This is a genomic window from Shewanella sp. Actino-trap-3 (assembly GCF_002836275.1).
Lineage (GTDB): Bacteria > Pseudomonadota > Gammaproteobacteria > Enterobacterales > Shewanellaceae > Shewanella > Shewanella psychromarinicola.
The window spans coordinates 2,537,543-2,998,915 of record NZ_PJCE01000001.1; the positions used below are offsets into that span (position 1 = coordinate 2,537,543).

Here is a 461,373-nt window from a genome sequence, read left to right on the forward strand (position 1 = left end):
ATATAGCCGATGACACAACATAGGTAAAAATTTATCAAACAATTGGCAAAATCCAACTGACGCTAATCCAATAGCATCAATGACATGAACACAATCATTAAGTGTCAATCATGATTGCAGACACTCCTCGGTCACGGGTCGATACTTAAGCAAAAACAGGCATGGGCATGTTAACCCGGAAAACCCAAAAGTAATGACCAATATCCAAGAACCAAGAACAGTAATAGCCAATCATTACTGATTGGCTATTACTTGATTATCGTAAAATAGCTACATTCGTCGCCACTTAAACTGGGTAAGCAAGTCATGATTGATCATATAACCGATTTAGACTCGTTTACGAAATATCACAATAATCACTGCCATGACGGCCAAAATCATACAATACCAAGCATTAGACACTGCGACTAATGGACTAATGGTAAACACAGAGGCAATTAATAGTGCTTGGGCGCCATGTGGAATTAATCCCTGAATAATACAAGCAAAAATATCGAGAATACTGGCCGCTCGTTTGGGGGAAACCCCATGCTTTTCGGCTAGCTCCTTGGCGATATCACCCGTCACCACAATCGACACAGTATTGTTAGCTACACATGTATTGGTAGCGGCAACAATCGCGGCCATGCCTAACTCTGCCGCACGGCTTGATGCTTCGCCATTCGCTTTTGAAAAACGTTTGATTAGACGTTCAATCTGCTTGCTGACAAACGTTAGTCCACCCTGCTGCTGCATTAGTGCCGCTAAACCACCGACTAACATCGACAGAATAAAAATCTCCTGCATATTGGTAAAACCGGTGTAAATGTCATTACCAAATTGGATAAAGGTATAGTGAGAACTTAACACGCCTGTCACGCCGGCTAATACTATCCCTAATGACAGCACCACAAATACGTTTAAGCCGACAACCGCTAACACTAGAATGGTTAAATACGGTAGTACTTTTAAGATTTCAATATCCTGAGCAACAATATCTGCTTGCCCTTGACCGACAAATGAAAAAGCAATCAAGGTGAGGATCGACGCAGGGATAGCAAACACTAAGTTCTCACGAAATTTATCTTTCATTTCACAGCCCTGAGTTCGCGTTGCCGCAATCGTGGTATCTGAAATAATCGATAAATTGTCACCAAATAACGCACCAGACATTACTGCACCCGCCATTATGGCATAGTCAATATGAGCTTGATCAGCGACCCCTAACGCCACCGGCGCAACGGCAGCAATGGTGCCCATCGACGTCCCCATCGATGTTGCAATAAAAGCGGCTATAACAAAAAAACCAGGCAATAATAAATTGGATGGAATAAACGATAAACCGAGTGCCACCGTCGCATCAACGCCGCCAGTTGCTTTTGCAACAGCAGCAAATGCACCAGCCAATAAATAAATTAAACACATAGCAATAATATTACTGTGGCCAATACCTTCAATAAAGGTTTCTATCGCACTATTGATTTGCTGCTTTGACAACAATATTGCCAATACAATGGCAGGTAAAATGGCAATAACACTGGGTAATTGGTAGAACGCATAATCAACACCCTGACTTTGAAAATATAAGCCTGCACCAATAAACAATCCTAAAAACAAAAAAAGTGGCAATAATGCCACAAACGATGCCGGGCTGTTTACTGCCGAGGTGGCTGATGAAGTAGCTTTAGTCAAAGTGGTCTCTCTTTATCTTAACGAATAGGGATTGGCGGATGAGAAAAGCGAGTACGACTCAATCTCGATCATCAATGAATATTTAACAAAATGTTCAACGCTGCTATATATTGCAGTCATATCAAAACAAGTTGTGCCAAGAATAAGAGAACTCTTCACCACTGTCAATATAGACGTCTAGACTTCCTTTATTTTGGCGTATTTAATTCTTAAATCTGAAAAATGCTACAAATAATTTACATAAATATAGAGTCTGTTGATCTTTCGTGATCAATTTTGCAGCAGTTTGTGGCGATTTGATACCAGGCGGGTTTATCTAAAGAGCCACACTATTTATCTCGAATAAATTGGGATCACGAAAGAACCATAAGCCCTGATCAACTTATCGATTTGTCACCCCTTTTTAAAGTAAAAATTGATTTACGTTAGTATTAACCTAATGTCGATTTGCTATTCTATATAAGCATTCACACATTTATACCATCGCATTATGGCCTTGTCTAAATAGTACAAGGATAAATGTGCAGGGTATTCAGCGTAGGTGAAATATGACCCATAAACCCGATCGGATCACTGCAATGAAACAACTCATTGCCCAAGTAAAACAAACCTTCCCATTAGACTCCCCTGATCTCTTTCGCTGTGGGCCCGCTAACAGTTGTGTGGGTTGCCCAAAAAAACTATTAGATCTTATCGATTCTGAGGTCACCTTCTGGGAAGCGGCAATCGCACAGGGCGTTATGCCCTCTTTAGGTGATATCAGCCGCTTTGGTAAATTATGCCAAAACGTCGGCCGAGGATTAAAACGCAATCATATTCAACTGTCACCCGTTCTTGTAACTCAGTAAGCAACTCTGTATGAAACTCTGTATGCAACTCTGAACGCCTCACTTATTTTTAGGGAAGACATATTAATACGGCTCTGAATTTACTCCTCTTGCTGTCAATAAGCGTAAAAGCGAACCGTCCAATTAGTGGCATAAAAAAACCCACATAAGTGGGCTTAAAAGATAAAACACATTACCTTACTCGTCAGTGTCGCCTAACGATAGCAATGTTGCATTACCACCAAGAGCGGTAATGTTGTTGGTACGAGTTTTTTCAGTCACAAAACGGGTTAAGTAATGTGGACCACCGGCTTTAGGACCTGTACCTGATAACCCTTGACCACCAAATGGCTGCACACCCACTACGGCACCAATTTGGTTACGATTAATGTACACGTTACCGACATTCACTTTATCGGCTAGATTAAGCGCATGGCCTTCATTACGGCTGTGGATCCCTAATGTTAACCCAAACCCAGTGCTATTGATTTCGTCAATCACTTTGCCTAAATCAGCAGCCTTATAACGGATTACATGCAAAATAGGCCCAAAATGCTCTTTTTCTAGCATCTTTATCGAATCGATTTCAACCGCGGTTGGGGCTACAAAGTGACCCTTCTCAGTACCCGCTGGTAACTCAAGTTTATTAATTAACTTACCTACTTGGCTGATATGGTCAATATGGGCATTCAAGTTTGCTTTAGCTGTTGCATCAATCACTGGGCCCACGTCCGTCTTAACGAAGCTAGGATCGCCAATGATCAATTGCTCCATTGCACCTTTCATCACTTCAATCACCCTATCGGCAATATCTTCTTGTAAAAACAACACTCGCAGTGCTGAACAACGTTGACCAGCACTGGTAAATGATGAAGAAACTACATCATTTACCACTTGTTCAGGCTGTGACGTTGAGTCAACCACCATGGCATTTTGACCACCGGTTTCAGCGATTAATGGGATAATGGCGCCATCACGGTTGGCTAAGGTACGGTTGATAAGCTTTGCTGTACCTGTAGACCCGGTAAAACACACACCGCCAATACGCTCATCAGCCGTTAAGGCAGAACCGACAACAGCTCCCGTACCGGGTAAGAACTGCAATACATCTTTAGGGATCCCCGCTTGATGAGCAAGCTGCACGGCACGATAACCCACTAAGCAGGTTTGTTCAGCTGGCTTGGCAATCACGGTATTACCCGCGGCTAACGCCGCTGATACTTGGCCGATGAAAATCGCTAACGGGAAGTTCCATGGACTAATACAAACAAAAATTCCGCGACCTTGTAAAAACAACTCATTAAGCTCACCTGTTGGGCCAGGAAGTAATTCAGGCTTAGCCATCATTTTCTTCGCTTGCACGGCGTAGTAACGACAGAAATCGACCGCTTCACGTACTTCATCGATACCGTCTTGAATGCTCTTGCCCGCTTCACGGGTACACAACACAATCAGCTCTTCTCGGTTTTCTTCCAGTAAATCGGCTAGTTTTTGCAGTGCATTGGCACGAGTCTCAACCGGAGTCCGCGCCCAACGGCCAAAAGCGGCATCAGCACCCGCGACCGCTTGCTCTATTGCTTTAGCATCAGCAAACGCCACTGTGCCTACCGTTAATGAAGTATCAAAAGGACTCACTACCGTTTGTACATCACCCGTTAAGGTCTGACCGTTAACCAGCGGACCCGCAGTCCACTGAGTGGCACTGTACGTTTCTAATGCAGCAAAAAATGGCTCTGATTCAGAAATAATGTTCATGTTTAGTCCTTTAGAGTTTTTACGTTCTGCACCAAAAATATCTGCTGGCTGCACAATTTTTTGATTAGCTAAGGTTTTATAACCTTGTAAGGTCACTAATGGGTGAACCACTAAGCTTTCAATAGGGGTATGTGGGTCTACTAACTTGTGCACAAATGAGGTATTCGCACCGTTTTCAAGTAAGCGACGGACCAAGTAAGGCAGCAAGTCTTTATGGGCACCGATTGGCGCATAAATACGCACGGCTTTAGCACCACTTTCAGATAAAATGGTGTCGTACAATTCTTGCCCCATACCATGTAAGCGTTGGTACTCATAAAGGCGATCGCCGGCCATGGCATTAATACTGGCTACCGTTTGCGCGTTATGAGTAGCAAATTGCGGGTAAATAGCACCGCGAGTGGCATCTGATAGTAAGAAGCGTGCACAGGCCAAATAAGACACATCAGTGCTCGCTTTACGAGTAAATAAAGGATACCCCCCGTCACCCGCTTGCTGAGCCCATTTAAGCTCACTATCCCAATACGCACCTTTTACTAAACGTAATGGAATTTCATCACCTTGATCTTTTGCAAGACGAGTCACCCAGCATAAAACAGGTAAGCAGCGCTTCGAGTAGGCCTGCACCACAATACCCAGTAAGCCCCACCCTTTGGCAGCATCTGACTGATACAATTTCTTGAACAATGTTAACGATAGTTCAAGACGATCCATTTCTTCGGCATCAATTGAAATACCAATCTTCAGCTCACGGGCTTGAACAATCAGCTTAATGACAGTGTCGTACAGTTCGGTTAATACGCGATCTTCATTGGCGACTTCATAACGAGGATGCAATGCTGACAGTTTAATTGAAATTGTTGGCCGTGGAGCGTCAGACTCATCAAATTGCTGCGCGCCTAAATCACCGATAGCGTTACTGTAATCGATGAAGTATTTTTGCGCATCACTGGCCGTTAAAGCTGCCTCACCAAGCATGTCATAACTGTGGGTATAACCTAACTTACGCTTAGCTTCGCTATTTTTGAGCGCTTCTTTGACATTACGCCCTAATACAAACTGCTTACCCATAATCTTCATCGCAGCTAACATCGCTTGACGGATCACAGGCTCGCCAACGCGGTTAACGAGACGCTTAAGCAAGTTACTCGGTGTACCGTCAATGTTACGATCTAACTTAACGATTCTTCCGGTAAGCATTAACCCCCACGTTGAGGCATTAACCAGTAGTGAACCACTTTTGTTAAGGTGTACATCCCACTTAGCCCCAGACAGCTTATCTTCTATTAACGCATCGGCAGTTTCAGCATCAGGAATGCGCAACAGAGCTTCAGCTAAACACATTAGGATAATCCCTTCTTGTGTTTCTAAACTGTATTGTTGTAAAAAGGCATCAACCCCTACCATTAAACCTTTTTTCTCAAACTGACGTACTTTGCTAACGAGTTCGTGAGCGCGACGAGTGACTTGCTCAATGTCTGTATCAGACGAAGGCACTAACTTGATTAATTCAGATAGGTATTGCTCTTCATCGACAATATAGTTATCAGTAATGGCTTTAAATAACTCATCAAGAGTGGCATTGTCATAGCGGCCTTCCAGTACTTCACTCGCTTTGAACATAGTATTCGATTCCATCTAGGTCAGATTAAGGATGGTTGTTGTGGCTATTAAATGAATACAGTATTCATAAATATTTTATGTTGTATACAATGTACGATCTATTTTTCGGCGATTATACCTTCAAAATGTGAACTTGGACACTATAGTTAAAAAATTGCCAACAATTGTTTGATTTTTATCACTGCATTATCCGTGCGCAATGTGATAAGGCGTGAAAGTTAACAGATAAAGGTTTTTAACAGCTTGTTAAGTAACAATTAATATATATTTAACATAATAAAAAAATGAATGACTCTTATAGAAAAAAATGAAATAAAAAAAGCCAACGTTTGAATAGTTGGCTTTTTAGCAAGGATATTAATCGCATAAAAGATGATTTGATTCTATAGAAGCTCATCATCAACGGATATGATTACATCCAACGACTATTTTTACGACGCTGCGGACGCGGTAAGTACACTAATATAATACCAATCAATGCACCCATACCGCCAATCAAGCCACCTTGTTGCCACATTTGATAACGACGATTATCAACCCCGTGCTGCACTTTTAACTCGGCTTCATCTCGCTGTTTAACAGCTATCGTTAATGCAGCGTTTAATTCAGTCACCTTTTCGTTAGCCAGAATTAAATATTCTTCAGTATTGTCAGTATTTTGAGTAATTTTATTTAATTGCTCATTGGCTTGCTTCAGTTGGGCTTCCATCTCTGGAAAACGTTCACGAAAACTAGGCTGATCGGTCACTAAACTGGTTAATACCCAGCCTTCTCGACCTTTATGATCAATAATTTGAGTGAAATCACCATCGGTATTATCCAATAACGTGATCGGTTGACCCGCTTCTACGCTACCAAGAATACGAAATTCTGTACCCGGTCCACCATGAATAAACGTATACACATCATCAGAAATAAAACGCGTTGGTGCTTGGGCCGCAAATACGCCACTTGGCGCAAGTAAAAATATAAGGATTGAAAGTACTCTTAACACGGTATTTATCCAAACTCAGAAAACTTATTGTCATGCTATTTATTAAATGCTCTGAATGCAAGAAGGAAGTCATATGACTTCCTTCTTAAATGCATTCGCACTCACACTTCTGTTAATACTTGGTTGGGTCTTGGCTAAATTAACTAAAGATGCTCTTAATAATGAAGAAGAACACAATAGATAATGCAGCACCTGCTGGCAGGGTAATAACCCAAGACACAACAATGTTACGCACCACACCAATATTGATTGCCGCGATACCACGCGCCATGCCCACACCCAACACTGCGCCCACTAAGGTTTGTGTTGTCGAAATAGGTAAACCGGTACCAGAAGCAATAACCACAGTCGATGCGGCAGCTAATTCAGCAGCAAAACCACGGCTTGGCGTTAAATGGGTGATGTTTTTACCAATGGTTTTCATCACACGCTGACCAAAAATAGCCAACCCCAACACAATACCCACTGCGCCTAATGGTAAAATCCACCATGCTAGAACAGCTTCAGCACCAATAACACCGCCACTTTCAACCACAGAAACCACTGCAGCTAATGGACCAATCGCGTTAGCAACGTCGTTTGAACCATGTGCAAATGCCATACAACATGCAGTTACAACCATTAAAATGGCGAAGACTTTTTCAACATTACCATACTGAGTTTGACGGTCAGCTTTGTCGCTCATTTTTAAACGGCTAATGGCCACTTTACCCAAAAGACCAACTACGGCCGCAACAGCCGCCGCTAAAAGATAAGCTTCTACGGTTGAAAAATTGATGCCTACATGCTTTAAACCTTTGGTAATGGTCACAAGAGACATCACAAAACCGGCTAATGCCATGTAAAAAGGCACATAACGCTTAGCATTTCCCAACGGATCATCGGTGTCAAAAATCAGTTTTTGCACACTTTGGAAAATGATATAAGCAATAAAACCCGAAATTGCGGGTGTCACAACCCAAGAGCCAATAATACCGCCAACCTTACCCCATTCAACAGCGTCGGCATTGACACCCACTGCGGCAAAACCGACAATCGCGCCAATAATAGAATGGGTTGTAGAAACGGGCCAGCCTAACGCTGACGCTACCACTAACCAAATACCTGCAGCAAGTAATGAGGCAATCATGCCGTATACCAATAACTCTGGTACGTCAGTAAAATAACTGGCGTCGATAATACCTTTACGAATAGTACTTGTGACTTCACCACCGGCTAAAAATGCACCGGTGAACTCAAAGATCATTGCAATAATAATCGCTTGTTTAATAGTAATGGCATTAGAACCTACAGAGGTCCCCATTGCATTGGCTACGTCGTTTGCACCAATACCCCATGCCATTAAAAATCCGAATGCAGCCGCTATCATAATAAGCATAGGGCCATTGGTGACTAATACATCAACCATTTTGTTTCCTTGATAACCTTTGTAATTAGTTACGAGCTAGCATTAGCTCTAGGCGGGAACCGACACACTCAGCAAGATCTGCTAAACCTCCAACCCATTCGATAATTTTATACATGAACATTACATCAATCGGATTCAATTCAGCTTCTAATGCAAACAATTGACGACGCAATTGAATTTGTAAGTCATCAGAATCGCCTTCGATAAGATCTAATTCATTGATCATTTTGGCAACTAACTCAACTTGACGACCCCGGAAACCGGTTTCGAGCAAATCATCGAGTTCGTTAATAGCCTGCTTAGCAAGTGATACCGCATCTAAACAACGTTGTAGATAAGCACCAAAAGCTTTTTGCATAGGCTGAGGAAGGACTAATTGACGGCCAATAATACGGCCAGAGATATCTTTTGCCTTGTTGGCGATTTTGTCCTGTTGAGTTAATAACTCAAGCAAGTCAGTCCGTTCAACAGGCATAAATAATCCACCAGGAAGAGTCAGGCGAATTTCACGTTTAAGTGAGTCAGCATCTTTTTCCAGCAAACTAATTTTTTTGCGTATCTTTATCGCTTCATCCCAGTCACCTGAGATAGTTGCGTCAAAGAAAGGAACAAGAAGTGATGCACACTCATGTACTTTGTCGATATGCTGTTCTAAAGGCTTAAGAGGTGATTTTGCAAACACACCTAAAATAGAGTTTACTGGCATTGCCGTTTACCTATTTAATAAATTCCAATTTGGAAAAAGCGGGCGCATGTTAACCCAAGCGTACACATAATGAAACTGTGTTTTTTAATTTCGTACGACAGTTTCTCTGTTATCGTTACTCAGTATATATGATGCGAGCAACGCTATACTAAGATAATTTTATTACAGCAATGTGACATTATGAAGATAATATGACGCATTAATGAACATTTGATGACAAGGCAAACATAAAGTCAATGGACGCAGAAATAGAGTTAAAACTATTCATTCAAGCACAACACCATGATTTATTAAAAAAAATATTGAATGACTACCCTAATTCGACCCCTCAAGGCCAGAAAAACCTCACCAACGGATATTTCGATACAGACGATTTACAGTTGCGTCGTTGGGATATGGGCTTACGCGTAAGAGGTTTTGATAACCAACTCGAACAGACCATAAAAACAGCAGGTAGGGTCGTAGGAGGGATCCACTCTCGTCCCGAATATAATGTCAACATAGATCAAAAAATACCGATCCTGTCACGTTTCCCAAATAAAATTTGGCCGGTAGGATATAATATCGACAACATCTCCGCATCACTCGGGTGTATTTTTGAAACTAATTTCAACCGCCAAACCTGGCATATTTACCTCAATAACAGCCTCGTTGAGGTCGCATTAGATGTGGGTGAAATCATTGCAAAAAATAACCTTGATCCCATATGCGAGCTAGAATTTGAATTACTTGCAGGTGATACTTCAGCCTTAATAGAATTGGCAATTGAAGTGGCTAAATCAGTGCCCTTGCGGTTAGGTAAGGCCAGTAAAGCTCAGCGAGGTTACCAGCTTGCGGGTAAATCAAAACCCGTCACCCTCGAGAATATTGATTACATCTCGTTGTCAAAGAGTAATAATTTACAGCAAACCCTTAGCGCCATACTAGAAACGGGGCTTGAGCGCTGGCAACTGATTGAAAATATGTTAACGGTCTCTAATGACGACGAACAACAGTCAGCATTATGGGGTGAATTACGTCGTTGTGTGCGCTTACTCAGGCTCACCCTAGATCAATTTGGTTTACTCAATCAGCACACTAGCCCATTATTTGATCATCTTGAACAGGCGCTAACATTTGTTAGTCCACTGCAAAGCTGTTGCTTATTGTTGCAAGACGACGCAAAACTTCTTGCCAACATCAATAATAAACCTCTCGTGTGCCAACGACTAGAAAACCATATCAGCTCGATGTCTATTTCAACTCAATTAGCCTCCATATGGCAACAACCTGAGTATGGTCAATTACAATTGGCCTTAGTCGATTTGTTATTAACCACTGAAAGTGGTCAACATCAATGGGGCAATTATCCAGAACAGGGCTTGTTTGCTAACCAATTACAACAAGCCTCATGGAAACGTATTGGCAAATTAATGCCGATAACATCTGAAATGAATAGCGTAGATTACCAACACGTTGCAGACGCACTGGATGAAAGTATCTTAGTTGGCTTTGCTTATGGAGAAATGTACCAAGCCAAAAAGCGCGAGGCTTTTCGTGCACCGTGGCAAGACTTAGCGTTGGGGATCAGCACGCTATCTGCGTATAAAATATTAAGGTTCCTTAGTGAGCAGCATCAACTTAATATTGAAACCTGGTTAGACAATAAAGAAACCAGTTTATTGTTTGCCATGGAGCAGTCACGTAAAAGTGCCCTAAAAGTGCCTATATATTGGTAAGTTAACACATTATTGCGTCAGCAAATGATTGTGAGCAAAACAGTAAGAGAATGATTAATATCGTTTTTTTTATAGACGACCAATTTATAGCATTTAGGTATAAATGGTCGCCTATTGCTTAGCTAAATGGCTATAATTTGGCTAAAGCCTGTTTAATACCAATCGTATTAATTATCTGGTTATGCAGCGGGAATTCAAATTGCTTTAATCAAGGCGAAGACTTAACGGCATAGTGTTATTCGGCAACGGATCCTGCGTTGCTCTATCTCCGCTGTAGTGAAATGATCCCACTCTCTTTTACTGAACATCTAAGATAGTCTTACTTACGATGCCGGCTAGCGTTTCCACTCAACGATTTTTATCTGCTTCACTACCGTTACAGAGGCGCTAAAGATTACCCGCTTGAGTGACGTCATCTTGGTAATAACGATTGTAACGCGAGGCTTCATCATCTAAACGTAATAACGGCGCTTCGTACTGAGTCACTTCAGTCGGTGGGCAACGCTGCGAGGACCATCATTTACACTCGCACCGCCAACGGTCTGACGACGAAAATAAAGCCATTGCTATCACGCCATAACGATTGCACTTTATGGTTATTGCCTTAGCCGCATGCCATTCCACGGCCTGACATCAATATCGTCACTTGAGCCATCGACTCTGGGTTAGGAGCTAAAAGTCCCACATGGTTTGTGGCTCTTTAAAATGGGTGGGTGACGTTTTTGAGCATAGATAAAGTCAGGAAACTCAATACCATCACGAATAAGCAATACCATCACGAATAAATAATATCGGGATGTTATTAGTGACAATATCGTGGTACCACAAGCAGTATAGAAACGTAGTCCAAAATCACGAGGATCGCATAATCCATCGCGAGCCCCTTCTCAGCTCCTATTATAGATAAACGCATAAATATTTCAGTCTGTTTACCGACACAATTAAAGTGATCTGCGATAGTAAGTTCACTTAAATCATCGGTTAAGATAAACCTGCCATAGACACCAGTACCTTTGGCATGCACGACAAGCTCAGCAATCTACTCACCGTTAAATGAGCTAGCGTTTGTATTAAATACCAATTTTGTCAACGTCGTGGACCACCTTCGCCAGCAGAGATTGCGTTTTACACATCTGCCACGAGACACCGTTTTGACTGGTTAAATAATTAACTTGAGTTATTTATTGTTCTTTATGCGCGGTCGGCTAACCACTGTTCAATTAAGTCATAAACGGTTGCCATATGAATACTCCTACTCCAAACCACCATTTGATGGACACATTATAGAAGCGCAAGAGGATTAATTATAATGATTAAAATAGATAGCCAAATACGTTAAAAGCGATTAAAACTATTTAAATTAATCCAAGAAATAGTGTAATGACAATAAAAAAGCCAAAGTTGTCAGTTTACCTTTTTGATATTAAATCATTGAGTAAAGGAATGATTAGTCTGTGGGCGGGGTTGGTTTACGGTATAACTTAATCAAATAATAGGCATCAATTAACACAATAAAAAAATTAACCAAAGCAACGGGTAATGCATCAATGGCCAGGCCGTAAGCCACAAATAATCCAGCACCAATTAAGTTCCACCAGCGTAATTTTTTGATGTTCGCCATCATCAAGGAAATAGCAACAACGACCGAAGCTAAGTAGCCGACCCATTCCCAAGGGTTAATATTGTCCATGGATTTTCCTTATATTACGATGCTGAATAAACAAGTTGAAGCCAAAAACACTCTGTTCAGCTAACACATGTCCGAGCACTTCCCCTTCGCCCTTGTATATTCATTATGATTAAACAAGCAGTAACGTTATCTACATAATAAATAGGCAGCAAGACTAAAATGTTGATCTACTGTAGATTTAGTCGCTATTGTTCTAACTATAGCTTATCGCTCTACAACTGCAGCTGTCATTCTTGAAATACAGCAAAGTTTGCCAGCGCTATTGTGCACTAATATTTCCCATACAGAACTGCGCTTGCCAATGTGTACAGGTTTTGCTGTCGCGGTTAATTCGCCATTACGTGATGCTTTTAAATGATTGGCGTTGATTTCTTGGCCGACACAATAATAGCGCGTGAAATCGACCACAAAATTGGCAGCATAACTGGCTACCGTTTCCGCGAGTGCGACATTCGCGCCACCATGAACCATCCCTAATGGATTATGCACAGCGGGATTAGCAGGCATGGTGGCGACCATATAATCATCGCCAATTTCAGTGATTTTAATGCCCAATGTTTGCATTAAGGTGCCCTTTCCCTGCATCCCTGCATCTAAACGAGCACAATCTTCTAAAGTGACCGTTTTAAACCAAATACTCATTCTTAATATCCATCATTATCATTACTAGAAAGCTCAGTGTACTGATTAGCTTAAACTTTTAAAAGATAAACGCGATAGATAACACCACCCCATTAAAAAGGAGCCTAAGCTCCTTTTTGTCGTTATTGGATAAATCGTCCAGTACGTTAACTCACTAATTCCCAGTGACTTTGATAAGTTTGTGCCCAACGCAATAACTCAACTCGGTTGCGTGACTCTGTTTTACGGAAAATAGAGGAGATATGGGCTTTAACGGTATGTTCACTAATACACAATCGCTGGGCAATTTCTTTATTACGCGCGCCACTAGAGACAAGCTGAATAATAGTTCTTTCTCGATTGGTCAGCCTTTGGAGAATGGCAACGGTATCGGCAGGGATTTCAGTACGAGTATCTAACTGCTGAACTAAACGTCGAAAAATTTTACTGATCAATGGCCGGTCGTACCACAATTCGTCAGCCACCATTTTACGCAAACCCGTTAGCATTAAATCCATGCGTTGATCACTGTACAATAAACCACGCACGCCTTGGAGCAGTGCAGACTCTTGATCAAGTGAACCTCGTTCAACTTGATATAAAGCAACCGGAACATGTTCGACTAAACGCGATACCAATAACGGAATACCTTTACTGTCTAAGGCTGCGCCCTTTTGTGAAATAAGATAAAAGTTATTGGATTTTTTTTCTAACTCAAGCTCAGCCGCATGTTTTACAATGCGAGTTTTTAACCCGATAGATTCAGCCAAAATAGCTAAATGGCAAGGTGCTGCGATTTGGTGCAAGAACACCAACTCATCGATATTCGAACTCATCACTCTTCTCCCTGAAAAGTACATTATTGCTCAACATACCTTGATCACATCCTGAGGCTATATACTATACGTAAATGAAACACGTTTACTAGCCTTCAGAACTAGGCAGAGCAGATAGTTTACTTTCATCTCTTTATATTTAGAACATTTTATTTGGTTATTAGTTAATCGCCTTATCTTGTAAATGGATTAACCGACAGATTAGATAATCGTGGTTAATCGGTCACTCTCAATAGCTACTGTTATGATAAAAACCTTTCTATATAGCAAGCATAGTAAAAATTTGCTGGTTATTATGGCTATTATGTAAGTCTAAAGTATTAATAGTAAGTTTGACTGACTTGCCATAGACTTTATCACTAATTCAAGACTGATAAGTCTCATACTTTACATTCGCTTAAAGCCATTAATTAATTCTCAGGCTAGCAGCCAAATTTAGCTATTTTATGATGCCTTTTATGCCACGATAAGCCCAGCCTGCGCAGTCACACCAAATGGTTATTGACCGCCATTTTGGTCGCTATCTGTTTGTTATGAAGAGATGAAAGCAACAATACGCCACACACGCCACCAATTAATGCTAAAAACATGTCAGATTGAGTATCCCAAACATACCCTTGAGTGCCTAAAAAAGCCTCCGCATTTTCACCAGTAGCAATGGCGACCCACCATTCAACTAATTCATAAAAAGCTGAAAATGCGAGCACAAAACATACCGCTAAAAACTGGCACCAAGCACCTATTTGTATCACCTGCTTACGGATAAAAATTTCACGCGCCAATATCACCGGAATAAAACCTTGGGCAAAATGGCCGACTTTATCGTAATTGTTTCGCTCACTGCCCATCAGTTGAGCTAGCCAGTCAAATAATGGTACTTCAGCATAGGTGTAACGAGCTCCCACAAATAACACACAACAATGCACTAGAATAAGGCCATAAGCTAACGGGGTTAGCGGAAAGCTTTTACGACTAAAAAACAATATCGGTAATGCGAGTAATGCAGGGATGGCTTCCAGCCACCAAGTAAACATATCTTTAGGGTTTATCAGCGACCACAACAATACCAACAGATAAATTGTTATCCATATCACACCTTTTTTCATCGAAAATTCCTCTTCTGCGATATTGTTCTCAATTAAAAATATTCCTTCAGCCATCTAGCCCTCCACAAGCCCTAAAAAAAGTGCTACTTTGGTATTGCGTCGGAAGTCTGCATTTATATCATAACTGTTAGTATAAGCATTAGCATAAGCACCATTTAATGATAAGAGGGTACCCATATCATGGCGAAACATTCGCTTGACAAGGATAAGATTAAAATCCTGCTGTTGGAGGGCGTCCACCAAACTGCGGTCGATGTACTAGAACGTTCAGGTTACACCAATATTGAATATCACAAAGCCTCACTCGGCGAAGCTGCATTACTGGTTTCAATCAAAGATGCGCATTTTGTTGGTTTACGCTCACGCACGCAACTGACAGCTGAAGTATTACATCATGCAGAAAAACTAGCTGCTATTGGTTGCTTTTGTATTGGGACTAATCAAGTCGATTTATCGACGGCTGAACAATTGGGTATTCCGGTCTTCAACGCGCCATTTTCCAACACGCGTAGTGTTGCAGAATTGGTGATTGGTGAGATCATCATGTTAATGCGTGGTATTCCGCAGCGTAATGCGATTTCACATCGAGGCGGTTGGCTAAAAAGCGCCAATGGCAGTGTTGAAGTCCGTGGTAAAACCTTAGGTGTTGTTGGTTATGGTCATATCGGGACTCAGCTAGGTATTTTAGCTGAAACCATAGGCATGAGAGTGATTTTCTTTGATATTGAAGATAAATTACCGTTAGGTAATGCCTCACAAGTTCGCTCTATGGATGAGTTATTGGCTCAGGCCAATGTTGTCAGCCTGCATGTACCCGAAACGCCACAAACCAAAGACATGTTCGCTAAGGCTGAATTTGCTAAAATGCGCCAAGGCAGTTTCTTTATCAATGCCTCCCGCGGCACCGTGGTTGATATTGAAGATCTAGCCCAAGCGCTAAAATCTGAGCATCTTGCTGGCGCAGCAATTGACGTATTCCCGGTTGAACCTAAGTCCAATGATGATGAATTCATCACTCCACTTCGAGGTTTAGACAACGTATTGCTCACGCCACACATTGGCGGCAGTACTGCAGAAGCACAAGAAAATATCGGGGTTGAAGTGGCTGGCAAGCTAGTGAAATACTCAGATAATGGCTCAACCTTATCTGCAGTGAACTTCCCTGAAGTGTCATTATCTCAACATAGTGGTACTTCACGCTTATTGCATATTCACCATAACCGTCCTGGTGTGTTGATCAAAATCAACCAAGCGTTTTCAGAGAAGCACATTAACATTGCCGCACAATACCTACAGACTACTGCTCAAATTGGTTATGTGGTAATGGAAGTTGATTCTGACCAAGCCGAAGAAGCATTAGTTGAGTTGAAGTCAATCGAAGGCACTATCCGTGCGCGAGTATTATTTTAACTTTTGCTTCGCAATGGATTAACTCAGGTTAATTGGCTTACTCGAAAAGCTACCTTGCTCAAAAGGTAGCTTTTTTATTGGCTTTTAAAACCTTGCCCCCTGTTGAGCATTGTATTATTCCGTTACACTCCAAGCATACCGTCTTATTCTCAGCTTAGGGATAGTTATGACCATTTCAGTAAACCAACCAGATTGGGATTTCATCGCCACATCTCCTGCATTAATGTTATCAAGTTTAGCTCATATGGGATTAATCGAAATCACCGGAGAGCAAGGGCGTAGCTTTATTCAAGGCCAAGTCACTACAGACATTACCTCTCTTGGTACAAACGAGTGGAAATGGGGCGCGCATTGCGACCCTAAAGGTAAAATGCTTGCCAGTTTCCGAACATTTGCTGTGGGCGATAGCTTATTCATGTTACTGCCCAAAAGTGCCTTGAGTTTAGATTTACCACATTTACAAAAATACGCGGTATTTAGTAAAGCTGAACTGGCTGATGTCAGTGATGACTACCACATAATCGGCATAGCTGGAGCAGAGGCACAAGCCTTTGCTACTGAACATTTTGGCGATGTATCGCAAACACTTAACTTTGTAGATCAGGGCGTAATCATTCGCGATGGCGATCGTTTTATTGCCATTATTAAATCAGCCGCAGCCGAAACAATCATCAACCAATCGGGTCAAACATTGTTTGATGCCAGTGCGTGGCAAGCATTAGAAATTAAAGCCGGTTATCCCAACATTGATGCCGCTCATTCAGGCCAGTACGTAGCACAAATGTGTAACTTACAAGCCATTAATGGCATCAGCTTTACTAAAGGCTGTTACATGGGCCAAGAAACGATTGCTAGAATGAAATACCGCGGTGGTAATAAACGCGCTTTGTATATTTTGTCCGGTACCAGCAATCAAAAAATCACCACTGACACTACGTTAGAAATTGCGCTTGATGACGGTTTCCGTCGTGGCGGTAATATTATTGAGTGCGTCCAATATGGCGATAAAGTACTGCTTACAGCGGTACTACCAAATGATACCGAAAACAACGCTCAACTTCGTCTTGCCGGAGATGAAAGCTCACAGTTATCTATTATCGAGTTGCCGTATTCTTTAGCAGATGCCTAATTAACTCAAATTATTAACCGACTAAATACATCTACAAAAGCGAACCTTGGGTTCGCTTTTTGTTTTTTTATAGCCAAGGCGATCTATTTGACTCATATTAGGTATATGATTAATATTGTTAACGAATTAAATAAATTCATTAAACCCAAATAACTCATTACATTCATCAGTTATGGAGTCACTATGGAACCTCTCGTTACCTTAGAAAATATTAATAAAGGGTTTCGCGATGGCGAGTCATTTCATTCTGTGCTCAATCAAGTCAATCTGACGTTATACCAAGGGCAAACCGTTGCCCTTATGGGCCCTAGTGGCAGTGGTAAAAGTACCTTACTTAATATCATTGGCGGCTTTGAGACTATCGACAGCGGCGAATTATTCATTCATATCGATGGCCAGAAACAATCGGTAACGCCCTGGAAAGATAAGCAATGGAGTCAATACCGCCGTCAATATCTTGGGGTCGTCTTTCAGCAATTTAATTTACTGACGCCACTTAATGTGCGTGACAATATCATCTTTTCATTGGCAATGAATGGCCAAAAATGGACGCCATGGTGCGATGAGCTCTGCGAACAACTGGACATAAGTTCGTTACTTCAACGTAAGGTCGAGAATTTATCCGGTGGGCAACAGCAACGTGTCGCAATTGCCAGAGCCTTAGCCCATAAACCGCCTTTATTGCTTGCCGACGAGCCCACAGGTAATTTAGACCAACAAGCCGGGTTGCAAGTCATGACGCTACTGACCTCACTGGCCAAGCAAGCTAATACCTGCGTGGTGATGGTGACCCATAGCCAGCAATGTGCTGACTTTATGCAAACTCACCTTCATTTACACGGTGGTAGCATAGAGCATCTGCGCAACATCACCCCATTAGCTTATGAGTGATTGCCATGTCACTAATTAACGTCCGTCTCTGCTTACAGGTTTTTTACCGCCACTATAAGCACTCACCCATACAAGCGAGCGCCATTTTAATCGGTATTATACTCGCCGTCACCTTACTGATTGGCGTCAAAGCAACTAACGAGAATGCCATACAAAGCTACAGTAGCGCCACCGAATTATTAAGCCAACGGGCCAGTTTTAACCTGAGCAATAACAGCAGCAGTGATATCAATGAACAGGTTTATTTTGCCCTATCTCAAGCGGGAATAGACAGTCTAGCGATTATAGAAGGATTGGCGACCAGCCCTGACGGTCAATTGTGGCAAGTCACGGGTAGCGATGTGGTGTCAGCGCTAGCACATAGTGCAAAAAACACCACAATCTCAAGTGCCAGTTTAACCTCATCGACCATCGATTTAAGCCAGCTGCTTAATGGTCAGCCCACCATTATGATGAGCCAAAGCCAAGCTAAGCGCATCGCCCCTAATGGTGACTTCACGCTTAATAACATTAAGCTTAATGTGCTACAGGTCGACGACAAATTGGGGTTGGGTAGCGCCTTATTAATGGATATGTCTCTGGCGCAGCCCCTGCTGAACATGCAGGGAAAATTAAGTTATATCGCGGTATTTGCTCCTACGACAACGGCCACTGAGGTACTTTCGCCCGATAACCCTCCTTCGTTTGAGCAATCTATTAAGCAAACGTTATTAGCCGCCGGTATCGATACCAACCGAATCAATATCACTACAGTAGACACAGGTGAGGCACTAGGCGCTTTGACCGAGAGCTTTCATTTAAATTTAAATGCCATGAGCATGTTAGCATTTGTTGTTGGGTTATTTATTGCCTATAACGGGGTTCGTTATAGCTTAATGAAACGGCAAAAGTTATTTGTCCAATTAATGCAGCAAGGTATTGATAAATTTAGCTTAATGATCGCGCTTTTGTGCGAATTACTCATATTGGTACTGATTGGCTGCATCATTGGCTTTATTACTGGTTTACAACTTTCACAATGGCTGCAGCCCATGGTTGCGCTGACATTAGAACAACTTTACGACGCTCGATTAATGCCTGGAATATGGCAATGGTCATGGTTTTTACAAGCTTTTGGCTTAACCTTGGCTTCGGCAATGGGCGCCTGCATCCCCATGTTAACCAACTTGATAAACACTCCTTTAGCCCAAGGCACCCATAAACAAGAGCGCCACTACCGTCGTTTACATCGTAAACAATTCTACCTTGGTGTCGTCATGTTACTTGGCGCGTATCTGCTATTTAATCTGACTGAAAATTACCGATATAGTTTAGCTTTACTCGGTGTCGTCACTATTGCGATTCCTTTATTACTGCCCCAATTATTGGGTAGCATGCTCACTCTTATTACGCCCTTATTTCCTAAAGGCCTATGGCAATATGGGGTTGCTGAAACTAAAGATATCATTGCTCCATTATCGTTAGCTATGATGGCGATGTTGTTGGCTATTTGTGCCAATATCTCTATGAACACCTTAGTAGGTAGCTTTGAAATCACCTTAAAACAATGGTTAAACGCCCGTTTACATGCCGATTTATACATCATACCTAATCCAAGCGACATGAGTAAACTGGAGGGTTTTTTACAACAACAACCCAAAGTCACCGGGGTTTATCAGCAATGGAAAACCTCAGCAATAATAAGTTCTGCAGCTCTGAGCTCATCAACGACGCCTACTGCAGAAATTGAGTCGACATCGACCAATACTCCTATTTCGCTGATTAGCCGTGATATATACTCGCTCAAAAACACCACTATTTTTAAAGGCCAAATACCACAATTCTGGCAAGATTTTGGCGCGAACAACAGCATAATGATAAGCGAACCATTAGCCATTAAATTGAACCTACAACTTGGCAGTAAGGTACAAATTGACCGTTTAACCGCCTCATCTATGACAGTGGGAGCCATTTATTATGACTATGGTAATCCCATGGGCGAAGCCATTATCCATAACCTCACTTGGCAAACGAATAAGCTACCTATCAAGCCTATCAGCTTAGCGATAATTTATGCTGGCGAGCTAAACGAGATACAGCAACAACTCACTCAAACCTTGGGGATTTCATCCGCTCAAATGTATAGCCAGCAAGGCATAAAATCACAAGCCATCGAGATTTTCAAGCGCACCTTTTCAATTACTGTGGTGTTGAATAGCCTCACATTACTGGTCGCAGCTATTGGTTTGTTTAGCGCGTGCATCATGTTAACTCAAGCACGGCTGGCGCCATTAGCCCGCTTATACGCTTTAGGTGTCAACCGCCAGCAACTGCGGGTAATGGTGTTATCCCAAATGCTGATCATTGTATTTTTAACCTGTTTACTAGCCATGCCCACAGGTGCACTATTGGGCTATTTGTTGATCAACAAAGTGACCCTACAAGCCTTTGGTTGGACGATAGCCATGGTATGGGATTGGCAAGCTTATGCTCAAGTAGTGCTGATTGCACTAGCCAGCAGTGTCATTGCCGTGTGCCTGCCTTTGTATTGGCAAACCCGCAAACCATTGATATCAAGCCTGCAGCAGGAAGTCTTATGAATAACGCCAAGCAGATCACCTCATATGCCAAGCTTAGCACACTGCTGATCGGCTTAATGATTCTGATAAGTGGCTGTTCAGACCCGTCATCTGAGCACACGTCATCCACGATAGCAGATATGACCGCAAGCCAAAGTACGGGATATCAACAAGTATTACCCGATCACAATTTAGTGTTTCCAGCGGATCATCTAGCCCATGATGGCTTTAAAATTGAATGGTGGTATTTAACGGCCAATTTAACCACCACTAAAGGCGAGGACGTAGGGGTACAATGGACCCAGTTCCGTATCGCGCTGGCACCAAAAACACCATCGTCTACTGCGCAATCACCTGCGCTGCCATCCCCCGAGTTATCAATGAATCGTCCTCCTGCATGGGCAACGGATCAGCTGTATATGGCCCACGCCGCAGTCACATCTGCAGCTGAACATTTAATCGCCGAGAAATGGTCGCGCGCTCACCCTCAACTTGCTGGTGTTGAACCGCAACCATTTCAAGTGCATTTACAAAACTGGCAATGGCAGAGTCAATCTAACGACCTATTCCCAGCCACGCTCAAGGTAAACAATGATCAATTTAGCTACCAATTACAGCTAAACAGTCAACAACCTCTGCAATTACAAGGCAAGCAAGGTTATAGCAGTAAAAGTGCCGACCAAAGTGTCGCGTCTTACTACTACAGCCAGCCCTTTATCGATGTCACAGGCCAAATTACCCGTCATGGTGTTACCGAAAACGTCAGCGGTAAAGCTTGGCTTGACCGCGAATGGAGCTCACAATTTTTAACCAAAGCCCAACAGGGCTGGGACTGGTTTTCACTGCGTTTAGACGATGATTCAACACTGATGGTGTTTAGGCTGCGCGGACAAACTAACAAGGATAACTTTTACAGTGCCAGAAGAATGTTTGCCGATGGCAGTGGTCGCAATATCAACAGTAAAGATAACCCCAATGATATCTCAATGGAGCCGACTCAGTGGCAACAAACCGCATTAGGCTATCATCCTATTGCGTGGCGTATTGGCATCAAGAGTGAAGCAATAGACATTACCACCCAAGCACTCAACCCTAACAGTGACATGTTAGTGTCGACCTCATATTGGGAAGGCCCTATTACCATTGCCGGCAGTCACCAAGGCCAAGGATATATGGAGTTGACTGGTTATCGCTAACGCCACGCAGCGTCCTAGCAACTAGGTTCTAGTGTCGCTTTGCTGCTAGAGACCTCTTCGCTGCTAAGATTTTATAGGATCTAGCCTCTAGGCTCTAGGCTTTAGCTTTAGCTTTTTAGTTTATTCGCTTGTTCGCTTGTTATCCCTGGACATCGCTTGTTATCGTATGTCATCGCTCGATATCGCTTGCTACCTAGATTTTATAGGGTCTAGCCACGCAGCGTCATAGAATCTAGGCTTTTAGTCGCTTAATACCTATTAAGAGCATAACCTTTACTGCTGTAAAGCCATATAACATACCCACCCTCTTTTTATCTCCTCGCATATATTAGCTTTCATCACCGAAAAACCCTGCATTTCAAGCATGAGAAGCTTTACAAGCAAACTCTAAAACAGCATATCCCTAATTATAGAAATGAGATTTACATCACGCTGAAAAATGTGACCTTGCACAACTATTAACCACTATACCCATTCGGAGGTATACCCATGTCGTTAGTAAGGTCTAGACTCACTCTATCACGTCACCTCCAATGACTATCACGAAACAAGAACAACATTCTAAGAGTGAGGAACACCATGAGCATCAGTCGTCGCGAGTTTTTAAAAGCCAACGCCGCTGCCGCAGCAGCGTCGGCCGTGGGTATCGCTATTCCAATTAATATCGTTCAAGCAGCTGAAGGTAAAAGTGAAATAAAATGGGATAAAGCCCCATGTCGCTTTTGCGGTGTAGGCTGTAGCGTTTTAGTGGGAACACGAAATGGTAAAATTGTTGCCACCCAAGGTGACCCAGAAAGCCCTGTTAACAAAGGCTTAAATTGTATTAAAGGTTATTTCTTATCCAAAATCATGTATGGCAAGGACCGATTAACCTCGCCGTTACTTAGAATGAAAGATGGTAAGTATGATAAAGAAGGCGATTTTACCCCAGTAAGTTGGGATGTTGCTTTTGATACGATGGCCGAAAAATGGAAAGCCAGTATTGCCAAAAAAGGCCCTACATCAGTCGGCATGTTTGGTTCGGGACAATGGACTATTTGGGAAGGCTACGCGGCATCTAAGCTCCACAAAGCGGGCTTTTTAACCAACAATATCGACCCTAATGCACGCCATTGTATGGCATCTGCTGTGGGTGGCTTTATGCGTACCTTTGGTATTGATGAACCTATGGGTTGTTATGATGACTTAGAAGCGGCTGATCACTTTGTATTGTGGGGCGCCAACATGGCAGAAATGCACCCCATCTTATGGGCGCGCCTAACTGATCGTCGCTTAAGCCATAAAGATGCCCGCGTACATGTGCTTTCTACCTATGAAAACCGCAGCTTTGACTTAGCAGACAATGCCATGGTGTTTAAGCCGCAAACAGACTTAGTCATCTTAAACTATATTGCCAACTACATTATTCAAAACAAAGCAGTGAACAAAGACTTTGTCAGCAAACACACTAAATTTGCTTTAGGTACCACTGATATTGGTTACGGCCTGCGCCCAGAACACCCGTTGGAAAAGAAAGCCAAAAATTCAGGTAACGGGAGCTCTACACCCATTAGCTTTGAAGACTATGCCAAGTTTGTCAGTACTTATACAGCTGAATACGCGTCAGAAATGAGCGGCGTTCCGGTTGAAAATCTAGAAATTATGGCAAAAGCCTATGCCGATCCTGACATTAAAATAATGAGCTTATGGACCATGGGTATTAACCAACATACTCGTGGTGTGTGGGCCAACAATATGCTCTACAACATTCACTTATTAACCGGAAAAATAGCCACTCCAGGCAACAGTCCATTTTCACTAACAGGTCAACCATCAGCGTGTGGTACTGCCCGTGAAGTAGGGACGTTCTCGCATCGTCTACCTGCTGATATGGTAGTAAAAAATCCTAAACATCGTGAAATCACTGAAAAACTATGGCAAGTCCCAGCGGGTACCATTCCCGCCAAACCTGGGTACCATGCAGTACAGCAAAGTCGCATGCTCAAAGATGGTAAATTAAACTGTTATTGGACCATGTGTACAAATAACATGCAGGCAGGCCCTAACATTAATGATGAAATTTACCCTGGTTTTCGTAACCCAGAAAACTTCATTGTGGTCTCAGATCCCTACCCGACCATCACCGCAATGGCTGCTGACTTAATTCTGCCAACCGCAATGTGGGTTGAAAAAGAAGGCTCATATGGTAATGCGGAACGTCGCACTCATTTTTGGCATCAGCTCGTACCAACGCCTGAAGGGTCTAAGTCAGATTTATGGCAGCTGGTTGAATTCTCTAAGCGCTTTAAAGTTAGTGAAGTCTGGCCAGCAGAGTTAATCGCTAAGCAACCTGAGCTAGCCGATAAAACCTTGTATGAAGTGCTATTTGCTAATGGCGTAATCAATAAGTTCCCAGTAAGCGATTGTAAAGGTACTTATAACGATGAAAATGAACACTTTGGCTTTTATCTACAGAAAGGTATTTTCGAAGAATATGCTCAATTTGGCCGCGGACATGCGCACGATTTAGCCGACTTTGACACTTATCACCAAACACGAGGATTACGTTGGCCGGTCGTCAATGGTAAAGAAACCACTCGTCGCTTTGTTGAAGGTAGCGATCCCTACGTCAAAAAAGGTGAAGGCTTCAATTTTTACGGTAAACCAGATGGTAAAGCCGTTATATTTGCATTGCCTTATGAACCCGCTGCAGAAGAGCCTAATGAAGAGTTTGATCTGTGGATGTCCACCGGGCGAGTTCTAGAGCATTGGCATACAGGGTCAATGACCGCTCGAGTACCGGAACTGCATAAAGCCATGCCAAGTGCTCAGGTCTTTATGCATCCAGCAGACGCTAAGGCGCGCGGTTTAGCCCAAGGAGATGAAGTTACCGTTGCCTCTCCGCGCGGTGAAATAAACACCAGAGTGGAAACCAAAGGCCGTAATAAGCCGCCAAGAGGCGTGGTATTCATGCCATTCTTCGACGCCAAGCAATTAGTGAACAAGCTGCTGTTAGATGCAACGGATCCCTTATCAAAAGAAACTGACTTCAAGAAGTGTCCAGTGAAAATATTTAAAGCTTAATACGCCTTTTATATTCACTGCTGCTGTCATTGGGTGATTCAGCCATGACAGCTATGATGCTCAATTTCTACATTCATTAGGATGTAACGGAGATGAAAATGAAAAAACTACTTAGCGTCGCGGCTATACTATTAAGCCTTAACGCCTATTCTGGACAGCAAGCTTTAGCAGACAGCACCCCTGTTCAAGTAGAGTCTCGTGCAGGTAACGTCGCCATAAACGACAATTCGCCAGCCGATGCTATGGCAACTTATCCTACTCGAGGAAAAGCTATCCCACGCAGCTTTGCTCAGCAACCGCCGCTGATCCCTCATAAAGACAGCTATAGTATCACCACAGATAAAAACGGCTGTTTGACATGCCATGCTTGGGACAAAGCCAAAAGAATGAAAGCAACGCCAGTGGCAAAATCACACGTAGTCGATGACAAAGGCACATTAAATGGCATGAACTACTTCTGTGTACAGTGTCATGTTGCCCAAGCAAACAATAAACAGGAACTAGTGGAAAACACATTTACAACCAAGTAAGCCACGAGGGCATAACGTCCTTCTAGCTTCAATTTAAAAAAGCCACTTCTATTGAAGTGGCTTTTTTTATCTATTCAAAATGTGCAGATAATGCTGTCAACTCGCATAGCAAAAAGTGCTTAAAAAAAAACCAGCCTAAGCTGGTTTTATTGTTTTAGATTTGTGCTGGACAGACTGCGCACTCGGTTCTGCTGCAGTTTGCGATACATTATATGATTGGATCTCATCTTTCTCAGGCATCGCCGCTTGCCATAATGCGCCGACCCATAAACTTGAAGTTGATTTCATTGCCATTCCTCATTTTTGTTAACGAGTTCAAAATAATCTTTTATGCTTCATAGGTAAAATGAATAATTATCATAGAGTGGATTCTATTTAGGCATGAACATTCCAATCAAGAACTTGCAGAGTTTTCTGACTTTAGTTGAAACTGAAAACTTTATACGGGCGACATAAAAAGGCTTTATAACCCAACCGACACCGACCAAAATCATTCAGCGTTTCAAAGATAATATCGGCGAGTAATGGCTTATCTGGAACAATCAAAAGGTTGAGCTAGCTCAGGCAGGGCAATGACTTGAGCAATGCCATTTCTGTTAAGTGGCATTGTTACTGATTCAGCATTGGCCGCTAAAACGGTTAACCAGCATCACAAAAAAGCTAAAAAAAACCAGCCTAGGCTGGTTTTTTTATTTTGATGTTTTGTGGAATGGCGTTTCTGGCACCGTTCGAGCTGTCTGCGTAACCGGTAATGCTTGCGCTTCATTTTCAAGCGGCATGGCGGCTTGCCACAACGCACCGACCCATAAATTAGAAATTGATTTCATTGGTTGTTCTCCGTGTCAGTTAACGAGTTCAAAGTAATCTTTTATGCTTCATCCGTAAAATGAATTAATACTATAATATGGATTCTATTTCAGCATGAACTTTTAAATCAGTAGCTTACAGAACTTTATGACGCTAGTTGAAACTGAAAACTTTACCCAGGCGGCAGAAAAAGGCTTTATGACTCACCCGACACTCACAAAACTTATCCAGCGTTTAGAAAACAATTTGGGTGAGAAATTGCTGATTAGGAACAATCAAAAGGTTGAGCTAACTCAGACAGGGCGATGACTTGAGCAATGCCACTTCTGTTGAAGTGGCATGGTTAACCGATCCAGCATTGGCCGCTAACATGGTTAACTAACATCACAAAAAAGCTAAAAAAAACCAGCCTAGGCTGGTTTTTTTATTTTGATATTTTGTGAAATGGCGTTTCTGGCACAGTTCGAGCTGTCTGCGTAACCGGTAATGCTTGCGCTTCATTTTCAAGCGGCATGGCGGCTTGCCACAATGCACCGACCCATAAATTAGAAATTGATTTCATTGGTATTCCCCGTTTTGTTAACTAGTTCAAAGTAATCGTTTATGCTTTATCCGTAAAATGAATTAATAACATAATATGGATTCCATTTAAGCATGAACATTCCAATCAAGAACTTGCAGAGTTTTCTGACCTTAGTTGAAACTGAAAACTTTACCCGGGCGGCAGAAAAATGTTTTATGACTCAACCGACACTCACAAAAATCATCCAGCGTTTAGAAGACAATATGGGTGAGAAATTGCTGATTAGGAACAATCAAAAGGTTGAGCTAACTCAAGCAGGGCAATTGTTCGAAAAAAGTGCTAAGGAAATTTTGGGTCATTGGCATCGACTTCAAGAAGATATTAACAACCTCAATGGCTTAAAAACAGGACTATTACGGCTTGGCGTCTGCCCTATGATGAGCAGTTTAATTACCAGCTTGTTGACCAATTATCGGCAGCAATATCCTGGGATTGAAATACAGATGTACGAGTATGGCGGCTTTGGTTGCGAACAAGCACTATTGAACAACAGTCTAGATATTGCGTTTACCGCACTGCCGACAACCCATAAAACAGAGTTATCGAATCAACCACTCACTAAATATCCCTTACTTGCATGCTTACCCGAAGGACATCCACTCACAGATAAAGCGGAGATACGCTGGCAAGACTTTGAATCTTATCCATTCATTCTTTATAACGAAGATTTTTCATTAGCAAAGTTAATTAACCGTTTAAGCCGTGAAGCTGGGGTGCAACTCAATATAGCCTTTAGAACGGGTCAATGGGATTTTTTAGCCGCGATGGTTGAAGCAAACTTGGGCGTCGCGATTTTACCCGAACCCATTTGCCAACGATTAAGTAATAGCAGACTGGTATTTAAACCGATGCATCCCGCAATGACTTGGGATCTCGCATTAATATGGCGAGAAAACTTACCCTTAACCCCGCCAGCAAAAGCGCTATTAGCGCTCAGCAGAAACAGTTATGAATAACATCTACTCTTATATCATAACTGTTTTTATATCGTAGCAAGCGCATAAAAAAAACATAAAAAAACCGCTGCCTAGGCAACGGTTTTTTTTAGTCAATTGAAACGAGAATTACTTCTTAGTTTCAGCAGCCTTACGCTCTTTAACTTGAGCAACAACTTTCTCAGAAACGCTGTTTGGACATGGTGCGTAATGAGCAAATTCCATAGAGAATTGACCACGACCAGAAGTCATTGTCCGTAATGAACCAATATAACCGAACATTTCTGATAACGGTACGTCAGCTTTAATACGAACACCTGTAACACCAGCATTTTGATCTTTGATCATACCGCGACGACGGTTAAGGTCACCAATAACGTCACCAACGTTGTCCTCTGGGCTGAATACGTCAACATTCATGATAGGCTCAAGAAGTTGTGCACCCGCTTTAGGCATAGATTGACGGAATGCGCCTTTAGCGGCGATTTCAAACGCGATAGCTGACGAGTCAACTGCGTGGAAAGCACCATCTTGAAGTTCAAGTTCAACGTCTAACACAGGGAAACCAGCGATAGTACCTGTATTCATCATGCTTTTGAAACCTTTCTCAACAGCAGGCCAGAATTCTTTAGGTACGTTACCACCAACAACTTTAGAGGTGAACGTGAAGCCAGTGTTTTGCTCGCCAGGGCGAATAACGTAATCAATTTTACCAAACTGACCAGAACCACCAGACTGTTTCTTGTGCGTGTAGCTATCTTCGATTTCACGAGTAATAGTTTCACGGTAAGCAACTTGAGGCTCGCCTACAATTAGGTCTACACCGTAAGTACGTCTAAGAATATCAACCTTAATGTCTAAGTGAAGTTCACCCATACCTTTAAGGATAGTTTCACCAGAATCAATGTCAGTTTCAACACGGAAAGATGGATCTTCTGCAATCATTTTACCAATAGCGATACCCATTTTCTCAGAACCGCCTTTATCTTTTGGCGTTACAGAGATAGAAATAACAGGCTCAGGGAATACCATGGCTTCAAGCGTACAAGGGTGCTTAGGATCGCATAACGTGTGACCCGTTTGTACGTTCTTCATACCAACAATAGCGATAATGTCACCCGCTTGAGCTGAATCTAATTCGTTACGCTCATCGGCTTGCATCTCAACCATACGACCCACACGTTCTGTTTTACCAGTAAACGAGTTAAGGATGTTGTCACCCTTTTTGATTCGGCCAGAGTAGATACGTACGAAGGTTAATGCACCAAAACGGTCATCCATAATCTTGAACGCTAATGCTTTAAATGGCGCATCAACATCAACAATGGCGAACTCACCATTTTCGTTACCGTCTTCGTCAGTTAGAGGCTGTGGATCAACTTCAACTGGATCAGGAAGATAATCAATAACTGCATCTAATAATAACTGCATACCTTTGTTTTTGAATGCGCTACCACAGTATGTTGGGAACACAGACATTGTACGAGTACCCGCACGGATACAGCGCTTAACGTCTTCAATAGATGGTTGAACACCATCCATGTAAGCTTCTAATAGAGCATCATCCTGCTCAAGAGCCGTTTCGATTAACATTTCACGGTATTCTTCAACTAGGTCAACCATATCAGCTGGAACAGGTTGAATTTCGTAGTTTTCTGGTAAACCAGATTCATCCCAAACGTGAGCTTCACGAGTCAGTAGGTCAACAACACCAATGAATTCGTCTTCAATACCGATTGGTAAAACCATAACCAATGGGTTAGCCGCTAATACGTCTTTAGTTTGCTTAACAACACGTAAGAAGTCAGCACCCATACGGTCTAACTTGTTTACGAAGATGATACGCGCAACTTCAGAATCGTTAGCATAACGCCAGTTTGTTTCTGACTGAGGCTCAACACCGCCTGAACCACAGAATACACCGATACCGCCGTCAAGCACTTTTAGCGAACGATAAACTTCAACAGTGAAGTCAACGTGGCCTGGAGTGTCGATAACATTAAAACGGTGGTCTTTCCAGAAACAGCTTACTGCTGCTGACTGAATGGTGATACCGCGCTCAGCTTCCTGTTCCATGAAGTCTGTGGTTGATTCACCATCATGTACTTCACCGATCTTATGGATCTTACCGGTTAGCTTAAGGATACGCTCGGTGGTCGTGGTTTTACCCGCGTCAACGTGAGCGAAGATACCAATGTTTCTGTATTTGGATAATTCGGTCATGATTCAACTTTAATGATTAGTTTAAGAAGTAGACGGAGCATGCGAAAAAGGACCTACACACCGCACATCAGGTTATTAAGGCGCATATTGTAAATTGGAACCTTGCTGGGCGCAAATAGCTGGTGCAATATTTATTTGTTTTTAGCAAAAAAAAACTCAATAAATGCCAGTAATAATATATAAAACAAACGATTAAAAAATAATAGTTTATTTTTTAATCGCCTCAGTAATTTCAACTAAAAATGTAAAATTGTAGCCTAAATGGGTAAATCGACATTTTTAGGCCAATATTATGCTGACAATGAACATACCACGACAACAAATAAGTATTTATTAACCCATAAAATGAGTTTCGCTAAGGCCACAAACATCAATCAATAGGGTATTTTTATCTAGGCACTACAATATTGATTACGTCCAGACTGCTTCGCTTTGAATAACGCCGCATCGGCTCGTTCAAAGCAAGCTTGGATCGGTTCATTATCACCCAGCAAGGCAATCCCGAAACTGCAGGTCACGTTAATATTGTTATAAAAATGAAAATAAGTAAGCTCATCGGTAATTCGTTGGCAAAGCTCTGCGGCATCGTGCAACTGTACATGCTGACAAACGACCACAAACTCTTCACCTCCCCATCTTGCCACAACATCAAGTTCTCTTACTGAAGCTTGTAGCACTTGTGCTACTTGAACCAAAATTTTGTCGCCGATAGCATGTCCATGCATATCATTTATCGCTTTAAAAAAATCGATGTCAATCATGACCAAACTGATATTGTTGTTCTGAGATGTTTTTTCCTGAGGTTGCCTCGCATCCTCTAAAAAAGTTTGGTTAAAATATTGACGATTATACAATTTTGTCAGTGGATCATGTTGAGCCAAAAAATCGAGATCACTATTTTTTTCCTCAAGTTCTAATTGTAATTTTTGTAATTGCTTGTTGTTTGCTTCTAAATGAACATTGTACTTGCTGACACACATGGTTCGGTAAAGTAGAAATAAAATAAACATCCCCAGAGCAGTCACCACTTGGATCACTAGGCTGTAATCAATGTCTTCAATAACAGTAATATTATGCCATTTCTTATAAATTGAAATATGCTCAGCTTGGGAAATTTTTGCCAGTCCAGCGTTAATTCGTGGCAGCAAATCTTGCTTTGCATGAGTAACGCCAATGCGTAACTCATCTTCAGGCCCACCCCAACCCGCTATTTTAAGCGAGGTTAACCCCTGTTGTTGGATATAGGCATTGACAGAAAACATCGACCCTACAAATACATCCGCGTCACCGTTAGCAACTTTCTCCAATCCTTGGCGTTCACTATTGGTCAATATGGTGTTGATGCTGGGGTAAAACCGTTGAATATACTCCACTAAACGATAATCTTTGGGTATAGCCAATAAGCGATCACCGATATTTTCAAATCCTTGTAAAAAAGGTTGGGATTTTAATGAAACCAAGACATTTGGCGATTTAAAAAAATATCGCTAAAAGAGAGATATGCGTCGCGTTTGGGTGTTTGATTTAAAATGGGGGTTAACTCGCATGCACCTTGTTTAAGTAATTCTAAACTCTGTCGCCAAGACGAGGTAGGCACTAACACAAAAGTGAGATCGGTATAATCTGTTAATAATGCTAAATAATCAGATGAAATACCAGTATGACGGCCATCGATAATGGCTTCATAAGGTAACCAATCTGGATCAACACAATAATGGATGATATTACGGTTTTTTGAATTGATGAAAGACTGACTCTCAACCACCGAAGCACTGGCATGCTTAGCGTTAATCAAATTAATGAATATCAACAGCGCAATCAATAATACGCTAGAGAACTCAAGCCGACTCAATGTTCGCATCATTTTTCAAAATAGTATGATCCAACAATATGGTCCAACAAATTAGTTGAACCAAAAGTGTATATACTATTAAGTGTATTACAACATACGAAAGTATGACAAAAAAATACCCGCTAAATAGCGGGTATTTTACTCAACAATCAATCGTACGTATTACACTTCGATAGGCGATATCACAAACAGTAGATCACCTTGTGAAACTTGCTGGCCATTGCTATTCAGAATACGTTCAATGCGATACTTTTGATCTTCAGGATATAACACACCCGTTTGACGATTAAAGCCCGCTAGGGTCAATTGAGAGAACATTTTCATTGCTTCCATCAATGCCAATGTTTGCTCAACCGTGACAATGTCACCTTCTTTAACAAAGTCTGCTTCACCAGGTGCTGGGGAGGTATAGAAAATTCCCGCACCTTGTGCCAGTACTTTCAATTCGTTGCTTTCGCCAACACGTAATGATTCAGTATCAACCTTAATCGCTTCTGCAGCCGCTTCCATTTCAGCAATCAGTGCTGGTATGTCCAACTCTGCCATTAAACGTGGCAAGTAGTTAGTGTCATACACCCCTTCATTGAAGGTGCGATCTTTAAGGATAAGCTTCAGCAATGGAATGTTAGTCGCAATCCCTTTAATCACTACGCTATCAAGATACGCATACATTTTAGCCACCACATCAGCACGGTCAGTACCTCGGATAATGATCTGTGCGATTAAGCTATCATAGTATGGCGATACTTCTTTGCCAGCTGCTGCAATCGAAATAATTTCAACATCATCACGCTCAGGCAATACGCATTCAGTGATGTTGCCTGGATTAGGAATAAGCTGAAGAATACCATGGCTATCGAGTGCCGCTTTTTCCGCCGTCACACGCACTTCCATAGCGTAACCTTGGTCAACTGGCTGTAGTTTTTCAATTGAACGACCCGCAGCAATATCAAACTGCGCGCTAACAATATCAATACCCGATGTCGCTTCCGTCACCGGATGCTCAACTTGAAGACGAGTATTCATCTCCATAAAGTACACTTCGTTTGCATCTAAGTTATAGATAAACTCAACAGTACCAGCGCCCATGTAATCGGTAGCATCACCTAACGCACGAGTGTATTCCATCACGCGTTGTTTCAGCTCCTCAGGCAACATGGTTGATCCTGATTCTTCAATCACTTTTTGGTTGTTACGTTGTACTGAACAGTCACGAATACCTAATACTTTGCTATTACCAAACTGATCACGCAGTAGCTGGACTTCAATGTGGCGCAATGAGGTAACATATTTTTCTAAATACAAGTCACCATTACCAAACGCAGCAGCGGCTTCCGTCGCGGTTTTCTGGAAGAAACCAATCATGTCCTCAGGACGTTTAACGACCTGAATACCTTTACCGCCTCCACCTTGGACCGCTTTTAACAGCACTGGATAACCAATTTCAGACGCCACGTTGACCGCTTGTTCTGCGTTACTCAAAATACCATGACTACCTGGCACAACAGGGACATTTTGCGCTTGCGAAGTATGAATAGCGTTAGACTTGTTACCCATAGTGGTCATTGAATGCACGCTAGGACCGACAAAGTTAACTCCATTGTTGACACATAACGCCGCAAACTGTGGACTTTCTGATAAGAAGCCAATACCTGGGTGCAACGCGTCAACGTTTTCATACTCAGCAACTTTTAATACTGAGTAAGCATTTAAGTAACTTTCATCTGAGGTATTACCGCCAATACATACAAGCTTATCAGTGTCTTTAAGCATATCTGCTGGAACAGATGTCATGTCCGGATCTGAGGCCACCAACACCACATTAATGTTGTTGTCGTGTGCTTTACGGATTAATTTAACGGCCGTACAACCACGCGCATGCACCAGCACTTTATTAATAGGCTTCATCAATGCACGAGGATCGTCCTGTTCAATGACTTTTTCTAACTCAATCACTTCAGGCACTAAGGTAGACAATGCTTTGCTGATCACTTCGTCTATTTTCATCGTCGGTAATGGCATGAGTGGATCAATACCATACAACTGGGTGTCTAAGGTATCACTAAATGGATTATGGACTAACCCCGTCATTGCACCTGGCACTTTAGATAAATAGTTCGACAATGTTGCCGTTGATGGTAAGTACGCAGGTACCACCATTTGACCAGCAAACGGCATATTGGTACCAGATAAATAGTACGTCTGCACTAAAGGATGGGTGACAAAACTGGCTTGAGCACCACCGGTACAATCACCAAAACCAAACATCAATACCGGTAATTCGTTATCACGAATAAAGCGCGTAATACGGTCATTCACTACCGCCATAGAGAACAATGCCGCAGCACCTTCTTTCGTTTGCATGCCACCAGAGCTGATAAAACAAATGACCGGTAATTTACGTTTCGCACATTCAATTAATAGTGAACTGAATTTTTCAGCACTGGCCATATCAAATGCACCCGCTTGGAATGCTGTATTTGAAACCGCAACACCTACACGTAACTTACTGCCGTTATTTTTAAAATCAGCCAGACCGGTAATTAAACCACAAGGGCGGATCTTTCTATCAATAGCATCTTCAATCGATAACCGGAAACCGGGGAAATTAAGTAAGTTAGCTGACATTTTGTCGGCATCAATTTCATCAAACTGAGTAAAGAACTGTTTGATAATATTTTCCCAGCCCATCTTGCCTTGCTTTTTCTCTTCACGAAGTACTTTTTGGATAAGTAAGTCTTGGTAACCCATGGTTAAACGGTTCCAAAAATCCTTACGACGACCAATACGTACAGGGTTAATCGTCCCCGTGTATTTATCGTGCTCGTCTTCACTGTCAAAGTACTCTGGTAATAAGCGCTCGAAGAAATAAGTTAAGATAACGAAAAGCGAATCGTTTAATTGTGGGAAACCGACACTCTTCCATTGCTCTACACGCGTTAACAATTCAGCACGATTCGATTGATCCATAAAGTATTTTAACCACTTATAGAACTTGCTCTTGTCGTTAGCGTTATCACTATTAGATAAGGCATTATCAATCGATTTATGGAGTAACTTGTCCACTGATTCACGAGACAAACTTTTTGACATCATGGCTTCTTTGGAAATTGACGCCAAACTGCCGACCACATTGTCATAAAGTGCATTGAAGATAAGCACGTTATGACACTGCCAAATAAAGTCTTCACGTAATTCGTCATTAACGACAATGTCCAGCACAGTAAGCTGACTAAGTTCAGGCCATGGAGCTTGTGTTGTAGACTTAGGCAATGACTCTAAATGCTTAATTAAACCATTGAAATTGTTAGCAGCGTTACTTTTCCAACGATGGTATAACGACCAACCAATATTAAATAACAGTGCTTTACGTGCTTTTTTGTAGTTCTCTTTTGGTTCACCCAAAATAAAACGTGTAATTACGTTACGTTCGGCAGAAATATCTTTACGTTTAGCGCTAAACGTACCCCATAATTTATTCAGTTCTTCATCGTAAACTAACTTGTCAGGGTTGGTTAACCACGCTTGGAACACGCGTTCCTGTTCTTGCTTAATACGCGCTAACAAATCACCTTCTGGCACGCTCACTTTTGACAAGCGACCATACTGTTCTTGTGAGATTGAATGAATACGGCTACGTAAAGTCAAATAACGCAGATATCGATATGCACTACCAAAAATATTGTGATACATAGTCGGATTATTGGCGACAGACAAGCGGGTATTATTTTCAAGCGTAAGTAAATTAGCCGACGGCGCTAAGAAACGCTGTAAACTTCGACCATAATGTTCTTTTAAATCAGCAGACTCGCGTACAAAATCCATCGCAGCACGTTCAACGGCTTCAATAGCACTGATAATCGCACGACGGAAATTATGCTGGCGCTCATCTTTATCTGATGGCGTAAAGTCGATAATACCGTCAATACAGCCCGCGGTATAAAGCTCTTCTGGCGATACCCCGACAGACTTAGCACATTCTTGCCATGACAAGTTGTACTTACGCGCAATGCTTTGTAAGCCTTGCGGCTGGATAGTATTAAAAATACCGTCGCGTACAGATAATAAAATATTGGCTGCAGCTAATGGAATCGCACCACCTGAATAGCCCGCACCAATCACAATACCGACTGTCGGTACGCCAACGTTAGCACTTTCAGCGATGGCTTTTGAAATGGTATGAGCTTGATTTTGGCTGTTGGCAACTTCACCAGCATCGGCACCAGGAGTATCAATTAAATATACTATTGGCATCGACAATTCTGCAAAATGACGGATCGCCTTACACGCTGCAAGATGATGTTCTGGCATCCACGCACCGTTTGCGGTCGTGCGCTCTTGGGCAATAAAACCGATACGACGAGTACGAGTGCCAAAGTTTAATTCCACTTCAGCACGATAAAACGGTCCAATATGGCTTTCAGCAATAATCTTGCCTTTTAAGTCCGCGATCATACGCTTCGCGCCAGGGCGGTTTTTATCCAAAGTGGGTTGGATAACTTTATTGACATAACCATCAACATCTAAAGATGCCAAACTTTTTAAGTTTGATTGAATTGCATCTTCAGTTAATAATCCTTTTACTTCTTGAGATACACTCTGCTTGTTATGAGCAGGAAATAATGAAAAATCTTTAGCCAAGTGTTCTGCTTGTAAGAAAAGTGGGTCAGCCGATAGTGCTTGAGTCTTGTTAGCGGGCTGCTTTTTGCTGGTCATCCTTAGATCCTCTGCTTATATAGCCTCTGAAAATTTTTTTTAGCTCGTAAATATAACTTTGTTAATGGGTAAATTACCATATAAACTAGCTTGGACGCTTTGTTCCATAATTGAGACAGTGAGGTTTGAATGCCCGATTTGAACGGTATGATGCTGTTTGCAGCCGTTGTTAGAGCAAAAGGATTCTCTCAAGCAGCCCGAGAGATCGGACAACCTAAATCAACCATTAGTCGAAAAGTTGCTCAATTAGAAGAACAACTCGGAGTGCGACTACTCCAAAGAGACACCCGAAATTTAAGTCTGACCCAAGTTGGCGCATTATTTTTTCAACACTGTGATTCCATTAGCCATGAAATTGAAGCCGCCAAAGCCACTATTGAAAACACCCATAATGATATTTCTGGATCGTTACGGATAGCAATTCCGGTGTCATTTTCACAAGATGTCATTGGCCATTTATGCTCAAGTTTTATGCGTCTTTACCCCAATATAGAACTGGATATTCAATTTACTGACAGTGATGTCGGTCTTGTGGGTGAAGGTTACGATATTGCCATTAAATATGGTCCATTACAGTCGTCAGATCTTGTTGCTCGATTGTTATTTGAACGCCAACCTATTCTGGTCGCTAGCCCTGGTTATATAAAAGAATTCAGTAGCCCTGCTACACCGCAAGAATTAACCCAGCACAACGGTATTTTACTTGGCACCACCTTATCGGCCCCCATTTGGCCATTAGGAAAAGGCAATCGTAAAATAATGGCCACCTTTAAACGAAAAGTACGAGTCAACAGCGCCAGTATGGTAAAACGCTTAGCGTTGGATAATTATGGCATTGCCATGCTATCTAACACGAGCTGCAAGCAAGAACTCGCAACGGGGAGCTTAGTGCCTATTTTACAAGAATGGCCAATGGAAACCTTTAAAGTTTATGGGGTTTATTCAAGTCGGCGCCAATTAGCCAGCAACATTAGTGCTTTTTTAGACTTTTTCACCAAACGTTATACCAGCCAAGAATCATTGCATTCAATGATGAGTTAAGGGTATACACTAAGCCACTTCAACATACTCGTTTCAGCACTCCCGTAGGATAACTGAACCAGGCCGTGATATAAGATAATGGTGACGCCTTACCGAGAGCGTCGCTTCGCGACTAATAGGTTCTAGGAACTCGCAAGCTCGCCAGAGGGCGGTGCTTCGCTCCTTCTAGGTGCTAGGTTTTAGGTCCTAGGATCTAGCAGCAGGCCCCCTATTGTTAGAGCCTAGCAGACCTAAGGTCGCTCTAGCAGCCGTAGGCGCCCTATTCCTAGCACCTTGAACGCTGTCACTTCTGGACATGCTCAATCCTGCATTTCGAAATCGTTTAGGTATATCACCTCAAACGGCTTAAAATAGGCCGCTTGAGGTGATACCGATTGACTGATAAAGAATGCCAATTCCTTTTACTAAATTAAAAACGATAAGGAAATCGCACGCTAATTTGATAATCTGGGGAGTCTTCAGTTAACCCGGAGCCTATTGAGGTCACCATGGATAAATTAGGTGACAAGGCTAAGGTAGCGCCAATACCCAAATTCGCGGTATTGGTGTCAGTTCGAGGGATTTTCTGCCATTCTCCACCTTCTGGTCTTTGTTTAGTTTTACTGTAAAACCGTTGATTAAAGCTCATACTCAAACTCATTCGCTCGGAAACAGCAAAAGCTAATCCCACGCTGTAATCAAGATAATTACCTAAATCAATTTCACCAGGGCTTAACCCTGTCGCACCGGACAAGTCATCAAATTCCTCTGTAAAGCTAACACCATAATTTAAATTAAAAAATACAATCGCAGGATCAAAGGTTTTTGCTAAGCTAAACCCTGTAGACACGCCCCAAACACCAGAACCCGTTGCCATTTCAGTTGGGTAGGTCAAATTGCCAGAGTCTGATGTTTCAAGCGGGATCCCAAAAGGATCTTTTCCGGTTGGAGCGCGAACCCTGACGTTCCACACCCAATCGGGCCAGTCTACTGATTCAGCATTCATTCGATAATAAACTGCGCCACTGATATCACCAATTTGACCACCACTAATTTTAGCGGTTTCATATCGTTGACTCGAGTTCCCCTCCCCCACAGAGTCATACTGAGTCCAGCGATACAGGTACGGTAAACCGAGCTCAAACTGCCAGTTTTCATTTAAAGTATAGCGGGTGGTGAGATCAAGTTGCGTAGTATTAGTGCGAATACGATCTAAATTTAAATTACCCAAAAAAATGGCATCAAGTGCTAAAAAACCTCTAAGAATTAGATCTTTACGACTGTAGTAGCTATAGGTAAATGAGGGCTCGACGGTAAATTTTCGAGAGAAAACATTATGCGCTTCTTGTAATACGTCATCAGTACTTCTTGCTCTGTCTGGCGTTTTTTTTCGCTTTGCAGTGCTACTGGCGACTACAGCTTGTTGACTTGATTGAGCGCTTGGTCGTTCAACTGATGGGGGGGGCGGAGGCGTTTGCTGTGTCGTAGAGGTGACATTTGTATTGCTGGCTTGGCGGCTTAATGCCTCTTGCTTGAGCACCTGTTGTGCCATCTGATTAATGGCTTGTTGCTGTAACTTAATCTGTTGATTTAACTGAATCAGTTTTTGTTTAAGTGCTGCAATATCTTGTTCCGATAAAGTCGATGGCGAGACAGGTTGAGGATGAGTATCTGCAGCATACGCGGGTACGGCCAATATTGCAGGCAGTATCACTGCGATAGCTGAGGTCCATTTCTTATTCATATATACGTCCTTGGCTTGTACAGAGTAAATCAAAATCCCATAGATGTTAAATCACTGATTTGCCTACCAAGTATATTCGACTCTATCGGTCCAACAGGCATACCATCGTACCTTAGTGTAGACTGATTTATCACTCCGTGATTGAGTCCATTAATAAAAATGCTCTGCACTAACTGGCCGTTGCCATCTTGATAGCTAATTCCTTGGCTCGCATTACCCGAAACCAAGTCAACTTGATAACCAATCGTATTAGCATTAGCCGAAAAAGTAGTGCTGCCATTATGACTAACAAGCGTTGTCCCCACTGCAATATTGATCCCCTGTAACAAGGGCGTCAAATGACCTTGGGCCATGTCGAATTCATTAACTGCTAGGTTTTCATCGCCGGCAATTTGAATTCGTTGTTGTAACCCTGCCGTTTGCCCCAAGGTATCTAACTGAAACCCATTTTGACTATTAATAGCATTTGGGTCGCTAATAGTAATACTTATCGAGGGTTGATTATCAACTTGAGCAATTTCGATTTGCATACCTACTTGCTGTTGAATACCATTGTCTTGGATAAACTGCGTTTGCATTTGTAAGCCGAAATAATAATCTTGACCACTATTGATGTATTTGCCTTTCATTGAATCAAGTTCAAAGTCTGTTAGCACTTGGCTATGTTTAAACACAGACAGCGAAGGTGAACTGGCCATCACTGGTGCAGCGACAGTCAGTAGTAGCATCATGCATAATTTCATATCTTCCTCCTTAAAGCATATCTGAATAAGAAAAACCAAATTCGAGCAACTCTGCGTCCGTCAGTGGCGACAGAGGGTCGAGTGCTTTAAACGTTAATTTTGCTCTTGGGTGCAGCAAAGGATTATCACGTTGATAATCTTCTCCAATAACCACAAACACAACACCATTCCACTTCTGATTAAACTCTGCCATGGTCATGATCCGATTACCTAAAGCGGGATCGCCTAAATAGACTTCTCCGCCATCATAACGCCGAAAAACCACAAAATGGCTGTAACCACTATCATTAAGTAACACAATGGCAGGAATTTTGAGCAACGACATTTCAGCTTCACCGACTTTATATCCACGCCCTCTTAAACCTTGAGATTGCAGATACCGTTTCATATTAAGCAGTGAAAATCCTTGCTCTTGAACCAGTGCCAGATCAGCATGCTCTAACATGCCAATTAACACTTTTTGCTCAGTAATCTCTTGACGGTCATAGGCATATTTCAACAGGCTAGCTAGGCTGGCTGCACCGCAAGAGAAATCGGTTTTTTGTTGTATTACATGTTCAAACTTGCGCTCACGTATACTTTGAATAGGTTTAGAATAGGTTCCCATTCCTGGTACTACGCCGGTTAATGGAACCTCAGCGGCGTAATTGTAGTTAATCAGACTAAAACTGAAAATGATCAACAGTGCGATCATCAATTGGGTTATATTGCGCATAAGATGAATCAGGGGGTTACCCCCCTGCCTTATTCATACCGTTTCATTTAGCGTTATTCAGCCGAAATAACGGTTGACGGCCCAGTAATACTTGTCAAGGCTAAGTTGTTTGACTGTAAGTTTCCTGTACCACTCGCCAAGTTAACACCAATGTTACCGGATGCATTTTGGAAAGCACTGCCCCCTAGCAATGAAGTGTTATTAGACTTCTGAAGCACGACTTGTACCATGTAAGGTAATTGACCACTGACGGTACCATTAAGAGCCAAATCGCCAGCTTCATCAAAGGTCATCACTTCAGCGCCAGTTTCATTTTCAGTATCAAAATCAATATGACCTATTACCGTTCCAGGAGGGGTATCGTGTAGTCCGTTACCGTTAACGATCTCTGGATAATATGCATCATTTAATGCCGAGGTTCCTTCATAGGTTCCTGCTGCATTTAATGTAAGACCGACTTGTGCGTACTCAATTGAATCTTGAACCACACCGATGTTCATAGTGCCGTTATGCCCAGTGCTTTGCACATTAGACACGCTGGCTTCACCTAGACGTCCATTATAAGTCGACGCGGCCATATTATTGGCTTGAATATTGTTGTTACCAGCAGCAACGTTGACGCCAATATTACCTGTGGCATTCATAAACGAAGAACCCGCGATGGTTGATGTGTTAGTTGAGGCTTCATTCCAGACACCATTAAAACCACCCATTTGCGTATTAAAAATTTCAGCATCACCAGAGCCAAAAGCAAAACCTGCATCAATAGAAGCTAACGCAGCTGAATTACTTTGCGCATTAAAATCACCAGCTGCTTGGTTAACACCAATATTACCGCTGGCGCCTTCAAATGAACTGCCTGTTATTTTAGCATCATTATCATGATAGTAATTTTCAACCATATTTGCGCTAGTTTCTTGCACGTTTTCAACCACTGCCATACCTAAACCGTTGGCTTTAATAGTACCTTCAATTTTAACTTTTCCTTCGTATTTAAGGTCTTTAGTTACATTGACGGCTTTATTTAATTCAACACTGCTGTCTGTATCTGTCATTCCGTTAGCGTATGCAGAACCACTCATTATGGCTGCAATACTTAATACTAGAGTGAGTTTTTTCATCTTCCATTCCTCCGATCGATGATTATTAATTCCCGCTTGGTAACTGCAACGAGAACTGGTTAATGGCAACATTATTATTGCCAGAAATTTGATTAACTTGCATCACGCCTTGTGCATCCAAAAAACTGTCTGGAGCAATTTCGGCCTGATAATATGATAATTGATAAGATGAAGGTGCCAATTGGCTCGATACTTGGGTTAGCGCGTCATCGTTTAACCCTTGACCCATGATGGTTTCAAGGGTTGAATCCATGGCAATACTGCCTATATTGGCTTGCATATTTTGCTCGCCACTCACTTGATTAATACTTGCTAACCCTTGAAATAATGCAAAAGCTTGGCTGTCTATTACCGTAATGCGTTGCTTGCTGGGTTCTGATTGCGAAGTTAATTGCGGTGATAGGATGTAATTAATCGTTTGAATGGATGCACTGTGGCCTATAGCGTGGCTATTAGACTGAATATTAAAATCGCCAGCGGCTTGATTAATACTTGCCCGACCTGCACCTTGCATCACGTGTGAGCCAATGACACTTGAGTCATCAGCGTAAGATTGCGCAGCTAGCAATAACACACCAAGCGGTATTCCTCGCGTCAATGACAACGGCAATATATTGCGATGTAGTCTGCTAATAATATCCATAAAATATTCCTTCCATACTTGATACAAGGTTATAGCAACCCTTGTGCCAAAGATAAAAGTTTATATATTTCATATAGATAGTAATTTTAAAATGAAGGGGAATTCTTAATATTAAGAATATAAATAGCTAGATTATTGATATCTATATTAATTTTATTTTTAGCCTGAATCTTATTCTTAAGATTCGATAAGCAAACGATATGATTATCGCAATGTTAACAAGACTAGATCAGTTCTAAGTCATGCTTGTCCATGAGTCGATAAAAGGTCGCTCTAGAAATATCTAAATAACTTGCTGCTAGTTCAACATGACCATCTGCAATCAAGATTGCTTGTTGCAATGCTTGTTTTTCAGCATTGTCTTTTAAGGTTTTAAGCGAGAGCGCGATATGACGCTTTTTTTCGATATTGATTAACTCTAAGTTTTGAGCAGTGATCTGCTGCGTGTCGCTCAATACAACCGCACGACGAACACGATTAATTAACTCGCGGACATTACCAGGCCATGGATAATTTAATAATGCATGGCAAGCGGACTGCGACAATGGCTTAGTCGCAAGCCCATATTCATCCGAATACACCCGAATAAATCGATTGGCTAAACCGATGATATCATCACGTCTTTCTTTTAATCTTGGAGTTTCAATGGTAATGCCATTTAAACGATAGTAAAGATCTAAGCGAAACTTACCTTGATCAATAGCATTTTCTAAATTGACATGAGTAGCGGCTAAAATACGCACGTCAGCCGATTGCGGCATACTACCGCCAACTGAGTCATACAAGCCTTCTTGTAAAAAACGCAGTAAATTGACTTGTAGTTCAGCGGGTAAATCGCCAATTTCATCTAAAAATAATGTTCCGCCATTAGCCAGTGCAATTTTGCCCTTTCGGGAACTTGTGGCCCCCGTAAAGGCGCCTTTTTCATGACCAAATAACTCAGACTGAATTAATCCAGCCGCCATAGCGCCACAATTAACCGTAACAAAAGGTCCGTCTTTTCTGGCAGATAATTGATGTAACTGGGTCGCCACTAATTCTTTACCCGTGCCAGATTCACCTCTAATAAGCACGGGGATATCGGTCGGGGCCACTCGCCCAACTTGACGGAATAACTGTCGCATTACATCTGATTGATAAGCAAATTGCTCGTTATCTTTACACTGTGATTCAAGCTGCGGAGTATGCTGCTGCTTTAATTTAGACAGACCGAGACCATGACCCAAGCACTTCGCTAATCTTTCAGGATCAATTGGACTGGTGCAAAAATCCCAAGCAAATTGGGCAATAAAAGTGGTAATGTCTGCAATGTCGAGTTGTGGTTTATTTATGAGTACAATGATATGGATCCTGGGATCTAACTCTCTCACCAGGTTAGTGATTTCATTTATAGTATTTTCTGTTCGAAGATCGATTAAGCACAGAGCACAATTAATAGGTATTTTATTTTTATTATACTTATCAATATAGTGAAGTTGAAAGTGTAATCCACAAAGCACCTCGTTTAGCTCATTACACTGAAAACCTGCCATTAATAACGGTTCCATCTTGATATCCTTCCGATACAGTGAACACAAGAGTGCTAACACAAGGTTAGCCTGTGCATCTTATCTATAGATATAACCGGATAATGTTACGTCTTAATCTCAGTTCAGGATAATAAATGGTTATCAAACAGTCCTTTGCTCCGCTAACGTTTTGCATTGACTTGCAATAGACCGGCTATTGACGCGCCAATGCGCCTTGTTAGCAAAACAAATGACAAGTTTGATAAGAAATAGGCCAAATATTCTGATTTGGACTTACTTATCCCATCTATTAATCCGAGTTGAGGTTACTTAAATATAAACTCAGAATATTCACTCATCGCTTATATCATCGGTAACGCAATAGATAACAAAGATAATCACTCATAAAAACTATCTTCATCTGACTCAATATTCATCCATGAGCAGAACGACACTTTGCCCGCCTATAATCACCTTTGTAACGGTTTCTCACCCCAGATTAACCGCAACGATGACTATCTTCAGTGTCTCTGCTATATCCAGCCACATCTTTTTTATGATCTAAGTATGGTATAGATGCATCAATAGTATAGAAAAAATCAGTAATTATATTGATATCACGGTAAGTTTAACGGCCAGACAAATTATCAACATAAATCCACCACTCAAAAATGACCTACACGTGTACAAGTATTCAAAGTGCTATTAAATAGCCGAAACAACTGTGTTATAACTGTCACTTAGAATAAACGTTACCTAGCCTAGCGGGCAGTAACATCGTTAAACATAACCCCAATATGGATATCAGGCCCTAAAGGAACCATCATGATTAAACACAGCGCTTTTATAATGTTAAGTTCATTGGTATTAGCCACGCTATCGAATGCAGTTAATGCAGGACAACTCCAAAAAAACATTGAAGAGATGCGTGTATCAAAGGCTGGGCAAACAATGCCGCAGGTGGTTAATCGTTATCAAGCTATCAGTGATACTTTAGAGGTCAAGTTAGCCCAATCCAATGATGAGTTAGCCGTTACCGAAATGGCGGCGCATCAAGGACACAGGTTATGGCAGCAAGCCGTACGCGATGTACAATCGGGGCACAGTGACGATCGCTCGTTGTACTGGAGCCGTCTAAGTATGCGTAACGTTCTAAAGCAAGAAAGAGTCGGATTTAATGTTGCCGACTGGCAACGTGATATTTTGGTCAAAGCGGTTGAGAAATCGTCTCGCGGTTTTAGCGATATTGAATTTTTACCCGATACCCAAATTAATATTTTAGTGACCGGTTTCGATCCCTTTTTTCTTGATAGAAATATTGGCCAAAGTAATCCATCAGGCTTAGCGGCTTTAGCATTTGATGGCTATCGTTTTGAGATTAATGGTAAAAAAGCACAGATAGAAACCGTGATGATCCCTGTGAGATTTAGCGATTTCGACAATGGTATTATCGAATCGTTACTCACGCCCTTTTATCGTGAAAACAGTGTCGATATGGTATTTACCATTAGTATGGGCCGGGAAAATTTCGATATCGAACGTTTTCCTGGACGTAACCGCAGTGCAGAGGCACCAGACAATTTAAATGTATTAACCGGCGCCAGTCACAGAAATCCTAAAGCGCCGTTATTTAACGGTGGCACTTCTTCCGATGGAAAATTAAATGGCCCTGAGTTTGTGCAATTTTCTCTGCCCGTTGAAGCAATGGCTGCAGTGAAAGGTCATTGGAGCGTCAATGACAATCATCAAATTAACACCTTATCTAGGGGGCAATTTAAGGCATCATCACTGGCTGAATTACAAAATGAAATTTCAGTTGAAGGTTCTGGTGGGGGCTATTTATCTAATGAAATTTCCTATCGCAGTATTTTACTTCGAGACCAATTTAACTTGAACTTACCCGTAGGACACATTCATACTCCACGTATTAAAGGCTACGACTCACAAGTAGAGTCAGACATCGTCGAGCAAATTCGTGCCATGATAGCCGCAGCGGCGAGCACTCTGTAATGTCAAAAGACTAATATAAAATGTCTATGCTTTGCTTGCTTGAGTCTCTCATTGAATATTCGTGTAGGTAAGTGAAGCATTTCATCATGTTTAAAAATATCTTCAATCTCACCCAGCGCGCGCACCAAGCGCTAACGCAAGACATCCATACAAAGGGGTCTTCGTTATCAGTAGGGCCTCGAACCCACCAATCGCCGAACACTGCCGTTAGCGATCCGTTACAACAGCAGATCTTGGCCAAAGTCGAAGCAGACTACCAATTAGCAGAGCAATATTTCAAACGTCAATTTCCTCGTCCGAGCGTACATTTTAGCTTACGCGGAAAAAGCGCGGGGACGGCGCATTTACAAACCAATAAACTGCGCTTCAATCCTGTTTTACTAACTGAAAATCCAAATATTTTTATTAACGAAGTGGTACCACATGAAATTAGCCATTTGGTGTGTTTCCATCTATTTGGTAAAGTAAAACCTCACGGTAAAGAATGGCAAAGCGTCATGATGACAACATTTAGTATTACGCCAAAGACCACTCACCAACTCAATATCCAGTCCGTCAGTGGTCAACAATTTGAATATTTTTGCGGTTGTGGCAGTGTGCAATTAACCATAAGACGTCACAACAGAATTGTGCGAGGCCAGACTCAATATCGCTGTCGCCGTTGCCAACAAACATTAACCCCTTTTAGCACCTAACATTATCAATTGCGTCATCGCATGCGATGGCTTAACATCAGCCAAAATGACAGGCTAAGCCTGCACTGTAATGATGTTTTTTGTTAATTTTAGGGTTTATTTTGCGCTTATCATCCACACACTCTTGGTTCTTTTGGGTGTCGCTTCTGTGCGGCATTTTTTCATCCACACTTATCGCGGCAGAACATTCCAGCAGTTTCGGTCAAGCCAAAAAAATGGCTAAAAAGATTTACCAACAACACTTACCACTCAGCACCTTCTATTGCGGCTGCGATATCGCCATCGCAGGAAAATTATGGCAAGCGGATCATGCTAGCTGTGGTTATAAAGTCAGAAAACAAATCATTAGAGCCAACCGTATCGAATGGGAGCACGTGGTTCCCGCATGGGAATTTGGTCATCAACTGCAATGCTGGCAAGACGGTGGTCGAAAAAACTGCAATAAAAATAATGCTGCATTTAAAAAAATGGCAGCCGATTTACACAATCTTGTTCCTGCTGTAGGTGAGGTGAATGGCGATCGCAGCAATTTTCGTTTTAGTGATTGGGGCGGAAAAGCGGATCAATACGGGCAGTGTAAAATGATTATCGACTTTAAAGGCCGCAAAGCACAACCCCCCAAACAAGCAAGAGGGCCTATCGCTCGAACTTACCTTTATATGCAACAAACCTATGGTCTGCAAATCAGTAATAGCCAACAAAAGTTGTTTAACGCATGGAACAAAATGCAACCAATCAGCGCCACGGAATGCCAACGTGATACCTTAATCGCTGCTAACCAAGGTAATCATAATGATTTTGTATTCAAACAATGCCAAAATAACGGCTTAGTTCGTTAATTGACGATCAAGCTCCCCCTTGAACAATTGGTTAAATAAGGTCAACACTGATGAGAGTCCCACGCATTTTTCAGCCCCTAGACAATTTACAACAAGGGCAAACGCTTCAATTAGATGAGGATGGTGTCGCCCATATCGGCCGAGTATTGCGAATGGGCATGGGGGACCACATCAGCTTGTTTAATGGTGATGGTAATGATTACTTAGCTGAAATTATTGAAATAAGTAAAAAATCCATCACTGTCAACGTCTTAAGTTGTCAAGCTAACAACAACGAATCAACATTAGACTTGCACTTGGGTCAGGTAATTTCTCGTGGTGACCGAATGGAATTTACGATCCAAAAATCGGTTGAGCTAGGCGTAACAAGGATTACACCCTTATTTTCAGATCGTTGTGGTGTCAAACTTAATGGTGATCGCTTAGAGAAAAAACAACAACAATGGCAAAAAATTGTCGTCAGTGCTTGTGAACAATCTGGCCGCAGTATCGTACCGGTTGTTCGCCCTGCAATGACATTGGCGCAATGGTGTGAAGAATCTACCGAAGCCTTAAAACTGAATTTACACCCAAGAGCTTCACACGGCATTAATGGCTTACAGTTAACCGATCAACACCACAAAGTAAGATTATTAATTGGCCCCGAAGGCGGCTTATCTGACGAAGAAATTGCCATGACCGAAACTGAGCATTTTACCGATATTCTATTGGGGCCAAGAGTGCTGCGTACAGAAACCGCATCATTGACTGCTATTACTGCATTACAAGTTAAATTTGGCGATATTGGTTAACCCAAACCGATATCATCTTGGATATTATTAAGGATAAACACATGATTAAGCTCGGCATTGTTATGGACCCTATTAGCGACATTAACATCAAAAAAGATACCAGCTTCGCGATGTTATTAGCCGCACAGGCACGTGGCTACCAATTGTTTTATATGGAAATGCATGATCTTGCGATGGTCAACGGCAAAGCCATGGCCAACATGCGTGAATTATCGGTAAAGCAAGATGCTAACCAATGGTTTACATTAGGCGAGTCAATTGATACCCCGTTGGCAGATCTTGATGTGATCTTAATGCGCAAAGATCCACCATTTGATACCGAATTCATCTACGCCACTTATATGCTGGAACGGGCGGAAGAAGAAGGCGTATTAATCGTTAACAAGCCTCAAAGCTTACGTGATGCCAATGAAAAACTGTTTACAGCATGGTTTTCTGAGTTTACGCCAGACACTCTTGTGACCCGTGATGCTAAACGTATTCGAGCGTTCCACCAATTGAAGCAAGATATTATTTTAAAACCATTAGATGGCATGGGCGGCACGTCTATTTTTAGAGTGAAAAAAGATGACCCTAACGTCGGGGTCATTATCGAAACGCTCACCAGTTATGGCCAGCAGTTCGCAATGGCTCAAGCCTTTATCCCTGAGATAACTCAAGGTGACAAGCGTATTTTAGTGGTTGACGGTGAACCGGTTCCATACGCATTAGCGCGTATCCCGATGAAAGGTGAAACCCGTGGCAACCTAGCGGCTGGCGGCAGTGGAGTAGCCCAGCCATTATCAGAAAGTGATTGGAAAATAGCCCGCGCCATTGGTCCAGAATTGAAAAAACGAGGCCTTATTTTTGTTGGTTTAGACGTCATTGGTGATAAGTTAACTGAAATCAATGTCACCAGCCCAACCTGCATTAGAGAAATTGAAGCCGCATATGACGTTGACATTACCGGCATGCTTATGGATGCCATCGAAGCCCGTATCAATCAGCAGAAATAGGATTAATCATGCATTTTCTATCTACCTACCAACGAATAATTAGCAGATTATTATTGGTCTCTAGCTTGGTCGTAACGGGTGCAATGGCTGATGAAGTCGTTATTTCGCCTATTGAGGCCAACACAACCAGTAATAATGTGCCGACTGTCGGTCCTTCAAGACCGACAAATATTGTTATTATGATTGGCGATGGTATGGGACCTGCTTACACCACGGCCTATCGTTACTATAAAGATAACCCTGAGACAGAAGAGATTGAACAAACGGTTTTTGATCGCTTACTCGTTGGTATGGCAAGCACTTACCCTGCTTCTGTCAGTGGTTATGTAACCGACTCGGCGGCATCGGCAACCGCATTATCTACTGGGGTCAAAAGTTATAATGGTGCTATTGCCGTTGATACCGAAAAACGCCCACTGACAACCTTAATGGAAAGAGCAAAAGCATTAGGCTTGTCAACTGGCGTAGCGGTTACCTCCCAAGTAAACCATGCTACACCTGCGGCATTTCTTGCTCACAATGAAAGTCGTAGTAATTATATTGATATCGCACAGGCTTATTTAACCACCGATGCTGATGTCATCCTTGGCGGTGGCCAGCAATATTTCACCCCAACATTGCTTGAGCAGTTCACCGCTAAAGGTTACCAACACATTAGTGAACTATCCCAACTTGAGTCGGTTCATCACCCGAAAGTATTAGGGCTATTTGCCGATGTACAGTTACCTTGGGGGATTAATGATAAAAAAGCGCATAAACTCAGTCATATGACGCAAAAGGCACTCGATTTACTGTCGCAAAATAAGCAAGGTTTTGTGTTATTAGTAGAAGGCAGCTTAATTGATTGGGCGGGTCACAGTAACGATATTGCTACCGCGATGGGTGAAATGGATGAGTTTGCAGCCGCAATTGAAGTGGTTGAACAATTTGTTCGTCAAAGTAAAGACACCCTGATGGTTGTGACAGCCGATCATAATACCGGTGGGTTGTCAGTGGGCGCACACGACAAATACGAATGGCATCCTGAAGTACTGCATAAGGTTCAAGCTAGCCCAGATGTGATTGCCACGCGTGCTATTGCCGCAGAGGATTGGCAGACCGTAACCGCAACACTATTGGGGTTTACCCCAAGCGAAGTAGAATACAGTCAATTGCAAACTGCTCGTATGCAAGGTAATGAGCCACTTGCTATTGCACTGCGTAAATTAATTGATATTCAATCTAATACCGGTTGGACAAGTGGCGGCCATACCGCCATGGATGTTCAGGTATTCGCAGCGGGCCCCGGCGCCAGATTGTTTAGTGGCCATCAAGACAATGTTGATATAGCCAATAAAATGTTTAGCTTATTACCACAATCGGTTCAAACACCTTAATTGCTGCTTAACACAATCCCCGCTATCAAAGTGGGGATTGTGTTAATATCAGCAGGTATTTTATCACTAGCATTATGAGCAACCGACGTGTTAACAAATCCTTCTCAAGCCTTAATTAGAAACAGCAAATATTTTCATCAACATAATGTGTTAGTGCTCAACTATGAAGCTGATACTTTTGCGCATCAATGTCTTGAGTTTGCAGAGAATGTCACTGCCCTAGCGCTGGATTTTAATCATCACCTAACATTGTCATCCTATGCTAATAATAAATTGCAGTGCTATTTTGGCCATCAGCTGCCTGACTCATTAGTTGATACAAAATTTGACACGGTTATTATTTACTTTGCAAAAGCTAAACCGTTAATGGGTTACTTACTGCAACTTGCGGCGCAGCATTTACGTATCGACGGCCAATTAATGATTGTGGGTGAGAATAAAGGTGGGATTAAATCAATTGATAAACTCACGCCTGATTATTACTCACCTCCCATCAAACAAGATAATGCCCGTCATTGTTTAGTGTATGTCAGTTATTTAACTCAAGTAGCACCCAGGCTATCAATCAGTGATTGGGTAAGCCAATATTCATTAGATACACCACAAGGTAAACTGCAAATTTGCAATGTGGTAGGGGTCTTCAGTGAAAAGCGTCTCGATCAGGGCACCGAACTATTACTGTTGCATTTACCAAACAACTTACACGGCAGAGTCCTCGATTTTGGTTGTGGTGCAGGGGTCATTACGGCGGCATTGCTAAAAGCCAATCCAAAGCTAGCCATGGAATGTATTGATATCAATGCGATGGCATTGCTGTCATGTGAATTAACCCTTGCAGCCAATAATATGCACGCAAAAATCTATCCTTCTGACGGATTTAATCAAATTACCGGTAAATTTGATGGCATTATTTCCAACCCACCGTTTCATGATGGGTTAACCAGCACCACCGACATTGCGACCCAGTTTGTTAAATCCAGCGCAATCAGTTTGGCGCCTAAAGGCGTCTGGCAAATTGTTGCTAATCGCCACCTGCCCTATGCTGATACCATTGCGACTCATTTTGGTAAAGTGAATGTGTTGGCTGAAAACAATAAGTACAAATTATATCTCCATCAACGTTAATCCCAAGATCGAACCTCCCGTGACACAGCTTCAGTTATGGACAACAAAGCGAGCTTACTGCTGGAAATGGAGATTAAAATCGGCTAAATTTACTGCAAGGTAAAATAGTGAACATTTTTGAATTTATGTCGTTACTATTTTATTTCCAGTATTGATCTGATATAAAAATAACAACAAAGGATGCTATGTTAGAGCCTTCACTAATCGCACTAAGCGCAGATAAAAGTAAAGCCGAATTACGCATAATTCCCAATACTCATGGTCCCGTGCTAGAAGAGGATATCAACGCCTTACTAACACAGGCCACTTTTGCAATGTTGTTTCCCATTGCCCCTGCCATTAATAAAGCGGTCACTGAAGTCAATGCGCTTTGCGGCCAAAATCCAGGGGATCACGAACTGTTTTTTGCAATAGCTGAACGTAAAGATGGTGCAGTGGACATCAATATCAATGACGATAAAATGCAAGCTAGTATGAAAATCACCTCCGCTTGGGGCGGTAAAGACATCACTCTATCAGACGTACTTAATACCCTCAAAACTCAAAAAATTAAAATGGGCTTAAGTAAACCTAACATTATGGCGTTAATGCAACGCTTATCGATTTTACCACCGGGGGAATGCTGTGAGGGCGTTATCGCCTGCGGTAAAGCGGCAGTGAATGGCGAAAATGCCACATTAACCCGTAAGGTGGCTCTGGCGCGAGAACGTTTATTACAACCTCAAGAACGTGAAGACGGCTCGGTCGATATGCGTAATTTAGGCGCATTAATTACCGTTAAGCCCACCGATGTATTAATGATTAAAACCCCAGCAACCATAGGTAACCCAGGATTTAATATCCATGGTGATGTACTGCAACAAATCACAGGTAAAGACAAACCCATGGAGCCCGGGACCGGCACCAGCTTACACCCTAAGGATCCAAACAAACTCATCGCCACAGTTCCAGGCCAACCGGTTGAAAACCGTCAAGGCATGCAAGTCGACGATATACTGCAAATTAAAGATGTTGATGTTCGCTTTGGCCATGTGAATTTTAAAGGTAGTATTTTAATTACCGGCGATGTGCATGAAGGGATGGAAGTCAAAGCCAGTGGTGATGTTACCGTCATGGGGTTTGTTGACTCAGCCACCATTGAAGCGCAAGGTGACGTTATTGTCAGCAAAGGCATCATTGGTCGGTTAATTAAAGACCAAGATCTCAGTACCAAGATTACCGCCACCGGCCAAATCTGTGCCCAATTTGTGCAATATTCTCATCTACAAGCACAGGGCAATATTTTAGTCACTAAACAGTTGTTACACAGTCATTCAACGTCAGGAGGCTGCATTACCGTCAGTGATGCTCAATCACGACGCGGTGACTTAGTCGGCGGTAAAGCCACCGCGGCAAAGGGGATTAGGGCTATTGTGCTTGGCGCTAAAGCCAGTACCAAAACCGAACTATTTTGTGCTATGCATCAAGGTGAACTAAAGCTACAACTCAAAGAACTGGATGCCGGCATCAAAGGCATGGTTGTCGCCGGATTAGAACTCGAGGCCAGACTGCGTAAATTGCCCCCCAAAGCTGAATGGCAAAGTGATGCGGGTATGGTAGAGCAAGTCAAAATGATGCTTGACCAAAAGAAGCAGATGACCGAGGAGCAAACAAAGGAAGAAGTAGAATATAATCAAAATCTTATTGAAGTAGAAAATTACTATAATAATTACTTTATCAAAGCAGAAAAATACATTTTTAATAACGTGGAAATTCATATTGGCAATGCGTTTAATCGCACCCAACGCGAACATGCCTCATGTGTTGTTAAAAATGTGAATCAAGAAATTTCATACGATTACAGCAACCGTTAGCAGATTAAACCAACCCACATTGATTTACAGGTAACTATGCAACACATACATTGGCCCGCCATACTGCAATTTGATCAAGATGATGAATTAATGTATCTGGCAAACCACCAAGACTGGTTAAGCTTTATTTGCGCCAATCAATTTACCGTCTGCTTGCACGATAAACTGATCGACACCGCAGGTTGCATTTACCACATTGAAATCGCTGAACAAGTCGACGTTGCCAACAATAATGTGGCACAACTCCCCTACTTGGTGAAACAAGACCAGCAAATGAACGTACTGCAAATGTTGCCTCTTGTCCGTCAATTTGGCCAGTTTCAAGGCCATTGTTGCAGTGCAAAGATAATCTTTACGACCGTTGAACAAGGTATCGCCACCGTTGCCGAATTAGAACAGCTTTATTAAAAGCGTGACTTCCGCTTTAGATAACAGCCATATCACAGCGTTTTTACTGTTATCAACCTTAACCTTACCGACGTAATGCTTAGCTTAATCACTCAGTCGTAAACCTAAGATTAAAATTAAGATTAACGAATATAATTGTCGAACCCATTGAGCTAGTGACATCGCTCTGGCAAAATGCCCGATGCTCAACGTCCATAACCCCAGAGAATCCTTAATGGAATTATTAAATATTGAATGTCTAGGTAAACGTCTGCGATTAGAAGGCTCGATTGCGGGTTGGCAGCAACTTTATTGGGACAATCAACTGGTATCGCAAAAGTCTGCGAGTGCTTCCGACCAAGCCTTTCATATCCATTCATTTGAACTGACAACGCACACATCCGTCCCGACTGAAACCAATACTAACGATGACGAAACCGTTAAGCCAAGTATTGGTTCACTACCAGTGCGATTAGAAATCGATGTTAACTGGCAGCCATTCCAGCTTGATTACTGCTTATTAATTGATGATGAAACCATCACCCAAGGGCAAAGAACCGTTGAAGAGATTGAACGTCAAACCCCTGAAGTCGCCGCGGTAAAAACTCAAAAAATCAGTGTTGTTGGACTTGCATCATTAGGTTTTAAACTGTTAAAAAGTGCCAAAGTGGTTAAAGTCCTTTTTGCTGGTGCTAGTGTTGCAGCCTATTCTTGGCTATTTTCATTTCAATTTGCCTTAGCACTCATCGGTTGCTTAATGTTCCATGAATACGGTCATATTCGAGCAATGAAGCATTTCGGTATGAAAACAAAAGGTATCTATTTAATCCCTTTTGTTGGTGGCTTAGCGTTAAGTGATGAGCGGATCAACACCCGTTGGCAAGACGTGTATATTTCAATTATGGGCCCCACTTTTGGGCTGATTTTATCAATTATTTGTGTCGGACTTTATTGGATAACAGGTAACATATTCTTTGCTGGGTTAGCGGCATTCAACGCCCTGCTAAATCTATTTAATTTACTGCCCATTTTACCGCTTGATGGCGGCCATATTCTGAAAAGTATTAGCTTCTCCATGAACAGCTTAATTGGCCTGGTCGCCTGTGCCGCGGGTGCCGCTATAGGGGTCTTTATCAGCTATAGCTTAGGCTTAGCGCTTCTCGGCTTTTTGCTGCTTATTGGCAGTATCGAAATCATTGTCGAATGGCGTGGACGCCACCAAAGCCATTTATTACCCTTAGATCGCTACGGACAAATTTTCTCTACCGTATGGTATTTGCTCACAGTGGCAAGCTTAGTAGGTATTATTTGGTACTTTGCCGCTTCAGGCGACGAGATGTTGGCCATTCCACTGCAGATTTTAGGCAGCTAATTAACCGCCCATAGACTGAGTTCCTATTACAACGTTTCTATTTCAGAGAACTCAAAACGGATAATAATAATGCCTGCAATATGCAGGCATTATTATAGCTGTTTTACAAAGCAACACCGAGAGGATTTAGTATCAAAACGGGGGTTATAACATCACATTAGTGGGTTATCGAAAACACCTTGGTCATCACCTTATACAGTTCAGTCCCTTGGTGAACTGACGCTGAAGCAAAGTGTAAAATTGGCACGCAATCCATGGGTAAACTAATGGCTTGATAAGCCTGTTCAGTGCCATAAAGATCAATGCGTAAAATATTCACCAATGGTTGCCCTGCTGCTAACGGCTCACCCAGTACCGCGCGATATTCGATTAAACCAGCTTTAGGTGCATGAAACTTTTTGTAGTCACATAAATAACAACCAAATCGAGGCATATCTGCTGGAGTGACTTTTTCAGCAATCACACCACGATAACTTAAATAAGCCAATATGCCTTTGGCATCCTCTAATGCGTCGGCTAAATCAATTCGTTCTTGACTGGCAAGCTCTAAGGTAAATGCAGACACGGGTACCAAAAACTCACGACCTTGGCTCGCGGCATATTCGGTTAACTGCCACCATGGACAAAACGTGGCTTCATCCATCGCTCCGCCAAAACTATTAGGCATAATCAGCGTGTATGGGATCGAAAAAAATCTCGCCGCATCCGCATCATACTCAGGGCAATACAAATGCTTGCACGACTTAGGCCCAGTATGTAAATCAAGCACTATATCTGCTTGATGTGCCATGGTTTGTATACCTACAGCCAACCGATGACCGGTAGAGAGCCCAAAAGGGAGCTCCAATCGAGCCTGACAAGCTCCAACCAACATTGAACGATAAGCCTGAAACAGTTCATTATCGTTTAAATGTTGATGCTCGGTATACCAAGCTTGCACCTTGATATTGTGATCAAAATACTCTCGGTTCCAATTCACCCCAGTTATCGGATCAAACCGTCCTAAGGTAAACTCACCACTCTTTTGATTAATCCCTAATGGATTGGCCAATGGCGCAAGCGTAATATCACCTAGTACTTGATAACCTTCTAACAAGGTCATCAGTTGATAAATCACTGCATTTCCCTGCACTTCGGCACCATGAACATTGGCCTGAATATAAACGCTGGGCGAAGACAACTCACTGCCAGAGAATGTATATAACGGCACGGTCAATGCTTGCCCCGTCGCTAGTTCTCCGACCTGCACTGACGATTGTATTGCTTTAGTCATATGATTACTCAAACAGATTTTGATGCAAGGCATTAACCACTTGCGCCGCTTCCGACTCTGCCACTAGGACACATAAATTATGTGGGCTGGCGCCTTGGCAAATCATCCTTACATTATGGTTTTCCAGCACCTTAAATACGCGACTACAAACACCCGCAGTCGATGCAATACGATTACCTATAATGGCGATTAAGGCTAAGTTCTCTTCGACGCGAACACCACAATGCTGCGATAACTCTTGCAATAATGACTCACTTAACAAGCCGTGTCCGCTCGAATCAGAACCGGTTTTATCTAAGGTCAATGCCACGTTAACTTCAGAGGTGGTAATGAGATCCACCGAAATTTTATGTCGAGCTAAAGTCGCAAACGTTTCTGCTAAAAAACCCTGAGCATGTAACATTTGTAAGCTATGCAAGTTAAGTAATGTTTGATCGCGGCGCAATGCCACAGCTCTAAATACTGGGGTATCGTCTACTTGATGGCGGATCCAAGTTCCGCCCATTTCAGGGGCTTTACTTGATCCCACAAACACCTGAATTTTTTGTCTCACAGCCGGTAAAATGGTGGCGGGATGCAATACTTTAGCGCCAAAGGTGGCCATCTCAGCCGCCTCATTAAAGCTAATTTCGGCAATGGGACGCGCATTAGGTGCAAGCCGTGGATCAGTGGTATAAATACCGGCGACATCGGTCCAAATTTCAACCGCTGTGGCACGGAGCGCTTCAGCCAGTAATGCCGCCGAATAATCACTGCCACCACGGCCTAATGTTGTGGTTCGGCCACTGTCATCAGCTCCAATAAATCCTTGGGTGACAATGATATAACGAGCAAGTAAGGGTTTTAAAAAATCACCAGCAAGCGTTGAAATGACTTCAATCTGTGGTTCTGCACGGCCAAAATAGCTGTCGGTACGCAGCACCTGACGCACATCGAAATGATTTGAAGCGGTGCCTTTTTCCCGAATAACCGCTGAAAATAAAATCGATGAACATTGCTCACCCGTTGACAGCAATTCGTCCATAATCGCTTTGCTGCGATCAAGTTCTAACGATTCACTTAATACTGACATTCGGCTCAGAATTTTATCAATACTGGCCGCCACGTCTTGTGGACGGCCTAATTCATCGAGAATCGCATATTGAATTTGAGCAATTTGCTTAAGGAGTACTAGTCGTCGTTCATCGTTGACATTAGCTTGAGTCAGCTCAACTAATAAATTGGTGACACCACTGGAGGCACTCACCACCACGAGACGAGTGGCTTGGTTAGCCAAGACAATATTGGCACAACGACTCATAGAGGCGTAATCAGCAACCGACGTACCGCCAAATTTGGCTACGACTAATTCTGATGTGGCTATTTCAGGCACCACGGTTTCAAGAACAACAGTTTCAGAGATAATGCTCATACTGATGCCTCCGCAGTTTGCCAAAGACTAGAAAATAAGACGTGATTTACTAACATGATATACGCTCCGAACACACTACGTTCGAAGAGCCTGGTGCTAAGATAACGCACCCTTATAGAAGGGAAACAGCAATCATCACCAGAAGCTCTCCACCAAAAAAAGGTGACAATCGTTAGGATTCAGCCTAAACGACCGATATCAATGTTCGCCAAACAAACTGATACCTCGGCGCTAATCTCCATCATAAGTTGTCATCGGACTGGCATCCTCTCACTTACTACCTAGTTAACGCTCCTCTTCTGTTTCTCCCGAAGGAGAGCTGTTGAAAATAGCAACAAATGCCCTAACAAGTCAATCAACAAACCCAGTAAAAAAACACTGTTTTGATAAAAATATCTTTGTTGTTAGATAATCTGTCGTAGCGATAGCTGATCTGTCATTGTTCTATATTAGAAAAAAGCCAATACATACGCAAAAAAAACCAAATAACGCAATTAATCGAGACAATATATGTTTTATTGTCTCGATTTATGACTCAAAACATTCGGTAGCGATTAAGCGCTCTAAATTAACCCAGCGCTCATCCAGTATAGAAACTAATCTCTGGCAGTTCATTAACCAGCCGTAATCGCTGATTAAATGCGCCCATTTCAACGTCAGGTTTGATGGTATCAAGACACGCAACCAGAGATATCAAACCTTGATTAACGTAATAAATTGCATGTTGATTAAACTCTCTTCCTAGCTCAACAGCCTGTTCTTTATCAATAAAAACTGCCCAGCTTTTTTCCATATGTGACCAATCAGCGGCCGCACCGATTAAAGCACGATAGGGCCGATTATACTGTTGGATTTTAGATTGAAGCTGATGATCAAGTAAACGATTTTGACTCGGTGAGAGGCTAGTCCCCCGGGGGTTATGAGCGGTAACTATAGCAAATGGGAAATCATTAGAAAGGCGTTGGGTGAACAAAAAATGAGTCGTTTGATATTCATACCACAATGTATCGATAACATTTTCCATAATATTTTTTCGTTAATTAAGCCAAAATGAGTCTAACAATTAGGTTAGATATCGAAAAGATTTGCGATCTAATCACCAGTTTAATACTTAAAAATCATTTATTATTATCAACTTAGTAATATTAATCTTTTATATACTTGACTGTTATATTAATTTTTTAACATTTAATTTGTTAACAAATGCCTAAAACGAGTACAATAGCATCACGCACTATTAAATCATTGTAGCAAAGTTGGCTACATACACCTGAAAATCTCAGCATATATTGTTGTGAGCGTGAAGATTTATTGATGTAAAGTTTACAGTCGTACTAAATTTGTTCTACATTTGATAAAACATTAATACGATTAAATAAGTTTGCGACAGGAAGGAACTATCTTTCTAAATGGCATTCATAGTAAGTAAGCCTAGGTGCAACAAATTTTACACCACTTTTTACACCATCATGCATAAGTGTAAACGCGTACCTTAGCGTAATGGCAATTAGTTAACGCAAGCAGACTCAGTAACCCGCATTAAGCGTTACGTCATCGAGTTTATAGAGAGTGTTTAATTCAGGGTAGACATAGATAAACACCCAAAAATATCGGAATAATAGCGCATATGTTAACGCGCTATTGCAATCTATTAGCACACCGTGGCTAGAATCGAATTTTATAAAATCAGGTATATATTATGCAAAATCCGCACATTTTAATTGTTGAAGATGAAGCAGTAACTCGTAATACATTGCGCAGTATTTTTGAAGCTGAAGGCTATGTTGTCACCGAAGCCAATGACGGCGCAGAAATGCATAGAGCCATGCAAGAAAACAAGATAAACCTTGTTGTTATGGACATTAACTTACCAGGTAAAAACGGCTTATTATTAGCACGTGAACTACGTGAAATTAATAACATCGGTCTTATTTTCTTGACCGGTCGAGACAATGAAGTTGATAAAATTTTAGGGCTTGAAATTGGTGCCGATGACTATATCACTAAACCATTCAACCCTCGCGAATTAACGATCCGTGCCCGTAACCTGTTAACTCGCGTTAATAATGCGGCGGCAGAAACCGAAGAAAAAGGTTCTGTTGAGTTTTACCGCTTTAACGGCTGGAGCCTAGAAATTAATAGCCGCTCTTTGGTTACTCCACAAGGTGAATCTTACAAGCTACCACGCAGCGAATTTCGTGCGATGCTTCATTTTGTTGAAAATCCAGGCAAGATTTTAACTCGTGCTGATTTACTGCTAAAAATGACCGGCCGTGAGTTAAAACCCCACGACCGCACTGTTGATGTAACGATCCGTCGTATCCGTAAGCACTTTGAAAGCTTACCTGACACGCCAGAAATCATCGCGACTATTCACGGTGAAGGCTATCGTTTTTGTGGCGACTTAGAAGCTTAATCCGCTTAAGTTAACCGTTTAAGTTAACCGTTTAAGTTAACCGCAATAAAAAACCAGGTGGGTCTCACCTGGTTTTTTTATGTCTGCTTTTTAACTAATCATTTAAAAAGATATCGCTTATTTTAACTGTTGATCTAAAAATGCCGCTAATGATTTATACAAATGATTACGGACTTTCTCACCGCGCATTGAATGCTTAGACCCCGGGTAATCCATCATCTGGAACAATTTACCTTCATCTTGTAATGCCTTATACACTCGAGTGCTGTTTTCAAACAGTACATTGTCATCAGCCATGCCGTGATACATCAATAAGCCCGACTGATAATCTTTGACGTAAGGTAAAATACTGCTGGCGTCGTAACCTTGTTTGTTGGTTTCTGGGTTGCCCATATAACGTTCAGTGTAATGGGTATCGTACAAACGCCAATCGGTTACTGGCGCCCCTGCTATAGCGGCTTTAAAATAACCTGGCGCCTTAAACTGACTCATTAACGCCATGTAGCCGCCATAACTGTGGCCATAAATGGCAATGTTATCACCATCAACGAAAGGTAAACTGCGTAAATAATCTACCCCGACCTTTTGGTCACTCACTTCCGCATCACCCATATTTTGATAAATCACATGCTCAAATTGAGTACCTCGATGAGCCGAACCCCGATTATCTAACTGGAATACAACATAACCTTGCTGCAGTAAATACTGAGTAAAATAATCCGCTTCGCTCCAGCTATTGACCACTAACTGCGCATGCGGCCCACCGTAAACCCTAACCACAACCGGATACTGTTTAGCTGCATCAAAAGGAACCGGTTTAAATAATCGATACTGCAGTGCTTGGTTATCTTCAGCGGTTACTTGACCAAACTCAGGCATTTGCCATAAACCCGCATAATCATTCAGAGGATGGTTGTTATCAATTTCATTTTGCTCAACCCAAGCTAAATGCTTGCCAGTATCATTGTGTAAACTTATTTGTGGCGGTTGCTGTAAGCTACTAAAGTAATCTAAATAAACCGGCTTTTTATCCGCAAATACTGCCTCATGCATACCTGATGCTTGGCTAATTCGCTCAATGGAGTCCATACCTTGTTTCAAGTTAACCCGATACAAATGACGCTCGACCACGCTGTTTTTACGACCGCTAAAATATACCCAGCCCGTGGCTTCATCGACAAATTCAAGCGCATCGACCGCCCAATCACCTTGGGTTAACTGTTTAAGTTGCTTACCTTGTAAGTCAAATAAGTACAGGTGATGAAAACCATCACGTTCAGAGCCCCAAATAAAGGCCGATTGTTGCTTGAGAAAGTGCAAGTCATTGTTTAGGTTAACCCAAGCGTTACTGTGCTCTTCGATCACCGTTGTTACTTGTTTCGGTTTGGTTATCGAAGCTATGCGTAAGTCCAATGTTTGTTGATCGCGGCTTTGCCATTGAAATGACACCCGTTGACTGTCTGGCAACCAATCAACACGAGGTAAATACATGTCTTTTTGTTTGCCTAAATCAATCCAACTAATGCGGCAATCGGTTAGAGAAACAACGCCTAACTCAATCTCAACGTTAGCTTTGCCAGCATAAGGGTAACGCTGCTCGGTTAATTTAATACCGTCGGCATAAATTTCATTACGGGTCACTAACTCAACACCCGTTTCATCGATTCGAGTAAAGGCAATAGCAGACTCATCGGGCGCCCACCAATATCCTGTCATGCGATCCATTTCTTCTTGGGCGACAAACTCTGCCATGGCATTTTTAATCGGCCCTTTACCATCGGTCGTTAACGCACTGACTTTGTGTGTGTCCAAGGCTAATATGAATAAATTTTGATCGCGTACAAACGACACAAAGTGGCCTTTAGGTGACAAACGCGCATCGGTGGCAAAGCCTGCTCCAATCGCTAATTCAACCACGTTATTCGTTGGAACATCAAATAAGTACAATTTACCCGCAGCCGGAATTAAAATATGTTGGCTGTCTTCAGACCAAAAATACTCCATGATCCCTTGGCCATAAATACGTTGGCGCTCACGGCGAGCTTTCTCTTCATCAGATAATTCCCCTGCGTCTAATTGTTCAGCATTAATCAACACGCTGCGCTTACCTGTCGCGATATCCATTTGCCATAAATCATAGAAATGCTGGTTATCAGCTCGACTCGATAAATAAGTCACCCGCTTACCATTAGGTGACAAGGCTAATCCACGAGGACTTGAACCTGCTAATGCCGGTGACGCATTAATACGCTCAATGGTCAGTGGCATATTATTACCTGGTATCGCAGTCAATGTCGCGGTGGTAGATGAGTTCATAATGCTGCCTTTAACGTTTGCTGTTACTGAAAAAACCGGGCTGGAAAAAAGAAGTGGCACGACAGATACTGCCGCTAAAGCATGATGCTTCCATGTTGTTGTCATTATTATTAATCCTTGGGCAATTCAATCCGCCCACATTTTGCCTTAATTTGCTCTAAAACCAAAACCCGACACAACAATCGCTGAAATTAGCGCTATTGTGGGGTATGATTTGCTGCATAATAATGTACAAAATCGACCTTAAACCTCACACATGTCATAGGAAATACCATGCAGACTTTGGCACAAACCCTTAGCGCACAATCCGTAAACTCGTCTTTAACCCAATTATTATTCACCTTAGCGGACACCTCAAAAGCCATTAGTGTTGCGGTTCGGCGCGGCGCCTTAGCAGGCGTTTTAGGCGCAACCGATCAAGAAAACGTTCAAGGCGAAACCCAGAAAAAACTGGATGTGATCACCAATGACATGCTTAAAAATGCTCTCAAAACCGATGGCCATGTTCGCGGTTTAGCCTCAGAAGAAGAGGATTACGTGGTTGAAGTTAATACTCAAGGTGAGTACCTAGTGTGTTTTGACCCGCTCGATGGCTCGTCAAATATTGATATTAACTCATTAGTGGGCACCATTTTTTCAATCTTGCCAGCACCTACCGGTGCGCTAAATGAGCAAAGCTTTTTACAAGCTGGCCGTCAACAAGTGGCGGCGGGTTATGTATTATATGGCCCATCAACCATGATGGCGTTAACCACTGGCCAAGGCACCCAGTTTTATACTCTTGATCCCGACAGCCAAGAATTTTTACTGACCGATGATAACGTTCAAATCACCCCAGACACGGCTGAGTTTGCCATTAACATGTCAAACCAACGTTTTTGGGAAGCGCCAGTACAAACCTACATTGCCGATTTATTACTCGGGGAAATAGGCCCACGCGAGCAATCATTTAACATGCGTTGGATTGCGGCGATGGTAGGTGATGTGCATCGTGTATTGTGCCGTGGTGGTATTTTTACCTATCCTACCGATAATAAAAATCCAGCCAGACCATTCAAATTGCGCTTAATGTACGAAGCTAACCCAATGGCATTGCTGGTTGAGCAAGCTGGCGGAAAAGCCTCAACGGGTTATGAAACGATTTTGGATATTCAGCCAACGGCAATCCACCAGCGTGTTGCGGTAATTTTAGGCAGCGCCAACGAAGTGGACACCTGCTTGAGCTACCACGGTATTGATTACAGCGAAGAGCCATCAATTGATTAATTAAGTATGTTATAGAAAAACCGCCTGTTGGCGGTTTTTTCATTTCTGCGCTGCAGTTGAACTCATTGATGATCTGACTGAAGCGAATAAACACAGTTAACCAAAATACAAATTTGAATCATTAGGCAAGAGTAAAGAAGCATTTCTTTACAATAACTTAAATACCCACTACGTTATTGAAAGGATATTAATAAAGGACTATAACGATGCCGCCCGCCAGATCATCGAATAAAAATAAATATATTGCGGCGTTTTTACTTTTACTGCTTATTAGCATGAGTGCTTATGCTTATCTGATGCCCACTAAAGCCCCAGCAATAGAAACTGGCACTATTTTAGTGCTTCCAGTGCAACTGGCAACAGACAGCACAGACTCGCAATGGAGTCCCTATGCCGCGATGGATGTGCTTATCAATCAGCTAAATGTCGGTGTTAGTTACCCATTACTGCAAACCGAAGATATTATCAATATCATCTCGCTTATCTCTAATGATCACTTGAGCCAAGCTGTCGATATTAAGCAATTAATGGCCGTCTCCGGCGCGGGATTGGTGATTGAATCCCGTATTACCAGCGCCAATAATCAATATCAATTAGCGTTTACATTACATCAGCAGCATCATACAGAAGCGGGCGTCGTTAACGCTTCAAGTATCGAGCAAGCTATATTAGCAACATCAAGCTTGATTACTCAGCAGCTCAACCCACAGCACAACCCACAACACAATAAGACAGCAACTCAATACCATTCACGCTTTAGTACACCGCTGTTGTTCAGTGCAATGACACAGCTACAACTTGGTGACACTAAGGCTGCTGAGCAGCACTTATCCAAGCTCATACACTCCACACCCGACAACTTAGTTGCCATGCGTCTACTGGCCAGCATCCAATTGCAGCAACATCAATATGAACAGCTTAATACCACATTGATAGCAGCAATCGACCAAGCTACACATCAGCAAGATGAGCGAGAGCTAGCCAGACTCAGATTGTTATTAGCGCAAAGCTACACCGAAACCGACAGGATAGAACAAGCATTAGGCGTACTTACCATTGCAAAAACCAATGCTGCTAAAGTGAAAGACTGGCTAACATTGGGCTATATTTCACAGCTTGCAGGCATGATAAACCAGCGCATAGGTCGTAATGATAAAGCCAGAGAGCAGTTTAAAAAAGCCATTGAATATCATCAAATGATGAACTATCCCATCGGGCAAACACAGGCGTTGAATGAATTGGCAGAACTTGAGGTGATTGAGTTCAACTACCCACAAGCTTACCGCTATATTAATCGCTCTTATGAACAAGTTGCTCATCGCGGTTTAGATAATTTAGAAAAGTCTACATTCAAGATTATGACCAAGATAGAAAATAAAATGCAGCATAGATAGCATCTACTATATTCGACACAACAGGTTCGTAAACATAAGACCTTAAACATAAAGCCTTAAACATAAGAGCTTAGACATAACACCTTAGACATATAAAAATGGCCTGCTATGCAGGCCATTTTATTAATACAGCTAAACTATTTTTATACTTTCTCAGCAGCAGTATTGGCAGCCTCAAGCTGATGTGCTTGTTCAGTTTGATCGACAATGGTTAATACCGCAGTATCACCAACCACGTTACATGAGGTTAATACCATATCGATAATACGATCTAATGCCGCGACAATCACAAATGCCTCTACTGGTAAGCCTAATTGGTAAATCAGTACCCCAATCATCACCATACCACCACCAGGCACACCACCTGCACCCACTGACAATAAAAACACACTAAACAGTAACGACGGGATTTGATCATTGCTGATTGGCATACCAAAGGCGTTAGCCACAAAGAATATCGCAATAGTAATGTAAATCGACACCCCGCCCATGTTCATGGTTGCACCCAGTGGCACACCAAAACCAGCCACCGCTTGACTCACACCTAGCTTGTCAGTAAGGGTACGCATGGTTACCGGAATAGTGGCGTTTGAGCTAGCGGTAGACAATGAGAATAGTATTTGTTCTTGGGTTTTTTCTCTGAACGTTTTCGCTGAAATAGTGGTGAATAGGCTGACAGCAAATGGATATACGATAAAAATCCAAATCAATAATAGGGCTAAAATAAGCACTAAATATTCAACAACACTGACAAAAATTTCAGGTTCTAAGGTTGCACCTAATTTAAACATCAAGGCAAACACCCCGTATGGCGCTAAACTCATTACCACCGAAATTAAGCGCATCATGATTTTATTGGCAGTTTGAAACCCTTTTACCGCCCCCTCAACGGAATGCCCCAATGATTTGATCACGCCGCCGATTAATAGCGCCATAAAAATCACTTGCAGCATATTGCCAGAGGTGAAGGCTGAAAAAGGATTATTTGGCACTATGCTGACAATTAACGACATTAAATCTGGCAGTTCTGTCGCGGTAATATCCAGTGAGCCGCTGCTCGACATATCTACGCCTTTACCGGGCTCAAATATCATCGCGACGGTAAAAGCAGCTAAAATGGCTATCATGGTATTGATAATATAAAAGCCAAAGGTTTTACCACCTAAACGGCCAAAGCTTTTTAAATCTTGTAACTCACACACACCGCAGACAATACTCACAAACACCAGTGGAACCACTAGCATCATGATCATATTGACAAACATAGTGCCGACACCACTTGCCAGACCCACTAATGTGCCACCAAAAAAAGCATTATCGTCTAATAAAAACTGCACAATACTGCCAAGCACAACCCCTAGAAATAGACCGATAAAGATCCGTGCTGAAAGTGATTTTGTCATTTTTTTTCCCTTCGAAATGCAACATCGGTTGCTATTTATTATTATTGCACCCAATCCTAGGTGTGTTTTATTATTCGAGCGCAGTGATATTGAGACATTGACACCGATAATTCAATCATCATTAGAACAAAGCTGACCACTTATACTCTGTATTAATTGAACACACCCACAAAGGCCATAATAAACAGAATGTTGACTATGATAAAACCTTGAATGATGAGTGTTGAACTGTGGTAAAAACCCACTTAACACAAGTTCAATGGTGCTTAATTAGTGGTGAGTACTTAATGGCTGATGGTCAACAATGATCATAGCGGCTAAAAGTGCAGTAACGACAATACGAGCTTTTTTGCTTGCATGTGCTGTTGCTTAATACTGACGTGATAACGCACAACCCAAGCTACTAGCTGGTCCCAATCCGCTGATGAACCTATGGCGTTGGCAGTATCATCATAGGTCAATGAGCCAAGCGAATGTTGATGTGATAAAGGCGGTTGATGAGTATGTGTCATCGGCGCCACATTGTTGTTAGCGGCCAATATCTTGGTCAGATAAGCTAACTGGCGATGCTGCTTATGAAAGTCTGCCGTTGAATTAATTTGCGGCAACGCCAATAGTGTCGCCGGTGCACGGAGGGCTAATTGAGGCACAATGAGACGTTGGCAATGATCTAGGGTGTTGGCGATCATTAACCCAGCGGGATCCAAGTCGGTAAAGGCAATCACCTGTATTTTTGTCGGGTTAATTAAGTGTAAAAAGCGCTTTCGCCCTGCGGGAGAATAGTGATGGCTACCACGATATAACACCATACTATTGTCGATGATTGTCTGTAAATCTGGCGCAAATGAATAGCCAAACAGGTTATCAAAGCTGTCGAGGTTTTCGACCACAATAAGATTAGCGATATTCAGTCGCTGGCAAAGTGCTAGTGCACTATCGACTTTTAATCGCAGTGAACAATTATGCATCATCATTAAGTCGACCGCTGGATCAGCCACTAGGGCTTGAGCAATCCTAGAGGAAAGTTTGATTAATACGTAATCGGCTTCTGGGCTGATATTTGCGTATTTTTCATTGGCACTGTGGTGTGACATCTGCTGGCGGGGCATATCAAAATCAAGCGAGAGAATATCTAAGCCCGAATCAATTTGAGCCATCTCACGCAGTAAAATATAATCGCTAGAGGTTAAATACAGGTGTTTTTCAGCGCCATCTGGCTCACCTATTTGCCACAGATGATATAACGTCTTCCAACTGGCATTGAACGGCACACGCGGCAAACGTTGCTTTGCAGCGCGGGCCATTATGTATAACTGACTTTTAGTTATGCTAGCCAAAGTTCAACATCATGAATAATGAAGTTACCGTTATACACAGGATCGGGATTACCTATGGGTTCGAGCTCAAAATAATTTTTATGCTCTTCAGCTAAACCGTCATAACCACCAATAACTTGATACAGCCAGCTTTCGGCGTCCCATTCGAGTTGTTTTTCAGTCAAATAACTTAAGGCTGATTGACGTAATCCTGAATCAATCACTTCACAGAAATATTCATCTACGGCAATTTTAAGTGGGTTTTCTGGGATATCAAAATCCTCACTGTCGCCCATCTCAAAGGTAACATTGTGTTCACGCAGCTCGGCGGGCAAGGCGTCACGGCGAATGGCTTTAACTTGTGCCACCAAACTCATCATTTCAAGTTCATGATGTGGATTAGCAACATCGACACTAGCAGGGGCTATGAGCGCTTCAGCACAATTAAATAATACTGGAACCACTTTATGAACCACATGATTTTCGGGCTGATAATCAGGGTGTAAATCGTTATGTAACAACCAACCTTTGAGTAACCGAGTCCGTCCCTGAATTTGCCTAAATCGCCCAAGTAACTCATACAATCTCGCTTGGACAATACTCAACTCTTGGGTACATTGACTTAAGGTTTCTTGCAAACTGGTCATCAGTAAGCGGCGCAGTTCGCGAATATCACCAGCGATTTCGCCTAACTCGCTAAATTGAAACATCTCTAAGCCGTTTAGCAACTCTGAAACTTGGCTTTGGGCTAATTCGTTTTCACGGATTTTCGCAGTAATGGTGCCAACATAACCAAATTCATTGTTAATTCGACTCCACAAGACCCGGATCGAATAACGTAAACTGTCGGTAAAGCTGTACACATGTTCATTTAAATCAGCTAAATAGGCTTCCGCAGCACTGAAATCCACATCACGGCGGGCTTCTTTATAATGATCGGCTAAGGTTTTTATTGTCGCCAGTGCTGAGCCAACGTTGGCATCAATCTGCCGATTACGTTCATCGCTTAAGGCTTCTTCTAATAATGCCCGCACCGAACGCTTTAAGCGCAGTTCTTGATCGGGTTCTGGGCGCCATAAAATGCCATTTTTTTTCAGTTTATCGATAACATTTGCATCATGAGCGGTGTCATTAATCGATCCCGCTAAATATGCATCCATGATGACATCGGCATGCCGCCCGAGTTGTTTGAGCAGCTTTACCCCAGCTTGGTGTAAGTTGCTGCTCATATTAACTCCCTTTGGGTCGAGGTTTCGGCCTGAGATTCAAGACTTAAGCCTTCTGTTTCATCAATAAAGCGGATCACTTCGTATAAATAATCTAACTTGCCAGTGGCAATATAAATCTGCTTTTCACTATTGGGTTTGGTTAAATAACCTAGCTCCACTAACCGTTTAAACACCAATTTAATTTGACCATCAACGTTAGTGCTTATTGAGCCAAATAAACGATAATGGCTCAATTTAGTTAACTGCTCTCTAAAGGCTGGCGTATCCTCGATACGCGCTTGTAAATCGGTTAAGCGAATAGGTACACCTTCGCTCAGCGGTGCATCTTGGCCACTGGCCTCTTGCACTAATACTAGCCATTCCACTAAGGGAATAAGTCCTGAGCAAATGTCTTTAAATTGCGATGAAATAACTTTGCGCTCAGCCTCACCTAACTGCAAATAGCCGCAAAAAAATACCTCACCTTCGCCAGCACTGCCAATGGTACGATTAATTTGGTTAAGGTAGGTTTCCACTCGCTCACGAGTACTATTGTTTTTAAGCGCACGCCAGCCATCTTCATTGGTTACTCGGCAAATAAATTCACCTCGTAATAATTGTTCTATTAACGCACCCGTCCCTACTAAGGTAGTTTCAGTCGATTCAGACATTAGATGTGCTCCTTGGCAGTGTCGGCACTATTGGTGTCAGTACTGTTCATTTCAATGCGAGTTCTGTCAGCATTCGCGCTACGCTGCGACAAACGCGCAGCTAATGGGTTGGCTTTGGGTTTAACTACTTGCAGTTTTTTAGTTTGTTTATTAATGATGTAACGGTTGGCAAACAGGTTTAGCACTTCGGACTCTGGGTTAGGGAACGCACCCAATACACTGATGTTATTGTTTTCACAGGCATCGAAGATTTTTTTCACGTTGGTGTGATGCAAAGTCCCTAACTCATCGATTGGCCAATGAATGGTCACATTGGCTTTGCCACGCAATAAACGAGTAAACGCCAATAAGAATTTACATAAAATCAAGTATGCCATACCGTGGCTAGACGACTCGTTTAATTGGCGATCGGTGCGAATAATTAAGTCGCTGTTACCTTCTTTTAAACGCAATTCAATTTCTAACAGTTTAGCAATGCCGCCGGTTAACGCTGCGCGGCCAATAATCTCTAACGCACGGCGCATTGAGTTAGTGTAGTGCTCGTCCGGTAGTTGGCTAAAACCATCTGCTTTCCACGCTTTAAAGGCTTTAACAAACACTTCAAGTTCAGGCCAAAACTCAAGTTCACTAATACGTGAGCGAATGCGTACCGCCGATTCAGAGATCCCATCAAGGAACAATTCTTCACCCACTTCACGGGTAATACGCGCACTTTGGCTGGCAATACGGCGATCGATATCCGTTAATACATCATAAAAAGCAGCAAGACTAATACCGAAGTTACGCCCTTGATCGCGGATAGTCCTTAATGACTGTGGCACCATTACATTCAATAATTGTCCGAGTTGGGGTACCAACTTACGGTAGTCGAGCAGGCGAATACCTTTGTCGTTGACAAAACTAGACTCATCACGGGCACGTTCCCAAAACTCCGCTAAACTTGAGCCTGATTTACTGGCAATGACCGAGTCAAAGTGATCAACATACTGTTTCACAGAGCCCATTAAATAATCACGTTTTAGCAATAAATCCTCGCCTTGGCGTAAACGTTCACCAATACTGCCAGTAGCGTCATCATTATTGGCGGGTAATTTGAGCTCAGCTAACTTGCGCATTACCGCACGCAGCTTGGTGAGATTTTCAGACGCCTCAACTTGGGCGGCATCACAGGCTTTACGTTCGGTTTCTAAGCTGTCACGACGGTGTTTGATTTCAGTCGTTTTCGCTTTTAGCAGTTGCTCCAATTCCAGCGTTGCTCGCTTAACATCGGCTAATTGAGTTTGCACTTTAGGCTTTCGAACTAGCCAGGTATGTTGATACCAATCATCAAAACGCAGTACATCACTGCGACGCTGTTCGGCGTGACTAATATTGGCTTCAAGATCGCGAATTTGTTTTTTCAACGCCAAAATGGTGCCTTCATCAACACCACGAGACTTAAGCTCATTTTTATACCAGGTTTCACCGGCTTTTTGTTCGGTTTTAGCATTCGCACGGCGCTGTTCAATATTGGCTTTAATTTGCCCTAATTGATTATCAATGGCGCCGATAACCTCTTGCCAATAAGCATTTTTTTCCATTCGCGCTTCAAGCGCCTGCTCTTTTTGCTCGCTTAACCAACCAAGATGTTGATTGTTGAGCAGCTTGAGTTCGTTATCAAGTTGCACTAATCTTTTGTTCGAATCGATTTTACGATCTGCAACAGCTTGATTGATTTTTTGTTGTTCGTTGCGTTTTTCATCAAACAGGCGGCGTAGGTCTTCACGGCTATTTTTGTAGGCCGTGCGGGCAAAGGTGAGCTCGCGAGTGATGCTATCAAGTGCCGCATTCATGGCAACCAGTTGATCTTCCGCTTCGGCATGCATTTCTTTTGCACTTTGCAGTGCTTCTTCAGCCTTGGCTAGGCGAATACGTAAGTCTTGCTCTGTGGCAGCATACTCTGGCACATCAATGGCTTTAAGATCGAGATTGACCCCAAATAGCGCTTCACTGCTGTCTTTGGTTAAACTTGGGTGTAGGTCACTACGATGTAACAGCTCTGGCGCGATAACTTTACCAAAGGTGTGCTCCCAACCGTGGGCTTCTTTGCGCAAAAACTCCAACAAGGTATGCGACTGCGGGAACAACATATGGTGCAGTTCTTCTTTGGCATTTTCTCTATCACTGACGCGAATACTGGAGATGCGCAGTGCTTCGTTGGCTTGGTCTCGTTTGGCCCGTTGTTTACGTTCTTCTGTGGTTAAGCGGTCGACTTTTTGGTTACAGGTTTCCTGCTCTTCATCGGCTAAACTAATGCGCTCATCGAAAATTGCTAAGCGCATTTTTTCATCTTCAGTGTAGGTAACCCCAGCCACTTGATGTTTCAACTCTGCTGCCGTTAATTTGAGTTGATATTCTTGTTCGCTAAACTTAGCTTTACCCGCATCGGTTTGCTCACGCCATTGCAGTTCTAACTTAGCAAGATCGTCATTAGCAAGCTCGCGCTGCTTATCTCGCGCTTCACGTTGAGTGTCTTGTTCAAGATGTAACACTTCAAGTTCACGATGCAATTGTTCAGCTATTTTGCTACGACGCGAATTAAAGGCGGCTTCAATATCTTGGTGTTTTTCGGTTTGTAATTTATGACGCTCATTGAGGTTTTCAACATCACTGCGCCAATTAGGCAGATTATCTAAATCAGCTTTGGCTTGTTCAATGTCAGCATCTAAAAAAGCGCCATGCTGGTCTTCAATGGTATTGAGTTCATCTTCAAACTTGCCAGCGTCGCCTTTTGCTGCCGATAACTCTTGGTTTAACTCATCACGAACATCTTTCCACTCTTCATCTAATAAACGTAACTTGAGGTTTAATGCTTTGCCATGAGATTGGTTGCCTTCTTGACGCTCAGCTTCAAGGGTTTCATCACTTCGATAACCGCGGGATAAACTGGCTAAGCGTAATTCGGCACTTAATAGCTGATCAAATTCTTGTTCGAGCTTGTCGTATTCTGGACGGATTTGTTCAAAACCTTGCACCAGTTGGCTTTCACGGATCCAGATTTCAACATGCTGAGGATTAAGATGTGACGTGGGTGGATTAACGCCATCTTCTTCTAAAATGGCGGCGATCATTGATTTAACCGTTTCCATTTTACCCTCTTTCGAGTGCACGGCTTTGGCTAATTTTTCAATATGACGCAAGCTATGATCGCCGTCACACAGCGAAAATTGACGTGCGTAAGTCCGCAGCTCATTGCGATTACTGCCGGTATTTAACAAGCTACGATCGTTTTGAATGATCGCGCGGAACTCTCGGGTATTTAATAGGTTAGTATGAGCAATTCCATCACGTTTTACTTCGCGACCTAACTCAGCCATTGAGTGACAAATAACAGTATCGCCATTACGTGACTTAATGTAATGCTCTAGTTCAAATCCTCGCGCAATAAAGCGGTAATTGACCCCTTTACCATCGCCAGCAGAAGCTAAAACAGCTTGGTAAAGTAAACCGTCATCTTTTTGATATTCATAGATAATGTAGCTTGAGTCATGGGGTAAATACCAACGTTCAAAACTGTCACGCGTTGACGGCACCACACGGCTTGGATACTCGCCATAAAATACCGGCACCAAGCGTTGTAAGGTTGTTTTACCTGAGGCATTGGTACCACATATATTGGTGTGACCATTTAATAATAACTCGACAATACCCGGTAGGTGGGTATTAATTAACACGATTCTAATCAAGCTTGGCATGATAATCCTTTTCCAAACAGCTCACATTACAGTGACGAAGAAGCAAAATAGGGCTGAAAAAAATAACGTCTATTTATTCAATTTACGTAAAGTAAAACAAACGCAGGCTGGAGGCAATTTTCAACGACAGAAATTGGCTTTATAATACGCTAAATAATTCAAAAATGACGGCTAACAATTCAGCAAATAGCCAGAAACTGTCGATGGATAATAACTGTATTCTCTAGGGTAACAGCAACAGCGCTGAGCAGAAGACTTTTGGGGCAAGGAATAAACACAAATACGCACAGATTTCTCCCCGGGTATTATCTATGCTACTGCGCTAGAAACCAGATATTTGATGTTCGATATTTGAAGTTTGAAGTTTGAAGTTTGAAGTTTGAAGTTTGATATTAGCAGTTAGCAGTTAGCAGTTAGATATTAGCGCTTATACAAGATTATTTATAAGCTTGTAAATTGTGAGCTTGCATGGCTCAGCTCATTAGCAACCATCAAGTCCTTGCCGCCCTATACTTCGGCCAAAAATACCAAATTATTGGTAACATATGCAGCAACCAAAAACGCTACTTTGTGGCAGAAGTTATATGAGTAGTAATAGTAGTAATAAGTAGTACTACTACTGTCAATCTTAGGCTGGATAACGCTTAGCACTGCGCCGGGATCTTGAGCATAGCGCTCATTTTCTGATGATGTATTAATGGCCGCATCCATGGTGCTAACCGATAATTAAGCCGCGACTTTTGGCTTTTGCATTACGTCACGAATGGCCTTGGTCGCGTCTGCGGTTTTAGAGGCTAATCCAGGTACTTGATCACAACGACGGCAAAATCTTATCGATGTTCACCGGCTCGATCGATTTCAATCACGGCGTTTGAAGCCTATAAACATGAAAAAAATAGCCCGTAAATGCGGACTATTTTTTATTGGCTGAGATAACAAAGATCTCATATTACTCAATCAACAAAACCCTATGCGGCTTTAACCTCTTCCTCTTCAGAATGTCTGATAAGGTAATCAAATGCACCTAGAGATGCTGATGCACCACTTCCCATAGCGATAATAATTTGCTTATAAGGGGTATCCGTTACATCACCTGCGGCAAATACACCAGGGATAGATGTTTGACCACGGCCATCAACAATGATTTCACCACGAGGAGTCATTTCAACCACCCCTTTTAACCACTCGGTGTTAGGCACTAAGCCAATTTGGACAAAGATACCTGCTAATGTGACTTGATTGCTTTCACCTGTAGCGCGATCTGTGTAAATCAAACTGGTTACGCGAGTGCCATCACCTTTGACTTCTGTGGTCATGGCCTGAGTAATAATGCTGATATTACCCATTGATTTGGCTTTACGCTGCAGTACGTCATCGGCACGTAACTTACTGTCAAACTCAAGCACGGTAACGTGTTCAACAATGTTTGCAAGGTCGATAGCCGCTTCAATACCTGAGTTACCACCGCCAATCACCGCAACACGCTTACCTTTATATAACGGGCCATCACAGTGTGGGCAATAGGCTACGCCTTTATTACGGTACTCTTTCTCACCGGGCACGTTCATTTCTCGCCAACGTGCACCAGTAGCCAATACTATCGTTTTACTGCTTAGGATTGCGCCACTTTCTAGGGTTACATCAAACAAACCGTTTTGCGCTAAACTCAGCGCGCGTTGGTTTTGCATAATGTCGACATCATAATCCTTAACATGGGCTTCAAGGTTAGCCACCAGTTTAGGGCCTTCGGTTTTAGACACTGAAATAAAGTTTTCAATACCGACGGTTTCGGCGACTTGACCACCAAATTTATCAGCAACTATGCCGGTATTTAAGCCTTTACGAGCAGAGTAAATTGCCGCTGCTGCACCAGCAGGGCCACCGCCTACGACTAACATGTCAAAGACTGATTTTTGATTAAGTTGCTCTGCTTGTCTGCCTGCGGCATTTTTATCTAACTTGTTTAGTACTTCAACGATGCTAATCGCGCCGACAGAGAAGGCTTCGCCGTTTAAAAATACTGATGGAACCGACATGATATTGCGATCGCTCACTTCCTGTTGGAAAAGCGCTCCGTCAATCATCACGTTAGTAATATTGGGGTTAATTGCTGCCATCATATTGAGTGCTTGGATCACTTCAGGACAAGTTTGGCAACTTAACGAAACATAGGTTTCAAAATGATATTCACCAGGTAGCATACGGATTTGTTCAATGATCTCAGCATCCAACTTAATAGGATGTCCGCCGCTGTGTAATAACGCTAGCACCAATGAAGTAAATTCATGGCCCATTGGCAATCCTGCAAACGTAATATTGGTTGCAGCTTGTGGGTTAATCACGCTCATGCTCGGTGTACGCTTACCTTGCTGATAAGTGACTGAGACTAAATCCGATGATTCAACAATATCTTGGGCTAAGCTGGTTAATTCTTGTGCTTTGTTTGAGTCATCTGCAGATACGACAAGTTCAACTGGGCGCTTGAGGTTTTGCAGATAGGTTTTCAGTTGACTTTTTACATTCGCATCTAACATAACAACTCCTAAAAATGGGCAATAATCGATGAATTAAAAAGTGCTAGTCAGTGCCGGGGGAACACCGACTAGCTGGAGATGATATTACTAACCTAAGGGTGAACTGAGCAGTTAGATTTTACCGACAAGATCAATTGAAGGAGCTAATGTTGCTTCGCCTGGCTGCCATTTAGCTGGACATACTTCGCCATCATGAGTAGCAACATACTGTGCGGCTTGAATTTTACGAAGCAGTTCTGCAGCGCTACGGCCAATACCTAGGTCATGAATTTCAGCTACTTTCACTTCGCCTTCAGGGTTGATGACAAAAGTACCACGTAGTGCTAAACCATCGTCTTCAATCATTACACCGAAGTTACGAGTGATAGCGCCTGTTGGGTCACCGATCATTGGATAAGTAATTTTGCCAATGGTGTCTGAACTTGAATGCCAAGCTTTGTGAGTAAAATGGGTGTCAGTTGATACTGAATACACTTCAACGCCCATAGCTTGTAGCTGCTCATAATGATCAGCCATGTCGCCTAATTCAGTTGGACAAACGAATGTGAAGTCAGCTGGGTAGAAAAACACTACCGCCCACTTGCCTAATAAATCTTGCTCTGTAACGTCAACGAAAGCACCATTATGAAATGCTGTAGCTTTAAAAGGTTTGATAGTGCTATTGATGATAGATTGTGTCATGTCATGCTCCATTTAGATTTACATTAAACCCGATACCAATATGGTTTCGGTGATGATAAGCAAACTGTGCTCGTCATCTGATGTAGCCATAATAGCGATGGAGAATCATTAAGTATAACGAATAAAAACTATCACCTTAATCGGTTTTTTGCATTAGACTATTTTTTTGAAAGCATATGTTTTGAGAGCATATCTTGGGCGAGATATATTAATCGTCAAAACCGACTAACGTCATAGGGCGATAGTCGATTAATGATATTTTCAGGTGAGACTTATTCCCAGGGGCCGAATCGAGTTAGCACTCGGCTAATATTGATATCGAGCTTTTGTGAAAGCGCTTGCAGCTCTTGCTTATTATTAGCGGCAGCAAAACAATTGGCTTTATTGGTGGCAAACACCACCCAATTTCCACCGCCGGTTAAACAGGCAAAGACCTGGTTAAAATGCTCATGAAGAGTGTCACGCAATTGTAAATCTCGGCTGTGCTCTTTCCAACAATTTAACACTAAAAAACCATCGGTTTTAAGTAGCGATTTTGTTTGCTCAATAAATTGGTTGGTCAGTTGTTGTTTATCGACACCTTTGTCACTGTAGATATCGGCAAAAATCACATCGACTTTTTTGTGATCGGCTTGGGCTAAAAACACATAAGCATCTTGATGCACGACAGTGAGTTTTTTACTCAATGGCAGCTGAAAAAAACGCTTAGCGACTTCAATCACTTGTTGACGCAATTCAACCGCGGTAATTTTAATCGCCGCATCAAAATGCCTGAGTGAATGCACTAATGCCCCACCCCCTAGACCTAAAATAATCACACTTTTGGGTTGTGAGAATAACAGCACAGCCAACATGGCCTGAACATAAGTATGTTGCGGTACATGGGGTTGACTCTTATCCATTTTACTTTGTTCATCATTATCACCAAATGACAACACCCGATAGTCACCATCATCGAGTACACAAAAATCACCCAATCTATCACCGTCGACGTGCAATACTTTATAATCAGACATACTTCACTCTGTGAGGAGTCTTGCCTTAATATGGCAGCAAGATTTTTCTACTTTAAAACCTTATTATACCCCAGAATGCACTAGGACGTGGCGGCGAAATTGTGCCTTCGCCACTCCATTTTAATCACCATAACCAGATAGGAAATCGACATGCTTAATCATTTATTGATGATCATTGTTTATTTGGCAGTGTTCTTTGTTGCCCAACGTCAGCTCAACAAATGGATCCATCTGCAAGCAGAAAAGAAACAAGTCAGCGAAGTTCGTAGTCGGCTCATTTCTCGTTTAATTTCGTATTTATTATTTTTTGTGACCTTGTCGATCATGGCGGTGTCACTGGGTTTAGGTTATCAAGAGGTATCGCTCTTTGTGTCGTCGGCCTTTGCAGTATTAGGCGTGGCCCTATTTGCCCAATGGTCGATATTGAGCAATATCACCGCTGGCGTATTGATCTTTTTTGCGTTTCCTTACCGTATCGGCGATCGAATAAAAATAGTCGATAAAGAAGAAAATATGAGTGGCATTATTGTCGAAATAAGTTTGTTTCACGTATTGATCAAACGCGATGTCGGCGATGTAATGACTTACCCTAATAGCTTAATGCTCCAAAAAGCAGTGATTAAATTGCCCGAACCTCGAACGGCTAATACGTTTTCAACAAGCAACAAAACCAAAGCAAAGATTAATGCGAACCGGGCCAAATGGCTTAAGTAATCCCGAGGCAGCCTCTTGATGATCTATACCCAAACGACCTCGATATGCTGGATTGTGCATGCCCAGAAGTGACAGAGTTCAAGGGTCTAGGAATAGCGCGCCTACGGCTACTAGAGCGGCCTTCGGCCGGCTAGGTTCGGGCTGTTTCAGACAAGATAGCAAGCGATAACAAGCGAACGCTGCGCTCAGGGATGGGACCGCTTCGCTGCTAAGATTTTATAGCATCTAGCCGCGAAGCGTCCTAGCAGCGCAGCGATCTAGGCTCTTGCTATAAGATTTTATAGCATCTAGCATCTAGCAGCGAAGCGACCTAGAACCTAGAACCTAGAAATAGTGATCTTAAACAGAGCGTCACCATTGTGTTCAATCACTGCCTTGTTCCGTTATCCTACGGGAGCTCTGAAACGAGCATGTTGAAGTGGCTTGGCTATATGTGTACTTAAGCTCAACGCAGACATGCAATAAGACTAGTTTAATACTCGATGAAAAAACGCCACGGCTTGTAAGTACATTTGCAAGGCTAAAGCGGCATCAAAACGTTCACCTTCATCACGCATAAAAGCATGCTGGGCATTGACTTCAAGCCAAGTAAAGTTTGCATTCACCTGTTCAAGTTTTTGGTAAATAAGCTTACGGCCTTCTTTACTGACATGGGGATCTTGTTTACCAAAGACCATCACTAATTCGCCTTTGATGTCATCGGTACGGGTGAGTGAATCATTACCGACTGCACAAGGTAAGGTGTTTGAGTGGATATCGGTTGGGTACAAACAAAAAGCGCCACTGATGTCTGGATTTAATGCCGTACGATAAGCCAAATGGCCGCCAAGACAGACCCCCATCGCGCCCACTTTGTCACTGCAAAATGACTGAGCTCGGGCAAAATCGACTAGTGCTTGGGTGTCGCTGTCATGTTGCTCTAAGGGTTTAGCCCACTTATCTTGATTACCCTTATCTTTTCCGGCTTCATCATAAGCCAGTACCGTCCCAATAGGATTGAGCTCATGAAAGACTTCTGGTACCAGCACCACAAAACCATGCCCAGCCATAATTGTGGCAGAACGGGCTATCGGCGCAGTTTGCTGGAATATTTCTGAGTAGAAAATAATTGTCGCGAATTGGCCTTTAGTATCCGGGCGATAAAGCGTAGTGCGCATTAGGCCTGTGGCGGTTTTAATATCGTGAATTTCAGTGGTTGTAATCATAATATTCCAGTTATTTTACACTATCCCTAATACTGATTATGGCTGCTAAATGTTAAAATTGCCTATGTATTCACAGCCATTTCAGTTAACTCGAACAAATTAAAACAGCTCGTTATTACAAACTTGCCCAGCCGTCAACTGAGTCACATTGGTTAATGTTGTTGAAGCAATCGCGTTGAGAGCTTCTTCCGTTAAAAAGGCTTGGTGGCCAGTAAAGATCACATTATGACAAGCAGATAAGCGACGGAAGATATCATCTTGAATGATTTCATTTGATTTATCTTCGAAAAACAGGCCTTTTTCATTTTCATATACATCAAGCCCTAATGAACCAATCTGGCCATCCTTTAACGCTTCCATCGCGTCAAGTGCATCCAATAAGCCGCCTCGACTGGTATTAATCACCATCACGCCTGGCTTCATTTGACTAAAACTGACTTTGTTAAGTAAATGATGGTTATCTTTGGTTAACGGGCAATGCAAACTGATAATGTCGCATTGTGGGTACAGCGTATCTAAATCAACATATTCAACACCAAGGTCGACTATGACTTGATTAGGGTATGGATCATGGGCAATCACTTTACAGCCAAAGCCTAATAATATTTTAATGGTGGCTAAGCCAATTTTGCCCGTGCCTATGACTCCAACTGTTTTGCCAAACATATTAAAACCAACTAAACCCGATAAGGCAAAGTTAGCGTCACGAGTACGTTGATAAGCTTTATGAATTTTACGGTTTAATGTCAACATCAGGGCCACTGAATGCTCAGCGACTGATTCAGGTGAATAAGCAGGCACATTGACCACTTTCATCCCTAAGCGCTCTGCTGCCACTAAGTCGACATTATTAAACCCCGCACAACGCATGGCGATTATTTTTGTACCCCCTTTTGCAAGCTCAACTAATACCTCTTCGCATAAGGAGTCGTTGACGAATGCGCACACGACTTCATAGCCTTCGGCTAATTTTACGTTTTGCATGCAAAGTCGATAATCAAAGTATTCAATATCAAGATTAAAGGTGTCGTTAATACTATTAAAGTGACGAATGTCATAAGGCTTTGCGCTAAAAAATCCAATTCTCATAAGGTTCCAAATGCGTTAATGGCGCTACCGCGATCGTTTATAACAATTTACCGCAATAGTCGCGCTCAAAACAGGGGTTAATTGTATGTGAATTAACGGTTATTGTCGTCAATATCACAGTGGATAAAGATGAAATTGTGATCCACATTACCCCTTATGGATAGCACCGACAATAATAACGCGGCGATATTGTTTGCGTGATTAACGCCAATGAAAAAGCCTATCGATTGGATCGCGTCTGTCATTGCAATATCTAACCGCAACGCTTTTTCCGACTGGAGGTAACGGATGATACTTAATGCTCTTTAGCAAACAAAACCGCTTGTTCACCTGCAATACGTCCAAAGATCGCAATATCATAAATGGCATTACCAACTAACCGATTCGCGCCACAAACAGCTCACATCATGTCAGCCATTTAGGATAAAACTCAGCCCCCGTTTTTTGGCGCCGCATTGGCTATCCCCATGACACAACCGGACACTAAAAAAGCCAGCACGGATGTGGACCATTGGTTCATCAACCTATTCTCAGTTCACTCTATTTCCAATGATTAAACTAGCGCCGATCTAAAGAGGTATGCCGTTGGCAAGAACACACCACAAAAGCCATCCTCTGCGGAGAGTTAATGCTGTCAAGACTGAATAAAATGAGTAATGACACTGATATTGGAAAGAACTGCTGCTCATATCACTGTTTTTATGCATTGAAATTGTTAATGTTAGCGTAATGTTAATACTCTAGCGAAACTATGAATCATAAAAAAGATTTGCCTGTATCAAGCCTTCGATTTTGGATTGAACGAATAAGTAAAACCTCACTCAGGGCTTTACATATTATTGGGGTCGTGGGCAGTGGTGGTGGCATGATCTTCAATCTTGAACTATCTCTGTGGTTTAATTATTGGCTTATCGCAATCACATCTGGCGTATTATTAGTGAGTTGGGAGATCATTAGAGATTGGCGGTGGCTAATTCAACTCAAAGGAGTGTTAACCTTACTAAAAGTTATACTGTTAGGATTGTTTATTCAACTAAGCGAATGTAAATCGGAATTAGTCATCTTTATTATTCTATTATCTGTTATTGTATCCCATGGACCGGCTGGATTACGCCACTACTCGATAGTGCATCGGAAAGTGATTCAGAGCAAAAAAGAAATAAAAGGCTAACTTGCCACAATAGATGACTTTAAGGACATGGGATGTTCCCTTACCCAGATCAATATCGCGTTGCAATGCCGCCAATGACTACCGCTTTTATGGTGGTTTGGGCACTGACTAGTCACGCCATTTTTGTCGATGCTAGTCCGTTTTCACTCTATCCACTGCTGGTGCTATTTCCCGCAGTCATAGGCTCGCACCTGCATTTAATTTGGCTAGCAAAAGGCATGAGTCGTCTTGATCAATGTTTTTATGCATTGGTGCATATTCCGCTCGCGTTCGTAGTGTGGACATTCACCATCATGCACGTCAACGGCCATGCATTCTCTTAAATCGACGCTTTCGCCTTATCAGTAGTATATAATTCAATGCTTACACATCATAAGCCCTAACGGTCTCTCTGCCGCGAATTGAATCACGAGAACAACTATGGACGATTTCATTTACAACCCTCCAACCACTCCATGGCTAGATATTGTATATCAAGACAAAGATATTCTTGTCGCAAATAAGCCCTCAGGACTGCTATCGGTTCCAGGAAGGGAAGCCATTTACCATGACAGTATTTATTCTCGTGTTTTAGCACAACATCCTAATGCCCACATTGTGCACAGGTTAGACATGGCAACCTCAGGGGTCATTGTCGTCGCACTTCGGCGCAATGCTGAGCGTGAATTAAAACGTCAATTTCGGGATAGAGAAACTGCCAAAACCTATTTTGCTCGCGTTGCTGGCCATATGAAGCCTAATATTACTCAAGTCAATCTGCCTCTGATTTGCGATTGGCCCAATAGACCCAAACAAAAAGTTGACCATACTATTGGTAAGGCTTCTGTGACGTTAGTTGAAGTCGTAAGCTATGGCGCTAAATCAACACTCGTGAAACTCACTCCTATTACTGGACGTTCACATCAACTTCGCGTCCACATGATGGCATTAGGCCACCCGATCCTTGGTGATGGATTTTATGCCGATCCTTTAGCAAAAAGATTATCACCTCGACTACTTCTGCATGCGGCAGCATTATCAATCACTCACCCTTACTCACAACAAGCAATGCATTTTGAATCCGCCGTCACGTTCATGGCCCCTACGGCAGATCAATAGTAAAATTAAACATTGTTAATACCCATGCGAATTTTAGTAGCTATTGTGCATTGAAAGTCGTAAATTTATGGCCAATTAATGGTTTGTAAGGCTTAATACCGTGGATAGCTCATTTCAACGTGACGAATTAGACAATCGGATTCTTACCGCACTTATGCAAGACGCCAGAACACCTTTTGCGGAACTGGCAAAACGTTTTAATGTCAGTGCAGGAACGATTCATGTTCGCGTTGAAAAAATGAAACAAGCTGGCATTATTACTGGCGCACAAATCACCGTCAATCCAAAGGCACTCGGTTATGATGTTTGCTGCTTTATCGGCATCAATTTAAAGAGTGCTGGCGATTATCCAGCTGCGATTGCCAAGCTCAATGAACTAGAAGAAGTAGTAGAAGCCTATTACACCACCGGAAATTACTCGGTATTTGTAAAGGTAATGTGCCAATCTATCGATGGATTGCAGCATGTATTGATTAATCGTATTCAATCTATTGATGAAATCCAGTCAACCGAAACACTTATTAGCTTACAAAATCCCATCGTAAGATCAGTAAAGCCATAGACTATGGAGGGCTTTACTGTCCTCCAGCACCACACCCCCTCCAATAATTGTCAAACCTCACAAATCAGTATCAGACCTACATCACAAATTTACACACATATGTTAACAACTATTTACTGCATTATTGGGTTTTGGTATTACTTTTGTTATTTTTTTGTGCTACAAATACTTCCGATGCGCCACAGAGTGCAACACAAAAGCGAAAATAATCTAAACATCATCACTGAATATTCATCGTGTTACAGCGATACCCCACCCCCCACATTGAGTGATGTCTAAAAACAAGGAAGAAGTTGTGAAGACAAAATTAGCCCTAGCCATTTCAGCTGCACTGATATCAAGTGCTACTTATGCGAATACACAATATAGCTCTAACCAAGCAGGCATTGAACTTCTGTCAGCTGAAAAAAACAACAAACCAGTGGTCAAATATAACAGCGTCGTAGCTCCTCAACGTTATATTGTCGAATTAGCGTCGCCTGCAATTGCAAAATATCAAGGTGGAATTTCCACTTTAGTCTCAACAGCGGTTAAAGACAAAAACAGCAAACTAGACATTCAATCAGCTCCAGTTAAAAGCTATGCATCTCATCTGAAGGCCGAACAAGCTGCATTTACAAAAGCCCTTTCAAAGGTTGCTTCAAATGCTAAAGTTGAGCGTCAATTTAAGACATTATTTAACGGTGTAACTATTGTTGGTCAAGGATTAACCGTTGAACAGATTATGGCTATTCCAGGGGTTATATCTGTCTATCCTGAAGCTATGTACAGCACTAACATGGATGCTTCACATGAAATAATTAACAGCGAAGCGATGTGGAATGCTGTTGAGGGCATGGAAAATGCTGGTAAAGGTATTCGTGTTGCCATTATTGATGGTGGTATTCGTCCTGAAAACCCAATGTTCTCAGGAGAAGGTTTTGCCGCTCCTACAGCTATGATGCCAACTGATGACTACTGCTCAACTGTGGATAGTTCATTTTGTAACGATAAACTCATTGTTGCACGTTGGTCACAGCCTACATTCCCTGTATGTGCAGATGAATACATGAGCCCATTAGGGTTTGGTGGTCACGGAACTCACGTTGCAGGTACTGCTGTTGGTAATAAAGTAGAAACAACATTTAAAGGCATTGACGTTACATTATCGGGCGTCGCTCCAGCCGCGTATTTAATGGCATACAAAGCACTTTATTCTACAGAAGACTGTAGTGGTGGCAGTGGTTCTAACATCATGCTGATGGAAGCATTAGAACATGCCGTTAATGATGGCGCTGATGTTATTAACAATTCATGGGGTGGTGGCGCTGGCGCAGATCCTTCAAGTAGCCCATACAAAACAATGTTTGAAGCTGCAGAAGCTGCAGGTGTTGTGGTTGTAAGTGCCGCTGGCAATGATGGTAGCGCCCCTAAAACGGTAGGTTGCCCTGGTTGTATTGAGTCAGGTATTACAGTTGCTAACAGCACGACAGGCCGTTACTTTGCTAACAGCTTTAATACTGGTGGTGATGATTTATTAGCGATTCCTGGATCAGATACCATCATTGATATGGACATCTCTGGACCAGTTATTGCTGCATTTAATATTGATGCTGAAAACGCTGAAGGTTGTGATGTATTTGCTGCAGACTCATTTAAAGATGGTATTGCACTGATTTCACGTGGCATTTGTAACTTTAGTGACAAAGTGACTAACGCTGAAGCTGCTGGCGCAACTGCCGTTGTTGTTTATAACAACCGTACTGGTGCACCTATCCCAATGTCAGTACCGGGTATTACCTTCCCATCAGTTATGATTTCCCAAGATGACGGCATGGCGATTCTAGATTCAATGGGAGACAGTGCGACTCAAGGTACTATTGGCGCTGAAATTAAGCGTATTATGGTTAGTGGTCTTGCCGATACAATCAATCAGTCTAGCTCTCGTGGTCCAAATGGCAATGAGAACATTCTTAAGCCTGATCTAGCGGCTCCAGGAACTAACATTTTATCGGCTTTCTCACCTGATGACGGTGGAGAAGACTTTAATATGATTACTGGTACGAGTATGGCTAGCCCACATGTTGCAGGTGCTGCTGCACTTTTAAGTCAACTACATCCTACATGGTCAGCAATTGATATTAAAACAGCGCTGACATCAACATCTAAAATAGATGGGATTTTAGATGACGACGCATCTACACCGGCAACACCTTTTGCCATGGGTGCAGGTCGTATGGATCTCGATGCAGCAGCAAAAGCAGTATTAACGTTTGATAAGCCTTCTATCGCTGCTGACTCGTGTGTAGGTATCTGTACATTTACTCGTACGGTTTACAATAAAAGTGATGAAAAATCATCTTGGGCACTTTCTGCAAGTTCTGATGCTGCAGGCCTAATGATTTCACCAACAACGCTTGAACTTGAAGCCGGTGCATCTGCAACCTTCACCGTCACTGTTGATTCAACATTCAGTGAATATGGTGAGTGGATATTCGGTAATGTCATGATCTCTAGCACTGAAGGTAAGCAGAATGCTCATCTTCCATTGGCGGTACTCGCTAAAGAGTCAAGTGATTCATCATTAATCTCAGCGTTTACAACTGACACTGATATTTCTGTTGCTGATCCTTTCACAATAAAATCTGTTGTGAATAACACTATGTTTGAAAACACGGTAACTCTGACGGCTACGACTCCTAAAGGCACTAAGCTTACATCAAAAGATGATGTATCTGTGGTCCTGAACGGCGCCTCGCAAAATGGTCTATCTGTTGATGAAAAAACTGGCGTAGTCACTTGGGTTGGTTCAATGGACTTACCTGAAATGGTCACGACTAGTGGCACAGGTACATATCCTAATATTACCGCTCTTGGCTTAAGTCAAACACCTGCTTGTTTAGACGGTTGTGATGAAACTTCATTTGTATTTAACGTACCGGCATTTAAATACAATGGACAAACTTATACCGCAATTACTATTTCGGATAACGGCATAGTCATTCCTGGTAATAGTTCAACAGCAGGCACTTATGCTAATAAAGAACTACCTGATAGCTCAAATCCAAATAATATCCTTGCACCATTCTGGTCAGATTTTGATTTAAGTGATGGTACAGTTGGCGATACTGGTGGTGGAGCAATATCTCTTGGTGTCGTGAGCACTGGAACAGCTTCATTCTTAGTTGTTGAATGGAATGATGCGCAACTTTGGAACGATGCTTCTGGAGATAAATACAGCTTCAGCGTGTGGTTAAAAACGGGCGAAACTGAAGAAGTCACGTTTAACTACTTCGATATTCCTGGTATGCCAGCTAACGTAACCATTGGCGCTGAAAACATCAGTGGTAGCATAGGTACAACTCATTACTTTAACGGTGTAGGCACATCTGTTACCAATGATGACTGGGTTGAAGTAAGATCAACCACTGCAGGTAGTGTTGAGCTTGCTTATAAAGCAATGGTTACTGAGTTTAGCTTCGGCCAAGCTGACGCCCCTTCACTTGATGAAGATACTTCTATGGAAGGTAATGTATTAGATAATGATACTAAGCCAGACCAAAAGGTCGCTCGTACTCAAGTAACCGGTGATGGCATGACAGCTAAGGCTCAACGCTTAATCGATGTGTCTCCTGTTGGACAATTAGACACTGTTGTTCTTGTTGATGAAGTGACTAATGGTGAACTCACCTTAGCAGCAGATGGTGCATTCACTTATACACCAACAGCAGACTTTACTGGCACGGATACATTCTCTTATACATCAACTGATGAAGAAGGGAATTTGAGCACGCCTACACAAGTTGTTATTACGGTAAATAACGTTAATGATGCTCCAACGGTTGCGCCTTCAGGAATGAATAGCGCTGGTGGATTCGTAGTAACAGCAAAAGCAAATGGTAAAGACATCGATGGTGATGCTTTAACTTATAATTGGGTTCAAACTGGTGGTAAGAGTGTTAGCTTTACCAACGGTGGTCCATCAATTCTGTTTACTGCTCCAGTTGGTGATGACACCTTCACGTTTACCGTAACCGCATCAGACGGTGAAATGACAAGTGCACCGGGTACAGCAACCATTAATATCAACGAGGAAGTAGAGCAATCTTCTGGTGGTTCTATGGGTTGGTTAACGGCATTATTACTACCATTAGCTGCATTACGTCGTCGTAAGCACTAATAATAGTAATCATTAATTTGGCCTTGCCAAAATGATGTAAAAAAAACCAGCTGTTAACAGCTGGTTTTTTTATTGGCTAAAGCAATAGACTTTATAAGGTTAGTTATTCATTTTCATCCGATTCATCAGCATGAGCTGAGGCTTCAAACTGCTCTACATTCGCAAATTTACCAAACCAAAAATCTGAGCTGATCATCTTAAACTGACGGGATAAGTCTTCACTTGATACTGATTCTAATTGCCACAATATCCCAGGAGCTTCTGGGAAATGGGTACCCGTGATTTGATCTTCATATAATCGATGTAATAACGCATCGGGAGATAATCCGGATGCCAGAAGGCGGACCATAGCAGCATGCAATGACTCATCAAAAATATTCAAATCTTCGGCATCTGTTGCAGTAACATTAACCATAAACTCAACACCAGAAGGCTCGGCAAATACACCATTAAATGCTTCTCTCAATAATGAATAAGCACTAAAAAAACCTTCATGAAGCAAGCAGTCAGAATATTCTTCCCACATTCTGTCACCCATCATGTCATTACTTAACTGATCAATTTTACCTTCAGGCAATTCACTGAATAAATGAGTCAAGACGATTTTAGCGGCTTCATTTGGCTCTAAATCATTTAGAGACATCATGCACATTTCTCTAAGTTCAGTAGCCTCCATTCCTTCTAAATCATCATTTAAGCCCATAATAGCCATCAATTGAAGGTATTCTTCATTTGACCAGGCATTAGGGATCTTATTGATTTTACGAAAAGAACCAATTTGAACATTAAATTGTGCTGGCATGGAAACTCCTTCTTATCAGCGTCAAAAAGTGACGCACATAGGACAAACTAAAGCCCCGCATGTACGATCGCAAGACTGTATGAGGGGGAAAACAACGCACATCAGATCACACAATACCTAAAAACATATAAGGTGCTGATAAAAAAGGGTTTATTTAAAATATAAAATATCCATAATTATATTAAACTTTGTTTATATGACCTTAATTTAGCGCATAAATACAACAAATCATTTCTAGGTCATTTATATTTAGCATGTAAATTGAATTACAAAGAACAGAATTCACCTGTGATGATTTACCATTAATGTCGCGTCTTATAATCAGTCACTCGCGACATTGTTAACTTTATCAGCAATACAACCGCGGGCATCATCCCTACGGCATAAAGACGCATACTCTTTAGGGTCGGCTCAAAGGAGTTTTCAAGATACACCCATATGGGTTCGTACTCTGACGGTGCTTTGGGTGCGGCACAAAGGGAGCAACATGTAAAAAACGACTGACGTTAACATGGTATATTGGGCCATTGATGTGGATCGACTCTTGCTCATTCAAATACTGATGCTTGGTATACGCCTTGGTCACACCCTGCCGCCAGCTTGTACTTGATAGAAACGCATTACCAGGAACGATTTACGCAGGTTGGCCAAATACATTATAGTCACGAGGCTGCAATACCGCCCCCCATTATGGCATCTATTAAGGTATCGACACTGGCCAAGTGGTTACGTAACTCATGCTAAAACAGTAATTGACTTCCCAAACAGCCCACATAGGCTTGCATGTTAATAGTCTAGTTACCAATATAGGTTTTTTCAACGATCCTACCAAGCGTCACTTCAAGCTCAAAACGACCGACATAGTAATGTAGAGCCACCGTATCATGTTGTTTTTTAATTTACTTAAAGCGATTACCATTTACATCATAACTAAACAAACTACTGAGACTATTACGCGCAACACTTGGCCGTTTACCTTGGTATTTATAGCTTAACGTAACCCCATCATCTGTTAGCGTCAATGGTAGAAGAAAATAGTGTTTACAAGGATATTAGTCATAAAATCAATAAATTAAGAGCATTAAAAAGCCCCGTTCAATTAAGAACGGGGCTTTTTAAATAATGGTACCTGAGGTCGGACTCGAACCGACACGCCGCGAAGCAGGGGATTTTGAATCCCCCATGTATACCAATTTCATCACTCAGGCAAAGATTTTAAGCTATTTTAGCTTTGCAAAGTAATCTGATTAGTCCAAATATCTTTGCAAAACAATTTTAGTGAATTGACTCTTTATGACCAACACTCAAGTATTATACTTACTCAAATATCGATACTCAATGCGATTATATTTATCTGATTATAGCCATGTCTTTAGGCTGCTACTGAGTTACTGTGCAACTCAAACCACGTATCAACAAAGTTTGTCACAATTAAGTGTTGGCGATTATACCTTTGCATTTAATAATCGCAAGCCCTTTACCTATTCTTTTCTATAAAAAACACTCAACTGCTCAAAAGTCATTCATAGTCCTAACTGAGATGAAATAGAGGTGTTTTGTGAGTTAAGAAGCAATTTTACAAAAAAATAACATCACGACGACTAAAAATTGATCAAGATCAGTATTGCGGTGTAATTTTGACTTTATGATGATCATGATTTCACATTCCGAGGATAAATATCATGGCATTTTGGTTAGATTTAATGTTTGGTAACGCTATAGGATTACTTTCTATGATGGTGATTTTCTGTACCTTCGGAATAATGTCTTATCTAATGTGGATGTTTGTTGTGAAGTCTGCACCGACTAAGTGAGTCGCTTACTAGGCTAAGTTTTTTTACTGCTTATTATTCATAATCATTATGGATACTTCCTTGCGAATGATAAATTGGCGACAAAACACATGAAGTGTTTTTATGCCAGATTGGGGGCTTTATAGGCCCCCATTTTTTTATCCACTCAAACCGACTTCTAACCGCAACTAACCACGATATTAGGCTGCATGCTTGCGCGATTGAACCAAGCCATTAATAAAATGTGGTCGCGTTTTGATCAGATAATTCATTTCATCTGCACTCGGCTCACCAGCAGGTAAACGTAATACATCACGATTTAAATAATTACGTGCTTGCATAGAAATTTTGTATTCCGCCGTTGGGCCTTGTATAGCATAGTGACGTTCATTGCCTAGCATTTCGAGTATGCTAGTGTTAACTAAATTTTTAACCGCCAACTCATTTTGCGGCAAGGTTAAAATAGTCTGCCCTTGTAAAAAAAATTCACGTAGCAAGGCTCTTTCTGCAGGATCAAGTAGTTTTACTTTTACTTCAATAGTCTCTACTGTACGTTTTTGACGTAAATATACGATGGACTCATCGACAACAAAGGCAAAAATTTGGCTTAAAAAATAGGCCACACCAATAATTAAGCCTAAGCCAATAAACTGACCATATTCGCTAACGAGTTTGTCTAACGATAAACTCGCCAATAAATATTTAGGCGCAAACAGTAAGCTGGTGCAGGTTACGATAATCCAAGACATTACACTTACGAACAAACGTTTACTGTTCAACATCTTAATTGTTCCTGTTTTCATTTTCATCAGTGATCACCCGCAGTGTCATATTTTTGAACTTATAGAGTTAAAGCAAAATATATGCCATAAATTAGTAGGTAGCCTGGTATTTATGTATGTTTTCCACACTAGATTTGGCCTATCCGACTACGCTTTGAGTAAAAGTATCCCATTGAAATTAACACCATCGAAATTCACTGTAAAATCAGTATTTTGGCAGGTAAATCATCTCCATAATTTTTCATATTGAAGAAAATAGACTGATCGTTATACGATAATGAAGACAAAGCTCTATGACTCGAAAATTAACGCTTTCTATCGTATATTGAGTTGTTTTATGACTATGGTGACAACGGCTTATTAGCTCGGGAGTGATGAGTAAAGTGACCTAGGCGGAATGGACCGGGAGTTTTGGATATAGAAGTAGTACATATAGACCTGCTAGCAGTCGGTATATATGTCATTGATGAACGTTTTTATCAACACCCAACGCCATAGATTAAGCCAATAAGCACACATAACCTACATGTCTATCCGTGATGATAGTAATCAAGAATGGCACTTTGATGAATATAAGAAAACGGCCATCATCGAGAGGCCATTGCCCTCAATTTATACCAATAATGAAAATATTCCTGTTGCAACGCTCATCGAACAAGCCGATCTCAATGTCATTTACGATCATTTGGAGAATAAAGCACGCAAACACTCTTTTTACTCTTCGTTATTCTACTCTTCGTTATTCTACTCTTCGTTATTCTACTCTTCGTTATTCTACTCTTCGTTATTCTACTCTTCGTCATTCAATATCTGCCATTACTGACGCCCTAATTTGGCCTAAACGATAGTGATATTTCTACCACTATATGTCGAAGTAACCATAAATGTTGATCAGGGGTTACCGTTATACCCGTTTGCTCACCCAAGCGATCAGTAACCTTATATCAATGTGTATTCTCGTGCTGTTAAACATGCTGCGCACGCGAAAACTCACATTAATGTGCTGACTGAACCCGATAGTATTCATCTGAAAATTTAAACGTAATAGCGCCGTCATTGCCAATGATATCGCCAAAGATATTTTTGAACACATCTTCACTGCCGCTTGGCGGACTAATGTTGGTGGTTAGCGACCTACTGATATTGGTAGAAACTGAAATAGAAGCCTTAAAGGTTTAATAAGCATATTAAGCGGACTTAGCGGCTAATTTAGTCAGCACACGACTAACAGCAACAAAGGCAAACGTTCCCGTTACCATGGTTATGGCGCCAAAACCAGAAGCGCAGTCCATTCGCATACTGCCTTCGGCATTTGCCTTAGTATTGCAAACCGTACCATCAGCTTGGGGATAGACTAAATGTTGGCTCGAAAATACCGCATCAACAGCAAAACGACGTTGGAGGTTTTTAGTAAAATTATAATCTCGGCGTAACAAATTACGCACTTTGGCCAATAAAGGGTCTTGTACTGTCTTAGCGAGATCGGTCACTTGTATGAGCGTCGGATCCGTTTGTCCACCCGCCCCACCGATGGTCACTAAAGGTATTTTATTGCGCTTACACCAAGCAATTAAACCTGCTTTGGGTTTGACGGCATCAATACAGTCAACCACATAATCAATATTGCCCTCTTGTGAGGCGGGCTTAAAATACTCAGCGAGATTTTCTAAACTAATAAAGTCTTCTACTTCATTAACCACACACTCTGGGTTAATTTCACGAATGCGCTTTGCCATAACCTCAACCTTTGACTGGCCAATAGTCGAGGTTAATGCGTGTATTTGACGGTTGGTATTAGTGACACAAATATCATCTAAATCAATGAGGGTGATCTGTCCTATACCACTTCTTGCTAACGCTTCTGCGACCCAGGTTCCGACACCACCGATACCCACAACGACTACATGAGCTTTCGAAAAAGTCGTCAGTGCTGCTTGGCCATATAAACGGCCGACACCCGCAAAACGATGAGTATAAGATTCTGACAACATGAGTTACGCCCTAATTAACAACTATTTTTCGCGGCCAATTTTATACGATTTATCCTCAAAGCTAAATGCTTGTCACGATTAGCTCAATATTAATCTTGTTATTGTCAGTTTGGGCTCCATGAAGAACACCAAATAGTCACATTTTTGAATAATCGATATTGATGATAAAAAATGATTAACTAAAATCTCCAAGTAAAAATCATTTATCAAAAAAAGTTTTAAACCCGTTCAATTAATGATCCGATTAAAATCAATATGTAAAATTTATGATTAAATATTCATAATATGTAAATTAATACGCCAAAAAATTACACTCTCGCAACCTTTGCGGTTGAGCGACAGCCTGTTTATAACCCAATAGAAAATCTCTTAAAGATCTAGATTAAAACAATTCAGTGACTTACATATACCAATGCCCGTGGTCATCACAGATTTACATACCTATTTTCATCTGGTGCCAGTTTTTTGATCCAGGCCACACTTTGAAAGGAGTAAATCTGAAAAAATGTGCCCCAGATTGTTACAGAGTATAATCTGCAACAAACTTCACTAACTAAAACCATGAAAAATGGATATAGAACATAACGTTCTAGGGAGCATGAATGATGAAAAAGACTTTAATCTCTGCATCGGTAGCATCTGTACTTACATTAGTTTCTTTCGCTACACTTGCTGAAGGCCCAAGTTTCTATGGTCGTTTAGATTTGGCTGTGAGCAACTCTGATCAAGGCGCGACAACTCAAAACACTAAAGAAGGCACTGTATTAGAAAGCAACTTTTCTAACTTAGGTGTTAAAGGTAGTGAGCGCATCAATAACGATATTGAATTGTTATACAAAATGGAATTCCAAGTTGAAAACACGACTCAAACTAAAGACAAGAGTGGTGATAATGTTGTATTTAAAGCGCGTAATACCTATTTAGGTCTTAAAACTAATGCTGGTACAGTGTTAGTCGGCCGTAACGACACCGTATTCAAACAGATTGAAGGTGGTTTCGATGCATTTGGTAACACAAATGCCGATATTGATCGCATGATTGACGATCAAGATCGTGTCGCCGATGCTATTTGGTATTATTCTCCAATGATCGGTGGTTTAGTCACATTAAATGCAACCTATTTAATGGAAGACAACTACACCGATGACGCCGGTAAAGATTCTTATGATGACCAGTATGCATTGAGTGCTACTGTTGGTGATAAGAAATTCAAAGCACACCATTTCTACTTAGCTGCTGGGTATAACACGATTAACGGAACTGATTCTTACCGTGGTGTGGCCCAAGTTAAATTAGGCGACTTTAAAGTTGGTGGTTTATTTCAAAATACAGAAAGCCAAACAAATGACCAAGAAGGCGATTCATTCTTAGTTAATGTATCTTACAACCTAAACGGCGTAAATCTAAAAGCTGAATACGGTCAAGACGATGCAGGTTATGGTAAATACTTCAAAAACAGCGTTTCTAATGCTGGATCGGTTACTGGCACTGACATTAATGTAACCCAAATAACTGTGGGTGCAGATTATCGTGTATCTAAGTCAACTTTGCTTTATGGTCACTATGCAATGTATGAAGGCGATCATAAAGTTGCCTTAGCAAAAATTGATTTAGAAGATGACAACATCTTTACTGTTGGCGTACGTTACGACTTCTAATCATTCTGGTACTAGCTTCGGCTTAACACCTAAATGAGTTAAAAAATGCCAGTCTGTGAAGACTGGCATTTTTGTGTATGCAATATTGGTGTTTGCAATACCGTTTTGGCAATCTCAACTGATTGTCGATGTTAAACGGGGATAATAAACTGCGCAGTTAAAGAGTCCGGTTAAGCGATCACTTGATTAAACACTTCAACATGATGTGACTCAACCAGTTCTGGCATTACATGGTGAAAATAATGTTGAATAGCCTCTTTGGCGCAATGTTGATCAAATGCTGCACGATCAACAAACTTTTCAACAAAGGCGACTTTATTGTCGTCATCAATACTGACATTTAATTCATAACGAATACAGCCTACCTCACGTCGAGTATCAGGCACTAAACTCGCCAATGCCGCCACTAAGGCGTCACGTTTGCCCGCTTTAGCCACAAATTGGGCCACACAAACAATTTGCTGGGTGTTAATTGCGTAATCTGACATTATTTTTCCTTACATTAATAAATTAATAACATATCAAGATGCTCAATGCCGTCTTCAAGGTACACATCTGAATTCACAACAAAACCATGTTGTTGATAAAAATGACGTAAATAATCTTGCGCCCCAATCTGGATATTGTCATTGGGCCAATGTTGTTTTGCAATGGCAATAGCAGCTTGCATTAATTGATTAGCTGCGCCATGGCCTCGTGCCGATTTAGCGACAGCAACACGGCCGATACTGGCCTGAGGATAACTGATGCTAGGCGCTAACACGCGGCTATAAGCCACTATATTGCCGAGTTCATCTTGCCCCAGTAAGTGCCTTGTGTGCGGATGTTTATCTTTACCGTCTAACTCAGGGTAAGGGCAATTTTGTTCCACCACAAACACATCGACTCGTAATTGTAATAAGCCGTAAAGCTGTTCAAGCGTCAATTCAGAAAAACCAAGGTCTAACCATTCTAATGTCATCACAACCCTTATTTATCTCTGCTCTACTCTCGTCATACTCGCACGCCATATTAGCATGATTAATGCACCTCGCTGGGCTCATCTGACTGGCTTTTTTCTGGTGGTTTACGGATAAATAGTACGGCTAATACGGCGATAAAAAGAAAACATGCCATAATAAAAAACACATCATTATAGGCTTGAATATACGCTTGTTGTGACATGTTTTTAGCAAGCAAAGCATATGAATTAGCGCTCACTACATCAGACCCCGCCGTTTGCAGTATTGAACTGGTATGGGCTATATAGTTATAGGCTTGCGCGCTGACGGCAGGTAACGTCTCTTTAATATGCGCCAAATGAACCCTTGCGAGGTTATCGGTTAAGGTTGCTACCAACGCAATACCAAACGCCCCACCTAAGTTACGCATCACATTAAGTACTGTCGATGCTGAGGCATTTTCATGTGCTTGAAGGTGCATTGTCGCCAAAATACTAATAGGTACCAAAATAAACGATTGGCCTATAGCTCGCACTATTTGCGAGGCAATCATCTGATCGCCAGCATAATCAATAGTCATATGGCTATTCATATAATAACTGGTCGCAAATAAAGCAAACCCAAACGCAGCTAAATAACGCGGATCAAATTCTGCAAGATTTACAAAATGCCGAAGATCTCCTCAGCGCCAGCCAGCAAGAGATTAAAGGCAATTTAAAAGTGATTTGCCCAATCGAGCTCGGTCAATTATATCTAGGTCGTATTCTTGCGCAGTTTCTGGCGACTTATCCGAGTATCACCATTGATGCAGAACTCACTAATCGGAAAGTGGATGTGATAGAAGAAGGCGTCGATTTTCTCTTTCAAATTACCGAACAGCATGACCCTAAGCTGCAAAGTTACGCACTCGTCACCGCCAGTAGACTCTTAATGGCAAGCCCAAATTATCTCAAGCGTCATGGCACACCACGACAACCGCAAGATTTAATGAACCACACCGCGATTAAATTACAGTCTGCCCACATTGATGGTAGTTGGCGGATTTTTGATGGTAACCAATGGGTCGAACTCGATCCTCCAGCACAGCTAAAGGTTAATAATGTCACCTTTGCCCGCGCAGCGGCAATTGAAGGCTTAGGGATCACTGCAGTGCCGGTTTTTATTGCGCAAGAAGCCATCGATAGTCAACAACTGATCCCGATATTAGAAGATTTCCCGATGATGCAAACCAAGGTCACACTCAGCTTCCCACAGCGTGTTTATCTGCCGCGTAAATACCGAGTTGTCGTTGAATTTTTATACGCGGCCTTATTTGAACGCTGGTGTGAGGGTGTACTTGAAATTCCCGATTTTGTCCTGCAAAACAATCATAATTAAAGATGGCATTTTTAGCACAAAATAATCTATAGGATATATAGCTATTTTTAACTGGCTAGGTGCTAATATCAACTTACTAGGTGATTAATTTCGATTATAGAGGTAAGTTCTTTCACACAATTATTTGCAATATCAATGTTAAGTTTGGTTCAGTAAATTGTTAAAAGGCTAAGTGAGTATCTGGTGACTGATTAATAGGCACATTCGATACTGGCACAGAAATTACTATTTATTAGTCACGCATGATGCGTACTAGGAGTCATACCAATGAGCAAAGAACGTAATAATTCAAAAGAAGCGAAGAAAAAACCGGCATTGTCATTAAAAGAAAAACGCGCGGTTAAGCACGCTAAAAATGAACCTGAAAATTTTGCCAGTAAAATCAAATAACCTGTAACTGGTTTTACATGTAAATAGCGGTTGTTACAGGCTATTTTGCAAGCCGCTTTTTTATAAGCACTATTTGCTTATAAAAAGCTTTATTTACAAATATTATCAGCAACATAAAAATACCGAGCCAATGGCTCGGTATTTTTGTTAGTAGCTGATGTTAGTAGATTATTCCGCCGACATTAACACTTGTACTTCACTGCCACTTTAAACTGCCAAACAGATTTGTTGATGTCATAAGTATGGAGACTATAGGTCTCGATACTATCTTGCCCAAATGGAAAAGAATAAATCCCTCTCCCCTTCGTAGCATGGTCGCATCGTAGTCATTAGCCACTACCTGAGGGCTGTTAAAGCGTCGAGATTCAATTCCCCCACATTGTTAGGTTAAGGTTCGCTCACTAAAAAAGCCAGTGACGTTATCACTGGCTTTCTGATTTTGGTTAACTCATGTTGGCAAACCGATTGAGATTAACTGATTATGAACAACAGCTTTTCTCTTTATTGCCTTTGGGGATCTTATCCCACAACACTTTTGCCATTAACACCGCAAGTACAATCCCAGCCACAGCGACAACACCTTCTGGTAATAAAGCATGTTCTTCACCAATTTGCGGCATAACTTCAAAGCCAAAGGTGGCAACAAGATAATTAACGAGTACTCCAAATACCAAAGAGACGCCAATCACCCCGCCTAAATAGCCAAATAATGCCCGTTTACCTAACTCCTTGGTTACCACACCTAAGGTCGCAATATTAGTTGCCGGCCCTGCCATCATAAACACCAATACGGCACCTGGAGACACCCCTGCTAATAGAAGACCAGCAGCAATAGGTGTTGAGGCGGTGGCACAGATATACATTGGGATCGACACTAATACCATCACTAGCATGGCTAAAATGCCATCGCCCCATTTAACTAAAAAGTCAGCAGGCACGTAAGTCTGTACTAGCGCCGCAAAAAATAATCCCACCAGTAACCACAAGGTAGTGTCTCTGACTAAATCGGTGGCCGCATAATGCAGCCCAGACAAGACTCGACTGAACACGCTATTTTGCTTCAACTCTGATGCGATGTCTTGAGTCGATGCGCAGCAGCTGGCTTCATCGGCGCTTTCGCTAGGTGGTTGGCTTGCTGTTGATGCGCAACAACTGCTTGCTGGTGCAGTGTCAACTTGTGACACGGTTTTACTACTGCAACAGCTTGATTTAATAGCTTCAACACTCGGTTCAGCTTTTTGTTTAGTGCTGCAACACGTTCCAGCAGGTTTAGGTTCTGCGGCCTGGTCAGCGGCTTTACTACCGCAACAACTACTTTGCTTTGCTCCTGTCACATTGCCAGCAAGTGGACGAGCTGGCGCCATTGGAGTCAAGAGCGACTTTGGCATAACTGCTTCGGATTTAATCGCAGTCATTTTTACACTGGCATTTTGCATTGTGCTAGCGGTTGTTTTAGATGGTGATGTTGATTCAGATGTAGTTGGTGATTTAGATCCGCAGCATGACGAAACAGGCTTGGCACTAGCAGGTGAATCATTGGATGCTGTTCCGTTAGATGAAGCTGACGCGGCAATACCATCATCGTCATCACGACCCACTAATAAACCGGCCACAATTGCACTGGTAATGGCTGCAATAGGTCGCACAATGGCCATAAAAGGCCCAAGTAGCACATAAGATACGGTTATCGAATCAACCCCGGTTTCTGGGGTTGACACTAAAAAAGAGGTGGTCGCGGCTTTTGAAGCGCCAGAACGACGCAAACCCACCGCTGCGGGAATGACGCCACACGAACACAAAGGTAAAGGCGCACCTAATAATGCTGCTTTTACAACGGTTTTAATCCCGTGTCCACCAAGTTGCTTTTGCATCCATGCCATTGGCACAAATACCTTTAACAACCCAGCAAGCACCAAACCAAGTAACAACCAAGGCGCTGATTCTAAAAATAAGTGGATAAAATTGGTCAATAACATTGTTAATCCTTACGACCTGATTGGGCAAAGTGATGATGTTCTTTTTCAGCAATAATGTCTTTATCAGAGGACTCTAACGCTTCGAGTATTGAGCAATGTTCGGCACTATCATGGCCACCACAGCAAGTATTTGATAAACTTTTTAGTGAGGTTGCAAAATGCTGTAACTCGGCTAATTTGGCTTCCACTTGCTCAAGCTTGGTATCCACTAAGCCTTTAACATCAGCACAAGCGCGGTTGGTTTTATCGACTTCGATAGACAATAATTCTGCAATGTCATTGAGCGAAAAACCGACGGCTTTGGCTCGTAAAATAAATTTAAGTTGCTCGGAATCGCTATGGTTATACAATCGATATCCAGCATCAGACCGGCTTGATGGCGACAGCAAACCGTGCTTTTCGTAAAACCGTAATGTGTCAGCCTTAATGTCATACAAGGCAGAAAGTTCGCCTATTCGATACATAATATGTTCAGCCATTGATTGCATAATTAACGTAAGTATAAACCTTAGAGTTTAATCCAAGGTCAAGGGTTTTTGAATGATTATTCTTACGTATCTTTGTTCTTATTTCAATATTGTGAAATTACACAGAAAAAACACCTAATAGAAGCTCTTTACGATAAAATACGCCCGCCTGATCACGATACAGATAACCTAGAAGGTGTAACCACAATAAGAATTCACGGTGAGGGACTTTGGTAAAGCAGACTTTTTGACGATTCTATTTTACGAAAGATCCTTTAAATCAAACTAGTGGACCCTGTACCTAAATGAATAATGTCAGACCAATTCGTCGCGCGCTATTAAGCGTATCAGATAAAACTGGGATCCTTGAGTTTGCACAAGCGCTGCATGCACAAGGTGTTGAACTCCTGTCTACGGGTGGTACTGCAAAATTACTTGCGGCCAATAACATTCCGGTCATTGAAGTTTCTGACTACACAGGTCACCCAGAAATTATGGATGGTCGTGTTAAAACACTGCACCCAAAAATTCACGGCGGCATTTTAGCCCGTCGCGGCATTGACGAAATCGTCATGGAACAAAACGCTATTAAGCCTATTGATTTAGTTGTGGTTAACTTATACCCATTCGCAGAAACCGTTGCTAAGCCAGGTTGCACCTTAGCGGACGCGGTCGAAAACATCGACATTGGCGGCCCAACAATGGTTCGCTCAACCGCTAAAAACCACAAAGACACCACCATAGTGGTCAATGCCAAAGATTACCCCCGTGTGATCACTGAAATGCAAGCTAACAATGGCAGCACAACATTAGCAACGCGTTTTGACTTAGCCATTGCCGCCTTTGAACACACCGCCGCTTATGACGGTATGATAGCCAATTACTTCGGCACTATGGTTCCCGCACACAGCACCGATGAATGCCATGATGATTCAACGTTTCCACGCACGTTTAATTCTCAGTTTGTTAAGAAGCAAGACTTACGCTACGGTGAAAATAGTCACCAGAAAGCAGCTTTTTATGTAAACACCAATATAGATGAAGCCTCTGTTGCTAGCGCAATTCAGTTACAAGGTAAGGCACTGTCTTACAATAATATTGCTGACACAGATTCTGCCCTTGAATGCGTAAAAGAGTTTGAAGGCCCTGCGTGCGTTATCGTTAAACATGCTAACCCTTGTGGTGTAGCATTAGGTGCTAACCTGTTAGAAGCCTATGATCGTGCATTTAAAACCGACCCAACCTCAGCGTTTGGTGGCATCATCGCCTTTAACCAAGAATTAGACGCAGACACAGCGCAAGCCATTGTTGACCGTCAGTTTGTTGAAGTGATCATCGCCCCTAAAGTGAGCCAAGCCGCGCGCGACATCATTGCCGCTAAAGCTAATGTGCGATTACTTGAATGTGGCCAGTGGAATACTAAGACAACCAGCTTAGACTACAAGCGCGTTAACGGTGGATTGTTAGTGCAAGACCGCGACCAAGGCATGGTGAACTTAGCCGACGTTAAAGTGGTGTCTAAGCGTCAACCGACCGCAAGCGAACTAAAAGACTTAATGTTCTGCTGGAAAGTGGCCAAGTTTGTTAAATCTAACGCCATTGTTTACGCCAAAGACGGTATGACCATAGGTGTGGGCGCAGGCCAAATGAGCCGCGTTTACTCAGCCAAAATAGCGGGTATTAAAGCCGCAGATGAAGGCCTAGTGGTTGAAAATTCAGTAATGGCATCTGATGCCTTCTTCCCCTTCCGTGATGGTATCGATGCAGCCGCGGCTGCAGGTATTAGCTGTATCATCCAACCAGGTGGCTCAATTCGTGATGAAGAAATCATCGCTGCTGCCGACGAGCATGGTATGGCGATGGTATTGACTGGCATGCGTCACTTCCGTCATTAATAAACTCTGATATCAAATATGGGTATCGCTTTTCTATCGTGCTTTTAGCTAAATGATGTTTGCCAACGATATGACAAGCGATACTGTTTACATTTTGTGTTAAACGAATGAGAGCATAGCCATTTTTTCTGGTTCAATGAAAGCACATGCAGCTTATCAGTATAGGTGAGCATGCTTGAAGCAGAAATTGACACAATAACGCAGCGATAAAAGGATTAAAAATGAGAGTACTTGTTATTGGCGGCGGCGGACGTGAACATGCGTTGGCGTGGAAAGCAGCCCAATCAGCACAAGTTGACACTGTATTTGTTGCTCCAGGTAATGCCGGCACAGCCTTAGAACCCAAATTAGAAAACCTTGCCATTGATGTTGAGCAAATTGACGAATTGGTTGCATTTGCCAAAGACAATGCCATTGCGATTACGATTGTCGGCCCTGAAGTGCCATTAGCGTTAGGCGTAGTCGATGCCTTTAATGCGGCTGGTTTAGCTATTTTTGGTCCAACAAAAGGCGCGGCGCAGCTTGAATCTTCAAAAGCGTTCACTAAAGATTTTTTAGCTCGTCATCATATTCCAACGGCAGCGTATTCAAACTTCACTGATATTGCGCCAGCAAAAGCTTACGTTACTGAACTCACGACTAAAACCGGTTTTCCTATCGTCATTAAAGCCGACGGTTTAGCGGCTGGTAAAGGGGTGATCATCGCAGCTGACCAAACCCAAGCCAATGAAGCCATTGACGATATGCTTGCGGGCAATAAGTTTGGTGATGCCGGTTCACGCGTAGTGATTGAAGAGTTTTTATCCGGCGAAGAAGCCAGTTTTATCGTCATGGTAGACGGCAAAAACATTCTTGCTATGGCCACCAGCCAAGACCATAAAGCCCGCGATAATGCTGACCAAGGCCCGAATACTGGCGGAATGGGCGCATACTCTCCCGCGCCTGTCGTCACCCAAGCCGTTCACGATTGGACTATCGCCAATGTTATCCGCCCAACGATAGACGGTATGGCAGCAGAAGGTAACGTTTACACCGGTTTCTTATACGCTGGGCTGATGATTTCGCCTGATGGTAGCGCTAAAGTACTTGAATATAACTGCCGCTTTGGTGACCCAGAAACCCAACCGATCATGATGCGTTTACAGTCTGATATTGTTGAGCTTTGCTTAGCCGCGACCCGTGGTGAATTAGACCAAGTCACCGCAGAGTTTGACCCTCGCGCTGCAGTTGGTGTCGTCATGGCAGCCGGTGGTTATCCTGACGCTTATAACAAAGGCGATGTGATTGACGGGTTAACCCTTGGCGATACTCACGCTAAAGTATTCCATGCTGGTACTCGCATCAAAGATGGCCATGTTGTCACTAACGGTGGCCGCGTTTTATGTGCCACCGCATTAGGAAACACAGTGACAGAAGCGCAACAAGCGGCTTATGCGTTAGTCGATACCATCCATTGGGATGATGTGTACTTTCGCACCGATATTGCCTATCGCGCAATCGCACGTGAAAACGCATAAACTGATAAGCGCTCATCTGCAATACCCCAAATCAGCCCTGTGAACAACGCAGGGTTTTTTATTGCATGTCCCATAAATGAGTCATCAATACAAAGTGGTGAATACTTTCAAATCAAGGCTTATTAATCTCAACAGGGATAAGAGAAGCGGCAATCGATTCCATTAACGCCAACGCGTAAACTGATTGAGTTTTGTCTGATACCAAATAACGTGCCGTTATAATTATAGATGCTTCATTAGTATTCAATAATCAATTATTTTGTGATGCACATCACAAAAGCACCTTCATCCATGGTGCATCCTATAATCAATAGTCACTGCGATCAAATATGATGGCTGAGGCTAACATGATGTAAAAAATGATTATTTTTGGAGGATGAAATGAAATACTCTACCAGCGACCTGATTTATGAAGGTGAAAAGTCAGGGGTTCATAATTGGAACACGGTATCAGGTACCTCTTTCTATTGGCATCCTGATTGGTTACATATCGCAGAAGATATGACCGGCCATAATGCTATGGCTCATATTACCCCAAGCAAAGATAAAGCTGATAAGTCAGATGCGGAAAACGCTATTGTAAAACATTTAAATAATACCACGCCAGAGTAAGCACTTTGCGGGAGCCTTGCTGTTATAAACCTTGGTGTAGACCTAAAACATCAAGGATCTCGCGAGCATCAGTTTTAATCTGAATAACCCTATGTTCAATTCTCAGGAATTCTTTAGCCAAAAAGATAATCAAGCCCATCGCCTTCAAGCCTAGTTTTATTACCTTGTCTCTTGTCTATAATCATACACATCAAGATCAAGCATTTGACCTTGATATATCTTTTCTACCAATCCGTTGGCAACGGGCCTGTGCGGTCTATTTTTTTGCGTTCTTGGCGTTCAACTATCATGCTTACTTTGTTTTTATTCATTTGCCCTTAGGCTTAAAAAGTGGGTAACGCTATAGCAGGTGTCATAACAATGTGTGTCATAACCCCTCATCATCAATAACTTTTCAACGATATAACTTAAATGACAGTATGGAAAAACTAGCAGACTTAGTCTCAACTTGATGATGGTATTGTAATAAGGGAATGGTGATAGAAAGGAGCTTGAGTGGCCCAATAGGCCAACAAATGTCAGTCGATAATGATTTTTTCTGTTGAGATAATCACAGAAATAACATCAAAAAATGCAGTAAAGATAAAAGTAGATGTTAGTATCACCAGACAACAAACTCAAATACTTATGCAAACCCTAACAACTAATTAGCATATTTAGCCACATAAAGTAATTAACCAAGCACACCGTTTAATAACGGCAACAATATCTCTCGCAAAAAAATATTACTCAAGCCTAACAATGTTCGACTTGTGGCGGGTTTTTATGTCAGGATATAACCTTGTTACAAATAAGTTGCTAACTTATTACAATAACACTTAGCCAGCTCACACGAATGAGATATTGGTCAAAAATAATAACAACAAAGGAAGTAATATGTCTCAAGCGGCGCCATCTAACCCGTCTCCTCCCGAGCACAAGCAACCCAGCTTGCTTGATGCTCTTATCCCCGTTTTTTCCCTTATTATTATGCTTGCAGCGGCGGTTTATCTATTTTCGTCAGACAGCTCATCTGGCGCGAACCAAATCGCATTAGTGTTAGCGGCTTGTATTGCGATGATTATCGGTTATAAAAATGGTTATAGCTGGAACCAAATGGAACGCGGTATCGTCAAAAGTATTGGGGTTGCCACTGGCGCATTATTAATTTTATTTAGTGTGGGTTCACTGATTGGTACGTGGATTTTAGCCGGTACAGTGCCGACGATGATTTATTACGGTATGCAAATTCTTAACCCAGACTATTTTTATGCTGCTTGCTGCTTATTATGTGCCGTTGTCGCACTTAGTATTGGTAGCTCTTGGACGGTGGCCGGTACATTGGGTATTGCCTTAGTGGGTATTTCCTCTGCCATGGGGTTAGACGTCAATATCACCGCGGGCGCTATCATCAGTGGCGCTTATTTTGGTGACAAAATGTCGCCAATGTCTGATACCACCAACCTTGCACCCGCAGTCGCGGGCACTGATATTTTTAGCCATATCCGCCACATGACCTGGACCACGGTACCAAGCATTATTATTGCCCTCATTGGATTTATCTTTTTAGGCCTTACCGCAGACGCTGCGCCCATTGAAAATCAACTCGTAGATACTTTGGCTTTATTGGATAAGACCTACAATCCAGGAATACATTTGCTGATCCCGTTGTTAGTGGTGTTGTACTTAGCTAACCGCAGAATGCCAGCATTCCCAACGGTAATACTAGGCACCTTGGCTGGCGCAGTTTGCGCGGCATTATTTCAGTTTGATAACGTCATTGATTTTGTCCATGACGACACCCTATTGCCGATGGTGGCGTTGGTAAAAGGCTTATGGATTGCCATGTTTGACGGTTATGTGGCCAATACCGGTGATGAAGTATTAGATAATTTATTAAGCCGCGGCGGCATGAGCAGCATGGTGACCACTGTGTGGCTAATTCTTTGTGCAATGGCCTTTGGCGGCGTGATGGAAGTCACTGGGTTATTAAACCGTATTTTAGAAAGTATTCTTACCGTGGTGACAGGGACCACCAGCTTGATCATTACCACCCTTGGGGTATGTATTGGCGCTAATATTATTACTGCCGATCAATATATTGCCATCGTGCTGCCCGGTAGAATGCTAAAAGTAGAATACACTCGCCGTAAGTTGGCGGCGGTTAATTTAAGCCGCACCTTAGAAGACTCAGCCACAGTGACTAGTCCACTGGTTCCGTGGAATACCTGTGGTGCCTTTATGGCCAGTACGCTTGGCGTCGCTACAATAGCTTACCTGCCGTACGCCTTCTTTAACTTAGTCTGTCCTCTTATCAGTGCCTCTTATGCTTATTTCAATTTCAAAATTGAGCCATTAGACGAAACTAGGATCAGCACTGGCGAAGTAGTCGGTTAACTAAGTACTCGGTTAACCAAAGCGGTCTTTTAACCAGCCATAATGATAATAACCCCATTGCCCAAGGCGCCTAGCTTGGGTAAAGGGGAATTTGGGTAGCGGTTGTTGATATAAAGGCAGATTAGGTAAGGTTTCACCGGCAATACTTTGGGCTAAACGAAACGCCGCTTGGCTACTAAAAGAGACTCCAGCACCGCAATATCCTAAGCTATACCCTACACCGCCTTTGCTATACACATGAGGCATATCATCCATTGCCGCAGCAATCCATCCGGTCCAGTTATAGGCAATCGCTTTACTCGTTAAGCTGGGGAAACACTTATTGAGCGCCATCTTTAAGCGCTCAGCGTAAATAGGCTTAGCCGCATCTTTGCCCCATACCGCGCCGCGACCACCAAACAACAAGCGGTTGTCGGGTAATAATCGGTAATAGTATTTTAAAATGCGGGTATCCATGGTCACCTGATGAGTATGCAAACCGGCTGCCACTCTTTCTTGCTCACTCAATGGTTCAGTTACAATGACATTGCTTAATATCGGTAAAAACTTATCGTCTACACCTTGATTAAAACGTTTGGGGGTATAAGCGTTACCCGCCATAATCACCTTGTTGGCAGTCAGCTCGCCTTTATCGGTGATTAAACGGTGCTTGCCGCCCTCCTCAATCCAATCTACTACACACGATTGCTCAGAAATCGTCACGCCTTGGTTTTGTACCATCGACTTATAACCCAGTAGTAATTTAAGCGGATTTAAGCCAAAGCCATCTTTTAAGCGCAGAGCACCATAGGCTTGATAATGATCTAAATACTTCGCCCGAAAGTCTTGGCTTGAGATAAATTCAGCACCTGAGTCTTGGCTGTCGGCTAAATGTTGTTGAATATAGTTAGCGGCGTTTTGCAGTGACACCAGCGCCTTGGGATTATGCGCCACTTTTAAATATCCCGCTTCTTGAGGCTCACAGGCGATATTATGTTGTTTGATTAACCCATCAACTCGGGCGACCGCTTGGGTGAATTCATCAAAAATACCTTTCGTGGTGGCTAAGTCCCAGCGCTGAGTCATGGCCGCATAACCTAAACGACCCGAACCTTTTAACACAAAACCGGCATTGCGAGCGCTAGCACCAAACCCCACCTGATTAGCTTCTAACACCTGACAATCAATATTAAACTCGGTGGCTAAATAGTATGCGGTTAACAAGCCGGTGTAGCCACCGCCGACAATAGCCACATCGGTTTGTTGGCGGCCAGACAATGCAGCTGTTGGTGCGGGTAAGACTTGAGTGCTTGCCCAATAGCTAGGGGCAAACGTTTGATTGTTGGGATGGGTGTTAATCAGCGGATCGTACATATTCATCTTCTTGTTATTATTGATTTAGAGGGACGTCGTTAAAAACCAGTAGCATTTCACAGGCAACACAGTGGCAATCTTCACCACACAATACACAGATATAATCTTCGCCCATATAACGTTGATGCCAGCGCTGCGGATGCTGTTTAATCAGCTTACCACCAGCCTTGGTAAAATAACGCACTGCAGCATTATTAGGGCTTTGCTGCCATAAATGGCTCACGCCAGCCTTAGCACCTTGGGCCATGACTGCCGCTTTAGACGCCGCTAATAATTTACCACCCAACCCCTGCCCTCGGCCAGATTCAGCAATAGTGTTTGATTTGAAATAACACACATCGTCAAAATCAACACCCCACTTATCCACCGAACACCATTGGTCTTGCGGCCATTGTCCTGCAGCATAGGTTAACCGAAAGCCGATAAGTTGCTCATTTTCAAGCGCGACAAAATTGGCATTAATGCCATTTTTAATGCCTTTGTGATAAATCGCTGTCAGTTCAGCGATATCCATATAACCACTGCCGTGGACTATTTCCCCCAAGGCTATCACTGCATCAAAGTCGGCGGCAGTCAGTTGTCTAATCATTGTTAACCTATTTTCTTCAGCTGTTAACGCCACGCTTAACGTTAGTGGATATGAGCTATTGTTGGTATTAGCACACCATATCACACGTCATTATCGGTAAGTTAACGATGTTAATCTTTTGTGATAATTTGGCGATAAGTAGGTGAGATCCTTTGTTCATACTGGTTAAAATTAAACAAAGGAGCTCGGTTATGAAACGTACACTAGTGACTGCAAGTCTTATGGCTGCTGGATTATTCAGCCTACCCACGTTCGCTGCTGACATTGAAGTTAGCGTGACAAACTTAACTCACGGAAATCACTTCACCCCACTGTTAATTGCAGCCCACGACGCTGACAGCCATTTGTTTCAAGTCGGTACCCAAGCCTCTGCAGCATTGCAAAAAATGGCTGAAGGCGGTGATATTGGCGACTTAGATGCTGCTGTAACCGGTAATGCAGGTGTGACATCAGCTAACCCGGCAATGGGTTTGCTTGCTGCTGGCGCCAATGTCAGTGACGTAATGCTTGATACTGGCGACAACACCCATTTATCTATCGTAGCCATGGTGTTGCCCACTAACGATGCCTTTATGGGCTTAGATGCTTGGGAAATCCCTACCGAAGCGGGTACGTACACTATGTATGTCAATGCTTATGATGCGGGCACAGAAGCCAATGATGAAATCATTAATGGCGGCGGCATGTCAGGCGTACCGGGTATTCCTGCGGCACCTAGTGGTGACGGTGGAGCCAATGGCACTGGCGTGATGGACAATTCTGACAACAGCAATGTGCATACTCACCCTGGCATTTTAGGTGACATGGACCCTGCTGGCGGTATGAGTGACCTAGACAGTCGCGTTCATCGCTGGTTGAACCCTGTAGCCAAAGTTGTGGTGACAGTAAAATAAGGAGGTAGCCCATGAAACGCACTGACTTTACACTTAAGCCCAGCTTAATCGCCATGCTGGCTGCTGCAACACTGCTTACTGCCTGTGGTGATGACGATGATGATGATACTGTTGTTGTCACCCCGCCAGCTCCAGTGATGCAAACCTTCACTGTGACCGTGACTAACCTGACGGCTAACCAACCAATGTCGCCGGTTATTCTGGCTTCTCATGCTAGTGATGCCATGTTATGGAACGCCGGTGAAATGGCTAGCGAAGCACTCGAGAAAATGGCTGAAGCTGGTGATACTGCCGACATAGCTGCACTAAGCGTGATCGAAAGCAGCGTTAACGGCACCGGTTTATTAATGCCTGGCATGTCAGAAACGCTGACGCTGACTTTAGATGAAGCCGCCGTAGCGAGCATTAGTTTGGCCACCATGTTGGTTAACACTAACGATGCCTTTACTGGTATTAACAGTTACGCCATTGCCGGTATGGAAGTGGACGCAACAACCGCGATGAAGTTTATGGCTTATGATGCTGGCACTGAAGCCAACAGCGAAGCCAAAGGCACTATGCCAGGTCCTGCTGATGGCGGCGAAGGTTTTAACGCCAGCCGTGATGATGTCGACTTTGTCCATATTCATCCTGGTGTTATTTCAATGTACGATGGCTTAGCCGATTCAGTACTGGGGGCATCGCATCGTTTTGATAACCCGGTATTAGCCGTCACCATTATGCGTATTGAATAATCCTAATCGGTCGTATCGACTGAATGAATTTCAACCACATTGAAATTTATTCTCCTCAAAGCGGGTCTAAGTATTAATGCAATTACTGGATTTGCTTTGAGGAAGTCACCATGAATGGAACCGCGAAACATAATGGCCATGTTTGTCCGCAACATATTTTGTTAGTAGAAGACGAACAAGACTTGGCTAAGTTAATCATACTTAACCTCAAAACACTCAACTACAGCGTCGATCACGCCACCACCTTGAAGCAAGCCATGCACATTATCGAACATAAAAAACTCGACCTCATTTTAATGGATCGCATGCTCCCCGATGGTGATGGCATTATATTGTGTGAGCAACTACGCCAAGCCGGTAAGGAAGTCCCGTTGATGCTATTAACCGCCAAAGATTCAGAAGCAGATGTGGTACTGGGGCTTGAAGCAGGAGCAGATGATTACCTGGTCAAACCCTTTAGTGTATTAGAGTTGCGGGCACGGGTAAAAGCACTATTAAGACGCGGTAAAGCCCAACATGATCAAACCCAACAAATTGAATTTAACAGCGTAACCATTAACGCCAGTACCCGTGAAGTCACCGCGTTTAATAAAGCATTAACCCTCACCGCCCGCGAGTTTGATTTACTGCTTTTTTTAGCCAAACACCCGCAACAAGTCTTTAGTCGCATGCAATTGTTAGAAGCGGTATGGGGTTATCACTACGACGGCTATGAGCACACAGTAAACAGTCATATTAATCGCTTACGCAATAAGCTTTCTTTGTGCTCGCCTGAACATGATCTCGTCAAAACAGTGTGGGGCGTAGGCTACAAATTTTCACCACCAGAGGTGCAAGCCCACTAATGAATCGTTTATTTAATCGATTGTTTTTAGCATCAACGATAATAGTGTTATTACTGTTTGTAGCGTTATGGCAATGGTTGCAACTTAACCATGAATTTAACCGTAACCAAATTCAGCAATCACTGCATCTACAACTTGCTGAACACATGGCACACATCAACCCTTTACTATCACAAGGGATAACGTCAGACGCCGCGCTTAAAGAAGCCTTTCATGATTTTATGCTGTTAGGTCCAAGCTTTGAAATTTACACCTTAGACCCAGATGGCAAAGTGATAGCCTATGACGCCAAAGAAGAAAAAATTAAAATTCACCGGGTCGATACTGCAATCATTCAACAGTTTTTAAATGGCGACAACCTGCCAGTACTTGGCACAGATCCGCGCAGCGAAGATACCCACAAGATTTTTTCCGCCAGTAAACTCATCACCGAAGATGGACTGCACAGCGGTTATTTGTATGTCATCATTGGCGGTGAAGATTACGACAGTTGGCAAACACTCATAAATGCCGAAAACCAACCTAAAATCTGGGGCGCCACTATTGGATTTTGGATCATTTTTGCTTTAGTGCTATTTGTAATTTTACTGCGCTATTTTACCCGCCCAATCCAAAAACTCGCTCAAGACTTAACAGAACTTAAAAACACCCCGATGTCAGACAAACTGATGCTCCCCCAGCGCTATCGTGGCAGCTTAGAAATAAGCCAGCTGAGCCATCATATCAATCATTTATTGCAAGAAATCCAATTGCAACAACAGCAAGTTAAACGCCAACAACAGGCCAAACACGACTTTTTACTGCATTTGTCACATGACTTAAAAACCCCGCTTACTGCACTATTAGGCTATATCGATACTTGGTTAATATTGCCCGAAAACGAACGTGACCAAGCACTGATCCAATACGCGGCAAACTCAGGCCAAACCTTACAGCAGCTACTGGCTCAACTGTTAGAATTAGCCGCCCTCGAAAATGGCCAAATCGATGCTCAACTGCAACAAGTCAACTTAAGTGAACTGCTTTGCGATATTGAACAAACCTTTACCCCACGAGCGAAAAAACTCGGGGTTCAGTTAGATTTTGACATCAACCATGCCAGCCAAATCTATACCGACCCTGCACTGATGCGCCGCATACTCAACAACTTGGTCGATAACGCCCTGCGTTACACTCCCGCAGGCGGCAAGATACAAATCATCAATGCGCTCCACAACGGCCAACAATGGTTAACCGTGCGCGACACAGGCGCTGGCATGCACCAGCATGAAGTTGACGCCCTGAAACAATTATCGATGACCACATTGTCGTTTGAAGCGAATCAAAGTCTGCCACAACTCGGCGTCGGACTCGCCATCGTCAGGCAGTTATTGGGATTATTGAAATGCAGAATTGAAATAGACAGCCAACCGGGCGTCGGCAGTGAATTTAAGATAGAGCTTGTAACGCAGGGTTAGAGCTGAATTTGTTGTGATTTAACATCTTAATGACCATGATAGACGGTGGCGAATAAGAGTCTACAGTACAAGTGAATATGGGATAATATTGCCCAAATGCAACTATATATTGCCCTATAGCTCAAAAGTCCAATCCATGGATCACCACATTTTCTGTGTATGGAAAGTAGTGATACACAAAATTTGAGCGTTATAAAGATACTTATAATTAATGAATTTCTCAGGCTCTAATTGGGACCAAATACAAAGTACCCAACCATCACTGGTATTAATATAATGACAAACGAGCACATAAAATATATAGCTCTTTTTTTATCACTTTTGGAAGTAAACTTCTGAACAGAATCTTCATCTATAGCTTGTGCAGCCTTTACTTTAACCGGTAAGAGCATTGCTACAGCATAACTCGGAATTCTCATCCCCATATTATCCCATTGCGGTATGCTTCCACCTGAAGCCTTAATTTTCTTCTCTATAGGGTGTACGGTCATTTGCGCAAAAACCAAATAAGCTATAAAGAAATTGACTAACGGAATACTGCAACACAACCAAAATATACTTTCATAATTTTCCATCATAAATTACCAATTACTGCTTGCATCATAAAGTTTACCCGTAATTTTTTTACCTGCTGTATCGAAACCCAATCCAACAAGAAAACCAACAGAGGCGGCTGCACCAACTCCAATCACAACAGCCCATCCAACTGGTGTAAATACCAGCGCAATACCAACTCCAATGCTATAAGCACTACCTGCTGCGACAGTTCCAGCCGCGAAACCTGCAGAAAAAAACCAATCTGAGTTGAACCAGTGCTTAAGCGGAACCACTAATAATTGCAATAAGCATATAAATTTCTACCTGTTTAGTTTTTAGTTTTCGTCAAAAAAAAGCGAATAGAATATTGCAAATAATAAAAAAATGGCAAGAGAGGCTATAGTATAAATAGCTCTGATACGATCATTTTTAGTTGCAAACTTTCGTACCGAATCTTCATCTACCATTTGCGCTGATTTTGCTTTGATACTAAACATCAGAGATAAAGCATAACTCGATATACGAATTCCCATGTTGTCCCATTTGGGTAATTCTCCTCCAGAACTCTTAATTTTTTTCTCTAAAGGATGAACAGTCAATTGTGCAAAAATTAGCAGTGACACACCAAAATTTATCATTACCAAAACACTGATGATCACAAATAAATCTTTATACTCAAACATTTACAATCACCAACCACTGCTTAATTCATAAACAGATCCTGTTATACCTTTCCCAAACTGGTCAGCTAAATAACCAGCTAAGAATCCAGCAGAAGCTCCCACACCGATACCAATTACCACAGCCCATCCTACGGGAGTAAACGCTAATGTAATGCCTACTGCGACGCCATAAACACTAGTTGTTACGGCTGTCCCGGCTGCGAAACCCATAGAAAAACCGACAGTCTCTTGCAAAGCTTGTTTCTCCCAATTACCGCCGCTCTCGAAGGTATCTCTTACCGCTGTCGCTCGAGAATGGACATCCAGCAGCACTAAACCATTACCGCCAAATTTTGCAGCACCAGCGAATTTATTCAATGTTCGAAGCTCTTTTGCAGACGAAATTTGGATTGGTTTTGTCGTTCTAGCACTTTTAGCCTGATTAAGACCACGATCAGCATTGTTCCAAATACTCGCCTTACGAGCTCTTGAGCTAGCTAGTCGTTTTGAAATTTCATTGTGAAACTGTGAATTTAACCGACTATGTAACTGCCGCGCCGTTTGTTCAAACTTAAGGACTTCTAACTTTGGCATTTTTGAACGGTAAGCATTACGCACTTTTTCAAGCGCCATTTGGTATTCTTTTATTACGCTTTGTAATTGTGATAAATGATGACCCATTGCACCGATGGATGCTCCCATCATTGCTTTATTCTGCTCTGCAAAAAAATCTTTTGGTAAACTATCTAACTGTTGATCATAAAAATCAGATAGTGCTAAAAGCATATCAGGCCCAACAGCTTCGTTAACCTGCGCAATGGCTTGTCTTTGATGTAACGGTTTAGTTTTAAATTTACCTAATTCGTTATTCAATAAATGGTCTTGAGCATATGCTGTGTTAAAACTATCCATGAAGTTAACTTGTGGAACACCTGGAGCCTGAAAAGGTGCGTCTAAGATTGATGGTGGTGTATTGGGGGTAAGACCTGTTATCCACCCTTTAGGGCAAATACTAATTTCAATTGGCATAATATCTTCCTTGATTTATTAAGCGCACATTTTAAATAAACTTTATGTTTAAATCACAATCTATAGATCAAATGTAATGATGGGTAATTTTATTATGTTTAACCTTTTCATTCTATAGTCATAAATAACTATGATAAACGCAGAGCCTACTCAAAAATGATAAGTAAATTTTAAATGGCTGTGTTGGAAAAACATAAAACAACTTTAAATTTTGGCAACAAAAAAGCGAATCCTAAGATTCGCTTTTTTTAGCCAATACCACTGAATTACTTGTGGTATTTACCAGACAACTCATGCACAGAATTGATAAATGCACCGGCATGATCTGGATCGACATGCTGGTGAATACCATGGCCTAAGTTAAATACATGGCCAGTACCTTCGCCGTAGCTGGCTAGAATTTGGTCCACTTCTTGGTGAATACGTTCAGGTGTGGCATATAACATCGATGGATCCATGTTGCCTTGTAGTGCCACTTTATGGCCAACACGACGACGGGCATCACCAATATCAACAGTCCAATCTAAACCTAATGCATCACAACCTGTTTCAGCCATAGACTCTAACCATAATCCGCCACCTTTAGTAAATAAGGTAACAGGTACTTTACGGCCGTCAGCAAAGCGAGTTAAGCCATCAATGATTTTTTGCATGTAACGCAATGAGAACTCGCGATAAGCATGGTGAGATAATGCGCCACCCCAAGAATCGAAAATCATTAACGATTGTGCACCGTTTGCAACTTGTGCATTAAGGTATAACACCACTGAGTCTGCCAACTTGTCTAATAACATGTGTAATGCAGCAGGCTCGGCATAGGCCATACGCTTAATTTTTTCGAATGTTTTGCTTGAACCGCCTTCAACCATGTAAGTGGCCAGTGTCCAAGGCGATCCCGAAAAACCAATTAACGGCACTGAGCCATTTAGTTCGCGACGAATAGTGCTTACGGCACGCATCACGTAGCCTAATTCATCTTCAGGATCAGGAATACATAACTTTTTAATCGCATCTATGGTGTCAGTCGGACGCTCAAAACGTGGACCTTCACCGGCTTCAAAATACAAACCTAGGCCCATAGCATCTGGCACAGTCAGGATATCTGAGAATAAAATCGCAGCATCTAAATCATAACGACGTAATGGTTGTAAAGTGACTTCGCAAGCCAATTCAGCATTACGGCATAAAGACATAAAGTCACCTGCTTGAGCACGAACTTCTTTATACTCAGGTAAATAACGTCCCGCTTGACGCATCATCCATACTGGAGTGACATCAACAGGTTGCTTCAGTAACGCACGTAAATAACGATCATTCTTTAATTCTGCCATGTGGGCTTTCTTCCTAGACTGTTATGATTTCTATGATTTCTGCTGGGCGCTAGTTTAGCACTTACCTGATTAATGTAACCACCCATGCAGAATTTATGTGAGCTATTCCTAAATCTAGTGTCGATTTTATTAACATAACCGCCTTATCCGCTCACAAAACACACAATACTGATGTGTAAATCGCAATTTATAGGATTAAAAGTTGCGCCAAGGAATGGGGTTTGGTATAAAAAGTATGCGCTAGCAAGAACAATCAAGAAGCACGACAAATCGAGCCTTTGAAAACTTAGTTACCCCGTGATGGCATGCCTATCACGGGGTTTTTTATTATCCACGTTATGCCGTTTCTTTTTTCATCCTAAAGGGTCGGTCCACTGCAAATATAAATAAAACAGTTGATCATAATACACGTTGTCCAATACATTAGTGGTTACATAAAGACTGCCAATTAGAGAGAAGACATGCTAACAAAACTAGAAAAAGCAGAAAGACGCTGGGGCGGTGCTCATAATTTAATCGATCAATGGATAAGTAATCGCCGCAAATTATTGATCCAATATTTTATTGTTGCAGGATTAGCACCCTATTCTCGCAGCGAAAAATCACTTCCAAAAATGGATCAAGTGAAACAGTTTTGTGCCCAATTAGTTGATTATGTTTCTGAAGGCCACTTTGAGGTATACAACAACGTTGTTAAAGCTTGTGAAAGGTTTGGTGAGTCGAGCATAGAAACAGCCAATGGCTTATTACCGCGCATTAGTGAAAGCACAGATACTGCGTTGGATTTTTATGATAAATATACCGATGCATCTGACGAACAAGTGCTGTATCAGCTCGACAACGATTTATCTCATTTAGCACAAGCCATGGAGTCGCGTTTCGAATTAGAAGATGAGCTTCTAGAACTCCTTTACCAACGTCTTCCTTAATTGAGGCAGCCCATTAAAAGTGCGATTTGTTACGCACTTTTTAATGCGGATCCCTTGATTACACCTAAGGTTATTGCCGTTTATGCCAGTTTTCAGGCAGCTCAACTTGTGACCATAAATGTTGACATAAATCTTGCGGCTGATGCCAATCGCCCATTTTTAACCAGGCCACCAATGCATCGCCCACCTGTGGATACGCAATCGGCTTAGGTGATGGGTTTTTTAACCAACGCTTAAGCACGGTTGGATCTAAAGTTTGCATACTCTCTGCCACCGCAAGTAATTGTAACGCAGCAAGGTTAGCCGATTGTTCAAATTGCCCCAGTAAAGGTTTCACCAATAATTTTTTACCTAAGGTCATCGCCTCACTGGCTAACTCAAAGCCAGCATTGCCGATCACCCCACCACATTGGGCCATGTGTTGTTTAAAACCCTCACGATCAAAGCCATGCCAATGAATATGCTCGGCTAATTCTTGCAAAGGTTGCATGCTGTGGTAAACAAAAAAGTGATATTGATCAAATGGAGCTAAAAATGCCGCAATACGATCGGCATCTTCAAACGGTAAATACACTAAAATTTGATGGCTATGATCACCACCATTGGGCGACACCTCAACAAAAGGAGGTAAAATAGGAAAACCAAAGTGATGCCAATGACAACCTAAAGCAATATCGACAGGCGCAAAATGATTCAGTAAAAACTCGTTAAACCAATTGTTACCCTGTTTAGGCACAGGATATTGTAATGCAGCCTGATGACTAATGGCTATCGAAGGCACATGTTGTTGTTTCGCAGCCCAGGCGCTCACGGGTTCAAAATCATTTAACACTAAATCGTAACCCGTTAAATCTAAGTGCTTAATCTCAGAAAAAATGGCCGTCGTTAAATTGCATCTGGCAGTTTTCATTGTATTAACGCGACCATTTTCGGTCACGAATGTCATGCCATTACGGGTCTGATAATCGCCAAAACATTGCATATCAAAGTAATATTGCGGTGTACGGCCTGAAAATAGAAAATCGACATCGATATTATGTTGCTTAAGCGCTTTAGACATCACGCGCGCGCGGCTGATATGACCATTCCCGGTGCCTTGAACTCCATACAAAATTTTCATTTCGGCTTACAATCCTCAACGGCTGAATTATCAAGATGGAAACATGCTGCACTCATTACTGCATGAGCGATGAAAACATGAGTTATCAAAACATGAGTTGCTCAACAAGTAATACGGATCCCATACCCAGCCCTGCGCCAGCAATAATATCCAAAGGATAATGTACCCCTAGGGCGATTCGCGATGAGCCGACAAAACAAGCCCAAGCAAACGCTATTGGTGCTAAGGCAGGAAACACCAGCTCCACCACGCTAGCCAATACAAAGGCACCAGCAGTGTGCCCTGAAGGTAAGCTAAATTTATCCGACGGCTCAAAACCTGACTCAAAGCCCACTAAAGCGTGACAAGGACGATGACGCCGAATACTGTTTTTTAGCAGTAAATACAACGGAAACTCAACCACAAAACTGCCCAACACTAAATTAAAGAAGTACTGACCGTTAGGATGAAAAAACAATAGCGCAACAGATAAGTAAACATAATAGTGGCCATCACCTGTTGCAGATACGCGCTTAGCGGCCTGATTTAGGCCGTTATCTCGGCTAAATTGCACGATCCAATAAAACCAATATTTATCTAACTGGCTGATATTCATCTTCATGCTTAACTCCATGCCAAACGTCAGGAATATCAATTACTCTATCTTTACCCGGTCATAATTGCCCGACTAACGTTATTAATTTGTTAACAGTTTAGATAATAGACAGGGATAATGAACACGAGGTGACAGTTAGTCTAAAGTTTTATGACAGCTAAGTGAGTCGAGAAGTGATGATATAAACCAAGTGTATTGCGAAGACGCGGATGGATGATATAAAAAATGCCCCCTCTTATTCATATTAAGAGGAGACATAAACAGCATTTGTTTATCGTAAACGATACAGAAACACTTTCTGTGCCATTTATGCAGTTTGCGACTTTGCGCTTTTATTACGATAAATCTTAATTAAGTGAAAAATGTTAATACATGCTACAAAAGCATTCATGCCCGCAACTGGCCAAGCTTCGATTGCATATCCGTAGGCGACAAAAAAAGAACAACCGACAAAATTTAACCATCTGAGTAAAACGATGTCTTTCATCATTAGTGAAATGGCCACCATAACGGATGCAGCATAACCTAAGATTTCAATAATATTGATATTTTCCATAAGAACCTCTATTTCAGGCCCTCTGCCTTCCGTAAGCGTAACGAGGATTCCGTGCCCCTAAAGCTAGCATTATTTTGTAAACTTACATTAATTAATTTATCAATATGCTAACAAACTGGCGAGCATAAATGTAATTAAAAAACGTATTATGATGACTTATATCAACATATATCGGCTAATCTGTTCAATTTGAAAGAAAATTACTTCCAAATCTGATCCCCGTTCTCTATTTAGGTCAATGTGTCATCTGCGCATAAGTAACACCATAAGTTGATTTATAACAATCCAGTGATTAATAAGACTTTTATTTTCATAAAAAGCTCATATAATTCATTTAACTTTGCTTTACCCAGCAATTTACCTTTGCTGTCTTACAGGAGTGAAATATGGAATACAACACCTCAGAACTCTGCGACACGTATATAGATGTAGTCGATGTCGTCGAACCAATGTTCAGTAACTATGGTGGTTGCAGCTCCTTCGGTGGCTCAATCAGTACGATTAAGTGTTTTGAAGACAATGGCCTTATTGCTGATGCTCTACAAGATGACGGTGAAGGTAAAGTATTATTAGTTGATGGTGGTGGCTCATTACGACGCGCGCTCCTTGACGCTAGAATTGCTGAAATAGCGGTTGCCAATAACTGGGAAGGTATTCTCATTTACGGTTCAGTGCGTGATGTTGACGCCCTTGAAGAACTTGATATTGGTATTCAAGCGCTTGCTTCGATCCCTGTCGGTGCTGAAAGTAACGGTGTGGGTGAAATCGAAATTCCAGTTAATTTTGGTGGAGTGACCTTTTTACCTGGTGACCATATTTACGCTGATAATACCGGTGTTATTCTATCTCCAGAACCATTAGATATTGAATAACAACGTCATAGCCAACTTCGCTTTGTAAAAGCTGGCAGACTATCTCTTTAAAAACCAGCTATGCTGGTTTTTTTTATGGCTGTAATTTGGAGAACAATCATGTTTAGCGCATTTACTCAACAGCACTGCGATACATTATTAAGCTTACGCCCTAATGAAACAAAAATAGGCCAGCAGGTTTATCTGGCATCCGCAGAACTGTCATTAGGGCAAAATGCGCTCGATGCTAAGTCTTCTGGCGCACAGTTTGCCATTATTGCCATTGCAGAAGATGTAGGACCACGGGCCAATCTAGGCCGAGGTGGAGCAGATGATGCCTTTGTCACCAGTATGAAGCAGTTGCTTAATTTACAGTCCAATCGATTTCTTAATGGCAACGAATGTGCCATTTTGGGCCAAATCAGTCTCGACACGCCATTGCCTGCAACAGCGACTATCGAACAATTACGTCAAGCAACAGCGCAATTAGATAGCATCGTCATCGCTGCGATCAGTCAAATCATGCAAGCAGGGTTAGAACCCATCGTCATTGGCGGCGGACATAATAACGCTTACGGTTTATTAATGGCCACAAAAGCCACCACAGGGTTACCTGTCGCAGCGGTCAATCTGGATCCGCACAGTGACTTTAGACCACGAGAAGGTCGCCACAGCGGTAATGGATTTAGTTATGCAGCCGCCAATGGCGCCCTCGATCATTATCATATTCTCGGATTACATGAATTAAAAAACAGCGAAGTCACCCTTGAACAACTAAGTCTTTTTGGCGCCACATGGCACAGCTTTCAACAAATTTGGGTTCGTCGTGAACTGCAGCTCGACACGGTATTAAAGCAAATAGCGATATCGTTAAATCAAACACAACTGCCAGTGGCACTAGAACTCGATGTCGATGTCATCACTAATATGCCCAGCAGCGCGGCCACATTTGCCGGTATTCCACTACTCGATGCATGCCATTATGTGCATTATATTGCTAGGCATTGTCCATGCCATTACGCTCATTTTGCAGAAACCGCCCCAGCATGCCATCACGCGGGGGTAGAAGCGGGTTATCGTGATGCAGGTCAAGCTCTTAGTGAGCTAATTTATGCTTATATTCAGGGAAGATTAACTTGTTTGAATTAGGATCTGTGGACGCTATTCATTAAATGCTAATTATATGCTCTAATGCAGGGCAATTTTTTAGCCTTAACTGCTGATGTATACTGGGGCTAATCGACACGAAGATCATTGCTGCGTTCAAGTTGATGTGAAATGTACATCGGGTGTAAAGTGAGACCGCTAATTGATAGTTGTCACACTATCACACTAGAGCATTTCAGCAATCATTAGCAATGGCATACACTTACTATTAATTATCGCTCATTATAGGAATATACCGATGTCTGAAGGCGAACCAAAAAATACTCATTTTGGATATAAAACTGTCGAAGCCGATAAAAAAGCAGAGTTAGTCGCTGACGTGTTTCATTCCGTCGCGGCAAAATACGACATTATGAATGACGTGATGTCTTTTGGTATTCACCGTTTTTGGAAACGTCACACCATTGAAGTCGCTGCTGCTCGACCAGGTATGAAAGTACTTGATTTAGCCGGTGGAACGGGTGACCTTACTGCTAAGTTTTCCCATTTAGTAGGCGATCGAGGTCAAGTCGTTCTTGCCGATATTAATGATTCTATGCTCAAAGTCGGTCGAACCAAATTACGTGACAAAGGCATCGTCAACAACGTCAGTTATGTGCAAGCAAATGCTGAAGCATTACCGTTTCCAGATAACCATTTTGATATTATTACTATCGCTTTTGGTTTACGTAATGTAACCGATAAAGATGCCGCATTACGCTCCATGCAACGAGTATTAAAGCCTGGCGGAAAACTATTAGTGCTTGAATTCTCTACGCCTAAACATGAATTAATGCGTAAAGTTTATGACATGTATAGCTTTAAGGTATTGCCAAAAATGGGCGCTCTAATCACTAAAGATGCCGACAGCTACGAATACCTTGCCGAATCCATCCGTATGCACCCTGATCAAGAAACACTTAAACAAATGATGATAGATGCTGGGTTTGAACAAGTTGACTACACCAATATGACAGACGGTGTTGTCGCATTACATAGAGGTTATAAGTTTTAATGATGCCTAATCACTTTGCTTTGTTAACTTGTGCAGCCATTGAAACCGCTTTTAACCAGCTGCCAGCACAGGCTAAAAATGACTATGCTCGCCAGAAATCATTGCACGGCAAAGTTTTTTGTATCCAGTTGAGCCAGCTAGATTGGCCGCTTTATTTAGTATTTGCTAAGCAAATTCAAGTACTCAACCATTATGAAGGTGACGTAGCCGTGACGGTGCGGGCTGATGTATCCACCTTATATCAGCTCACTGAAGGCGCTAACTTAACTGAGCTCATCAAACAAGATAAACTCAGTTTGGAAGGTGATATTCAATTACTTCAATCGTTAAGCCACTATTTACAGAACATTCATATTGATTTTGCCGAACCATTATCACGCTACATAGGTGATGCTCCGACCCATAGAATTGTCACTAGCGCCAAACAATTTAGCCATGATATAAAGCAGGTTATACAAAAAACACGGTCGCACATCAGCCAGTTAACAACCGAAGAATATCGTCTGGCACCGCATAAAATTGAATGGCTGCATTTTCGTGATAATCTGGATGAACTGGTAAGCCAAACCGAACGTATCGAAGCAAAGATAGCCAAATTAAGAGATCAAATCATTCAATGACAACTGCAAGTATCAGGCGTGGTTACCATGTCATTAAGACCATTCTGCATTTTGGCTTAGATGATTTAATTCCTCGACACAAAAAGCCATGGTATTTCTCAATTCTGCGCAACGGTTTATTTTGGATCCGTAATAAACATAAAAATAAATCACCTGCCGAACGCTTAAAGCTGGCGATGCAAGATTTAGGTCCGGTATACATCAAACTAGGGCAAATGCTGTCGACTCGCCGTGATTTGCTTGACGACGAATGGGCTTACCAATTGGCCATGTTGCAAGACCGAGTGCCACCATTTGATTCAGCGTTAGCACGTCAAGCCATCGAAGCGGAGCTTGGAGCACCAATCAGCACTTATTTTGATGATTTTGACGACACACCATTGGCGTCAGCCTCTATTTCACAAGTCCATACCGCGACGTTAAAATCCAACGGCAAAGACGTAGTGCTTAAAGTCTTACGTCCAAATGTTGAGCAGCAAATTCTAGCTGACTTACAGTTAATGATCCAAACAGCTAACATACTGGAGACATTACTAGGTGATGGTAATCGCTTACGTCCTGCTGAAGTGATTGAAGATTACCGCACCACCATTTTAGGCGAGCTTAATCTTAAACTCGAAGCTCTTAACGCCATAAAACTGCGCAATAATTTCATTGATTCAAACTCCTTATACGTGCCTTTTGTTTACGAAGAACATAGCTACAAACGATTAATGGTCATGGAACGTATTTACGGTATTCCTGTCTCTGACACAGAAGCGCTACGCGCCCAAGGCACCAACTTTAAACTGCTAGCCGAGCGCGGTGTTGAATTGTTTTTCACTCAAGTGTTTCGGGATAATTTTTTCCATGCCGATATGCACCCTGGTAATATATTTATCAGCCGCGAACATCCTGACGACCCATTTTATATTGGTCTAGATTGCGGCATTATGGGCACCTTAACCGAGGTTGATAAACGCTACCTTGCGGAAAACTTTTTAGCCTTTTTTAATCGCGATTATCACCGTATTGCCCAGTTGTATATTGAATCCGGATGGGTCTCTGAACACACAGACATCATCGCCTTCGAACAAGCTGTTAAAGTGGTATGCGAACCTATGTTCAACAAGCCACTAGATGAAATATCATTTGGCCATGTATTGCTGGAACTTTTTAAAACCGCGCGCCACTTTGACATTGTAGTGCAACCACAACTGGTGTTGCTGGAAAAAACCTTACTTTATATTGAAGGCTTAGGCCGTCAGTTATATCCACAATTAGATTTATGGCAAACCGCAAAACCGTTCCTCGAAAACTGGATGTCTGAACAGGTTGGTCCTAAAGCTCTGTTCAACAAAGTAAAATCAAATGCACCGTTTTGGGCGGACAAACTCCCCGAGTTTCCTGAATTGATTTACGACAACTTAAAGTTAGGTCGTAAATTACTCGGAACTCAGCAACAAATGCTAGATAAATACCTGAAATACCAGCATAAATCACACAAAAGCAACTACCTGTTAATCACGTCCGCAGTTTTGTTGATCTGCGGCACAATATTATTTACTCAAAACGCTACACTGTGGCTAGCATACACCTGCATTGCTTCTGGCTGCCTATTTTGGGCGATAGGATGGCGATCTATGCCAAAGAATCGTAAATTTTAGCTAGCACTATATAATTAGAGGTTCATAATACTTAAAGAATTGGGTGGTATTGTGAACCTTGAAATAACTTTTATACAAAAACTATTTTTTATTTAAAGAGGATAATCTTCATGGGCGGCATCAGTATTTGGCAGCTTCTAATTGTAGCGTTAATTGTCATTTTATTATTTGGTACTAAGAAATTGCGTTCTTTGGGCGGTGATTTAGGTGGAGCAGTAAAAGGCTTTAAAAACGCCATGACTCCAGAAGATGAAAATAAATCATTAGACGATGATAAGAAATCATTAGAAGATGAAAATAAATCATTAGAAGGCAATGATCAGACTGCAGCGACTTCGCAACAGGCTGCAGAAAAGCAACCTGAATCTAAAGATAAACAGGCGTAATTTATTATGTTTGACGGTATCGGCTTTATGGAGCTGCTGCTGATCGGTATTTTGGGGCTAGTAGTACTTGGCCCCGAAAGACTTCCGGTTGCAGTACGTTCAATAACAGGTTGGATCCGCGCGCTTAAGCGCATGGCTAACTCTGTCAAAGATGAACTTGAACAAGAGCTTAAAATTGATCAGTTACATGCTGATTTAAAAAAAGCTGAAAGCAAAGGTTTAGCCAATTTGTCTCCCGAGTTACAAGAGTCAATTGATCAGTTGAAGAAAGCCGCTGAGTCTGTGAATCGACCGTACAAAGTTGAAGACACACCCCCTGTGGCGCCAAAATCATCACCTGACAAGTCTCCTTCTGTCGCAGAAGCTAAGTCATCCGAAATGACCAGCGAAAGCAGTTCAACTCCTAAATCTAACGGGTAATTCATGTCGCAACAGAAACCGCTTATTAGCCATTTGCTTGAATTACGCAACAAATTGCTCAAAGCCATTGGCAGTGTGTTAATCGTCTTTATTACTATGGTTTATTGGGCTAATGATATTTATCACTATATCGCCCTACCATTGATGCGATCTCTACCTGAAACGGGCAGTATGATTGCAACTGATGTTGCAGCTCCCTTTTTTGCACCGTTCAAGCTAACACTCGTGTTGGCATTCTTCATTGCAATTCCCTATGTACTTTACCAAGTGTGGTCTTTTGTTGCACCGGGGTTATACAAACATGAAAAACGTTTGGTTTTTCCCTTATTAGCCAGCAGTACCCTGCTGTTTTATCTTGGAATTGCCTTCGCATACTATATTGTTTTCCCTGTTGTTTTTGGGTTTTTTACCAGCGTAGTCCCTGACGGTGTTGAAGTCGCTACTGATATCAGCAGTTATTTAAGTTTTATTCTAAAACTGTTTTTTGCTTTTGGTTTAGCCTTTGAAATCCCCGTAGCCGTGGTTTTACTCTGCTGGGCTGGTGTCACCACACCAGATGAGTTACGCCAGAAACGTCCGTATATTGTTGTAGGAGCTTTTGTTGTTGGCATGATACTGACGCCACCCGATATCATCTCGCAAACTATGCTAGCAATACCAATGTTGTTATTGTTTGAAGGTGGCCTAATAGCCGCACGTTTTTACAGCAAAAAAGAAGACGAGCAAGAAGACGAGCAAGAAAATGAAAAAGCTGATGATTAAGCGATAAAGGAAGCCTCTACGGGCTAAGAAGCAAATAATAAGGAAGAATAAATGCGTTTAAGTTTAATTGTTGCTGGGATCATATTGATGTCGGCTAATGCATATGCCAATACTAATCTTGGTCAGCAATTGTCTAACTGTGCCGCTAAAACGGACAAGCTCGAGCGGCTAATTTGTTATGACGAGTTAGCCGCTAATGCTAAACCTAGCGCTCATATAATGACGACGACAAATACAACTAAGGTTGCTCCATCAGAGGTACCAAAACCGCCAGCTACACCTAATGTTGTAGCACCATTAGTTGCAAGCCCTCAAGTACTCAGTGTTGATGATTTTGGCTTAAAAACGAAAGTGGTAGAAGATGAAGTCGATAAAGTTTATTTTGAAGTATCTGCAGTTAAAAAAGCGCCATATGGCGAATTAATCATCACCTTTACTAATGGTCAAGTTTGGAAACAAAGTAGTCCTGAGCGTTATAAAGTCGATAAAGGTCAACGCATCTTTATTGAAACCGGTGCCTTGAATTCATTTCTGCTAGGCACTGATGATCGTAATGCGACGACCCGAGTTAGACGATTAAAGTAACTACAGCACTTTGATCTCATGACTCAATACATCGATATTGCAGTTAATCTGCTTAGTGACAGACTTAAGCACGACATTGACACTATTATCAATGACGCGGCGAAACACCATGTTTCGCCGTTAATTGTTATTGGCAGCGATCTCGATGAAAGTGCCGAAGCAATAAACACCTGCCAACAATATCCACAACAGCTCTACTGCACCACAGGTATTCATCCACACCATGCATCGTCTTGGAACGAACACAGCAAAACGCGTTTAACACAACTCGCTCGGCAAGACACTGTGGTTGCTATTGGTGAATGTGGGCTTGATTATAATCGCGATTTTTCACCGCGTCCGGCCCAAAGAAAAGTATTTGCAGCGCAATTAGAGCTGGCTTGTGAACTCAATATGCCAGTGCTGATGCATTGTCGTGAAGCACATGCGGACTTCATTGCCATTGTAAATGAGTACAGAGCTCTACTCCCTAATGCCTTATTACACTGTTTTACTGGCAGTAAAGATGAGTTAATCGAATGCTTAGCGGCTGATTTGCATATCGGTATTACAGGGTGGGTTTGCGATGAGCGCCGAGGACAAGAACTAGCACGACTAGTACCATTGATCCCCGACCACCGTATAATGGTAGAGACAGATAGTCCCTATTTACTACCGCGCAGTATGCGACCAAAACCTAAATCGAGTAAAAACTTACCTCAATACTTACCTTATATTGTTGAGTATATGGCAAATTTACGCCAGCAATCGCCTACATCATTAGCGCAAGCATGCTATAAAAATAGTCGTGATTTTTTCCAATTACCCGCAAATAAACACCTGAGCAGCCATTTATGAACACCATAATAGCTGAGGTTTTGCGCAAACTTAATCGATATAAGCCAAGGGTATTAATTGGGATGTGTTTAATCTTGATTAGCCACAGCAATTGGGCTGATACATTAACCACTATGCCACTGAGGCTCACGTCGGATTCGATTAGCAAAATTGAACTGCAAGACTGGGTTTACGCCAACAAAAGTGATGATATTGAAACGTTAGCCAGATTATTACAACAACCTGGAAATACCTGGCAAAAACTCAACCCTAAACAACCATACAAGATAGGCATTGAAAATTATTGGCTGAGTTTTAGTATATTTAACCCCAATGACCATTTGTCACGCATTATTGCTTTAGACAACCCTTTGCTCGACAGTATCAAAATATACCATATGATTGATGGTGATCTCGTCAGCACAGAAATAATGGGTGACACACTTGCGTTTAAACACCGTCCATTACAAAGTAATATTTTTTTATATCCTGTCCAGTTTAAGCCAGGTGAAACCCACACTTTTTACATCAAAATAGACAGTAAAGGCAGTATTAGGCTACCTCTGGTATTGTGGTCATCCAATGACCTGACTCAAATTACTGAAACTAAAAACTTATTTAATGGCATGCAAATAGGATTATTACTCGCTATTTGTCTGTTCAGTTTATTTATCGCACTTGCATCTACATCATATAGTTACAGTTATTACAGCGGTTATGTACTGGGGTTAACATTATTGACGGCGTCTCTGTATGGCGTCTCCTTTCGGTATTTGTGGCCTCAATGGCCCTTTATGCAACAATATATTTTTATCATTGTGATCCCACTTACACTGGGATGTTCATTGATGTTTACTGAAAAAGTATTGCAGCTCAAATATCATAATTTAAAAATGCTATACCTTTGTCGTATCATGGCTGTACTTTGTTTCAGTTTAACGGTCATTATGCCGTTTATTAATTACAGCTCTGCGTTATACATATTGGCTTTTGTGGTGTTAACTATCTGTACCATTTTAATGGCTTTCTCATTAATTCAAGCCTTTGGTGGCCAACGAAATGCACCTTTATATGCCATAGGTCGTATGGGATTAATGATTGGTTGCATTATTACCGGATTAATTTATATCGGCTTATTCACCCCCGATATGTCGCCACAAACGCCCATCATGATAGGACTCACCTTTGAAGTGCTCACCATGGCTGCAGTGCTCGCCTTGCGCTACAATGACGAACGTAAGGCCAAATTTAAAATCCAACAACAGGCATTAGCACAAGCTCAACGACTTCGTGAAACTCGCGAAGAAGCCCTGCGAAGTGAAGCCGAAAATAATGAAAAACTTGAGCAGATGGTACAAGAGCGCACCTTGGAATTAGAGATGACCTTACGTGAGCTCAATGAGGCCAACCAAAAGTTGACGGAACAAAATACCATTGATGGCCTGACAGGTGTAAAAAACCGCAGTGCTTTTGACCGACGCTTAATCGCCGAAGGTCGTATTAGTCGTCGTCAGCAGTCACCAATGTCCTTGTTAATGATTGATATCGATAAATTTAAGGATATTAATGATCAATATGGTCATCTTACCGGTGACTTCACAATACAAGCGATTGCGAATACACTGAGTGAATATTTAAAGCGTCCAACGGATCTCGTATCACGTTTTGGCGGTGAAGAGTTTGCTATTATTTTACCTTGCACTGATAAAGAAGGCGCCTTACTCGTTGCAGAGAAAATTCGCCGTTCCATTAGCGAACTCGCCGTTGTCCATAATGGGCACACGATATCAATGACGGTCAGTATTGGTGTGAGCGAGGCGATTATAGACAGTGATCAACATCCATTATTATTACTAGAACAAGCAGATAAAGCCCTGTACCAAGCTAAACGCAGCGGCCGAAATAAAGTCTGCTCTTACCAGCTCGAAACAGACCAGATCTAAACCAGGAGTCGAAAGTGAATATTATTACCAGTGCCTTCCCACAGCGCAGAATGCGCCGCATGCGTAAACATGAATTTAGCCGTCGTTTAATGTCTGAAAATACCTTAACGGTTAACGATCTTATTTATCCGATGTTTGTCTTAGAAGGTTTTCAACGCTCAGAAAAAATCGCCTCAATGCCAGGTATTGAGCGTTTCTCGGTTGATTTATTGATAAAAGAAGCCGCCGAACTTGTTGAACTAGGCATTCCGCTTATCGCACTATTTCCCGTTACACCTGTCGATAAGAAAAGCTTACTTGCTGAAGAGTCTTATAATCCCGATGGCTTGGTACAGCGTGCTGTACGCGAATTAAAGCAAGCATTCCCGCAGCTTGGTATCATGACTGATGTAGCCTTAGATCCCTATACCACTCACGGCCAAGACGGTATCATCGATGATACTGGCTATATCCTAAATGACATCACCACTGAGGTTTTAGTTAAACAGGCCCTATCACATGCTGCTGCGGGTGCAGATATTGTCGCGCCATCAGACATGATGGACGGTCGTATTGGTGCAATTCGCCAAGCCCTTGAAGAAAATGGCTTTGTTAATACCCAGATTATGGCTTACTCGGCTAAATATTCATCAAACTATTATGGTCCTTTCCGTGATGCAGTCGGCTCAACTAGCAATTTAAAAGGCGGCAATAAACACAGCTACCAAATGGATCCCGCTAATAGCGACGAAGCATTGCATGAAGTCGCATTAGACATCCAAGAAGGAGCTGACATGGTGATGGTTAAGCCTGGTATGCCTTATTTAGACATAGTACACCGGGTCAAAACAGAATTAGCCGTACCCACATTTGCTTATCAAGTCAGCGGTGAATACGCCATGCACATGGCCGCTATTCAAAACGGTTGGTTAGCCGAAAAAGCCATCGTGATGGAATCATTACTTTGCTTTAAACGCGCAGGGGCAGACGGTATTCTGACCTACTTTGCTAAACGTGCAGCACAGTGGCTGAAAGAGCAAAAGTAATTCAACCGTTTAAGTTCTGCTAAAGCCAATCTCTATCGGATTGGCTTTTTCATCTTGTACCACTATCGGCTCATTAACGTGATCTAGTTTGCATCATCAAACATGTCCCCTTAACACTCAGGTTTAAGCATGCTTGAATACTTAACCTCAAATTGGGTTACGGGGTGGAGTAAGCAAGCTAAAATCACAATATTTGACCTATTTCATATCAAACTTGTCATTCGTTTTGCTAACAAGGCAAAATGACCCGACAACAGGTCAATGGATTGCGCAAAAGAGATGCAAATAGCTGTTTTAAGAGTATTTATTACTCCATACTGAGTATGCCTTACAGTACAGTCTTCACTTCTTAAATGAGACATTATCATGAACAATAGCGTTAGAACTTTATTGGCAACAACCGCACTCTTTTTCAGTACTCAAATGTTACCTATGGTCGTATCTGCAAATGCAGGTTGCGCGTTTGAAAAAGATCAACAAGGCTTTATTGCCACATGCAGCGAGGAGAAACAAGAAGTGATTTTAACCGGCGTGATCCAATCACAAACGATAGCGAGTGAATTGCCAGGCTATGCTGAAGGCTTTGCTAACTATCAAGTTGATGCAAGTGCAATTGATGTACTTAAGGCAATCAAAGAACCGACAAAAATTGTGGTTATCATTGGCACTTGGTGTCCTGATTGCCATCGAGAAACACCGCACTTTATGCGAATTATTGAAACCGTAGCCAATCCCAACATTGAAGTTGAATACATTGGAGTCGATCGCAATAAGCAGGATCCTGAAGGGCTTGCGGCAAAATATGCATTCAGCCGAATTCCAACCTTTATTGTGCATCAACAAGGCAAAGAAATGGGCCGTATTGTTGAACGACCTACGGTCAGTTTAGAAGCCGATTTAGTCAAAATATTACAGTAATGGTTAATCGTTTAAGCATAAAAAAGGTCGCATAAGTGCGACCTTTTTTTATTCAATTACGGCCATTATATTATCTTGCATTCAACCTCTGGCTGATGCAGCAATACGATCGGCTAGCAGTTGCAACACGCCTTCGCGAAGTGCACCACCAGCAAGATGTAAGCGACTAATCGATAAACTTTCAAACAACGCAATTAATATCGCCACTCCCGCGGAAAAAGTGGGCGCTTGTTCGGCATTTAAGCCTTTAATCCCTCGAAGTCTGGCATCCGATTGCGATAATACTTCATCTCGAAAAGCATACAAAACATCTAGAGTCATCACCTCGGAGAGCTGTCGATGCTGTAACACCGACACCACTGACTGAACGGCTCCAGAAGCCCCCACAACACTTTGCCAACCTAAGTCGAGCAATTGAGGACGATGTGGTGCCAACATGGTATTAACGTAATCTATAGCCTGTTCAAAGTCGCTGATGTTAACTGGCACTTGACTAAAAAATCGTTGATTAAATAGCACGCAGCCCATTGGCAAACTGGTTTTAAACAGCACCTGGCTCCCATCACCGATAATAAACTCGGTACTCGCGCCGCCAATATCAATAACTAAACGGCGTCCCTTACCTTTAGTCGTGGCAACCATACCTTGATAAATAAGCTCAGCTTCTCGCAACCCCGAAATGACCTCAATTTGATGCTGAAAAATAGGCATCGCTCTTTGGTGAAATTCATCGGCATTACGGATAACCCGCAAGGTAGCTGTAGCAAATACAGCCACATTATCACTATTAATATGATGTTGCGCCAGCATGTCAGCAAACATAGCCAAACACGCTAAGCCACGCTGCATAGCATGCTCAGACAAAATGCCATCATCACCAATACCTTCGGCAAGGCGAACTTTACGTTTATATTTAGCGATAACAATCGGTTTATTACCTACCGAATTAGCCACCAACATATTAAAACTGTTAGAGCCTAGTGTTATCGCCGCATAGGGTTGAGATACAGTTAGCAATGGCATTGACTATGGTCTACGAGTCCTATGACGTGGTGGACGCGAAGTATTACCACCACTTCGATGCGCACCTTTACTTCCGCCATCACGCGTACGAGATGTAGGAGGCTTACGATGAATACGTGCCGGAGGCGGAATATCATCTAATAGTGCATCACGATCATAATTAGAAACGGGAATCGAATGGTTAATGAAGGTTTCAATTTCAGGTAAATTCATTGCGTATTCTTCACAAGCAAAACTAATTGAAACGCCTTTTTGTCCCACCCGACCTGTTCGACCAATACGATGAACATAATCTTCACAATCATCTGGTAAATCATAGTTATACACGTGTGAAACGTCAGAAATATGTAACCCGCGCGCGGCGACATCTGTTGCCACTAAAACGTCGATAGCACCAGAGGTGAATTGCTCAAGAATACGAATACGCTTCTTTTGTGGTACATCGCCAGTTAATAAACCGACTCGATGACCGTCACCTTCTAAATAAGACCACAATTTGTCACAGCTGTGTTTTGTGTTCGAAAACACAATTGCTTTATCAGGCCAATCTTCTTCGATTAAGCTCAATAATAATCGCATCTTATCTTCCATCGACGGATAGAAAATCTCCTCTTTAATATTTTTAGAGGTTTTTTCTAACGGTTCGATTTCAACTTTCTCAGGATCATTCATATGATCATAAGCTAATTCCTGCACTTTCATCGACAGCGTGGCAGAAAACAGCATATTCAAGCGTGACTTAGCATCAGGCATTCTGCGGAATAAAAAGCGAATGTCTTTAATAAAGCCCAGATCGAACATACGGTCAGCTTCATCAAGCACCACGGCTTGAATGTGGCTTAAACTGATGACACCTTGACGCACGTAATCGATAATACGTCCAGTGGTACCAATTAAAATATCAACACCCTTATCCAATACAGCGCGTTGAGTTTCATAGCTTTCGCCACCGTAAACAATACCGACTCTTAAGCCTGTATGTGCCGCTAATAAGTTGGCATCTTTAGCAATCTGTATTGCTAACTCGCGTGTTGGCGCCATAATAATAGCGCGAGGTTCGGTTGCTTTGCGCCCCTCAGGTGCAGCAACGGTTAATAAATGGTTAAATGTGGCCACTAAAAAGGCCATGGTTTTACCGGTACCTGTTTGGGCTTGTCCGGCAATATCCTTTGCATTAAGTAAAATAGGTAAAGATAACGCCTGTATTGGCGTACAAAACTCAAAGCCGTTCTCGTTTAACGCCGCTAGTACTTCGGGCTTTAAAGGGAAGTCGGCGAATTTCTGGGTCGATAAATGTGTTTGGCTCATAGCACAAGCATACCTGTAGGGGTTGCAAAAAAAGATTCGATCGTTTGAAATAGCTACATTACTAAAACGGTCTCTTGAAAAGCTATTTAACTGACCCAATATACATCGTAAGCCATTAATAAACTAGCAATGGAACCAAATCCGGAGAACAACATGAGCGATAAAATTATATACCTAAGCGATGACAGCTTTGAAAACGACGTATTAAAGTCTGAAACACCCGTATTAGTCGACTTCTGGGCTGAATGGTGTGGTCCTTGTAAAATGATTGCCCCAATCCTAAACGACGTTGCTGAAGAGTATGCAGGCAAACTGACCGTGGCAAAACTAAACGTAGACCAAAACAGCGTTTCACCAGCGAAATACGGCGTCCGCGGTATTCCAACATTGTTAATGTTCAAAGGTGGCGAACTAGTGGCAACCAAGGTTGGCGCACTTTCAAAGACACAACTGAAAGAGTTTATCGACACTAAAATCTAAGTAGAAATAGCCTAAAAATGTTAATCGGCACAAGTTTTAAACAGTTTGTGCCGCTTTAAAATAATATTTAGCCTAAATTTGTGGACGCCCAACGTATATAGTGCTAATTTATTCATCAGATCTTTTCAACTTAACCTCTTCTCGCTTATCAATCATAAAATATCTTTTCAATCCTACTGATTGATTGCGGTTAGCTTCGTCGCGCAACACAAGACTCCCATACATGAATTTAACAGAATTAAAAGACACGCCAATTTCGGATCTAGTTTCTCTTGCTGAAAGCATGAATCTGGAAAATATGGCTCGTACCCGTAAACAAGATATCATCTTCTCTATTTTGAAAGCTCACGCCAAAAGCGGAGAAGACATTTTCGGTGGCGGTGTATTAGAAATCCTCCAAGACGGATTTGGATTTTTAAGAAGTTCAGATGGCTCATACCTTGCGGGTCCTGACGATATTTATGTTTCACCAAGCCAAATTCGCCGTTTTAACATGCGTACTGGTGACAGTATTTTTGGTAAAATCAGACCGCCGAAAGAAGGCGAAAGATACTTTGCACTTTTAAAAGTCAGTGAAGTCAACTTTGATAAACCAGAAAGTTCTCGCCACAAAATCCTGTTTGAAAACTTAACCCCACTTCATGCTGAAGAACGTCTTCGTATGGAACGTGGTAATGGTTCAACAGAAGACATCACCTCGCGTATCCTTGATCTTTGTTCACCGATAGGCAAAGGCCAACGTGGGTTGATTGTTGCGCCGCCAAAAGCCGGTAAAACATTATTACTGCAAAGCATTGCTCAAAGTATTACTTACAACAACCCGGATGTGGTGTTGATGGTATTACTGATTGACGAACGTCCTGAAGAAGTGACCGAAATGCAGCGCATGGTTAAAGGTGAAGTTATTGCTTCAACCTTTGATGAGCCAGCAAGTCGTCACGTTCAAGTTGCTGAAATGGTTATTGAAAAAGCCAAACGCTTAGTTGAGCACAAAAAAGACGTAGTCATTTTATTAGACTCTATCACCCGTCTAGCTCGTGCATACAACACCGTTATCCCATCATCAGGTAAAGTCCTTACCGGTGGTGTTGATGCCAACGCACTTCACCGCCCAAAGCGTTTTTTCGGTGCTGCACGTAACATTGAACACGGTGGCAGTTTAACTATTATCGCTACCGCACTTGTTGATACCGGTTCGAAAATGGACGAAGTCATTTACGAGGAATTTAAAGGTACAGGTAACCAAGAGTTACACCTTTCTCGTAAGGCGGCAGAAAAGCGTGTGTTCCCAGCGATTGATTTCAATCGTTCAGGTACACGTCGTGAAGAAAAATTAACCACAGCTGAAGAACTTCAGAAAATGTGGATTTTACGCAAAATTCTTCATCCAATGGATGAGGTCTCTGCAATGGAATTCTTAATCGATAAGTTGGCTATGACCAAAACGAACGAAGAATTCTTTACCGCAATGAAACGCGCGAAGTAATTATTTACTGAATCGCCAAATCATTACAAAAATGCCGCTACTTTAGCGGCATTTTTTTGTTTAAATAATAATAAGCTGTAGCTAGAAACTGCAGCGGACTTCGTCCTACTAGTACGCTTCGCAGCGATTAAATCAATCTGCATCTCGCTTTTTCAGTAAACGAAGGGATCGCTATCATCGCTTGATATCGATTTTCAGCTTTAGCTTTTAGCTCGTAAGCACCTAGCTCTTAGTCTCTTAGTCTCTTTACCGTTTGCTATCGCTATTCATCGCTTTGACCGCTTGATATCGTATTCTACCGCTAGCTACCATTTACCTGCTTTAGCTCCTATAGCATCTAGCAGCGAAGCGATCTCGCACCTAGCTCTTATCCGGTTTTTATTCGATTTTACCGCTTGTTATCGTATTCTACCGCTTGCTACCGTGTACCTGCTTTCGCTCTTATTCGCGCTTGTGCCTGACTGAATGACGATATGAATAATCTTCATTGCCTATAACGTCGACACATATGGCACCTCAGGTAACCCCAGAGAACGGCCGAGAATAATATAAACCAGCATACTTGCCATCCCTAACAACATTAAATAGCCAAACAGCATCTTAGCAAACTTGAGCATGGCAAAACGGTGCGCAACCAAACCCCATTTCACCACTACTCGATATAAACCAAACACCGCATGAATCGTGACGATGGGCAATAACAACACATATGACGCCCATGTATTAAAGTGATATACCCGCTCAGCAGAAAGATACGGGCCAGTCTCAGGGGGTGTCATCATGGTAAAAAAGTGGATCGGGACGAGAAAGAACAACAAAAAGCCAGTGATCATTTGCCAAAACCAGATTTTAGTTTCTTCATGGGGTAAAAAACGCATTTGATTACGTAAAGCTCGCCATTGTCCAATTTGAGTAGGGAAACGACACAAGGCTGGGACCGCATGGATCGCGACGACTAATGATATAAAGCAGAAAAATATTTGCGTCAACAGAGAGTAGCCATGATCGGTTTCACTGAACACGCCACCTTCTATAAATTGTGCCACTTGATAAAAAGCTTCTTTACCGAGTAAAAGACTCGACTCAAACTGCAGATGCATCACTAAAAAAAGCCCAAGCACCACTCCAGATAGACTTTGCAGTTTATCTATTAGATCAGCCCAAACGGGATTAGCAAACCCTTTAGCAGTATTGGCACCACTGCCGGCTTTAGTTTGCAAAGAATTCGCAGCCATAAATCATCACTTCCAGTCAGGCACAATAGCAAGCATTGACCATATCAAGAGTTGTTGCATAGCTGCAAATAACGACAATCAAACCGTGATAATGTTCACCTACTATTAGGCTGTAGTTAGAAGCCGATCACACAAAGAATCAAATAAACAGTCAAATGATACTGACATTTAACTAACTATAGTCACTAGCATTCAGCAGTTGAAATAATCGAAAGAATAATTCTGAAATGTGATCCAACTAAAAGCGACCACTCTTTAGCTTAAAAATTTACGGGCTAGATGCTTTTGCATCAATTGCCTTTTTTTGCTCCATAAACTTAACCGTAAAGTGCCCCTTTGCGCCGAGCTAAAAACCAATAAACACTCATGGACACGAGCATCTTAAAATAACTTGCGTATAATGAGCGCCAATTTGATATTACTTTTACCACAGTTAGGAAAATCCCATGGCTTGGATCCAATTACGCATTCACACTCATCGCGATAACGCCGACATGCTTGGCGACTTATTAATGGATCAAGGTTCTATTTGTATCACTTACGAAGATGGCCAAGACGAACCTATTTTTGAACCAAAGCTAGGAGAAACTCCGCTGTGGCAAGATACTGTAATGATTGCATTATTTGATGCAGGTACCGACTTAGCGCCGACAATCGAATTTTTAGAATCTATGCCATTTTTAGGAAAAGGTTTTCAGCATAAAATTGAACAAGTAGAAGATAAAGACTGGATACGCGAATGGATGGACAGCTTCCACCCTATCCAATTTGGTGAACGCTTATGGATATGTCCTAGCTGGCGTAAAATTCCAGATCCGACGGCGGTTAACGTCATTCTCGACCCCGGTTTAGCGTTTGGTACTGGCACTCACCCCACAACGGCCTTATGTTTAGAATGGTTAGATAGCCTTGATTTATCAAACCAAGAAGTCATCGACTTTGGTTGTGGTTCAGGCATTTTAGCCATTGCAGCCATTAAACTCGGTGCCAAGAAAGTCACTGGTGTTGATATTGATTATCAAGCCATTGACGCCTCAAAAGCCAATGCTGAACGTAACGACGTAGTCGATAAACTGGCACTGTATTTACCAGAAGATCAACCCGCTAACCTACAGGCCGATGTATTAGTCGCTAATATACTTGCCGGCCCATTAAAAGAACTCGCGCCATTGATAGCCGAAAAAGTGAGAGTGGGTGGCAAACTAGCACTCTCGGGTTTATTACAAGAACAAGCCCAAGATGTATCCGACTTCTACAGCCAATGGTTCATCATGGATCCCGTTAGCAACAAGGAAGACTGGAGCCGCTTAACTGGGGTACGCAAGTAGCCAACACGCAGAAAAATCGCACTCAATTAACCATAATTGAGTGCGTCAGTCCTCGTTTACAGGTCATTAACATCAATTATTGACACTTAGATACAGAAAAAGTCTCTCTGCAACTCGCACCAGTGCTCAAAAATAGTCGAAAAACCTCATTTATTAGTCAAAGATGTGACGGCTAATGAAAGTCAAGCAAAAAAGTTGCATTTAGGTCATTTATTGACCTTTTCACAGCCGTGAAAAAGGGCTACTATAGCGCCCCTTTGGAGAGCAAGGTGAAGTACATAATGCAAATTGGCCCGTATCAACTGTCTAATCAGCTGATTGCCGCACCAATGGCAGGTGTCACCGATCAAGCCTTCCGAAATCTCTGTTTACGCTATGGCGCAGCTTTGGCCGTATCAGAAATGCTTTCGTCGAACCCCGATGTTTGGGACAGCGATAAAAGCCGTCAGCGCATGATGCATTCTGGCGAAGAAGGGATACGCTCGGTACAAATAGCAGGTGCAGATCCTGATTTAATGGCCAATGCCGCTAAGTTCAACGTTGAACAAGGTGCGCACATCATTGATATCAATATGGGCTGCCCAGCAAAGAAAGTGAATAAAAAATTTGCGGGTTCAGCGCTAATGCAAAGCCCCAGCTTAGTAAAAGAGATTTTACAAGCCGTGGTCGCAGCAGTGGATGTACCAGTAACGTTAAAGATCCGCACAGGTTGGGAGCCTGAACATCGTAATGGTGTTGAAATAGCCCAAATTGCTGAAGATTGTGGTATTGCCTCGCTCGCCGTTCACGGCCGAACAAGACAATGCATGTACAAAGGCTTTGCCGAGTACGACACTATCAAAGCAATTAAACAGACTGTCTCAATTCCTGTTATCGCCAACGGGGACATCGACACACCGGAGAAGGCCAAGTTTGTACTTGACTACACTGGCGCCGATGCCCTGATGATAGGAAGAGGTGCACAAGGAAGGCCATGGATTTTTAAAGAAATCCTACATTACCTGGAAACAGGTAAAAAGTTAGCGCCAATTAAGGCAGAAGAGCAACGCACAGTAATGCTTGAACACCTTAAGAAACTTTGTGACTTATATGGCGAATACAAAGGTGTCCGATTTGCTAGAAAGCATGTCGGGTGGTACCTAAACCATGAGGGACAGCGTCAATTTCGTGCTGACTTCAATAGGCTTGAAACCGCTGCCCAGCAACATTCCTTCGTAGAATGTTATTTTGATGAATTAGTTTAGAATTTAATAAAGAGCAGAATAGAATGTTTGATCAGACAACTAACACAGAAGTTCACCAGCTTACCGTAGGCAAAATCGAAACAGCAAACGGCACTATCAAGCCGCAGTTATTACGTGACGCAGTTAAACGTGCCGTAACTAACTTCTTCTCACAGTTAGACGGTCAGGAAGCTTCTGAAGTATATGAAATGGTATTGTGCGAAGTTGAAGCGCCTTTACTAGACATCATCATGCAACACACTCGTGGCAACCAAACGCGCGCTGCTAATATGTTAGGTATCAACCGTGGTACTTTACGTAAGAAATTAAAGAAATATGGCATGAACTAAGACTTAGCGTCTAAGTGATTGTAATAAAACGGGCTTTCCAGCAATGGAAAGCCCGTTTTGTTTTATCCGTTACCCCCATAATGACACACCACTTATCACCAAGCGTTAAAGACGATGAGAAACATCCCTTTTTAATGACTAATGTGCCTGTAGCCGAGTGATTTTCTCTGTAGCAATGGTATGGCTACAGCTGAGCCCACTATTACCTCGATAATTTTTACAGCCCCAAAAAGCCCCACGGGCACTTTCTCTTAAGGTCATATCAGCGCCACATATGTTGCACAATGGTGCCATGTGACCACAATTATCGTTTAAGCAAATAGTGAAACCTTTAGCGCGTTTGCGAGTCATTGGGCTGCCACAGAGATCACAGCCTGCTTGTTTGTGATCGCATAATGGAGAATGTGAGCAGGAGAAAAATGACTTAAACTTGCCGGTTCCCGGTATTAGCGTGCCCGTAGTACATTGAGCACATTTGATCTGCTCAAACAGTGTTTGCACCAAAGACCTACTGAATTCATTCTGTTCAATGGCATAGTGCTGCTGAATAAGTTCGACCAAAAATGGGCTGGCATTGGTCATATCGGCTAACACGTAAACCCGATGCTTTGCTCGAGTCAGTGCGACATAAAATAATCGCCGTTCTTCGGCAAATTCAAAATCTTCAGCTTGAGGCAAGAAAGCGTCGAGTATTGGTGGGGTCATTTTTTTTGACGGAAACCCATGTATGCCTTGTGTCAGCCCCATGATCACCACATAGTCAGCCTCTTTACCTTTGGATGCATGAAACGATAAACACTCAATCACTAACATGGGGTAGTTAACCGTTAACTGACGCAGCAGATCTTTATCTGGCAGCTGAAACCAAAAGCGTGCCAGTAAGTATACTGTCGGTTTAGTTGTGGGCTTATCAGTGGCTTTAGCTACGCGGACAGACAGCGCATTCAAGGCTTGCTCTAATGCATTGCTACTCGGTTCATCTTTGGTTGCGCCCTCATTGGCGCCGCGGCGAAGTATTGATATCGCAGGATCGACAACCTGTACTAACGAATGAATATTTTTGTTGATTTGATTAGGGTTTTTGCTCACAAAGGCACTGGCTACTTCGCCGATACGGTTATTAAATCTAAACGTAAGGTCTAAATATGTTTCGGTAGTATTGCCAAAATAGCGCGAAAATTGAGTCGTTAAGCTGACATCCGCACCACTGAAGCGATAGATGGCCTGCCAATCATCTCCAACACAAAATAGTGAGGTATCAGTGTTGCTCGTATTCGCTCTCGAATCTCGCAGGGCACGCACTAAACGCGCTCTAGGTTCTGAAATATCCTGAAGCTCATCGACCATAATATATCGCCACGGGCTAACATATTGGCCGCTTTGCAGATAACCGAGCGCTTTAGCGATCATATCTTCAAAGTCGATATCACCGCTGGCAGATAAATGCTGCTGATATTGCTGTAAAATGGGCTGCAACAATTCAAACGCTTTACGGGTTTGTTGAGGATCGCCAGCATTGGCAAATATCTGCTCTAAGCCTTTTTCATCAACACAAGCCGCTTTGTATAAGCCGATTAACTGACTGAACAGTTTAGCCAACTCAGTCACTCGTCCTAGCTTATAAAGGGTTGCCAATATGGCGTCGTCAGGCAATGGCGAATAGTTAACTTTAAATACCGTTAAGGCCTGCTCGAGCCTGTTGATTAACTGATTTTTTTTGTGCTGATAATAAAATAATTCAATGCAGTTAGTTTGATGTTTTTTATGTAACTGACGTTGCCACTCCATTGATGCAAAATACGCAGCGTTATCGATATAAGGCGCAGTATTATTGGCGCCATCGATAGCGTAATACTCAATGTAAACGTGATGTTGTGGAAGATAAAAATCAGCTTGATACTGACGAAAATCAACTGTACTGACGTCATATTCATATTTGGCTTCATACTGATATTCAATGCCATTAATAAATAACCAATTGGCGATATACAGCTCAGCAAAGCTTTTCACTCTTTCGCCTTTTAATGAGCGGATGTCGTTATCATTTAGATATTCAAAGTAATCACCTTCGGTGGTAAATTCGAACGGGTTTTTCTCCACGTAATAAAAATGACTAAAGTAGTCGAAAACTTGTTTACGATAAGGCTCATCTTCAATCAAGGTTTGTAAGCGATTGTGCACCCATTTATCTTTAGCCTGCTCATCGTTTACCCAAGGTGACAAGCTGGGGTTAACACCTTCAACCTCGGCAATGATTTTCAATCCTAAACTATGAAACGTACTCGCCTTAATATCATCGGTGCCAAGCTGGTGTTTAATTCGCTGGTCCATTTCTTTGGCGGCTTTTTTACCATAAGCCAATAATAAAATATCATCCGCTTGAGCTTGACCACTGGCAACTAAATACCCCGCGCGGCCAACCATTACACTGGTTTTACCGGTTCCCGCACCCGCTAACAGCAGATTGTTATCGTCGTCAATAATACATGCACGGCGCTGTTTATCGGTTAATGGGTTTGATTCGACATGATCGAAAAAGTCAGCAAACGCGAGTAATTGAGATTGAATATAATGCTCACGAATATGCTCCACATCCGCATTATTCCAGTGGTAAAAATCGCGCAATTGAGTTAACGCCGCGCGTGTTTTTGTGGGCAATTCGACGCTGTCACTCCAGGGAAACCAGCGGCGGTATTCTCGCTCAATTCTCGGGCGTATTTTGTCAACCAATGACCGGCGTAAATAACGGCTCGATATTGCTTTTTCAATTCGAGATATCAAATCACATAACTGGTTTGCATGGGATAAGGCCCAGAGTAATTCGACTTGTTGTTTAAAATGAGACTTAGCGAAATAGCTCAGAAATGGAATTTGATAACAAGTACCGGCGGCATTCACACTTAGCAAGCTACCGAGTAAACTGGCACTAAAAATTGGCGGGTGATCTAACTGCTGCCACGATAGATGGCCAGCATTGAGCAATTGATGAGTCTGTCTAAATCGTGCTAAAAACTGGCCTTGAGTTGAAATAAAGGTGATGCCCTCTGTCGTTAACTCAAGCGCATTGGCACTGCGCTGATACAAATGTCCAAACCAACTGTGAGGGATATGTTTAACTGAATATTCTGCTGACAATGTAAAACCTATGACTAAATGGTTTCAGGGGTTAACCGACTAATATTGAAGATAACTTTACAGCAAATAATTAGCCATTACGGATTTAAAGCAATAATACACCTCGTCGGCATTTAAGTGAATGTGCTAAGCAACTCACAGGCTTAACGAAGAGCCCCCCGAAATGTTGTCAATAACCTGTAGTGCGATACCGCCTTAAGTGTAACTCGGCGCTCGACGGCCTATTGAACACCCGATAAATTCTCGAAAAATGCTCATCTACATCCGCATTGTTGACATGCTGGTCGCCGTTGATGACATAACTGCAGCCAGATACCGACTAAGGGATTGTTTGTATGGTGAAGTGGACCCAAACAATTATTTACATATCAATTAGCCATAATTATCGCCTTGTTCCGTTGTCGTTAAACTAAAACAAGCCAAATCAATCTAGTGCAACCAGATTAAATAGCGCTGAATCGTCTACTCAATAATGTATAAATTGGCACCGAATATGTGAACCAGCTAACAAAACCATTACGAGTAAATTGAAGCCATTCAAAGATGCATATAATATACATGTAAATTATGTGCATCTTTGGAGTGGCTCATGTCAACACCGCAAACAACTGAACAGTTATCACTATTATCGCTGGTTGATTTAATCGATCATATTGAAGCGACTCACCATAGGTATATCCGTGAAACCGCGCCATTATTGATTGAGTACACCGAAAAAATGCTTCGTGCTCATGGTGATGATCATGATGAGATCAAACCATTGGCGCAATGTGTACGCGAGTTAATTGACGAATTAATGCCCCACTTGATGAAAGAAGAACAGATCCTGTTTCCAGCGATTAAATCCCTCAGCTTAGGTCAGCCTGTCAATGGCTGTTTTGGCCATATTGGCAACCCGATTAACATGATGTTGCACGAGCATGATAATGCCGACCTCATGCTTCATACTATTCGACGCTTAACCAATGACTACACTATTCCTGCAGGCGTTTGCCACACATGGCAAGCATGTTATCGCACCTTGGCTGAATTTGATGCCGACTTACAAACTCATATTGACGTTGAAAACACCCTATTGTTCCCCAAAACATTATCACTATAATTTACTCAAATCCCCTTCTTGAGAAGCAACGCCGACTTAACCCAAGCGGATTTGCTTCCTTTTTTTAGCGAAACTTCATACAGTAACATTGCCAGCAATATTATGGAGTCAGTATGTCCCCTCATCATTACCCAACATTTGCCCTAGACGACATCGCCAATTTACATGAGTCTGCCCAAGTAGAGTTTAAGTTAGCGGGTGGACGAGACGGCAAGGGTACTTTGCCCGAAGGCATGTGGGAAAGCTACAGCGCTTTTGCCAATACCTTAGGCGGTGAAATTATTTTAGGCGTAAAAGAACTGCATGGTGATTTTACGATTGAAGGGATTGTTAATCCGATGCCGATGCTCAGTGAAATTTGGACAATTTTACAAAATCCGAAAAAAATCAGTCACAATATTTTAGCGCCGACTGATGTGCAAATTATCGAAATCATGTCTAAAAAGCTTATTCGCATCCATGTACCCTGCGTCGACGTAAAAATAAGACCTATCTACGTCGGCACCGATCCTTATAGCGGCACCTACTTTCGTGTAGGTGATGCTGATATGCATGCTAGCCGCGAGCAAGTGGAACAAATGAGCCTTAAAGCAGGTATCGACCTAAAAGGCTAAATCCGCGCTAAAGCAACTCGAGCAGTAAATCCAATTGGTTGATTTCAATATGCGGTAATACCGGTTGTGCTTTTTTATGCCGTTGCTGCATACATGGATTTAACCAGACACTTTGGCAGCCCGCCATTTTCGCCCCAGCAATATCGGACAGCGGATGATCGCCCACATGCAATAACGCCGACGGCCTAATATCTAACTGGCGGCAAGCGAGGGTAAACATGTCGGCTGCAGGTTTCATTTTAACGCCATGACCTGGGTGTAATACAAATTGCATCACCTTATCTAACCCAATACGTTGGGTGTCGACATTACCATTGGTGATACCGATAAGTCGGTAGCGTTGACTGAGACGTTCTAGCAACTGCATCACATTATTATCAATGGTAAAATTACTACGATGATGATGAAAACAGGTCATCCCATCTTGTGCCCCTTTACTGGCTTCAACTTCGCTATAATTAAAGTGTAAAAGACCTTGGTGCAACATGGCATAGCGGGCGGCACTGGTATCATGAGCTAACTCTGGGTGTCGCGTAAACAGCGCATGTTTGAGTTGCTGCCATTGATCGACATTCCATGCTGTTGTAGCGGGATAGCTTTGATTAATGTACCAAAACAGTTGCTCACTGGCATGCATTACATAAGGAAGGTTATTGTACAGCGTGTCGTCTAAGTCAAAACTAATCGCGCTAAACGTTTGTAGACGCTGATATTGGATTATTGAAGCTTTAGGCAATGGCGATGGCATTATTTCCCCCTGTCTTTTTTCGCTCTTGGATGCGCGTTATCGTACACTTTGGCAAGGTGTTGAAAGTCTAAACTGGTATAAATTTGTGTCGTCGATAAGTTAGCATGACCGAGTAATTCTTGTACGGCACGTAAATCTTGGCTTGATTCAAGCATATGGGTTGCAAACGAATGGCGCAACTTATGCGGATGAACTTTGACCGCCATGGCTTGCTCTTGTCCCCACTTAGCCATACGCGCTTGAATACTACGATGAGACAATCGTTTGCCTTGACTGCTGACAAATAACGCATCTCCTGCTTCAGCGCAAGGTAGTTGATTACGGCAATTCAGCCAAGCGGTCAATGCCTGTAAGGCTAGCTTACCAATAGGCACAACACGCTGTTTACTGCCCTTACCCATGACTTTAACTTCACGTTGATCAAACTTGATGTCAGCGCAATCTAAGCTGGCTAGCTCGGCTAAACGTAAACCACTTGAATAAAATAATTCCATAATGGCTTTGTCACGCAAACTCAAAGGATCATCGCCCGCTATGGACAATAAATGACTAACGGCATCCACATCCATATTTTTTGGTAAGGGTTTATTTTGTTTTGGTGCACTTAAGGTCTGTGCTGGGTTTACCGTTACGGCACCTTCTCGCAATAAAAAATCAAAGAACTGTTTTAAGGCAGACAAACACAAAGACAAGGATCGAGGACTCAATCCTTTACGATGTAACCTTGCCAGTACAGATTGCAGTTGTTCACGAGTGGCATCTATGAGGTTGGTTGGTTCCGTTAAGATGGCTTCAACTCGACGCAGTTCAAACATATAGTTACGCACGGTATAGGCTGAAAGCTGTCTTTCTGAGGTCAAATGTTGGCTAAATATCGTTTGCCAGTCTGTTGGCTTCATCAAGGTACTCCCAGATTGTAACTACTCAGGCCGTCGCCATTTAAGCCTATTTCATTGTTGAAAAATGCTCATTTAACACACTAAACTACGCTTTTTGCCTTGAACTAAGCATAAATGACTTAGTCCTGAGCATTTAGATTACATTTTGATACCAACATCTCAAATTAGAATGGCGACTAAGTGGTTACAAACGATTGACCTAATCCGTGTATCCTAAACAATACACTTGGCATTAACGATTACAGTTGCGGCAACATATGGTCCAGCAAACGACGCAATTGGCTAAATAACAACGAATCCATGTCGGGATGAAAATGGGTTGGATTTTTACTTGCGATGGCAAATATCACCTGGCCATTTTCATCAGATAATTTAGTTAATGCCACAGAGCCGACTTCGCTACCAAACAAACGTTTAGATTCTGACTGGGTTAACCGGCCAAAGTAATAACCGTTTTGGACTCGATGACGCCAAATCTTAGCTAATTCACTGTCGATATCGTGCACAGTAATCAACCTGACATGACTAAAGCCAAACTCGGTTTTCAACCCCTCTGACAGCACTAGACGCAGCTCACCCAAGTCTTGGCTCGCAAGCATTTTAAACGATAACTCAGTATTAAATTTAAATATTCTCTCGTTATGAGTCGCAATATTCATTAGCGAAGTAATTTCTTCTTCGAGCTGACCCACTCGTTGACGCAATAGCTCTTGGCGGCGTTCAACTAATGATACCGCGCCGCGTTCAGTATGCGGTATACGCATGGCGACTAACAGCTCAGGATAGCGATTAAAAAAGTCAGGATTATCCAATAAGTATTCGCGGATCAACATTTCATCAAACGGCGCTTGCTGCATACTCACCATCATATCGGCACCAAGATCTTGGCCAATTGAATTAATATCTTTTGCTTGAGCGCTGCTAACAGTATCGTCAGTGGCCTCATTGGTTAAACTGGCTTCAGTGGTAATGTCACTCATAATTGTATTTGTCCGTCATATACGTGTTCAGCCGGTCCAGTCATCCACAGAGGTTTACCCTCACCGTCCCAATTGATCACTAAACTACCACCAGGTAAGTCAACTCTCACCTGCTTATCAAGCTTACCTTGTAATTGCCCAACCGCTGCAGCGGCACAGGCTCCTGTACCACAAGCTAACGTCTCTGCCACACCACGCTCATATACCCGTAATTTAATATGTCCAGGGGTAATGACTTGCATAAAGCCCACATTCACGCCTTTAGGAAAGCGCTCATGACGGGTTAACATACTACCAATTTCATCAACGGCCACGGTTTGCACATCCTCGACGTCGATGACACAGTGTGGATTACCAATTGAAATAGCGCCACATAAGTAAGTTTGCATTGAGGTTTGTAGTAAGTATGTTTTTTCGCTTTTTTTGGCTTTAAACGGAATTTGGCTTGGCTCGATAACAGGTACGCCCATATTGACTGTCACGTTACCATCACGCTCAATCCGTAACGTGATTTTGCCTGAATTAGTACTCACGCGAATTTTATTTTTTTGGGTTAAGCCTTTATTTCGAACAAAACGAGCAAAACAGCGAGCACCGTTGCCACACTGTTCAACTTCACTGCCATCGGCATTAAAGATGCGATAATGGAAATCTAAATCAGGATCATAGGGCGGCTCGACCAACAGTAGTTGATCAAAACCAATCCCAAAATTGCGATCTGCAAGACGGCGAATTTGCTCAGGCGAAAAAAACACATTTTGTGTTACGCCATCAACAACCATAAAGTCATTACCCAGTCCGTGCATCTTAGTGAAATGGATCACAAAAGTTTCCTTATAAAACGTTATGCCGCTAGCTTACTGCCTATGGCAATAAATGTTCGCCTTGCCAAAGTTGTTGTAGCGTTTCGCGCTGACGAACAACAAAATCATCACCACCATCAACCATAATTTCAGCGACTCTTGGGCGAGAATTATAATTTGAGGCCATCGCAAAACCATAAGCGCCACTAGAGCGAACCGCTAAGAAGTCACCCGTTTTTACCGCTAACTGCCTGTCTTTACCCAAAAAGTCACCGGTCTCACACACTGGGCCTACGATATCATAAGCAAACGTTGGCGCATCATTTTGTTGTACCGGAATAATATTTTGCCATGCGCTGTAAAGTGATGGACGAATAAGATCATTCATTGCCCCGTCGACAATCGCAAAACGCTTATCGCTGTTTTCTTTTAAATAAAGCACTTGAGTGACGAAAATACCTGCGTTAGCCGCAATCGCACGACCCGGTTCAAAAATTAACGTTAACTTACGTCCATTTAATCGTTCAAGTAATGCTGCAGCATAAGCATCGGGATGTGGCGGAGTTTCAGCGTTATAAGTCACGCCTAAGCCGCCACCTACATCAAAATGTTTTATCTCAATACCTAGCTCACCTAAACGGTCTATCAACGCAAGCATGCGATCCATCGCATCTAAGAAAGGTTTTATTTCAGTGAGCTGAGAACCAATATGACAATCAACCCCTTTAACATGTAAATGAGCTAATTGAGCCGCACGGGCAAAAACCACTTCGGCTTCATCCATTGCGATGCCAAATTTATTTTCTTTAAGACCTGTCGAAATATAAGGATGAGTACCGGCATCAACATCAGGATTAATTCGCAACGAAACGGGTGCCACTTTCCCTAATCGCCCGGCAACATCATTGAGCTGTTCAAGTTCGGCACTCGACTCAACATTAAAACAGTAAATCCCGATGTTGAGAGCTTGCTCCATTTCGGCAACGGTTTTGCCCACACCAGAAAAAACCACTTTGTTAGGATCGCCGCCCGCTTGCAGCACACGCGAGAGCTCACCGCCAGAGACAATATCAAAACCACTGCCTAAACGGGCCAATACATTTAATACCGCAAGGTTTGAATTGGCTTTCACTGCATAGCAAATAAGATGAGGATGATCAGCAACGGCATTATTAAAGGCATGCCAATGACGCTCTAATGTGGCACGAGAATATATGTACAGCGGCGTGCCATGAGTCTTGGCCAATTTTGCTACATCGCAGTCTTCTGCGAATAGTGAATTATTTTGATAAGAAAAGTAATCCAAAATACGGTCCCTTATAAATGCTATTCTTGTTGTGAAATTGAGGATTGAGAGTCGAGTTCCTCTGTTTGCTTTAGCACATCTGTGCTGGCAGATTTTGGGGCGACTTTATTGACCACTGGCTCAGGTGTTTTGTACAAAACCCCTTTTTGACCACATGCGGTTACGAATAGGCTAGCAAGCATAATAAATAAAAGCAGTCTCATTTTTCTCAACATCTGTGCATCTAGTTAATAATGGACTTATAATCGCATTCATAACGCAGAAAGCAAAGGATAGAAATACATGGCTATTACAGATACTGAATTTCATCGATTAGCCGATGAAATGTTTGCCGAGATAGAAAACGCGGTAGAAAAAGCAATTGACGAGCAAGATGCCGATGTCGATATCAATGCAAGCGGCAATGTTTTGCAGTTGGCTTTTGAAGATGGTTCGCAAATCGTCATCAATAAACAAGAACCGCTTCATGAAATTTGGCTAGCCACGAAATCTGGTGGCTATCACTTTAATTATAATGACGAAAAATGGTTAGATACCCGTAATGGGTTGGAATTTATGCCTTTCGTGATTGATGCAATTAACAAGCAAAGCGGTATTGTGCTCAAGATAAACCCATAAATGTCCCATTGTTTGAGTTTGTGATAGCGATTGAGTGAGTTATTAAATAGTGATTGATATTGGGCTTATGCTTAAAATGCTGAGCCCATCTCATCTTTTGACAAACCAAAGGGCATAACGGTTAATTCACCTTCTATGCGTACAAGTTGGAAAAACTGCGGCATATTAAAAACAGGATGTCGTTGTTTTTTCTCGTCAAATACGTATAAGTGACTTTCTTGGGCAACAAAATCATTGATGTTAGTATGTTGATATTGTAAATGCTCAAGCTGATTAATTTCATCCGCGATATACACATCCAGCATTTGATTACGTTTATGTAAAAAGTACTGTTTCGCACCCATCACTGTATATTGGTAGATCACCGATGGCGCACTCGAATGAGGATCATCCGCTAAATCAGGCCGCGGCAACACATAAGTTTCATCACTCTTTTTATGAGCCATCGAGTCACGTTTACGATACATCATCCCTAAAGAATTAAAATACAGACGGTATCGTTGATCACCAATCGTTATTGAATGCATCAATGTATTCGTCTGATCCGCCTTCTTCATTAAACCATAACAACGTAACAGCAGTGTTTTGAGCTGATTGAAAATCTGTTGCTTTAACTTGGCTGAGCAACTAATAATCGATAAATCAACTTGTTCATTCGAACGCTTTAATCCCAATATAATAAATGAAATCGCTTCAAGTAATGCGGTGTGACCGTTAAAACGATGACATTGCCATTCACCCCAACTGTCTAAGCAAACGATTGCAACTGATGACAACATATTCTGTTTAGTTTGACCTAGGGATAAAACAGTGGCATTTGCATGATCCAGCATCGATTCAGGTCCAAACCATTGAGTCGTCGGATCACCATCCATATTCGCAATAAACACAATTTTTTGATAAAACCATGGCTCACATAAATCGCGCTTAGACACCGTGGGCACATGATGCATGATAGGGATCAATTTACGCGAAAGGTAGCCTAGCTTGTCGGCGCGCATTTTATTGCGCCCAACTTGAAACCAATGAGTCTCTGAAGTTGCCAGACCATTCATCACTGACCACGCAACTAGGCTGCATATGTTGTCAGCATCGTGTATAGCATGATTATCAAAGGCGTTTTGTTGATAACGAGTATCGACTTGAAATTGATCCAGTTCGTCATAAGGTTGACGATATAAATAAAATCGTGATGTCTTTAAGCAATGGCGGATCGTTAACGACTTTTCCGCGGTCGATAAACTCCATAAACGATTTAGAGGCTGCAACAAATGGTCATCATGACTAAAATAAGTGTGTAATTTACGCGCCAACAAGCCGAGTTCTTCAACCCGCATACGTTCACTTAGCGTTTGTTTCGAGGCAAATTTTAATAGATTCTTGTAACTGACTAATAGCAGTTCACTGAGCTGCTGATTGAACCATTTTAACTGGCCGGCATGCCAATAAGGGCTATTATCCAATGTGGCAACTAACTCATGGCTCCACCCCCATTGCTTAACGAGACTGTTAATTTTTTCAACCCGCCAGTCTGTCGCACTATGAGGTGATACACACGATAACGTAACGCCAGACTTTAAGTAAAAACAACGTCTGACAATTTCTAAACGATTATGCTCTCCCTGAGCAATCAAGTAAGCTTCTATACGTTGATAAAGCAGTAAATAAGCATCGTTATCAACACTAAAATCTTGTTGTTGACAATATTGCCAAATTTGCTGGGTTATCATCTGGGTATGTGGGTATTCAGAAGCATATGTTTCAAGCAGTAACACTTTTAATAAAGCTTTATGAGGTTTATTTAAGCCCTTATAAAGCTGCCATAATGAGGCACCAAAATACTCTCCTGCTGGCAATGAATTGACATCACCAAGATACAGTAAGTTAGGATCAGATTCAGTATCTTGACTATCGGCATCGGGCCACCAAGCAACAATTTTGCCTGCGAGTCGAATGTGAGAGCGGTAAAACTCTTCTAACAATAGCCAATGTTGGCTACTACCACTGTGTTCTATGCCTACTGACTGGCAATTATCAAATGCGCTGCATTCTCTAAATTGCATGGGATGCACAAGATAAAAGTTAACTTCAAACTCAAAACCGGCAAACCAGTCAGTAATGAGTTTGTTCTTATATTCGATTAAGTTAAGCTGGTCTTGGGTAAGATTACTGTTGTAAACCAACCAGATATCTATATCACTTTGCGGGTTTTGTCCAAAACTGGCAGTGCTACCCATGGCATATATGCCTTCAAAAGCCGTAGCACTTGAATCAATAGCCTCCGAAATAGGTAAACTCAAGGCATCACATGCTGAAATCATCGCGTCTGACAATATAAAATTGTGTATTCCACACGGCGTCTTAGGATCAATAATGTCAGAAACATCTATTTGATTATATTGAATTAAAAATGGGATGAGATGAAATAAATGTTGCTGTAAATCAGGCAACACATTAAGCACTCTAGTCAATCTGATGCTATTTAGTTTCTCAGCTAGATCCTTTTGATAATATGCCGTTTTATCGGTCAAGACTCACATCCTTTATACTTTGGCTAATACAAACGCTTAAAAACAAACCGTTAATAACAAATAATTATAAGAAACTAATTTATTATTACAATTACCACCAATAAAGCCAACCAACCTCACGTTTTCGCCAAAACAGTGATAATGGTAGCACTTTTTTTTAGTTTCGCCAGAAGTTAATCGAGGATCTAGGCCCAGAATAAGCTCTACAGACTTCAAACAATTGCCATCGATTTGTTACATCATCGCTTGAGCAATGATAGCATTACCTCAATGAGGCTATCTGATGGATCTACTACAATGTCTGAAAATATAATTCGTATCGCAACACGTAAAAGTCCACTGGCAATGTGGCAAGCTGAATTTGTCAAAGCTGAACTTGAACGCATTCACACTGGATTAACCGTTGAACTATTGCCGATGAGCACCAAAGGTGATGTCATTTTAGATACTCCGTTGGCTAAAATCGGTGGCAAAGGACTGTTTGTTAAAGAGCTTGAAGTTGCCATGCTTGAGAATCGTGCCGATATTGCAGTGCATTCAATGAAAGACTTGCCGGTAGACTTTCCAGAAGGGTTAGGGCTTCAAGTTATTTGCGAACGTGAAGATCCACGCGATGCTTTTGTATCAAATAATTATAAATCTATCAGCGAATTGCCTCAGGGCGCGGTGGTAGGCACATCAAGTTTACGCCGACAGTGCCAAATTAGAGCCGCTCGCCCTGATTTAGTGATCAAAGATTTACGCGGTAATGTTGGCACCCGTTTAGCCAAGCTCGACAGCGGTGATTACGCAGCCATTATCTTGGCAGCTGCAGGATTAATACGCTTAAAATTGAATGACCGTATTGCAGGTTTTATCTCTGCCGAAGAGTCACTTCCAGCTAATGGCCAAGGTGCGGTGGGTATTGAGTGCCGTACCGATGATGAGCGCGTTAAGGCATTATTAGCGCCACTTGAACATTTAGAAACCCGTTATAGAGTGCTTGCTGAAAGAGCAATGAATTCCCGTTTAGAAGGCGGATGCCAAGTCCCTATTGGTGCTTTTGCTGAAATTAACGGTGATACCTTAACCTTACGAGGTTTAGTCGGTAATCCTGATGGTAGCCAAATAGTCCATGGCACAGTATCGGGCGCTAAGCAGGATGGTATAGCGCTTGGTAAATCTCTTGCAGAAGATTTAATCAGTCGCGGCGCTAAAACTATTTTAGATGCTGTGTATGCCCGTTAATATTTTGTCATCAAGATAACAGACGATGAAAGTCTTGTTAACGCGCCCACTCGGGCGCAATCAAGCAATGGAGGAGCAACTCTCACGTCGAGATGTTGCTTATCTTGTTACTCCACTTTTAGCGATCATTGATACAAACGAATCGATTACTAACGCCGTACTAGACCAAACTGATAATTTATTATTTATTAGTACCAATGCCGTCGATTTTGCCGCAAAAAAACTCCACAACAATTTCCCCTCATATTGCCGTTATTTTGCTGTCGGTCAAGCAACGGCAGATAGCCTAGCCCAATATAATATCCATGCCGTTAGCTCGCCAGAAGACAGTCAAGATAGCGAAGGCTTATTGTCACTGCCCCAATTACAGCATGTCGAAAAACAATCATTTATTATTGTTCGAGGCTTAGGCGGACGAGAAACACTCGCTGAACAGTTACAACTACGTGGCGCCAATGTGAGCTACTGGCAGGTCTACCAACGCGCGCTACCAAAACTTGACGGCAAAGAGATAACTCAACACTGGAAATCGTTTGGGATAGATACCATTGTGATTACCAGTGGTGAAACATTATCCAATTTAATCGAGCTTGTACCAAAAGAATTATTTGCATGGTTACGTGCATGTCATATCATAGTCCCCAGTAATCGCGTCGAGTTACAAGCTAAAGCAATGGGATTGAGCCATATTACCAATGCAAATGGAGCCAATACTCAAGCTATACTAACGAGTCTTGCTTTATAATTTGTTATTGTATTGTTATGTTGCATCGACACGCATTTATTAATATTGCTTTTATTGGTTGTATTTTTGCTTTCAAGGACTGTTCATGGAAAACAATAAAAAAGATCCAAACTCGCCAGCACACAAGGATGAGAACGTTATGTCTCCTGCGCCAAGTCCAACGGACAATCCGGCACAGGCCAAAAAAGGCAATGCGACCAGCCAGCAGTCTGCTGACAAAACCAATAATAATCAGTCCAATCCCTCTGCAAAATCCTCTGTGAATTCTCCTGTAAATTCTCCTGTAAATAAGAGCCGACGCAAAGCTAAACCTAGCTCTTGGTGGATCCGCCTTGGAGTCTTGTTCAGTTTAATCGTGGCAATTATTGCTATCGCAGCTTGTTATTGGCTCTATTTGCAGCTTGATCAACAAGGCAATGACCAAGCTCAGTTGGAACAAAGTCTCACTGAGCAAGTAACACAAAATAAATCGTTAAAAGATGAATTACAACAAACGACAATGGCAACCAATAAGCGCATTGGTACACTAGATCAACAACAGTCAAACGATACCAAAGCTTATGCGAAGTTGGCCGATCTGCAGCAATCAACTAAACAATTGCAAGAACGTGTCGCCATTATTGCCCAGCGCAGTCCTAACCATTGGATGGCATCAGAAGCGGAATACCTAGTGCGCATGGCGGGCCGAAAGCTGTGGTTAGAAAATGATCCACAAACTGCAATTGGTTTATTACAGTCAGCAGATGAGCGCATCAGCTCCATGAAAGATCCTGCATTAACATCTCTGCGTAAGGCCTTAGCTGATGACATCACCAACGTTAAAGCATTAAAAACCACAGACGTAACCAATACTATTTTTGACCTAGATATCCTTATCGATGGCTTAACACAATTACCGTTAAATCGTATTGATGAAAATTTTGCTGCAACCAAAAATACCCCTCCAGTAACGGACTCAATTGACGACTGGCAACAGAACCTGGCCCGTACTTGGCATGATTTAACTGATGGCTTCATCACTATCCGTAAACGTACTACTGATTTAGAACCGCTATTGTCACCTGATCAACAGTGGTATTTGGTCGAAAACATTCGCAACAAATTACTGCAAGCACAATTAGCATTGTACCGTTTTGATCAAGTGAATTATCAACAGTCTATTTCTTTAGCAGACAAGTGGTTACAACAGTACTTTGATTTAAGGGATCCAAAGACCAAAGCAACGATTAAGTCTTTAGATAAACTTGCCAAGGTTAAGATTGACAAAATTACACTCAATAAATTTCAAGCATCGCCACTACTGCAGCAACTCGTTATCTATGGTGAGATTATGCCTACTGAGGAGCCTGCACAATGATTAAGACGCTAGTTTATGTGGTGCTCATTTTAATTGGACTGTGTCTCAGTCCACTTATTGTTGGGCAAAGTGGTTACGTGTATATCGCGATTGGCGACTACCAAGTCGAAACCAGTTTAGTAGTAGGAGTGATTGGATTAATTGTATTTTATTTTGCGCTGCAATTACTCGAGTGGTTAATCGTCCTTCTATTAAATATCGTACTAAGCAGCCGATATCTTCCAGAAGAATGGCGAAGAAAAGCGGCTAAAAAACATACTTTAATCGGCGCTTTAGCACTGGCAGAAGAAGATTGGCCAGCGGCAGAACGAGCCATGGCTAAAGGTGCTGAAAAAGGTGAAATTCCAGTATTAAACTTATTTGCAGCGGCCAGAGCAGCACACTATCAAGGTGATATCACCGCGCGGGATCATTATTTAACTCAAGCAGAGGTCCACCCTATCGCAAAAACGGCGGTATATACTTCGCGTACTCGTTATTTAATCAAGCAGGGTGAATTCGTTAAAGCCCGTGCAATACTAGATACACTCAGCCCCACAAGTAAAAGCAGTGCCCCAGTGTTGAAACTGGCTCAAGAATTATATCTACAGCAACAGGATTGGCAGGCATTAAAGTTGCTGTTACCTATTTTGAAAAAGCGCCAATTGTTAGCTGAAACGGAGTGGAGTCAATTAAACACTAAAACGAACAATATTTTAATGTTGAATGCAGCAAAAACCTCTGAAGCAGAGTTGAATAAATGTTGGCATTGGTTAAATAAGTCAGAACGTAAACAAGATGAATTAATATTAGCTTATGCTCATGGCCTTATTCAGTATGGTCACAAAGAACAAGCGATAAAGTTAATTCATAAACAAGTTAACGCTTCGCCATCGGCGGCTTTATTTTCGGCAATACCAGATTTAATTAGTGCACAAGATCAAGATATACGAAAATTACTCGGCCGATTAGAAACCTCTCATGAAAATGATGCTGACTATCAAATGTGCCTAGCAAAACTTGCCATTCAAAGTCGTGACACTAAACAAGCCAAAATTCATTGGCAAAACGTATGTCGCATAGCACCCACTCATCAATCATGGCTCGCGTTGGCGCAAGCACAAGAACAGTTGGGTGAAAACTCTACTGCGGCCCATAGCTATCGCAACGCGGCTAATATCATGTAAACAGTGATTTTATTATTTGGTACACACTTAAAGCCTGCAATTTGCAGGCTTTTTTGTTAAATTTGTTAACTTTTTGTTTATTAGGCCGATATATAGACAGAAGAGTTAATCCAAAATAGTGAACTTATCGTGACTTAAAACGTACAACATGGTTAGAATTGACATCATCATAATATCTTTATATATCAAATTCAACACCTTAGTTAACAATCCATTAAACGTCAAAAAATTGACTATTTTAGCAACCAATGATATTATTCTTAGTGGATTGTTTCTAAATTTATTTTAATGTTAATACTATTTATTTTAATGTTAATACTGATAGGTTAATACGCAGATACTTTGCATATTAACCTATTAATATCTTAAGTGTATCAAAGCTGTTGGGAGCTTCAAATGGGATCGATGACTACATCAAAGAATGGAATACTTTCTGCTTCAGAAGGTTCGGTGACAATAACTATTAACAATGAAACCAAGGAACTACAACTTGGTCAGACAGCTCCGGCAGGCGCAATAGTCGCTAGCAGTGATGAGCTTGGTTTTGTTATAACTTTGATGACGGTACTATTTTTAATAGTGCTAATACTCCTAATGATGAATCACTCATAACACCAGCTGATACTAATAATGATGCGATTGTTGGACAAGCAGCAGATCAACAATCTTTGGATGAAATAGAAGCCTTACAGGCATTGATTGCATCTGGCGAAGACCCAACTGAAGATTTACCAGAAACTGCCGCTGGCACCCCAACTGTCAACCAAGGTGATTCTGGTTATGTTGCTGTAACACGAGATGCTGGCGAGACAATTGCAAATGCAGGCTACGACACGACAGGACAAACTGCTGCCCCAACAGCAGTGACTCAAGAAGAAATTGTTATTGAAAATGATTCCCCATCGATTTTATTAAATGACGTCATTACAGTTAACGAAGATCAAATTTGCTTCTGGCAATGTACTCGATAACGACAGCGATGTTGATTCAGATTTAAGCGTAGTCAGTTTTGAAGTAGATGGTCAAACCTATCCTGCAGGTACAGAAATCGAGCTTGAAGGTGGCGTGCTCGTTATCAATCCTGATGGTTCTTTTACTTTGCTCCTAATGAAGATTGGAATGGTCAAGTTCCGGTTATTACCTATACCACCAATACTGGCATTACCGCGACACTAACGATTGAAGTTACGCCTGTTGATGATGCGTCTGTACTTGTTAATGACAGCAATAGCGTTGCAGAAGATACTGCCGCCACCGGAAACGTATTAGATAACGACAGCGATGTTGATTCAGATTTAAGCGTAGTGAGCTTTGAAGTTGACGGCCAGACTTATTCTGCCGGTACCGAAGTGACTCTTGATGACGGTGTTTTAGTTCTTAACGCTGATGGCTCGTACACTTTTACACCAAATGAAAACTGGAATGGCCAAGTCCCTGTCATCACCTATACCACTAACACTGGTGAAACCGCGACGCTAACAATTCAAGTCACGCCTGTTAATGATGCGTCTGTACTTGTTAATGACAGCAATAGCGTTGCAGAAGATACTGCCGCCACCGGAAACGTATTAGATAACGACAGCGATGTTGATTCAGATTTAAGCGTAGTGAGCTTTGAAGTTGACGGCCAGACTTATTCTGCCGGTACCGAAGTGACTCTGGATGACGGTGTTTTAGTTCTTAACGCTGATGGCTCGTACACGTTCACGCCAAATGAAAATTGGAATGGCCAAGTCCCTGTCATCACCTATACCACCAATACTGGTGTTACCGCGACACTAACGATTGAAGTTACGCCTGTTGATGATGCGTCTGTACTTGTTAATGACAGCAATAGCGTTGCAGAAGATACTGCCGCCACCGGAAACGTATTAGATAACGACAGCGATGTTGATTCAGATTTAAGCGTAGTGAGCTTTGAAGTTGACGGCCAGACTTATTCTGCCGGTACCGAAGTGACTCTTGATGACGGTGTTTTAGTTCTTAACGCTGATGGCTCGTACACTTTTACACCAAATGAAAACTGGAATGGCCAAGTCCCTGTCATCACCTATACCACCAATACTGGTGTTACCGCGACACTTACCATTGAAGTCACGCCAGTTGATGACGCATCGGTTTTGGCTAACGACACCAATACTGTTGCTGAAGATACTGCCGCCACAGGAAACGTATTAGATAACGACAGCGATGTTGATTCAGATTTAAGTGTTGTGAGTTTTGACGTTGACGGCCAAACCTATACGGCTGGCACTGAAGTGACTCTTGATGACGGTGTGCTCGTGCTTAATGCCGACGGCTCATATACCTTCACGCCAAATGAAAACTGGAACGGTACAGTTCCGGTGATCACTTACACCACTAATACTGGCATTACCGCGACACTAACGATTGAAGTTACGCCGGTTGATGATGCATCGGTTTTGGCTAACGACACCAATACTGTTGCTGAAGATACTGCCGCCACAGGTAACGTATTAGATAACGACAGCGATGTTGATTCAGATTTAAGCGTAGTGAGCTTTGAAGTTGACGGCCAGACTTATTCTGCCGGTACCGAAGTCACTCTTGATGACGGTGTTTTAGTTCTTAACGCTGATGGCTCGTACACTTTTACACCAAATGAAAACTGGAATGGCCAAGTCCCTGTCATCACCTATACCACTAACACTGGTGAAACCGCGACGCTAACAATTCAAGTCACGCCAACTAACGACGCGCCAACCATTGACGTGGTTGCCAATGACTTTACTGAAAACAGCGCCGTCGATGGCGATGTGGCAGCAACCTACACCACCTTTGATGAAGACGGCGATCTACTGACTGTTGACTTTACCCCGGCAGCAATGACGACGGTTACTACGCGTTGGTCAACGGCGAAGTGGTGTTGACCCCAGCCGGAGCTGACTTAGTCAACAGCGGCGGCACCTTACCGCCGGTAGATTTAACCGTGTCAGATGGCAGCTTAACCGGCCAAGACAGTGACACCCCAGCGATCACTGCAATGAATGATGCGCCTACCATTGATGTTGTCGCCAATGACTTTACTGAAAACAGCGCCGTTGATGGCGATGGCAGCAACCTACACCACCTTTGATGAAGACGGCGATCTACTGACTGTTGACTTTACCCCGCAGCAATGACGACGGTTACTACGCGTTGGTCAACGGCGAAGTGGTAAACCCAAGCAGGTGCTGACTTCGTTAACAACGGCGGCACGCTGCCTGCAATTGATTTAACCGTTTCTGATGGCAGCTTAACAGGTCAAGACAGTGACACTCCGGTGATCACCCTACGAACGATGCGCCAACCATTGACGTGGTCGCCAATGACTTTACTGAAAACAGCGCCGTCGATGGCGATGTGGCCGCGACCTTACAACACCTTTGATGAAGACGGTGATTCACTGACGGTGGACTTTACTCCGGGCACCAATGACGACGGTTACTATGCGTTGGTCAACGGCGAAGTGGTGTTGACCCCAGCCGGAGCTGAGTTAGTCAACAGCGGAGGCACCTTACCGCCCGTTGATTTAACCGTGTCCGATGGCAGCCTAACCGGACAAGACAGCTGATACCCCAGCGATCACGGCAATGAATGATGACTTCACTGATGCCAACGAAACTCGCAGCGGCCCCGTCATCACCTATGTGTTAAGACAACCCTGAAGTGACCGGTAATGTGATTGATGGCAGCAGTGACGATGGCCCTATTTCAGTCACCACCTTCCCTGTCGCGGGCGATGCAACCGGTGTCGGTAGCTTTACCGCAGATGGAACCGATGATCACCTATGTGTTAACCGACGGCTGCCGGTGTCGGTATCTTTAGCTTAACGGATAACGAAGTGGTGGCAGAAGACAGCGGCGCAACCACGGGCACCGTATTAACGGGCACCAGCTTACCCAGTGGCTAATTACAACGGCCCATTGTGCCGGTGATCACCTATGTTAACCGACGGCTCTGGCCCGGCCCGACCGACACGTCTACCTTGACCATCACCGTGACCCAGTGAACGATGATTTTCACACGCGAACGAAGTGATTTCAGTGGCAGAAGACAGCGGCGCAACCACGGGCACCGTATTAACGGGCACCAGCTCAGAACCGAAAGCTTCAGCATCAGTGGCATTGAGACAGCGGCGGTAGCTTTACCACAATGGGCACTGTGGCTAATTAACGGGCACCAGCTCAGTTGATGGTCCTGTGACCGTACAAAGCTTCAGCATCGACGGCGTTACTGGCCCATTGACCTTAGGTCAAGCGGTGATAATTGCCGGTGTCGGTAGCTTTACATTAAGCGCCAATGGCGCATACAGCTTTACTCCAGTGGCTAATTACAACGGCCCCGTGCCGGTCACCTATCAACCGACGGTTAACCGACGGCTCTGGCCCGACTGACACGTCTACCTTGACCATCACCGTGAGCCCAGTGAACGATAATTTCACTGACGCGAACGAAGTGATTTCAGTGGCAGAAGACAGCGGCGCAACCACGGGCACTGTATTAACGGGCACCAGCTCAGTTGATGGTCCTGTGACCGTACAAAGCTTCAGCATCGACGGCGTTACTGGCCCATTGACCTTAGGTCAAGCGGGTGATAATTGCCGGTGTCGGTAGCTTTACATTAAGCGCCAATGGCGCATACAGCTTTACTCCAGTGGCTAATTACAACGGCCCCGTGCCGGTGATCACCTATGTTTCAGTGGCAACCGAACGGCTCTGGCCCGACCGACCGTACAAAGCTTCAGCATCGACGGCGTCTACCGCCAATTGACCATCACCGTGAGCCCAGTTAACCGACGGCCTGGCCCGACTGAACGATAATTTCACTGATTTCACTGACGCGAACGAAGTGATTTCAGTGGCAGAAGACAGCGGCGCAACCACGGGCACCGTATTAACGGGCACCAGCTCAGTTGATGGTCCTGTGACCGTACAAAGCTTCAGCATCGACGGCGTTACTGGCCCATTGACCTTAGGTCAAGCGGTGATAATTGCCGGTGTCGGTAGCTTTACATTAAGCGCCAATGGCGCATACAGCTTTACTCCAGTGGCTAATTACAACGGCCCCGTGCCGGTGATCACCTATGTTAACCGACGGCTCTGGCCCGACTGACGTCTACCTTGACCATCACCGTGAGCCCAGTGAACGATAATTACTGACGCGAACGAAGTGATTTCAGTGGCAGAAGACAGCGGCGCAACCACGGGCACTGTATTAACGGGCACCAGCTCAGTTGATGGTCCTGTGACCGTACAAAGCTTCAGCATCGACGGCGTTACTGGCCCATTGACCTTAGGTCAAGCGGTGATAATTGCCGGTGTCGGTAGCTTTACATTAAGCGCCAATGGCGCATACAGCTTTACTCCAGTGGCTAATTACAACGGCCCCGTGCCGGTGATCACCTATGTGTTAACCGACGGCTCTGGCCCGACTGACACGTCTACCTTGACCATCACCGTGAGCCCAGTGAACGATAATTTCACTGACGCGAACGAAGTGATTTCAGTGGCAGAAGACAGCGGCGCAACCACGGGCACTGTATTAACGGGCACCAGCTCAGTTGATGGTCCTGTGACCGTACAAAGCTTCAGCATCGACGGCGTTACTGGCCCATTGACCTTAGGGTCAAGCGGTGATAATTGCCGGTGTCGGTAGCTTTACATTAAGCGCCAATGGCGCATACAGCATTTACTCCAGTGGCTAATTACAACGGCCCCGTGCCGGTGATCACCTATGTGTTAACCCACCGTGAGCCCAGTGAACGAAATTCCTGTTATTGATGATTACAGCAGCACAATCAATGACTCTATTGCTAATGGCATTAACGTATATGACGTTAATGATGCCAATACTGGAAATGATACTGATATCGACGGTGACACATTGTCTTATTCTTTTGTGCTTGCTAATGGGTCAAATAGTCTAATTAGCGAAGATGGTGCGTTTATCATTAATGCACAGACGGGGGTAATTTCTGTTAATGATACGACGCAAATTATCTATGACAAGGGTAGCGAACAAATTAGCCTAACCGTTCAAACAAGTGATGGCAGCTTAACTGATACTGCAATTGTGACTTTTGATCTTAACAATGTTGATGCTATTGATGATCTTCCAGGATCATCATATTCAGTAACCACAGGGTCAAGTACCGCTTGGGCAATCCCACAGTCTAACGGCCAAAGCCTAATGAGGATTTCAGCGCGCACAGCGGATGGTTCAATGGGCGCAGTAAACATTGAATCAGGCTCTAACAAGCTCGGTGTGGCGGGTTCGCCACGTACCGCTGATCAGGTAACAGGACAAATCGAGTATGATTCAGCTACAGGTACATCTGAAGCGATTGTTGTTGATTTCAATGGTTTAGTCAATCAAGCTCAATTTAGCGTTTCTAACCTATTTTCAAATGAAAATAATGGCGAACAAGGAATTTGGAAGGCTTATTACAATGGACAATTAGTCGCAAGTGATACGTTTAAGACAACTTCTGGTGACGCTGGTATTTTCAGTATTGATACCGATAATATTGTCTTTGACCAATTAGTATTTGAAGCAACGCAGACAATTAATGAAGCCACTAATGGTAGTGCCTTAACTGACTCATCAGATTACTTCTTAACGGGCATTACAGCGTCTGGACCAGCTATTATGGGCACTTATATGGTCTCTGAAGATGGCGTGCTATCCATTACAGACACTAGCAAAGGGTTATTAAATAATGACTCTGATGCCCAAGGTAATACATTTACGCTAACTGGGGTAAATGGATCTGTTGTTACAGATGGACAGGAAGTGATACTGCTAAGCGGTGCTCTGTTAACTATTCACAGTAATGGCACTTATTCATATGACACCAACGATTCATTTGAAGCACTTACCGCTGGGCAACTTGCAACTGATACCTTTACTTATACGGTAACGGATCAATATGGCGCTACCGACACTGCGACAGTGACGATTAACATTGTTGGCGAAGCAGACCCTAGTTCCACTTATGTCAGCTATAACGGTAACCCTGGCAATGACATTATTGAGGGAACGCAAAGTAACGATATTATTATTAGTGATCAACAAGGCTTACAGATTGTTGCTGGTGAGAATTATAACATCGCCTTTATATTAGATACTTCAGGCAGTATGTCCGATCTTATTGCGACAGCAAAAACGCAGTTAGAATCAGTGTTCAATATATTAGCAGATAGCGCTACTGGATCGCATAGTGGCGTTGTTAATGTGCTGTTAACCAACTTTGCCACAGGGTCAAATATTTCAGTATCTATGAACATGGATGACCCGGATGCGGTTCAAACATTAGTGAGTCAATTAAAGTCACTATCTGCTAATGGATGGACCAACTATGAAGCAGGCTTTGACACCGCTATAAATTGGTTTAGTAGCAGTACTGTACAGCAAAATGTCGGAAATAATTTGTCGTACTTCATCACCGACGGTACTGTTAATCGCAGTACAATTGAAACAGATACAGCTAAAATATTAATCGGTTACGACGCAATGTCAGGTCAATATGTCTCCCTAAGCAGTTTAATGGGGAACAATTATAGAAAAGGTACCGTACTTGAATTTGATGGAAAGATAGTTGCTGATGCCAATGGCAATGTATATTCAATTTATACTGATCAGCAACTTGGAAAAATGACTTTCAATAACAATGGTAAGTTCAGTTCATACAGCGATACTACTTCTTCCAGCAACGCTCAAAATGAGGCCTTGCATGCATTTAACCTTCTAGCGGCTGTATCTCAGGTAGAAGCGATTAGTTTGAAAGCTTCTGATGGTTCAACACCAGTTGGCGAAAATAATCTGAAACTATATGACACTGACGGAAATGTACGCGCGTCAATTGATGTCTCTGATCTATCTAGTGTTATTACTGGCTCTGAGACACTGCAATCACAAGGTGATGATGACACAAGTGGCAATGAAGGTGATGACATTATCTTTGGTGACTTAGTCAGATTTAGCGGTTCATCAGAGCAAGGATATGTCGCTTTACAAACTTATGTGGCCGACAAAACAGGCCAAAAAGTTGCAGATGTTGATGTTAGAGCAGTACATGATTATATTCGTGGTCATGTAAATGAGTTTAATATCAATAATCAAAATGACGGTAACGACATTCTAAATGGTGGTACTGGTAATGATATATTATTTGGTCAGGGCGGGAACGATGTTCTCAATGGGGGCGAAGGTAATGACTTACTTATCGGTGGCCTAGGTGATGACACGCTCATTGGTGGTCTGGGTAATGACACCTTTGTATGGTCTAAGGGCGATACTGGTACAGATACGATTAAAGACTTCGAAGTTAACAATGACTCTCTTCATATCAGTGATTTATTACAAAATGAACAGAGCGGTGACTTAGAGTCCTACCTTGAATTCTCGTTCAGTAATGGCAGCACGACAATTTCTATCGATGCCGACCTTGATGGTAATGTTGACCAATTGATTGTACTTGATGGTGTAGATCTATCGCAGGAATACGCTAGCACCACTGAAGGAGTTATCATTAACGGTTTACTTAATGATGGCGCACTCATTGTTGATACTGCTACAGTCAATCCGGCCCCGTCGCCAGGAACTAACCATGCAGATCTATTTGATCAACATAATGGAAATATTATTCCTTAATAACAACAAATTGACTGCGTCACAGAGTATTATGTGACGCATATTTGCTTATTCTAACAATAAATATTAAGGATAATGATTAGGTGCCTAACCTTGCGTCTAACACAAGTGAGCAGTGGACCATTTCTGCTTCCCAACGGGTAACGGTCGATCCTTTACTCGACTGTTTAGTTTTATTAACTGAGCATTTTGGAAGCCCTTGCTCAATAGATTCCCTTGCGGCAGGTCTTCCGCTATCTGGTGCCGTCATCACACCCGACTTAATCCCTCAAGCAGCGGCTCGAGCTGGACTATCAGCTAAATTATCACGTAAAGATTTGAATCAGATTTCTGAAATATTATTACCTTGTATCTTGTTATTAAAAGATAAAAAGGCCTGTATTCTTCGACAAATCGATCTAGAGCAAGACAAAGTCATTATTCAATTACCCGAAACGGGCGGCGAACAAACCCTGACAATTGAAGGGTTAGAAACCTTATACGTCGGCTATTTATTTCTAGTTAAACAAGATTATCGCGGTGATAAAAGTTTTGATGTTCACCTGCATGACAGCAGTACACATTGGCTAATGCAAAGTATCAAAGACTCTGCCCCCATTTACCGAGATGCCCTTATAGCCTCAGTATTAGTCAATCTGTTTGCATTGGTTTCACCACTATTCATTATGAATGTCTATGACAAAGTAGTACCCAATCTTGCATTTGAATCACTTTGGGTTTTAGCTATAGGGGCAGGCATCGCCTATATATTTGACTTTATCATGCGTCAATTACGCAGCTATTTAATCGATATTGCAGGCAAAAAAGTCGACATTATTGTTTCTTCAAAATTATTTGCCAAAGCTATTGGTATTCCGTTATCAAAACGTTCACCCAGTGTTGGTGGCATGGCCAGACAATTAGGTGAGTTTGACAGTATTCGAGAGTTTTTAACCTCAGCAACCATCACCACACTCGTTGACCTGCCATTTGCATTGCTATTCGTGTTCATCATTTATATTGTTGCTGGCGATTTAGCCATTATTCCAGTGATTGGCAGCCTAATTATTATTGCAGTAACCTTTTATATACAACCTAAACTAAAACTGGCAATTGAAGAAAGTAATCGCTTTTCAAGTTTAAAGCATGGTCATTTGATTGAAAGTTTAACCGCATTAGAATCAATTAAAGCCAACGGCGCCGAAGGGTTAGTACAAAAAAGCTGGCAACAAATGATCGGCCATACCGCCAATTGGCAACTAAAAACCAAAAAACTATCTAATTATGTCAGTCATATTGCTAATTTTATGGTGCAATTAACTGTTGTGCTCGTCGTGGTATTGGGCGTATATCGATTAGCTGAAAATGAAATATCCATGGGTGGGATCATTGCCGCGGTCATGCTATCAAGCCGAGCCATCGCCCCCATGGCTCAATTAGCTGGGTTAATTACCCGTGGCAATCATACAATGAGTTCACTGCGCCAATTAGACGCGATTATGGAACAAGAAGATGAGTTTGAAGACAAAGGGAACCTAGCAAGCAAAGAACGATTTATGGGGAAAATAGAGGCTGATAATATCAGTTTTAGCTTTCCTGGTTCCGAAAAGCCCAGCTTACATCCTTTATCAATAAGTATTAATCCTGGTGAACGTATCGCCATTATTGGCCGTAATGGCTCAGGTAAAAGTACCTTAGCCAAATTACTACTAGGATTATACAAACCGACTCAAGGCAGCCTGCGCTATGACGGCCTAGATGCAGGACAAATTCACCCTAGTGATCTTAGACGTAACTTTGGCTATCTACCTCAAGACGTCACCTTGTTTCACGGTACGATCCGCGACAATATTTTATTCGGCTCTCGTCAAGTGACTGAACATCAATTAATAAGAGCTATCCAGCTTTCTGGTGTGAGTATGTTTACTAACCTAGAATCAGAAGGTTTAGATCAACAAGTTGGCGAGGGAGGCTTGTCATTGAGCCGAGGTCAACGACAAACGGTAGCCTTAGCCAGAGCAACATTAAATGACCCATCCATATTATTAATGGATGAACCTACAGCAAGCCTTGACGCCCGAGCAGAAAAACAGTTTATTCGCTCAATGCAACTTGTTAGTCGCGATAGAACATTATTACTCATTACCCATAAGATGCATTTATTAAATCTAGTCGATCGTATTATTGTGCTCGAACGGGGTCATGTGGTGGAAGATGGTCCTAAAGAAGAAGTTCTGGCTAAACTCAATTCTGGGACAATTTCTGGAGTCCAAAACTCATGAGTAAGAATCTTACTACTGCAGACTTAGAAATGGTTGATGACGTTTACGGTGCCATGATGACCGATGCCCCTTCAGGACATCGTCTTATCATTTGGTCACTGGCTGCAATGATGGTGTGCTTTGTTATCTGGGCTTATTTCTCGGAATTAGATCAGGTAACAACTGGGATCGGTAAAGTTATTCCATCTTCACAAATTCAAATTATTCAAAGTTTAGATGGCGGTATTTTACAAAACATCTACGTCCAAGAAGGAGGCATGGTCACCAAAGGACAGTCTTTAGCCCGTATTGATGACACTCGATTTCGCTCTGATTTCGACCAACAAGAACAAGAAGTCTTCGGATTACAAACCAACATTATTCGGATGCGCACTGAATTAGACAGCATTATTATCTCCGATATGTCTTCAGACTGGCGCGAACAAGTCAAAATCACTAAACAAAACTTGCTCTTTTCGCAGACCATTATTGACGAGGAGCCTGAACTGGTTAAGCGTCAACAAGAAGAATATTCTATTCGGCTTGATAATTTAAGTAACCAATTAGAAATTCTGGTGCGTCAAATCCAACAACGCCAACAGGAAATTGAAGAATTAGCGTCCAGAATTGGTACCCTTACAACAAGTTACCAATTAGTATCACGCGAGCTTGAATTGACTCGGCCGCTGGCCCGTAAAGGAATTGTCCCTGAAGTTGAACTGCTCAAACTTGAGCGCACAGTGAATGATATTCAAGGTGAATTACAATCTGTGAGGCTTTTGCGGCCCAAGGTCAAAGCCTCAATGGATGAAGCCATCTTAAAACGCCGAGAAGCGGTGTTTGTTTATGCCACAGATTTACGTGCACAACTCAATGAAATGCAAACCAAATTATCTCGGATGAATCAGGCACAAAAAGGCGCGTTTGATAAAGTCAGTAAAGCCGTCATTACCTCGCCAGTTATTGGAACAATTAAAAAGATTAATTTTAATACTTTGGGTGGTGTTGTGCAGCCAGGCGAAGAGATTATGGAAATTGTGCCATCAGAAGATAAACTACTGATAGAAACTAAAATCACCCCTAAAGATATTGCTTTTTTACATCCAGGATTGCCAGCCATAGTGAAAGTTACCGCTTATGACTTCACTCGTTATGGTGGACTAAAAGGCACCGTTGAACATATTAGCGCCGATACATCACAAGATGAAGAAGGTAACAGTTTCTATATTGTAAAGGTACGAACAGAAGAATCCCGTTTATTGAAAGACAATGGCACAGAGATGCCAATAATCCCAGGGATGCTGACATCGGTCGATGTCATCACGGGAAAAAAATCCATACTTGAGTACATATTAAATCCAATTTTAAGAGCGAAAGATACCGCTCTTAGAGAGCGCTAAGAAGACCAGGAGGGTTTTTTAATGATAACTATTATAAATCAGCAAAAAAAGCTGAGTATGATTGCATTGGCTTTATCAATATCGATAGCGCCAGCAGTCTCAAGCCAAACACTTGAGCAAGCAGTTGCACATACGCTAGACACAAACCCAGATTTACGTATCGCTTTTAATCGTTTTAAAGCGCGCGAAGAGCAAGTTAATCAGGCTGAAGCTGGCTACATGCCAACCTTAGATATTTCTGCTGGCTATGGCTGGGAGCAAACCGATAGCCCTTCGACTCGGCGTAAAGCAGGTCAAGGAGATGTAGATAATGACGGTATGATTGATTTAGAACGTGGCGAAGCCGGTTTTAGTATCAAACAAATGCTATTTGATGGTTTTTATACCAGTAGCGAAGTCGATCGTTATTCGTTTGAAGCCAGTGCTGATCAGTGGGCATTATTTTCCGCCGCTGAAGATATTGCATTGGATGTTGCAAAAGTCTACTTAAACTACATCCGCAGTGAACAAGTATTACTGCTATCAGAGAAAAACCTCGCCAGTCATAAAGAGATTTATGATCAAATAAAACAGCGCACAGATTCTGGATTAGGATCGATAGCAGATTTATCGCAAATCACTGGTCGCCTTGCCCGCGCAAACGCCAATGTGATTTCAGCTAAAAATAATTTAAAAGATACTCGTGCAACCTTTATCAGAATTGTTGAAGCACAGCCTGACGACTTAATCCTGCCAGTGCCTGATGCCGATATGCTCCCGGAAAGCTTAGAACAAGGGCTCATGTCAGCAAAATCGAAACACCCTGTGTTAAAGTCAGCAGCAAATGACATTAATGCCGCTAAAAAAGAGCGTAGCTCAGCCAAAGCCAACTATTTTCCACAATTAAGTTTAGAGCTTAATGGTAACTGGAATAATGATACTGACGGCGAAGACGGCTACAGCACATTTAATAACCAAAATGTTAACGGCTATAACAATGATTTAGTTGCTATGGTTCGGGTTAAATATAACCTTTTTTCTGGTGGCAAAGATGTCTCTAGAGATAGAGAAACGGCCTATAAAATTAACGAAGCTAAAGAGATCCAACAACGTGCTTATCGTCAAGTGGTTGAAGGTGTTTCTCTCGCTTGGAATGCCTATGAAATGCTCGCCCCACAAAAACAATTTATACGTGAACACGTTGTGGCGGCAAAACAGACTCAAGTGGCTTATGAGCAACAATTTAACTTAGGTCAACGTACCCTTCTGGATTTACTCGATACTGAGAATGAACTATTTGAAGCGCGCAAAGATTACTTGAAAACTGAGTATGACGAAATTGCGGCTCGCTATAGAGTACTCAATTCGACTGGCGATCTACTCGACTCACTTCGAGTAACACGTCCAGGAGAATGGCGTGGTGAGCAAGATTATGAGGGAGGTGTTAAGTAATGAAATATCTAATGATTTTACTCGCATTGATTACAACTGCAGGTTGTTCAGTCAACGATATTGTCGAGCCTACTGCGTCTACACCACAAAAATTTGATCTTGCTGACAATGATCGTGATGGTGTGATAATGGCCCGCGAACGTTGTGCGGATACTATTATTGATGCCGCTGCAGACAACTACGGTTGTGGTAGCATAAAAGACATCAATGAACGCCAAGAGTTAAAGATTCTATTTAGCAATAATTCTGCGGTTATCGATCAGCAGTATTATGATCAAATTGAACTCGTCGCTAAAATAATGCAAACCGACCCTACCACTAAGGTGACAATTGAAGGTCATACCAGCAAAATTGGAAGCTATGAGCTTAATTTAGCCTTATCTCAGAAACGTGCTAAAGCTGTCATTGAAGTGTTAGAAAACACATTTGGTATCGATGCAAGTCGTTTAGACGCCATTGGTTATAGTTTTGATCGCCCTATCGATAACAGTGGTACGCCAGAAGCCGAACGACGTAATCGTCGCGTGATCGCTGAAGTCGCAACCGATGATACCATTCCAGCAATGAGATGGAATATCTACACTGTCGACGAGAAAATGGAAGAGTGATAAATAAGGCATTGATTCTTTGAGTCATGAAGACAGCAAAGTAATCACATCGCTGTATAAAAGGGTCTGTCATTTTTCTATTATGGCATCGGCCCTTTTAGTTTCATGTTTATATGCGGCACCGACTCAAGAATTAAACCAGCAAAAAACCGTTTCAGCATTGTCGGAACGTTATGGCGATAGAGCAGGATTACGAGCAAATGCTTGGTTTAAAATCGTTAATGATTCACAGAAACTTGCTGAAATAGAGAAATTAGAAAAAGTTAATCAGTTCTTTAACTTATTTCGATTCATTGATGATCAAACACTATGGGGCGATTCCAATTATTGGGCTTCGCCGATGGAGTTTATTGGAGCTAATGGGGGGGATTGTGAAGATTTTTCAATCGCGAAATACTTTACGCTTCTTCAACTTGGTATTCCTGAAGATAAACTCAGGATCACCATGGTAAAAGCAACATCGTTGAACCAGTATCATATGGTGTTAGCGTATTACGAAAAGCCTAATTCGATCCCGTTAGTGCTCGACAATTTAGATAAAACCATAAAGCTGGCAACGAAACGAAAAGATCTGCTGCCTGTTTATAGTTTTAATGGTCAACAATTATGGTTAAACAAAGAAAAAGGCCGAGGTGTGTTAGCTGGCTCATCATCACGCCTTGAAAAATGGACTGACCTTAAACTTAGATTAGGTGTAGACCGCTTACGCCAACCCAAACTCAACATGGAGTAGTGAATACATGACCCTGTTCAGGCAGATCTATGCGTTACTTTTCGGGCTTTTCTTGTTAACGATTGCAAGCGTAGCCTATGTACAATTTTCAGAGACTCAAAGTTTTTTAACACAACAGATGGAATCTGATCTCAATAATACCAGTAACTCATTAGGATTAATGTTAACGCCTGTTTTAGAAGCTGGTGATGATGCTGGAGCAGAAACATTAGTCAATGTTATTTTTGAGGGCGGCTATTATCAACAAATCAAATTAACTTGGTTAGTTGATGGCAAGCAGCAAGTGTGGAATAACGCTATTCGAGTAAATAATGTTCCTCAATGGTTTATCGATCTTAACTTGTTTAAAACCATTAACAAACAAACCACTATTACCTCTGGTTGGTTACAACTTGCCACGCTGGAAATTACTGCCCACCCCGGTTTTGGTTATCATGAACTATGGCGGACCATTTCAAATATTCTGATCCTATTTTCAATTTTATTTCTCATTGCCATCATATGTGCAAGGGTGGGACTCAGTTGGATTTTGAAACCATTAAATACCCTTTCTGTACACGCAAAAAAAATTGCCGAGCGCCAATTTGGTCCCGATATGCCAGCGCCAAAAACAAAGGAACTGAAAGAGCTAGTCAATGCATTTAACAGTATGTCTGCTCAATTAAAACAAGTCTTTAACTCCCTTGACGAAGAAGTTTCCGCATTAAGAAAGAAAAATCTCGTCGATCAAGTCTCAGGACTGCCAAATAGGCAGTATATGGTCAGTCGAGTCAATGGCTGGTTAAGCGAGCCCAGTACTGGTGCGCTTTATTTAGTCAAAATGGATTGGCTAGAAGACGTTTATAGCAAATACGGTTTCCAAGTTCGCGATGAGACCATTCGTATTCTGGCTCAGAAATTACAGCATCACCAGGATGAAATATCCTCCTCTGTTATCGCTCGTATTGCTGCGTATGAATTCGCCTTCCTTGTTGAAGATTGTGAACATGATCAACTGACGAAGTATTTACAAAGCCTAATACGTACTGTTAATAAAGAAATATCTAAATCTGGCTGTAAACCAAACGAACAGTTTTATATTGGTGTAGCAGAGCGCCTAGGGCAAATGACAGTATCAGATATGTTGGCACAAGCAGATAACGCACTCCAACAGTCCATTAAAGACGGCAAAGTGTTTCATTGGTTTGAAAATACTCAACAGCAACTGTTTACCCGAGAGGAATGGCGCAGTAATTTAAATCACGCGATAAAGAACAAAAAATTCCAATTCCGTTGGCAGCCTATTCAGCTTTGTGCCAGAGATGAAATTTGTCAGCGTGAGCTTTTTTGCCAACTGCAAATAGGTGACAAGATCCTCCATGCAGGACAATTTGTACCTTATATAGAGTTACTATCATTAGGTACAATGTTTGATCGCTGTTTGATAGAAACCGTCAATGAACATCGTTTACTTGAACGTAATTATGAACGAGTCGCCATCAATCTGACTTATCAAAGTATTAGCGATGCTGATTTTCATCTTTGGCTAAAACAGTTCCTTCGAACCAATAAATACCCTGAACGTATTTGCTTTGAAATCCCCGAAGCGAGTGTGTATAGCGATTTAGAATCCTGTGAAAGTCTGTGTAAAGTCATTCGAGACTCTGGCGCTCACTTTGGTATAGACCATTTTGGTCGCCAATTTGGTTCAATGGCCTACTTGCAAAGCTTGCGACCAAACTATGTCAAACTTGACCAGTCACTGGCTTATATTGAAGATAATCAACACAGCAGTGAATTATGCCGCGCTTTAGTCAATGTCGCTAAAGGGTTAGATATTCAAGTGATCGTGACAGGGATCCAAGAAGCAACCCAATTGACAAGATTTACTGATCTCAGAGTCGATGCTTATCAAGGCTTTATTGTACCGCCAGTCAATGTGAAGTTATAAGTGGTATAGATTGATTAACTCACTCGTACTAACCACTCTTCGGAGTGGTTTTTTTATGTCGCGGTTATTGACTCACAAGCCATTGACTCAAGGCTATGAACTCAGCCGTTAACTCACTGCGGTTATTGAGCAAAAAATAGTGACTGGCTTGCCCAGTCTCGATAACACGGCGCAAACCCCTCTGTGGAAGATTGGCGCAACTCATGCCATGATTATACGCTTCGGGACAACGACTACAGCGTCATGCCACCTAACGGCCAAGCTTATGCCACAGTATTGAGCCATACCATTATATGAGATCAAACATAGCCTAAATGTTAGGGTAAATAGGCAAGGTCTACTGGTAGACAAAGGCTAACTTAAGTTCGGGATAATAAACGGTTATCAAGCAGTTCTTTGTCCTGCTATCTGCCTTGCATTTACTTGCAATAGACTTGAAAGTAAATGCAATAGACTGGCTATTGGCGCAGTGGTAACGACGTGAGGCGCCTTGTTAACAAAATAAATAGCAAGTTTGATATAAATTTAGGTGAAATTTGCTTATTTTAGCTTACTCCCCTCTATTAACTTAAGTTGAGGTTCGTTAAGTTTAATCTTAGAATATTAGCTATCAAATATATGATTGTAATTAATGATCAATATCGCCAAAAACAAAAAAGCCACTCATTAGAGTGGCTTTTTTGTTAAATTGGTCGGTGATAGAGGATTCGAACCTCTGACCCTCTCGTCCCAAACGAGATGCGCTACCGGGCTGCGCTAATCACCGAAATTTGTGTTTAATCTTTAGCTGTAGGACAATTGGAAGGAACATTAATTGAAATACATAAATGTGGTCGGTGATAGAGGATTCGAACCTCTGACCCTCTCGTCCCAAACGAGATGCGCTACCGGGCTGCGCTAATCACCGAAATTTCGTGTTTAATTTTTAGCTGTAGGACAATTGAAAGGAACATTAATTGAAATACATAAAAGTGGTCGGTGATAGAGGATTCGAACCTCTGACCCTCTCGTCCCAAACGAGATGCGCTACCGGGCTGCGCTAATCACCGAAAATAAAACTGTACTTAAAGATGTAAATTGAATGGGGTGACTGATGGGGCTCGAACCCACGACAACCGGAATCACAATCCGGGACTCTACCAACTGAGCTACAATCACCACTGATATCAATTCTACTAACCAATACGAAAGAACCACTACATGCCGAATGGTGCGCCCAGAAGGATTCGAACCTTCGGCCTTACCCTCCGGAGGGGTACGCTCTATCCAGCTGAGCTATGGGCGCTCGCCTTGGTTAGCGAGGCATATAATATGGATAAAACACCGCCGCGTCTAGCCCTGATTTGCATTTTTTAACTGACTGATTAACTTTTGACTCATTTTGGGTAACTATTTACTCATTTGCGATAGTTATTAACATTGTGCTCACATTTATTTCGCTTGGATAACAATTGAATTTATGGTAATAATAATGACTGTTCAACAATATTTTTCCAAATATTTTAATAGGATAGAGCAAGGAATATGGATACGGATACGGATATAAGTCACACAAAAACATCCTCAAGTGTTGAGCACCTACAAAAAAGGATTGCTCGCTTGAGAGGTCTGGCTAAAAAATATAAACGTTCCGAAATTATCCAAAATGCCCTCCTTGGTATTTCCAATATTGCGACGCAAGTAGCATCACTTGATGATTTTTACCAACGGGTGCATTTAAATTTACAACAACTTATTCCTGCAGAAAACTTTTTTATTGCATCGCAAGATCCTAAAACGGGATTAACCAGTTTACCTTTTTTTGCCGACCAACAAGATTCTCACCCCACAGAGCTCTATCCAGACCAAGAAATATCAGCGTTGCTTAACAGTGGCCTAACGGGTTATGTGCTTCGTAATGGTGAACCTTTATTATGTGACGATAATAAGTTTAATCAATTAATCGCCAGTGGCGACATTAAAAGCCTTGGATCGCCGTGCCATCAATGGCTCGGCGTACCCATCAAAAACCAAGATGTTGTCAGTGGCGTACTCGTAGTACAAAGTTATAACGAAGCCAATACCTATGGTGAACTTGAATTAGAACTAATGGGTTTTATATGTCACCATATTTCCGGCGTCATGGAGCGACTTCAACATCATCAACAACTTGAACAAGCCATTGTTGAACGGACCAAGGAACTCAGCCAAGCTTATGAAAAGGTTAAAATCGAAGTTAAAGAAAGGGTAAAAGCAGAAAAACTTCAACGAACGCTATTTGAAATAGCCGACCTGTCTGCATCAAATGTGCTGCAACAAGATTTTTACCCTCGTCTTCATAATATTATTAGCCAGTTAATCCCTGCACATAATTGCTTTATCTCACTGATTAACGATAATAATACGTTGTCGTTCCCGTTTTACGTGTCACAGATGGCAGCCGAATATCCCGCATCTCGCCCAATGCAGGATGGATTGACCGAGTACATTCTTGATCATAAGTTACCTCAGTTGTTATCCGCCAAAGATATTGCCCAAATGGTCGATAGAGGTGAAATCTACGCAAAATCACCAGAATTAAACAAAACCAATAGAATGCATCAATGGATAGGTATTCCATTGATCATTAATGGTGATATCGCGGGCGCGTTAACCATTTATAGCTTAGATGACGACCATATTTATCAATTGAAAGATTTAGAGCTACTGACATTTGTTTCCCAACACATGGCCAATGCTATTGAGCGTAAATTGGCGACTGAGTCGCTGAAAAATAGCCATGAGCAGTTAGAGGATAAAGTGGTTAAACGCACTCAAGCACTCGCTGAACTCAACAATAATCTTCAACAAGAGATGAATCAGCGCCGCAAAATTGAAGATCAACTGCTGCACGACGCGCAACATGATGGGCTGACGGGTTTACCTAATCGCAGCTATTTAATGGAGCGATTGTCACAAGCATTAAAACACTTGCGCCGTCATGGCTTAGATCAGTTTGCATTGTTATTTATCGATCTTGATAGATTTAAAGTGATCAATGATTCTTTTGGTCACTTAGAAGGCGATCGATTTTTAATTGAAACTGCGCAACGCATAAAGTCATGTATTCGCGACAACGATACTCTGGCACGAATGGGGGGAGATGAATTTGTCATCTTGCTTGACTCAATTAATGCTACTGAAGACGCTGTCGAAGTCTGCGAGCGTATTTTACAGACATTATCAATGCCCTATCAGCTAGCCAAACAAGAATTTATTTCTGGTGCCAGTATCGGGGTTGCATTTAGCGGGCGTAATAAATTGGTTACCAGTGAATCGCTGCTGCGTGATGCTGACGCCGCTATGTATCAAGCTAAAGCCAATGGCAAAGGCTGTTTCGTCATTTTTGATGACAAGCTCAGCGCTCAATCTCAGCAACAACATGCATTAGAAATTGATTTTAAGAAGGCTCTCGACCAGCAAGAGTTTCAGATACGCTACGTTGAAGTGGTCGACTTTACCACAGGTGAAATTATTGCTATCGAACCACAAGTTGAGTGGCATCACCCAGAACAGGGCATCATTGAACACGTAAAAATGAAACACTTAGCGGTACAATATCAACTAACGCTTAATTTAGATGGTTATATGTTTGCCCATTTAAACGATCAGTTTCAGTCGCTCAAACAACAATATGGTGCCGATGTTCATTTTCATTTATCGATTTGCAGCCAACACATTAAAAATAAATTTGTATTACGCAACCTTAAAAACACTATCAAAAACAGCAATATCGATTTAAGTAAGTTAATGTTGTTTTTCAACGAAAAAGCCTTAGTTCAAGACACTGAAAATCATATTAACGGTTTTGAGATCATCTCACAGTTAGGCGTGCTAATTGGCATTGATGGCTATGGTACAGGTTACAGCTCTCTAAGTTGTCTCAGCTTTTTACCCATTCAAGCATTGAAATTGGATGAAGACATTAGTAAACACTTACTTAATGATAAACAATTACAGTTAGTCAGGGCTTACCAACTCACCGCTGCAACCCTTCAGTTTGATATGTATGCTACTACCGTAGACACCCAGCAACAGGTTAGACAATTTTTAGCCTTGGGTTATGTCCGCGGACAAGGTCGTGCATTAAGTAAGTTATTTTGTGAAAAAAAGCCCTATATATCTTGTGCATGATCAATAAGCCAAACGGGTTCATGACTCTTTTTTAAACATGTCGCGTAAATTGGCAATATGACTTTTGCCGGTTTCCACCCGTTGTTGTTCAGTTTGCACCGGTTTGCGGTTTTCCCAAATGAGGTCATCTTGCGGTAACTCAAGTAAAAAACGACTGGGTTCGCAACGAATCGTTTCACCAAATTGACGTCGCTCACGGCATATCACAAACCATAATTCACGTTGTGCACGGGTTATCCCCACATAAGCCAGTCGACGTTCTTCATCGACATTTTCCTCATCAATACTCGATTGATGTGGCAAGATCCTTTCTTCAACGCCCACCATAAATACAAAAGGATATTCCAGTCCTTTAGAGGCATGTAAGGTCATTAACTGAACTTGATCGCCACCTTCATCCTCACTGTTACGTTCCATCATATCGCGCAGCGTTAATCGAGTGACCACTTCGGGCAACGTCATCGGTTCATCTAACTCATCACCTTCGAGCATTTCGGTAACCCAACGATACAATTCAGAAATGTTCTTCATGCGCATTTCAGCCGCTTTGGCACTGGTACTGGTCTCGTATAGGTAATCTTCGTAATTTATTTTACGGATCAATTGTTTAATCGCCTCAACAGGCTCTCCACGTGTTGCAACCTCTCCAGTATCAACAATAAACGTTCCAAACTGATACAAAGAGTTAACCGCCGCAGGCGCTAGATGATGGTTGAGCTCAACATCAAAAATCGCTTCAAATAACGAGATATGTTTTTGATTGGCAAAATGACCTAAACGCTCCAGTGTCGCAGGACCGATACCACGCTTGGGTAAGTTAACCACCCGCAAAAAGGCATTATCATCATCAGGGTTCACCACTAAACGCAAATACCCCATAATATCTTTAATTTCTGCACGAGAAAAAAAGGATTTACCACCACTGATCTTATAAGGAATGCGGTTGGTAATGAGTGCCCGTTCAAGTAAACGAGACTGATGATTACCTCGGTATAAAATGGCGTAATCACCAAACTTGGTCCGTCCAACAAACTTATGCCGAATAATCTCCGCCACCACTCGTTCAGCTTCTTGTTCTTCGTTAGCGGCAATTAATATTCTTATCGGTTCACCATAAGCTAACTCACTAAATAACGCCTTGTCGTACACATGAGGGTTATTGGCAATCAAAATATTGGCGGCACGTAAAATACGTTGGCTGGAACGATAGTTTTGCTCTAATTTAATCAGTTTAAGCCTTGGATAGTCGGTTCCTAACAACACCAAATTTTGTGGTTTCGCGCCGCGCCAAGAATAAATAGACTGATCATCATCGCCCACCACAGTAAAACGTGAGCGTTCACCCACCAAGAGTTTCACTAATTCATATTGGCTGGTATTGGTATCTTGATATTCATCCACCAGCAAATATTGAATTTTAGTCTGCCAACGAGTGCGCACTTCTTCATTCATACGCAACAATAACGTTGGAATTAAGATCAGATCATCAAAATCGAGCGCATTATAAGATTTCATATGCTGAGCATACCGTTGGTACAACATGGCAAATAACTGGCTTTGCTCATCTTTTGCCATATTTTTCGCTTGCTGAGGGATCACTAATCCCCCCTTCCAATTTGATATCGCTGATGCCAAAGATTTGATTAGGTCTTTATCTTCATCTAATTCATCTTCAGTCAGTTCTTTTAATAAGGCGAAGGTATCTTGGTCATCAAACAAAGAAAAACCGGCCTTAAGCCCAAGCACTTTATGCTCGCGCTTAATAATTTCGAGTCCTAAGGTGTGAAAGGTTGAGATCCATAATCCACGGGCATCTTTTCGACCCATAGACTGAGCCACACGCTCTTTCATTTCACGAGCGGCTTTATTGGTAAAGGTGACGGCGGCAATATTGCGGGCTTTATAGCCACATTTTTCGACTAAGTAAGCAATTTTATTAATGATCACCCGTGTTTTACCACTCCCCGCGCCCGCGAGCACTAAGCATGGACCCGATACATAATGTACGGCTTCATTTTGCCCTGGATTGAGTTTCATTAATCATTACACCTTACTTAACCTTAAACGAAGACGGATCATAGCAGAATCACCTCGCGACGGTTAACGAAAATCACAGTTAGGTTTTGGAAAATCGCCGACCTCGGTTACAATTGAATCAATATATCAGTAGGGAATAATTATGATTAATCCAAAGAAAATAGAAGAGCTCGCTAAACAGCTTAGTGACAATCTACCTAACGGCGTAAAGCAATTTGCTGGGGAATTTGAAGAACGCAGTAAACAAATACTTCAAAACCAACTGATGAAATTGGATGTTGTTTCCCGTGAAGAGTTTGAAGTGCAGCAGCACGTGTTACTTAAAACCCGTGAAAAGCTTGAAGCATTACAAGCACAAGTGAATGAGTTAGAAAAAAAGTTAGCTGACTAGCGACTAATTTCTAACAGGCATAAAAAATGACGCTCTAAAGCGTCATTTTTATGATTACGCAAAACTGATGTTTTATTTTAGCGACTCTTCTAATGCACGTAAGCAAAGGGCGACGTTTTCACGACGAGCACTAAAGCCCATTAAGCCGATACGCCATGCTTTACCCGCTAATGCCCCTAAACCTGCGCCAATTTCTAAATTATATTCTTCCAATAAATGCTTACGCACTGCAGCGTCATCAACACCCTCTGGAATATATACAGTATTGAGTTGAGGTAAACGTGACGACTCTTCAACCACAAATTTAAAACCAAGTTGAGTTAGTCCATCACGTAATAATAGGTGCATTTTCCGGTGTCTTGCCCACGCATTTTCAAGCCCTTCATTGGCGAGCAAACGTAAAGACTCGTGGAGCGCGTATAAGGCATTCACTGGCGCTGTGTGATGATAACTGCGCTTAGCGCCAGCACTATTACCCCAATAACCCATGACTAAAGTTTGATCTAAGAACCAACTTTGCACTTGGGTAGTACGGGCTTTTAGTTTCGCCACCGCTTTAGGAGAAAATGACACTGGTGATAAACCGGGTACACAAGATAAGCATTTTTGGCTGCCAGAATAAATCGCATCAATGCCCCACTCATCCACTAGCAATTCAACGCCGCCAAGTGACGTCACCGCATCGACAATGCTGATGCAGTCATGCAATTGCGCCAAGGTACACAAGGTTTTGGCATCCGATAATGCCCCGGTTGATGTTTCAGCATGCACAAAGGCTAAGAATTTGGCATCGGGATGCGCCACAAGTGCGGTTTCAACTTTATCTGGGCATACTGGTTCACCCCATTCATTGTCGACCACAACGGCTATACCGCCAACGCGCTCAACGTTTTGGCGCATACGTTCACCAAACACCCCATTGCGGCACACAATCACCTTTTCGCCAGGCTCAACTAAGTTAACAAAGCAGGTTTCCATACCAGCACTGCCTGGCGCCGATACCGCTAAGGTCATTTCGTTTTTGGTTTGAAAAGCATATTGAATTAAGCTTTTTAATTCATCCATCATGCCGACAAAAAGTGGGTCAAGGTGACCGATAGTCGGTCGTGATTGGGCCGCAAGCACTTCGGGATACACATCAGATGGGCCAGGGCCCATTAGAATTCGGCGCGGTGGCATAAAAGCTGGAATTGTTGGCACGGGTAACATCAATGTCTCCTTAAAATGAGGTCGAATACGCTAAATACTAATTACATTAATACGATTAGTATTACTAGCATATGGAAAAATTTACCCTACATATAAAGCAACCCCAATGACATGATGCCGCGACGGCATCGTATATTGGCGATTTGGAACACAGCCACGAATATTTTTTCGTTTTAGGCGCACTGACAATACCACATTGAGGCACTAAATCACCTCTGGAGGGTATTTTAACATCAATTACCGCTTCGCTTAGCGCTATTCAAAAATAACTGATATGCCGGACTGTGGGTTTCTTCTTGATAAACGAAACCTAAGTCTGTTAAAAACTGGGCAAACGCCACACCGTCTTTCTCCGGTACTTCAAAGCCGGCTAACACTCGGCCAAAGGCTGCGCCATGGTTACGATAATGAAATAAACTGATATTCCACTTGCTCTGTAAGGTGGTTAAAAACTTCAACAATGCCCCAGGATGTTCAGGGAACTCAAAGCTAAACAAGCGCTCTTCTAGCGGTTCAAGTGGATGACCACCGACCATATAACGCACATGCAGTTTAGCGGTTTCATCTTGAGATAAATCTTGAACTTCAAATCCTTCCAATTCAAGTTTAGCGATAATCTCGCTTAGCTCTGCTTGGCCACCCGTAAGACGAATGCCGGCAAACACCACTGCAATGTCACGGCTACTAAAGCGATAGTTAAACTCGGTCATCACCCGTTTATCGAGTAACTGACAAAAGCGTAAAAAACTGCCTGGCTTTTCAGGGATTTTCACCGCTAACACCGCTTCTTTTTGCTCAGCTAATTCGCAGCGTTCAGACACATAACGTAAGCTATGAAAATTGACGTTTGCGCCACTCAAGATAGCCGCCACTTTTTTCGGTGCATCAACCGCATCGCCTTGTTGCGCCATGTATTTTTTAAGCCCCGCAATCGACAAGGCTCCGGCGGGTTCTGCTATTGCACGAGTATCTTCAAAAATATCTTTTACCGCCGCGCAAATTTCATCGGAAGTAACGGTAACCACCTCATCAACGTATTCACGCGCTAAGCGAAATGGCTCAGTACCAATGCGTTTAACCGCAACGCCATCAGCAAATAACCCCACTTGAGCCAATGTTACCGGTTCATCGGCTTCTAATGCCGCCTTTAAGCACGCCGCATCTTCTGGTTCAACCCCAATGATCCTCACTTGTGGCATCACCGCTTTATAATAGGCCGCAATACCGGCGATTAATCCACCACCGCCAACAGGCACAAACACGATTTCAATATCCCGTTGTTGTTGTACCATTTCTTGGGCAATGGTGCCTTGACCAGCAATCACCGCTTCATCATCAAAAGGGGCGATATAAACACGCCCTTCTGTTGCCGACAGATTTTTAGCATACTCATTGGCTTGATCAAACGCTTGCCCATGTAGCACTACATTGCCACCTAAGCGTTTCACTGCATCAATTTTAATATCAGGCGTAGTACTTGGCATCACAATAACGGCATTAATACCGCGGCAGGCGGCAGACATCGCCACACCTTGAGCGTGGTTACCCGCAGACGCACACACCACGCCTTTATCACATTCATCTTGAGTTAACGCCGCGATACGATTGTAGGCCCCGCGGATCTTAAACGAATGCACGGGTTGCATATCTTCACGCTTTAAATACACCTGACAACCAAAGCGAGCAGACAATTTATTCATGCTCGACAGTGGCGTCACTTTAGCGACATCATAAACAGACGACAGTAAAATTTTCTGCAAATAATAATGGGCTAAATCTAATTGAGTTTGAGACGCTAAAGCCAACATATTACCCCTCCAGCTTAGAACGATCACGAACAGCACCTTTATCAGCACTGGTCGCCAGTAATGCATAGGCTTTAAGTGCTAATGAAACATAACGCTCGCGAGAAACCGGTTTCCAACCTAACGGACCTTTGGCATCCATAGCATTGCGGCGACGAGTAATCTCTTCATCACGGACATTAAGTTGAATACTACGCTGAGGTATATCGATGGCAATTTGATCGCCATTTTCAATTAACGCAATAGTGCCACCTGACGCCGCTTCTGGTGATACATGGCCAATTGATAAACCTGAGGTACCACCGGAAAAACGACCATCGGTGATTAATGCACATTTAGCGCCTAAACCACGCGATTTCAAATAAGTTGTTGGATAGAGCATTTCCTGCATACCTGGGCCGCCTTTTGGGCCTTCGTAGCGGATCACCACCACATCACCTTCAATCACTTCGCCGCCTAAAATGCCGGCTACTGCATCATCTTGGCTTTCATACACACGGGCATTGCCAACAAAGGTTAAATTAGACTCATCCACCCCTGCTGTTTTCACAATACAACCATCAACGGCAACGTTACCTGACAATACGGCTAGGCCACCTTCTTGGCTAAACGCAAACTCACGCGAACGAATACAGCCATGTTCGCGATCATCATCGACACTGTCCCAGCGACAATTTTGACTAAATGCTTTAGTGGTTGGAATACCTGCCGGGCCAGCACTAAAAAAGCGAATAATGTCAGGGTCACTAGTCTGTTTAATGTCGTACTTGGCTAACACTGATTTTAAATCGCCGCCATCATCAGCGGCCACATGCGGCACATCGTTATGCAATAAACCCGCGCGGTCTAACTCACCTAAAATACCCATCACCCCACCAGCACGGTGGACATCTTCCATATGATATTGAGGCGTTGATGGCGCAACCTTACATAAATGAGGCACTAAGCGCGATATGCGGTCAATATCCGCCATGGTAAAGTCAATTTCGGCTTCTTGCGCCGCGGCCACTAAATGCAACACAGTATTAGATGACCCGCCCATAGCAACGTCTAATACCATGGCATTTTCAAACGATTTAAATGAGGCTATATTGCGCGGCAATGCTGTTTCATCGTCATGCTTGTAATAACGCTCAGCCAACTTCATTACGCGGCGACCGGCTTCTAAAAATAATTCACGACGATCTTCATGAGTTGCCAGCATAGAGCCGTTACCTGGTAACGACAATCCCAGAGCTTCAGTCAAACAGTTCATTGAATTGGCGGTAAACATTCCCGAGCACGAACCACAAGTAGGGCATGCACTGCGCTCAATTTGCTTACTGTCTTCATCGCTGACATTGGTATCGGCACCCGCTACCATCGCATCAACTAAATCAAGCTTAATAATTTGATCAGATAACTTAGTTTTACCCGCTTCCATTGGACCGCCCGACACAAAGACTACCGGGATGTTTAACCGCAACGCCGCCATTAACATGCCAGGAGTAATTTTATCGCAGTTAGAAATACACACTAATGCATCAGCACAATGGGCATTGACCATGTATTCGACGCTATCGGCAATTAACTCACGTGACGGTAGACTGTACAACATGCCACCGTGACCCATAGCGATACCATCATCTACGGCAATGGTGTTGAACTCTTTGGCAATACCGCCCGCGTCTTCAATGGCGCCGGCAACTAATGACCCCATGTTCTTTAAATGCACATGGCCAGGCACAAACTGAGTGAACGAATTGGCAATCGCGATAATGGGCTTACCAAAATCATTTTCTTTCACTCCAGTGGCACGCCATAGTGCGCGGGCGCCTGCCATGTTGCGGCCTTCGGTACTGGTTGCTGAACGTAATTTGGGCATTACAAATATCCTTGTTTACTACAGTGCTCGTTAGCGGTTTTTCCAATAACGACTAAATAATCTCTAACTAAATAGTATCTAACTAAATCGTGCTTGGCTCAATCGTAAGCGCTAGCCGTTGGCGACCTTGTTTAACGGTATCGCAGATAACACCTTACAATGAGTCACGTCGATTAATTTGTCTAACTGGGTACTCAGCAGTTCAATGGCACGTTCGGCCTCAACCCATAAGTCTACTGCCATGCTGGCATCGTCATTGATACGCACTTGCATTTGGGTGACTGTAAACCCACGATGGCGAGTAACACGTAGTAGGCGTTCAAGCACTTCAGGGCAATGTTGAACGGTTATTTCTAATGCATGCATCATGTTTGCTTCTCCATTTGATCCATCATTTCACTATTACTCGCACCCGGTGGTACTAAAGGCCACACGTTAAAGGCATCATCAATCGACACATGCAGCATGTAAGGACCACTACTGTTTAACATATCTTCTAATCCTTGCTCGACTTGATCGGCACGCGTTATCGTTCGACCTGGTATATCAAATGCTGATGCCATAAGGACAAAATTAGGATTATCAGATAAGTCTGTTTCACTGTAGCGCTCTTCAAAAAACAGTTGTTGCCACTGTTTAACCATACCGAGTTTTTGATTATCCATCAGTAGGATTTTTACCGGCAACTTACGGCGTTTGATTGTGGTTAATTCTTGAACGTTCATCATAAACGAGCCGTCACCAGAGACCGTGACCACAGTCGCATCGGGTCGCGCAACTTGAGCGCCAATCGCGGCGGGTAAGCCAAAACCCATGGTGCCTAAGCCTGCACTTGATAAGTGATCTTCAGGGCGACGGAACCACATGTGCTGCGCCACCCACATTTGATGTTGACCCACATCGCAGGCAACCACACTGTCTTCAGGTAATTTATTGGCTAAACGACGTAACATCGCTGGGGCATAAATTAAATCACCCGGATGTTGGTAGTCCCATTGGTGCTTAAGAGATAACGCCTCAACATCTGCTTGCCACTGACCAATATCAAGCTGGCCAGTCACTGCGGCCGTTAATGCGGGTAACACCAAGCTCAACTCGGCTGCAATCGCTACGTCAGCTTGGCGTAACTTGCCGATTTCGGCAGCATCGATGTCTAAATGCAATACTTTGGCATTACTGGCAAAACTGGCAAGGCGACCGGTAACACGGTCATCAAAGCGTGCACCTACTACCATTAATAAATCGCATTCTTGCACTGCAAGGTTTGCGCCTTTGCCACCATGCATGCCCAACATGCCTAAATAACCTTTAGTACCATGTGCAATGCTGCCCAAGCCTTTTAAGGTCGCCACCGAGGGGACGCCTGTGGCTGCGATAAACTGACGTAAATGCGCAACCGCGCCAGCCATTCCAACACCACCACCGACATACAGCATAGGTTTTTTAGCCTGCTTAATTAACGCTGCTGCAGCGTCTAATTCACTGACTTGGGGTTGTAATTCATCGGTAACGCTTTGAAGCGGTGTTTTGTATTCTAATGAAGCCAGTTGGATGTCTTTTGGAATATCAACTAACACCGGACCAGGACGTCCTGCTGCGGCGATTTCAAATGCGCGATATAAGGTAGGAATAAGCTCATTGATGTCGGTGACCATAAAACTGTGTTTAGTGCACGACAACGACATGCCTAATACATCAATTTCTTGGAATGCGTCAGTACCAATCACACTGCTAGAGACTTGACCGGTTATGGCCACTAGCGGAACAGAGTCAAGCAGAGCATCGGCGAGTGAGGTGACTAAGTTAGTGGCGCCAGGACCGGATGTAGCAAAGCACACTCCTGTTTTACCACTCGCACGAGCATACCCCACCGCAGCAAACGCGGCGCCTTGTTCATGACGGCTAAGCAAGTGCTCTACCGGACCGCCATAAAGGGCATCGTAGATTGGCATAATCGCCCCACCAGGATAACCAAATACGGTTGTCACACCATGTGCTGCTAGTACTTTAATTACTGCATCAGCGCCGCGCATTTTCTGTACTGCTTCCATATGTTGCTCTCTACTTCGTCAATGTATCTGCTGCTCTACTGTGAAATGTTTAGGTATTTTATTTTTACTTAGGGCTAAAACTAAAAAACCCCCGGTCCTTTCGGAGCGGGGGTTTTTGCAATCTGTGTGACTCTTAGGTCAGTCTAGTTGTCAAAACGCCACCCCCGCGGTGATTTAATAATCACTACGGTAATAATTTCGAGAATGAGTATGGTTGCGTGGTTTAACATATTATCGACTGTATCCTAGGTATCTTTGTTGATTTATTTAGTGGTATTTAACCACAACCTTTATGGCGTACTTAAATAAGTACCATAAAAGAATTACCCAATACAACTAAAAAATCTACTTTGTAAAAAAATTCAGCTTCCCTGCCGAGACAATGCAAACAACCACAAAAACTATAAGCGTGTTATTAAGTGACTAATCACTTGTTAATAATCAATTAACAATCAATTAACAACAGTCACTTAACAACAATCTAACGATTTGTTTTCCCAACAGCCCAATTGACAAGATGAACCGTACGATTGATGCCTGTCCGACAACATAAACATGCTGCAAACAACTAAGCGGGTACTTCACCAATCACTTTATACGTTAGCTCGCTTCAACAATACTCTTCATATCAGTCATGTAACCACGTAATTCAGCGCCGATAAACTCAACTTCTGTATTACGAATTTTTTCATTTACGTCGATTAAGCGAAGGTTATCAACACCAGTTGCTTGTTCCTTAAGACCGGCACCTAAGTACTCAGATGGCATAGCGTTAACATAATCACGTAGCATAGGCACTGCGGCATGGTTAAATAAGTAACAACCGTATTCAGCTGTATCTGAAATCACCACATTCATTTCATATAAACGTTTACGCGCAATGGTGTTGGCAATCAAAGGGGTTTCATGCAGCGACTCATAATAAGCCGATTCTTCAACAATGCCTGCGGCAACCATGGTATCAAACGCCAATTCAACACCGGCTTTGATCATCGCCACTAAGAAAATACCTTTATCGAAATAGGTTTGCTCGTCGATATACTCAGATGATACAGGGGCATTTTCAAACGCGGTTTCGTTAGTATCCGCTCTCCAACGCAATAAATTAGCATCATCATTGGCCCAATCTTCCATCATAGTGCGAGAAAACTCACCACTGATAATGTCGTCCATGTGTTTTTCAAACAATGGCTTAAGGATAACCTTTAACTCTTCAGCCATATCAAATGCTGTGATTTTAGCGGGGTTTGATAAGCGATCCATCATGTTGGTAATACCGCCATGCTTAAGCGCTTCGGTTACCGTTTCCCAACCTTGTTGAATTAACTTGCCGGCATAACCCGGTTCGACACCGTCAGCCACCATTTTCTCGTAACCTAAAATGGCACCGGTTTGTAACATGCCACACAAAATGGTCTGTTCGCCCATAAGGTCCGACTTAACTTCAGCAATAAACGATGACATTAATACGCCTGCACGATCGCCACCAGTAGCACTGGCATAAGCCTTAGCAATCGCTAAACCGTCACTGTTTGGGTCGTTTTCTGGGTGCACGGCAATCAATGTCGGTACCCCAAAACCACGCTTATATTCTTCACGTACTTCTGTAGCAGGGCACTTTGGCGCAACCATGATGACAGTAATATCAGCACGAACTTGCATGCCTTCTTCAACAATATTGAAACCATGTGAATAAGATAAGGTAGAACCTTGCTTCATTAATGGCATAACCGCATTAACAACATTAGTATGTTGCTTGTCTGGCGTTAGGTTTAACACTAAATCAGCTGCAGGAATAAGCTCTTCAAAGGTGCCAACGGTAAAACCGTTATCGGTCGCTTTTTGCCATGATGCACGCTTTTCTGCTATTGCTTGCGGACGTAAGGCAAAAGAAATGTTCAGGCCTGAGTCACGCATGTTTAAACCTTGGTTAAGGCCTTGAGCACCACAACCTAAAATCACAATATTCCAATCTTTAATATAGTTGCAACCATCACTGAATTCAGTACGGTTCATAAACCGGCATTGTGCTAGTTGAGCTAATTGTTGACGTAAATTCAGAGAGTTAAAATAGTTAGCCATCTGATACCACCTATAATATTTAGTAATTGGGGACACAACATCTTATAAGTCAGCGACCTTAAACGTTGTGATTAACGTCACTATAGCGCATGCATATGATTGCTTAAAATGATATATTCGGGACATCACGTTGCAATTAATGCAACATAGAATACATAACCTAATACTTAACCTAATGCGTGCTATAAGGTGCTGTGATGGATATTCGCTCTCTTAAATTATATTTACACTTATGCGATAGCCTGCATTTTGCCAAAACAGCGGAGCAATCTCATGTCAGCCCATCGACATTAAGCCGCGCTTTACAGCGTTTAGAAGAGGAACTGGGCAGCAAATTGTTTGAACGTGACAATCGCAGTGTCACCATTACCCACGCAGGCATAGAATTTAAGCGTTTTGCTGAGCAGACATTATCGGAATGGACCCAGCTGCGTAACCGTATCGACCCAAGTCAGCAGTTTTTACGCGGCAATCTTAATTTGTATTGTTCGGTTACCGCAGCTTATAGCCATTTACCGGCGCTGCTAGACCGATTTAGACGTGAGCATCCCCATGTCGATATCAATCTCAATACTGGGGATCCGGCTAATGCGGTCAATCAAATTCAAAAGAATCGCGCCGATATTGCCATTATTGCATTGCCTGATGCGTTTCCCGCCAGCTTGCATTTTACCCCGATTGATAAGGTGCCAATATCAGTTATTGCCCCCACAATGCCATGCCAAGTACAGCAATGGGTAAACCAAGCAAAAATTGATTGGGGAAAGCTACCCTATATCGTGCCTGACCATGGTCCAGGCAGAAAAAGGATTGATTTGTGGTTTAAGCAAATGGGCATCAAACCCAACATATATGCTCAAGTTTCTGGCCAAGAAGCCATTGTCTCTATGGTCGCCTTAGGCTGTGGCGTTGGTATTAGCCCAGAGGCGGTGATCCACAATAGTCCGGTGCGAGAGCGTATTCAAATCTTATCGTCGCCAATTCCAATCCCCCCTTTTGAATTAGGCTGTTGCTGCAAAGAAAAACGCACCAATGATCCGATCATTAGTGCGTTCTTAGAGATTATTTAATGGGGCGAATATGAATTACTCAAGGTAATGGCGGTGCATCAATGTCTAAACGGGTAACCAATAGTTGGTCGACTTTGTAAGAATCAATATCAACCACCTCAAATTTATAACCCGCGTAATTGACAAAGTCAGTACGCTTGGGAATTTTACGCAGCATGTACATCATAAAACCGGCAATGGTTTCGTAATTCTGATTATGTGGAAACACTTCAATATTAAATGCGCGCATCACATCGGTAATGGGCGTCACGCCATCCACTAACCAAGAATTACCATCACGGGCAACAATTTGCTCTTCACTTTCATGCAATGACCACGCGCCCATAACGGCACTTTGTAGATCGTTGGTGGTCACAATACCGACAACCAAAGCATACTCGTTCATCACCACCGCAAAGTCAGATCGATTATTCTTAAAATACTCCATCGACTCAGATAAGGTTAAGGTATCAGGAATAATTAAACAGTTATGTACAAGCGTGCTGCCTTTTAAGGTTATATCTTGCCCATTAATCACTCGGATCAGCAACTCTTTTGCATCAACAAATCCTTTGATCATGTCCAGTTGACCGTCACAAACGATAAACTTGTTATGCGGATTTTTAGCAATTTTTTGCTTGATGTCTTCTTCGGTATCTTGCAGTAAAAAATACACTAAACTTTCACGCGCCGTCATGGCCGAGGTCACCGACACAGACTGCATTTCAAACACGTTCTCCATCATTTGCTGCTCGCCTTTATCCATCACACCGGCTTCAGTGCCAGCGGTCATCATGGCGTAGATATCATCATGGGTCACTTGGTCATTACGCGCGGTAGGCACTTGTAATAATTTAAAAATAGCATTAGCCAAGCCATTAAAAATCCACACAAACGGTTTTAATACTTTAATGCATAGAATAATGGGCATCACAAAAGTAACGGCCACTTGCTCAGGGATCACCATTGCAATCCGTTTCGGCATCAAATCAGCGAATAGAATAAACAACGAGGTGACGGTAACAAATGAACACACAAAACTCAGCTGCAAGCCCCACTCATTGCCTAATAAAGGCAACAGTAGTTGTTCAAAATGCGGTCTAAAGGCCGATTCACCGACGATACCGCCCATGATAGCCACTGCATTAAGTCCAATTTGCACTACGGTAAAAAAACTGCCTGGATGCGCCTGCAGTTTCAGCACTTTAGCGGCACGTAAATCACCTTCATCAGCCATTAATTGCAAGCGCATCTTTCGTGATGCCGCGAGTGCAATTTCAGACATAGAAAAAAAACAACTTATGCCTATTAGGCACAAGATGATCAATAAATTATCAGAGAGGCTCATAGTTTACCTTTACCTGAGTACTAGCCAAAATATCAGGAATGTATGTACATATCTTTGTTGCAAAATGGACAAATGCAAGACCTCAGCCATTTATTAACATTAAAATTAATCTGGCTAACGGTGCAATACAGATAGAAATAACCAGTGGTGAAATATCATTATTGCGTTTCACGACAACAGACCAATTTATAATCAGTCCCCGCGAACGATAAAGCGACGGTATTCTACTCAACATCAGTGATTTAAACTAGCTTACAAAGCTAACTTTATCTGACTTATTTAGCCTTTATCACGCAAAAAAACACATCGCTGCTAGACTGTAGCAACCCATTCATTTGTATATTATTCAAACAAAAGGAATTGTTAATGGCGATAGCCTGTGTATTTACCCGAGCAAGCTGCGGTGTAGAAGCGCCGAGAGTGACTGTTGAAGTACATTTAAGCAATGGTTTACCGGCGTTTAATCTAGTGGGGTTACCAGAAACCTCAGTCAAAGAAGCCAAAGAGCGCGTCAGAAGTGCATTGATTAATGCAGGATTTGAATTTCCACAAAGACGCATTACCGTCAACCTCGCCCCAGCCGATTTACCTAAACAAGGTGGCCGCTATGATTTACCCATTGCGGTTGGTATTCTCGCGGCGTCAAATCAAATCCCAGCCAAAGCATTACACCAATGTGAGTTTGTCGGTGAATTGGCACTTTCAGGTCAAATTCGCCCTTGCTGTGGATTGCTGCCTGCCATTATTGCGGCACGTAATGATCAGCACCATTTTTTTATGCCCATCGAAAACCGTCATGAAGCAGAACTCGTTGGTTATCATCACAGTTATTTTGTCGCCCACTTACAAAACTTGGCAGCCTTTTTACACGGCCAGGCACAATTACCGTTACTCGATACCTTACCCGAGTGGATTGAAGAGCAGCCTCTAGTATCATCATCACTTTGTATGAGTGATGTCATTGGCCAGTATCAAGCCAAGCAAGGGCTTGAAATCGCGGCAGCCGGAGGACATAACATGTTATTTATAGGCCCCCCAGGGACAGGGAAAAGCATGTTAGCCAATCGAATTATTCCGTTATTACCCCCGCTCACCTACGACGAAGCGATTGAAGTGGCGGCGATCCATTCTGTCGCCGGATTACATGTCAAACCACAAAACTTCCTTAACCGCCCTTTTCGATCGCCGCATCATACCTCCTCATCGATTGCACTTATTGGCGGCGGTAGCCACCCCAAACCAGGGGAAATATCCTTAGCGCACCGCGGGGTTTTATTTCTTGATGAAATAGCGGAGTTTCCTCGTAAGGTACTAGATTGTCTGCGAGAGCCGTTGGAAACCGGCCAAGTTGAAATTTCACGCGCTGCAGCAAAATTGACCTTTTTGAGTCGGTTTCAACTCATCGCCGCCATGAACCCAAGCCCCTGTGGCGATACTGAACGCGCGCGTTCAACGCCCGATCAAATTCAGCGATATTTATCACGTTTATCGGGGCCTTTTTTAGACCGCTTCGATTTAACCGTAGACGTGCCCAAACTTCCTGCCGGCACCTTAACCCAACAACACCAACCCAGTGAGTCTAGTGTTGAAATAGCCAAGCGCGTTAAACAAGCGCGCGATCAACAACTCAGCCGTTCTGGGGTATTAAACAGTGAATTAACCCCAAAGCAACTCAAACAAGATGGGGGGATTACTCAAGCAGATCTGGCTTTTTTGGAACAAAGTGTCGTGAGCTTAGGATTATCTGTTCGCAGTTTTCATCGTATTCAACGCGTATCACGCACCATTGCCGACTTGCAGCAATCTCCTACCACTGAGCGCAATCACATTGCTCAAGCCCTTGGTTATCGGGCAATGGACCGATTACTAGCAAAATTGAATCAACAATAAACGTAATTTAACCTATCGTATTGATTGAGCAAATCAGCGACTCCTAGTAACATAGCCATCCGTTTAATAGGAGAGAAAAATGTCGCCGCTTTCGAAAATCAAAGGTTCAATTGCATTCTTATGCTATTTATTTAATACCATTTTTTGGACAATCCCCATCTTGATGTTCAGTATTGTAAAGTTGATCCCGATTGGCATTTTTCAAAAAGTCTGTAGTTATATTCTCGATAATTGCGCGACAGCATGGATAAGCACTAATACTATCATTGAAGATATTTTTCATCCGATGCGTATTCATGTCACTGGCGATCAATCGTTTTCTGAAAAAGAATGGTATATGGTCATTGCTAACCATCAATCATGGGTCGACATCCTCATTTTGCAACGAGTATTTAATCGCAACATTCCATTTTTAAAGTTTTTCCTCAAACAAGAACTGATCTTTGTGCCGGTACTCGGCCTAGCATGGTGGGCATTAGACTTTCCGTTTATGCGCCGTTACAGCACTGCACAATTGCGAAAAAACCCTAAATTGAAAGGCAAAGACATTGAAATTACTCGCAAAGCCTGTGAAAAATTTAAAACCAAGCCAGTCAGTATAATGAACTTTGTTGAAGGCACACGATTTAGTGTGGCTAAACATGATAAACAAAACTCTGCCTTTCAACACCTGCTAAAGCCTAAAGCTGGCGGGATGGCTTTTGCATTATCGGCTATGGGGGAGCACATCAATAAGCTCGTTAATGTGACCATCTATTATCCAGACATCGTTCCTACGTATTGGCAATATATTTGTGGCGAACTATCTGACGTTAGAGTGGATATCAAAATCACTGACATCCCAAAGAATATGCGGGGTGATTACCTAAAAGACCGCGAATTTAAAATCGAATTCCAAGAACAGTTAAATCAGCTATGGGTTGAAAAAGATCAACAGTTACAACAATTCATTACTGACGCAAAGCCAAAGGTATAACAATATATGCTGACTTTTTTACCTGGGCCGGTACTATTTATAATCAGTTTGTCGCTATTGATCATCAATACCCTAGTATGGAGCTCATTGTTAACCATTGGCGGCGTGGCAAAATTATTACTGCCGTTCTTGCTTGCACGCAGACTATTAACCCGAATAATGAATCGTTTAATGTGGTCATGGGCCACATGTAACGGCGGCATTTTATATTTAATCTCAAATATTGAATGGGATGTAAAAGGGCTCGATAAACTTGACCCTAACGGCTGGTATTTACTGATCAGTAATCATGTCAGTGGCTTTGATATTGCCGCCCAAACGTACGTATTACGTAACCACATTCCAATGTTGAAATTCTTTTTAAAAAAAGAACTGCTCTATGTGCCAATAATGGGCCTAGGTTGCTGGGCGCTGGACATGCCGTTTATGAACCGAACGAGTGCGGCTAAGCTGAAAAAGAATCCAAAATTGAAAGGTAAAGATCTTCAAACGACCCGCAAAGCCTGCGAACGTTTCAAACACATGCCAACATCGATTATTAATTATGTTGAAGGCAGTCGCTTTACCGAAGAGAAGCGTCTGCGTCAGAATTCACCGTATCGCCATTTATTACGCCCTAAAGCCAGCGGCATTGCCTTCACGCTATCTGCGATGGGCGAACAGTTTACCAGCCTGTTAAATATCACTTTGGTTTATCCAGAAACATCGGAAAAAGTACTGGCTAATGTCATGCATGGACGTACCAAAAAAGTGATTATGCGTGTTGAAGTACTCCCGGTGCCGCGAGTTGACCCACAGATCTATTTTTCAAGCCCGGAAACCCGTGTCGAATTTCAGCGCTGGTTAAATAGACTTTGGCTAGATAAAGATCAGCAAATTGATGACATAAAAAAAGCTTACCTACAGCAACAACGTAATCAAAGTGATTAAATCGTCAAAAAACCGACAAATGACGATTTTCTGTTGCGTTAAACGTGTAAAACTGTCAGTTTTAGAAGGAAAAAGAGTTTATCTATAACTCAATTCTTAAAATTAATTAACAACTGAATACGTAAGGTTTAATTTAGCGTTTTTTTGTTAATATAATTAGAATTTATCGCAGCCTTATCAATGAAGTTTTTATAGGTGAAATTTGAATTTTCGTGTATTCATGCTGTTAGCACACAGGCTAATATTGGTCATAATATTGATTTTTTCGGTGTCTGTTGCAGCACAAAAAAATGATCCTTATAACGGTCTAACCGAAGTAAAGTTTGACCACTTCGATACAGAAGGAGGCCTTAATCAAAACACGATTACTCGCCTGTTTATGGACAGTTCGGGGATGTTATGGATAGGAACTCAAGACGGTCTGCACGGCTATAATGGCGTTGAGTTTACCTTATACTTAAAACAACAAAAAAGCAGTAATTCTATATCGGGAGACTTGATCACCGACATCTTGCAATCGCCCGATGGGGATTTATGGGTAGGCACCTTCAATAATGGCCTCAATAGACTCAATCTCACTAGCGGGAAATTCACTCAGTTCAAACAAAATCAAGGTTTAACAGAACTTCAGGTGACCCACCTTGCAGTCATTGGCGACACCTTATGGGTAGGAACGCGTTCAGGTCTGTACATACTCTCCCTAAAAACAGAAAAAATTATTCCCGTCAGTTTAGCGAATAACATCACCCCTAATATTACCAGTATTGCCAATGTTGATGATAAGTACATTGTCGTCGGCACTGAATCTCATGGCACATTTTCCATTGATAGTAACACCATTATTCGGCTTGATATTCCCGTTAACAAGACAGTAAATCAAATCAAGTCAAGTTCAATTTATTCTGTTTGGCTGGCCATTGATAATCAAATTTGGCGCTACAATTTAGATACTCAACAAAAAGAACTGATATGGTCTAGTGATAATAATTATGGCAACAGCCGTAAGATTACGGACTTAGTGGTGATAAATGCCAATCAGATTTTTGCCATTGGAACTAATACAGGCCTGTTCCAACTCGACTTTATTGATGGTCAGTGGCACAGCAGAGTTTATAAGCATAATCCACAAAAACTTAATAGCATCAGTGCCAATACCCTACAAAGCCTAATGCTAGACCAAAACGGTACCCTATGGATTGGCACGGGGTATTCGGGCATCGATAAGCTTAATCTCAGCCATCAATACTTTAGCCACGTTTACGATGACCAAACCAATTCCCCTGGCATGGCAAACATAATCCGCACTATTTTTCGGGATACGCAGCAACGCCTGTGGATAGGCACCGATGGTGCTGGGCTCAAATATTTGGTCCCTCATGATAACCAATATCACTACATCAATGAGTTATTTGCACAGTCACTCGCGATACCAGTAGAACAATTATCGTTAACAGTGCATGACATTGTCCAAGATAAACAAGGTTTACTGTGGTTTGCCACCAATGTGGGACTATTTACCCTAGACAAGAGTAACACCCTGCAGCAAATCAAACCTGCAAACGAACAGTTTCATGCCGATACTCAGATACGCAGTTTAGCCTTTGATGACAAAGATCGTTTATGGATAGCAAGCTCGCAAGGTTTGTATTTTATCTCTGAGTATACTAACCGCATGATGGCCTATAACTTCGGTTTTCAAGCTGACTTTTCGCCGTTCAAATACCAAATCATTAAGCTCTATTTTAGCCAAGGTTATTTATGGCTAGGAACAATGGGCGGAGTGGTAAGGCTCTCGGCTGAAGAACAAAAGCTCGACTTTCTAAATCATGACCCCGACAATCCACATAGCCTCAGTGACAACCGCGTTAGAGACTTTTTACTGGCCGAAAATGGCGACTTTTGGGTGGCCACTCACGGTGGTATAGACAAACTAACCCTAGAATACGGTACGTTTAAATTTCAACGAATGGACGTCAACGCTGATGGCAGTAGTAATACGGTTTACGCTATTTTAGAAGACGACAAACACGATTTGTGGCTAAGTACTAACTCGGGCGTTTCACGTTTTACCCCTAGTAATCAAAGCTTTATTTCCTATAACAAATTCGAAGGCCTGCAAGCTAATGAGTTTAATGGTGCGGCCAAGTTTAAAGAAGCAAACGGCACCTTATGGTTTGGCGGTATTCGAGGCCTTAACCATTTTAACCCTACCACTATTCCAATTCAGAGAGCCGAGAACAAACTAGCGCTGACAAAATACACTATTGGAGACACCCAGCACCCTATTCACGACTTAAGCCATGCTCCCCACATTACCATGCCTTATGAAAAGCAACTCATCAGTTTTGAAGTCGGATCGCTTAATTTTAGTTACCCTGAATTAAGCCGTTTTAGCTATTTTTTAGACGGTTATGATATCGATTGGCGTGAATTATCCCATGGGAACGAAATCACCTATACCAACTTACCACCAGGTGAGTACCGATTAATGGTTCGCCATGCATTAGGGACTAATAAATACAGTCAATACACCCTGAATGTGGATGTGTCAGTGGTGCCACCGATTTATATGACTCACGCGGCTTATGCACTGTATGTGACAGCCGGGTTATTATTTATTATTTGGTTTTTTGCTGCAAAACAGAAAAAGTTGGCTAAACAACGTGAGTTTGACAGCAGTATTCGCGCCTCTGAAGAGCGCCTAAAACTGGCGCTTTGGGCTTCGGGCGATGGCATGTGGGACTGGAATATCAAAGAGGGCAAAGTTTACCGAACCAACATAATTGAGCCGATGAATTTATCGTTAGAAGATCAATTATTGATTAAAAATATTGATCCAGAAGACAGGCCTCGAGTGCAAAAACTGCTTAACGATCATCTAAATGGTGACAGTGAGTTTTTTGAAGCCGAGTACCGCGTAGAAACCAAACCTGGAGAGTGGGCCTGGGTACTAGACCGAGGTCAAATTGTTGAACGAGATAAAAATAATATCCCAGTGCGAATGGCGGGCACTCATAAAGATATTACTAGCCGTAAGCTGACCGAAAACGAGTTAAAACTATCGTCACAAGTATTGTTTAGCATGAATGAAGCGGTTGTCGTCGGCGAACTTGACTACCAAATACGTTCCGTTAATCCAGCTTTTAGCCGCATTACCGGCTTTAAACACCGTGATGTTGTCGGCAAGCATTTCTTATTTTTAACCATGGGTAAGCAATCTCGCGAGTTTTATAACTCAGTTGAAGCTCAGCTCTTAAGACACAAGCATTGGGCCGGCGAAATACACATTCGAACTCGCGACCGTCGCGGTATCCTTGCATGGTTGGAAATAAACCAAGTTATTAATAACAAAGGTGAGACAAGTCATTTTGTGGCCGTATTCACCGATATTACCGCACGAAAAAAAGCGGAAGAAGATTTACGGGTACTGGCTAACTTCGATCCACTGACTGGATTGCCTAATCGTACGCTATTCCAAGACAGGCTCAATCAAGCGGTCACTAAAGCACATCGTTCAAATAGTATAGTGGCATTGTTATTTTTAGATCTTGACCGATTTAAACATATCAATGACTCAATGGGACACCACATTGGTGATTTACTGCTTAAAGCCGTCGCCCATCGCCTACAAAATGCGGTACGAGATGGCGATACCGTTGCACGTTTAGGCGGTGATGAATTTACCATTATTTTAGAAGGGGTAGCAAAAACGAAAGCCGCCACTATTATTGCTGAAAAAGTGTTAAATGCATTCCAAAGCCCTTATTTGCTTGACGATAAAATTCTGACTATCTCACCGTCAATTGGTATCAGTTTGTATCCTGAAGATGCAGAAGATACGACCTCGTTGATAAAATACGCTGATACCGCCATGTATCACGCTAAATCACTGGGCAGAAATAACTTCCAATTCTATACCAAACAATTAAACCAATATGCGACACGCTACGTCGAACTAGAAGCTGGCCTTAAAAATGCAATGCAAAACAATGAGCTATATTTAGTTTATCAACCTAAATACGATATAAAAACCGAAAAAATTATCGGCCTTGAAGCCTTAATGCGTTGGGAAAGCCCAGAACTTGGCTTGATTTCACCGGTTGAGTTTATCCCACTTGCGGAAGAAACCGGCATCATTAATCAGATTGGTCACTGGGCGATTAACCAAGCCTGTAGTCAGCTGGCACTATGGCACCAACAAGGCTTTGAGCATATCTCTGTTGCCGTTAACCTTTCTGCCAGACAGTTAAAAGTCGATATTATCTCGATGATAGAGGTCGCATTAGCAGTATCTGGGCTACCGGCAAGTGCCCTAGAGCTAGAATTAACTGAATCAATGATTATGGGTAACCCACAAGAATCAGTCACCGTGCTGTCACAACTCAAAGCCTTGGGGTTAACCATCGCAGTAGATGACTTTGGCACTGGATACTCAAGCTTAAGCTATTTGAAACGCTTCCCAATTGATACCTTGAAAATTGATCAAGAATTTGTGCGAGATATAACTGAAGATCCTGACGATGCAGCAATCACTAGCGCCATTATTACCTTGGCTCATAGTTTAGAACTTAAGGTTGTGGCTGAAGGGGTTGAAACCCAAGCACAATTAAATTTCTTACGTGAAGGAGGCTGTGATCAAGTGCAAGGCTTCTTGCTCAGCAAGCCATTGAACGCTGTTGATTGCCTGGTATTATTAACCAAAGACAAAGCTGCCATTAGTCATTTTTAAGACAAAATAAAAGCTCCATTTAGGAGCTTTTATTAAAGTGCTACCGATAGAATGAACTAGGGTGCAACACGCTCAATACGTTTTACCCAACCCGCTGGCGCTGGCATGTGGCCTTTTTGTAGCTCAGTGAAGACTTTATAGATACGTCGGATGTTGGGTCCAACGTTGCCATCACCGACAGTGATAATGCGTCCATCTTCAAAAATATATGAACTCACAGGGGACACCACCGCGGCAGTACCAAAACCGCCGGCTTCAATAATTTCGCCAGACTCAATATCAGCAATAAACTTATCTAACATCACCGTTTCTTGTCTTACTTCACAACCCAGCATATCCCCAAGTTCCATAATGGACTGAGAGGTAATGGATTTTAAAATGGTATCAGTGAATGACGGAATAATCACAGTGCCATCTTTTAAAATGTGGAAGTGATTCATCGCGCCAGCTTCTTCAATTTGAGTATTGGTTGAATCCAAATACAATACCTGCGATGCACCATATTCTACAGCCGCTTTACCTGCACGCAGTGAGGCAGCATAGTTACCAGCAGCTTTTGAAGCACCAGTACCACCAGATACTGCACGGTGGTACTTAGTACTAATTAACAAGCGAATACCATTATTTACCCCTGAGGCATAATAAGCCCCAGATGGGCTTAACATGACACAGAATGTGTATTGCTGACTTGGACTAACGGATAAACGATCTTCGGTTGCAAAGATAAATGGGCGAATGTATAAACACGCGCCATCTTGCTGCGGAAACCACAAACGATCAACATCAATAAGGGCATTGATTGCCTTCACTTGCATATTTTCATCGATATTCGGAATACACACGATATCGGCAGAACGGTTCATCCGCTCAGCATTTTTGTTTAAACGAAAAGTGTAAATCTCGCCGTCTTCGTGCATAAAGGCTTTTGCGCCTTCAAAAATTGATTGACCATAGTGCAGTGACATTGCACCTGGTGCCATTTCAAACGGGCCGTAAGGGACTATACGCGGATCACACCATTGACCATCACGATAATCCATTAAAAACATGTGGTCAGTACGAAGCCTACCAAAACCCACATCGCCTTCTGGCTTAAATGGTTCTGTGCGGCGCTCTGACGCAGATTTTAAATTATATTTTATGTCCATTACATACCACCTTAAAAACTGAGCTTGCAGACTATGGAGGCTAGAGATTAAAGTCAAGTCGAAGCCCTAGATCCTCAATCAAAATACGTCAATTGAGCGTAACAAGCATCAATATTTTTATTCATATAGTGACAGACATCGTGCCTAGAAATTATCATAACAAAGTCTTTTATTGTCATGGTTGACAGCTAAAATACCTCGAACAAAGATAAAGTACAATATAGTACGATTTATTGAATATATTTTAGCCACTTAGTTTTAAAGGCTATTCCTATAGGCCTTGACACTGCTAGAATCGGGATTCCATCCCGAAACGTATAGGACTCCCCCCATGAGCCTTGAATTATTGACCCAACTGGAAACCAAAATCCAGGCGACTCTCGAAAATATTGAGCTACTAAAAATGGAGCTTGATGAAGAGAAGCAAAAGAACCAAGCGTTGACGTTACAGCAACAAGAATTGACACAAAAAAACCAACAATTGCAGCAAGACCTAAACTCTTGGAGTGATAAGGTCAACGGCCTTGTTGGTTTATTGAATAACGAGATCTAAATGGATTGATGCTGCTGTGATTGGATTTCAATCAAGGCATTTAGTTCACGGATAGCCTGCTTAACTTTTGGCAGGTTTTTTTTTGTGTGTAGAAAGCGACCCTTATCAAATTCAAGTAGCCCTAAGTCTTTTACCCAAATCACTCCACTTAAAAAGATCCTAGCATGCTTAACGATTAGTTTCGGTGCATAAACAGGGAACATTCTCATACGACTTCCTCCAAGAAGATACATGCGCAAGGTGCGATGAAATAACAACGATAAGCCATGTATAAGTCAGAAATGGAACTATCCAAAGCGCATATAAAAACACGATTCACTTTCTTGTTAAACACAACTTGAATGTCATCAAATTGGACAACTTGATGTCGAAAGAGTTTCATTAACTTGCCATTTTATTGTTCTAACAAATCACATAAGCAACTACGGCATTTTAATGACGCTTGTCAATATTTTGACATCATGTTATTATCTTCGATGTTACTCAGGGTAAAAAAGAGTTATTTGACTCATTTCCGTATTGTCTTTTATAGACATGCGGTTTTTTTTGCCTGTTGTAGTCTCAAACTCATACCATTTAGCAACACAATCGGCGATCTTACCGAACCACATGGCTGAAAACGCCATACTCATAAGCCTTGCTAGTCACCGATAACGACATCTTAATTACCCCTCCACCAAACGTATCTCAAACAGTTCCTCTTTATGCTAAAGGCATTGCATTACTTTCAATAAACAGATGATTAACACGTCAATTCACTTGGCTAATGGCTCTACGGGCAGTTTGAGAACCGGTTATTATCTTGAGCTGAGGTTAAATAAAAAAAGGAGCCGAAGCTCCTTATTTAAATAACCCATTTAGCTTAGATTACTTTTTGTTCATTGTCGCTAAGTAGAATGCGATATCAATTAACTCGTCATAAGATTTAATTGAGCTGGTTTCTACTCGGTATTTACCATTAACAACTAATGAAGGAACACCCGAAATTTTAGCGTTTTCAGTATCGCGCTTCATTTTCGACATCTGTGCGTTAACCATAAATGAATTCGCCGCAGCATCGTAAGCTTTAGCCTCTACGCCATTGGCAATAAATACTGCTCTGATATCGTCTGGGCGGGTAAACTGCTGACGCTTATCGTGGATAGCACTAAATAATGCCGTGTCAATTTTCTCATCAACATTAAGCTGCTGCGCAACCGCAAAAGCACGTGACATTTCTACGCCCATTTGGCGACCAATAAACTCAACGTGAGCTTGATTAAAGCTGACACCTTCGGGTAAATTCGCTTCAATTTTAGGCACTACGGTTTTAGCAAAGTTAAAACAATGGGGGCAAAAGAATGAGAAAAACTCTGTAATTTCTGGTTTGGCTGTTTCAGGGCCTTCATTAATCACAGTGTAATGCACACCTTCTTTATAATCGGCAGCTATCGCAACCATCGGCGCGAGCAGGAGTGCTGCGGCCATCAATAATGCTTTTTTCATTTTACTTCCTTCTAAGTAGGCAAAAATATCAATACGCTGGCTCTATCATAGTCTAGCGTTAGTCTTTAACTCAATCGTTAGCTAATTGTATTTGTAACTAAATACTATTAGGTAGTGATTATGAAATATTGTTAATTAAAACTGGGTAAACTCAATGGTGGCTCGTTCAGTGCCGATAACTGCTCTTTAAATGCCAGCGTTTGTTGTTCCCAGTATTTAATATCGGCAAACCATGGAAAATTCATTGGAAAGGCAGGGTCCTGCCAACGCTTGGTTAACCACGCGTTATAGTGCACCATCCTGAATGCCCTTAACGGCTCAATCAGTGCCAATTGCTTAGCATCAAAATCACAAAATTCTTGATATCCCTCTAATAGAAGATCAATTTGCAATAACTGTTGCTGGCGATCTCCGGTTAACATCATCCACAAGTCTTGTACTGCTGGGCCTTGCCTGGCATCGTCTAAGTCGACAAACCCAGGTCCAGTTGGTGTCCATAAAATATTACTCGGATGTAAGTCGCCGTGCAGGCGTATCGAGGTAAACTGGTGTTGCTGCCAAATCTGCTTGGCTTTATCTAATACCTGCTCAACTACCGTAAAAAAAGCCGTTTGCATCGAGCTGGAAACAATCCCACTTTCACGTAAATAGCGATAAGACTCATCGCCCAAAATGGCTGGCGTGAGCGGTTCACGATACACAAAGGGCTGCCTTGCGCCATATTGATGAATACGGCCAATAAAGCGGCCAACCGATTCAAGTTGCTCAAGATTGTCGACTTCAAACGCGCGCCCACCAATAGAGGGGAAGAGTCCAAAACGATAACCTTGATACTCAAATAAGGTTTTGCCCTCAATGACGACTGGAACGGCGATGGGGATGTCTTCAGCGGCTAATTCTAATGCATAATCATGTTCTTCTTGAATTTGTTCATTGCTCCAACGATGTGGGCGATAAAACTTCACCACATAACGAAGGCCTTGATCACAGCGGAACTGATACACCCTATTTTCATAACTGTTTAACGCTAATAACCCCGTCTCAGGGTAGATGCCTATGCTTTCAATCGCATCAAGAATGAGATCGGGTTTCAGTGCCTGAAAATGAAATTCTGCGCCGGTACAGTTGTCCATGTATGCCTTCTTAAGTCGTTTGAATATGTGGAGCAAGTAGCGTTAACAAAAACGCTAATACGTCTAATTCTTTCGCGTTATCGGTAGAAATCCAACAAATATCACCATAAAACTCATAATGTAACCATAAAGGACTGCCTTCAAAATTGAGCAACCATTGATGACGATCCGCTCCCCATTGGCGATCTCGAATGTCGCAATCAAGTACAGCTGCTAGTGGTTCGGCAAATCGTTCAAATTGCTCAAAATCCACTTCAGCTTGAATAACAATACTTAATGCTTGCGGATCTAATTGGGCTGAAAGTAATTTCATAATCGACTCAGGTAAAATACATTAATTAACTGCTACAAGACATAATTAAGCCTTGTCCCCAGTCAGGTGGACGTTTGGCAAAGTCTTCCATCTCGGGCTGTTCGTCATAAGGACGGCGTAAAAGTTGCTGGAGTTGTAATAATTTGCTGTTACCACCGTTCTCTTCTATATCGATAATAGCTTCTTGGGCTAGGTAATTACGCAAGATGTATTTCGGATTGACACTGTTGCGCTCGCATTGCCACCCGTGAATATCTGCCACCTCACCCACTCGGTCTTGGTAAGCTTTATACCAGGTATCAAAGCCAGCAACATCGACCATATCGTCCCGTAAAGTAGAATGTGAGTGACTCGGGTCCAGCTGACCAAAACGACGTAAGCTATTGGTGTAATCAAGCTGGTTAGTTTCCAGTAAGACGGTAAATTGCCCCAACAACTGCAAATCATGTTTATCGAGCTCAGCTTGAGCCTCTTGACTGAGAGGTTTTGCGCTAAGATCATGTGAATTAAGTGCATATAAACTCGCGGCTTGATGCATTCCCAACTTGCCACGCATAAGGCGTAAATACTGCTTAACCAGTTCAGATTGATAAGTGTTTAGCGCTGCGATTAAATCGTCAGACTCAATAATGGGCGTTAATGCTTGGGCCAAACGTTTGAGGTTCCACAACCCTACTGCGGGTTGCTGGCCAAAGGCATAACGGCCTTCGTGATCAGAATGATTACAAATAAAGCCTTCTTTAAAGGTGTCTAAGAAAGCAAAGGGTCCAAAATCAAAGGTATCACCGAGTATCGACATATTGTCGGTATTCATCACGCCGTGAGCAAACCCGACAGACTGCCAGTGTGCAATCATTTTAGCGGTAGATTGCACTATCTCATAAAACCATTGTTTGTAACCTGCGGCATCTGTTGATAAATGCGCAAAATGCTGCTTAATCGTAAAATTAACCAATTGAGAAAGCTTGCCAGTATCACCTTGTTCGCCATGACAAAAATATTCAAAATGGCCAAACCGAATGTGGCTTTTAGCTAAGCGCACCGTTATGGCGGCCGTTTCTTGGCTTTCACGCCAAACGGGTAAATCGGAGCCAATAACCGCTAACGCACGGCTGGTAGGTACATTTAGCGCAGCCAGTGCTTCGGATACTAAAAACTCGCGCACCGCAGAGCGCATTACCGCCCGACCATCACCTTGGCGAGAATACGGCGTAGGGCCGCCGCCTTTTAAGGCGACATCCCAAGCGCCATTTGGGCCAATGGCTTCGCCTAATATAATTGAGCGACCATCGCCCAATCTGGGGGTATAGCCACCAAATTGATGACCACTGTAGACTTGAGCATAATAGCTCGCACCAGGCGCGGCATAGTTAGCCGATAACTGCATTAACAATTCAGCATTAGGTTTTTCTAAACCAATCAGTTGAGCAGCATCATCACTCCAACCAAGCCAATGAGGATTACTGATTGGCAAAGGATAAACTTGTGAATAAAAGCCTTCTAATTGTTCAAAAAAATCTTGCTTAAATTGCATCATCCACAACTCCTGCAACTTGGCTTTTACACTGCAATTGCTGCTGTTCATCTACCTGACACAGCTCTGCACACACAAAAGCTTGCTCTGCGGGCACTGAAGACGCTTGTAAACGTAACATTCCTGTACCTTTGGCCTGGCATTGCTCCAATGAATCGTAATAACCGGCAATATGGTCTTGCTGTACTATTTTCGTAGGAACAGGTGCTTGGTCTGCAACATAAAATAAGGTCCATTGTGGAGTACGAAAACAACCGGCAAGTAAGACCACGGTGGCAGTAATTAGCAATATTTTAGTCAATGTACGAGTCATTAATGTCATTTTTAACCTTGAAATCATTGGATCTGAAGCAACAAAAAAGCGAACCAAGGTCCGCTTTCCTTTTGAATATCATACCTGATATCCATCCAACAGTATTGAATAGCCTGTTAGCTCACTTTAGTTTTAGCCTTTTCGATACGTTTTATTCGCCCTTCAAACCCAGTGACAGTGCCATCGGTTAACTGGTATTCAAGCGCTTGTTGACAGACCTTAACTGCCTCATCAAACTGACCCACGTCGTTCAACAAGGTCGATAATTGCATAAACGCCGGAGATTTGATTTCATCAGTATTTTGTTGGGTGATGTTTTGCTGATGTAATAAGCGATATAATGCTAAATAGGTCGACTGTAAGGCCGCACCATATTGACAATAATCAGCTTGCTTGCGCATCTTATAGCAATGGTTAATCACACTGACTAACTCACTATGCTGATGTTGAAGATCGGTGGCAATGTTGGCAGCATCAACCTGTTGTACAAAGCTCTCGCTTGCCCAATCGCCTTCAACACTGACTAGATCCAATAGCGACCCTTGATGGTTTGACACTTCAACCGCGGGGGTATCAGGCACTTTGGCCTCAACATGACTCTTGCTCACTTCAGCCACAGCGACAGTATCCTTTGATGCTGCTTTTGGCTCGCAAACAACATCAGTTTGCTGGGTGTCTGCTGCTGATATGTTGGGTTCAGTAAGAGCAGCCTCGACAGGCTCATCAACAGACACGGCTGAATTAAGTTTATCGTTATCTACAGCTCGGTCTGATAATGCATCATCGTCAACCGATTTATCACTGGCTGCATGCTCAGGCTCGGTTATCGTAGTCTCGTCTGTCGCTGCTAACGTTTCAGATTGAGCTACCTCACTGGATGATGAATGCGGTGTAACATTACGATCGGTTTTATCAAGTTCTTGTTTTGCCACCGCTTGAGTGCGTCTGTATAGATACAGAGCAATTGCAATCAATATGACAATTAAAATTACCTTCATTAGGCTTCCACCTTGCTGATTATATGCCGTAGCACATGATTTTATCTCACTCACAATATTCATTGTGAGGCAATGTACGGTTTTAATGATACCGCGCTGTTTTTTTAAGCACCATTCATTATTGTTTCAATGTACACTATAAAATCAAGTATTTATGTATTTTAATCTATAACAAGTCATAGACAACCTATCATTTAGCATCAGTTTCAATCATTTTTGCGATCCAAACCTCAAAAAAGGACATTTTGCGCATAAGCTCAAAATTAAATAAGCTAAGTTTGCTAGGTTCAATTGCCAAGCTTACACTATTAATATCCGACTGTTTTACTAAGGTATTTAATAAGAGATAATATTATGAGTGATAAAGAATTATTAAGTGGTAAATTACTCTACGAATTCCGAACAATACAAGCTATGGTCGAAATATACTGTAAAGCGCACCACCCGCTCAAGCCGTCCCAAGGTGTTTGCCAGCAGTGTAGTGAGTTTTTAAGCTATGCCAATACTCGCCTAGATCGTTGCCCATACGGCCAAGATAAACCCACTTGCAATAAATGCCCTGTCCATTGTTACAAACCTCACATGAAGCAAAGAGCGCGTGAAATCATGATGTTTTCTGGGCCCAAAATGCTATTACCTCATCCTATTTTGGCAATTAAGCATTTACTTGCTGAGCGTAAACCGGCACCCGGTTTACCACCAGAAAGAGTCTCAAACAGGCATTTACGAAAATCTGAGCAAAGTTAACCACCGGAAACTACTCGGTTTGCAGAAAGTAGGTTAGTATTCACTATCGTCAAAGAGAGTGAAAATGAACCAATTTAACGATTTCTTCATTCAAACATACTGGTGGCTTTCCTTACTCGGAGGCATTCATTGCCTTGGAGTAGGCCTGTATGTTCATTATATTTACCAAAGCACGACTCGCAGCAATAGCCTGCTAGCCGGGATGTTTTTACTCATAGGTTGTTATTTTTTAACCGGGTTGCTAACCCAAGAAACAACACCGATCCCAATCCATTTAGCGCTTACTCTCTTTATTCCTGTCTATTTTTTACTCATGCCCATGCTGTACTTATATTGTAAAAGCAGCTTAACGGAAGAAGACTATCAACCGCTATTAATCAAGCATTTTGCTTGTGCGATTATCGTTGCATTAGTGACCAGTTCAGCCATATTATTTCATATCAGTATTGACCCACAAACCTCAAATAACACCATTGGTTCTCTGGCTGAGTTAAACAGCATTAGTCTATTGGCTTTGACCTTACCCATATTATTAATGCTACAAACTATTATCTATTTTTGGCTGATTTACCGCTTATTGTCTCACTATCGCCCCCAGTATTTGGCCAATAGGCAACCCAATTTGCAAGTGATACGTTTTCGCTGGTTAAGTGTATTAACCATTGGTATTCTGATTAATTGGGTGTTGCGCATTGTATTGGTGTATTTACCATTTTACTTGGGTGATTCAGTCTCTTTGTTAATCCAAGCGGTAACACGTTTAAGCCTATTACTGACTGTATATGTGTTTGCTTTATATGGTATCCAGCAAGTCACGCGAGCAGCCTATTTGCGCGGCACACTCAACGCCACCAAAAAAGCAGCGACACCAACCACAGAGCAGCTTCTGGACCAGGAAGAAATAACCTATTTACATGATTTAATGCTAGATGAGGATGAGAGCGACGCTACCGATTTTTCAGCAGATCAATCAGCAGCAGATCAGGGCGACAAAAAAGACTAGTGCTACAGAAAAAACAGCTGATTCTCCTGAACACATCACGTTGAACATAATGATCAACACTCTGCTGGCGCCCGCCGACATAAATGTTTATTAACACCCGTCATTTTAGGGTTATGCTATTCTATGGTGAGTTTTACCATGACAATTTAGTCACTGAGGTTATTTATGAAACGTTCAATTAGCTTAGTTGTTTCCAGTTTACTCGTGTTATTAAGCTTCGCGTTTTCAGCTCCTAGTTTTGCAAACGAAGATGCTTATAACGATGCTATTACTAATTTTAAAAAAGCCAATGAAAGCCGCCATTTATTTGATACTGCTTATGGTTATGCCATCTTCCCCACCGTAGCCAAAGGCGGTATCGGGATTGGTGCCGCATATGGAAATGGTCGTGTATACCAAAGCGATGCTTATATGGGGGATTCCACGTTAACCCAGCTATCCATTGGTTTTCAATTAGGCGGACAAGCCTATAGCGAAATTATCTTTTTTAAAGATGCTAAAGCTTATAATGATTTCACCAGCGGTAGCTTTGAATTTAGTGCCCAAGCATCTGCCGTGGCGATTAACGTTGGTGCCAATGCTCAGGTAGGAACCACAGGCAATTCAGCCGGAGCTGGGCAAGCAGGCAGTAACCACACGGCAACAGCCGCTTATATCAATGGCATGGCAATATTTACCGCCGCAAAAGGAGGCTTAATGTTTGAAGCCGCCCTAGCAGGTCAGTCATTTACCTTTGATGGTAAGTAACCGCTGCTAGTCTTAACACTCGTTAAGTACATAACATTCAGGCTGCCATTGGCAGCCTGAATTATTTGGAAAGAGTGGTTTATTGTCACTGAATCCAAATAATGGCATTAGCATATATAGAGTAGCCTAGTTAACTCGTTGGACAAAAGTGAGTTTGAGGTATTAATTAACTCAGCTTACTTGGTATTGGTTTAGCTTGATTTATAACGTAGCTTCATTTGAACTTATTGCCTGCAGCATGTGAGCTACAGGACGTAGTAAATGTCGCGATCACAGGGATGTGAAAGAGTGACCTTAGTGCAGATGATTAAGCGAGACGCCAGCTCTTGATTTTACAATCAGCATCCCTGTGGGCTTAACCAAAACATCCCTGTTTTGGATACTCGCTGACTCATCTACACCGGTAATTTAACTCTCTTCGATTTAGCCGCATAGTTGTCTATAGGTAAAAGCTAAAGAGGAAAAGCTCAAATCTAATTAGCTGACTTACTTTTGGACAGAGAAGAGTTAGTAACGAGCACTGTAAAAGGCGGAAAATAGTTGGCTAAAACTTGCAAGGAACGAGCACGAGTCAACTACTTTGCTTAATAGCCTTTATTAAATTTTTTGGATCGTTTGTACCCAGACAAACCGTTGTGCCATCTTTAAGTTTTAATTCAACAGCCGTTAGACCAGAAACGTTATATAACCATCCAGTTGAGATTAACCGAATTCCAAGCCCATAGTACCATTTTGTTCTTATCTCTTGTGCCGACTCAATTTCAGATATTTTTATTGATTTATTCCAAAATTTTGGACCAAAAAACCATTTTACCTTTCCATCTTCAACTTTGATTGTTAATGCTGAAAAAAGAATTGAAACCACACCTACAATTAAATAAGCAAATCCGATAGGTTCGGTAGGTTGAGTTACCGAAGCAGAGATAAGCACTAATGTTACAATTCCCATAACTGAAAGCATCGCGATTCCAAGCTGAGTGTTTTTATACTGCATGAAGAGCTCCTTTTACAGTTAACGTTTTAGTATTTATGCGTTGCGCTGTTTGCGACGCATAAATCGCTTGTTGGGCTTGGCCGATGCCGAGTCCAGGTTAATTGGTACGCTTTATGCTATAGGAATTTGCTTTTTTTGATGCTGGCTATGGGCTACAGAGCAGTTTAGAGTCAATTGATATCGAGTAGTAGATAAGTTTTTCATTGAAATTCCTTTTCATCGTATTTTCATATCATACATATTTAAGCTTGGCTGGTTCAATGAAGGTTATACACTCAATTGAAGCCTCCGTTGGCTCCGCGCAGCGGCTTAGTTCAATGCCCTGTTAAGCGGAAAATTACAGTTTGGCTATAATGCGCGAAGCGCGATCCAACTGTAAATTTTCCGTTTGAACAGCTTGTTAGGTGTTTGCTGACACCAAACATTTTTCACCATCGCTCGATGATTTACCTGAAACCTGATACGTATTTCCAGCTTTCACGTCGATATCAAGGGTACCAGGTAATAACTTTGTACCCCAAGAAAAGGTAAATTCACACATTATTGAAACTGAATGCTGCCCCGTTTGAATTGAAGCGGTCGTACCTAGCTTATAACCACCTGACCATAAGATTTCACCTTCATCAATTTTTCTAATCATTACTTTTACATTCGATGAATCTTCTCCTATTAGTAAACCTTCATCGGGTGAAGCTTGTTGTGGAGTCGATTTACAGCCTAGGAATAAAGCTAGAACGGATAATATTAAAAACTTAGATTTCATTGAACACTCTCCATGTAAACACCTAACGTTTTAGTATTTATGCGTTGGCCGTTTTCGACGCATAAATCGCTTGTTGGACTTGGCCGAGGCCTAGTTCAGGTTAATTGGTCCGTTTTATGCTAAAGGAATTTGCTTTTTTTGATGCTGGCTCTGGGCTGTAGAGCAGTTTTGAACTGCTTAAATTGCGTGATTTGTATGTATTTCATTGAAATTCCCTTGTCATTGTTGTGTTCCATCACATCTTTTTTAAGTCTAGCTGATTCAATATGAGTAATACCGACAATTGAAGCTTGATTTGGCTCCGCGCAGCGGCTTAGTTCAACGCTCGCTTAAGCGGACAAAAATAGTTGGCTACACTTATAGAGGCACGAAACAAAGCCAACTGTTTTTGTTCCGACTTAAAGTCTCTTGTTAAGTAGCATTGTACGCTACTGCTTGAATCCAACCATTTAAATTTTTACTGTACCTTTTTATGAACTTAAGTTGTTCCTTAAAAATTTCTAAACGTTCATTTTCGTAACCACCAGCAATATATAATTGCCTAGTCGATGGTTTGATTTTAGAGTGCAACAACATAAAAGAAGCGTGGCTATAACCATTATAAAATTTCTTAGCGCCAACTAAAAAATCAACGCCACCTTGATTTAAACCTAGACCATCTTTATTTTTTACCACTACATCAATTACTTTGTCCGCTCTTGTGTGACTCTTCTTTTTTACGTAATCGTCATAAAAATCAAACTTATGTTTACCGTTTGCAACGACCAACTTAATTTCTTTTTTTAATAGTGCTGAATAGCAAAGTGACTCATACGATATTCTCATGGAATTTCCAGCTGGAGCAATATGCCCTAGAACGAGAAGTTGTGTTGCAGTTACAGCTGATTCAATTGCTAAAAAGATATAACCAGAAACTGTTGAAGCTCTAGTCGAAGGATCTTGATTGCACGGTGAATTTTCTAATAAGTTAAATGCGTCAGAAAATATTTTAGACAACTCTTTAAGTTCTTCCTCGAAGTCTTTAATAAATGCTTTCCTTGATTCATCATCATCACAGGAAATGTACTTATAGATATCTGAATTTTTCACCTAGCTAATCCTTGCTACTTAACGCCCTGTTAAGGGGCAAATTGTAGTTGGCTAAAATGTTTGAGGAACGAAAAACAGCCAACTGTAATTTGTCCTGCTTTAACAGCTTGTTAGAAGCATTAGAAATCAGGACTAACTTCCCACTTTATGTCTGCTGGGTAGTTAAATAAGGATTGATCTACTTTACTTTCGCTTTTTTCGTATGCAATAGTTAGAGTGTTATAAACGTAGGACTTCCTGTATATAATTAAAGGTACACTCTTTATCCGTTCAAAAATTTGATTGTAGCCACTCAACACGTAATCTTTATAAAAAGAAGGAGCTATTTTCATTTGTTTACAATAGTAGAACTCAGTATATGTAGAGTCACTATATTCAACTCTTAGTGCATCTAATTGACACCCTAAAACAACTTCTTGAGATGGTATATCGTACATTTGAATTATTCGCACGCTATCTGTCGTCACATTCCCTATTAAGTTTTTTCCATTCATCTCTCTAATTCTTGTTTTTTTCTCAGTTGGATTATATTGCTCTATTATCCCAATATCGTATTTAGCTAAGGTTTCTGTGGGCGTGTAAAATTTTACATACCCTGAACCTAGCTCCTTTTGAAGATCTCGACCTTTAAGTCGGGCATCAGTAATTTCATATTCAATACTGTATGAAATGCTACCCTCAAATTCTTTTGCACTTAATAAGAGTGGTATTAGCCCAACCAATATAATCAAAAATCTCATCTAAACTCCGTGATGCTTCTAACGTTTTAGTATTTATGCGTTGCGCTGTTTGCGACGCATAAATCGCTTTTGGACTTGGCCGATGCCTAGTCCAAATTAATTGGCATGCTTCATGCTATAGGAATTTGCTTTTTTATGCTGGCTCTGGGCTACAGAGCAGTTTTGAGTCAATTGATATCGAGTAGTGGGTAAGTTTTTCATTGAAATTCCTTTTCATCGTATTTTCCTATCATACATCTTTAGGTTTGGCTGATTCAATGAGGGTTATACACTCAATTGAATCCTCTGTTGGCTCCGCGCAGCGGCTTAGTTCAACGCCTCATTAAGAGGAAATTTATAGTTGGCTAAAATGTTGAACGCAGTGAAAACAGCCAACTGTAAATTTTCCTGCTTTAATGACTTGTTATATGCTCTTTTCGATCGCTGCCAGAATTCCGTTATATATATTTAATGCCTCTCCAGTTAAATCGTTTTTTACACTGGAAAGAGTGTTAAGAATTTCCTTTGAACGAGAACCTTCAAGTATTTCTTCGTCATCAAAATATACTTTCATGTGATCATACGGATCGCCCGAACGTGACATTAATAGTGTAAATCCTGAATTTTCAGTTTCCACTATAACTATATCAGGGCCAATGTCTGATGTTTCAGAATAACAGTCAACGATTCGCATAACCTTCCTTGAGCATATAACGTTTTAGTATTTATGCGTTGCGCTGTTTGCAGGGCATAAATCGCTTGTTGGACTTGGCCGATGCCACATCCATATTAATCGGTATGCTTTATGCTATAGGAATTTGCTTTTTTACGGTAGTTGTTTTTTGTACAGCACTTCGGCTAATCGGTTGTTCTGATTACACCTTTTAAGGCAGGTTTTATAATATGCCATGTTTCCCCATTGCTTGATCATTGCCTTTCCGCCTGATTTTTCGGCTTGCGGATGTGTGTTGTCGCCTCAGCCAATTCAACATTAACTAAGTCAGTTTTTTCCCGATTATCTCACCCGCTTTGATGGTGATTAACCTGACAACCTTCGCTGCGCCTCACGCGCTACCATGGTTAGCAGTGGTACGAGCCCCACAAACATTAACCGCCCATTAGCACACTGTGGACAGCACCAGTGCCCTAGCGTTTCAGTTGTTGCGTTGATGTCTTTAAGGGGGTTACTACCAAGCTGTTCTCTAATTTGCATGAGCTTTTTACGTCGACAACTGTTGGCTAAAAAACCAAAATGCCTTATCCGCATCACGCCTTTTGGCAGTACATGTAATAGGTAACGCCGGATGAACTCTTCGGGAACCAATTGCATGATTTTACGTTGATTATCCCGATAATCGGTGTAACGCATATCGATTGAACTGGCGGTGACGCGCTTTAGCCGTGACTCATGCAACATGCCTTTTCGGGTATAACGCCCGAGATAGGCCACTACCGTTTCAGCTTTATAAAGACAAGCTTTACTGTATACGCACCACTCCTTTTTGATGAGGTTATCAGCATCAGGAATTGTCACTTCACGCTGGCGCAGTGCCGCCAACATCTTGGCTTTAAACACTTTTGATACCGCCTTAACAGGAAAAAGATAATCACTTTTCACACCTCGCCACTGCCCTTGCTCTGTGACTGCGCCTCCCGGGATTAAACAGTGTAAATGGATGTGCTGAGTTAAGGTTTGTCCCCAGGTATGCAATACCGCAGTGCACCCAAGTTGACCTTGCAAGTGTTTGCGGGTCATTCCAAATCGACTTAAGGTTTGCCATACCGCCTCGAAAAGTGCGCTGTAGAGATGCTTTGCCTGCGCCTCGCTATGAGTGAGTTCATTAAGTTCATGGGGTAAGGTAAACACCAAATGAAAGTAGCGACAGTGCAGTACTTGCTGTTGCTGCTTATCTATCCATGCTTGGGTTTGTTTACCTTGGCAGCGTGGACAATGTCTATCTCGACACGAACAAAACACGCTCTGCTGATAGTGGCATTGATTACACTGCCACTGCTGTTGGCCTAGTGCCGCAGTGCGGCAAGCCAAAATACGTTGGCACACTAAGCGCTGTTGCTGACTTAACTTATGCTGTTGTTGATAGCGTTTGCAGAATGTCACTCAAGTGATAGTGCGCCATATCATCACCCCAAATCAGCGAGTAAATCGCCTCCTTTATGTCCAAGGTCTGGCGACCAATGAAGATACCGCTCTGTGGTTTTAATGCTTTTATGGCCGAGCTGGTGTTGCAGCTGATTAAGAAGCATACCCGCGACTAATTGATGTGTCGCGTAAGCATGGCGAAGACTGTGTGGACTGCAAGGTTTGGTTATCCCTGCTGTTAGTGCGGCTTTCTTCAGCATTTTGCCCACGGTTGAGACGTCTAATGGGTAAGTGTTTCCGTGATAATACACACCAAATAACCACGTTTGCGGCCGATACTTTAGCCAGTAATGCCGCAGTAAGTTCAGCAATGATGGTGAGATGATAACGAGACGGTCTTTGGCTCCTTTACCCTGACACACTTTGAGTAACTGCCGCTGACCATCAATGTCAGCGACTTTGATATTCACCAACTCACTGACCCGTAATCCACAGCCATAGCAAAGCGCTATCATGGTGTGATATTTCTGGTTTGGGCAGTGCTGTAATAACTGACTGATATCTTGCTTACTGAGCACTTGCGGCAGTTTTTAGGTGGCCCGAGGTAAACACATATCAATAGTGAAATGACGTTTAAGGACATGTTCAAAGTAAAAATGAATACCGTTCAGTTGAAGTTGGATGGTTGCTCGAGACAAACCTTTATCAAGGTTCAAATAACGAAAATAGGCACTGAGCTGTATATCACTCACGGTATCAATGGGTTGATTGTAATGCTTCACCAGTTGATTAATGGCATAAAGATACGATTTTCGAGTGCGTTCAGAGTAGCGCCTAAGTGTAATTTCATCGTGGAATAGTTGAGTGTGAACTAACATGACTTACCTCCTTGATAGTGGGGAAATCCACTGAGGTAAGTGTGGTGTAAATAGCTGGCTTTTGGGCTCCGCGCAGCGGCTTAGTTCAACGCCCCATTAAGAGGCTAAAAATAGTGGGCTAAAATGGAGCGAAGCGAACAGCCCGCTGTTTTTAGTCCTTTTGAATGGCTTGTTATAAGCCATTTACCATCTGAAGGTACGATTTTGTTCCTATACCAACTTGAGCCCATATATTCCTTTTATGATTACCCAAATAGTCATATTGAGTATCTAAATCCCACAACGTAACAACTTGATCTGGAAAAATATATTCGGATTCATTTAAAGTATGATTTTCTGTTTCATTTGAAGCTATTGAATTAAATAATATCGCTCCATCAACATCAAAAACATCAGTATTTTCATATGACACTTTATAAGCATCATTTTGAGATATACCGATAAAATCTACAAGGCCATTTTCAAATTCAATTTGAAGGGAATTATCAAAATAGAAATCAATTGTGTTGTCTGTTGATGAGAAATGATCAGCAAGCAATTTTTTAACTTGTTCTCTAGACATCCCAAGTTTAATTGCGCCAATTCCATCATTCGGCTTGATTAAAAACTCCATACTACCCTTTGGCTTATAACGTTTTAGTATTTATGCGTTGCGCTGTTTGCATGGCATAAATCGCTTGTTGGGCTTGGCCGATGCCGAGTCCAGGTTAATTGGTACGCTTTATGCTATAGGAATTTGCTTTTTTTGATGCTGGCTCTGGGCTGTAGAGCAGTTCTGAACTGATTATGTGGCTTGTTTTGTACGTGTTTCATTGAAATTCCCTTGTCATTGTGGTGTTCCATCACATCTTTTTTAAGTCTAGCTGATTCAATACGAGTAATACAGTCAATTGAAGCTTGATTTGGCTCCGCGCAGCGGCTTCGTTCAACGCCCATTTAAGGGGCTGATAATTGTTTGCTAAAATGTGTAGCGAAGCGAAACCGAGCAAACTGTTAGCAGACCCACTTGAAATTCTTGTTAGGTACCAATTGCTAATTTAGCGCCGTATGTGAGACCTATTTTGATCATTGACGATGCACTATCTTTGCCAAGTACCTTAATACCATTGCTAAGTTGCTCGCCTAAAGATTTCTTGCTTTTTAATTCGCTCGGTACCGCGTTTAATATCTCAAGGCCTTTAGGTGAAAGCGTAACACCTTCAAATGAAATAGGCCTTTCTGAGTTTTTGCACCAGATATAACCTGCTTCAATTAACCAATACATGGTTTCTTCAGCAATCTGGTATTCAACTTCACTTAAAGTAAAAACTCCATCTGGATCTTCGCCAAAAGCTTCTTTAATGGCAATGCCAATATCCATATTTGAAATTCTAACTTTTAAAGGAAATGCTTGGTAACACTGACCAAAAATTTCAGCTACAGCTATGTTAAAAGCTTCGATATTGCTCATGACTATCCTTGCTACCTAACGTTTTAGTATTTATGCGTTGCGCTGTTTGCGACGCATAAATCGCTTGTTGGACTTGGCCGATGCCTAGTCCAAATTAATTGGCATGCTTCATGCTATAGGAATTTGCTTTTTTTGATGCTGGCTATGGGCTACAGAGCAGTTTGGGATCAATTGACATCGAGTAGTAGGTATGTTTTTCATTGAAATTCCTTTTCATCGTATTTTTCTATCATACATCTTTAAGCTTGGCTGATTCAATGAGGGTTAATAAACTCAATTGAAGCATCTGTTGGCTCCGCGCAGCGGCTTAGTTCAACGCCCAATTAACGGGCAATAAAATAGTTGGCTAAAATGAGTGACGAAGGAGAAAAAGCCAACTGTTTTTTGTCCCTGTTTAATTGCTTGTTATGTTTTCTTTGGCGATACTAGCTTATTGTCGATAATGAGAGCGCCATCTTTTATTACAATATTACCGATCCAGATTGAGCCATAAAACAAATCATCAAGATACAAATCCTTTTGGTATTTTCCAATGATTTCAAACTTATGTGGCTTTGATTTCTTGCCGAAAATAACTGTATGCTTTAATGGCGATGGTGAACTTTTACCAATTGTCGATATACGCATTAACTCAGTAGAATAAGGCTCAATAATGGTAATAGTTAGTCCTGGATGTGTGACATCGTATTCCATCCATTTATCATCCACTATTCTCCCTTCACTAGCTCCAGTTACACCTATAACACTGGCACAACCAGTTACAGATAACATAATGCAGATAATAGCTAATTTGTACAAATATTTCATTGGGCATCCTTGAAAACATAACGTTTTAGTATTTATGCATTGCGCCGTTTGCATGGCACAAATCGCTTGTTGGACTTGGCCGAGGCCTAGTTCAGGTTAATTGGTACGCTTTATGCAATAGGAATTTGCTTTTTTTGATGCTGACTATGGGTTACAGAGCAGTTTGGGATCAATTGACATCGAGTAGTAGGTAAGTTTTTCATTGAAATTCCTTTTCATCGTATTTTTTTATCTTACATCTTTAAGCTTAACTGTTTCAATGAGGATTATATACTCAATTGGAACTTTTGTTGGCTCCGCGCAGCGGCTTAGTTCAACGCCCTGTTAACAGGCAATAAAATAGTTGGTTAAAATAAGCGACGAAGGAGCAAAAACCAACTGTTTTTTGTCCTTTTTTAACAGCTTGTTATGCAGAAAGAAACGCAATTCTACTTTACGCTTATTTCTAATAGTTCACTCATCATTTTCCTGCCAAAATTGACAAACTTACCTCCACCACTTGAAGTTAGCATAACTACTCCGACATTATATTCTGGAGAAAATAAATACTCACAGCCATAACCATCTAAATCGCCACCATGAAACAATACTGTTTCAGAAAACAGAGGGAACTCATTGCTTGCTTCAAACATTCCAAGGCCATAACTGAGTCCTAGGTATATTTCTCCAGCCTGAGTAAATTCAGTGTCATATTTTATTTGAGTTGAAACGAGCGGTGAAGTCACTCCGTTTTTACTGAATAACGAGTATGCCTTCAGTTGTAACACCATAAGGCGAGCTAGATCATCAATACTTGAGTAAACACCCCCATGTGGCGCTAATAACCCCATATCCCACGGTTGAGTCACAACTTGACGATCGTCTTTTCTGTAAGGTAAAGCCATTTGAGTGTGCTTTTGGCTTTCAGATAAATTTACCAAAGTATTTGAAAGGCTATATTTATCATTAATATAATGTTTAACTAATTCAGCATAACTTGTATTTGTCACCTTGCTCAACACATATCCAAGTACAGCATAATTTAAATTTGAATATTCCCATTTTTCATTAACGGTAAAGCTTAATTTAATGGTTTTTAGCGCACTCAATAGCATTTTTTCATCATAACCACCTAAAAATGCATCACCATCGATTCTAGTGACGTTTTTAGGATAATTAGGTAAACCAGAACGATGTGTCATTAGATGTTCAATCGTTAATGATTTAAATTCTTCCAGAGAATCTTTTGGGAAAACATCGGGTAAAAGATCAATGACACGATCAGTAAGCTTCAGTTTCCCCTCATCTATTAGCTCTAACGTTATAATACTAGTTAATACTTTCGACTGAGAACCAATTTGAAATAACGTCTTAGAGTTTATTGCTTGCTTGGTTTCTCTGTCTCTTATACCTACCCCTGAAGTAAATACCACTTTTCCTTGTTGAATAATGCCAACTGCCAATGCTGGAACATCTTCTTTAGCCATAAACTCTTTAATTTGTTGTTCAATTTTAAGCTTATCTACTAGAGTAACCTGAGCGAATACTGATGGAATAAGGAATAAGGAAAAAGGTAAAAGCAAAGCTAATTTTTTTATCATTATTTATCTCGTTTTAGTAAAGTTGACGACTATTGCCAAATCTTAATTTTCTGCATAACGTTTAGGTTAAGGGGCTGCGGCACGCAGTCCCAGAGAGCAAAGCGAACGACTTGAACCGCTTGTTATGCCGCAGAACGCTGAGTCCTTACTGCTGCCAAGTAAATTATAGTAAACGCTACAAACACTATATCCATGATGATTGCTGGAGTTGCTTTGGCCAAATAGGCTTGGCCATAGGTTATGACTAGTGAAACAAATATTGCTTTACTCAGCGCACAAATTGCGGCAGCAAAGGCTCTGTGCTTTTCTACAAGTGCTCCGTATATTAAAATTATGCCTATAAGACCAACTAAGGCTGACCAGCTCCGTATAATTATGGATTCTAGGGTGCCGTTAAATGAAGCGCCGAACATTGATTCTAGTGCAGCTTGAGGTGCAATAAGACCGTAAAACATTGTTGCTGTTAGTGCGCCCGATACCAGCATGAGCCACTTAAAATTTCTTGTTATGAATTCCATAATTTCCTCGTATGCTTGTTGTTGGGGGTACTACGTGAATTTGCTTTGCGGCATAACGTTTTAGTATTCATGCGTTGCGCCGTTTGCGACGCATAAATCGCTTGTTGGACTTGGCCGAGGCCTAGTTCAGGTTAATTGGTCCGTTTTATGCTAAAGGAATTTGCTTTTTTTGATGCTGGCTATGGGCTACAGAGCAGTTTTGAACTGATTATGTGGCTTGATTTGTACGTGTTTCATTGAAATTCCCTTGTCATTGTGGTGTTCCATCACATCTTTTTTAAGTCTAGCTGATTCAATACGAGTAATACAGTCAATTGAAGCTTGATTTGGCTCCGCGCAGCGGCTTCGTTCAACGCCCCGCTAAGGGGAAATTTATTGTTGGCTAAAATGTTGAACGGAGTGAAAACAGCCAACTGTAAATTTTCCCTCTTGAGCGCCTTGTTATGTTTTGTCAGGCAAAGGACGTTTTAGCGGTACTTCTGAACTTTCCCACGGCGCCCTTCTGATTTGGAATATGCCGTAAAGATACTCGAACTCATGAACTTTATTATTAAAGCTAATTTCTCCAATGGCGTACCATGAGCTTCCAGCCATCGGAACCCACTTTTCTTTGACTTCACGAATAGTCAGCTTTGTTCCTATAGGAAGATTTGCAATTACCTTTAAGTCACAATATTCATTCGGCTCTATAATCCCAACATTGTTTAAAGCGCGATAATTATCATTGTCTCGCCTTTCACATAGTTTTTGTGCCCGCAGAAGGGTTAAATTTTTTCCGATTAAATCGGCAAAATACCTATGCGAAGATGCATCTGAAAATTTAGTCGAACAACCAATAATCGATATCAAAATAAGCAGAATTAGCCACAATCTCAAAGTTACTCTCCAGAAACATAACAGCGTATTAGCGAGAATTCCGATAAACATCCTGAGAAGCTCACCAAAACTCAACATCCATACTACTTTAATTATTAATAATTTTAGTAACTTATCAGCTTAAATAACCCAAATCAATCACCTTTTAGTCTAGGCAAAAGCGAGAATTTAGATAATCGAGAATAATACAAACTCGTTATGTAGAGCAGATATATTAACAAAAATCAGCTAATTCAATTAGATATAATTATCCTTTAGGTAAAACCGAGAATTTTCGCAATTACATAACGAGAAACAGCACTGTTGTTTTAACACAAATGAATTATAACTGTATAAAAACACAGTGTGCTGTGGCAAAGATTTTATGATGTTCATCGTAGATAGATTTACATCAAAATGGTGCTTTCATAAATTAGAAATAAATACGTTTGAGCAGAGCTAAAATTGGATTTTCCTAACAAACTTTGAGACAAAAGTAAGTTAGTTATACTGACTTTAAATGGGCTGGTTCAACACTGAACTTGAGGCCGTTGAAGACTCTTTATAAAAGAATGCGTGAGCTAGCAATGGATGGAGGGCTAGCTTTCGAGGGGAAGGGTCGTTCTTTGCCATCTAACCCATATGGACATGGGGAATGTCATTTGATGTCGGGAACATCATTGACCATGCCATCACGACATTCGTGAATCCATGCACATCAGACTCCCATTGGAAGCGTTAGCATTTTCACTCTTTATTGCAAAATGGGCCGAGGCCGATTCCAAATAGAGTTAAAAGCTAGATTAATTTTCCGTCGCAATTTTTTCGCTGCTGTTGTTTGGTTAAATAGCGAAAATGTTGCCGGAACGGCAGGGCCAATTCTTTTATAAACAGTAAAGAGGGGGTTGCTGTTGATCCCCTTTTGGCCCGTACAGGGTGGAACCTTGCGATCTCAATTCAAACGAAGTTTGAAAAGTTTGGTGTGGGCGAAGCGCCACGTTAGTGGCCGCAGGCCATACACTCAGAATACAAATGACCGCAGACTATATCTAAAATTACAATGAGATAATACCTATCAAAGACCTATTTATATCCCCAAGGTTTCGGCGGTAATGCGACAGGCTTAGTGAGATCAAACTCTACTTTAAAGTCGCGATTTTCTCGGGTTAACCGATAAGTAAAAGTATGGGCTTCAATCATCATCTGCCATTCGTTAGTGACCGATTGCGTTAAGCCATTTTGCTTAAAATTAGCAATGGACTCATCATCTACAGGAAAAGTCTGCATATTTGCAGTGCCAGTATCGCGTGTATCACCACCATACATAGTCACTTTATCTTCGCTGCCATCTTGATGGCGATGATCATGCTTTAAGCGTAATCCGGTATCGGTTTGAGTTATCACCCAGGTGCGAGAATGATCATCGCCAACATGAAATGGAATACGTAACTGATGATCGGTGCATTCTCTTACATGCATAACTAATAATTTGCCACTAAAGCCATCCCCTTCACCGCCACCAGCAGTGATTTTACCCGCAAAAGCTTTACCGCAAAGATCGCTGATCGCTTCAAAAAATTGCTGTTGCTGTACCGAGTTAGCGGCATAAGCAGGATTAACCAACATAGCGCTACCACACAGCAATACACCACTGAAATATCCGCTAAGCCTAATTAACGTTGGCATAATGATCGTTCCTTGTTTATCAAACCATTGGGTCATTTAATCAATAAAGTGCAGTCGTATAACAAAACGGCGACTGAGCAGACTAAATTAAAAGACCAAAGTATCGAACCAGATTACCTTGTTATTGAATCTGTTGCTGCTAAAAAAACAAAACCCGCAAACGTTAATGCGGGTTTTTATGACGGTAAGTTAACGTGTTAGCTTACTTGGCGTATTTAGATTTAGTCGCCCAAGTGGTCGCTTTAGCTGGACGCTTAGCGCCTTGGTTTTTGGGTGCTTGCCCTTTTGCCGCTTGGCCCGAAGCTTTGGCTGGAGACTTTGGTTTCTGCCCTACTGGCTTAGCACTGCCTTTGTCTGCTTTAGTGGTACCTTTACGGTCTTCAAACTGATCAGCAGAAAAACGCGTCATGGCCTTTTGACCCCCTTGCTCTTTCGCTTTAGCCGATGGCTTTTGGCCCCACTTAACTTTCGTTTGTTCATTACGCGTTTCTGGCGGCACCAAATGATTTGGTCCATTACCAATTAACGACTCTTTACCCATGGCAACTAGCGCTTCACGGATCATCGGCCAACCCAATGGGTCGTGGTAACGTAATAAGAATTTATGCAATTTACGCTGACGGCCTTTTTTCGGCACTGTCACTTTTTCACTATCATGCTTAACGTTTTTCAGTGAGTTAAGTTCGGTATGATAAATCGTGGTCGCATTGGCCATCGGTGAGGGATAAAAGTTTTGCACTTGGTCGAGCTTAAATTTCTGCCCTTTTAACCATAACGCCAAATTAACCATGTCTTCATCGGTGGTACCAGGATGCGCCGAAATAAAATACGGAATTAAAAACTGTTCTTTACCCGCTTCTTTAGAAAACTTATCAAACAGTTCTTTAAACTTGTCATAGGTTCCCATACCTGGCTTCATCATTTTACTGAGAGGACCGTCTTCGGTATGTTCAGGGGCAATTTTTAAATACCCACCAACATGATGCTTAGCTAACTCTCTAATATATTCTGGGTTTTCGATAGCCAAATCGTAACGAACACCCGAAGCAATTAACACTTTTTTAATGCCAGGTACTTCACGTGCCGCTTTATATAAATCGATGGTGTGTTTATGGTCGGTGCCTAAATGACCACAAATAGACGGATACACACACGACAAACGTCGGCAGGTTTTCTCCGCTTTCTCACTGGTACAGCCTAAACGGTACATGTTTGCCGTTGGGCCGCCCAGGTCAGAAATGACCCCGGTAAAGCCCGGCACTTTTTCTTGAATGTCTTTAATTTCTTTAATGATCGACTCTTGCGAGCGACTTTGAATAATGCGTCCTTCATGCTCGGTAATCGAACAAAATGAGCAACCACCAAAACAACCACGCATGATATTGATTGAAGTCTTGATCATATCGTAGGCGGGGATTTTCTCATCACCATACATGGGGTGCGCAATACGCTGATAAGGTAAATCAAATACCGCATCCATTTCATCGGTGTTTAGTGGCCACGCAGGTGGATTAACCCACACCCCGCGGTTGGCATCATGGGACTGAAATAACGCTCGAGCACAACCCGGATTTTGCTCTTGGTGTAAAATCCGTGAAGCATGGGCGTATAAATATTTGTCTTCGCTGACCTTATCAAATGCCGGTAGCAACACATAGGTTTTTTCCCACGGCTTAGGTCGTGGCGGCTGAATACTAATCGCTTTAGGCGCGTCGTTATCAAAAATTTTGTTGTCGGAAGGACCCGATAAATTACTGCAGCCAACATCATCGGCACCATAAGGATTCGGCAACGGTTCAATTTTGTGTAACTGATCGATTTTACGAGAATCCATACCGCGCCAACCCGGCATAGGTGCTTTACGCATTACCGCAGTACCACGAACATCATCAATGTCGCTAATGGCTTCACCCGCCGCAATACGGCGGGCGACTTCCATCAGTGGGCGCTCAGCATTACCGTAAATTAAAATGTCTGCTTTGGCGTCAAAAATCACGCTGCGACGCACTTTGTCTGACCAATAATCATAGTGGGCAATACGACGTAAACTGGCTTCAATACCGCCAATGACTACCGGTACTTCTTTAAAAGCTTCTTTACAACGTTGGGTATAAACGGTCACGGCACGATCTGGGCGTTTTCCGCCAATGTCACCAGCCGTGTAAGCATCGTCATGACGTAATTTACGATCAGCCGTGTAGCGGTTAATCATCGAATCCATGTTGCCAGCGGTCACCCCAAAAAATAAGTTCGGCCGACCCAGTTGCATAAAATCATCTTTATTAGACCAATCTGGCTGCGAAATAATCCCCACCCGATAACCTTGTGCTTCTAACATTCGCCCAATTACTGCCATACCAAAGCTAGGGTGATCAACATACGCGTCACCTGTCACGATAATAATGTCGCAACTATCCCAGCCTAATTTATCCATCTCTTTACGAGACATAGGTAAAAAAGGTGCGGTTCCGTAGCATTGCGCCCAAAACTTTGGATAATTAAATAACGTTGACTCAACTTGCATGTATATGACCTACATAAATGGGGAAAATCAGTCTGCCTGATCCATTGACAACATCAGCCTGTGGCTGAATTTAACGGACGCAGATTATAGCAGTACCGCGACACTAAGTGTGACTAAAAAAACACCAAATGTGAAATATTTTTATCCTGTTATACCCTTGTAAATTGAGTGGTCATATTGCTATTCCCTCATGTTTTCAATGTTATAACCCAAGAAAGAAACCAATATTAGCAACAGCTAAAATCAATAGTACAATCCAGGTGATTAATACGCCGTAAAATCGACCAAAATGATAATCACCCTTGCCTTGATTAAGTCCAATAGCATGCAGTAAACGCGCAACAATCCAAGCCGTGCCCAAACAATGTACCAAGTACATTGGCATACCATTAAATTCAGCTAGCACCAATAAAATTAACACTGTGGGGGCATTTTCAATTAAATTCCCGTGGGCTCTTATGGCAACGGATAATCCTTGATGGCCGCCATCACCTATACCAATTTTATTCGCTCGGCGAAATTTAACCACTTTGTAAGATAATGCTAAAACCAACAGTGCCGTTAAGCCAGCATATAAACCCGATACCATCAATGTCATGAGTTATTCCTTTAAAAGACTATATTATTGTTATTTCATCAATATTTAATAAGTTGAGTATAGCCAAACGACCTCGAAATACCGGATTGAGCAAGTATAGAGGTGACAGAGTCAAGGCATGAAATAGCTGGACTAGTTATTCTAGTTATTCTAGTTTTCTATTTTATAACACTGAAACAGGTTGCTTCTCAACTTGCCCTTCGGGAGCTCTAAAACGAGCATGTTGAAGTGGCTTAGCGATATAACATCATATTGGATCAGTTTGGCTGTAAACACACGCCTTAATCGGTTAATATTCGCGCCAAATAAGCTCATCACCTTACAAAAAGTGACTATCGCCCAGTGGATAATCAGGATTTTTTAGAAAAACGTCGATTTATCATTAAATTAGGAAAAGCCTTACACAAGTTTGGTACCCCGGCGTATCGCTTAGAATCTCACTTACAAACCGTATCAACGACTCTGGGTATCGAAGGGTATTTCTTAATATCACCCACATCGATGACCTTCGTACTTCAGCATGACACTGAGCAAGAATACAATCACGTAGCCCGTGTGAATCCGGGCGATCTCGATTTAGGCTCGTTAGCGCGCACCTTTGAACTGGTAGAAGAACTCAGCTCTGGGCAACGGACACTGCAAGAAGCCCTTGATCGCTTAGAAGAAATAGCCAATAAGCCTAATCCTTATGGACACAAACTGACGTTATTGGCCTTTGGCACAAGTGCGGGCGGGTTTGCCATGCTAATGGGCACAGGTTGGCACGATGTTTTTTGGTCGGCCATACTTGGCTTACTGGTATACGGTTTAGTCTTTTGGGCTGAACGATCAAAACGTATCGCCGAAATGCTCGAGCCCATGGCGGCGGTTATGTGCGCCATCTTGGTCTCCGGTATTGCGCAATTTGACCCCAGCATCAATTTACCTGTCACCATTTTGTCTGGGATCATTATCTTTGTCCCTGGCCTTGCGCTCACACTCGGTTTAGCTGAGCTAGCCGCCCGCGATTTAATCTCTGGTACTGCGCGCATTATGGACGCTGTGATGCAGCTGTTTAAACTGTATTTTGGCGCCGTGCTCGGCATGACCATTGGTAAAGCCATCTTTGGTGATGCCATTTATGTTGAACCCATTCCACTGCCACGCTGGGCTATTTGGTCTGCGGTGCCGCTATTGTCTATGTCACTGGTGATCATCTTTAAAGCGCGCTTAAAAGACTCTCCTTGGGGGGTTTGTGCTGGCATTGTGGCATTCTTTTCTGCCATGCTCGGAGGAATTTACTTAGGCGAATCCATTGGCATATTTGTTGGCGCGTTATCGGTAGGGATATATTCAAACCTCTATGCTCGCTGGATGAAAGCACCTGCATCCATTGCATTGCTGCAAGGCATCGTTATTCTTGTGCCTGGCAGTAAAACCTATATTGGCTTAAATGCATTAATTTCGGGTGAAACCATGCTTAACCAAGCGCATTTGGGGTCGCAAATTTTTCTCATTTTTATGTCTTTAATCGCTGGACTCATTTTTGCTAACGTTGTTGTGCCTCCTCGCCGTTCGCTGTAAACGTTAGTGCTATCCTCATATTCCTATCGACTTAAGGGCTGCTATTATTGCAGCCGTTATTTTTACAATCTAAATATCCACACAATTTTGATGGCTAAATGAAATATTTATTCAAGCTAAATGCTTGACTATTATATTATTCAGGTATGATATAAAACAAATAGGCAACATAAAAACCTCATACAGGAAACAATACTTCAACGCTTGCTGACCTATTAAAGACATAACAATAAAAATAAGGACGAAGCTATGCCAATAATATTTACGGCAGTATTTTTTTTCGCCATCCTGCTTGCTTCGTCTTGTGTTCAAGCAAACATAATTGACACTAGGGCGCAGTTAATAGTCAAAGATGACTCTGTCACCCGCAAATCATCACCATCGACAACCAATAAGCATGATGTCGACAAGGTCACTAACATTGTGGTGGTCAGTCATCCTATTTTTGACGAGTCGGCACCCGATGCTATTTTCCTTCATCGCTGGGCCAATTATCTGCATATCAATACCAAAGAATCGACTATTCTCAATAGCTTAAGCTTTGAGGAAGGCGATAGTCTTACCAAGAAAGATCTTCAAGAAGCGCAGCGATTACTGCGCTACGAACCTTATATTCGTGACGCTGATATCAATATCGCCAGAAAAGATCCTCTCGCCGATGACAACGTTGAAGACGTGGTATTAGTAGAAACATGGGATAACTGGTCACTACTGCCAACGGTGAGTTTGAGTAAAAATGGCGGCGACACCAAATACTCATTTGGCATAAAAGAAGATAACCTACTGGGATTAGGGGTTAAAACCAAAATAAAATATCAATCGAGTGCCGAACGCACCGGTTACAAGTTTGCCTTTGATGCTCCAGTAAGGTGGGTTAAACACGGTAATGTGTCGGTTGATTTTTACGATAACAGCGACGGCCAAGCATCGGCAATTGCCTTTAATAAACCCTTCTACACGCTAGATACTCAGAACATGTACACCTTGTCGTGGTTGACCGATACGCGCATCGACACCACACGACAAAATGGCCAAGACATTAATGAATTTGAGCATGTGATTGATTATACCAATGTAGGTTTTGGTTGGTTAGTCGACAAACAAGCAGATCAATTGCATCGTGTTAGTCTGGGGATTACCCAAGATAAACATCAATTTAGTAACATAGACGATTACCCAGTTTCGCCTTTACCTTTTGATCGTGAGTTTGTTTATCCTTGGATCCGCTACGAATACCTGCAAGATCAATACACAGTATTGAATAATATCAAGCTGATTAATAAAAACGAAGACTTTAACTTAGGTTGGCATCATACGGTAAGTGTAGGATTTGAAACCAATGACATCGCCGACAATGCGGATATGGGTTATCACGTAACGGCTTCAAGCAGTCGCGGTTGGCAACAAGACAATCAATTATTGTTAATGAGTTTAACTGGGCGGACCGATATTCAAACTGGCCAACAAGATTTTTATAATGTGGGTTTAGCTGCGGAATATTTTCATCAAATTAGCCCTAAATGGACCGCCTACTCCAAGGCGCGCATTGCAACCTCACACAATAACTATCTTGATCAAACGTTTGCACTTGGTGATGAAACCGGCGTACGCGGTTACCCCAATGACTACCAGCATGGTGATAATCAATGGTTGCTCACGAGTGAAATCCGATACTATCCAAACATCAATTTATATCAACTGGCCGAGTTAGGCTGGGCAGTATTTGCCGATATCGGTCAAGCAAGCGGTGGCCCAGATGAGCAAAACGAAGTTGATGGTCCTATTGGTAGTATTGGTATTGGCGCACGGATTTACTCTTCTAAATCCAGTTACGGTAACGTAGCCCATGTTGACATTGCCGTTCCGATCACCACAGGTAACGACATCAATGCTTGGGAGTTCAGGTTCCAAGTGAAAGATCATTTCTAACCAGGCAGGCTCTGTTGTTACCACAGCGCCTAACTAGAACGGTAGCACTAACGAGTAAACGATTAAGACTAAACAATCAACACTCACTCGTTAAATGAATTATTAATATCCATCTGATTTAATGTAAATAATGTAAATAATCTGCGTTTGTTAATGATAATGAATATCATTACCTCCCATTCATTATTTCTTAATCGGTATACCTATGTTATTCAAGCCTAGCCAATTGGCTATAGCGACTCATTGTGCATTATTTTTATTAGCACTCCCCGCAGCTAATGCCAATGCAGAATCATCATCACAACCCACAGACAACAATGCCTCAATGGAGCGAATGATTATTACTGGCAGTCGCTCAGCCGAACGGATAGACGAAGTCCCCTCTTCAGTCACGCTTATTGAACAACAAACCCTTGCACAAGACATGTTAGTCACCTCTGAGTTACAAAACTTACTCGCATTTCGCGTCCCAGGACTGGCGCCAAGTACAGGCACATCAAGTAACTCAGGGCAAAATCTCCGTGGTCGTGCCGCATTAGTGATGATTGACGGCGTGCCCCAATCTACCCCATTACGAAATGGCAAATTAGGCATAAGCTCTATCGATGCTGGAGCAATTGAACGTATCGAGGTGATTAAAGGGGCAACCTCTATTTATGGCAATGGTGCTTCAGGCGGGATAATCAACTACATCACTAAACGAGCCAGCGAAGATAAAGCACGCGTTAATGTCGGGGTTTCCAGTAAATTTAGCGCGGTAAAATTACAAGACAGTGCCGGTTATCGAGTTGATACCTCCATAGACGGTACCCTTGGTGACTTTAGCTACGTATTGAGTGCCATTACAGAAAAAACAGGCGTGGAACGCGATGCTGAAGGTGACGCCATCGGATTAGTTTATGGTTTATCAGAAACGAAATCGAACAACTATTTTACCAAACTCAGCTACCAACTTGATGACGACAAGTCGATTCAACTGACGTATAACTACTACGAAGCCCAACAAAACTCAGACTACATAGATGTTGCTGGCAATGCTAACACTGGCGAAAAAACTTACGCCGTAGAAAATACTACTGGGATTGCAAAACTGGGCGCCCCTCAAGGGCCGCGCGGCAATCATAACCTAATGTTAAAATACGTCGACTATGAGATATTCAATAACACCCAATTAACCGTCGATGGTTACCTGCAAAAAATTGAAAATATGTTCTTCTTTTCAACGGCACTCGCTAACCTAAGTGAAGGTTACGAAGGCGGCCAATCGTTTATCAAGTCAGAAAAGAAAGGCCTGCGGGTTAACTTTGCCACCCAAGTTGATTGGGATAATGTCGAATCAAGCTTTATTTACGGTATTGATGCACTGCAAGACATCAGTTCACAACCATTAGAAGACGGCCGAATTTGGGTGCCTGAAATGGACATGGGTAACTTAGCGGTTTATTTACAAACTAAGTTTGTCATTGCCAATGATTGGGTTTTAAAAGCCGGGATCCGCCAAGATAGCGTCGAATTAACTGTCGATGATTATCAAACCTTAACACTCTGCCGAACCCCAAGTACTTGCTCAGTACCTTTTGATGTCACTGGCGGAGAATTAACATATGACTCAACCACATATAATATTGGCTTACGTTACAATATCAACGCGTTATTTAACCCATTTATGAGTTTTTCCCAAGGTGCAGATATTTCAGATATTGGTCGCCTTTTACGCACCGCCACGGTTGATGATATTGCGTTAATCCGCACCGAGTCATCCATTGTTGATAACTATGAAATCGGTTTTGCAGGGCAATGGGGTGATGTCAATTATGAAATTGCTGCCTACCGAAGTGAATCAGAATTAGGTACAAGTAATAGCTTTGATGCAACAACAGGCATTTACTTACCCGTGCGTGCACCACAAAAAATTTGGGGTTACGAAGCACAAATTGACTATCGTGTATTTGATAATCTCAGCACGGGGTTAAGCTATAGTTGGATTGAAGGTAAAGACACTGATACCGATACTTATCTAGATGGTGGCACCATATCACCACCTAAATTAACCGCTTATGTCAGTTGGCAGCCTGTTGAAGAGGCAAGTATCGGCATTAACTACATGTCTGTTGGTGACCGTGACCGATTTGAGCCGATCGATGGCGCATATATTGGGTCTCAAGGCCCTATCGAAAATTATAACCTAGTAAACCTAACCAGTCGCTATCAACTCAATAATTGGCAACTCTCACTAGGGGTAGAAAACTTACTTAATGAAGATTATTTTTCTGCCCGCTCACAAGCTTCTACTAACGCGAGTTACTATACCAAATCACTGGGTACCACCATTAATATGGGCGTAAAAGCCAGCTTTTAACCCGGCAGCGGGATAACAAACAGGGCGTAAACCATTCATTGTTTACGCCCTGTTTTTTCAGCAAAATGTTAATTAACCGCCCACTAACAGCCTTCAATTAACAGTGATGCTATACAAATAATACCACTTCATTTGGCGCGCGAGGACATGACCATTGTGCTTAGAAAATCTACTCACACATAGTCTTTAGCAAACAGGTTTTTCACATTTAACTGAAACTGGGTATCTTGCCACGTAGTTGTCCAGCTCATATCAAATACGCTATATGGCATGGTTAGAATTTTCGCCCTTAGCTTGGGCGATTACCTTTAACTCAGGTTTGGTTCCAAAGCTATTTTGCTCTTTGGTCGAGGCTCTTAAATATTCGCGAATGGTAACGTAAAGTGTATCCATTTAGCTCTATAGGCCACACTCTCACACCCCACAAAATGTATTTATTGAAATATACTACAAAGAACACGCATTAAGAGTTTATGCCAAAATATTTTAGATGATAAGTTTCATTGCTATATTTATGCTCCTGAAAACAAAAAACAACAACCATATGATTTAAATCATAATTACTAAAAAATAACTTCTGATAACTTGTAAACCATCATTAAAATGTGCATCTCAGAGGAGAAAAACTTATTATTACGTATATTTAATTTAATTTGGCGGTTATCTAGTGATCAATACAGTTGATTTATTCTGTGGAGCAGGAGGTTTCACAGAGGGTTTTAGAAAAGCAGGGGGATTTAAAAATATTTTTGCTGTAGATTTTGACTTAAAAGCTATTGAAACCCTTACCTATAACCATCCTGGTATTAATGGCATTTGCGCAGACATATCAACTCTCGATTCTCAAAAAATTGCACAACTTACCGGCGGTCAAAGCATTGATGTGGTGATAGGTGGGCCTCCATGTCAAGGCTTTAGTCTGGCTGGCCGTCGTCTTCCTGATGATCCTAAAAATAAGTTATTCCTAGAATACGTTCGAATTGTTAAGGAATTAAAACCTAAAGTTGTAGTATTTGAAAACGTCGTAGGATTAATGTCCATGCAGGGCGGGTTAGTTTTAGAAGCAATTTGCGAAGAGTTTTCAGCTGCGGGGTATGAGGTTGCTTATGAAGTATTAAATGCTGCTGATTATGGAGTCCCTCAAGCAAGACCTAGATTTATTCTTATTGGTAGATATGGTAAGGGGCCAGTGAATATGCCCAATCCAACACATATTGCTTCAAGTAAAAAGTCCAATGGTGACCTTTTCTCAGGACACCTTCTTCCACATGTTAGTGTGAAAGATGCATTAGCCGATCTCCCTAAAATACATCAGGGTGAAGGGACTGAATCGACTCATTTTAAAGTAAAGGCACAGAATCAATTTCAACAATTGGTTAGAGGTCAGCGTCAATCTGGAATTTTATTTAATCATAGAGCAACGAGACACAATCTAAACATAATCGAAAGGTATAACCATATGCCTCAAGGTGGAGACATCCGCTCACTACCAGAGCATTTACGTACAAAGAAAAATAACGTTTTTAGGCTGCTTGATAGTGTCCCTGCTAGAACAATAACTTGTAATTTTAGAACAGATATCATTCACCCTTGGATTCCTAGGGGGCTTACAGTTAGAGAGGCAGCTAGACTACAAAGTTTTGATGATGATTATTGTTTTTTTGGCAACTTAACAAGAAAAGCCAAATATGTTACTCAAGATGATCAGGTTGGAAATGCAGTCCCCCCCCTATTAGCACAAGCAATTGCAAAACATATAAAGGAATATTTGTGAATAATAAAACAACATCTTCAAGTGGACATAAATTAGGCCAGCTAGTTGGCGATTGGTATGAAAAAAATATTGCTTCTGCAGTTTTTGAAGCTGTTGTAACAGAACTTGGATTATATTTAGATCATCGCTTTAAAAAACGCGCATGTCGAGGTGGAAAAATACTTTGGGACGATTTAGACGGTAACTCAGTAGATTATGACTTTGTAATTGAACTAGGGGGTGATGATAAAAAATTTGGAGTTCCTCTAGCATTTTTTGAAACGTTTTGGAGGCGTGGTGCTCGACATTCAAAAGATAAAGCACGGGATGATTCAGGTAAATTAATGCCTATGAGAGATACATATCCGACTGCTAGGGTTTTAGGTATTGTATCCGCAGGTGATTTTACTCGTCCAGCTCAAGAATATGTTAAGTCTAGAGGAATCGATTTATTTTTTATACCCAAAGGACATATTATTAATGCATGGAAAGCATCAGGCATCGAAATAGATTATCTTGATGGAGCAAATGAAACAGAAAAATCTACACTTGCGGTTGAAGCTCAAAAGGCATTACTAGACCATAATAAAGAGACGGAAATCTCAAACAATCTATATGCTATATGCGGTAAGGAGGTTTTTGAATCATATAAAAAAAGACTTATTGCTCAGATCGCATCAATCCCAATTTCTTACGGTTTTACCAGTGTTTATATGGGTGACAGAGTGATTTTCGATAACCATGAAAAAGCAAAAGACTACCTAAATAGTTTTTCTGTAAATAAGCAGATCGAGGCTGACAACTTTAACCAAACACTAATTTATGAAGCTGTATATAGTGATGGCACTATTTTTGAGAGAGAAAATCTTGAAGTTGAACAGGCATTAAAACTTCATGATGAAGTTGGTAAAGTTGCAGAGTATTTCAAAAAAATATTGAACCAATAAAATTAAGATCTTGTAGGTAGTCAGTATGGTTGATTACCTACAAGATCACAAATCCTAATACGCAATCCAATGCTCAGGCATAAGAGCTTACTTTTTTGAAATCTAACTTTTACTTCTAAAAAAGTGAGCAAAAACCTACAATAAAGATCTAGCTATAACCGTTCATGAAACGCTCTCTCTGTTCTAAAAAACACTCTAAACCTCTGGCAGGTACTTGAGTATATAGTCTTGGTTTCAACATCTTTAATGAGATGAATATATTATTTAATTTAGCTACCACTTTAAGCAGTCTATAACGTCTAGAACATTCTTAAACTCAAATACACCCGCGTATTTTTTTGTAACAGGTGCATTGCTTATTTCGTGACCAACAACCCTTTGAATCATATGTAATTCGTTAAATTGTAGTGACTCAGTGATTACGGCCGATCTCAAACTATGAAATGAAAATCTTCGTAATTCATCATTAAGTAGTGGAATAGATATGGTTTCGAAAGAACTGCGAAACTTATCCGTAATGTAATGAGCAGTCTTAAAATCTCTAAACAATTTAGCCTTTTCACCTTGATTAGCTTTTCTCTTTGTAACAAAGTCCAAAAAACCCATATTAATTAGATTTATATGTATGGGGATCTTTCGTCTCGCATTATTATTTTTACCATCTAAAATGAAGAGACAATGCCTCTTACATGAATCTTCGAATTGTATTTCTGAAGTTTCTAAATTAAAAATCTCTCCCCTTCTTGCACCTGTATATGCTCCTAGTAAGATAATCCACCGATAATCAGATTCTGGTTGATCTTTCCAATAGTTCACGATTGAACTCATTTGATCAAATGAAAAACAAGCATATGGCAAACTCTCGTATTCAACTTTTTGTCTTTCTGTAGGTGAAGTATCAAGCTCAAAGATAACACTCGTTAAAAATGTAGAAAAAAGTGACTGAAAGTCTTTAAAAGCTTCCTTTACTGTTTTAGTAGAAACAAGATCGTCTTCTGGAATTTCAATTTTCTTAGCTGCTTCAACCCACACAGATACATCCCGATTTTTGCAATAGGGATTTATATTTCTCTTAGGCAAATTGGCAAAAATTGTAATTGCATGCTTAATATTAGCCCGAGTAATCGCTTTAATAGGCTTATCCCCAAGTATTAATAATAATATTTGATAATTGCTATACCGTGTAGCAGCAGCTTTTTCAGTTAAGCCTCTTCTTTTACTACCTTTAGGGATATGGTTACTTCGCCAAACTTTATAGGCCTCTATAGCCTCAGATAGCTTCATGCCACCTGTATTTTCGACAGTTGAATCATTGTTAACCCGATGCTTAATACTTAATTCCTCAAGCGCTAATGTCTGCTTTAGAGCACTTTCACTATCATGTTTGTCACAACCAGAATCATATTTAGTTAAGGATTTCGGTTTACCGTTGTCATGAAATGTCATAACCGTTACTAAATTCATTTTAATTGTTTTAGCCACCAATGAACTCCTTAAATCATCAAATTGACTAAGTACATTATCAACAATCTTTTTAGCTACTCTTGGGGATTTGGTATGAAGACTTTGTCGAATGACAGGCGGTAGGCTTGTTGCTTCTCTTATGATCTTTGGTACGCGTATCCGTAGGTAGTAGATACCATTACGCTGGAGCGTATAGGGGATTGTATGTGTCTCAGTTTGTAGCACAGTTTGTAACATAAAAGGCCTCGCATTGCTGCGAGGCCTTCTATTTCGAAAGGTTTGAGTTGGCCGATAAGCCGGGTCTTGTCGTGGACAGTTATTCATCTAGGCCTGCAATCACTCACAGGCTCAAGCGACCTACCCGGTCCCAACGCGAGCAGCGCCATACGGGACCCTATTTGGTCTTGCTTCGGGTAGAGTTTACCTTGCTACGAACTATTGCTAGTCGCACGGTGCGCTCTTACCGCACCCTTTCACCCTTACCATTTTTAGCCGAAGCCAATAAATGGCGGTCTCCTCTCTGCTGCACTTGTCGTCGGTTCACACCGCCCAGGCGTTACCTGGTACCCTGCTCTTTGAAGCCCGGACTTTCCTCCCCGTACTTGCGTACGCGGCAACTGTCTGGCCAACTCGGCGCGGATTATAGCTTAAGCAGCGCAACAAACCAATGCATAAGCAACGGACTTTTTATAAATCGAGCTCTAAACCGTATTTATACAAAGCGTTTTTCTTTAAACCGTGTATTTGTGCCGCAATAGCCGCGGCCTTTTTAAGCGGTAATTCTTCACAGAGTAGCTTTAACGTAGTGACCGCGACCGCTGGAACACCTTCTTCATCAGATAATGAGAAGCCGTGACACATGATGACAATTTCGCCTTTCTGTTGATTTTTATCGGCTTCAACTATCGCCAAAACTTCAGCAGCGGTGCCAGATAAAAAGGTTTCGAAAATTTTAGTGACTTCACGCGCCATCACGATTTGTCTATCGGCGCCTAACACTTCAATAATCGCGGCAAGGCTATACAGAATACGGTGAGGAGATTCGTAAAATATGAGTGTACGAGGATCTTCTTTAAGAAATTCAAGTTTATCGATACGGGCTTTTTCTTTTGACGGTAAGAACCCCTCAAAACTGAATCGATCCGACGGTAATCCCGATGCACTCAAGGCCGTAATCGCGGCACAAGCACCCGGTAAAGGTACCACTCGGTGGCCCGCTTTGCGGACATAATTAACCAAATGGTAGCCGGGGTCTGAAATGAGCGGTGTGCCAGCGTCAGAAATGAGAGCTATTGACTTGCCCGCATCTAATTGTTCAACTATCCATTGCACTCGGTCACGTTCATTGTGATCATGTAGTGCCGTTTTACGGGTTTCAATACCAAAGTGACTCAGCAGCTTTCCACTGTGGCGAGTGTCTTCACAGGCGATTAAATCTACCTGTTGCAGCACCTCTAATGCACGAGCGCTGATGTCGCCAAAATTACCAATAGGGGTGGGAACAATATACAGCGCGACCATTTGGTCCATAATTACCTCGATAATGAATCTACCTGATACTTTCGCCAAGCGTAAGAGCAGGTTAAACTAGTGCCAGCATCTTACCAGAGTGAAGCCAAGTGTTAAAAAGACTGAATACTACAAAATTCGTGTGTGCGTTGATTTTCTCTGTATTGGTAGTAGGTTGTGCCGCCAAAAAACAGCAAGATAATGTTGACGTAAACGCATCACTCGTTGCCGCGGAGCATCCGGCTAAAATTTATTTAGTTAATGCTACCAATAGCAGTTTACCAGAAAAGCGTGATCGTTATTTATTACTGGCGGCTCACGCTTATATAAATGATGGTAATTTTAATGCTGCCACCAATGTTTTAACGTCAATGCAAAAGCCAATGGTGAAGGTACCTTCGCTTCTCGCTGAGCATATTTACTTGCGCGCCCGCATTGTTGAAAAAACCAATAGCAGCCAAGCCGCATTAGATATTTTACAGTATCCGCCGCATTGGCAGCTACCACGCTGGCAAATGGCAAGTTATCACCAATATAAAGCCAAGTTGTATAAGCATACTCAGCAGCCCATCGATCAGGTAAAGCAACTCAGCTTATTAAGCAATTACTTACCAAAATCCGAAACGGCCGCCGTTAATGATGTCATTTGGAAACTGCTACAGCCTTTGCATGAAGAAACTGTGCAGTCGTTTATGCGTGATCAATCTAATCCGATTTTTGCAGGTTGGTTGCAACTAACCTATATTGCCAAGCGTTATGCCGTTGAGCCAACACAGCTGGTGCGTTATTTAGGTGAGTGGCAACGCAATAACCCTTATCACCCGGGAGCGGTGAAGTTACCCGCTAATTTAGAAAAAGCACTGAATGCCAAACCCTTTAGACCACAAAATATTGCCGTCTTATTACCGTTAACGGGTCCGCGCGCTGCGATTGCCGAACCAATTCGCCAAGGATTATTATCTAGCTATTTATCTGATTTTGATACCAATGTGTCGCTTAACTTTTATGATACTCAGCAAGGCGTCACGGCGGCTTACCAACAAGCTGTCGCCAAAGGTGCAGAGTTTATCATTGGGCCGTTATTACCCAATGAAGTTGAAGAATTACAAAAAATTAACGACAAACAACAAAGCACTGTGCCTCAATTGTATTTGAACCAAACAGATACATTTACGCCACAGGCAAATTTATTTTATTTTTCATTGTCACCAGCGCAAGAAGCCAGTGATGCGGCACAGAAACTCTATAGTGATGGGGTAAAGCTGCCGCTACTACTGGTAAGTAATGATGCCATTGGCAAGCGTATGGCTGACAGTTTTAAGCAAACTTGGTTAACCCTAACCAGTAATGATGCCGAAGTGTATTATTATGATGCTGGCGACCAAATGAAGGTAACAGTTCAACAAGCATTAGGCGTTACAGATAGCCAAGCGCGAATTAGCAGAATGCGTAATTTATTGGGCAGTAGCTTAGAATCAGATTTTCGTTCTCGCCAAGATACTGATGCGATATACATGATTTCGGGTTCACAAGATTTAGCCCTGCTCAAACCCTTTTTAGACGTTAACTTTAGTGTGTTCTCTGAACCCGTAGCCTTGTATACCACGAGTCGCAGCCGCCTTGAAAACGAGTCGGCGCAGTCGGCTCAAGAACTCAATAACTTGATGATTAGTGATGTGCCATGGTTAATGCAATCGAGTAGCGAAACCCAAATGGTGTCAGCGCTATGGAGTGGTTGGAATAACAGCCAAAAACGTTTGTATGTTATGGGTTTTGATGCACTTGAATTGGTCAACCGTTTAGCCCAAATGCGCGCTTTCCCAGGATATCAATTTATGGGCCGCAGCGGTGCGTTATCGGTGGACCCTAATGGGGTGATTGATCGTCAATTGTCTTGGGGACAATATACCCAAGGGCAATTAACACCACTATGAACCGCGGACAATTAGCTGAACAACATGCGCGAACTTACCTTGAACAACAAGGTCTGACGTTTGTAGAGGCTAATGTGCGTTACCCATTTGGTGAAATAGATTTGATTATGCGCCAACAGGATGTATGGGTGTTTGTTGAAGTAAAATTTAGGGCGTCAAATCAGTTTGGTGGAGCCTTAAATGCCTTAACAAGCAAACAGATCACCCGGATAAGATTAGCTGCTGATCATTATTTACAACGCCAAAAATTGAATCCACCTTGTCGCTTTGATGTGATTGCGATGAATATTGATGAAATAAACTGGCTACAAGGCTGTTTTTAAGCGACAACTGATTACCATAACCTTGATTTATGGCATCATATAGTCAAATTACCGAGTCTAACTGATGAGCAACGATAAAAAGCCAATCAGAGACATACGTAGACATAATTTAGCGTAAGGATTGTTGCATGTTAGAACGTATTAAAGATAGTTTCACCGAATCGATTCAGACTAAAATTGATGCTGCAGAAGCATTACCTGAGCCTATTGAAAAAGCTGCAGAGATGATGGTGCAATGTTTACTTGGCGGTAATAAAATTCTGTCATGCGGTAATGGCGGCAGTGCTGGTGATGCTCAACACTTCTCTGCTGAGTTATTAAACCGTTATGAAATTGAACGTCCACCGCTACCTGCAATTGCATTAAGCTGTGACACTTCAACGATTACGGCTATCGCCAACGATTATAGCTACGATGAAATTTTCTCGAAGCAAATTTTTGCACTGGGTCAGCCAGGGGATATTTTATTAGCTATTTCGACCAGTGGTAACTCGGGTAACATTATTAAAGCCATGGAAGCAGCGTTAAGCCGCGACATGACTATTGTAGCGCTAACCGGTAAAGACGGCGGCGCAATGGCTGGCTTGATGAGTGTGGGTGATGTAGAAATCCGGGTACCATCAAACGTCACCGCACGTATTCAGGAAGTTCATTTACTGGTTATTCACTGCTTGTGCGATAACATCGATCGCACCTTGTTCCCACAGGATGAACAAGCATGATAAGAGCCATACTCATCATCTCAGTCTTGGCAATGCTGCAGGGGTGTGCTGGTGCGGTCATGGTTGGCGCCGTTAGTGGTGCCAAAATGGCAAATGATGAGCGCAGCATGAGCACTCAAATTAGCGATACTAATGCTGACTTTGTTATTGCTAGCGCATTATCAAAACATGATGACCTTAATAATCAAACCAATATCGCGGCGATTGTGATGAACAACAATGTGTTGATGATAGGCCAAGCACCTAACTCAATGCTGCGCGATAAAGCCATTAAAGTGGTGCAAGAGTTACAAATTGGCGGCAAAATACATAACCAAATTCGTATTGGTACGCCAACATCGTTTACCACTCGCAGCAACGACACTTGGGTGACCACCAAAGTGAAAGGCCGCATGTTAAATGAAAAGTCACTCGACATTACTCGAGTAAAAGTGATTACCGAAAACGGCGAAGTCTTTTTACTTGGGTTAATTGACCGCAAGCAAGCTGACTTAGCCGTTGAAATCGCTCGGAATACTGCTGGTGTGCGTAAAGTGATTAAGGTTTTTGAATACACCGAATCTTAATCCTGCGGTACATTGTGGCTTATAGCGATTAAAAAATTCATCCTGCATTTTGCTCGATGAATTTTTTTTGGCCTCTTTTCGCTTGTATCCAAGGGATAATCAGCGACGGCAATACAATAAAACCAGCCCCTATCCAACTTAACCCATCGAGCCATTCATCAAAAAACAACCAGCCGAAGAAAACACAAAACAATAATCCGGTATATTCCGCCACCACGATTTGACTGGCTTGTGCTTGGCGATAGGCCAACGCACAAAACCACTGATAGGCATTATTTTTCAGGTTAAGAGATGGGATCAATAAGCAAAAAAACAAACAAAAAATAAGCCAGCAAATTGCTGGCTTAAAGGTAAAATTGGCTGATGACTTAGACAATAAGACCAATTTTTTCATACACATTCTTAAGGGTCACTGCAGCACGCGCTTGGGCTTTCTCTGCGCCTTCAGCCATGACCTGGTGTAAGAATGCCTCGTCAGCACGATACTCTTTAAAGCGCGCTTGCAATGGCTCAAGCATACCAACAACAGCTTCGCCTGTAGCCACTTTCAAATGACCATACATTTTGCCTTCAAACTCAGCTTCTAAAGACGCAATTGACTGACCCGTGCAGCCTGACATTAAACTGAGCAGATTAGACACCCCTGGCTTTTGCTCCAGGTCAAAACGCACTACTGGCGGCTCTTCGCTGTCGGTCATGGCTTTTTTTATTTTCTTTAAAATCACTTTAGGATCTTCAAGCAAACCGATCACGTTATTACGATTATCATCCGATTTAGACATCTTTTTAAGCGGCTCTTGCAACGACATCACCTTAGCACCATGTTCAGGAATGAACGGTTCTGGGATGGTAAAAGTGTCGCCATAAGCATTATTAAAACGAGTGGCAATATCACGTGTCAGTTCTAAGTGTTGTTTCTGATCTTGACCAACAGGGATTTCATTGGCTTGATAAAGTAAAATGTCCGCCGCCATTAATACCGGATAATCATAAAGCCCAACGTTAATGTTATTGGCATGCTTTAACGACTTATCTTTAAACTGGGTCATGCGGTTTAACTCACCCATTTGGGTGTAACAATTTAGTGCCCAACTGAGCTGAGTATGCTGCGGTACTTGCGATTGAATAAACACAGTGCTTTTTTTAGGGTCAACACCACAAGCAAGATACAGTGCTAACGTGTCCAAGCAGGCTTCTCGCAATGCTTTAGGATCTTGGCGAACCGTAATGGCATGTAAATCAACAACACAATATAGGCAATCATGACTCTCTTGCATGGCAACCCATTGACGAAGTGCGCCCATATAATTACCTATGGTTAATTCGCCTGATGGCTGTGCACCGCTGAATACTATGGGTTTGGTCATGTGTTTTATTGCTCCAGATTATCTTTTTAAATTTCACATTATTATGAAAGTAAGTATTGCTCTATATCAGCAAAATTTTCGCATACCGCATGGGGATTGCTTAGGCTAATATCTTCGCCGTAGTTGTAGCCATAGGTCAAGCCAATAGACATAACGTTGGCAGCTTTAGCCGCTAAAATATCATTCTTTGAATCACCTACCATCAGTAAATGTGATTCATCTAACTGCCATAGCTTAAGCAGATGTTGCAACGGCATTGGATCTGGTTTCATTTTTGCCAATGAATCACCACCGAGTACTTCACAAAACAAGCCATCGAGACCAAAAGCGGTTAATAATGACACCGTAAAACCGTGAGGTTTATTGGTGACGATAGCAAGTTTGAAACCGGCTTGTTTTAACTTTTGTAATGTGGCTGATACTCCAGGATACAAAAGGCTATGCTTCTGTAAATGCTCGCCATAATGATGCATAAATTGAGGCATGGTTTGCTCAAGTAATGCCTGTAGTGCTGGGGCATCCTCCGGCATCGCAGACACATAACTTAACGCGCGTTGCATTAATACTTGAGCACCATTACCGACCCAACTGCGCACCAGTGCTTCTGTCACTGGCGGATATTGGCTTTGCGCTAAAGTCGCATTGGTTGCTGCGGCTAAGTCAGGTACGCTATCAATTAATGTACCATCTAAATCAAAAGCAATTGCGCGAATTTTTGACCATTGCATCATGTAAAGTCCCATTAAGTCTTTAAAAAAAATTATGATACCGAAGCGAGTTCAGCACGCATTTGATCAACAACCACTTTATAATCTGGTTGATTGAAAATGGCCGAACCGGCTACAAACATATCTGCACCTGCGGCAGCAATTTCAGCAATATTATCGACCTTCACGCCACCATCCACTTGTAAGCGAATATCAAAACCACTGGCATCAATGCGCGCCCGAACTTGACGAAGTTTATCTAAGGTATGGGGAATAAATGACTGACCACCAAAACCAGGGTTAACCGACATCAATAAAATGACATCGAGCTTATCCATAACATGATCTAAATAATGCAGTGGAGTGCCAGGATTAAAGACTAATCCGGCCTTACAACCAGATTCTTTAATCAGCTGTAGGGTGCGATCTATATGTTCAGATGCTTCTGGATGAAAAGTGATAATTGAAGCGCCGGCGGCAGCAAAATCAGGAATAATACGATCAACGGGTTTTACCATTAAATGCACATCAATATCAGCAGTAATACCGTATTTACGTAACGCCGTACATACCATTGGGCCGATGGTTAGATTAGGAACATAGTGATTATCCATTACGTCGAAGTGAACAACGTCTGAACCTGCATCTAATACGGCTTTAACATCGTCACCTAAACGGGAAAAATCGGCGGACAAAATCGATGGTGCAATTAAAAATGGGCGCATAATCTTCTCTATTGGCAGATCAAAGTGATGACATTTTACCCTTTGCGGCCGCAAGCCTCTAGTCACAAAAGGGAAATAACCACTATCTAATATAGAATTTAGTCAAAAACTAGACCATAAGGCGGATTTGCTATTCTTTAAATAGAAACCACTGTTCAATAACTAAGCGACTTTGCTATAATGAAAAATGTTGTTATCTTAGGGATCTAATAGTAGATTTAATAACTGTTGTAGCATCAATCGAGTTTATACCACGGATAGGACACCTTTTATGGTTAAGCACTTACTACGCAAGCTTTCAGGGCGTGATGGCAAATTATTGCCAGCATCTGTTTTTGCTGTGTTTGCAACGTCGGGGTTGGCATTATTGTTAAGCCAAATTTTACTCACCACCGAAGCTAATTCTGCTAATAGTAAAGCCTGCGTATGCGATAGCACCACAAGCTACAATACTAGTTTGCCAAGTAGTCACCCTACAAATCGTTGTGCTGAGCAATCAGATGATGTCAGTTGGGGTAATTGGGTAACGGGTAATAGCCGCTCAAGCCAATTTCACTTTATTGATTTACTTGAATTGATCCACGGCCACAAAGATAAGCCTTTAAATGATATGCCTACCTCAGGCAGCCCAAATCAGATATCGCGCTAATGTCACTTTGGCGAGTTTTTAGTAGCACTGTCGCGGCCTTTTTTGGCGTTCAGACAGAGCAGAACCGCCAAAAAGACTTCAAAAATCAATCCCCGTTACCCTTTATCATCATGGGAATTATCTTAGCTATAGCCTTGGTTATTTCATTAATGCTGATCGTGAATCAGGTATTAAGTTAACCACCTGCGGTTGTTATATTCTCATCCCGGCAGTACTACTCTTCTTCACGATAATGATGATCGTATAACGCCATAATTTCGTCAACTTTCTTGCGTGAACTGCCTTTTGGGCTAATGTTACGTTGCACCGAAATGGTTGAACAAGATGCGCCACGATACAACTCTCGTGTTAACGGAATATCATGGTTACTGATCAATACCGGAATATTGCGTTCATGGGCAATGAGCCGAGAATGACGGGCAAGTAATGCTTGATCGTCTAGACTAAACCCCGGACCTACATAGGTAGTAAAGCTGGCGGTTGTCGATAATGGTGCATAAGGCGGATCACAATAAATGACATCTCCGCAATTCGCCATATAAAAGGCTTGTTCATAACTGATACATTTAAACGTCGCTTGTTGCGCTTTTAATGAGAAATAACGAATTTCAGCTTCTGGAAAGTATGGTTTTTTGTACGAACCAAACGGCACGTTAAAACCACCTTTGCGGTTATATCGACATAAACCATTAAAACCATGACGATTCATGTACAGAAAATATACCGACCGAATAAAAGGGTCACTGCAGAGATTAAATTCAGCACGAATACGGTAGTAGGCATCTTTATCATTCATCTCATCGACAAACATAGCTTTTGCCGCTTCAATGTAGGCATCAGGCTGTTGCTGAACAATTTGGTATAGATTGATTAAGTCTTGATTAATGTCACACAACAAGTAGTCATCAAACTGAGTATTGAGAAATACCGATCCCGCCCCAACGAAAGGCTCAATAAGTCGGTTTCCTGTAGGAAGGTGTTTTGCTAGCTCATCAACGAGCTTGTATTTACCACCTGCCCATTTTAGAAAGGCTCTATGCTTTTTTATCATGAATAGGAATTATACCAGCAAAATTAAAGCTGATAAGTGTACGCTGTTTAGCGACAATTATCATCGGATAAAGTAGATTAATTATGTTGTTTTTTCATATTATTGAATTAGCTATAACTGAATATGATGCGGTTAATCTTGTCGCTTATAATCACTCAAATCTGCCCACTTTCTAACCCATGGAGCAGCTAATGAATATTGTGTCTGAAGACTTTTAGCTTTTAAGTTTGCAACCGTTACGGTATCGAAATCACCTAATAATAAAACATAGCGTTGCTGGTAACTCATAACGTAAACCTGTGGCTCTTGTGCCATTTTAGCTAAAATAGGCGCGAGTGATGCTTTGTCATTAACGCTTGCTAGCTGCAAAGTGAAACCTTGTACTTTCAAATTTGGGTTATTATCATTCTCAACAATATCACTGGGCTGAACGACTGCCTGGATCTGTGCTTTTGGCAATTTACCTTGAAAAGATAATCCCTTTATAGATGAACTCACCGTTACATCACTGTGATTGTCTGGAGCGGTGTTGTCATTAACGTCAGAGAGATTACGCTCACCCAGCGAGGTATCTGCAGCCATTTGCTTGTCAAATAACACGAGAGCTTGTTTATTTGCAGTAGACTTAGTGAGTGCCAATTGCCTTTTGGCAAAATAAGCACTCAGTGTCGTGTCGGCAAAATGAGCGACATATTGCTGTGCTTTTACACGTACGATTGATTGCTCTGCTGTCAATGTTGGTGCTAATGATGTTGAAATCGGCACAGGTAATTGACTATTAACCGCTGCCCCAATGGCAACAAAAACCGAGATAACAGCCAAAATTACAAACAGCTTAACTGACAGAGACCAAGATGGTTTCTCTGTTTGTGGTTCTTCTAATGCTAACGCTAATAATTGAACAACTTCAGCTGGCGTACCCTGCTGTTTCTCTAGTTGTTTATGAATAATTTCACGTGGAATAAACGGCGCTTGCTCGCTGCGGAGCAATAAACTCTGATAAAGGCCATCGCGCTCGGGCACCGATAAAGGTTCAATAGTGACGGGTAGCAATCTAGCGCGTATATCATCAGTTAACTCAGCGACTAAGGTATACCAAAAACTGGGCGTGACGGTCACGGTTACTGCAACAGGTTTTCCTGCACAATGGATTTGACTCAGCAAAATGCATTCAGCCCAAATATCTTTAGGCAATAAATCGGCATCATCAATAATGATGTGCAGCGGCTTTGTTAGACTAGATTGGATCCTAAGCACAGTGTCCATTAAAGGACGTTCATCATCAAAAATAGGGGCGGATATTAATTGGACCAGAATTTTTCGACGAATTTCAGCGCTATCTGCGTGTTGAGGACAAATGATTAATGCGCAATTATAGTCGTCCAGTTCACTTGCTAATGCGGCTGTCAGTGTAGATTTACCCGACCCCTTGTCACCGCAAATAACCAACAACTGTTCACCATAACTAGCAATATGCTGCAAACGCTGAACTAGCGCTTCTTGAGTGGGGAGTAACAATAGTCCTGGAGTCGTCAATGATTCACCACACTATAATGAATATGTAGCATAGTTATAAGCAGCTAATAACCTGTTTCAGTAAGTCTTCACCTACTTCACTAAAGAGATCAGCTTGGCCTATACCCGTAGGTAATACTAAACGAATTTTACCACCTAAGACTTTTTTATCACGGCGCATATGCTTAATAAAATGCTCAAAACCCATCGACTCGGGAGCCGTTATAGGTAAATCAAACGCTTGCATCAACTGACGAATACGCTCAACACTTTGATCATCTAATAGATTAAGTTTACAGGCTGTTTGTGCAGCAAGAACGGTACCAGCAGCTACTGCTTCGCCATGTAACCAGACACCGTAGCCCATTTCAGCTTCGATAGCATGCCCAAAGGTATGCCCAAGGTTTAATAATGCTCTAACACCTTGTTCAGTTTCATCTTGCGCGACAACATCAGCTTTAATCTGGCAACATTTTGCAATGGCATAGTTTAACGCATCAGTCTGGAGCGATTTTAATGCATCGACATTAGCTTCAAGCCATTGAAAAAAGTCCGCATCCCAAATAATACCGTACTTAATCACTTCAGCCATACCTGCGGCAAACTCATTTGCGGGTAATGTCTGTAAGCAAAGCGTATCGATAATCACAGATTTTGGTTGATAAAATGCGCCAATCATATTTTTCCCAAGTGGATGATTTACTGCCGTTTTACCACCGACAGAGGAATCAACTTGGGACAATAATGTTGTCGGCACTTGAATAAAATCAATACCACGCTGATAACACGCTGCCGCGAAACCAGTCATATCACCAACAACACCACCACCTAGCGCAACTAATACTGAATCTCGGGCAAAGTTATGCTCAAGTAATCCAGTAAAAATATAATCTAGATGCTGTAAATCTTTAAATTTTTCGCCATCAGGCAAAATAACAGTTTCAATACGCGCGCAAGCGCTCATCGCTAGTTGTATCTGTTGAAGATACAACGGAGCAATGGTGTCATTTGAGACAATTAAGGCTTTTTTGTTTGTTAGGTAGCGAGCAAATAGCTCGCTATCATTCATCAAATCCTGGCCAATATAAATGGGGTAACTTCTATCACCTAATTGAACCTGGATCTGTTGCATGTTGTTACCTAAAAGCCGAGTTGCTCGATAATTTGGTTTGCGACGATCTTCGCGCTTTGCTCATCAGTTTTAACGATAACATCCGCAATTTCCTCATATAAAGGATTACGAATTTCCGCTAAGCTTTCGAGCACTTCACGTGGATCATCTACTTGTAACAACGGGCGACGCTTATCACGCTGAGTACGCGCAACTTGCTTGTCGATTGTTGTTTCTAAGTAAACCACTATACCTCGAGCAGAAAGATAATTGCGGATATCTTTACTCTGAACAGAACCACCACCTGTCGCGAGAACGATACCTTGCCTTTCTGAAAGATCACCAATGACTTGAGCTTCACGACGACGGAAACCCTCCTCACCTTCAACATCAAACACCCAGGCAATATCTGCACCGGTACGTTGTTCAATCTCGTGATCTGAATCGTGGAAATCTAAATGCAGCATTTGCGCCAGATGGCGACCAATTGTGCTTTTACCTGCGCCCATAGGGCCTACCAGAAAAATATTGCGTTTTTCAGCCATTGCGTATACGTCTGAATCTTATATGGAAGAATGCCTTATCGACTTAAACTTCAAGCCGACCTATAATTTAACCTTGCTCTATTGAGACTTGACGAAGGATTATCTCAGTTAAGGGCTACCGCTTGCAAGTCATCACAGCTATTTATCATGATTTTATTATGTCACTGATACTAAAAATCCAAAAAAATATATAATATTTGCGATTAAATGTTTGTTAATGCAAAGATTATACATGGATTGGCACGACACAATCTAATTGAGGCATATACTATCATACTTTAATGAGGTCGCCATTATTGCCACTTAAAATGCTAATTTGACAAACTGGAGTGACGTGTAGTGATGATATATTTAACGAGTTTGATCATTATCGCCGCAAAAATAACCGCCATAAAAAAGCCAGCGGTTAAATAGCTGGCTTTTTAGTGTTGTTATTGGCGAAAGAAACTAGCGTTTGTCAGCAACAATCTTAGGGGTTACAAAAATTAACAGCTCTTGGCGCTCATTTGTGTCGGTTGAATTTCTAAATAAGAACCCCACTAGCGGTATATCACCCAACACAGGAACCTTACTCACACGGCTAATCAAGTTTTGCTGATAAATACCACCTAATACGATAGTCTCACCATTATCGACCAGTACCTGAGTACCAATACGCTGAGTATCAATTGCAACCGCTTCACCCGTTGCTGTAGCAACCGTTGTTCCTTGAGAATCTTGGGTAATTTCAAGATCTAGGATTACCCGGTCATCTGGGGTGATTTGCGGTGTAACACGAAGCGATAGCACGGCCTTCTTAAAGGTCACGGTTGTTGCACCACTTGATGCAGACTCAACATAGGGAATTTCAACACCCTGCTCAATGTATGCCGACTTCTGGTTAGAAGTGGTAATACGTGGGCTGGCAATAATTTCACCTTTGTTTTCTTGTTCTAATGCACTTAACTCTAAATCGAGTACGGTACCGTCAGCCAATTTAGCCACATGAAAAGCAATACTAGTAGCCGAACTTGCCGCAGCCGGTAGATTCACGTTAAGGCGATCATCAATGCTTGGAATAAGACCATTGGCAATACTGGTTGCACCGCCAATAGTACCAGAAGTGCCTTTAGAACCCTGCTGATCTGTTATGCCCCAGCGAATACCTAGATCTTCAGACACATCATCTTTAACTGTCACCATACGTGCTTCAATTAGCACTTGTTTAATGGGGATATCTAATACTTCAATCAAGCGGTGTACGTTTTCTAAAATCTCAGCCGTATCTTTTACCAATAGCGTATTTGTACGTTCATCTACGGCAACACTGCCTCGAGATGATAATAAGGTTGAATCGGTGGTTTTAAGTAACTCCGATATATCAACAGCTTTGGCGTAGTTTATTTGTAAGAATTCAGAATATAGCGGTGCTAATTCTTTGACTTCTTGTCGGTTTTTCAAGTCATTACTTTCACGAATGGCAAGCTCTTCACTCGGTGCCACCATTAAAATATTGCCTTCAATGCGTTTATCTAGACCTTTAGTTTGTAAAATAAGGTCTAATGCTTGATCCCAAGGCACATCGTCTAAACGCAAGGTAATATCACCTTCAACCGTATCGCTTGTCACAAGGTTAAAGTTGTTATAATCAGCAATAATTTGCAACACGGTACGAACCGCTATGTTTTGGAAGTTTAGTGACAATGAACGACCATTATATTTTTTAGCCTCTTTAGCAACAGAGACTCGTTCGACTTTGTCTACGCTAACTTTAAATACATTGCCGTCTTGGCGATAGTTATAGTCATAGTTACCGTCAACATCGACCAAGATACGGGTGGTCAAATCATCTTTAAATGTTTCAAAACTATTCACTGGTGTGGCAAAGTCTTGAACATCCATGACGTAAAGTAAATCATTGCCAATATCTGTGTTATAGAGTTTTATTTCAAGCTTTGAACCGACTTGCTCTACATTCGCCGCGACAGAACGATTGCTAAGATTAAATAATATTTCTCCACCACCGGTTTTATTGCGGCGAAAATCAATACTGCTAATAGCATTAACAAATGGATTGTTTGCTTCTACTGGACCGGAAACATCATCATTTATGGTTAATCGATAACTATTATCAACAATTTTACCTTGATATGGCTTCACTTTATTCATGGCGACAATGATTTGTAAATTGCCACCTTGTTGTTGTGTATTTACTTCTTTTACACCAACAGCATTTACCGGAATTTTGTTTTTATTTAAATTAGAAATAGTGTCAGAGAACATCAACATAATTTCTGCCGGGTCTGCCGATAAATCAACAGACGGTGACACTATTGATGATTCAAAAATCAACTCTAATTCTAATTGGTGATCAACCATTGAATGATATTTGACGTCCATAAGACGATTAGCAGCTATCGCATTGGGTACTAGACCCATTAATAAAACTGCGCCTAAGAGCGCTCTAAAAAATAATAACTTTGTTATTGCTTTTTTCATCGCGGCAGAAGATTCCATTATTCACTCATCCTTCGCACGTTATTTTCCTGATAATTCTAAATTGCTGGTTCTTTCAGTCCAGCAACCTGAACCATCAGGGATTAATTCTATAATTTCGATAAATTGCGTCGTTACTTTAGCAATTCGTCCATGATAAAGCCCTAAATATTCACCTACACCCATACGATAAACATTGCCATCACTAGATTCTATTAAAGCCCAAATAGTACTCTCTTCACTCAATGTTCCACGCATTCTTAAAATGTCTAATGCATAGGTTTCTAAACGACCTTTGCGACGCTTTAAGTCTGGCTGTAAACAATCTTTAGATGTATCAATCACCTCTTCAGTCAATTCCCTCGACGGTGGAACAAACGGACTGCGCATCAATTCAGCTTGATAAGCAAAATGTTCAAACTTAGGTGTTTGCTTCAATGGCGGTATACGTGCAACGTGTTGCGCCTTTGTAGTAGTAACAAATAACTCTAAATCGCTGCGATCACCGATACAACCACTCAATAAAAACACCATTGATAACAATAAAAGCAAAAACTTCATTATTTCTGCTCCTTATTGGCCTGTTGCGATAATTCAGCCCCTTCTTTAAAGCGATAGGTTTTGGCGAGAATATCCATAGATAATCCACCGGCATCATTCTGCTTTATTATAAAGTCATGCAGACTGACAATTCGAGGTAATTTTGCAACACCACTGACCATATTACCCATCTGATGATAATCACCGACTACTGACATCTTTATTGGAAATTCAATATAAAAATCACGTTCGATTTCATCATCCCAATCTAGACTGTTAATTCTAAGGCCCGCGTCAGTGGCAACAAACGTTAAATCATCTAATAAACCTGGCATTTCATTTTCAGAAGGCAGCATTTTAAGCAACTCGGCAAACTGCACTTCCATTATATCTAGTTGTTCTCGATACAGTTTTAGATTAGCAGCTAAACGATATTTAGTTTCAAAATCTTCACGTAGTTGGATTTCTTTCTGCTGTTCGACTTTTATCACATCAATCGAGTCTGAAATAAACAAATAATAACTGGCACCGATAACACACACAGACAAAAACACAGCAAATACAACTTTTACCAGCTTGGGCCAACCACCGATATTTTCAAAATCGATATCATTAAATTGATCTAGGTCGAGATTCATTTTCTCGCTCCTTGGTTCGCATCAGCATTGGTTATTTGTGAATCATCACGAATAGTGACACGTAATTTAAAGCGCTGTAATTGCCTTAACTCTTCATTTTGCGTCACAATCGATTGCATACTTGGATCGTTAAGATAACCAGAGGTTTTAACCTTTCTCATCATATTAGCGACATTATTATTCGATTCGCTGCGTCCTTCGATTAATAACACGCTACCCTTTTTCTCTATACTTGAGAGATAAATACCAGGCGGCACCATACGGACTAATTCATCTAAAACATGAGTAGGTAAATTACGCGATTGTTGTAAGTTGAGAATTATTTCAGTTCGACGTTCAATGTCTTTTTTACGTTCGGTAATTTTTCTAATTTCTGCAATTTGGGTATCAAGTAAGCTAATTTCCGCTGCTAAATATGCATTGCGTTGACGTTGGTCATCAGTGACAACCTCCAGAAAACCCAGAAATAAATATATAACTAATGATGTCACTAAAAAAACTAACGCTAGAATGCCAATAAAGTCGCGTTTTTGCTTCTCTCTAGCTTCTTCACGCCAAGGTAATAAATTTATGTTCGCCATTGAGCATAACTCCTTAGCGCAAGACCACATGCCAGCATATATTTACTTATATTAGGTTGAAGCTGACTTTTCATAACATCATCTGCATGTAAACAACCTTGGAAAGGATCTGCAATAATGGTATGGGTGCCTAACTCGTTACCGAGTAGTTCAACCATTCCTTCTAACTTAGCGGTACCACCACACAAAACGATATAGTCAACTTTTTCACGTCCACTGGCAGTACAGTATATTTGTAACGTTCGTTTAATTTGCTGTAACAATTGTGTCTGATATGGTGATAAGACTTCGAACATATAATTACGCGGTAATTGACTAGAGATCTTAGCTTGTTCAGCCTCGTCATGAGGCATTCCATAAAATGACATAATTGATTGAGTGAATAACTCACCGCCAAAGGCTTGCTCACGTATAAACGTAGTGTCACCATTTTCAACCACAGAGAATGTGGTCATATTGGCACCAATATCAATCATGGCGATGGATTTATCTTTAGCACCATCAGGTAACTGACCATAAATTAATTCTGCAGAGCGCCCTAAGGCATAAGCTTCCACATCAACAACTTTGACAACCAGATCAACAGAATCTAAAGCGTCCAAGCGTGAATCAATGTTTTCTGTACGGCATGCGCTCAGTAACACATTAACTTTGGTTGGATCGGTGATATTCGGGCTAAGACGTTCAAAATCAATGCTGACTTCATCAAGCGAATAAGGAATAAGGTTGTCAGCTTCAATTTCAATTTGAGCTTCCATTTCCTCTTCATTCAACGCGGCATCCATATAGATGACTTTAGTCATAACAGCGGAACCTGAAACAGCGACTGCTGCAAATTTGACCGATTTAGGTAAACCTCGTCTTATTTGCCTCAGTGATTCAAGTACCGCTTCAGAATCACGAATATCATGGTCAACAACCGCTCCCTTTCTAACAGGAACGGCCATATGGTTTTGAATTTTATATCCATCGGCAGTCTTGCTCAACAAAATGGCTTTTATTTCATGAGACCCAATATCAATCCCGACCATTTGAGGTGCTTGACGCTTCCACAATTTAGAAATCATAGTCCGTCATCACAATTCTATTCTTATTTTCTAAGAGATTAGCACATAATCAACTCGTTAAAAGTATTTGTATAAGATGTTTCAACATTTTACAAATACTATTTACTTATTTCATGTTTTACTTCACCAAAAACTCTCCCGCTTATATACTAGCGCCACTATTTGTAATTTTCTGGAATTATCGAGTGAAATGGTTTAAACGTTTATTAATTGCATTTTTTAGCCTATCACTACTGGGAGTTGCTGCTATAGCAGCCGCTTACTTTTATGTGTTGCCTGATTTACCCGATGTTAATTCGCTAAAGACGGTACAATTACAAACTCCGCTGCGTATTTATAGCCGCGATGGCAAACTTATTTCTCAATTTGGTGAGAAACGCCGCATACCTGTAGAGTATGAAGAGGTGCCCGTTCAGTTAATCAATGCGGTACTCGACACCGAAGATGCACGTTTTTTTGAGCATAACGGTATTGATCCGATTGGTATTATCCGCGCAGCAATCATCTTGATAACGACAGGTGAGAAGAGTCAAGGGGCAAGTACGATTACCCAACAGGTTGCCCGAGGATTTTTCTTAACCAACGAAAAAACATACATTCGTAAAATCAAAGAAATATTCCTCGCGCTAAAAATTGAAAAGGCGCTATCCAAAAAAGAAATTTTAACACTTTATTTAAATCGCTCTTTTTTAGGCAACCGCGCCTATGGTGTGGGTGCTGCTGCTCAAGTCTATTATGGCAAAGAACTTAGTCAGCTTACACTGCCAGAGATGGCAATGATTGCGGGTCTACCTCAAGCCCCATCTGCAGCCAATCCCGTTAGAAACCAAGAACGAGCTATATCACGTCGTAACTGGGTATTAAGCCGTATGCTCGAGAAACGCAATATTACTCAAGCAGAATATCAAGCGGCAATCAATAGCCCTTCTAGCGCAAAATACCATGGTGCTGAAATTGATTTATACGCTCCGTATATTTCGGAAATGGCGCGTGAATATATGACCCAAAAATACGGTGAAGAAGCAGCCTATACCAACGGTTACAATGTCTACACTACAATATCATCGGATTTACAATTGATGGCTCAAGAGTCATTAAGAGATAACGTTTTTGCTTATGACCAACGCCATGGTTACCGTGGTCCGGTTACGGAATTATGGACGGATACGCCGCTAAATAACGATGAAATTGTCGCTATTTTAAAACGCACATCTTCAATGCAAAGCATTATGCCTGCAGCAGTGCTGAGCGTAAAAGATCAACAAGCACAGGTGATAGATGACAAAGGCGAACTGATTACACTTGAATGGAAAGGCTTAAAATGGGCTCGTAAGTTTATCTCCGATAAACGTCAAACCTTACCACCAAAGCAAGCAGCCGATATACTCACCGCCGGCCAACAAGTGTGGATCCGCCATAATGGTAAGCATTGGCAATTGTCACAAATCCCAATAGTATCGAGTGCAACCGTCTCACTTGAACCTCATGACGGCGCAATCAAAACCCTCGTGGGTGGATTTAGCTTTCGCAAAAGTCAATTCAATCGGGTAACCCAAGCTAAACGCCAATTAGGTTCCAATATTAAGCCTTTTATTTATGCTGCGGCATTAGAAAAAGACTACACCTTGGCGACGCTCATTAATAATGCACCGATTAACAAACCTGATACCCGTCAGGGCACAGCGTGGCGCCCTAAAAACTCACCCGATGTTTATGGTGGACCAACACGCTTACGTGTCGGCTTAGCTCAGTCGATTAACGTTATGTCGGTCAGAGCGATGCGACATACCGGTTTAGACGACACCATAAAAGAGCTGGTGAAGTTTGGTTTTGATCCGAGTGATTTACCTCGAAATGAATCGTTAGCGTTAGGGTCGCCGTCAGTGACACCATTACAAGTTGCCACGGCATTTAATAGCTTTGCTAATGGCGGTTATTTAGTTGAATCTTATTATATCGATCACGTGACCGACTCATACGACAACATTATTGAACAAACCATACCGACTATTGCATGCAGTAAACCAGAGCCCTCTGTTGTAGAACCAGTGGCTATTGATGACCCATTTGCTGCGATGGCTGAAGAGCTATCTCAACAAGCAGTTGGCCCATCAGCAGATACATTAGACGAAGAAACTGAGGTCGATTTACTGACTGCTGAACAAAATATTTGCAGTAACCCACAAGCTCGCTTTGCTAAGCGGATCATTTCTGAACAAACGGCATTTTTGATCACTGAAGCGTTAAAGAGCGTTATTTGGGGCGGCGGTGACTGGAGCCAAGGTACGGGATGGAATGGTACAGCATGGCGAGCGTCTAAATTAATTAGACGTCATGATATTGCGGGTAAAACAGGAACAACTAACGAGTCTCGAGATACTTGGTTCAGTGGTTTTAATCCTACACTTACCGCGACCTTCTGGGTTGGTTTTGATGATTTTGGTCGTCAACTCGGTCGCTCAAGCTGGGTGGCCAATGGCGACCCCGATCAAATATCGGGTGGTGAAGCAGGGGCGAAAACAGCAGGTCCTGGCTGGAATGACTTTATGAATAAAGCCCTCGCGGGTAGCCCGGAAGCGCCGGTTATTCCACCGAAGGGGATTGTCTCTGCACGTATTGATTTAGCCACGGGTAAATTAACACGTAAGACAGACCACACCACACAGTTTGAGTATTTTGTTGAAGGTACAGAACCCAAAGAATATGTCACCGAAACACCGCAAAGTGGTGATATCTTTATCGACAATGTTGCTGAAGATTTATTTCAATAACACCCTTTAAAATAAGCGGATAAAAAAAGCCATTCAGTCGAATGGCTTTTTTATGTCTGAACTGACCAACTATTGAGTGGCATCGGGCAGCAATAATTGATGTAGTTCAGCTAAATTACGGACCTGATAGCTTGGAGAGATATTATTAGTCACAGGTGCATCATGATGATTTAACCAACAGGTGTCGATACCGGCATTGATACCGCCTAAAATATCAGAATGTAGGTTATCACCGACCATGAGTACTTGATGCTTCTCCGGCTCCCCCATTAAGCCAAACGCATGATGAAAAATAGCCACATCAGGTTTTGCTTTACCCAGTTGTTCAGAGATAACCACAGGATTAAAGGCACCTTGAAAGCCTGTGCGACTCAAGCGGATATTTTGTAACTCGGTAAAACCATTAGTAATGATACCAAGCTTGACCCTACCATTTAATGAGTCAATCAATTCCCGGGCACCGGGTAATGGCTGACAAATATCGGCCATTGCCGCCAGAAATTGACTGTTTAGATGTTGCGGGGTAACAGACAACTTTGTCGCCCAGTCATGAAACCGAGTGTGTTGTAAATGCGCAGCACTAATTACACCATTTTGGTATTCAACCCATAGTGGTTTGTTGACCTGCTGATAAACAGCAAAGTTTTCGGTGTTAAAATCAATATTAAATCGAGAGAACATTAATTTCAATCCCGCAAAATCATCGAAATGAAATAACGTTTCGTCAGCATCAAATAAAATCCATTTATATTTATTGAGCATATTTAACATCAATGAGATCCTTATTTCGTTCAAATAAATGGTTAACTATGGCAGCTAAGCGTTAAATAATGACTTTAACGCAGCTTCTTGCCTCAGTAGACTTTGATAAATAGTTAGCTGATTTATCGCGCGATCAAGATTATGGTTTTGGTGCTTGATCCCAAAATAAACATCACCATTTAAATAATCAGTTAAAAATCGTACCCCAAGCATTAACGGCATCACTTTAGTTCCTAGCCATAAACTGCGCTTTTCAAGCGGGGTAATGATGCCAGCGAGAGACGCTATATACGCGTTTGCCGCAGCAATAATGATCTCAGGTCGTGCATACACATTGCCTAAGTCAGTCGAGTCTTCCGGCTCAGGGGAACAAAAAGCCCGCACCATATCACCAAAGTCATACATCAAATACCCTTTCATGCAGGTATCTAAATCAATAATAGCCAGACTAGACATATCTCGACTATCAAACAGCATATTATTGATTTTAGTATCATTGTGACAAATCCTTAGCGGTAAGGCAGCTTCATATTGTACTAATTCTGCTAATAAATCCGTTTGTGCTAAGCACAAGTCTGGCCATTTTTTACACTGAACTAATCGACCGTTGACATCATTAACCATTGCTTCATGCAATTGAGTGATACGCTGGGGTAAATTCAAAAAGTTGGGAATAACATCGATAATGTCATTGGGGGTTAAATCACTCATCGCCGCGGCAAAATGGCCAAAAGCTGCGGCGGCCAGCATGGCTTGTTCGGGAGTATCAACCACTTCAATCGTATCGCTATGGGGCAAGTAATCTATTGCTCGCCAAAACCCTTGCTCACCTAAATCTAAGTAAAGTGCACCTGAAACGGTGGCTATTGGACTCACCACTTGCAATGGATATTGCTGCTGTTGACGCTTAGTGAGTAAATGCTGACTAATATTGCTGGCATTTTGAATCATCACCTTAGGATCGGTAAATATTTGGGTATTGATACGCTGCAAGACCATCGTTTTAGCGTTATCATTCACCAAAAAAGTCTGATTAATATGGCCATTACCCAGTGGATGAAGCGTACTATGCTCGCCCCTAAAACCAAACTGAGACAATACATTTTTGCGGATAAAATTAACCAATCACAACTCCAAACTCATCTTTATCATAGCCAAAGATAACCGACAGAGCTCTACTGTCTGATTATCTCCCTAATGGTTACTGGCTTAGTATCATTTCAAATTGAGGGTTTTGCATTAATGTTGCTTGGCTGCCCTTTAAGCTAAATTCATAACCACACAACTTAAAGCTACCTTTAAGCGCGACATTATTGACAATGGCATCTTTATCCAGCGGCGTAAATCTGGCTTCAGTGGCACTGTCCTGTAACCGATCAACCGTGAGTGGTCGATAACGACTACCATCATTAAATTCAAGGTTGGCGCAGGTTTTATCGCCTATGGCGCTGGCTAAATGCCACAAGCGTCTAGCATCACCGCGATCCCCTAACCAGCGTACAATCAGAACATCGCCGTCTAGTACTAACCAAAACCCATCCGGCAGTTTAATCATTTGTCGACTACTGGCTTGTTGTTGATTGATCATCTCATCAGCATGGTCAGTTTGTTCTGTCGCCTCGCCAGAAAAAACACTGATCAAGGCGGAAACTAAATATACAACCAAACCGGCAGCGACAATGGCAGCAGTAATTTTTCCGATTAAAATAAGCTTTTGCTGATGTAACTTGGCCACATTAAGCCAAGATTTTGCAAGCTCGGTAATCGACCCTGAATGCAATGCATCCTGATCAACATAAAGAGGCTGATTACTGCGAGCAGATGATGTAGAAAATGATCTCACTTGATCATCCTCCATTTTCTCATCAACGTCATGGTCCATGTGTGCGTCAGTTTGCTCGGAACTTGCCTGCTGCACCACATCATCATTTAATTGATATTTTTCTGTCTCGAAAGAATCTGGCTCAACCGAACCCGTAAAGTTCACTTCATCATCCGTTAACTCTGTTGATGAAAATGTACTCTCTGGCATAGTATGAACAGGCATAACCCGCCTTTTCATTACCGGTTCTTGTCGGTGATGTACCGAGCCCGCAAAAGATACTGGCACCATACTGGGTCCATTATAGCCTTGCACATAATTAATCTTACTTTTAGCCGGCATAAAGGCCAAATAGCCACCACAAGCTAGGCCAAACAAAAACACTCCTGCGAGTGCGCCCAAAGGCGCCATAAAGTAAGTCAATATGCCAAAAAGGCCCACAGGAACGACACAAACCATCGCCAATTTAATCGATTTATTGACGTCATTTAGGCGACGAACAGCAGACAAACCAACAATAGGCATTATCGTTAGCGTCACAACCCAATTAATTACACTCGCCGGGAATACGATAGCAGCGACAGTTAACAACAAAAATGCTGCTAATATAATTATCATTAACCTTAAGCCTGTGTCACGACCATCTCGGCACAGTAGGGGTTTTACAAACATCAATCATTCCTATTAATTTACAAAAAAATCAAAACAGCTGGCTACATAACAGAAATCGTCGGTGATTCTACACCGCTATTACAAGGTTAAAGGATTGTTGTTATCATCAAAATCGACAACCGCTATTAATAGCCCAAAGCCTACAGAATTTATCTTATAAAGCCAGACCCAAGCTAGATTTTGGATTACTTTTTTATTCCTACTTTTGTAAGTCACTTTTATCCATCTTATCGCGATAAGACTCATCAGCAATCTCTATGATTGCGCTAGCATAACCCTACTGTTAACGAGTATAATGTTAAGCTTTCTTAATGAATAATCGGATGAGCAACCTTATTTATGAGCACTCGTGGAAATCTTTTTATTGTGTCAGCCCCTAGTGGCGCAGGTAAATCATCACTTATATCAGCACTATTAAAAGATAAACCCAGCGATAAACAGGTTTCTGTGTCACATACGACCCGTAAACCTCGCCTTGGCGAAGTCGATGGACAGCATTATCATTTCGTGACTATTGAGCAATTTAAAGCATTAATTGACCAAAATGCCTTTCTTGAATGGGCCGAAGTCTTTGGCAATTTTTATGGCACCTCCAAGCGCGTCATCGAACAAACCTTAGATAAAGGTATCGATGTATTTCTTGATATTGATTGGCAAGGCGCAGAGCAAGTTAAAAAATTGATGAAAACGGCATTAGGGGTGTTTATTTTACCGCCGTCTAAGTCCGAGCTTGAACGCCGTTTAACCGGTCGAGGCCAAGACAGTCAACAAGTGATTGATTCACGTATGGCACAAGCCGTTTCTGAAATGTCACATTACGCTCAATATGACTTTGTGATTGTAAATGATGATTTTGATGACGCATTGGTCGATTTAAGCGCCATTATCCGCAGTCAACGATTAACCTGTGCTAGTCAGCAGTATGCCCACAATGATATGATTACTGATCTCTTGGCAGATTAATTGTCATAGTGTACAATTTTGCGTCCTTTTTTCCCAATAGATAACACTGGAGTTTCAACACATGGCTCGCGTAACTGTAGAAGACGCCGTAAACAAAATCGGCAACCGTTTTGATATGATCCTGGTTGCAGCGCGTCGTGCACGCCAAATCGCCGTCCAAGGTAAAGAACCTATGGTTGATGAGATGAATGATAAACCAACGGTTGTCGCATTACGTGAAATCGAATTAGGTTTAGTCACCTCAAATACTTTAGATGCTGATGAGCGCCAAACTGTTCGTGAACGTGAAGCAGCTGAAATTGCCGCTGTCGCAGCCATTGCAGAAGGCCGCGTTTTATAAGGAGTAGCGCCACTTGTATCTGTTTGAAGGTCTAAAAGAGTCAGCATCCAGCTATTTAGAGCCGGATCAAGTAGAATTACTCAAGCAGGCCTATTTGGTTGCGCGTGATGCCCACGAAGGGCAAATGCGCACAAGTGGCGAGCCTTACATTACCCATCCCGTTGCGGTTAGCCGCATCTTGGCAGACATGCGTCTCGATCATGAGTCGCTTATGGCTGCCTTACTTCATGACACCATCGAAGATACTCCTGTCACCAAAGAAGAACTCTCTGAGTTATTTGGTGTTGCTGTTGCAGAACTCGTGGAAGGTGTATCAAAGCTTGATAAAATCAAGTTTCGTGATAGAAAAGAAGCCCAAGCGGAAAACTTCCGTAAAATGATGATGGCAATGACTCAAGATATTCGAGTGATCCTCATCAAATTGGCTGATCGAACCCACAACATGCGTACTTTAGGCGCACTGCGCCCTGATAAACGCCGTCGTATTGCTCGTGAAACCCTAGAAATCTACGCCCCAATTGCTAATCGATTAGGTATTCACAATATCAAAATCGAACTTGAAGACTTAGGTTTTCAAGCCTATTACCCTATGCGCCATAGAGTGATCCGCGATGTTGTCAAAGCGGCCAGGGGTAATCGTAAAGAACTGATTAATAGTATTGAAGTTGCTATTGAAAAACGCCTTGAAGAGGCTGGAATACCCACAAAAGTTAAAGGCCGTGAAAAAAACCTCTACTCGATTTATCGAAAAATGCGCAGTAAAGAACTGCAATTTCAAGAGGTCATGGATATCTATGCGTTCCGCGTTATTGTTGACTCTATCGATACCTGTTATCGCGTTTTAGGCGCTATGCACGGATTATACAAGCCGCGCCCTGGACGTTTTAAAGATTATATCGCTATTCCAAAAGCCAACGGTTATCAATCATTGCACACATCATTATTTGGTCCTCATGCGGTTCCTGTTGAAGTGCAAATTCGCACTGAAGAAATGGATCAAATGGCCGACAAAGGTGTCGCTGCACATTGGATGTATAAAAATAAGATTGATTCGGCTCAGCAAAGTACCTCTCAAGTTCGTGCTCACCGATGGATGCAAAGTTTGCTGGAATTGCAGCAAAGCGCCAGCAGCTCATTTGAATTTGTTGAAAACGTTAAAACAGAGCTATTTCCTGAAGAAATTTATGTGTTTACCCCAGAAGGCCGTATTTTAGAATTGCCGGTTAATGCCACAGCTGTCGACTTTGCCTACGAAGTGCATACTGATGTGGGTAATACCTGCGTGGGGGCGAGAGTCAATCGCCAAGCTTATCCTCTGAGCCAGCCACTGATCTCTGGGCAAACGGTTGAAATTATTACCGCTAAAGGCGCTCGTCCTAATGCTGCATGGTTAAACTTTGTGGTCACCGGTAAAGCTCGTGGTAAAATTAGGCAAGTATTGAAGAGCCTTAAAGGTGATAACGCCATTGCATTAGGTAAGCGTTTGTTAAACCATGCCTTGGGTGATACTAAACTTGAGAATATTCCAGCCGATTTACTTGAAAAAGTGATTAAAGAAACCAAACATACTTCGCTGGACTCATTACTGGCCGATATTGGCTTAGGTAATGCCATGAGTATTGTGATTGCCCAACGTTTATTAGGCCAACAGCTAGACGCTCACGATCATAATAAAGAAACCTTGCAGATGCCAATTCGTGGCGCTGAAGGTATGTTGGTGACCTACGCTAATTGTTGTCGCCCTATCCCTGGCGATGCCGTCATTGCCCATGTGAGTCCAGGCAAAGGTTTAGTGGTTCACATGGAAAGCTGTGCCAATATTCGTGGCTATCAAGGCGAGCCTGATAAGTACATATCAGTGCATTGGGACAACGTAGAAGGCGCAGAGTACCAAGCTAATCTGCGCGTCGAAATTGTTAACCATCAAGGTGCGCTGGCTAAAATCACCTCGATTATCGCTTCAGCTGGGTCAAATATTCACAATCTCAGTACCGAAGAGCGTGATGGCCGAGTGTATTTGATTAATTTACGTATTTCAGTTAAAGATCGTGTCCATCTTGCCAACGTAATGCGCAGGATACGCGTTTTACCTGAAGTATTACGCACCTCGCGTAATCGCTAGTCACTGATCACAATAAAGAGAACACAACATGGCTGAAAAAATTATCATTGCAACCGACAAAGCCCCGCAAGCAATTGGCACTTACTCACAAGCCGTTAAAGTCGGCAGTACCGTTTATCTTTCAGGTCAAATTCCATTAGATCCAAAAACCATGACCATGGTAAGCGATGATTTTGCTGAACAAGTCGTTCAAGTTTTCGAAAATTTATCTGCGGTATGCGAAGCTGCAGGCGGAAAAATGAGTGATATCGTTAAGTTAAATATCTTCCTGACCGATCTGTCTCATTTCGCCACAGTTAATGAAATTATGAGCCGTTATTTTCAACAGCCTTACCCTGCTCGTGCCGCTATTGGCATCAAAGCGTTACCAAAAGGGTCATTGGTTGAAATGGACGGAATAATGGAAATCTAAGCTCAACGGTATAATATTGTTTAAAGGCGCCTAGAGCGCCTTTTTTATTATCTGTGGGCCCCCCTATTGTAGAGTATTTACTCAATACCTATTGTTAATTCAGCAGATCCTGCTAACGTGTTGATAATGTTACCTTGCACACATAGTGTGCAATTGTTTGCGCCAGCGCACAAAAATAGCCATAATAAGTTTATAAAGACCCACAATAACAATAAAGAACTATGGAAGCGTCTATGGAAAATTTAATTAAAACGCCGGTTGAGATGTTGTCTCATTGGGTTGATACACAAGGCGATAAAGTTTACCTTCGCCAGCCAATTGACGGTAAGTATGTGGATTTCACCTGGCGTGAAGTTCAACAAAAAATGCAACAAATTGCAGGTTCACTGCGTCATTTAGGTCTAGAACGTGGCGACAAGGTTGCTGTACTGTCTAAAAACTGCGCCGAGTGGTTTATTGTCGATTTAGCATTAATGTACGGTGGTTACATTAGTGTACCGGTTTATCCAACCGCGAATGCTGAAACCATTCGCTATATACTTGAACATAGCGGTGCCAAAGCCATCTTTACCGGCAAGCTCGATCATTGGGCTGAACAAGAAGCGGCTGTGGGCGGTGACATTCTCCGCTTAGCCATGCCTTATGACACTATGCCAGCTCAATATCATTGGCAGCAACTGTTAACGCTGGGTCAGCCGCTTGTTGACGAGCAGCTGCCAACGGCTGATCAAGTCATGACGCTCATTTATACTTCGGGGTCAACCGGCAAACCCAAAGGCGTGATACAAACCTTTACCAGCTATTGTTGGGCCTGTGAAGCGGTCATTCGTGATTTACAAACCAATACGACTGACCGACTATTATCTTACTTACCTCTGGCACACATTACTGAACGTGTGGCGATAGAAGGTTCATCATTCTATTCTGGAGCAACGATTTCTTTTGTAGAAAGCCTCGACTCATTTGTTGATGATATTCAGCGTTGTCGTCCAACGATATTTTTCTCCGTGCCGCGCTTATGGACGGTATTTCAATTAAATATCATCAATAAAATTGGCGTCAAAAAACTCAACACATTACTGAAATTGCCCATTATTAGCAGTATCGTTAAGCGAAAAATAAAAAAAGGTTTGGGTTTAGATCAATCACGCTTGAACGGCTCAGGTTCAGCGCCTATCCCACCATCATTACTGCAATGGTATAACAGCATCGGCATTGATATTTGTGAAGCGTGGGGTATGACCGAAAACTGTGCTTACTCGATAATCAATTACCCATTCAATGCCAAAAAAATCGGCACGGTTGGCCGTCCGGTTGAAGGATGCTTAGTGCGTCAAACTGAACAAGGTGAGTTATTAGTCAAAAGCCCAGGCTTAATGAGTGGCTATTACCTGCAAGAAGCCGCTACCGCTGCAGCATTTACCGAAGACGGCTTTTTTCTCACTGGCGATTTGTGTGAAATCGACGAAGACGGTTACATTGACATCACTGGCCGCGTTAAAGACAACTTTAAAACCTCAAAAGGCAAATATGTTTCACCGGTACCTATTGAACGTAAATTGGCTCAAGATTCACATATTGAGTTGATTTGTGTTATTGGTTCTGGCTTACCGCACCCTATCGCTTTGGTGCAGCTTTCTGAAGGTTCAAAATTACAGCCGCGCGAGGAAGTAAGAACCTCATTAAAAGAGAGCCTCGACAGTATTAATCCCAAGCTTGAGTCACATGAAAATATTGATGCCATTATAATCGTAAATGATGACTGGACCATTGAGAGCGACGTATTAACGCCGACGTTAAAAATTAAACGTCACGTTCTGGAAAAAGCATTTAGCGCCAAAGTAGAAGGTGTCCGCGGTGCTAAAGTACGTTGGGAAGACGAATTGTAATCACCCGCTAAATGATTAACTATCTTAAAAAAAATACACGCAATATGCGTGTATTTTTTTGACATATTCTGTCAATATACGCCCCATCAACTATTCAATGTTAACAATGTTGTTACACACCCTTACTTAGGCAGAGACTCTCATGTTCATTGCGTTAACCATTATCGGCGGTTTTATCATTTTAACCTTTGGTGCAGAAGCTCTTGTGCGCGGAGCCAGTGCTGTAGCGCTTCGTTTAGGCATTGCACCACTGATTATTGGCTTAACTATTGTAGCATTTGGTACTAGCGCCCCTGAATTGGCGGTAAGTGTAAAATCGGCATTAGCAGGCAACCCGGGAATTGCTTTAGGCAATGTGGTGGGGTCCAATATTGTCAATATCGGCTTAATTTTAGCTATTACCGCCCTTATTCGCCCTATTACAGTGCAATCTCAAATGGTTAAGCGCGACATCCCTATCATGATTTGCGCATCGGTATTAATGTGGTTTTTACTGCTTGATGGTGAAGTGAGCTTTATCGACGGTGCCATTTTATTCAGTGCACTTGTTGGCTATTTAGTGTTTAGTTATGTCAGCGCCAAAAATAATCCCGAAGATCTGGATCTTGATGCCAGCCCTCAACACCCAGGGTTATCAATAGCATTAATTATTATAGGTATCGCTATGCTGGTCGGTGGTGGCATATTATTTGTTAATGGTGCTGTGGATTTAGCCAAGCAATTTGGCATTAGCGAAGTCATCATCGGCTTAACTATTGTGGCGATTGGCACCAGCATGCCAGAACTTGTCACCTCGGTGATGGCTGCACTGAAAGGTCAAAGTGACATTGCCATCGGTAATGTGGTTGGATCAAACATTTTCAATGTGCTCGGTATTTTAGGCGCAACTGCGTTAATCCACCCTGTCTCCGCTGCCGGATTTAACCAAATCGATTTTATCGCCATGCTGATCTTTGCTTTCATGGTATTACCGTTTGCTTGGAGCGGCTTACGTATTGGTCGCCGTGAAGGTGTAGTGCTTCTAGCGGGTTACTTAGGTTACACCAGTTACTTAGTCATGCAGGTTGGGTAATTTTACGAAACTATTTGTCAGAAGCGATTAATAAACTCAATGCTAGCAACCGAATTGACGCCGCCAGAATCGCCAAACAAAAGGGTTGGTTATAATTAGCGGCTTAATATTGCCTTGTATTGAAAGTCTGCTAAGATACCTTAAACATATGTATATAATTACAGTGATTCGAAATTGACAGCTTGAAATTACAATGCTTTTTTAAATCTTTAATCACCAACTTGGGGTGCGCACAATTTGCTACGACTGGATCTTGTTCCGATCACCGACCTTAAAGGTGTTGCTAAAAAGGTCGCGGAAAAACTGGCTAAGTTAGGTATTAAAACAGTACAAGATGTACTGTTTCACTTACCGCTGCGTTATGAAGACCGTACGCAAATCTACCCCATTGCCGCGTTGCCTCCTGGCAGTTATGGCACCATAGAAGCCGAAATTCAGTCGACTCAAATAATGCAAGGTCGGCGACGTATGCTAATGTGTAATGTTCGCGATCACAGCGGAATGATGAGCCTGCGTTTTTTTAATTTTTCAATGGCACAACGTAACGCCATGGAAAATGGATCCACCATTCGGGCTTACGGTGAAATACGTCGAGGCAATCATCACAAAGAAATTGTTCACCCCGAATATCAAATTATCCATCCTGGTGGATCAGTCACATTAAGCGATACACTAACGCCTATATACCCGACAACAGAAGGGGTAAAACAAGCCAGTTGGATAAAACTGACCGAGCAAGCCTTAACCATGTTAGATGATGGTGGATTGCCAGAATTATTACCCAATGGCCTGCAGCCAAACAATATTAGTCTTCGCGATGCGCTGCATATTTTACATCGTCCCCACAGCTCGGTGTCACCATTTGAATTAGAACAAGGTCAACATCCGGCACAGCAAAGGTTAATACAAGAAGAACTGCTCGCTCATAACCTCAGTATGTTGCAACTACGCCAACGTAGTAACCAAGATGCCGCAGTGCCTATGCCTGCAACCGGCCAATTATCAAGCCCTTTTTTAGCCCAGTTGCCCTTTAAGCCAACGGGGGCACAACAGCGCGTAGTGGCCGAAATTCGCCAAGATATTCAGCATCCAACGCCCATGATGCGTTTAGTTCAAGGTGACGTTGGCTCAGGAAAAACCCTGGTGGCGGCGCTTGCAGCATTGCAGGCTATTGAAAACGGATACCAAGTAGCCATGATGGCGCCGACCGAGTTACTCGCTGAACAACATGCCAGCAATTTTGCCGCATGGTTTGAACCTCTGGGAGTGAAAATAGGTTGGTTAGCAGGCAAACTCAAAGGTAAAGCTAGAGTCCAATCCCTTGAAAACATTGCCTCTGGTGCAGCCCAAATGGTGATCGGTACTCATGCGATATTTCAACAAGCGGTGGTATTTAACAAACTGGCGCTGATTATTATTGACGAGCAACATCGTTTTGGCGTTCATCAACGCTTAGGTTTACGAGAAAAAGGCGTCAGCCAAGGCTTTCACCCGCACCAGTTAATTATGACGGCCACGCCAATTCCGCGCACCTTAGCCATGACAGCCTATGCAGATCTTGATACCTCGATTATTGATGAACTTCCTCCAGGGCGCACACCCGTGACGACCGTTGCCGTTGCCGATAGCCGCCGCGAACACGTTATTGAGCGAGTCAAACAAGCAGCATTACATGATAATCGCCAAACTTATTGGGTATGTACCTTAATTGAAGAATCTGAAGTGCTTGAATGCCAAGCTGCTGAAGACACTGCAGCGGAACTCACCATAGCATTACCTGAACTCAAAATAGGCTTGATCCATGGCCGAATGAAAAGCGCTGACAAACAGGCCATTATGGTGCAATTTAAAGCGGGTGATGTAAACTTATTAGTCGCCACTACTGTCATAGAAGTGGGTGTTGACGTACCCAATGCCAGTTTAATGATCATCGAAAATCCTGAACGATTAGGCCTAGCGCAGTTACACCAATTAAGAGGTCGAGTCGGCCGAGGCGCGGTAGCCAGTCATTGCGTGTTACTCTATAAAGCGCCATTGTCGCAAACGGCCACCAAACGCTTAGGTGTTCTGCGAAACAGTAACGACGGCTTCATCATCGCCCAAAAAGATCTCGAAATTAGAGGGCCTGGTGAAGTGCTCGGGACAAAACAAACAGGTTTAGCCGATCTCAAAATCGCAGATTTACTTCGCGATCAACACTTAATTGAACCTACTCAAAAATTAGCCGTACACGTTAACCAGCAAGTGCCACAAAACGTAGACGCTATAATTCAACGCTGGATAGGTGATAGACAACAATATGTCCAAGCATAATATAATACTAATCGTAATATATTGTTCATTATCATCAGTTATCACTAGACAAGTCAGCCGAATATTGCAAAATGGTACTATGCACAATTTTTCGACTCCACCTAGATATTTGTACCGATTAGCAATCACACCAAGGAATTGAAATGCAAGTTAATGAAGAAGACCGAATTACCCCTCCAGCTTCTGAAAAGCCAGGGTCTAACAAGATGTTAATCGCTATTGCGGTGATTGCATTGTTAGGCGCAAGCAGTTATTTCTATTTTACCAGTGATGACACTGATGAATTTGAACCCGTTGTTATCACCCCAGTTGAACTGCCAGAATCAGTTCCTGAGACGCCAATAGAGCAAACGCCTATTGAAGAACCAGAAAGCATTGCCACAACAGATGATGTAGTGCCCACTGGAGAATCCGCTGCCGCAACGATAGAGCCACTCCCCACCTTAGATGAGTCTGATGATTTTGTAGAAGCAAAAACATTAGCCATTGCTAACGGCATGAAAATTGCGCCAATGATCTTGAAAAAAGACATTGCCCGCCAATTTGTGGTATTTGTCGATAACTTAGCCCAAGGCAATATGGTGCGTAAAGCGAGCCCGTTAAAAGGCCCCGATACAAAATTTACCGTGAGCGAAATAACCAACAAAATCTATCTTAATCCAGACAGCTATCATAGATATGATTTATACGCTAATTTTATTGAGGAGCTGAGTGATAAAGATTTAATCAGTACTTACAATGAGTTAAAGCCATTATTTACCGAAGCTTTTACTGAGCTAGGTTACAGTAACATTGACTTTGATACGCGAATGCAGCAGGTTTTCAGCATGGTTGCTGATGCGCCCATTATTGAAGATCCTATTGAATTATCATCGATCAGTGTTAACTATAAATTTGTTGATCCCAATCTTGAGGCATTACCCAATGCACAAAAACTGTTGATCCGCATGGGGCCTGAAAACGCTCGTAAAATCAAAGCAGCAGTCAAGAAACTACAACAAAGCTTTCCGAGCCAATAAGCTTTTACATCAAGCGGTAAAGCTATTTTATTAGGCTATAAGCAATCAGCGCGACGTTTACCGTCGCGCTTTTTTGTTGCACAATCACTTTGTTCAATAAACCCTCTGCTATTAGCCTTTTTCGTCCACACGACTTCTTATCTACATTCACTTCAGTGTACAATCGGCAAGGTTAACGAATATTCATTATTGGCATGATTATTATTAACAATTAGATAAGGATAGCTAGGCAGTTATAGAGGGAATGTAGTGCAATTAGTATTTGATCTTCTATCATGGGGTGCATGGTCTGCGGACTTTCAGACGACGGAACGTTGGCAGCAATGGCAACAGCCTAATGGCGACTTGTCGCCAAAATCTGACTCACCAGCATTAGCACACATTCCTGCCATGCAACGTCGGCGCTTTAGTCGCTTAACCAAAATGATGCTAACCGCGGCATACCAATGCCGACCCGATATGCATTGCCGTAGTATTTTTGCATCTCGTCATGGTGAACTTACCAGAACCTTAGGCTTACTTAAGGATATTGCCCAGCAGCAAGCTTTATCACCAATGGCTTTTAGTCAATCAGTGCACAATACTGCCAGTGGTCTTTTTGGTATTGTGAATGATAATACTACGACGTCTACATCCATTGCTGCGGGTGAGCAAACCCTCACACAAGCACTCATTGAAGCCTACGCTCAATTAGCACAATCCCCATCGCCAGTATTGGTTGTCTTTGGTGACGATCCGGTTCCACCGGTATACAGTGAATTTATTCACGAGGTCGAACTTCCTCTGGCATTCGGTTTGTACCTTGCACCACTCAATAACATCGCCCACCGAGCAGAAAAGCAGGCTATAGCACCCGAATTACATCAAACAATGCCTCAACGAACGACTCTACGCCTGTCTGATCATCCACTCGGATTAGGCCCTCTTGACAACCAAAAACACCAAGACAACATCAGCTTGAGCGAGTTAATCCATCATATTGCCAGTGCAAAGAATATCCAGGGTAAACTGTGCCATTGGTATTGGTCACTTGAACATCATGACTAATCAACCACACAAACCGCAACATGCTGATGCTATTGAGCAAAAAAAATCCGCCGCGCCGAAACTGCGCGGATGTCGTTATGTACCTCGCTGGATTGGCGGTGTGCTTTGTTATATTGCTTTTGGTTTAGGTGGACTGCTCTGCTCATTAACTATTTTACCCATATTACAACTTTGGCCCACTAAGCCAGAGCTGCGGGTTGCACGGGTACAAAGATTAGTCAGCGGGATGTTTAGAGCATTGGTCGCCATGCTCAGTTTTGCTGGGGTGATTACAGTTAACACTAAGAATATCGAAACACTACAGCAAGCAAAGGGGCAGATTGTCATCGCCAATCACCCAACATTAGTGGATGTGGTAGTATTAATTAGTCTTATGCCGAATGCGGGTTGTATTGTAAAACAAGGCTTATGGCGTAATCCATTTATTCGCGGCGTACTCGCCAGTGCCGGTTATATTCCCAATCGTGGCGCTGATTGGCTACTAGATGACTGCTTACAAGTGTTGCAAACCGATACCAATTTAATTATTTTCCCTGAAGGTACGCGAACATTAACTGGTTATATCGTTAATCCTTTTGCTCGCGGGGCCGCCAATATTGCGCTACGCACCCAAACAGATATTTTACCTGTGGTATTACGTACTGATGTAGCAGGGTTGACCAAGCAACAAGCTTGGTACCAAATTCCACGGCAAACCATCAATATGTCAGTAGAAATTGGCACAAGCATGTCATACCTGCTGTATGATGTTAAACAAGGTAATGAAGCCAAAATGGCTCGACAGCTGACGCGCGACTTGCAGCAGTTTTACCTTGATACACTTAAACAGCCTATCAAGTCACATTGATAGCCATACTTATAAGAAAAACAAAAAAATGAACTTACACAATCAAATAAAACAACTGATCATCGATTGCTTAGATCTAGAAGATGTCACTGTCGATGATATCGAAACCGATGCAGCCTTATTTGGTGACGGTCTAGGCTTAGACTCGATCGATGCACTCGAATTAGGCTTGGCCATTAAGAAAGAATTTGATATCAAAATTGAAGCAAATTCTGATGCGACTACTGCACACTTTTTCAGTGTTGCTAGCTTAGCTAGCTTTATTGAATCTCAACGTGTTTAGGAGCCTGCATGCAAAATCGTGAACAAATTCTCGAAATGCTTAGCGCCATTTTAGTTGAAGATTTTGAAATAGATGCGGCCGATATCACTCTAGAAGCTTCTTTGTATAAAGACCTTGATTTAGATAGTATTGATGCGGTTGATTTGGTGATTAAATTGCAACAGCGTACCGGTAGAAAAATTCAACCTGAGGCATTTAAAACCGTTCGCACAGTCGATGATGTCGTGAACGCCATTGAAGGATTAATTAAAAGCTAATGCGGTTAATCCTGCAGATTATTACTACTTTGGTCATTATTGCTTATCCTTTAGCAGTGTACTTTGGATTGCAGTATTTACCACCGGGCACCATTGCTTTGCTGCTTTGTTTGTTATTATTGATGCGGTTTATGGTCACTAAGCAACAAGTAAAATCCATGACACTGCCAATACTGATTGGCATCGGATTAACCGCAGCCAGTTTTATTGCTCAGCGTAACGACTGGTTACTATACTATCCGGTGGTGATAAACCTGAGTATGTTAGGATTATTTGGTTACTCACTGATTAATGGCCCAAGTATGATTGAGCGCTTAGCACGCTTAAAAGAGCCTGATTTACCAGACTCTGCTATTCCATACTTACAAACCATTACCAAACTTTGGTGTGGGTTATTTATTGTTAATGGTGCAGTGGCGACCTATACCGCCATAGCAACAAGCATTGAAATATGGACACTTTACAACGGACTGATCGCCTATCTGTTTATGGGTATGCTACTCAGTGGTGAATGGATTTATCGTCGTTTTTGGTTGAAAAAACATGAATAAGCTTTTACTCAATTGGTTATCCACAGGGCCTGCCTCACAGCAGCTGATAAGCTTTGACCATCATGACATCATGACGGGATCATTGTTTTGCGCGCACGTTGCCCACCTCCATGCTCAACTGACCCAAAGTGCTGCTAAGCGTTGGTTGCTTGCAGCCAAGCACAGCGACTTATTTGCCGCAGGCTTATGCGCGGCCTTGTTAGCCGGTAAACAAGTAATATTACCCGCCAACACCCAAAGTGGTACCTTGAGTCAACTCAACCACGAATTTGATGCCATTATTGCCGACACGCCCTTATGTGAAGTGGGTGAGTATATTGCGCTCAAAAAAGAATTAAGTTTACCCGCAGCGACATGGCCTAAATCAGAATCATTAGGTGAATTAATCTTATTCACCTCTGGTAGTAGCGGCCAGCCCAAAGCCGTCAAAAAAACGCTGCAGCAACTCGATGCCGAAGTCAGTATTCTTGAACAAACCTTTGCCGAACATTTACCTCATTGCTCGGTGGTATCGACGGTTTCGCATCAACACATCTACGGTTTATTATTTAAAGTTCTGTGGCCTTTGGCCGCGAGCCGAGCTTTCTTAAGTGAACAAATCGACTTTCCAGAAACCCTAAGCTACTACCTGGCCATCATGCCAAATTTGTGTTTGATCAGTAGCCCCGCTCAATTGACTCGCTTACCTGATGCGCTTGATAACCAAAAGCAACAACGTATTCCAAGCTTAATTTTCAGTTCTGGTGGACCATTAAATTTTGATGCTGCCCAAGCGGTTAAGCAATGTTTTTATCAATTGCCCATCGAAATATTTGGCAGTACTGAGACCGGCGGTATAGCCTATCGACGCCAGCAGCAACCACTGCAACCATGGCAAGCCTTTACCCAAGTCAAAATTGATATAGATCCCCAAGACGGGGCTTTGATGTTGCAGTCAGTTTATTTAGACAATCAGGCCCAGTGGCTGAGGTGCGATGATAAAATTGAACTGTTAACTGATGGCCAGTTCCGTTTATTACATCGCCTTGATCGCATTGTGAAAATTGAAGAAAAACGTTTGTCATTAGCCCAAGTGGAGTATTTACTGCAAACCCATCCTTTTGTTCGCGAAGCGGCCGTCACGGTATTAGAACAACCGCGTACCATGTTAGGTGCGGCAATATGCTTAAGCGAATTAGGCCTAAAAACACTCGAAGCGGAAGGGAAATTAGCGCTCAATAATGCGTTGAAAAACCACTTACTAAGCCAGTTTGAGCGCATCACCTTACCAAGACGCTGGCGTTATCCTGCACACTTACCACTCAACAGCCAAGGCAAGCGTACTCAAGCAGAAATTATAGCCTTATTTAGTCATGATTAAGTCAGAATTACCCCATATTGTTAGCCATCAAGGCGGTAACAATCTCTATCAATGGCGTTTATTTGTTAGCGCAGATTTAGCCTTTTTTAATGGTCATTTTCCTCAGCAAGCCGTATTGCCTGGGGTTACCCAATTGGATTGGGCGGTCAAACTTGGCTGTGAGGCATTTGGTTATTCAGCCACTATTGCCACATTAGAAGTGCTTAAGTTTCAACAACTCATATTACCCGACACCTATGTTGATTTGGTGATTGAACATCAAGTCCAAAAAGCAAAACTGATTTTCAGTTATCGCGATCAAGATAAACGTTTCTCTTCTGGGCGCATTGTGGTCAAACCCGCGTTGGTAACTGCTGCGCCGACTGCCATTGAGAGTAACCCATGAAATTGACCTTGGTTATCCCCAACTACAATCATCATATCGCCATTGAACAAACCCTAACCAAGTTGGCAAAATTCAACCTGACCTGTTATCTAGTTGATGATGGTAGCCAAGATGAAACCCGCTATGTATTGCAAGCTATGGCGGACAAATTTAGCTGGGTAACCCTCATCAGCCATCCTTTTAATCGCGGTAAAGGTGCGGCAGTGACCAGCGGTCTGCGCCAAGCTTACCGCGATGGTTTCACCCATGCATTACAGGTTGATGCCGATGGGCAGCATAATTTAGACGATATTCCGTTAATGATATCGAGCTGCGAACAGCACCCACAGGCATTAATATCTGGCCAGCCGATTTATGATGAGTCCGTGCCTAAAGGCCGTTTATACGGGCGTTACCTCACCCATTTGTGGGTATGGATTGAAACCTTGAGTTTTGACATTCAAGATTCTATGTGTGGTTTTCGGGTCTATCCATTAGCGGCTACTGAACAGTTATTAAGTCAGCAAGCTTTGGGTGAGCGGATGGATTTTGATATTGAAATTATGGTCAGACTGCACTGGCAGGGTACGCCAGTCATTCATGTGCCAACTAAAGTGATCTATCCTGAAGATGGCATCAGTCACTTCCAAGGCGTGCAAGATAATGTGCGGATCAGCTGGATGCACACCCGGTTATTTTTTGGCATGCTCGCTCGCCTGCCGCGCATTATCAGCAAACAGCTTTTACAGCAAAAAGATCCGCCACCAGATCAAGCTCAGTCGCAAAAACATTGGTCGACAATGACAGAGCGTGGCAGTTTTTGGGGCATCAAACTGTTAGCTGAATGCTATCGTCTTGGCGGGCATTGGCTGTGCCGGGCAATGATGTATCCGGTAATTTGTTATTTTTTCATAACGGGATCGACGGCTCGACACGCATCATTGGATTTTTTACGCCGCGTTCAACAGCTACAACCTCATCACCCTAATCTCAGTAGCGAGGTTAATTGGCGCGATAGCCTTAAACATTTCTTTGCCTTTGGCAATGCCGCCCTCGATAGAATGGATGCTTGGTGCGACCGAATTAATCTAGAGCAAGTCGACTTTAACGACCGAAAAATACTCGCAGACCAAGTGGCCACAGGTCGAGGTGCAGTATTGATTGTGTCGCATTTAGGCAATATGGAATTGTGTCGCGCTATCTCTGTCCACCAGCAAAAGGTGAAAGTGAATGTGATGGTGCTAACCCAACACGCTGAAAATTTTAACAAGGTACTGCAGCAGCTTAATCCACAAAGTAGTCTTAACTTAATCCATGTCAATGAGCTTGATCCCAGTACCGCCATGTTACTGCAGCAAAAAATTGATCAAGGTGAAATGGTGGTTATTGCCGCGGACCGCACCTCGTCTAGCAGCCAAGGTCGCGTCACCTATTTGCCCTTTTTAGGCCAAGATGCTGCGTTTCCACAAGGGCCATTTATTTTAGCAAGCTTACTCGACTGCCCTGTTTACAGCTTATTTTGTATTCGCCAGCATGGGCGTTATCAAGTACATGTAGAACATCTAAGCGACAGCTTAAAAGGTCCACGAGCAGGCAGAATTGAACGCTTAACCGACGCCATGAGCCAATATAGCCAACGCTTAGCGCACTTTGCCCTACAGGCTCCGATACAATGGTTTAACTTTTTCGATTTTTGGCGTAGAGATGAATTGATTACTCGTCCTGTTTCACGCCCAGGTACAGCACCTAATTTAAGTACTGCGCCTAGTTCAAGTACAGCTCCTCGTTCAAATACAGCACCTAGTTCAAGTACTGTACCCAATAACAGCACAACGTCACCCCGTCAGGATAACTAATTCAATGAGCCACACTTCTTCACCGTCATCAACCGCCAATAGCACAGTGCATTTAGGCCAAAGCTATCTTAGTCTTGAGCAAGTAGTGGCTATCGCCAAAGGCGCCGCGGTCAAACTGGCTGATACTGCCGACTATGTTGAATATATCCAAAAAGGCGCTCGCTTTATTGACAGCCTGCTGCATGAAGAGGGTGTGGTATATGGTGTCACCACAGGTTACGGCGACTCATGTACCGTGAATGTCAGCCTAGACTTAGTTCACGAATTACCACTGCACTTAACCCGGTTTCATGGTTGTGGTTTAGGCGATGTATTTAGCCCAATGCAAGCCCGCGCCATTATGGCTTGCCGCTTAAACTCCTTGGCTATGGGCAAGTCAGGTGTGAGTTATCTACTGCTGCAACGCATCGAATGGCTATTAAACAATGATATTACTCCGGTGATCCCTCAAGAAGGCTCGGTCGGCGCCAGCGGTGATTTAACCCCATTATCTTATCTTGCTGCTGTATTGGTTGGCGAACGAGAAGTGATGTTCCAAGGTAAACGTCAAGCGACCAAAGATGTTTATCTCAAATTCGGTATGGTGCCATTGACCTTGCGCCCTAAAGAAGGCCTAGCCTTAATGAATGGCACTGCGGTGATGACTGCGCTAGCGTGTTTAGCCTTCGATAGATCCCAGTACTTAACCCGTTTATCAAGCCGAATTACGGCCATGGCGTCGTTAACGCTCAAGGGTAACGCAAACCATTTTGATGATATTTTATTTGCCGCCAAGCCCCACCCAGGACAAAACCAGATAGCCAGTTGGATCCGTGAAGACTTAAATCATCATGTGCACCCTCGTAACTCAGATCGTTTACAAGACCGCTATTCAATTCGCTGTGCGCCGCACATTATTGGCGTACTGCAAGATGCCCTGCCCTTTATGCGCCAATTTATTGAAACCGAACTCAATAGTGCCAACGACAATCCTATTGTCGATGCTGAAGGTGAACATATCCTCCATGGCGGTCACTTTTATGGCGGCCACATCGCGTTTGCCATGGATGCGATGAAAAATGCCGTGGCCAATATAGCCGACTTAATTGATCGCCAAATGGCCTTAGTCATGGACCCTAAATTTAATAATGGTTTACCGGCTAATTTGTCTGCTGCAGAAGGCGAACGCCGCGCCATTAACCATGGTTTTAAAGCGGTACAAATTGGCGTATCCGCTTGGACTGCTGAAGCGTTAAAAAACACTATGCCCGCCAGCGTGTTTTCACGTTCAACTGAATGCCATAATCAAGATAAAGTGAGTATGGGGACTATTGCCGCACGTGATTGCATGCGGATACTGCAACTCACAGAGCAAGTCGCCGCCGCAGCATTATTGGCCATGAGCCAGGGGATCCAATTGCGTATAATGCAGCAAGAACTCGATGCAAGTTCATTAACCCCCTCTTTGGCCACTACTTTAGCCCAAGTCAGCGAAGATTTTGAACTGCTTACCGAAGACCGCCCCCTAGAAGCGGTACTGCGTCAAACTGTCGAAAAAATTCAATTAGGTCAGTGGGAGGTATGCTAAATGAAAGGATTATTACTCACCGAAATGGAAATGGTGATCCCGTTTCACGATGTCGATTCGATGGGCATCACTTGGCATGGCAATTATTTGCGCTACTTTGAAGTGGTGCGCTGCCTATTGCTGGATAAACTCGGTTATAACTATCGCACTATGCAAGAGTCCGGTTATGCGTGGCCCATTGTCGATGTGCAAGTAAAGTATGTTAAAAGCAGCACCTTTGACCAAAAAATCAAAGTCATTGCGGCCATTGTTGAGTGGGAAAATCGCCTACGTATTAATTATCAAGTTTTCGATGCCCAAACCAATGTGCGGATCACTAAAGGCTATACTATTCAGGCAGCCGTTGAGATTGCCACCCAAGAATTATGCTTTGTCACCCCAGAAGTGTTCCTGCAAAAAATTCGCCCATTACTTGATACGAGCCAAGCTTAATGAATACTCGCAAAGGAATGTTTGCTCGGGTCAGTCGTCTCGTTATACTGCTCTGTTTGCATATTGGCATTGTCTCGGCCAATGAACGTCCACCAGCAAGCAACAATCAAACACTTACTCCAGAGCTGACACAAGCAAAGCCCCAACCTCTGACTCAAGCTCTGACCAAAGAGCAATTAGCTGATATTCATACTTTGTACAGTCAACCAGCCACCACAGAAGCCCTCAGGGCTTTAGCTCAGCAATTGAATTTACAACTTGATACTAGAGGGCAGTTTATTCAACTGCGCCACTTACAAGTGCTAAAAAAGCCCTTACTCAGCCAAGGGCAATTTATTTTTAGTCCGGCGCAGGGATTAGTATGGCAACAACAGCGGCCGTTCAGCACCTTAATGGTGTTAAAAGATCAGCAGTTGATCCAGCAAAACAGCCAAGGCAAGGTGCAACAACTTAACGCTGCGGTCAGTAGCAACCCCATCGCGCAGCAATTACCGCATTTATTACAAGCCATTATGGCGGGCGATATCGATGCTTTAAGTGCTGATTTCGCCTTGTTTATGCCAGCAAAAACGCCAAAAAATGCGTCATGGCAACTCGGCTTGCAAGCCAAAGATCCTCAAGTGCAAGCGTCCATGGGCAACATAACCCTCAGTGGCGACACCCAGTTACGCTCATTAATCATGACAAGTAGCCAGGCGGATATTCGCGACTATACCCAAATTCAATTTATCGACCCCCAGCAAGGGCCGCTCAGTGCAAGCGAACTGGCGCTTTTTAGCCTTGGCAATGAGTCCGTTCAATAATGATACCAAGATCGCTTGGCGCCATATTATCGCCCATTGGGCGGTTTGCCTTATGGATAGTATTGCTGCTGGCAATGTTAGCCACAGGCGTTGTGCAATGGCAGCAAGGCGCGCATATTCAGACTGACATTTTGGCTATGCTGCCGCATTTACAACAAGATAAGCTCACCGAAACAGCATTAAACAAGGTAGAACAGCAACTCGCTAATCAAGTGTACATTGCCGTTATTGCCAACAACGACAGCCAAGCTATCAGCGCAGCCAAGCAACTGATGATCTCCCTAGAACAACAGACTCAACAGCCCTTTACCGCCATTCGTAGCGGCGCGGATGATCATCTGCAAGATTTGGCTAAAGTGTATTTCGAACATCGTTTTGGCTTACTGACGCCTGAACAAGCACACGCCATTGAAACAGGCCATTGGCGCCAATTGCTTAACGCTGCCCAAAGCCAACTTTATAGCGCATTTGGTTTTGCTAACAGTCAACTGCTCAGCAATGATCCTTTATTGATGTTTCCGGCTAACTTGCTGGCGTTATCGCCCAACAGTGCGCTGCGCAGCCAACAAGGGGTTTTACTGACCGATACCGTAGACGGTGTAGCTGCGATTGTCATGGCCAAAGGCCGTGATAGTGCTTTTAGCCCGACCGCTCAGCAAATGCAAATGCAAGCATTAGAATCTGCGTTTAGCCAAATTAATCAGCACTATCCCGAGGTGAGCTTTCTCAAGGCTGGGGCACTTTTTCATGCCATTGCTGCCACAGAATCAGCCAAACAAGAAATCAGCCGCATTGGCTTAATTTCCATGTTGGGGATTATCTTATTAGTCTGGTTGGCCTTTCGATCTATGATGCCGTTATTTGCCGCGCTACTGACCTTAACCTCTGGGGTGGTGTTTGCGTTTGTCGCCACCTTAAGTTTTTTTGGTGAGCTGCATTTACTGACACTGGTATTTGGCACCAGCTTAATTGGTGTAGCCATTGATTACAGCTTCCACTTTTACTGCGAAAAACAAGCTCACCCCAATGACAACGCCAGTGACACATTAACGCGTATTTTCCCTGCGCTCACCCTCGCCCTTGTTACCAGTGTCAGTGCCTTTGTCGCCATAGGGTTTACGCCATTCCCGGGGATGCAACAAGTGGCGGTATTTTGCGCCGCGGGGTTAATGGGTGCTTACCTAACCTTGTTACTGGTGTTTCCATTGCTGGGCAACCATGGGCTTAAACCCACCCGCGGATTAACCCTAGCCCAAGGTTATCTGACCGTATTGCAACGCACTTTTATACCGAGTCGATTGTGGCAAAAAGTCGCTATCGCGGCACTGCTGATTGGTTTAACGGCTATATTATTTTTTGGCTTATCACAAGCTGACACCGACGATGATATTCGCCAATTACAGCAAAGCCCTGCAGCCATCACCAGCGAAGAAAACCAGCTCAGACAGCTGCTCAGCGGTGGTACAGACAACCAATTTATTTTGGTCAGCGGCCACAACGAACAAGCATTATTGCAAACATTAGAGCAACTGGTACCCGTACTTGATAAGGCCGTTGCCGATGGCGAGTTAGCCCAGGCCATTAGCCTGAGTCGCTTTATGCCCAGCATTGCCCGCCAGCGCCACGATTATCAATTACAACAACAGCTCTATCAGCAACATTTAGATGAAATCATCACCGAGATGGGCCTAAATGACAGCATAAAGACCAGCTTGCTTGCACAACTCGACCAAGCTACAACACAATGGTTAACGCCAAAAAGGGTGTTAGCCCAAGCTAATGATGATTTACATGCCCTATGGCTTGGCGCAATATCGACCACAGACAACACCGAGCAATATGGTGCTATTGTGTTGCTAGGTGGCATACACTCGTTAGTGTCCCTCGAGCAACGACTCACTGACCAAAACTGGTCTTTAGGCCAAGTGCGTTTAATCGATAAAGTCGGGGATATATCGGCTTTAATGGGCAAGTATCGCCAACTGACATTACAGCTATTAGTGTGGGTATTTGTGTTAGCAAGCCTACTGTTTAGCATTAAATATGGCATTAAGCTGGCGTTAGCCATCGTGGCGGTACCGGCATTATCAGTACTGCTCACCCTCGCGTGTTTAGGGCTTGTCGGCTCGAGCATCAGTTTGTTTCACGCATTAGCACTTATTTTGGTGTTAGGGATCGGGATTGATTACAGCCTGTTTTTTGCCGAGGCGAAACACACCAGTCGCGGTGTGATGATGGCAATCTTTATGTCAGCCTGTTCAACGCTATTGGCTTTTGGTTTACTGGCGCTCAGTCAAACTAATGCGATTCACTTTTTTGGATTAACACTTCTTTTTGGGATCAGTTTTGCATTCTTACTGGCACCGTTTATTTCATTTATCACTAGGAAAACACTGTAAATGTTAAGCAGTCAAACACATACAGTCAGCAACATGGACGTCGACGTTGCCATCATTGGCGCAGGCCCTTCAGGCGCTATTGCTGCAAGCCTATTACGCCAGCAAGGTCATCAGGTTATTGTTATTGAAAAACAGCATTTTCCACGTTTTTCAATTGGCGAAAGCTTACTGCCTTGTTGCATGCAGTTTCTCGAACAAGCCGGCATGTTAGAAGCGGTTAATCAGGCTGGATTTCAGTTTAAAAATGGCGCCGCATTTCGCCACCAAGGTCGCTATACTACTTTTGATTTTAATGACAAATTTACCCCTGGCCCAAGCACTACCTTTCAGGTTCAGCGGGCTGATTTTGATAAACTATTGGCAGACACAGCAATCGGTCAAGGGGTCGATATTCGTTTTGGTCATCGAGTCGATAATATTGATCTTACTGAAAACCCTCGCTTAACGGTAACGAATGAACAAGGTCAGCAATATCAAGTTAACGCTAAATTTGTGCTTGATGCCAGTGGTTTTGGTCGAGTACTACCACGATTGTTGAACCTAGAACAGCCGTCAAACCTGCCGCCTCGAAGTGCTATTTTTACCCACATTGAAGACAACATCAGCGATCCCAGCTTTGATCGTAATAAGATCCTCATTAGCGTTCACCCAAAGCATAAGGATATTTGGTACTGGTTAATCCCTTTTAACCATAACCGTTGCTCCATTGGGGTGGTGGCGGAGCCTCATTTACTGCAACATTTATCCGGTACCCTAGAACAACAACTGTTAGCGATAGTGAATGAAGAACCAGAGCTACAACGCTTACTAGCTAACGCTAATATTGTTCAACCTTGCGCTACATTGAAAGGTTATTCGGCCAATGTCACCACCTTAGCAACCAACAAGTTTGCTTTGCTGGGCAACGCTGGAGAATTCCTTGACCCGGTATTTTCATCAGGGGTAACGATTGCAATGCAGTCAGCATCAATGGCAGTAGCCAGTGTAAATAAGCAACTTAACGGTCAAACCGTTGACTGGAATACCGAGTACACAGAGCCATTAATGCAAGGGGTAAACACCTTTAGAACCTATGTCCAAGCTTGGTATGATGGACGTTTTCAAGATGTCATTTTCTATCAACAAGCCAACAGCAAGATTAAACAAATGATTTGCTCAATTTTAGCGGGCTACGCTTGGGACATGAGTAATCCGTTTGTGAAAGAGTCTGAGCGACGCCTCAACACCATTGTCGAGTTATGTCAGGAGCCCAATATTGCTTAACCTATTCGAGCATTTTATTGATTTATTATCACGCCGTATTGTGGCCCTGCTTCTACTAAGCTTATTAACCGCTTGCAGCCAGCAAATCGTGCGGCAAACTTGTGTCCCTCTCACGGGTGAAGCACAATATTGCTTAAGTCCAACCTCGACAGTATTAACTGATGCTCATCAAGAGATTAATTTAACTCAAATGGTTAACTTTACCCGTGGGCAAGATAGCCATGAGTTATTAACCCAGCTTGAACTCAACCCACAACGGATGACGTTAGTAGGATTAGCGCCTCTTGGGCAAGCGCTATTCACACTAGTGTACGATGGGCAAACCCTACAAAGTCAGCAAAGTCTGTTATTGGGTGAGCAGTTTAAAGCGGAATATTTAATGGCGATAATGCAGATAATTTACTGGCCAACGGAGCAAGTCAATCGCCACTTAAGTGGCGGTGAATTAATGATTAAACCTTGTAATATGGGGCTATGTAAGCAACTGCTGGATGCTGATGGCGAGTTAATGCGGTTAACGTATAGCAATATAGATCCATGGTTGGCGCAAGTGAACGTTGACATCGACGCCGCTGATATTCACATAAAAATCACCCCAATTGAATAGTCAGAGCTCTACCCTAGTCATAAACAGACAGTAATAAATAGGCAATAAAACCAAGTATGAATAGTCGCATAGCAATAACTCACATCGGATTGTGTACACCTCTGGGGAACTCGCCAGAAGAGGTGCTGCCACGCCTCATTAAGGGTGATATCAGTGCCATGCAATGGCGCGATAATCTATTGTTCAATGCCCCTACCATAGTGGGTTGCATCGATGAGACACGCTTAATCGATATTGCTGATCATTTAAGTCTGTTTACGTGTCGTAATAATCGCTTATTAAATACCGCGGCACAACAACTCGTCCCTGCGATAGCACAAGCCAAACAACGTTTTGGGGCAGATCGTATTGGGGTGGTGTTAGGCACAAGCACCTCGGGTATTTCCAAAGGTGAAGCCGCGTTAAAATACCAACTTGAACATGGGCATTTTCCCCCGAGCTACCATTACTCGCAACAGGAATTGGGCAGTACCAGTGATTATCTAAAGCAGTTATTTGCACTCTCTGGCCCTTGTTATACCGTCTCGACTGCGTGTTCATCGAGCGCCAAAGTGTTTGCCAGTGCACAGCGATTACTCAATGCAGATCTCTGCGATATGGTGATTGTTGGCGGCGTAGACAGTTTGTGTCAGTTAACCGTTAATGGCTTTGCCGCATTAGAATCCATATCCAAAGGCCATTGTAATCCGTTCAGTCGCCATCGAGATGGAATTAACATTGGTGAAGGCGCGGCGTTATTTACCTTAGAACGTGGTCAAAGTGAGGTGATGTTGGCCGGGGTTGGTGAGTCTGCCGATGCACATCATATTTCGGCACCACACCCAGAAGGAACAGGCGCGATTGCCGCCATGCAACAAGCCTTAACCGCGGCGAATATTTCGCCGCAGCAAATTGATTATGTCAATCTACATGGCACCGCTACCCCTAAAAATGATGCGATGGAATCACGAGCCATAACAGCGGTATTTAGCCAATCATTACCCCCATGCAGTTCAACCAAACCGCTTACCGGTCATACCTTAGGGGCTGCGGGTGCGATTGAGGCCGCTTTTTGCTATTTATTATTAAGTCCACTTAATGATAGCAAGCGCCTACCACCTCATATCTGGGATGGTCAGTTTGATGATAACGACCCGCACATTGCGCTGGTCAATGCCAACAGTAATACTGGGTTAAGTCAGCTCAATTTCATTATGAGTAATTCATTTGCCTTTGGTGGCAGTAATGCCAGCCTGATTTTTTGTCGAAAGGATGCCTAGTTTCATGCCAACACGCACAGCAAATGCCGCTATGTTAGCGCAAGACATCAGTACTTTTATTCCGCATCGCGCGCCGATGATCTTGATTGATAACCTGTTAGAGCACTATCCAGACAGCTTGATTACTGAAACCCATATTCGCCCAGACAGTGCCTATTTTGACCGCCAACTCAATGGTGTTCCTAATTACGTGGGCATCGAATATATGGCCCAAAGCATTGCAGCATTAGCCGGTGTAGAGGCACGACTCGATCACGAAGGTATCCGAGTCGGTTTTTTACTCGGCACTCGCAAGCTACAAATGCACATAGACACGTTTACCTTAGGTGAGTCTTATCGCACTCAAGTCACCAGGTTATATCAAGAAGAGTCGGGGTTAGCGGTATTTGATTGCCATATTTATCATCAAGATACCTTAGTGGCACAAGCCAATGTCAATGTATTTCAACCCCAAGATACCCAAACCTATATTAATAACAGCCAAGTTAATAACTAACCTTTTTATCCCCATTTGAGTTCCTCGAATCAATCACGGAGAGACATTTTGAATAATAGAGTATTAGTTACCGGTTCAAGCCGAGGAATAGGCAAAGCCATCGCAATTAAATTAGCCGAGAATGGTTTTGATATTGCGCTGCACTTTCACAGCAATCATGTTGCCGCCGCACAAGTACAAAAAAGCTTATTAGATCTGGGTATTCAGGTCAGTTTACTGCAATTTGATATTGCTGACCGTCAGGCAGTTAAGCTTGCTATCGAAACTGACATTGCCGAACACGGAGCCTATTATGGCGTTATTCTCAATGCAGGTATCAACCGCGACACCGCTTTTCCAGCCATGACTGAACACGAATGGGACAGTGTCATTCACACTAACCTTGATGGTTTTTATAATGTTATTCATCCTACGGTTATGCCTATGGTTCAAGCTCGTAAAGGCGGACGTATTATCACTCTCGCCTCAGTGTCAGGCATCGCAGGTAACCGGGGGCAAGTGAATTACAGCGCCTCAAAAGCGGGGATTATTGGTGCAACCAAAGCCTTATCACTTGAGTTGGCAAAACGGAAAATCACCGTTAATTGTATCGCCCCAGGGCTAATTGAAACCGACATGGTGACGGACATTTCAACCGATATGGTCAACCAAATGGTGCCGATGAAGCGCATGGGTAAACCCAGTGAAATAGCCGGCCTTGCTAACTTTTTATTGTCAGACGATGCCGCCTATATTACACGCCAAGTGATTTCAGTTAACGGAGGCATGATATGAAGCGTGTTGTCGTTACAGGCATGGGGGGAATTTGTGCATTGGGTCAGGACTGGGCGCAAATTAAAGCCAGCCTACTCGCTAAACATAACTGCGTCATTCAAATGGATGAATGGGATCGCTACCCAGGGTTAAATACTCGCCTTGCCGCGCCTGTGACCGAGTTTGTTCTCCCTAAACACTATTCACGTAAAAAAATTCGCTCAATGGGGCGAGTGTCCATGATGGCCACTCGCGCCAGTGAACTCGCGCTTGAAGATGCTGGTCTGTTAAATGATCCTATTGTTAACTCTGGCCAAGTAGGCGTGGCTTACGGCTCATCAACTGGCAGTACCGATCCGATAATGGGATTTGGCGATATGTTAAAAACCGGCGATATGTCAGGGTTAACCGCTACCAGCTATATCCGCATGATGGCCCACACTACGGCCGTAAATATTGGCGTGTTTTTTGGCTTACAAGGCCGAGTCCATACTACCAGCAGTGCATGTACTTCTGCGAGCCAAGGTATTGGCTACGCTTATGAAGCGATTAAATATGGTATGCAAACCATTATGTTAGCGGGTGGCGCTGAAGAACTTTGTCCTACCGAAGCTGTGGTATTTGATACTTTGTTTGCTACCAGCACCAAAAATGATACGCCAGCTCAAACACCACGCCCATTTGACAGTCAACGTGATGGTTTAGTGATAGGTGAAGGTGCTTGTACTCTTATATTAGAAGAGCTTGAGCACGCTCAAGCCCGTGGCGCCAAAATTTATGCTGAACTGGTTGGTTTTGGAACCAATTCAGATGGACAACACGTGACCCAACCCAATGCAAAAACCATGGAAGTGGCGATTCGTTTAGCCTTAAAAGATGCCGCGTTAACGCCACAAGACATTGGTTATATTAGTGCCCATGGCACCGCAACCGATCGCGGTGACATCGCTGAAACCGCCGCTACCCATGCTGTATTTGGCACGAATACGCCGATTTCATCACTAAAAAGTTACACCGGTCATACCTTAGGTGCCTGTGGTTCATTGGAAGCGTGGACCAGTATTGAAATGATGAACGAAGGCTGGTTTGCGCCAACACTCAACCTCACCAATATTGACCCACAATGCGCCCCGCTCGATTACATTAAAGACGATATCCGCCTTATCGATACAGACTATGTCATGAGCAATAATTTTGCCTTTGGGGGCATTAATACTTCATTGATTTTTAAACGCTGGCATTAATGGCAACGGGGAGTCAGTAATTTGCCAATAAGAGTAAAATCCGACATAAAAAAACGCTTAATGAAACGTTAAAGTCTCATTAAGCGTTAAGTTTTTAAGCAGAGAACTTTATTTAAGTAACGGTATATACCCAAGCCACTTCAACATGCTCGTTTCAGGGCTCCCGTAGGATAACTGAACAAGGCAGTGATTGAAGAGAATAGTTATTTCCTTTTTAATATCACTATTCCGAGGTTCTAGGACGCTGCGCGGTTAGTTACTATAAAATCCTATAGCAAGAGCCTAGATCGCTACGCTGCTAGGACGCTGCGCGGCTAGATGCTATAAAATTTTAGCCGCGCAGCTGTCCCTAGCAGACCGAAGGTCGCTCTAGCAGCCGCAGGCGCCCTATTCTTAGACCCTTGAACTCTGTCACTTATGGACATGCACAATCCTGCATTTCGAAGTCGTTTGGGTATGAATTAATTAAAGTGAAAGTTCATCGATAGCAAGCTTAGCTTGGCTAATGCCGGCTTCTGCAGCATCAGGGCCCATATTTAAGGCTTCTGCATAAATCGTTTCCACATGGTTAATCCCAATAAAACCTAATAATGTCGTTAGGTAAGGCACCACATGGTCAGTTGCACCATCTTTGTGGACGCCACCGCGAGTGGTAACAATAATCGCCCGCTTACCTTCAATTAAGCCAACCGGTCCTGTTGCAGTATAACTAAACGTCACACCTACACGAGCGATGAAATCAATCCAATTTTTTAACGTCGTAGGAATGGTGAAATTGTACATGGGCGCTGCAATAATAATGCTGTCATGCTGTTTAATTTCAGCCACTAATTCGTTCGATAGCGCGAGTGCTGATAATTGACGCTCAGAAAGATCCTCACCACCGCGTAAACCTGTAGCAAGTTCACCATCTAACATTGGCACGGGTTGGCTGCCTAAATCACGCACGGTGATCTGCGCACCTTTACGGCTCCATTGCTGATGTAAATAGTCCACTAATGCTGAAGATTGTGAATAACTGCCTAGAATGCTTGATTTTAAAATTAATACTTTTGCCATTGTTAATTCTCACCCATCTGTTTGTTGGGTCACATGGCTATGCGCCTGACCAATGAAATGAGTATATTGATCTATAAAAAAGAAAAATAGCGCAATAATTTTGCAGTTACGTTCGATAAAATAGAAAGTAATACCCGTCCATTAATTATCTACTCTGAGCTAACAATCTTTGGCGGAAACGATACAAATTGTCCGGTAAACGTGGCGCACATAATCTCATCACAATACAGAGCCACTTCTAAGGTGATTTTCACTAGCTGACCACGGGTTAATGGAGTCAAATCGGTATAAGGCCAAATGACTTTGGCATAAGGCTGTTTAGTAACCGGTTTTAAATACCTTACTTTCGCATCAGCTAATACAATGTCGCCATGTGCTTGAGATAATTGCTGCTGTAACCACACCATTCCCCATCCGGTTAATGTCATTAAGGTATAGATGCTGCCCGCAAACATGGTGTGATGTAAATTAATGTTGGGAGCAATAGGCGCTGTGACCTGTAAGCTATCACCATTAAACAATACTGGTGCAATCTGCATAAACTTACTGGCAGGGATGGTATTGTGCCAAGTTTCACACAAAGTCTGTAATAATGCGCTGACCTCGGCATCTGATTGTGCTTCGGTCAATGACAAATCGAACATAGCAATATCCCTCTGATGACAACGAGTGGACCATACACAACAGATACACTTTATACTTGTAAATTAAAGGTCACAGGACCGTCATTGACCAACTCAACCTGCATCTCTGCACCAAATTGGCCGGTTTCAGTAATGGCCCCTTGTTGACGACAATATTCCACAAACGCCTGATAGAGACGATCGGCTTGCTCAGGGGTTGCTGCGCTCGAAAAGCTGGGCCTTAAGCCTTTATCGGTATCGGCTACCAAGGTAAATTGTGACACCACCAGTAACTGTCCGGCGACTTGTGCCAGATTAAGATTCATTTTGCCATTTTCATCACTAAACACCCGATAACGAATGACTTTTGTGGCTAGCTTAACCATTTTCTCAATATTATCTTCACGCTCTACACCTAGTAATACTAACAAGCCTTGGTCAATTTTGCCGACTATCGTGCTATCTACCGAGACGGATGCGCGTTTAACACGTTGAATTAAAGCAATCATAACGGCCCTAAAAATAGACTATTGGGTGACAATTATTGGATAAACTAATCACGATCACTCCTAATACTTATCAGATGACGATACCGATTTACTCACCACCCGCTGATCATCCACATTATTAATATGATCATCTTTAGGCTCAGTAAATATTTCGGCTTTTAGGTCGTCAGCGATAACAGCCAAACTGCCTAAATATTCTGGTAATGCCGCAGTAATTTCTGCCCCAAGTAATACAATAATCCACGATAAATACACCCATACAAACAAAATAGGGATCACTGCCAGCGCACCATATATGGCTTCATAACTCGGAAATTGAGTCACGTAAAACGCAAAGCCTTTTTTACCCGCTTCAAATAATACCGCCGCAACAATGGCCCCCAATAAGGCATGTAAAAAATGCACTTTCTTATTCGGCACGACCATATATAACAGCAATATCGATGCAACAGAAAACAGCAATGGCAGACGCTCAATAATCCTCGGAACTAATCCAGACAACTCACTACCCGTCACCACCTCTAATGACACCACATATGAGGTTGCCAGCAAACTTGCACCAATAAGAACAGGGCCAAGCGTCAATACCATCCAGTACATCGAAAATGACACCACGTAAGAGCGCTGTTCAGTGATCCGCCAAATGTTATTCAGCGCTTTGTCGATAGCAGAAATCAGCATAATGGCAACGAACACTAACGCAACAATACCCACAAAGGTCCCTTTAGATGCATTGGCCACAAACTCATTAATATGCACTTGAACCGTATCACCCGCAGCAGGTATAAAATTATTATAAATAAATCCTTCAATATTACCGCGAATGCCTTTAAACACCGGAAACGCAGATAGCATAGACATAGTAACGGCCACCATAGGCACCAGTGACAACAAGGTCACATAAGCCAAATGACCTGCTCGTATATTGATTTGGTCTTCAGTAAGCCGTTGTTTGAGATGGCGTAGAAACTGCCAAACCCCGCTAAAAAAAGCCACAATCGGGCTGTAATCAAACTTTTTGGGCATAATAATCCTTCTTTCTTGCCACGTTAGGGGAGATAACGTTTGTATTCAGTCACTAACTTCGTACAATGTTATAACATATTAGTCATCGAACAATGGAGCAAATTGATGTCACAACAAGGTTCGGCGGGCAATGTGCTCGCTGCTGTCGCTAGTTTTTTTTTCCCGGGCTTAGGTCAGCTTTTACAAGGGCGTATTTTAGCGGCTTTGTTATTCTTCTGCATTACTGCCGTTTGCTATTTCTTTTTTGTGTTGGTCATCCCAGCCATTATCGGTGGTTTATTCCATTTATGGAGCATCATCGACGCAGCAAAATTTAAATCAGGCAGTTAACCTCAACGAGGTCACTTTTCGCCTCAGACAATAAAAGAGACACATTGATGAAAAAATGGATATCACTGGCGCTATTAAGTAGCAGTTTACTGTTGAGCGGCTGTCAAAGTGCCTATTACGGTGCAATGGAAAAAGTTGGCTATCACAAGCGCGACATCATGGTCGATAGAGTGCAAAGTGCTAAAGAGTCGCAACAAGAAGCTCAGGAGCAATTTAGTTCTGCTTTGGAAGAAATGCAGGCTCTATTGGCGTTTGATGGTGGTGATTTAGACGATGCCTATAACAAAGCAAAAGATGAGTATGAATCTGCGCAGTCAGCGGCAGATGAAGTCAGTCGCCGTATTGAAAAAGTTGAAGATGTCGCTGAAGCATTATTTGACGAATGGCAAACTGAAATCGAAGAGATAAGTAAAGCCAGTTTACGCCGTAACAGCACCAATACGCTCAACAAGACCAAGCGGTCATATTACTCGCTAGTCAAAAGTATGCGTCGGGCAGAAGCCAAAATGCCACCGATTTTAACCGCGATGAAAGACAATATGCTGTATTTAAAGCATAACCTAAACGCACAAGCCATTGGCGCAATTAAAGGCGAATTTGCCAATTTACAGACGGATATCTCCAGTCTGATTAACGAAATGAACAAATCGATTGCCGAATCGAATCAGTTTATTGCCTCAATGGAACAAGGTTAAACCTTACCTACCTATATCAAGTAACGCCCTTAGCGGTAACCTATGCTGTCACAGTCTATGACGGCCTAGGTGCTGCTTTTGGGTATTTATAGTAATGTGCTTACTCAATCGGCGATTCGTCCACAGGTAAAGCCGTACGGCTAAATATTTGCTTCAAAACCACTGTAGTTTCAATGCTGGCGACAAACTTGAGGTTACCGAGTGATTTCTTGATAAATTGTTCATAGGAAACTAGGTCTTTGGCGACTATTTTGAGCAAATAATCATAGGCTCCGGTTATCACAGCACATTCCATCACTTGAGGCAGTGGTGCCATGGTTGATTCAAATAATGCTGTCGACTGATCAGTATGTTCCGTTAAGCGTACCGAGGTATAAACCACAATATTCAATCCCACTTTAAGAGGATCAACCTGCGCACCATAACCCAAAATCACTTTATCTTGTTCAAGCTTTTTTACTCGTCGTAAACAAGGAGTATCTGACATATTAACCTTATCGGCTAATTCAGAAATAGCCATTCGGCCCTGACGTTGTAAGATTTCTAATAGCTTGAGGTCTTTCTTATCCATTGAACAAGTCGCTTTTTAGTGAGTGATTAGTGGTATAAATATCATATTTATGAGTGAAATCCTCTACAAATTTACCACACTATCAATTTATTCAATGAGATGGTCTGTCACACTTTTGCTCTATAGAGTCTAGAAACTGCACAACATCAGCCACAATCACATTGATAGCGTCACAATACCAGGGATAAAAAGTACCAATATGCCTTAGCTGAACAAAGTACTAACACTGATCAATATACACTTCAACTAGCGGAGTTTGACCCACGGCCTGAGGCTAGGAATAACAACATTCACATTTATTGGCGGCATGGTCTGCATTAGGCGAATACCAATACCTAAACGTCCAGAATCGGTATAGGTTGTTAAAATAAACTCACCACCATCACTGATGTCGGCAATATTGGTCATTCGAGCTATTCCAGCACCAGTATGGCGCGGATATCCATAAGCTAAGGTGATTGATTGGCCCAGTACAATAAGACTGTTACCAAGGCCATTACCCGTTTCTACTGCAGCCGTTCCTACTGCCGCCTTTTCATCACAATCAGTACTGATAGTGCAAGCTGAATAAACCAATGTTTTACTGCTGTTAATTGCACCAGCTACGCCTTGCATCGTGCTCGCATAAGCATTGCTTTTTAACCCCATAAATGGTGGTGACCACGACAACTTACGAACATTTATATCTCTTTTGGATCGGCAAAAAAAAACCCGATAATCAATTACCGGGTTTTTCTATTGCTTGCTTGCCTATGCAATTCGATACAAGAATTACAAGCTGTAGTACATTTCAAACTCAAGCGGATGAGTCGTACGCGCTACACGTTCAGATTCTGCTGTTTTAAGCTGAATATAAGACTGGATAAAGTCTTCGCTGAACACGCCACCTTTAGTCAAGAACTCATGGTCCGCTTGTAAATTTTCAAGTGCGTTTTCTAATGAAGTCGCAACCTGTGGGATCTCAGCCGCTTCTTCAGCAGGCAAGTCATACAGATCTTTGTCCATTGCTTCACCTGGGTGGATCTTGTTTTGAATACCGTCAAGACCGGCCATTAGCAATGCCGAAAACGCTAAGTATGGGTTGGCATGTGGATCAGGGAAACGCGCTTCGATACGACGACCTTTAGGGCTTGGTACCACTGGAATACGAATTGACGCGCTGCGGTTACGTGCAGAATATGCAAGCATCACAGGCGCTTCAAAATGCGGTACCAAACGCTTGTAAGAGTTTGTGCTTGGGTTAGTGAATGCATTCAATGCACGAGCATGCTTAATGATGCCGCCAATGTAGTAAAGCGCAAGGTCACTCAAACCAGCATACTTATCACCAGCGAATAAGTTTACCCCGTCTTTAGCTAAAGACTGATGCACGTGCATGCCGCTGCCGTTGTCACCCACGATTGGTTTTGGCATAAATGTCGCTGTCTTGCCATAAGCATGAGCCATGTTATGAACAACATACTTAAGAATTTGAATTTCGTCAGCTTTCTTAGTCAATGTATTGAATCGTGTTGCGATTTCATTTTGACCAGCTGTGGCCACTTCGTGGTGATGCGCTTCAACCACTTGACCCATTTCTTCAAGTACTAAACACATTGCAGAGCGTAAGTCTTGTGACGAATCAACTGGCGCAACTGGGAAGTAACCCCCCTTCACCATTGGACGATGACCGGTGTTGCCTTCTTCATAGCTTTTAGCTGAGTTCCATGAAGCTTCTTTAGCGTCAATCTTCACGAAACAACCTGACATATCAGTACCAAAACGGACATCGTCAAATATGAAGAATTCAGGCTCTGGACCAATCAATACGGTATCAGCAATGCCAGTAGAAATAAGATACTGTTCGGCTTTTTTGGCAATAGAACGAGGATCGCGATCATAACCTGTCATGGTACCCGGTTCTAAAATATCACAACGAATAAGTGCGGTCGTTTCTTCCGTGAAAGGGTCTAACACAAAAGTCGTTGGATCTGGCATTAACACCATGTCAGATTCATTAATGCCTTTCCAACCTACAATTGAAGAACCGTCAAACATTTTGCCGTCTTCAAAGAAATCTTCATTTACTTGGTGAGATGGGATAGAAACGTGCTGCTCTTTACCTTTAGTGTCGGTAAAGCGTAAGTCTACAAACTTAACTTCTAACTCTTCTAGTTGTTTTAAAACTGATTCAACTGACATTCTCAAGCCTCCGGTAGGGTAAAGGGTTGTCCCTTAATATAATCTTGGTATTCGCCAGATGATGCATCTGCAAAACGAATATTTACATAATAACAGCAGTGAAGCGATATTCATGCCAGTTCGTTAACTAGTTGATTTTATGAAGATGAGAACGTTCCCTCATCTTCTAAATTATGATTTTGCACCAATGACGTGCATTACTATGTTTCATCATAGTGCAAAAGTCCATAATAGTGCGTCATGTTAATGCTGGTGTTTTAATCATGCCACATTTTGCATCACACCTCGATTATGTTTAATATATAAACGTTTTATACTGTTTTTTGAGGCTTAGTAAACGAAAGATTTACATGTGTTCAAAAATAATCCTATCTACAAAAGCTGCTGTGAAGTAGAATGGCACGCTTTTTTACAGTAGCTGTAATAATAAATAGCTTCTGTTAGCTCCCTTTTTTTTTTGATGGTTTAGAGGTTTATCCGTGCTAGAGAATTTACGTAACATCGCCATTATTGCCCACGTTGACCATGGCAAAACAACCCTGGTAGACAAAATGTTGGCGCAGTCAGGAACCCTTGCATCTCGTGGAGAAGCTACTGAGCGGGTTATGGATTCTAACGATCTTGAAAAAGAACGTGGGATCACCATTCTGGCAAAGAATACTGCCATCCAGTGGAACGACTACCGTATTAACATCGTAGATACTCCTGGCCACGCCGATTTCGGTGGCGAAGTAGAACGTGTTCTATCTATGGTCGATTCAGTATTATTGTTGGTTGACGCAGTTGATGGTCCAATGCCACAAACTCGCTTTGTAACCAAGAAAGCCTTCGCTCAAGGCCTTAAGCCAATTGTTGTTATCAACAAAATTGACCGTCCAAGTGCTCGTCCAGATTGGGTTATTGACCAAGTATTCGATTTATTCGTTAACTTAGGTGCCACTGACGAACAATTAGATTTCCCAATCGTTTATGCTTCTGCATTAAATGGTTTTGCAACGTTAGATCCAGATGTAGCTAGCGATGATATGACGCCGCTGTTTCAAACTATCGTTGAGAAAGTAGCTTTCCCTGACGCGGATGCGGAAGCGCCGTTCCAAATGCAAATTTCTCAAATCGATTATAACTCATACGTGGGTGTTATCGGTATTGGCCGTATTACCCGTGGTAACGTTAAGACTAACCAACAAGTGACTATTATTGGCGCTGACGGTAAGACTCGTAACGGTAAAATGGGCCAAGTATTAGGTTATATGGGTCTAGAACGTAATGAAGTTGCCATTGCCAATGCGGGTGACATCGTTGCGATTACCGGTTTAGGCGAGCTTAAGATCTCTGACACTATCTGTGCAGTGGGTGCCGTAGAGGCAATGCCGCCGTTAACTGTTGATGAACCTACACTAACAATGACGTTCCAAGTAAACACTTCTCCGTTCGCGGGTAAAGAAGGTAAGTATGTGACTTCACGTAACATTCTTGAGCGTTTACAGACTGAATTAGTTCACAACGTCGCACTTCGTGTTGAAGAAACTGACAGTCCAGATCGTTTCCGTGTATCAGGTCGTGGTGAATTACACTTATCGATTTTAATTGAAAACATGCGTCGTGAAGGCTACGAATTAGCTGTATCGCGTCCAGAAGTTATTCTGAAAACCGTCGATGGTGAGCTACATGAACCCTACGAAACAGTAACGGTTGACGTTGAAGAAGGTCATCAAGGTACCGTAATTGAAAAATTAGGTATTCGTAAAGCTGAAATGAAAGATATGCAGCTTGATGGTAAAGGTCGTGTTCGTATTGACTTTATTATCCCAAGCCGTGGTTTGATTGGTTTCCAAACTGAGTTCTTAACCTCAACATCGGGTACTGGTCTAATTTATCATTCATTTGATCACTACGGTCCACACAAAGGTGGCGATATTGGTCAACGTGCTAACGGCGTAATGATTTCAAACGGAACAGGTAAGTCACTAACGTTCGCACTCTTTACTTTACAAGACCGTGGTCGTTTGTTTATTGGCCACGCGGCTGAAGTGTATGAAGGTCAAGTAGTTGGTATCCATGCTCGCTCTAACGATTTGACAATAAACTGTCTCAAAGGTAAGCAGCTAACTAACATGCGCGCATCAGGTACTGATGAAGCGCAAGTATTGACGACTCCGATTACACTGACTCTTGAGCAAGCTCTTGAGTTCATCGATGATGATGAATTAGTTGAAGTGACTCCTAAGAATATTCGTGTTCGTAAGAGATACTTAACTGAAAACGAACGTAAGCGTCATAACCGCAGTTAATCAGTATTAAACAGTAGCAGATTACATTTGCTACTCTTGATACCTAAAAAGCCCAGATGCCTGCATCTGGGCTTTTTGTTGCCTAGTATATACAGGCTAAAAGCGAAAGAGCCTAGAACGCTGCGCTGCTAGTACGCTTCGCGGCTAGAGGCTATAAAGTCAACAGCCTAGCAGCTAAGCAACTCTAGCAGTGACAAAGTCACGCCCTAACAGCGAAGCGACAACACTAACAGTGGCGAAGTCACGCCCTAGCAGCGAAGCGACAACACTAACAGTGACGAAGTCACGCCCTAGCAGCGAAGCGACAACACTAACAGTGACGAAGTCACGCCCTAGCAGCGGCGAAGCGACTCTAGCAGGACGCAGTCCGCCCTAGCAGCGAAGCGACTCTAGCGATACAAGATGAAAATATTTAACTAGATATTTTACGTAAACGCAGATAGATTGAAATCAATATCATTTTTAGGGAGAACATATGAGTATGTTGCAACAGGTAAGCGTCGCTAAAAAAGCCAATGTACATTTTAACGGTAAAGTGATCAGTAGAAGCGTAGTGTTAGCAGATGGAAGTAAACAAACTCTGGGTGTTGTATTGCCTGGTGAATATGAGTTCTCCACTGCTCAAGGCGAAATAATGCAGGTCATTTCTGGCGAGTTTGACGTGTTATTACCGGGTCAAACTGAGTGGGTTATATACGCTACAGGCAGCCAGTTTGAACTTGCACCAAACGTGAGCTTCAGTCTCCGTACGGCAAAAATTTCAGAATACTGCTGCCAATACATCTAGTGTTGTTGCACCTAAATAAACAATAGCGGCTTAATATTGCCCGCTTATATTCAGCTTAATCAAAACAGTTTAAGCTGATTTTTTCTTTAAAAACGTCTACTCTATTGAAACTATCGTTTTATGGAGTGCATCATGCGCCTTATCATACTTATTGGTTTACTATTATTGAGTGCCCAAAGCCTTGCGACCGTATACCGTTGGGTAGATGAAAATGGCAAAGTGCATTACTCAGATGAACCCAAAAATAATGCTGAAGCTATTGATCTAAATGAAAACACGCAAAATAATATAACGATTAATATACCTAAAAAACTCAATGTAACGCCTACAACAGAAACTCAAATTAACTACACTATCTCGATTACCTCCCCTCAACAAGAAGCCACTGTCCGTGATAATAACGGTAATTTTACCGTGTCTGCTAGCGTTGCGCCCGAGTTACCTCGAGGGGTGTTGCTGACATTATTAATCGATGGGGTCATCATTGCTCAACCACAAGTTTCGCCAGTGTTCCAATTAACGGGCATTAATCGAGGTGAACATTCTCTTGTTGTTAATGCTGTAACACAAAGCGGCAAAGTCCTTGCATCAAGCTCTCCTAGAAAGATATTCCTTCACCAAGCATCAGTATTTGGACCTGCAAAAAAGTCTAAATAGTTAAGATAAAAACCATTTAATTCATTAGCTTACAAGCTTATTTCTGGCTTTTTATCTTAGAGAGTGCTTGTGTGTACCGGGTTGTGTAATGCACCAATGTGGTGCATCATGATGGTGCAACCTTATACTAGGACGGCTAATGGACACAAATAACCTTCTCAATCATTTAGTCACCGCGGTGCTTGTTATTAATAACGAGCTCAAGCCGTGCTATGCCAATGCCGCGGCCGCACAATTATTGGGAGTCGGTAATCATAAGCTACTCGAACAGACGCTTCCCGAGCTTTATCAACTCATGGGGGTTGATCCACAATTACTACGCGATGCCATTAATGCTGGCCAAGGACTCACGGTCAATACCGCCGCATTAATTACCCTAGATGGTCAGCACCACACTATTGATATCACCTTGATGCCTATTGAAAATGACAATAACCTCAGCATCTTAGAACTACGTCAAGTCGACCAACAACGGCGCATTCATCAGCAGCTTAATATGGACGCCCAACAGCAAGCTGCACAGTTTTTGGTACGTAACTTAGCCCATGAAATTAAAAACCCACTGGGCGGCCTTAGAGGCGCTGCGCAGTTGTTATCGCGAGAGCTCGACTCGCCCGAATTAAAAGAATTTACCAGTCTGATTATCGAACAAGCAGATAGATTGCGTAATTTAGTCGACCGTTTACTTGGCCCACAACGACCAACGCAACATGCTGAACACAATATCCATCAAGTGATTCAAAAAGTGCTTAAGTTAGTCGAAATGGCACTGCCAGACAATATCTGCTTAAAACGAGATTATGATCCATCGATTCCAGATATTCAGATGGATCCAGATCAAATGCAGCAAGCAGTATTGAATATTGTCCAAAATGCGATACAAGCGTTAGAACATTGTGGTGGCGATATTGTCATTCGGACTCGCACTCAACATCAAGTCACCATTGGAACACAGCGCTATAAAGTGGTACTCGCCTTATCCATTATTGATAACGGCCCCGGTATTCCTTGCGAGTTAATCGATACCCTTTTCTACCCTATGGTCACCGGTCGTGACGAGGGTTCAGGCTTAGGTTTATCCATTGCACATAACATTGCCCGATTACACGGCGGTCGCATCGATTGTGTTTCGGCTCCAGGCCACACCGAATTTATTATTAACCTGCCATTACAATAACTAGCATGCCCTATGTAGGCAGAATGAGGTAGTAACATGAACATTAGTGAACAAGTTTGGATCCTCGATGATGATAGTTCGATCCGTTGGGTACTCGAAAAAGCCCTTAAAGGCGCATCGCTATCAACGGCCAGTTTTGCTGCTGCAGAATCCTTATGGCAAGCTTTAGAAGCATCACAACCTCAAGTCATCGTTTCAGACATCCGTATGCCGGGTACTGACGGTTTAACCTTGCTTGATCGCTTACAACTGCATTACCCGCATATCCCAGTGATCATCATGACCGCCCACTCAGACTTAGACAGTGCAGTGAGTGCGTATCAAGCGGGGGCATTTGAATATTTGCCCAAACCATTTGATATTGATGAAGCGATTAATTTAGTTGAGCGTGCACTGACTCATGCAACCGAACAAACGCCACAACCCGTTATTGATACAACGATAAAAACCCCTGAAATTATTGGTGAAGCCCCCTCTATGCAGGAAGTATTTCGTGCAATAGGTCGGTTATCACGTTCATCGATTAGTGTGCTGATTAATGGCCAATCAGGCACGGGTAAAGAGTTAGTTGCAGGGGCATTGCATAAACACAGTCCTCGTAAAGAAAAACCGTTTATCGCGTTAAATATGGCCGCTATCCCAAAAGATTTGATTGAATCAGAACTCTTTGGCCATGAAAAAGGTGCGTTCACAGGTGCCGCTAATGTGCGCCAAGGTCGTTTTGAACAAGCTAATGGTGGCACCCTATTTTTAGATGAAATTGGTGACATGCCAATCGATGTGCAAACCCGATTATTGCGCGTGCTTGCCGATGGGCAATTCTATCGTGTCGGTGGTCATCAAGCCGTGCAAGTCGATGTGCGAATTATTGCTGCAACCCACCAAAATCTTGAGGTGCTGGTGCAAAAAGGCACCTTCCGCGAAGATTTGTTTCATCGCCTCAATGTGATCAGAGTGCACTTACCGCCGTTATCGCAACGCCGTGAAGACATTGCCCAACTCGCCAATCACTTTTTAAACACCGCGGCGAAAGAGATTGGCGTTGAGCCAAAAATACTCACCAAAGAAACCGCGGTAAAACTGGCCAATTTACCGTGGCCAGGCAATGTTCGCCAACTGGAAAACACTTGCCGTTGGCTGACCGTAATGGCCTCTGGACAAGAAATCTTACCGCAAGATTTGCCTCCTGAATTACTTAAAGATCCGATCAGTGCTCAACAAAAATCGGCTGGGGCAACGGATTGGCAGACCGCATTAACCGATTGGATTGATGAAAAGCTTGCTGCTGGTGAAAGTGATTTATTAACTGAAGTTCAACCTGAATTTGAACGTATTTTACTTGAAACAGCCCTAAGACATACCCAAGGCCATAAACAAGAAGCCGCTAAGCGTCTAGGTTGGGGGCGTAATACCCTAACCCGTAAATTGAAAGAACTGTCAATGGACTAACAAGTGAACATTATCTCCAATAGTATAGTTTATCGCGTTTATTCATCACATAATCATGCAAATAACCAAGAGGATTAGAATATTTATCCACTAAAAATGTTACCTTAAAATATAACATTCAAATAAGGACAGATTGTGGATTTTGATGCTCATTCTGGTGTAGTTATTCATCAAGATTTTATACCACTCTATGCTGATGATAATTATGCAAAAATATTCGGTTATAATACAGCTCAAGATATTTTAGCGCTGAAGAGTATTTTAGAGTTAATCGATCCTGAAATGCAGGACGTCGCTGCACACACTTACTACGCATTAATGAGCGGTATCGAAAAGCCGCAGGTACGCAATTACATTAATCGTAACCGTTTAGGCATGCTAATCAACGTATTAACGATTGAACATATTGTCGAATGGCAAGGGCGCCCTGCACTGCAAGTCACGATTGTTGATTTAACCGAATCCACCACGCTTAAACATGCATTAGTACAGAGTGAACATCGCTATCAACAATTAGTTAATGGCTCTATTCAAGGGGTGTTGGTGCATCGTAACTTTAGCCCACTGCATTGCAATCAAACGTTGGCTCAGCTATTCGGTTACCCTAATACTCAAACCATTATGTCACTACCCTCAATTTTAGATGTGATTGAACCTGCCTATCAAGAGCAATGGGTAGACGCGAACGCTGTGTTATTAGCGAGCAAAATAAAATCTCACTCTTTTGAAATCAAATGTTTACATTTAAGCGGCCGTTTAATGTGGGTAAAATTACTGGAAAGTGTTATCAGTTGGCAGGGGCAGTCAGCGATTCAAGTGACCATGATAGATGTCACTGAGTCTTATTTATTAACAGAGAAACTTGATAAACAAACCTATACTGATTACCTGACTAATACCCTTAATCGACGAGGGCTAATACATTTTAGTCAACAATTAATGACCGATAGCACCCTTGTACATGAACACCTTTATTGTGTATTAATGGGCCTAGATGACTTAAAGCAAATTAATCATTTATTTGGTCATGATATCGGTGATAAAGCATTAATTCATTTTGCTCAACATTGCCAAAGCAAGCTGGCTGATACCGATTTATTAGCCCACTGGTGTGGTGATGAGTTTCTTGCCATCATCCAAGCTGACAGCAAAAAAATGGCACTAAAAATTGCCGAGAGTATTCGTCATAGTATCAATAATGCAGCCCTAATCGAACCCGCTACGGATAAGCATATTCGTTTTAGTGCCTCTGTTGGGTTATCAAACTGGCAAGCTAACGACACTATCGACACTCTTATTTTTCGTGCAGACACAGCCCTAGAGCAAGCGCGATCACAAATCACTCACCAGCTAGTGTTTGCATAAGCTTACCTGATTACCTGATTACCTGATTACCCATCACACTCAGCTCGGGAGAATAAGCGGTTATGAAATAGGTGAAGTATTGGGCGTTACTCTACTTCCGCCATCTTTTAACCAGAGTCGAGGTTAAGTAGATAAACCTAATGCAACCGGGTAATGTTGACAGAACTCGTCAACTTATACCGGATCTTGGTGAATAATCACCTCAGCATCATCAAACGCCTCTTTAATCATCAACCCCGCTTTATCTGCTATTTCATGAGCGTCATGCAAGGACAAGTCACCGGCTAATTCCATGTGCAATTGAATAAACGTGGTTTTACCCGCTTGACGAGTGCGCAAATCATGAACGCCTTGAACGCGAGGATCTTGCTTGGCTAACGCTTTAATCTTGTCGCGAGTGTCGTTGTCTAACTCACGATCCAGTAAGCTTTGAATTGAACGATAACCTAAACCAAGCGCTTGATTGCCAATAAATAATGCTATGAATACGGCAAACAGACCATCAGCCCACCACCAGCCATATTGTGCCAATACTAGCGCTAATAACACGGCAGCATTGAGTAGCAAATCAGATTTATAATGTAATGAATCGGCTTCAACCAATGAACTATTGGTTTTCACCAGAGCGTGTCGTTGCAGCAACACTAAGGCAAATGTCAGCACAATCGCAATGATAGACACCACAATCCCACTCAGCGCATTGGTAACAGGAACCGGGTTAATTAACTTTTCACCGCCATACAATAATAACAATGACGCCGACCCCAAAATAAAGGCGGCCTGGGCTAATGACGCTAACGGCTCTGCTTTACCATGGCCATAACGATGGTCTTTGTCCGCGGGAACAATGGCGTAACGAATAGCAATAAAATTAACAATCGAAGCGAGTGCATCAGCAAATGAATCCGTTAATGACCCTAACATACTGGCCGATCCCGAGTGCAGCCAAGCGATTAACTTAATGACAATAAGGCACAGCGCAGTTGCCACTGACGCGCGGCTGGCTAATTTGACCCAAAAGTCATATTCAGAAGAGGTACTCATAAAGGAATTATCGGCTCTTTTTACGGATGATTTAACTGCGCTTACTATAGCAAGTTCATTGCTTAATTAGGATAAAGTTTACTAAAGTAACTGCTGGTCTTATGCAAAGTGTGACCATTAGCAAACTTGCATGAATGAAAAAAGCCATTACCTAAAGGTAACGGCTTTTATCAGTTTAACCTGATATTGTATCAATTAACCATTAACGGCGAGGTTTGTGGCCTTTACCTAGGTTAAATTGATCTTGAAACGTTTGTTGCTGTTCAGGCGTTAATAATTGATAAATTTCGTTTTGCATTTTCAAATGCGTCAGCATCTTTTGTAAATGCTTTTGTTGCTGCATTTCAGCCATTTCAGTTGCTTTTGCTTCGTCAAAACCAGCGGTAGTGATTAACGCTAACATTTCTGTACGGTGCTCAGCGCGCTGCTCTTTAGTTGGGCGCTCAGGGCGGTTAGCTTTATACTTTTGCATAATCGCTTTGACATCCGTTTTCTGAGCGGCAGTCAAATCAAGCATATGCATCATTTTATGCATACCCCCTTTACGACCATGATGCATATCACCCTTTTGATACATAGACGCTGTCTTTACTTCTGTATCGGTAGTCGTGTCTGCCGCATATAACTGGCCAGCTAATAAAGCCGAACTTGCCACTAAGGCAACTAAACTCGTTTTGATGATTGATGATGTTTTCATTGTTAAGTTCCTCGGTATGAATGGGATTTATTTTCTGCCTTAGCAGATTTGATACTCAGTTTACCGAATGCAATGTCAATGAGGGTTATGCTTGGGTAAAATTGTGTAAAGAATATTTCCCTTAACACTTTAAACAGCCGATTTCATGATCCAGCTGGCATATTTGCATATTAATATCACCGTAATGCGAGCCAGTTAACGTTATTTTGACTTAGCACTTACAGCGATCATTTAAGGGCATAAAATCATATTATTAGCGATATTTGCGATATTAACGATATTAACGAGATTATTTATGAACAGATTGATTGGCCCATTACTTTTACTTTTTAGTGTCTTCTTACTGGCACCGAGTGCCAGTGCTTCCAACTCGGTTGACGCTGCAGATACCGCAGCAACCACGACTCAAATGCATAACGCAGACGACCCTCTGTGGGTTAGCCAACATGATCAACAAGTGTCGGTAAAGCTGCACTTTTTTTGGTCAAAAACCTGCCCGCACTGTCGCGAAGCGCACCCTTTTATTGACGCCCTAGGCGAACGTTTTGACTGGATTGAATTACACGACTACGCCATTAGCGAACCCGGTAATGTCGATAAACTCATGCAAATGGGCCAACAGACTGGTATTGAACCTAAATCGGTACCCTACTTTGCCATTTGTGGCGAGGCCGTAGTCGGCTATAACAACCATGATGTCACAGGGCGTTACATCCTAGAGCGTTTAGTCAACTGCTACCAACGTCATGGTGGTAAAGCTGATATTGGCGATAAGCTCGATGATTTTCTAGGTGCGACTCCAGTTGAAAATACGCCATTATTTGAAACCTGTGGTGACAACAGTGATGATCCTCAAGCCGAAGGTTCTTGTGGCATGTCATTTGACCAAGCCAGTGACATTACGCCAGTACCATCGGTTCAGCCTGTCAACATTCCACTAATTGGTGCAGTGCATCCTGAACAAATGTCATTGCCTGTACTGACCATAGTATTAGCGGGTGTCGACGCATTTAATCCCTGCGCCTTTTTCGTATTACTGTTTTTACTGAGCATTATGGTTAACGCCGGCAGCCGTAGACGTATGCTATTAGTGGGCGGTATTTTTGTATTTTTCTCAGGCTTTATCTATTTTATATTTATGAGTGCTTGGTTAAATTTATTCCAACTACTCGGCGGCGGTGATGGCGGCATCATTATCACTTGTGCAGGGGTATTGGCCTTGATCGCAGCGATAGTGAATATAAAAGATTACTTCTATGGCCGCGGCGACGTTAGCCTTTCAATGTCAGTCGAAAATCGTGGTTCACTGATAAAACGTATGGGTAAATTATCTAAAGCCAGTTCATTACCCACCATGATTTTAGGCTCAACCATTCTGGCTATTCTAGCCAATACCTATGAACTACTGTGCACCGCAGGCTTCCCGATGATTTACACCTCGGTGTTGTCATTATCAGATCTCGATACCATGCAACGTTACTTATACCTCATTGCTTATAATGTGGTTTATGTTATCCCACTTGCCGTAATTGTGATTGTGTTCTCAATGACGTTAGGTAAACGCAAACTGACCGAAAAAGAAGGCGAAGTACTTAAACTGATGTCAGGTATTATGATGTTAGGGTTAGGCAGCATGTTAGTCTTTAATCCTAACTCACTGCAAAATGCAGTCTTTTCGGTAGGCCTGATCCTTGGATCGATTGTACTCACTTTTATCATTGCCAGAATTAAACGCTACGTAGTGCAAAATAAAGCAGGGTAAATGTAAAACTGTGCAATGTTGATATGATTTAATATTGGCATGCGATAACCTTAATTGATCGAAAAATCTGTATGTTAGCGTTAGCATGCAGATTTTCTTTGTGCCAGAGGACAGTTATGAATCGCATTTTACTTATCGACGATGATATTGGTTTATCCGACCTACTCAGCCAATTACTTGAATTGGAAGGATTTGCCTTAACCCAAGCTTATGATGGTGAGCAAGGGTTGTTGATGGCGCAACAGCAGGACTTCGATTTAATCCTCCTTGATGTCATGTTACCTAAGCTCAATGGCTTTGAAGTATTGCGCGCCTTGAGGCAACGCAAGCAAACCCCTGTGTTGATGCTAACCGCCCGCGGCGAAGAAATTGATCGGGTAGTCGGTCTAGAAATCGGTGCCGATGACTACTTGCCAAAACCGTTTAATGACCGCGAATTAGTGGCTCGAATTCGGGCCATCTTACGTCGAGCACAAACCACTCAACAAGATAACCAAGCCAATGAAATGATGCAGTTTGGTGATTTACGCCTCGACCCTTCCCGCCAAGAAACCTATTGCAACGAACAACTGATTATCCTGACGGGCACCGAGTTTTTACTGTTGTTTAATTTACTCGAAAAATCAGGCGAACTGGTCACCAAAGAGTCATTAAGTGAAAACGTATTAGGCAAAAAACTGATGCCATTTGATCGTAGTTTAGATATGCATTTGTCTAACTTACGCAAAAAACTACCAGAGCGCCAAGACGGCCGTCCACGGGTCAAAACCCTGCGCGGTAAAGGCTATATTTGGATACCATAATGCTGAAAAACAATCCATTTAACCGACTGTTTTTTAAATTATTGCTGGGCTTTTGGCTATGCAGTTCGTTGATTATTGCTCTGGTGTCATTATTGCCATTATTGCAGCAAAATCATGACCGCTCACCTTTGCCGCCTAGCCTTGAGCGGATGCTGGAAAACGTCGCCGAGCGGATACAAGAGCAACCTCAATTACTCGAAAGCAAAAACCTACAACGTCTGCGCCATAACCGCAATAAAGGCGGTGGTGGTGACCGTAAGCATAATGGCGGCCCTTTGCGTTTATATTTAACCGATGGTGAAGGCCAAGTGTTAAACAGTAAACACGTCTCGCGTGGATTTAGACGCTTTCAACTGATGGCAGAAGAGGCAGATCAGCCGATAAGTCACCAATTTAGAGACGAGCTCATTTTTGGCCCCTATTCTTTTGAGGTCAACAGCAAACCCTATCAATTATTTGGCCGTTTACCCGATAACCATCCTCGGCCGTGGTTTTTCTTTTTTGCTGACAATAAATTACTCACGGCAGGCCTAGCCATTTTATTATCGGGCCTATTATGCGGTTTGCTGGCATGGTATTTAGGTAAACCATTGCGTTCGCTCAAGCACAGTGCCAATGCCCTCGCCAGAGGCGACTTGTCTAGCCGAGTTGATGCGGCTACCGTTAATCGGCGTGATGAAATGGGCCAATTGGCAATCGCTTTTAACGGTATGGCCGACGCCATTGAAGCCATGGTGAATAACCAACAAAGATTAATGGGCGATATTTCCCATGAACTGCGAACGCCACTGACGCGGCTGCAACTATCATTGGCACTTGCTCGTAAAAAAGGTCAGCACAGCACCGAACTGGATCGAATAGAATATGAAGCTCAACAACAAGATGCCTTAATTGGCGAGCTATTAACCTTATCTAGAGTTACCTTAAATGTTAGCGAAAAACGCCTGACAGCTGAACTCACAGAAACCTTAAGCCAAGTGCTCGATGACGCCGAATTTGAAGCCGAACAGCAAGGTAAACAATTACATATAGATATCGACGAGTCTATCCGCTTTAATCATTTGCCTAGAACCTTATCCCGCGCCATTGAGAACCTGCTGCGTAATGCCATTCGTTACGCTGAGCAACATATTTATATTGAAAGTCAGCAAACAAAAAACCAAGTTCGTATTGTGGTCAGCGATGACGGTCCCGGCCTTGCAGAAGAAGAGCTCGAAGCGATATTTGCGCCATTTTATCGACCTGATAGCGCACGTGATCGCGTATCTGGTGGATGGGGATTAGGATTAGCCATTACTCAAGCGGCAGTTGAGGCCCATAAAGGACGCATAGTTGCCAAAAATCAACCATCACATGGGCTAATCGTCACTATCGACTTACCCATTTAATGTAAACATTAACCGGTGACCTCACCTCGGGATAATAAACTTCGGCTTGGGATTAGGAGCGGCTTACTGATGAACAACTATGATTAATATCGTCACACGATTAACCATCGTATGAACCATAACGTATGAACCATAAGTGCATGAAAGACAACAATATATATTATCCTCGGTACAGTGACCCCTAGTACCGGTATCGTCAGTGCTTATGCCGCCAATAGATTAAATCGCCTTGCTGCAATACTCTGCCATCGACTTTTAGCAATATCATCCATTGTATCGTGACAAATTCAATCCACCGTTTACCAAGGCTAGAGTCATATTTACCCCAAAAAAGATACCTGCTAAAAGTCATATCAGCACGCTAACGCATGCTCATCACAGTAACCGAGTCAGTTTTGATAACGTCTCGCAGTCAAACCCTGCTTAATGTATAATTTGTCATTCTTTTTATACTTCGTACCGTAAGGTTGCTATGTTTCAGATTGCCCTTTATGAACCCGAAATCGCCCCAAATACTGGAAATATCATCCGTCTATGTGCCAATAATGGCTCACAGTTACATTTGATTGAGCCGTTAGGTTTTGATCTCGAAGAAAAGAAACTACGTCGCGCTGGACTCGATTATTCCGACCTAACCAGTGTGACTCGCCATAAAAATTATGCCGCTTTTTTAGAGGCCATGGCAGGAAAACGTATTATCGCCTGCACCACTAAAGGCAGCCGTCCCCATACTCAAATTGCTTTTCAAGAGAATGATGTGTTGTTATTTGGCCCAGAAACTCGTGGACTGCCGATGGATATTATTGATGCGACGCCACTTGCGCAGCGGTTACGTATTCCAATGACAGCCAATAGCCGTAGTATAAATTTATCAAACTCAGTCGCCATTATTAGTTATGAAGCATGGCGTCAACTCGGTTTTGCAGGCGCAGAGTAATGAAAAAAACCCAGTCACCCGAAACCCAACACGATGCTTTGGCCATTGCCAAAGCAACCCAAAGACCCGCACAAACGAAAGAACAAACTAAGCTGATTGCCGCAGGCATTGAGAAAGGGATTACTGAATTTAAAAAGCAACATAAAGTCAAAGCCCGTGATCGTGACAAAGCACGTAAACAGCAACAAAAAACCAAAAGTACCACGCCCACCAATGATGAGCCCGATATGCCTTATATTGTGCCCCAGAGTCGATTCAATTCGCTAACGTGGTCGTTAATGGGCTTATTACTCTTGAGTTGGGCATTGTTTGCCGCTTACCTGTTTTACCGCTAAACCGCATTGGTGAAACGTTCACGTTATTCAGTCAGCTGAGTCTCCTCTGCTGACGGTTTAAGCAGGCTAATGGCTCTGACGACCTGATACTGCTCACTGTCGTCATCCAAATAATGAGCGCTTTGCTGCCACTGCCATCCTAGTATTGCCTGATCGGCACTGGCACTGGTATCGGTATCGGTATCTGTATCTGTATCTGTATCTGTATCGTCAATAATGGGATCAAACTGCAACTGCACTAATGCTGGACGTTGATTTATTTCACCTTTGCCTAAAAATGAGTAACGGCCAGCTTGCTCATAAAGCGTTAACTCCTGCGACACGTCATCGGTAACACCATTGGCATACACCAATAAAATATGACCGTTTTGTTGCCTAAACCACCAGGTTTCACTGTTTGTAAAACGACTGCCCCGGCTAACACTGATGAACAAATTGCGCCTATCTGCAGAACACATCACCGAGGTAGTGACCTTCTTGGGGTAAACATTAGGATTGGCAGCACTGCCCTGCCACTCGCCAGCTAATTGGCTACAAAACGTATTCAATGTCACTTTATCTGCATAAGCTGAGGCTGAATGTGTCAGTAACAACATTGCCATTAACAGAAATATTGATCGACCTTTTTGGGTAAACAAACTTCTTACCATTCAAATATCCTTTATGATTAGATACATCTACTGCCCAACACCGGTAAGCCGTTACAATACCACATACCCTATAATATCACTGGCAATGAGCACGCTTTGGTGATGGTTAACCATAAAAAATGGCTCACCTTAGTGGGCCATGATATGACTAACCGACAAATACCTACTGGCCAAAACCGGTGGCGGTAATATCCACTGTAGTGACTTCACCGTATTGCGCCGCAACATCAGCAATGTGTTCTGCATTACCAATCAACACAAACTGTAAATTTTGCTGTGGGAAATATTGCTTAATCAAACGTTGGGTTTCAGCTAGGGTAAGTCCATCGACTTTAGCTTGAAATTGATTAATAAAATCATCATTAAAGCCATATAAATACATGTCAGACAATAAACCGGCTAATTGACCACTGGTCTCATATTTAGGCGGAAACTGGCCTTTGACATAGGCTTTAGCAGAATCTAACGTCACTTGGTCAATGCCCTTTTCCCACAAACGAGCATAGGTTTTTAAGGCTAAATCAATCGCTTCTTTAGTCGTCGACGACTTGGTAAACGTACTGATTTGGAATAATCCAGATTGCGCATACGGGCTAAACCCTGAACGAGCACCGTAAGTTAAGCCTGCATTGACGCGTAGTTCATCATTTAACCATGAGGTAAAACGACCACCTAATATGGTGTTAACGACGGTCAAACCAACATAATCTGGGTTGTCATAACGAATTCCCACGCCACCAATTAAAAAGGTGGTTTCAATTGCATCAGGCTTGTCGACTAACAACACCTGCGGCTTGGTGAGCGTCGGTAAGGCTTGGCTTAAATCTGGCTGAAGCACGGTTTCGGTTGCCTGCCAATCACCAAAGGCCTTATTAAGCTTGGCGGTCATATCGGCAACATTAAAATCACCCACCACGTTAATGGTCATATTGCTTGGTTGATAATAACCTTTATAAAAAGCGCGTAGCTCCTCAATAGACAGGCTCGCGATGGTGTCACTATTACCCGATACTGGGTTGGCATAAGGATGCTCACCAAAGACTAACTGATTAAAGTAGCGTCCAATCACAGCTCGCGGACTTTCTTTTTGCTGTGATAAGCCAACGATTTCGCGCTGTTTTAGCTTATCAAATTCAGTGGCATCAAAGTCAGGTTGACGTAATACATGGCTAAAAATATTGAGCACAGTATCCACATCTTTGTTCATCATATTGGCACGAATATAACTGCCTTCTAAATCGGCACTGGTATTAATGCTGGCACCGATAAAGTCTAATTGCTGCTCGATGTCCGCCTTAGATTGACCCGCGGCACCTAACATTAAACTTTGTGAGGTGATGTAAGCCATACCAGAGGTCAAATCATTGACCGCGCCCACTCTAACCACGGCATCAATGGTCACTAATGGCACTTCTTTTTGCACCATCAACTTAACCTTTAAGCCATTGTCTAACGTGACGGATTGGTAGCTTGGCAGCACAAAGCTCGCGGTGACAGGGTTGGCGGTATCGGCAGTAGTTTTCTGAGTGGTCGCACAACCACTTATCCCTATGCTACAAGCCAATGCGATAGCCAATAACGATAGCTTAATGCGTGTGTGAGTAACGGTTTTCATTGGTCTGACTCCTCAGTAGCAGCGAGCACACCGACAGTTCGATTCGCTTTAATTAGATAGGTTTGCGCCACACGCTGAATATCAGCAGGGGTGACTTGGTTATACGCTTCTGGGGCGTTAAACAGTTTGGTATAGTCGCCAAAATACAGCTCGTATGTGCCTAATGTATTGGCTTTACCGTTAATGGTTTCCATAGCGTGGTAAAAATCCATTAGTTTGATATTTTTTACTTTTTCAAGCTCTTGCTGAGTCACACCTTGGGTGGCAATAAGATTAATTTGCTCAATTAAGGCTTGCTCTAAGGTCTCAGCGCTCACACCAGCATTGGCCACACCCAAAATGTAAAATAGATTCGGGTCGAACGACATCGGCATGTAGGTGTCGGCCGATAACGCTAATTGCTTGTCGACCAACGCCTGATAAAAACGCGAGCTATTGCCTTCGCTTAACATCGACGCTAATAAATCAAGCGCGTAATAATCAGCATGGCGAGTGGCAGGTACATGATAAGCCAACATAATGTTTGGCGTACTCACAGACTCTTTTTTGACAAATACTCGGCGCTCACCATTTTGTGGCGGCTCAACCGTGCGCACAGCTTTTGGCGCTGCTTGGGCTGGAATTGGCGCGAAATACTGATTAGCCAGTGCTTTTACTTGGGCTAACTTCACATCACCGCTAATCACCACTAGCGCATTGTTAGGCGCATAGTAAGTTTTATGATATTGCTGTAAGTCTGCTAATGTCCAAGCAGCAATATCGGACTCATAACCAATCACAGACCAACTATATGGGTGGGCTGCAAAGGCAACACTTTTAAGCGCTTCTTGAATAGTGCGCCAGTTAGAGTTTTCAAGCCCGGTAGTCCGCTCTGACTGCACCACGCCACGTTCACTTTCAACCATTTCAGGGTTGATGTCTAAATTGGCGATCCGGTCCGCTTCTAAATCAAAAATAGTTTCTAAGCCATTTGCAGGAAACCAGTTGGTATACACTGTCATGTCTTCAGTGGTGTAGGCATTATTAGCGCCACCAGCGGCTTCCATGGTGCGATCAAACATTTTCGGACCAAACTTTTTAGAACCATTAAACATCATATGTTCAAAAAAGTGCGAAATACCGGTAATGCCAGGCACTTCATTGCGCGAACCGACTTTCCAAAAAATGTACATGTTGGCATTTGGGATAGAGCTATCCTCAAGTACCATAATTTTCATGCCATTATCTAAAGTAAAACTATTAATATCTTCAGCTTGTGTCGCTGACACCGAAGGCGCACTTAGAACGCCTAACGTCATCAACAACGCCATTATCTTGCGGATCATATCTCGCTCCTTTGAGCACTTGTCCAATAATTAATCTACATTGTGTTTTTTTATGCCGCGCTTAATACCGTTAACGCTACTTGCGCCATGATTTATACGCCAAGTTTAAGGCCCCTTAAAAGCAATGGTTCAAGGGAGTACAGAGGAATGCTGATTCCATGTTTAAACCAATTAGTGCAACAAAACTACCCTGTAATGACCCTTTTGTTAAATCTTTTAGCCATTTGCTAACAAGTCAATTGTATCTATTTATTAACGCCTGCCGGTCATGATTAAGCTGGTGATGCCACAAACCCAGATTTATGTGGGCGAGACTGGCGAGGACTTTATTGAGTTGATCACTATTCATCCAACACGTCATGCCCCCTCATGCAACACTTAACGTAACACTTAACGTAATACGGGCACGTGAAAAAACACCACGTCACTGCCGATAACTTCAAGCTGCCAGCCTTGTTGTAATGCTAGCCACTCGAAGGTTTCAATCGCGTAGAAATTGATGTGGGTCGGGTCGATTTTATAGTGCCAGTTAATGAATCCTTCAAGGTTCGATACCCGTTTGGTCATAATGGCCAATATGCCACCGGGTAACAGTAATTGGCTTAATAGCTCGATGAGTTGTTTGGCATTGGCAATATGTTCAATCACTTCGGTTAAACACACAAAATCATATTGCTGGCTTAACACCTGAGTATCTGGGTGATAAAACAGATCATAGTTAGCCACGCTGATCCCTTGCTTTGCTGCCATTTGGCTTAGCACAGCACCTTCGCCGCAGCCAAAATCTAATCCGCTTGCATTGGGAGCAAGCCGGGTTAACAACGGGGTTAAGGTGCGTGATAAAAAATGCTGATAGCCCGCATCGGCAAAGTCGTTATGGTGACAATCATAATGGGCTTTTTCGGCGGTTTCATCCCAATAAAATGCTGCCGGAACTGACACCAGCAAACACTGTGAGCAACGAACATAGGGGCGATATTTATCTTGATGAAACGCAATAGTTTGATGGTGACACAAAGGACAACACGACAAAATGAACTCCGACACAGGCGAGGTGAAAAGTAATAATAAACACTGAGTCTATTCTGATAGAACCGGTTCTGCTGTTGTGGTGGCCTTGGGGATTTTACGTGTTTGCTTAGCAGCGTCTTGCGCCTGCTGTAAATACTTTTGCTGACGGGTTAAACGCTCATCAGATTGAGCACGGGCTTTTTCGAGCTGCTGCGCTTCCCAATCATTAGACTGCGCCTTAGCTAACACTTTTTGTTCACGTTCCGAGGTTGCCTTGGCTGCTTCACGCGCTTTTTGCAATTGGGTTTGCTCAAGTTCAATCGACTCTTGCCGCGCTTGCTGGCCTTTTTCAGCTAAGGTCATTTTTTTATGGGGTTTGTCAGCAGCAGAAGCACCAGAAACGACAAACGTCAACGAGCTTGCTGCAACCACTAAAACAAATAAGCCTATCAGCCCGATTTTCATGTTATCTATCCTTTGATTTTATCGCTGTTATAACGCGCACGAACCTGAGCAGGCATAGCGGTTAACTTATGTTGCACCATTGTATTAAACACTGCAAATATTGGCGCGATATCAGTCGCAGGATTTAACGCAACCAGAGTATGAGCAACCGCTTCGAGGGTTGACAGGCTGTCGCTGCGTTTCGCTTTACGAATAACATATTGCGACTCATCTGCACACTCAAGATGCAGCGACGGATAATCAACTAACCACGGATTCAACTGCAACATGCGGTACGCCTTGCGCCAAGTACCGTCGATTACAATAATAATCACGGCCTCGCTCGCTCCGGCCTTGGCGACAGTTTGGCTGTGCTCATTGGGGTAAACCACGTACACAGGTTTCGTTTGCGTGGCTAAATAGTGTTGCAACTCAATAAAGTCCTCGCCAGTCTCGCCCACATAAATCTGGGTTTGCGGCAGCACCAGCTTCAATAACCTCACGCTGTTTTTAGCATGCCCCACTTCAGACGGGTGTTGCATCACCACCACCTCGGTTTGGGAACACACCGGTTTGAGCGCATGGCAAACACACGCTGACTGCGGGTATTGGCAATTAATACAATAACTTCTGCTCATTTTTTGTCTTATTCTTGTTGCAAATATGTAAAGTTGAGTTCAATATGCTTGGCTTTACATCATAACATCTCAAGGAAGAACCACTATTATGACAGGAATTATCACAAGAACCATGGCAACAACAATGACAAAGATGTCGATTGCCTTAATGCTCGCACTTTCTACAAGTTCCGTTTATGCCGCACAAGATAATGCCTATCACCACGAAGCAGAACTAAGCTTTTTAGATTCTGACGATTCTGACGATGGCGGCGATGGCCTAGTTAACGCCAACTATCGCTATTATTTTAAAGCGGTTGAACAAGCAGATAAGCCATATGCATTGGCGGGATTCTTTCATCAAGGCTCAACTGTTGCAGCGCGTTATGCCACCACTGACGTCGAAGATTTATATAACATCTCTGGAGAATACGTTTTTGACTCAAAATGGTTTATCGGTGCAGAAGTCAGTCAACTCAATATTGAGGAAGATAATTACTCTAGTCGTCCAGATAGCTTTACCACTTATTCAGCCAATCTAGGCTATTTTTTCACGGACCATTCGGCATTAACCCTCAATTACAGCAGAATGTCTGAGTCTGAATCAAGCAGTTTTACATCAGCAACCTATAACTCAGAGGGTTATATCAGTCGTGATCTTGATGTTTTCAACCTAACCTATGAGCACTTTATTTCACTGCAATCAACCGCTGGAGTCATGCTCACGGGTAAATTCACCTATAGCGATGATCAATATACTATTAATTCTTCAAGCACCGCTATTGATAACTTAGGTCAAGTAACCATCAGAGATTCTAAGATATACATGGGTTACAACAACTATAACCTTGCCATCAATGCCGATTGGTATATCAATAATGCATGGTCTGTTGGGGCTAATGTTGAGCAACGTTATCTAGATACTAGTTATAACTTCAGCGATACCAGTTTTGACAACCAAGGTGATAATGACCAAACAGACACTTATACTGGCATAAACACCCGCTACGTCTGGCGTTTTGCCGATGTATTTTCGGCTAAGTTTTCACTTGATCACTCATATTTCAATGGCGAATATGATAACGACTCACAAACCAGCTTTAGTATAGGCATTAACGCCCGCTTCTAAGTCTCATCATATTGAGGTAAAAAAAACCCGCGGAATGTGGTTAGCATTCTGCGGGTTAAAGGTGATATTACTCAAACTAATTACTCATGTTGTAACTGTTCTTGATGCAGATGGCTTAAGTTTTTCATTGCCATAATGATCAGTAATACTGCACTAAAGCCTGCCATAACCAGCGCAATGGCATAAGGTGCTGGTATATCTGTTAGTTGCACCAACGCGGTCAGTAATGACGCACCGCTCATTTGAATACACCCCAGCATAGCGGCTGCTGTGCCTGCTCGTTCACCGAAAGCCGACAACGCCATACTGGTTGCAGGGCCAAGTAAAATAGCAAAACCAATACACAAGATCATCATTGGGGCCATAAAGGCTATCGCGGCTGCTAACCCTTCTTGTGGGCCGAATAAGTACATCCCCGCTTCGAGAAAGGCAGCAACTAACATCAGCGACAATGCCAGCAATACGCCCGGACGATTACCAATGCGCTTTACCAACACCGGAGCGGCAAAACAGGCGGCAATATTGACCGCAGCATTGAGTCCAAATAAACCACTGAAGGTAAGTTCAGATATACCTAAATGACCAATTATCCACACGGGTGAGTACGACACGTAACACAAAATAGACGCCATCGCGATCATGCAGCAACTGGCATAAAACATAAAATGAGGATCGCCAATAACAGGCTTATAACGGCTCCAACGGTATAAAGGACCTGTGCTGTCGGTATTTAATGGGCGCGTTTCCGGAAAACGAAATCCCACTAAAAACAGTACGAAAATGGCATACAAAGCCATAAAAATGAAGGTAGAACGCCAGCCAAACTGTAAGGCCAATAGTCCACCAAATGTGGGGGCCAGTGCAGGAACCACACAAATGGCCCCATTGAGGTAACTGTACATTGACACACTTTGTTTGCGGTCATAGCAATCACGTACCGCACTAAATACCACAATAGAGGTTGAACATGCTGCCAAGCCTTGGAAAACACGCGCAATCTGCAACACTTCAAACTCAACCGCGTAAGCACCTAATAAACTGCTAATGCCGTAAAGTACAATACCAAATAACGCGACAGGTTTACGGCCAAAACGATCCGCTAATGGGCCAATTAAAATTTGTCCTACGCCCATCGCAAATAAAAATAACACTAAGGTGGACTGTACTTCACTGTTAGATACGCCGTAATCCAACGCCATTGCAGGCATAGATGGAAGATAAATATCAATCGCTAATGGGCTTAGTAGCACCATAAACATTAATAGTGGCAATAGGTTACGACGCATATTTTCTATCTCTCAAAATTTTAATGCACAAAGGTCACCCTTAATAGGGCGCTATAGTAAGTCAAATGGAGGTATGAACGGAAATGATATAAAATCCAAAGTGAATTTCCATTTGAGAATATCACATGAACTTAGACAACCTCGCTCGAGTCGATCTTAATTTATTAGTCATTCTGCAAGTCTTACTTGAGGAGCAAAGTGTCACCCGGGCAGCCCATCGCTTGCATGTCAGTCAATCGGCTGTTAGTAAAAGCTTAAATCGTTTGCGGGAAACATTAGGCGATCCACTTTTTCAACGTACAGCACACGGCTTAAAACCAACCGCACATGCTGATGCATTAAGGCAACAACTACCATTAGTGTTGCAAAACTTGTATCAACTCACGCAACCGCCAACCTTTCATCCGGCGACCAGTAACCGTCAATTTTCATTCTCGATGGTCGAAAGTGCTTATGAAACCTTAATTCCATATTTTATCGGACCATTATTACAACAGGCACCGTTAATAAAATTGGATTCTTATGTTTGGACTGAAAAATCAATGCAAGATTTACAACAAGGACAAATCGATTTTGGGCTTGCAGGCAGAGACATTCAACCTCATACCGATGTCAATTTTGAACATGTGCCTGAAGGTATTGAATCACAAACTCTATTTAACGATCATCAAGTTTGCTTGGTGCGTAAAGATCACCCTATTTTACAGACTGTCACTGCTGGACACTGGGATCAAGATCACTACCTCAATATGTCTCATGTGCAAGTAAGATGTGAAGGTAACGACTGGTGGGCCTTGGATTACCACTTAGCCAATTTAGGCTTACATCGTAACTTATCAACCACAGTGCCAGACTTTTACGGTGCAGTAAGTGTATGCGTAAACACCGATTTAATTTTCACCTTACCGTCTAGTTTTGCCTATCACGCCCAGAAACTGTACTCACTCGTTTCTATTCCCTTGCCGTTTGAATTTATGCCTATGGCCTATGTGTTTTTATGGCACGAACGAAATAATCAAGAGCCGGGACATCAATGGTTTCGCAATATTATTTTCAGCAGTGTCGAGAAAGCCATTACTCATAATCATATTAGTAAAACTAATCGCTGACATTTCAGCCTTGATTTAACTTTTAAGTCACGAGGCACTAGAATAAAACGAATAAGTAATCGATTACCAAAGAAGCAAACCTGATGGGTTATCCATAGGGTTAATCCCGGAGGAGAGAGGATGTTCAGTTCAATTAACCTACACAATATAATTCAACGCCTCCGGAAAATGCGCCCATATACTGCATTAGCAACGGTTGCCACTGTCCTATTGGGCGGTCTGTTGTTATTACCGTTAATATTATTGTTTGTATTTGTCGGTTTCATTGGCATGACGCTCTTGCGTAACCAATATATGAAGCATAATCGCTAAACTCAAGCAAGGACAGATATCAACCTCATGCTAATATTGAACCAGAAAACCACATCATGTCACGTGACTAGAACCATTAATCACTCGCGTAAATAATTGTTCTGCCCACACTGACTCAGCTATTTTTTATCATGCCTCTATTTATTTTTTCATATTTACAACCTAACTCGCGACACACTTTATCCCTCGATAACTATTAGGATTTATTCGTAATGGGAGGGCATGTTGATGTTTTAAAATACATTTTGCAGCAGTTTGAGGCCATATTATACAAGGTCGCGCTTACAACGTGCAGTGGTTGTAGATGAATAAGTGATAACGCACTAGCGACAAGCCACCAATGTGCCCTAAGGGTCCAGCTAAACGGGTGCTCTTATTTTTAAGCAAGGGTATTCGTAAGCAAAGATACTTGTAAACCAAGGTCTTTGTTGCAAGGTACTCGCTTAGTTAAAGACTCGATCTGTAAGACTTGCGCCGCAATTAAAACCTGTTTACCTCGAACATATTTTAACCAGAAAATATCTACAAGCCATAGGGATAGTATTATATTGCGATGTTTTTTTAATCGAATTCCCAGCTTATATCCATGCCACGGTCAATTGAACATGCACAAGTCACACATTGGCTACAAATCTGTATCGAAATTTTTACATACCTCTTTTGATATAGGATAATAAACAGTTACAAAATGTAGGGTTTTATTTTTATAAAAAATATATTAGGGAGCAAAGATGAAAACATTTTATTTCATCGCCATATTTGTATTATTTTCCATGTTAGCGTTCAACGCTAATGCGCAATGGGATGATGATACCGGCTGCATGAGTTGCCATAATGGCATCGAACAATTTTCACAAGTTGACGGCATGGCCGATCTGACTTGTGTTGATTGCCACAATGGTGATGGTATCGCCACCAACATGAAAACCGCTCACACAGATATGTGGGCCAATCCGACAGACTTACGGGTTATTAACGACACCTGTGGCAGTTGTCACCCAGATGAAGTCGACAACGCCAAAACCTCACTCCATGCCACTATGGCCGGAGTAATTTCAGGTACTCGCTACAACTTTGCTAGCCAAGATCGTAATGCGATCCATGCCACTTACGATGTTAAAGCACTGAAAACGGGCCGAGAAGGCACAGTTGAAAGCCTAACCCAGATACCAAGTTATGACCCAACTCAACCAGAATCAAACACCAATTCACCAGGTGATGATTACCTCCGCAACCAGTGTTTACGTTGCCATATTTGGAGCGACGGCCATCAACGCGATGGCGATTACCGCGCGTCTGGCTGTGCAGCATGTCATGTTGAATACAGTAATGATGGTACCTATGAAGGTGGCGATGAGGCCATAGATAAAACTCAAAAAGATCGTCCTCGCAAGCATAAAATGACCAAGAAAATGACCGTAGACCAGTGTCAGCATTGTCATAACCGCGGCGGACGTACGGGCGTAAGCTATAAAGGCATGATGGAATCTGACGGATACGGCACACCCTATACCGAAGACGGTGACAAGCAAGGTAAGCTGCATGGCAAACACTACAACTTCCTTGAAGCTGATTTACACTATGATGCTGGCATGAGTTGTATTGACTGCCACACCAAAAACGAAATGCACGGTGATGGCTACTTATATACCAAAAAAGAGCACGCCTTAGAAATCCGTTGTGTGTCTTGTCATGGTACGCCAACCACCGAAGCCACATTAAAAACCTCACGCGACATGCCATTGAACAACCTCAAACGTGAAGGCAAAACAGTAACCTTAACCACTAAAAACGACGGTAAAAAACTGAATGTTCCTCAACTAAAAGATAAAGAGTTGTCTAAAGAAGGCTATGTTGCGATGGTGAAAATTGCCAGCCACATGGAAAAAATGGAATGTTCTACCTGTCATGCAGCTTGGGCACCGCAATGCTATGGCTGTCATGCTAAGCAAGACATCAGCAAGCCAAATGGCGATTGGCTTAACGGCACGGGTGATGACCCCTCTAAACAAGGTAACAAAGCTAACTTAGCCAAGAATGCCTTCAGCTGGGATGAATCCCGTTCATACGTTCGTTGGGAAATGCCTGCATTAGGGATTAACCATCGCGGAAAAGTGTCTACTTTCGTACCGGGTTGCCAAGTATTTTTAACTCAAGTAGATGGTAAAAAATCGATTGTAAGCAATAAAACTTACACCACCGTCGATGGCACCAGTGGTATTTCACACAACCCGATCCAGCCTCATACCATGAGCAAAAAGTCGCGTACTTGTGAAGAATGTCATACCAACCCGAAAGTATTGGGCTTAGGGAGCGGTGTATACGACATCAACAGAAACTTCCCAGACGGCAAAGCCCCTATCGATTTTGAACTGGAACGTTTTGTTGATGAAAACGGTAAACAACTGCAATCAACTTCACATGAAGGTGCTCGTCCATTTAATAAACAAGAAATGGATCGCATCAGCCGAGTCGGCACTTGTTTAGCGTGTCATGGCAGTGATGAAATCAATGCCACAGGTAAAGCACCAAACGATGTAACCCATAATAAAGTGATTAGAAAGATGGCCGAAAAAGCCAAATAATCGATCAAAGCATTTTATAAAAAAGTCATAACCAAAAGGGTAAACATTATGTTTACCCTTTTTTTTTGGCTATATGCTTAGTTAACAAGAGCAACCGTTACCCAGACCAATAGAGGGTTTCAAACAACTCTTTTTCCCGCGGTCGAAGTTGTATTGACGTGCTATTGCTAATGGTTCAGCAAAATAGACATTTAATCCCAAACTTAAAACATTAACCAAGTTTAACGTGACATATTATGTCCAGATATTGCAAACTGTACATTAAGTCATCGTTACTAATTTATAGGTAACGTTTTTAGACACCCATTTTCAGACGAACTGCATTCAGGAGCTACCATGAAATTTAATCAATCATTCCACACTGCCAATTTGAAAAGTCGGTTCACGGCAATGAACCCAATTTTGGCATTACTGATGTTTTTTAGCATCGCATTAACCACGATTGTGCTATTACCCTTTTTATTGTTACTGGGCTTATTAAGCTTTATTACACTACAGCTCTTAGGTAAAAAAATATTGCAGAGAAACCAACCACACGCCCAACAAGGTGATGTCTACCAAGACAGCGCTGATGTGCAGCGCGAACAAGCTGCGCCTTATGCAGAGATGTTTAACCGATCTAAACCGAATCAAACTCAACACACTGGACGCACATTTGAGCATCAAGCAGATTAACTAACCGCTAGATGCACTTAGTGATCACCTTACCGATCCTAGACATTAATCCAAATTGATATCGGCTATGTTTATCTAAAATCACCGTCATTAGTCCTCATTACCAGCAAGCTATTAACGCTATCTAAGGCGGTGAAACCTTCAATATTCGCCAAAAATATCGGCTGGCTATATTTATTTTTATATAAAACATAAAGTGCTGCTAAACACTAGTCACCTCTTAAGCATTGAATCGCGCCGATCAAACCCCAATGTCATTAGAAGGCGGGCAAATAGAGTAGCAAACGATGCTGCCACATTTGCCAGTAATATAAGCCAAAAATTCGATACTGAGGAGAAGATAAAATGAAACAGACACTCATTTTAGGCGCAAGCGGACAGATCGGTAACATGGCAACAAAGCAGCTATTAGCAGAAGGCCAATCAGTAATAGCGTTAGTGCGAGATAAAAATAAATTGGCTGATATCGCCAGTGATAAGAAGCTACGTATAGTTGAAGTGGATTTAGAACAGGACTTTAGCCAAGCATTTAAAGATTGCGATCAGGTCATTTTCAGCGCTGGCTCAGGTGGCAAAACAGGTGCAGACAAAACTATGCTCATTGATTTATGGGCGGCCTGTAAAGCCATTGATTACGCAAAAGCGGCTAATGTGTCACATTTCATTATGGTTAGCTCTATCGGTGCTGACGATCCCGACCAAGGTTCAGAACAAATGAAGCCTTACTTAGTTGCCAAACACATGGCCGACGAACACTTGATCAACAGTGGGCTTAACTACACCATATTTAGACCGGCTTCATTAACCGATGATCGTGCCACAGGTAAAGTGCAAACCCAGCGGCCGAGCAGCAAACAAGAGATGACCATTCACAGAGAAGATGTTGCTCGAGCACTGACTTACGCTGTAGGAAAACCGCAGCTAGGCGGCAAAGTCTTTGAATTATTTAATGGCAGCAAATCCCTCACTGATGTCCTAAATTAATCCATTCAATAGGCATTCGCCTAACAACGCCATAAACACTGAAATAAAACGGCCAGCACAACGCTGGTCGTTTTATTTTTAGTATTTTTTTCATAGTCTTAGATACAATAAATCAGCTATATTGCGTGGTTAGGCGCACCACTATTTAGCCCTAAAATGTAAGCCTGAAATGACATTTTATCCATCGCACACTGCAGATTACCGAACTGACTCCCGATTATCGAGATATGAAAGAGCGACCCTTGTGTAAATGATTAAAGCTAATGAACTAGCTCACTTTTGGACAAAAGTGGGTTTAAGATATGGCCTGCGGCCACCAACGTCGTGGCGCTTCGCCCACACCAGACCAAGAGGAAACCAACGGCAGCTCCCTCTTTACTCTTTTTAAAAGAATTGGCCTAGCCGCCCCGCAATATTTTCCCAATTGACTTAAACAACAGATGCGAAAAGGTCGCCACGGGGATTTATCCAGTTTTTGACTTCATCTGTAACCGTCTTCGGCCCATCTTGTAATAAAGAATGAAAATGCTAACACTTCCGATGGTACATCCTGTACCGCGAAAGCTAGCTCGCCATCCTTGGCTAGCTCACGTCATTTTCTTCAACGGCCTCAAGTTCAGAGGTGAATTTATCCATTCCCAATCATGGCTTCTGACTCATTTATGGACAGAAACGGCTTAGAGCTATGGCTCTAAAGGTAAGGAGTGGTATTAGGAAATATATGGCAATCGGATATGATGTAACGCTCCACTAAGGAGCAAGTAACTGTTGGTTAAAATTTGTAGCGAAGCAAAATTGAGCCAACGGTTACGAATCTCGCTTTAGTGGCTTAGTTAGGCTCGTTTTCTACTCATGCCTTCAATTAAACTAGGGTGCATATAAGTTGTTTTTTCTTTGGGAATACTCACAGACTTCATAGTTTTGCAGATAGGAATACCCGTAAGATGATAAGAATCCATAAAACCATTGATGAACACCTCTATTTTTGAAGAAGAAACGGGCTTGAGCGGAATAATTAGGTAAAACCAGAAACTATTAAACGCAAGTAACCTAATCATAAAATTTGAATGTTGAGGGCCGTTATAACTTACCTTACAACTACGGAGCAACCTAGCTTCCATAGTTCCTTCAATTTGATTAGTTTCAGTATTAAGGCGATTTGACGATGTGACAATTAGAAGCCGCAACATCACATCTGGTGCGTCATTAACTTTTCCTAAAATGTAGGGAACATATTTCCTTAGCGCTGCTACGGCTTTAAAACCATCAGCTGAAGCTCTTGCTGAGTTATATGATATTTTTAACAGCTCTCTGAGGAGATCGTTATAGTTAAATTCAAATTCGACATTATCCCCAGGCTGTATCGGCTGAAGCATATTATCTTCAAATAACTTTACAAATCGTCCATCGATTTCAGATAAAATGCCATTATTGCAAGGTTCACAAACATCTTTTACAACTAAATCTGCTTTAAACACCTTGTCAGATTTATCATTCAACGAAAGCATGCCCTCCTCAAGTTTTCGGATGACACCGTTAGGAAAAACATGCTCTCTTGATAGTTTTTTTTGTACACCACAAAATGCACAGCATTTTTTTTTTGATTCCATTTTGAGTATTACTCCTAGAGCCTAACATTTGTATATACGACATGCGCGTTTATTAGGCTAGACCTGTCAAAGCGCATAATGATAATTGTTTAATCCGCAACGGTTTTTAATCATCATACTAATTCACCTTCTGTCAAAACGAGAATGTACACTTTGCTTGCCTAATAACCGTGCAACAACAATTTTAGTTGATTGAATTTACAGGTGTTTACGTTTTTGCTCAATAGTAACTAGTGAACTTAGCAGGCGTTATATCAGTTATGTGTCACAAAAGCTCAGTAATACTGTATAAACACGGGTTATAAGATCTTTCCAATGATGAGAGAAGGTATTGCAAAAAGATCTATTACGTATTTGGCAAAGTGATGGCTGTAGCTCATAAAGGGGCATAAACGTGTCAGATATACTGACTTTAAAAGGGACAAATTCAACTCTGAACTTGAGGCCGTTGAAGAAAATAGCGTGAGTCCTGACATGGATGTCAGGCTAGCTTTCGAGGTACAGGATGTACCATCGAAAGAGTTAGCATTTTCGAATAAGGACGAAGCAGCATACAAATGAAGTTAAATGCTGGATCAATCCCCATGGCGACCTTTTCGCATCTGTTGTTTAAGTCAATCGGGAAAATGTTGCGGGGCGGCTGGGCCAATTCTTGAGTAAAGAGTTAAGAGGGAATAGCCGTTGATTTCCTCTTGGTCTGGTGTGGGTGAAGCGCCACGACGTTAGTGGCCGCAGGCCATAGCCTAAACACATAGTGGGGCAGAAATCAGTTAGTTATACTGACTTTAAAAGGACCGATTCAACTCTGAAATTGAGGCCGTTGAAGACTCTTTACAACAGAGTGCGTGCGCCTGACAGGCCTTTCTCGCATATATCCATGTGGGAAAACCAAATGAATGACCAGTTAGTCGACCTTTACACCGTAGGTTTATGCTTATGAGCAAATATAAGCAAAAAGACACCAAACATTATTGCTATGTCTGCGACATTAAAAATGCCTGTTCGAATCGAGCCTATACCAATATTTAGAAAATCGATAACGGCCCCATTATTAACGACACGGTCGTAGAAATTACTCATACCACCTGAAAATACTAACGATAATGCAATTAAAGGTACAAGGTGCTGTTTGGCATTTGAAACTAAATAAACCAGTAAAGCCAATAAAAATGTACCGACCAAAACAACAAAAAGCCAGAACCTAGCTTGTTCTGATAGATTATTGCCTAACCCTAGAAATGCACCAATATTTTCCGTGTAACCCACTCTGAGAAGATCATTAAGGTAGCTCGTCATTTGAAATTTAGGAAGATGTTCTGCGGCTAATAACTTAGTTCCTTGATCACAACCTACGCATGAAAGCGTCACTAAAAAAATAACTAATAATCTTTTCCAAACGTCCATATTTACTTTACACCTTTTCTGGCTACTTACGTTTTTGCATTTGTGCATTGGGTTGTTTATAAGGCACAAATTTCTTGTTAGACCTAGCCGATTGCTAACCTAGGTTAATTGGTTTTATTTACTAATAAGAATTCAATTGTTGATGTGGGCTCTGGGTTACTGAGTAAATTTGCAGTAAGTGATATTGAGTAGCGAGTACGTTTTTCATTGAAATCCATTGTCATTATTATGTTCCATCACATCTTTCTAAATCTAGCTGATTCAATGAGCATAATACACTCAATTGAATTCTCATATTGCTCTGTGCTATAGCTTAATTCAACAACTAATTGAACGGTTCACTCGATAAAGTCGGCCACTTAGGTTTTTGGCCAGTATCATTCAGCAGCTTCTATTTTATCAATAAATAATTATGCCACGGCAAATGTTACCAGCTGAGCGAATACATCACCGGCAGTAATAGCGATAAACTCAGCCAGACAATGATCGTTAGGGGAACGCCCACACGGACAAAATCGATAAACTTATAACCACCCGCATGCATTACCAGCAGGTTAGTCTTATACGCCATGGGGGTGGCGTAACTCATATTGGCACCAAACAGCACAGCAATAACAAAGGGTTCGGGATCAACCTGCAGTTGCTGCGCGATGCTGATAGCAATGGGAGTACCAATGACTGCCGCAGCATTATTGGAAACAATATTGGTCATAATTGCCATTAACAACATCAGTCCAGACACAATAACCGCCGAAGAAGCCCCCGCCGTTAAGGCCACAAAGACTTGGGCCAAATATTCTGCACCGCCGGTTTTCAATAATGCTGCCCCCATCGCCAAACTCGCCGCGACAATCAGAATAACCTGGGTGCTCAGCGCCATGGAAGCATGCTGCCAGGTCAAGCAGCGGGTGATCAGCATCAGTAATACACCACCGACTGCGCTGATCGCAATGGGAACGCCCCCAAATGCCGACACAAGAATAATCCCAGCCATGATCAGCAGAGCCGTTAGCGCTTTATCGGTGTGCGGCAGGTCTGCGGTCGCATCGAGAACCAATAGCTCACCCGCTCGTTTGATTTCACCTATGGTATCTTGATTACCCTGCACCAGCAGAACATCACCGATGCGCAGGCGAGCCTGGGCTATTTTTTCGCGCAGCGTCTCGACTGAGCTTTCCCCCCGATGTATTGCCAGGACCATTAACTGATAGCGATTATAAAAGTTAACTTGCCTTAAGGTCATGCCAAGCAGAGGAGAACCTTGCATGACAACTATTTCGGCGATCTGCTGTCCCTCACCGGATAATGGATGCTCTTCATCCACCGGGTTATCGCCGACATAGAGCATGGCCTCCAGAGCACTTTCCAGCTCCTTAAGATTGTCCGGCGTTTCATTGACCATCAACCTGTCCCCTGCCTGAATTTGCGCATCCGGCAAGGGGACAATATAGGTTCCGCTACCCCGCATGATGCGTGATACTTCCAGCAACCCTGAGGTCTTTTCGGTCAGCTCTGTCAATGTCTTGCCGACGGAAAAACCGTCTTCCAATATCACCAGTTGGGCGGAAAATATTCTTGGAGAGGTATCGCTGAGTATGGCCTTACGTGCAGGCAGTAGGCGTGGTGCAATCAACCATAGATAAACAATGGCAATGCCGGCAACGATTGCTGCTGGTACAAAAAAATCAAACATCTGCAGTCTTCTCAGGCCCATATCAGCAGCCACCGAGACCACTAACAAATTCGTCGAGGTACCTATACTGGTACTCATGCCGCCCACCAGCGTCGCAAACCCCATTGGCATTAACACCCCCGAAGCAGGCGCTCCGGTTCGCAGCGAGACACTGATCAGAATAGGAAGCAGCAGCACGACTATCGGCACATTATTGACAAATGCACTGAGAAAAGCGCCAATCAGCAGGGTCAGCAACATACTCAATACAGGGCTTACTCGCCATAAACGCGCTAGAATTCGGCCAAGAGGCACCAGGGCTCCCGTGCGCACCAAGCCGTTTCCGGCAATCATCAATGCACACACAGCCACCAGCGCTTCATGGCCAAAACCACTGAAAAATTGCAGCGCCTCAAGATGTTGCCCCTGGGCGTTGATGTAAGGAAAAACGGTAAAACCTATGCTCAGCACTGCCAGAATAAACAGACTCGACGTCTCAATGGCAATAGATTCTCTGGTAAACAGAAACAGAGCAAGCAAGACAAGCAATAGCACTGCAAGTGCATGCACATCAGGAAGCGGTGGCAAAGTCATGATATTCATTGCTGGCACCTGTCAGTTAACCTTTTTTATTTGCATATGCATGGTAAAGCAGAGGCTTGCTCTGAAGATCTTTTCTACGACGCTCTTCAGTGCAGGTTGGCGTTTGTTTGTTGACCCTATATCACCTAAATATTAGGCTTTTTTTCTAATAAAGCTAATTGAAGAGAAACAAATCAGCAAGTTATGGGTTACGTCTTATTGTATAACCAACAGCCAAGCATGAAGTTGAAGATTCAGCTGCCTAACATTGTCATTTAACGCCATGTCAAAATTGAATTGTTTTCCTGACGAAACACAAGCTGTAGCCATGTCGCAGTAATGTCATCATCCAATAAAAGGTATTTTTTGTTTGATTTGCAAGACTTATGCTGGATATTGTTACTAGTCATATGATTTTTTAATTTTTATTGCGCCATAAAAAACCATAGAACAACAGGTAATAACCATTATTTTCAATAACTTAAATTTAAATGGCGGTTTTATATCTTGCATCTGGCTCAAGATCACATTTATACCTCACTAATTAGCATTACTACCTCCAAAGGATTAGCATTAGATAAATTTCATATACTCAGGGCGGCTTTATGACGATGTGTAAAACAATGTTGGTCTTATCCTCAATTTTTTGGCTTGGGGCTTGTGGGAGTGATAGTGATAGTACTGTCACGGCGCCGGAACAGGTATTGCCTCAGGGGCAGTTCTCTCTAGCCATTTCCGACTCGCCTATGGCTGGCGTTACCCATGTGGGCATGGTCATGGGGGAACTGGTCATGACAGATGCCGCGGGCGACATCCATAGGCATGACTTACAGGATATGGCATTTAACCTACTCGATTTCCAGGGGATGGACAGTCATCTTATGGTCGATAGCATCGACTTGCCCCCAGGGCAGTATCATGATGCCTATGTCACCACCCAGCAAGGCGATGGCAATGACGGCTGCTATGTTGAAGATGGCCAGGGTCGCCACGGTTTGCATATTACCAATGGACAGCTGCCCGTTTCGGATTTTGAGGTAGTCGCTGACCAGCATCTTGCCATCACCATGGAAATTGATTTATATCGTGGCTTGTCTAACGAGCAGGGGCAATACCTTTTAAATCATGAAGCCATGTGGTCTATCGATAATAGTCATATGGGTCACTTGCTAGGTGAGGTCGACCCCCAGTGGATTGCCGATTGCGAAACAACTCACTCCGATCTGGCTTCGGCGGGAGGGCAATTTAGCCATATGGCCTACCTGTACCCCGAAGAGGTCACCGATATTAACCAAATGGCAGATATGGGAACCAATCCACCAGCGGGTTTCATCCCCCCTACGGCAGTCAGTCCTATGATGCAGGATACCGACGGCAACTGGCACTTTGCCATGGGCTACTTGCCAGCCGGAAACTATCGGGTCGGCTATAGCTGTTTAGGCCATGTAGATGACCCAATCACCGATGAGATCACTAGTGGTCCATTTGTTATGTTTAAAGATTCAGGTTCAATTACCATAGAAGCAGGTACACAGGGTGGCCAGCAGACGGTACATGAGTGCGGTAATGGCAATGGTGGTCATCACGGCGGCATGGGCGGCGGCATGGGTATGGGCGGCTAGCGACGATAGTCAGGCTCACATTCAATTTGGGAGCCTTTACGCCTAAAAGCATGGTGAACTAAGTTAACGGTAATGATGATTGAGTTGAAGTATGAGCAGATACCTCGTTAATCATTGTTATCGTTGCGTTAGGGGAGAGCCGCAGATCTTCACATAAAAGTGGCAATCGGTTTTTATCTGTAACACACAATGGGGCCGTTTTGAGTCAGCAAATATCCACTGACGGGTAGATGGGCAGGAATGAGCTAGGGGTTTTACTCCATTATCCACGTTCAAATGACAAGAAGTAATGTATTACTTGTCATTACAACACCACGATTTAGGATCTAATGCTTATCTAAATGTCTATTGTTAAGGGAACCGATCAGTTTAAAACATAGTCTTAGTTTCGCTCACCAACGACACCGCCAAACAATTTCCTGAACCCAAATCTCATTGTATTGAATAATTAATCTTTGCGGTCCTTGGTAAATTTTGGGATAAAAAAATTCTATCTTAATGACTTTAATAACAATAAAAAAGTATCAACATACCGTCTGGCATATAACGCTAAGCAATTGACGCGTTCCAAAATATTGACGCTTGTAAACTGAACAATACTCGATAAAGTGAGCTAACGTTTAAGAGAAGAGATTGTTTTTTTCACGACAACGCCATCCCTCCAATGAATAAGAAGGTCTATCATGAAAACAGTAAAAACACTGATTGCGCTCTCCCTATCGGGCTTCCTTGTCGCCTGTGGTGGTGGTGACGACACTTCCTCGCCGCAAATGGGAGAGTTTAGCTTAGGCGTGTCAGATAACCCGAGTGACGCAAAAAATGTGACTATCGCTTTTAAGCAAGTCGTACTGAAAAATGATACGGGCAGCATTTCATTTGACGTGTCTGACGACGGCGATTTAAAACAAGTCAATTTACTCGAATATCAAGGTACAGCTGTTGAAACTTTAGTGAGCGGTCAAAGTATCCCCGTTGGCGAATACCAAATGTGTATTTACATGCAAAGAAGTGAAACGCCCAATGCCGATAGCTCTTTTGTTAAAACCATAGATGATAATCTCTATGGACTGACAACCAACAGCAATGGCTCTTGTGGCGGTGTTGGCGCAGACGATCCTGATACTGGCCGTTTATTTTTCAATAAAACATTTACTATCGCAGCCGGTACAAACAGCTTTGTCGCCGAATTTGACCTAAACAGTGGCTTACAAGACCCCCACGGCAATAAAGACTACTGGACCTTAAAACCAACATCAGTTCAGTTACATAACAATGCTGAAGTCGGAGCCATTAAAGGCAATATTCCCTCAGAGCTCGAGACACTATGTGGAACAGCAGCAGGTGGCAGCCTCTTTAGTCATGCTGTCTATCTTTACTCAGATGCAACAGCACTCGACAATATGAGCGATTTCAGAAGTGATGCCGTTGTGGCACCACAAATTGCGCCAATTGCTTCTGCTAGAGTCAACGATATTATCGATCAGAGCGGTGAAGTCATTGGCCAAGGCTATGAATTTGGTTTCGTCGTTGCAGGCAACTACAGTGTGGGTTATACCTGTGTAGCCCAAAATGACGATCCTGATCTCAATAACAACCCTGATGATTTAGAGCTACCTTTCTTTATCCATGCGGATAAACAAACAGTGACAGTGACCAATGGCACTGTGGCTAATGGTGATTTTGCTAACACGCTTAATCCATAGTATTGAGCCATAGACTTAAGCCATAGACTTAAGCCATAGACTTGAGCAACTCGCTTAACACCAAATAAAGCTGACTTATAAAAAAGGCATCCGTAATGGATGCTTTTTTTTATGACTCGCTCATTCATTTAACCGTAAAAAACCATTAACACCCAGTAAGATCTGCAGCCATTAAGTAGAAAAGATACTTTACAAAAATAGGCCATCAATGGCTATAACATTCGCGGTTGTAGTGATAACCCCTGAATAAACCTACCTTATTCCTTAACTATCCAACTCAATATGGGCATAAACATATTAATAAATCCAACCCGATTACTGGACAACATTGAGCTAACGATTTAATCCTAACGTAACCTCAACAGAGGTTATGGGATGGGATAAGTTAGCCAAGATCAGAATGTTTGGTCTATTTCATATCAAACTTGCTACTTTTTTGCTCTTTTTTTGCGATTAGTCTTGCTAATAATGCCCATTGACGCATCAATAGTTCGCTTATTGCAAATCAACATCGCTATCGAAATAAGCGCCTGTTTAATAACGTTTTATTATCTAGATCTGAGGTTCTTTGAGGCGGTAATATCGACTAAAGCTATGGTATGCAGTTATTTAAATCGTGCAAATTCGTTGGTGCGATGCGGGTTTAGTAAGGACTCTATTTCAATAACGCTCTATTGCATAAATGTCACTTTATCCCTTTAAGTAGGGTGTCGGCGAAGCGCCACGGCCCTAAGGTCACACGCTCTTATTTGGAAACAAAACATGACTTATTCGAGTAAGTGTTTGGCTTGTTTCAGCGCGATCATTTCATCTTCACTTGGGTTAAGTGCGATCACACTGTCGATTTGCATTGCTAATGATTGCCACAATGGTTCGATTACTTGTAAGTGATCGTCATTGGCGTGTACCTTAGCTAATGTGAGTAAATACGCTGCTTGCACCACATCGATACGGCCTAGAATACCGTCGGCTAACGCCACGCTTAGCTCTATCATTGCGCTAACATTGTGACCGTACTTTATAGCTTGATGTAAGTAATGCTCGGCTTTAGTGCGCTGTTGTTGGCTGGCATTGTCGTCATGCAAAATATCACTGCCGCAATATAACATTGCATCGACTTGACCTTGCTCGGCAGCTTCGCTCATCCATTGCTGACTCGCAGCCAAGTCTATTTGGCAGCCCAAACCTTCGCTCAGCATCAGGGCTAAATGATATTGTGCATTCGGATAGCCTGCTTGGGCTGCTTTATTAATCCATACAAATGCTTGTTCGAACTGCTGAGCTTGATAAAACAACACCCCAAGATTAGACATAGCCTCGGCATTTTCCGCATTGGCAGCAAGGGTCAATAAACGCTCGGCTTGAGTTAGGTCGACGGTAAATTGATTACTGCCGATAAGGTAGAAAAACCCCAGTAATGCTTGTGCTTCAACAATGTCTTTTCCGGCAGCTTTAGCAATAAGTTGCTCACCTTCGATTGGATTTGGATCGCTGCAATAGCCATGCAATAAGCTCACACCGTGCTCAAATAATGCCGCTTGATGTTGAGTGGATGCAACACGAAACCAATGTGCCGCTTGTGCAAATGCCTCTGCTGATGTTTGTTCAACGGATGCCGACGTCGCCGCGCTTTCTGTCGCGGATGTGTCAATGGTTTGCGCCAACGCGCGCTCCTGCTCTTGTAACATTAACCCTTTGGCTTTGAGTGACATTGCCACTAAATACTGTGCTTCAGGATCATTCTTCATCACTGCGCGATAACATAAATCGCGGCCAGCGTATGAATCAAATGCTTCAAATTGGTAGCGGGGTGCAGTGCCTCGATGTAAAGAGGGGTATAGCTTTACAATTAACTGCAAAATATGACGAATCGACTTTTCTGCGATGCTAATGAGCTGAATTTGGGTTAAATGATATTTTTCAGGATGGGCACCGCGATTACCGTCACTGCGCAGGCGATGTAACGCCCGCACGGCAGCAACATCAATCACGCGCAGCTGATTTAACTGCTCGATGCGATCATATAAGTTGGCAGAGGTAAATGTTACATCATGCTGTTGTGCTAATTGAGCGGCTAACTTATGGGTAAAGCTTCTAATATAAACTAACGCTTGGGTTGGAATGTCGCGTACATAGCTTTTGGCTAAACGGTAATCATTGCCCAACTCAATAGAGAAACCATCAATAAACTCAATATCATTTAACAATGGTCTCTCCTTTTTGAGTATCTATAACATCTTTATCCTTCAGCGTTGTCAGCATCCGGTGTTTTACGATTGATCATATACAATCTAAACAAAGCAATATTAACAAACAAACCTAAGAACGAAAAAGTGGTTTCAACGACCAGTTGTAGCGGAAAGCCAACTTGCATCGCGAATTGTGAAAACATACCGCCTAATAGAGACAATGGCACGTATAGCATTAATACCGCAATGGTTTTAATGGTGATAGGGCCACTAAATTTAAAGCTGTTCTTAATCGCTTCAAATGGCGTTAAACGCTCAACCACCACCATAAAATTGACATAGGCTAGGCGAGAGAATAAGTACAAGCTCACTATTAAGCCAATTAACCACAGTGGCCCAAACGCCGCAAAAATCATTACTGGCGCTAAAATCGCTAAACCAGAAAATACCCCAGCCAGTAATAGCGGTGGTACAAACGGAAAGCTGGCTTTTAGTATTTGTGCCGGCGCAAGATCGTGGCCTTGAGAGCGTAACTCTAAATATAAGGTTAAGGCGGCAATTAAAAATGAAAACACCAACAATAGCACCATCATTGCAGCAGCATGAATAGCACCGAATTGCGGGTTTTCAACATCCGCTTGGATCATTTCATTACCCAGCCAAAGTTGAATCGCGACTTGGATTAACAAAAATGGCAAAGTCAGTACGGCAAGCTGACGGATGTGGTTTCGAAAAAAGTTAAATGCTTCAGCCATAATTGCAAACAATGACATGTGGGTTCCAGTAATCTATTAACGACGAATATGGCGCTTAGGATACCCAAAAAAAACGTATTTTGCACAAATCAAATTATTAAAAGATGCGATCATTTGTCGCATTTATGTAAATTAGGCTAAAATAGCAGCTAAGTTTTGACATTGAGCCACATAAAAGGATACCCATTATGAAATTGACATTATCATTAGCGATACTTTTTAGCGTCTTAGTATTCTCAGCTCCAGCATCGGCGGGCTGGTTAGATAATGTGACTGAAATAACCAAAAAACCAGCAGCAGAACAAGCTAAAACAATTGACCAACCCCAAACAACTGAGCAATCAAGTGTTCTAGTGGCTAACGTTATGTCACAACTTGGGTTAACTCAACCCCAAGCAGAAGGCGGATTAGGATCACTACTTAGCTTGGCCCAAAGTAATTTAGGTGCAAATGATTTCAGTCAATTAAGCGACAGCATACCTAATACAGACGGTCTACTTGCTGCGGTACCTGCGTTAGCATCAGACAGTGGCATGTCAGGATTATTATCAAAAACGGGTGATTTAGGCACTGCGTTACAAGGTAGCGCAATGGTATATGATGCTTTTGACAAACTAGGTATCTCAAAAGAATATATTACACCTATGGTGAATATCGCTAAAAACTATCTACAGCAAAGTGGCGGTGACGGCACGGTTGATTTATTAATCAAAGGCCTAGGCTCAGTTTTATAATCCTCCTTAAGACGGTCTGACACTCATAGTGAACTTACGTTAACATTATTTAATCCCATGCTATTCGCTTGGGATTATCATTTTTGCTAGCATCGGTATGTCTAATGTCATTATAACGGAGTGATTATGATCGCTAAACTCAAGCAGTTTCTCCAATCGCATGCTCAAGAAAGTAGCCCTGAAGATAAACAGAAAAACCTCAACCTCGCGGCGGCAACCCTATTACAAGAGGTTGTGTATGCCGATGAAAATTTGGCCGCAGCTGAAGCAGCTTTACTGCCAGAAATGCTCATCAACACTTTAGGCATTAGCTCAGAAGAAGCGATAATCCTGATAGACGAGGCGAAACAAAGCCGTAAAGACTCCACATCATTATTTGAATTCACCGCCGAAATCAATGCTCAATTTAGTATTAATGATAAACAAAAATTACTGCTGTCAATGTGGCAATTAGCCTATTCCGACGGTGAACTGTCTCAATATGAAGACCAGATTATTCGTCGTACGGCAGAGTTACTACACTTAAAACACAGCGAACTGATTCAAATGCGTAATATTGCCATGGAAACTCGCTAAATAAAGCCAATTATCCTTAGTGATTACTCACTAAATACTTACGTGTAAGATGTGCTTTTTGCCACCACATAAAAGGGGCAACAACAATAACCATTACAATGGCATAAATCATATTGCTTCCAAGAGCAATACCTAAACCGATACAAAATAAGCAACCCGCAACCACCAAAGGTAAGTAGCGTTTGCTGAGTAACTTAGCAGCAGACAACATGGCCAACAGGTAAATAATCACAAAAACCCCATTGCTCCAAGCGATTAAATCTTCTAGTTCGTGAGCGCCATAAAAGGTGACAACAATGACCACTGCCATCGAGCCTAAAATAGCAAACAAGGCTCTAAAAGGCACGCCATGTGGATTTAACTTATCAAAATAGCGTGGCACTATGCCTTCTTTACTAAAGCTCCACAACAAACGCGCAGCGCTGGCAGCATACACATTCACTGTCGCTAACCCGCTAGCAATACCTAATACTCCGATAATGTAGCCACCATAGCCGCTCAATACGGTGTTTGAGAGTAAGTAATCAAACGCCGATATCATCGCTAAGCCGTCACCCTCTGTTGGCACCATAAGCAATAAAAAAGTACAGGCCAAATAAATAATCCCCACTAATACCGTCCCCATCATCATCGCAGGCAATAAGTCTTTATCGGGTTGGCGGAAATCGCCCGCAAGATGGGTCATGGCTTCAATACCTAAAAAGCTCCAAAAACCAATGCCCATGGCGAGCATAACCCCACTAAACTGCGGGTGGCTGGTATGAGCGAAGGTTTGTAGTTGATCAACATTTAACCCGCTAGCACCAAATAATATCGCTACTACCGTAACAATCAGCAACGTGAGGGCAAATTGTAATTTAGCCGACACCTGAATGCCTTTAATATTGAGCAGCAATAACACAACCACAATCAGCAATTCAGCCGCTAATTGGCCAATCCCAGATATCGACACCAGTGCATCTAAAAATTGAAAGGTCATTAAAATGGCTGCTGGCGCGCCAATGGGGATGACTAACAAAAAGATTAACCCAATTGTTCGGCCTGCTGTGGCACCAAAGGCTTTTTCAATGAAGTAAGCCGGGCCAGCGGCGTGAGGGAAACGACTCGCTAACAAACCAAACACTAATGCCACCGGGATAATCGCAACCGTCAATAATAACCATGCCAATAACGAACCTGAGCCGGCTACCTCTATGGTCATTTGCGGTAAAATAAAGACCCCAGTGCCTAACAATGTGGTGGCCATTAAGCCAGCGCCTTGCCAGCGTCCGATTGTTGCTGTCATTAGATTCATTATTTTAATCTTGTGTGATATGTGGCGACATTATAAGGGCAAACAGGTAAACATGATGCGGATTAATTCGCGACTATCAAGTTTTGCTTAGGGCGTTACAAAAATAACGGGGGTCAGCATACTTTTTAAATTCAACACAGTGGTGACCATGGTACTGAATCAATTAATATTTTAACCGCCACAACGCAAATCCTTACCGGCCAAAATATTACGATTTAAATGAATTGATGAGCCTATATGCATACCCATTCAATACAGTATCAAATTCGGCAGGTTATTCATCCTATAGCTGACATTATTACAGGATCTTGAGCCTTTTTAGTTAACATCCTTTTTAGCCTCGAATGCTCATTATCGACCGCATAGCATCGAGCCGTTCACTCACTCCCTTGGGGCGATGGGGCAATTTATCGACTCTCTGTAAATAATACAGCGGAAGCCATCTTCTGAAGGATTTTGTCGTTATTTTTATTATTGTTATTATTGTTCTTATTATTGTTGTTTTTATTGTTTTGCTACCTTATTAAAATCATCTTAGCAACCTTGTCGCAACAAAAATAAAACAAGCATGAATGCCGCAGTTGCTTGCTTATAACCACAAGCTTTATTTCGCAGATTTCCGATAAAAATTTGCGCTAAATCTTAGATATATAGCGAACTTGACGTTACACTAATATTTGTTTATTTATCTTTGATATGAGCCAATATGCAACAACAGACCAGCGCCGATATGAATTTGTTATGGGGTCAATTGATCTTGGAAGAACTTGCACGCTTAGGGGTTAAGCATGTCTGTATGGCGCCAGGTTCTCGTTCAACTCCGCTAACATTGGCTGCTGCTAGTCAAACCAAGCTTACGCGTCACATTCATTTTGACGAACGAGGCTTAGGTTTTATGGCACTTGGACTGGCAAAGGCCAGCAATGCCCCTGTCGCTATCATAACCACCTCAGGTACCGCAGTGGCCAACCTTTATCCAGCGATTGTTGAGGCATGGTTAACCCATGTACCACTGATTATTTTATCTGGCGACAGACCGCCTGAGCTTATTGATTGCGGCGCCAATCAAGCCATTATTCAGCCGGCTATATTTGCTCAATACGCCAAACAAGTTAACTTACCAACGCCTGATCTTGGTTATCCGGCTAATGCATTATTGAGTACAATTGATCATGCAGTAGCGAACCAACATCAACCTGTGCATATAAACTGCATGTACCGCGAGCCTCTATACCCAGCAGAATTGGTGACATTAGCCCATGTAAAGAAAACGGCTAGTATTACAACATCAACGTATCTTGCGCCATTAAACCAATGGTTTGAAAACACTAAGCCATTAACTCGTTATGCTCGACTAACGAGTGCAGACTTACCGACAACAGACACCTTAATGCGCTTTGTTCATGGTAAGGGCGTGATAGTGGTTGGCACCTTAGCGCCTGAAGATAATCCACAGCAAATCGTCGCGTTAGCGCAAAAATTAGGCTGGCCGGTTTTAGTCGATGCACAATCACAGTTACGTCAACATCCTGGGGTAATAGGCCACGTTGACCAACTGTTATTAAACCCTAAAGCCAACAAAAAACTTGAACAAGCTGAGCGGATACTCGTCTTTGGTGGCCGTTTTGTTTCCAAACGTTTAACTCAATATATTGCCCAGCAAACTTGGCATAGCTACTGGCATGTGGGTCAATACGGCGATCGTTTAGATCCGACCCATCAATCTAAAGAATTTTACCAGGCAAGCGTTCAAGCGGTATGCCAATTACCTTGGCCGCGATCATCACAAGCCAACTGGGCATTACAATTATTACCGCTAAATGAATCATTGGAATCACTGTTTAAACAACAGATCGACAATAAAACCTTTGGTGAAGCGCAAGTCGTACGCGCCATTGCATTGGCTCAAACGGATCAACATATACTGTTTATCGGTAATAGTTTACCTATCAGGCTCTACGATATGTATGCGCCAATTGCGACCAACACACCAGCCATTTATACCAACCGTGGCGCCTCTGGCATCGATGGGTTAATTGCAACAGCTTGTGGCGTTGCCGCAGACAAAAATGCACCGACCACTCTGGTTATGGGCGACTTATCCTGTTTACATGATTTAAATTCACTGGCACTGTTAACACAAATGACCCATCCATTTGTGCTGGTTATTATCAATAATGATGGCGGTAATATCTTTAATTTATTGCCCGTACCAAATGAGGAACTTCGCAATGACTTTTATCGGTTAAGCCATGGTTTAGAGTTTGGCTATGGTGCGGCTATGTTTGGTTTGGCCTATCGGCAAGCCGATGACATTGAATCGTTTAATCAAGCTTATCAAGAAGCCTTTGAGTTCAATTGTGCCTCAGTCATTGAAATCAATGTCAGCCCTACTCAAGCCAGCGATCAAATCGCTCAAATCAGCCAATGGGTGAAACAACATTAATGGTTATAATCAGTCGTTTTGGCCAACCACACTTACCTGCATTGTTAATGCTACATGGCTTCCTTGGCAGTAAAGACGACTGGTCTATTTTAATGCCCCGTTTAAGCCAATATTTCCATTGTATTTGTATTGATTTACCTGGGCATGGCGGTAACGAAGACACCTTAACCTCACCGGGTTTACACCAAGCTGCAGAGCTGATTGTCAGTAAAATGCACCGCATGGGTTATCAACAGTTTCATTTGTTGGGCTACTCTCTTGGGGGTCGGATAGCGCTGCATATTGCAGCTGATTTTGCCGATTCTCTACTGAGTTTAACACTCGAATCAGCCCATCCTGGGTTACAAGATGCTCAGCAACAAGCCTCCCGAGCTAAAAGCGATCGCCTCTGGGCTAACAAACTCCAGCATTTAGCCCTAGCGGATTTTCTGGTACTTTGGTACCAGCAAGCGGTATTTAGCGACTTGAGCGAACATCAAAAGCAGCAACTTATTTCAATACGCCGTATTAACGATCCGCAACGCTTAGCCAATTGTTACATGACAACCTCACTGAGCTTGCAACAAGACTGTCGAAATGTACTTGAGCGGCTCAACTGCCCATGCCATTTTATATATGGTGTTGATGATAAAAAGTTTGCTCAAGTGGCTATAGATTGGCAGGCGGCACTTGCAGGTTCAGTCAATTTACAATTACACCCATTACATGCTGCAGGACATAATATTCACAGCCTGCATCCTCAATTGTTTATCGATACCCTACTGACGTTATTGTGCTTAGATCCGCTAATGGGTTCAAAGGAGTAACAATGTCATCATCAGACGACTTAACGATAACCAGTTGCACCCTGTATCAATATCAAATTGAACTCAATCCGAGCTTACCCGTGGGTATACAACGAATTGATTTTCGCAAAGGATTAGTACTTGATATCCAACTTAATAATCAACAAACGGCTTGGGCTGAAATAGCGCCATTGTCAGGCTTGGACATTGATAGCCAGATGATAACGGGGTTTAGCCAAGAATTGCTTGATGAGGTGAAATCAAAACTGCAGCAGATATTACCCTCTTTGATAGATCAACCCTTAGTGGTATTAAATGCCATTGCCCAGCAGATATCGCTGCCATCATTGGCATTCTCATTAAGCTTATTGCATGCAAAATTAACCCATTGCCTGCCTATTATTATCGAAAATACACCGATTCAATCAGCAGTGGTGCCGTTACTTTATGATGGTATGTCGACAGCCATTATCACCCAAAAGCTACTGACACAAGCCAGCATAAACAGTGTTAAAATAAAAGTCGCTCAGACTAGCATGGCAAGCGAGATCCAATTTATTTATCAAGTACTGGCCATTGCACCACATGTCACATTACGTTTAGATGCCAATCGTGGTTTTAGCCTTGAACAGGCTATCGATTTTTTAGCGTGTTTACCAAAACACAAAATTGAATACATTGAAGAACCCTGCATTAACCCAAATGATAATCCGCAAATATACCGCCAACTAGGCATTAACTACGCATTAGATGAATCACTCAACTTGCCTCAATTTGATCTCGATTTAGCCTTACAGCAACCCGGTTTGGGGGCCTTAATCATCAAACCTATGTTATTGGGTTCGCTGGAAAAATTGCAAAGTATGATCAGCCGAGCTCATCTTGAGGGAGTGCGTTGTATATTAAGCTCAAGCTTAGAAGCTGATATGGGCATTAACGACTTACGCTTAGTAAGCCAAGCATTAACCCCTGATGAATCGCCAGGCCTTGATACATTAAGCGCCTTTACTCAGCCAGTGCTGTTAGCAACCTCAGGCTTATCGCCACAACTAAACCATCAGGTATTACAGCAACTCACTCATATTGGCCCAACACGTGATCCGAACAAGGTAGGTTAATAATGATGTCACCTTTGCATCAAGCAGCATTAACAACCCCAGATGCCATTGCGATTGAGACCTCGCATGATGGCGTAAACACCAGCACCAATTCTCATGTTAATTCTCGAATAAACTATGCTCGCTTAAGTGGTTTAGTCCGCCATGTAGTGCAACAGCTGCAATCTCAAGGCGTCAAGCATGGCGACATTGTGGCTTGTGTATCACATAATAATATTGAAATGATTTGCCTATATTGGGCTTGCGTTGATGCGGGATGGATATTTTTACCTCTGTCGCCTCGATTTGCCGATGTACAGATTAATCAGCTTATCAAACGCTTTGCTCTTCAATGGCTCTGGACCGATACCCCAAGCAAAAAAACGACCATTAAGATTAACCATTGGCTCGATATTGATTTACCTAAAATATTGCCTCAAACAGACAGCAATACTGTTGAGGTATCACCCAATATAGCGTCAAATATTATTCTTACATCAGGCTCAAGTGGTACCCCAAAAGCTGCAGTGCATTGTTTAATCAACCATCTTAGCAGCGCCAAAGGAGCAGCAACCTCGATCCCTTTAACAACAACCGATGCTTGGCTATTATCGTTACCACTGTTTCATATTGGTGGGTTAGCCATTATTCATCGTTGTACCCTAGCGGGCGCCTGCATTGTATTGCGAAATCCTTCACAGTCACTGGCTGAACAGCTGCGAGGCAGTTCTATTACCCATGTGTCATTAGTGCCCACCCAAGCAATACAGATACTCCAGCAACAACCTGAAGCATTTAGCCATATTTCCGCATTACTGTTAGGCGGCGGAGTCATAGAGTCTGCACTGATTGAGGAATTACAACACCTGCACATTAACGCTTACACCAGCTATGGTATGACAGAGATGAGCTCGCAAATCACCACAGCTAAAGCGAATTTATCCGGCCATCATGGTCGCCCTTTACCGTCAAGGCAGCTTAGCCTAAAAGAGGGACTGATTTGGGTCAAAGGTGATTGCTTATTTTTAGGCTATTTAACCAGCCAAGGATTAACCTTGCCATTAGATGATCAAGGCTGGTTTTGTACCCATGATAAGGGCCAATTAGATTCCGAGGGTCAGCTGAGTATTTTAGGGCGTATGGATAACATGTTTATTTGTGGCGGTGAAAATATTCATCCAGAACAACTTGAAGCGCTGTTATTGACCCACCCAAATGTCGCCCAAGCCATTGTATTTCCAATAGACGATGCAACGTTTGGCCACTTACCTGCCGCCATTATTGATTATTGTGCAGTAGACAACCGTCATGGCGTTGATGCAGAGCATATTGCAGCCTTTGATGCTAAAAACATTGAGGTTGAAGCGATTGATATAGACGCCATTAATTTACAGCTGAGTCAGTTAGTTGAGTCAACGCTGGCACGCTTCAAGCGGCCTAGACAGTTTTTTATGTGGCCAAAAGAGGTTATCTCTAATGGTTTAAAAGTGCCAAGAAAAAGTATTATTAGCGCGATTCTAACTCAGATAGCCGCTTCAAAAAAAGCGCAATAAATGGGGTTATTGATTGCTCAGCGAGATTGATCAACCCTTGCTACAGTCACTTTTGAATGGACTAAATTGGATTAGATTAGATTGGATTTAATTGACACAGATAAAGCTTCGCAAACAAAATATCACTTTTTAGTCATAAAAAAACCTGCTGTTGCAGGTTTTAATTTATCAAAATCGAATAGGCTAGATCTTACGCTATACACGATTTAAGTTTATTCATAGCATTCTTTTCTAACTGCCGAATACGTTCCGCAGAGACTTGGTAAGTCGATGCCAGTTCTTGCAAAGTCACTTTATGATCATCTAACCAACGCGCACGTAATATATGCTGACTACGTTCATCTAAGGTTTTGATTGCTGATAATAAACGTGTTTGAGAATCGGCTTCCCAATTGGCATTTTCAACCTGCGATGCCACATCTGAAGAATGATCTTCTAAGAATAATGCTGGGGCAAAATCTTGATGGTCGTCGTCACTGTCACTGGCTAAGTCAAAAGCCGGATCTTGTGCTGCCATGCGAGACTCCATCTCAGTCACGTCAGCTTTAGATACACCCAAATTCTCCGCGACCATAGTCACTTCAGCGTCACTAAACCAACCTAAACGCTTTTTAGACTTTCGGATATTAAAGAATAATTTACGCTGTGCTTTTGTGGTCGCGACTTTCACGATACGCCAGTTTTTCAGTACGTATTCATGAATTTCAGCTTTAATCCAATGTACCGCAAAGGAGACCAAGCGAACCCCAACATCAGGATCGAAGCGTTTAACCGCTTTCATCAAGCCAATATTACCTTCTTGAATAAGGTCTGCCTGTGGTAAACCGTATCCAGAGTAACCTTTCGCAACATGCACAACAAAACGAAGATGCGACATAATTAATTGTTTTGCAGCGTGTAGATCGCCGTTTTCTTGTAAACGCTTGGCGATGCCATACTCTGTATCCGCGTCCAACATGTTAATGCTGGTCACAGACTGGATGTACGCCTCTAGACTGCTAGTGCTGTGTGGAACAGTCAGCGCCATTGATTGCGTTTGATCAGTCATTCGCTCTCCTACTACATTCAAAAATATATTTCAGCTAACTTAATACTATGAGTTAAGCCTCTTGGTTCACAACACAAGAATGCTTACCCTATTTAGCTGATGAACTATCAACTAAACGACATCATATGTCAAATAAGGTTCTACTGGATGAACATTTTTACCGCTAGGTAATCACAATGCAAGTGAACAAACGTTCATTATTGCGAATAAGCGTTATTATACGCCGGCTATTATGACGGTTCAATGCTACGTAAGTGCTGACGCACCGATAAATACGAACCCAACCAGCCTAAAAATGATGCCAGCAACACCAGTTTAATTAATTCTGAAAATGTTAACGACTCAATGGTTAATTCACTGCCATATAAACCCAATAATTCGGCTAAGGCACCATCGATATACCACACTAACAGATTGATAATTAACCATGCCAAAATGCCACCTATAACGCCATACCAAATCCCGGTATACAAAAAAGGACGTTGAATAAAGGCTTCCGTCGCGCCCACTAACTTCATCACTTCAATTTCAGCTCGACGGTTCATAATCGCAAGACGAATAGTGTTGCCAATCACTAATACCACCGCGAGGATCAGCAAGGCGGCAATCGCCAGCACGGTTTTTTCAAGTAATTTAAGCAATGCTTGCAAACGCTCTAACCATTCAATATCTAAACGACCAAAGCTGACTTCTGGTTCGCGCTCTAATTTTACCAGTAGCTCACGCGCCCCTGCCGGACTCGAGTATTTAACCGAAGGGGTTACGGTAACCACTGCAGGTAAAGGGTTCTCATCTAAGTATGCAAGTGCCTCACCAAAACCTGATAAACGCTGAAACTCTTCTAATGCTTGCTCACGACTAATATACGTCACGGATTCAACTTCTCGGAAGACTTTAATACGCGACAATAAACTTTGAATAGATTGCTCACTGCGACCTTTATTAATGAATAACGAAATTTCAGCAGCACTGTTCCAAGACTGGGTGATGTTTTCAGCATTTTTAACCAGCACCTGTAATGCGGCCGGTAAACTTAAACTCACGCCCAATACTGCCATGGTCATAATTGATGACACTGGATTACGCCAAAGTTCACCCATACTCGAGGTGCCTTGCTGCACATGACGAATAAAAAACATCACAATACGGCCACTTAAGGGTAATTTACTTTGAGTAATATTCGGTTTTTTACTCATCGTATATACTCCCCTTCAGAGGCAGAGCTTTCTCCACCGAGCATGCGTCCTTGACGCAGAGTAAAAGTACGATACTTCATTCGCGCAATGAGGCCTAAGTCGTGGGTGGCAATGAGGACACTGGTCCCAGAGTCATTAAAGGCCTCAAATAAACGTAAAATATCCATCGATAATTTAGGGTCTAAGTTACCTGTCGGTTCATCAGCCAATAATAATGGTGGTTTGTTAACAATGGCGCGGGCAATACCCACACGTTGCTGTTCACCACCAGAAAGCATTATCGGCAAATGACGTTCTTTGCCATATAAACCCACCATGTCGAGTGCGCCAGCCACCCGTTTACGAATTTCGCCATGGGTGAAGCCTTCAATCACTAACGGTAAGGCAACATTGTCAAATACGGTTTTTTCCATCAGCAAATGATGGTTCTGGAAGATCACCCCAATATTACGGCGTAAATATGGCACATGTTTAGGTCCCACATTGGCAATGTTATGCCCATTAATGGACACCTTACCTGCCGTGGCACGTTCAATTACGGTAATGAGTTTGAGCAAGGTACTTTTACCGGCACCTGAATGGCCGGTTAAAAAGGCCATTTCACCTTGTCGAAGATGAAAATTGACATCCATGAGGGCCTTTTGACCACCAGCATAGATTTTACTGACCTTCTCAAATTGGATCATAAATTATTGGTCCGTTTTATCCTGGCTAAATAATGCTTCAATAAAGTCATTGGCGTTAAAGGTACGCAAATCATCAATTTGCTCACCGACACCGATATGACGGATCGGAATAGTAAACTTATCGGCGATCGCAAAAATGACCCCGCCTTTAGCAGTACCATCTAATTTACTGATAGTAATACCCGTCACGCCAACGGCTTCTTTAAACAACTGTGCTTGGCTAATGGCATTCTGACCCGTGCTGGCATCTAAGGTTAACATGACTTCATGGGGGGAATCTGGGTCGAGTTTTTTCATTACACGCACGACCTTCTTCAACTCTTCCATTAAGTGACTTTTGTTTTGTAAACGCCCCGCGGTATCGGCGATTAATACGTCGACTTTACGCGCTTTAGCGGCTTGTAAAGCATCAAATATGACTGAAGCACTATCAGCGCCGGTATGCTGAGCCACTACCGGAATATTATTGCGCTGCCCCCACACTTGTAACTGTTCAACAGCCGCCGCGCGAAAGGTATCGCCCGCAGCTAACATGACAGATTTACCTTGGTTTTGATACTGTTTAGCCAGCTTACCAATAGTGGTTGTTTTACCAACACCGTTCACTCCGATCATTAAAATAACAAACGGACCGTTGGGATTTTCTGGGACCAAAGGCACTGCAACCGGATCGAGTATTTTTTGCATTTCTTCCCGCATTAAATCATAAAGCGCTTCCGCATCTTTAAGTTGTTTGCGCGAGGCATGCTCGGTCAGACTATTAATTAATTTAGTGGTGGTTTCTACGCCCACATCGGCAATTAATAATTGTTCTTCGAGTTCTTCAAATAACTCATCATTAATTTTTTTACCGCGAAATAAGCCAACAAATCCCGATCCAACATTCTCGCTAGTGCGCATTAAACCGCGTTTTAAACGCGCAAACATGCCTTCTTTCTTAGGCTTAGCTTGAGGTTCCTCTTGCTCTTCTAATGCGATTGACGCTGTGGGGATATGTTGTTCGGCTAACTGCAGTTGCTCTGCTGCTAATTGTTCTGCCGCAAGACGTTCCGCTTCAATGCGAGCAAGTTCTGTCGCTTGAGCTTGTTGCTCTGCTGCCAGCTTTTCGGCTGCTAATTGCTCTGCTGCTAATTGTTCAGCCGCAAGACGTTCCGCTTCAATGCGAGCAAGTTCTGCCGCTTGAGCTTGTTGCTCTGCTGCCAGCTTTTCGGCTGTTAATTGTTCTGCCGCAAGACGTTCCGCTTCAATGCGAGCAAGTTCTGCCGCTTGAGCTTGTTGCTCTGCTGCCAGCTTTTCGGCTGCTAATTGTTCTGCCGCAAGACGTTTCGCTTCAATGCGAGCAAGTTCTACCACTTGAGCTTGTTGCTCTGCTGCCAGCTGTTGTGTGACTAATACTTCAGCGGCTAACGTTTCCGCTGCAATATGCTCGACATCGACACGGGCTTGTTCTGCACGTTCATTTTCAAGACGCTCGGCTTCTAAGCGCGCAGCGTCATCCGCTTGCTTTTGCGGCTCAGCTTGTTGGGTTTGATCTTGAGCCTCTGTTGCAACGTCATGCTCCGCATCAACGTGTTGTTCTTCAACTTCAGGGGCGGGCTTATCTTTACGAAACCAGGAAAAAAAACCTTTCTTTGCCATGTTTGCTACCAGTTTTATATGCTTAAAAATTCAGTTGAAACCGTTTGTTGCATCTCTCACCAGTAAAATGATCAATACTCACATTTAATCACAAGTTTGATATAAAATAACGACGGTTCAGATTGTGGCATAGTCTACCACTTTCTTTTTTCTTTGTTCAGGCAAAATCACGAGGATGAGATGGCTAAAAAAAATACCAGCAGCGGTCAGGTGCGGATTATTTCAGGTCAATGGCGATCTCGTAAGTTACCGATCCATGATCTTGAAGGTTTACGCCCAACAACTGATCGCGTACGCGAGACCTTATTTAATTGGCTTGCAACCGATATTCGTGGTGCCAGAGTGCTCGATTGTTTTGCTGGCAGTGGTGCATTATGCCTTGAAGCATTATCGCGTTATGCCAGCTTTGCCAAAATGATTGAACTGCAAAAAAATGCGGCCAACCAACTTAAGCAAAACCTCGCTACGCTGCAGTGTCATAACGCTGAAGTGATTAATGCTGACAGTTTACAAGTCCTTGCACAAGGCACGACTGAAGGATTTGATGTGGTTTTTATCGATCCCCCTTTTCGCAAAGCATTAGCCATTAAGACCATTGAGCTATTGGCGGCACATCATTGGTTAAATAATCATGCGTTAATTTATGTTGAAACAGAATCAGAGTTAACAACCTGTAATGTCCCAGCTAATTGGATCCCCTTAAAAGAAAAATTTGCTGGACAAGTATGCTACCGCTTGTATCAATATCAACAAGCTGGATCACTTAATGCAGAGGCCAATGAAAGTGTCCAAGATTAATCAAGGTTCCATAATAAAACAAAACCGCTTGATCACAGATATCGTGTTAATCGGTAAAACCGCCACATTATCGATGTGGATCTTATTTACCTATAGCTGTGTCATCCCTTTTGACTCGGGCGCGACGGCACTGCTGCTGGCCGTGGCAAGCATCACTGCACTAATGCACACCTTGCTACTTTTGCTTGTGTTAGCGCGTAAATCCATACGCTTTCGCCGCCATTATTATGTCGCCATTTTATGCTGGGGTATTTTCGGCTTAATCTCCCCCACAGAGACGGCCACAACAAGCAATCTTTAACAGATCATCTCTACCAGAAAATTCGTAAAAGGCAATCCCTAAAAGACAGTGATAAAAAAACCCACTTCGATGAGTGGGTTTTTTTGCCTAAAACTAAAACTAGCTTTTAGGGTAAGGATGCGCGACGCCTTTATGACAATCGACACAGGTCTTTCTAGATTCAGGTGCTTTTTTAAAGTTCATACTGTGCATTCTTACGGCCATTTTCTTCATCGTATCGGGTTGATCTTCATAAATACGAGTATGGCAATGCTGACAGTTAGCCGAATCATTACTGCGGAAGTATTCTAAGGCAAGGTCCGCTTGTTCTTTACGGTTCTCATCTAACCATTCTTGAGTCATAAAACCATCGATGGTCATTAAACCAATCAAATCTTTAGACACAACGATTTTCTTCAGTAAATAAGCAAATGGGCCATGAGGTAAGTGACAATCTTGACATTGCACGGTAATACCCGCACTACCGCCACCATGAGCTGACGCCATAACTTCATCTCTTAACGAATGGTCTCGGTGACATGTCATACAAAAAGCATCACTACTTGTCGCATGCAAAGTCTGTTGTGTTGCAAAATAGCCGACTACCCCAACAATTACACCCACCACAATAAGGGCAATAATTGAGTACTTCGCGCTTGGTTTAAATAGTGCACGCCAGTTCATTGTTCAATCTCCGTAATAGCAAAAAATGGAATTCTAATATTTATTTGTCTAGTTTAGGATTTTTAGAAATTAGAAAATTGATTTTAGTCGCTATTTTGATGATTGCTTATCGAAAATTTATCGAAAATGCGAGCTAGATCGCTACTTTAGTTTGTGCTGCATCAAAAAAGGAGCCGATTGACCCCTGTAGGAACTTACTTGCTAGAAAGTAGATCAAATGCAATGGCTGTAACTTGATAGCTAAACGTGCATCAAATGTAATGGTAAAAATTATCTTGTCAGTAACACCAGCCTATATCCTAAGCTGACCATGACAAAAAATGCTGGTTTTAGGTTTATGCGCCAAAGGCTGCAATTACATACAGCCTTTAGCTCCATTAACCTTTTGCGCTAATGCTTAATGATGACTGTGTTTTGACTCCGTTGCAGGCTGATCATTTTTAGCCAATAACTTCATACTGGTAATGCAAGTGCGGCTGTTTTCATCCGTTGATATGACTTCTTTAGCTTCACGGTATACGCCATTTTTGTCACCATGATGAAAAGTGAACGCTAACTTGCGATCCCTAGGGACCCAAAAATCAATAAACCCGTCGGGTTGAGTGGTGACCATTTGATTGAGAATTTCCTCTCCGGTGGCGACATCAATAGCCGACATATGCATTTTTTCGCCGACCAATTCACCAGTACATCCCGTTGGAACATGGTTGGTGCACGGGTGAGTTTGACTTAAGAAAGGGGCAATAGATAAGAAAAATTGATCTTGTGGAATAGCAACCGATGCAGAACTGCCATTAGCAAATGAAGCCGTGATCTTATTGGGTAGCACTTTAACAACAATGCCTTGATCATTCCTATATAATGAATTTGCGGTTAATACTGCTTCTTTATAATTTAATTGTTCAAAATGTTGTGCGTCCATAGGCTCTTGTGCTTGAACAAGGGTGCTAGCACCAAGCATGATGAAGCTGCTGATCAATAATTTTTTAAACATAATAGTACCTTTATACGTCATAGTTCGGGACATTGAGTGTTGAAATACACTCAGCATCCTCCCAAAAAAAGAGCTGTGTTGATTGTGTAATACGGTGTTTTTTTTGGAATAAACGATTAAGGCGGTGGGGACTGATCAATTAACATTACGGAGGTAAAATTAAGCAGCGGAGTTGGGATAAACTCCATAGCGAATTTATCGAAAGTAAATCCTATCGGCATCAATGCGTAGGGTGCGCTATGCCATTGATCACAATGGCTGCATTTGTCGCAATTGTGTTTATCTGACGGTTCACATGGAGAAATAGCTTGAACCGTGGATTGCTGAGATGACGGCATTGAATCTGCTATAAATGCTTCGTTATCATGGCAATTGCAGGTACCGGCGCCGGTTTCATCAGATGTTGAAGCATGGCCCATGTGAGTCAATAACTGTTTTGCCGTCGACATGGAGACTTGGCTGTTTTCATGACAAGCAAGTGTACTATTCATCGCCATACTTGAGGACGTTAATCCTTGTAAGATGAGGGCAAACACTACCAGCAATGTTGTGGTTAGTTTCATGAATTCAACCGAGTGGATAATGACCTTTAGCCTATCATTGACCTCACTCGTGACTAAGATAAATTGCTTAAAACTATGAGTCACTTAACAGTTAATAACATTTTGATGGCCATTTATCGCCATTGGTTCCCTAGTAAACAAGGTTACAAACAAACTAATAATAACAATAATAAGGCTCATTTTAATGCATAAAACCGCAAGAACAGTCCATAAATGGCTGATGCTATTACTCGGACTGCAGTTTGTTATTTGGCCAGTGACGGGGGCATACATGGTGTTTGTGCATATTGACTATATCCATGGGGATCCGCTAATAACTAACCCTCAGATAAAAATCAATCCCGATAAACTGCAGTACTCGTTGGCACAACTGTTACAGACTTACCCTCATGCTGAGCAAATCAGTGTGGGTAAACTGATGGAGCAAGACGTATACCGTTTTTCAATCCCAAGCCCAACAGCGACTCAGCAGGTGTTATTAAGCGCACAAACCGGTGAGCGTTTATCGCCACTAAATCAAACGACGGCCATTGCATTAGCTCAATACTATTACGCAGGTAATGAGCCTATCGATGAGGTGAGCTTACTGACCGACAATCCACCTTTTGAGCTGAGTGATCGACATTTACCCGCTTGGCGGATTAATTTCGAGCATTTCTCCGCACCATCAATTTATATATCTGCCGACAGTGGACTTATCGTCGGTAAACGTCATGCCTTTTGGCGGATATTTGACTGGATGTTTCGCTTTCATGTGATGGACTATGGCGATGCTGAAGAGGTCGATAACCTGTTGTTATTTTGGATAGCATTGTTATCGACATTCGCCACTATTAGCGGGCTAGTATTAACTTACTTCAGGGTGTTTGGTCGCAAAAGTAAACGTAAGCCAATGTATAGTAAGCGTAAAAATATATTTAAAAAACGCAATCACAGTGGAGCAGCCTAATGTTTTGGATCAGAAAAGTGCATAAATGGGCATCGGTCATTGTGGGCATTCAATTACTGCTTTGGTTGATCAGCGGGCTGTATTTTAATCTTATGGATCACAATAAAGCCCAAGGCCTTAGTTACCGAAGCGATGCTCACGCCGTGGTGGCGGTAGACACTCATCGTTTGGTTGAACCTAAAATGGTTTTAGGCGCCTTTAAACCAAGCGTGTCACTCAACTTGATTACTTTATTAGATAAACCTTACTACTTATTAACCCATGAAAAAGGCTTATATAAACATCTTCGCCATGACTACACCTTGGTTAATGCTTATCAGGGTAAACCGGTATTGATTGACGTCGAATTTGCGCAACGACTGGCCAGAGACTCCTATTCTGGCGAGGCTCAAATCAGTTCGACACATCTACTGATCCCGCCATTGGACGACTTTCCTAAACAGCAAAATGACACTTGGCAGATAAACTTTGCCGATGACATTGTCACCAGCGTTTATATTGAAGCCCAATCGGGCCGACTTGTCGGCCACAGTGATGAGCACAAACGTTTAGCCGAAGTGTTTTTTATGCTCCACTTTATGGATTACTTTAATGAAGGCGGTTTTAATAATATTCCTATTAAGATCTTTGCATTTATCACCTTATGGTTAACCTTTAGCGGATTTATTTGGGTAATCGACATGTTGAAGCGCCACAAATACCGACCTAAGTGGAAACCAAAATCAGCATTGTCTACACGTGAAACCACGCTAAATTAATGAAATGGAATGTGTATCACACGATACAGACTATAAAGCGCTACCATTATGTTAAATAAAATGGGTATGATTGCTTGAAATATTTTTACTGATATAAAGGTCTGTTAAATTAGACCCTACAAACGACTTGGTTAAGGTTAAATGAGAGCAACGCTGTCAAACTATTGGATCATCGCAATGACTTTGCTGGCACTTGTCGGACAGGGGTTGCTGACTAATGACAGTTTTATGGTGCCAATGGCCCATGCAAAAATGGCTCAACAGGCTGCGCCTTCAGATAGGCATGCTCACGATGATCTTGCTCAGCAGAGCATGTCGGTAAAAACCGACCTGGCAACCAACACCACAGCCGCAATGCCTCAACAGGCAACGAAAAACTGTCATGATAATATGGTCAATGATGTGAATGACCTCATTAGCGCATCGGCACCGCAAACCAGCTGTTGTGATGGTTCGGGCTTTTGCAGTCTTGATTGCCATCATTGTTTGACCATTTCACTGGTAGCTAACCTTATTGACATTCAATTGCCGATGGCCAGCACCTCAATTCATTCGACATCAGTTACCATGGTTGTTAACCGTGTTTCAATCGCTTTCCCTCCCGCGTTTCGCCCACCTATCGCTTAATTCAATTGATGATTTTTGTGCATTGAGCACATCCAATATAATTATTTTTTAGTATTTATTATCATGATTATTATCATGAATATCGAGGTTGTTATGAAAAAATTCTCCTTTGCTAGTGTGCTGTTAGGCGCGTTGATTGCCGTTATGCTCCCCGTCGCTCTGACATCACCAGTGGTTTATGGCGCAGAGCACGATCATGCCCAACATCAGTCAGCGGCCAGTAAAACCTATACTTGCCCGATGCACCCTCAAGAAACCAGCGATAAAGAGGGACGTTGCCCCATCTGCAATATGTTTTTAGTCGTCAAAGATGAGCAACAAGAGTCCATCGCTGACGACAGCCAACATCATTCAGCAGCCAGTAAAACCTATACTTGCCCGATGCACCCTCAAGAGACCAGCGATAAAGAGGGACGTTGTTCCATCTGCAATATGTTTTTGGTCGTCAAAGATGAGCAACAAGAGTCCATCACTGACGACAGCCAACATCATTCAGCGGTCAGTAAAACCTATACTTGCCCGATGCACCCTCAAGAGACCAGCGATAAAGAGGGACGTTGTTCCATCTGCAATATGTTTTTGGTCGTCAAAGATGAGCAAGAAGAGTCCATCACTGACGACAGCCAACATCATTCAGCGGTCAGTAAAACCTATACTTGCCCGATGCACCCTCAAGAAACCAGCGATAAAGAGGGACGTTGTCCCATCTGTAATATGTTTTTAGTCGTCGAAGATGAGCAACAAGAGTCCAGCACTGACGACACTCAACATTCAATGGCTAACATGTAAAGTGCTATTGCAATAGAACAAAGCCTAACAGGCAAGATCAATTGATCCTTCTGTGCATCGAGCACATTCAATATTATTGTTTTTAGCGTTTTCATCATGGCTATCATGGTGAATATCGAGGTTGTTATGAAGAAATTCCCATTTTCTAGTGTGCTATTAGGCGCGATTGTTTGGGTAATAATCCCCGCAGCGCTTACATCACCAGTCGCTTATGGCGCAGAGCACGATCATGCCCAGCATCAGTCGCAAGCCAGCAAAACCTATACTTGCCCGATGCACCCTGAAGTGATCAGTGATAAAGAGGGAAGTTGTCCCATCTGTAATATGTTTCTCGTCGTCAAAGAGGATCAAGATGAGTCCAGCGTTGACGACACTCAACATCCAATGGCTAACATGAAAAGTGTCAGTCAGACAAACAAAGGCCAAGCAGACAAGGTGATTGAGCAACCTAAGCCCGCATTACTGCCCAAAGCAAATAACAAGGACAACGCTAAGGTAAAGTATGTCTGCCCAATGCATTCGCATGTGGTGTCCGATGCGCCTAGCACCTGCCCTATTTGCGGCATGAACCTTGAGAAAGTGACGGTGGCCGATGCCACCCAGAAAATCGGCAGTGGTGAGCCTGGCGGGATGCAACCATCAATGGCTAACATGAACAGTGTCAGTCAGACAAACAAAAGCCAAGCAGACAAGGTATTTGAACAACCTAAGCCCGCATTACTGCCCACGGCAAATAACAAGGACAGCACTAATGTAAAATATGTCTGCCCAATGCATTCGCATGTGGTGTCCGATGCGCCTGGCACCTGCCCTATTTGCGGCATGAACCTTGAGAAAGTGACGGTGACCGATGCCAGCAAAGAAATTGTGGTTGGCGTGTCTGGCGGTATGCAACAGGCACTGGGGATGCGAAGTCAGGTGGTTGAAAGAACCAGTTTATCTAGCCAAGTAAATACCATAGGCACAGTGCAATATAACGAAAATGCTATTGGCCATGTGCATACGCGTGCAACCGGATGGATAGAAACGCTCAAGGTGAATGACGTGGGACAAGAGATAAAAAAGGGCCAACTCTTATATGAGCTTTACTCGCCCGAGCTAGTCAATGCCCAAGACGATTATTCCCAAGCACAAGACTACCTTAAACAAGATAACGAGCGTGGCAGTAGTTTATTGCTTAAAGCTCGTAAACGCTTAACACTATTAGGTGTCGATAGCACGGTGATTAATCGCTTAGAAAAAACCGGTGAAACCATTTTTAAAGTGCCTTTTTATGCCCAGCAAGATGGCTTTATCAGTAAGTTAACGATCCGTCCCGGTATGTATATCCAGCCAGGCGATACCTTGTTTGAAATCGTTAACTTAGACAGTGTATGGGTCATTGCAGATGTATTTGAAAACGAGCAAAGTTGGCTACAAAAAGGCCGCAAAGTCACTGTCAGCGCAGCAGCGCTGGGACTGTTTGATATTGACTCGACGATTGACTATATCTACCCCGAATTAGATCCCGTCACCCGGGCTATGCAGGTACGGATCAAACTCAATAATCTTAACGACAAGCTCAGACCTGGCAGCTTAGTGGATGTCACCTTATTTGGCCTTCCTAAGGATAATGTGCTCACCGTCCCAACAGAGGCGCTCATTCTTACTGGCCGCGAGAACCGTATTGTGGTGCAACGCAGTGATACTAGCTTTGCTTCAGTGCCGGTAAAAATTGGCATGATAGCAGACGGTAAGGCCGAAATTTTAGACGGGCTGAATGAGCATGACAAAGTGGTCATATCTGGACAGTTTTTACTAGACTCAGAAGCCAGTATTCAAGGCAGTTTACAGCGTTTAACGAGTAATGATTCAACCACCCAAGATTCAACCCAAGATTCAACCACCACCGATGCTCACCAGCACTAAGGAGCACGCCAATGTTAGCAAAAATTATCAGTGCTTCAATAAAGCAACGCGTCATGGTGTTGATACTCACGGCCGTTATCGCGTTAGTGGGTTATCAAGCCATGCGCATGACACCTCTGGATGCGCTACCTGACTTATCAGATGTACAAGTCATTGTTAAAACCTCATACCCTGGCCAAGCCCCACAATTAGTTGAAGATCAAATTACCTACCCATTGTCATCGGCTATGCTTGCCGTGCCGGGTGCCAAAACGGTTCGCGGGTTCTCCATGTTTGGCGATTCATTCGTCTATGTCATTTTTGAAGATGGCACCGACATTTATTGGGCGCGGTCACGGGTATTAGAGTACTTATCACAAACCCAAGATCAACTGCCTGCTGGCGTCACGCCAAGCATTGGGCCAGATGCATCTGGTGTAGGTTGGATTTTCCAATACGCCTTAGTCGATCGCAACGGACAGTATGATTTAGCCCAATTACGTTCATTACAAGATTGGTTTTTAAAGCTTGAATTACAAAGTGTTGCAGGAGTATCAGAAGTTGCCACCGTTGGTGGCATGGAACAAACTTATCAAGTGGTTGTCGACCCGCATAAGTTGGCCCTGTATCAAATCGATTTAATGACCATTAAAAACGCCTTAGATGTCTCCAATAGCTCAACCGGTGGCTCGGTCATTGAAATGGCCGAAGCAGAATATATGATCACCTCAAGTGGTTATCGCCAAACCATTGCCGACTTTGCTGAAATCCCCTTGGGCATTTTGTCTGAAAACGGCACGCCGGTATTAATGAAGGATGTGGCCCAATTAAGAACCGGCCCGGCAGCGCGCCGTGGCATTGCAGAGCTAGATGGTAAAGGCGAAGTCGTCGGCGGTATTGTAGTGATGCGCTATGGTGAAAATGCGCTTGAAACCATTAATAATGTGAAGAAAAAACTCGAGCAAATCAGTAATGGACTACCTGATGGTGTTGAGTTAGTCACCACTTATGACCGCTCAGAGTTAATCTTGCGCTCAGTCGATAACCTTACCCATAAAGTGCTTGAAGAAATGTTGGTAGTCGGACTCATTTGCCTACTGTTTTTACTGCATGCCCGCTCAACCTTAGTGGCGATTATCACCTTACCTATTTCAATTTTAGTCAGTTTTATCGCCATGAATATCATTGGGGTCAATGCCAATATTATGAGTTTAGGCGGGATTGCCATTGCCATTGGTGCCGTGGTTGACGCGTCGATTGTGATGGTCGAAAACACCCATAAACATTTAGAACATTATCGTCAAAAACACGGTAAGGCTCCTGAGGGAGAAGATCACTGGCAACTGGTCAAAGAAGCCTCAATTGAGGTCGGCCCGGCGTTATTCTTCAGTTTGCTTATCATCACCTTAAGCTTTACGCCGGTATTTGCCCTTGAAGCACAAGAAGGACGTTTATTTCATCCACTAGCCTTTACTAAAACCTTCGCCATGGCCGCATCGGCAATCTTAGCGATCACCTTAATTCCAGTATTAATGGGTTATTTTGTCCGCGGAAAAATCCCTGATGAACGTAAGAATCCTATCAGTCGAGTATTAATTGCCATATATCAGCCATTACTTAAATGGGTACTGCATTTCCCTAAAATCACCATTGGATTGGCGATTATTGTCCTATTCAGTGCTTACTACCCATTAAGCCAAATGGGCTCAGAGTTTATGCCCACCTTAGAAGAAGGTGATCTACTCTATATGCCGACCACCCTGCCCGGTGTCAGCGCAGGCAAAGCTGCAGAAATATTGCAGCAAACAGACCGTCTGATAAAAACCGTTCCCGAAGTCAAAAGGGTATTTGGCAAAGTAGGCCGCGCAATGACCGCGACCGATCCCGCGCCGCTAACCATGCTCGAAACTACCATTATGCTCAAACCCACAACTGAATGGCGTGATGGCGTAACCTTAGAAAGCATTATTGAAGAACTGCAACAAACCGTGCGTATTCCAGGGATGACCAATGCTTGGGTGCAACCGATTAAAACTCGCATCGATATGCTGTCTACTGGTGTTAGAACGCCTGTTGGCATAAAAATATCGGGATCGAATGTTGAGGAACTGCAACGGATTGGCGCTGAAATAGAAGCGGTAGTAAGCAAATTACCTGGAACAGTATCTGCATTCTCACAACGCAGTAGCGGCGGCCGTTATATTGATATTACCCCAGATCTTAAAAATGCCGCACGTTATGGCATGACCTTAAAAGACATCCAGGATGTAGTGCAAATAGCCATTGGCGGTATGACTATTGGTGAGTCGATTCAAGGTCAAGAGCGCTATCCCATCAATATTCGTTACCCACGAGAGTTACGTGACAATATTGAGAAGCTCAGAAATTTACCTGTGCTGACTAAAACGGGTAAGTACTTACCGTTAAGTTATTTAGCCGAACTCAAAATCATTGATGGCCCCCCTATGTTAGCCAGTGAAAATGGTCGCCTTATCTCGTGGGTGTTTGTCGATCTAAAAGACATTTCTATCGGCGAATATATTATTGAAGCTGAAAAGGCACTAAAAAAACAAATCACTCTACCAGCGCGCTACAACTATAGCTTTGCTGGACAGTACGAGTACATGCAGCGGGTTGACGCTAAAATGAAAATGGTGATCCCATTAATGATTGCGGTGATTTTTATGCTACTGATGATGACGTTCAACTCAGTAATACAAGCATCTGTGATCATGCTAAGTTTGCCTTTTTCATTGGTGGGTAGTGCATGGCTGCTCTATGGGCTGGACTATAATTTTTCAGTCGCGGTATCGGTCGGCATGATTGCCTTAGCCGGGGTCGCCGCCGAATTTGGCGTGGTAATGCAGGTCTATCTCAATAATAGTATTAAGGCCTATAAGCAAGCCGACAACTACCACAGTAAAGCGGATTTAACCGCCGCATTACTCGAAGGCGCAGTAATGCGAATTCGGCCTAAAGCCATGACAGTCGCCACCATCTTTTTTGGTTTACTGCCGATAATGTGGGGTAGTGGTACGGGTAATGAAGTCATGCAAAAAATTGCCGCACCTATGGTGGGCGGCATGGTAACAGCGCCGCTATTGTCGCTATTTGTTATCCCGGCGATTTACTTGCTTATTTACGGCCGCACGTTACCTAAGCAATAACGACAAACGTTAACGCTAAATACATTCCCCCTAGAAACAACAATCCTCAAGTCACTCGGTGACTTGAGGATTATTTTTATGAGCGTTTATACTCATCTTATTGGTACTTACTAAATGGTTTTGATTTAGTTAACCTCTACTCAGGTTAAAAGATGGGGGTTATTGACGTTTAAGTGACTCATTTAACTGATCGACTTGATCTTGCTGCTTTTTACGGCAGGTGGCAATATCGTCTGGGTGACCATACTTGCAAGGATCGCTTGCCAGAATGGCTCTAGGAAGATTAATCACCATATAGTCAGTGTCATTTTTATTGTCATCCGCATTGCCAGCCTTACCAATACGGATTGGACTTGTTCCACTACAGGCCGTTAGCAGCACTAAACTCGATAACAATGTTAATTGAATTATCAGCTGCTTCATTGTTGTAATATCCCTTGTTTTTCACGTGCGAGAATTACCATCCGAAACATACCCCATGCCATAATGACAGCACCAGTAACCAACATAATATTGATAAGTACAGGGTTGGCTAACATAGGTAAAAAGTCTTGGTTAAATCCGGCCACTAGACCATATATACCCAAACCAAATAACACTGCTCCAGGAAAATCAATTACGGCTATCATCAGCATACTGCGATGAATTCTAGCCAAATCAGCTTGCTTCGTATCTTGTGTCATTCGCTCATCCTTGTTTAAATACACTCACTAATACTGATATTAGCTACTAACTAATCATTTTGACATTACTCAATGGTCTAGGTTCTATAAATAACCACAAGCGCACAGTAAGTCAGGTAATATTATGATGCTGGAGTCATTTATTGTGATGTCATTTTTATGGAATAAAAAGCGTAATAATTAACAACACCTCACCTTGTGCTCATTTAGCAAAAAATAACCGACATAGGGAATGTCCGTTGCGGATCCTCAGACTGCTGCCGCTAGGCTTTGGGCTTTAACGAATAAAACATCACGGTTAATAAAGGCTAAATAGGCTACAGAATTGCTTAGCCGCGGCAGCGTTTCGACGCGCAGCCTAGCTTGGCTATAACGGCTTACGCTATCACCCCAGTATTTTATTTAAGCTTATAAAATGACAGTTTCTACTGATATCGACAGCCAGAGTTAAGTTAAGTCGATATCAGCAGAAAAGCAAAAAGCCTTCAAACGAAGGCTTTTTTGAACAATTATGATTCTATGTAACAAGTTAAGATTGTTTAAATACCGGTAAGATATCCGCCATTGCCAGTAAGTGACATGTTGCTGTGATCATCCCAAACAACACCACCAGTACAATCAGCGGAGTCCCGCCTGGCACCTTAAAACCGTCGGCATTGGGATATTGTTGCCTCACTTTATAAGCCAGCAAAGCGGGTACAATAACGGCCCATATGGTGGCCGCAAGCGCAGCAAATCCAATCGCTAAAATAAATCCATTCGGAAATAATAAACCCAGTATTGTCGGCGGTATAAACGTAACCGCGGCCGTTTTAATACGTCCGGTGCGTGAATCATCAAAATTAAATAGATCGGCAAGGTAGTCAAACAGCCCGAGTGTCACCCCTAAAAATGATGATGCAACGGCAAGGTTGGCAAACAGGGTTAACATGTTATCAAGCCATTGGCTGGCAATCACCCCCGACAAGGCCGCGACTAACACCCCGATATTGCCCCCTTGCGCAATAATATCGGCAAACTGGCTGCGTTGAATATTGCCCATTGTCGCTACTAACCAACACACATAAATAACCAATGCGATACTGGTTCCAGTAACGATGGCTTTCACAATCGTATTAGCATCTTTACCGTAATACTTTACTAAGCTCGGCACGTTACCGTGATAACCAAAACTGGCCAACCCAAAAGGAATAGCAGCGAGTAAATAAGGCAGATAACGCGACTCACCATCGGGTGACGCCAATTTCACCGTGTCAATGTCGATTAATAAATTACCGATAGCCAAGAAGAAAGTGATCATCATACCACCGAGCATTATGGTGGTGATCCGATCGACCGCTTTAGTACTGATAAACACCACAAGTGCCAAGACAATAGCAAAAACCAAACCCGCCACGCTCTGAGGCAAACTCACACCCAGAGCCGATAAGCTGTGATTAACAATCGACCCGCCACCACTGATATAAGCATAGGTTAAAATATACAACACAAAGGCAATAGATACGCCGTTAATCACCCGCCAAAACTGCCCTAGAGTTACGCGGGTTAAGGTGTCAAAACTATCGCCAGGTTCAAAATGCAAATTGGCTTCTAATAACAGCAAACCCGACATTAACATGCAAAACCATACACCTAACAACATGGCTAATGAATAACCAAACCACATTCCTGCACTAACGACCGGCAAGGAAAACATGCCCGCACCGACTGTGGTCCCAGCAATAATCATCGCCCCACCCAATACTGACTTACCGCTAGCTCGATGCTTTGCTGCATTCATGTGGTTGGCCATTATTGTCCGTGCTCCGCTGCCACACTATCAACAATGGTTTGTCTTACTGAAGAACTGAGTAATTTATTGGCATTATCTCGAATTCTTATCACTTCAGAACGATTCTCGACACTGCATAAATATCCCAATTCTTTTAGTTTCACGCTCAAGGTGTTATACAACTTTTTATCATAAAATTCTGGTGCGGTAATGCCATGTAGAGCCCCTAAACGTTGGGCTAACATATGACTATCGGTTTCCAATCCTGAACGCTCAAGCTCCGGATTTATCGCCAGTAAATTAAAGATAATGGCATAGCGTTGCAACGTCTCATTGATGGTTTCAGCAAGCAGTAACAGTTGAGTAATATGGTGAGGCGTGATCACCAACTGATCGCTACCGCTCAACAGACCTTGTTCAACCATAAAGTCTAAAATGCAATCTACATGTTTAGGAACATCATCAATACCCATAAAAAGTTCAGCTTTAAGTAATGGGTAAAAATCCATCACTATGGCATGGATTCGGGTGCGATCGCACACATCATAGTGCACTAAACAACTGGCGATGAGTGAAGGTAATGCCATTAAATGAATAATATTATTACGGTAATAACTCATGGTAATAGCAACTTTTTCATCAACCGAAATTATCTCGCCAATAAGGTCCTTAGTACTGACAAACTTATTTAACGACAGACAATGATCAACAATTGACTTGCCATTACCCTCTGCAACGGATGCGTAATGGGTATAAGGCACTGTGTTAAGTAATGCTAAATACAAATCAAGCTGACGTTCTAACTGGCTTCTTTCTAATGCATTTTGCTCTGATGCCAATAACACTAAACTGGTCAATGTCACCGAGCTGGCCGCAGCAGCGCCGTTGATATTGGTCATCACACGATTGGCTAGTAAGTTGACCGATGGGGTAAACCATGATGGTTTCTGATCAGGATCGTTCGCAATCTCTTTACGCCATTCTGGCGCCTGCTCGTTTAAGAAATGTTGTAAATTAATCGGCTCACCAAAGTTCACATAACCTTGGCCAAAATTGCCTAATTTACGCAGAGCCCCAAATAACTGCCAAACAGATTCTTTTTTCTTTTTCTTACCGCTTAATTCTTTATGGTAAGTGGCCACTTCCATCACATGGTCATAACCTAAATACACAGGCACTAAGGTCACAGGGCGTTCAATGCCACGTAACACACTATTAATAGTCATCGCTAACATACCGGTTTTAGGCGCTAGCAAACGCCCGGTACGAGAACGACCACCTTCAGTGAAATACTCGACCGAATAGCCCTTAGCAAATAACTGATCTAAGTATTCACGAAATACTGCGGTATAGAGCTTTTTGCCATTAAAACTACGACGGATAAAGAATGCTCCGCCACGACGGAACATAGGCCCAGCAGGCCAAAAGTTAAGATTAATACCGGCTGCAATGTGCGGTGGAACCATACCCTGATAATACAAAATATATGACAAGAGTAAGTAATCCATATGACTACGATGACAAGGCACATAGACAATTTCATGGCCGTCATGATGTAACTGCCTTATCTGTTCTGCACCTTTGATATTGATACCACTGTATAATTTGTTCCATAACCAGGTGAGGAAGCGCTCGGCAATGCGCACAAAACTATCAGAATAGTCAGCGGCAATTTCATCAAGGTATTCAATGGCGGTTTCACGGGCTTTCTCGACAGATACTTTTTTGTTTACCGACTCTTCTTCAATGGCTTTCTTGATTGCATCAGATTTAAGTAACGACGCAAAAAGCACTTGCCGATTCGGTAATTGCTGCCCTGTCATCACTTTGCGTTGACGGCGGAAATGCACTCGCGCAACACGGATCAATTTGTGAGCAATTCTTTTATCGGTACCGTGTTCATCAGCCATAAGACGAAGCGATAATGCATTAGAAAACTGAACAAAATTGTGGCGACCTAGAAACAAAATCATTAGCCATTTTCGCAGCCAGGTCGGGTTTTCCCTTTCAAAAAAAGCCGCTTTCATGCTGTCATCTTCTTTACCCGGTGTACGGCCCCAATAAAGGCTCACAGGCACCAACTGAATATCTAACTCAGGACATTGACGATGAAGCGCTAACAGACTGGTAAAACTATTAATAAATTTTTCACCGCTTTCGCGTTTACCAAAAAGCGGTTTGCGGCCTTCAAGACAAACGATGCGTGATACTTTGAGGCCATCCAATTGCAGTGGCTCATATGGACTGGGCATACCAAAGCTCTCAGTGATTTCGCTTAATGCAGCGGCATCACTGATTGATTCTGTTTTCATAACATAAATCAGAGGTTTAGATGGATCTAAATTAAGATCGTCAAAAGGATCATGTGGCACAACAACCGTGAGTACCATCGATTTTTGAATCCATTTTAACGCTCGTAAAAATATTGAATCTGGTTTTGACATGGTTATTTTCGCAACATAAGCCACTGTAATATTGTCGTATAGGATACCAGAAACCAGCCTGCTTACACTATCAGACCGATTTATCTTTACGCTTGAGTTCTCACTATCGGAAATAACATCAGACAATCAATACACAATAACTAATAGAAACAGGTTGTTGAATGATACTTGACCAACAATATACAAAAAAGAGTTGGTTAATACTTGCACGAACAAAAACACTGTATATAATGACAGTCACTGTATAAAAAGACAGGAACCATCATGAGACCGTTAACGCCGCGCCAAGCAGAAATTTTAGACTTAATTAAAAACAATATCACCGAAACAGGTATGCCACCCACTCGTGCTGAAATTGCGAGTCGTCTTGGCTTTAAAAGTGCTAATGCCGCCGAAGAGCATTTAAAAGCATTAGCCAAAAAAGGTTTTATCGAGATCATACCTGGTACCTCGAGAGGTATTCGTTTACCTCATGAAGAACAGCTTGAAATCGGTCTGCCACTCATTGGACAAGTTGCTGCTGGAGAGCCTATTTTGGCGCAAGAGCATGTAGAACAATATTATCAAGTTGACCCAAATATGTTTAAACCCGCCGCAGATTTTTTATTACGGGTTCGTGGTGATAGCATGAAAAATATTGGTATTTTAGAAGGCGACTTGCTCGCTGTACATAAAATGCAACAAGCGCGTAATGGTCAGGTTGTGGTGGCGCGTGTTGATGATGACGTCACCGTAAAACGATTTGAACAAAAAGGTAATATGATTTATCTGCATGCAGAAAATGAAGATTATAACCCGATAAAAGTAGATTTAAGTTGCCAAAGCCTAACCATCGAAGGGCTTGCAGTTGGCGTTATCCGTAATGGAGATTGGTCATGAACAAACTAATGGGCGTAGCGCCACGTCACCCAGGCTTATGGGTAGATTTAACTGAAACAGATCTGCATGGCAACCAAACCATTCAAACATTACAAACTGTCACCCAAGGTGAAGCAGAACTGAGTCAATTGTGTAGCCAACTGGCAACGTTGAGCCAGCAAGGCAGATGGGTTGTATTAATTAGTCCACCTCACATAGGCTATAAGCATATGCTGGCCAGTGCTGGAGTGAGAATGGATCGTATTTTACTGGTGCACACCAAAGATGAAGTCGAAACATTATGGGCCATGGAAAAAGCACTCACGAGCGGAACTTCTAGTGCAGTGGTTACTTGGACAAGTTCACTCGATGCTCGCGATAGTCGTCGATTGGAAATTGTCGCTAAGAGCGCGCGAGCATTAGGCGTGGTAATTGAAGATGTGAATGCTCACTTACCTCACAAACATCAATTTGTTAACTCTACATTAACAAATGAAGCAGGTAATTTTTGCTCATTTCACTAAGCATAAATCCTTAATTACCAAGCCCTGCATTGAATTCAGGGCTTTTTTTCATCTTTTATTAGCCTATTTACCAACAAAGTGATCTTGATCAATGTTTAATCTACAAGTAATGTGGTTAACAAGGATGAAACATTTTTCATCCTTAATTGGATAAAATGACAGTAATCAAGATTACTGCCAGACAAATAATCCAAATAGAAATTGATAAGTTCAGTCGTAGGTACAAGTGTGGTGCACAGCTAACAATAAAAGCGTAGACAGTCTGTATACAACCACCAAAGTACTTTGAGTTCATCAAGCTTTTTTCGGGAACCGAAGAGTTTGCATAGAGCTGAGATTTACTGTGTGACTTTTCTTTGTAGTTGCTATTTTGCAATTAGCAGGGGAGTAGTCTTGTGAAGCAATGGTTGTATTTTTTATTGGTTGTGTGGGTAGCACTTCCGCTTGGGGCAACAGAAATGCCCCTCAACATGACTCAAGGCGTGACAGATATCAGTGGTAAGGTTTATGACCTCCATATGACGATTCTTTACATCTGTTGTGCTATTGGGTTAGTGGTGTTTGGGATCATGATTTATTCGATGATTTATCACCGCAAGTCAAAAGGTGCCGTTGCGGCCAATTTTCACGAAAGTACCAAAGTGGAAATTGCTTGGACCGTCATCCCTTTCATTATCTTAATCGGAATGGCTATTCCAGCCACTAAAACCTTAATTGCCATGGAAGATCCCAGCGATGCCGATCTGACCATCAAAATTACTGGGTCACAGTGGAAATGGCACTACAGCTATTTTGATAAAGACATCGAATTTTACAGCTCATTATCCACCCCCAGAGAGCAAATTGATGGCCGTGAGGCCAAAGGCGAAAATTACCTCCTTGAAGTCGATAAGCCGCTAGTACTGCCCATAAACCAAAAGGTGCGTTTCTTGATGACATCTGATGATGTTATCCACTCATGGTGGGTACCCGCTTTCGCGGTTAAAAAAGATGCCAACCCAGGCTTTATCAACGAAGCCTGGACTCGTATTGATAAGCCTGGAACTTATCGCGGTCAATGTGCTGAGTTATGCGGTAAAGACCATGGATTTATGCCTATTGTGGTACAAGCCTTATCAGAGACTGATTTTGATAATTGGTTAGTTGAACAAAAACAACTGGCCAATAATGCTGCAGTCGCTGCAGCCGCATCAATGTCACAAACCTTGTCCCTTGAAGAGCTAAACGCGCAGGGCGAGCAAGTGTACATAGCGCGGTGCGCCGCTTGTCACCAACCTAATGGGGCGGGTCTTCCCGGTGTATTCCCATCATTGATTGGCAGTCCTATCATAAAAGGCCCTGTTGACGATCACCTCAATATTGTCTTAAACGGTAAACCAGGCACCGCAATGCAAGCCTTTGCCAAGCAACTTAGCGCCATAGAAATTGCCGCAGTGATTACCTTTGAGCGAAATGCTTGGGGCAACAATAGTGGCGATGTTGTTCAAGCAGCTGATGTGGGTAACTTCTCAAGTAGTAACGCGTCAAGCACTGAGCCAATCGATGCCGTAGCCGATGCAGCAAGTACCATTGCTGCAACAACGACAGACGTTACCGATGCGGCCACAGAAAAAACCATTCAAGCTATAGAAGCCGTTGCCAAGGTTGTGACACCTGAAGTTGTTGCAGCGGCAGATCTGCCCACCTTAACCTTGGAGCAATTAATCGCTGAAGGTGAGCAGGTTTATGCCACTGTTTGTGCTGCATGTCACCAAGCCACTGGCGCTGGTTTACCCGGCGCTTTCCCTTCACTTATTGGCAGCCCTGTCGTTAGCGGACCGGTTAGCGGACATATCGATATCGTTATGAACGGCAAACCAGGCACCGCAATGCAAGCATTTAGTAGTCAACTCAGCCCTCAAAAAATGGCGGCAGTGATTACTTATGAGCGCAATGCGTGGGGCAATAATTCTGGCGAGGCGGTGCAAGCTGCCGATGTCGCTAGCCATGGACAGTAGGGGAAAACAATGAGCACAACAACGCACGATACAATTGCTACCGCTCATGATGATCATCATCACGGAGCGCCGAAAGGGCTAATGCGCTGGCTACTCACCACTAACCATAAAGATATCGGCTCGCTGTATTTATGGTTTAGTTTCATTATGTTTCTAACTGGCGGTGCGATGGCTATGGTCATTCGAGCTGAGTTATTTCAGCCGGGATTACAGCTAGTCGAACCTAACTTTTTTAATCAGATGACCACAGTTCATGGTCTTATTATGGTCTTTGGCGCGGTAATGCCAGCTTTTACTGGATTAGCTAACTGGTTAATTCCAATGATGATCGGTGCGCCAGACATGGCACTACCGCGGATGAACAACTGGAGTTTTTGGATTTTACCGTTCGCCTTTTCCATGTTACTAGGTTCGCTATTCATGGAAGGTGGTGGTCCTAATTTTGGTTGGACATTCTACGCCCCACTCTCAACCACTTATAGTCCTGACAGCACCGCTTTGTTTGTATTTGCCATTCATATGATGGGGATCAGTTCGATAATGGGCGCCATTAACGTTATCGTGACCATAGTCAATATGCGCGCCCCTGGTATGACATGGATGAAATTACCGCTGTTTGTGTGGACTTGGCTTATTACCGCATTTTTACTGATTGCGGTGATGCCAGTGCTTGCGGGTGCGGTCACCATGGTGTTAACCGATAAGTTTTTCGGTACTAGCTTTTTTGATGCCGCAGGTGGCGGCGATCCGGTGATGTTCCAGCATATTTTCTGGTTCTTCGGTCATCCTGAAGTTTACATCATGATTTTACCGTCATTCGGCATTATCTCAGCGATTGTTCCGACCTTTAGTCGTAAAAAATTGTTTGGTTATTCCTCTATGGTTTATGCCACTGCCAGCATTGCCGTGCTGTCATTCTTGGTGTGGGCACATCATATGTTTACCACTGGTATGCCTGTGTTTGCAGAGCTATTTTTCATGTATTGCACCATGTTAATTGCTGTCCCTACTGGGGTGAAAGTGTTTAATTGGGTGGCAACCATGTGGCGCGGATCGATGACATTTGAAACACCGATGCTCTTTGCGGTCGCGTTTATCATCCTGTTCACCATTGGCGGGTTTTCGGGTCTGATGCTGGCAATTACCCCTGCCGATTTCCAATATCACGACACTTACTTTGTGGTGGCTCATTTTCATTATGTGTTGGTCACAGGGGCGATATTTTCCATTATGGCAGCGGCATATTATTGGCTGCCCAAATGGACCGGTCATATGTACAACGAAACCTTAGGGAAATGGCATTTTTGGTGTTCGGTTATCTCCGTCAATGTACTATTTTTCCCGATGCATTTCTTAGGCTTAGCAGGCATGCCGAGAAGGATCCCTGATTACGCAGTACAGTTTGCCGATGTAAATCAAATTGTATCAATTGGTGGGTTCGCATTTGGTTTATCTCAGTTTATTTTCCTCGCTGTGGTACTCAAATGCATTAAGGGTGGCAAACCCGCTGGAGATAATCCTTGGCAAGCAGCAGAAGGCTTAGAATGGTCGATTGCCAGTCCAGCGCCATATCACTCGTTTACCACTCCGCCGGAGATTAAATGAGATGACGCAATCAACAAGATCAAATCGTAAGTTATTAATCATGCTGATTGCTGGGTCAATTGGTATGTTTGGATTTGGTTTTGCGCTGGTACCGCTTTATGACGTGCTCTGCGATACATTGGGTATTAATGGCAAAACCCAAAATAGTGCCAGCAGCTATGAAGCGGTGGTGGTTGATAAAAGCCGAACCGTAACCATTGAATTTGTCACCCAAGTTCAATCAAATATGCCGTGGGAATTTAGCCCTAAAGTTAACCAAATAAGCGTGCATCCTGGTGAGCTTACTCACGCACAATTTTTGGTTAAAAACCTGTCTTCACGCGACACCGTAGGCCAAGCGATCCCTTCGGTATCGCCTGGCCAAGGGGCGGCGTACTTCAATAAAACGGAATGTTTTTGCTTTAATCAACAACCTTTAGCAGCGTCTGCCACCGCAGAATTACCACTGATTTTTTACGTGGACCCTGATTTACCAGCGTCCATTAATACATTGACTCTCTCTTATACCCTTTATGACATCACCGATAAACAAGCGATCGACATAGAGCAAGGAGCAGCAAAATGACAACAAAGTATCAACCTTATTATGTACCATCCCAAAGTGCGTGGCCGATAATCGGTGCTATTGGTTTATTTTTAATTGCGTTTGGTGCTGGCAATTATATACAACAATTAACCACAGAAAAAACCTCTGGGGGTTACATTTTACTCGCGGGTTTGGCCGTCATTATTTTTATGATTTTTGGCTGGTTTAAAACCGTTATTGATGAGTCCATGGCTGGATTGTATTCAGCGCAAATGGATCGTTCGTTTAGACAAGGAATGAGCTGGTTTATTTTTTCTGAAATTATGTTTTTTGGGGCATTTTTCGGCGCACTCTTTTATGCACGAATGATTTCAGTGCCTTGGCTTGGGGGCGCATCAAATAATGCCATGACTCATGAAGTGTTGTGGCCTGCGTTTGAGGCTATTTGGCCACTGGTAAAAACGCCTGATGGTACCGCAACCGAAGCCATGCCGTGGACGGGTTTGCCATTAATCAACACCATGATACTGCTAACCTCATCGGTTACATTACACTTTGCCCATACCAACCTCGAAAAAGCCAATCGTAAACCCTTGATCATCTGGTTAGCGCTGACGGTTATTTTGGGTATTGCATTTCTAGGTTTACAGGTTGAAGAGTATAGCCATGCTTACCAAGAAATGGGGCTAACACTCTCTTCTGGTGTATACGGTAACACCTTCTTTCTGTTAACCGGTTTTCACGGTATGCACGTGACGATTGGCACCCTGTTCTTAATTATTTTGTTACTCAGAATTGTCAAAGGGCATTTTACGCCCGACAAGCATTTCGCTTTTCAAGCGGGAAGTTGGTATTGGCACTTTGTTGATGTGGTGTGGTTATGCTTATTCATCTTTGTCTACGTGTTGTAAATCAACATTAATAAGGTCTGGGGTTAGGCTGAATGTAGCCAAGCCCTAAGGCCACCAGCAACACCACAATCACAGCAATAGAAAACAACACTCGGCGACCTATAAAATGACTCATAGGTTGCTGATGTTGCCCTTTAACCATAATAACTAAGGCTCTACCTAAGTTAAATAATATGAATAAAAGCAACGAGACTAAAACTAACTTAACAATGAAAGGGGTTGTCACAGGCAATCCTTTTAGCAGTGTGGGTGTGTCTCAAATATTATTGGTAATCATTACTTTGGTCGTGTTTGGCTTATTGGTCAAGCTAGGATTATGGCAATTATCACGGGCAGCGTTTAAACAAGAGTGGCAAAGCACATTACTTCAGCGCCAACAGCAGCAAGCACTGACTTATGAAGACATGTTGGCATTGGTTGAATCATCAAAGCGACAAACCGCCTCTCAGCCAGAGACGGCTTTACTGACGGGTTATCGCTTATCGATTTATGCTAAACCTGCCAATAACACCGTACTGCTGTTAGACAATCAAGTGTATCAAGGCCAAGTGGGCTATTTAGCTTACCAAGTATTTGAGATAACGCCTGATCAACCTTGGATATTAGTTGAACTCGGTTTTGTTCCAGCAAATAAAGATCGTCGAATATTACCGGAGCTCACAGCGTTAGAAGTCGATTACTACACACTATTGGGTCGGGTATACCAAAAGCAAACCAACCCATTAAGTGATCAATTATATCCGGAGAAGTTAGCAGATATAGATGCCCCTCTACGTTTTCAAAACATCAACATCGCGGCATTGGCTGACATGTTGGCTCATCCGCTGATCTCTGTGGTACTGCAACCAGAGAATGTCCCGAGTTATAACTTACCTCAACCCTGGGTGCCGATCCCACTATCGGCGCACAAGCATCAAGGTTATGCCTTGCAATGGTTCACGATGGCAGGAGTCTTTTTAGGATTAATGAGCTGGATAGCATTTCGACAATTTCGACGTTAAGCCTCGTCGTGAAAAATTAACTTAACAATAATATCAAAATGATAAAGAGGAGATGGAATGAACTCCCTACCTAAAAAAAGCAATAAAGCATTAATAGTATTACTGCTGGTATTTATTTTACCGGTAGCTTTGGCCAAATTAGTGTTAAGCCTAGAACTGTATAATGGTGCGGCGACTAACAAGGGGGCGTTAATCACTCCCGAAGTAAATTATGCCAATTTAGCCATGGACAACCCCAAACCACACGTATGGCAAGTACTGTTTTTTCTACCTGAAACGTGCAATGAACAGTGCCAAGAACGCCTGTATATTTTACATCAAAGCTATATCGCACTGGGTAAAGATCGGGATCGTGTTACCCCTATCATTGTGGTTAATAACAGCAGCGACACCAAGATACTTAAGCAATTAAATATCGGCTTCGATCAAGTAAACGCCAATCAAGCACTGGCAACCATGCTGACAGAGCAACGTCTGGTTATTGTCGATCCTCTCGGAAACTTGGTGATGCAATATGACAATGTGATAGGTCACGACGCCAATATCGCCCAAGGCAAAGCCATGATTGCTGATTTACGCAAAATGCTTAAGTTGTCGAGGGTAGGCTAATGGCAATTGAGCGATTAATCAAATTCACTTTGGTGTTTACCTTGGCGGTTATTCTAATGGGCGCCTATACACGCCTGTCAGATGCCGGATTAGGTTGCCCAGACTGGCCGGGATGTTATGGTCACTTGGCCTTTCCAAGTGCAAGTCATGATTTAGCCAACATTGAGAGTCGTTTTCCTGATGCTCAAATTGAGCCTGAAAAGGCATGGCTGGAAATGATCCATCGTTATATCGCCGGAACATTAGGCTTAATGGTTTTAGCCATTTTAATTTTATGTCTTAAAGAGCCTCAAGCCCCCAAAAAACTTCCCATCTTTATTGCTGGGCTCATTGTGTTTCAAGCCGCGCTTGGCATGTGGACTGTCACGATGAAATTAATGCCTATTGTGGTTATGGCACACCTTATTGGTGGTTTTAGCCTATTTGCCTTGTTACTAATCTTGTATCTACGGCTAAAGCCATTACGGATCCCCGGAGGTGATACCTATGCTCGTAAGCTGATCCCGTTAGCATTAGTCAGTTTAGGGGTGTTAGTCATTCAAATTATACTCGGCGGCTGGACCTCATCCAATTACGCTGCGCTTGCCTGCACCACGTTACCCATTTGTGAAGGTAATTGGGTCGATAACTTACGTTTTGCCGATGCTTTTTCACCATTTCAAGGCGATCATCCTAGTTTTGAATTTGGCGTATTAGACTACGCAACTCGAATGACTATTCATATTAGCCACCGAATTTGGGCGGTTGTTACCGCCATAACCCTGATCGTACTGGCACTAAAATTACGTTATGCCCAATCACACATTATGCGTAACAGTGGTTACTTATTAGTGTTGTTAATCATAGTTCAAGTCGGACTGGGTATTAGTAATGTAGTGATGAATTTACCCTTGGGTATCGCGGTATCACACAATGGAGGCGCAGCCTTATTGCTGCTTACCTTAGTCTTTATTAATTATGCCTTATGGCGCAAAGCATAGGCGAGGAACGACCATGACAAAACTTGTTACGATTAGTCACCATCAACCTAAATTAACCCTGCAATGGCGCGCTTATTTTGAAATGACCAAACCCAAGGTTGTTGCGCTAATGTTGCTGACGGTATTAGTCGGTATGTGTTTATCTGTGCCGGGTATAGTGCAGCTTCAACCTTTGGTCGCGGGAATGGCAGGGATTGCTATGATGGCGGGGGCTGCGGCGGCATTTAATCACTTAATTGACCGTAAAATCGATGCTTTAATGGCTCGCACCTATAACCGCCCATTACCGAAAGGAAAAATATCAGCAACCAAGGCGTCGGCATTTGCGGTGTCACTTGGCGCGCTCGGTTTTGTGGTGTTATATACCTTAGTTAATCCCCTAACAGCTTGGCTAACCTTTGCCAGCTTGATTGGTTATGCCTTGGTTTATACGGCTTATCTTAAACGTGCCACCTCACAAAACATTGTCATCGGGGGACTCGCTGGCGCGATGCCGCCATTACTCGGTTGGACCGCGATAACCAATGAACTACACGGTTACGCCTTATTATTAGTCATCATTATCTTCACTTGGACACCGCCACATTTTTGGGCATTAGCTATCCATCGCCGTAAAGAATATGCCAAGGTTAATATTCCAATGTTACCGGTGACCCATGGAGTCGAATTTACCAAAACCTGTATTTTGCTTTACACCATTTTATTAGCCATTGCCTGTCTACTCCCGGTTTTAGTCGGCATGTGTGGTCCGATATATTTGGTCGGTTCAACCTTACTCAGTTGCGGTTTTATCTATAAAGCCTGGCAGTTAAAATTTCATGACTATCCAGAACTCGCCATGCAGGTGTTTAAATTTTCAATTTATCATTTAATGATATTGTTCATTGTATTATTAGTGGACCATTATTTTTGGGTAAACGCTTAAATTAGAAAGGGAAATACATTGAAGATAACGATTATTGTAGGGCTATTTCTTTTGGTCGTGGCCGGTGGGGTCGCTTATCAAAAAATGCAAACCGAACCTATGGAACTGGCGACCAGTTATGTATTTGAACAGCCACGCACATTAGCCCCATTTACATTGGCAGACCAGTTTGGTAATTCGTTTACGAACCAAACATTGCAAGGTAAATGGAGTTTATTTTTTATTGGTTACACCGCTTGCCCTGATGTATGTCCAACCACCTTAAATAAACTTGCGGCGGCTTACCCAAAGCTACAAAAAATAGCCAGTAATGTACAAGTGGTGTTTGTGTCTGCTGACCCTAAACGTGACACTCAAGCGAAACGTTTAGATTACATCAACTTTTTTAATAAAGACTTTAAAGCCGTCAGTGCAGAACACACAGATTTATTTCCATTCAGCCGTGATCTAGGCTTTGTGTATGCCATGGTCGGAGATGACAGTGATTATCAAGTAGACCATAGCGCATCTTATGTGTTGGTTTCACCGAGGGTTGAAAAAATTGCGGTATTTAAAACCAAGCCACAACCAGGCCAGTTACCACAAATTGTTAATGCTGAACTCATTGCTGACTTTGCTCAAATAGTTGCATCTTGGCACTAGCCATTATTGAATAACCGCTTATTAACCCGAGCTGAGGTTAAATTACTCTTCAAGCCAGTGACCATTATCTTGCGGGCGGATCCACGCTTGTGAAAACCAATAATAACCCGTTTTTGTTTTACTCGGTGCGGTGCAATTGTAGCGCGAACGTCCTGGGGCTAAATCTGATGATGCCTGAATGGATAAGCGATTTTCACTTAACCAAATGGGTTTTTTAGCGCCTTGTCCTTGAATAAAACACATCACTTGATGTGGATATATATCCTGAGTGTCGAGAGTCAGCACCAATTTAGGCCGCCATTGACCTGAAACTAATAGTGGATCGCTTATGTTTTGCTTAATAACCGGCATAGGTAAGCTGGAAAATTTAACCGTTAAACTCGCCAAATCAGCAAAAGCATTGGCCACCGGAAAACGGGGTAATGCGGTTAATGATGCATACTCTCCCGCCGCACCAGATTGTTGACCAAAACCAACAAAACCATGCTTAGCCAAAATAGCTTCCAGCTTGTTGGTGTATTCACCATAAGGGTAAGCAAACATTTTTACACTTTGACCCGTTCGTTTTAAGATCTCCGCTTCCGTCGATAGAATATTATCTTCAACGCGTACTTGCCATTGGTCTTGGGTTTCTTTGCCTTGGCGGCGAATTAAATGTTCGTGTCCCCAGCTATGGTTAGCAATGGTTACCCCTTGCTCTGACAGAGTGTTAATATCTTGCCAACTCATCATCCCTTTGAAGCCCGCATCAATCGGCGCAACAGAAATAAATACCGTATAAGGAAACTGATGCGCCACCAATATAGGCGCGGCATTATTAATAATACTTTCATAGCCGTCATCAAAGGTGATCACAATACTGTTATTGTCTAATGCCGTGTTATGCTTTAGAGACTCAACCGCATGAGTTAATGAAATCACCGTAAAGTCATTATCAGCCAAGTACTGCATCTGCTCGGCAAACTGACTAGGTGTCACACTAGTACTTTTAGGCGTGTTTTCCGATACATGATGATATTGTAAAATAACCACGGCATTGGCATCACAATGCAATACACTCAAACTGAACACCGCCAACAATAACGCTATTTTCTTAACCATGATTATCCATACCTATGTCTGTTAGCACACTACTGTTCAACCGCCAAAAAAATCGCCAATTATTAGCATTAGCGACCCCAATGATATTGTCTAATATCACTATCCCTCTATTAGGATTAGTTGATACCGCGGTAATTGGGCATCTTGAACAAGCTTACTATCTTGGCGGCGTAGCCTTAGGAAGTACCATCATCACCTTGATGATTTGGTTGCTTGGTTTTTTACGTATGTCCACCACCGGACTCGTTGCACAAGCCTACGGTGCTAATGATACCTCAACTCAGCAACAATTACTGATACAAGGTTGCAGCCTAGCATTAACCTTAGGCTTAGTTGGCGTAATACTGCAATCTCCCCTGCTCAATTTAGCACTCAGTCTGAGTGATGCCAGCGAACAAGTGATGCTCTATTGTCGTCAATATGTCGAAATTCGAATTTGGTCATTGCCTTTTGCCCTTACCAATTTGGTGCTACTGGGTTGGTTGCTTGGTCGCCAAGCGCCCAAAGCAGCCATGTGGCAACTCATTATCGCTAACAGCGTCAATATTATTCTCGATCTTGTGTTTGTTATGGTCTTTAAATGGAATGTGCAAGGCGTGGCTTTGGCATCGGTTATTGCTGACATCTGTGCTTTTTCAGTGGCATTAGTCATGGTTAAACGCCAGCTGGTTGATATGGGCGGACTAAAATTAAGCCAAGTTATCGCGCATTTATCATGGCGTGGATATGCTCGTTTACTCACCTTAAATCGTGATATTTTTATCCGCAGCTTGTGTTTGCAAGCCGCCTTTAGCTTTATGACTTTTTATGGTGCCGGATTAGGCGACAACATTATTGCCGCTAATGCGGTACTGCTCAATTTACTGATGCTGATATCTTATGCGTTAGATGGCATAGCCTATTATGCCGAAGCTGAAGTGGGCCGCGCATTTGGCCAAAAAAACCCAATCTTACTTCATGACAGCGTAGTACTCGCATTTTGCTGGTCGGCAATGGTTGCGGTGTTATTTAGCCTGCTATTTTGGTTGGCAGGGCCATGGATAATTCAGCTATTAACCAACATAGAAGCAGTACAAGATACCGCAAATAATTATTTAATCTGGCTTGTTTTCATGCCTATATTGGCGTTTGGCTGCTACTTATTCGATGGTGTATATATTGGTGCCGCCCATGGGCAGATAATGCGAAATAGCATGATAGTCGCCACCTTTGGAATTTATTTTCCATGTTGGTACGTGTTGCAAGATTGGGGTAACCACAGTCTGTGGGCTGCGATGTCAATATTCATGCTATGCCGAAGCTTGACTCTTGGCTGGCACTATTACTACAAACTCAGGTATCAACTGCTGACCACATCATAGTGCTTATGAGTCATCAAACTTATCCCGTAATAGCACTAGAACGAAGCCTATTGATACCACAATTCAGAGAATAGCTGCGACACTCCTAATTGAGATTAATTCCAGTAAAAATGTATGCCGCAATGAAGCATTTACATAAACCCGTTAACGACATCGAACGTGAAAATGGCGATCACAATGTCAGCAATAATCAACATCGCCTAAGAAAAACTAGTGAAATAGAACACTTCTTAACGACCAATCTTGGGGTAAAATAACCTCAAATAGCCCAAGTCGTCACACACGAGAACACTATGACTCAAGAATTGATTATTACCGACATTGAAGTTGGCAGCGGTAAAACTGCAGTTAAAGGTGCGTTAATTACTACCCGCTACAGTGGACGTTTAACCGATGGCACCCAGTTTGATGCTTCTGATGCGTTTCAATGTGTCATCGGCACAGGTAGAGTCATTAAAGGCTGGGATCAGGGTATTATCGGCATGAATGTGGGCGGTAAACGACAATTATCAGTACCGGCCCATCTAGCCTATGGCGAACGTCAAATGGGCGATCGTATTCCAGCAAATTCAGCTTTGTTTTTTGATATCGAATTACTTGAAGTGCTCACACGAGACGACTGAAGTCCAAGCTATACCAACAAAAAACGCGACCCATAATAAGGTCGCGTTTCTCAATTCAAGCGTCAATCTTGGCATTATTATGCGTAAGAATGGTCACCATGCTGGTGTTCGGTCACATCTCGAACGCCGGTTAATTCCGTTGGGAACATATCTAACAGCTGCTTCTCGATACCATTTTTTAAGGTGATATCAACTTGAGAACAACCGTTACATCCACCACCAAACTGCAATACTGCAACACCATCATCAGTAATTTCTATCAAGGTGATGTTACCGCCGTGGCTGGCAAGTTGTGGATTAATTTCTGACTGAATAACATACTCGATACGTTCAACTAACGGCGCATCACCAGACACTTTACGCATTTTTGCGTTAGGCGCTTTTAATGTCAGTTGCGAACCAAGCTGGTCGGTTACAAAATCAATGCTGGCATCATCTAAGAAAGGGGCGCTCTTTTCATCGACCATAGCGCTGAAGCCATTAAATGGAAGTTCTACATCATCAGCTTCAGCGGCATCAGGTGGACAATAAGACACACCACATTCAGCTTGAGCGGTACCTGGACTTATCACGAAAACACGAATATGAGTGCCTTCTGGCTGATCGGCCAACAACTTTACGAAATGTGCCTGAGCTGTATCGGAAATGGTGATCATAAAAACCTGCTCCGTCAGGGTATACCTGAGTAAATTAGTAAGAATTAGATCTATGATACCCTGTGTTGCATTGGCTTTGTAGTGTCAGTGAGACAAGATCTTAAAAAAATGATCTAGTGCAAAGTTTTTTAAGCCAAATAAACTTCAGCAAACAAGATCCTCAGCCTTATAAGTAATGAGTAAGTTACTGGTTATATTAGATAATAAAACTGGTTATTATTAAAATCGAATTAATCTAACAACCCGGGCGCTTCAGCACGCGCAAGGCACCAAGTTTGTACATGGACAAATTGTGTACTAAATAATCGCGCAATTTCATCCACTGTAGTGCCTGTAGTGACAACATCATCAATTAAAGCGACACGCTGGTACGTCATCCCATCCAATAATCTGAATGCACCATGACAGTTTTTACGCCTCTGTTTACCCGCTAATCCCGTTTGTGGTGAAGTATCAACAACCCGGATTAAACAACTGTCATCGACAGGAATATTGGTTAATAGACTTAATTCTTTCGCTATTAACCAGGCTTGATTAAAGCCTCGCTGCCGCAAACGATTTGGATGTAAAGGTACCGGGATCAACACCTGTGGCCGCCTAATGATGCCATGTTTAATGAGTAATTCGATTCGACAAGCTAATTGCTGAGTTATCGCGTTAAGCGGCGCACATTGTTGTTGGTATTTAATCGCGGCGATAAGAGGCCCTAACCCTTGATGATAACTGCAAGGTGCAACAACCCAATTGGGTGTGTGTTGAAGGCATTTACCACAATATGCCTGCAGCACTGCTATTTCACGACCACAACCTAAACACACTTCATGCTGATACAAACTCGCCGCTAAGCACTCTTGGCAAACACCCGTGAGTACTTGATTAGGAAACAATTGCTGATAACCCGTTTGCTCTATCCTTTGCTGGCACAGCAAGCAACGGTTGGGTAAACTGGACAGTAAAATGACTCTTGCACGCTGAACACTGTTGGTGCATAAGCGTAATACGTGGGCGATGTTGATTGAATTATTGATTGGCGGCATTGGCTATTCATTCCATTAAATAGGCTCAAAAGAGGTATTAACCGTGAGTTTTCCTGCATTGCATATTGATACCGAAGGCTCTCAAGGCCAAGACATCGTGTTATTACACGGTTGGGGGGTGAATAATCAAGTCTTCAGTCCATTAAAAAACGCATTGCAACAGTATAGAGTGCATTATGTTGATTTGCCGGGTTTTGGTTTGAGCCCCAATATCGATGGTGACATTACCCAGTGGGCACAAGCGTTGGCTGAACAACTTCCACAGCAGGCCATTTGGATAGGTTGGTCATTAGGTGGATTGATTGCTAGCCAAGTTGCCATTAACAACCCAGAGTCAGTGGCAGCATTAGTCACTATTGCCTCATCACCCTGTTTTATGGCTCGCGAAACCAACAACTTAACCCCAGCTTGGTTTGGGATCCAGCCACAGGTGTTAGCACAGTTTTCAAGCCAATTAAGCCACGATTTAGCCCGCACAGTAGAACGCTTTTTGGCGATCCAAGCCATGGGAAGTGATAATCCAAAATCCGATATTCTACACATCAAAAACTTAGTGTTAAATAAACCATTACCGACACAACAAGCATTGTCCCAAGGATTGGATATGTTAGCGCAAGTGGATTTACGTGCAACGATCCCTCAAATAGAGCAGCCGTGGTTACGTATATGGGGCAAGTTAGATAGTTTGGTGCCGAGAAAGATTATCACTGCATTACCTAACAGTGACAACATTGAAGATGTGGTGGTCCATAAGGCATCCCATGCGCCGTTTATTTCCCATCCAGATGCTTTTTTAGGCCATTTATTACCTTGGCTCACAAAATACAGCTAAAAATAACCTAATAGCGCTTTAGCCTTGGCGAAATATTGACTATAATTTAGTCAAGACATCGTATTGGCAAGGTCAAGATGATTATCACCACTCATTATCCGCAAGTGCCGCTAGCAACGTCAAATGTTGCAACGGATCTTGCGCGAGTGGACAACCAACGAAAACCGCCGATCCTTCCACCGCAAGAACCGGCTAAAGGCCACCAAGAGCGATCATTAAACCCACAAAATGAACGCGCTGCGGCTTATATCGTCGCAGAAAAAAAACAGCAGCAAGAACAGGCCAAGCGCCAGCAACAAAACCTCACCCAACAACAATCTGTTGCCCCTAAATCCGCCGCAGCACAAGCTGTTCACGCTAAGACAATCAGAGTTATGGCAAGCCATACTCCGGCATTGCAACGTAAAGATATTCAGCTACAAACCCAAACGGTGGCCGCAAAAAAAACAGCGGAACCTTGGCAGCGCCAACTCATCGACGCTGGCGTATCAAAAGCGACCTATCAGCAATTTGGCCAACGGATTGGTCAATTCTATCAACAACAATCCGCGCCAAATAATGAGTCTCAGTTACAAATATTAGCGTGATACTTCCGTGGGAGCCATTTCAGCCAGTGTCGGTTTCGCCTCTGAATTCGCCGTACGATACAACATTTTGTTATAGGCCAAACTGCCCCATAACGCCCACCCTAAGGCCGCTTCCGCTTGTGCCTCATCCAATGTCGTCGGTGTCATTTTTTCTGTAGCAAAATCGTACATCACACTTTCTGGAGGTAATTCAGGTTGTAAAATTGTCATTTTATCCCCCTCTAATAAACCAAAGTTTTGATTGTACTGCATCATCGCTCGGCCGGGCCAAGAATCTGGTTCTTTGGTTAAATCACGGCCTAACATCGGATAACGATCAGAAATGCCAAGCAAAGAAACTAACGTCGGCGCCATGTCAATCTGGCTGACAATACGAGGGTCACGCTTCATATCAATACCGTCGCCTAAAATAAGTCCAGGAATACGAAAACGAGACACAGGCACTAATGCTGCGCCGCCAACACGACTATCATGATCAGCTATAATCAAAAATAAAGTATCTTTCCAATACGTTGATTTTTTGGCTTTCTTGAAAAACTCACCCAAGGCATAGTCGGCATATTTTACTGCGTTGTGCATGGTGTATTGCGGTTGTTCATACAGCTCAATTCGGTCATCCGGGAACTCATACGGATCATGATTGCTTGAGCTAAACACTAAACTAAAGAATGGCTTACCTTCTTTGTGCATTCGCGAAAACTCTTCATCGGCGCGGAACAACAGATCCTCATCAGAGACTCCCCAAGACGCTATAAACGCTGGGTCCTTATAGTCACCTTGATCAACAATATCGGAAAAACCATTGCCTAAAAAGAAACTGCGCATATTATCAAAATGGCTTTCGCCGCCATAAATAAACTGCGTGGTATAGCCATGTTGTTTTAATAAATCCGCAATGGTAAAAAAGCCGGTTTGGCTTTTACCTAGCTTAACGACCGCCCTTGCTGGCGTAGGCGTAAAACCGGTTGTCACCGCCTCAATACCTCTTACCGAGCGCGTACCTGTCGCGTATAAGTTTTCAAAAAACCACCCTTGTTGAGATAACTCATCAATATTGGGGGTTAACGGTAAGCCACCTAAACTACCCACAAAACGCGCACCTAAGCTTTCTTGTAAAATGATCACAAGGTTCTTCGGTTTACCGCTATAACTAGCTTGATTAAATGACAACGACGGTATATCTGCTGAGGTAAATGCACTCAGTGGCCGACCACTTTCACGGCGCACAATATCAATCACTTTATCATAGGGTAGTTTGCCATACACTTTCGATGCATCTTGTTCATTACCCATCTGCTTAATCGCAAAAATTAATGAAAAAGATGAGTTAAGAACTAAGGAATTAATTAACGGATCGTCAGAAAATGCCACCAGTGAAGGATTAAGCGGACGGTGCCCCAATGATGAACGCGCACCTAGTATCGTAATCGCAATGACCATCACCGCCACCACTGGGCGCCAATACCATTTAGGGTAACAAATACGCTGAGTGAGTTTACCGCTAAACCACCACCCACCCCACAAACTGCCGATAGTGATCAATCCAGAAAGGATAAGCTCAGCTTTACGCCCAGCCCATAGCATAGATAATACTTCTTTTGGATAAACTAAATATTCTACGTATAAACGGTTAGGTCTAAAGCCATATTCGGCAATAAATGACGGCGAGGAGGCTTCAAGAAAAATAATCACCCATAAACCTAGTGTTAACCACACTCGTAATATCATCACCCAAGCTCGGCCAACTAAATGCTCCCCAGAAAACACTACGGTTCCTAAAGCTGCGATGCCCCATAACCAACACACTGAAGCAAAATCAACGCGCAGCCCCTGAATAAAAATATAACCCCAACCCTGCGCATCACTGACGCGGTCGGCCTGCCACAAAGACAAACCTAGGCGGCTTAGGCTCAAGATAATAAGTGACATAACACTGAATATAATAATGACTTGGAGTAAACTTCGCGAAGTGTGTGGTGTGGATAGCGACGAAGAACGTGCGCTAAGCCCAAAGAAATTTACAGCCATTTATTGCTCCAATATTATTGTTTTTTTATTACTACATACGTCATTTATATTTAACAAGTCGTGCTAAACGTAGCATGTTTGTTATTTACAACAGATTAATGCTCGTTCTCAAGGTCGATTTACCTTGATAAGTGTCGTCTTTACTGTTTGATTAACCCAATCAAATTAAAAATATATTGCTATCTTTATCAATATATTAACTAACACTCATAAGAGGTGAGATCTCTGACACTAAAACGTTCTGAGCCTAGGACTCTAATTAACTATCAAAGTTCAGTGACAATCGACCTATATTAACCTTTTACTAACGATTCGGCTCAATCATTTATCACTTCAATGTGATCTGCATTAGAACAATCTTGTTTAGCCGTCAGCGATTGCTGGGATGTGCAGACTAAACCTAATTTTGTCAGAGGAAACCAACGTAAAGTAAAATTCAAACCCATTCAATTTAGCGATATTTTCCACTATCGCCAATCCTAATCCATGACGTTCACTATTTGAGCGCGACCGTTCGGTTTGAAATAATGGTAATGTGAGTCGTTGTAAATCATTAGCCTTGATGGCGGTCACCAATTGATTCTCAACGCTTATCGTTAAGCCTTGGTCATCGGTTACTAAGCATATTTGAATCGCCGAGTCTGATGGGCTGTAGTAGAGCGCATTATCAAATAAGTTGCTTAGAATGAGGTGTAAAGAAAACTCATCAGCAAAACAGTGATCATTGGAAGCTCGATTGTCAATATTCAAGCGAGAATGGATAGTCGCGAACTTAAATGCTAACTCATCAACAATTTGATCCATCAAGGTATTAATATAGATATCTTGTCGATGGAGGTTAATATTTTCAGATGAGGCTTGTTGCAATAGTAATAGATTATTGACTATCGTTTTCATCCGTAAACTAATATTGAGTACATCTTGTTTATAACTCACACCAATACGTTGATCATCTGGATAACGAATGTAGATCTCGCTTAAGCTGATCAATTCACTGATAGGGGTTTTCAATTCATGAGCAATATCGGCGGTAATGCGCTTTTCTGTTTGTAAGTATTGCTGACTTAACTGAATAAACTTATTCAGTTCGTTGCGTATTGGCTCAATCTCAGTATAACGCTCAAAATGCGACGATAATGGGATGTGTTTTTGGGTTACATCGACGTTTTTTAACGCCAGATTTAATTCGTTAAGTGGCATTAATCCCCGATAAATGACCTTAACCACAGCCCAACGGATCAACACAATCACCAGCAATAAACCAATCGCTAAACTAGAATCAATGATCACCGAAATCTGGGTTAAATCTGTGGTAGCAATCGCAATAGTGAGCCACATAGGCTCAATTTTACTCGCTAGTATTGAGCTATTGCTAGGGACTTGCGGCTCAAAATAAGACACCATAGCGCGACCATCTCTGCCATCTGGTAACACCACATCAGCAAAGATTTCACTGTTTAATGGCAGGTCTTGTTTTAATAAATCCATACCTGGAAACTGGCTTAACGACTCCGAACGCTCAAAAACTGCATCGCCTTGCCATAACTGGAAAAAACTCGCTTTCGTTGAGATGCCAAATTCGGGCATAAACTCACCTGCAAAATCAAATTCCGTGCCATTTTTAGTCACTTTTACTAATGTTTTTAAGTAATTAGACTTATCAGTTAATGCACTGTCAAATTCAACATCAACCCAGTTATCTATGCTGATATCAATGGCAAGAAACACTAAGATTAAAATCGCTGAGACCACATATGTCATGGTGTTCACTAAATGCGTGCTTAACGATCTCATTAATGTTCACCCACAAAATAGCCAAAACCACGTTTATTTTTAATTGGTAGGGTTGATCCAACTGCTTTGGATTTTTTTCGCACTGACGATAAATGAGCCTCTATGGTATTTTTCGACAAATGGTTAAATGAGCCCACAACCGCTTCACTAATTTGTTCAGGATTGAGTAATTGTTTAGGATTACTAAATAAATACTCAACAATTTTAAATTCGTTTTTAGTTAGATCGATATAGTGGCCATTGGCATAAAGAGATTTGTTACTGGTATCAAGCACAAAATCAGCAATACAAATCGTTTTGGCTTGTTGATTCAGCCCACCACGACGGCCAAGAGTCATTAATCTCGCTTGTAATTCATCGAAAGAAAAAGGTTTGCACAGATAGTCATCGGCACCCGCCAATAGCCCCGTCACCCGATCTTCGGCTTGAGATTTAGCTGATAAAATAATCACCTTCGTTTGATTACCTAGTTTACGGATGCTTTTCAACAAACTCAGCCCATCTACATTAGGCAACATTAAATCTAAAATAATAAAGTCATACTGGTTAGTGAGCGCCATACTTAAGCCCTCAGAACCATCACCGGTTTCATCAACGGTGTAACCTAAATGATCTAACCCAACTCTAATGCCGCGACGCAGCGCTTCAGAGTCTTCAATCAACAACACTTTCATTGAGTGTCCTTTATAATAACTAGGCTAATACCGTTTTTTGCTAACACTATTTATTGATCATTTCGGTCAGTCATCACTGATATTAACCACTATAGCTTGCTCATAATTATGCCCACAAAATAACCCACCACACAATTGCTGCCATTAGCATGCTCAGAAAAACAAATGCCGACGCGATGTCTTTTGCTAACCCTGACAAGGTATCAAACTCCAAGCCAATGCGGTCTACCACCACTTCGATAGCCGTATTGACCAACTCAGCAAACAATACAAATAGTAATGCCAGTACCAATATGGCAGATTGCGGCGCGCTAATATTTGCCATACAGGCAAACACAGTCAATGGGATAAACAGTAATATTTCTTGCTGAAATGCCGCTTCATTTCGGCACATCCACTTTAAACCATTAAAAGTATGGTTACAGGTATACAGTAAACGCATAATGCCATGGCGTTTTACCACAACGGTTGTCTGCTTAGCCGTAACACTTTTTGTTGCGTTCTTTGTTACATTCTTTGTTACATTCTTTGTTACATTACCATCAGATGTAGATGATGAAACTGATGTTGTCATGGGTATATCCTAGGTTATTTTACAATCGGTGCTGATGTCTAATTTTGGGTCTCGCACCGAACTGCTTACACCGTAAAGCCCTAATAAAGTATGGAACAAGTTGTCATGGGAATAAGAGCCACTTAAGGCGTGCTCGGCAATACATTTACGATCAACCCCTTTTGCTTGTGTGTAGTCTTGCGGTAACCACATAAACCAAGGCACATGGGTCTGCTGGCTTGGCGCAATGCTATAAGGCGTGCCGTGTAAATACATACCACTTTCACCCAAAGACTCACCGTGATCAGACAAATACACCAGTGCGACATTATATTTGTCTTGGTACTGCTTAAGTAAGTTAATTGTTTTTGCCAACACAAAGTCGGTATAGGCAATGGTATTGTCGTAAACGTTAACAATCTCTTGGTCATTACAGTTTTCAATGTCGCTGCGGCTACAAGCTGGAGTGAATAAAGCTTTATCGGCTGGGTAACGCTGCCAATAAGTCGGCCCATGGCTACCAATAGTATGTAAGGCGATAAATTGATTATCTAACTTTTTACCCGATGCCGCGCTTGCCTCACTTTGTTGTTGTAATTTTTGACTGAGCTTTTCAACTAAAATCTCATCATAGCAACTTGATCCATCACATAATGGGTTTGCCTCACTCGGCGAAATATCTATCTTCTTAATATGTGATCCAACGTCTTTATCACCACCGTCATTGTCAAACCACGTCACATTGACACCAGCCGCTTTAATCACATCAAGTACATTGTTTTGCGAATTGACAACCTCGCGACTGTAATTGTCATGGGTTAAATTTGAAAACATGCAAGGTAATGAATGTGCTGTTGCCGTGCCGCACGACGACACGTTTTGTAAGGCAATAATGTCGAGATTTTCAGTGTAAGGGTTGGTATTACGCTGATAACCGTTATAAGCCATATTTTGTGCTCGAGCGGTTTCACCTACAACAAGTACCATAAGTGTAGGTTTGCCATTCGCACTCGGGGTTAACTGTGCATCTTGACCAATAGGGTTAAAGGTTAACTTTTCAGTAAAGTAACGTTGGTTTAGGTATTTAACCGTATTGAAAATATGCGCAGGAATAATCATCTTATTAAGATAGCTATTGTTGCGCCCTACCGATGCATAATCTTTATAGAAAAACACCACCATCATCCCCAGAACCACTAAACTGATAACCGTAAAACCAACACGGCGAAACACCGCTTTAATAAACGAATGGTCGCTGGTGACTTTAGTACTGACAAGCAATATGGAAGGTAATACCCCTAACACCAACACATAACCAATTGATTGAGCATTTATGTAGGAAAATGCTTCACCAGAATTAGTTTCAAAAATATTTTCAATCATGCCGTAATCAAACATGACATTATATTTTAACATGGCATACATAGCGGCTGACGACGAAAGCAACAACACAATCATCACCGGTTTAAACACCAATTTAAACGCAAATAAGCTAAATATCAGCACAAAACAACTCGTGAGCAAAATCGCTGGTGACAGCGAAAACAACACGTGGCCATCTGCTGATAATCGATAGATTTTACGGATTAACGGAAAATTTAATACCAAACCAAAATACGCAGCGATAATGCAGGTCATCGCCTCATAACTGACACTTTTTGGGGTGATACGGGATAGTGTTTGCGTTAGTAATTTCAATGTTGCCACTCGCAATAAACTTGACTGGCGCTGATATTCCGCTTTGAAACTTAAGATTTACTTAATAAAAACTGAATTGTTACTGTCTAGTTAATTCAGTTTTAAACTCCTCGCTAAAAAACAAAAAAGCCCTAACATCTAAGATGAAAGAGCTTTAATAATCAATGCTTTATTAAAATACGGTTTACTCTAAGCAATAATTTACTATTTCTTGAGTTTAGCAAAGGCATTTGCAAAAGCATCACCCATCGCCGCATTTTGCGGCGCTTTAACTGGCTTGCTGGCCGATTTATTATGACCAGCACTTTTGCCATTGGCTGCAGGCTGACCCGTAGCAGGCTTTTTCTGGTAACTATTTTGGGGTTTGCCTGCCGACTGTCGGGTCGCTTTTTCGGCATCGATTTTTTCATCAAGACGCATGCTTAACGCAATGCGACGACGTTCAATATCCACTTCCATCACTTTGACTTTAACCACATCACCGGCTTTAACCACAGTATGTGGGTCACTAACAAACTTGTCTGTTAACGATGAAATATGCACTAGTCCATCTTGATGCACGCCCACATCCACAAAGGCACCAAAGTTAGTCACATTGGTCACCACACCTTCTAAAATCATTTCGACTTTAAGATGCTTTAACTCTTCTATACCGTCTTTAAAAGTAGCCGTTTTAAACTCACCACGCGGGTCGCGCCCAGGCTTGTCTAGCTCAGCTAAAATATCTTTTATGGTCGGCACGCCAAATGCGTCGGTAACAAACTCGGCAGCGTTAATCTGTTTTAATAAATCGCTATTGCCAATCAGTTGAGTTAAAGACAATAGCTTAGCACCAGCAATCGACTCGACCAAACTGTACGCTTCAGGGTGAACTGATGATGAATCCAGTGGATTATCACCATTGCGAATACGTAAAAAGCCCGCCGCTTGTTCATAAGCCTTAGGCCCTAAACGTGCCACACTCAATAATTGCTTCCGGTTGGTAAATTGGCCATTGGTATCACGAAAATCAACCACGTTTCTCGCTAAGGTTTTAGTTAACCCAGCCACTTGGGCCAATAACGCGGCCGATGCCATGTTTAAGTCAACACCCACAGCATTAACACAATCTTCGACGACGGCATCGAGCGACTGCGATAACTGGCTTTGGCTAACATCATGTTGATATTGCCCCACGCCAATGGCTTTGGGTTCTATTTTTACCAGTTCGGCCAGCGGATCTTGTAAGCGACGCGCAATTGATACCGCACCGCGAATAGACACATCAAGATTAGGAAACTCATTAGCGGCAAACTCTGAGGCTGAATACACAGATGCACCCGCCTCACTCACCATCACTTTGGTCAACGTCGGATGCGTTTCTTTCACGGCAGCGATTAACTCGCCGGTTAGCTTGTCAGTTTCACGCGAGCCGGTGCCATTTCCAATCGCAATAATCTCCACTTTGTGCATCGTCACTAAGTTACTTAAGGTGCGAATTGATTTGTCCCACAAGTTTTGCGGGGCATGGGGGAAAATAGTCGTGTGCGCCACCAGCTTACCGGTGTTATCCACAATCGCGACTTTCACCCCGGTACGAATGCCAGGATCCAGTCCCATGGTCGCTTTAGCTCCCGCAGGTGCTGCCATCAGTAAATCGCCTAAGTTACGGGCAAACACTCTAATGGCTTCTTCTTCTGCGCTTTCACGCATCTTAGCAATAAACTCGGTTTCCATTTGCAAGGCAACTTTAATCCGCCATGTCGAAGTCACCACGGTTTTCAACCATTCATCAACACCAGAGTGGCTCAGTACTAACCCAAAGTGATCGCTAATAATCACCTCACAATAACTGCCTTCAGTCGCTTGCGTATCAGGGTCGGCGTTCATCGACAGCTTTAACATGCCTTCATTACGACCACGCAACATGGCTAGGGCGCGATGCGATGGGATTTTACTCATCACTTCATTGTGTTCAAAATAATCGCGGAATTTAATGCCTTCTTTTTCTTTACCTTTGACCATGCGGCTTTCAAGCACGGCTTGCGGTACTAAATGCTGACGAACTTTACGCAGTAATTCTGCATCTTCGGCAAAGCGCTCCATTAAAATATAACGCGCACCATCAAGTACCGCTTTGGTGTCGGCAAATCCAGCTTGTGGATTAATAAATTCAGTGGCTTTGGTATCAATATCTAATTGGCGATCGGCTAATACGGCATCAACAAGCGGTTCAATACCGGCTTCGATGGCAATTTGGCCCTTGGTGCGACGCTTAGGTTTGTATGGCAGATATAAATCTTCAAGACGGGTTTTGCTGTCGGCGTCATTAATCGCTTGAGTTAACGCTGGGGTTAATTTCCCTTGAGCGCCAATACTCGACAAAATCACCTGGCGGCGATCATGTAACTCACGTAAATAACCTAAGCGTGAAAACAAGTTACGCAATTGAGTGTCATCTAAGCCACCGGTAGCTTCTTTACGATAACGCGCCACAAACGGCACTGTCGCACCATCATCTAATAGCGCAATGGTCGCAGTGACCTGTTGTTCACGGACATTAAGTTCTTGAGCGATAATCTGGGCAATATTATGCATAATTAATCGAATTCGACATGGTTTAAAATAAAATTATGCCAAAGATACCATAAAGACCACCCGTTCGCTGCTAGTACGAAAGGCTTTATTATGTGTTTATAGATAATCGATAAAAAGAATGCATCATCGAACATGAAGTGCTAAAACACAGAGATGAATATTGCGGCGCAACATAAAATCCTACCGTTAATCGAGAATATTAAAGAGTATCCAGCGTGAAAACTAAGTTAATCACTTTAGAAGGCTACAATAAACTCAGAATTGAGCATGATTATTTGTGGAAAGAACAACGTCCTGAAGTCACTAAAATTGTCACTTGGGCGGCAGGTCTTGGGGATCGCTCTGAAAACGCTGATTACACCTTTAACAAGCGCTTGTTACGCCAAATCGATCGCCGGGTACGCTATTTACGCAAGCTGTTGCCCGAACTGAAGATTGTCTATTACGATCCCGAGCAAGAAGGCAAAGTGTTTTTTGGCGCAACGGTTGAAATTGAAAACGATACAGGTGATATTAAAACCTTTAAAATTGTTGGCCCTGACGAAATTTACGACCAACACAAAGGTTACATCTCAATTGACTCACCCATGGCCCGCGCCCTGCTCAAAAAACAGGTCGACGATGATGCGGTTGTCAGCACGCCTCAAGGCGATAAAACCTGGTACATCAATAAAATCACTTACCAGCAAGAGTAGCCGTCAATGGGTGTAAAGACAGCTGAGATGAGCAACGCTATCACTAATGCCGCGTTAAAGCGGGAGTCGCACAGGCTAATCCGTATCATGGCGCGTTAAACATGGCGCCCAACACCGGCTAACATTGGCTTAATGAACCAGCATTATCTAAACAGAGTCTTTAACGTTTCAAAACCACTGCAACTAAGCCATATCGAACTGGGTTTATCCAAGCTTACGGTAACAGGCCATCAGCTTGTAACCTTGTTCTGCCTATGACTTTTCGTCTTCAAGAACTGCTCCAAGACTTGCGCCAGTAACCACCACCCTGCTCGCATCATTTCGCCATAAAGTCATTCATTAATTAATTAAGCTTGCGCTACTTGGCCATCACTTCCTTAAGCGGCGTTCCCGTCGAACCCAATGGTGGTTTTATGTTGAGGTACGTCGTGATTGTCGCTGCAATATCGTAAGGCGTAATGGCACGACTCACCGTCGCAGCAGACAAACCCGCACCGGCAAAGATCACTGGCACGTAAGTATCGTAACGCCAGGGCGAACCATGGGTTGAAGACACGGTTAGGCCATCGAAATCATTGATGAACACATCGGGCTGGAAAACCACATAGATATCGCCAGAGCGTTTCGGGTGATAGTTGCTTTTGATTGAACGTATCATCGCATTATCTGGCACGCTATTGGTGCGCAATGCTGCGCTCGCACAGGCGATGTGATAATCATCAATACGCACATCATCATTATCGCAATGAATGTACCTGTGTTGTGCCTATCTGGCTTAACTTGCATTAGCGGCTCCTTTTTGAGATCAGTTTTGAGTATAGGAAGCATAAAGCCGCAGTCAAGATTGATTTGAACAAGCTATTTCATCTCATTGCGCGTTGAACGCCGCGATGATCACCACGTTGACCTTGCCTCATATGAAGGCATTTACTGTAAAATTAACTAAGAGTATTTGTTAGCCATCGAGTCAGCTGCAGTGTGTCGATCGCTACTGTGGGGTGTCTTTCAAAAATCCGGGGGGTTGCATCTTGCAGCATATACTTAGCCCGCTCGAGTGCTAGTTTGCCGCGGCGTTATTCAAGTTCAACCATTTCGGCGAGCAAGTGCTCACGCACCTAAACCTATGTTCCCCGATAAATTCAGCTCGGTAGGATAGGCGGATTTATCCAATACATGTAATTGGGTCACAGGGACATTTAATTGCTCAGCAGCCCAGCCACTGGCATCATATACGGCCAAGGTTGCTTTTGAACCGTCAATACAGGCAATCACATTTGTCATCTACACCTTAGTGCTATTGCAGCGATGCAGATTATTGGCGCCATCGTTTTGGGTGTAGCACCTTATAACGCGCTAACTATTGTTATGCGCGCTGGAGATGTATCGGTAATTGCTCCATTTCGCTATACTCGCTTGCTTTTTTGCTTTAGCGCTGGGAATTTTTATATTTGGAGAATCCCCAGATTTGCTGACGTTACTTGGCAACCTGCGCATTGTATTAAGTGGTGGTATACCCTAACCCAAACCCGTAAAACCTTTGCCGCACATATCATCAAGAATAGGGCATAATTTTAGTTGAATTAGGGGGTTAATCGAACTCAGAATTGGGCAAAACCTTGATAGCGTTATTGTACTAACCGCTAGTAATACACATTAGCATTTTAGTATAAGTAAAGTGTTCTAGCGGATCCCTTTATTTGCGTTAACGCTCACGCAACATTTGTGACACCCTGTTGATCTTGCTGAATAAAAATCCGCTAAAGTATTAAGTATTCAAACAAAACCTATGCCTCAACGTCTAATTAAGCTGGTGCTTAGGTTCGGTGGTGATCTGATCATTATGTGATATTCATATCGGCTATTTCTGTTATTTGTTGTTGTGGTGCAATATAATTATTAGCAAGGCAATATTCATACTTTACAACATATAGTGGTATTATTTTGTTACAACCAATTAAAAATAACTTCCGTATCTACTTTACTATTGCTTTCTATATAATATGGGTAGTCATTTTTTCTACATTCAATTATTTTAAAGAAAAACAGCATCTTTATGCTGAGCTGGATCAAGAACTAAAAAATGCAGCGCTGACAATTCCCTCTATTTTACCCAAGGGATTGCACAATAAGGAGATGAGTAAAAACGATCTGTCTAAGCAACAGGATCTTGCTATTACCCTAACGTTATCAGAATATACTCAGCGCACTGATATTGTTTATCTCTATACGCTTATCTTGCGGGATAATAAAATTTTCTACACTTCTTCAAGCGCCTCTAATGCAGAGCTGAGATCCAATACGTTTGCGGTTAATTATTTTGATCATTACGACGATGCTGCATCGGACATTGCGGCTATTTTTGGGCAAAATCAGAGCCAAATTCATGAAAGTAGTGATAAGTGGGGCGATTTCCGTAGTATCCTCATACCTATTAAGTCGGATGATGGTAGCGTATACATAGTCGGTGCTGATCTTTCAGTTAGCCATATTGACACACTATTAAATGAAACCTTGTATTTCAATTTAATCATCTCGGCTTTATTTTTATTATTTGCCTGTCCCTTCTTTATTGCGCTTAGTTTAGAACCTCGTCGACAAGTTAGATTTTTAGCAAAAAAGATAGCAAAACAAACATCTAAGTTGATTGAAAGTGAAGCTAAGCTCACGTCTATTTTTGAATATTCTCCTGTTGGTATTTTCCACTATGATCGTAAGGGCGTTATCCAAAAAACCAACAAACGTTTTGAAGCAATTCTTCGTACTGACAGGAATACGCTTATTGATTTTAATATGTTGGAACGGCTTGAAAATACTGAATTACTCAACATGGTGAAACAGTCATTACAAGGTAAAGTGAGTGTTTATGAGGGCCCTTATACATCGGTATCCGGCCAGCGGTTTATGTATTTACACGCAAATTTCGTCCCGCTTTATTCAAGTACTGGAGCATTAGAGGGCGGTATCGGCGTCTTTGATGACTTCACGGAAAAGCAGCAAGATACTGAGAACTTAAAAAAGCTCTCTATGGTTGTTGAATACAGCCCAGAGAGTATATTTATAACAGATATTAACGGTAGTATTGAGTATGCAAACCCTAAGTTTACCGAAATAACAGGTTATACGGCAGTCGAAGTTATTGGTAAAAAAGCCAATACTTTTCGCTCCCATAATACGCCTGATAGTGTTTACAAAAAACTATGGACAACGATATTATCAGGCCAACAATGGCGCGGTGAATTACAAAATAGTAAGAAAAATGGTGAACTGTTCTGGGCTCAAGTCTGTATTGTACCGGTCACGAGTGATGGCGCTATAACCCATTTTATTGGCATTCAAGTAGATGTAACCAAAGCAAGAGCTGCTTCGCAAAAAATAGCCTATCAGGCGACTCATGATATGCTGACCGGATTAATTAATCGCTATGAATTTGAAAACCTCCTTGCGCAAAGAATATCGTCTTCACAACAAGATGATACTACTCATTCATTAATTTTTTTAGATCTGGATCAGTTCAAAATTATCAATGATACCTGCGGCCATATGGCCGGAGATGAAATGCTGTGCCAATTAGGCCTTTTGTTAGCTAAAAATATTAAACCACAAGACTTGTTAGCCCGTTTAGGCGGTGATGAGTTTGCCATTATAATGACCCAATGTAGTCTCGCGCAGGCCGAGAGCACGGCGAAGAATATACTGGAATTAATTGCTAATTTTCAATTTATGTGGGAAAAAAATATATTCAGTATCAGTGCTAGTATTGGTTTGGCTGAAATTAACAGGCAAACTAAAAACACCAAAGAAATATTAATTTGCGTTGATTCAGCTTGTTATGCCGCTAAAGATTTAGGCCGTAACCGTATCCATATCTATCATTCAGAGGATGAGTTGTTAGCCAAACGCGATGGTGAATTCCGTTGGGTTAATGAGCTAAAAGATGCGTTAAATGAAAATAGATTTGAACTCTATGCACAGCCTATTGTGTCGCTCTCAGACCCATCGAAAAAGCGTATCTATGAGATATTACTCCGATTGCGCACTCGAAGCGGAGAAATCGCTCCCCCTGGCGCATTTCTACCTGCCGCAGAACGCTATAACTTGTCAGAAGCGGTAGACCGTTGGGTAGTTGATCATACATTTTCTTGGATGGAACTGCATTTTAAACATTTAGATAATGTTGATCATTTAGCTATCAACTTGTCAGGAGCATCATTAGGGAGTCACACGCTGCTCAGCCATATTATGCAGCAAATCAGATTACATAATTTACCGCCAAGTATGATCAAGTTTGAAATAACAGAAACTGCTGCAATTAGTAATTTGAGAGATGCGACCGTATTTATCAAAACATTATGTGAGTTTGGTTGTCAGTTTGCGTTGGATGATTTTGGCAGTGGTTTATCTTCATTTGCCTACTTGAAAAATTTACCTGTGAGTACATTGAAGATCGACGGTATGTTCGTTAAAGATATTTTGGACGATCCGATCGATGAAGCTATGGTTAAATCAATCAATGATATTGGTCATGTCATGGGTATGAAAACGATTGCTGAGTTTGTTGAGAATGATGCTATCAGGCAGCGATTACAGGAAATGGGAGTCGATTTCGCCCAAGGTTATGGGATCGGTAGACCAGTCCCGATCAACGATATTTTGCAACATCAGAGTGCTGTGGTTCATTTAAATTGGCCTTAAAGGACTATTTCTCACATAAAAAACATATCGTAAATGGATATATATATTGTCGGTGAGTAACAGATCTAACACAGAAAGAGGCAGAAATAAGTTCGATCACAAGGTCTAACTCAAGGGATATTGATTTGCAAAAGTATCACAATAGAATATACGGTAACACCCAAATCAGTTGCCCAGTTGGCGTTACTTGGCTTATATCTTTCTAAATACTGTGATCAAATAGAACAACCTTTGGTGGCATGATTAAGCACTGGTAGACCTGTACCTTTGGACTTAAATAAATACCTTTATATTTAAAATAATATGTTGAGTTCAAAAAAATGAAAACAACTTAGGCTTGTTTCTTTGATCGATCATTGCCTTTTAAAGGGCTACATACTTATTAGCTTTGTACCTTTTAAAAAGCGGTTGCATACGTTTCACCAAACACCTGCTTTTTTGTGAAAAAAATAACCCGCGAGCACGGTACGTGTGCTGCGGGTTACACATAAGCTATTGCAGGTTGAGACTATTTAGCAGCGTTGCGTGCTTCAGTAAGCCAACCGTTCCATTTATCTTGGTTTTTGGCAATCCACTCATCCACGTGGCCTTGAATATCCTGCGTACTCTTTTCGCCTTCGTTCATCCGAGTGTTCTGCTCGTTGATATCGCCAAGCGGCAGAGTGAAGACCTCAAAAAATTTCCTTGCTGCCGGATTCTGCTTGGTGAATTTTTTATTGGCGACTATCTGGATGTCAGAAACGACAAAACCAAGTTTTACCGGGTCAGAAACCGCACCTTCAATTCCACTTACTGTCATCCGTTCAACACCAGAACGTTGAGCTTCGGATGGCTTAATTTCAGGCACGTTTATCCAGACAACGTCCTTGCCTGGCTTCAGTTTGAAAATGGTCCAGTTTGGTGCCCAAGTATAGAAGAATATTGGTCCACCATTATTATAACCCGCCATCGCTGATGCCATTCCTGCTGCATATGAAGCGGTCACCGGATTGATAGCATCTTTGAGACCGTATACATCCATATGGTGGCTGATGACTTTTTCACATCCCCAGCCTGGAGGGCAAGCGGTCAAATCGGCTTTGCCATCACCATTGGTATCAAATGCTTTTTTCACCTCAGGACGTTTAAAATCCTCCAGAGAGGTAATATTATATTTATCGGCCTCTTTCTTAGACACCAAATAGCCCTGCAGACCACCGGCCTTAACAACATAACCAACTTTCTCACCTTTGTCGTAAAACCCTTTTGGCATCTGGCCGTCATGATTTGGAAACCAGCCATTGGTCCAGTAATCTACATCACCGAGAGTCAGGGTTTTGTAAAAGATCGGATTCGACAGATCTTTAGGTTTTTCCACATCATACCCAAGAGTTTCAAGACCTCGTCGCACCAGAGCTTCCTGAAAAAAGCCAGTGTCCCACGTGGCCCGTGCAGGTTTGACTGTTATGCCTTCTCCTGGCTGGTGATTATCGGCAAGAGCTGCTGACCCGGTCATTGTCATTGCAGCTAAAGCTACACCCATTATTACTTGCTTAATTCTCATTTTCGTTCCTTATTTTTTTGTTGCCATAGATTGGGTCATTCTCTTTAAATGATTGCCAATAATAGACCTGTGCCTTTGAACTTAATTAAGCACATTCATTTTTCTTATGGGTTATATTTTAAATAATGTGTTGAATTTGAAAAATATGATTAGAACTTATGCTTGTTTCTTTGAAAAAACATCATTCCCTCTTAAAGGGCTACATCATTATCAGCGTTGTACTCTTGCTTGAAAGCGGTTCCATACGTTTTACTAAACACTTGGGTTTTTGTGATAAAAAATAACCCGGTAACACTGTATGTGTGCTCCGGGTTACAAATAAAGCTATTGCAGGTTGAGACTACTTCGCAGCGTTGCGTGCTTCAGTAAGCCAACCGTTCCATGTATCTTGGTTTTTGGCAATCCACTCATCTACGTGGCCTTGAATGTCCTGCGCACTCTTTTCACCATCGTTCATCCGAGTGTTCTGTTCGTTGACGTCGGCAAGCTGCAGGGTAAAGACCTCAAAAAATTTCCTTGCTGCTGGATTCTGCTTGGTGAATTTTTTGTTGGCGACTATTTGGATGTCAGAAGCAACAAAACCAAGTTTTACCGGGTCAGAAACCGCGCCTTCAAGCCCACTTATCGTCATCCGTTCAACGGCAACACTTTGGGCTTTTGTTGGATTAATTTCAGGCACGTTTATCCAGACTACGTCCTTGCCTGGCTTCAGTTTGAAAATGGTCCAGTTTGGTGCCCAAGTATAGAAAAATATTGGTCCACCATTTTTATAACCCGCCATCGCTGATGCCATTCCTGCTGCATATGAAGCTTGCACCGGATTGATAGCATCTTTGAGACCATATACATCCATATGGTGGGTGATTATTTTTTCACATCCCCAACCTGGAGGACAGGCAGTCAGATCGGCTTTACCATCACCATTGGTATCAAATGCTTTCTTCACCTCTGGGCGTTTAAAATCTTCAAGGGAGGTAATATTATATTTGTCTGCGTCTTTTTTAGACACTAAATAACCCCCTAGACCACCGGCTTTCATTACATAACCAATCTTTTCAGCCTTTTCATCGAAATTGTTCGGTAGTTGATCGTTATGCATTGGAAACCAACCATTGGTCCAATAATCAATATCACCGAGAGTCACTGTTTTGTAAAAGATTGGATTCACCAGCGTTTTGGGTTTTTCCACATCATAGCCAAGAGTCTCAAGACCTCGTGCCACAAGTGCTTCCTGAAAAAATCCGGTATCCCACGTGGCTCGCGCAGGTTTAACGGTAACGCCTTCTCCTGGCTGGTGATTATCGGCAAGAACTGCCCCTGTCATTGTCATTGCAGCTAAAGCTGCACCAATTACTACTTTTTTAAGTATCATTTTCCGTCCTTATTTTTTTTTGGTTGCCATTGATTGGGTTATTCTATCTAGAATGATTGCTAATAAAACAATCGCTAGACCGCCAACGGTGGCTAGACCAATATCGAGTGTATTCAAGCCGAGAACGACAGGTGCCCCGAGGCCACCTGCGCCAATCATAGCGGCAATCACCACCATGGAAAGCGACATCATGATGGTCTGATTAAGGCCCGCCATGATGGTCGGCAGAGCGAGTGGTATCTGAACTTTAAGCAAAACCTGCGAACTTGTTGCCCCAAAGGCGAGCGCAGCCTCGACCAACTCTGGATGCACCTGCCTGATACCAAGACTCGTCAATCTGACGAGCGGTGGCAAGGCAAAAATTATGGTTGCCAGAACACCGGCTGTATTGCCAATGGAAAAAAGCATCACTATGGGTACCAGATAAACAAAGGCTGGCGTTGTCTGCATCGCGTCCAAAACTGGCCGTAGAATGTTATTCACACGATCACTGCGACCCGCCCATATGCCAAATGGCACCCCAACAACGGTGCAGAACACAACTGATGAAAAGACCATGGCAAGGGTTATCATGGTTTCTGGCCAAAACCCAAGTAGACCGATGAGAACTAATGATGCGACCGTAAACCCCGCAAGTTTAAAACCTGAAACCCGCCAAGCAATAATGGCAAACACCACAACAACAAGGAGAGGCGGAGTTGCCAATAGACCGTCCGATACGCCGGACAGAATAAAATCTACTGGCCACTTGATCATTTGGAAAAACCATCGATATCCTTCAACCAACCAGTCAACAAAACTGGTGATCCAAACATCCAAAGGAATCACTCTTTCATCAAAACTGAACATTATATAAAACTCCTGAAGAAAGTATTCTAGGGTGCTGACTGCTCAAAATAGGTCCCCTTCTCTGCACGATTCAAGGTGCGAAGGAAGAGGTTTTTAGAAACAACGCCGCGATATCTACGTTCTGAATTTACTACCGGAATAGGCCAAGCATGTGATGCTACCAGTGGCAAGATATCCTGGAGACTATCGGTTTCCTGAACTGATTCTGCATCGCCCAGAAAAGCATGTTCAAGTTTGCTAGTACCATTACCTTTATCAATAACGTCGCGCAGTGAATCTGAAGAGACAACACCCAAAAACCGATGTTCTGAGTCAAGAACATAGGCAAATTCTCGATCTTTCATGCTCAACATTTCCAAGGTGGCTCGCGGGCTGCCTGCTTTAGTATGCCAGACGACAGTTGGCTGGCTATCGCGAACAATGTCCCCGGCGGAGATAACACCGGTTGGATCCACGCCCCGGAAAAATGCCCGGACATAATCGTCAGCAGGGTTCTGCAGAATCTCTTCTGGCGTCCCCACTTGAATGACTCGCCCGCCCTGCATAATGGCAATTCGGTCACCGATCCGTAATGCTTCGTCTAGATCATGGGAGATAAAAATGATAGTGCGCTCATGCCGATCTTGGAGTTTCAGCAGTTCATCCTGCATCTCTGTTTTGATAAGAGGATCAAGCGCCGAAAAGGCTTCATCCATGAGCAGAATTTCCGGATCTACAGCGAGGCCACGCGCCAATCCGACCCGCTGCTGCATACCACCACTTAATTCATTTGGATATGCATTCTCCAAGCCTTCAAGTCCGACTTGTTTCAAAGCATCTAGGGCTCGCTCCTCACGCTCTTTTTTATCCATACCATCAAGTTCGAGGCCAAATGCAGCATTCTCCAACACTGTCTGATGAGGCATAAGAGCGAAGGACTGAAAAACCATGCTGGTTTTACTTCTGCGAAACCTTACCAGCTCATCCTTGCTCATTTTGAGAATATCTTCACCATCAACTAACACCTCTCCAGATGTTGGTTCAATAAGCCTGTTCAGCATTCGTACGAGCGTTGATTTTCCTGAACCGGACAGACCCATAACGACAAAAATTTCACCTTTATTCACTTCAAAGCTTGCACCCTGCACAGCAACAGTAAGTCCTGTCTGTTCGTAAATTTCTTCTTTGCTTTTCCCTTGTTCCAGTAACTTTACCCCTTTGCGAGGCTCGGAACCAAAAACCTTATAGAGGTTTTTTATAACTATTTTTTCCATATCATTTTCTTCCATTACGCTCATTTACGTCGCTCTGCTTTATTGCACAAACTCTACATAAAAAGCACATGAATAGATCCTGCGAGGTTAAATATTTACGGTACATTTGCTAAATATTTTTGTATACAATAATCCCTAACCGACCTATTTGTCAATGTACACTTCCCCTTGAAAAATTGTAACAACTTGAAAATAAAGAATTTAATCCGGTAATGCAAGGCTATTATTTGGTTGATATAAGGCTATTCCTTGGTTAATTTAAGGATATTTATTGGTTAATCTGAGGATATTTATTGGTTAATCTGAGGATATTTATTGGTTAATATAAGGGTGTAATTTGGTTAATATAAGGGTCTTACTTGGTTAACTTAGCTGCTTACATATTATGTTAATTCCTACATATTATTATAGTTCATATTCTTTATAATGCCTCTTATTGAGAGGGAATAATTATTGAAAAGTGATGTGGTTTTTCTAACAACAAAGTATTGGAAAGTAGAGAACTGAGGAAGCAAGATGAAGACAGAGTATGCGAACAAAAACTTATCATAAATTAACCGATAGCTTGTGTTAGTTACCCAATCAAAGTGTACTGCGGATCATGGATCCGCAACCGAGTTATCCAGAGTCTAAACAAGATAGCAGCTTGGCAGCGTATTCATCCGCTAGGGTAAATCGTTTTCTAAGGTGATTATATTGGCCCATTAAGCGCAATTTCATCCACAATGTGATTATGATGAGTACTGCTTTAATTGAGCTTTTTTGTTCTTTGAAGAGAGCTCAACAGCCACATCATTAAGCCGCCGGTAAATAACCCATCTCGTTAGGCAGTGCACCTTGTGCGATAACCATGCCGTCCACCCAAGGGCCGGAACATTGCACTCAAGCACCGATCATGACCTGATCATTTGGCGATATATCCAGCAGTAATGTTTGAATTAATGCGGCTAATCCTACACTGCAGCCAATAAATAAAATCAGCCTATACAATAACCAAATATTATCGTAGGCACGGACATAAGCGAGGGGAAATATAATGGAACTCACTATTGCGATTCCGGTGATGTTTAAGGCAGCAATATCGGCCGCAAGTACTATAGCGGCACCACAATAAACTCCGAGAGGTAGACCACTTAAAAAACGAAATACAATTGGCTGTTCAAGTGATGTCGCCATGGCACTTAAGCCATTAGAGATAAACATTAATATCAGAAAACAGCTAAAAATGGCGTTTTTTATGGTAGCCGTGATCAGCATTAAAATGGGCATACCCAACGGCCCTATCCCGTAAACACTAATAGCACAACCACTCTGTGATGATGAGGAGGAAAATGTTTCGTTGATTTATGGCAGCATTGGCATCATCGAAGACGCCGATAATCCCAAAAGAAAGGTGCTTAACGCTAATGCCAGCAAAATGGCGCTAGGCCCCTGTGTCAGGATTGTTGGGGACGTCCATCTCATCACCCATTCTTCTAATCAATAACACAGTCTTTTTCAGCATTGATTGCGATAGCCTTGCGAGGCTTTCAAACACTAAACTTAAATGACATTTATCAATAGATTGAGTCTAGCTAAAGAAATGTGTGGTATGGCTAATTAAAACTAGGACGCTCTCTTTCCACTTAACATCCCTTACTTTTTATTTTAAAACTTTAGTTTCAAACTTAATTGCCATTCTTCACCAAAGTCTTTCTGAATACGTGAATTGATATAAAGGGTAATCGCCATAGCTATCAATGCGCCAAGACTTGCCAACGCCATATCTTTATGTGCATCCCAAATATCGCCCTGCGTCCCCAAATACGCCATCCCTAGGTCTCCACCAAATGTCTCTGCGGCGCCCCACTCAACCAGTTCATATAGCATCGAGGTTGCCATAATGAGATTTAAAGGAGCAAGATAGCTCCAAAATCCTTTCATACCAGCAATTCGGCAATACAACTCTCTGATAGGGGATGCCAATAAAAGGCCGTATAAAAGATGAATCAATCTATCAAAATTATTCCTGGTCCATCCCATATATTCATTAAGGCTAAAATTAAAATACGACGTTAAAAATGCATCATAAGGAACATTAGAATAAGTATAATATGAACCTATTTCATGTAGGCTCATAAATACAAATATAAAACCATAAGAGACTCTCGATAATGGACATTTCTTATAGGATATAGCAATAAGGATGACAGATACGACGACCAGTACATTCTCAAGCGCCCAATCGGCTCGATCATAAGGCGATATAGAAAGTACTAAGCATTCAATAGCAAAGATGATTGAAAGGATTAAAAAATATTTTTTATGTTTCATATTATGTTTAGTCATTGTGAATTAAAGTCTTTTTATAGGGCTGCTAAAGGTCAGCTGTAGACTCCTTCCGACCCAATACCATCTTAAATCTGGGGTTCAATACCGAGTCTTAACACCACAAGCAGGAGGACAAGAAACACCTAAGGTTAATATCAGATTAGCTGGTTTTTTATGCTATCACGATATATTGACAAGACTAATGTTTACTTGCATCAATGGATTGCTCAATCCATTTATACGCAAATAATGAAAATATTATGCTTTTTCATTTAACAATAACTCCTTTGAACGGTATTCGCCGTGTATATTTCACAATCTCAAGCAAAATTGATGGTTTAACGCTAAGAATTAAACCTTAGGCATGCTAACACGTTCAAAATATTCGAATAAAAAAGTAAAGCATTAATGTTTGTGGTTACTTTCATGCCGATTGAACCTTTGATCGAGACGCACAGTGTCACCAAACAGCTAAACAACAAACCGTCGCTGCCCATCTCCATTTCGACAGAATACAAATAGGCCCAAGTTGTTAAACTTGGGCCTATTTACAGGTTATTTTAAACGGGTGATTACCTTATGTAGAACCCTGATTACTTAGCTAGATTGCGCAATACATAATGCAAAATACCGCCATGTTGGTAGTAATTGAACTCATTGGGGGTATCAATACGGATTTTCGCTTCAAACGAATCTTGCTTACCCGCTTTGTCGGTCGCAGTTACCTTGACTGTTTTCTGACCAGCACTCACGGCAGGAATACTGAATTGCTCTTCACCAGTGAGGTTCAGCGACTCTGCACTGTCATCTGGCATAAACTGCAAAGGTAAAATACCCATTCCAACCAGGTTCGAGCGATGAATACGTTCATAACTTTGGGCAATGACCGCTTTAACGCCCAACAGTGCGGGCCCTTTGGCTGCCCAGTCTCGTGAGCTACCCGTGCCGTATTCCTTACCGGCAAGCACGATGCAAGGAGTGCCCTGTTGTTGATAGTGCATAGCAGCATCAAAAACTGTCATCGACTCACCATTAGGCATCAAGCGTGTCCAGCAGCCCTCAGTACCCGGAGCCAGCAGATTTTTCAGTCTGACATTGGCAAAGGTTCCGCGCATCATCACTTCATGGTTTCCGCGGCGCGAACCGTAAGAGTTAAAGTCCTTAATGGCCACACCAGCCTGTTGTAAATAGTCTCCAGCAGGACTGTTTGGGGCAATAGATCCCGCAGGTGAAATATGATCGGTCGTGACCGAGTCACCCAATTTGAGTAAACAACGGGCATTGTCGATAGCCATTATTGCTGGTATCTCAGCGCTGATCCCGTCAAAGAATGGCGGTTGTTTAACATAGGTGGAATCCGGCCAATTATATTTCTGACTCTGCACCACTTCTAACCCTTGCCAGTCGGCATCGCCACTGTAAATATCGGCATAACGGGACACAAACATATCGCTTTGCACCGCGCTGGCCATGACCTGTTGGATTTCCTGATTATCCGGCCAGATATCTTTTAAATAGACGGCCTTACCATCAACATCATCGCCAAGTGATTCGCTGACCATATCGGCCTTCATATTACCGGCCAGTGCATACGCCACCACAAGGGGCGGCGATGCCAGATAATTAGCTTGTACTTCAGGATGAATACGGCCATCAAAGTTACGATTACCCGATAACACAGAACACACCTTCAACCTGCCCTGCTGTATCGCTGCGCTGACGGGCTGAGGTAAGGGTCCGGAATTGCCAATACAGGTAGTACAACCGTAGCCAACTAACTGAAACCCTAAGGCATCCAAATCGACATTGAGACCCGATTTGATTAAATAGTCTGTCACCACCTGCGAGCCAGGTGCAAAACTGGTTTTCACCCAAGGCTTGACCTGCAAGCCTTTTTGGCGGGCATTTCTGGCCAATAATCCGGCGGCGATTAACACTGATGGATTGGAGGTATTAGTACAACTGGTAATCGCGGCAATCACCACCGCCCCAGCTTCGAGGACAAAGTCCTTATCTCGATACTGGCAGGCAACGCCTGTGTTGCCATCAGCGACCGGCGCAGAGGGACCACCTTCGCTTGACAGTTCATCTTTACCTACAGTTTCGATTTGATTAACAGGGATCTGGCTGTCCAGCCACTGACGGAAACTGACGCCCGCTTTATCAAGTGCAATCCTATCCTGCGGCCTTCTTGGACCGGCGATAGAGGGCACAATACTGCCCAAATCTAATTGTAAACTGTCGTGATAACAGGCTTTGTTCTCAGATGCGCTGCCCCACATGTCCATCTCTTTAAGATAAGCCTTTATGAGCTCGATCCGCTCAGGATCACGACCAGTAAGGGCTAAGTAATCTACAGTTTGCTGATCGATCGGGAAAATACCACAGGTGGCACCGTATTCAGGGGCCATATTGGCAATGGTCGCCCGATCGGCTAAGGTCAATTGATCGACACCGGCACCAAAAAATTCAACAAATTTTCCTACTACCCCAAATTCACGTAATTGCTCGGTGACCGTTAAGACCAGATCGGTGGCCGTAACCCCTGCAGGTAACTTGCCGATAAATTCAAAGCCGACAATCTCAGGTAGCAGCATGGTAACGGGTTGACCTAACATGGCGGCCTCAGCCTCAATGCCCCCCACGCCCCAACCCAGTACGCCCAAGCCGTTGATCATGGTGGTATGAGAATCTGTACCTACCAAAGTGTCGGGGTACAATAAGTTATCTTCATCTTCTTTGACAAAGACCACCCGAGCCAAATATTCTAGATTGATCTGATGCACGATACCGCGCCCTGGCGGCACCACTTTAAAGTTGTCAAAGGCCTGCTGACCCCAACGCAGAAACTGGTATCGTTCACGGTTACGCTCGATTTCGATGGCGGTATTTTTTTGCATCGCACCGGTTTCGGCAAATACATCGACCATGACGGAATGGTCAATAACCAGCTCCACCGGATTGAGTGGATTAATAGCATCAGCATTACCCCCTAATGTTTCGATAGCATCACGCATCGCGGCCAAATCGACCACAGAAGGTACACCGGTAAAATCCTGTAAAATGACCCTAGAGGGCACAAAAGCGATTTCAGTTTCTGACCAGTTATCCAGATCCCAGCGTGCCAAGGTATCGATATCCTCTGGCTGGACAAATTCCGAATTCTCATAACGCAGAAGATTTTCTAACAATATTTTTGCCGCAAAGGGTAAGCGGGATAAGTCATAGTGTTCGGCTAATCGGTCAAAGCTATAATAGCGGAAATTTTTTCCATTACTTTCAAGCTGTTTCAATAATTGCATCGAATTTTTCATCACTGATCTCCCAGTAAACGTTTAGTGGCACTTCATGCTAAGCTTAATTAACACCCTAACATATCCACATCAAAATCGACGCGGAAAATCCTATGAGCAAGATGCGTATAGAACATGACAGTATGGGTAATATCCAGGTACCAGAGGATGTTTATTATCAGGCGCAAACTCAACGCGCGCGGGATAACTTCCAGTTTTCTGAACGGCGTTTTCCGGTAGCGGCGTTACTCGCCTTACTCGATATAAAATTAGCAGCAGCACAAGCCAATAGCCAGCTCGGCTTGCTTGATAGCACCATGGCAACAGCCATTCAGCAAGCCATTACTGCCAGTAAACAGCTTGATTTTTCGCAGCATTTCCCGATTGACCTGTTCCAAACGGGCTCCGGCACCAGTTCTAATATGAATGTTAATGAAGTGATTGCCAGCCTCGCCAGCGACATTTTGCAGGCAGAAGTTCACCCCAATGATCATGTCAATATGGGTCAAAGCAGCAATGATGTCATACCTGCCTGTATTCACATCAGCACAGTTCGGCGTTTAAAGTGGCAACTGCATCCGGCCATTATGGCTCTGAGTGACAGATTGCAGCATTTGGCTGTGCAGCATTCAAATTTGGTCAAAACGGGTCGCACCCATTTAATGGACGCCATGCCCATCACCCTAGGTCAGGAGCTGCAATGTTGGCAACAACAACTCAACAGTGCTCAAGATAGGATCCAGCAGGTGGAACTGACCTTGAATTATTTACCCTTGGGCGGCACAGCCGTCGGCACGGGGGTTAATTGTGATCCACGTTTTGCCGAACTGGCTTGTTACTACCTGCAAATGCAAGATCCGCATCCCTGGCAAGCGGCGGCAAACCCGGCCTTGTATATGAGTAGTCAAGATCACACTCTAGCCATGGCTTCGGCGCTCAAAGGATTAGCGGTTACCTTAATGAAAATCGCCAATGATTTACGTTGGATGAATTCTGGCCCTATCGCCGGATTACACGAAATTAGCTTAACGGCGCTGCAACCGGGCTCATCGATAATGCCCGGCAAGGTCAACCCTGTGATCCCCGAAGCCATAGCCATGATTGCCGCTGAAGTGATGGGTAATGAAGCTACCATAACCATCGCGGCTCAATCGGGTAATTTTCAGTTAAATGTCATGCTGCCACTGATTGCCGATAAGTTGCTATCCAGCATCGATTTATTGACCCATGCCTGCCAAGCCATGACAGACAAAGTGTTTGCCGAGTTTCAACCTAATGTCGATAATTTAACCCAAGCATTGCAGAAAAACCCCATTCTTGCCACCGCACTCAATTCAGTACTGGGCTACGATATGGCCGCTAACATTGCCAAGCGTGCTGATGCAGAGCATAAATCTGTTTTAGAAATTGCACTTGAAGAAACCGAACTGGGCGAAAGTGAACTAAAAGCCATACTCGATCCCTTGCATCTGGCAAAACCCCATCAATAACAGGTATGAATAGGTAATAACGATTGGTAACAATAGCGAAGGAAGTAAACACCTAGGGGAAACCTGCTGTGAGGAGCCTCATGCAAGGTGTTGAGGGCGCGAGAGGTTAAATAACTCCGGCTACCCGTTTATGACAGTTTATTCTTTGTGCCTAGATTCTTTTTCAGATTTTCTCCAGGCATCCTCGAGGGTTTTATATGAATCCAAGAACCCTTTTTTCATCTGGTCCCACGAATTGGCAGAACTGGTTTTCATGCTGCCATACCATTGGGCAACTTGATTGCGTTGCTTGCGAACTACCCTAAGATTCTCTCGAGCTTCCTTGCGCGCGGCCTCGCTCATTTTGTCCCAGTTTTGATCAATCGCCGCCTCCAGCGTATCGATACGTTTATCCAGTTTATTCAGGCCCTCTTTTGCTTTTATAACCGCCTCATCTCTTTTATCAGCAGTATATGAGTCGATGGCGGCAAGCAAATCCTGCGTTTCTTTTTTAACCTCTTCTAATGAAGTATTGGCGTTTTCCGTTTGGGCATAACCTAATGGAGTCACACCCAATATGCCGATCAATATCAATGCAAAGACGTGTGATTTCATTTTTAACCGCCTAAATGATTAGCAGCCATAGTGAAGGATGTTTACTTGAATCTTGAAGTCGCAGACTTAAATGCATGACCAAGAGAATCCCACGCACTATCAATACCGACTTTAAGGTCCTCCCAAGCATCGTCACTCGCGTTCTTAAGCTCGGTAAGCTTATTGGTGGCAGTTACCTGCATAGCTTGCAGTTCCTCAATTTTCTTATAGTATTCAAGTTGTTTATCAGCTGCTGCACCGTCGGCTTTTGCTCTGAGTTTGTTGATCTCCGCACTCCACTCGTCTAATTGTGCCTGTAATTTCTTTTCGTATACTTGTTTCATACTCATCATTACGTTCCTGTTAATAAATGGATTAATAAATGGGTTAATAACCCATTTATACTACTAATGTGTCGAATTTTTCGCTTTCACCCCCTTTACTTTTACAGGCATGAAAGTTAAATGATATGACGTCTAAAAAAGCATATTAGTTTTTAATGGCATCGTCAAACAATCACCTGCCCATATTTATTAAGCTCTACAATGCTTTTATTGGCTTTCACTGCCTCAATGATAATGCCAACAAGCGATCAAATAATACAAAGGTTTAAATGGTTTTAATGTTAGCGGCCTTGCTTCAGTCTTTGAGTCAACAAAAGTATTCCATACTGAAGAGGATTGACCTCAACGATCTATGCCATTTTCATCAAGAATAGAATGGATCATTTTTCGAACCTGCGCCCTTATGGCATCATGCTGGGTTCGTTCATGCCAAATTTGAAACACATTGACAGTCGATAGTTGTACTGGACTATTAAAGCGCTGTAAGTTAGCAAATTGATCCATGGCCTGATCGGCAACTGAATCGAGACAAGTCAATATAAAATCTGATTGACTCACTATCTGTGCAGGGATCATAAAGCTTGATATACCAGAGATAACATTTCTCTGTTTTCCCATCAGTGACAAGGCTTTATCAACAACACCATTGAGATCTCCCGTGAGCGTGGTCACGATATGCTTGCATTCTAGGTAGGCATCGAGGGAGAGTGTGTCACCAATGATTGGATGGTCTTGTCTGGCTAACACATTCAATCGTTCTTCTTTTAACTTTTGCTGATAAAAAGTACTGGGGAGATCTGAGTAAAATCCAGCAATCGCGATATCACATTGGCCATTTTCTAGCATTTTTCTGGGCAATTCCCCCTGGGTATTATGAGTCACAATCTGCACAAAAGGCATGATTTTTTGAATTTCAGATAGCAATTTAGGTAGCAGGATGCTTTCCATATAATCGGTTGTATAAATATGGATCACATCTTTCACTTTATCTAAAGGAACGTCTAATTCAGATTGATAAAAGTGTTCTAGCTCACTCACCAAGCGAGATATTTGTGGGGCAATAGCATGCGCCTTGGGGGTTGGGACTAGGCCTTTTATTCCCCTAACGAATAAGGGATCGTCAAACTCCTTTCTTAACTTATTGAGCCTGTGGCTCAGTGCGGGTTGGCTTATCGCCAATCTTTCTGCGGCTATCGAGGCGAGCCCTTCTTGATACAAAATCTGAAACAAATAGAGAAGGTTAATATCACGATTTCTAATATTCATATTTTGGAACTCAGTTATAAATTATATTCAATTTTTAATTATATAGATTAGATCTAAAATGCACACGAGTTAAATAACCGCTTAGCTGAGGACAAAAAGTGAATACGCTTCAGCACAAAGACTCACTCTCAGCGCTATTGTTTATTTGACGCTTGAGCAAGTAACAAAAGGCTGTGATTCACTGACTATTTGAGCTTGCGATGATGCGGTTGATACTATGATAATACTTATCTTTGAAGCCAATAGACGCTTTAGCTATAAAATAATTGCCATCGTCGACATCGACAAACACTGGGCAAACTCAAGATAACTATCACTCATGCTCAACAGTAAATCGTTATCGTTTTAGCAACAGCTCCTGACGGTCACATAATGGTTCTGATCCAAAGAGACAAATCTGAAAATAACGCTAAAAGGTTTTAAAAAATGATAAATAATTTATCCAAGGTTTTGCCAATGCAAAAAACGTTTACGGGCCTACTACTGACACTCGTAGTTTCAGGTTGTGGTTTATTAGAAAACACCAATACCGACCAAAACGTCGAAAAGGCAGCCACTCTTGCTCAGCTAGAAACCGTTCTTGAACTGCCTTTTCGCCCTGGTAATGTGAGTGCCACAAAATCCGGTAGAGTCTTTGCCACAGTCCACCCCTTTGCTGGTGAACAAGGTATACAACTACTGGAGGTGACGGGGCCAAACAGCTATCAACCTTGGCCATCAAGCAAGGTGCAGTCCCCAAAAGGCCAATACAGTGAAAATACCATTGATACACCACTGGGTATCACTAAAGATAAGCAAGGCGGTTTGTGGATCGTAGACATGGGACTGCATATCGGTAAAACCCGAATTTGGGGTTTTGATATCGACAGTGGTGAATTAATCAGCAAAATTGTTCTGCCAACGGATATCGCACCTGCTAACAGCTTTGTTCAGGATTTAGTGGTAGACCGTGAAAGAGGTTGGGTTTATTTAGCCGATTTGGCCAATCCCGGCATACTCGCGGTGGAATTGGCAACCAATAAGGTCCGACGTTTTGGCAACCACCCATCATTAAAGCCCGAAGTTAACGCTAAAATGGTGATTAATGGTCAAGCCGTCATGTTTGGCGGTAAGCCAGCCAACACAGGCATCAACCCAATCACCTTATCTGCTGACGGAGAAACATTGTTTTTCGGTGCAATGAATGGCAGAACTTGGTATAGCGTACCGGCTAAATTGTTCCGTGATGGTGTCGCCGATGACGTTATTGCCCATCATATTACACGCGTAGGTGAGAAACCGATTTCAGACGGTGCCACAACGGATAGCTTTGGCAATCATTTCATTACTAACTTAAATGAAAATGGCATCGATAAGTTGAGTGCTAACGGAGTGCTTACCCCACTTATCAGAGATGCTCGCCTAAATTGGCCAGACAATGTATCGGCTGATGATAACGGCTGGCTCTACATTTCAGTCAACCAACTACACAAATCTCCGCGCTTTAGTGACGGAGCGGATATAGGCAAAGCGCCATATTATATTTACCGTGTATGGGCGAATACTCAATAAATTCTGTCGCCTTTATTATCTGAATGCTCGACGAAACTTAACATTAATCATTCAACCTGATGGATTAATGTTATCGAATCCACACCATTTTATAGAGTATTGACCATAACGTTAGCCTCGCTAATGAGATTAATAGTGAGGCTTTTGTAAATAGGCCTCAATTACATACATGTTTGTGAGCGAGCGATAGCCAAGCTCACTGATGCACAAAATGAGGCGACCTTTCAAAAATATATCAACGTCTCTTTAGGTGAAAAAATGGACAAAAAATTAATTATTTTAGCAAGAATTGAAGCTAACAACGACAAAGTCGAACAGGTTAAAGCTGAGCTATTAAAGCTAATTGAACCCACGTTAAAAGAAACGGGCTGTATTCAATATCACTTACACCAAGACAACGAAAAACCTAGCGTATTTGTATTCTATGAAATATGGGAAAGTCGAGCGCTTTGGCAGCAACACCTGAACAGTGTTCACATTCTTGAGCATAGAAGTGCCGTCGATGGTGCTATTTCATCTTTTACCTTAAATGAAATGACTCATTTATAGCATTTTATATGCAGTTAACTTATTCAAATTAAAGACTTTAGTGACACAATATCATTAGGAATAAAAGCGCTTAACCTAAGTTAATGATATATAACCAATACAATTCGATTACATTATCAAGTACAAGCGTAAATCAATATGATTTGAGACAGCAATATGGTTTTAGACATCAATAAGCCAGAACATGTTCTCTAACCTAATGGGTTTAGATAGTGCAGATCTTTGGCGGTATCCACTCTAGAATGCCCCAAGATAAACTAAACTGCACGGATGTTCTTTGTTCGGCGCCACGACTGTGATGTTGATAAAAATGAAAATGTAACACATAAAAAAGCCAGTCGGAGTGGCCGCTGGCTTGATAACATAGTCGATAAAATGTAGTGCTAATCACATAAATTAGCGCCTAAAACGTCTGGAACCAACGCTGAATTTGTTGAGGATCTTTGCTTTGGGTTAAAGATAGCATCAACAGAATACGGGCTTTTTGTGGATTAAGATTGCCTGCAGCGATAAAGCCATATTTGTCATCATCTATCTCGGCATCAAGAGTCGTAGCACCCGTTGGTACGCGGCTAGAGCGAACAACTAAAATCCCTTTTTTACTCGCCTGAGCTAACGTGTCGAATATAGAGTGGTACATGTTACCGTTACCCACACCAGCACTCACTATGCCATCAAATCCCGCTTCAACCATAACTTTGGCGGGTAAATCACTGGCATTAGCGTAGTTATAAACGATGCCTACCTTTGGTAGCTTGTCGAGTTTACTGATATCAAAAGGCGTTTGAGTCGTATGTTTACGCTCAGTGTTGCCCATGTATTCAACCTTACTGTTATGAAGGACGCCAAGTGGACCAAAATTAGGCGCAGCAAAGGTGTGCACTCCGGTAGTATTGGTCTTAGTCACATCGCGGGCGTTAAGTACGGTATCGTTCATTACGACTAAAACACCTCGGCCTTTAGATTCAGGGTTAGCAGCGATGGCAACCGCGTTATAAAGATTCATCGGACCATCGGCACTCATCGCGGTTGATGGACGCATTGCACCAACGAGTACGACAGGCTTATCGCTCTTAACAGTTAGATTCAAAAAATAGGCGGTTTCTTCTAAGGTGTCGGTACCGTGGGTAATGACGATGCCGTCGACGCTTTTATCGGCCAGTAAAATATTAATCCGCTTGGCTAAAGCTAGCCAAACTTTATCGTTCATGTCCTGTGAACCGATTTTAACCAGTTGCTCACCTTGGATATCGGCAAGTTGTTTCATCTCTGGCACAGCCGCAATTAAACTATTAACCCCCACCTCTCCAGACTGATAAGTAGACTCAGTGGCCGACTGGCCCACCCCAGCAATAGTCCCACCAGTGGCAATAATGTGTACCTGTGGAAGTGCCTGCGCCGCAGAGGAGATAAATAACCCCAAGGTGACTGAAAGCAAGAGCTTACGCATAGAAAATTTCATCTTTGTATCCTTTTATTCATTATAAACGCCCCACAGTTTGCACTATTATTTAAGTATCACTGTGACAGTTCTCACTAAAATAGAATAACAATATTGGAGCAAAAAATTTAATTTATTAATAATTAAATACAAATTAACTTATCTGTTCTTTACTAAAAATCACTAATAACATTCAATATTAACGCTAAGGTAACATAGTAGGATGATTAACCTTATAATACCAATTTAATTAATATTTTCTTTATTAAAAAAATCTAATAGACCGACATTAAATAACAACATCCGATTAACACCGTTGATTGGTTAATACTAAAATATATATAATGATGAATCTATTCTTTATTAAACAAACCTAATAGACCTGCATTAAATAACAACATATGAGTAACACCGCTGATTGATTAATACTAATAATATATATCAATTAACCTCTCATTTATTAAGAAAGCCTAATTGTCTTGTATTAAATAACAACATTTGAATAACACCGCGGATTGTTTAATACTAAAAATATATTCTGATTAACCTATTATTTATTGAGTAAACCTGATAGGCCAGCATTAAAATGACAACGTTTGATAGATTAACACTAAAATATATATGATTAATCTATCCTTTATTATGCAAACCTAATAGGCTTGCATTAAATATCAACATTTGAATAACACGATCTATTTATCAAACCTCAAATACATCTTGATTAACCTATTCTTTATTAAAATATCTAATGGATCAAAATAAAATTAGTTGCTTACTAAAATTGTAACTTTATACGGTTATTTATTTAATAAAACTTTGGATAACTATTTCACAAGTTAATAAATAAAATAACAAAATATCATCTAATTTATATCAAGACGTAATAGCTCACACAAACTTATCTAGTTGAGATACTTATCTAACAACTAAAAAAAACCTTCCATTTCTGGCGTTTAAGTGATCTTCATCGATATTGAGCTACCTCTAAAAGAGTAATCTTCAATTCAATAGTTAAGGAGACGATTCTCCTTTATGTTTTCGAAGAGTAATTTTCATGTGTAACTTAAATTTATATACACATCCCCAACTCTAAGGTCGAAAATATATCTTACTATTAACTAGATTTAATAGGACCGAAATGAAAGATACTAATAACGTACGGATCGAAGAAGACTTATTGGGTAATAAAGAAGTTTCCAATGAATTCTATTACGGAATACACACATTACGTGCCATCGAAAACTTTAAACTAAGTAATCAAAAAATTTCCGATGTCCCTGAATTAGTTCGAGGCATGATGCTGACAAAAAAAGCGGCTGCCATGGCTAATAGCGAATTGGGTGTCGTTAACCCCGAAATCGCCGATAAGATTATTGAAGCCTGCGATCTGATCCTCACAACAGGGCGATTCGTCGATCAATTCCCAGTCGATGTTTATCAGGGTGGCGCTGGAACTTCGGTGAACATGAATACCAATGAGGTATTAGCCAACGTAGCATTAGAACTCATGGGGCTAGAAAAAGGCCGTTATGATGTCATCAATCCTAATGACCATGTTAATAAGTGCCAATCGACCAACGATGCTTATCCAACGGGTTTTAGAATTGCAGTGATCAACAGCACTGATACCCTATTAGACGCATTAACCGATCTCATCAGTGCTTTTGATACTAAAACCAAAGAATTTGAGACCGTCTTAAAAATGGGCCGCACTCAGTTACAAGACGCTGTGCCTATGACATTAGGCCAAGAGTTTCATGCCTTTGCTGTCACGCTGCGAGAAGAGATTAAATCCATCAAGCGTTGCCAAGAATTATTACTCGAAGTGAATTTAGGCGCAACGGCCATTGGTACGGGTCTTAATACCCCAGAAGGTTACTCCTCACTAGCCATTAAACGTCTGGCGGAAATAACTGGACGCAACTATGTGCCAGCAGAAGATTTGATTGAAGCGACATCGGATTGTGGCGCCTACGTCATGCTACACAGTGCTATTAAGCGTATGGCCATTAAAATGTCCAAAATCTGTAACGATTTGCGCTTGCTTTCATCGGGTCCACGTACCGGTCTCAAAGAAATCAATTTACCTGAGTTGCAAGCGGGTTCATCTATCATGCCCGCCAAGGTCAACCCTGTGATCCCAGAGGTCGTTAATCAGGTCGCCTTTAAGATTGTCGGTAACGATATCACTATTACTATGGCCGCCGAAGCGGGCCAATTACAACTTAACGTAATGGAACCTGTCATTGGTCAGGCGATGTTTGAGTCACTCAGCCTTATGGGCAATGCCTGTGTCACGCTGCGCGAGAAGTGTGTTGAAGGGATCACTGCTAACCCAGAAATCTGTATGAACCATGTGATGAACTCCATCGGCATCGTGACTTACCTTAACCCAATTATCGGCCACCATGAAGGTGACATTATCGGCAAAATTTGCGCCCAAACGGGTAAAAATGTTCGCGAAGTGGTGTTAGAGCGCGGTTTATTAACCGTTGAAGAACTCGATGAAATTCTCTCGGTTGAAAATCTGATGCATCCTAAGTTTCAGGCTAAACGAAATACTAGCAAAACCAAAATGTAACTCAGTGGGGCTGGGGGATCCTCCTCAGCCCAAACTCAATTATTCAACAATAAGCCGGTGCATAACTGACACTTAGATATACATTGGCAATTAACAACAAAACAGAGTTAACACTATGATTATATTAGAAATAATTATCGTACTTGGGTCTATTTACCTAGGTGCAAGAATGGGTAGCATGGGGATCGGCTTCGCTGGCGGTCTCGGGGTACTGATACTGACGATGGGACTTGGACTGACACCGGGGACGATTCCGATTGGTGTGATCCTAATTATTATGTCGGTAATCACCGCCATTGCAGCCATGCAAGTATCGGGTGGGATGGACTATCTCGTCTCACTGGCAGAGAAGTTATTACGTAAACATCCAAAACAAATCACCTTTCTGGCACCTGTCGTCACTTACTTTATGACACTCTTTGCGGGAACGGGCCACACAGCATTTTCAACCTTACCTGTTATTGCCGAAGTGGCTAAAGAACAAGGTATACGTCCATCTCGTCCCCTCTCTATTGCTGTTGTAGCATCCCAAGTCGCCATTACCGCCTCACCTATTTCGGCGGCAGTTGTGTTCTTCTCTGGCATCCTAGAACCTTTTGGAGTGGATTATTTAGTACTCCTAGCCATATGTATCCCTTCAACTTTTATCGCCTGTATGGTCGGAGCCGTAGTAGCCAATTTAATGGGTAAACCACTCGCTGAAGATCCTGTCTACCAAGATCGTTTGGCCAAAGGGTTAATCAAAAAACGCGATGCTACCCACCTCAACATTAAAACTGGCGCTAAACGTTCAGTGATGATTTTTTTAACAGCGATTGCGGCAGTGATGATTTATGCCACTGCAATTTCGGAAAAAGTGGGATTAATTGTTGATCCTGTTTTGCCTCGTAATGCAGCCATCATGGTGATTATGCTAACAGCGGCTGCGGCTATCACCATTTTTTGTAAATTAGACGCAAGCGAAATTTCTGATGCTGCCACCTTTAAATCAGGTATGTCTGCCTGTGTTTGTGTATTAGGCGTTGCGTGGTTAGGAGATACTTTTGTTTCTAATCATATTAATGAAATCAAAGACCTTGCAGGAACCTTACTGCAGAGCCAGCCTTGGTTATTGTCGGTAACCCTGTTCTTTGCTTCTATGCTGCTCTATTCACAAGGGGCCACGACTAAAGCGCTGATGCCTGCAGCCTTAGCCATTGGAGTGAGTCCTCTAACTGCCATCGCATCTTTCGCCGCTGTAAGTGCGCTGTTTGTATTACCTACCTATCCAACACTTTTGGCTGCTGTTGAGATGGATAATACTGGCTCAACTCGGATTGGTAAGGCAGTATTTAACCATCCATTCCTGATCCCTGGTGTGGTGACGATTGCGACCAGTGTGTTATTGGCCTTCCTGTTTGGCGGCATGATTTTATAGCTCAATTTAAAGCAAAATAATCGACGGGCTAATGCCAACAACTGGATTAACCCGCTTATTTTAATCTGTATCTATAGACTTTGTTTTGGCGTAATGCTTGCGCAATTACATCATGACAAACCTTTTAAGTGGTGAATTAATGTCAACAAAAACGCGTGTTCCAACCGCCATAAATGGCGGACCATTTGGGCAAGCTTGGTCGGCGAGAGCCGACGGTTTACAAAGTTTGACCGGTATTTTACTGGGCGCTTTCTTATTAGTGCATATGCATTTTGAGGCAAGCATTTTATTAGGCAAAGAAACCTTCTTTCGTGTCGTGCAGTTACTGGAAGGTAGCATGTTTAGTTCTACGGGGCATGGCTTCCAGATAGTGACACAAATCTTTTCGGTCTTTATTTTAGTGTTAGTTGTCGTTCACGCAGCACTGGCATTACGTCGTTTTCCGGTGCAAATAGGACAATGGCGGGCACTGCGTGGCTTTATGTCCAATATAAAACATAAAGATACTCGAGCATGGTACTGGCAGATGATCACTGGGTTCGTGTTATTTTTCTTAGTATCCGCGCACCTTGGGACTATGATTTTGAATCCTGAAATTGGTCCACACCTCTCGGCCGAACGAGTCTATGATGGCCACGCTTGGCTCTTATATATCGTCTTCCTTCCGGTCGTATTAGTACATGGCATCATTGGGTTATACCGCGTGATATTAAAATGGGGAATAAGCAGTAACCGTCCCCTCATCCGCAAAATAGCTCAGATTTTGATCATCTATTTACTCTGTTTAGGCTCATTAAGTCTAATTACTTACATCTCTATTGGCAGTGAATTATTACATCCAGTACAGCCATTTATGCCTAAGTAATAGACATGCTAAGGGTGACGCTAAGTGTGATTGCATGGCAACAAACAGCCATAACAAATAACGATATGGGCGCACCCATTCCTTTTCGCAAGGCGAAACTAACACACAGATCATCCTCTAACGGTAGGTGCATCACATCTATCGTAGGGGAGTGCAATGATAAATCCATACATATTATCTAAATTATTAGATAAGGAGTTGATTTGAAACTTATTTATACAGACTCATTAGTTATTGGTGCAGGACTAGCGGGCCTTAGAGTCGCAATTGCCACCAAAGAGCAAGGGCTAGATACACTGGTATTATCGCTTATTCCCGCGAAGCGTTCACATTCAGCGGCAGCTCAAGGCGGAATGCAAGCGAGCCTTGGCAACACAGTTAAAGGTATGGGTGACAACGAAGACATACACTTTCAGGACACGGTAAAAGGTTCTGACTGGAGCTGTGACCAGGATGTGGCACGTATGTTTGCCCACTGCGCACCCAAAGCTATACGTGAAATGACCAACTGGGGAGTGCCTTGGTCTAGAGTTTCTGCTGGTCCGCGCGATGTGATCATGAACGCGAAAAAGGTGACCCTACATGAAGCCAAGGAGGCCCATGGCCTCATCAATGCCCGTGATTTTGGCGGCACCGAAAAATGGCGAACCTGTTATACCGCCGATGGTACAGGTCACTCATTACTGTATGCGGTAGATAACCAAGCGATATCTATGGGTATTCCGGTACACGAACGGATTGAAGCCCTGTCATTGATCCATGACGGTAAGCGTTGCCAAGGAGTTATAGCACGTTGTTTAGTGACGGGTGAGCTGCGCGCCTATGTGGCCAAATCAACCACGATTGCCACTGGCGGTTACGGCAAAATTTATGAAATTTCAACCAATGCCACCATTTGCGAAGGTATCGGTCAAGCATTAGCACTCGACACAGGTGTCGCGACCTTAGGCAATATGGAAGCGGTACAGTTTCATCCCACGGCAATCGTCCCCGCGGGGATCCTTACCACTGAAGGTTGTCGTGGTGACGGCGGCATATTACGCGATAAAGACGGTCATCGCTTTATGCCAGACTACGAGCCTGAAAAAAAAGAACTCGCCTCCCGAGATGTGGTATCACGCCGCATGACGGAACATATGCGCAAAGGTATGGGTAACGACAGTCCTTACGGTCCACACCTCTGGCTAGATATTACCATTCTAGGGCGTGAGCATATTGAAACCAATTTGCGCGAAGTAAAAGAAATTTGTGAATATTTTCTGGGAATTGATCCCTGTAAAGAGTGGATCCCTGTTAGACCAACCCAGCATTATTCCATGGGCGGAGTCCGTACCAATGCCACAGGTGAAAGCCCACAACTTAAGGGACTATTCAGTGTCGGAGAAGCCGCATGTTGGGATATGCATGGTTTCAATCGTTTAGGTGGTAATTCTGTTGCAGAAACCGTAGTGGGTGGCATGATCATCGGCCAATATGTAGCGGATTTTTGTCAACAAAATTCCTTAGAAATTGATACTGCTCTCACCCAACAATTTATCGATAAATTACAAAACGAGATCGATAATTTAGTCGATGGTAACGGCACAGAGAATCCCTTCCAATTAAAGAAAGAAATGCAGCGGGTCATGATGGACTATGTCGGTATTTTCCGAAATGGTCCCGAGCTAGAGAAGGCCATTAAAGAGCTTAAAGCATTACTTGTTCGCACAAAAAATCTTGGCCTTAAGTGTAAAAAACGTCATTCAAATCCCGAATTGGTTGAAGCTCTGCGCGTCACCAGAATGTTGAGAGTAGCCTTAACGGTCGCCTGTGGAGCCGCAGCCCGCACAGAAAGCAGAGGAGCCCATTCGAGGGAAGATTACCCACAACGTAATGATAAAGATTGGCTCAACCGAACACTGGCCACTTGGCCAGATGCCGAGTCACTGGAACCCGTATTGCATTACGAAAATCTCGATGTGATGAAAATGGAGTTACCACCGGGATACCGTGGTTACGGCAACGATAACACTATCGCCCATCCGGACACTGAAAAACGGAACCAAGAGATAAGCAAGGTGATCGCAGAGCTAGGCGGCAACCCAGATAGAGAGACGCTGCAACAAGCCCTGATGCCATATACGCTACCTAGCCATCTACAGCCATCCAATGAGCGTCTTAGCGATACTTTAGCGGTCACGCCATCTCAACCAGTAGGAAATAAACCATTATGAGCCGTCAAATCAGCTTTAATATCTTCCGTTTCGATCCGCAAGATGGCCAAGACAAGCCAAAGATGGAACGTTATCAATTGACCGAAACAGATGGTATGACAGTGTTTATCGCATTAAATCAACTGCGCGAACAACAAGATAGCTCGTTACAGTTCGACTTTGTCTGTCGAGCGGGTATTTGTGGTAGTTGCGCCATGGTGATTAATGGCTTGCCAACGCTTGCCTGTCGAACCTTAACGGCGAATTATCCTGACGGTGAAATCACCTTAATGCCCCTGCCCGGCTTCGAACTGATTGGCGACTTATCCGTAAACACGGGTAAATTTATGCGTGAATTAGCCGAAAGATTAAAACTATGGCTGCATCCTAAACCCGATGACCAAGACATGCACCGCCTTGAAAATCCAATGGCGCCCGAAGAAGCTGCGCGGATTTATGAGCTGGAGCGCTGTGTCGAATGTGGTGTCTGCGTCTCCGCATGTGCCACAAAACAAATGCGTGAAACCTTTGTAGGCGCAGTAGGTCTGATGAAAATTGCCCGTTTCGAAATGGATAGCAGAGACAACCGCAGCGCGGATGATTTCTACCATGTTATAGGAAATCAAGATGGCGTATTCGGTTGTATGACACTGTTAGGCTGCCAAGATAACTGCCCTAAAGATCTACCTCATATGAAGCAAATTGCCTATTTACGCCGAAAAATGGCCTCGACAATACTCTAACCCTAAGCCCCTTTAATCAATATCCCGCTGTGGTTTGGCTGGATTGATGAGGGTGACACAACGCCAAAATTGCTGACAGGCCTCCCCATCTGCCAGCAGCCGATATGAGGGGCCTTGGCATTTTAGCTAGGCTCCCCTACTCAAGCACTATCACAAGTGCACATCCTTACTACTTGCAGTGCTGTTGCATCGGCAATAAAACTGATTAACAGAGTGCTCGTAGTTGTTATGTAAGGAACACAAATGAAACAGTTCAAACTAACATCAGCAGTGCTGATGTTAAGCTTTGCCGCGCCGACTTTCGCAGTCCAATCCAATAACAACACAGAGACTAACGACGAGTTACGAACTGAATTACAACAAATTCAACACAGACTCGCCATGCTCGAAGCGCAAGAAAGTCAGGCATCTACTCCCTCAAATACTCAGTTTACTGTTTATGGTACTTTACGTCCCACGTTCGGTCTTACCCACACCAATTCAGACGATGTGTGGGATGTTAACGATGCCAGCTCACGGATTGGTTTTGCGACAGAGCAACAATTAGGCGACGGCCTAACGGCCTTTGCTAAAGGTGAGTTTAAGGTCGATATAAAGAATGACGGCGACTTTGGCGATGCACGAAAAGCCTATGTAGGAATAAAGGGATCTTTGGGCCGAGTTGCTATTGGTAAGCAAGCTGTCACACAGGAAATCATTTCCAACCCCGTTGATATTTTTAATCGTTCAGGCACACCCATCGCCTATGACAGTGCGGGTCCATTTAGACTGAATAATCTAGTGACCTATCGCAAACAATTCGGCGATATATTATTTTCAGCTGATGCCCAATTCGATGGTAACAAAGGCAGTGGCGGAAGTGATTTTGTCAACGCCGGTGTCTGTTACAAAAGCGACCTAATCTATATTGCCGCCGCGTTTTACAACAAGGAATTAGAAGACGATAAAGATGAAAATACGCTAGGTGTAACCATAGCAAAAAGCTTCGAATCTCTTTACCTAGCGGCAGCTTATCAAAACATAGAAAAAGACAACGTCGATGGTTCAACGCTGGATGTAGTCGCAAGCTACTTCATCAATGAAACCTATAAAATTAAACTGGGAGTGTCGAAATTCGATGATGGTGGCAACGATATCAGCTCTGGGAACTATAATGCATATAACACGACACTCGAATGGCATAAAACACCGAAATTTAGAACCTTTATCGAGTATCAAGTAAAAGATTATGAATACCGTGAAACCAATGACCAGATAATGGTCGGTATGCGCTACAACTTCGATTACACGTTTTAAGCAGCGCTAAACCAACAACAATTAATGTCATTACACACTAATGCCTGAATCATTGTTGTTGGTTTATCTCTTGAACAAATAAAATACCGACCGTTATCGGTACAGTAATCAGTCCTTTAAACGTACGCTGATTTTTTGTCTCATTGGTATATATTGAATATAATTAAGTGTCAATAAACCCCATCTACTGAATATACTGTGCTTTTTGTAAATGGGTTGCTGTGGCGATGGTATAAATACCGGCTTGCTTTAGGGCGCTAATTTTTTCACATGATGGCAAGCCAAAATGAAAACTCATCACCGCAGGACGTTCATTAAGCTACATCTTGAACATGGCTTCATCGTCGACAAAACTGTTATCAATTTCGTCAATTTGGGTTGGCGTTTATGCACTGCACACTACAAATAAGTCAGCAAGATGATGTAACCAAGCATGCTCTTTTATTGCATCACGCTGCGCCGGTGCATGACAAAACACCTTAACGTTAAACGGCGCATTGGTGAGCAAGCGCGTTGCTACAATGAGTTGCTGAGCCTGCGTTACCGAACTCGCACCAATCCCCAATGATCCAAGGCCGCGGCATTCGATACAGCGGCGGCCAATTGCGCCGTGGATACACCCGCCATTGGCGCTTGGATAATCAAAGCGTGCAGTGAAAGAATTAAGTCTACTCACAATAACGCCTCAAATTTTAAACATAACATTAAGCCTAAGGTAAGTATTACTGCTCTGTTTGATCCATAGATTTGGGGTTCGGGATTAAACCAATGAACCTCGCTAAACTTAGAAGCGTCATAAAAAGCCCAATCATTGCCTGGCCAATAACAAGAGTGTAAGCCAGTACGCCAAGAGGAGTGACGTTATAAAACCCAAAACTAGTCATAACAACAAAGCTAGTATATATCGCCCCTAAAATGCTTTCTTGAGATCCTGCAACGGTAAAACCAAACATATCCTGAAAAAATATGTATTGAGCTGCAAACCAGAATATAATTTCAAAGTAATTCTGAATAAGAAGAATTATCATACGACGATAACCGTGTAATGCGTATGAACCTCCCGATTTGATCGCTCGATACTCGTCAAATAACAGCACATTTATTTGATAAATAACCACTTCGAACACTCGCAATAGCGCATAAATCGCGATACAAAAACTAATTATATCGTTTTTAATATATAGGACGGCTGGAACTGACGCGATTGAAAGAAACACATGAGAAAGAGCCCAAACCTCTGAGAAAAAGCCCGTTTTCGCTTTAGGAAACATCCATCGAACAAAATTAAAGAACGATATTTTGCCCAAATATCGAAATACCACTTCCCAAAAGTTAACAATAAATGAACTTTGCATCATTACCCTAACGTCCCTAATTTATAATATTTGTATAGTCCCCATGGGCATTTACTTCAATAGAACAGAAAAAACGCGCATGGCTAATCATCTGATTTAGTGAATATTATCAGATTTTTTCCCACTGCACTCTAAACCTAATCACCCACAGTTCAGATAAGTATTGGCCAGAATCGCATACAGAATAAATACGCCAATATTAAGCCGCCATTCAACGCTATTATCCTTGTTGATCTGAATAGATAATGCACAGATAAACTAGCTTACTAACATCAAATAGAGCGCTTTGGTGGTGAAAGTAATCACAAAAAAATACCGATATCATCACACTAACCCGCCCAAGTTAGGTGCGACCGGTCACACTTTTGTGGTTATTGCGACCTCAAATCATGACCGCTTGGTTAATTTTGTAAACGAATAGTGTAAACATTGTTCTAGTTAAGATTTATTTAATAATCCCACGGCTCCCCTACCGTAATTTACTTTCAATTAATAGTCCCTTGTTGTTACTCTGCAGCTAATGAAATTGCCAGTTGGATCTGTTGATTTAACTACCCACTCCTTTGAGCTCGGTTGAAAACGTTTCTTGAAACTAACCCTTTGCCAATTCCTTGTTAAACCGCTTAATCGCATCGCAAGGTTGTCCAAATTGAGTAAAACACATTTAACCTTGTGTTTCGGATTACTGTTGCTGCAACCTTTAGCTGATTCTTTTTCTCTGTCGATGGGGCACTTCATCGATATTACTGAATTTATTGCCATTGCGGATACCGTATTAGCTGAAGTCCTGGGCGTAAGTTTACTGGGCTTATTAATATTTAATCCATTGGTGATCGAGCAATTTTGGCGTTTATTTCATCTCAACTCTACATTTTGTCATCTTCTTGCACTTAGCAATGGGTTAAGTGCCTTGTCGGTTATTGTCCCAAAACCCCTTGAATATACGGCTCACGGTTGCCGCGCTCCTCCTCTATCAGCTTAAGTTTTCACTCAACATACATCATTCGCTCAATACCGCCTTAAAACGCAAGCCAAATCACTCGCTACTGATTTAGTTAAGCTTTTTGACGCCGCGATTCGCGTCTGACGATTATTCTGCAACTGCCGATCCCCCCATTGGTAGCGTAGTAAGCTTTTAAGGTTAGAGGAATCTTCCTTTGTTAATTCGACATTTAAGTAAACCAGCACTGGCAGCATTAGCTTTTATGCTAGCCGGTTGTGAAGGCGGCGTACTGGATCCCAAAGGTCAAGTAGGCATGGATGAGAAACATCTCATTATTGTGGCGACTTTACTGATGCTGATTGTGGTTATTCCGGTAATTTTCATGACGTTATATTTTGCATGGAAATACCGCGATGGGCGCGACCAAGAAATCTATGCGCCCAAATGGGCACACTCAAACACCATTGAAATCGTGGTGTGGGTCATACCGATTATTATCGTGGTCATTCTTGGTGTTATCACTTGGAATTCGACTCACGATTTAGATCCATATAAGCCCCTCGATCATCCCGCTAAGCCAGTGACGGTTGAAGTGGTATCACTGGACTGGAAATGGTTGTTTATCTATCCAGAATATGGCATTGCATCAGTTAATGAATTGGCCTTTCCTGCCAATGTGCCAGTTAATTTCAAAATCACTTCAGACACGGCAATGAACTCATTTTTCATTCCGCAGTTGGGCAGCCAAATTTACTCAATGGCCGGTATGGCGACTAAGCTACATCTTATCGCGAATGAACCTGGCACTTTCAATGGTATTTCAGCTAACTACAGTGGTGCAGGGTTTTCTGGGATGAAGTTTAAGGCCATTGCGACGCCAACCATTGGCGATTTTGATGCCTGGGTGGCTAAGGTAAAACAGCAAGGTAGCAGCTTGAATGTTGAGCAGTACAAGCTACTGGCTAAAAAGAGCGAAAATAATCCCGTTCAATATTATGGCTCTGTGCAACATGGCATGTTTAACCACATCGTTATGCAGTACATGCACCCAGATTCGAATATGAAACCAATGGACACCATGGAAGAAATGAACGACATGAAATCGATGTCGAGTAGGGATCATGCCAAGCATATGCAAGACATGGAACACATCACTGACACGGACGTTGAACATCATTCTGGACATTCATCCTCTACACACTCAACCACAGAGCATTCATCGACTGCTTCTGGGGAGGCGGAATAATCATGCCATTTTTTGGAAAATTAACACTCGAGTCAATTCCATATCACGAACCGATTATTATGGTGACCCTTGCGGCTGTCGCCATTATTGGAATCGTTATTGCGGCCTTAATCACTAAGCATCAAAAATGGGGCGTGCTTTGGCACGACTGGTTAACCTCGGTTGACCATAAGCGCCTTGGTATTATGTATATCGTGCTAGCGATGGTGATGCTGGTCCGGGGTTTCTCTGACGCACTTATGATGCGAACGCAACAAGCACTGGCTACCAATGGCGCGGCGGGGTATTTGCCTCCTGAGCATTATGACCAAATCTTCACCGCCCATGGCGTGATCATGATTATCTTTATGGCGATGCCATTTATGATTGGTCTGATGAACTTGGTCGTGCCGTTGCAAATTGGTGCTCGCGATGTGGCGTTCCCTTTCTTAAACAACCTAAGCTTTTGGCTAACCGCATCTGGGGCGATATTAATCAATATCTCACTTGGATTAGGTGAGTTTGCCAAAACCGGTTGGGTAGCCTATCCCCCCTTGTCAGAGCTGGCGTACAGTCCGGGGGTGGGGGTCGATTATTATATCTGGGCCTTGCAAATATCCGGGATAGGGACAACCTTAACCGGGGTGAACTTTATCGCCACCGTGTTAAAAATGCGGGCGCCTGGCATGAAGCTAATGCAGATGCCCATTTTCACTTGGGCCTGTACTTGGGCGAACGTGCTAATTGTTGCGTCGTTCCCAATTTTAACCGCTGTTTTAGGTTTATTAACCTTAGACCGTTATTTAGATTTCCACTTCTTTACCAATGATGGTGGCGGTAACGCCATGATGTACATCAACCTGTTTTGGGCTTGGGGTCATCCTGAAGTATACATTTTGGTATTACCGGCCTTCGGTATTTTCTCTGAAGTGCTTTCAACCTTCACCTCGAAGCGCTTATTTGGTTACACCTCAATGGTGTGGGCAACGGGTGCGATTTCTGTGCTTGGCTTTATCGTGTGGTTACACCATTTCTTTACCATGGGGTCGAGCGCTAACGTTAATGCCTTCTTTGGGGTGATGACCATGGTGATTGCGGTGCCGACGGGGGTAAAACTGTTTAACTGGTTATTTACCATTTATCGCGGCCGTTTACGCTTTACCGTCCCAGTATTGTGGTCTTTAGGCTTTATGGTGACCTTCACCATCGGCGGCATGACCGGAGTACTGTTAGCATTACCTGGCGCAGATTATGTATTGCATAACAGCTTATTTTTAATCGCTCATTTCCATAACACCATTATTGGTGGAGCGGTATTTGGTTACATGGCTGGTTTTGCCTATTGGTTTCCTAAAGCCATGGGCTTCCACCTCAATGAACGTTTAGGCAGGGCATCATTCTGGTGCTGGCAAATTGGTTTCTATGTCGCATTTATGCCGCTATATGTGCTTGGTTTTATGGGTATGACTCGTCGTATCAATCACACTGATAACCCGGCATGGAACTTGTGGATTTACTTTGCGGTAGTAGGCGCGTTTATCATCCTCGCGGGCATCATTTTACAGTTTGTACAATTGTATGTCAGCTTCCGAGACCGTGAGCAAAACTTAGATACTACTGGCGATCCATGGAATGGCCATACGCTTGAGTGGTCAACTTCTTCACCACCGCAGTTCTATAACTTTGCCCAGTTACCCCAAGTAACTGACATTGATGCATTCACCGATATGAAAGAAAAAGGTGAAGCGTATCAACGCCAGAAAACATACCAACCTATTCATATGCCCAGAAACACTGCCAGCGGTATCTTGATGGCGGCGGCCATTACCTCGGTGGGGTTTGCCGCAATTTGGCATATTTGGTGGTTAGCTATGGTTGGGTTTGCGGGTACGTTTGTGCTGTTCTTGATCCGTGCTTACAACAACGACATTGACTACTACGTGCAACCAGACCAAGTCGCGCAGATTGAAAATGCACACTTAGATAACGTAGCAAGGGGCTGATAATGAGTATTGCTATCCAAGCAGATTTACACCTGGCTCACTCTGCTGAGCATCATGTTGAACATCATGATACAAGCGGCAACACCTTATTCGGTTTTTGGATTTATCTGATGACCGACTGTATTTTGTTCGCATCCGTTTTTGCAACTTATGCTGTTTTGTACATGAACACCGATGGTGGTGTGTCCGGTAAAGATATTTTCGAATTAGATTTCGTGCTTATGGAAACCGCCGCCCTGTTGATCAGTAGTATTACTTATGGCTTTGCCATGATTTGCGCTAAACACCAAAAGAAAGTCGCCACATTAGTGTGGTTGCTGATCACCTTCGCCCTAGGGTGTGCGTTTATTGCTATGGAAGTGTCCGAATTCAGTCACCTGATTGAACACGGTAATGGCCCAGATCGCAGCGCCTTTTTATCGGCATTTTTTGCTTTAGTGGGCATGCATGGTTTGCATGTCACTGCTGGTTTAATTTGGATGCTGATCATGATGGTCGAAGTGCTAACAACAGGTTTAGGTCATCGCAGTATTACCCGCCTAAGCTGCTTAAGCTTATTTTGGCACTTTTTAGACATCGTTTGGGTGTGTGTGTTTACCGTCGTTTATTTGTTAGGAGTCTTGTGATGAGTCATGCACATTCAAGCCACACCGAAGGTGATTTTGCCGCTAGCGTTAAGTCTTATATCGTCGGCTTTGTGTTATCGGTGATTTTAACTGCTATTCCATTTTGGTCAGTGATGACCCAACACTTTAACCATGCAACCACCTTATGGATTGTGGTTGTCATGGCCATAGTGCAAATCGTGGTGCATTTAAAATACTTCCTCCATTTAGATTTTTCTAAAGAAGGTAAGCTTAATACATTTTCGTTCTTATTCACTGCGTTGATTATTATCATGGTGGTGGGTTTATCTGTGTGGATTATCACCGCAGCTAACGAATTGATGATGTAAACAGCGCAATGTCATTAGCGCAATGTCAAAGCACTGCAACCAAAGTATGCAACCAGACAGCTATCATCAATAATCAAGGTCAATCTATGTCAGCACAATTAACCTCACGCTTACGAGGATATGTTCAGGTTACTAAGCCTGGCATCATCATGGGCAATTTAATTTCTGTCGCCGGCGGTTTTTTACTCGCCGCTCAAGGTAGCGTTGATTGGACCTTGATGCTTGCCACTATGATAGGACTGTCATTGGTGGTGGCGTCGGGTTGCGCTATCAATAATTGTATTGATCGTGATATCGACGCCAAAATGCAGCGAACGCGCAACCGAGTCACCGTCACAGGTGAAATATCGGTGCAAGCGGTATTGAGCTTTGGCATTGGTCTGGGGATCATTGGCTTTACTATGCTAGCAATATTCACCAACAGCTTAGCGGTATTGTTTGCCGCTATCGGCTATGTGGTTTATGTCGGCGTGTACAGCCTATACATGAAGCGCAACTCGGTTTACGGCACTTTAGTGGGCAGTTTCTCCGGTGCGGTGCCACCGGTTGTCGGTTATTGTGCAGTCACCGGACAAATGGACACAGGCGCCATTATTTTGCTGCTAATGTTCAGCTTATGGCAAATGCCGCATTCATACGCGATTGCAATTTTTCGTTTTGACGACTATGCCGCAGCCAATATTCCGGTGTTACCTGTGGCTGAGGGCATGGCTAAAGCAAAATTACATATTGTGCTCTACATTGCCGTGTTTGCATTAGTGAGTGCGCTGTTACCTTTGGCCGGTTACACCGGTATCGCCTTTATGGCTGTCACTTGCGCCACGAGTTTATGGTGGTTAACTATGGCGTTAAAAGGCTATCGTCGCGACATTAATCTGCAGTCTTGGGCTAGGCAAGTGTTTGGCTTTTCCATTGTGACTATCACGGCATTAAGCGTGACCATGGCATTGGATTTTCAAGTAGTTGCTCAACCTGCACGGCTAATATTGGTGCCTTAATAAGGCAGCATTATCAAACAAGCCCATGGCTTCTTGGTCAGTGGGCTTTTTTTTATTTGATTAATCAGCATTTTTTACTACGATTGAGTACTACGTTTGAGAACTAGAATTGAGTACTAGAATTGAGAACTAGAATTGAGAACTAGAATTGAGTACGACTCAAAAATACCGCCCGCGGTTCTAAAAATAAAACTGAACTGCACAGGCAAACATAAAGGGATCTTATGTTTATCATGTCGCGCACCAGCCAGCGCAAAACACCTTCACTTAACACCATAAAAAACTTTGTCCTGCTGTTAGCATTCGGGTGCAGTGTACTCACGGTCAACTCACTGCAGGCGACCCCATCACCTCGGCCTACAACCAAAGACAGCATTTTTGGTAATTGGATAATCGATACTCCAGAACAAATAACACTATTACAGTTAAATCGCGACCACAGTTACTTATACATGGAATTTAACTTAACTAAACCGCAAAACAGCGTCGCAGAATGGGGGCAAATAGACATCCAGCCACTAGGAGTGCGCTTTATCCCAAGCTATAGCAATAATCAGCAACAAGGCCTGGTTGCTTATCAAATTAACCATCTAAAACTGCAAATAATGCTCACGCCACAACGGCAACAGTTAGCATTCACTATCGACACTAATGCCGACAGTGTTGCCGATGAACAATATCAATATCATATCTATCCGAGTCAATCCGTTTATGGCGTATGGCATGAGCTGTCAAGGTTTATGCTGAGTAGCTTAGTGCTACTCGATAATGGTTACTACGCTGTGGTGCAAATCAACTTACACCAAGACCCGCAAGCTAATCCTCATTACACACATTTACAATGGGGACGCTTTGAACGTCAACAAAACCAACTGTTCATCGAGCCTATTTTTGATAACCCTCCACAACAAAGCGTTAGCCAATTCGACACCATGACAAGCGTTTTTTATCACCTTACTCGTCAACAATTGGCGCTATCGTTTGCGGTTGAAGATGACAATATAAATGCCCATCAACGCCGATTTAGACGATAAACCGTCATTTACAGCTATTTAGTTACAATTTCTGCCACAATCAGCTATTCAAATTCAAGCGATTACACTTCATACTGAACCATAGCTGGTATCAATTTAGTGTTAAAAGGATATTTCATGGGCCAAGAAACCTCGAAGATTCTCGTCGTCGATGACGATATGAGATTACGTTCATTATTAGAGCGTTACTTGATAGAGCAAGGCTTCCAAGTTCGTAGTGCAGCCAATGCCGAACAAATGGATAGATTACTTGAGCGCGAAAACTTTCATCTTTTAGTACTCGATCTGATGCTACCCGGTGAAGACGGTTTATCGATTTGTCGCCGTTTACGCCAGCAAGAGAACCCTATTCCGATTGTGATGCTGACCGCAAAAGGCGATGAAGTCGACCGCATTATCGGCCTCGAGCTCGGCGCAGACGATTACTTACCTAAGCCGTTTAACCCGCGCGAACTACTCGCGCGTATTAGAGCCGTAATGCGGCGTCAAATTGCCGAAGTCCCTGGTGCGCCAGCGCAGCAAGAAGAAGTGATTGCCTTTGGTGAATTTTCACTAAACCTTGCCACCCGCGAAATGTTTCATGGCGATGAAAGTATTGCCCTCACCAGTGGTGAATTTGCGGTATTAAAAGTGCTGGTTAACCATCCTCGTGAACCCTTGTCTCGTGACAAGTTAATGAACCTTGCCAGAGGTCGTGATTATTCCGCTCTTGAGCGTTCAATTGATGTTCAGGTATCACGCCTACGTCGTTTAATTGAAAAAGATGCCGCCAACCCTCGCTATATTCAAACTGTGTGGGGCCTTGGCTACGTATTTGTACCCGACGGCACCACGCGTAAGTAAGCCATGAAACTGAAGTTAAAATGGTGGCAACGCTTTTTACCCCGAAGCGCTTTTAGTCAGACGGTATTGTTGATTGGCAGCTTATTGCTGATTAATCAATTAGTGTCTTACTGGTCTGTCGCCGTTTACTTTATCAAACCCAGTTACGAGCAAATCAACCAACTGATTGCCCGCCAAATCAATATTTTATTTGTTGATGGTGTCGATGTTGGCCGTGAACACCTCACCATGGTTGATGCCTTAAATGCCAAAGTTCGTGACGATGGCATGACGGTTTACAACCTCAAACAAGCTCAAGACGCTGGACTAAATCAAGCCACTTATTACAGTTTTCTATCTGAGCAAATGTCGGTGTATTTGGGCGGCGAAGCCGAAGTGCGTTTTTCGCAGGGTGACAAACTCGATGTATGGATTAAGCCACCGCAAGCACCTTCTTTGTGGATAAAAGTGCCGCTGACCAGCATTAACGAATCTGATCTATCGCCGTTGACCTTATATTTATTAGTGATTGGCGCGCTCAGTGTCGCCGGTGGCTGGTTGTTTGCCCGCCGGCAAAACCGGCCGTTAAAACGACTCCAAAAAGCGGCATTTGCCGTATCAAAGGGCGATTTTCCGCCGATGCTGCCGTTAAGCGGTTCAACCGAAATTGTTGAAGTAACCCATGCTTTTAACCAAATGGCCAACAGCATGAAGCAACTTGAACAAGACCGTGCCTTATTGATGGCTGGTATTTCACACGACTTGCGTACACCCTTAACTCGTATTCGGTTAGCGTCTGAAATGATGGTCGACGATGACCAGTATTTAAAAGAAGGCATCGTCACAGACATTGAAGACATGGATGCAATTATTAACCAATTTATTGCTTACATTCGTAACGACCAGGAAGGCGTGCGCGAGCCAGATCAAATTAACCGCCTAATACAAGAAATTAGCCAACAAGAATCGCACCGCGAAGAGACGATTGAATTGTCGTTAGCAGACTGTCCCGACATCGCGATGGATAGTGTGGCCATTAAACGGGTGTTGAGTAATTTAGTTGAGAATGCCTTTCGATATGGTAATGGCTGGATAAAAATAAGCTCGTACCATCAAGGTAATGCGGTTTGTTTTAGCGTTGAAGATAATGGCCCAGGTATTGATGAAACTAAAGTTGAGGCACTGTTTCAACCCTTTACCCAAGGTGATTCAGCCCGCGGCAGTGTTGGCTCTGGTTTAGGCTTAGCCATTATTAAACGCATTATTGACCGTCATCATGGCAAGGTAAAACTGTCTAACCGTCCCCAAGGTGGATTAAAAGCACAAGTATGGCTGCCGTTAATCAGCAAACGCCGATACAGCTAAACTTACATAATCCAGCTATCACGACGCAGCTATTCCAATGTCTTGATGAAGGTGTCGTGCTGAAAATGTCGCGCTGAAAATGTCGCGATCATTGTGCGTGAACTCAAAAACAACTCACAAAACAATGTAGTGACTCAATTTAAACGATTTTACTGCTCCCCCGAAATCAATAATCATCCCACACGATAAACGGTAACATTAGTGCCATAAAATACTCATAATGGTCTTTATCTGAAGTCTGGGTAGCATGAAAATATCAACATTATCACTTAGTGCATCAGCGTTATTATTACTCCTTGCAGCCTTATTAGCCGCAACCGTGTTGTGGAGTAACCAACAACGCCAAGTGAGCGAGCAGCTCAATCAAAACTTACAGCGGATCCAACATACGTTTCAGTACGATGTGCGCAATAACATCAACAATTACCTACGAACAGGACAAAGCAACTACCTAGAACAGGCGCGCGCCGACATCACCAGTATCACCGTCAGCATCACCCAATTACACCAAGCGCATCCACAATTAGGCAGCGCCTCGCTGATCGAGTTAATGGCCCAATTAATTGGCGACTTAGACACTAAATACCGCGCCGCGGGTAAATTGGCAGGTAACCCGCGTCAATTACTGGCCTTTGCTGAGTCAGAGATGCTCGATTACAATCGCAACTTAAGCCGTTATGCTCAATCCGCCCGCCAAGGCAACAACATCGCACAGCAATACCTAGCCCTCAGCCTTGAATTACCCAGCTTGGTTTACCCATTATCGCAGCAAACTCAGACCCTACTGATAGACCAAGATACCAGCGTGACCAACAGTGTTAACTTCTCCATTAGTGCACTTAATACCTGGCACGATAAACTACAAAGTCTACCCTTATTAGGGATTTACCGCACCGAAGCAGTGGATGAGTTTGCCTTAGGTGATGATGAACCCGAACGCATTGAAGTTGGCGAAACGCCACGTGCTGAATTACTTAGTTTGACCCAACGCTACAGCAAAGAAGTCGCCAATACCAAGCAGATGATCGCCGACAACCAAACGGTGCAAACCGCACTGATTAACGCCACCAGCCAAGTCGAGCAGCAATTAGTGACCCTAGCAAATAGGCAAACTCAAACAGACCAACAATTAAAGCTCAACTTACAATGGTTGCTGTATGGCATGGTGACCTTGCTAGCGTTGTTTTCGGTGAGTTACTTCATCTTGCAGCAACGCCGAGTGGTCACTCCGTTACGACGCTTAAATCGCGCGTTCTCGATGTTAAGCGAGTCTAACCAACGTGAACCGTTACCGGTAACAAGCCAATGTGAAACCGGCCAGATTGCGGCACACTTTAACCGACTGCTGCAACGATTTGAACAAGATGATGAACAGCAAAAACACAATATGATCCAGGTTTCACAGTCATTAAGCCAATTAGTGACCCGAATTGGTTCGTTATCAAACAGCACCCAACAAACACAAACAGTCGTACAGCAAGCACAGGGGCAAACTGCTGATTTAATTGCATTAGCCAATAAAGTAAACAGGTCGTCTAGTGCGCTAACAGCAAGCGCACAACAGACCATGAATGACATGCTGGCCAGTCAACAAGAGGCACAAGGCGTATTAACGGCTACAGAACATACATTGACCAAAGTGGATCAATGTAACCACTCGCTAACCCAGCTAAGCACCTCGGTCAGTGATGCGGCTAAAATTGTCGATGTGATAGGTAATATTGCCGATCAAACTAACTTACTGGCACTCAATGCCGCCATCGAAGCCGCAAGAGCCGGTGAACAAGGACGCGGGTTTGCTGTTGTGGCCGATGAAGTTCGCAACTTATCCCACCGTACCCAGTTATCGCTCAAGGACATCATGGCAATATTAACCCAGTTAACGACATCGAATGCCGCGCTGAGTCACAGTGTAAATGACATTAGCGAGGCTTCAGAACAGCAAAAAAGCCGGGCCCAAAGCTTGTTAACCTTTGCTCAGCAAGTACAACAACAGGCCAGCGCCATGGCAAAGAGTGCCTGTCAAGGGAGTGAACACGCAAACCAACAAGTGCATCATCTTGACGAGTTTGTGGTTGCCATGGACAGTTTACTGCTGCGAGCAAAACACGCCTTTGAACAAAGCGAAACCATTGCATTAGAAGTCAGCAACAGCGTCAACAATATAGAACAAAACTTAGGCATTGCCGCTGGGAAGGCTTAAACGTCTATCACGTTAGAATATAAAAATGGGCGCCACATTGGGCGCCCATTTTTTATCTCTAATAACCTATTATGTATAGATTATAGTGCCGCCATCACAGCTTCTGCGGTGCTGACTTCAAATGACTTACCTTGTTCAACATTAAGTAAAGTCACTACACCATTGTCGATCACCATGGCATAACGTTGTGAACGAACACCACCAAAACCTGCGGTATCCATTTCTAAGCCTAATGCTTTAGTAAAGCTGGCATCACCGTCTGAAAGCATCATCAATTCAGATGCATTTTGTGCTTCGCCCCAGGCTTTCATGACGAATGCATCGTTAACCGCAACACAAGCAATTAAGTCAACGCCTTTGGCTTTAAATTCGTCAGCCAATACCACAAAGCCAGGTAAATGGGCTTCTGAACAGGTTGGTGTAAATGCACCAGGCACAGCAAACAACACCACTTTTTTACCGGCAAATAACTCAGTCACATCGTGGTTAACCATACCGTCTTTAGTCAGTTGGCTTAATGTAGCTTTTGGTAGCGATTGTCCTTTAGCGATCATAATTATTTCCTTAATTATTAGTTAAAACGATAGGTTATCTTGGCGCCAATACCTTACGGCAGCCCAGAAATAGAATAGATAATACGGATTCACATAAAATCGAGATCAACAGCCCCAATAACATACCAATCGCAATGGCTTCTGGTTTTAACAAAATCACATGGGAATAGTTTTGCCACACCTCAGCTTGAATGTCTTTTTTTGGCGTAAGGATCACTTGTTGATAGGGACTGTAACTGTGTTGACGAAATCGTGTTAATGCATCGGTTAATGACACATAACGTTGATAAATAGACTCGATACTTTCACCGCCAGCACTAAAAACTGGATCATTATTTTGTCGATAATGGCGGATCAGTTTATTGATATCCCCACCAAAAAAGCGGTCCGCATCGTGCTGAAACTCAGCCAAACTTAGCTTAGCTTCAAGCTGGTGCGCCTCGAGTCGCTGGCCGTATTGGTCAACAAAACCGGGAACTTGAATACCAATCAATACGCCACAAACAAACAGCACTAAGCGAAGGTAATCCATTAAATGTTTTATCATGATGTCATCGGTTGCGATAAAGATAAATTCAGAAAGGTCACAATATCACCAATTAGTTAACTAAGCATCTTGTATAAATGGATGTTAATTTAACGTGCAGCCGCTGAGGATTTGTAATCCAACATTCACCAATGATGGCATCACAAGCAACGGCTTAATGTCGACACCATCATCGTATCAACACGCTCAAGGGCATCGTCATACGCCCATGAGCAATACAAATAAGTTAACTCAATCCCCAATTCACTTTAGGTAGGTGTTCAACAAACCAGTCAAAGGCGCGCCCTTGATGATCTTTATGCCAAGCAATATACACACTTTGATTAGGCCTTGGGATTGAACATGGCTTTTCAATTAGTTGACCACTATCAAGGTATGATTGCACCATATGCCGCGGTAAAAACCCAATGCCCAACCCTTGCACTTGCGCCGCAATTTTAGCTTCCATGGTATTAAGGCGGATCATCTGCTTACTTTTAAAGATACCGTTATCGCGAATAGGCAAAAGCTGTGAAGTATCGGCCACCACCAGCGCCGAATAATGTGTCAATCTGTCGGCATCCAACATGCCATCCACAAACGCCAGCGGATGATGCGGCGCTACGGCAAACACAAATTCAATTTCACCCATTTTATGGGTTTGAAATACCCCTCTTGGTAGCTCGCCTGACGCGCCAATGACAATATCGGCGCGGCGACTGTGCAGTGCATCCCAACCGCCACCAACCGCTTCAACATCTAAGGTAATATCAACACTGTGCTCTAGTTGATTAAACTGCTCGATCAAATTAAACAATGGTCTCTGATAAATAATGGTATCGCGCGATAAGCGAATTTCATTTTCCCAGCCAGACTCGAGTTGCTGTACCGAATCAATTAACCGATTTGTCGCCAATAAAATTTCTCGCCCATGCTCGAGCACTAACTTACCTGCAGGGGTTAATTGCGCTCGCTGTTTTGAGCGGTCAAACAAGGCCGCACCCATTTCCTCTTCAAGTTTTTTGATGGTATAGGTCAAGGCCGACGGCACTCGATATAAAGATGCCGCTGCGGCAGCAAAACTGCCCTTACGCTCAATGGCATCTAAGGCGCGTAATGCATCAATAGTAATCGGGTTTTGCATGACCTTCTCCATATTCAAAAAAATTGAACTATTACCTCAGTTTATTCCGATTTTTTATTCAATCAAGTACCAATATACTCATCATCAATCAGTGAGACAGGCTCACTTCAAACACACAATGTTTAACCTTATTGAGGATACATACCATGAAAGCACTCGCTAAAAACATCACCCACTCTACTGCAGGTTTCAGCACATTAGCATTACGCTTACCTATTGGGATTATTTTTATGGCTCACGGCGGGCAAAAAATATTTGGTTGGTTTGGTGGTTATGGCCTTGAAGGCACTGGACAATGGATGGCATCAATTGGCATTGAGCCTGGCGTATTAATGGCCTTCTTAGCCGGCAGCGCTGAATTGGTTGGTGGATTATTTATTCTATTGGGTTTACTGACTCGCCCATCAGCGGTGGTGTTGGCTTTTACTATGATTATCGCCATTGTCAGTGTGCATTTAACCAACGGTTTATTTATGGCTAACAATGGTTATGAATTTGCATTAGCACTGTTAGCTGCCAGTGTGTCACTTGCGCTGTCTGGCTCAGGTAAAGTCGCAATCGATAACACCATTGCCACTAAATTAGCTTAAATAAATATCGGCTTAGTCTTTTTAATGGCTCTTTAGGAGAAAGTTATGATCTCATTACGTCATGCAAATCAACGCGGTAAAGCCAACTTTGGCTGGCTGGACAGCAAGCACAGTTTCTCATTTGGTAGCTATTACGATCCACAGCATATGGGGGTTTCAGCGCTGCGAGTCATCAATGATGACCGCGTTACGCCCGGAGCAGGGTTTGCGACTCATGGTCATCGTGATATGGAAATTATCAGCTATGTCCTTGAGGGCTCTATCGCCCATAAAGACAGTGAAGGTAATGTGGAAGTATTGCCTGCGGGTGAGTTTCAATTAATGTCTGCTGGCAGCGGTATTACCCACAGTGAATACAATGCATCAAACACTGAACCACTGAAGTTTTTACAAATTTGGATCCAGCCTAATACCTTAGGCAATACACCGAGATACCAGCAAAAAAACTTTGGTCAAACATTGGGCTTGACCACGATTGCCACACCAACAGGTGAAAACGGTACTTTGCAGATCAAGCAAAATGCGACATTGTCACAACTGATTTTGGCACCTAAATCTAAAATAACCTATCAGATTGCGACTGACCGTAAAGTGTATGTTCATCAAGTCGCTGGCGAACTGAGCATTGAAGATCAACCGCTGAGTGCAGGTGATGGCGCAAAACTCACTGACATGTCCACAGTGACCTTTATTAACCCATCAGACACTCAGTCAACGGCACTCGTTTTTGATTTACCCTAAATGAGTTCAGTGAATGATTAGCCTGCGGTAGTTTCCCTGCAGGCTAAATCACATCAATCTAACGTTAGTTTATTGTCCACTGGTGGGCGTACTATTTTCGGGCATCGATGACAATGAATGGCGGTACCCGCCTAACTGACATGCGGTCCATAAACACACTGCCGTCACCAACATCATCCCAATCTGTACCCCGATTACCCCATGATAACCCGTTTGCCATAACGCCATTATTTGCTCAGAGAACATCAGCCAATCTGCAGCAATGGTGACCACTAATATGCCACTGGTCAGTAGCAATAACTGACTAATATGCCGCTTAGTATCATTCACCTTAATGCTATACAAGATCACCGCTACTAACGATGCCACAAAACAACCAACCAGCCATTCGCTTCGCCCTGGCAAGGTTGCTGGCAATAGTCGTTCACACAAAAAGCCAACGGCTGTCGCCACAATAATGCCGCCGCAACCACCAATCGTCATCGCGGTCACTATAGCAATACTGCGCGGCGAAGACTGACGCTGAGCACGGCGTTTATTAATCCACAGCATATTGCCCGCGACAATCATGGCGCTGATGGCAATTGCCAATATAAAGTACAAAATGCGGATATCTACCCCGGCAAAGTTACTAAAATGCAATGTCACTAATACATCTCTCCCTTGGCGGAATACATTGTAATTATCGACATTAACCTTATTTATCACACTGCTATCTTGGACGCGATAAGTCACTTCATCACGTTGGGCAAAATTAGCAGTGTCGTTTCCACGCACTTGCACCAGAGCATTATCGGCACCGTAATGATGGAAAATAATATTACGTAATTCAAAATTCGATTGCTGTTTAGTTTGTTCAATTAAGGTAAACGCATTGCTCATATCCAGTGATTTTTCACTGCGCGGTTCGCTGATACGGTTAAAGCCAGCATCATTAAATAATGCTTGTCGATCGCCCTGATAAATAAACACCACAAAAGCCAGCTGGAACACTATGGCCAAGTTAAGGATCAAGCCGCTTAGGGCATACATCAAGGTAAAGGGCAGTGTCATCACCCCTGCTACGGTATGAAGATCGAGCAGTTTATCGCGACGCTGTTTATCGACCCGATACAAAAAGAACTGTTTTAGCAATTTGCGGGCGTGAATAAAAATCCCCGACACTAATGCAAATAAAAAAATCAGTGTCACCATACCAATCAGATAACTGCCACCGGGCAGATCGAGGTTGTAATGCAAGCGATAAATAAATTGCGATAGATAAAAGTCATCTTTGCCAGCAACAGTTTGACCGTTTTTAGGATCAACCAATATCGCCATGGATTGAGGCGCTGATTGTGGAGCGTCTCCCACTATATCAAAGTAAAAAATATAATAAGGTACTAGCTGGGTCGGCATATTTATCCGAAAACGGCCATTATAATCAAGAGGATATTCAGCCAACTTTTGCTCAACTAATGTCGCTAGTGGTATGTCTGCTTGGCTGTTATCGACCGGATGATGCGGGGTGATGGCCCATTGCGTTATTTCGTCGTGAAATAAGGTTACGGCCCCAGCCCAAAATACCAAAAATAATAACGGTGAAATAATTAACCCAAGCCAACTGTGGGCTTCGATAAGGTTTTTAATGACTTTGTGCTGTACGGGAGAATCAGATTTCATTGAGGTATTCATTACTTAGGTTTGAGAAAAAAATAACAATGCATTGATAAGGCTACTGGCCACAAGCCATTTTGCACACACCAAGCTGGCGGCCTTTGCGCTATTACGGCTATAACAAAATGCCATCACCATAACCCACACACAAAAACCCAGCATAAGCCCGACAAAGAGTTTTACATCGACATCCACAGGTAAGATCCGAAATACCATGAGCATTAAACTGATTGCCAATAATAATCCCCACAAAAATGCCGAAAATGACTTAGGCCACATGATTATTTAACCCCAACCAGCACGATACTGACAAATAGCGCAAAGCCTAACGAGCTCACCCAAATACTGCGACCTTTATAATGCGACGCCACCAGCACCAGTAATATCCACATGGTCATCATACAAATCAGCACCACTAAACTGGCCACTAATACACTGTAAGAATGGCTAAATCCCCACAAAGCGAACAACACCGCTATACCGCATGAACTCCAAGACAGTAATTTAGGCAAAGGAAAACTGATAAGCTGCTGTTTATCAGATGCCAAATAGGCAAATAAACAACCAAGCCATAAAAAAGATACACTGACAAGTTCCATTTGATAAGGTCTCAAGATAATTAATGCAAATGATAATGATTTGTATTAATTATCCAGAATGTGCTCGAGTAATACAAGTAGATTGTCAATAAACCTTAAAAACAATCCTCAATCAGTGATCTGATAACGCAGTAACGACCTCTGGTGGCATAATTATTACTGCAAAAAAATGATCACTTTTGCAAGTAATCGCTGTAAAAAAATAACCACCCAGGAAAATAACGACGACATTAACGCTCGCTATGACGATGAAACCGGCAGGCCACAGATAAGTGAATCGCCGAGTAACGTCGCCGCATGCCTTAAAGCAATCGTATTAACGGTAAATATGCTCATTTTGGCTTATTTATCCCATCTATTAACCCTAATTGAGGTTAAATAGTTTTTTTAGTCAGCGTCTCCAACGGCCGGTCAATGCAGTTTGGCCGCTGACATTACTGATAGATCCCTATGATTACCGCAACATAGCGTCAACCTATAAACCGGTTAGTTAACAGCAGATTAACTAAAGCTCATTATTTCTCAATCCACGTGTCACTCATCACATTGCTGATGTATTATGTGATGCTAAGACATAAACAGATAAGTTAATATCATTGCTGGACAAAGGGTCTTCCCTTGCTTAGGATTAATATTTGACCAATCACAATAATAATACAACGTCGAACAGGGAACGTGAGATGAGATATTCCCTTTTTAATACCATTTTTTATTTAAAATAAGGCAATGTAATATGCTAAAACGCATCGTTTACGGCGTATGTTGCGCAGCTATTGTTGGACTCGGCTTATTCAGTTTATACGCTTGGAATCCTGTAATTGACCCCGTCATACCCGCTCAAACAGATTATTCGCCACAGGTTATCGAACAAGGCAAAACCCTCGCCGCAGCAGGTTATTGCAGTACTTGCCACACCCCGCCCGGTGGTACGGCTTATGCCGGTAACTATGAAATGCACACTGATTTTGGCACCATTTATTCAAGTAACATTACCCCAGATGTCGAAACAGGTATTGGTAACTGGTCAGAAGCGGCTTTTAGTCGCGCTATGCGCACTGGTGTAAGTCGTGATGGACATCATTTATTACCGGCGTTCCCTTATGAGCACTTTAATAAAATGACCGACGATGACATTAGCGCTATTTATGCTTACATCATGACGTCAGTCCCAGCCGTCAGCCAAGTCAAAAAAGACAACGGTATTCCATTCCCGCTCAATATCCGATGGTTTCAAGCCGGTTGGAAACTGCTGTTTGCAGACACACAACCTTTTGAGGTTAACAGCCAGCAATCTGCCCAATGGAACCGTGGCGCTTATTTAGCTCAAGGTATTGCTCACTGTGGTGCATGTCATACTCCGCGTAATGCGCTGGGCGGCGAAAAATATGCACAAATGTACCAAGGCGCAGCCATTGATGGCTGGATAGCACCGTCATTAACCTCAACAAGTACTTCACCGATCCCTTGGCGTTCGCAAGACTTTTACGAATACCTCACCACAGGTAACTCGCCTTATCACGGCAGTGCGGCAGGCCCAATGGCGCCGGTGATGCACAAAGGATTATCTGCGCTCCCCAGCAGCGATCTTCAGGCCATTAGCGGTTATTTTGCCGATCTTGCCGGCACGAACAAAACTGACCAGTCACAAACGAGCAGCACTTTACAGGCGGCAATAACGGCGCAGCATCAACAACCGGATCTACGGATTGATGAAGGCGCGCGTTTGTATGCTTCTGCTTGTCAAGCATGCCACTACAATAGCGACCAATTAGTTAAAGGCCGTCCATTGATTACTATCGGTTCGGCGACCCATCTTGATGCTCCAACTAACCTGATTAACGTAATACTCGATGGCGTACGTAACGATCAAGGGATCCGCGGCGTGGTAATGCCAGGATTCCGAGATGCGCTGAGCGATAAAGATATTAGCGCAATAGCAGCCTATTTGCGTCAAACCGCTGGGGAAAGTACCTGGCCGAAATTACAACAACAAGTGGGCGAGATCCGCAATCAACCCCGATTTGAGCACTAATTCACTGGAGAAGTGACAATGGCAAAATTTATTTTAAACGGCAAGCCGATGACTGCCGACGTAGAGAGTGATACGCCTCTACTGTGGGTAATTCGCGATGAACTCAACATGACCGGCACCAAGTTTGGTTGCGGCATTGGCACTTGTGGTGCCTGCACTGTCCATGTTGGCGGCCGAGCAACACGGTCATGCATTACCCCAATATCGTCAGTTGAAGGGGCCGAAATCACTACGATTGAAGGTCTTTCAGAAAAAGGCGACCATCCATTGCAAATTTCTTGGCAAAAGCTGCAAGTGCCACAATGTGGTTACTGCCAGTCGGGCCAAATTATGCAAGCGGCGGCATTATTAAAAGATATTCCAAAGCCTTCAGACAAAGACATTGACGCTGTGATGGGCGGAAATTTATGCCGCTGTATGACCTACGTTCGTATTCGTAGCGCCATTCATGAAGCTGCAAACGCAACCAAGGAGAGCAACGATGAGCAGACTGCCTAAACGTGGATCGGTTGGCATGAGCCGCCGCGGTTTTTTAATTGCCATGACAGCTGTCGGTGTCAGTTTTGGTTTTCCTCGTCACTTGATGGCGGCAATGGATCCTGCCAGCCCAGACGGTAAAGTACTCCCGAGTGAAGGCGATATTTACGAACCTTCATTGTGGTATTCAATCGACACCGCAGGCAAAATTAAAGTCAACATTATGCGCTCAGAAATGGGCCAACATGTCGGCACCGCTATTGCGCGTATTCTTGCTGATGAGCTAGAAGCGTCATGGGATGATATTGAAATTATCCATGTCGACAGTGACCCACGCTGGGGTTACATGGTCACTGGTGGTAGTTGGTCTATTTCGCAAAGTTGGCCGGTATATCGTCAAGCAGGCGCCGCCGGTCGTACTGCGTTAATTGAAGCTGCCGCTAAAAAATGGGGCCTTGCGCCACAAGACTGTAAAGCCAGTAATGGGAAAATCATCTCAAGCAAAGGCGAGCTGTCTTATGGTGAGTTAGTGACCATGGGCTTAACGCGTCAGTTTACTGAAGAAGAACTGAAAGCCCTGCCGCTTAAACCCAATGCAGACCTAAAACTGGTCGGCCAGCAAGTGACGTCTCTTGATATCGCCAATAAAACCAACGGTAAAACGATATTTGGTATCGACGCTAAAGTCGATGGCATGGTATACGCCAACCCGATTTTACCTCCGACCCGTTATGGATCTAAAGTGGTCAAGTTTGATGACTCAGCCGCAAAAGCAGTAAAGGGTTATCAGCAAACAATCGTGCTAGACGATGCCAGTGGCAGCGTACCTGGTTGGTTAATGGTAATCGCCAGCAGCTTTAATGCGGCGCAAAAGGCCTCAAAACTGGTTAAGGTTACATGGGATGCGGGTGAAACGGCAAACGTGTCTGAAGCAGATATTATTGCCCATGGTAAAACACTGCTTGGCGATCAAACCAAAGGCAGTATTTTAGACACTGGCAATAGTAACACTGAGCCCGTTTTTGCCAGCGCCAGCAGCACTATTGCCGAAGAATATATCACCAGCACGGTATTGCATGCACAAATGGAACCCCTTAATGCCTTGGTATTTAAAAACCCAGACGGTGTATGGGAAGTGCATTCAGGTACTCAATGGCAGTCACTTACGCTACCCGTACTAGCCAAAGCATTAGGCGAAGATGAAGCTAACATTGTTATTCGTAGCTACATGTTAGGTGGCGGCTTTGGCCGTAGACTTAACGGCGATTATACTATTCCGGCCGCATTAACCTCTAAAGCATTAGGCGGAAAACCGGTTAAAATGGTGCTAACGCGCCCACAAGACATGCTATTTGATAGCGCGAGATCAGCTTCAGTACAGCAGCTAAAAATGGCCTTTGACGATAAAAAAATCGTTACCGCCATGGAACATCACGCCACTGCAGGTTGGCCAACCCAAGCATTAGTCCCTGGCTTTATGCCAAAAGGTACCAATGGCGAACCCTATGATCCGTTTTCAATTGCAGGCGCAGACCATTGGTATAGCGTTGGCGCCCAAAAAGTACGGGCAGTATCTAACGATCTTGCCATGGCTACTTTTAGACCGGGTTGGTTACGTTCAGTAGGGCCCGGTTGGACTAATTGGGCCGTTGAAAGCTTTATGGATGAAGCCGCCCATCATGCAGGTAAAGATCCATTGCAGTTCCGTTTAGACATGCTGATCGCCGAAGGCCGCAATGCCGGTAGTACGCCTGTTGCCGAAGGCGGCGCTGCGCGCCAAGCCGTAGTATTGAAAAAAGCCGCCGAGATGATTGGTTGGGGCACACCTCAAGCCAAAGATACCGCGCTTGGAATAGCATCAACCTTTGGTCAAGAACGTGATATGCCAACATGGGTATCGTGCGCGGTACAGGTCCATGTCGACAAAAGCAACGGTATTGTCAATGTGCAAAAGCTTTATATCGCCATCGATGCCGGTATTATTGTTGATCCAAATGGCGCAGAAGCGCAGTGTCAAGGTGCAGCATTATGGGGATTATCCATGGCGTTATACGAAGGTACTGAACTGCTTAATGGTCAGTATAAAGATTCAAACTTCAATACCTATACCCCTCTGCGCTTAGGTCAAACTCCTGAAGTTAAAATTGAGTTTATCCCAAGCAAAATGCCACCTTCTGGATTAGGTGAGCCAGCAGTAACCCCTGTTGCCCCAGCTATTGCCAATGCAATCTACAATGCAGTCGGTGTACGTTTACGTAAAATCCCGATGAAGCCTAGCGAGTTGAAAAGTGCACTCACTAAAGTGTAGTAGCTTACAACACCGCTAACAAAAAGCCCGATACCTTGTATCGGGCTTTTTCATACCAATTTTAATATCATTAACACAAATCAAAGCATTAAGATTACGACCTCCATCAGCAACAGCACACTAACTGACGGAGACTGCTCAATGAAAGATCGCTTTAGTCGCGCAGATAAAGCGCTGTATTGCTCCAAACGAAGCGGGCGAAACCAAATACAACAAGCACAGACTCGATAATCCCGATCATTTATGTGTCATAGTCATCCGTCACAAATGCCTCCATACAACAAGGCTAATGGCCTTCGGCAAATAAATAATTGAGCCAGCCCTGCATTCTTAACAATACCTTTCGCATGACCGCAACATGGCTAAAATGATCGGTATAAATAGCCACTTGTCCCGCAACACCCGCAGGCAATGATTGCCTTATGGCGTTATCTTCTAGCTCAATCAACACCACGACTCGGCCGCGGTGAAACAACTTATTTGATGACTGTAAATTACCACTAAATTGGATCTCACCTTCTGCCATTGCGGGCAGTATTTTGGCGACTTTGCCTTTAAACACTTGCCCTGGCATGGCATCAATTATCACCTCAGCCTCATCACCTTCTTTAAGGCGTAACAGTGAGTTTTGCCAAAAAGCACCGGCAAAATATCGGGTTTCATCCGGAATAAAGGTTAATGCAGGACGTAATGGTAAAGGCACTGCCATAACACCTTTTCGCAGCGCCAACTGCGTCACAACACCATTTGCCGGCGCCCTAACGACTGTTTGTTGTAAGTCATACTCGGCCTTGGCGAGTTCAGCTTGAAGGCCCGCCACTTTGGTATTAACCCCGTCAATATTTGACTCATAGGCCAAACGAGTCCGCAGTTCCTCTGCTAAGGCGCCATCAAGTTGCGCTAATGAGGCAATGTATAACTGGCGGCGGTTGTCGAGTTCAAGCTCAGTAAAGGGTGAATTACGCCCGGCTTTTTTACGACCGTCGTCATAACGACGATAAGCGGATCCGCTACGATCTTTATCTGCAGTGGCTTGTTCAACTCTGGCAGTTGCAACCTGAAATGCGGCTTCAAGCTGCGGCACTTGCAGCTCAGCTTCTTTTAGCGCAGCTTGTTTTTGCTTAACCATTGCAAGGTAAGGTGTAGGGTCAATTTTAAATAACACCTCACCTTCTTTCACTGGTGTGTTCGGCTTAACATTGACTTCGATAACCAATCCTTTAACTGCGGGCACAATCGGAATAGTGACGAAATACTCGCGAGCAAATTTCGAATAGGGGTGGTTATAATTCATTAAAATTAATAAAGTACCAATTAACACAATTCCGCCGAGAATGGCCGTAGGCACGGTCCATTTAGTTAACGGAATTTTAAATACTTTAAAAACTGCGATGCAAAATGCGGTATAAGTCAGTATGAGTAGTAAGTCCATGCTTATGCCTCTTGTGAATGTTCATCTGAAACGGGAGGAGTCGTGACGACAGAACGTTGCTCTAATAGCGACAAACGATCTGTTAGTACTGTGACATGATTCATTAGCTCTTTAACTTCACCCTCAAGTATCAATTCTCGCTTTCTCGAATCACTAAACCCCCAGCCTCTATCTTCACGATATAACGTGGCCCAAATCCATAAAAATGGCCAAATGGCATGCAAAGTAAATAAGCTTACCCAACCGGCAATATGCAGTGCATCTTGCTGTGGATGATTACGTTTTTTCGCAATCTCGTAGGGAATATCATGAATCGCAATAATGCCGTAAAAAATAAATATCACTACAAAAAATATAATCCCTAGCGCAAAATAATCTAAAAACATATCTCCTCCAAATTTCGATTTATTGTCGATAAAGTGTATATACTTAAATAAACAGTGAAGCCAATTTCAGTATAGAAGTGATTAATAAAAATACATTGATATTATTGAAACAACAAAGAAACTAACCGGATTATCTATTTTATAGCCATTACCTCCATTACTTATTTGCACGAATTAATGCTGTAAGCATGGGTGTTTTGAGTTTATTTATGCACAAAAAAAGCCCACGTTATTTGCTAACGCGGGCTTTAGATAATGTAAGCAACAATAGCTTAACTTTAGTCTTCTGCCATTTTAGCAAAAACTCAAGTCGCGACATATCTTACTCATCCGGTTGCCATGGTTCATCAGACAAGGACTCAACCGTAAAGTCACCTAACGCAGCAGGCTTCTTCACTGTGACATAATGAGTTCATTGGCTAAGTACTGCAGGACGGCGCTCTAATACAATGTGCCTAGCACATAGGGCCTTTGCGTTGGGCTAATGCACCTTTATACACTTTAAGATCCATCAACTCTGACCTTCCACCCGCAAGCTCACGGTATAACGTTGCACTAACGCCATTAACCCGTCACCCTTTCACTTCAAACGTAATGAATATGTTCTGAAAAACTAAAGCGATATTTAGGCCGCACAATACTGGCGCGGGCGCCATAGTGTAATAACACAGACTGGGAATATAGGCATTAGGATTGAGCAAGTAACTATCATCAACCGACAGCAACATTGAATAAGAGGACAAGGTTCACTCGCTAGCGTAAGCCTCGTCCATGAGTGATTAACACAAAAAAACCCTGCCGACTTATGTCCACAGGGCTTTTATAGGCAGTCGTCCAGCGTCGAACGATGCAAATATTAAGCTTTTTTAGCCGCTATCGCTGCTTGAACTTGGTTAATAGCAGTGCCACCTAATACGTCACGTTTTTCTAAACAGGCTTCAATAGTCAAGTTAGGATACACGTCATCGCTGATCACATTGGCAAACGGCTGTAACTCAGCCACGGTGAGATCTTCAATCGGCTTTTGCTGAGCAATAGCAAATACCACCACTTCACCCACCACGTGATGTGCTTCACGGAACGGCATACCTTTAGCCACAAGGTAATCAGCTAGTTCTGTTGCATTAGCATAGCCTTGTTGTGCGGCCACCAGCGCTTGTGGACGGTTCACTTTTAAGCCGGACAACACTAAAGCCGCCATATCTAAACAAATAGCCCAACTGTCGACCACATCAAACAAGCCTTCTTTGTCTTCTTGCATGTCTTTGTTATACGCCAATGGCAGGGCTTTCATGGTGGTCAAAATGCCCATTAAACTGCCATAAACACGGCCTGTTTTACCACGAATAAGCTCTAATGCATCGGGATTTTTCTTTTGTGGCATCAATGACGAGCCAGAGGTCACTTCGTCAGCCAATGAGATAAAATTAGCTTCGCCAGAGTTGAAGAAAATTAAGTCTTCGGCCATGCGGCTTAAATGCATCATGCTGATTGATGCTGCGCTGCATAATTCAACCACATGGTCGCGATCTGACACACTGTCTAAGCTGTTTAAGGTTGGGCGAGCAAAGTTTAACGCTGATGCGAGCGCATGACGATCAATCGGATAGGCGGTACCCGCTAACGCACCTGAACCTAATGGGCAGGTATCGGCACGATTAAGCGCATCTTGCAGGCGGCTAATATCACGCTCATACATTTCCACATAGGCTAACGCCCAATGACCAAAGGTGATCGGCTGTGCACGCTGTAAATGGGTGTAACCCGGCATAACCGCATCAACTTCACGTTCAGCAAGGGCAACTAACTCTGCATGCAATGTACCTAAACGTGCCAGCAAAGCTGCACCTTCTTTTTTACACCATAGCTTTAAATCAGTCGCGACTTGGTCGTTACGAGAACGACCTGTATGCAGTTTTTTTCCTAAGTCACCGACTTTGGCAATCAACTTTTGTTCAACAAAGCTGTGAATATCTTCCGCGCCGTTGCTGATAATGGCCTGTGGATCATTACCCACTTCCACCAGCAGTTCATTTAAAGCCGCTTTTAAGTCGATACATTCTTTAGCCGTAATAATCCCGACACTGGCAATAGCGTCTGCCCATGCGATAGAGCCGACAACATCTTGTTCAAATAAGCGGTAATCCACTGGCAGTGAGTCATTAAATAATTTGAAAAGTGCACTGGTTTCGCCCTGAAATCTTCCGCCCCATAATGCCATTTCGGTATCCTCTTTTTTGATATTACAATTCAATGATGTCGGTGTAGTTGATATCAACTTTCTTATAATCGCTTTTTTAAAAATGAACAAAAGTGATTATAAGAAAGGCGCTTTGCAGCGCCTTATATTGTTTGCTTACTCTCTATTTAGCGTTTAGCGCGCGAATACGGCTTGGTAACGAATATAAACGAATAAAGCCTTCAGCGTGTTTTTGATCGTACACGTCATCTTCACCAAAGGTGGCAAAAGATTCTGAATACAAGCTGTTTGGCGAACGTTTTTTAACAGCCGTTGCCTGGCCTTTGTAAAGCTTAATGACCACATCACCATTAACCGATTCGGCTAATGATTCAGATGCAGCAATAAGTGATTTACATAGTGGTGTAAACCAACGACCGTCATACACTAGGTGCGACATTTGGGCGGCAATTTGCTCGCGCCACGTACGGCTGGTTTTGTCCAAGACTAATTCTTCAATGGCACGAAGACCGGCAAACATTACCGTTCCACCTGGCGTTTCGTAACAGCCACGTGATTTCATCCCCACAAGACGGTTTTCGGTAATGTCGATACGACCTACACCGTGTTTACCTGCGATGTCGTTTAACGTCATTAATGCAGCATATGGCGATAAAGCTTCATCGTTTACATGAGTAATACGGCCATGTTTAACGCCTAACGACACATATTCTGGCTCGTTTGGCGCATCTTCTGGGGCAACGGTTAACGTCCATACGCCTTTTGATGGCTCGTTCCACGGATCTTCTAACTCGCCACCTTCGTGGGAAATATGCCATGCGTTTGCATCACGGCTATAAATTTTAGTCGCTGAAGCTGCGGTTTTAATATTACGCTCTGCGAGGTAATCCAGTAAGTCTTCGCGGCTACGCATTTCCCACTCACGCCAAGGCGCAATCACTTTTAAGTCTGGTGCTAATGCCGCAAAACAACCTTCAAAGCGTACCTGATCATTGCCTTTGCCGGTACAGCCATGGCATACCGCGTCAGCGCCAACTTTACGGGCCACTTCAACTTGCGCTTTGGCAATAATTGGACGCGCCATTGAAGTGCCGAGTAAATAGGTACCTTCGTAAATAGCACCCGTTGCGATAGTGGGGTAAATGTAATCTGCCACCAACTCTTCTTTTAAGTCAACGATATAACATTCGCTGGCACCTGAGGCTAACGCCTTTTCAGTTAAGCCCACTAACTCTTCTTCACCTTGGCCTACGTCGGCACAGAATGCGACGATTTCGCAGTTATCATAGGTTTCTTTTAGCCACGGGATAATGGCTGAGGTGTCTAACCCACCAGAATACGCCAATACCACTTTTTTAACGCCGGTTTTTTTCACTGCATTAGACATGTTTATTTCCTAAAATCGATTACGTATATAGTTAATTTAATAACGCCAACGGCACTATTGACTTATATAATGAGACTAACTTAATAAGGTGACTAATACTGCATTTTGCGCATGCATACGGTTTTCTGCTTGATGTAAAACCAATGAACCTTCACCGTCCATCACCTCGTCGGTCACTTCCACGCCGCGATGCGCAGGCAAGCAGTGCATAAAGAATTTAGCCCCAGCTTTAGCCATTAACGCACGGTTGACTTGATACGGTGCAAAACGGGCTTTTATATCCGCCAGCGGTGTTTCATCACCCATTGAAATCCACGTATCCGTATAAATAGCATCGTGGCCTTCTATGGCATTAATGTCAGCACTTAAGGTCAATTTGCCACCATTTTTTTGTGCTAAAGCTTGTGCTTCGCTGACGATTGATGCGTCAGGGAACGCGCCCTCAGGGCAAATCACTGTCATCGTTAGGCCCAAAATAGCCGCGCCGTAAATGAGTGAGTGTGTCACATTGTTACCATCGCCCACATAAGCCAGTTTAGCTTGGCTCACATCATCAAACTGCTCGGCTAACGTTAAAAAGTCAGCAAGTGCTTGGCACGGATGGTACAAGTCTGATAAGGCATTAATAACAGGTACGCTGCCATGTTCAGCTAATTGCTCAATCGTGGTATGCGAGTAGGTTCTAGCCACAATAGCATCGGCCCAACATGAAATGTTAGTGGCAAAGTCAGCAACCGATTCGCGTTGGCCCAAGGCACCATTTTGTTGATCTAAGTATAAGCAATGACCACCTAATTTATTAATGCCAATATCAAAACTGACTCGGGTACGCAATGATGGTTTTTCAAATAGCATCACAACGCTTTTACCATCTAAGGCGCGACGGTACTCAGCAGGGGTGTTCTTAATTTTTTTAGCCAGTTCAATGATGGCTAAAAGCTGAGATTGAGTTAACTCTTTTATCGACAATAGGTGCTGCATAGACTACTACTCCATTAAGGTTGTATTTGAGTCCCGACGGACCCACCTTTGACTAAGGTTTTTAACTGTTCAGCATCACGCCACGAAGCAATCTGCACGGGTTTTCCCATCCATTGCGCGACTTCTAATGCGGCTTCCACTTTAACTTTCATGCCTTTTTCAATCACCCCTTGGGCGACTAAGTATTCAATTTCACTTTTATTTAAGCAGTTAATTAACTGGCCTTTACCGTCTAATACGCCCGACACATCTGACAATAAAACTAAGGTGCCATTAACCAATTTAGCTAACGCCGTTGCCGCTTGATCAGCATTAACGTTTAACATTTCACCTTGGCTAGAAATGGCAATGGAGCTACAAATTGGCATCCAACCTTGGCCTAAAATAAAGTTTAAATAGGTGGCGTCTTTTGGCTCAACTTCACCAACAAGGCCTAGACGCTCATCTTTAATTTTGGCACTTACCGTGTTGCCATCGCCTAGGCTCATGCCCACACTCACAATGCCCGCTTTAGCAGCCGCGGCTTGTAGAATTTTGTTCGATGTGCCCGCTAATGCACCAACCACAATAGGAATTTGGTCTTCTGGCGTGACACGTAAACCATCGAGCTTAATAGTTTCTTTACCATTAGCGGCTAACTGTTCGTCAACTAGGCAACCACCGCCATGGACTAATATGACTTGCTGACCTGCAGTAAGCATTTCTGCTGCGGCTGTCATTAAACGCGCAATACCCATTTCGCACTGGAGTAATGCACCACCCACTTTTAATACTAATACAGATTTTGTCGCCATGATTCTTATTCCTTTACTAATGCGATCCGATTACACACCGAAATGGATTTTAATGCACTGTAGCCCTTGGCTCGCAGCACCTTTCATTAAATTATCAATCGCACTGGCGACCACTAAATAACCGCTATTGGCATCATATTTCCAACCTAAATGACAATTTGGTGTATTGACGACATCATCCACTTTAGGAAATTGATTATGCTTTACCGTCACGATGGGTGCGTTGTCATACACGCTATAAGCTTTGATCACATCGGCTTCGGTGATACCTGGTTTTAGTTGTACGGTTATCGTCGCTAAAATACCACGCTTAAAGTTACCTAAATGCGGCGTAAAGATCACTTCTTGGCCTAAATGTATGGCAATTTCAGGCTGGTGTCTGTGGCCTAACACACCGTATGGCGTTAAGCTGACTTCGCAAAAATTAGTGTGCAGTTGCGCTTTACGACCCGCACCAGTGACACCACTAACGGCATTAATCACCGGATACATCGAGGTTAATAACGACTTTAATGGTTTTAATGCAGTGAGCGACGCTGTGGGGTAACAACCTGGCACAGCAATCATTCTGGTTTGTTTAATCTGCTCGCTATTCCACTCTGCTAGACCATATACCGCCTGAGCTAATACGTCAGGATGAGTATGCTCAAAGCCGTACCATTTAGGATACTGTGCCACATCAGCAAAACGATATGCACCGCTTAAGTCGAACACTGCCAGACCTTGGTGGTAAAACCATGCGGCAAGCTCTAGGCTCACTGAATGCTCAGTCGCTAATACCACTGCATCGGCTTCGGCAACGATTCGCTTTTTAGCCTCATCTGATAGCGGCGAAAGCGTGTAAGCCATGTGGCTATATGTAGGGTATAAGTCGGCTAATTTACGACCTTTATCTACACTATTTTCCGACACATACAACCCTTGAACGCTGAGATTGCAGTCTGCGTTAATCAACGAGGTGATTTGTGCACCTGTGTAACCACTGGCGCCAATAATTGCGATGCTTTTCATAAGTTTGTTTTCTTTTTGATAGTGATAGAAAGTGTCAGCATAGACTATGTAGACGGGATCCGTCTAATTTCGGACTATCGTCGCAGGACGTTCGCGTTGATTATTGATATAGTGGATTGAGCAGCGAGAAAGCACATATTTATTTTCATTTTTATCGTTCTATTTATGGTGTCGGTTAATGCTGTTTGCTAGACTACCACACAATATTAATTATGCAATATATGTGAATAAGTATTTTAAATATTATTTTTAGGATAACCCATGAGCACACTCCCAAATCTAAAAAGTTGTTTTACACAGCTGATTGCAGCGCCATCAGTCAGTGCAATCGAAGCTGAAGACGATATGAGTAACCATGCAGTTATCAGCTTGTTGCAAAACTGGTTTAGCGAGCTTGGTTTTGAATGTGAAACGCCTACAGTAGAAGATTCACGTAACAAGCAAAATCTTATTGCCAGAATAGGTTCTGGCAGCGGCGGGTTATTATTAGCAGGCCATACCGATACCGTACCATTTGACGAAGGCCTCTGGAGCCAGAGCCCATTTGAGATGGTTGAAAAAGATAATCGCTGGTATGGTTTAGGCACCTGTGACATGAAAGGCTTTTTTGCACTAGTGCTTGAAGCATTAAAAGACATGCCACTGGACCAATTTAAACGCCCGTTGACTATTTTTGCCAGCGCGGATGAAGAGACCACCATGAGCGGTGCCAAAGCGTTCGCCGATTCCAAAGCCGTGGCCCCTGATTATGCGGTTATTGGTGAACCCACCAGCTTAAAACCTGTCTATATGCATAAAGGTCACTTAGCTCAAGGGATCCGTGTGATTGGTCGCAGTGGCCATTCATCAGATCCAGCGCGCGGCCTCAATGCCATTGAAGTTATGCATAAAGTTATTAGTCAGCTAATGACACTAAAACAGCACCTAAGTGAAAATTATCGCGAAGATGCATTTACAGTGCCTTACCCAACAATGAACTTTGGCCATATTCATGGTGGTGATGCTGCCAACCGTATTTGTGGCTGCTGCGATTTACACTTAGATATTCGCCCATTACCTGGCATGGAGTTAGCTGAACTCGAATTAATGGTATTGAACTACTTATCCGATATCAGTAAGGAGTATCCTGGTAGCATTAGTGTCAGTACTTTGTACCCAGGTGCAGAATCGTTTGCTGGAAAAGCAGATAATCCGTGGACCAAATTGGTGGCAGAGTTATCTGGACATGATGCCGAAGTGGTGAACTATTCAACCGAGGCCCCCTATATTAATAAACTGGGCTGCCAAACCTTAGTATTGGGCCCAGGGAGTATTAACCAAGCTCATCAGCCAGACGAATTTATTGGCTTAGAATACCTAACGCCCACGGTCGAGTTAATTAAGAAAATGATTTATCACGCATGTATGAAGTAATCGTCTCGGTTAGGTTTTTTTAATCATATAAATGTAATATTTTTACGAAATAAAATTACTAAACACACCACCCGTGTATTGACCGATATTGATACGCTGGGTATTGTAATGGTTGAGTATTGACAAAGTAGTTCTTTTTTTGGGGAGTTAGTATGACAGAGCAAACGGCAGATATGTATGCGTCACTTCGATCAAATGTAGGAAATTTAGGTCAGATATTAGGTGAAACGATGCAAAACCATTTAGGTGGTGCATTTTTAGAAAAAGTAGAACAAATTCGTATTTTAGCCAAGAAATCTCGCCAGGGTGACGAAGCCTCTCGCGAGCAAATGCTCGCATTATTAACGGCTTTACCTGACGAAGAACTGGTGCCTTTCGCTAAAGCCTTCAACCAATTTTTAAATTTAGCCAATATCGCAGAACAATTTCATACCATTAGCCGCAATTGCGACGAGCTCGTGTGCGTGCCCGATCCAGTAGAACAGTTACTCGGACACATGCTGGATACCGATTTAGACAAAAAAGATGTCATTGAGTGCTTAAAAGATTTAGACATCGATTTAGTATTAACCGCGCATCCAACAGAAATTTCACGTCGTACGTTAATTCAAAAGTACGCTGGGGTAGTTGATTGCTTAACCGAGCAAGAGAACAAACAGCTAACGGAGCGCGAACGCAGACAAAGCACCCTGCGTCTTCGTCAACTTATTGCCCAAATTTGGCATACCAACGAAATCCGCAGCGAACGCCCTACACCCGTTGATGAAGCTCGCTGGGGGTTAAGCACTATCGAAACCTCATTATGGCAGGCTATCCCTGATTTTTTGCGTCAACTCAATGATCAAGTTGAACAAAAAACCGGACAACAGCTGCCTATTGATGTATGTCCAGTCAGATTTTCAAGTTGGATGGGCGGCGATCGTGATGGCAACCCATTTGTGACTTCAATCGTTACCCAAGAGGTACTCGACCGTAATCGCCATGCTGCAGCAAGACTGTACTTAAAAGATATTGTGACCTTGCTTGGCGAACTTTCGATGGATCAAGCTAATGCTGAATTATCAGCGTTAACCGACAACAGCAAAGAACCGTACCGCGATGTATTACGCCAATTGCGTGGTCAATTACGTAACACCATCGATTACCTTAATGCCCGACTTGAAGGCAAAAAACCAGACATAGATACCCGCGAGCTGATTTGGCACAAAACTGATTTACTGCAACCACTAGAGCTACTTTACAAAAGCTTATCCGATTGCGGTATGAAGTTGATCGCCAATGGACTATTACTCGACATCCTGCGCCGTTTAGCGTGTTTTGGTATTCACATGCTACGCCTAGATATTCGTCAAGATGCATCACGCCACAGTGACGTAATAGCTGAACTTACCCGTTATTTGGGCATGGGCGACTACAATCATTGGGACGAAAATGAAAAACAAGCCTTTTTACTGCGCGAATTAACCAGTAAACGTCCGCTTATCCCAACAAATTGGAAACCTACTGATGATGTCGCTGAAGTTGTCAGAACCTGCAACTTAGTCGCCCAGCAGCCAGTTAATGCACTGGGCTCTTATGTAATATCAATGGCCAGCAAGCCATCTGACGTATTAACCGTATTATTACTGTTAAAAGAAGCTGGTTGCACTAACCCGATGCATGTAGTCCCATTATTTGAAACCCTCGCTGACTTAGAGGGTGCAGCTGATTGCATGACTTCGCTACTGAACATTGATTGGTATCGAGGTTACACCAAAGGTATGCAAGAAGTCATGATTGGTTATTCTGACTCCGCTAAAGATGCCGGCGTAATGGCAGCAGCTTGGGCACAATACCGTGCACAAGAGCAATTAGTTGCAGTGTGTAAAAAAGCCGACGTTAAATTAATGTTGTTCCATGGTCGTGGCGGTTCAATCGGTCGTGGCGGCGGACCGGCTCATAAAGCGATTTTATCGCAGCCACCAGGCTCGGTTGATGGCCGTATCCGCGTGACAGAACAAGGCGAAATGATCCGTTTTAAGTTTGGTTTACCTAAATTGGCAGTCCAAAGCTTAGCCCTATATACCTCCGCGGTGATGGAAGCGACATTATTACCGCCTCCTGAGCCTAAAAAAGCGTGGCGAGATTGCATGCAACGCATTGCTGAAGAATCGGTGCTGCATTATCGCGGTATTGTTCGTGAGGAACCTGACTTTGTTGCGTATTTTAGAGCCGCCACACCAGAAGTTGAATTAGGAAAACTGCCATTAGGCAGTCGCCCAGCTAAACGAAAAGTCGACGGTGGTATTGAAAGTTTACGTGCCATTCCATGGATTTTCGCGTGGTCACAGAATCGCTTAATGTTACCGGCTTGGCTTGGTGCTGGCGAAGCATTACAAGATGCGGCAGATCGCGGCGAGCTTGAACTATTACGCGAGATGGAACAACAATGGCCATTCTTTGAAACCCGTATTTCAATGCTAGAAATGGTGTACACCAAAGCAGAGCCTAACTTGGCGAAATACTATGAGCTGTGTTTAGTTAAGCCAGAACTACATCATTTAGGGGTCAAACTACGTCAACGTCTGCAACTGGGCATTGACGCAGTATTGTCATTAACCCAAGCAACAGAGTTAATGTCACATACACCTTGGAGTCGTGAATCTGTTAAACTGCGCAACCCTTACATAGACCCTCTTAACTTTTTACAAACCGAGCTATTAGCCCGTACACGTAGAGAAGTTGAGCCGTCTGAGCATGTTCAGCTAGCATTAATGCTGACCATTGCCGGCGTAGCAGCAGGAATGAGAAACACTGGATGATACCCTTAATCAAAACCCTTGGGCTTGGACTGTTATTGTTACTGACTGGCTGTGCCAGTCAGTACAGCATCACCGAGTCTGAAATAGAGCAATACCTTAATAAAGACATGCACTTTGAAGTCAAGCAAGGCAACAAGTTAATTGGTGTCTCAGTGAAGCTCAATGACATGCAAGTGGTATTAGGCGCTAAACCCGATACCATGGCAGTCACGGCAGCAACAATTATTATTGTCAATAATCCGTTACTACCCATTCATGCCAAGCTGAAGACTACATTTGAAGCGGTGCCTTGGTATGACACTAATACCAAAAGCGTTTATCTGCGTCAGTTAGATTTAGTGAGGGTTGAGTCAGAACCCGCTGATATTGAGCGTTACATCAGCCAAGTTACCCCACAATTAATGGGTTTTTTACGTAATTACCTTGAAAACCAGCCAGTGTATACCTTAGACACTCGCGACAGTAATCAAGCATTAATGGCGAAAATGACTAAAGAAATTGCGGTGCAACAAGGTAAACTCGTAGTGAAATTTTAATGTTATTGTCACAGTAATAGAAAGCACCTTAGGGTGCTTTTTTATTGCTTCAAACTTACCTACATGCACATAGTCTAGAAAGGCTGAACATCTCAAGTATCAGAAACCTGTGCATTTCCTAATCAATCAGAACCACGTACAATAACTTGGCAATATTGGAGTGCATAATAATCATGGGATAAATGATGCCGTTAATGGATGACGTAGCAAAACTAAAAGCACAGCTGGCGGAGCTGTCTTCACAGCAAGGCGCTCAACAAGCTGACTTAACTCGACAACTCGATCAGTTTAGCCAACAACTTGATGCATTAGCCCTGCAAGTGCAGGCGCAAAATAATAATGAACAACCGATAGCGTTGTCTGATGAAAACATACATGCCCCTGTGCATAAGAGTCGACCAAACGATTCGAGCGGCAGTATCGTTGCCGATACACCTCAATACTCGTCTGCTGCTTGGGAGCGCCAATCGTTAGACACAAGTCATTCAGCGTCAACATCATCCATATCAGCACAACAAACTTCGGTAGTAACAAAGTCACCAGCCAGACAAAGCGCCTTAAGTGCAATGGTCGCTCAATTAGCTGAAGCCATCGGCGAGTTGAGTACTTCGGCGTTTTCACCCTTATCTGGGTTAACCGAACAAGCAAAAGAATTCTACCAACATTACCAAACTAAAGGATTAGGCCCAGTCTTTTTAATGACCGTTGCCGGCATTATCACGCTTACATTAGGCTTTGGCTATTTACTGCAGTTTTCAATTAATAATTGGTTTTCTGAGTTAGGTAAGGCCTTACTGGGCCTAGGTGTCGCCAATAGCATTATCGCTGGCGGCGTATTCATTCGTCAGAAACGTCCTGGCATGCAGGACTTTGGCTCTGGGCTTGTTGGCCTAGGACTTATTCTCAACTATATGTGTCTGTATTTTCTTGGGCCGTATTTTAATCTTATTACTGATATAGCCTGCTTTAGCTTGTTATTGCTTAATACGATATTGGGTTATGGCTTATCATTAAAAC

At 42.7% G+C, this 461,373-nt stretch carries 400 protein-coding genes, 6 tRNA genes, 1 other RNA gene, 11 pseudogenes and 1 riboswitch (1 of these 419 running past the window's edge); of the genes and pseudogenes, 220 read left to right on the forward strand and 198 right to left on the reverse strand.

Features of this window, described 5'->3' with window-relative positions:
* Positions 1-327 precede the first annotated feature (327 nt).
* A complete protein-coding gene (locus CXF80_RS10785; protein ID WP_101032873.1) occupies positions 328-1,671 on the reverse strand; it encodes a Na+/H+ antiporter NhaC family protein in 1,344 nt (447 codons plus the stop codon).
* Between the two features lie 548 nt (positions 1,672-2,219).
* Between CXF80_RS10785 and CXF80_RS10790 the strand changes: the two genes are divergently transcribed.
* Entirely contained in the window at positions 2,220-2,519 is a 300-nt protein-coding gene (locus CXF80_RS10790) for a hypothetical protein (protein WP_101032874.1), read from the forward strand.
* A gap of 177 nt (positions 2,520-2,696) precedes the next feature.
* Here the strand turns inward: CXF80_RS10790 and putA are convergent, their stop codons facing one another.
* The 4 genes from putA to CXF80_RS10810 all read right to left on the reverse strand — a co-directional run bounded on the left by putA (position 2,697) and on the right by CXF80_RS10810 (position 8,984).
* The gene (putA, locus tag CXF80_RS10795; RefSeq protein WP_198554754.1) at positions 2,697-5,891 is read right to left on the reverse strand and encodes a bifunctional proline dehydrogenase/L-glutamate gamma-semialdehyde dehydrogenase PutA; all 3,195 of its coding nucleotides are present in this window, start codon (positions 5,889-5,891) and stop codon (positions 2,697-2,699) included.
* 397 nt (positions 5,892-6,288) lie between these two features.
* A complete protein-coding gene (locus tag CXF80_RS10800) occupies positions 6,289-6,870 on the reverse strand; it encodes a TIGR04211 family SH3 domain-containing protein (RefSeq protein WP_101032876.1) in 582 nt (193 codons plus the stop codon).
* Positions 6,871-7,009: 139 nt separating this feature from the next.
* Entirely contained in the window at positions 7,010-8,278 is a 1,269-nt protein-coding gene (locus CXF80_RS10805; RefSeq protein ID WP_101032877.1) for an inorganic phosphate transporter, read from the reverse strand.
* A 25-nt stretch (positions 8,279-8,303) separates the two neighbouring features.
* On the reverse strand, positions 8,304-8,984 hold the full coding sequence (locus tag CXF80_RS10810) for a TIGR00153 family protein (protein WP_101032878.1): 681 nt from the start codon (positions 8,982-8,984) through the stop codon (positions 8,304-8,306).
* 236 nt (positions 8,985-9,220) lie between these two features.
* On the opposite strand from CXF80_RS10810, the gene CXF80_RS10815 reads away from it, so the two are divergent.
* Positions 9,221-10,702, forward strand: a complete 1,482-nt coding sequence (locus tag CXF80_RS10815) for a CYTH domain-containing protein (protein ID WP_101032879.1) — start codon at positions 9,221-9,223, stop codon at positions 10,700-10,702.
* Between the two features lie 665 nt (positions 10,703-11,367).
* Here the strand turns inward: CXF80_RS10815 and CXF80_RS20780 are convergent.
* From CXF80_RS20780 to CXF80_RS10840, 5 genes and pseudogenes are all read right to left on the reverse strand, one after another.
* Positions 11,368-11,726, reverse strand: a pseudogene (locus CXF80_RS20780) (catalase).
* Positions 11,727-12,149: 423 nt separating this feature from the next.
* Positions 12,150-12,392, reverse strand: coding sequence for a YgjV family protein (locus CXF80_RS10825; RefSeq protein ID WP_101032880.1), 243 nt, complete (start codon positions 12,390-12,392; stop codon positions 12,150-12,152).
* Between the two features lie 204 nt (positions 12,393-12,596).
* A complete protein-coding gene (locus tag CXF80_RS10830; RefSeq protein ID WP_101032881.1) occupies positions 12,597-13,034 on the reverse strand; it encodes a PaaI family thioesterase in 438 nt (145 codons plus the stop codon).
* 146 nt (positions 13,035-13,180) lie between these two features.
* Positions 13,181-13,849, reverse strand: a complete 669-nt coding sequence (locus CXF80_RS10835) for a helix-turn-helix transcriptional regulator (RefSeq protein WP_101032882.1) — start codon at positions 13,847-13,849, stop codon at positions 13,181-13,183.
* A 485-nt stretch (positions 13,850-14,334) separates the two neighbouring features.
* Entirely contained in the window at positions 14,335-14,955 is a 621-nt protein-coding gene (locus CXF80_RS10840) for a DUF2238 domain-containing protein (protein WP_101034750.1), read from the reverse strand.
* A gap of 180 nt (positions 14,956-15,135) precedes the next feature.
* Between CXF80_RS10840 and serA the strand changes: the two genes are divergently transcribed.
* The 7 genes from serA (at position 15,136) to CXF80_RS10875 (ending at position 25,732) form a co-directional block, all read left to right on the forward strand.
* Entirely contained in the window at positions 15,136-16,365 is a 1,230-nt protein-coding gene (gene serA / locus CXF80_RS10845; protein ID WP_101032883.1) for a phosphoglycerate dehydrogenase, read from the forward strand.
* A gap of 166 nt (positions 16,366-16,531) precedes the next feature.
* On the forward strand, positions 16,532-17,494 hold the full coding sequence (gene ygfZ, locus CXF80_RS10850; RefSeq protein WP_101032884.1) for a tRNA-modifying protein YgfZ: 963 nt from the start codon (positions 16,532-16,534) through the stop codon (positions 17,492-17,494).
* Between the two features lie 183 nt (positions 17,495-17,677).
* Entirely contained in the window at positions 17,678-18,385 is a 708-nt protein-coding gene (locus tag CXF80_RS10855; RefSeq protein ID WP_101032885.1) for an ABC transporter ATP-binding protein, read from the forward strand.
* A gap of 5 nt (positions 18,386-18,390) precedes the next feature.
* Positions 18,391-20,964: an ABC transporter permease gene (locus CXF80_RS10860; RefSeq protein WP_101032886.1), complete on the forward strand. Its 2,574-nt coding sequence runs from the start codon at positions 18,391-18,393 to the stop codon at positions 20,962-20,964.
* On the forward strand, positions 20,961-22,139 hold the full coding sequence (locus CXF80_RS10865; protein WP_101032887.1) for a lipocalin-like domain-containing protein: 1,179 nt from the start codon (positions 20,961-20,963) through the stop codon (positions 22,137-22,139). Before CXF80_RS10860 ends, CXF80_RS10865 begins: the two co-directional genes overlap by 4 nt.
* A gap of 579 nt (positions 22,140-22,718) precedes the next feature.
* Entirely contained in the window at positions 22,719-25,202 is a 2,484-nt protein-coding gene (napA, locus tag CXF80_RS10870; protein WP_101032888.1) for a nitrate reductase catalytic subunit NapA, read from the forward strand.
* Between the two features lie 98 nt (positions 25,203-25,300).
* Positions 25,301-25,732, forward strand: coding sequence for a nitrate reductase cytochrome c-type subunit (locus CXF80_RS10875; RefSeq protein ID WP_101032889.1), 432 nt, complete (start codon positions 25,301-25,303; stop codon positions 25,730-25,732).
* A 135-nt stretch (positions 25,733-25,867) separates the two neighbouring features.
* Here the strand turns inward: CXF80_RS10875 and CXF80_RS20270 are convergent, their stop codons facing one another.
* Positions 25,868-26,020: a hypothetical protein gene (locus tag CXF80_RS20270; RefSeq protein WP_198554755.1), complete on the reverse strand. Its 153-nt coding sequence runs from the start codon at positions 26,018-26,020 to the stop codon at positions 25,868-25,870.
* 93 nt (positions 26,021-26,113) lie between these two features.
* Here CXF80_RS20270 and CXF80_RS20690 point away from each other — a divergent pair.
* A pseudogene (locus CXF80_RS20690) lies at positions 26,114-26,254 on the forward strand (helix-turn-helix domain-containing protein); the annotation flags it as partial.
* Positions 26,255-26,421: 167 nt separating this feature from the next.
* Here CXF80_RS20690 and CXF80_RS20275 read toward each other — a convergent pair.
* Complete coding sequence (locus CXF80_RS20275; protein WP_164839409.1) at positions 26,422-26,559, reverse strand: hypothetical protein; 138 nt, start codon at positions 26,557-26,559, stop codon at positions 26,422-26,424.
* 106 nt (positions 26,560-26,665) lie between these two features.
* On the opposite strand from CXF80_RS20275, the pseudogene CXF80_RS10885 reads away from it, so the two are divergent.
* Positions 26,666-26,845: pseudogene (locus tag CXF80_RS10885) on the forward strand (helix-turn-helix domain-containing protein); the annotation flags it as partial.
* 118 nt (positions 26,846-26,963) lie between these two features.
* Here CXF80_RS10885 and CXF80_RS20280 read toward each other — a convergent pair.
* Positions 26,964-27,101, reverse strand: a complete 138-nt coding sequence (locus tag CXF80_RS20280) for a hypothetical protein (protein ID WP_198554756.1) — start codon at positions 27,099-27,101, stop codon at positions 26,964-26,966.
* Positions 27,102-27,193: 92 nt separating this feature from the next.
* Here CXF80_RS20280 and CXF80_RS10890 point away from each other — a divergent pair, with 92 nt between their 5' ends.
* Entirely contained in the window at positions 27,194-28,078 is an 885-nt protein-coding gene (locus tag CXF80_RS10890; RefSeq protein WP_101032890.1) for a LysR family transcriptional regulator, read from the forward strand.
* A 108-nt stretch (positions 28,079-28,186) separates the two neighbouring features.
* On the opposite strand, the gene fusA is transcribed toward CXF80_RS10890, so the two are convergent.
* From fusA to CXF80_RS10905, 4 genes are all read right to left on the reverse strand, one after another.
* On the reverse strand, positions 28,187-30,280 hold the full coding sequence (gene fusA, locus CXF80_RS10895; RefSeq protein WP_101032891.1) for an elongation factor G: 2,094 nt from the start codon (positions 30,278-30,280) through the stop codon (positions 28,187-28,189).
* Positions 30,281-30,672: 392 nt separating this feature from the next.
* On the reverse strand, positions 30,673-31,680 hold the full coding sequence (locus CXF80_RS10900) for a transporter substrate-binding domain-containing diguanylate cyclase (RefSeq protein WP_443019032.1): 1,008 nt from the start codon (positions 31,678-31,680) through the stop codon (positions 30,673-30,675).
* 47 nt (positions 31,681-31,727) lie between these two features.
* On the reverse strand, positions 31,728-32,144 hold the full coding sequence (locus CXF80_RS20450; protein WP_232772086.1) for a transporter substrate-binding domain-containing protein: 417 nt from the start codon (positions 32,142-32,144) through the stop codon (positions 31,728-31,730).
* A gap of 150 nt (positions 32,145-32,294) precedes the next feature.
* Positions 32,295-36,848 (reverse strand): ATP-binding protein, encoded by a 4,554-nt coding sequence (locus CXF80_RS10905; RefSeq protein WP_101032892.1) that lies wholly within the window; start codon positions 36,846-36,848, stop codon positions 32,295-32,297.
* A 129-nt stretch (positions 36,849-36,977) separates the two neighbouring features.
* Here CXF80_RS10905 and CXF80_RS10910 point away from each other — a divergent pair, with 129 nt between their 5' ends.
* Positions 36,978-37,889 (forward strand): LysR family transcriptional regulator, encoded by a 912-nt coding sequence (locus tag CXF80_RS10910; RefSeq protein ID WP_101032893.1) that lies wholly within the window; start codon positions 36,978-36,980, stop codon positions 37,887-37,889.
* Positions 37,890-38,298: 409 nt separating this feature from the next.
* Here the strand turns inward: CXF80_RS10910 and CXF80_RS10915 are convergent, their stop codons facing one another.
* The 6 genes from CXF80_RS10915 to CXF80_RS10940 form a co-directional block, all read right to left on the reverse strand.
* Complete coding sequence (locus tag CXF80_RS10915; protein ID WP_198554757.1) at positions 38,299-39,612, reverse strand: transporter; 1,314 nt, start codon at positions 39,610-39,612, stop codon at positions 38,299-38,301.
* A 29-nt stretch (positions 39,613-39,641) separates the two neighbouring features.
* Positions 39,642-40,355 (reverse strand): hypothetical protein, encoded by a 714-nt coding sequence (locus tag CXF80_RS10920; protein WP_101032894.1) that lies wholly within the window; start codon positions 40,353-40,355, stop codon positions 39,642-39,644.
* Between the two features lie 10 nt (positions 40,356-40,365).
* Positions 40,366-41,070, reverse strand: a complete 705-nt coding sequence (locus CXF80_RS10925) for a C39 family peptidase (protein ID WP_232772087.1) — start codon at positions 41,068-41,070, stop codon at positions 40,366-40,368.
* A gap of 53 nt (positions 41,071-41,123) precedes the next feature.
* Positions 41,124-42,191 carry a hypothetical protein gene (locus CXF80_RS10930; RefSeq protein ID WP_101032895.1) on the reverse strand — a complete coding sequence of 356 codons (1,068 nt, stop codon included), beginning with the start codon at positions 42,189-42,191 and terminating at the stop codon, positions 41,124-41,126.
* A gap of 25 nt (positions 42,192-42,216) precedes the next feature.
* Positions 42,217-42,834, reverse strand: a complete 618-nt coding sequence (locus CXF80_RS10935; protein WP_101032896.1) for a hypothetical protein — start codon at positions 42,832-42,834, stop codon at positions 42,217-42,219.
* Between the two features lie 224 nt (positions 42,835-43,058).
* Entirely contained in the window at positions 43,059-44,381 is a 1,323-nt protein-coding gene (locus CXF80_RS10940) for a sigma-54 dependent transcriptional regulator (RefSeq protein ID WP_101032897.1), read from the reverse strand.
* Between the two features lie 786 nt (positions 44,382-45,167).
* On the opposite strand from CXF80_RS10940, the gene CXF80_RS10945 reads away from it, so the two are divergent.
* From CXF80_RS10945 to CXF80_RS10990, 10 genes are all read left to right on the forward strand, one after another.
* On the forward strand, positions 45,168-46,352 hold the full coding sequence (locus CXF80_RS10945; RefSeq protein ID WP_101032898.1) for a hypothetical protein: 1,185 nt from the start codon (positions 45,168-45,170) through the stop codon (positions 46,350-46,352).
* Between the two features lie 86 nt (positions 46,353-46,438).
* A complete protein-coding gene (locus CXF80_RS10950; protein WP_101032899.1) occupies positions 46,439-47,047 on the forward strand; it encodes a SprT family zinc-dependent metalloprotease in 609 nt (202 codons plus the stop codon).
* Between the two features lie 137 nt (positions 47,048-47,184).
* Positions 47,185-47,886, forward strand: coding sequence for an endonuclease (locus tag CXF80_RS10955; protein WP_232772211.1), 702 nt, complete (start codon positions 47,185-47,187; stop codon positions 47,884-47,886).
* A 50-nt stretch (positions 47,887-47,936) separates the two neighbouring features.
* Positions 47,937-48,677, forward strand: coding sequence for a 16S rRNA (uracil(1498)-N(3))-methyltransferase (rsmE, locus tag CXF80_RS10960; protein WP_101032900.1), 741 nt, complete (start codon positions 47,937-47,939; stop codon positions 48,675-48,677).
* A 41-nt stretch (positions 48,678-48,718) separates the two neighbouring features.
* Positions 48,719-49,672: a glutathione synthase gene (gene gshB, locus CXF80_RS10965; RefSeq protein WP_101032901.1), complete on the forward strand. Its 954-nt coding sequence runs from the start codon at positions 48,719-48,721 to the stop codon at positions 49,670-49,672.
* Between the two features lie 83 nt (positions 49,673-49,755).
* Positions 49,756-51,048 (forward strand): alkaline phosphatase, encoded by a 1,293-nt coding sequence (locus CXF80_RS10970; protein WP_443019088.1) that lies wholly within the window; start codon positions 49,756-49,758, stop codon positions 51,046-51,048.
* 87 nt (positions 51,049-51,135) lie between these two features.
* Positions 51,136-52,173: a methyltransferase gene (locus CXF80_RS10975; RefSeq protein WP_101032903.1), complete on the forward strand. Its 1,038-nt coding sequence runs from the start codon at positions 51,136-51,138 to the stop codon at positions 52,171-52,173.
* 185 nt (positions 52,174-52,358) lie between these two features.
* A complete protein-coding gene (locus CXF80_RS10980) occupies positions 52,359-54,026 on the forward strand; it encodes a DUF342 domain-containing protein (RefSeq protein WP_101032904.1) in 1,668 nt (555 codons plus the stop codon).
* Between the two features lie 36 nt (positions 54,027-54,062).
* A complete protein-coding gene (locus tag CXF80_RS10985; protein WP_101032905.1) occupies positions 54,063-54,434 on the forward strand; it encodes a DUF4144 family protein in 372 nt (123 codons plus the stop codon).
* 214 nt (positions 54,435-54,648) lie between these two features.
* A complete protein-coding gene (locus tag CXF80_RS10990; protein WP_101032906.1) occupies positions 54,649-55,785 on the forward strand; it encodes a site-2 protease family protein in 1,137 nt (378 codons plus the stop codon).
* A gap of 157 nt (positions 55,786-55,942) precedes the next feature.
* On the opposite strand, the gene CXF80_RS10995 is transcribed toward CXF80_RS10990, so the two are convergent.
* The 3 genes from CXF80_RS10995 to CXF80_RS11005 all read right to left on the reverse strand — a co-directional run bounded on the left by CXF80_RS10995 (position 55,943) and on the right by CXF80_RS11005 (position 59,493).
* Positions 55,943-57,058, reverse strand: coding sequence for a succinylglutamate desuccinylase/aspartoacylase family protein (locus CXF80_RS10995; RefSeq protein WP_101032907.1), 1,116 nt, complete (start codon positions 57,056-57,058; stop codon positions 55,943-55,945).
* Positions 57,059-57,062: 4 nt separating this feature from the next.
* Complete coding sequence (gene lysC, locus CXF80_RS11000) at positions 57,063-58,469, reverse strand: lysine-sensitive aspartokinase 3 (protein WP_267898630.1); 1,407 nt, start codon at positions 58,467-58,469, stop codon at positions 57,063-57,065.
* A gap of 134 nt (positions 58,470-58,603) precedes the next feature.
* Positions 58,604-58,776, reverse strand: a riboswitch (Lysine riboswitch).
* Positions 58,777-59,049: 273 nt separating this feature from the next.
* Positions 59,050-59,493, reverse strand: a complete 444-nt coding sequence (locus CXF80_RS11005) for a DUF3293 domain-containing protein (protein WP_101032908.1) — start codon at positions 59,491-59,493, stop codon at positions 59,050-59,052.
* A 675-nt stretch (positions 59,494-60,168) separates the two neighbouring features.
* Between CXF80_RS11005 and arcA the strand changes: the two genes are divergently transcribed.
* Positions 60,169-60,885, forward strand: coding sequence for a two-component system response regulator ArcA (gene arcA, locus CXF80_RS11010; protein WP_101032909.1), 717 nt, complete (start codon positions 60,169-60,171; stop codon positions 60,883-60,885).
* A gap of 117 nt (positions 60,886-61,002) precedes the next feature.
* Here the strand turns inward: arcA and CXF80_RS11015 are convergent, their stop codons facing one another.
* Entirely contained in the window at positions 61,003-63,306 is a 2,304-nt protein-coding gene (locus CXF80_RS11015) for a S9 family peptidase (RefSeq protein WP_101032910.1), read from the reverse strand.
* Between the two features lie 168 nt (positions 63,307-63,474).
* Between CXF80_RS11015 and CXF80_RS11020 the strand changes: the two genes are divergently transcribed.
* Positions 63,475-64,467 carry a class 1 fructose-bisphosphatase gene (locus CXF80_RS11020; RefSeq protein WP_101032911.1) on the forward strand — a complete coding sequence of 331 codons (993 nt, stop codon included), beginning with the start codon at positions 63,475-63,477 and terminating at the stop codon, positions 64,465-64,467.
* Positions 64,468-64,673: 206 nt separating this feature from the next.
* Positions 64,674-65,861, forward strand: a complete 1,188-nt coding sequence (locus tag CXF80_RS11025; RefSeq protein ID WP_101032912.1) for a tetratricopeptide repeat protein — start codon at positions 64,674-64,676, stop codon at positions 65,859-65,861.
* A 143-nt stretch (positions 65,862-66,004) separates the two neighbouring features.
* Here CXF80_RS11025 and CXF80_RS11030 read toward each other — a convergent pair whose 3' ends face one another.
* The 8 genes from CXF80_RS11030 to CXF80_RS11070 form a co-directional block, all read right to left on the reverse strand.
* Positions 66,005-67,264: a dicarboxylate/amino acid:cation symporter gene (locus CXF80_RS11030; RefSeq protein WP_101032913.1), complete on the reverse strand. Its 1,260-nt coding sequence runs from the start codon at positions 67,262-67,264 to the stop codon at positions 66,005-66,007.
* Positions 67,265-67,581: 317 nt separating this feature from the next.
* Positions 67,582-68,568 (reverse strand): DUF7281 domain-containing protein, encoded by a 987-nt coding sequence (locus CXF80_RS11035; protein WP_101032914.1) that lies wholly within the window; start codon positions 68,566-68,568, stop codon positions 67,582-67,584.
* A gap of 20 nt (positions 68,569-68,588) precedes the next feature.
* Positions 68,589-69,809, reverse strand: a complete 1,221-nt coding sequence (locus CXF80_RS11040) for a phosphoenolpyruvate carboxylase (RefSeq protein ID WP_101032915.1) — start codon at positions 69,807-69,809, stop codon at positions 68,589-68,591.
* Positions 69,806-70,459: a hypothetical protein gene (locus CXF80_RS11045; RefSeq protein ID WP_101032916.1), complete on the reverse strand. Its 654-nt coding sequence runs from the start codon at positions 70,457-70,459 to the stop codon at positions 69,806-69,808. Before CXF80_RS11045 ends, CXF80_RS11040 begins: the two co-directional genes overlap by 4 nt.
* Positions 70,459-74,193, reverse strand: coding sequence for an ATP-binding protein (locus CXF80_RS11050; protein WP_101032917.1), 3,735 nt, complete (start codon positions 74,191-74,193; stop codon positions 70,459-70,461). Before CXF80_RS11050 ends, CXF80_RS11045 begins: the two co-directional genes overlap by 1 nt.
* 968 nt (positions 74,194-75,161) lie before the next feature.
* Positions 75,162-76,727: an alkyl hydroperoxide reductase subunit F gene (gene ahpF / locus CXF80_RS11060; protein WP_101032919.1), complete on the reverse strand. Its 1,566-nt coding sequence runs from the start codon at positions 76,725-76,727 to the stop codon at positions 75,162-75,164.
* 111 nt (positions 76,728-76,838) lie between these two features.
* Entirely contained in the window at positions 76,839-77,408 is a 570-nt protein-coding gene (gene ahpC / locus CXF80_RS11065; protein ID WP_101032920.1) for an alkyl hydroperoxide reductase subunit C, read from the reverse strand.
* Between the two features lie 272 nt (positions 77,409-77,680).
* Positions 77,681-78,424, reverse strand: coding sequence for a spermidine synthase (locus CXF80_RS11070; protein WP_101032921.1), 744 nt, complete (start codon positions 78,422-78,424; stop codon positions 77,681-77,683).
* A 150-nt stretch (positions 78,425-78,574) separates the two neighbouring features.
* Here CXF80_RS11070 and CXF80_RS11075 point away from each other — a divergent pair, with 150 nt between their 5' ends.
* Positions 78,575-79,138: a mechanosensitive ion channel family protein gene (locus tag CXF80_RS11075; RefSeq protein ID WP_101032922.1), complete on the forward strand. Its 564-nt coding sequence runs from the start codon at positions 78,575-78,577 to the stop codon at positions 79,136-79,138.
* A 467-nt stretch (positions 79,139-79,605) separates the two neighbouring features.
* On the opposite strand, the gene CXF80_RS11080 is transcribed toward CXF80_RS11075, so the two are convergent.
* Entirely contained in the window at positions 79,606-80,343 is a 738-nt protein-coding gene (locus CXF80_RS11080; protein WP_101032923.1) for a dienelactone hydrolase family protein, read from the reverse strand.
* A 99-nt stretch (positions 80,344-80,442) separates the two neighbouring features.
* Positions 80,443-81,432 (reverse strand): 2-hydroxyacid dehydrogenase, encoded by a 990-nt coding sequence (locus CXF80_RS11085; RefSeq protein WP_101032924.1) that lies wholly within the window; start codon positions 81,430-81,432, stop codon positions 80,443-80,445.
* 751 nt (positions 81,433-82,183) lie between these two features.
* Here CXF80_RS11085 and CXF80_RS11090 point away from each other — a divergent pair.
* The 5 genes from CXF80_RS11090 to CXF80_RS11110 all read left to right on the forward strand — a co-directional run bounded on the left by CXF80_RS11090 (position 82,184) and on the right by CXF80_RS11110 (position 88,422).
* Positions 82,184-82,603, forward strand: a complete 420-nt coding sequence (locus CXF80_RS11090) for a hypothetical protein (protein WP_101032925.1) — start codon at positions 82,184-82,186, stop codon at positions 82,601-82,603.
* Between the two features lie 32 nt (positions 82,604-82,635).
* Entirely contained in the window at positions 82,636-82,926 is a 291-nt protein-coding gene (locus tag CXF80_RS11095) for a hypothetical protein (protein ID WP_101032926.1), read from the forward strand.
* A 97-nt stretch (positions 82,927-83,023) separates the two neighbouring features.
* The gene (rluA, locus tag CXF80_RS11100) at positions 83,024-83,701 is read left to right on the forward strand and encodes a bifunctional tRNA pseudouridine(32) synthase/23S rRNA pseudouridine(746) synthase RluA (RefSeq protein WP_101032927.1); all 678 of its coding nucleotides are present in this window, start codon (positions 83,024-83,026) and stop codon (positions 83,699-83,701) included.
* Between the two features lie 100 nt (positions 83,702-83,801).
* Positions 83,802-84,263, forward strand: coding sequence for a transcriptional regulator AsnC (gene asnC, locus CXF80_RS11105; RefSeq protein WP_101032928.1), 462 nt, complete (start codon positions 83,802-83,804; stop codon positions 84,261-84,263).
* A 295-nt stretch (positions 84,264-84,558) separates the two neighbouring features.
* Positions 84,559-88,422, forward strand: coding sequence for a S8 family serine peptidase (locus tag CXF80_RS11110; protein WP_101032929.1), 3,864 nt, complete (start codon positions 84,559-84,561; stop codon positions 88,420-88,422).
* A gap of 103 nt (positions 88,423-88,525) precedes the next feature.
* Here the strand turns inward: CXF80_RS11110 and CXF80_RS11115 are convergent, their stop codons facing one another.
* Both CXF80_RS11115 and CXF80_RS11120 read right to left on the reverse strand, forming a co-directional pair.
* Positions 88,526-89,224 carry a hypothetical protein gene (locus CXF80_RS11115; RefSeq protein WP_101032930.1) on the reverse strand — a complete coding sequence of 233 codons (699 nt, stop codon included), beginning with the start codon at positions 89,222-89,224 and terminating at the stop codon, positions 88,526-88,528.
* 1,123 nt (positions 89,225-90,347) lie between these two features.
* A tRNA-Leu gene (locus CXF80_RS11120) sits at positions 90,348-90,432 on the reverse strand.
* Between the two features lie 474 nt (positions 90,433-90,906).
* Here CXF80_RS11120 and CXF80_RS11125 point away from each other — a divergent pair.
* The gene (locus CXF80_RS11125; protein WP_101032931.1) at positions 90,907-91,038 is read left to right on the forward strand and encodes a DUF3149 domain-containing protein; all 132 of its coding nucleotides are present in this window, start codon (positions 90,907-90,909) and stop codon (positions 91,036-91,038) included.
* A gap of 179 nt (positions 91,039-91,217) precedes the next feature.
* On the opposite strand, the gene CXF80_RS11130 is transcribed toward CXF80_RS11125, so the two are convergent.
* The gene (locus CXF80_RS11130; RefSeq protein ID WP_372491511.1) at positions 91,218-91,799 is read right to left on the reverse strand and encodes a superinfection exclusion B family protein; all 582 of its coding nucleotides are present in this window, start codon (positions 91,797-91,799) and stop codon (positions 91,218-91,220) included.
* Positions 91,800-92,325: 526 nt separating this feature from the next.
* Here CXF80_RS11130 and CXF80_RS20785 point away from each other — a divergent pair.
* Complete coding sequence (locus CXF80_RS20785) at positions 92,326-92,622, forward strand: hypothetical protein (protein WP_157822218.1); 297 nt, start codon at positions 92,326-92,328, stop codon at positions 92,620-92,622.
* A 364-nt stretch (positions 92,623-92,986) separates the two neighbouring features.
* On the opposite strand, the gene tcdA is transcribed toward CXF80_RS20785, so the two are convergent.
* Entirely contained in the window at positions 92,987-93,790 is an 804-nt protein-coding gene (tcdA, locus tag CXF80_RS11135; protein ID WP_198554758.1) for a tRNA cyclic N6-threonylcarbamoyladenosine(37) synthase TcdA, read from the reverse strand.
* A gap of 605 nt (positions 93,791-94,395) precedes the next feature.
* Here tcdA and CXF80_RS11140 point away from each other — a divergent pair.
* Complete coding sequence (locus CXF80_RS11140; protein WP_101034755.1) at positions 94,396-95,448, forward strand: porin; 1,053 nt, start codon at positions 94,396-94,398, stop codon at positions 95,446-95,448.
* Positions 95,449-95,618: 170 nt separating this feature from the next.
* Here the strand turns inward: CXF80_RS11140 and CXF80_RS11145 are convergent, their stop codons facing one another.
* The 3 genes and pseudogenes from CXF80_RS11145 to CXF80_RS11155 form a co-directional block, all read right to left on the reverse strand.
* Positions 95,619-95,936 (reverse strand): putative quinol monooxygenase, encoded by a 318-nt coding sequence (locus CXF80_RS11145; RefSeq protein ID WP_101032933.1) that lies wholly within the window; start codon positions 95,934-95,936, stop codon positions 95,619-95,621.
* A 14-nt stretch (positions 95,937-95,950) separates the two neighbouring features.
* The gene (locus CXF80_RS11150; protein ID WP_101032934.1) at positions 95,951-96,409 is read right to left on the reverse strand and encodes a GNAT family N-acetyltransferase; all 459 of its coding nucleotides are present in this window, start codon (positions 96,407-96,409) and stop codon (positions 95,951-95,953) included.
* Between the two features lie 59 nt (positions 96,410-96,468).
* A pseudogene (locus tag CXF80_RS11155) lies at positions 96,469-97,047 on the reverse strand (EmrB/QacA family drug resistance transporter); the annotation flags it as partial.
* Here CXF80_RS11155 and CXF80_RS11160 point away from each other — a divergent pair.
* Together CXF80_RS11160 and CXF80_RS20615 are read left to right on the forward strand one after the other, a co-directional pair.
* Positions 97,023-97,766: pseudogene (locus CXF80_RS11160) on the forward strand (substrate binding domain-containing protein); the annotation flags it as partial. The pseudogenes CXF80_RS11155 and CXF80_RS11160 overlap by 25 nt on opposite strands.
* A gap of 267 nt (positions 97,767-98,033) precedes the next feature.
* Positions 98,034-98,156 carry a hypothetical protein gene (locus CXF80_RS20615; RefSeq protein ID WP_267898631.1) on the forward strand — a complete coding sequence of 41 codons (123 nt, stop codon included), beginning with the start codon at positions 98,034-98,036 and terminating at the stop codon, positions 98,154-98,156.
* A 479-nt stretch (positions 98,157-98,635) separates the two neighbouring features.
* Here CXF80_RS20615 and CXF80_RS11165 read toward each other — a convergent pair whose 3' ends face one another.
* Positions 98,636-100,132, reverse strand: a complete 1,497-nt coding sequence (locus CXF80_RS11165; RefSeq protein ID WP_101032935.1) for an SO_0444 family Cu/Zn efflux transporter — start codon at positions 100,130-100,132, stop codon at positions 98,636-98,638.
* Positions 100,133-100,134: 2 nt separating this feature from the next.
* Positions 100,135-100,596, reverse strand: coding sequence for a Zn(2+)-responsive transcriptional regulator (gene zntR, locus CXF80_RS11170; RefSeq protein WP_101034756.1), 462 nt, complete (start codon positions 100,594-100,596; stop codon positions 100,135-100,137).
* Positions 100,597-100,904: 308 nt separating this feature from the next.
* Between zntR and purH the strand changes: the two genes are divergently transcribed.
* The 4 genes from purH (at position 100,905) to nhaC (ending at position 106,999) form a co-directional block, all read left to right on the forward strand.
* Positions 100,905-102,494: a bifunctional phosphoribosylaminoimidazolecarboxamide formyltransferase/IMP cyclohydrolase gene (gene purH, locus CXF80_RS11175; protein WP_101032936.1), complete on the forward strand. Its 1,590-nt coding sequence runs from the start codon at positions 100,905-100,907 to the stop codon at positions 102,492-102,494.
* A 221-nt stretch (positions 102,495-102,715) separates the two neighbouring features.
* Positions 102,716-104,011 (forward strand): phosphoribosylamine--glycine ligase, encoded by a 1,296-nt coding sequence (gene purD / locus CXF80_RS11180; protein WP_101032937.1) that lies wholly within the window; start codon positions 102,716-102,718, stop codon positions 104,009-104,011.
* A 381-nt stretch (positions 104,012-104,392) separates the two neighbouring features.
* The gene (locus CXF80_RS11185; protein ID WP_101032938.1) at positions 104,393-104,623 is read left to right on the forward strand and encodes a hypothetical protein; all 231 of its coding nucleotides are present in this window, start codon (positions 104,393-104,395) and stop codon (positions 104,621-104,623) included.
* 876 nt (positions 104,624-105,499) lie between these two features.
* Positions 105,500-106,999, forward strand: coding sequence for a Na+/H+ antiporter NhaC (gene nhaC, locus CXF80_RS11190; protein WP_101032939.1), 1,500 nt, complete (start codon positions 105,500-105,502; stop codon positions 106,997-106,999).
* 12 nt (positions 107,000-107,011) lie between these two features.
* Here nhaC and CXF80_RS11195 read toward each other — a convergent pair whose 3' ends face one another.
* The gene (locus CXF80_RS11195; RefSeq protein ID WP_101032940.1) at positions 107,012-108,352 is read right to left on the reverse strand and encodes an NAD(P)/FAD-dependent oxidoreductase; all 1,341 of its coding nucleotides are present in this window, start codon (positions 108,350-108,352) and stop codon (positions 107,012-107,014) included.
* 16 nt (positions 108,353-108,368) lie between these two features.
* A complete protein-coding gene (locus tag CXF80_RS11200; protein ID WP_101032941.1) occupies positions 108,369-108,941 on the reverse strand; it encodes a GNAT family N-acetyltransferase in 573 nt (190 codons plus the stop codon).
* Between the two features lie 191 nt (positions 108,942-109,132).
* Here CXF80_RS11200 and CXF80_RS11205 point away from each other — a divergent pair, with 191 nt between their 5' ends.
* The 4 genes from CXF80_RS11205 (at position 109,133) to CXF80_RS11220 (ending at position 112,870) form a co-directional block, all read left to right on the forward strand.
* Positions 109,133-109,834, forward strand: a complete 702-nt coding sequence (locus CXF80_RS11205; protein WP_101032942.1) for a spondin domain-containing protein — start codon at positions 109,133-109,135, stop codon at positions 109,832-109,834.
* 11 nt (positions 109,835-109,845) lie between these two features.
* On the forward strand, positions 109,846-110,568 hold the full coding sequence (locus tag CXF80_RS11210; protein ID WP_101032943.1) for a spondin domain-containing protein: 723 nt from the start codon (positions 109,846-109,848) through the stop codon (positions 110,566-110,568).
* 110 nt (positions 110,569-110,678) lie between these two features.
* Positions 110,679-111,413, forward strand: a complete 735-nt coding sequence (locus CXF80_RS11215) for a response regulator transcription factor (protein WP_101032944.1) — start codon at positions 110,679-110,681, stop codon at positions 111,411-111,413.
* The gene (locus CXF80_RS11220; RefSeq protein ID WP_101032945.1) at positions 111,413-112,870 is read left to right on the forward strand and encodes a sensor histidine kinase; all 1,458 of its coding nucleotides are present in this window, start codon (positions 111,413-111,415) and stop codon (positions 112,868-112,870) included. The genes CXF80_RS11215 and CXF80_RS11220 overlap by 1 nt, the downstream gene beginning before the upstream one ends.
* Positions 112,871-113,097: 227 nt before the next feature.
* On the opposite strand, the gene CXF80_RS11225 is transcribed toward CXF80_RS11220, so the two are convergent.
* From CXF80_RS11225 to hemE, 5 genes are all read right to left on the reverse strand, one after another.
* A complete protein-coding gene (locus tag CXF80_RS11225) occupies positions 113,098-113,448 on the reverse strand; it encodes a hypothetical protein (protein WP_157822219.1) in 351 nt (116 codons plus the stop codon).
* 3 nt (positions 113,449-113,451) lie between these two features.
* Positions 113,452-113,712, reverse strand: a complete 261-nt coding sequence (locus CXF80_RS11230; protein ID WP_101032947.1) for a hypothetical protein — start codon at positions 113,710-113,712, stop codon at positions 113,452-113,454.
* 30 nt (positions 113,713-113,742) lie between these two features.
* On the reverse strand, positions 113,743-114,090 hold the full coding sequence (locus tag CXF80_RS11235) for a hypothetical protein (RefSeq protein WP_101032948.1): 348 nt from the start codon (positions 114,088-114,090) through the stop codon (positions 113,743-113,745).
* Positions 114,091-114,096: 6 nt separating this feature from the next.
* The gene (locus CXF80_RS11240) at positions 114,097-115,098 is read right to left on the reverse strand and encodes a hypothetical protein (RefSeq protein WP_101032949.1); all 1,002 of its coding nucleotides are present in this window, start codon (positions 115,096-115,098) and stop codon (positions 114,097-114,099) included.
* A 266-nt stretch (positions 115,099-115,364) separates the two neighbouring features.
* Positions 115,365-116,429, reverse strand: coding sequence for a uroporphyrinogen decarboxylase (gene hemE / locus CXF80_RS11245; RefSeq protein ID WP_101032950.1), 1,065 nt, complete (start codon positions 116,427-116,429; stop codon positions 115,365-115,367).
* Positions 116,430-116,890: 461 nt separating this feature from the next.
* On the opposite strand from hemE, the gene rsd reads away from it, so the two are divergent.
* Positions 116,891-117,358 (forward strand): sigma D regulator, encoded by a 468-nt coding sequence (rsd, locus tag CXF80_RS11250; protein ID WP_101032951.1) that lies wholly within the window; start codon positions 116,891-116,893, stop codon positions 117,356-117,358.
* A 70-nt stretch (positions 117,359-117,428) separates the two neighbouring features.
* On the opposite strand, the gene CXF80_RS11255 is transcribed toward rsd, so the two are convergent.
* The 3 genes from CXF80_RS11255 to CXF80_RS11265 all read right to left on the reverse strand — a co-directional run bounded on the left by CXF80_RS11255 (position 117,429) and on the right by CXF80_RS11265 (position 119,629).
* Complete coding sequence (locus CXF80_RS11255; protein ID WP_101032952.1) at positions 117,429-118,478, reverse strand: MJ1255/VC2487 family glycosyltransferase; 1,050 nt, start codon at positions 118,476-118,478, stop codon at positions 117,429-117,431.
* An 85-nt stretch (positions 118,479-118,563) separates the two neighbouring features.
* On the reverse strand, positions 118,564-119,079 hold the full coding sequence (locus tag CXF80_RS11260) for a phosphatase PAP2 family protein (protein ID WP_101032953.1): 516 nt from the start codon (positions 119,077-119,079) through the stop codon (positions 118,564-118,566).
* Positions 119,080-119,380: 301 nt separating this feature from the next.
* Positions 119,381-119,629 carry a YgjV family protein gene (locus CXF80_RS11265; RefSeq protein WP_101032954.1) on the reverse strand — a complete coding sequence of 83 codons (249 nt, stop codon included), beginning with the start codon at positions 119,627-119,629 and terminating at the stop codon, positions 119,381-119,383.
* A 386-nt stretch (positions 119,630-120,015) separates the two neighbouring features.
* Between CXF80_RS11265 and rraA the strand changes: the two genes are divergently transcribed.
* From rraA to CXF80_RS11330, 13 genes are all read left to right on the forward strand, one after another.
* Entirely contained in the window at positions 120,016-120,501 is a 486-nt protein-coding gene (gene rraA / locus CXF80_RS11270) for a ribonuclease E activity regulator RraA (RefSeq protein WP_101032955.1), read from the forward strand.
* Positions 120,502-120,600: 99 nt separating this feature from the next.
* A complete protein-coding gene (locus tag CXF80_RS11275; protein ID WP_101032956.1) occupies positions 120,601-121,629 on the forward strand; it encodes a formimidoylglutamase in 1,029 nt (342 codons plus the stop codon).
* 256 nt (positions 121,630-121,885) lie between these two features.
* Positions 121,886-122,641: a bifunctional demethylmenaquinone methyltransferase/2-methoxy-6-polyprenyl-1,4-benzoquinol methylase UbiE gene (ubiE, locus tag CXF80_RS11280; RefSeq protein ID WP_101032957.1), complete on the forward strand. Its 756-nt coding sequence runs from the start codon at positions 121,886-121,888 to the stop codon at positions 122,639-122,641.
* Positions 122,641-123,261, forward strand: a complete 621-nt coding sequence (locus tag CXF80_RS11285) for a ubiquinone biosynthesis accessory factor UbiJ (RefSeq protein WP_101032958.1) — start codon at positions 122,641-122,643, stop codon at positions 123,259-123,261. The genes ubiE and CXF80_RS11285 overlap by 1 nt, the downstream gene beginning before the upstream one ends.
* Positions 123,258-124,907 carry a ubiquinone biosynthesis regulatory protein kinase UbiB gene (ubiB, locus tag CXF80_RS11290; protein ID WP_101032959.1) on the forward strand — a complete coding sequence of 550 codons (1,650 nt, stop codon included), beginning with the start codon at positions 123,258-123,260 and terminating at the stop codon, positions 124,905-124,907. The genes CXF80_RS11285 and ubiB overlap by 4 nt, the downstream gene beginning before the upstream one ends.
* 110 nt (positions 124,908-125,017) lie before the next feature.
* Positions 125,018-125,293 (forward strand): twin-arginine translocase TatA/TatE family subunit, encoded by a 276-nt coding sequence (tatA, locus tag CXF80_RS11295; protein ID WP_101032960.1) that lies wholly within the window; start codon positions 125,018-125,020, stop codon positions 125,291-125,293.
* Between the two features lie 6 nt (positions 125,294-125,299).
* Complete coding sequence (gene tatB, locus CXF80_RS11300) at positions 125,300-125,713, forward strand: Sec-independent protein translocase protein TatB (RefSeq protein ID WP_101032961.1); 414 nt, start codon at positions 125,300-125,302, stop codon at positions 125,711-125,713.
* Between the two features lie 3 nt (positions 125,714-125,716).
* Positions 125,717-126,475, forward strand: a complete 759-nt coding sequence (gene tatC / locus CXF80_RS11305) for a twin-arginine translocase subunit TatC (protein ID WP_101032962.1) — start codon at positions 125,717-125,719, stop codon at positions 126,473-126,475.
* A gap of 51 nt (positions 126,476-126,526) precedes the next feature.
* Complete coding sequence (locus tag CXF80_RS11310) at positions 126,527-127,060, forward strand: hypothetical protein (RefSeq protein WP_101032963.1); 534 nt, start codon at positions 126,527-126,529, stop codon at positions 127,058-127,060.
* An 18-nt stretch (positions 127,061-127,078) separates the two neighbouring features.
* Entirely contained in the window at positions 127,079-127,897 is an 819-nt protein-coding gene (locus tag CXF80_RS11315) for a TatD family hydrolase (RefSeq protein WP_101032964.1), read from the forward strand.
* A complete protein-coding gene (locus tag CXF80_RS11320) occupies positions 127,894-129,819 on the forward strand; it encodes a sensor domain-containing diguanylate cyclase (RefSeq protein ID WP_101032965.1) in 1,926 nt (641 codons plus the stop codon). The genes CXF80_RS11315 and CXF80_RS11320 overlap by 4 nt, the downstream gene beginning before the upstream one ends.
* A 14-nt stretch (positions 129,820-129,833) precedes the next feature.
* Positions 129,834-130,844 (forward strand): porphobilinogen synthase, encoded by a 1,011-nt coding sequence (gene hemB / locus CXF80_RS11325; RefSeq protein ID WP_101032966.1) that lies wholly within the window; start codon positions 129,834-129,836, stop codon positions 130,842-130,844.
* A gap of 366 nt (positions 130,845-131,210) precedes the next feature.
* Positions 131,211-131,762 carry a thioredoxin family protein gene (locus CXF80_RS11330; RefSeq protein ID WP_101032967.1) on the forward strand — a complete coding sequence of 184 codons (552 nt, stop codon included), beginning with the start codon at positions 131,211-131,213 and terminating at the stop codon, positions 131,760-131,762.
* An 81-nt stretch (positions 131,763-131,843) separates the two neighbouring features.
* On the opposite strand, the gene CXF80_RS11335 is transcribed toward CXF80_RS11330, so the two are convergent.
* Positions 131,844-132,785, reverse strand: coding sequence for a Ppx/GppA phosphatase family protein (locus CXF80_RS11335; RefSeq protein ID WP_101032968.1), 942 nt, complete (start codon positions 132,783-132,785; stop codon positions 131,844-131,846).
* A gap of 3 nt (positions 132,786-132,788) precedes the next feature.
* Entirely contained in the window at positions 132,789-134,093 is a 1,305-nt protein-coding gene (rhlB, locus tag CXF80_RS11340; RefSeq protein ID WP_101032969.1) for an ATP-dependent RNA helicase RhlB, read from the reverse strand.
* 153 nt (positions 134,094-134,246) lie between these two features.
* Between rhlB and trxA the strand changes: the two genes are divergently transcribed.
* Together trxA and rho are read left to right on the forward strand one after the other, a co-directional pair.
* Positions 134,247-134,573, forward strand: coding sequence for a thioredoxin TrxA (gene trxA / locus CXF80_RS11345; RefSeq protein WP_101032970.1), 327 nt, complete (start codon positions 134,247-134,249; stop codon positions 134,571-134,573).
* A 223-nt stretch (positions 134,574-134,796) separates the two neighbouring features.
* Positions 134,797-136,059: a transcription termination factor Rho gene (rho, locus tag CXF80_RS11350; protein ID WP_101032971.1), complete on the forward strand. Its 1,263-nt coding sequence runs from the start codon at positions 134,797-134,799 to the stop codon at positions 136,057-136,059.
* A 491-nt stretch (positions 136,060-136,550) separates the two neighbouring features.
* On the opposite strand, the gene CXF80_RS11355 is transcribed toward rho, so the two are convergent.
* Positions 136,551-137,294: a fumarate reductase cytochrome b-556 subunit gene (locus CXF80_RS11355; protein WP_101032972.1), complete on the reverse strand. Its 744-nt coding sequence runs from the start codon at positions 137,292-137,294 to the stop codon at positions 136,551-136,553.
* Positions 137,295-137,740: 446 nt separating this feature from the next.
* Between CXF80_RS11355 and prmA the strand changes: the two genes are divergently transcribed.
* The 3 genes from prmA (at position 137,741) to fis (ending at position 140,195) form a co-directional block, all read left to right on the forward strand.
* A complete protein-coding gene (prmA, locus tag CXF80_RS11360; RefSeq protein ID WP_101032973.1) occupies positions 137,741-138,622 on the forward strand; it encodes a 50S ribosomal protein L11 methyltransferase in 882 nt (293 codons plus the stop codon).
* A 281-nt stretch (positions 138,623-138,903) separates the two neighbouring features.
* Complete coding sequence (gene dusB, locus CXF80_RS11365) at positions 138,904-139,866, forward strand: tRNA dihydrouridine synthase DusB (RefSeq protein WP_101032974.1); 963 nt, start codon at positions 138,904-138,906, stop codon at positions 139,864-139,866.
* Between the two features lie 23 nt (positions 139,867-139,889).
* Positions 139,890-140,195 (forward strand): DNA-binding transcriptional regulator Fis, encoded by a 306-nt coding sequence (gene fis, locus CXF80_RS11370; protein WP_011635942.1) that lies wholly within the window; start codon positions 139,890-139,892, stop codon positions 140,193-140,195.
* 138 nt (positions 140,196-140,333) lie between these two features.
* Here fis and CXF80_RS11375 read toward each other — a convergent pair whose 3' ends face one another.
* Positions 140,334-143,330 (reverse strand): UvrD-helicase domain-containing protein, encoded by a 2,997-nt coding sequence (locus CXF80_RS11375; RefSeq protein WP_101032975.1) that lies wholly within the window; start codon positions 143,328-143,330, stop codon positions 140,334-140,336.
* Positions 143,331-143,919: 589 nt separating this feature from the next.
* On the opposite strand from CXF80_RS11375, the gene CXF80_RS11380 reads away from it, so the two are divergent.
* The gene (locus CXF80_RS11380) at positions 143,920-144,432 is read left to right on the forward strand and encodes a hemerythrin domain-containing protein (RefSeq protein ID WP_101032976.1); all 513 of its coding nucleotides are present in this window, start codon (positions 143,920-143,922) and stop codon (positions 144,430-144,432) included.
* A gap of 113 nt (positions 144,433-144,545) precedes the next feature.
* Complete coding sequence (locus CXF80_RS11385; RefSeq protein WP_101032977.1) at positions 144,546-145,046, forward strand: AlbA family DNA-binding domain-containing protein; 501 nt, start codon at positions 144,546-144,548, stop codon at positions 145,044-145,046.
* Positions 145,047-145,053: 7 nt separating this feature from the next.
* Here CXF80_RS11385 and CXF80_RS11390 read toward each other — a convergent pair whose 3' ends face one another.
* From CXF80_RS11390 to lptM, 6 genes are all read right to left on the reverse strand, one after another.
* On the reverse strand, positions 145,054-145,794 hold the full coding sequence (locus CXF80_RS11390) for an HAD-IA family hydrolase (RefSeq protein WP_101032978.1): 741 nt from the start codon (positions 145,792-145,794) through the stop codon (positions 145,054-145,056).
* Positions 145,794-146,693 carry a tyrosine recombinase XerC gene (gene xerC / locus CXF80_RS11395; protein WP_101032979.1) on the reverse strand — a complete coding sequence of 300 codons (900 nt, stop codon included), beginning with the start codon at positions 146,691-146,693 and terminating at the stop codon, positions 145,794-145,796. Before xerC ends, CXF80_RS11390 begins: the two co-directional genes overlap by 1 nt.
* 239 nt (positions 146,694-146,932) lie before the next feature.
* Entirely contained in the window at positions 146,933-147,562 is a 630-nt protein-coding gene (locus CXF80_RS11400; protein ID WP_101034757.1) for a DUF484 family protein, read from the reverse strand.
* A 107-nt stretch (positions 147,563-147,669) separates the two neighbouring features.
* Positions 147,670-148,497, reverse strand: a complete 828-nt coding sequence (gene dapF / locus CXF80_RS11405) for a diaminopimelate epimerase (protein ID WP_101032980.1) — start codon at positions 148,495-148,497, stop codon at positions 147,670-147,672.
* Positions 148,498-148,537: 40 nt separating this feature from the next.
* Positions 148,538-149,782, reverse strand: a complete 1,245-nt coding sequence (gene lysA, locus CXF80_RS11410) for a diaminopimelate decarboxylase (protein WP_101032981.1) — start codon at positions 149,780-149,782, stop codon at positions 148,538-148,540.
* 20 nt (positions 149,783-149,802) lie between these two features.
* Positions 149,803-149,985, reverse strand: a complete 183-nt coding sequence (gene lptM, locus CXF80_RS11415; protein WP_198554847.1) for an LPS translocon maturation chaperone LptM — start codon at positions 149,983-149,985, stop codon at positions 149,803-149,805.
* 79 nt (positions 149,986-150,064) lie between these two features.
* On the opposite strand from lptM, the gene cyaY reads away from it, so the two are divergent.
* On the forward strand, positions 150,065-150,400 hold the full coding sequence (gene cyaY / locus CXF80_RS11420; protein WP_101032983.1) for an iron donor protein CyaY: 336 nt from the start codon (positions 150,065-150,067) through the stop codon (positions 150,398-150,400).
* 71 nt (positions 150,401-150,471) lie between these two features.
* Here the strand turns inward: cyaY and CXF80_RS11425 are convergent, their stop codons facing one another.
* Positions 150,472-152,931: a class I adenylate cyclase gene (locus CXF80_RS11425; protein ID WP_101032984.1), complete on the reverse strand. Its 2,460-nt coding sequence runs from the start codon at positions 152,929-152,931 to the stop codon at positions 150,472-150,474.
* Between the two features lie 297 nt (positions 152,932-153,228).
* On the opposite strand from CXF80_RS11425, the gene hemC reads away from it, so the two are divergent.
* The 12 genes and pseudogenes from hemC (at position 153,229) to CXF80_RS20620 (ending at position 162,044) form a co-directional block, all read left to right on the forward strand.
* Positions 153,229-154,158 carry a hydroxymethylbilane synthase gene (hemC, locus tag CXF80_RS11430; RefSeq protein ID WP_101032985.1) on the forward strand — a complete coding sequence of 310 codons (930 nt, stop codon included), beginning with the start codon at positions 153,229-153,231 and terminating at the stop codon, positions 154,156-154,158.
* 25 nt (positions 154,159-154,183) lie between these two features.
* Complete coding sequence (locus CXF80_RS11435) at positions 154,184-154,903, forward strand: uroporphyrinogen-III synthase (RefSeq protein ID WP_101032986.1); 720 nt, start codon at positions 154,184-154,186, stop codon at positions 154,901-154,903.
* A gap of 85 nt (positions 154,904-154,988) precedes the next feature.
* Complete coding sequence (locus CXF80_RS11440) at positions 154,989-156,260, forward strand: uroporphyrinogen-III C-methyltransferase (RefSeq protein WP_101032987.1); 1,272 nt, start codon at positions 154,989-154,991, stop codon at positions 156,258-156,260.
* The gene (locus CXF80_RS11445; protein WP_101032988.1) at positions 156,257-157,426 is read left to right on the forward strand and encodes a heme biosynthesis HemY N-terminal domain-containing protein; all 1,170 of its coding nucleotides are present in this window, start codon (positions 156,257-156,259) and stop codon (positions 157,424-157,426) included. Before CXF80_RS11440 ends, CXF80_RS11445 begins: the two co-directional genes overlap by 4 nt.
* A gap of 668 nt (positions 157,427-158,094) precedes the next feature.
* Positions 158,095-158,397: a hypothetical protein gene (locus CXF80_RS20455; RefSeq protein WP_101032990.1), complete on the forward strand. Its 303-nt coding sequence runs from the start codon at positions 158,095-158,097 to the stop codon at positions 158,395-158,397.
* On the forward strand, positions 158,342-158,602 hold the full coding sequence (locus CXF80_RS20460) for an Ig-like domain-containing protein (protein ID WP_157822220.1): 261 nt from the start codon (positions 158,342-158,344) through the stop codon (positions 158,600-158,602). The genes CXF80_RS20455 and CXF80_RS20460 overlap by 56 nt, the downstream gene beginning before the upstream one ends.
* A pseudogene (locus CXF80_RS20465) lies at positions 158,572-160,161 on the forward strand (tandem-95 repeat protein); the annotation flags it as partial. The gene CXF80_RS20460 and the pseudogene CXF80_RS20465, both read left to right, overlap by 31 nt.
* Before the next feature lie 149 nt (positions 160,162-160,310).
* Positions 160,311-160,523, forward strand: a complete 213-nt coding sequence (locus CXF80_RS11465) for a hypothetical protein (protein ID WP_101032992.1) — start codon at positions 160,311-160,313, stop codon at positions 160,521-160,523.
* Between the two features lie 231 nt (positions 160,524-160,754).
* On the forward strand, positions 160,755-161,000 hold the full coding sequence (locus tag CXF80_RS11470) for a hypothetical protein (protein ID WP_157822221.1): 246 nt from the start codon (positions 160,755-160,757) through the stop codon (positions 160,998-161,000).
* A gap of 95 nt (positions 161,001-161,095) precedes the next feature.
* Positions 161,096-161,260, forward strand: a complete 165-nt coding sequence (locus CXF80_RS20145; protein WP_157822222.1) for a hypothetical protein — start codon at positions 161,096-161,098, stop codon at positions 161,258-161,260.
* Between the two features lie 369 nt (positions 161,261-161,629).
* Positions 161,630-161,824 carry a cadherin-like domain-containing protein gene (locus CXF80_RS11475; RefSeq protein ID WP_101032994.1) on the forward strand — a complete coding sequence of 65 codons (195 nt, stop codon included), beginning with the start codon at positions 161,630-161,632 and terminating at the stop codon, positions 161,822-161,824.
* Positions 161,730-162,044: a hypothetical protein gene (locus CXF80_RS20620; RefSeq protein WP_269801259.1), complete on the forward strand. Its 315-nt coding sequence runs from the start codon at positions 161,730-161,732 to the stop codon at positions 162,042-162,044. The genes CXF80_RS11475 and CXF80_RS20620 overlap by 95 nt, the downstream gene beginning before the upstream one ends.
* Before the next feature lie 75 nt (positions 162,045-162,119).
* On the opposite strand, the gene CXF80_RS20150 is transcribed toward CXF80_RS20620, so the two are convergent.
* The gene (locus tag CXF80_RS20150) at positions 162,120-162,257 is read right to left on the reverse strand and encodes a hypothetical protein (RefSeq protein WP_157822224.1); all 138 of its coding nucleotides are present in this window, start codon (positions 162,255-162,257) and stop codon (positions 162,120-162,122) included.
* Positions 162,258-162,288: 31 nt separating this feature from the next.
* Here CXF80_RS20150 and CXF80_RS11490 point away from each other — a divergent pair, with 31 nt between their 5' ends.
* From CXF80_RS11490 to CXF80_RS11530, 9 genes are all read left to right on the forward strand, one after another.
* Positions 162,289-162,543 (forward strand): Ig-like domain-containing protein, encoded by a 255-nt coding sequence (locus tag CXF80_RS11490; RefSeq protein WP_101032997.1) that lies wholly within the window; start codon positions 162,289-162,291, stop codon positions 162,541-162,543.
* Between the two features lie 66 nt (positions 162,544-162,609).
* On the forward strand, positions 162,610-163,086 hold the full coding sequence (locus CXF80_RS11495; protein ID WP_101032998.1) for a cadherin-like domain-containing protein: 477 nt from the start codon (positions 162,610-162,612) through the stop codon (positions 163,084-163,086).
* Positions 163,087-163,179: 93 nt separating this feature from the next.
* Positions 163,180-166,083, forward strand: coding sequence for a type I secretion C-terminal target domain-containing protein (locus CXF80_RS11500; protein WP_101032999.1), 2,904 nt, complete (start codon positions 163,180-163,182; stop codon positions 166,081-166,083).
* Between the two features lie 83 nt (positions 166,084-166,166).
* Positions 166,167-168,344: a type I secretion system permease/ATPase gene (locus CXF80_RS11505; protein ID WP_101033000.1), complete on the forward strand. Its 2,178-nt coding sequence runs from the start codon at positions 166,167-166,169 to the stop codon at positions 168,342-168,344.
* Positions 168,341-169,723: an HlyD family type I secretion periplasmic adaptor subunit gene (locus tag CXF80_RS11510; RefSeq protein ID WP_101033001.1), complete on the forward strand. Its 1,383-nt coding sequence runs from the start codon at positions 168,341-168,343 to the stop codon at positions 169,721-169,723. Before CXF80_RS11505 ends, CXF80_RS11510 begins: the two co-directional genes overlap by 4 nt.
* Positions 169,724-169,744: 21 nt before the next feature.
* Entirely contained in the window at positions 169,745-171,154 is a 1,410-nt protein-coding gene (locus tag CXF80_RS11515) for a TolC family outer membrane protein (protein WP_101033002.1), read from the forward strand.
* Positions 171,154-171,762 (forward strand): OmpA family protein, encoded by a 609-nt coding sequence (locus CXF80_RS11520; protein ID WP_101033003.1) that lies wholly within the window; start codon positions 171,154-171,156, stop codon positions 171,760-171,762. Before CXF80_RS11515 ends, CXF80_RS11520 begins: the two co-directional genes overlap by 1 nt.
* Before the next feature lie 82 nt (positions 171,763-171,844).
* On the forward strand, positions 171,845-172,495 hold the full coding sequence (locus tag CXF80_RS11525; RefSeq protein ID WP_101033004.1) for a transglutaminase-like cysteine peptidase: 651 nt from the start codon (positions 171,845-171,847) through the stop codon (positions 172,493-172,495).
* 7 nt (positions 172,496-172,502) lie between these two features.
* On the forward strand, positions 172,503-174,425 hold the full coding sequence (locus CXF80_RS11530; RefSeq protein ID WP_101033005.1) for a bifunctional diguanylate cyclase/phosphodiesterase: 1,923 nt from the start codon (positions 172,503-172,505) through the stop codon (positions 174,423-174,425).
* Positions 174,426-175,114: 689 nt separating this feature from the next.
* Here the strand turns inward: CXF80_RS11530 and CXF80_RS11535 are convergent.
* From CXF80_RS11535 to CXF80_RS11555, 5 genes are all read right to left on the reverse strand, one after another.
* Positions 175,115-175,191: transfer RNA gene (locus CXF80_RS11535), tRNA-Pro, on the reverse strand.
* A gap of 64 nt (positions 175,192-175,255) precedes the next feature.
* Positions 175,256-175,332: transfer RNA gene (locus tag CXF80_RS11540), tRNA-Pro, on the reverse strand.
* Between the two features lie 65 nt (positions 175,333-175,397).
* Positions 175,398-175,474 (reverse strand) — tRNA-Pro (locus tag CXF80_RS11545).
* Between the two features lie 33 nt (positions 175,475-175,507).
* Positions 175,508-175,583: transfer RNA gene (locus tag CXF80_RS11550), tRNA-His, on the reverse strand.
* Positions 175,584-175,633: 50 nt separating this feature from the next.
* A tRNA-Arg gene (locus CXF80_RS11555) sits at positions 175,634-175,710 on the reverse strand.
* Between the two features lie 239 nt (positions 175,711-175,949).
* Here CXF80_RS11555 and CXF80_RS11560 point away from each other — a divergent pair.
* On the forward strand, positions 175,950-178,577 hold the full coding sequence (locus tag CXF80_RS11560) for a sensor domain-containing phosphodiesterase (protein WP_101033006.1): 2,628 nt from the start codon (positions 175,950-175,952) through the stop codon (positions 178,575-178,577).
* A gap of 18 nt (positions 178,578-178,595) precedes the next feature.
* On the opposite strand, the gene rep is transcribed toward CXF80_RS11560, so the two are convergent.
* Positions 178,596-180,614, reverse strand: coding sequence for a DNA helicase Rep (gene rep / locus CXF80_RS11565; RefSeq protein ID WP_101033007.1), 2,019 nt, complete (start codon positions 180,612-180,614; stop codon positions 178,596-178,598).
* Positions 180,615-180,756: 142 nt separating this feature from the next.
* On the opposite strand from rep, the gene ubiK reads away from it, so the two are divergent.
* Positions 180,757-181,005: a ubiquinone biosynthesis accessory factor UbiK gene (gene ubiK / locus CXF80_RS11570; protein WP_101033008.1), complete on the forward strand. Its 249-nt coding sequence runs from the start codon at positions 180,757-180,759 to the stop codon at positions 181,003-181,005.
* Between the two features lie 72 nt (positions 181,006-181,077).
* Here the strand turns inward: ubiK and CXF80_RS11575 are convergent, their stop codons facing one another.
* From CXF80_RS11575 to ilvC, 6 genes are all read right to left on the reverse strand, one after another.
* Positions 181,078-182,214 (reverse strand): pyridoxal-phosphate-dependent aminotransferase family protein, encoded by a 1,137-nt coding sequence (locus CXF80_RS11575; protein ID WP_101033009.1) that lies wholly within the window; start codon positions 182,212-182,214, stop codon positions 181,078-181,080.
* Positions 182,215-182,447: 233 nt separating this feature from the next.
* Positions 182,448-184,022: a threonine ammonia-lyase, biosynthetic gene (ilvA, locus tag CXF80_RS11580; protein ID WP_101033010.1), complete on the reverse strand. Its 1,575-nt coding sequence runs from the start codon at positions 184,020-184,022 to the stop codon at positions 182,448-182,450.
* 1 nt (position 184,023) lies between these two features.
* Entirely contained in the window at positions 184,024-185,883 is a 1,860-nt protein-coding gene (ilvD, locus tag CXF80_RS11585) for a dihydroxy-acid dehydratase (RefSeq protein WP_101033011.1), read from the reverse strand.
* Between the two features lie 111 nt (positions 185,884-185,994).
* Positions 185,995-186,252 carry an acetolactate synthase 2 small subunit gene (ilvM, locus tag CXF80_RS11590; RefSeq protein ID WP_101033012.1) on the reverse strand — a complete coding sequence of 86 codons (258 nt, stop codon included), beginning with the start codon at positions 186,250-186,252 and terminating at the stop codon, positions 185,995-185,997.
* Positions 186,249-187,934 carry an acetolactate synthase 2 catalytic subunit gene (ilvG, locus tag CXF80_RS11595; RefSeq protein WP_101033013.1) on the reverse strand — a complete coding sequence of 562 codons (1,686 nt, stop codon included), beginning with the start codon at positions 187,932-187,934 and terminating at the stop codon, positions 186,249-186,251. Before ilvG ends, ilvM begins: the two co-directional genes overlap by 4 nt.
* Positions 187,935-188,534: 600 nt before the next feature.
* Positions 188,535-190,016 carry a ketol-acid reductoisomerase gene (ilvC, locus tag CXF80_RS11600; protein WP_101033014.1) on the reverse strand — a complete coding sequence of 494 codons (1,482 nt, stop codon included), beginning with the start codon at positions 190,014-190,016 and terminating at the stop codon, positions 188,535-188,537.
* Between the two features lie 197 nt (positions 190,017-190,213).
* Here ilvC and ilvY point away from each other — a divergent pair, with 197 nt between their 5' ends.
* Complete coding sequence (gene ilvY, locus CXF80_RS11605) at positions 190,214-191,086, forward strand: HTH-type transcriptional activator IlvY (protein ID WP_101033015.1); 873 nt, start codon at positions 190,214-190,216, stop codon at positions 191,084-191,086.
* A gap of 19 nt (positions 191,087-191,105) precedes the next feature.
* Here the strand turns inward: ilvY and CXF80_RS11610 are convergent, their stop codons facing one another.
* Positions 191,106-192,413, reverse strand: coding sequence for a hemolysin family protein (locus tag CXF80_RS11610; protein WP_101033016.1), 1,308 nt, complete (start codon positions 192,411-192,413; stop codon positions 191,106-191,108).
* Between the two features lie 366 nt (positions 192,414-192,779).
* Here CXF80_RS11610 and CXF80_RS11615 point away from each other — a divergent pair, with 366 nt between their 5' ends.
* From CXF80_RS11615 to CXF80_RS11630, 4 genes are all read left to right on the forward strand, one after another.
* On the forward strand, positions 192,780-194,303 hold the full coding sequence (locus CXF80_RS11615) for a YifB family Mg chelatase-like AAA ATPase (RefSeq protein ID WP_101033017.1): 1,524 nt from the start codon (positions 192,780-192,782) through the stop codon (positions 194,301-194,303).
* 79 nt (positions 194,304-194,382) lie between these two features.
* Positions 194,383-195,279: an acyltransferase gene (locus CXF80_RS11620; protein WP_101033018.1), complete on the forward strand. Its 897-nt coding sequence runs from the start codon at positions 194,383-194,385 to the stop codon at positions 195,277-195,279.
* A 6-nt stretch (positions 195,280-195,285) separates the two neighbouring features.
* Positions 195,286-196,209 carry an acyltransferase gene (locus CXF80_RS11625; RefSeq protein ID WP_101033019.1) on the forward strand — a complete coding sequence of 308 codons (924 nt, stop codon included), beginning with the start codon at positions 195,286-195,288 and terminating at the stop codon, positions 196,207-196,209.
* 220 nt (positions 196,210-196,429) lie between these two features.
* Positions 196,430-200,938 (forward strand): EAL domain-containing protein, encoded by a 4,509-nt coding sequence (locus CXF80_RS11630; RefSeq protein WP_101033020.1) that lies wholly within the window; start codon positions 196,430-196,432, stop codon positions 200,936-200,938.
* Between the two features lie 56 nt (positions 200,939-200,994).
* Here the strand turns inward: CXF80_RS11630 and CXF80_RS11635 are convergent, their stop codons facing one another.
* On the reverse strand, positions 200,995-202,086 hold the full coding sequence (locus CXF80_RS11635) for a branched-chain amino acid aminotransferase (RefSeq protein ID WP_101033021.1): 1,092 nt from the start codon (positions 202,084-202,086) through the stop codon (positions 200,995-200,997).
* Between the two features lie 331 nt (positions 202,087-202,417).
* Between CXF80_RS11635 and CXF80_RS11640 the strand changes: the two genes are divergently transcribed.
* Positions 202,418-202,639 (forward strand): cell division protein ZapB, encoded by a 222-nt coding sequence (locus tag CXF80_RS11640; RefSeq protein ID WP_101033022.1) that lies wholly within the window; start codon positions 202,418-202,420, stop codon positions 202,637-202,639.
* Here CXF80_RS11640 and CXF80_RS11645 read toward each other — a convergent pair.
* The 7 genes from CXF80_RS11645 to CXF80_RS11675 form a co-directional block, all read right to left on the reverse strand.
* Entirely contained in the window at positions 202,636-202,848 is a 213-nt protein-coding gene (locus CXF80_RS11645; RefSeq protein ID WP_101033023.1) for a DUF1107 domain-containing protein, read from the reverse strand. The genes CXF80_RS11640 and CXF80_RS11645 overlap by 4 nt on opposite strands.
* A 658-nt stretch (positions 202,849-203,506) precedes the next feature.
* Complete coding sequence (locus CXF80_RS11650) at positions 203,507-204,124, reverse strand: thiol:disulfide interchange protein DsbA/DsbL (protein WP_101033024.1); 618 nt, start codon at positions 204,122-204,124, stop codon at positions 203,507-203,509.
* 131 nt (positions 204,125-204,255) lie between these two features.
* A complete protein-coding gene (locus CXF80_RS11655) occupies positions 204,256-205,257 on the reverse strand; it encodes a serine/threonine protein kinase (RefSeq protein ID WP_101033025.1) in 1,002 nt (333 codons plus the stop codon).
* Positions 205,258-205,267: 10 nt separating this feature from the next.
* Positions 205,268-205,570 (reverse strand): DUF3630 family protein, encoded by a 303-nt coding sequence (locus CXF80_RS11660; protein WP_101033026.1) that lies wholly within the window; start codon positions 205,568-205,570, stop codon positions 205,268-205,270.
* A gap of 25 nt (positions 205,571-205,595) precedes the next feature.
* Positions 205,596-207,104 (reverse strand): protein adenylyltransferase SelO, encoded by a 1,509-nt coding sequence (locus tag CXF80_RS11665; protein WP_101034758.1) that lies wholly within the window; start codon positions 207,102-207,104, stop codon positions 205,596-205,598.
* Entirely contained in the window at positions 207,094-207,426 is a 333-nt protein-coding gene (locus CXF80_RS11670; RefSeq protein WP_124013233.1) for a hypothetical protein, read from the reverse strand. The genes CXF80_RS11665 and CXF80_RS11670 overlap by 11 nt, the downstream gene beginning before the upstream one ends.
* Positions 207,427-207,533: 107 nt before the next feature.
* The gene (locus CXF80_RS11675; RefSeq protein WP_101033028.1) at positions 207,534-208,415 is read right to left on the reverse strand and encodes a hypothetical protein; all 882 of its coding nucleotides are present in this window, start codon (positions 208,413-208,415) and stop codon (positions 207,534-207,536) included.
* Between the two features lie 354 nt (positions 208,416-208,769).
* On the opposite strand from CXF80_RS11675, the gene CXF80_RS11680 reads away from it, so the two are divergent.
* The 3 genes from CXF80_RS11680 (at position 208,770) to CXF80_RS11690 (ending at position 210,912) form a co-directional block, all read left to right on the forward strand.
* Entirely contained in the window at positions 208,770-209,162 is a 393-nt protein-coding gene (locus CXF80_RS11680; RefSeq protein ID WP_101033029.1) for a nitrous oxide-stimulated promoter family protein, read from the forward strand.
* A gap of 64 nt (positions 209,163-209,226) precedes the next feature.
* Positions 209,227-210,165, forward strand: a complete 939-nt coding sequence (locus tag CXF80_RS11685; protein WP_198554759.1) for a hypothetical protein — start codon at positions 209,227-209,229, stop codon at positions 210,163-210,165.
* 165 nt (positions 210,166-210,330) lie between these two features.
* The gene (locus tag CXF80_RS11690) at positions 210,331-210,912 is read left to right on the forward strand and encodes a lipid-binding SYLF domain-containing protein (RefSeq protein WP_101033030.1); all 582 of its coding nucleotides are present in this window, start codon (positions 210,331-210,333) and stop codon (positions 210,910-210,912) included.
* A 571-nt stretch (positions 210,913-211,483) separates the two neighbouring features.
* Here the strand turns inward: CXF80_RS11690 and CXF80_RS11695 are convergent.
* The 15 genes and pseudogenes from CXF80_RS11695 to CXF80_RS11760 form a co-directional block, all read right to left on the reverse strand.
* Positions 211,484-211,906, reverse strand: coding sequence for a hypothetical protein (locus CXF80_RS11695; protein ID WP_101033031.1), 423 nt, complete (start codon positions 211,904-211,906; stop codon positions 211,484-211,486).
* 400 nt (positions 211,907-212,306) lie between these two features.
* Positions 212,307-212,669: a hypothetical protein gene (locus CXF80_RS11700; protein ID WP_101033032.1), complete on the reverse strand. Its 363-nt coding sequence runs from the start codon at positions 212,667-212,669 to the stop codon at positions 212,307-212,309.
* A gap of 411 nt (positions 212,670-213,080) precedes the next feature.
* Positions 213,081-213,758 carry a hypothetical protein gene (locus CXF80_RS11705; protein WP_101033033.1) on the reverse strand — a complete coding sequence of 226 codons (678 nt, stop codon included), beginning with the start codon at positions 213,756-213,758 and terminating at the stop codon, positions 213,081-213,083.
* 119 nt (positions 213,759-213,877) lie between these two features.
* Complete coding sequence (locus CXF80_RS11710; protein WP_101033034.1) at positions 213,878-214,498, reverse strand: hypothetical protein; 621 nt, start codon at positions 214,496-214,498, stop codon at positions 213,878-213,880.
* 403 nt (positions 214,499-214,901) lie between these two features.
* Positions 214,902-215,171, reverse strand: coding sequence for a hypothetical protein (locus CXF80_RS11715; RefSeq protein WP_101033035.1), 270 nt, complete (start codon positions 215,169-215,171; stop codon positions 214,902-214,904).
* A 345-nt stretch (positions 215,172-215,516) separates the two neighbouring features.
* A pseudogene (locus CXF80_RS11720) lies at positions 215,517-216,615 on the reverse strand (IS91 family transposase).
* 4 nt (positions 216,616-216,619) lie between these two features.
* A complete protein-coding gene (locus CXF80_RS20470; protein ID WP_232772089.1) occupies positions 216,620-217,156 on the reverse strand; it encodes a tyrosine-type recombinase/integrase in 537 nt (178 codons plus the stop codon).
* Between the two features lie 12 nt (positions 217,157-217,168).
* Positions 217,169-217,456 carry a phage integrase N-terminal SAM-like domain-containing protein gene (locus CXF80_RS20475; RefSeq protein ID WP_232772090.1) on the reverse strand — a complete coding sequence of 96 codons (288 nt, stop codon included), beginning with the start codon at positions 217,454-217,456 and terminating at the stop codon, positions 217,169-217,171.
* A gap of 172 nt (positions 217,457-217,628) precedes the next feature.
* On the reverse strand, positions 217,629-218,069 hold the full coding sequence (locus tag CXF80_RS11730) for a hypothetical protein (RefSeq protein ID WP_101033036.1): 441 nt from the start codon (positions 218,067-218,069) through the stop codon (positions 217,629-217,631).
* A gap of 405 nt (positions 218,070-218,474) precedes the next feature.
* A complete protein-coding gene (locus CXF80_RS11735; protein WP_101033037.1) occupies positions 218,475-218,906 on the reverse strand; it encodes a hypothetical protein in 432 nt (143 codons plus the stop codon).
* Between the two features lie 405 nt (positions 218,907-219,311).
* Entirely contained in the window at positions 219,312-219,713 is a 402-nt protein-coding gene (locus tag CXF80_RS11740; protein ID WP_101034759.1) for a hypothetical protein, read from the reverse strand.
* Positions 219,714-220,141: 428 nt separating this feature from the next.
* Positions 220,142-221,293, reverse strand: coding sequence for a serine hydrolase domain-containing protein (locus tag CXF80_RS11745; RefSeq protein WP_101033038.1), 1,152 nt, complete (start codon positions 221,291-221,293; stop codon positions 220,142-220,144).
* A gap of 122 nt (positions 221,294-221,415) precedes the next feature.
* A complete protein-coding gene (locus CXF80_RS11750) occupies positions 221,416-221,811 on the reverse strand; it encodes a hypothetical protein (RefSeq protein WP_101032832.1) in 396 nt (131 codons plus the stop codon).
* Between the two features lie 441 nt (positions 221,812-222,252).
* Positions 222,253-222,765: a hypothetical protein gene (locus tag CXF80_RS11755; RefSeq protein ID WP_101033039.1), complete on the reverse strand. Its 513-nt coding sequence runs from the start codon at positions 222,763-222,765 to the stop codon at positions 222,253-222,255.
* Between the two features lie 984 nt (positions 222,766-223,749).
* Positions 223,750-224,292 (reverse strand): hypothetical protein, encoded by a 543-nt coding sequence (locus tag CXF80_RS11760; RefSeq protein ID WP_232772216.1) that lies wholly within the window; start codon positions 224,290-224,292, stop codon positions 223,750-223,752.
* Positions 224,293-224,364: 72 nt separating this feature from the next.
* Here CXF80_RS11760 and CXF80_RS11765 point away from each other — a divergent pair, with 72 nt between their 5' ends.
* A complete protein-coding gene (locus tag CXF80_RS11765; protein ID WP_101033041.1) occupies positions 224,365-224,553 on the forward strand; it encodes a hypothetical protein in 189 nt (62 codons plus the stop codon).
* 1 nt (position 224,554) lies between these two features.
* On the opposite strand, the gene CXF80_RS11770 is transcribed toward CXF80_RS11765, so the two are convergent.
* Together CXF80_RS11770 and CXF80_RS11775 are read right to left on the reverse strand one after the other, a co-directional pair.
* Complete coding sequence (locus CXF80_RS11770; RefSeq protein WP_101033042.1) at positions 224,555-226,876, reverse strand: YgiQ family radical SAM protein; 2,322 nt, start codon at positions 226,874-226,876, stop codon at positions 224,555-224,557.
* Positions 226,877-227,078: 202 nt separating this feature from the next.
* Positions 227,079-227,474, reverse strand: a complete 396-nt coding sequence (locus CXF80_RS11775; protein WP_101033043.1) for an MAPEG family protein — start codon at positions 227,472-227,474, stop codon at positions 227,079-227,081.
* A gap of 342 nt (positions 227,475-227,816) precedes the next feature.
* Between CXF80_RS11775 and CXF80_RS11780 the strand changes: the two genes are divergently transcribed.
* The 5 genes from CXF80_RS11780 to CXF80_RS11800 all read left to right on the forward strand — a co-directional run bounded on the left by CXF80_RS11780 (position 227,817) and on the right by CXF80_RS11800 (position 236,025).
* Positions 227,817-229,037, forward strand: coding sequence for a threonine/serine ThrE exporter family protein (locus CXF80_RS11780; RefSeq protein ID WP_101033044.1), 1,221 nt, complete (start codon positions 227,817-227,819; stop codon positions 229,035-229,037).
* 249 nt (positions 229,038-229,286) lie between these two features.
* Complete coding sequence (locus CXF80_RS11785; RefSeq protein ID WP_101033045.1) at positions 229,287-230,966, forward strand: ShlB/FhaC/HecB family hemolysin secretion/activation protein; 1,680 nt, start codon at positions 229,287-229,289, stop codon at positions 230,964-230,966.
* A gap of 205 nt (positions 230,967-231,171) precedes the next feature.
* Entirely contained in the window at positions 231,172-233,325 is a 2,154-nt protein-coding gene (locus tag CXF80_RS11790; RefSeq protein ID WP_101033046.1) for a TonB-dependent receptor, read from the forward strand.
* 667 nt (positions 233,326-233,992) lie between these two features.
* Positions 233,993-235,099: a DNA cytosine methyltransferase gene (locus tag CXF80_RS11795; RefSeq protein WP_101033047.1), complete on the forward strand. Its 1,107-nt coding sequence runs from the start codon at positions 233,993-233,995 to the stop codon at positions 235,097-235,099.
* Entirely contained in the window at positions 235,096-236,025 is a 930-nt protein-coding gene (locus CXF80_RS11800; RefSeq protein ID WP_101033048.1) for a hypothetical protein, read from the forward strand. The genes CXF80_RS11795 and CXF80_RS11800 overlap by 4 nt, the downstream gene beginning before the upstream one ends.
* 273 nt (positions 236,026-236,298) lie before the next feature.
* On the opposite strand, the gene CXF80_RS11805 is transcribed toward CXF80_RS11800, so the two are convergent.
* From CXF80_RS11805 to rsmI, 4 genes and pseudogenes are all read right to left on the reverse strand, one after another.
* Positions 236,299-237,507, reverse strand: a complete 1,209-nt coding sequence (locus tag CXF80_RS11805; RefSeq protein ID WP_198554760.1) for a tyrosine-type recombinase/integrase — start codon at positions 237,505-237,507, stop codon at positions 236,299-236,301.
* 27 nt (positions 237,508-237,534) lie between these two features.
* Positions 237,535-237,726: pseudogene (locus tag CXF80_RS20790) on the reverse strand (DUF6538 domain-containing protein); the annotation flags it as partial.
* A 39-nt stretch (positions 237,727-237,765) separates the two neighbouring features.
* Positions 237,766-238,122: RNase P RNA component class A (rnpB, locus tag CXF80_RS11810), an RNA gene on the reverse strand.
* 54 nt (positions 238,123-238,176) lie between these two features.
* The gene (gene rsmI, locus CXF80_RS11815) at positions 238,177-239,019 is read right to left on the reverse strand and encodes a 16S rRNA (cytidine(1402)-2'-O)-methyltransferase (RefSeq protein ID WP_101033050.1); all 843 of its coding nucleotides are present in this window, start codon (positions 239,017-239,019) and stop codon (positions 238,177-238,179) included.
* 89 nt (positions 239,020-239,108) lie between these two features.
* Between rsmI and CXF80_RS11820 the strand changes: the two genes are divergently transcribed.
* The 4 genes from CXF80_RS11820 (at position 239,109) to CXF80_RS11835 (ending at position 242,543) form a co-directional block, all read left to right on the forward strand.
* On the forward strand, positions 239,109-240,932 hold the full coding sequence (locus CXF80_RS11820) for a penicillin-binding protein activator (protein ID WP_101033051.1): 1,824 nt from the start codon (positions 239,109-239,111) through the stop codon (positions 240,930-240,932).
* On the forward strand, positions 240,929-241,255 hold the full coding sequence (locus CXF80_RS11825) for a YraN family protein (protein WP_101033052.1): 327 nt from the start codon (positions 240,929-240,931) through the stop codon (positions 241,253-241,255). The genes CXF80_RS11820 and CXF80_RS11825 overlap by 4 nt, the downstream gene beginning before the upstream one ends.
* A 128-nt stretch (positions 241,256-241,383) precedes the next feature.
* The gene (locus tag CXF80_RS11830) at positions 241,384-241,977 is read left to right on the forward strand and encodes a phosphoheptose isomerase (RefSeq protein ID WP_101033053.1); all 594 of its coding nucleotides are present in this window, start codon (positions 241,384-241,386) and stop codon (positions 241,975-241,977) included.
* Positions 241,974-242,543: a BON domain-containing protein gene (locus tag CXF80_RS11835; RefSeq protein WP_101033054.1), complete on the forward strand. Its 570-nt coding sequence runs from the start codon at positions 241,974-241,976 to the stop codon at positions 242,541-242,543. Before CXF80_RS11830 ends, CXF80_RS11835 begins: the two co-directional genes overlap by 4 nt.
* Before the next feature lie 37 nt (positions 242,544-242,580).
* Here CXF80_RS11835 and CXF80_RS11840 read toward each other — a convergent pair.
* The 4 genes and pseudogenes from CXF80_RS11840 to rpe form a co-directional block, all read right to left on the reverse strand.
* Positions 242,581-242,811, reverse strand: a pseudogene (locus tag CXF80_RS11840) (DMT family transporter); the annotation flags it as partial.
* A gap of 100 nt (positions 242,812-242,911) precedes the next feature.
* Positions 242,912-243,910 carry a tryptophan--tRNA ligase gene (gene trpS, locus CXF80_RS11845; protein ID WP_101033055.1) on the reverse strand — a complete coding sequence of 333 codons (999 nt, stop codon included), beginning with the start codon at positions 243,908-243,910 and terminating at the stop codon, positions 242,912-242,914.
* A 41-nt stretch (positions 243,911-243,951) separates the two neighbouring features.
* On the reverse strand, positions 243,952-244,641 hold the full coding sequence (locus tag CXF80_RS11850; RefSeq protein ID WP_101033056.1) for a phosphoglycolate phosphatase: 690 nt from the start codon (positions 244,639-244,641) through the stop codon (positions 243,952-243,954).
* A 29-nt stretch (positions 244,642-244,670) separates the two neighbouring features.
* Positions 244,671-245,342 (reverse strand): ribulose-phosphate 3-epimerase, encoded by a 672-nt coding sequence (gene rpe / locus CXF80_RS11855; RefSeq protein ID WP_101033057.1) that lies wholly within the window; start codon positions 245,340-245,342, stop codon positions 244,671-244,673.
* A 271-nt stretch (positions 245,343-245,613) separates the two neighbouring features.
* On the opposite strand from rpe, the gene CXF80_RS11860 reads away from it, so the two are divergent.
* Entirely contained in the window at positions 245,614-245,991 is a 378-nt protein-coding gene (locus CXF80_RS11860; RefSeq protein WP_101033058.1) for a hypothetical protein, read from the forward strand.
* Positions 245,991-246,170 (forward strand): DUF2970 domain-containing protein, encoded by a 180-nt coding sequence (locus CXF80_RS11865; RefSeq protein WP_101033059.1) that lies wholly within the window; start codon positions 245,991-245,993, stop codon positions 246,168-246,170. The genes CXF80_RS11860 and CXF80_RS11865 overlap by 1 nt, the downstream gene beginning before the upstream one ends.
* A gap of 35 nt (positions 246,171-246,205) precedes the next feature.
* Here the strand turns inward: CXF80_RS11865 and CXF80_RS11870 are convergent, their stop codons facing one another.
* The 9 genes from CXF80_RS11870 to CXF80_RS11910 all read right to left on the reverse strand — a co-directional run bounded on the left by CXF80_RS11870 (position 246,206) and on the right by CXF80_RS11910 (position 255,514).
* A complete protein-coding gene (locus tag CXF80_RS11870) occupies positions 246,206-247,042 on the reverse strand; it encodes a Dam family site-specific DNA-(adenine-N6)-methyltransferase (protein WP_101033060.1) in 837 nt (278 codons plus the stop codon).
* 132 nt (positions 247,043-247,174) lie between these two features.
* Positions 247,175-248,578, reverse strand: a complete 1,404-nt coding sequence (locus tag CXF80_RS11875) for an ATP-binding protein (RefSeq protein ID WP_101033061.1) — start codon at positions 248,576-248,578, stop codon at positions 247,175-247,177.
* Between the two features lie 34 nt (positions 248,579-248,612).
* On the reverse strand, positions 248,613-249,689 hold the full coding sequence (gene aroB, locus CXF80_RS11880; RefSeq protein ID WP_101033062.1) for a 3-dehydroquinate synthase: 1,077 nt from the start codon (positions 249,687-249,689) through the stop codon (positions 248,613-248,615).
* Positions 249,690-249,697: 8 nt separating this feature from the next.
* Positions 249,698-250,213, reverse strand: a complete 516-nt coding sequence (gene aroK / locus CXF80_RS11885) for a shikimate kinase AroK (RefSeq protein WP_011635865.1) — start codon at positions 250,211-250,213, stop codon at positions 249,698-249,700.
* A 447-nt stretch (positions 250,214-250,660) separates the two neighbouring features.
* Positions 250,661-252,709, reverse strand: a complete 2,049-nt coding sequence (gene pilQ, locus CXF80_RS11890; RefSeq protein ID WP_101033063.1) for a type IV pilus secretin PilQ family protein — start codon at positions 252,707-252,709, stop codon at positions 250,661-250,663.
* A 21-nt stretch (positions 252,710-252,730) separates the two neighbouring features.
* Positions 252,731-253,249 (reverse strand): pilus assembly protein PilP, encoded by a 519-nt coding sequence (locus tag CXF80_RS11895; protein ID WP_101033064.1) that lies wholly within the window; start codon positions 253,247-253,249, stop codon positions 252,731-252,733.
* Positions 253,249-253,866, reverse strand: coding sequence for a type 4a pilus biogenesis protein PilO (locus CXF80_RS11900; protein ID WP_101033065.1), 618 nt, complete (start codon positions 253,864-253,866; stop codon positions 253,249-253,251). Before CXF80_RS11900 ends, CXF80_RS11895 begins: the two co-directional genes overlap by 1 nt.
* Positions 253,863-254,447, reverse strand: a complete 585-nt coding sequence (locus tag CXF80_RS11905) for a PilN domain-containing protein (protein WP_101033066.1) — start codon at positions 254,445-254,447, stop codon at positions 253,863-253,865. Before CXF80_RS11905 ends, CXF80_RS11900 begins: the two co-directional genes overlap by 4 nt.
* Entirely contained in the window at positions 254,435-255,514 is a 1,080-nt protein-coding gene (locus CXF80_RS11910) for a pilus assembly protein PilM (protein WP_101033067.1), read from the reverse strand. Before CXF80_RS11910 ends, CXF80_RS11905 begins: the two co-directional genes overlap by 13 nt.
* A gap of 185 nt (positions 255,515-255,699) precedes the next feature.
* On the opposite strand from CXF80_RS11910, the gene CXF80_RS11915 reads away from it, so the two are divergent.
* The gene (locus tag CXF80_RS11915) at positions 255,700-258,285 is read left to right on the forward strand and encodes a penicillin-binding protein 1A (RefSeq protein ID WP_101033068.1); all 2,586 of its coding nucleotides are present in this window, start codon (positions 255,700-255,702) and stop codon (positions 258,283-258,285) included.
* 69 nt (positions 258,286-258,354) lie between these two features.
* Here the strand turns inward: CXF80_RS11915 and yjjG are convergent, their stop codons facing one another.
* The 3 genes from yjjG to CXF80_RS11930 all read right to left on the reverse strand — a co-directional run bounded on the left by yjjG (position 258,355) and on the right by CXF80_RS11930 (position 261,541).
* Positions 258,355-259,056 carry a pyrimidine 5'-nucleotidase gene (gene yjjG, locus CXF80_RS11920; RefSeq protein WP_101033069.1) on the reverse strand — a complete coding sequence of 234 codons (702 nt, stop codon included), beginning with the start codon at positions 259,054-259,056 and terminating at the stop codon, positions 258,355-258,357.
* Between the two features lie 45 nt (positions 259,057-259,101).
* The gene (locus CXF80_RS11925) at positions 259,102-260,172 is read right to left on the reverse strand and encodes an aminoglycoside phosphotransferase family protein (protein ID WP_101033070.1); all 1,071 of its coding nucleotides are present in this window, start codon (positions 260,170-260,172) and stop codon (positions 259,102-259,104) included.
* Positions 260,173-260,248: 76 nt separating this feature from the next.
* On the reverse strand, positions 260,249-261,541 hold the full coding sequence (locus CXF80_RS11930; protein ID WP_101033071.1) for a DUF805 domain-containing protein: 1,293 nt from the start codon (positions 261,539-261,541) through the stop codon (positions 260,249-260,251).
* A 339-nt stretch (positions 261,542-261,880) separates the two neighbouring features.
* On the opposite strand from CXF80_RS11930, the gene gmk reads away from it, so the two are divergent.
* The 27 genes and pseudogenes from gmk to CXF80_RS12065 all read left to right on the forward strand — a co-directional run bounded on the left by gmk (position 261,881) and on the right by CXF80_RS12065 (position 289,059).
* Positions 261,881-262,504, forward strand: a complete 624-nt coding sequence (gmk, locus tag CXF80_RS11935; RefSeq protein WP_101033072.1) for a guanylate kinase — start codon at positions 261,881-261,883, stop codon at positions 262,502-262,504.
* 61 nt (positions 262,505-262,565) lie between these two features.
* Positions 262,566-262,844: a DNA-directed RNA polymerase subunit omega gene (gene rpoZ / locus CXF80_RS11940; RefSeq protein WP_011635854.1), complete on the forward strand. Its 279-nt coding sequence runs from the start codon at positions 262,566-262,568 to the stop codon at positions 262,842-262,844.
* A gap of 13 nt (positions 262,845-262,857) precedes the next feature.
* The gene (spoT, locus tag CXF80_RS11945) at positions 262,858-264,966 is read left to right on the forward strand and encodes a bifunctional GTP diphosphokinase/guanosine-3',5'-bis pyrophosphate 3'-pyrophosphohydrolase (RefSeq protein WP_101033073.1); all 2,109 of its coding nucleotides are present in this window, start codon (positions 262,858-262,860) and stop codon (positions 264,964-264,966) included.
* Positions 264,967-264,994: 28 nt separating this feature from the next.
* The gene (locus CXF80_RS11950) at positions 264,995-265,378 is read left to right on the forward strand and encodes a RidA family protein (RefSeq protein WP_101033074.1); all 384 of its coding nucleotides are present in this window, start codon (positions 264,995-264,997) and stop codon (positions 265,376-265,378) included.
* Positions 265,379-265,611: 233 nt separating this feature from the next.
* Positions 265,612-267,267 (forward strand): AMP-binding protein, encoded by a 1,656-nt coding sequence (locus CXF80_RS11955; RefSeq protein WP_101033075.1) that lies wholly within the window; start codon positions 265,612-265,614, stop codon positions 267,265-267,267.
* A 142-nt stretch (positions 267,268-267,409) separates the two neighbouring features.
* The gene (locus tag CXF80_RS11960; protein ID WP_101033076.1) at positions 267,410-268,339 is read left to right on the forward strand and encodes a calcium/sodium antiporter; all 930 of its coding nucleotides are present in this window, start codon (positions 267,410-267,412) and stop codon (positions 268,337-268,339) included.
* Positions 268,340-268,341: 2 nt separating this feature from the next.
* Positions 268,342-268,434, forward strand: a pseudogene (locus tag CXF80_RS11965) (DNA-binding response regulator); the annotation flags it as partial.
* Between the two features lie 142 nt (positions 268,435-268,576).
* A complete protein-coding gene (gene recG, locus CXF80_RS11970; protein WP_101033077.1) occupies positions 268,577-270,652 on the forward strand; it encodes an ATP-dependent DNA helicase RecG in 2,076 nt (691 codons plus the stop codon).
* A 143-nt stretch (positions 270,653-270,795) separates the two neighbouring features.
* Positions 270,796-271,671, forward strand: a complete 876-nt coding sequence (locus tag CXF80_RS11975; RefSeq protein WP_101033078.1) for a DUF3014 domain-containing protein — start codon at positions 270,796-270,798, stop codon at positions 271,669-271,671.
* A 249-nt stretch (positions 271,672-271,920) separates the two neighbouring features.
* On the forward strand, positions 271,921-272,718 hold the full coding sequence (locus tag CXF80_RS11980; protein WP_101033079.1) for a beta-ketoacyl synthase chain length factor: 798 nt from the start codon (positions 271,921-271,923) through the stop codon (positions 272,716-272,718).
* Positions 272,711-273,565 carry a lysophospholipid acyltransferase family protein gene (locus tag CXF80_RS11985; protein ID WP_101033080.1) on the forward strand — a complete coding sequence of 285 codons (855 nt, stop codon included), beginning with the start codon at positions 272,711-272,713 and terminating at the stop codon, positions 273,563-273,565. Before CXF80_RS11980 ends, CXF80_RS11985 begins: the two co-directional genes overlap by 8 nt.
* A gap of 28 nt (positions 273,566-273,593) precedes the next feature.
* Positions 273,594-273,848, forward strand: a complete 255-nt coding sequence (locus CXF80_RS11990; RefSeq protein WP_101033081.1) for a phosphopantetheine-binding protein — start codon at positions 273,594-273,596, stop codon at positions 273,846-273,848.
* An 8-nt stretch (positions 273,849-273,856) separates the two neighbouring features.
* Complete coding sequence (locus tag CXF80_RS11995; RefSeq protein ID WP_101033082.1) at positions 273,857-274,105, forward strand: acyl carrier protein; 249 nt, start codon at positions 273,857-273,859, stop codon at positions 274,103-274,105.
* Positions 274,105-274,656 carry a hypothetical protein gene (locus CXF80_RS12000; RefSeq protein ID WP_101033083.1) on the forward strand — a complete coding sequence of 184 codons (552 nt, stop codon included), beginning with the start codon at positions 274,105-274,107 and terminating at the stop codon, positions 274,654-274,656. The genes CXF80_RS11995 and CXF80_RS12000 overlap by 1 nt, the downstream gene beginning before the upstream one ends.
* Positions 274,649-276,016, forward strand: coding sequence for an AMP-binding protein (locus CXF80_RS12005; RefSeq protein WP_101033084.1), 1,368 nt, complete (start codon positions 274,649-274,651; stop codon positions 276,014-276,016). The genes CXF80_RS12000 and CXF80_RS12005 overlap by 8 nt, the downstream gene beginning before the upstream one ends.
* Positions 276,009-276,401 (forward strand): ApeI family dehydratase, encoded by a 393-nt coding sequence (locus CXF80_RS12010; RefSeq protein WP_101033085.1) that lies wholly within the window; start codon positions 276,009-276,011, stop codon positions 276,399-276,401. The genes CXF80_RS12005 and CXF80_RS12010 overlap by 8 nt, the downstream gene beginning before the upstream one ends.
* Positions 276,398-278,236, forward strand: a complete 1,839-nt coding sequence (locus tag CXF80_RS12015) for a glycosyltransferase family 2 protein (RefSeq protein ID WP_101033086.1) — start codon at positions 276,398-276,400, stop codon at positions 278,234-278,236. Before CXF80_RS12010 ends, CXF80_RS12015 begins: the two co-directional genes overlap by 4 nt.
* A gap of 4 nt (positions 278,237-278,240) precedes the next feature.
* Entirely contained in the window at positions 278,241-279,803 is a 1,563-nt protein-coding gene (locus tag CXF80_RS12020; protein ID WP_101033087.1) for an HAL/PAL/TAL family ammonia-lyase, read from the forward strand.
* Positions 279,804-280,235 (forward strand): acyl-CoA thioesterase, encoded by a 432-nt coding sequence (locus tag CXF80_RS12025; protein WP_101033088.1) that lies wholly within the window; start codon positions 279,804-279,806, stop codon positions 280,233-280,235.
* The gene (locus CXF80_RS12030) at positions 280,235-281,038 is read left to right on the forward strand and encodes an outer membrane lipoprotein carrier protein LolA (protein WP_101033089.1); all 804 of its coding nucleotides are present in this window, start codon (positions 280,235-280,237) and stop codon (positions 281,036-281,038) included. The genes CXF80_RS12025 and CXF80_RS12030 overlap by 1 nt, the downstream gene beginning before the upstream one ends.
* A complete protein-coding gene (locus CXF80_RS12035) occupies positions 281,038-283,437 on the forward strand; it encodes an MMPL family transporter (protein WP_101033090.1) in 2,400 nt (799 codons plus the stop codon). Before CXF80_RS12030 ends, CXF80_RS12035 begins: the two co-directional genes overlap by 1 nt.
* Positions 283,438-284,700, forward strand: coding sequence for an NAD(P)/FAD-dependent oxidoreductase (locus CXF80_RS12040; protein ID WP_101033091.1), 1,263 nt, complete (start codon positions 283,438-283,440; stop codon positions 284,698-284,700). It abuts the gene before it with no gap.
* The gene (locus tag CXF80_RS12045; protein WP_232772091.1) at positions 284,693-285,307 is read left to right on the forward strand and encodes a DUF3261 domain-containing protein; all 615 of its coding nucleotides are present in this window, start codon (positions 284,693-284,695) and stop codon (positions 285,305-285,307) included. Before CXF80_RS12040 ends, CXF80_RS12045 begins: the two co-directional genes overlap by 8 nt.
* A gap of 56 nt (positions 285,308-285,363) precedes the next feature.
* Entirely contained in the window at positions 285,364-286,566 is a 1,203-nt protein-coding gene (locus tag CXF80_RS12050) for a beta-ketoacyl-[acyl-carrier-protein] synthase family protein (protein WP_101033092.1), read from the forward strand.
* A 4-nt stretch (positions 286,567-286,570) separates the two neighbouring features.
* Positions 286,571-287,062: a hotdog family protein gene (locus CXF80_RS12055; RefSeq protein ID WP_101033093.1), complete on the forward strand. Its 492-nt coding sequence runs from the start codon at positions 286,571-286,573 to the stop codon at positions 287,060-287,062.
* Positions 287,063-287,110: 48 nt separating this feature from the next.
* The gene (locus CXF80_RS12060; protein WP_101033094.1) at positions 287,111-287,836 is read left to right on the forward strand and encodes a 3-ketoacyl-ACP reductase FabG2; all 726 of its coding nucleotides are present in this window, start codon (positions 287,111-287,113) and stop codon (positions 287,834-287,836) included.
* Positions 287,833-289,059, forward strand: a complete 1,227-nt coding sequence (locus CXF80_RS12065; RefSeq protein WP_101033095.1) for a beta-ketoacyl-ACP synthase — start codon at positions 287,833-287,835, stop codon at positions 289,057-289,059. The genes CXF80_RS12060 and CXF80_RS12065 overlap by 4 nt, the downstream gene beginning before the upstream one ends.
* Before the next feature lie 465 nt (positions 289,060-289,524).
* Here CXF80_RS12065 and CXF80_RS12070 read toward each other — a convergent pair whose 3' ends face one another.
* The 4 genes from CXF80_RS12070 to CXF80_RS12085 form a co-directional block, all read right to left on the reverse strand.
* Positions 289,525-290,118, reverse strand: a complete 594-nt coding sequence (locus CXF80_RS12070; protein WP_101033096.1) for an FMN-dependent NADH-azoreductase — start codon at positions 290,116-290,118, stop codon at positions 289,525-289,527.
* A gap of 149 nt (positions 290,119-290,267) precedes the next feature.
* A complete protein-coding gene (locus tag CXF80_RS12075; protein ID WP_101033097.1) occupies positions 290,268-290,762 on the reverse strand; it encodes a thioesterase domain-containing protein in 495 nt (164 codons plus the stop codon).
* A 50-nt stretch (positions 290,763-290,812) separates the two neighbouring features.
* Positions 290,813-291,250, reverse strand: coding sequence for a D-aminoacyl-tRNA deacylase (dtd, locus tag CXF80_RS12080; RefSeq protein ID WP_101033098.1), 438 nt, complete (start codon positions 291,248-291,250; stop codon positions 290,813-290,815).
* 60 nt (positions 291,251-291,310) lie between these two features.
* Positions 291,311-292,276, reverse strand: a complete 966-nt coding sequence (locus CXF80_RS12085; RefSeq protein ID WP_101033099.1) for a virulence factor BrkB family protein — start codon at positions 292,274-292,276, stop codon at positions 291,311-291,313.
* 105 nt (positions 292,277-292,381) lie between these two features.
* On the opposite strand from CXF80_RS12085, the gene CXF80_RS12090 reads away from it, so the two are divergent.
* Both CXF80_RS12090 and CXF80_RS12095 read left to right on the forward strand, forming a co-directional pair.
* The gene (locus CXF80_RS12090; RefSeq protein ID WP_101033100.1) at positions 292,382-292,606 is read left to right on the forward strand and encodes a hypothetical protein; all 225 of its coding nucleotides are present in this window, start codon (positions 292,382-292,384) and stop codon (positions 292,604-292,606) included.
* Between the two features lie 47 nt (positions 292,607-292,653).
* Positions 292,654-293,301, forward strand: a complete 648-nt coding sequence (locus tag CXF80_RS12095) for a DUF2959 domain-containing protein (protein ID WP_101033101.1) — start codon at positions 292,654-292,656, stop codon at positions 293,299-293,301.
* A gap of 100 nt (positions 293,302-293,401) precedes the next feature.
* On the opposite strand, the gene CXF80_RS12100 is transcribed toward CXF80_RS12095, so the two are convergent.
* The 3 genes from CXF80_RS12100 to glnA form a co-directional block, all read right to left on the reverse strand.
* Positions 293,402-293,872 carry an Lrp/AsnC family transcriptional regulator gene (locus tag CXF80_RS12100; RefSeq protein ID WP_101033102.1) on the reverse strand — a complete coding sequence of 157 codons (471 nt, stop codon included), beginning with the start codon at positions 293,870-293,872 and terminating at the stop codon, positions 293,402-293,404.
* A 246-nt stretch (positions 293,873-294,118) separates the two neighbouring features.
* Positions 294,119-294,520, reverse strand: a complete 402-nt coding sequence (locus CXF80_RS12105) for a hypothetical protein (protein WP_101033103.1) — start codon at positions 294,518-294,520, stop codon at positions 294,119-294,121.
* Between the two features lie 123 nt (positions 294,521-294,643).
* Positions 294,644-296,053 carry a glutamate--ammonia ligase gene (gene glnA / locus CXF80_RS12110; RefSeq protein ID WP_101033104.1) on the reverse strand — a complete coding sequence of 470 codons (1,410 nt, stop codon included), beginning with the start codon at positions 296,051-296,053 and terminating at the stop codon, positions 294,644-294,646.
* 479 nt (positions 296,054-296,532) lie between these two features.
* Here glnA and typA point away from each other — a divergent pair, with 479 nt between their 5' ends.
* The 6 genes from typA to CXF80_RS12140 all read left to right on the forward strand — a co-directional run bounded on the left by typA (position 296,533) and on the right by CXF80_RS12140 (position 303,779).
* Positions 296,533-298,344, forward strand: a complete 1,812-nt coding sequence (gene typA / locus CXF80_RS12115; protein ID WP_101033105.1) for a translational GTPase TypA — start codon at positions 296,533-296,535, stop codon at positions 298,342-298,344.
* Positions 298,345-298,819: 475 nt separating this feature from the next.
* Complete coding sequence (ppnP, locus tag CXF80_RS12120; protein WP_101033106.1) at positions 298,820-299,131, forward strand: pyrimidine/purine nucleoside phosphorylase; 312 nt, start codon at positions 298,820-298,822, stop codon at positions 299,129-299,131.
* Positions 299,132-299,263: 132 nt separating this feature from the next.
* A complete protein-coding gene (locus CXF80_RS12125; protein ID WP_101033107.1) occupies positions 299,264-299,788 on the forward strand; it encodes a DUF4124 domain-containing protein in 525 nt (174 codons plus the stop codon).
* Positions 299,789-299,927: 139 nt separating this feature from the next.
* The gene (gene glnL, locus CXF80_RS12130) at positions 299,928-300,965 is read left to right on the forward strand and encodes a nitrogen regulation protein NR(II) (protein WP_101033108.1); all 1,038 of its coding nucleotides are present in this window, start codon (positions 299,928-299,930) and stop codon (positions 300,963-300,965) included.
* A gap of 36 nt (positions 300,966-301,001) precedes the next feature.
* Positions 301,002-302,414, forward strand: a complete 1,413-nt coding sequence (gene glnG, locus CXF80_RS12135) for a nitrogen regulation protein NR(I) (protein WP_101033109.1) — start codon at positions 301,002-301,004, stop codon at positions 302,412-302,414.
* Between the two features lie 135 nt (positions 302,415-302,549).
* Complete coding sequence (locus CXF80_RS12140) at positions 302,550-303,779, forward strand: sensor domain-containing diguanylate cyclase (RefSeq protein ID WP_101033110.1); 1,230 nt, start codon at positions 302,550-302,552, stop codon at positions 303,777-303,779.
* A 174-nt stretch (positions 303,780-303,953) separates the two neighbouring features.
* Here the strand turns inward: CXF80_RS12140 and fieF are convergent, their stop codons facing one another.
* Positions 303,954-304,823 carry a cation efflux pump FieF gene (gene fieF, locus CXF80_RS12145; protein WP_101033111.1) on the reverse strand — a complete coding sequence of 290 codons (870 nt, stop codon included), beginning with the start codon at positions 304,821-304,823 and terminating at the stop codon, positions 303,954-303,956.
* Positions 304,824-305,025: 202 nt separating this feature from the next.
* The gene (locus CXF80_RS12150) at positions 305,026-305,520 is read right to left on the reverse strand and encodes a Spy/CpxP family protein refolding chaperone (RefSeq protein WP_101033112.1); all 495 of its coding nucleotides are present in this window, start codon (positions 305,518-305,520) and stop codon (positions 305,026-305,028) included.
* 295 nt (positions 305,521-305,815) lie between these two features.
* Between CXF80_RS12150 and CXF80_RS12155 the strand changes: the two genes are divergently transcribed.
* The 5 genes from CXF80_RS12155 to CXF80_RS12175 all read left to right on the forward strand — a co-directional run bounded on the left by CXF80_RS12155 (position 305,816) and on the right by CXF80_RS12175 (position 310,745).
* Positions 305,816-307,282 (forward strand): cytochrome C biosynthesis protein, encoded by a 1,467-nt coding sequence (locus CXF80_RS12155; RefSeq protein WP_101033113.1) that lies wholly within the window; start codon positions 305,816-305,818, stop codon positions 307,280-307,282.
* 116 nt (positions 307,283-307,398) lie between these two features.
* Entirely contained in the window at positions 307,399-308,085 is a 687-nt protein-coding gene (locus tag CXF80_RS12160) for a response regulator (protein WP_101033114.1), read from the forward strand.
* Complete coding sequence (locus tag CXF80_RS12165) at positions 308,085-309,473, forward strand: ATP-binding protein (RefSeq protein ID WP_101033115.1); 1,389 nt, start codon at positions 308,085-308,087, stop codon at positions 309,471-309,473. The genes CXF80_RS12160 and CXF80_RS12165 overlap by 1 nt, the downstream gene beginning before the upstream one ends.
* A gap of 472 nt (positions 309,474-309,945) precedes the next feature.
* Entirely contained in the window at positions 309,946-310,410 is a 465-nt protein-coding gene (gene trmL, locus CXF80_RS12170) for a tRNA (uridine(34)/cytosine(34)/5-carboxymethylaminomethyluridine(34)-2'-O)-methyltransferase TrmL (protein ID WP_101033116.1), read from the forward strand.
* Positions 310,410-310,745, forward strand: coding sequence for a DUF2956 domain-containing protein (locus CXF80_RS12175; protein WP_101033117.1), 336 nt, complete (start codon positions 310,410-310,412; stop codon positions 310,743-310,745). Before trmL ends, CXF80_RS12175 begins: the two co-directional genes overlap by 1 nt.
* 23 nt (positions 310,746-310,768) lie before the next feature.
* Here the strand turns inward: CXF80_RS12175 and CXF80_RS12180 are convergent, their stop codons facing one another.
* The 6 genes from CXF80_RS12180 to CXF80_RS12205 all read right to left on the reverse strand — a co-directional run bounded on the left by CXF80_RS12180 (position 310,769) and on the right by CXF80_RS12205 (position 316,428).
* The gene (locus CXF80_RS12180) at positions 310,769-311,395 is read right to left on the reverse strand and encodes a hypothetical protein (RefSeq protein WP_101033118.1); all 627 of its coding nucleotides are present in this window, start codon (positions 311,393-311,395) and stop codon (positions 310,769-310,771) included.
* A gap of 163 nt (positions 311,396-311,558) precedes the next feature.
* A complete protein-coding gene (locus CXF80_RS12185) occupies positions 311,559-313,010 on the reverse strand; it encodes a M16 family metallopeptidase (protein ID WP_101033119.1) in 1,452 nt (483 codons plus the stop codon).
* The gene (locus CXF80_RS12190; protein ID WP_101033120.1) at positions 313,007-314,335 is read right to left on the reverse strand and encodes a M16 family metallopeptidase; all 1,329 of its coding nucleotides are present in this window, start codon (positions 314,333-314,335) and stop codon (positions 313,007-313,009) included. The genes CXF80_RS12185 and CXF80_RS12190 overlap by 4 nt, the downstream gene beginning before the upstream one ends.
* Before the next feature lie 390 nt (positions 314,336-314,725).
* A complete protein-coding gene (locus CXF80_RS12195) occupies positions 314,726-315,367 on the reverse strand; it encodes a class I SAM-dependent methyltransferase (protein WP_101033121.1) in 642 nt (213 codons plus the stop codon).
* 48 nt (positions 315,368-315,415) lie between these two features.
* Entirely contained in the window at positions 315,416-315,811 is a 396-nt protein-coding gene (locus CXF80_RS12200) for a hypothetical protein (RefSeq protein WP_101033122.1), read from the reverse strand.
* 5 nt (positions 315,812-315,816) lie between these two features.
* Positions 315,817-316,428 (reverse strand): tRNA-uridine aminocarboxypropyltransferase, encoded by a 612-nt coding sequence (locus CXF80_RS12205; RefSeq protein ID WP_101033123.1) that lies wholly within the window; start codon positions 316,426-316,428, stop codon positions 315,817-315,819.
* An 88-nt stretch (positions 316,429-316,516) separates the two neighbouring features.
* Here CXF80_RS12205 and CXF80_RS12210 point away from each other — a divergent pair, with 88 nt between their 5' ends.
* On the forward strand, positions 316,517-317,536 hold the full coding sequence (locus CXF80_RS12210; protein WP_157822226.1) for a hypothetical protein: 1,020 nt from the start codon (positions 316,517-316,519) through the stop codon (positions 317,534-317,536).
* 80 nt (positions 317,537-317,616) lie between these two features.
* Here the strand turns inward: CXF80_RS12210 and CXF80_RS12215 are convergent, their stop codons facing one another.
* Positions 317,617-318,822 carry a multidrug effflux MFS transporter gene (locus CXF80_RS12215; protein ID WP_101033125.1) on the reverse strand — a complete coding sequence of 402 codons (1,206 nt, stop codon included), beginning with the start codon at positions 318,820-318,822 and terminating at the stop codon, positions 317,617-317,619.
* A gap of 125 nt (positions 318,823-318,947) precedes the next feature.
* On the opposite strand from CXF80_RS12215, the gene CXF80_RS12220 reads away from it, so the two are divergent.
* From CXF80_RS12220 to CXF80_RS12240, 4 genes are all read left to right on the forward strand, one after another.
* On the forward strand, positions 318,948-319,931 hold the full coding sequence (locus tag CXF80_RS12220; protein WP_101033126.1) for a LysR family transcriptional regulator: 984 nt from the start codon (positions 318,948-318,950) through the stop codon (positions 319,929-319,931).
* A gap of 1,043 nt (positions 319,932-320,974) precedes the next feature.
* Complete coding sequence (locus CXF80_RS12230) at positions 320,975-322,828, forward strand: multiheme c-type cytochrome (protein ID WP_101033128.1); 1,854 nt, start codon at positions 320,975-320,977, stop codon at positions 322,826-322,828.
* A gap of 336 nt (positions 322,829-323,164) precedes the next feature.
* Positions 323,165-323,503 (forward strand): hypothetical protein, encoded by a 339-nt coding sequence (locus CXF80_RS12235; RefSeq protein ID WP_101033129.1) that lies wholly within the window; start codon positions 323,165-323,167, stop codon positions 323,501-323,503.
* Positions 323,504-323,848: 345 nt separating this feature from the next.
* Positions 323,849-324,487, forward strand: coding sequence for an NAD(P)-binding oxidoreductase (locus CXF80_RS12240; RefSeq protein WP_101033130.1), 639 nt, complete (start codon positions 323,849-323,851; stop codon positions 324,485-324,487).
* 833 nt (positions 324,488-325,320) lie between these two features.
* Here the strand turns inward: CXF80_RS12240 and CXF80_RS12245 are convergent.
* The 3 genes from CXF80_RS12245 to CXF80_RS12255 all read right to left on the reverse strand — a co-directional run bounded on the left by CXF80_RS12245 (position 325,321) and on the right by CXF80_RS12255 (position 329,776).
* Positions 325,321-326,097 (reverse strand): hypothetical protein, encoded by a 777-nt coding sequence (locus CXF80_RS12245; RefSeq protein ID WP_101033131.1) that lies wholly within the window; start codon positions 326,095-326,097, stop codon positions 325,321-325,323.
* A 915-nt stretch (positions 326,098-327,012) separates the two neighbouring features.
* A complete protein-coding gene (lspA, locus tag CXF80_RS12250) occupies positions 327,013-327,501 on the reverse strand; it encodes a signal peptidase II (RefSeq protein WP_101033132.1) in 489 nt (162 codons plus the stop codon).
* A gap of 427 nt (positions 327,502-327,928) precedes the next feature.
* Positions 327,929-329,776 (reverse strand): SLC13 family permease, encoded by a 1,848-nt coding sequence (locus tag CXF80_RS12255; protein ID WP_232772092.1) that lies wholly within the window; start codon positions 329,774-329,776, stop codon positions 327,929-327,931.
* Between the two features lie 602 nt (positions 329,777-330,378).
* On the opposite strand from CXF80_RS12255, the gene CXF80_RS12260 reads away from it, so the two are divergent.
* Positions 330,379-331,377 carry a DUF4382 domain-containing protein gene (locus tag CXF80_RS12260; protein WP_232772093.1) on the forward strand — a complete coding sequence of 333 codons (999 nt, stop codon included), beginning with the start codon at positions 330,379-330,381 and terminating at the stop codon, positions 331,375-331,377.
* Positions 331,378-332,060: 683 nt separating this feature from the next.
* The gene (locus tag CXF80_RS12265) at positions 332,061-333,080 is read left to right on the forward strand and encodes a DUF4382 domain-containing protein (RefSeq protein ID WP_101033134.1); all 1,020 of its coding nucleotides are present in this window, start codon (positions 332,061-332,063) and stop codon (positions 333,078-333,080) included.
* Positions 333,081-333,847: 767 nt separating this feature from the next.
* Here the strand turns inward: CXF80_RS12265 and CXF80_RS12270 are convergent.
* Together CXF80_RS12270 and CXF80_RS12275 are read right to left on the reverse strand one after the other, a co-directional pair.
* Entirely contained in the window at positions 333,848-335,287 is a 1,440-nt protein-coding gene (locus CXF80_RS12270; RefSeq protein ID WP_101033135.1) for a DUF4145 domain-containing protein, read from the reverse strand.
* A gap of 32 nt (positions 335,288-335,319) precedes the next feature.
* Positions 335,320-336,042, reverse strand: coding sequence for a hypothetical protein (locus CXF80_RS12275; protein WP_101033136.1), 723 nt, complete (start codon positions 336,040-336,042; stop codon positions 335,320-335,322).
* Between the two features lie 170 nt (positions 336,043-336,212).
* Between CXF80_RS12275 and CXF80_RS12280 the strand changes: the two genes are divergently transcribed.
* Positions 336,213-336,758, forward strand: coding sequence for a DUF2780 domain-containing protein (locus tag CXF80_RS12280; RefSeq protein WP_101033137.1), 546 nt, complete (start codon positions 336,213-336,215; stop codon positions 336,756-336,758).
* 126 nt (positions 336,759-336,884) lie between these two features.
* The gene (locus CXF80_RS12285) at positions 336,885-337,334 is read left to right on the forward strand and encodes a tellurite resistance TerB family protein (protein WP_101033138.1); all 450 of its coding nucleotides are present in this window, start codon (positions 336,885-336,887) and stop codon (positions 337,332-337,334) included.
* 16 nt (positions 337,335-337,350) lie between these two features.
* Here CXF80_RS12285 and yjeH read toward each other — a convergent pair whose 3' ends face one another.
* The gene (yjeH, locus tag CXF80_RS12290; protein ID WP_101033139.1) at positions 337,351-338,628 is read right to left on the reverse strand and encodes an L-methionine/branched-chain amino acid transporter; all 1,278 of its coding nucleotides are present in this window, start codon (positions 338,626-338,628) and stop codon (positions 337,351-337,353) included.
* A gap of 706 nt (positions 338,629-339,334) precedes the next feature.
* Between yjeH and menD the strand changes: the two genes are divergently transcribed.
* From menD to menE, 4 genes are read left to right on the forward strand one after another with little or no spacing between them, the layout of a single operon-like run.
* Positions 339,335-341,074, forward strand: a complete 1,740-nt coding sequence (gene menD / locus CXF80_RS12295; protein WP_101033140.1) for a 2-succinyl-5-enolpyruvyl-6-hydroxy-3-cyclohexene-1-carboxylic-acid synthase — start codon at positions 339,335-339,337, stop codon at positions 341,072-341,074.
* On the forward strand, positions 341,074-341,880 hold the full coding sequence (menH, locus tag CXF80_RS12300; protein ID WP_101033141.1) for a 2-succinyl-6-hydroxy-2,4-cyclohexadiene-1-carboxylate synthase: 807 nt from the start codon (positions 341,074-341,076) through the stop codon (positions 341,878-341,880). The genes menD and menH overlap by 1 nt, the downstream gene beginning before the upstream one ends.
* Before the next feature lie 2 nt (positions 341,881-341,882).
* The gene (gene menC, locus CXF80_RS12305; protein WP_101033142.1) at positions 341,883-342,977 is read left to right on the forward strand and encodes an o-succinylbenzoate synthase; all 1,095 of its coding nucleotides are present in this window, start codon (positions 341,883-341,885) and stop codon (positions 342,975-342,977) included.
* Between the two features lie 2 nt (positions 342,978-342,979).
* Positions 342,980-344,509, forward strand: coding sequence for an o-succinylbenzoate--CoA ligase (gene menE / locus CXF80_RS12310; protein WP_101033143.1), 1,530 nt, complete (start codon positions 342,980-342,982; stop codon positions 344,507-344,509).
* Positions 344,510-344,699: 190 nt separating this feature from the next.
* On the opposite strand, the gene rpoH is transcribed toward menE, so the two are convergent.
* The 4 genes from rpoH to ftsY form a co-directional block, all read right to left on the reverse strand.
* Positions 344,700-345,557, reverse strand: coding sequence for an RNA polymerase sigma factor RpoH (gene rpoH, locus CXF80_RS12315; protein ID WP_101033144.1), 858 nt, complete (start codon positions 345,555-345,557; stop codon positions 344,700-344,702).
* A 230-nt stretch (positions 345,558-345,787) separates the two neighbouring features.
* Positions 345,788-346,753, reverse strand: coding sequence for a permease-like cell division protein FtsX (ftsX, locus tag CXF80_RS12320; RefSeq protein ID WP_101033145.1), 966 nt, complete (start codon positions 346,751-346,753; stop codon positions 345,788-345,790).
* Entirely contained in the window at positions 346,750-347,439 is a 690-nt protein-coding gene (gene ftsE / locus CXF80_RS12325; protein ID WP_101033146.1) for a cell division ATP-binding protein FtsE, read from the reverse strand. Before ftsE ends, ftsX begins: the two co-directional genes overlap by 4 nt.
* Before the next feature lie 3 nt (positions 347,440-347,442).
* Positions 347,443-349,077: a signal recognition particle-docking protein FtsY gene (gene ftsY, locus CXF80_RS12330; RefSeq protein ID WP_101033147.1), complete on the reverse strand. Its 1,635-nt coding sequence runs from the start codon at positions 349,075-349,077 to the stop codon at positions 347,443-347,445.
* 180 nt (positions 349,078-349,257) lie between these two features.
* Here ftsY and rsmD point away from each other — a divergent pair, with 180 nt between their 5' ends.
* Both rsmD and CXF80_RS12340 read left to right on the forward strand, forming a co-directional pair.
* Entirely contained in the window at positions 349,258-349,875 is a 618-nt protein-coding gene (gene rsmD / locus CXF80_RS12335) for a 16S rRNA (guanine(966)-N(2))-methyltransferase RsmD (RefSeq protein ID WP_101033148.1), read from the forward strand.
* Positions 349,862-350,176, forward strand: a complete 315-nt coding sequence (locus CXF80_RS12340; RefSeq protein ID WP_157822227.1) for a DUF1145 domain-containing protein — start codon at positions 349,862-349,864, stop codon at positions 350,174-350,176. The genes rsmD and CXF80_RS12340 overlap by 14 nt, the downstream gene beginning before the upstream one ends.
* 99 nt (positions 350,177-350,275) lie before the next feature.
* Here the strand turns inward: CXF80_RS12340 and CXF80_RS12345 are convergent, their stop codons facing one another.
* The 3 genes from CXF80_RS12345 to CXF80_RS12355 all read right to left on the reverse strand — a co-directional run bounded on the left by CXF80_RS12345 (position 350,276) and on the right by CXF80_RS12355 (position 352,396).
* A complete protein-coding gene (locus CXF80_RS12345) occupies positions 350,276-350,839 on the reverse strand; it encodes a NapC/NirT family cytochrome c (protein ID WP_101033150.1) in 564 nt (187 codons plus the stop codon).
* A gap of 397 nt (positions 350,840-351,236) precedes the next feature.
* Positions 351,237-351,833 carry a CueP family metal-binding protein gene (locus CXF80_RS12350; RefSeq protein WP_101033151.1) on the reverse strand — a complete coding sequence of 199 codons (597 nt, stop codon included), beginning with the start codon at positions 351,831-351,833 and terminating at the stop codon, positions 351,237-351,239.
* A gap of 116 nt (positions 351,834-351,949) precedes the next feature.
* Positions 351,950-352,396, reverse strand: coding sequence for a hypothetical protein (locus CXF80_RS12355; RefSeq protein ID WP_101033152.1), 447 nt, complete (start codon positions 352,394-352,396; stop codon positions 351,950-351,952).
* A gap of 184 nt (positions 352,397-352,580) precedes the next feature.
* Between CXF80_RS12355 and CXF80_RS12360 the strand changes: the two genes are divergently transcribed.
* The 6 genes from CXF80_RS12360 to CXF80_RS12385 all read left to right on the forward strand — a co-directional run bounded on the left by CXF80_RS12360 (position 352,581) and on the right by CXF80_RS12385 (position 360,573).
* Entirely contained in the window at positions 352,581-353,345 is a 765-nt protein-coding gene (locus tag CXF80_RS12360) for a PepSY domain-containing protein (RefSeq protein WP_198554762.1), read from the forward strand.
* Positions 353,345-354,103: a PepSY domain-containing protein gene (locus CXF80_RS12365; RefSeq protein ID WP_101033154.1), complete on the forward strand. Its 759-nt coding sequence runs from the start codon at positions 353,345-353,347 to the stop codon at positions 354,101-354,103. The genes CXF80_RS12360 and CXF80_RS12365 overlap by 1 nt, the downstream gene beginning before the upstream one ends.
* Positions 354,104-354,244: 141 nt before the next feature.
* The gene (locus tag CXF80_RS12370; RefSeq protein ID WP_232772094.1) at positions 354,245-354,730 is read left to right on the forward strand and encodes a hypothetical protein; all 486 of its coding nucleotides are present in this window, start codon (positions 354,245-354,247) and stop codon (positions 354,728-354,730) included.
* A 93-nt stretch (positions 354,731-354,823) separates the two neighbouring features.
* The gene (locus tag CXF80_RS12375) at positions 354,824-355,519 is read left to right on the forward strand and encodes a heavy metal-binding domain-containing protein (protein ID WP_157822228.1); all 696 of its coding nucleotides are present in this window, start codon (positions 354,824-354,826) and stop codon (positions 355,517-355,519) included.
* Positions 355,520-355,645: 126 nt separating this feature from the next.
* The gene (locus CXF80_RS12380; protein ID WP_232772095.1) at positions 355,646-357,427 is read left to right on the forward strand and encodes an efflux RND transporter periplasmic adaptor subunit; all 1,782 of its coding nucleotides are present in this window, start codon (positions 355,646-355,648) and stop codon (positions 357,425-357,427) included.
* An 11-nt stretch (positions 357,428-357,438) separates the two neighbouring features.
* Positions 357,439-360,573 carry an efflux RND transporter permease subunit gene (locus CXF80_RS12385; RefSeq protein WP_101033157.1) on the forward strand — a complete coding sequence of 1,045 codons (3,135 nt, stop codon included), beginning with the start codon at positions 357,439-357,441 and terminating at the stop codon, positions 360,571-360,573.
* A 159-nt stretch (positions 360,574-360,732) separates the two neighbouring features.
* Here the strand turns inward: CXF80_RS12385 and CXF80_RS12390 are convergent, their stop codons facing one another.
* The 4 genes from CXF80_RS12390 to plsB all read right to left on the reverse strand — a co-directional run bounded on the left by CXF80_RS12390 (position 360,733) and on the right by plsB (position 365,471).
* Positions 360,733-360,996 carry a hypothetical protein gene (locus CXF80_RS12390; protein ID WP_101033158.1) on the reverse strand — a complete coding sequence of 88 codons (264 nt, stop codon included), beginning with the start codon at positions 360,994-360,996 and terminating at the stop codon, positions 360,733-360,735.
* Positions 360,993-361,256, reverse strand: a complete 264-nt coding sequence (locus CXF80_RS12395) for a tetraspanin family protein (RefSeq protein WP_101033159.1) — start codon at positions 361,254-361,256, stop codon at positions 360,993-360,995. The genes CXF80_RS12390 and CXF80_RS12395 overlap by 4 nt, the downstream gene beginning before the upstream one ends.
* Positions 361,257-361,785: 529 nt before the next feature.
* Positions 361,786-363,048, reverse strand: coding sequence for a tryptophan permease (mtr, locus tag CXF80_RS12400; protein WP_101033160.1), 1,263 nt, complete (start codon positions 363,046-363,048; stop codon positions 361,786-361,788).
* Positions 363,048-365,471, reverse strand: a complete 2,424-nt coding sequence (gene plsB / locus CXF80_RS12405; RefSeq protein ID WP_101033161.1) for a glycerol-3-phosphate 1-O-acyltransferase PlsB — start codon at positions 365,469-365,471, stop codon at positions 363,048-363,050. Before plsB ends, mtr begins: the two co-directional genes overlap by 1 nt.
* A gap of 264 nt (positions 365,472-365,735) precedes the next feature.
* Between plsB and lexA the strand changes: the two genes are divergently transcribed.
* The 6 genes from lexA (at position 365,736) to CXF80_RS12435 (ending at position 371,892) form a co-directional block, all read left to right on the forward strand.
* Entirely contained in the window at positions 365,736-366,350 is a 615-nt protein-coding gene (gene lexA / locus CXF80_RS12410) for a transcriptional repressor LexA (RefSeq protein ID WP_101033162.1), read from the forward strand.
* Positions 366,347-366,853 (forward strand): cell division inhibitor SulA, encoded by a 507-nt coding sequence (locus CXF80_RS12415; protein ID WP_101033163.1) that lies wholly within the window; start codon positions 366,347-366,349, stop codon positions 366,851-366,853. The genes lexA and CXF80_RS12415 overlap by 4 nt, the downstream gene beginning before the upstream one ends.
* 395 nt (positions 366,854-367,248) lie before the next feature.
* Positions 367,249-368,850: a cytochrome c oxidase subunit II gene (coxB, locus tag CXF80_RS12420; RefSeq protein ID WP_101033164.1), complete on the forward strand. Its 1,602-nt coding sequence runs from the start codon at positions 367,249-367,251 to the stop codon at positions 368,848-368,850.
* A gap of 9 nt (positions 368,851-368,859) precedes the next feature.
* Positions 368,860-370,455, forward strand: a complete 1,596-nt coding sequence (gene ctaD, locus CXF80_RS12425) for a cytochrome c oxidase subunit I (protein ID WP_101033165.1) — start codon at positions 368,860-368,862, stop codon at positions 370,453-370,455.
* A 1-nt stretch (position 370,456) separates the two neighbouring features.
* Positions 370,457-371,020, forward strand: coding sequence for a cytochrome c oxidase assembly protein (locus tag CXF80_RS12430; protein WP_101033166.1), 564 nt, complete (start codon positions 370,457-370,459; stop codon positions 371,018-371,020).
* Positions 371,017-371,892 (forward strand): cytochrome c oxidase subunit 3, encoded by an 876-nt coding sequence (locus tag CXF80_RS12435; protein WP_101033167.1) that lies wholly within the window; start codon positions 371,017-371,019, stop codon positions 371,890-371,892. The genes CXF80_RS12430 and CXF80_RS12435 overlap by 4 nt, the downstream gene beginning before the upstream one ends.
* 7 nt (positions 371,893-371,899) lie before the next feature.
* On the opposite strand, the gene CXF80_RS12440 is transcribed toward CXF80_RS12435, so the two are convergent.
* A complete protein-coding gene (locus tag CXF80_RS12440) occupies positions 371,900-372,118 on the reverse strand; it encodes a DUF2909 domain-containing protein (RefSeq protein ID WP_101033168.1) in 219 nt (72 codons plus the stop codon).
* On the opposite strand from CXF80_RS12440, the gene CXF80_RS12445 reads away from it, so the two are divergent.
* From CXF80_RS12445 to CXF80_RS12465, 5 genes are read left to right on the forward strand one after another with little or no spacing between them, the layout of a single operon-like run.
* Positions 372,066-372,893 (forward strand): SURF1 family protein, encoded by an 828-nt coding sequence (locus CXF80_RS12445; RefSeq protein ID WP_101033169.1) that lies wholly within the window; start codon positions 372,066-372,068, stop codon positions 372,891-372,893. The genes CXF80_RS12440 and CXF80_RS12445 overlap by 53 nt on opposite strands.
* A 57-nt stretch (positions 372,894-372,950) precedes the next feature.
* Positions 372,951-373,502, forward strand: a complete 552-nt coding sequence (locus tag CXF80_RS12450) for a hypothetical protein (RefSeq protein WP_101033170.1) — start codon at positions 372,951-372,953, stop codon at positions 373,500-373,502.
* On the forward strand, positions 373,502-374,482 hold the full coding sequence (locus CXF80_RS12455) for a COX15/CtaA family protein (protein ID WP_101033171.1): 981 nt from the start codon (positions 373,502-373,504) through the stop codon (positions 374,480-374,482). Before CXF80_RS12450 ends, CXF80_RS12455 begins: the two co-directional genes overlap by 1 nt.
* A gap of 13 nt (positions 374,483-374,495) precedes the next feature.
* Entirely contained in the window at positions 374,496-375,407 is a 912-nt protein-coding gene (cyoE, locus tag CXF80_RS12460) for a heme o synthase (protein WP_101033172.1), read from the forward strand.
* Between the two features lie 18 nt (positions 375,408-375,425).
* Positions 375,426-376,049, forward strand: coding sequence for an SCO family protein (locus CXF80_RS12465; RefSeq protein WP_101033173.1), 624 nt, complete (start codon positions 375,426-375,428; stop codon positions 376,047-376,049).
* Between the two features lie 42 nt (positions 376,050-376,091).
* Here CXF80_RS12465 and CXF80_RS12470 read toward each other — a convergent pair whose 3' ends face one another.
* Positions 376,092-377,150, reverse strand: a complete 1,059-nt coding sequence (locus CXF80_RS12470) for a polysaccharide deacetylase family protein (protein WP_101033174.1) — start codon at positions 377,148-377,150, stop codon at positions 376,092-376,094.
* 14 nt (positions 377,151-377,164) lie between these two features.
* On the opposite strand from CXF80_RS12470, the gene dinF reads away from it, so the two are divergent.
* From dinF to CXF80_RS12480, 3 genes are all read left to right on the forward strand, one after another.
* A complete protein-coding gene (dinF, locus tag CXF80_RS12475) occupies positions 377,165-378,511 on the forward strand; it encodes an MATE family efflux transporter DinF (protein ID WP_101033175.1) in 1,347 nt (448 codons plus the stop codon).
* 122 nt (positions 378,512-378,633) lie between these two features.
* Entirely contained in the window at positions 378,634-378,768 is a 135-nt protein-coding gene (locus CXF80_RS20625; protein WP_269801261.1) for a hypothetical protein, read from the forward strand.
* Positions 378,769-378,804: 36 nt separating this feature from the next.
* Complete coding sequence (locus tag CXF80_RS12480; RefSeq protein ID WP_101033176.1) at positions 378,805-379,134, forward strand: FKBP-type peptidyl-prolyl cis-trans isomerase; 330 nt, start codon at positions 378,805-378,807, stop codon at positions 379,132-379,134.
* A gap of 77 nt (positions 379,135-379,211) precedes the next feature.
* Here the strand turns inward: CXF80_RS12480 and nfuA are convergent, their stop codons facing one another.
* Both nfuA and CXF80_RS12490 read right to left on the reverse strand, forming a co-directional pair.
* Complete coding sequence (gene nfuA / locus CXF80_RS12485) at positions 379,212-379,790, reverse strand: Fe-S biogenesis protein NfuA (RefSeq protein WP_101033177.1); 579 nt, start codon at positions 379,788-379,790, stop codon at positions 379,212-379,214.
* Between the two features lie 230 nt (positions 379,791-380,020).
* Positions 380,021-380,827 (reverse strand): ComF family protein, encoded by an 807-nt coding sequence (locus tag CXF80_RS12490; protein WP_101033178.1) that lies wholly within the window; start codon positions 380,825-380,827, stop codon positions 380,021-380,023.
* Between the two features lie 43 nt (positions 380,828-380,870).
* Here CXF80_RS12490 and bioH point away from each other — a divergent pair, with 43 nt between their 5' ends.
* Entirely contained in the window at positions 380,871-381,659 is a 789-nt protein-coding gene (gene bioH, locus CXF80_RS12495) for a pimeloyl-ACP methyl ester esterase BioH (protein WP_101033179.1), read from the forward strand.
* 77 nt (positions 381,660-381,736) lie between these two features.
* Positions 381,737-382,246 carry a hypothetical protein gene (locus tag CXF80_RS12500; protein ID WP_101033180.1) on the forward strand — a complete coding sequence of 170 codons (510 nt, stop codon included), beginning with the start codon at positions 381,737-381,739 and terminating at the stop codon, positions 382,244-382,246.
* Here CXF80_RS12500 and CXF80_RS12505 read toward each other — a convergent pair.
* The 6 genes from CXF80_RS12505 to CXF80_RS12530 form a co-directional block, all read right to left on the reverse strand.
* On the reverse strand, positions 382,238-384,274 hold the full coding sequence (locus tag CXF80_RS12505; RefSeq protein ID WP_101033181.1) for an LTA synthase family protein: 2,037 nt from the start codon (positions 384,272-384,274) through the stop codon (positions 382,238-382,240). The two genes, CXF80_RS12500 and CXF80_RS12505, sit on opposite strands and share 9 nt — an antisense overlap.
* A 363-nt stretch (positions 384,275-384,637) precedes the next feature.
* A complete protein-coding gene (locus tag CXF80_RS12510; protein WP_101033182.1) occupies positions 384,638-386,068 on the reverse strand; it encodes a sensor histidine kinase in 1,431 nt (476 codons plus the stop codon).
* On the reverse strand, positions 386,068-386,742 hold the full coding sequence (locus CXF80_RS12515; RefSeq protein WP_101033183.1) for a response regulator transcription factor: 675 nt from the start codon (positions 386,740-386,742) through the stop codon (positions 386,068-386,070). The genes CXF80_RS12510 and CXF80_RS12515 overlap by 1 nt, the downstream gene beginning before the upstream one ends.
* A 106-nt stretch (positions 386,743-386,848) precedes the next feature.
* Positions 386,849-387,316 (reverse strand): diacylglycerol kinase, encoded by a 468-nt coding sequence (locus CXF80_RS12520; protein WP_101033184.1) that lies wholly within the window; start codon positions 387,314-387,316, stop codon positions 386,849-386,851.
* 9 nt (positions 387,317-387,325) lie between these two features.
* Positions 387,326-388,993 (reverse strand): phosphoethanolamine transferase, encoded by a 1,668-nt coding sequence (locus tag CXF80_RS12525; protein WP_101034763.1) that lies wholly within the window; start codon positions 388,991-388,993, stop codon positions 387,326-387,328.
* Between the two features lie 204 nt (positions 388,994-389,197).
* Entirely contained in the window at positions 389,198-391,570 is a 2,373-nt protein-coding gene (locus CXF80_RS12530) for a Tex family protein (RefSeq protein WP_101033185.1), read from the reverse strand.
* A 215-nt stretch (positions 391,571-391,785) separates the two neighbouring features.
* On the opposite strand from CXF80_RS12530, the gene greB reads away from it, so the two are divergent.
* A complete protein-coding gene (greB, locus tag CXF80_RS12535) occupies positions 391,786-392,265 on the forward strand; it encodes a transcription elongation factor GreB (protein ID WP_101033186.1) in 480 nt (159 codons plus the stop codon).
* A gap of 358 nt (positions 392,266-392,623) precedes the next feature.
* Here greB and CXF80_RS12540 read toward each other — a convergent pair whose 3' ends face one another.
* Complete coding sequence (locus CXF80_RS12540; RefSeq protein WP_101033187.1) at positions 392,624-392,995, reverse strand: hypothetical protein; 372 nt, start codon at positions 392,993-392,995, stop codon at positions 392,624-392,626.
* Positions 392,996-393,372: 377 nt separating this feature from the next.
* A complete protein-coding gene (locus tag CXF80_RS20480) occupies positions 393,373-393,546 on the reverse strand; it encodes a hypothetical protein (RefSeq protein ID WP_232772096.1) in 174 nt (57 codons plus the stop codon).
* 660 nt (positions 393,547-394,206) lie between these two features.
* On the opposite strand from CXF80_RS20480, the gene CXF80_RS12555 reads away from it, so the two are divergent.
* Complete coding sequence (locus CXF80_RS12555; RefSeq protein WP_232772097.1) at positions 394,207-396,957, forward strand: EAL domain-containing protein; 2,751 nt, start codon at positions 394,207-394,209, stop codon at positions 396,955-396,957.
* Positions 396,958-397,465: 508 nt separating this feature from the next.
* On the opposite strand, the gene proX (CXF80_RS12560) is transcribed toward CXF80_RS12555, so the two are convergent.
* From proX (CXF80_RS12560) to acnA, 7 genes and pseudogenes are all read right to left on the reverse strand, one after another.
* Complete coding sequence (proX, locus tag CXF80_RS12560; protein WP_101033188.1) at positions 397,466-398,500, reverse strand: glycine betaine/L-proline ABC transporter substrate-binding protein ProX; 1,035 nt, start codon at positions 398,498-398,500, stop codon at positions 397,466-397,468.
* A 340-nt stretch (positions 398,501-398,840) separates the two neighbouring features.
* Positions 398,841-399,872, reverse strand: a complete 1,032-nt coding sequence (proX, locus tag CXF80_RS12565; protein ID WP_101033189.1) for a glycine betaine/L-proline ABC transporter substrate-binding protein ProX — start codon at positions 399,870-399,872, stop codon at positions 398,841-398,843.
* Between the two features lie 9 nt (positions 399,873-399,881).
* Positions 399,882-400,721 carry an ABC transporter permease gene (locus tag CXF80_RS12570; RefSeq protein ID WP_101033190.1) on the reverse strand — a complete coding sequence of 280 codons (840 nt, stop codon included), beginning with the start codon at positions 400,719-400,721 and terminating at the stop codon, positions 399,882-399,884.
* Positions 400,722-400,747: 26 nt separating this feature from the next.
* The gene (gene proV / locus CXF80_RS12575; RefSeq protein ID WP_101034765.1) at positions 400,748-401,974 is read right to left on the reverse strand and encodes a glycine betaine/L-proline ABC transporter ATP-binding protein ProV; all 1,227 of its coding nucleotides are present in this window, start codon (positions 401,972-401,974) and stop codon (positions 400,748-400,750) included.
* Between the two features lie 748 nt (positions 401,975-402,722).
* Positions 402,723-403,438, reverse strand: a pseudogene (locus tag CXF80_RS12580) (hypothetical protein).
* A 183-nt stretch (positions 403,439-403,621) separates the two neighbouring features.
* Positions 403,622-404,287, reverse strand: coding sequence for a DUF2238 domain-containing protein (locus CXF80_RS12585; RefSeq protein ID WP_232772098.1), 666 nt, complete (start codon positions 404,285-404,287; stop codon positions 403,622-403,624).
* Between the two features lie 590 nt (positions 404,288-404,877).
* Positions 404,878-407,598 (reverse strand): aconitate hydratase AcnA, encoded by a 2,721-nt coding sequence (gene acnA, locus CXF80_RS12590; RefSeq protein ID WP_101033192.1) that lies wholly within the window; start codon positions 407,596-407,598, stop codon positions 404,878-404,880.
* Between the two features lie 92 nt (positions 407,599-407,690).
* Here acnA and CXF80_RS12595 point away from each other — a divergent pair, with 92 nt between their 5' ends.
* Positions 407,691-409,067 carry a lyase family protein gene (locus CXF80_RS12595; protein ID WP_101033193.1) on the forward strand — a complete coding sequence of 459 codons (1,377 nt, stop codon included), beginning with the start codon at positions 407,691-407,693 and terminating at the stop codon, positions 409,065-409,067.
* 138 nt (positions 409,068-409,205) lie between these two features.
* On the opposite strand, the gene CXF80_RS12600 is transcribed toward CXF80_RS12595, so the two are convergent.
* From CXF80_RS12600 to CXF80_RS12610, 3 genes are all read right to left on the reverse strand, one after another.
* A complete protein-coding gene (locus CXF80_RS12600; protein ID WP_101033194.1) occupies positions 409,206-409,661 on the reverse strand; it encodes a hypothetical protein in 456 nt (151 codons plus the stop codon).
* 41 nt (positions 409,662-409,702) lie between these two features.
* Complete coding sequence (locus CXF80_RS12605) at positions 409,703-409,984, reverse strand: coiled coil domain-containing protein (RefSeq protein WP_232772099.1); 282 nt, start codon at positions 409,982-409,984, stop codon at positions 409,703-409,705.
* 342 nt (positions 409,985-410,326) lie between these two features.
* The gene (locus tag CXF80_RS12610) at positions 410,327-411,250 is read right to left on the reverse strand and encodes a LysR family transcriptional regulator (RefSeq protein ID WP_101033196.1); all 924 of its coding nucleotides are present in this window, start codon (positions 411,248-411,250) and stop codon (positions 410,327-410,329) included.
* 456 nt (positions 411,251-411,706) lie between these two features.
* On the opposite strand from CXF80_RS12610, the gene CXF80_RS12615 reads away from it, so the two are divergent.
* Positions 411,707-412,801: an L-dopachrome tautomerase-related protein gene (locus CXF80_RS12615; protein ID WP_101033197.1), complete on the forward strand. Its 1,095-nt coding sequence runs from the start codon at positions 411,707-411,709 to the stop codon at positions 412,799-412,801.
* 258 nt (positions 412,802-413,059) lie between these two features.
* Positions 413,060-413,350, forward strand: a complete 291-nt coding sequence (locus tag CXF80_RS12620; protein WP_101033198.1) for a putative quinol monooxygenase — start codon at positions 413,060-413,062, stop codon at positions 413,348-413,350.
* A 403-nt stretch (positions 413,351-413,753) separates the two neighbouring features.
* Here the strand turns inward: CXF80_RS12620 and ansB are convergent, their stop codons facing one another.
* Positions 413,754-414,812 carry an L-asparaginase 2 gene (gene ansB, locus CXF80_RS12625; protein WP_101033199.1) on the reverse strand — a complete coding sequence of 353 codons (1,059 nt, stop codon included), beginning with the start codon at positions 414,810-414,812 and terminating at the stop codon, positions 413,754-413,756.
* Positions 414,813-415,929: 1,117 nt separating this feature from the next.
* Here ansB and aspA point away from each other — a divergent pair.
* The 6 genes from aspA (at position 415,930) to CXF80_RS12655 (ending at position 423,885) form a co-directional block, all read left to right on the forward strand.
* Entirely contained in the window at positions 415,930-417,372 is a 1,443-nt protein-coding gene (aspA, locus tag CXF80_RS12630) for an aspartate ammonia-lyase (protein WP_101033200.1), read from the forward strand.
* 115 nt (positions 417,373-417,487) lie between these two features.
* Positions 417,488-418,789, forward strand: a complete 1,302-nt coding sequence (locus CXF80_RS12635) for an anaerobic C4-dicarboxylate transporter (protein WP_101033201.1) — start codon at positions 417,488-417,490, stop codon at positions 418,787-418,789.
* A gap of 139 nt (positions 418,790-418,928) precedes the next feature.
* A complete protein-coding gene (locus CXF80_RS12640) occupies positions 418,929-419,654 on the forward strand; it encodes a fumarate reductase cytochrome b subunit (RefSeq protein ID WP_101034766.1) in 726 nt (241 codons plus the stop codon).
* Between the two features lie 203 nt (positions 419,655-419,857).
* Positions 419,858-421,867, forward strand: coding sequence for a fumarate reductase flavoprotein subunit (locus tag CXF80_RS12645; RefSeq protein WP_101033202.1), 2,010 nt, complete (start codon positions 419,858-419,860; stop codon positions 421,865-421,867).
* Entirely contained in the window at positions 421,864-422,589 is a 726-nt protein-coding gene (locus CXF80_RS12650) for a fumarate reductase iron-sulfur subunit (RefSeq protein WP_101033203.1), read from the forward strand. The genes CXF80_RS12645 and CXF80_RS12650 overlap by 4 nt, the downstream gene beginning before the upstream one ends.
* Positions 422,590-422,832: 243 nt before the next feature.
* Positions 422,833-423,885 (forward strand): porin, encoded by a 1,053-nt coding sequence (locus CXF80_RS12655; protein WP_101033204.1) that lies wholly within the window; start codon positions 422,833-422,835, stop codon positions 423,883-423,885.
* Positions 423,886-424,069: 184 nt separating this feature from the next.
* On the opposite strand, the gene CXF80_RS20485 is transcribed toward CXF80_RS12655, so the two are convergent.
* From CXF80_RS20485 to CXF80_RS12665, 3 genes are all read right to left on the reverse strand, one after another.
* Positions 424,070-424,183: a nitronate monooxygenase gene (locus CXF80_RS20485; protein ID WP_232772100.1), complete on the reverse strand. Its 114-nt coding sequence runs from the start codon at positions 424,181-424,183 to the stop codon at positions 424,070-424,072.
* An 87-nt stretch (positions 424,184-424,270) separates the two neighbouring features.
* Positions 424,271-424,561, reverse strand: a complete 291-nt coding sequence (locus CXF80_RS12660; RefSeq protein ID WP_101033205.1) for a hypothetical protein — start codon at positions 424,559-424,561, stop codon at positions 424,271-424,273.
* 46 nt (positions 424,562-424,607) lie between these two features.
* Positions 424,608-425,243 (reverse strand): hypothetical protein, encoded by a 636-nt coding sequence (locus CXF80_RS12665; protein ID WP_101033206.1) that lies wholly within the window; start codon positions 425,241-425,243, stop codon positions 424,608-424,610.
* 646 nt (positions 425,244-425,889) lie between these two features.
* Here CXF80_RS12665 and CXF80_RS12670 point away from each other — a divergent pair.
* The 10 genes from CXF80_RS12670 (at position 425,890) to CXF80_RS12715 (ending at position 436,788) form a co-directional block, all read left to right on the forward strand.
* The gene (locus CXF80_RS12670) at positions 425,890-426,222 is read left to right on the forward strand and encodes a hypothetical protein (protein ID WP_101033207.1); all 333 of its coding nucleotides are present in this window, start codon (positions 425,890-425,892) and stop codon (positions 426,220-426,222) included.
* Between the two features lie 175 nt (positions 426,223-426,397).
* Positions 426,398-427,429: a ubiquinol oxidase subunit II gene (gene cyoA / locus CXF80_RS12675; RefSeq protein WP_101033208.1), complete on the forward strand. Its 1,032-nt coding sequence runs from the start codon at positions 426,398-426,400 to the stop codon at positions 427,427-427,429.
* 2 nt (positions 427,430-427,431) lie between these two features.
* Positions 427,432-429,411, forward strand: a complete 1,980-nt coding sequence (cyoB, locus tag CXF80_RS12680) for a cytochrome o ubiquinol oxidase subunit I (RefSeq protein ID WP_101033209.1) — start codon at positions 427,432-427,434, stop codon at positions 429,409-429,411.
* Between the two features lie 2 nt (positions 429,412-429,413).
* On the forward strand, positions 429,414-430,037 hold the full coding sequence (gene cyoC / locus CXF80_RS12685) for a cytochrome o ubiquinol oxidase subunit III (RefSeq protein WP_101033210.1): 624 nt from the start codon (positions 429,414-429,416) through the stop codon (positions 430,035-430,037).
* Positions 430,037-430,366, forward strand: a complete 330-nt coding sequence (cyoD, locus tag CXF80_RS12690; protein ID WP_101033211.1) for a cytochrome o ubiquinol oxidase subunit IV — start codon at positions 430,037-430,039, stop codon at positions 430,364-430,366. Before cyoC ends, cyoD begins: the two co-directional genes overlap by 1 nt.
* 65 nt (positions 430,367-430,431) lie before the next feature.
* Positions 430,432-431,364: a heme o synthase gene (cyoE, locus tag CXF80_RS12695; protein ID WP_372491447.1), complete on the forward strand. Its 933-nt coding sequence runs from the start codon at positions 430,432-430,434 to the stop codon at positions 431,362-431,364.
* A 233-nt stretch (positions 431,365-431,597) separates the two neighbouring features.
* Complete coding sequence (locus CXF80_RS12700) at positions 431,598-432,398, forward strand: hypothetical protein (protein ID WP_157822229.1); 801 nt, start codon at positions 431,598-431,600, stop codon at positions 432,396-432,398.
* A gap of 117 nt (positions 432,399-432,515) precedes the next feature.
* Positions 432,516-433,241 (forward strand): osmolarity response regulator transcription factor OmpR, encoded by a 726-nt coding sequence (gene ompR, locus CXF80_RS12705; RefSeq protein ID WP_101033213.1) that lies wholly within the window; start codon positions 432,516-432,518, stop codon positions 433,239-433,241.
* A 9-nt stretch (positions 433,242-433,250) separates the two neighbouring features.
* A complete protein-coding gene (envZ, locus tag CXF80_RS12710; RefSeq protein WP_101034768.1) occupies positions 433,251-434,585 on the forward strand; it encodes a two-component system sensor histidine kinase EnvZ in 1,335 nt (444 codons plus the stop codon).
* A 247-nt stretch (positions 434,586-434,832) separates the two neighbouring features.
* Positions 434,833-436,788 carry a methyl-accepting chemotaxis protein gene (locus tag CXF80_RS12715; RefSeq protein ID WP_101033214.1) on the forward strand — a complete coding sequence of 652 codons (1,956 nt, stop codon included), beginning with the start codon at positions 434,833-434,835 and terminating at the stop codon, positions 436,786-436,788.
* An 80-nt stretch (positions 436,789-436,868) separates the two neighbouring features.
* On the opposite strand, the gene CXF80_RS12720 is transcribed toward CXF80_RS12715, so the two are convergent.
* The 3 genes from CXF80_RS12720 to CXF80_RS12730 form a co-directional block, all read right to left on the reverse strand.
* Positions 436,869-437,342: a peroxiredoxin gene (locus CXF80_RS12720; protein ID WP_101033215.1), complete on the reverse strand. Its 474-nt coding sequence runs from the start codon at positions 437,340-437,342 to the stop codon at positions 436,869-436,871.
* Positions 437,343-437,376: 34 nt separating this feature from the next.
* Positions 437,377-437,889, reverse strand: coding sequence for a DUF2937 family protein (locus CXF80_RS12725; RefSeq protein ID WP_101033216.1), 513 nt, complete (start codon positions 437,887-437,889; stop codon positions 437,377-437,379).
* Between the two features lie 226 nt (positions 437,890-438,115).
* On the reverse strand, positions 438,116-439,012 hold the full coding sequence (locus CXF80_RS12730; RefSeq protein ID WP_101033217.1) for a LysR family transcriptional regulator: 897 nt from the start codon (positions 439,010-439,012) through the stop codon (positions 438,116-438,118).
* A 146-nt stretch (positions 439,013-439,158) separates the two neighbouring features.
* Here CXF80_RS12730 and CXF80_RS12735 point away from each other — a divergent pair, with 146 nt between their 5' ends.
* On the forward strand, positions 439,159-439,602 hold the full coding sequence (locus tag CXF80_RS12735) for a DoxX family protein (protein WP_101033218.1): 444 nt from the start codon (positions 439,159-439,161) through the stop codon (positions 439,600-439,602).
* 45 nt (positions 439,603-439,647) lie between these two features.
* Positions 439,648-440,343, forward strand: a complete 696-nt coding sequence (locus CXF80_RS12740) for a pirin family protein (RefSeq protein ID WP_101033219.1) — start codon at positions 439,648-439,650, stop codon at positions 440,341-440,343.
* Between the two features lie 69 nt (positions 440,344-440,412).
* Here CXF80_RS12740 and CXF80_RS12745 read toward each other — a convergent pair whose 3' ends face one another.
* From CXF80_RS12745 to CXF80_RS12755, 3 genes are read right to left on the reverse strand one after another with little or no spacing between them, the layout of a single operon-like run.
* Entirely contained in the window at positions 440,413-442,005 is a 1,593-nt protein-coding gene (locus CXF80_RS12745) for a PepSY-associated TM helix domain-containing protein (protein WP_157822230.1), read from the reverse strand.
* Between the two features lie 15 nt (positions 442,006-442,020).
* On the reverse strand, positions 442,021-442,278 hold the full coding sequence (locus CXF80_RS12750) for a hypothetical protein (RefSeq protein ID WP_101033221.1): 258 nt from the start codon (positions 442,276-442,278) through the stop codon (positions 442,021-442,023).
* Between the two features lie 2 nt (positions 442,279-442,280).
* A complete protein-coding gene (locus CXF80_RS12755; protein ID WP_101033222.1) occupies positions 442,281-442,598 on the reverse strand; it encodes a hypothetical protein in 318 nt (105 codons plus the stop codon).
* Positions 442,599-442,767: 169 nt separating this feature from the next.
* On the opposite strand from CXF80_RS12755, the gene CXF80_RS12760 reads away from it, so the two are divergent.
* From CXF80_RS12760 to CXF80_RS12775, 4 genes are all read left to right on the forward strand, one after another.
* Positions 442,768-442,980 carry a hypothetical protein gene (locus tag CXF80_RS12760; RefSeq protein ID WP_101033223.1) on the forward strand — a complete coding sequence of 71 codons (213 nt, stop codon included), beginning with the start codon at positions 442,768-442,770 and terminating at the stop codon, positions 442,978-442,980.
* A gap of 351 nt (positions 442,981-443,331) precedes the next feature.
* Positions 443,332-444,630, forward strand: coding sequence for a cytochrome c (locus tag CXF80_RS12765; RefSeq protein WP_101033224.1), 1,299 nt, complete (start codon positions 443,332-443,334; stop codon positions 444,628-444,630).
* A gap of 18 nt (positions 444,631-444,648) precedes the next feature.
* Positions 444,649-445,128, forward strand: coding sequence for a (2Fe-2S)-binding protein (locus CXF80_RS12770; RefSeq protein WP_101033225.1), 480 nt, complete (start codon positions 444,649-444,651; stop codon positions 445,126-445,128).
* Positions 445,112-447,415, forward strand: a complete 2,304-nt coding sequence (locus CXF80_RS12775) for a xanthine dehydrogenase family protein molybdopterin-binding subunit (RefSeq protein WP_101033226.1) — start codon at positions 445,112-445,114, stop codon at positions 447,413-447,415. The genes CXF80_RS12770 and CXF80_RS12775 overlap by 17 nt, the downstream gene beginning before the upstream one ends.
* A 286-nt stretch (positions 447,416-447,701) precedes the next feature.
* Here CXF80_RS12775 and CXF80_RS12780 read toward each other — a convergent pair whose 3' ends face one another.
* From CXF80_RS12780 to argC, 7 genes are all read right to left on the reverse strand, one after another.
* Positions 447,702-448,847: an HlyD family secretion protein gene (locus CXF80_RS12780; protein ID WP_101033227.1), complete on the reverse strand. Its 1,146-nt coding sequence runs from the start codon at positions 448,845-448,847 to the stop codon at positions 447,702-447,704.
* 2 nt (positions 448,848-448,849) lie between these two features.
* The gene (locus CXF80_RS12785) at positions 448,850-449,233 is read right to left on the reverse strand and encodes a DUF3302 domain-containing protein (RefSeq protein WP_101033228.1); all 384 of its coding nucleotides are present in this window, start codon (positions 449,231-449,233) and stop codon (positions 448,850-448,852) included.
* An 856-nt stretch (positions 449,234-450,089) separates the two neighbouring features.
* The gene (gene argH / locus CXF80_RS12790; protein WP_101033229.1) at positions 450,090-451,454 is read right to left on the reverse strand and encodes an argininosuccinate lyase; all 1,365 of its coding nucleotides are present in this window, start codon (positions 451,452-451,454) and stop codon (positions 450,090-450,092) included.
* 142 nt (positions 451,455-451,596) lie between these two features.
* A complete protein-coding gene (locus tag CXF80_RS12795; RefSeq protein WP_101033230.1) occupies positions 451,597-452,820 on the reverse strand; it encodes an argininosuccinate synthase in 1,224 nt (407 codons plus the stop codon).
* A gap of 75 nt (positions 452,821-452,895) precedes the next feature.
* Positions 452,896-453,801 (reverse strand): ornithine carbamoyltransferase, encoded by a 906-nt coding sequence (locus CXF80_RS12800; protein WP_101033231.1) that lies wholly within the window; start codon positions 453,799-453,801, stop codon positions 452,896-452,898.
* Between the two features lie 14 nt (positions 453,802-453,815).
* Complete coding sequence (argB, locus tag CXF80_RS12805; RefSeq protein ID WP_101033232.1) at positions 453,816-454,595, reverse strand: acetylglutamate kinase; 780 nt, start codon at positions 454,593-454,595, stop codon at positions 453,816-453,818.
* Between the two features lie 30 nt (positions 454,596-454,625).
* The gene (gene argC / locus CXF80_RS12810) at positions 454,626-455,606 is read right to left on the reverse strand and encodes an N-acetyl-gamma-glutamyl-phosphate reductase (RefSeq protein ID WP_101033233.1); all 981 of its coding nucleotides are present in this window, start codon (positions 455,604-455,606) and stop codon (positions 454,626-454,628) included.
* A gap of 261 nt (positions 455,607-455,867) precedes the next feature.
* Between argC and argE the strand changes: the two genes are divergently transcribed.
* From argE to CXF80_RS12830, 4 genes are all read left to right on the forward strand, one after another.
* Positions 455,868-457,019, forward strand: coding sequence for an acetylornithine deacetylase (argE, locus tag CXF80_RS12815; RefSeq protein WP_101033234.1), 1,152 nt, complete (start codon positions 455,868-455,870; stop codon positions 457,017-457,019).
* A 152-nt stretch (positions 457,020-457,171) separates the two neighbouring features.
* A complete protein-coding gene (ppc, locus tag CXF80_RS12820) occupies positions 457,172-459,820 on the forward strand; it encodes a phosphoenolpyruvate carboxylase (protein WP_101033235.1) in 2,649 nt (882 codons plus the stop codon).
* The gene (locus tag CXF80_RS12825; RefSeq protein ID WP_101033236.1) at positions 459,817-460,356 is read left to right on the forward strand and encodes a DUF1439 domain-containing protein; all 540 of its coding nucleotides are present in this window, start codon (positions 459,817-459,819) and stop codon (positions 460,354-460,356) included. Before ppc ends, CXF80_RS12825 begins: the two co-directional genes overlap by 4 nt.
* 182 nt (positions 460,357-460,538) lie before the next feature.
* On the forward strand, positions 460,539-461,373 hold the beginning of the coding sequence (locus CXF80_RS12830) for a DUF2339 domain-containing protein (RefSeq protein WP_332871106.1). Its footprint extends 2,228 nt past the window's final position; the window shows 835 of its 3,063 coding nt (coding positions 1-835); its start codon is at positions 460,539-460,541; its stop codon lies beyond the right edge, outside the window.

Bases quoted from the DNA above. Each gene is read 5' to 3' on its own strand.
- CXF80_RS12480 (WP_101033176.1), top strand. From the start codon at position 378,805: ATGACTCAAGAATTGATTATTACCGACATTGAAGTTGGCAGCGGTAAA.
- CXF80_RS11740 (WP_101034759.1), bottom strand. From the start codon at position 219,713: ATGAAATATTTGTACAAATTAGCTATTATCTGCATTATGTTATCTGTA.
- CXF80_RS12450 (WP_101033170.1), top strand. From the start codon at position 372,951: ATGAACTCCCTACCTAAAAAAAGCAATAAAGCATTAATAGTATTACTG.
- gmk (WP_101033072.1), top strand. From the start codon at position 261,881: ATGAGCACTCGTGGAAATCTTTTTATTGTGTCAGCCCCTAGTGGCGCA.
- aspA (WP_101033200.1), top strand. From the start codon at position 415,930: ATGAAAGATACTAATAACGTACGGATCGAAGAAGACTTATTGGGTAAT.
- ctaD (WP_101033165.1), top strand. From the start codon at position 368,860: ATGAGCACAACAACGCACGATACAATTGCTACCGCTCATGATGATCAT.
- CXF80_RS10810 (WP_101032878.1), bottom strand. From the start codon at position 8,984: ATGCCAGTAAACTCTATTTTAGGTGTGTTTGCAAAATCACCTCTTAAG.
- CXF80_RS12570 (WP_101033190.1), bottom strand. From the start codon at position 400,721: ATGTTCAGTTTTGATGAAAGAGTGATTCCTTTGGATGTTTGGATCACC.
- CXF80_RS11645 (WP_101033023.1), bottom strand. From the start codon at position 202,848: ATGAGAATGTTCCCTGTTTATGCACCGAAACTAATCGTTAAGCATGCT.
- CXF80_RS12020 (WP_101033087.1), top strand. From the start codon at position 278,241: ATGAGCCACACTTCTTCACCGTCATCAACCGCCAATAGCACAGTGCAT.
- CXF80_RS11930 (WP_101033071.1), bottom strand. From the start codon at position 261,541: ATGTTTGTAAAACCCCTACTGTGCCGAGATGGTCGTGACACAGGCTTA.
- CXF80_RS11835 (WP_101033054.1), top strand. From the start codon at position 241,974: ATGATAAGAGCCATACTCATCATCTCAGTCTTGGCAATGCTGCAGGGG.
- dinF (WP_101033175.1), top strand. From the start codon at position 377,165: ATGTCTGTTAGCACACTACTGTTCAACCGCCAAAAAAATCGCCAATTA.
- yjeH (WP_101033139.1), bottom strand. From the start codon at position 338,628: ATGAATCTAATGACAGCAACAATCGGACGCTGGCAAGGCGCTGGCTTA.
- CXF80_RS12050 (WP_101033092.1), top strand. From the start codon at position 285,364: ATGAATAGTCGCATAGCAATAACTCACATCGGATTGTGTACACCTCTG.
- CXF80_RS11275 (WP_101032956.1), top strand. From the start codon at position 120,601: ATGTTTAGCGCATTTACTCAACAGCACTGCGATACATTATTAAGCTTA.
- CXF80_RS12505 (WP_101033181.1), bottom strand. From the start codon at position 384,274: ATGGCTGTAAATTTCTTTGGGCTTAGCGCACGTTCTTCGTCGCTATCC.
- gshB (WP_101032901.1), top strand. From the start codon at position 48,719: ATGATTAAGCTCGGCATTGTTATGGACCCTATTAGCGACATTAACATC.
- CXF80_RS11265 (WP_101032954.1), bottom strand. From the start codon at position 119,629: ATGGAAAATATCAATATTATTGAAATCTTAGGTTATGCTGCATCCGTT.
- CXF80_RS11990 (WP_101033081.1), top strand. From the start codon at position 273,594: ATGAACTTACACAATCAAATAAAACAACTGATCATCGATTGCTTAGAT.
- CXF80_RS12105 (WP_101033103.1), bottom strand. From the start codon at position 294,520: ATGGGGTTAAAAAGCAATGCTTATGCGAGCACGATGCAAGGCGTAGCT.
- lspA (WP_101033132.1), bottom strand. From the start codon at position 327,501: ATGGACGTTTGGAAAAGATTATTAGTTATTTTTTTAGTGACGCTTTCA.
- CXF80_RS12200 (WP_101033122.1), bottom strand. From the start codon at position 315,811: ATGAAAATCGGGCTGATAGGCTTATTTGTTTTAGTGGTTGCAGCAAGC.
- CXF80_RS11695 (WP_101033031.1), bottom strand. From the start codon at position 211,906: ATGCAGTATAAAAACACTCAGCTTGGAATCGCGATGCTTTCAGTTATG.
- CXF80_RS12265 (WP_101033134.1), top strand. From the start codon at position 332,061: ATGAAAACAGTAAAAACACTGATTGCGCTCTCCCTATCGGGCTTCCTT.
- CXF80_RS11755 (WP_101033039.1), bottom strand. From the start codon at position 222,765: ATGTTGAGTTTTGGTGAGCTTCTCAGGATGTTTATCGGAATTCTCGCT.
- CXF80_RS12165 (WP_101033115.1), top strand. From the start codon at position 308,085: ATGCTGAAAAACAATCCATTTAACCGACTGTTTTTTAAATTATTGCTG.
- CXF80_RS11185 (WP_101032938.1), top strand. From the start codon at position 104,393: ATGAAATACTCTACCAGCGACCTGATTTATGAAGGTGAAAAGTCAGGG.
- CXF80_RS12600 (WP_101033194.1), bottom strand. From the start codon at position 409,661: ATGAAATCACACGTCTTTGCATTGATATTGATCGGCATATTGGGTGTG.
- rsd (WP_101032951.1), top strand. From the start codon at position 116,891: ATGCTAACAAAACTAGAAAAAGCAGAAAGACGCTGGGGCGGTGCTCAT.
- CXF80_RS10925 (WP_232772087.1), bottom strand. From the start codon at position 41,070: ATGCGCAATATAACCCAATTGATGATCGCACTGTTGATCATTTTCAGT.
- CXF80_RS12500 (WP_101033180.1), top strand. From the start codon at position 381,737: ATGATTATCACCACTCATTATCCGCAAGTGCCGCTAGCAACGTCAAAT.
- CXF80_RS11195 (WP_101032940.1), bottom strand. From the start codon at position 108,352: ATGTACGATCCGCTGATTAACACCCATCCCAACAATCAAACGTTTGCC.
- CXF80_RS11005 (WP_101032908.1), bottom strand. From the start codon at position 59,493: ATGGAAAATGTTATCGATACATTGTGGTATGAATATCAAACGACTCAT.
- CXF80_RS11380 (WP_101032976.1), top strand. From the start codon at position 143,920: ATGTCAACACCGCAAACAACTGAACAGTTATCACTATTATCGCTGGTT.
- CXF80_RS11140 (WP_101034755.1), top strand. From the start codon at position 94,396: ATGAAAAAGACTTTAATCTCTGCATCGGTAGCATCTGTACTTACATTA.
- CXF80_RS11995 (WP_101033082.1), top strand. From the start codon at position 273,857: ATGCAAAATCGTGAACAAATTCTCGAAATGCTTAGCGCCATTTTAGTT.
- CXF80_RS12520 (WP_101033184.1), bottom strand. From the start codon at position 387,316: ATGACAACATCAGTTTCATCATCTACATCTGATGGTAATGTAACAAAG.
- proX (WP_101033188.1), bottom strand. From the start codon at position 398,500: ATGAGAATTAAGCAAGTAATAATGGGTGTAGCTTTAGCTGCAATGACA.
- CXF80_RS12365 (WP_101033154.1), top strand. From the start codon at position 353,345: ATGTTTTGGATCAGAAAAGTGCATAAATGGGCATCGGTCATTGTGGGC.
- tatA (WP_101032960.1), top strand. From the start codon at position 125,018: ATGGGCGGCATCAGTATTTGGCAGCTTCTAATTGTAGCGTTAATTGTC.
- CXF80_RS11950 (WP_101033074.1), top strand. From the start codon at position 264,995: ATGGCTGAAAAAATTATCATTGCAACCGACAAAGCCCCGCAAGCAATT.
- CXF80_RS12745 (WP_157822230.1), bottom strand. From the start codon at position 442,005: ATGAAATCTGATTCTCCCGTACAGCACAAAGTCATTAAAAACCTTATC.
- CXF80_RS10805 (WP_101032877.1), bottom strand. From the start codon at position 8,278: ATGGTTGATGTATTAGTCACCAATGGCCCTATGCTTATTATGATAGCG.
- CXF80_RS20625 (WP_269801261.1), top strand. From the start codon at position 378,634: ATGAAGCATTTACATAAACCCGTTAACGACATCGAACGTGAAAATGGC.
- napA (WP_101032888.1), top strand. From the start codon at position 22,719: ATGAGCATCAGTCGTCGCGAGTTTTTAAAAGCCAACGCCGCTGCCGCA.
- rsmE (WP_101032900.1), top strand. From the start codon at position 47,937: ATGAGAGTCCCACGCATTTTTCAGCCCCTAGACAATTTACAACAAGGG.
- CXF80_RS10970 (WP_443019088.1), top strand. From the start codon at position 49,756: ATGGCTGATGAAGTCGTTATTTCGCCTATTGAGGCCAACACAACCAGT.
- CXF80_RS11905 (WP_101033066.1), bottom strand. From the start codon at position 254,447: ATGGCGAACATAAATTTATTACCTTGGCGTGAAGAAGCTAGAGAGAAG.
- CXF80_RS12075 (WP_101033097.1), bottom strand. From the start codon at position 290,762: ATGTTCGATTTGTCATTGACCGAAGCACAATCAGATGCCGAGGTCAGC.
- proX (WP_101033189.1), bottom strand. From the start codon at position 399,872: ATGATACTTAAAAAAGTAGTAATTGGTGCAGCTTTAGCTGCAATGACA.
- CXF80_RS10830 (WP_101032881.1), bottom strand. From the start codon at position 13,034: ATGAGTATTTGGTTTAAAACGGTCACTTTAGAAGATTGTGCTCGTTTA.
- CXF80_RS11040 (WP_101032915.1), bottom strand. From the start codon at position 69,809: ATGAGCAGCAACTTACACCAAGCTGGGGTAAAGCTGCTCAAACAACTC.
- acnA (WP_101033192.1), bottom strand. From the start codon at position 407,598: ATGAAAAATTCGATGCAATTATTGAAACAGCTTGAAAGTAATGGAAAA.
- mtr (WP_101033160.1), bottom strand. From the start codon at position 363,048: ATGGCCAACCACATGAATGCAGCAAAGCATCGAGCTAGCGGTAAGTCA.
- CXF80_RS10985 (WP_101032905.1), top strand. From the start codon at position 54,063: ATGCAACACATACATTGGCCCGCCATACTGCAATTTGATCAAGATGAT.
- pilQ (WP_101033063.1), bottom strand. From the start codon at position 252,709: ATGGAATCTTCTGCCGCGATGAAAAAAGCAATAACAAAGTTATTATTT.
- CXF80_RS12415 (WP_101033163.1), top strand. From the start codon at position 366,347: ATGAACAAACTAATGGGCGTAGCGCCACGTCACCCAGGCTTATGGGTA.
- CXF80_RS11525 (WP_101033004.1), top strand. From the start codon at position 171,845: ATGGCATCGGCCCTTTTAGTTTCATGTTTATATGCGGCACCGACTCAA.
- CXF80_RS11310 (WP_101032963.1), top strand. From the start codon at position 126,527: ATGCGTTTAAGTTTAATTGTTGCTGGGATCATATTGATGTCGGCTAAT.
- CXF80_RS10790 (WP_101032874.1), top strand. From the start codon at position 2,220: ATGACCCATAAACCCGATCGGATCACTGCAATGAAACAACTCATTGCC.
- ilvD (WP_101033011.1), bottom strand. From the start codon at position 185,883: ATGCCCAAATTACGTTCAGCAACCAGTACCGAAGGCCGCAACATGGCA.
- CXF80_RS12210 (WP_157822226.1), top strand. From the start codon at position 316,517: ATGACAGGAATTATCACAAGAACCATGGCAACAACAATGACAAAGATG.
- proV (WP_101034765.1), bottom strand. From the start codon at position 401,974: ATGGAAAAAATAGTTATAAAAAACCTCTATAAGGTTTTTGGTTCCGAG.
- ilvY (WP_101033015.1), top strand. From the start codon at position 190,214: ATGGATATTCGCTCTCTTAAATTATATTTACACTTATGCGATAGCCTG.
- fusA (WP_101032891.1), bottom strand. From the start codon at position 30,280: ATGACCGAATTATCCAAATACAGAAACATTGGTATCTTCGCTCACGTT.
- CXF80_RS12635 (WP_101033201.1), top strand. From the start codon at position 417,488: ATGATTATATTAGAAATAATTATCGTACTTGGGTCTATTTACCTAGGT.
- CXF80_RS12585 (WP_232772098.1), bottom strand. From the start codon at position 404,287: ATGAAACATAAAAAATATTTTTTAATCCTTTCAATCATCTTTGCTATT.
- CXF80_RS11985 (WP_101033080.1), top strand. From the start codon at position 272,711: ATGACTAATCAACCACACAAACCGCAACATGCTGATGCTATTGAGCAA.
- CXF80_RS12595 (WP_101033193.1), top strand. From the start codon at position 407,691: ATGAGCAAGATGCGTATAGAACATGACAGTATGGGTAATATCCAGGTA.
- CXF80_RS11510 (WP_101033001.1), top strand. From the start codon at position 168,341: ATGAGTAAGAATCTTACTACTGCAGACTTAGAAATGGTTGATGACGTT.
- CXF80_RS11670 (WP_124013233.1), bottom strand. From the start codon at position 207,426: ATGACATTAATGACTCGTACATTGACTAAAATATTGCTAATTACTGCC.
- CXF80_RS12620 (WP_101033198.1), top strand. From the start codon at position 413,060: ATGGACAAAAAATTAATTATTTTAGCAAGAATTGAAGCTAACAACGAC.
- CXF80_RS11975 (WP_101033078.1), top strand. From the start codon at position 270,796: ATGCAAGTTAATGAAGAAGACCGAATTACCCCTCCAGCTTCTGAAAAG.
- hemC (WP_101032985.1), top strand. From the start codon at position 153,229: ATGTCTGAAAATATAATTCGTATCGCAACACGTAAAAGTCCACTGGCA.
- CXF80_RS12095 (WP_101033101.1), top strand. From the start codon at position 292,654: ATGAAAAAATGGATATCACTGGCGCTATTAAGTAGCAGTTTACTGTTG.
- CXF80_RS12180 (WP_101033118.1), bottom strand. From the start codon at position 311,395: ATGGTAAGAAGTTTGTTTACCCAAAAAGGTCGATCAATATTTCTGTTA.
- lptM (WP_198554847.1), bottom strand. From the start codon at position 149,985: ATGAGACTGCTTTTATTTATTATGCTTGCTAGCCTATTCGTAACCGCA.
- ubiB (WP_101032959.1), top strand. From the start codon at position 123,258: ATGACAACTGCAAGTATCAGGCGTGGTTACCATGTCATTAAGACCATT.
- menD (WP_101033140.1), top strand. From the start codon at position 339,335: ATGCAACAACAGACCAGCGCCGATATGAATTTGTTATGGGGTCAATTG.
- CXF80_RS10825 (WP_101032880.1), bottom strand. From the start codon at position 12,392: ATGGACAATATTAACCCTTGGGAATGGGTCGGCTACTTAGCTTCGGTC.
- CXF80_RS12380 (WP_232772095.1), top strand. From the start codon at position 355,646: ATGAAGAAATTCCCATTTTCTAGTGTGCTATTAGGCGCGATTGTTTGG.
- hemE (WP_101032950.1), bottom strand. From the start codon at position 116,429: ATGGCAGAATTAAAGAATGATCGTTATTTACGTGCGTTACTGAAGCAA.
- menE (WP_101033143.1), top strand. From the start codon at position 342,980: ATGATGTCACCTTTGCATCAAGCAGCATTAACAACCCCAGATGCCATT.
- CXF80_RS12070 (WP_101033096.1), bottom strand. From the start codon at position 290,118: ATGGCAAAAGTATTAATTTTAAAATCAAGCATTCTAGGCAGTTATTCA.
- CXF80_RS10915 (WP_198554757.1), bottom strand. From the start codon at position 39,612: ATGAATAAGAAATGGACCTCAGCTATCGCAGTGATACTGCCTGCAATA.
- CXF80_RS11560 (WP_101033006.1), top strand. From the start codon at position 175,950: ATGGATACGGATACGGATATAAGTCACACAAAAACATCCTCAAGTGTT.
- CXF80_RS11730 (WP_101033036.1), bottom strand. From the start codon at position 218,069: ATGGAGTTTTTAATCAAGCCGAATGATGGAATTGGCGCAATTAAACTT.
- CXF80_RS11095 (WP_101032926.1), top strand. From the start codon at position 82,636: ATGTTCCCTTACCCAGATCAATATCGCGTTGCAATGCCGCCAATGACT.
- rraA (WP_101032955.1), top strand. From the start codon at position 120,016: ATGGAATACAACACCTCAGAACTCTGCGACACGTATATAGATGTAGTC.
- CXF80_RS12455 (WP_101033171.1), top strand. From the start codon at position 373,502: ATGGCAATTGAGCGATTAATCAAATTCACTTTGGTGTTTACCTTGGCG.
- glnA (WP_101033104.1), bottom strand. From the start codon at position 296,053: ATGTCAGTTGAATCAGTTTTAAAACAACTAGAAGAGTTAGAAGTTAAG.
- CXF80_RS11255 (WP_101032952.1), bottom strand. From the start codon at position 118,478: ATGAAAATTTTGTATGGAGTTCAAGGCACCGGGAATGGTCATATCAGC.
- CXF80_RS12395 (WP_101033159.1), bottom strand. From the start codon at position 361,256: ATGACACAAGATACGAAGCAAGCTGATTTGGCTAGAATTCATCGCAGT.
- dusB (WP_101032974.1), top strand. From the start codon at position 138,904: ATGCAAATTGGCCCGTATCAACTGTCTAATCAGCTGATTGCCGCACCA.
- CXF80_RS11440 (WP_101032987.1), top strand. From the start codon at position 154,989: ATGGAAAACAATAAAAAAGATCCAAACTCGCCAGCACACAAGGATGAG.
- CXF80_RS12785 (WP_101033228.1), bottom strand. From the start codon at position 449,233: ATGTTTTTAGATTATTTTGCGCTAGGGATTATATTTTTTGTAGTGATA.
- CXF80_RS11030 (WP_101032913.1), bottom strand. From the start codon at position 67,264: ATGACAAAATCACTTTCAGCACGGATCTTTATCGGTCTATTTCTAGGG.
- CXF80_RS12375 (WP_157822228.1), top strand. From the start codon at position 354,824: ATGAAAAAATTCTCCTTTGCTAGTGTGCTGTTAGGCGCGTTGATTGCC.
- CXF80_RS10930 (WP_101032895.1), bottom strand. From the start codon at position 42,191: ATGAAAAAACTCACTCTAGTATTAAGTATTGCAGCCATAATGAGTGGT.
- CXF80_RS11355 (WP_101032972.1), bottom strand. From the start codon at position 137,294: ATGGCTGCGAATTCTTTGCAAACTAAAGCCGGCAGTGGTGCCAATACT.
- CXF80_RS12490 (WP_101033178.1), bottom strand. From the start codon at position 380,827: ATGCCGCCAATCAATAATTCAATCAACATCGCCCACGTATTACGCTTA.
- CXF80_RS12735 (WP_101033218.1), top strand. From the start codon at position 439,159: ATGAAAGCACTCGCTAAAAACATCACCCACTCTACTGCAGGTTTCAGC.
- aroK (WP_011635865.1), bottom strand. From the start codon at position 250,213: ATGGCTGAAAAACGCAATATTTTTCTGGTAGGCCCTATGGGCGCAGGT.
- CXF80_RS12730 (WP_101033217.1), bottom strand. From the start codon at position 439,012: ATGCAAAACCCGATTACTATTGATGCATTACGCGCCTTAGATGCCATT.
- CXF80_RS12780 (WP_101033227.1), bottom strand. From the start codon at position 448,847: ATGGACTTACTACTCATACTGACTTATACCGCATTTTGCATCGCAGTT.
- CXF80_RS11150 (WP_101032934.1), bottom strand. From the start codon at position 96,409: ATGACATTAGAATGGTTAGACCTTGGTTTTTCTGAATTGACGCTTGAA.
- CXF80_RS12640 (WP_101034766.1), top strand. From the start codon at position 418,929: ATGTCAACAAAAACGCGTGTTCCAACCGCCATAAATGGCGGACCATTT.
- argE (WP_101033234.1), top strand. From the start codon at position 455,868: ATGAGCACACTCCCAAATCTAAAAAGTTGTTTTACACAGCTGATTGCA.
- CXF80_RS11690 (WP_101033030.1), top strand. From the start codon at position 210,331: ATGAAACGTTCAATTAGCTTAGTTGTTTCCAGTTTACTCGTGTTATTA.
- CXF80_RS10980 (WP_101032904.1), top strand. From the start codon at position 52,359: ATGTTAGAGCCTTCACTAATCGCACTAAGCGCAGATAAAAGTAAAGCC.
- ompR (WP_101033213.1), top strand. From the start codon at position 432,516: ATGGGCCAAGAAACCTCGAAGATTCTCGTCGTCGATGACGATATGAGA.
- CXF80_RS11675 (WP_101033028.1), bottom strand. From the start codon at position 208,415: ATGAAGGTAATTTTAATTGTCATATTGATTGCAATTGCTCTGTATCTA.
- trxA (WP_101032970.1), top strand. From the start codon at position 134,247: ATGAGCGATAAAATTATATACCTAAGCGATGACAGCTTTGAAAACGAC.
- cyoC (WP_101033210.1), top strand. From the start codon at position 429,414: ATGAGTATTGCTATCCAAGCAGATTTACACCTGGCTCACTCTGCTGAG.
- CXF80_RS12280 (WP_101033137.1), top strand. From the start codon at position 336,213: ATGAAATTGACATTATCATTAGCGATACTTTTTAGCGTCTTAGTATTC.
- CXF80_RS11655 (WP_101033025.1), bottom strand. From the start codon at position 205,257: ATGGACAACTGTACCGGCGCAGAATTTCATTTTCAGGCACTGAAACCC.
- menH (WP_101033141.1), top strand. From the start codon at position 341,074: ATGGTTATAATCAGTCGTTTTGGCCAACCACACTTACCTGCATTGTTA.
- CXF80_RS12650 (WP_101033203.1), top strand. From the start codon at position 421,864: ATGAGCCGTCAAATCAGCTTTAATATCTTCCGTTTCGATCCGCAAGAT.
- ilvC (WP_101033014.1), bottom strand. From the start codon at position 190,016: ATGGCTAACTATTTTAACTCTCTGAATTTACGTCAACAATTAGCTCAA.
- CXF80_RS11870 (WP_101033060.1), bottom strand. From the start codon at position 247,042: ATGATAAAAAAGCATAGAGCCTTTCTAAAATGGGCAGGTGGTAAATAC.
- CXF80_RS11895 (WP_101033064.1), bottom strand. From the start codon at position 253,249: ATGAAGTTTTTGCTTTTATTGTTATCAATGGTGTTTTTATTGAGTGGT.
- CXF80_RS12350 (WP_101033151.1), bottom strand. From the start codon at position 351,833: ATGTTTAAAAAATTATTGATCAGCAGCTTCATCATGCTTGGTGCTAGC.
- CXF80_RS11860 (WP_101033058.1), top strand. From the start codon at position 245,614: ATGGTTAAGCACTTACTACGCAAGCTTTCAGGGCGTGATGGCAAATTA.
- nfuA (WP_101033177.1), bottom strand. From the start codon at position 379,790: ATGATCACCATTTCCGATACAGCTCAGGCACATTTCGTAAAGTTGTTG.
- glnG (WP_101033109.1), top strand. From the start codon at position 301,002: ATGAACATTAGTGAACAAGTTTGGATCCTCGATGATGATAGTTCGATC.
- CXF80_RS10890 (WP_101032890.1), top strand. From the start codon at position 27,194: ATGAACATTCCAATCAAGAACTTGCAGAGTTTTCTGACCTTAGTTGAA.
- CXF80_RS11070 (WP_101032921.1), bottom strand. From the start codon at position 78,424: ATGTCTGATTATAAAGTATTGCACGTCGACGGTGATAGATTGGGTGAT.
- CXF80_RS12205 (WP_101033123.1), bottom strand. From the start codon at position 316,428: ATGAGCAGAAGTTATTGTATTAATTGCCAATACCCGCAGTCAGCGTGT.
- CXF80_RS10865 (WP_101032887.1), top strand. From the start codon at position 20,961: ATGAATAACGCCAAGCAGATCACCTCATATGCCAAGCTTAGCACACTG.
- CXF80_RS11130 (WP_372491511.1), bottom strand. From the start codon at position 91,799: ATGTTGAACAGTAAACGTTTGTTCGTAAGTGTAATGTCTTGGATTATC.
- CXF80_RS20485 (WP_232772100.1), bottom strand. From the start codon at position 424,183: ATGAGTTTTCATTTTGGCTTGCCATCATGTGAAAAAATTAGCGCCCTA.
- CXF80_RS11085 (WP_101032924.1), bottom strand. From the start codon at position 81,432: ATGAGAATTGGATTTTTTAGCGCAAAGCCTTATGACATTCGTCACTTT.
- CXF80_RS20615 (WP_267898631.1), top strand. From the start codon at position 98,034: ATGAGCAAAGAACGTAATAATTCAAAAGAAGCGAAGAAAAAACCGGCA.
- CXF80_RS12800 (WP_101033231.1), bottom strand. From the start codon at position 453,801: ATGCAGCACCTATTGTCGATAAAAGAGTTAACTCAATCTCAGCTTTTA.
- CXF80_RS12240 (WP_101033130.1), top strand. From the start codon at position 323,849: ATGAAACAGACACTCATTTTAGGCGCAAGCGGACAGATCGGTAACATG.
- CXF80_RS12725 (WP_101033216.1), bottom strand. From the start codon at position 437,889: ATGATAAAACATTTAATGGATTACCTTCGCTTAGTGCTGTTTGTTTGT.
- CXF80_RS11145 (WP_101032933.1), bottom strand. From the start codon at position 95,936: ATGTCAGATTACGCAATTAACACCCAGCAAATTGTTTGTGTGGCCCAA.
- CXF80_RS12715 (WP_101033214.1), top strand. From the start codon at position 434,833: ATGAAAATATCAACATTATCACTTAGTGCATCAGCGTTATTATTACTC.
- xerC (WP_101032979.1), bottom strand. From the start codon at position 146,693: ATGAAGCCAACAGACTGGCAAACGATATTTAGCCAACATTTGACCTCA.
- CXF80_RS11850 (WP_101033056.1), bottom strand. From the start codon at position 244,641: ATGATGCAATGGTCAAAAATTCGCGCAATTGCTTTTGATTTAGATGGT.
- CXF80_RS12125 (WP_101033107.1), top strand. From the start codon at position 299,264: ATGCGCCTTATCATACTTATTGGTTTACTATTATTGAGTGCCCAAAGC.
- CXF80_RS11205 (WP_101032942.1), top strand. From the start codon at position 109,133: ATGAAACGTACACTAGTGACTGCAAGTCTTATGGCTGCTGGATTATTC.
- CXF80_RS11635 (WP_101033021.1), bottom strand. From the start codon at position 202,086: ATGGACATAAAATATAATTTAAAATCTGCGTCAGAGCGCCGCACAGAA.
- CXF80_RS12700 (WP_157822229.1), top strand. From the start codon at position 431,598: ATGTCGCGCACCAGCCAGCGCAAAACACCTTCACTTAACACCATAAAA.
- CXF80_RS11665 (WP_101034758.1), bottom strand. From the start codon at position 207,104: ATGCAATTTAAGCAAGATTTTTTTGAACAATTAGAAGGCTTTTATTCA.
- CXF80_RS12215 (WP_101033125.1), bottom strand. From the start codon at position 318,822: ATGCGTCGTAACCTATTGCCACTATTAATGTTTATGGTGCTACTAAGC.
- CXF80_RS10995 (WP_101032907.1), bottom strand. From the start codon at position 57,058: ATGACTAAAGCAATACAATCGTCAGTGCAGGTCGGAGAACTAGCGACG.
- CXF80_RS11715 (WP_101033035.1), bottom strand. From the start codon at position 215,171: ATGCGAATCGTTGACTGTTATTCTGAAACATCAGACATTGGCCCTGAT.
- CXF80_RS12795 (WP_101033230.1), bottom strand. From the start codon at position 452,820: ATGTCTAATGCAGTGAAAAAAACCGGCGTTAAAAAAGTGGTATTGGCG.
- CXF80_RS20450 (WP_232772086.1), bottom strand. From the start codon at position 32,144: ATGATGCGAACATTGAGTCGGCTTGAGTTCTCTAGCGTATTATTGATT.
- CXF80_RS11610 (WP_101033016.1), bottom strand. From the start codon at position 192,413: ATGAGCCTCTCTGATAATTTATTGATCATCTTGTGCCTAATAGGCATA.
- CXF80_RS11785 (WP_101033045.1), top strand. From the start codon at position 229,287: ATGCCAATAATATTTACGGCAGTATTTTTTTTCGCCATCCTGCTTGCT.
- ftsY (WP_101033147.1), bottom strand. From the start codon at position 349,077: ATGGCAAAGAAAGGTTTTTTTTCCTGGTTTCGTAAAGATAAGCCCGCC.
- CXF80_RS10935 (WP_101032896.1), bottom strand. From the start codon at position 42,834: ATGGATATTATTAGCAGACTACATCGCAATATATTGCCGTTGTCATTG.
- CXF80_RS11315 (WP_101032964.1), top strand. From the start codon at position 127,079: ATGACTCAATACATCGATATTGCAGTTAATCTGCTTAGTGACAGACTT.
- CXF80_RS12040 (WP_101033091.1), top strand. From the start codon at position 283,438: ATGTTAAGCAGTCAAACACATACAGTCAGCAACATGGACGTCGACGTT.
- CXF80_RS10835 (WP_101032882.1), bottom strand. From the start codon at position 13,849: ATGAGTTCGAATATCGATGAGTTGGTGTTCTTGCACCAAATCGCAGCA.
- cyoE (WP_101033172.1), top strand. From the start codon at position 374,496: ATGACAAAACTTGTTACGATTAGTCACCATCAACCTAAATTAACCCTG.
- CXF80_RS11015 (WP_101032910.1), bottom strand. From the start codon at position 63,306: ATGACAACAACATGGAAGCATCATGCTTTAGCGGCAGTATCTGTCGTG.
- CXF80_RS12285 (WP_101033138.1), top strand. From the start codon at position 336,885: ATGATCGCTAAACTCAAGCAGTTTCTCCAATCGCATGCTCAAGAAAGT.
- ygfZ (WP_101032884.1), top strand. From the start codon at position 16,532: ATGACCATTTCAGTAAACCAACCAGATTGGGATTTCATCGCCACATCT.
- CXF80_RS11790 (WP_101033046.1), top strand. From the start codon at position 231,172: ATGTTATTCAAGCCTAGCCAATTGGCTATAGCGACTCATTGTGCATTA.
- CXF80_RS12085 (WP_101033099.1), bottom strand. From the start codon at position 292,276: ATGCCCAAAAAGTTTGATTACAGCCCGATTGTGGCTTTTTTTAGCGGG.
- CXF80_RS11335 (WP_101032968.1), bottom strand. From the start codon at position 132,785: ATGCCATTGCTAACTGTATCTCAACCCTATGCGGCGATAACACTAGGC.
- zntR (WP_101034756.1), bottom strand. From the start codon at position 100,596: ATGTATCGAATAGGCGAACTTTCTGCCTTGTATGACATTAAGGCTGAC.
- CXF80_RS12435 (WP_101033167.1), top strand. From the start codon at position 371,017: ATGACAACAAAGTATCAACCTTATTATGTACCATCCCAAAGTGCGTGG.
- ubiE (WP_101032957.1), top strand. From the start codon at position 121,886: ATGTCTGAAGGCGAACCAAAAAATACTCATTTTGGATATAAAACTGTC.
- argB (WP_101033232.1), bottom strand. From the start codon at position 454,595: ATGGCGACAAAATCTGTATTAGTATTAAAAGTGGGTGGTGCATTACTC.
- CXF80_RS11225 (WP_157822219.1), bottom strand. From the start codon at position 113,448: ATGATGGAAAATTATGAAAGTATATTTTGGTTGTGTTGCAGTATTCCG.
- CXF80_RS12100 (WP_101033102.1), bottom strand. From the start codon at position 293,872: ATGGATAAGAAAGACCTCAAGCTATTAGAAATCTTACAACGTCAGGGC.
- rpoH (WP_101033144.1), bottom strand. From the start codon at position 345,557: ATGACTGATCAAACGCAATCAATGGCGCTGACTGTTCCACACAGCACT.
- CXF80_RS11685 (WP_198554759.1), top strand. From the start codon at position 209,227: ATGAACCAATTTAACGATTTCTTCATTCAAACATACTGGTGGCTTTCC.
- CXF80_RS11080 (WP_101032923.1), bottom strand. From the start codon at position 80,343: ATGATTACAACCACTGAAATTCACGATATTAAAACCGCCACAGGCCTA.
- rsmD (WP_101033148.1), top strand. From the start codon at position 349,258: ATGGCTAAAAAAAATACCAGCAGCGGTCAGGTGCGGATTATTTCAGGT.
- aroB (WP_101033062.1), bottom strand. From the start codon at position 249,689: ATGCAACAGATCCAGGTTCAATTAGGTGATAGAAGTTACCCCATTTAT.
- CXF80_RS20460 (WP_157822220.1), top strand. From the start codon at position 158,342: ATGACGTCATTACAGTTAACGAAGATCAAATTTGCTTCTGGCAATGTA.
- CXF80_RS12360 (WP_198554762.1), top strand. From the start codon at position 352,581: ATGCATAAAACCGCAAGAACAGTCCATAAATGGCTGATGCTATTACTC.
- fieF (WP_101033111.1), bottom strand. From the start codon at position 304,823: ATGAGTACCTCTTCTGAATATGACTTTTGGGTCAAATTAGCCAGCCGC.
- CXF80_RS10860 (WP_101032886.1), top strand. From the start codon at position 18,391: ATGTCACTAATTAACGTCCGTCTCTGCTTACAGGTTTTTTACCGCCAC.
- CXF80_RS11910 (WP_101033067.1), bottom strand. From the start codon at position 255,514: ATGATTTCTAAATTGTGGAAGCGTCAAGCACCTCAAATGGTCGGGATT.
- CXF80_RS11115 (WP_101032930.1), bottom strand. From the start codon at position 89,224: ATGCCAGCACAATTTAATGTTCAAATTGGTTCTTTTCGTAAAATCAAT.
- CXF80_RS12530 (WP_101033185.1), bottom strand. From the start codon at position 391,570: ATGCATAATATTGCCCAGATTATCGCTCAAGAACTTAATGTCCGTGAA.
- CXF80_RS12765 (WP_101033224.1), top strand. From the start codon at position 443,332: ATGCTAAAACGCATCGTTTACGGCGTATGTTGCGCAGCTATTGTTGGA.
- CXF80_RS10920 (WP_101032894.1), bottom strand. From the start codon at position 40,355: ATGAAATTATGCATGATGCTACTACTGACTGTCGCTGCACCAGTGATG.
- CXF80_RS11650 (WP_101033024.1), bottom strand. From the start codon at position 204,124: ATGAAAAAAGCATTATTGATGGCCGCAGCACTCCTGCTCGCGCCGATG.
- glnL (WP_101033108.1), top strand. From the start codon at position 299,928: ATGGACACAAATAACCTTCTCAATCATTTAGTCACCGCGGTGCTTGTT.
- ilvG (WP_101033013.1), bottom strand. From the start codon at position 187,934: ATGGAAGCAGTACAGAAAATGCGCGGCGCTGATGCAGTAATTAAAGTA.
- CXF80_RS12055 (WP_101033093.1), top strand. From the start codon at position 286,571: ATGCCAACACGCACAGCAAATGCCGCTATGTTAGCGCAAGACATCAGT.
- CXF80_RS11630 (WP_101033020.1), top strand. From the start codon at position 196,430: ATGCTGTTAGCACACAGGCTAATATTGGTCATAATATTGATTTTTTCG.
- CXF80_RS11125 (WP_101032931.1), top strand. From the start codon at position 90,907: ATGGCATTTTGGTTAGATTTAATGTTTGGTAACGCTATAGGATTACTT.
- CXF80_RS12185 (WP_101033119.1), bottom strand. From the start codon at position 313,010: ATGAAAACCGTTACTCACACACGCATTAAGCTATCGTTATTGGCTATC.
- CXF80_RS11035 (WP_101032914.1), bottom strand. From the start codon at position 68,568: ATGGCCCGCGCTGCAAAGCAACGTTTGCCGCGTGTGCCGTTCAATGCC.
- CXF80_RS11960 (WP_101033076.1), top strand. From the start codon at position 267,410: ATGTTCATTGCGTTAACCATTATCGGCGGTTTTATCATTTTAACCTTT.
- CXF80_RS11825 (WP_101033052.1), top strand. From the start codon at position 240,929: ATGAACCGCGGACAATTAGCTGAACAACATGCGCGAACTTACCTTGAA.
- CXF80_RS11050 (WP_101032917.1), bottom strand. From the start codon at position 74,193: ATGCCAAGCTTGATTAGAATCGTGTTAATTAATACCCACCTACCGGGT.
- CXF80_RS11760 (WP_232772216.1), bottom strand. From the start codon at position 224,292: ATGTTGGTTAATCCTGCTTATGCCGCTAACTCGGTACAGCAACAGCAA.
- prmA (WP_101032973.1), top strand. From the start codon at position 137,741: ATGGCTTGGATCCAATTACGCATTCACACTCATCGCGATAACGCCGAC.
- CXF80_RS11025 (WP_101032912.1), top strand. From the start codon at position 64,674: ATGCCGCCCGCCAGATCATCGAATAAAAATAAATATATTGCGGCGTTT.
- argH (WP_101033229.1), bottom strand. From the start codon at position 451,454: ATGGCATTATGGGGCGGAAGATTTCAGGGCGAAACCAGTGCACTTTTC.
- ppnP (WP_101033106.1), top strand. From the start codon at position 298,820: ATGAGTATGTTGCAACAGGTAAGCGTCGCTAAAAAAGCCAATGTACAT.
- rep (WP_101033007.1), bottom strand. From the start codon at position 180,614: ATGAAACTCAATCCAGGGCAAAATGAAGCCGTACATTATGTATCGGGT.
- CXF80_RS12355 (WP_101033152.1), bottom strand. From the start codon at position 352,396: ATGAAACTAACCACAACATTGCTGGTAGTGTTTGCCCTCATCTTACAA.
- ahpF (WP_101032919.1), bottom strand. From the start codon at position 76,727: ATGTTAGATGCGAATGTAAAAAGTCAACTGAAAACCTATCTGCAAAAC.
- CXF80_RS11575 (WP_101033009.1), bottom strand. From the start codon at position 182,214: ATGTTACCCGTGCCAACAATTCCAGCTTTTATGCCACCGCGCCGAATT.
- dtd (WP_101033098.1), bottom strand. From the start codon at position 291,250: ATGATTGCTTTAATTCAACGTGTTAAACGCGCATCCGTCTCGGTAGAT.
- CXF80_RS20620 (WP_269801259.1), top strand. From the start codon at position 161,730: ATGGCGCATACAGCTTTACTCCAGTGGCTAATTACAACGGCCCCGTGC.
- serA (WP_101032883.1), top strand. From the start codon at position 15,136: ATGGCGAAACATTCGCTTGACAAGGATAAGATTAAAATCCTGCTGTTG.
- menC (WP_101033142.1), top strand. From the start codon at position 341,883: ATGTCATCATCAGACGACTTAACGATAACCAGTTGCACCCTGTATCAA.
- putA (WP_198554754.1), bottom strand. From the start codon at position 5,891: ATGGAATCGAATACTATGTTCAAAGCGAGTGAAGTACTGGAAGGCCGC.
- CXF80_RS11165 (WP_101032935.1), bottom strand. From the start codon at position 100,132: ATGTTATTGACCAATTTTATCCACTTATTTTTAGAATCAGCGCCTTGG.
- CXF80_RS12390 (WP_101033158.1), bottom strand. From the start codon at position 360,996: ATGAAGCAGCTGATAATTCAATTAACATTGTTATCGAGTTTAGTGCTG.
- CXF80_RS11240 (WP_101032949.1), bottom strand. From the start codon at position 115,098: ATGCCAATTGAAATTAGTATTTGCCCTAAAGGGTGGATAACAGGTCTT.
- CXF80_RS11390 (WP_101032978.1), bottom strand. From the start codon at position 145,794: ATGCCATCGCCATTGCCTAAAGCTTCAATAATCCAATATCAGCGTCTA.
- CXF80_RS11710 (WP_101033034.1), bottom strand. From the start codon at position 214,498: ATGAGATTTTTGATTATATTGGTTGGGCTAATACCACTCTTATTAAGT.
- trmL (WP_101033116.1), top strand. From the start codon at position 309,946: ATGTTTCAGATTGCCCTTTATGAACCCGAAATCGCCCCAAATACTGGA.
- CXF80_RS12190 (WP_101033120.1), bottom strand. From the start codon at position 314,335: ATGATCCGCAAGATAATGGCGTTGTTGATGACGTTAGGCGTTCTAAGT.
- CXF80_RS12015 (WP_101033086.1), top strand. From the start codon at position 276,398: ATGAAATTGACCTTGGTTATCCCCAACTACAATCATCATATCGCCATT.
- ppc (WP_101033235.1), top strand. From the start codon at position 457,172: ATGACAGAGCAAACGGCAGATATGTATGCGTCACTTCGATCAAATGTA.
- lysC (WP_267898630.1), bottom strand. From the start codon at position 58,469: ATGAGCATTATCTCTGAAACTGTTGTTCTTGAAACCGTGGTGCCTGAA.
- ansB (WP_101033199.1), bottom strand. From the start codon at position 414,812: ATGAAATTTTCTATGCGTAAGCTCTTGCTTTCAGTCACCTTGGGGTTA.
- CXF80_RS11020 (WP_101032911.1), top strand. From the start codon at position 63,475: ATGCAGACTTTGGCACAAACCCTTAGCGCACAATCCGTAAACTCGTCT.
- CXF80_RS11210 (WP_101032943.1), top strand. From the start codon at position 109,846: ATGAAACGCACTGACTTTACACTTAAGCCCAGCTTAATCGCCATGCTG.
- CXF80_RS20270 (WP_198554755.1), bottom strand. From the start codon at position 26,020: ATGAAATCAACTTCAAGTTTATGGGTCGGCGCATTATGGCAAGCGGCG.
- nhaC (WP_101032939.1), top strand. From the start codon at position 105,500: ATGTCTCAAGCGGCGCCATCTAACCCGTCTCCTCCCGAGCACAAGCAA.
- CXF80_RS12090 (WP_101033100.1), top strand. From the start codon at position 292,382: ATGTCACAACAAGGTTCGGCGGGCAATGTGCTCGCTGCTGTCGCTAGT.
- CXF80_RS20785 (WP_157822218.1), top strand. From the start codon at position 92,326: ATGTCTATCCGTGATGATAGTAATCAAGAATGGCACTTTGATGAATAT.
- CXF80_RS11515 (WP_101033002.1), top strand. From the start codon at position 169,745: ATGATAACTATTATAAATCAGCAAAAAAAGCTGAGTATGATTGCATTG.
- CXF80_RS12260 (WP_232772093.1), top strand. From the start codon at position 330,379: ATGTTGGTCTTATCCTCAATTTTTTGGCTTGGGGCTTGTGGGAGTGAT.
- CXF80_RS10990 (WP_101032906.1), top strand. From the start codon at position 54,649: ATGGAATTATTAAATATTGAATGTCTAGGTAAACGTCTGCGATTAGAA.
- plsB (WP_101033161.1), bottom strand. From the start codon at position 365,471: ATGTCAAAACCAGATTCAATATTTTTACGAGCGTTAAAATGGATTCAA.
- fis (WP_011635942.1), top strand. From the start codon at position 139,890: ATGTTTGATCAGACAACTAACACAGAAGTTCACCAGCTTACCGTAGGC.
- CXF80_RS11735 (WP_101033037.1), bottom strand. From the start codon at position 218,906: ATGAGCAATATCGAAGCTTTTAACATAGCTGTAGCTGAAATTTTTGGT.
- CXF80_RS12025 (WP_101033088.1), top strand. From the start codon at position 279,804: ATGAAAGGATTATTACTCACCGAAATGGAAATGGTGATCCCGTTTCAC.
- CXF80_RS11530 (WP_101033005.1), top strand. From the start codon at position 172,503: ATGACCCTGTTCAGGCAGATCTATGCGTTACTTTTCGGGCTTTTCTTG.
- CXF80_RS11285 (WP_101032958.1), top strand. From the start codon at position 122,641: ATGATGCCTAATCACTTTGCTTTGTTAACTTGTGCAGCCATTGAAACC.
- ahpC (WP_101032920.1), bottom strand. From the start codon at position 77,408: ATGACACAATCTATCATCAATAGCACTATCAAACCTTTTAAAGCTACA.
- ftsX (WP_101033145.1), bottom strand. From the start codon at position 346,753: ATGAGTAAAAAACCGAATATTACTCAAAGTAAATTACCCTTAAGTGGC.
- CXF80_RS12230 (WP_101033128.1), top strand. From the start codon at position 320,975: ATGAAAACATTTTATTTCATCGCCATATTTGTATTATTTTCCATGTTA.
- CXF80_RS11955 (WP_101033075.1), top strand. From the start codon at position 265,612: ATGGAAAATTTAATTAAAACGCCGGTTGAGATGTTGTCTCATTGGGTT.
- CXF80_RS10905 (WP_101032892.1), bottom strand. From the start codon at position 36,848: ATGACCAGCAAAAAGCAGCCCGCTAACAAGACTCAAGCACTATCGGCT.
- CXF80_RS12275 (WP_101033136.1), bottom strand. From the start codon at position 336,042: ATGTCATTGTTTGCAATTATGGCTGAAGCATTTAACTTTTTTCGAAAC.
- ilvA (WP_101033010.1), bottom strand. From the start codon at position 184,022: ATGTTGGCTTTAGCGTCTCAAACTCAATTAGATTTAGCCCATTATTAT.
- CXF80_RS11045 (WP_101032916.1), bottom strand. From the start codon at position 70,459: ATGTCTGAATCGACTGAAACTACCTTAGTAGGGACGGGTGCGTTAATA.
- lexA (WP_101033162.1), top strand. From the start codon at position 365,736: ATGAGACCGTTAACGCCGCGCCAAGCAGAAATTTTAGACTTAATTAAA.
- CXF80_RS12150 (WP_101033112.1), bottom strand. From the start codon at position 305,520: ATGAAAACATCATCAATCATCAAAACGAGTTTAGTTGCCTTAGTGGCA.
- CXF80_RS12385 (WP_101033157.1), top strand. From the start codon at position 357,439: ATGTTAGCAAAAATTATCAGTGCTTCAATAAAGCAACGCGTCATGGTG.
- CXF80_RS11435 (WP_101032986.1), top strand. From the start codon at position 154,184: ATGAAAGTCTTGTTAACGCGCCCACTCGGGCGCAATCAAGCAATGGAG.
- CXF80_RS20475 (WP_232772090.1), bottom strand. From the start codon at position 217,456: ATGTTAGTTCACACTCAACTATTCCACGATGAAATTACACTTAGGCGC.
- CXF80_RS11260 (WP_101032953.1), bottom strand. From the start codon at position 119,079: ATGAAGATGAATATCAGCCAGTTAGATAAATATTGGTTTTATTGGATC.
- CXF80_RS20280 (WP_198554756.1), bottom strand. From the start codon at position 27,101: ATGAAATCAATTTCTAATTTATGGGTCGGTGCATTGTGGCAAGCCGCC.
- CXF80_RS12005 (WP_101033084.1), top strand. From the start codon at position 274,649: ATGAATAAGCTTTTACTCAATTGGTTATCCACAGGGCCTGCCTCACAG.
- CXF80_RS10910 (WP_101032893.1), top strand. From the start codon at position 36,978: ATGCCCGATTTGAACGGTATGATGCTGTTTGCAGCCGTTGTTAGAGCA.
- CXF80_RS12470 (WP_101033174.1), bottom strand. From the start codon at position 377,150: ATGGTTAAGAAAATAGCGTTATTGTTGGCGGTGTTCAGTTTGAGTGTA.
- CXF80_RS12605 (WP_232772099.1), bottom strand. From the start codon at position 409,984: ATGAAACAAGTATACGAAAAGAAATTACAGGCACAATTAGACGAGTGG.
- CXF80_RS12770 (WP_101033225.1), top strand. From the start codon at position 444,649: ATGGCAAAATTTATTTTAAACGGCAAGCCGATGACTGCCGACGTAGAG.
- CXF80_RS11330 (WP_101032967.1), top strand. From the start codon at position 131,211: ATGAACAATAGCGTTAGAACTTTATTGGCAACAACCGCACTCTTTTTC.
- rluA (WP_101032927.1), top strand. From the start codon at position 83,024: ATGGACGATTTCATTTACAACCCTCCAACCACTCCATGGCTAGATATT.
- ubiK (WP_101033008.1), top strand. From the start codon at position 180,757: ATGATTAATCCAAAGAAAATAGAAGAGCTCGCTAAACAGCTTAGTGAC.
- CXF80_RS12035 (WP_101033090.1), top strand. From the start codon at position 281,038: ATGATACCAAGATCGCTTGGCGCCATATTATCGCCCATTGGGCGGTTT.
- CXF80_RS12160 (WP_101033114.1), top strand. From the start codon at position 307,399: ATGAATCGCATTTTACTTATCGACGATGATATTGGTTTATCCGACCTA.
- CXF80_RS12175 (WP_101033117.1), top strand. From the start codon at position 310,410: ATGAAAAAAACCCAGTCACCCGAAACCCAACACGATGCTTTGGCCATT.
- CXF80_RS12515 (WP_101033183.1), bottom strand. From the start codon at position 386,742: ATGAAAGTGTTGTTGATTGAAGACTCTGAAGCGCTGCGTCGCGGCATT.
- CXF80_RS12610 (WP_101033196.1), bottom strand. From the start codon at position 411,250: ATGAATATTAGAAATCGTGATATTAACCTTCTCTATTTGTTTCAGATT.
- CXF80_RS20480 (WP_232772096.1), bottom strand. From the start codon at position 393,546: ATGACAAATGTGATTGCCTGTATTGACGGTTCAAAAGCAACCTTGGCC.
- rho (WP_101032971.1), top strand. From the start codon at position 134,797: ATGAATTTAACAGAATTAAAAGACACGCCAATTTCGGATCTAGTTTCT.
- CXF80_RS12775 (WP_101033226.1), top strand. From the start codon at position 445,112: ATGAGCAGACTGCCTAAACGTGGATCGGTTGGCATGAGCCGCCGCGGT.
- CXF80_RS11235 (WP_101032948.1), bottom strand. From the start codon at position 114,090: ATGTTTGAGTATAAAGATTTATTTGTGATCATCAGTGTTTTGGTAATG.
- CXF80_RS12655 (WP_101033204.1), top strand. From the start codon at position 422,833: ATGAAACAGTTCAAACTAACATCAGCAGTGCTGATGTTAAGCTTTGCC.
- CXF80_RS12755 (WP_101033222.1), bottom strand. From the start codon at position 442,598: ATGGAACTTGTCAGTGTATCTTTTTTATGGCTTGGTTGTTTATTTGCC.
- CXF80_RS12030 (WP_101033089.1), top strand. From the start codon at position 280,235: ATGAATACTCGCAAAGGAATGTTTGCTCGGGTCAGTCGTCTCGTTATA.
- CXF80_RS11745 (WP_101033038.1), bottom strand. From the start codon at position 221,293: ATGATAAAAAAATTAGCTTTGCTTTTACCTTTTTCCTTATTCCTTATT.
- CXF80_RS11770 (WP_101033042.1), bottom strand. From the start codon at position 226,876: ATGCAAGTTGAGTCAACGTTATTTAATTATCCAAAGTTTTGGGCGCAA.
- purD (WP_101032937.1), top strand. From the start codon at position 102,716: ATGAGAGTACTTGTTATTGGCGGCGGCGGACGTGAACATGCGTTGGCG.
- CXF80_RS10855 (WP_101032885.1), top strand. From the start codon at position 17,678: ATGGAACCTCTCGTTACCTTAGAAAATATTAATAAAGGGTTTCGCGAT.
- CXF80_RS10940 (WP_101032897.1), bottom strand. From the start codon at position 44,381: ATGGAACCGTTATTAATGGCAGGTTTTCAGTGTAATGAGCTAAACGAG.
- CXF80_RS11200 (WP_101032941.1), bottom strand. From the start codon at position 108,941: ATGATTAGACAACTGACTGCCGCCGACTTTGATGCAGTGATAGCCTTG.
- CXF80_RS11775 (WP_101033043.1), bottom strand. From the start codon at position 227,474: ATGACATTGATGGTATCGGGTTTATATGCTGGCTTAACGGCACTGTTG.
- purH (WP_101032936.1), top strand. From the start codon at position 100,905: ATGAATAATGTCAGACCAATTCGTCGCGCGCTATTAAGCGTATCAGAT.
- CXF80_RS11220 (WP_101032945.1), top strand. From the start codon at position 111,413: ATGAATCGTTTATTTAATCGATTGTTTTTAGCATCAACGATAATAGTG.
- CXF80_RS12220 (WP_101033126.1), top strand. From the start codon at position 318,948: ATGAACTTAGACAACCTCGCTCGAGTCGATCTTAATTTATTAGTCATT.
- CXF80_RS12255 (WP_232772092.1), bottom strand. From the start codon at position 329,776: ATGAATATCATGACTTTGCCACCGCTTCCTGATGTGCATGCACTTGCA.
- CXF80_RS12720 (WP_101033215.1), bottom strand. From the start codon at position 437,342: ATGATCGCTAAAGGACAATCGCTACCAAAAGCTACATTAAGCCAACTG.
- CXF80_RS12010 (WP_101033085.1), top strand. From the start codon at position 276,009: ATGATTAAGTCAGAATTACCCCATATTGTTAGCCATCAAGGCGGTAAC.
- CXF80_RS12235 (WP_101033129.1), top strand. From the start codon at position 323,165: ATGAAATTTAATCAATCATTCCACACTGCCAATTTGAAAAGTCGGTTC.
- CXF80_RS12750 (WP_101033221.1), bottom strand. From the start codon at position 442,278: ATGTGGCCTAAGTCATTTTCGGCATTTTTGTGGGGATTATTATTGGCA.
- CXF80_RS11750 (WP_101032832.1), bottom strand. From the start codon at position 221,811: ATGGAATTCATAACAAGAAATTTTAAGTGGCTCATGCTGGTATCGGGC.
- CXF80_RS12370 (WP_232772094.1), top strand. From the start codon at position 354,245: ATGAGAGCAACGCTGTCAAACTATTGGATCATCGCAATGACTTTGCTG.
- ftsE (WP_101033146.1), bottom strand. From the start codon at position 347,439: ATGATCCAATTTGAGAAGGTCAGTAAAATCTATGCTGGTGGTCAAAAG.
- tatC (WP_101032962.1), top strand. From the start codon at position 125,717: ATGTCGCAACAGAAACCGCTTATTAGCCATTTGCTTGAATTACGCAAC.
- CXF80_RS12155 (WP_101033113.1), top strand. From the start codon at position 305,816: ATGAACAGATTGATTGGCCCATTACTTTTACTTTTTAGTGTCTTCTTA.
- argC (WP_101033233.1), bottom strand. From the start codon at position 455,606: ATGAAAAGCATCGCAATTATTGGCGCCAGTGGTTACACAGGTGCACAA.
- trpS (WP_101033055.1), bottom strand. From the start codon at position 243,910: ATGACCAAACCCATAGTATTCAGCGGTGCACAGCCATCAGGCGAATTA.
- CXF80_RS11700 (WP_101033032.1), bottom strand. From the start codon at position 212,669: ATGAAATCTAAGTTTTTAATATTATCCGTTCTAGCTTTATTCCTAGGC.
- CXF80_RS11900 (WP_101033065.1), bottom strand. From the start codon at position 253,866: ATGAATCTCGACCTAGATCAATTTAATGATATCGATTTTGAAAATATC.
- CXF80_RS11090 (WP_101032925.1), top strand. From the start codon at position 82,184: ATGAATCATAAAAAAGATTTGCCTGTATCAAGCCTTCGATTTTGGATT.
- cyoB (WP_101033209.1), top strand. From the start codon at position 427,432: ATGCCATTTTTTGGAAAATTAACACTCGAGTCAATTCCATATCACGAA.
- CXF80_RS11320 (WP_101032965.1), top strand. From the start codon at position 127,894: ATGAACACCATAATAGCTGAGGTTTTGCGCAAACTTAATCGATATAAG.
- CXF80_RS11865 (WP_101033059.1), top strand. From the start codon at position 245,991: ATGTCACTTTGGCGAGTTTTTAGTAGCACTGTCGCGGCCTTTTTTGGC.
- arcA (WP_101032909.1), top strand. From the start codon at position 60,169: ATGCAAAATCCGCACATTTTAATTGTTGAAGATGAAGCAGTAACTCGT.
- CXF80_RS11520 (WP_101033003.1), top strand. From the start codon at position 171,154: ATGAAATATCTAATGATTTTACTCGCATTGATTACAACTGCAGGTTGT.
- CXF80_RS11830 (WP_101033053.1), top strand. From the start codon at position 241,384: ATGTTAGAACGTATTAAAGATAGTTTCACCGAATCGATTCAGACTAAA.
- tcdA (WP_198554758.1), bottom strand. From the start codon at position 93,790: ATGTTGTCAGAATCTTATACTCATCGTTTTGCGGGTGTCGGCCGTTTA.
- CXF80_RS12510 (WP_101033182.1), bottom strand. From the start codon at position 386,068: ATGAGATCGTTAAGCACGCATTTAGTGAACACCATGACATATGTGGTC.
- CXF80_RS10950 (WP_101032899.1), top strand. From the start codon at position 46,439: ATGTTTAAAAATATCTTCAATCTCACCCAGCGCGCGCACCAAGCGCTA.
- rsmI (WP_101033050.1), bottom strand. From the start codon at position 239,019: ATGGACCAAATGGTCGCGCTGTATATTGTTCCCACCCCTATTGGTAAT.
- cyoD (WP_101033211.1), top strand. From the start codon at position 430,037: ATGAGTCATGCACATTCAAGCCACACCGAAGGTGATTTTGCCGCTAGC.
- CXF80_RS10875 (WP_101032889.1), top strand. From the start codon at position 25,301: ATGAAAAAACTACTTAGCGTCGCGGCTATACTATTAAGCCTTAACGCC.
- CXF80_RS12615 (WP_101033197.1), top strand. From the start codon at position 411,707: ATGCAAAAAACGTTTACGGGCCTACTACTGACACTCGTAGTTTCAGGT.
- CXF80_RS11620 (WP_101033018.1), top strand. From the start codon at position 194,383: ATGTCGCCGCTTTCGAAAATCAAAGGTTCAATTGCATTCTTATGCTAT.
- CXF80_RS12825 (WP_101033236.1), top strand. From the start codon at position 459,817: ATGATACCCTTAATCAAAACCCTTGGGCTTGGACTGTTATTGTTACTG.
- CXF80_RS10840 (WP_101034750.1), bottom strand. From the start codon at position 14,955: ATGAAAAAAGGTGTGATATGGATAACAATTTATCTGTTGGTATTGTTG.
- CXF80_RS11680 (WP_101033029.1), top strand. From the start codon at position 208,770: ATGAGTGATAAAGAATTATTAAGTGGTAAATTACTCTACGAATTCCGA.
- CXF80_RS12760 (WP_101033223.1), top strand. From the start codon at position 442,768: ATGATCACTTTTGCAAGTAATCGCTGTAAAAAAATAACCACCCAGGAA.
- ilvM (WP_101033012.1), bottom strand. From the start codon at position 186,252: ATGATGCATGCATTAGAAATAACCGTTCAACATTGCCCTGAAGTGCTT.
- CXF80_RS11385 (WP_101032977.1), top strand. From the start codon at position 144,546: ATGTCCCCTCATCATTACCCAACATTTGCCCTAGACGACATCGCCAAT.
- CXF80_RS11470 (WP_157822221.1), top strand. From the start codon at position 160,755: ATGACTTTACTGAAAACAGCGCCGTCGATGGCGATGTGGCCGCGACCT.
- CXF80_RS11640 (WP_101033022.1), top strand. From the start codon at position 202,418: ATGAGCCTTGAATTATTGACCCAACTGGAAACCAAAATCCAGGCGACT.
- rhlB (WP_101032969.1), bottom strand. From the start codon at position 134,093: ATGAGCCAAACACATTTATCGACCCAGAAATTCGCCGACTTCCCTTTA.
- CXF80_RS11075 (WP_101032922.1), top strand. From the start codon at position 78,575: ATGCTTAATCATTTATTGATGATCATTGTTTATTTGGCAGTGTTCTTT.
- CXF80_RS12445 (WP_101033169.1), top strand. From the start codon at position 372,066: ATGAATAAAAGCAACGAGACTAAAACTAACTTAACAATGAAAGGGGTT.
- CXF80_RS12430 (WP_101033166.1), top strand. From the start codon at position 370,457: ATGACGCAATCAACAAGATCAAATCGTAAGTTATTAATCATGCTGATT.
- CXF80_RS10945 (WP_101032898.1), top strand. From the start codon at position 45,168: ATGATTAAACACAGCGCTTTTATAATGTTAAGTTCATTGGTATTAGCC.
- CXF80_RS11400 (WP_101034757.1), bottom strand. From the start codon at position 147,562: ATGATGGTGAGTATGCAGCAAGCGCCGTTTGATGAAATGTTGATCCGC.
- CXF80_RS11445 (WP_101032988.1), top strand. From the start codon at position 156,257: ATGATTAAGACGCTAGTTTATGTGGTGCTCATTTTAATTGGACTGTGT.
- CXF80_RS11615 (WP_101033017.1), top strand. From the start codon at position 192,780: ATGGCGATAGCCTGTGTATTTACCCGAGCAAGCTGCGGTGTAGAAGCG.
- CXF80_RS12345 (WP_101033150.1), bottom strand. From the start codon at position 350,839: ATGAACTGGCGTGCACTATTTAAACCAAGCGCGAAGTACTCAATTATT.
- CXF80_RS20275 (WP_164839409.1), bottom strand. From the start codon at position 26,559: ATGAAATCAATTTCTAATTTATGGGTCGGTGCGTTGTGGCAAGCCGCC.
- CXF80_RS11625 (WP_101033019.1), top strand. From the start codon at position 195,286: ATGCTGACTTTTTTACCTGGGCCGGTACTATTTATAATCAGTTTGTCG.
- CXF80_RS12665 (WP_101033206.1), bottom strand. From the start codon at position 425,243: ATGATGCAAAGTTCATTTATTGTTAACTTTTGGGAAGTGGTATTTCGA.
- CXF80_RS11660 (WP_101033026.1), bottom strand. From the start codon at position 205,570: ATGAAATTACTTTCAGCCCAATTAGATCCGCAAGCATTAAGTATTGTT.
- cyaY (WP_101032983.1), top strand. From the start codon at position 150,065: ATGGCTATTACAGATACTGAATTTCATCGATTAGCCGATGAAATGTTT.
- CXF80_RS12245 (WP_101033131.1), bottom strand. From the start codon at position 326,097: ATGGAATCAAAAAAAAAATGCTGTGCATTTTGTGGTGTACAAAAAAAA.
- yjjG (WP_101033069.1), bottom strand. From the start codon at position 259,056: ATGTTAAATATGCTCAATAAATATAAATGGATTTTATTTGATGCTGAC.
- rpoZ (WP_011635854.1), top strand. From the start codon at position 262,566: ATGGCTCGCGTAACTGTAGAAGACGCCGTAAACAAAATCGGCAACCGT.
- CXF80_RS11215 (WP_101032944.1), top strand. From the start codon at position 110,679: ATGAATGGAACCGCGAAACATAATGGCCATGTTTGTCCGCAACATATT.
- CXF80_RS12740 (WP_101033219.1), top strand. From the start codon at position 439,648: ATGATCTCATTACGTCATGCAAATCAACGCGGTAAAGCCAACTTTGGC.
- CXF80_RS10815 (WP_101032879.1), top strand. From the start codon at position 9,221: ATGGACGCAGAAATAGAGTTAAAACTATTCATTCAAGCACAACACCAT.
- CXF80_RS12000 (WP_101033083.1), top strand. From the start codon at position 274,105: ATGCGGTTAATCCTGCAGATTATTACTACTTTGGTCATTATTGCTTAT.
- tatB (WP_101032961.1), top strand. From the start codon at position 125,300: ATGTTTGACGGTATCGGCTTTATGGAGCTGCTGCTGATCGGTATTTTG.
- rpe (WP_101033057.1), bottom strand. From the start codon at position 245,342: ATGCGCCCATTTTTAATTGCACCATCGATTTTGTCCGCCGATTTTTCC.
- CXF80_RS12065 (WP_101033095.1), top strand. From the start codon at position 287,833: ATGAAGCGTGTTGTCGTTACAGGCATGGGGGGAATTTGTGCATTGGGT.